General features: G+C 62.6%; 412 protein-coding genes, 5 tRNA genes and 10 pseudogenes (1 of these 427 running past the window's edge). 248 read left to right on the top strand and 179 right to left on the bottom strand.

Going from position 1 to position 452042, the window contains the following annotated elements; all coding sequences use genetic code 11:
• Position 1 precedes the first annotated feature (1 nt).
• Positions 2 to 78 (top strand) — tRNA-Asp (locus ABM562_RS01380).
• 217 nt (positions 79 to 295) lie between these two features.
• Positions 296 to 1045, top strand: coding sequence for an SDR family oxidoreductase (locus ABM562_RS01385; RefSeq protein ID WP_166675662.1), 750 nt, complete (start codon positions 296 to 298; stop codon positions 1043 to 1045).
• Between the two features lie 8 nt (positions 1046 to 1053).
• Here the strand turns inward: ABM562_RS01385 and ABM562_RS01390 are convergent, their stop codons facing one another.
• On the bottom strand, positions 1054 to 2607 hold the full coding sequence (locus ABM562_RS01390; protein ID WP_460420551.1) for a methyl-accepting chemotaxis protein: 1554 nt from the start codon (positions 2605 to 2607) through the stop codon (positions 1054 to 1056).
• 271 nt (positions 2608 to 2878) lie between these two features.
• Here ABM562_RS01390 and ABM562_RS01395 point away from each other — a divergent pair, with 271 nt between their 5' ends.
• Entirely contained in the window at positions 2879 to 3751 is an 873-nt protein-coding gene (locus ABM562_RS01395; protein ID WP_038994202.1) for a DUF2242 domain-containing protein, read from the top strand.
• Positions 3752 to 3954: 203 nt separating this feature from the next.
• On the opposite strand, the gene ABM562_RS01400 is transcribed toward ABM562_RS01395, so the two are convergent.
• Positions 3955 to 4995: an AraC family transcriptional regulator gene (locus tag ABM562_RS01400; protein WP_460420553.1), complete on the bottom strand. Its 1041-nt coding sequence runs from the start codon at positions 4993 to 4995 to the stop codon at positions 3955 to 3957.
• A gap of 3 nt (positions 4996 to 4998) precedes the next feature.
• Positions 4999 to 6120, bottom strand: a complete 1122-nt coding sequence (locus ABM562_RS01405) for a nitrilase-related carbon-nitrogen hydrolase (protein WP_460420554.1) — start codon at positions 6118 to 6120, stop codon at positions 4999 to 5001.
• 193 nt (positions 6121 to 6313) lie between these two features.
• Between ABM562_RS01405 and ABM562_RS01410 the strand changes: the two genes are divergently transcribed.
• Positions 6314 to 8350, top strand: coding sequence for an oxidoreductase (locus ABM562_RS01410; protein ID WP_460420556.1), 2037 nt, complete (start codon positions 6314 to 6316; stop codon positions 8348 to 8350).
• 78 nt (positions 8351 to 8428) lie between these two features.
• Positions 8429 to 9328 carry a 1-aminocyclopropane-1-carboxylate deaminase/D-cysteine desulfhydrase gene (locus ABM562_RS01415; RefSeq protein WP_233673665.1) on the top strand — a complete coding sequence of 300 codons (900 nt, stop codon included), beginning with the start codon at positions 8429 to 8431 and terminating at the stop codon, positions 9326 to 9328.
• On the opposite strand, the gene ABM562_RS01420 is transcribed toward ABM562_RS01415, so the two are convergent.
• Positions 9325 to 9873 (bottom strand): cytochrome b, encoded by a 549-nt coding sequence (locus ABM562_RS01420; RefSeq protein WP_460420558.1) that lies wholly within the window; start codon positions 9871 to 9873, stop codon positions 9325 to 9327. The genes ABM562_RS01415 and ABM562_RS01420 overlap by 4 nt on opposite strands.
• Before the next feature lie 172 nt (positions 9874 to 10045).
• Here ABM562_RS01420 and ABM562_RS01425 point away from each other — a divergent pair, with 172 nt between their 5' ends.
• Entirely contained in the window at positions 10046 to 11332 is a 1287-nt protein-coding gene (locus ABM562_RS01425; protein ID WP_346617925.1) for an arsenic transporter, read from the top strand.
• Between the two features lie 89 nt (positions 11333 to 11421).
• On the opposite strand, the gene ABM562_RS01430 is transcribed toward ABM562_RS01425, so the two are convergent.
• Entirely contained in the window at positions 11422 to 12366 is a 945-nt protein-coding gene (locus ABM562_RS01430; RefSeq protein WP_346617122.1) for a DUF1853 family protein, read from the bottom strand.
• Between the two features lie 133 nt (positions 12367 to 12499).
• Here ABM562_RS01430 and ABM562_RS01435 point away from each other — a divergent pair, with 133 nt between their 5' ends.
• From ABM562_RS01435 to ABM562_RS01485, 11 genes are all read left to right on the top strand, one after another.
• Positions 12500 to 13390, top strand: a complete 891-nt coding sequence (locus ABM562_RS01435) for an NAD(+) kinase (protein WP_010223281.1) — start codon at positions 12500 to 12502, stop codon at positions 13388 to 13390.
• The gene (locus ABM562_RS01440) at positions 13387 to 14361 is read left to right on the top strand and encodes a metallophosphoesterase (RefSeq protein WP_177414843.1); all 975 of its coding nucleotides are present in this window, start codon (positions 13387 to 13389) and stop codon (positions 14359 to 14361) included. The genes ABM562_RS01435 and ABM562_RS01440 overlap by 4 nt, the downstream gene beginning before the upstream one ends.
• The gene (locus tag ABM562_RS01445; protein WP_134061837.1) at positions 14358 to 15230 is read left to right on the top strand and encodes a rhomboid family intramembrane serine protease; all 873 of its coding nucleotides are present in this window, start codon (positions 14358 to 14360) and stop codon (positions 15228 to 15230) included. Before ABM562_RS01440 ends, ABM562_RS01445 begins: the two co-directional genes overlap by 4 nt.
• Before the next feature lie 14 nt (positions 15231 to 15244).
• Positions 15245 to 15505, top strand: a complete 261-nt coding sequence (locus ABM562_RS01450) for a YeaC family protein (RefSeq protein WP_115086002.1) — start codon at positions 15245 to 15247, stop codon at positions 15503 to 15505.
• Positions 15502 to 16332 (top strand): DUF2797 domain-containing protein, encoded by an 831-nt coding sequence (locus ABM562_RS01455; protein WP_115086003.1) that lies wholly within the window; start codon positions 15502 to 15504, stop codon positions 16330 to 16332. Before ABM562_RS01450 ends, ABM562_RS01455 begins: the two co-directional genes overlap by 4 nt.
• A 15-nt stretch (positions 16333 to 16347) precedes the next feature.
• Positions 16348 to 19005, top strand: coding sequence for an aminopeptidase N (pepN, locus tag ABM562_RS01460; RefSeq protein ID WP_460420561.1), 2658 nt, complete (start codon positions 16348 to 16350; stop codon positions 19003 to 19005).
• Positions 19006 to 19249: 244 nt separating this feature from the next.
• Positions 19250 to 20305 carry a WD40/YVTN/BNR-like repeat-containing protein gene (locus ABM562_RS01465; protein WP_460420563.1) on the top strand — a complete coding sequence of 352 codons (1056 nt, stop codon included), beginning with the start codon at positions 19250 to 19252 and terminating at the stop codon, positions 20303 to 20305.
• A 20-nt stretch (positions 20306 to 20325) separates the two neighbouring features.
• Positions 20326 to 22707 carry an efflux RND transporter permease subunit gene (locus ABM562_RS01470; protein ID WP_258579318.1) on the top strand — a complete coding sequence of 794 codons (2382 nt, stop codon included), beginning with the start codon at positions 20326 to 20328 and terminating at the stop codon, positions 22705 to 22707.
• A gap of 146 nt (positions 22708 to 22853) precedes the next feature.
• Positions 22854 to 23147 carry a DUF5629 family protein gene (locus ABM562_RS01475; protein ID WP_460420565.1) on the top strand — a complete coding sequence of 98 codons (294 nt, stop codon included), beginning with the start codon at positions 22854 to 22856 and terminating at the stop codon, positions 23145 to 23147.
• Positions 23110 to 24240: a lactonase family protein gene (locus tag ABM562_RS01480; protein WP_240047841.1), complete on the top strand. Its 1131-nt coding sequence runs from the start codon at positions 23110 to 23112 to the stop codon at positions 24238 to 24240. The genes ABM562_RS01475 and ABM562_RS01480 overlap by 38 nt, the downstream gene beginning before the upstream one ends.
• A gap of 121 nt (positions 24241 to 24361) precedes the next feature.
• Entirely contained in the window at positions 24362 to 24541 is a 180-nt protein-coding gene (locus tag ABM562_RS01485) for a hypothetical protein (RefSeq protein WP_010223291.1), read from the top strand.
• Positions 24542 to 24769: 228 nt separating this feature from the next.
• Here ABM562_RS01485 and ABM562_RS01490 read toward each other — a convergent pair whose 3' ends face one another.
• The 13 genes from ABM562_RS01490 to ABM562_RS01550 form a co-directional block, all read right to left on the bottom strand.
• Positions 24770 to 25363 (bottom strand): glutathione S-transferase, encoded by a 594-nt coding sequence (locus ABM562_RS01490; RefSeq protein ID WP_115086007.1) that lies wholly within the window; start codon positions 25361 to 25363, stop codon positions 24770 to 24772.
• Positions 25360 to 29007 carry an AAA family ATPase gene (locus ABM562_RS01495; protein WP_460420568.1) on the bottom strand — a complete coding sequence of 1216 codons (3648 nt, stop codon included), beginning with the start codon at positions 29005 to 29007 and terminating at the stop codon, positions 25360 to 25362. The genes ABM562_RS01490 and ABM562_RS01495 overlap by 4 nt, the downstream gene beginning before the upstream one ends.
• Positions 29004 to 30245 carry an exonuclease SbcCD subunit D C-terminal domain-containing protein gene (locus tag ABM562_RS01500; protein WP_115086009.1) on the bottom strand — a complete coding sequence of 414 codons (1242 nt, stop codon included), beginning with the start codon at positions 30243 to 30245 and terminating at the stop codon, positions 29004 to 29006. Before ABM562_RS01500 ends, ABM562_RS01495 begins: the two co-directional genes overlap by 4 nt.
• Before the next feature lie 51 nt (positions 30246 to 30296).
• The gene (locus ABM562_RS01505) at positions 30297 to 31922 is read right to left on the bottom strand and encodes a BatD family protein (protein ID WP_460420570.1); all 1626 of its coding nucleotides are present in this window, start codon (positions 31920 to 31922) and stop codon (positions 30297 to 30299) included.
• Positions 31919 to 33640 (bottom strand): vWA domain-containing protein, encoded by a 1722-nt coding sequence (locus tag ABM562_RS01510; RefSeq protein WP_460420572.1) that lies wholly within the window; start codon positions 33638 to 33640, stop codon positions 31919 to 31921. The genes ABM562_RS01505 and ABM562_RS01510 overlap by 4 nt, the downstream gene beginning before the upstream one ends.
• Entirely contained in the window at positions 33637 to 34713 is a 1077-nt protein-coding gene (locus ABM562_RS01515) for a vWA domain-containing protein (protein ID WP_115086012.1), read from the bottom strand. Before ABM562_RS01515 ends, ABM562_RS01510 begins: the two co-directional genes overlap by 4 nt.
• Positions 34706 to 35200 carry a DUF4381 domain-containing protein gene (locus ABM562_RS01520; RefSeq protein WP_115086013.1) on the bottom strand — a complete coding sequence of 165 codons (495 nt, stop codon included), beginning with the start codon at positions 35198 to 35200 and terminating at the stop codon, positions 34706 to 34708. The genes ABM562_RS01515 and ABM562_RS01520 overlap by 8 nt, the downstream gene beginning before the upstream one ends.
• Complete coding sequence (locus tag ABM562_RS01525) at positions 35197 to 36141, bottom strand: DUF58 domain-containing protein (protein WP_115086014.1); 945 nt, start codon at positions 36139 to 36141, stop codon at positions 35197 to 35199. The genes ABM562_RS01520 and ABM562_RS01525 overlap by 4 nt, the downstream gene beginning before the upstream one ends.
• A gap of 4 nt (positions 36142 to 36145) precedes the next feature.
• Entirely contained in the window at positions 36146 to 37105 is a 960-nt protein-coding gene (locus ABM562_RS01530) for an AAA family ATPase (protein ID WP_115086015.1), read from the bottom strand.
• 237 nt (positions 37106 to 37342) lie between these two features.
• On the bottom strand, positions 37343 to 38671 hold the full coding sequence (locus tag ABM562_RS01535; protein ID WP_115086016.1) for an MFS transporter: 1329 nt from the start codon (positions 38669 to 38671) through the stop codon (positions 37343 to 37345).
• A 45-nt stretch (positions 38672 to 38716) separates the two neighbouring features.
• Positions 38717 to 39910 (bottom strand): L-2-hydroxyglutarate oxidase, encoded by a 1194-nt coding sequence (gene lhgO, locus ABM562_RS01540; protein ID WP_115086017.1) that lies wholly within the window; start codon positions 39908 to 39910, stop codon positions 38717 to 38719.
• A gap of 108 nt (positions 39911 to 40018) precedes the next feature.
• A complete protein-coding gene (locus ABM562_RS01545) occupies positions 40019 to 40729 on the bottom strand; it encodes a FadR/GntR family transcriptional regulator (RefSeq protein WP_134061857.1) in 711 nt (236 codons plus the stop codon).
• 75 nt (positions 40730 to 40804) lie between these two features.
• Positions 40805 to 41158, bottom strand: coding sequence for a hypothetical protein (locus ABM562_RS01550; protein ID WP_258578145.1), 354 nt, complete (start codon positions 41156 to 41158; stop codon positions 40805 to 40807).
• 347 nt (positions 41159 to 41505) lie between these two features.
• On the opposite strand from ABM562_RS01550, the gene ABM562_RS01555 reads away from it, so the two are divergent.
• Positions 41506 to 46371 carry an NAD-glutamate dehydrogenase gene (locus ABM562_RS01555; RefSeq protein WP_134061861.1) on the top strand — a complete coding sequence of 1622 codons (4866 nt, stop codon included), beginning with the start codon at positions 41506 to 41508 and terminating at the stop codon, positions 46369 to 46371.
• Positions 46372 to 46536: 165 nt separating this feature from the next.
• Here the strand turns inward: ABM562_RS01555 and ppsR are convergent, their stop codons facing one another.
• The gene (gene ppsR / locus ABM562_RS01560) at positions 46537 to 47355 is read right to left on the bottom strand and encodes a posphoenolpyruvate synthetase regulatory kinase/phosphorylase PpsR (protein ID WP_115086020.1); all 819 of its coding nucleotides are present in this window, start codon (positions 47353 to 47355) and stop codon (positions 46537 to 46539) included.
• A gap of 176 nt (positions 47356 to 47531) precedes the next feature.
• On the opposite strand from ppsR, the gene ppsA reads away from it, so the two are divergent.
• The 8 genes from ppsA (at position 47532) to ABM562_RS01600 (ending at position 55718) form a co-directional block, all read left to right on the top strand.
• Complete coding sequence (gene ppsA, locus ABM562_RS01565) at positions 47532 to 49907, top strand: phosphoenolpyruvate synthase (protein WP_115086021.1); 2376 nt, start codon at positions 47532 to 47534, stop codon at positions 49905 to 49907.
• Positions 49908 to 50014: 107 nt separating this feature from the next.
• Positions 50015 to 51004: an alpha/beta fold hydrolase gene (locus ABM562_RS01570; RefSeq protein WP_115086022.1), complete on the top strand. Its 990-nt coding sequence runs from the start codon at positions 50015 to 50017 to the stop codon at positions 51002 to 51004.
• 197 nt (positions 51005 to 51201) lie between these two features.
• Positions 51202 to 51690, top strand: a complete 489-nt coding sequence (rraA, locus tag ABM562_RS01575; protein ID WP_115086023.1) for a ribonuclease E activity regulator RraA — start codon at positions 51202 to 51204, stop codon at positions 51688 to 51690.
• 28 nt (positions 51691 to 51718) lie between these two features.
• Positions 51719 to 52714 carry a zinc transporter ZntB gene (locus ABM562_RS01580; RefSeq protein WP_115086024.1) on the top strand — a complete coding sequence of 332 codons (996 nt, stop codon included), beginning with the start codon at positions 51719 to 51721 and terminating at the stop codon, positions 52712 to 52714.
• A 99-nt stretch (positions 52715 to 52813) separates the two neighbouring features.
• Positions 52814 to 53062 (top strand): CrfX protein, encoded by a 249-nt coding sequence (locus ABM562_RS01585; RefSeq protein WP_115086025.1) that lies wholly within the window; start codon positions 52814 to 52816, stop codon positions 53060 to 53062.
• 2 nt (positions 53063 to 53064) lie between these two features.
• Complete coding sequence (locus tag ABM562_RS01590) at positions 53065 to 53889, top strand: mechanosensitive ion channel family protein (protein ID WP_038994250.1); 825 nt, start codon at positions 53065 to 53067, stop codon at positions 53887 to 53889.
• Between the two features lie 114 nt (positions 53890 to 54003).
• Positions 54004 to 54570 carry an RNA polymerase sigma factor SigX gene (sigX, locus tag ABM562_RS01595; RefSeq protein WP_010223317.1) on the top strand — a complete coding sequence of 189 codons (567 nt, stop codon included), beginning with the start codon at positions 54004 to 54006 and terminating at the stop codon, positions 54568 to 54570.
• Between the two features lie 110 nt (positions 54571 to 54680).
• Positions 54681 to 55718, top strand: coding sequence for an OmpA family protein (locus ABM562_RS01600; protein WP_460420579.1), 1038 nt, complete (start codon positions 54681 to 54683; stop codon positions 55716 to 55718).
• A 57-nt stretch (positions 55719 to 55775) separates the two neighbouring features.
• Here the strand turns inward: ABM562_RS01600 and cobA are convergent, their stop codons facing one another.
• The 3 genes from cobA to ABM562_RS01615 are packed head-to-tail and all read right to left on the bottom strand — an operon-like array spanning position 55776 to position 59434.
• Entirely contained in the window at positions 55776 to 56513 is a 738-nt protein-coding gene (gene cobA / locus ABM562_RS01605) for a uroporphyrinogen-III C-methyltransferase (RefSeq protein WP_115086027.1), read from the bottom strand.
• 29 nt (positions 56514 to 56542) lie between these two features.
• Positions 56543 to 58213, bottom strand: coding sequence for a protein kinase domain-containing protein (locus tag ABM562_RS01610; protein WP_460420581.1), 1671 nt, complete (start codon positions 58211 to 58213; stop codon positions 56543 to 56545).
• A 9-nt stretch (positions 58214 to 58222) separates the two neighbouring features.
• A complete protein-coding gene (locus tag ABM562_RS01615) occupies positions 58223 to 59434 on the bottom strand; it encodes a nitrate/nitrite transporter (protein ID WP_115086029.1) in 1212 nt (403 codons plus the stop codon).
• 255 nt (positions 59435 to 59689) lie between these two features.
• On the opposite strand from ABM562_RS01615, the gene ABM562_RS01620 reads away from it, so the two are divergent.
• Positions 59690 to 61069 (top strand): hypothetical protein, encoded by a 1380-nt coding sequence (locus ABM562_RS01620; RefSeq protein WP_460420583.1) that lies wholly within the window; start codon positions 59690 to 59692, stop codon positions 61067 to 61069.
• A 30-nt stretch (positions 61070 to 61099) separates the two neighbouring features.
• On the opposite strand, the gene ABM562_RS01625 is transcribed toward ABM562_RS01620, so the two are convergent.
• Complete coding sequence (locus tag ABM562_RS01625; RefSeq protein ID WP_115086030.1) at positions 61100 to 61675, bottom strand: ANTAR domain-containing response regulator; 576 nt, start codon at positions 61673 to 61675, stop codon at positions 61100 to 61102.
• Positions 61676 to 61688: 13 nt separating this feature from the next.
• Complete coding sequence (locus ABM562_RS01630; protein ID WP_134061869.1) at positions 61689 to 62894, bottom strand: CmpA/NrtA family ABC transporter substrate-binding protein; 1206 nt, start codon at positions 62892 to 62894, stop codon at positions 61689 to 61691.
• Positions 62895 to 63029: 135 nt separating this feature from the next.
• Here ABM562_RS01630 and ABM562_RS01635 point away from each other — a divergent pair, with 135 nt between their 5' ends.
• The 28 genes from ABM562_RS01635 (at position 63030) to ABM562_RS01770 (ending at position 87062) form a co-directional block, all read left to right on the top strand.
• Entirely contained in the window at positions 63030 to 63755 is a 726-nt protein-coding gene (locus ABM562_RS01635; protein ID WP_233674057.1) for a helix-turn-helix domain-containing protein, read from the top strand.
• Complete coding sequence (gene sctC, locus ABM562_RS01640) at positions 63752 to 65386, top strand: type III secretion system outer membrane ring subunit SctC (RefSeq protein WP_420832703.1); 1635 nt, start codon at positions 63752 to 63754, stop codon at positions 65384 to 65386. Before ABM562_RS01635 ends, sctC begins: the two co-directional genes overlap by 4 nt.
• Positions 65383 to 66483, top strand: coding sequence for a type III secretion system gatekeeper subunit SctW (gene sctW / locus ABM562_RS01645; RefSeq protein ID WP_460420587.1), 1101 nt, complete (start codon positions 65383 to 65385; stop codon positions 66481 to 66483). The genes sctC and sctW overlap by 4 nt, the downstream gene beginning before the upstream one ends.
• Before the next feature lie 4 nt (positions 66484 to 66487).
• Complete coding sequence (locus ABM562_RS01650; RefSeq protein WP_460420589.1) at positions 66488 to 68536, top strand: EscV/YscV/HrcV family type III secretion system export apparatus protein; 2049 nt, start codon at positions 66488 to 66490, stop codon at positions 68534 to 68536.
• A gap of 8 nt (positions 68537 to 68544) precedes the next feature.
• Positions 68545 to 68925 carry a type III secretion system chaperone family protein gene (locus ABM562_RS01655; protein WP_233674055.1) on the top strand — a complete coding sequence of 127 codons (381 nt, stop codon included), beginning with the start codon at positions 68545 to 68547 and terminating at the stop codon, positions 68923 to 68925.
• Positions 68922 to 70211: a type III secretion system ATPase SctN gene (gene sctN / locus ABM562_RS01660; RefSeq protein WP_460420591.1), complete on the top strand. Its 1290-nt coding sequence runs from the start codon at positions 68922 to 68924 to the stop codon at positions 70209 to 70211. Before ABM562_RS01655 ends, sctN begins: the two co-directional genes overlap by 4 nt.
• The gene (locus ABM562_RS01665) at positions 70195 to 70656 is read left to right on the top strand and encodes a hypothetical protein (protein WP_346617108.1); all 462 of its coding nucleotides are present in this window, start codon (positions 70195 to 70197) and stop codon (positions 70654 to 70656) included. Before sctN ends, ABM562_RS01665 begins: the two co-directional genes overlap by 17 nt.
• 89 nt (positions 70657 to 70745) lie before the next feature.
• Positions 70746 to 71408: a SpaN/EivJ family type III secretion system needle length determinant gene (locus ABM562_RS01670; protein ID WP_460420593.1), complete on the top strand. Its 663-nt coding sequence runs from the start codon at positions 70746 to 70748 to the stop codon at positions 71406 to 71408.
• A 77-nt stretch (positions 71409 to 71485) separates the two neighbouring features.
• Positions 71486 to 72292, top strand: coding sequence for a FliM/FliN family flagellar motor switch protein (locus ABM562_RS01675; protein WP_460420595.1), 807 nt, complete (start codon positions 71486 to 71488; stop codon positions 72290 to 72292).
• Entirely contained in the window at positions 72285 to 72956 is a 672-nt protein-coding gene (locus ABM562_RS01680; protein ID WP_460420597.1) for an EscR/YscR/HrcR family type III secretion system export apparatus protein, read from the top strand. The genes ABM562_RS01675 and ABM562_RS01680 overlap by 8 nt, the downstream gene beginning before the upstream one ends.
• On the top strand, positions 72949 to 73203 hold the full coding sequence (locus ABM562_RS01685; protein WP_233674049.1) for an EscS/YscS/HrcS family type III secretion system export apparatus protein: 255 nt from the start codon (positions 72949 to 72951) through the stop codon (positions 73201 to 73203). The genes ABM562_RS01680 and ABM562_RS01685 overlap by 8 nt, the downstream gene beginning before the upstream one ends.
• Entirely contained in the window at positions 73203 to 73982 is a 780-nt protein-coding gene (sctT, locus tag ABM562_RS01690; RefSeq protein WP_460420599.1) for a type III secretion system export apparatus subunit SctT, read from the top strand. Before ABM562_RS01685 ends, sctT begins: the two co-directional genes overlap by 1 nt.
• The gene (locus tag ABM562_RS01695; RefSeq protein WP_460420601.1) at positions 73982 to 75016 is read left to right on the top strand and encodes an EscU/YscU/HrcU family type III secretion system export apparatus switch protein; all 1035 of its coding nucleotides are present in this window, start codon (positions 73982 to 73984) and stop codon (positions 75014 to 75016) included. Before sctT ends, ABM562_RS01695 begins: the two co-directional genes overlap by 1 nt.
• A gap of 81 nt (positions 75017 to 75097) precedes the next feature.
• Positions 75098 to 75577: a type III secretion system translocator chaperone SicA gene (gene sicA / locus ABM562_RS01700; protein ID WP_346617102.1), complete on the top strand. Its 480-nt coding sequence runs from the start codon at positions 75098 to 75100 to the stop codon at positions 75575 to 75577.
• 5 nt (positions 75578 to 75582) lie between these two features.
• Positions 75583 to 77325 (top strand): type III secretion system translocon subunit SctE, encoded by a 1743-nt coding sequence (sctE, locus tag ABM562_RS01705; protein WP_460420603.1) that lies wholly within the window; start codon positions 75583 to 75585, stop codon positions 77323 to 77325.
• Positions 77326 to 77335: 10 nt separating this feature from the next.
• Positions 77336 to 78388 (top strand): cell invasion protein, encoded by a 1053-nt coding sequence (locus ABM562_RS01710; protein ID WP_460420605.1) that lies wholly within the window; start codon positions 77336 to 77338, stop codon positions 78386 to 78388.
• Between the two features lie 12 nt (positions 78389 to 78400).
• Complete coding sequence (locus tag ABM562_RS01715) at positions 78401 to 79420, top strand: IpaD/SipD/SspD family type III secretion system needle tip protein (RefSeq protein ID WP_460420607.1); 1020 nt, start codon at positions 78401 to 78403, stop codon at positions 79418 to 79420.
• On the top strand, positions 79417 to 79671 hold the full coding sequence (locus ABM562_RS01720) for an acyl carrier protein (protein WP_346617098.1): 255 nt from the start codon (positions 79417 to 79419) through the stop codon (positions 79669 to 79671). The genes ABM562_RS01715 and ABM562_RS01720 overlap by 4 nt, the downstream gene beginning before the upstream one ends.
• A gap of 148 nt (positions 79672 to 79819) precedes the next feature.
• Positions 79820 to 80590: a winged helix-turn-helix domain-containing protein gene (locus ABM562_RS01725; protein WP_460420609.1), complete on the top strand. Its 771-nt coding sequence runs from the start codon at positions 79820 to 79822 to the stop codon at positions 80588 to 80590.
• A 45-nt stretch (positions 80591 to 80635) separates the two neighbouring features.
• Positions 80636 to 81769: a PrgH/EprH family type III secretion apparatus protein gene (locus ABM562_RS01730; RefSeq protein WP_346617097.1), complete on the top strand. Its 1134-nt coding sequence runs from the start codon at positions 80636 to 80638 to the stop codon at positions 81767 to 81769.
• Between the two features lie 3 nt (positions 81770 to 81772).
• On the top strand, positions 81773 to 82033 hold the full coding sequence (sctF, locus tag ABM562_RS01735; protein ID WP_115086034.1) for a type III secretion system needle filament subunit SctF: 261 nt from the start codon (positions 81773 to 81775) through the stop codon (positions 82031 to 82033).
• A 42-nt stretch (positions 82034 to 82075) separates the two neighbouring features.
• A complete protein-coding gene (gene sctI / locus ABM562_RS01740; protein WP_460420611.1) occupies positions 82076 to 82378 on the top strand; it encodes a type III secretion system inner rod subunit SctI in 303 nt (100 codons plus the stop codon).
• Positions 82375 to 83094, top strand: coding sequence for an EscJ/YscJ/HrcJ family type III secretion inner membrane ring protein (locus ABM562_RS01745; protein ID WP_233674039.1), 720 nt, complete (start codon positions 82375 to 82377; stop codon positions 83092 to 83094). The genes sctI and ABM562_RS01745 overlap by 4 nt, the downstream gene beginning before the upstream one ends.
• The gene (locus ABM562_RS01750; protein ID WP_233674038.1) at positions 83078 to 83641 is read left to right on the top strand and encodes a protein OrgA; all 564 of its coding nucleotides are present in this window, start codon (positions 83078 to 83080) and stop codon (positions 83639 to 83641) included. Before ABM562_RS01745 ends, ABM562_RS01750 begins: the two co-directional genes overlap by 17 nt.
• Entirely contained in the window at positions 83619 to 84323 is a 705-nt protein-coding gene (locus tag ABM562_RS01755) for a hypothetical protein (protein WP_115086037.1), read from the top strand. Before ABM562_RS01750 ends, ABM562_RS01755 begins: the two co-directional genes overlap by 23 nt.
• Positions 84324 to 84381: 58 nt before the next feature.
• Complete coding sequence (locus tag ABM562_RS01760) at positions 84382 to 84714, top strand: hypothetical protein (RefSeq protein ID WP_115086038.1); 333 nt, start codon at positions 84382 to 84384, stop codon at positions 84712 to 84714.
• A 129-nt stretch (positions 84715 to 84843) separates the two neighbouring features.
• Positions 84844 to 86001, top strand: coding sequence for a hypothetical protein (locus ABM562_RS01765; RefSeq protein WP_460420614.1), 1158 nt, complete (start codon positions 84844 to 84846; stop codon positions 85999 to 86001).
• Between the two features lie 38 nt (positions 86002 to 86039).
• A complete protein-coding gene (locus ABM562_RS01770) occupies positions 86040 to 87062 on the top strand; it encodes a quinone-dependent dihydroorotate dehydrogenase (protein ID WP_134061881.1) in 1023 nt (340 codons plus the stop codon).
• Positions 87063 to 87158: 96 nt separating this feature from the next.
• Here ABM562_RS01770 and rmf read toward each other — a convergent pair whose 3' ends face one another.
• A complete protein-coding gene (gene rmf / locus ABM562_RS01775) occupies positions 87159 to 87374 on the bottom strand; it encodes a ribosome modulation factor (protein ID WP_010223328.1) in 216 nt (71 codons plus the stop codon).
• Positions 87375 to 87913: 539 nt separating this feature from the next.
• Here rmf and rlmKL point away from each other — a divergent pair.
• Both rlmKL and ABM562_RS01785 read left to right on the top strand, forming a co-directional pair.
• Positions 87914 to 90112, top strand: coding sequence for a bifunctional 23S rRNA (guanine(2069)-N(7))-methyltransferase RlmK/23S rRNA (guanine(2445)-N(2))-methyltransferase RlmL (gene rlmKL, locus ABM562_RS01780; RefSeq protein ID WP_115086041.1), 2199 nt, complete (start codon positions 87914 to 87916; stop codon positions 90110 to 90112).
• 102 nt (positions 90113 to 90214) lie between these two features.
• Complete coding sequence (locus tag ABM562_RS01785; protein ID WP_346617096.1) at positions 90215 to 92608, top strand: sensor domain-containing diguanylate cyclase; 2394 nt, start codon at positions 90215 to 90217, stop codon at positions 92606 to 92608.
• A 7-nt stretch (positions 92609 to 92615) separates the two neighbouring features.
• Here ABM562_RS01785 and dacB read toward each other — a convergent pair whose 3' ends face one another.
• Positions 92616 to 94079 carry a D-alanyl-D-alanine carboxypeptidase/D-alanyl-D-alanine endopeptidase gene (dacB, locus tag ABM562_RS01790; RefSeq protein WP_115086043.1) on the bottom strand — a complete coding sequence of 488 codons (1464 nt, stop codon included), beginning with the start codon at positions 94077 to 94079 and terminating at the stop codon, positions 92616 to 92618.
• Between the two features lie 214 nt (positions 94080 to 94293).
• On the opposite strand from dacB, the gene ABM562_RS01795 reads away from it, so the two are divergent.
• Positions 94294 to 94638 (top strand): YggL family protein, encoded by a 345-nt coding sequence (locus ABM562_RS01795; protein ID WP_115086044.1) that lies wholly within the window; start codon positions 94294 to 94296, stop codon positions 94636 to 94638.
• Positions 94639 to 94695: 57 nt separating this feature from the next.
• Here the strand turns inward: ABM562_RS01795 and ABM562_RS01800 are convergent, their stop codons facing one another.
• From ABM562_RS01800 to ABM562_RS01825, 6 genes are all read right to left on the bottom strand, one after another.
• Positions 94696 to 98352, bottom strand: coding sequence for a transporter substrate-binding domain-containing protein (locus ABM562_RS01800; protein ID WP_460420618.1), 3657 nt, complete (start codon positions 98350 to 98352; stop codon positions 94696 to 94698).
• Between the two features lie 8 nt (positions 98353 to 98360).
• A complete protein-coding gene (locus ABM562_RS01805; RefSeq protein WP_115086046.1) occupies positions 98361 to 98987 on the bottom strand; it encodes a response regulator transcription factor in 627 nt (208 codons plus the stop codon).
• 268 nt (positions 98988 to 99255) lie between these two features.
• Complete coding sequence (locus ABM562_RS01810; protein WP_115086347.1) at positions 99256 to 100587, bottom strand: deoxyguanosinetriphosphate triphosphohydrolase; 1332 nt, start codon at positions 100585 to 100587, stop codon at positions 99256 to 99258.
• A 465-nt stretch (positions 100588 to 101052) separates the two neighbouring features.
• Positions 101053 to 101385 (bottom strand): hypothetical protein, encoded by a 333-nt coding sequence (locus ABM562_RS01815; protein ID WP_115086047.1) that lies wholly within the window; start codon positions 101383 to 101385, stop codon positions 101053 to 101055.
• Complete coding sequence (locus ABM562_RS01820; RefSeq protein WP_115086048.1) at positions 101382 to 101759, bottom strand: phage holin family protein; 378 nt, start codon at positions 101757 to 101759, stop codon at positions 101382 to 101384. The genes ABM562_RS01815 and ABM562_RS01820 overlap by 4 nt, the downstream gene beginning before the upstream one ends.
• 9 nt (positions 101760 to 101768) lie before the next feature.
• Positions 101769 to 102083: an ElaB/YgaM/YqjD family protein gene (locus ABM562_RS01825; RefSeq protein WP_134061888.1), complete on the bottom strand. Its 315-nt coding sequence runs from the start codon at positions 102081 to 102083 to the stop codon at positions 101769 to 101771.
• A gap of 300 nt (positions 102084 to 102383) precedes the next feature.
• Here ABM562_RS01825 and ABM562_RS01830 point away from each other — a divergent pair, with 300 nt between their 5' ends.
• Positions 102384 to 103592 carry an ammonium transporter gene (locus tag ABM562_RS01830; RefSeq protein ID WP_115086050.1) on the top strand — a complete coding sequence of 403 codons (1209 nt, stop codon included), beginning with the start codon at positions 102384 to 102386 and terminating at the stop codon, positions 103590 to 103592.
• Positions 103593 to 103596: 4 nt separating this feature from the next.
• Here ABM562_RS01830 and ABM562_RS01835 read toward each other — a convergent pair whose 3' ends face one another.
• On the bottom strand, positions 103597 to 105555 hold the full coding sequence (locus ABM562_RS01835; RefSeq protein WP_115086051.1) for a monovalent cation:proton antiporter family protein: 1959 nt from the start codon (positions 105553 to 105555) through the stop codon (positions 103597 to 103599).
• Between the two features lie 178 nt (positions 105556 to 105733).
• Here ABM562_RS01835 and ABM562_RS01840 point away from each other — a divergent pair, with 178 nt between their 5' ends.
• The 4 genes from ABM562_RS01840 to ABM562_RS01855 all read left to right on the top strand — a co-directional run bounded on the left by ABM562_RS01840 (position 105734) and on the right by ABM562_RS01855 (position 107839).
• Positions 105734 to 105970 (top strand): glutaredoxin family protein, encoded by a 237-nt coding sequence (locus ABM562_RS01840; protein WP_038994296.1) that lies wholly within the window; start codon positions 105734 to 105736, stop codon positions 105968 to 105970.
• Between the two features lie 95 nt (positions 105971 to 106065).
• The gene (locus ABM562_RS01845; RefSeq protein ID WP_346617093.1) at positions 106066 to 106497 is read left to right on the top strand and encodes a D-Ala-D-Ala carboxypeptidase family metallohydrolase; all 432 of its coding nucleotides are present in this window, start codon (positions 106066 to 106068) and stop codon (positions 106495 to 106497) included.
• A gap of 92 nt (positions 106498 to 106589) precedes the next feature.
• Positions 106590 to 106901: a transcriptional regulator gene (locus ABM562_RS01850; protein ID WP_115086053.1), complete on the top strand. Its 312-nt coding sequence runs from the start codon at positions 106590 to 106592 to the stop codon at positions 106899 to 106901.
• A 50-nt stretch (positions 106902 to 106951) separates the two neighbouring features.
• Positions 106952 to 107839: a pseudouridine synthase gene (locus ABM562_RS01855; protein WP_115086054.1), complete on the top strand. Its 888-nt coding sequence runs from the start codon at positions 106952 to 106954 to the stop codon at positions 107837 to 107839.
• 42 nt (positions 107840 to 107881) lie between these two features.
• On the opposite strand, the gene ABM562_RS01860 is transcribed toward ABM562_RS01855, so the two are convergent.
• The 3 genes from ABM562_RS01860 to acnA all read right to left on the bottom strand — a co-directional run bounded on the left by ABM562_RS01860 (position 107882) and on the right by acnA (position 113308).
• Positions 107882 to 109447: a methyl-accepting chemotaxis protein gene (locus ABM562_RS01860; RefSeq protein ID WP_115086055.1), complete on the bottom strand. Its 1566-nt coding sequence runs from the start codon at positions 109445 to 109447 to the stop codon at positions 107882 to 107884.
• Between the two features lie 190 nt (positions 109448 to 109637).
• Complete coding sequence (locus ABM562_RS01865; protein WP_258578134.1) at positions 109638 to 110414, bottom strand: CPBP family intramembrane glutamic endopeptidase; 777 nt, start codon at positions 110412 to 110414, stop codon at positions 109638 to 109640.
• Between the two features lie 152 nt (positions 110415 to 110566).
• On the bottom strand, positions 110567 to 113308 hold the full coding sequence (acnA, locus tag ABM562_RS01870) for an aconitate hydratase AcnA (RefSeq protein ID WP_134061893.1): 2742 nt from the start codon (positions 113306 to 113308) through the stop codon (positions 110567 to 110569).
• 253 nt (positions 113309 to 113561) lie between these two features.
• On the opposite strand from acnA, the gene rlmM reads away from it, so the two are divergent.
• Complete coding sequence (gene rlmM / locus ABM562_RS01875) at positions 113562 to 114626, top strand: 23S rRNA (cytidine(2498)-2'-O)-methyltransferase RlmM (RefSeq protein ID WP_115086058.1); 1065 nt, start codon at positions 113562 to 113564, stop codon at positions 114624 to 114626.
• 143 nt (positions 114627 to 114769) lie between these two features.
• A complete protein-coding gene (tusA, locus tag ABM562_RS01880) occupies positions 114770 to 115012 on the top strand; it encodes a sulfurtransferase TusA (protein WP_038994304.1) in 243 nt (80 codons plus the stop codon).
• Here tusA and ABM562_RS01885 read toward each other — a convergent pair.
• The gene (locus tag ABM562_RS01885; RefSeq protein WP_115086059.1) at positions 115009 to 116406 is read right to left on the bottom strand and encodes an MATE family efflux transporter; all 1398 of its coding nucleotides are present in this window, start codon (positions 116404 to 116406) and stop codon (positions 115009 to 115011) included. The genes tusA and ABM562_RS01885 overlap by 4 nt on opposite strands.
• A 142-nt stretch (positions 116407 to 116548) precedes the next feature.
• Between ABM562_RS01885 and pdxB the strand changes: the two genes are divergently transcribed.
• Positions 116549 to 117691 carry a 4-phosphoerythronate dehydrogenase PdxB gene (gene pdxB, locus ABM562_RS01890; protein ID WP_460420624.1) on the top strand — a complete coding sequence of 381 codons (1143 nt, stop codon included), beginning with the start codon at positions 116549 to 116551 and terminating at the stop codon, positions 117689 to 117691.
• A 53-nt stretch (positions 117692 to 117744) separates the two neighbouring features.
• Here pdxB and ABM562_RS01895 read toward each other — a convergent pair whose 3' ends face one another.
• On the bottom strand, positions 117745 to 117918 hold the full coding sequence (locus ABM562_RS01895) for a PA1571 family protein (protein ID WP_166675663.1): 174 nt from the start codon (positions 117916 to 117918) through the stop codon (positions 117745 to 117747).
• Positions 117919 to 118195: 277 nt separating this feature from the next.
• Here ABM562_RS01895 and ABM562_RS01900 point away from each other — a divergent pair, with 277 nt between their 5' ends.
• The 4 genes and pseudogenes from ABM562_RS01900 (at position 118196) to mqo (ending at position 123766) form a co-directional block, all read left to right on the top strand.
• Positions 118196 to 119968, top strand: coding sequence for an ABC transporter transmembrane domain-containing protein (locus tag ABM562_RS01900; RefSeq protein ID WP_460420626.1), 1773 nt, complete (start codon positions 118196 to 118198; stop codon positions 119966 to 119968).
• Positions 119969 to 120749: 781 nt separating this feature from the next.
• Positions 120750 to 120860 (top strand): annotated as a pseudogene (locus ABM562_RS01905) (hypothetical protein); the annotation flags it as partial.
• Between the two features lie 228 nt (positions 120861 to 121088).
• Complete coding sequence (locus ABM562_RS01910; RefSeq protein WP_460420896.1) at positions 121089 to 121793, top strand: methyl-accepting chemotaxis protein; 705 nt, start codon at positions 121089 to 121091, stop codon at positions 121791 to 121793.
• 374 nt (positions 121794 to 122167) lie between these two features.
• A complete protein-coding gene (gene mqo / locus ABM562_RS01915; protein ID WP_134061901.1) occupies positions 122168 to 123766 on the top strand; it encodes a malate dehydrogenase (quinone) in 1599 nt (532 codons plus the stop codon).
• A gap of 157 nt (positions 123767 to 123923) precedes the next feature.
• Here the strand turns inward: mqo and ABM562_RS01920 are convergent, their stop codons facing one another.
• The 3 genes from ABM562_RS01920 to ABM562_RS01930 form a co-directional block, all read right to left on the bottom strand.
• Positions 123924 to 124298: a bacteriocin gene (locus tag ABM562_RS01920; RefSeq protein WP_038994310.1), complete on the bottom strand. Its 375-nt coding sequence runs from the start codon at positions 124296 to 124298 to the stop codon at positions 123924 to 123926.
• Positions 124299 to 124429: 131 nt separating this feature from the next.
• A tRNA-Pro gene (locus tag ABM562_RS01925) sits at positions 124430 to 124506 on the bottom strand.
• Positions 124507 to 124570: 64 nt separating this feature from the next.
• On the bottom strand, positions 124571 to 124792 hold the full coding sequence (locus ABM562_RS01930; RefSeq protein WP_010223359.1) for a YgdI/YgdR family lipoprotein: 222 nt from the start codon (positions 124790 to 124792) through the stop codon (positions 124571 to 124573).
• Positions 124793 to 124988: 196 nt separating this feature from the next.
• Here ABM562_RS01930 and moaB point away from each other — a divergent pair, with 196 nt between their 5' ends.
• Entirely contained in the window at positions 124989 to 125528 is a 540-nt protein-coding gene (gene moaB / locus ABM562_RS01935; protein ID WP_036996416.1) for a molybdenum cofactor biosynthesis protein B, read from the top strand.
• Positions 125529 to 125535: 7 nt separating this feature from the next.
• Complete coding sequence (locus tag ABM562_RS01940) at positions 125536 to 126738, top strand: molybdopterin molybdotransferase MoeA (protein ID WP_115086064.1); 1203 nt, start codon at positions 125536 to 125538, stop codon at positions 126736 to 126738.
• Here the strand turns inward: ABM562_RS01940 and ABM562_RS01945 are convergent.
• On the bottom strand, positions 126727 to 127974 hold the full coding sequence (locus ABM562_RS01945; RefSeq protein ID WP_115086065.1) for a glycosyltransferase family 4 protein: 1248 nt from the start codon (positions 127972 to 127974) through the stop codon (positions 126727 to 126729). The two genes, ABM562_RS01940 and ABM562_RS01945, sit on opposite strands and share 12 nt — an antisense overlap.
• Before the next feature lie 65 nt (positions 127975 to 128039).
• A complete protein-coding gene (locus tag ABM562_RS01950; RefSeq protein ID WP_134061903.1) occupies positions 128040 to 129494 on the bottom strand; it encodes a mannose-1-phosphate guanylyltransferase/mannose-6-phosphate isomerase in 1455 nt (484 codons plus the stop codon).
• 255 nt (positions 129495 to 129749) lie between these two features.
• On the opposite strand from ABM562_RS01950, the gene yegS reads away from it, so the two are divergent.
• Positions 129750 to 130649, top strand: coding sequence for a lipid kinase YegS (yegS, locus tag ABM562_RS01955; protein WP_115086067.1), 900 nt, complete (start codon positions 129750 to 129752; stop codon positions 130647 to 130649).
• Here yegS and ABM562_RS01960 read toward each other — a convergent pair.
• The 3 genes from ABM562_RS01960 to ABM562_RS01970 form a co-directional block, all read right to left on the bottom strand.
• The gene (locus ABM562_RS01960) at positions 130633 to 131292 is read right to left on the bottom strand and encodes a response regulator (RefSeq protein ID WP_115086068.1); all 660 of its coding nucleotides are present in this window, start codon (positions 131290 to 131292) and stop codon (positions 130633 to 130635) included. The genes yegS and ABM562_RS01960 overlap by 17 nt on opposite strands.
• Positions 131289 to 132179, bottom strand: a complete 891-nt coding sequence (locus ABM562_RS01965; protein WP_115086069.1) for a sensor histidine kinase — start codon at positions 132177 to 132179, stop codon at positions 131289 to 131291. Before ABM562_RS01965 ends, ABM562_RS01960 begins: the two co-directional genes overlap by 4 nt.
• A gap of 438 nt (positions 132180 to 132617) precedes the next feature.
• Positions 132618 to 133145, bottom strand: a complete 528-nt coding sequence (locus tag ABM562_RS01970; protein ID WP_415842528.1) for a histidine kinase — start codon at positions 133143 to 133145, stop codon at positions 132618 to 132620.
• Between the two features lie 343 nt (positions 133146 to 133488).
• On the opposite strand from ABM562_RS01970, the gene ABM562_RS01975 reads away from it, so the two are divergent.
• Both ABM562_RS01975 and ABM562_RS01980 read left to right on the top strand, forming a co-directional pair.
• Complete coding sequence (locus tag ABM562_RS01975) at positions 133489 to 134424, top strand: chemotaxis protein CheV (RefSeq protein ID WP_115086071.1); 936 nt, start codon at positions 133489 to 133491, stop codon at positions 134422 to 134424.
• A 40-nt stretch (positions 134425 to 134464) separates the two neighbouring features.
• Positions 134465 to 135271 (top strand): MOSC domain-containing protein, encoded by an 807-nt coding sequence (locus ABM562_RS01980; RefSeq protein ID WP_460420631.1) that lies wholly within the window; start codon positions 134465 to 134467, stop codon positions 135269 to 135271.
• 236 nt (positions 135272 to 135507) lie between these two features.
• Here the strand turns inward: ABM562_RS01980 and ABM562_RS01985 are convergent, their stop codons facing one another.
• Positions 135508 to 137436, bottom strand: coding sequence for a transglycosylase SLT domain-containing protein (locus tag ABM562_RS01985; protein ID WP_115086073.1), 1929 nt, complete (start codon positions 137434 to 137436; stop codon positions 135508 to 135510).
• Between the two features lie 221 nt (positions 137437 to 137657).
• Between ABM562_RS01985 and ABM562_RS01990 the strand changes: the two genes are divergently transcribed.
• On the top strand, positions 137658 to 139577 hold the full coding sequence (locus tag ABM562_RS01990; RefSeq protein ID WP_115086074.1) for an ATP-binding cassette domain-containing protein: 1920 nt from the start codon (positions 137658 to 137660) through the stop codon (positions 139575 to 139577).
• A gap of 45 nt (positions 139578 to 139622) precedes the next feature.
• Here ABM562_RS01990 and ABM562_RS01995 read toward each other — a convergent pair whose 3' ends face one another.
• Positions 139623 to 140066 carry a universal stress protein gene (locus tag ABM562_RS01995; protein ID WP_115086075.1) on the bottom strand — a complete coding sequence of 148 codons (444 nt, stop codon included), beginning with the start codon at positions 140064 to 140066 and terminating at the stop codon, positions 139623 to 139625.
• 109 nt (positions 140067 to 140175) lie between these two features.
• Here ABM562_RS01995 and ABM562_RS02000 point away from each other — a divergent pair, with 109 nt between their 5' ends.
• From ABM562_RS02000 to ABM562_RS02030, 7 genes are all read left to right on the top strand, one after another.
• Positions 140176 to 140613 carry a hypothetical protein gene (locus tag ABM562_RS02000; RefSeq protein WP_115086076.1) on the top strand — a complete coding sequence of 146 codons (438 nt, stop codon included), beginning with the start codon at positions 140176 to 140178 and terminating at the stop codon, positions 140611 to 140613.
• Positions 140614 to 141096: 483 nt separating this feature from the next.
• Positions 141097 to 143244 carry a fatty acid oxidation complex subunit alpha FadB gene (fadB, locus tag ABM562_RS02005; protein ID WP_115086077.1) on the top strand — a complete coding sequence of 716 codons (2148 nt, stop codon included), beginning with the start codon at positions 141097 to 141099 and terminating at the stop codon, positions 143242 to 143244.
• 31 nt (positions 143245 to 143275) lie between these two features.
• Positions 143276 to 144451: an acetyl-CoA C-acyltransferase FadA gene (gene fadA / locus ABM562_RS02010; RefSeq protein WP_115086078.1), complete on the top strand. Its 1176-nt coding sequence runs from the start codon at positions 143276 to 143278 to the stop codon at positions 144449 to 144451.
• Positions 144452 to 144530: 79 nt separating this feature from the next.
• On the top strand, positions 144531 to 144782 hold the full coding sequence (locus tag ABM562_RS02015) for a DUF1653 domain-containing protein (RefSeq protein ID WP_038999245.1): 252 nt from the start codon (positions 144531 to 144533) through the stop codon (positions 144780 to 144782).
• A gap of 100 nt (positions 144783 to 144882) precedes the next feature.
• Entirely contained in the window at positions 144883 to 147495 is a 2613-nt protein-coding gene (gene topA, locus ABM562_RS02020; RefSeq protein WP_115086079.1) for a type I DNA topoisomerase, read from the top strand.
• A 194-nt stretch (positions 147496 to 147689) separates the two neighbouring features.
• The gene (locus ABM562_RS02025; protein WP_346617085.1) at positions 147690 to 148211 is read left to right on the top strand and encodes a DUF6586 family protein; all 522 of its coding nucleotides are present in this window, start codon (positions 147690 to 147692) and stop codon (positions 148209 to 148211) included.
• A gap of 50 nt (positions 148212 to 148261) precedes the next feature.
• On the top strand, positions 148262 to 148495 hold the full coding sequence (locus ABM562_RS02030; RefSeq protein WP_115086081.1) for a hypothetical protein: 234 nt from the start codon (positions 148262 to 148264) through the stop codon (positions 148493 to 148495).
• 66 nt (positions 148496 to 148561) lie between these two features.
• Here ABM562_RS02030 and sulA read toward each other — a convergent pair whose 3' ends face one another.
• The gene (gene sulA, locus ABM562_RS02035; RefSeq protein WP_115086082.1) at positions 148562 to 149056 is read right to left on the bottom strand and encodes an SOS-induced cell division inhibitor SulA; all 495 of its coding nucleotides are present in this window, start codon (positions 149054 to 149056) and stop codon (positions 148562 to 148564) included.
• Between the two features lie 10 nt (positions 149057 to 149066).
• Positions 149067 to 149675, bottom strand: a complete 609-nt coding sequence (lexA, locus tag ABM562_RS02040; RefSeq protein ID WP_115086083.1) for a transcriptional repressor LexA — start codon at positions 149673 to 149675, stop codon at positions 149067 to 149069.
• Between the two features lie 230 nt (positions 149676 to 149905).
• On the opposite strand from lexA, the gene ABM562_RS02045 reads away from it, so the two are divergent.
• From ABM562_RS02045 to nagZ, 3 genes are read left to right on the top strand one after another with little or no spacing between them, the layout of a single operon-like run.
• Positions 149906 to 150619 (top strand): TetR/AcrR family transcriptional regulator, encoded by a 714-nt coding sequence (locus ABM562_RS02045; protein WP_115086084.1) that lies wholly within the window; start codon positions 149906 to 149908, stop codon positions 150617 to 150619.
• A 46-nt stretch (positions 150620 to 150665) separates the two neighbouring features.
• Positions 150666 to 151190: a L,D-transpeptidase family protein gene (locus tag ABM562_RS02050; protein WP_460420637.1), complete on the top strand. Its 525-nt coding sequence runs from the start codon at positions 150666 to 150668 to the stop codon at positions 151188 to 151190.
• A 22-nt stretch (positions 151191 to 151212) separates the two neighbouring features.
• Entirely contained in the window at positions 151213 to 152211 is a 999-nt protein-coding gene (nagZ, locus tag ABM562_RS02055; protein WP_177414849.1) for a beta-N-acetylhexosaminidase, read from the top strand.
• Between the two features lie 81 nt (positions 152212 to 152292).
• On the opposite strand, the gene ABM562_RS02060 is transcribed toward nagZ, so the two are convergent.
• The 3 genes from ABM562_RS02060 to mfd all read right to left on the bottom strand — a co-directional run bounded on the left by ABM562_RS02060 (position 152293) and on the right by mfd (position 158953).
• Positions 152293 to 154638 (bottom strand): DEAD/DEAH box helicase, encoded by a 2346-nt coding sequence (locus ABM562_RS02060; protein WP_442795555.1) that lies wholly within the window; start codon positions 154636 to 154638, stop codon positions 152293 to 152295.
• 294 nt (positions 154639 to 154932) lie between these two features.
• Positions 154933 to 155493, bottom strand: a complete 561-nt coding sequence (locus ABM562_RS02065) for a CsiV family protein (protein ID WP_115086089.1) — start codon at positions 155491 to 155493, stop codon at positions 154933 to 154935.
• Positions 155494 to 155503: 10 nt separating this feature from the next.
• On the bottom strand, positions 155504 to 158953 hold the full coding sequence (gene mfd, locus ABM562_RS02070; protein WP_460420639.1) for a transcription-repair coupling factor: 3450 nt from the start codon (positions 158951 to 158953) through the stop codon (positions 155504 to 155506).
• Positions 158954 to 159122: 169 nt separating this feature from the next.
• Here mfd and ABM562_RS02075 point away from each other — a divergent pair, with 169 nt between their 5' ends.
• From ABM562_RS02075 to sthA, 3 genes are all read left to right on the top strand, one after another.
• On the top strand, positions 159123 to 160586 hold the full coding sequence (locus tag ABM562_RS02075) for a glyceraldehyde-3-phosphate dehydrogenase (protein WP_460420641.1): 1464 nt from the start codon (positions 159123 to 159125) through the stop codon (positions 160584 to 160586).
• A 73-nt stretch (positions 160587 to 160659) separates the two neighbouring features.
• Entirely contained in the window at positions 160660 to 161658 is a 999-nt protein-coding gene (locus tag ABM562_RS02080; protein ID WP_460420643.1) for an FAD:protein FMN transferase, read from the top strand.
• Between the two features lie 273 nt (positions 161659 to 161931).
• Positions 161932 to 163326 carry a Si-specific NAD(P)(+) transhydrogenase gene (gene sthA / locus ABM562_RS02085; RefSeq protein WP_115086093.1) on the top strand — a complete coding sequence of 465 codons (1395 nt, stop codon included), beginning with the start codon at positions 161932 to 161934 and terminating at the stop codon, positions 163324 to 163326.
• A gap of 42 nt (positions 163327 to 163368) precedes the next feature.
• Here sthA and ABM562_RS02090 read toward each other — a convergent pair whose 3' ends face one another.
• Positions 163369 to 164091 carry a glycerophosphodiester phosphodiesterase gene (locus tag ABM562_RS02090; RefSeq protein ID WP_115086094.1) on the bottom strand — a complete coding sequence of 241 codons (723 nt, stop codon included), beginning with the start codon at positions 164089 to 164091 and terminating at the stop codon, positions 163369 to 163371.
• A 28-nt stretch (positions 164092 to 164119) separates the two neighbouring features.
• Complete coding sequence (locus ABM562_RS02095) at positions 164120 to 164707, bottom strand: PilZ domain-containing protein (protein ID WP_115086095.1); 588 nt, start codon at positions 164705 to 164707, stop codon at positions 164120 to 164122.
• Between the two features lie 94 nt (positions 164708 to 164801).
• On the opposite strand from ABM562_RS02095, the gene ABM562_RS02100 reads away from it, so the two are divergent.
• The 3 genes from ABM562_RS02100 to ABM562_RS02110 all read left to right on the top strand — a co-directional run bounded on the left by ABM562_RS02100 (position 164802) and on the right by ABM562_RS02110 (position 168058).
• Entirely contained in the window at positions 164802 to 166052 is a 1251-nt protein-coding gene (locus ABM562_RS02100; protein WP_115086096.1) for a lipoprotein-releasing ABC transporter permease subunit, read from the top strand.
• Positions 166053 to 166059: 7 nt separating this feature from the next.
• Positions 166060 to 166743 (top strand): lipoprotein-releasing ABC transporter ATP-binding protein LolD, encoded by a 684-nt coding sequence (gene lolD / locus ABM562_RS02105; RefSeq protein ID WP_177414845.1) that lies wholly within the window; start codon positions 166060 to 166062, stop codon positions 166741 to 166743.
• A gap of 70 nt (positions 166744 to 166813) precedes the next feature.
• Positions 166814 to 168058, top strand: coding sequence for a lipoprotein-releasing ABC transporter permease subunit (locus tag ABM562_RS02110; RefSeq protein WP_115086098.1), 1245 nt, complete (start codon positions 166814 to 166816; stop codon positions 168056 to 168058).
• An 89-nt stretch (positions 168059 to 168147) separates the two neighbouring features.
• Here the strand turns inward: ABM562_RS02110 and ABM562_RS02115 are convergent, their stop codons facing one another.
• Entirely contained in the window at positions 168148 to 169497 is a 1350-nt protein-coding gene (locus tag ABM562_RS02115; RefSeq protein WP_115086099.1) for a heavy metal sensor histidine kinase, read from the bottom strand.
• A complete protein-coding gene (locus ABM562_RS02120) occupies positions 169494 to 170174 on the bottom strand; it encodes a heavy metal response regulator transcription factor (RefSeq protein WP_115086100.1) in 681 nt (226 codons plus the stop codon). The genes ABM562_RS02115 and ABM562_RS02120 overlap by 4 nt, the downstream gene beginning before the upstream one ends.
• Positions 170175 to 170330: 156 nt before the next feature.
• On the opposite strand from ABM562_RS02120, the gene ABM562_RS02125 reads away from it, so the two are divergent.
• Both ABM562_RS02125 and queF read left to right on the top strand, forming a co-directional pair.
• Positions 170331 to 170825 (top strand): cupredoxin domain-containing protein, encoded by a 495-nt coding sequence (locus ABM562_RS02125; RefSeq protein ID WP_115086101.1) that lies wholly within the window; start codon positions 170331 to 170333, stop codon positions 170823 to 170825.
• A 68-nt stretch (positions 170826 to 170893) separates the two neighbouring features.
• A complete protein-coding gene (gene queF, locus ABM562_RS02130; protein WP_115086102.1) occupies positions 170894 to 171724 on the top strand; it encodes an NADPH-dependent 7-cyano-7-deazaguanine reductase QueF in 831 nt (276 codons plus the stop codon).
• 45 nt (positions 171725 to 171769) lie between these two features.
• On the opposite strand, the gene ABM562_RS02135 is transcribed toward queF, so the two are convergent.
• Together ABM562_RS02135 and ABM562_RS02140 are read right to left on the bottom strand one after the other, a co-directional pair.
• Positions 171770 to 172033, bottom strand: coding sequence for a DUF4404 family protein (locus ABM562_RS02135; protein WP_460420647.1), 264 nt, complete (start codon positions 172031 to 172033; stop codon positions 171770 to 171772).
• 124 nt (positions 172034 to 172157) lie between these two features.
• Positions 172158 to 172718: a phosphonoacetaldehyde phosphonohydrolase-related protein gene (locus ABM562_RS02140; protein WP_460420649.1), complete on the bottom strand. Its 561-nt coding sequence runs from the start codon at positions 172716 to 172718 to the stop codon at positions 172158 to 172160.
• A 191-nt stretch (positions 172719 to 172909) separates the two neighbouring features.
• Between ABM562_RS02140 and ABM562_RS02145 the strand changes: the two genes are divergently transcribed.
• Positions 172910 to 173611, top strand: a complete 702-nt coding sequence (locus ABM562_RS02145; RefSeq protein ID WP_460420651.1) for an MlaA family lipoprotein — start codon at positions 172910 to 172912, stop codon at positions 173609 to 173611.
• 53 nt (positions 173612 to 173664) lie between these two features.
• Here the strand turns inward: ABM562_RS02145 and ABM562_RS02150 are convergent, their stop codons facing one another.
• On the bottom strand, positions 173665 to 173964 hold the full coding sequence (locus tag ABM562_RS02150) for a PilZ domain-containing protein (RefSeq protein WP_233674021.1): 300 nt from the start codon (positions 173962 to 173964) through the stop codon (positions 173665 to 173667).
• 262 nt (positions 173965 to 174226) lie between these two features.
• Here ABM562_RS02150 and rssB point away from each other — a divergent pair, with 262 nt between their 5' ends.
• Both rssB and rssC read left to right on the top strand, forming a co-directional pair.
• Positions 174227 to 175411: a two-component system response regulator RssB gene (gene rssB, locus ABM562_RS02155; protein ID WP_115086107.1), complete on the top strand. Its 1185-nt coding sequence runs from the start codon at positions 174227 to 174229 to the stop codon at positions 175409 to 175411.
• A complete protein-coding gene (gene rssC / locus ABM562_RS02160; RefSeq protein ID WP_010227140.1) occupies positions 175408 to 175890 on the top strand; it encodes an anti-sigma factor antagonist RssC in 483 nt (160 codons plus the stop codon). The genes rssB and rssC overlap by 4 nt, the downstream gene beginning before the upstream one ends.
• A gap of 30 nt (positions 175891 to 175920) precedes the next feature.
• Here rssC and ABM562_RS02165 read toward each other — a convergent pair whose 3' ends face one another.
• The 3 genes from ABM562_RS02165 to dusA form a co-directional block, all read right to left on the bottom strand.
• The gene (locus ABM562_RS02165) at positions 175921 to 177825 is read right to left on the bottom strand and encodes an alkaline phosphatase D family protein (RefSeq protein ID WP_460420899.1); all 1905 of its coding nucleotides are present in this window, start codon (positions 177823 to 177825) and stop codon (positions 175921 to 175923) included.
• 196 nt (positions 177826 to 178021) lie between these two features.
• On the bottom strand, positions 178022 to 178948 hold the full coding sequence (gene tal, locus ABM562_RS02170) for a transaldolase (RefSeq protein WP_258578121.1): 927 nt from the start codon (positions 178946 to 178948) through the stop codon (positions 178022 to 178024).
• Between the two features lie 125 nt (positions 178949 to 179073).
• Positions 179074 to 180084 carry a tRNA dihydrouridine(20/20a) synthase DusA gene (gene dusA, locus ABM562_RS02175; RefSeq protein WP_258578120.1) on the bottom strand — a complete coding sequence of 337 codons (1011 nt, stop codon included), beginning with the start codon at positions 180082 to 180084 and terminating at the stop codon, positions 179074 to 179076.
• Between the two features lie 340 nt (positions 180085 to 180424).
• Between dusA and ABM562_RS02180 the strand changes: the two genes are divergently transcribed.
• A complete protein-coding gene (locus tag ABM562_RS02180; protein WP_460420655.1) occupies positions 180425 to 180886 on the top strand; it encodes a hypothetical protein in 462 nt (153 codons plus the stop codon).
• 43 nt (positions 180887 to 180929) lie between these two features.
• Here ABM562_RS02180 and ABM562_RS02185 read toward each other — a convergent pair whose 3' ends face one another.
• Complete coding sequence (locus ABM562_RS02185; RefSeq protein ID WP_115086137.1) at positions 180930 to 181376, bottom strand: acetyltransferase; 447 nt, start codon at positions 181374 to 181376, stop codon at positions 180930 to 180932.
• Between the two features lie 583 nt (positions 181377 to 181959).
• Between ABM562_RS02185 and ABM562_RS02190 the strand changes: the two genes are divergently transcribed.
• The 4 genes and pseudogenes from ABM562_RS02190 to ABM562_RS02205 all read left to right on the top strand — a co-directional run bounded on the left by ABM562_RS02190 (position 181960) and on the right by ABM562_RS02205 (position 186360).
• Positions 181960 to 182916 (top strand): LysR family transcriptional regulator, encoded by a 957-nt coding sequence (locus ABM562_RS02190; protein ID WP_460420657.1) that lies wholly within the window; start codon positions 181960 to 181962, stop codon positions 182914 to 182916.
• A 111-nt stretch (positions 182917 to 183027) separates the two neighbouring features.
• Positions 183028 to 183285: pseudogene (locus ABM562_RS02195) on the top strand (PAS domain S-box protein); the annotation flags it as partial.
• Between the two features lie 360 nt (positions 183286 to 183645).
• Positions 183646 to 184593, top strand: a pseudogene (locus ABM562_RS02200) (methyl-accepting chemotaxis protein); the annotation flags it as partial.
• Positions 184594 to 184602: 9 nt separating this feature from the next.
• Complete coding sequence (locus ABM562_RS02205) at positions 184603 to 186360, top strand: putative bifunctional diguanylate cyclase/phosphodiesterase (protein WP_460420659.1); 1758 nt, start codon at positions 184603 to 184605, stop codon at positions 186358 to 186360.
• Positions 186361 to 186456: 96 nt separating this feature from the next.
• Here the strand turns inward: ABM562_RS02205 and arsH are convergent, their stop codons facing one another.
• Genes arsH through ABM562_RS02220 form a run of 3 tightly spaced genes read right to left on the bottom strand, consistent with a single transcriptional unit; the run spans position 186457 to position 187987 of the window.
• Positions 186457 to 187149, bottom strand: a complete 693-nt coding sequence (arsH, locus tag ABM562_RS02210) for an arsenical resistance protein ArsH (protein ID WP_100782374.1) — start codon at positions 187147 to 187149, stop codon at positions 186457 to 186459.
• A gap of 11 nt (positions 187150 to 187160) precedes the next feature.
• Complete coding sequence (locus ABM562_RS02215) at positions 187161 to 187631, bottom strand: arsenate reductase ArsC (protein WP_115086142.1); 471 nt, start codon at positions 187629 to 187631, stop codon at positions 187161 to 187163.
• A gap of 11 nt (positions 187632 to 187642) precedes the next feature.
• On the bottom strand, positions 187643 to 187987 hold the full coding sequence (locus ABM562_RS02220) for a metalloregulator ArsR/SmtB family transcription factor (RefSeq protein ID WP_134061929.1): 345 nt from the start codon (positions 187985 to 187987) through the stop codon (positions 187643 to 187645).
• Positions 187988 to 188133: 146 nt separating this feature from the next.
• Here ABM562_RS02220 and ABM562_RS02225 point away from each other — a divergent pair, with 146 nt between their 5' ends.
• Entirely contained in the window at positions 188134 to 189174 is a 1041-nt protein-coding gene (locus ABM562_RS02225; protein ID WP_460420662.1) for a DUF1176 domain-containing protein, read from the top strand.
• A 131-nt stretch (positions 189175 to 189305) separates the two neighbouring features.
• Here the strand turns inward: ABM562_RS02225 and ABM562_RS02230 are convergent, their stop codons facing one another.
• Positions 189306 to 190091 (bottom strand): sulfite exporter TauE/SafE family protein, encoded by a 786-nt coding sequence (locus ABM562_RS02230; protein WP_115086145.1) that lies wholly within the window; start codon positions 190089 to 190091, stop codon positions 189306 to 189308.
• Positions 190092 to 190323: 232 nt separating this feature from the next.
• A complete protein-coding gene (locus ABM562_RS02235) occupies positions 190324 to 190947 on the bottom strand; it encodes a helix-turn-helix domain-containing protein (protein WP_460420665.1) in 624 nt (207 codons plus the stop codon).
• Between the two features lie 121 nt (positions 190948 to 191068).
• On the opposite strand from ABM562_RS02235, the gene ABM562_RS02240 reads away from it, so the two are divergent.
• From ABM562_RS02240 to ABM562_RS02250, 3 genes are all read left to right on the top strand, one after another.
• Entirely contained in the window at positions 191069 to 192199 is a 1131-nt protein-coding gene (locus ABM562_RS02240; protein WP_460420667.1) for an NAD(P)/FAD-dependent oxidoreductase, read from the top strand.
• 19 nt (positions 192200 to 192218) lie between these two features.
• Positions 192219 to 192596, top strand: coding sequence for a RidA family protein (locus ABM562_RS02245; protein ID WP_460420669.1), 378 nt, complete (start codon positions 192219 to 192221; stop codon positions 192594 to 192596).
• 71 nt (positions 192597 to 192667) lie between these two features.
• Positions 192668 to 193732, top strand: coding sequence for a YkvI family membrane protein (locus ABM562_RS02250; RefSeq protein WP_115086147.1), 1065 nt, complete (start codon positions 192668 to 192670; stop codon positions 193730 to 193732).
• A 54-nt stretch (positions 193733 to 193786) separates the two neighbouring features.
• On the opposite strand, the gene ABM562_RS02255 is transcribed toward ABM562_RS02250, so the two are convergent.
• From ABM562_RS02255 to ABM562_RS02265, 3 genes and pseudogenes are all read right to left on the bottom strand, one after another.
• Positions 193787 to 194572, bottom strand: coding sequence for a methyl-accepting chemotaxis protein (locus ABM562_RS02255; protein ID WP_415842527.1), 786 nt, complete (start codon positions 194570 to 194572; stop codon positions 193787 to 193789).
• A gap of 117 nt (positions 194573 to 194689) precedes the next feature.
• Positions 194690 to 195922 (bottom strand): annotated as a pseudogene (locus tag ABM562_RS02260) (cache domain-containing protein); the annotation flags it as partial.
• Complete coding sequence (locus ABM562_RS02265; RefSeq protein ID WP_134061939.1) at positions 195849 to 196733, bottom strand: LysR family transcriptional regulator; 885 nt, start codon at positions 196731 to 196733, stop codon at positions 195849 to 195851. The gene ABM562_RS02265 and the pseudogene ABM562_RS02260, both read right to left, overlap by 74 nt.
• A 122-nt stretch (positions 196734 to 196855) precedes the next feature.
• Here ABM562_RS02265 and ABM562_RS02270 point away from each other — a divergent pair, with 122 nt between their 5' ends.
• Complete coding sequence (locus ABM562_RS02270; protein WP_346617075.1) at positions 196856 to 197302, top strand: PACE efflux transporter; 447 nt, start codon at positions 196856 to 196858, stop codon at positions 197300 to 197302.
• A 9-nt stretch (positions 197303 to 197311) separates the two neighbouring features.
• Here the strand turns inward: ABM562_RS02270 and ABM562_RS02275 are convergent, their stop codons facing one another.
• The 7 genes from ABM562_RS02275 to ABM562_RS02305 form a co-directional block, all read right to left on the bottom strand.
• The gene (locus ABM562_RS02275; protein WP_134061941.1) at positions 197312 to 198358 is read right to left on the bottom strand and encodes a hypothetical protein; all 1047 of its coding nucleotides are present in this window, start codon (positions 198356 to 198358) and stop codon (positions 197312 to 197314) included.
• 65 nt (positions 198359 to 198423) lie between these two features.
• Positions 198424 to 198801 (bottom strand): DUF7079 family protein, encoded by a 378-nt coding sequence (locus tag ABM562_RS02280; protein WP_115086152.1) that lies wholly within the window; start codon positions 198799 to 198801, stop codon positions 198424 to 198426.
• A complete protein-coding gene (locus tag ABM562_RS02285; RefSeq protein WP_460420671.1) occupies positions 198798 to 199244 on the bottom strand; it encodes a GNAT family N-acetyltransferase in 447 nt (148 codons plus the stop codon). Before ABM562_RS02285 ends, ABM562_RS02280 begins: the two co-directional genes overlap by 4 nt.
• A 111-nt stretch (positions 199245 to 199355) precedes the next feature.
• Entirely contained in the window at positions 199356 to 200042 is a 687-nt protein-coding gene (locus tag ABM562_RS02290; protein ID WP_134061943.1) for a GntR family transcriptional regulator, read from the bottom strand.
• Between the two features lie 16 nt (positions 200043 to 200058).
• Complete coding sequence (locus ABM562_RS02295) at positions 200059 to 200763, bottom strand: FadR/GntR family transcriptional regulator (RefSeq protein WP_134061945.1); 705 nt, start codon at positions 200761 to 200763, stop codon at positions 200059 to 200061.
• A 69-nt stretch (positions 200764 to 200832) separates the two neighbouring features.
• The gene (locus ABM562_RS02300; RefSeq protein WP_038994418.1) at positions 200833 to 202143 is read right to left on the bottom strand and encodes a C4-dicarboxylate transporter DctA; all 1311 of its coding nucleotides are present in this window, start codon (positions 202141 to 202143) and stop codon (positions 200833 to 200835) included.
• A gap of 247 nt (positions 202144 to 202390) precedes the next feature.
• Entirely contained in the window at positions 202391 to 202705 is a 315-nt protein-coding gene (locus ABM562_RS02305; RefSeq protein ID WP_115086155.1) for a helix-turn-helix domain-containing protein, read from the bottom strand.
• 383 nt (positions 202706 to 203088) lie between these two features.
• Between ABM562_RS02305 and ABM562_RS02310 the strand changes: the two are divergent.
• From ABM562_RS02310 to ABM562_RS02320, 3 genes and pseudogenes are all read left to right on the top strand, one after another.
• A pseudogene (locus ABM562_RS02310) lies at positions 203089 to 203253 on the top strand (PAS domain-containing protein); the annotation flags it as partial.
• A 270-nt stretch (positions 203254 to 203523) separates the two neighbouring features.
• A pseudogene (locus tag ABM562_RS02315) lies at positions 203524 to 204537 on the top strand (methyl-accepting chemotaxis protein); the annotation flags it as partial.
• A gap of 22 nt (positions 204538 to 204559) precedes the next feature.
• Positions 204560 to 206248, top strand: coding sequence for a putative bifunctional diguanylate cyclase/phosphodiesterase (locus ABM562_RS02320; RefSeq protein WP_115086157.1), 1689 nt, complete (start codon positions 204560 to 204562; stop codon positions 206246 to 206248).
• Between the two features lie 105 nt (positions 206249 to 206353).
• Here the strand turns inward: ABM562_RS02320 and ABM562_RS02325 are convergent, their stop codons facing one another.
• A complete protein-coding gene (locus ABM562_RS02325; RefSeq protein ID WP_346617073.1) occupies positions 206354 to 206752 on the bottom strand; it encodes a hypothetical protein in 399 nt (132 codons plus the stop codon).
• A gap of 294 nt (positions 206753 to 207046) precedes the next feature.
• On the opposite strand from ABM562_RS02325, the gene kdpF reads away from it, so the two are divergent.
• Genes kdpF through ABM562_RS02355 form a run of 6 tightly spaced genes read left to right on the top strand, consistent with a single transcriptional unit; the run spans position 207047 to position 214845 of the window.
• The gene (gene kdpF, locus ABM562_RS02330) at positions 207047 to 207136 is read left to right on the top strand and encodes a K(+)-transporting ATPase subunit F (RefSeq protein WP_036996387.1); all 90 of its coding nucleotides are present in this window, start codon (positions 207047 to 207049) and stop codon (positions 207134 to 207136) included.
• Positions 207137 to 207144: 8 nt separating this feature from the next.
• Entirely contained in the window at positions 207145 to 208839 is a 1695-nt protein-coding gene (gene kdpA / locus ABM562_RS02335; protein WP_134061949.1) for a potassium-transporting ATPase subunit KdpA, read from the top strand.
• A gap of 10 nt (positions 208840 to 208849) precedes the next feature.
• On the top strand, positions 208850 to 210904 hold the full coding sequence (gene kdpB / locus ABM562_RS02340) for a potassium-transporting ATPase subunit KdpB (RefSeq protein ID WP_460420676.1): 2055 nt from the start codon (positions 208850 to 208852) through the stop codon (positions 210902 to 210904).
• 15 nt (positions 210905 to 210919) lie between these two features.
• On the top strand, positions 210920 to 211480 hold the full coding sequence (kdpC, locus tag ABM562_RS02345) for a potassium-transporting ATPase subunit KdpC (RefSeq protein WP_134061951.1): 561 nt from the start codon (positions 210920 to 210922) through the stop codon (positions 211478 to 211480).
• Positions 211481 to 211495: 15 nt separating this feature from the next.
• Positions 211496 to 214150 carry an ATP-binding protein gene (locus ABM562_RS02350; RefSeq protein WP_460420678.1) on the top strand — a complete coding sequence of 885 codons (2655 nt, stop codon included), beginning with the start codon at positions 211496 to 211498 and terminating at the stop codon, positions 214148 to 214150.
• Positions 214147 to 214845, top strand: a complete 699-nt coding sequence (locus ABM562_RS02355) for a response regulator (protein WP_460420680.1) — start codon at positions 214147 to 214149, stop codon at positions 214843 to 214845. The genes ABM562_RS02350 and ABM562_RS02355 overlap by 4 nt, the downstream gene beginning before the upstream one ends.
• Before the next feature lie 109 nt (positions 214846 to 214954).
• On the opposite strand, the gene ABM562_RS02360 is transcribed toward ABM562_RS02355, so the two are convergent.
• Entirely contained in the window at positions 214955 to 215995 is a 1041-nt protein-coding gene (locus ABM562_RS02360) for a patatin-like phospholipase family protein (protein ID WP_115086164.1), read from the bottom strand.
• 159 nt (positions 215996 to 216154) lie between these two features.
• On the opposite strand from ABM562_RS02360, the gene ABM562_RS02365 reads away from it, so the two are divergent.
• The 3 genes from ABM562_RS02365 (at position 216155) to ABM562_RS02375 (ending at position 218102) form a co-directional block, all read left to right on the top strand.
• Entirely contained in the window at positions 216155 to 216433 is a 279-nt protein-coding gene (locus ABM562_RS02365; RefSeq protein ID WP_028941416.1) for a hypothetical protein, read from the top strand.
• A 14-nt stretch (positions 216434 to 216447) separates the two neighbouring features.
• Positions 216448 to 217218: a CHAD domain-containing protein gene (locus ABM562_RS02370; RefSeq protein WP_460420682.1), complete on the top strand. Its 771-nt coding sequence runs from the start codon at positions 216448 to 216450 to the stop codon at positions 217216 to 217218.
• Positions 217219 to 217301: 83 nt separating this feature from the next.
• A complete protein-coding gene (locus ABM562_RS02375; protein WP_460420683.1) occupies positions 217302 to 218102 on the top strand; it encodes an acyl-CoA thioesterase in 801 nt (266 codons plus the stop codon).
• Positions 218103 to 218108: 6 nt separating this feature from the next.
• Here ABM562_RS02375 and ABM562_RS02380 read toward each other — a convergent pair whose 3' ends face one another.
• The 3 genes from ABM562_RS02380 to ABM562_RS02390 form a co-directional block, all read right to left on the bottom strand.
• Complete coding sequence (locus ABM562_RS02380) at positions 218109 to 218471, bottom strand: Mpo1-like protein (RefSeq protein ID WP_115086167.1); 363 nt, start codon at positions 218469 to 218471, stop codon at positions 218109 to 218111.
• A 76-nt stretch (positions 218472 to 218547) separates the two neighbouring features.
• Complete coding sequence (locus ABM562_RS02385; protein ID WP_115086168.1) at positions 218548 to 220026, bottom strand: methyl-accepting chemotaxis protein; 1479 nt, start codon at positions 220024 to 220026, stop codon at positions 218548 to 218550.
• Positions 220027 to 220112: 86 nt separating this feature from the next.
• The gene (locus tag ABM562_RS02390; protein WP_115086169.1) at positions 220113 to 220919 is read right to left on the bottom strand and encodes a TatD family hydrolase; all 807 of its coding nucleotides are present in this window, start codon (positions 220917 to 220919) and stop codon (positions 220113 to 220115) included.
• A gap of 158 nt (positions 220920 to 221077) precedes the next feature.
• Between ABM562_RS02390 and ABM562_RS02395 the strand changes: the two genes are divergently transcribed.
• The 3 genes from ABM562_RS02395 (at position 221078) to ABM562_RS02405 (ending at position 223760) form a co-directional block, all read left to right on the top strand.
• Complete coding sequence (locus tag ABM562_RS02395; protein ID WP_134062060.1) at positions 221078 to 222502, top strand: MltF family protein; 1425 nt, start codon at positions 221078 to 221080, stop codon at positions 222500 to 222502.
• A 104-nt stretch (positions 222503 to 222606) separates the two neighbouring features.
• Positions 222607 to 223044 carry a DoxX family protein gene (locus ABM562_RS02400; RefSeq protein ID WP_115086171.1) on the top strand — a complete coding sequence of 146 codons (438 nt, stop codon included), beginning with the start codon at positions 222607 to 222609 and terminating at the stop codon, positions 223042 to 223044.
• A 407-nt stretch (positions 223045 to 223451) separates the two neighbouring features.
• The gene (locus ABM562_RS02405) at positions 223452 to 223760 is read left to right on the top strand and encodes a hypothetical protein (protein WP_115086172.1); all 309 of its coding nucleotides are present in this window, start codon (positions 223452 to 223454) and stop codon (positions 223758 to 223760) included.
• A 21-nt stretch (positions 223761 to 223781) separates the two neighbouring features.
• Here ABM562_RS02405 and ABM562_RS02410 read toward each other — a convergent pair whose 3' ends face one another.
• Positions 223782 to 224999 carry a DUF3422 domain-containing protein gene (locus ABM562_RS02410; protein ID WP_115086173.1) on the bottom strand — a complete coding sequence of 406 codons (1218 nt, stop codon included), beginning with the start codon at positions 224997 to 224999 and terminating at the stop codon, positions 223782 to 223784.
• A gap of 152 nt (positions 225000 to 225151) precedes the next feature.
• Between ABM562_RS02410 and greB the strand changes: the two genes are divergently transcribed.
• On the top strand, positions 225152 to 225628 hold the full coding sequence (greB, locus tag ABM562_RS02415) for a transcription elongation factor GreB (RefSeq protein ID WP_010222552.1): 477 nt from the start codon (positions 225152 to 225154) through the stop codon (positions 225626 to 225628).
• On the opposite strand, the gene ABM562_RS02420 is transcribed toward greB, so the two are convergent.
• Both ABM562_RS02420 and ABM562_RS02425 read right to left on the bottom strand, forming a co-directional pair.
• Complete coding sequence (locus ABM562_RS02420; protein ID WP_115086174.1) at positions 225629 to 228127, bottom strand: ABC transporter permease; 2499 nt, start codon at positions 228125 to 228127, stop codon at positions 225629 to 225631.
• Complete coding sequence (locus ABM562_RS02425; RefSeq protein ID WP_010222550.1) at positions 228127 to 228810, bottom strand: ABC transporter ATP-binding protein; 684 nt, start codon at positions 228808 to 228810, stop codon at positions 228127 to 228129. The genes ABM562_RS02420 and ABM562_RS02425 overlap by 1 nt, the downstream gene beginning before the upstream one ends.
• Before the next feature lie 10 nt (positions 228811 to 228820).
• On the opposite strand from ABM562_RS02425, the gene ABM562_RS02430 reads away from it, so the two are divergent.
• From ABM562_RS02430 to ABM562_RS02440, 3 genes are all read left to right on the top strand, one after another.
• Positions 228821 to 229426, top strand: coding sequence for an arylesterase (locus ABM562_RS02430; protein ID WP_115086175.1), 606 nt, complete (start codon positions 228821 to 228823; stop codon positions 229424 to 229426).
• Positions 229427 to 229482: 56 nt separating this feature from the next.
• Positions 229483 to 229764 (top strand): hypothetical protein, encoded by a 282-nt coding sequence (locus ABM562_RS02435; protein ID WP_258578112.1) that lies wholly within the window; start codon positions 229483 to 229485, stop codon positions 229762 to 229764.
• A 121-nt stretch (positions 229765 to 229885) separates the two neighbouring features.
• Positions 229886 to 230863, top strand: a complete 978-nt coding sequence (locus ABM562_RS02440; RefSeq protein WP_115086176.1) for a L,D-transpeptidase family protein — start codon at positions 229886 to 229888, stop codon at positions 230861 to 230863.
• Between the two features lie 129 nt (positions 230864 to 230992).
• On the opposite strand, the gene oprI is transcribed toward ABM562_RS02440, so the two are convergent.
• On the bottom strand, positions 230993 to 231244 hold the full coding sequence (gene oprI / locus ABM562_RS02445) for an outer membrane lipoprotei OprI (protein ID WP_003259780.1): 252 nt from the start codon (positions 231242 to 231244) through the stop codon (positions 230993 to 230995).
• A 508-nt stretch (positions 231245 to 231752) separates the two neighbouring features.
• Between oprI and ABM562_RS02450 the strand changes: the two genes are divergently transcribed.
• The gene (locus ABM562_RS02450) at positions 231753 to 232037 is read left to right on the top strand and encodes a GNAT family N-acetyltransferase (RefSeq protein ID WP_258578111.1); all 285 of its coding nucleotides are present in this window, start codon (positions 231753 to 231755) and stop codon (positions 232035 to 232037) included.
• 86 nt (positions 232038 to 232123) lie between these two features.
• Here ABM562_RS02450 and ABM562_RS02455 read toward each other — a convergent pair whose 3' ends face one another.
• Together ABM562_RS02455 and ABM562_RS02460 are read right to left on the bottom strand one after the other, a co-directional pair.
• Positions 232124 to 233200, bottom strand: coding sequence for a 3-deoxy-7-phosphoheptulonate synthase (locus ABM562_RS02455; protein WP_115086177.1), 1077 nt, complete (start codon positions 233198 to 233200; stop codon positions 232124 to 232126).
• A 164-nt stretch (positions 233201 to 233364) separates the two neighbouring features.
• Complete coding sequence (locus ABM562_RS02460) at positions 233365 to 233805, bottom strand: PilZ domain-containing protein (RefSeq protein ID WP_115086178.1); 441 nt, start codon at positions 233803 to 233805, stop codon at positions 233365 to 233367.
• Between the two features lie 116 nt (positions 233806 to 233921).
• Here ABM562_RS02460 and ABM562_RS02465 point away from each other — a divergent pair, with 116 nt between their 5' ends.
• From ABM562_RS02465 to ABM562_RS02510, 10 genes are all read left to right on the top strand, one after another.
• Positions 233922 to 234875 (top strand): putative 2-dehydropantoate 2-reductase, encoded by a 954-nt coding sequence (locus ABM562_RS02465; RefSeq protein WP_346617069.1) that lies wholly within the window; start codon positions 233922 to 233924, stop codon positions 234873 to 234875.
• A 72-nt stretch (positions 234876 to 234947) separates the two neighbouring features.
• Positions 234948 to 235856 (top strand): 5'-nucleotidase, encoded by a 909-nt coding sequence (locus tag ABM562_RS02470; RefSeq protein WP_115086180.1) that lies wholly within the window; start codon positions 234948 to 234950, stop codon positions 235854 to 235856.
• A 92-nt stretch (positions 235857 to 235948) separates the two neighbouring features.
• On the top strand, positions 235949 to 236446 hold the full coding sequence (locus ABM562_RS02475) for a universal stress protein (protein ID WP_010222541.1): 498 nt from the start codon (positions 235949 to 235951) through the stop codon (positions 236444 to 236446).
• Between the two features lie 124 nt (positions 236447 to 236570).
• Positions 236571 to 237545 carry an HTH-type transcriptional regulator CysB gene (gene cysB / locus ABM562_RS02480; protein WP_115086181.1) on the top strand — a complete coding sequence of 325 codons (975 nt, stop codon included), beginning with the start codon at positions 236571 to 236573 and terminating at the stop codon, positions 237543 to 237545.
• A gap of 247 nt (positions 237546 to 237792) precedes the next feature.
• Positions 237793 to 238272, top strand: coding sequence for a CS1 type fimbrial major subunit (locus ABM562_RS02485; protein ID WP_115086182.1), 480 nt, complete (start codon positions 237793 to 237795; stop codon positions 238270 to 238272).
• A 96-nt stretch (positions 238273 to 238368) separates the two neighbouring features.
• Positions 238369 to 240900, top strand: a complete 2532-nt coding sequence (locus tag ABM562_RS02490) for a TcfC E-set like domain-containing protein (protein WP_460420689.1) — start codon at positions 238369 to 238371, stop codon at positions 240898 to 240900.
• Positions 240900 to 242117 carry a hypothetical protein gene (locus ABM562_RS02495; RefSeq protein ID WP_460420691.1) on the top strand — a complete coding sequence of 406 codons (1218 nt, stop codon included), beginning with the start codon at positions 240900 to 240902 and terminating at the stop codon, positions 242115 to 242117. The genes ABM562_RS02490 and ABM562_RS02495 overlap by 1 nt, the downstream gene beginning before the upstream one ends.
• A gap of 133 nt (positions 242118 to 242250) precedes the next feature.
• Positions 242251 to 242985 carry a fimbrial biogenesis chaperone gene (locus tag ABM562_RS02500; protein ID WP_134061965.1) on the top strand — a complete coding sequence of 245 codons (735 nt, stop codon included), beginning with the start codon at positions 242251 to 242253 and terminating at the stop codon, positions 242983 to 242985.
• Between the two features lie 36 nt (positions 242986 to 243021).
• Positions 243022 to 243648, top strand: a complete 627-nt coding sequence (locus ABM562_RS02505; RefSeq protein ID WP_115086185.1) for a response regulator transcription factor — start codon at positions 243022 to 243024, stop codon at positions 243646 to 243648.
• A 13-nt stretch (positions 243649 to 243661) separates the two neighbouring features.
• A complete protein-coding gene (locus tag ABM562_RS02510) occupies positions 243662 to 245548 on the top strand; it encodes an ATP-binding protein (RefSeq protein WP_460420692.1) in 1887 nt (628 codons plus the stop codon).
• Here the strand turns inward: ABM562_RS02510 and ABM562_RS02515 are convergent.
• Positions 245535 to 246269: a phosphoadenylyl-sulfate reductase gene (locus ABM562_RS02515; RefSeq protein ID WP_115086352.1), complete on the bottom strand. Its 735-nt coding sequence runs from the start codon at positions 246267 to 246269 to the stop codon at positions 245535 to 245537. The genes ABM562_RS02510 and ABM562_RS02515 overlap by 14 nt on opposite strands.
• Positions 246270 to 246399: 130 nt before the next feature.
• Here ABM562_RS02515 and thrH point away from each other — a divergent pair, with 130 nt between their 5' ends.
• Positions 246400 to 247017 (top strand): bifunctional phosphoserine phosphatase/homoserine phosphotransferase ThrH, encoded by a 618-nt coding sequence (gene thrH / locus ABM562_RS02520; protein WP_346617064.1) that lies wholly within the window; start codon positions 246400 to 246402, stop codon positions 247015 to 247017.
• 102 nt (positions 247018 to 247119) lie between these two features.
• Here thrH and pabB read toward each other — a convergent pair whose 3' ends face one another.
• The 4 genes from pabB to rloA all read right to left on the bottom strand — a co-directional run bounded on the left by pabB (position 247120) and on the right by rloA (position 251643).
• Positions 247120 to 248463 (bottom strand): aminodeoxychorismate synthase component I, encoded by a 1344-nt coding sequence (gene pabB / locus ABM562_RS02525; RefSeq protein ID WP_134061971.1) that lies wholly within the window; start codon positions 248461 to 248463, stop codon positions 247120 to 247122.
• Positions 248464 to 248591: 128 nt separating this feature from the next.
• Complete coding sequence (locus tag ABM562_RS02530) at positions 248592 to 249569, bottom strand: alpha-L-glutamate ligase-like protein (RefSeq protein WP_115086188.1); 978 nt, start codon at positions 249567 to 249569, stop codon at positions 248592 to 248594.
• A complete protein-coding gene (gene rloB / locus ABM562_RS02535) occupies positions 249569 to 251101 on the bottom strand; it encodes an osmotic stress tolerance membrane protein RloB (RefSeq protein ID WP_115086189.1) in 1533 nt (510 codons plus the stop codon). The genes ABM562_RS02530 and rloB overlap by 1 nt, the downstream gene beginning before the upstream one ends.
• A gap of 5 nt (positions 251102 to 251106) precedes the next feature.
• On the bottom strand, positions 251107 to 251643 hold the full coding sequence (gene rloA / locus ABM562_RS02540; protein WP_026001282.1) for a retropepsin-like aspartic peptidase RloA: 537 nt from the start codon (positions 251641 to 251643) through the stop codon (positions 251107 to 251109).
• 293 nt (positions 251644 to 251936) lie between these two features.
• On the opposite strand from rloA, the gene ABM562_RS02545 reads away from it, so the two are divergent.
• The 6 genes from ABM562_RS02545 (at position 251937) to prpD (ending at position 260399) form a co-directional block, all read left to right on the top strand.
• On the top strand, positions 251937 to 252647 hold the full coding sequence (locus tag ABM562_RS02545) for a GntR family transcriptional regulator (protein WP_460420696.1): 711 nt from the start codon (positions 251937 to 251939) through the stop codon (positions 252645 to 252647).
• Entirely contained in the window at positions 252644 to 253534 is an 891-nt protein-coding gene (gene prpB / locus ABM562_RS02550) for a methylisocitrate lyase (RefSeq protein ID WP_010222526.1), read from the top strand. The genes ABM562_RS02545 and prpB overlap by 4 nt, the downstream gene beginning before the upstream one ends.
• A gap of 76 nt (positions 253535 to 253610) precedes the next feature.
• Positions 253611 to 254738 (top strand): bifunctional 2-methylcitrate synthase/citrate synthase, encoded by a 1128-nt coding sequence (prpC, locus tag ABM562_RS02555; RefSeq protein WP_115086190.1) that lies wholly within the window; start codon positions 253611 to 253613, stop codon positions 254736 to 254738.
• Between the two features lie 179 nt (positions 254739 to 254917).
• Positions 254918 to 257509 (top strand): Fe/S-dependent 2-methylisocitrate dehydratase AcnD, encoded by a 2592-nt coding sequence (gene acnD, locus ABM562_RS02560; RefSeq protein ID WP_134061973.1) that lies wholly within the window; start codon positions 254918 to 254920, stop codon positions 257507 to 257509.
• 163 nt (positions 257510 to 257672) lie between these two features.
• Positions 257673 to 258863 (top strand): 2-methylaconitate cis-trans isomerase PrpF, encoded by a 1191-nt coding sequence (gene prpF, locus ABM562_RS02565; protein ID WP_346617952.1) that lies wholly within the window; start codon positions 257673 to 257675, stop codon positions 258861 to 258863.
• A gap of 51 nt (positions 258864 to 258914) precedes the next feature.
• Positions 258915 to 260399 carry a 2-methylcitrate dehydratase gene (prpD, locus tag ABM562_RS02570; protein WP_460420699.1) on the top strand — a complete coding sequence of 495 codons (1485 nt, stop codon included), beginning with the start codon at positions 258915 to 258917 and terminating at the stop codon, positions 260397 to 260399.
• A gap of 147 nt (positions 260400 to 260546) precedes the next feature.
• Here the strand turns inward: prpD and acnB are convergent, their stop codons facing one another.
• Entirely contained in the window at positions 260547 to 263156 is a 2610-nt protein-coding gene (gene acnB / locus ABM562_RS02575; RefSeq protein ID WP_166675671.1) for a bifunctional aconitate hydratase 2/2-methylisocitrate dehydratase, read from the bottom strand.
• A 406-nt stretch (positions 263157 to 263562) separates the two neighbouring features.
• On the opposite strand from acnB, the gene ABM562_RS02580 reads away from it, so the two are divergent.
• The gene (locus tag ABM562_RS02580) at positions 263563 to 264030 is read left to right on the top strand and encodes a DUF1289 domain-containing protein (RefSeq protein ID WP_134061979.1); all 468 of its coding nucleotides are present in this window, start codon (positions 263563 to 263565) and stop codon (positions 264028 to 264030) included.
• Positions 264031 to 264128: 98 nt separating this feature from the next.
• On the opposite strand, the gene ABM562_RS02585 is transcribed toward ABM562_RS02580, so the two are convergent.
• Positions 264129 to 264992 (bottom strand): universal stress protein, encoded by an 864-nt coding sequence (locus tag ABM562_RS02585; protein ID WP_115086197.1) that lies wholly within the window; start codon positions 264990 to 264992, stop codon positions 264129 to 264131.
• Positions 264993 to 265150: 158 nt separating this feature from the next.
• On the opposite strand from ABM562_RS02585, the gene ABM562_RS02590 reads away from it, so the two are divergent.
• The 5 genes from ABM562_RS02590 to ABM562_RS02610 all read left to right on the top strand — a co-directional run bounded on the left by ABM562_RS02590 (position 265151) and on the right by ABM562_RS02610 (position 270661).
• Positions 265151 to 265756, top strand: a complete 606-nt coding sequence (locus ABM562_RS02590) for a MiaE family protein (RefSeq protein ID WP_115086198.1) — start codon at positions 265151 to 265153, stop codon at positions 265754 to 265756.
• A gap of 227 nt (positions 265757 to 265983) precedes the next feature.
• Complete coding sequence (locus ABM562_RS02595; RefSeq protein WP_115086199.1) at positions 265984 to 266457, top strand: MarR family winged helix-turn-helix transcriptional regulator; 474 nt, start codon at positions 265984 to 265986, stop codon at positions 266455 to 266457.
• Positions 266454 to 267920, top strand: a complete 1467-nt coding sequence (locus tag ABM562_RS02600; protein WP_460420702.1) for an efflux transporter outer membrane subunit — start codon at positions 266454 to 266456, stop codon at positions 267918 to 267920. The genes ABM562_RS02595 and ABM562_RS02600 overlap by 4 nt, the downstream gene beginning before the upstream one ends.
• 15 nt (positions 267921 to 267935) lie before the next feature.
• A complete protein-coding gene (locus tag ABM562_RS02605; protein ID WP_115086201.1) occupies positions 267936 to 269132 on the top strand; it encodes an HlyD family secretion protein in 1197 nt (398 codons plus the stop codon).
• The gene (locus ABM562_RS02610; protein ID WP_115086202.1) at positions 269129 to 270661 is read left to right on the top strand and encodes a DHA2 family efflux MFS transporter permease subunit; all 1533 of its coding nucleotides are present in this window, start codon (positions 269129 to 269131) and stop codon (positions 270659 to 270661) included. Before ABM562_RS02605 ends, ABM562_RS02610 begins: the two co-directional genes overlap by 4 nt.
• Before the next feature lie 101 nt (positions 270662 to 270762).
• Here ABM562_RS02610 and lpxH read toward each other — a convergent pair whose 3' ends face one another.
• The gene (lpxH, locus tag ABM562_RS02615; RefSeq protein WP_134061987.1) at positions 270763 to 271485 is read right to left on the bottom strand and encodes a UDP-2,3-diacylglucosamine diphosphatase; all 723 of its coding nucleotides are present in this window, start codon (positions 271483 to 271485) and stop codon (positions 270763 to 270765) included.
• Positions 271482 to 271985 (bottom strand): peptidylprolyl isomerase, encoded by a 504-nt coding sequence (locus tag ABM562_RS02620; RefSeq protein WP_115086203.1) that lies wholly within the window; start codon positions 271983 to 271985, stop codon positions 271482 to 271484. The genes lpxH and ABM562_RS02620 overlap by 4 nt, the downstream gene beginning before the upstream one ends.
• 237 nt (positions 271986 to 272222) lie before the next feature.
• Here ABM562_RS02620 and ABM562_RS02625 point away from each other — a divergent pair, with 237 nt between their 5' ends.
• Together ABM562_RS02625 and cysS are read left to right on the top strand one after the other, a co-directional pair.
• Positions 272223 to 273926 carry a glutamine--tRNA ligase/YqeY domain fusion protein gene (locus ABM562_RS02625; RefSeq protein ID WP_115086204.1) on the top strand — a complete coding sequence of 568 codons (1704 nt, stop codon included), beginning with the start codon at positions 272223 to 272225 and terminating at the stop codon, positions 273924 to 273926.
• Positions 273927 to 273935: 9 nt separating this feature from the next.
• Positions 273936 to 275318, top strand: a complete 1383-nt coding sequence (gene cysS, locus ABM562_RS02630; RefSeq protein ID WP_258578104.1) for a cysteine--tRNA ligase — start codon at positions 273936 to 273938, stop codon at positions 275316 to 275318.
• 73 nt (positions 275319 to 275391) lie between these two features.
• Here the strand turns inward: cysS and ABM562_RS02635 are convergent, their stop codons facing one another.
• The 3 genes from ABM562_RS02635 to ABM562_RS02645 all read right to left on the bottom strand — a co-directional run bounded on the left by ABM562_RS02635 (position 275392) and on the right by ABM562_RS02645 (position 278613).
• Positions 275392 to 276768 (bottom strand): sensor histidine kinase, encoded by a 1377-nt coding sequence (locus tag ABM562_RS02635; RefSeq protein WP_115086206.1) that lies wholly within the window; start codon positions 276766 to 276768, stop codon positions 275392 to 275394.
• Complete coding sequence (locus tag ABM562_RS02640) at positions 276746 to 277426, bottom strand: response regulator transcription factor (RefSeq protein ID WP_115086207.1); 681 nt, start codon at positions 277424 to 277426, stop codon at positions 276746 to 276748. The genes ABM562_RS02635 and ABM562_RS02640 overlap by 23 nt, the downstream gene beginning before the upstream one ends.
• A gap of 167 nt (positions 277427 to 277593) precedes the next feature.
• Positions 277594 to 278613: a branched-chain amino acid aminotransferase gene (locus tag ABM562_RS02645; protein WP_115086208.1), complete on the bottom strand. Its 1020-nt coding sequence runs from the start codon at positions 278611 to 278613 to the stop codon at positions 277594 to 277596.
• Between the two features lie 348 nt (positions 278614 to 278961).
• On the opposite strand from ABM562_RS02645, the gene ABM562_RS02650 reads away from it, so the two are divergent.
• A complete protein-coding gene (locus tag ABM562_RS02650) occupies positions 278962 to 279498 on the top strand; it encodes a cysteine hydrolase family protein (protein WP_233674664.1) in 537 nt (178 codons plus the stop codon).
• Here the strand turns inward: ABM562_RS02650 and ABM562_RS02655 are convergent.
• The 15 genes and pseudogenes from ABM562_RS02655 to ABM562_RS02725 form a co-directional block, all read right to left on the bottom strand.
• Positions 279475 to 281082 (bottom strand): ABC-F family ATP-binding cassette domain-containing protein, encoded by a 1608-nt coding sequence (locus tag ABM562_RS02655; protein ID WP_460420707.1) that lies wholly within the window; start codon positions 281080 to 281082, stop codon positions 279475 to 279477. The two genes, ABM562_RS02650 and ABM562_RS02655, sit on opposite strands and share 24 nt — an antisense overlap.
• Positions 281083 to 281496: 414 nt before the next feature.
• Positions 281497 to 281745, bottom strand: coding sequence for a hypothetical protein (locus ABM562_RS02660; protein WP_460420709.1), 249 nt, complete (start codon positions 281743 to 281745; stop codon positions 281497 to 281499).
• A 67-nt stretch (positions 281746 to 281812) separates the two neighbouring features.
• On the bottom strand, positions 281813 to 282055 hold the full coding sequence (locus ABM562_RS02665; RefSeq protein WP_460420711.1) for a hypothetical protein: 243 nt from the start codon (positions 282053 to 282055) through the stop codon (positions 281813 to 281815).
• A 176-nt stretch (positions 282056 to 282231) separates the two neighbouring features.
• Complete coding sequence (locus ABM562_RS02670) at positions 282232 to 282474, bottom strand: hypothetical protein (RefSeq protein WP_134062009.1); 243 nt, start codon at positions 282472 to 282474, stop codon at positions 282232 to 282234.
• 14 nt (positions 282475 to 282488) lie between these two features.
• On the bottom strand, positions 282489 to 282734 hold the full coding sequence (locus ABM562_RS02675) for a hypothetical protein (protein WP_134062011.1): 246 nt from the start codon (positions 282732 to 282734) through the stop codon (positions 282489 to 282491).
• A 6-nt stretch (positions 282735 to 282740) separates the two neighbouring features.
• Positions 282741 to 283259 (bottom strand): hypothetical protein, encoded by a 519-nt coding sequence (locus ABM562_RS02680; protein ID WP_460420713.1) that lies wholly within the window; start codon positions 283257 to 283259, stop codon positions 282741 to 282743.
• Between the two features lie 115 nt (positions 283260 to 283374).
• Positions 283375 to 283617, bottom strand: coding sequence for a hypothetical protein (locus ABM562_RS02685; RefSeq protein WP_346616912.1), 243 nt, complete (start codon positions 283615 to 283617; stop codon positions 283375 to 283377).
• Positions 283618 to 283629: 12 nt separating this feature from the next.
• Positions 283630 to 284109 carry a hypothetical protein gene (locus ABM562_RS02690; protein WP_115086215.1) on the bottom strand — a complete coding sequence of 160 codons (480 nt, stop codon included), beginning with the start codon at positions 284107 to 284109 and terminating at the stop codon, positions 283630 to 283632.
• An 81-nt stretch (positions 284110 to 284190) separates the two neighbouring features.
• Entirely contained in the window at positions 284191 to 284691 is a 501-nt protein-coding gene (locus ABM562_RS02695; RefSeq protein ID WP_233674668.1) for a GNAT family N-acetyltransferase, read from the bottom strand.
• Positions 284692 to 284718: 27 nt separating this feature from the next.
• Positions 284719 to 285279: pseudogene (locus ABM562_RS02700) on the bottom strand (HD domain-containing protein); the annotation flags it as partial.
• Positions 285280 to 285364: 85 nt separating this feature from the next.
• Positions 285365 to 285922, bottom strand: a complete 558-nt coding sequence (locus ABM562_RS02705; RefSeq protein WP_134062013.1) for a helix-turn-helix domain-containing protein — start codon at positions 285920 to 285922, stop codon at positions 285365 to 285367.
• Positions 285923 to 286109: 187 nt separating this feature from the next.
• Positions 286110 to 287498, bottom strand: a complete 1389-nt coding sequence (locus tag ABM562_RS02710; protein WP_460420716.1) for a hypothetical protein — start codon at positions 287496 to 287498, stop codon at positions 286110 to 286112.
• Positions 287499 to 287519: 21 nt separating this feature from the next.
• A complete protein-coding gene (gene nadE / locus ABM562_RS02715; protein ID WP_460420718.1) occupies positions 287520 to 288377 on the bottom strand; it encodes an ammonia-dependent NAD(+) synthetase in 858 nt (285 codons plus the stop codon).
• 11 nt (positions 288378 to 288388) lie between these two features.
• Complete coding sequence (pncB, locus tag ABM562_RS02720) at positions 288389 to 289594, bottom strand: nicotinate phosphoribosyltransferase (protein WP_010222497.1); 1206 nt, start codon at positions 289592 to 289594, stop codon at positions 288389 to 288391.
• A 2-nt stretch (positions 289595 to 289596) separates the two neighbouring features.
• On the bottom strand, positions 289597 to 290241 hold the full coding sequence (locus ABM562_RS02725) for an isochorismatase family protein (RefSeq protein ID WP_115086219.1): 645 nt from the start codon (positions 290239 to 290241) through the stop codon (positions 289597 to 289599).
• A 99-nt stretch (positions 290242 to 290340) separates the two neighbouring features.
• Between ABM562_RS02725 and ABM562_RS02730 the strand changes: the two genes are divergently transcribed.
• From ABM562_RS02730 to ABM562_RS02740, 3 genes are read left to right on the top strand one after another with little or no spacing between them, the layout of a single operon-like run.
• Positions 290341 to 290901: an adenylyltransferase/cytidyltransferase family protein gene (locus ABM562_RS02730; RefSeq protein ID WP_233674656.1), complete on the top strand. Its 561-nt coding sequence runs from the start codon at positions 290341 to 290343 to the stop codon at positions 290899 to 290901.
• A complete protein-coding gene (locus tag ABM562_RS02735) occupies positions 290898 to 291608 on the top strand; it encodes an NrtR DNA-binding winged helix domain-containing protein (protein ID WP_115086221.1) in 711 nt (236 codons plus the stop codon). The genes ABM562_RS02730 and ABM562_RS02735 overlap by 4 nt, the downstream gene beginning before the upstream one ends.
• A gap of 23 nt (positions 291609 to 291631) precedes the next feature.
• Complete coding sequence (locus tag ABM562_RS02740) at positions 291632 to 292099, top strand: GNAT family N-acetyltransferase (RefSeq protein WP_460420721.1); 468 nt, start codon at positions 291632 to 291634, stop codon at positions 292097 to 292099.
• Between the two features lie 114 nt (positions 292100 to 292213).
• Here ABM562_RS02740 and ABM562_RS02745 read toward each other — a convergent pair whose 3' ends face one another.
• The 3 genes from ABM562_RS02745 to ABM562_RS02755 all read right to left on the bottom strand — a co-directional run bounded on the left by ABM562_RS02745 (position 292214) and on the right by ABM562_RS02755 (position 294712).
• Positions 292214 to 292879, bottom strand: a complete 666-nt coding sequence (locus ABM562_RS02745) for a hypothetical protein (protein ID WP_460420722.1) — start codon at positions 292877 to 292879, stop codon at positions 292214 to 292216.
• A 275-nt stretch (positions 292880 to 293154) separates the two neighbouring features.
• Complete coding sequence (locus ABM562_RS02750; RefSeq protein ID WP_460420724.1) at positions 293155 to 293796, bottom strand: LysE family translocator; 642 nt, start codon at positions 293794 to 293796, stop codon at positions 293155 to 293157.
• A gap of 43 nt (positions 293797 to 293839) precedes the next feature.
• Positions 293840 to 294712 carry a LysR substrate-binding domain-containing protein gene (locus ABM562_RS02755; protein ID WP_115086228.1) on the bottom strand — a complete coding sequence of 291 codons (873 nt, stop codon included), beginning with the start codon at positions 294710 to 294712 and terminating at the stop codon, positions 293840 to 293842.
• Positions 294713 to 294844: 132 nt separating this feature from the next.
• Here ABM562_RS02755 and ABM562_RS02760 point away from each other — a divergent pair, with 132 nt between their 5' ends.
• The 8 genes from ABM562_RS02760 (at position 294845) to ABM562_RS02795 (ending at position 302339) form a co-directional block, all read left to right on the top strand.
• Complete coding sequence (locus ABM562_RS02760; protein WP_460420727.1) at positions 294845 to 296146, top strand: NAD(P)/FAD-dependent oxidoreductase; 1302 nt, start codon at positions 294845 to 294847, stop codon at positions 296144 to 296146.
• 50 nt (positions 296147 to 296196) lie between these two features.
• The gene (locus ABM562_RS02765) at positions 296197 to 297285 is read left to right on the top strand and encodes a polyamine ABC transporter substrate-binding protein (RefSeq protein ID WP_460420729.1); all 1089 of its coding nucleotides are present in this window, start codon (positions 296197 to 296199) and stop codon (positions 297283 to 297285) included.
• Positions 297286 to 297441: 156 nt separating this feature from the next.
• Complete coding sequence (locus tag ABM562_RS02770) at positions 297442 to 298794, top strand: vWA domain-containing protein (RefSeq protein WP_233674650.1); 1353 nt, start codon at positions 297442 to 297444, stop codon at positions 298792 to 298794.
• Between the two features lie 82 nt (positions 298795 to 298876).
• A complete protein-coding gene (locus ABM562_RS02775) occupies positions 298877 to 299101 on the top strand; it encodes an MbtH family protein (RefSeq protein WP_115086231.1) in 225 nt (74 codons plus the stop codon).
• 9 nt (positions 299102 to 299110) lie between these two features.
• Positions 299111 to 299830 carry a thioesterase II family protein gene (locus ABM562_RS02780; RefSeq protein WP_115086232.1) on the top strand — a complete coding sequence of 240 codons (720 nt, stop codon included), beginning with the start codon at positions 299111 to 299113 and terminating at the stop codon, positions 299828 to 299830.
• A 63-nt stretch (positions 299831 to 299893) separates the two neighbouring features.
• Positions 299894 to 300445, top strand: a complete 552-nt coding sequence (locus tag ABM562_RS02785; protein ID WP_115086233.1) for a hydrolase — start codon at positions 299894 to 299896, stop codon at positions 300443 to 300445.
• Positions 300446 to 300530: 85 nt separating this feature from the next.
• Entirely contained in the window at positions 300531 to 301199 is a 669-nt protein-coding gene (locus ABM562_RS02790; RefSeq protein ID WP_460420732.1) for a hypothetical protein, read from the top strand.
• Between the two features lie 60 nt (positions 301200 to 301259).
• Positions 301260 to 302339, top strand: a complete 1080-nt coding sequence (locus ABM562_RS02795; RefSeq protein ID WP_166675666.1) for a DUF1615 domain-containing protein — start codon at positions 301260 to 301262, stop codon at positions 302337 to 302339.
• A gap of 100 nt (positions 302340 to 302439) precedes the next feature.
• Here ABM562_RS02795 and ABM562_RS02800 read toward each other — a convergent pair whose 3' ends face one another.
• Genes ABM562_RS02800 through ABM562_RS02835 form a run of 8 tightly spaced genes read right to left on the bottom strand, consistent with a single transcriptional unit; the run spans position 302440 to position 308546 of the window.
• A complete protein-coding gene (locus ABM562_RS02800) occupies positions 302440 to 303360 on the bottom strand; it encodes a metal ABC transporter solute-binding protein, Zn/Mn family (RefSeq protein WP_233674647.1) in 921 nt (306 codons plus the stop codon).
• Positions 303357 to 304256: a metal ABC transporter permease gene (locus ABM562_RS02805; RefSeq protein ID WP_115086236.1), complete on the bottom strand. Its 900-nt coding sequence runs from the start codon at positions 304254 to 304256 to the stop codon at positions 303357 to 303359. The genes ABM562_RS02800 and ABM562_RS02805 overlap by 4 nt, the downstream gene beginning before the upstream one ends.
• The gene (locus ABM562_RS02810; protein WP_346616903.1) at positions 304256 to 305005 is read right to left on the bottom strand and encodes a metal ABC transporter ATP-binding protein; all 750 of its coding nucleotides are present in this window, start codon (positions 305003 to 305005) and stop codon (positions 304256 to 304258) included. Before ABM562_RS02810 ends, ABM562_RS02805 begins: the two co-directional genes overlap by 1 nt.
• Positions 305002 to 305919 carry a metal ABC transporter substrate-binding protein gene (locus tag ABM562_RS02815; protein WP_115086238.1) on the bottom strand — a complete coding sequence of 306 codons (918 nt, stop codon included), beginning with the start codon at positions 305917 to 305919 and terminating at the stop codon, positions 305002 to 305004. The genes ABM562_RS02810 and ABM562_RS02815 overlap by 4 nt, the downstream gene beginning before the upstream one ends.
• Positions 305920 to 305933: 14 nt before the next feature.
• Positions 305934 to 306500, bottom strand: coding sequence for a DUF6162 family protein (locus ABM562_RS02820; RefSeq protein ID WP_346616902.1), 567 nt, complete (start codon positions 306498 to 306500; stop codon positions 305934 to 305936).
• On the bottom strand, positions 306497 to 306811 hold the full coding sequence (locus ABM562_RS02825; protein WP_115086240.1) for a hypothetical protein: 315 nt from the start codon (positions 306809 to 306811) through the stop codon (positions 306497 to 306499). Before ABM562_RS02825 ends, ABM562_RS02820 begins: the two co-directional genes overlap by 4 nt.
• Complete coding sequence (locus ABM562_RS02830) at positions 306811 to 307347, bottom strand: thiamine pyrophosphate-binding protein (RefSeq protein WP_233674645.1); 537 nt, start codon at positions 307345 to 307347, stop codon at positions 306811 to 306813. Before ABM562_RS02830 ends, ABM562_RS02825 begins: the two co-directional genes overlap by 1 nt.
• A complete protein-coding gene (locus ABM562_RS02835; protein ID WP_115086242.1) occupies positions 307344 to 308546 on the bottom strand; it encodes a PepSY-associated TM helix domain-containing protein in 1203 nt (400 codons plus the stop codon). Before ABM562_RS02835 ends, ABM562_RS02830 begins: the two co-directional genes overlap by 4 nt.
• A gap of 224 nt (positions 308547 to 308770) precedes the next feature.
• On the opposite strand from ABM562_RS02835, the gene ABM562_RS02840 reads away from it, so the two are divergent.
• From ABM562_RS02840 to ABM562_RS02865, 6 genes are read left to right on the top strand one after another with little or no spacing between them, the layout of a single operon-like run.
• Positions 308771 to 318052, top strand: coding sequence for an amino acid adenylation domain-containing protein (locus tag ABM562_RS02840; protein ID WP_460420736.1), 9282 nt, complete (start codon positions 308771 to 308773; stop codon positions 318050 to 318052).
• Between the two features lie 58 nt (positions 318053 to 318110).
• On the top strand, positions 318111 to 319169 hold the full coding sequence (locus ABM562_RS02845; RefSeq protein ID WP_115086244.1) for a TauD/TfdA family dioxygenase: 1059 nt from the start codon (positions 318111 to 318113) through the stop codon (positions 319167 to 319169).
• Between the two features lie 10 nt (positions 319170 to 319179).
• Entirely contained in the window at positions 319180 to 322242 is a 3063-nt protein-coding gene (locus ABM562_RS02850) for a non-ribosomal peptide synthetase (protein ID WP_460420739.1), read from the top strand.
• The gene (locus ABM562_RS02855; protein ID WP_460420741.1) at positions 322239 to 330116 is read left to right on the top strand and encodes an amino acid adenylation domain-containing protein; all 7878 of its coding nucleotides are present in this window, start codon (positions 322239 to 322241) and stop codon (positions 330114 to 330116) included. Before ABM562_RS02850 ends, ABM562_RS02855 begins: the two co-directional genes overlap by 4 nt.
• A gap of 13 nt (positions 330117 to 330129) precedes the next feature.
• The gene (locus ABM562_RS02860) at positions 330130 to 346317 is read left to right on the top strand and encodes a non-ribosomal peptide synthase/polyketide synthase (protein WP_460420743.1); all 16188 of its coding nucleotides are present in this window, start codon (positions 330130 to 330132) and stop codon (positions 346315 to 346317) included.
• Between the two features lie 56 nt (positions 346318 to 346373).
• Positions 346374 to 347336, top strand: a complete 963-nt coding sequence (locus ABM562_RS02865; protein WP_233674880.1) for an alpha/beta hydrolase — start codon at positions 346374 to 346376, stop codon at positions 347334 to 347336.
• A gap of 692 nt (positions 347337 to 348028) precedes the next feature.
• On the opposite strand, the gene ABM562_RS02870 is transcribed toward ABM562_RS02865, so the two are convergent.
• From ABM562_RS02870 to pvdM, 6 genes are all read right to left on the bottom strand, one after another.
• On the bottom strand, positions 348029 to 350488 hold the full coding sequence (locus ABM562_RS02870) for a TonB-dependent siderophore receptor (protein WP_233674878.1): 2460 nt from the start codon (positions 350486 to 350488) through the stop codon (positions 348029 to 348031).
• Positions 350489 to 350600: 112 nt separating this feature from the next.
• Positions 350601 to 352250 (bottom strand): cyclic peptide export ABC transporter, encoded by a 1650-nt coding sequence (locus ABM562_RS02875; protein WP_115086248.1) that lies wholly within the window; start codon positions 352248 to 352250, stop codon positions 350601 to 350603.
• Between the two features lie 15 nt (positions 352251 to 352265).
• Positions 352266 to 353609, bottom strand: a complete 1344-nt coding sequence (locus ABM562_RS02880; protein WP_134063060.1) for a lysine N(6)-hydroxylase/L-ornithine N(5)-oxygenase family protein — start codon at positions 353607 to 353609, stop codon at positions 352266 to 352268.
• A 113-nt stretch (positions 353610 to 353722) separates the two neighbouring features.
• Complete coding sequence (gene pvdO, locus ABM562_RS02885; RefSeq protein ID WP_233674877.1) at positions 353723 to 354586, bottom strand: dihydropyoverdine dehydrogenase; 864 nt, start codon at positions 354584 to 354586, stop codon at positions 353723 to 353725.
• A gap of 12 nt (positions 354587 to 354598) precedes the next feature.
• On the bottom strand, positions 354599 to 355882 hold the full coding sequence (pvdN, locus tag ABM562_RS02890; protein WP_115086250.1) for a pyoverdine-tailoring periplasmic protein PvdN: 1284 nt from the start codon (positions 355880 to 355882) through the stop codon (positions 354599 to 354601).
• A 17-nt stretch (positions 355883 to 355899) separates the two neighbouring features.
• Complete coding sequence (gene pvdM / locus ABM562_RS02895) at positions 355900 to 357249, bottom strand: pyoverdine-tailoring dipeptidase-like protein PvdM (RefSeq protein ID WP_115086251.1); 1350 nt, start codon at positions 357247 to 357249, stop codon at positions 355900 to 355902.
• Positions 357250 to 357435: 186 nt separating this feature from the next.
• Here pvdM and ABM562_RS02900 point away from each other — a divergent pair, with 186 nt between their 5' ends.
• The gene (locus tag ABM562_RS02900) at positions 357436 to 357885 is read left to right on the top strand and encodes a hypothetical protein (protein WP_233674874.1); all 450 of its coding nucleotides are present in this window, start codon (positions 357436 to 357438) and stop codon (positions 357883 to 357885) included.
• A 41-nt stretch (positions 357886 to 357926) separates the two neighbouring features.
• On the opposite strand, the gene pbpG is transcribed toward ABM562_RS02900, so the two are convergent.
• Entirely contained in the window at positions 357927 to 358850 is a 924-nt protein-coding gene (gene pbpG / locus ABM562_RS02905) for a D-alanyl-D-alanine endopeptidase (RefSeq protein WP_134063056.1), read from the bottom strand.
• 224 nt (positions 358851 to 359074) lie between these two features.
• Between pbpG and ABM562_RS02910 the strand changes: the two genes are divergently transcribed.
• Both ABM562_RS02910 and ABM562_RS02915 read left to right on the top strand, forming a co-directional pair.
• A complete protein-coding gene (locus ABM562_RS02910; protein ID WP_115086306.1) occupies positions 359075 to 359569 on the top strand; it encodes a hypothetical protein in 495 nt (164 codons plus the stop codon).
• Positions 359570 to 359688: 119 nt separating this feature from the next.
• Complete coding sequence (locus tag ABM562_RS02915) at positions 359689 to 360111, top strand: GNAT family N-acetyltransferase (protein ID WP_115086364.1); 423 nt, start codon at positions 359689 to 359691, stop codon at positions 360109 to 360111.
• Positions 360112 to 360127: 16 nt separating this feature from the next.
• Here the strand turns inward: ABM562_RS02915 and ABM562_RS02920 are convergent, their stop codons facing one another.
• Together ABM562_RS02920 and ABM562_RS02925 are read right to left on the bottom strand one after the other, a co-directional pair.
• Positions 360128 to 361096 (bottom strand): Gfo/Idh/MocA family protein, encoded by a 969-nt coding sequence (locus tag ABM562_RS02920; protein ID WP_115086307.1) that lies wholly within the window; start codon positions 361094 to 361096, stop codon positions 360128 to 360130.
• Positions 361097 to 361244: 148 nt separating this feature from the next.
• Positions 361245 to 361427: a hypothetical protein gene (locus ABM562_RS02925; RefSeq protein WP_115086308.1), complete on the bottom strand. Its 183-nt coding sequence runs from the start codon at positions 361425 to 361427 to the stop codon at positions 361245 to 361247.
• 138 nt (positions 361428 to 361565) lie between these two features.
• Here ABM562_RS02925 and ABM562_RS02930 point away from each other — a divergent pair, with 138 nt between their 5' ends.
• On the top strand, positions 361566 to 362384 hold the full coding sequence (locus tag ABM562_RS02930) for a shikimate 5-dehydrogenase (RefSeq protein WP_134063050.1): 819 nt from the start codon (positions 361566 to 361568) through the stop codon (positions 362382 to 362384).
• Positions 362385 to 362535: 151 nt separating this feature from the next.
• Here ABM562_RS02930 and ABM562_RS02935 read toward each other — a convergent pair whose 3' ends face one another.
• Positions 362536 to 363180, bottom strand: coding sequence for a YceH family protein (locus ABM562_RS02935; protein ID WP_115086310.1), 645 nt, complete (start codon positions 363178 to 363180; stop codon positions 362536 to 362538).
• A 96-nt stretch (positions 363181 to 363276) separates the two neighbouring features.
• Positions 363277 to 364488: a serine/threonine transporter SstT gene (gene sstT, locus ABM562_RS02940; RefSeq protein ID WP_115086311.1), complete on the bottom strand. Its 1212-nt coding sequence runs from the start codon at positions 364486 to 364488 to the stop codon at positions 363277 to 363279.
• Positions 364489 to 364702: 214 nt separating this feature from the next.
• Between sstT and ABM562_RS02945 the strand changes: the two genes are divergently transcribed.
• Positions 364703 to 365857 (top strand): MFS transporter, encoded by a 1155-nt coding sequence (locus tag ABM562_RS02945; RefSeq protein ID WP_115086312.1) that lies wholly within the window; start codon positions 364703 to 364705, stop codon positions 365855 to 365857.
• On the opposite strand, the gene nhaR is transcribed toward ABM562_RS02945, so the two are convergent.
• On the bottom strand, positions 365847 to 366743 hold the full coding sequence (nhaR, locus tag ABM562_RS02950) for a transcriptional activator NhaR (RefSeq protein WP_115086313.1): 897 nt from the start codon (positions 366741 to 366743) through the stop codon (positions 365847 to 365849). The two genes, ABM562_RS02945 and nhaR, sit on opposite strands and share 11 nt — an antisense overlap.
• Before the next feature lie 136 nt (positions 366744 to 366879).
• Between nhaR and ABM562_RS02955 the strand changes: the two genes are divergently transcribed.
• The gene (locus tag ABM562_RS02955) at positions 366880 to 367122 is read left to right on the top strand and encodes a hypothetical protein (protein ID WP_115086314.1); all 243 of its coding nucleotides are present in this window, start codon (positions 366880 to 366882) and stop codon (positions 367120 to 367122) included.
• 32 nt (positions 367123 to 367154) lie between these two features.
• Positions 367155 to 367904, top strand: coding sequence for a TerC family protein (locus tag ABM562_RS02960; RefSeq protein WP_115086315.1), 750 nt, complete (start codon positions 367155 to 367157; stop codon positions 367902 to 367904).
• 127 nt (positions 367905 to 368031) lie between these two features.
• On the opposite strand, the gene ABM562_RS02965 is transcribed toward ABM562_RS02960, so the two are convergent.
• Positions 368032 to 368208 carry a hypothetical protein gene (locus ABM562_RS02965; protein WP_166675699.1) on the bottom strand — a complete coding sequence of 59 codons (177 nt, stop codon included), beginning with the start codon at positions 368206 to 368208 and terminating at the stop codon, positions 368032 to 368034.
• Between the two features lie 162 nt (positions 368209 to 368370).
• Here ABM562_RS02965 and ABM562_RS02970 point away from each other — a divergent pair.
• Positions 368371 to 369109, top strand: a pseudogene (locus tag ABM562_RS02970) (peptidase C39 family protein).
• Positions 369110 to 369131: 22 nt separating this feature from the next.
• On the opposite strand, the gene ABM562_RS02975 reads toward ABM562_RS02970, so the two are convergent.
• Complete coding sequence (locus tag ABM562_RS02975; RefSeq protein WP_115086317.1) at positions 369132 to 370415, bottom strand: NAD(P)/FAD-dependent oxidoreductase; 1284 nt, start codon at positions 370413 to 370415, stop codon at positions 369132 to 369134.
• Between the two features lie 186 nt (positions 370416 to 370601).
• Between ABM562_RS02975 and ABM562_RS02980 the strand changes: the two genes are divergently transcribed.
• From ABM562_RS02980 to ABM562_RS02995, 4 genes are all read left to right on the top strand, one after another.
• Positions 370602 to 370678 (top strand) — tRNA-Val (locus ABM562_RS02980).
• A 159-nt stretch (positions 370679 to 370837) separates the two neighbouring features.
• Positions 370838 to 370914 (top strand) — tRNA-Val (locus ABM562_RS02985).
• Between the two features lie 266 nt (positions 370915 to 371180).
• A complete protein-coding gene (locus tag ABM562_RS02990; RefSeq protein ID WP_115086318.1) occupies positions 371181 to 371753 on the top strand; it encodes an SPOR domain-containing protein in 573 nt (190 codons plus the stop codon).
• Between the two features lie 458 nt (positions 371754 to 372211).
• The gene (locus tag ABM562_RS02995) at positions 372212 to 372637 is read left to right on the top strand and encodes a bifunctional (p)ppGpp synthetase/guanosine-3',5'-bis(diphosphate) 3'-pyrophosphohydrolase (protein WP_115086320.1); all 426 of its coding nucleotides are present in this window, start codon (positions 372212 to 372214) and stop codon (positions 372635 to 372637) included.
• A gap of 3 nt (positions 372638 to 372640) precedes the next feature.
• On the opposite strand, the gene ABM562_RS03000 is transcribed toward ABM562_RS02995, so the two are convergent.
• The 3 genes from ABM562_RS03000 to ABM562_RS03010 all read right to left on the bottom strand — a co-directional run bounded on the left by ABM562_RS03000 (position 372641) and on the right by ABM562_RS03010 (position 374863).
• On the bottom strand, positions 372641 to 373333 hold the full coding sequence (locus tag ABM562_RS03000; RefSeq protein ID WP_115086321.1) for an endonuclease: 693 nt from the start codon (positions 373331 to 373333) through the stop codon (positions 372641 to 372643).
• A gap of 6 nt (positions 373334 to 373339) precedes the next feature.
• Positions 373340 to 373609, bottom strand: coding sequence for a DUF1654 domain-containing protein (locus ABM562_RS03005; RefSeq protein ID WP_038994566.1), 270 nt, complete (start codon positions 373607 to 373609; stop codon positions 373340 to 373342).
• A gap of 165 nt (positions 373610 to 373774) precedes the next feature.
• Entirely contained in the window at positions 373775 to 374863 is a 1089-nt protein-coding gene (locus tag ABM562_RS03010; protein ID WP_134063036.1) for an asparaginase, read from the bottom strand.
• A 335-nt stretch (positions 374864 to 375198) separates the two neighbouring features.
• Here ABM562_RS03010 and ABM562_RS03015 point away from each other — a divergent pair, with 335 nt between their 5' ends.
• The 7 genes from ABM562_RS03015 (at position 375199) to ABM562_RS03045 (ending at position 382143) form a co-directional block, all read left to right on the top strand.
• On the top strand, positions 375199 to 376155 hold the full coding sequence (locus tag ABM562_RS03015; protein ID WP_115086324.1) for a sugar ABC transporter substrate-binding protein: 957 nt from the start codon (positions 375199 to 375201) through the stop codon (positions 376153 to 376155).
• A 51-nt stretch (positions 376156 to 376206) separates the two neighbouring features.
• The gene (locus ABM562_RS03020; RefSeq protein ID WP_460420752.1) at positions 376207 to 377757 is read left to right on the top strand and encodes a sugar ABC transporter ATP-binding protein; all 1551 of its coding nucleotides are present in this window, start codon (positions 376207 to 376209) and stop codon (positions 377755 to 377757) included.
• Positions 377754 to 378746 (top strand): ABC transporter permease, encoded by a 993-nt coding sequence (locus ABM562_RS03025; protein ID WP_115086326.1) that lies wholly within the window; start codon positions 377754 to 377756, stop codon positions 378744 to 378746. Before ABM562_RS03020 ends, ABM562_RS03025 begins: the two co-directional genes overlap by 4 nt.
• Before the next feature lie 4 nt (positions 378747 to 378750).
• Positions 378751 to 379773, top strand: coding sequence for a LacI family DNA-binding transcriptional regulator (locus tag ABM562_RS03030; RefSeq protein WP_115086327.1), 1023 nt, complete (start codon positions 378751 to 378753; stop codon positions 379771 to 379773).
• A 14-nt stretch (positions 379774 to 379787) separates the two neighbouring features.
• Entirely contained in the window at positions 379788 to 380696 is a 909-nt protein-coding gene (rbsK, locus tag ABM562_RS03035) for a ribokinase (RefSeq protein WP_115086328.1), read from the top strand.
• Entirely contained in the window at positions 380693 to 381097 is a 405-nt protein-coding gene (gene rbsD, locus ABM562_RS03040; protein WP_115086329.1) for a D-ribose pyranase, read from the top strand. The genes rbsK and rbsD overlap by 4 nt, the downstream gene beginning before the upstream one ends.
• Positions 381098 to 381171: 74 nt before the next feature.
• On the top strand, positions 381172 to 382143 hold the full coding sequence (locus tag ABM562_RS03045) for a nucleoside hydrolase (RefSeq protein ID WP_415842523.1): 972 nt from the start codon (positions 381172 to 381174) through the stop codon (positions 382141 to 382143).
• On the opposite strand, the gene ABM562_RS03050 is transcribed toward ABM562_RS03045, so the two are convergent.
• On the bottom strand, positions 382079 to 382327 hold the full coding sequence (locus ABM562_RS03050) for a hypothetical protein (protein WP_460420755.1): 249 nt from the start codon (positions 382325 to 382327) through the stop codon (positions 382079 to 382081). The two genes, ABM562_RS03045 and ABM562_RS03050, sit on opposite strands and share 65 nt — an antisense overlap.
• Before the next feature lie 191 nt (positions 382328 to 382518).
• On the opposite strand from ABM562_RS03050, the gene ABM562_RS03055 reads away from it, so the two are divergent.
• Together ABM562_RS03055 and ABM562_RS03060 are read left to right on the top strand one after the other, a co-directional pair.
• Positions 382519 to 382821: a hypothetical protein gene (locus tag ABM562_RS03055; RefSeq protein WP_134063032.1), complete on the top strand. Its 303-nt coding sequence runs from the start codon at positions 382519 to 382521 to the stop codon at positions 382819 to 382821.
• A 130-nt stretch (positions 382822 to 382951) separates the two neighbouring features.
• Entirely contained in the window at positions 382952 to 383272 is a 321-nt protein-coding gene (locus tag ABM562_RS03060; RefSeq protein WP_115086333.1) for an I78 family peptidase inhibitor, read from the top strand.
• 141 nt (positions 383273 to 383413) lie between these two features.
• On the opposite strand, the gene ABM562_RS03065 is transcribed toward ABM562_RS03060, so the two are convergent.
• Complete coding sequence (locus ABM562_RS03065) at positions 383414 to 383626, bottom strand: cold-shock protein (protein ID WP_007956027.1); 213 nt, start codon at positions 383624 to 383626, stop codon at positions 383414 to 383416.
• Positions 383627 to 383786: 160 nt separating this feature from the next.
• Positions 383787 to 384089, bottom strand: coding sequence for a hypothetical protein (locus ABM562_RS03070; protein WP_233673802.1), 303 nt, complete (start codon positions 384087 to 384089; stop codon positions 383787 to 383789).
• A 384-nt stretch (positions 384090 to 384473) separates the two neighbouring features.
• Here ABM562_RS03070 and thrS point away from each other — a divergent pair, with 384 nt between their 5' ends.
• The 9 genes from thrS (at position 384474) to ABM562_RS03115 (ending at position 391947) form a co-directional block, all read left to right on the top strand.
• Entirely contained in the window at positions 384474 to 386396 is a 1923-nt protein-coding gene (gene thrS, locus ABM562_RS03075; protein WP_115086335.1) for a threonine--tRNA ligase, read from the top strand.
• Positions 386396 to 386947 (top strand): translation initiation factor IF-3, encoded by a 552-nt coding sequence (gene infC / locus ABM562_RS03080; protein WP_177414878.1) that lies wholly within the window; start codon positions 386396 to 386398, stop codon positions 386945 to 386947. The genes thrS and infC overlap by 1 nt, the downstream gene beginning before the upstream one ends.
• A gap of 60 nt (positions 386948 to 387007) precedes the next feature.
• A complete protein-coding gene (rpmI, locus tag ABM562_RS03085) occupies positions 387008 to 387202 on the top strand; it encodes a 50S ribosomal protein L35 (protein WP_045194535.1) in 195 nt (64 codons plus the stop codon).
• A 29-nt stretch (positions 387203 to 387231) separates the two neighbouring features.
• Positions 387232 to 387588, top strand: a complete 357-nt coding sequence (gene rplT, locus ABM562_RS03090) for a 50S ribosomal protein L20 (RefSeq protein ID WP_010222414.1) — start codon at positions 387232 to 387234, stop codon at positions 387586 to 387588.
• Between the two features lie 104 nt (positions 387589 to 387692).
• Entirely contained in the window at positions 387693 to 388709 is a 1017-nt protein-coding gene (pheS, locus tag ABM562_RS03095; RefSeq protein WP_038994580.1) for a phenylalanine--tRNA ligase subunit alpha, read from the top strand.
• Positions 388710 to 388745: 36 nt separating this feature from the next.
• The gene (pheT, locus tag ABM562_RS03100; protein ID WP_460420759.1) at positions 388746 to 391121 is read left to right on the top strand and encodes a phenylalanine--tRNA ligase subunit beta; all 2376 of its coding nucleotides are present in this window, start codon (positions 388746 to 388748) and stop codon (positions 391119 to 391121) included.
• A gap of 3 nt (positions 391122 to 391124) precedes the next feature.
• Entirely contained in the window at positions 391125 to 391427 is a 303-nt protein-coding gene (gene ihfA / locus ABM562_RS03105; protein ID WP_002553164.1) for an integration host factor subunit alpha, read from the top strand.
• Entirely contained in the window at positions 391408 to 391764 is a 357-nt protein-coding gene (locus ABM562_RS03110) for a MerR family transcriptional regulator (RefSeq protein ID WP_010222411.1), read from the top strand. Before ihfA ends, ABM562_RS03110 begins: the two co-directional genes overlap by 20 nt.
• A 106-nt stretch (positions 391765 to 391870) precedes the next feature.
• A tRNA-Pro gene (locus ABM562_RS03115) sits at positions 391871 to 391947 on the top strand.
• A gap of 90 nt (positions 391948 to 392037) precedes the next feature.
• Here ABM562_RS03115 and ABM562_RS03120 read toward each other — a convergent pair.
• From ABM562_RS03120 to ABM562_RS03155, 8 genes are all read right to left on the bottom strand, one after another.
• A complete protein-coding gene (locus ABM562_RS03120; RefSeq protein ID WP_460420761.1) occupies positions 392038 to 393144 on the bottom strand; it encodes a phage integrase Arm DNA-binding domain-containing protein in 1107 nt (368 codons plus the stop codon).
• Entirely contained in the window at positions 393144 to 393356 is a 213-nt protein-coding gene (locus ABM562_RS03125; protein WP_460420763.1) for a hypothetical protein, read from the bottom strand. Before ABM562_RS03125 ends, ABM562_RS03120 begins: the two co-directional genes overlap by 1 nt.
• Positions 393357 to 393398: 42 nt before the next feature.
• A complete protein-coding gene (locus ABM562_RS03130) occupies positions 393399 to 393833 on the bottom strand; it encodes a hypothetical protein (protein ID WP_460420765.1) in 435 nt (144 codons plus the stop codon).
• Between the two features lie 52 nt (positions 393834 to 393885).
• Positions 393886 to 394074: a hypothetical protein gene (locus ABM562_RS03135; protein WP_460420767.1), complete on the bottom strand. Its 189-nt coding sequence runs from the start codon at positions 394072 to 394074 to the stop codon at positions 393886 to 393888.
• Between the two features lie 373 nt (positions 394075 to 394447).
• Positions 394448 to 394696, bottom strand: a complete 249-nt coding sequence (locus ABM562_RS03140) for a hypothetical protein (protein ID WP_460420769.1) — start codon at positions 394694 to 394696, stop codon at positions 394448 to 394450.
• Complete coding sequence (locus ABM562_RS03145) at positions 394693 to 394977, bottom strand: hypothetical protein (RefSeq protein WP_460420771.1); 285 nt, start codon at positions 394975 to 394977, stop codon at positions 394693 to 394695. Before ABM562_RS03145 ends, ABM562_RS03140 begins: the two co-directional genes overlap by 4 nt.
• Complete coding sequence (locus ABM562_RS03150) at positions 394974 to 395291, bottom strand: hypothetical protein (protein WP_460420773.1); 318 nt, start codon at positions 395289 to 395291, stop codon at positions 394974 to 394976. The genes ABM562_RS03145 and ABM562_RS03150 overlap by 4 nt, the downstream gene beginning before the upstream one ends.
• Positions 395292 to 395375: 84 nt before the next feature.
• On the bottom strand, positions 395376 to 396182 hold the full coding sequence (locus ABM562_RS03155; protein ID WP_460420774.1) for a hypothetical protein: 807 nt from the start codon (positions 396180 to 396182) through the stop codon (positions 395376 to 395378).
• Positions 396183 to 396263: 81 nt separating this feature from the next.
• On the opposite strand from ABM562_RS03155, the gene ABM562_RS03160 reads away from it, so the two are divergent.
• Positions 396264 to 396431 (top strand): hypothetical protein, encoded by a 168-nt coding sequence (locus ABM562_RS03160; protein WP_460420776.1) that lies wholly within the window; start codon positions 396264 to 396266, stop codon positions 396429 to 396431.
• A gap of 2 nt (positions 396432 to 396433) precedes the next feature.
• Here the strand turns inward: ABM562_RS03160 and ABM562_RS03165 are convergent, their stop codons facing one another.
• Both ABM562_RS03165 and ABM562_RS03170 read right to left on the bottom strand, forming a co-directional pair.
• Positions 396434 to 396823 (bottom strand): hypothetical protein, encoded by a 390-nt coding sequence (locus ABM562_RS03165; RefSeq protein WP_460420778.1) that lies wholly within the window; start codon positions 396821 to 396823, stop codon positions 396434 to 396436.
• A gap of 13 nt (positions 396824 to 396836) precedes the next feature.
• Positions 396837 to 397616, bottom strand: a complete 780-nt coding sequence (locus tag ABM562_RS03170) for a DUF2786 domain-containing protein (RefSeq protein WP_460420780.1) — start codon at positions 397614 to 397616, stop codon at positions 396837 to 396839.
• A gap of 146 nt (positions 397617 to 397762) precedes the next feature.
• Between ABM562_RS03170 and ABM562_RS03175 the strand changes: the two genes are divergently transcribed.
• On the top strand, positions 397763 to 398368 hold the full coding sequence (locus tag ABM562_RS03175; RefSeq protein ID WP_460420782.1) for a hypothetical protein: 606 nt from the start codon (positions 397763 to 397765) through the stop codon (positions 398366 to 398368).
• Positions 398369 to 398416: 48 nt separating this feature from the next.
• Here the strand turns inward: ABM562_RS03175 and ABM562_RS03180 are convergent, their stop codons facing one another.
• From ABM562_RS03180 to ABM562_RS03200, 5 genes are all read right to left on the bottom strand, one after another.
• Entirely contained in the window at positions 398417 to 398809 is a 393-nt protein-coding gene (locus ABM562_RS03180; protein ID WP_460420784.1) for a hypothetical protein, read from the bottom strand.
• 78 nt (positions 398810 to 398887) lie between these two features.
• Complete coding sequence (locus tag ABM562_RS03185; protein WP_460420786.1) at positions 398888 to 399412, bottom strand: hypothetical protein; 525 nt, start codon at positions 399410 to 399412, stop codon at positions 398888 to 398890.
• Positions 399409 to 399678, bottom strand: a complete 270-nt coding sequence (locus ABM562_RS03190; RefSeq protein ID WP_460420787.1) for a hypothetical protein — start codon at positions 399676 to 399678, stop codon at positions 399409 to 399411. The genes ABM562_RS03185 and ABM562_RS03190 overlap by 4 nt, the downstream gene beginning before the upstream one ends.
• Positions 399679 to 399700: 22 nt before the next feature.
• Positions 399701 to 400084, bottom strand: coding sequence for a response regulator transcription factor (locus ABM562_RS03195; RefSeq protein ID WP_115086267.1), 384 nt, complete (start codon positions 400082 to 400084; stop codon positions 399701 to 399703).
• A 178-nt stretch (positions 400085 to 400262) separates the two neighbouring features.
• On the bottom strand, positions 400263 to 400565 hold the full coding sequence (locus ABM562_RS03200; protein ID WP_115086269.1) for a hypothetical protein: 303 nt from the start codon (positions 400563 to 400565) through the stop codon (positions 400263 to 400265).
• On the opposite strand from ABM562_RS03200, the gene ABM562_RS03205 reads away from it, so the two are divergent.
• Positions 400564 to 400926: a hypothetical protein gene (locus ABM562_RS03205; protein WP_460420788.1), complete on the top strand. Its 363-nt coding sequence runs from the start codon at positions 400564 to 400566 to the stop codon at positions 400924 to 400926. The genes ABM562_RS03200 and ABM562_RS03205 overlap by 2 nt on opposite strands.
• Here ABM562_RS03205 and ABM562_RS03210 read toward each other — a convergent pair.
• Positions 400923 to 401174 carry a DUF1654 domain-containing protein gene (locus ABM562_RS03210; RefSeq protein WP_460420790.1) on the bottom strand — a complete coding sequence of 84 codons (252 nt, stop codon included), beginning with the start codon at positions 401172 to 401174 and terminating at the stop codon, positions 400923 to 400925. The two genes, ABM562_RS03205 and ABM562_RS03210, sit on opposite strands and share 4 nt — an antisense overlap.
• Positions 401175 to 401300: 126 nt before the next feature.
• Entirely contained in the window at positions 401301 to 401957 is a 657-nt protein-coding gene (locus ABM562_RS03215) for a LexA family protein (protein WP_460420903.1), read from the bottom strand.
• A gap of 105 nt (positions 401958 to 402062) precedes the next feature.
• Between ABM562_RS03215 and ABM562_RS03220 the strand changes: the two genes are divergently transcribed.
• The 10 genes from ABM562_RS03220 (at position 402063) to ABM562_RS03265 (ending at position 407374) form a co-directional block, all read left to right on the top strand.
• A complete protein-coding gene (locus ABM562_RS03220; RefSeq protein WP_460420792.1) occupies positions 402063 to 402296 on the top strand; it encodes a YdaS family helix-turn-helix protein in 234 nt (77 codons plus the stop codon).
• A gap of 254 nt (positions 402297 to 402550) precedes the next feature.
• Entirely contained in the window at positions 402551 to 403315 is a 765-nt protein-coding gene (locus tag ABM562_RS03225; RefSeq protein WP_460420905.1) for a helix-turn-helix domain-containing protein, read from the top strand.
• The gene (locus ABM562_RS03230) at positions 403312 to 403980 is read left to right on the top strand and encodes a replication protein P (RefSeq protein WP_460420794.1); all 669 of its coding nucleotides are present in this window, start codon (positions 403312 to 403314) and stop codon (positions 403978 to 403980) included. Before ABM562_RS03225 ends, ABM562_RS03230 begins: the two co-directional genes overlap by 4 nt.
• The gene (locus ABM562_RS03235; RefSeq protein WP_460420796.1) at positions 403977 to 404180 is read left to right on the top strand and encodes a hypothetical protein; all 204 of its coding nucleotides are present in this window, start codon (positions 403977 to 403979) and stop codon (positions 404178 to 404180) included. The genes ABM562_RS03230 and ABM562_RS03235 overlap by 4 nt, the downstream gene beginning before the upstream one ends.
• Positions 404177 to 404473 carry a DUF1364 domain-containing protein gene (locus ABM562_RS03240; protein ID WP_460420798.1) on the top strand — a complete coding sequence of 99 codons (297 nt, stop codon included), beginning with the start codon at positions 404177 to 404179 and terminating at the stop codon, positions 404471 to 404473. The genes ABM562_RS03235 and ABM562_RS03240 overlap by 4 nt, the downstream gene beginning before the upstream one ends.
• Positions 404470 to 404637: a hypothetical protein gene (locus ABM562_RS03245; RefSeq protein WP_460420800.1), complete on the top strand. Its 168-nt coding sequence runs from the start codon at positions 404470 to 404472 to the stop codon at positions 404635 to 404637. Before ABM562_RS03240 ends, ABM562_RS03245 begins: the two co-directional genes overlap by 4 nt.
• On the top strand, positions 404634 to 405065 hold the full coding sequence (locus ABM562_RS03250; RefSeq protein ID WP_460420802.1) for a VRR-NUC domain-containing protein: 432 nt from the start codon (positions 404634 to 404636) through the stop codon (positions 405063 to 405065). The genes ABM562_RS03245 and ABM562_RS03250 overlap by 4 nt, the downstream gene beginning before the upstream one ends.
• The gene (locus ABM562_RS03255) at positions 405062 to 406363 is read left to right on the top strand and encodes a tyrosine-type recombinase/integrase (RefSeq protein WP_460420803.1); all 1302 of its coding nucleotides are present in this window, start codon (positions 405062 to 405064) and stop codon (positions 406361 to 406363) included. Before ABM562_RS03250 ends, ABM562_RS03255 begins: the two co-directional genes overlap by 4 nt.
• Complete coding sequence (locus ABM562_RS03260) at positions 406360 to 406677, top strand: hypothetical protein (protein WP_038995158.1); 318 nt, start codon at positions 406360 to 406362, stop codon at positions 406675 to 406677. Before ABM562_RS03255 ends, ABM562_RS03260 begins: the two co-directional genes overlap by 4 nt.
• A 10-nt stretch (positions 406678 to 406687) precedes the next feature.
• Positions 406688 to 407374: a hypothetical protein gene (locus ABM562_RS03265; RefSeq protein WP_460420804.1), complete on the top strand. Its 687-nt coding sequence runs from the start codon at positions 406688 to 406690 to the stop codon at positions 407372 to 407374.
• Positions 407375 to 407499: 125 nt separating this feature from the next.
• Here ABM562_RS03265 and ABM562_RS03270 read toward each other — a convergent pair whose 3' ends face one another.
• Positions 407500 to 407733: a hypothetical protein gene (locus tag ABM562_RS03270; RefSeq protein ID WP_460420805.1), complete on the bottom strand. Its 234-nt coding sequence runs from the start codon at positions 407731 to 407733 to the stop codon at positions 407500 to 407502.
• Between the two features lie 108 nt (positions 407734 to 407841).
• Here ABM562_RS03270 and ABM562_RS03275 point away from each other — a divergent pair, with 108 nt between their 5' ends.
• From ABM562_RS03275 to ABM562_RS03410, 28 genes are all read left to right on the top strand, one after another.
• Complete coding sequence (locus tag ABM562_RS03275; RefSeq protein WP_460420807.1) at positions 407842 to 408165, top strand: phage holin, lambda family; 324 nt, start codon at positions 407842 to 407844, stop codon at positions 408163 to 408165.
• A gap of 197 nt (positions 408166 to 408362) precedes the next feature.
• Positions 408363 to 408689 (top strand): HNH endonuclease, encoded by a 327-nt coding sequence (locus tag ABM562_RS03280; protein WP_460420809.1) that lies wholly within the window; start codon positions 408363 to 408365, stop codon positions 408687 to 408689.
• Between the two features lie 139 nt (positions 408690 to 408828).
• Positions 408829 to 409287, top strand: coding sequence for a phage terminase small subunit P27 family (locus ABM562_RS03285; RefSeq protein WP_038609018.1), 459 nt, complete (start codon positions 408829 to 408831; stop codon positions 409285 to 409287).
• Positions 409241 to 411040: a terminase large subunit gene (locus tag ABM562_RS03290; RefSeq protein ID WP_460420811.1), complete on the top strand. Its 1800-nt coding sequence runs from the start codon at positions 409241 to 409243 to the stop codon at positions 411038 to 411040. The genes ABM562_RS03285 and ABM562_RS03290 overlap by 47 nt, the downstream gene beginning before the upstream one ends.
• On the top strand, positions 411037 to 411246 hold the full coding sequence (locus ABM562_RS03295; RefSeq protein ID WP_460420813.1) for a hypothetical protein: 210 nt from the start codon (positions 411037 to 411039) through the stop codon (positions 411244 to 411246). Before ABM562_RS03290 ends, ABM562_RS03295 begins: the two co-directional genes overlap by 4 nt.
• Positions 411246 to 412457, top strand: a complete 1212-nt coding sequence (locus tag ABM562_RS03300; protein WP_460420815.1) for a phage portal protein — start codon at positions 411246 to 411248, stop codon at positions 412455 to 412457. Before ABM562_RS03295 ends, ABM562_RS03300 begins: the two co-directional genes overlap by 1 nt.
• Entirely contained in the window at positions 412435 to 413088 is a 654-nt protein-coding gene (locus ABM562_RS03305) for an HK97 family phage prohead protease (protein ID WP_327440268.1), read from the top strand. Before ABM562_RS03300 ends, ABM562_RS03305 begins: the two co-directional genes overlap by 23 nt.
• A gap of 10 nt (positions 413089 to 413098) precedes the next feature.
• Positions 413099 to 414301: a phage major capsid protein gene (locus tag ABM562_RS03310; RefSeq protein ID WP_460420818.1), complete on the top strand. Its 1203-nt coding sequence runs from the start codon at positions 413099 to 413101 to the stop codon at positions 414299 to 414301.
• Between the two features lie 40 nt (positions 414302 to 414341).
• Positions 414342 to 414623 (top strand): HeH/LEM domain-containing protein, encoded by a 282-nt coding sequence (locus ABM562_RS03315; protein ID WP_460420820.1) that lies wholly within the window; start codon positions 414342 to 414344, stop codon positions 414621 to 414623.
• Positions 414616 to 414933 carry a head-tail connector protein gene (locus ABM562_RS03320; protein ID WP_460420821.1) on the top strand — a complete coding sequence of 106 codons (318 nt, stop codon included), beginning with the start codon at positions 414616 to 414618 and terminating at the stop codon, positions 414931 to 414933. Before ABM562_RS03315 ends, ABM562_RS03320 begins: the two co-directional genes overlap by 8 nt.
• A complete protein-coding gene (locus ABM562_RS03325) occupies positions 414930 to 415250 on the top strand; it encodes a phage head closure protein (protein WP_460420822.1) in 321 nt (106 codons plus the stop codon). Before ABM562_RS03320 ends, ABM562_RS03325 begins: the two co-directional genes overlap by 4 nt.
• 10 nt (positions 415251 to 415260) lie before the next feature.
• Positions 415261 to 415431 carry a hypothetical protein gene (locus ABM562_RS03330; protein ID WP_460420823.1) on the top strand — a complete coding sequence of 57 codons (171 nt, stop codon included), beginning with the start codon at positions 415261 to 415263 and terminating at the stop codon, positions 415429 to 415431.
• A 3-nt stretch (positions 415432 to 415434) separates the two neighbouring features.
• Positions 415435 to 416007 (top strand): HK97-gp10 family putative phage morphogenesis protein, encoded by a 573-nt coding sequence (locus ABM562_RS03335; RefSeq protein WP_460420824.1) that lies wholly within the window; start codon positions 415435 to 415437, stop codon positions 416005 to 416007.
• Positions 416000 to 416386, top strand: a complete 387-nt coding sequence (locus ABM562_RS03340; RefSeq protein ID WP_460420825.1) for a DUF3168 domain-containing protein — start codon at positions 416000 to 416002, stop codon at positions 416384 to 416386. The genes ABM562_RS03335 and ABM562_RS03340 overlap by 8 nt, the downstream gene beginning before the upstream one ends.
• Before the next feature lie 55 nt (positions 416387 to 416441).
• Positions 416442 to 416942, top strand: a complete 501-nt coding sequence (locus ABM562_RS03345) for a hypothetical protein (protein WP_460420826.1) — start codon at positions 416442 to 416444, stop codon at positions 416940 to 416942.
• Positions 416943 to 416981: 39 nt separating this feature from the next.
• The gene (locus ABM562_RS03350; protein WP_460420827.1) at positions 416982 to 417311 is read left to right on the top strand and encodes a hypothetical protein; all 330 of its coding nucleotides are present in this window, start codon (positions 416982 to 416984) and stop codon (positions 417309 to 417311) included.
• A 289-nt stretch (positions 417312 to 417600) separates the two neighbouring features.
• Positions 417601 to 418119, top strand: a complete 519-nt coding sequence (locus ABM562_RS03355) for a hypothetical protein (protein ID WP_460420828.1) — start codon at positions 417601 to 417603, stop codon at positions 418117 to 418119.
• 58 nt (positions 418120 to 418177) lie between these two features.
• A complete protein-coding gene (locus ABM562_RS03360; RefSeq protein ID WP_460420829.1) occupies positions 418178 to 421582 on the top strand; it encodes a phage tail tape measure protein in 3405 nt (1134 codons plus the stop codon).
• Positions 421579 to 421929, top strand: coding sequence for a phage tail protein (locus tag ABM562_RS03365; protein WP_460420830.1), 351 nt, complete (start codon positions 421579 to 421581; stop codon positions 421927 to 421929). The genes ABM562_RS03360 and ABM562_RS03365 overlap by 4 nt, the downstream gene beginning before the upstream one ends.
• A 37-nt stretch (positions 421930 to 421966) precedes the next feature.
• Positions 421967 to 422668 (top strand): phage minor tail protein L, encoded by a 702-nt coding sequence (locus ABM562_RS03370; RefSeq protein ID WP_460420832.1) that lies wholly within the window; start codon positions 421967 to 421969, stop codon positions 422666 to 422668.
• 3 nt (positions 422669 to 422671) lie between these two features.
• Positions 422672 to 423454 (top strand): C40 family peptidase, encoded by a 783-nt coding sequence (locus ABM562_RS03375; protein WP_460420834.1) that lies wholly within the window; start codon positions 422672 to 422674, stop codon positions 423452 to 423454.
• Positions 423451 to 424035, top strand: coding sequence for a tail assembly protein (locus ABM562_RS03380; RefSeq protein ID WP_460420836.1), 585 nt, complete (start codon positions 423451 to 423453; stop codon positions 424033 to 424035). Before ABM562_RS03375 ends, ABM562_RS03380 begins: the two co-directional genes overlap by 4 nt.
• 54 nt (positions 424036 to 424089) lie before the next feature.
• A complete protein-coding gene (locus tag ABM562_RS03385; RefSeq protein ID WP_460420838.1) occupies positions 424090 to 427899 on the top strand; it encodes a TipJ family phage tail tip protein in 3810 nt (1269 codons plus the stop codon).
• Positions 427899 to 428957, top strand: a complete 1059-nt coding sequence (locus ABM562_RS03390; RefSeq protein WP_460420839.1) for a hypothetical protein — start codon at positions 427899 to 427901, stop codon at positions 428955 to 428957. Before ABM562_RS03385 ends, ABM562_RS03390 begins: the two co-directional genes overlap by 1 nt.
• A 10-nt stretch (positions 428958 to 428967) precedes the next feature.
• Positions 428968 to 429507: a hypothetical protein gene (locus tag ABM562_RS03395; RefSeq protein ID WP_460420841.1), complete on the top strand. Its 540-nt coding sequence runs from the start codon at positions 428968 to 428970 to the stop codon at positions 429505 to 429507.
• The gene (locus ABM562_RS03400) at positions 429507 to 430103 is read left to right on the top strand and encodes a tail fiber assembly protein (protein WP_460420842.1); all 597 of its coding nucleotides are present in this window, start codon (positions 429507 to 429509) and stop codon (positions 430101 to 430103) included. The genes ABM562_RS03395 and ABM562_RS03400 overlap by 1 nt, the downstream gene beginning before the upstream one ends.
• Positions 430104 to 430164: 61 nt before the next feature.
• On the top strand, positions 430165 to 430788 hold the full coding sequence (locus ABM562_RS03405; protein WP_460420844.1) for a glycoside hydrolase family 19 protein: 624 nt from the start codon (positions 430165 to 430167) through the stop codon (positions 430786 to 430788).
• Positions 430785 to 431315: a DUF2514 family protein gene (locus ABM562_RS03410; protein WP_460420846.1), complete on the top strand. Its 531-nt coding sequence runs from the start codon at positions 430785 to 430787 to the stop codon at positions 431313 to 431315. The genes ABM562_RS03405 and ABM562_RS03410 overlap by 4 nt, the downstream gene beginning before the upstream one ends.
• 385 nt (positions 431316 to 431700) lie before the next feature.
• Here the strand turns inward: ABM562_RS03410 and ABM562_RS03415 are convergent, their stop codons facing one another.
• Both ABM562_RS03415 and ABM562_RS03420 read right to left on the bottom strand, forming a co-directional pair.
• Positions 431701 to 432198 (bottom strand): ImmA/IrrE family metallo-endopeptidase, encoded by a 498-nt coding sequence (locus tag ABM562_RS03415; protein WP_460420848.1) that lies wholly within the window; start codon positions 432196 to 432198, stop codon positions 431701 to 431703.
• Positions 432182 to 432589, bottom strand: coding sequence for a helix-turn-helix domain-containing protein (locus ABM562_RS03420; protein ID WP_460420850.1), 408 nt, complete (start codon positions 432587 to 432589; stop codon positions 432182 to 432184). Before ABM562_RS03420 ends, ABM562_RS03415 begins: the two co-directional genes overlap by 17 nt.
• 130 nt (positions 432590 to 432719) lie before the next feature.
• Here ABM562_RS03420 and ABM562_RS03425 point away from each other — a divergent pair, with 130 nt between their 5' ends.
• Positions 432720 to 432929, top strand: a complete 210-nt coding sequence (locus ABM562_RS03425) for a hypothetical protein (protein ID WP_460420851.1) — start codon at positions 432720 to 432722, stop codon at positions 432927 to 432929.
• A gap of 13 nt (positions 432930 to 432942) precedes the next feature.
• On the opposite strand, the gene ABM562_RS03430 is transcribed toward ABM562_RS03425, so the two are convergent.
• Positions 432943 to 433254 (bottom strand): hypothetical protein, encoded by a 312-nt coding sequence (locus ABM562_RS03430; RefSeq protein ID WP_460420853.1) that lies wholly within the window; start codon positions 433252 to 433254, stop codon positions 432943 to 432945.
• Between the two features lie 542 nt (positions 433255 to 433796).
• Here ABM562_RS03430 and ABM562_RS03435 point away from each other — a divergent pair.
• On the top strand, positions 433797 to 434210 hold the full coding sequence (locus ABM562_RS03435; RefSeq protein WP_036996260.1) for a hypothetical protein: 414 nt from the start codon (positions 433797 to 433799) through the stop codon (positions 434208 to 434210).
• Between the two features lie 26 nt (positions 434211 to 434236).
• Here the strand turns inward: ABM562_RS03435 and ABM562_RS03440 are convergent.
• Positions 434237 to 434955, bottom strand: a pseudogene (locus ABM562_RS03440) (IS3 family transposase); the annotation flags it as partial.
• Between the two features lie 491 nt (positions 434956 to 435446).
• On the opposite strand from ABM562_RS03440, the gene ABM562_RS03445 reads away from it, so the two are divergent.
• The 5 genes from ABM562_RS03445 to ABM562_RS03465 are packed head-to-tail and all read left to right on the top strand — an operon-like array spanning position 435447 to position 441059.
• Positions 435447 to 436085, top strand: coding sequence for a thermonuclease family protein (locus ABM562_RS03445; RefSeq protein WP_460420855.1), 639 nt, complete (start codon positions 435447 to 435449; stop codon positions 436083 to 436085).
• A 24-nt stretch (positions 436086 to 436109) separates the two neighbouring features.
• A complete protein-coding gene (locus ABM562_RS03450) occupies positions 436110 to 437546 on the top strand; it encodes a hypothetical protein (RefSeq protein ID WP_264382188.1) in 1437 nt (478 codons plus the stop codon).
• A 15-nt stretch (positions 437547 to 437561) separates the two neighbouring features.
• Positions 437562 to 438365, top strand: a complete 804-nt coding sequence (locus ABM562_RS03455; protein ID WP_460420857.1) for a hypothetical protein — start codon at positions 437562 to 437564, stop codon at positions 438363 to 438365.
• Between the two features lie 3 nt (positions 438366 to 438368).
• Positions 438369 to 439949 carry a methyl-accepting chemotaxis protein gene (locus ABM562_RS03460; RefSeq protein WP_460420859.1) on the top strand — a complete coding sequence of 527 codons (1581 nt, stop codon included), beginning with the start codon at positions 438369 to 438371 and terminating at the stop codon, positions 439947 to 439949.
• Positions 439950 to 439973: 24 nt separating this feature from the next.
• A complete protein-coding gene (locus tag ABM562_RS03465) occupies positions 439974 to 441059 on the top strand; it encodes a hypothetical protein (protein ID WP_460420861.1) in 1086 nt (361 codons plus the stop codon).
• 398 nt (positions 441060 to 441457) lie between these two features.
• Here ABM562_RS03465 and ABM562_RS03470 read toward each other — a convergent pair whose 3' ends face one another.
• The 9 genes and pseudogenes from ABM562_RS03470 to ABM562_RS03510 all read right to left on the bottom strand — a co-directional run.
• Entirely contained in the window at positions 441458 to 443326 is a 1869-nt protein-coding gene (locus ABM562_RS03470) for a DNA/RNA helicase domain-containing protein (protein ID WP_460420863.1), read from the bottom strand.
• Positions 443327 to 443350: 24 nt separating this feature from the next.
• On the bottom strand, positions 443351 to 443734 hold the full coding sequence (locus tag ABM562_RS03475) for a nucleotide pyrophosphohydrolase (RefSeq protein ID WP_120731560.1): 384 nt from the start codon (positions 443732 to 443734) through the stop codon (positions 443351 to 443353).
• 542 nt (positions 443735 to 444276) lie between these two features.
• On the bottom strand, positions 444277 to 445719 hold the full coding sequence (locus ABM562_RS03480) for a hypothetical protein (protein WP_460420865.1): 1443 nt from the start codon (positions 445717 to 445719) through the stop codon (positions 444277 to 444279).
• 340 nt (positions 445720 to 446059) lie between these two features.
• Complete coding sequence (locus ABM562_RS03485) at positions 446060 to 446344, bottom strand: hypothetical protein (protein ID WP_110657611.1); 285 nt, start codon at positions 446342 to 446344, stop codon at positions 446060 to 446062.
• Complete coding sequence (locus ABM562_RS03490; RefSeq protein ID WP_460420907.1) at positions 446341 to 447321, bottom strand: integrase domain-containing protein; 981 nt, start codon at positions 447319 to 447321, stop codon at positions 446341 to 446343. The genes ABM562_RS03485 and ABM562_RS03490 overlap by 4 nt, the downstream gene beginning before the upstream one ends.
• A gap of 952 nt (positions 447322 to 448273) precedes the next feature.
• Positions 448274 to 449530, bottom strand: coding sequence for an integrase domain-containing protein (locus tag ABM562_RS03495; protein ID WP_123375788.1), 1257 nt, complete (start codon positions 449528 to 449530; stop codon positions 448274 to 448276).
• Positions 449531 to 449798: 268 nt separating this feature from the next.
• Positions 449799 to 450797, bottom strand: coding sequence for a restriction endonuclease (locus tag ABM562_RS03500; protein WP_460420909.1), 999 nt, complete (start codon positions 450795 to 450797; stop codon positions 449799 to 449801).
• A 93-nt stretch (positions 450798 to 450890) separates the two neighbouring features.
• Positions 450891 to 451793: an HNH endonuclease gene (locus tag ABM562_RS03505; protein ID WP_460420867.1), complete on the bottom strand. Its 903-nt coding sequence runs from the start codon at positions 451791 to 451793 to the stop codon at positions 450891 to 450893.
• Positions 451794 to 452000: 207 nt separating this feature from the next.
• Positions 452001 to 452042: pseudogene (locus ABM562_RS03510) on the bottom strand (bifunctional GNAT family N-acetyltransferase/nucleoside diphosphate kinase regulator) (it continues 921 nt past the right edge of the window).

The raw sequence follows: 452042 nt of genomic DNA on the forward strand, positions 1-452042 counted from the left end.
CGCAGCGGTAGTTCAGTCGGTTAGAATACCGGCCTGTCACGCCGGGGGTCGCGGGTTCGAGTCCCGTCCGCTGCGCCATATCGAAGTAACAAAGAAAGCGACCTGCGGGTCGCTTTTTTTGTGCCTGAATTTCGGCACTGTGGTGTGGCCATCGCCGGCAAGGCCGGCTCCCACAGGAGCGCGGTGTACACAAAACTTGTGGGAGCTGGCCTTGCCAGCGACGAGGCCTACTTGGTCTACATCCAGTCCTCACAACCGCTATGCTAGAGCCTCCAGTCTTCCACTGAGGTTCAGGATGAACAATCTTCAAGACTCGATCGCGGTGATCACCGGCGCCGGACGCGGCCTGGGTGCAGCCCTGGCCATCTCCCTGGCTGACGCCGGTTGCAAAGTGGTGCTCTGTGGCCGCAATGAGGCGGCCCTGGCACACGTCGCCGCCACCATCGAAACCCGCACAGGCCAACTGCCGATCACTGTTCAGGTCGACCTGGCCGACAGCGCCAGCGTAACCCGCGCGACGCAAACCATCAGCCAGCGCTTCCCCACCGTCGACCTGCTGATCAACAACGGTGCCATGTGGCTGGAACAGAACGAGCAGGGCTACTCGCCTGAGGACGTCCACGGCGTGATCAACGCCGCGGTCACCGGCACCTTCCTCTTCACCCAGGGCCTGCTGCCTTCCCTGCGCCGTTCCCAGCGCCCGGACATCGTCACCATAGGCTCGATCAGCGCCTTGCCCAATGCCGCCTTGCAGAGCGTCTCAGTGCCGTTCTACGCCGCCAAGCACGCCCAGCGAGCCTTGGCCGAGGGCTTGCGTCAACAACTGGCCGGCACGCCGATCCGTTCGCTGTGCGTGCACCCGCCCTACCTGGACGATATCTCCCCGACCGAACCTGCCTGGGAGGCGGCCGCCCAGCGCCGGAAGGGCGAGCGCGGCACCAACCGTGACGTGGTCGAGGCCGTGCTGTTTGCCGTGACCCGGCCGCGGCATGTGAGCCTGTCGTCGATCGTTATCGATAGCGATGACGGCGGTCTGTTCGGCTGATCTGGCCGTCAAACCCTGAAGCGCGCCACCAGCTGTTGCAGTTCGCTGCCCAGGCGCGCCAGCTCCACCGACGAGGCCGCGGTCTGCTGCGAAGCGGTTGACGACTGTTCAGCCACGTCACGCACGCTGAGCACGCTGCGGTTGATCGATTCGGCGACGCTGCTTTGCTGTTCGGCAGCGGTGGCGATCTGCAGGTTCATGCTCTGGATGCTGGTCACGGTCTGGGTGATGGCCTGCAGTTCGATACCGGCCTGATTGGCCAACGCTACCGTGCCGCCGACCTGCTGCTGGTTGGCGTGCATCATTTCGGCAGCCTTCTGCGCGCCCTGTTGCAAGGACACGATCAGCGTCTCGATCTGCGCTGTCGACTGCTGGGTACGCTGGGCCAGCCCGCGTACCTCGTCGGCCACCACGGCAAAACCGCGGCCGGCCTCGCCAGCGCGCGCTGCTTCAATGGCGGCGTTGAGGGCCAGCAGGTTGGTCTGCTCGGCAATGGCGTTGATCACCGTCATTACCGTGCCGATACGCTCGCTTTCTTCCGACAATTGACTGACCGCACTGGCCGAGTTGCCGATGTCATCGGCCAACTGGCCAATCTGGCTCAGGGCCTGTTGCACCACGCGATTGCCCTGTTTGGCCTGGCTGTCGGCCTGGCGCGTGGCTTCGCTGGCTTCTTCGGCATTGCGCGCGACTTCCTGCACGGTAGCGACCATCTCGCTCATCGCCGTGGCCACCTGGTCGGTCTCGACCTTCTGGCTGGTGATGCCGGCGCTGGTCTGTTCGGTGATGGTCGACAGCTCTTCGGCGGCGGTCGACAGCTGGCGGGTGACATGCCCGGCCTGGCCGAGCATTTCCCGTAGGTTGTTGCCGCTTTGCGCCAGGGCTTGCAACAACTGGCCGAATTCGTCGCGGCGGGGTTCGCTGGCGGTGTTGGTCAGGTCGCCTTCGCCAATGCGCCGGGCAATTTCCACGGCCTGGCGCAGCGGTTGGGTGACCTGACGGATGATCAGCGCGCTGATCAGCACGCCCAGCACCAGGGCGGCGAACAGCAGGCTGAGCATCAAGCTGCGGCTGTTGCTCGACTCCTCGGTGCTCTTCTGGTTTTGCAGGGTGATCAGCTGGTTGATCGCTTCAAGGCCCCGATGGACGTTTTCCAGCAGTTGGTCGTGCAGCTTGGTCTGCAGCAGGGTGCCTCCGGTGGCCGCTTTCAGTTGTTCGAACTGCTCCAGGTATTGCTTGAGGTCGTCGCCAGTGGCTGTGAGCAAGCGCTGCGAATCGGCATCGGGCAACGCGGCGAGGTTTTCCTCGACCAACTGTGTGGCCTGTTGATGGGCCTTGGTCAGCTGGCTGGCGAAGGTGGCGTCGCGCCGTTGCTCGAAGCTCAGTTGGGCGGCGCGCATTTCATTGAGGTTGTCGAGGATGTAATTGACCGACACCAGGCGGTCGGCCCGTTGGGTCAGGGTGTTCAGGCTGTTGATGGCGGTAAGGGCCAGCAGCGCCATCAACACCAGGATGGGCGCAAAACCGAGCAACAGCTTGATTTTCACGGAGAGGTTTTTCACCGAGGTAACTCCTGTCGACCTGTATGGATGGGGTGGTGGCTAGTTGCCAGCGTAGCCGTAGAATGTGCCAGGCAATAGTCGGATGGATCCGATCAACAGGTAGGGCTTGGTCGAAGTTGCTGTGGGCTTATCGACCAATGGTCAAACCCCGGCGTTAGGGGCGGTAGCTGGCGCCTTGCATGAATTTTCTGCGGTGATTGGCAGGCTATGGTTTCAGCATTCCGCCGATGTGTTGCACAATAGGCACCGACCGTTTTCCTCAGGATTTGCAATGTCAAAGTCAACCGTCTGCAGTGCGCTCGGGCTGGCCCTTGTGCTGGCGGGTGTTTCCGGCTGTTCTTCGAAGAAAGCTGCCATCTACGAACACGAGAATTTCGCCGACTCGGGCACCTTCTCGCGCAGCTTTCCGGTGAGTGAAGCCGGTACCTGCGAAGCGGCGCGCCGTGCCTTGCTCAGCCAGGGCTACATCATCACCAGCAGCGACGCTGGCCAGGTCAATGGCAACAAGAGCTTCCAGCAGACCGGCGATTCGCACCTGCAGATCAGCTTCAATGTGGTCTGCGCCCCTGACAGCGGCGACGAGCAGCGCTCGACCATGTTCGCCAACGCCCTGCAGGACCGCTACGCGCTGAAAAAATCCAACACCTCGGCCAGCCTCGGCGTGGGTGTGCTGGGTTCGGTGTCGATGCCGATCGGTTCCAGCGATGATTCGATGGTCAAGGTCGCCAGCGAGACCGTGACGTCGGCCAAGTTCTACGAGCGTTACTTCGCTCTGGTCGAAAGCTTCCTGCCCAAGGAAAACAAGAAAAAGGCCGACCCCAAGCCTGCGGCCAAGCCGGCAGTGGAGTTGGGTGTGCCGGAAACTGCGCCGGTAGCGCCACCGGCCGCCCTGGCCCCCACGCCGGCCGAAGCGCCTGCGCCAGCGGCTCCGGCGTCTGCCGTGCCGGTCAGCGAACCTGCGCCGGCCCCGGCTGCCGAGGCGCCCGCCGCGCCAGTGGTGGATGACAGCAACGGCTCGAAGCCGGTACCGCCACCGGCAGAAGCTGCGCCGATCAGCGTCCAGGACAGCAGCACGCCGGCCGAGCCGACCCCGAGCATCGCCCCGGCAGCACCGGCCAGCAGCAGCGGGCAGGCGCCGCTGTAAATTCTGAAGTCCCTGCTACGTTGTTTTGATAAGCGTCATTGTCATTTTTCTTTCATCACGGCACTTTAGGCTCGTTGACGAATCAATGACATGAATGTGAAACGACGGAGCAGATGATGGACGACTATCAAGAAGAACTACTCGAATACCGCGCCATTGAGCTCGACCCGGTCGAGCCCGCCGAAGACGCTACCGAGCTGTAATCAGCCGGTACGCCGCTGGCTGCGGCGAAACTCCCCCGGAGTGATACCGTTCCAGCGCTTGAACGCGCGCTGAAAGGCCTCTGCCGAGGCAAACCCGAGCAAATAGGCGATCTCGCCAAAGGCCAGCTCCGTGTCGCGGATGTAGGTCATGGCCAGGTCGCGCCGGGTATCGTTGAGGATGGCGCGAAACTGCGTGCCTTCCTCGGCCAGCTTGCGCCGCAGGGTCCAGGTCGGCAGTTGCAGATGCCTGGCCACTTCCTCCAGATCCGGTTCCCGTCCGCCGTTCAGCAACGGCCCCAGCAGGTGCGCGATGCGCTCGCCCAGGCTGCGTATCCGTGTGCGCTGTTCAAGCTCCGCCTCACACAGTTGCAGCAGGTGCTGCCAGGTGCTCGGGCAGTGCGCCGGGTTGCGCAGGGCAAGGTTGGCGCGGCTCAGGCGCAGCTGGTTGGTGGGCGCGCCGAACTGTACCGGGTTGCTGCTCAAGGCTTGGTAGTGGGCGGCGTAGGCGGGCGCCTCGAACTCGATCTCGACCCGTTCCGCCAGCAGGACCACCCCTGCCAGGCTCGACAACTGCGCCAGCCAGCCGGCCAATAGTGAATCCACTACAAAGCGGTTGTAGGCGTTGTACGGGCTGATCGAGTAGAAGCGCAGCCAGGCGCCGCCGCTGTCCTCATGAAAGCTTGAGTGCCCGCGGTAGTTGGCCGCATACAGGGGCTCGAAGCGCAGCAAGGTGCGCGCCGCTTCGCCGACTGTTGGCGCTTGCGCTGCGGTGACGCCGGCCAGGCCGGCCTGGCCGAGGCGGCTGATGTGGCCCATGTGCAGCCCGAGGGCCAGATCGCCGGTCAGCTCGATGGCGGCATGGCCCAGGTGCATATAGCGCGGGATCGACAGGCGCGCGCCCGGTTCAGCCAGGCGTGCCGGGTCCAGCCCGTAGCGGGTGAGCAGGGGCCCGGGATCGATCCCGCGTTGTTGCAGGGTTTCGCTCAGCGGCTGGATAAAACCGACCGACAGATCGCCCAAGCGCACACGCGGGCTGTTCATGCCTTAGAGCCAGACGTTCAACAGGCGCGCACCCGGGCTGGCAGTGCCGCCCAGGTTCACTCCGTTGAGCTGGGCAAAGCCCTGGCCATCGGCGGCCTGGTCCCAGAAGCGCCCGCGCAGGAACACGCTCATGCTGCTGACCTTGGCGGCGTTGGCGTTCAGGGTCAGGCGCTGCCAGGCGTCGCGTTCGCTCACTTGACCAGGCTTGAGCGCCAGCGACGAGGCCAGCGGCTGATGGCGGTTGCCGCGCCATGGCGCGTTCCAGCTGTTGAGGCCGCTGAGGAACACCGGGTTGGCGACGATCTGGGCGAACTGGTTGACCAGTTGCTGCTGGTTGCTCGGGTACCAGCTGTCGCTGCCGATCAACACGCCGAGACGCCCGGCCGGGGTTTGCAATACTTGTGGCGGCTGGTCGGTGCCGCTGCTGATAAAGCGCCGCACTTCACTGTCCGGGTGCTGCTGGCGTTGTGGCTGGCCGAGTACCGAACCATCGCTGGCAAATACCAGGCTGGCGTTGTACAGGGCGCCGGAGCCGATCCGCAGGGTGCCGCGCTCGACATAGGGTTCAGGTAGCACGATGGAACCCGCCACCAGGGTCACGCCGAACTCCTTGGCCAGGCCGCCGAACAGCTGCTGGTAGTCCTCGGCCATCTGCCCGGCCTTCATTCGCAGGTGGGCATCGGCGCGGCGGTCGTCACCTTCGGCGCCAAGCATGGCCAGGCCATAACGCAGCGGGTTGCTCAGCTCCAGCCACTGCAGGGCTTCGCGGCGCTCAGTGACCTGGTACAGCTCGTTTTTCTCGCCACGGGCCCACAGCCAGGTGCCGATGTGTTCCGGCAGGATAACGATGGTCTTGGCGTTGATCAGGCCCTGGGCGCGGGCATGTTCAAGGTAGGCGGCCAGCTTGCGATGCAGGCGCTGCAGGCTCTGGTAGTCACCGGGGAACAGTTGCGGCTCGACGCCCAGCAGGTTGCCGTGATCGGCCGGCACGCCTTCGCTCAGGGCCAGCTCGATGCGCAGGTCCGACAGGTAGTGCCCGGCCGGGCGCTGTTCGGTCCAGAACCCGTAGCCACTCAGGGCGGCAATGACAACCAGCGCCAGGGCGCTCAACAGAAGTTTTCGCATGAAACGCAATAGAGCCGACAAGGGATTCGGCCCCTAGGGTAGACCTCGGGTGCAGTAGGATCAATAACTTGTCACTTTCGGTCATTGAGCCGCGCCCGCTGGCTCTTTAATGTCGGCCTCAGATAACTGACGGGCCCCGCCAGCCTTGGCGAGGCGCCCGCATTCCGTGATTACGCCTGTTGTGGAGTTGACTATGGCCGCCGCTCAATACCCGCATTTGCTCGCCCCGCTGGACCTGGGTTTCACCACCTTGCGCAACCGCACGCTGATGGGCTCGATGCACACCGGCCTTGAAGAGAAGCCCGGCGGTTTCGAGCGCATGGCGGCCTACTTTGCCGAGCGCGCCCGTGGCGGCGTCGGCCTGATGGTGACCGGCGGCATCGGCCCGAACGTGGAGGGCGGGGTGTATTCCGGCGCTGCCAAGCTGAGCACGCCGGAAGAAGCCGATAAACACCGCATCGTGACCAAAGCGGTGCATGAGGCCGGTGGCAAGATCTGCATGCAGATCCTCCACGCCGGTCGCTATGCCTACAGCCCGAAATCGGTAGCGCCGAGCGCCATCCAGGCGCCGATCAACCCGTTCAAGCCGCGCGAGCTGGATGAAGAGGGCATCGAGAAGCAGATCCAGGACTTCGTCACCTGCTCGCTGCTGGCGCAAAGCGCCGAGTACGACGGCATCGAGATCATGGGGTCGGAAGGCTACTTCATCAACCAGTTCCTCGCCGCCCACACCAACCAGCGCACCGACCGCTGGGGTGGCAGCTATGAGAACCGTATGCGCCTGGCGGTGGAAATCGTCCGTCGTGTGCGGGAAGCGGTAGGGCCGAACTTCATCATCATCTTCCGCCTGTCGATGCTCGACCTGGTCGAGGGCGGCAGCAGCTGGGAAGAGATCGTGCAGCTGGCCAAGGCCGTGGAGCAGGCCGGCGCGACCCTTATCAACACCGGTATCGGTTGGCACGAAGCGCGGATCCCGACCATCGCCACCAAGGTGCCGCGCGCGGCGTTCAGCAAGGTCACCGCCAAGCTGCGCGGTGCGGTGCAGATCCCGCTGATCACCACCAATCGCATCAACACCCCGGAAGTCGCCGAGCAGATCCTTGCCGAGGGCGATGCCGACATGGTCTCGATGGCGCGGCCGTTCCTCGCTGACCCGGAGTTCGTCAACAAGGCCGCCGCCGGGCGTGGCGACGAGATCAACACCTGTATCGGCTGCAACCAGGCCTGCCTGGATCACACCTTCGGCGGCAAGCTGACCAGTTGCCTGGTCAACCCGCGCGCCTGCCATGAAACCGAGCTCAATTACCTGCCAGTCACCCAGGTCAAGCGCATCGCCGTGGTGGGCGCCGGTCCCGCTGGCCTGGCGGCCGCCACCGTTGCGGCCGAGCGCGGCCATGAAGTGACCCTGTTCGATTCGGCCAGCGAGATCGGCGGTCAGTTCAACGTGGCCAAGCGCGTGCCAGGCAAAGAGGAGTTCTATGAAACCCTGCGCTACTTCAAACGTAAGTTGCAGACCACTGGCGTCGAGCTGTGCCTGAACACCCGCGTCGATGCCGAGCAACTGGCGGCGGGCGGCTTTGACGAGATCATCCTCGCCACCGGGATCGCTCCGCGTTTGCCGGCCATCCCCGGCATCGAGCACGCCAAGGTGCTGAACTACCTGGATGTGCTGCTGCAGCGCCAGCCGGTAGGGCAGAAGGTCGCGGTGATCGGTGCCGGCGGTATCGGCTTTGACGTCTCCGAGTACCTGGTGCACCAGGGCGTGGCCACCAGCCAGGACCGCGAGGCGTTCTGGAAGGAGTGGGGCATCGATACCCAGCTTGAAGCCCGCGGCGGCGTAGCCGGGATCAAGGCCGAACCCCATGCGCCGGCGCGTCAGGTGTTCCTCCTGCAGCGCAAAAAGACCAAGGTCGGCGATGGCCTGGGCAAGACCACCGGCTGGATTCACCGCACGGGCCTGAAGAACAAGCAGGTGCAGATGCTCAACAGTGTCGAGTACCTGAACATCGACGATGCCGGCCTGCACATCCGCATCGCCGAGGGCGAGCCGCAGGTGCTGCCGGTGGATAACATCGTCATCTGCGCCGGCCAGGACCCGCTGCGCGAACTGCAGGACGGCCTGGTCGCCGCCGGCCAGTCGGTGCACCTGATCGGTGGCGCCGATGTCGCCGCCGAGCTGGATGCCAAGCGCGCCATCAACCAGGGTTCGCGCCTGGCCGCCGAGCTCTGATTGGCGCAGCGCGGCGGGCCGCCGGGCCCGTCGCGCTGTTACACTGCGCGGCCCTGGCAGCCCTGTTGTGCCCCGCCCATGATCGGCAGATTCGACGACCTTCCCCTCGCACCCCTGCAACCCTTGCCCCTGAGCTGGCTACGCGCCCATGGCGTCGAGCTGGCGGTGTTGCGCCTGGACCTGATCGACCCGCTGATCAGCGGCAACAAGTGGTTCAAGCTGCTCGAACACCTGCGCCTCGCCCAGGCCCAAGGTGCGCCCGGGGTGATCAGCCTCGGCGGCGCCCATTCCAATCACCTGCATGCCCTGGCGGCGGCCGGCAAGCGCTTTGGTTTTGCCACCGCTGGCCTGTTGCGTGGCCATGCCCAGGACACAGCGACCGTGCGCGACCTGCAGGCCTTCGGCATGCAGCTGCATTGGTTGGGGTATGGCGGTTATCGCGAGCGTCATCAGCCGGGTTTCTGGCAGCCCTGGCAGGCGCTGTATCCAGGCTGGCAATGTGTGGCCGAAGGTGGGGGCGGGCCCTTGGGCGCCAAGGGCTGCGCCTTGATTGTCGAGCAGGCGCAAGCGCAATTGGCGGCGCTGGGCTGGGCGGATTATCACGGCTGGTGGCTGGCGGCCGGTACCGGTACCACCCTGGCCGGGCTGGTGTTGGCGGAAGCAGGCAGGCACGAGGTCCATGGCGCATTGGCCGTGCCGCTGGATCATGGCGTGCCCGAGGCTGTGCAAGCGCTGGTCGGCAAGGGCGGTTACCGCTTGCATGAGGCCTGCCGTGGCGGCTTTGCCAAGGTCGATGACGGGCTGTTGGCCTTTATGGCCGACTGCGAATCTGAAACTGGCATGCCGCTGGAACCGCTGTACACCGCCAAGGCCTTGCTGGCGCTGCGCCGGGAAGTCGAAGCCGGGGCCTTTGCCGCCGGCACCCGGCTGATCTTCCTGCACAGCGGCGGCCTGCAGGGCCGCCGCGGTTTTGCCTAGTTGTTGCGCGGCAGCATGCGCAACAAGGTGTTGTCGCGCTGCACGTAGTGATGGAACAGGCCGGCCACGGCATGCAGGCCGATCAGCCAGTAGCCCCAGGTGCCGATGCGCTCGTGCCAGCCCTTGATGAACTTGGCCAGGTCCGGGTCCGGGGCGTCCAGCGCCGGCAGCTCGAAACCGTAGAACGGGATCGGCTTGTTGGCGGCGCTGAGCAGCAGCCAGCCGGCCAGCGGCAGGCCGATCATCAGCAGGTACAGGGCCAGGTGCATCAGGTGCGCCAGGCCTGTCTGCCAGGCCGGTGGCGCCGGAATGATCGGCGGGGTCGGGCGACCCAGGCGCAGGGCCAGGCGCAGCCAGACCAGCACGAACACGCTCAGGCCGAGCATGAAGTGCAGGTCTTTCATCAAGGCGCGTTCGGCGCTGTCCTTGGGAAACATCCCGCGCAGTTCGATAAAGGCGTAGACCGCCGCCAGCAGCACCAGCATCAGCCAGTGCAGGGCTATCGACAGGCCGCTGTAGCGGGCCTGGTTTTGGCTCAGAGTCATGGGTGTTCCTCATCATCAGGTCGAAGTCCGCGCTCTTCTGGCGCAGTCAGCTAACTGTAACCGCTTGCCAGCCGGTTACCCGGGCATTGCAGCAGAAATTCATCACGGCAACCTTGATCTGTCGCTAGAATCCGGCGCTTGTACCCACTCTAATCTGCAAGGCTTGTACTTCATGCTGATGGCATCACTGATTTTCCTGCTGACCATTACCCTGGTGATCTGGCAGCCCCGAGGCCTTGGCGTCGGCTGGAGTGCCACGGGCGGGGCGCTGCTGGCCTTGCTTTGCGGGGTGGTGCAGTGGAGCGATATCCCGGTGGTCTGGCAGATCATCTGGAACGCTACCGGTACTTTCATCGCCCTGATCATCATCAGCCTGTTGCTCGATGCCGCCGGCTTCTTCGCCTGGGCGGCGCTGCACGTGGCACGCTGGGGGCGCGGCAGTGGCCGGCGGTTGTTCTGCTACATCGTGCTGCTGGGGGCGCTGGTGTCGGCGCTGTTCGCCAATGATGGTGCGGCGCTGATCCTTACCCCGATCGTGGTGGCCATGCTCCTGGCCCTGCGCTTCAGCCCGGCGGCGACCCTGGCGTTCGTCATGGCCGCAGGCTTCATTGCCGACACGGCCAGCTTGCCGCTGGTGGTGTCGAACCTGGTCAACATCGTCTCTGCCGACTTCTTCGGCATCGGCTTCAACCGCTATGCGGCGGTGATGGTGCCGGTCAACCTGGTCGCCGTGGCGGCGACCCTGGCGGTGCTGTTGTGGTACTTCCGTCGGGACATCCCGGCTGACTATGATCCGCTGCAACTGGATGCGCCGCGCAGCGTGGTGCAGGACCCGGCGACTTTTGTCGCCGGCTGGCTGGTGTTGTTGATCCTGCTCCTGGGTTGCTTTGCCCTGGAGCCGCTGGGCATTCCGATCAGCGCGATTTCGGCGGTGTGTGCACTGGTGTTGCTGCTGGTGGCGGCACGCGGGCACAAAATCTCCACGCGCAAGGTGCTCAAGGAGGCGCCCTGGCATATCGTGGTGTTCTCCTTGGGGATGTACCTGGTGGTCTACGGCCTGCGCAATGCCGGGCTGACCGACTACCTGGCCGGCTGGCTCGACGGTTTTGCCGCGGGCGGGGTGTGGGGCGCGGCGCTGGGCACCGGGCTGCTGACCGCGGTGCTGTCGTCGATCATGAACAACCTGCCGACGGTGCTGATCGGCGCCTTGTCGATCGACGCCAGTTCTGCCACGGGTGTGGTCAAGGAGGCGATGATCTATGCCAACGTGATCGGCAGCGACCTGGGGCCGAAGATCACCCCGATCGGCAGCCTGGCGACGCTTTTGTGGTTGCATGTGCTGGAGCGCAAGGGGGTGAAGATTGGCTGGGGGTATTACTTCAAGGTCGGGATTGTGCTGACGGTGCCGGTGTTGTTGCTGACCTTGGTGGCGCTGGCGCTGCGGTTGACTGTGGTTTAGGGCTGGCTTCATCGCCGGCAAGGCCGGCTCCCACAACCTGTGGGAGCTGGCCTTGCCGGCGATCGCCTGCGCAGCAGGCGCAAAACCCGTCACCCTGGCAGGTTCGGCCATAAGTCCGAGACCAGAAACAACCGCTCGGCTTCCTCCCACTCGCCACGCTCACCCGCGACCAGCCGCACCAGCAACTGCGCTGGCGCCAGCGGGTCCAGCGCCTGCAACCAGGTCTCGAAGCGCTGCACCGACCAGCAGTCCTGCACCGGGTAACAGGCCGGCGCCAGCCAGGCATGGCGCGGCAACGGCTGCCAGCGACCGGGCGCACTCTGGGCACGGAACGCTGCCCAGTCACGCTGGTGCAACCAGCGCCCACGCAGATGCTGCGGATTCGCTCCTTGCGGCGGTTGCGCCTGCCCCGGCCAGGGATAAAGCAGGTAACCGCCCAGCCACAACTGTGCACTGAACTGCTCGATCTCCAGCGCCGCCAGCGCTTCGCGGCTTTCGCTGCGGGCCGAAATCGGCAGTTGATGCTCGGCCAGGTGCGCAAGCTTGCGGTCCAGGCGGTCGTGACAACCGGGCCCCAGCCACTGCGCCGGGTTATCGCCATTGCCGCTTTGCGGTCCCAGGTACAGCTTGATCGCCAGCTCCAGGTGGTGCACGCCGTCGCTGTCGCGCAGCAGCAGGTCCAGCTCGCCGAGGGTATGCCCGCCGTTGCGGATCGGCAGGTTGGCGGCCAGCAGAGTCACTCCGGGGGCATGCTGGAGGACGAACTGCCATAGACGTTCGTAGTACAGCCCCAGGCGCCGGGTGCTGGCCTGGGCCAGCCAGTGCAGCAGGGCGTGGCTGTCGCGGTCTTGCTCGAGCAGCCACTGGCGCAGTTGTTCAGGCTCGGCCACCCAGCGGCTGGCCGCCAGCGGATGACGCTGCGGCCACGGCGTATCGCGCAGCATCGGCGGCGCAAGAATGACCCAAGCCAGGTCGCGCACCTGGGGCTGGTGCAACTGGCAGGGCAGGTCGGTCAGGCTGGGGAACGGGTTCATTCAGCGAGCATAGCCGCTCAGCCTGTGCGCTTGCTGAATTTCTCCGGGGTTTGCCGCTGCCCGGCGCTTTCGCCCATAATCGAACTCTTTGGCGAGCATCGCCTTTTTACCCGCCGCAGAGCCCTGGAGCCCCATGGAGCAATTTCGCAATATCGGTATCATCGGACGGCTGGGCAGCTCCCAGGTGCTCGATACCATTCGCCGACTGAAAAAATTCCTGCTGGAGCGGCATCTGCACGTCATCCTCGAGGACACCATCGCCGAAGTCCTGCCCGGCCATGGCCTGCAGACCTCGACCCGCAAGCTGCTGGGTGAAGTGTGCGACCTGGTGATCGTCGTCGGTGGCGACGGCAGCCTGCTCGGCGCCGCCCGCGCCCTGGCCCGGCATAATATTCCGGTGCTGGGCATCAACCGCGGCAGCCTGGGCTTTCTGACCGACATTCGCCCCGATGAGCTTGAAGTCAAAGTCGCCGAGGTGCTCGACGGCCACTACCTGGTGGAAAACCGCTTCCTGCTGCAGGCCGAAGTCCGTCGTCACGCCGAAGCCATCGGCCAGGGCGACGCCCTCAACGATGTGGTGCTGCACCCGGGCAAGTCGACGCGGATGATCGAGTTCGAGATCTACATCGATGGCCAGTTCGTCTGCAGCCAGAAAGCCGACGGCCTGATCGTCGCCACCCCGACCGGCTCGACCGCCTACGCGCTGTCGGCGGGCGGGCCGATCATGCACCCCAAGCTCGACGCCATCGTCATCGTGCCGATGTACCCGCACACCCTGTCCGGGCGGCCGATCGTGGTCGACGGCAACAGCGAGCTGAAAATCGTCGTGTCCAAGGACCTGCAGATCTACCCGCAGATTTCCTGTGACGGCCAGAACCATTTCACCTGCGCCCCCGGCGATACCATCACGGTGAACAAGAAGCCGCAGAAGCTGCGTCTGATCCACCCGCTGGATCACAATTACTATGAGGTCTGCCGGACCAAGCTCGGCTGGGGCAGCCGCCTGGGTGGTGGAGGCGAGTGATGCTCGATCCCGCTCGCAGTTTCGACCTGATCGGTGACGTGCACGGTTGTGCACACACCCTCGAACGGCTGCTCGACGCCCTTGGCTACAAGCGCCAGGGCGGCGTCTGGCGTCATCCGTCGCGCCAGGCGCTGTTTCTGGGCGACATCATCGACCGTGGCCCGCGGATTCGCGAAGCGCTGCACATCGTCCATGACATGGTCGATGCTGGCCAGGCCTACTGCATCATGGGCAACCACGAGTACAACGCCCTGGGCTGGAACACTCCGGCCCTGCCCGAGAGCGGCAAGCACTACGTGCGCGAGCACACTCCGCGCCACGGGCGGCTGATCTACGAGACCCTGACCCAGTTCGAACAGCATCCGGGCGACTGGCATGATTTTCTCGAGTGGTTCTACGAGCTACCGCTGTTCATCGACGCCGGGCGGTTCCGCCTGGTGCACGCCTGCTGGGACGCGCGCCTGATCGACCCGCTGCGCCAGCAATACCCGGACGGGCGTATCGACGAGCATTTCATCCAGGCCTCGGCCGTGCCGGAAAGCTTTGCCGCCACGGTCTGCAACCGCCTGTTGCGCGGTACCGACATGCGCCTGCCGGACGGCCTGACCCTGACCGGTGGCGACGGCCTGACCCGCGCGTTTTTCCGCACCAAGTTCTGGGAAGAAGACCCGCAGACCTACGGCGATATCGTCTTCCAGCCCGATGCCTTGCCCGAGCAGGTGGCCAACGCGCCGCTCAGCCACAGCCAGAAGAACGCCTTGCTGCGCTACAGCGAGGACGAACCGATGCTGTTCGTCGGGCATTACTGGCGCAGCGGCAAACCGGCGCCGATCCGCGCCAACCTGGCCTGCCTGGACTACAGTGCGGTGCTGTACGGCAAACTGGTCGCTTACCGCCTGGATGCTGAAACCCGCATCGACCCGCGCAAGTTCGTCTGGGTCGATGTCGACCGGCCGGAGGCCAGCCAATGACTGCAGTAGTGGTATTACGCATGCCGTTGAGTACCGATCTCAGCGGCTTTGTCGGCCTGTTGCGGCGCCTGCAGGTGCCGCACCGGGTCAGCGAGGAGGGCGGCGACCAGGTGTTGTGGGTGGCCGAGAACCTCGCCGAAGACGTGCGCCAGCTGTACCAGCGCTTCCCCGAGGGCAATGCCGAGTTCGAACTGCCGGCCGACACCGCCTTGGCCGCACCGGCGCGGCCGAGCATCGGCGAGCAGTTGCGCGCCAGCAAGGCGACGGCGGCGATCCTGCTGCTGTGCCTGATCGTCGCCGGCCTCACCGGCCTTGGCGACAACTTCGCCACCTTGAGCTGGCTGACCTTCCTCGATTTTCGCGTGCAGGGCGACTACCTGTATTTCACCCCGCTGGCCGCCAGCCTTGCCGATGGCCAGTGGTGGCGCCTGTTCACGCCGATGCTGGTGCATTTCGGCATCCTCCACCTGGCCATGAACGGCCTCTGGTACTGGGAACTGGGCCGGCGCATCGAGCTGCGCCAGGGCCCGTGGAACCTGCTCGGCATGACCCTGCTGTTCAGCCTGGTGTCCAACGCCGCCCAGTACCTGTTTGGCGGCCCGAGCCTGTTCGGCGGCCTGTCGGGGGTGCTCTACGGCTTGCTCGGACACATCTGGCTGTACCAGTGGCTGGCGCCCAACCCGGTGTATCGCATGCCGCGTGGCGTGCTGGTGATGATGCTGGTCTGGCTGCTGCTGTGCCTGTCCGGTTTGATCAGCCTGCTCGGCTTCGGCCAGATCGCCAACGCTGCCCATGTCGGCGGGCTGTTGGTCGGTTGCCTGAGCGGGCTCTTGGGCGGGGCGCTGGCCCGGCGTAAACTGACTGCTTGATTTTGGGAGACGCTATGTCCACTTTTGCGCAAATGATCGAAAACATCACCCCGGAAATCTACGAAAGCCTGAAACTGGCCGTGGAACTGGGTAAATGGGCAGACGGGCGCAAGCTCACCACCGAGCAGAAAGAGCTGTCGCTGCAGGCGGTGATCGCCTGGGAACTGCAGAATCTGCCCGAAGAAGAGCGTACCGGCTACATGGGCCCGCAGGAATGCAGCTCGAAGTCGGCACCGGTGCCGAACCTTCTGTTCAAGTCGGATGCGATCCATTGATCGAACTCGGCCGCGGCTCCATCAGTAAAATGTCGGCGCGTCTCGATGCGCCGGTGGTGCAGTACGCTTTTCGCCTGGGCGAGCAGGAAGTGCCGGTCAACCCCTTGATCGGCAAGACCGTGCGCCTGGAATACCTCGGTGCCATCCATTGCAGCCACTGCGGGCGCAAGACCAAGACCAGTTTCAGCCAGGGTTACTGCTACCCGTGCATGACCAAGCTTGCACAGTGCGACGTGTGCATCATGGCCCCGGAAAAATGCCACTACGATCAGGGCACCTGCCGCGAACCCTCGTGGGGCGAGCAGTTCTGCATGACCGATCATGTGGTGTACCTGGCCAACTCCTCGGGCATCAAGGTCGGCATTACCCGCGCGACCCAGTTGCCAACGCGCTGGCTCGACCAGGGTGCCAGCCAGGCGCTGCCGATCGTGCGGGTTGCCACCCGCCAGCAATCGGGGCTGGTCGAAGACCTGTTCCGCAGTCAGGTCGCCGACCGTACCAACTGGCGCGCCTTGCTCAAGGGCGATGCCGAGGCGGTCGACCTGCTGGCCGTGCGCCAGCAACTGTTCGACAGCTGCGCCGAGGGCTTCAGTGCCTTGCAGGCGCGCTTCGGCCTGCAGGCGATCCAGCCGCTGACTGACGCCGAGGTCCTGGAAATCCGCTACCCGGTCGAGGCCTACCCGAGCAAGATCGTCAGCTTCAACCTGGACAAGAATCCCGTGGCTGAAGGCACGCTGCTGGGCATCAAGGGCCAGTACCTGATCTTCGACACCGGCGTGATCAATATTCGCAAATACACGGCGTACCAGCTCGCCGTGCATCAGTAAAAAAAGGACTGCCACATGCGTACCGAACAGCCGCAAGTGATCTACCTCAAGGACTATCAGGCCCCCGAGTACCTGATTGACGAGACGCACCTGACCTTCGAACTGTTCGAGGACCACAGCCTGGTCCACGCGCAGCTGGTCATGCGCCGCAACCCGGCCCGCGGCGCCGGCCTGCCGCCGCTGGTGCTCGACGGCCAGCAGCTGGAGCTGCTCAGCGTCGCCCTGGACGACCAGGTGCTGAACGCAGGCGCCTACCAGCTCGACGACAGCCACCTGACCGTGCAGCCGACGGCGGCGACCTTCACCCTCGACACCAGCGTGAAGATCCACCCCGAGCGCAACACCGCCCTCGAAGGCCTGTACAAGTCCGGCAGCATGTTCTGCACCCAGTGCGAGGCCGAGGGTTTTCGCAAGATCACCTACTACCTCGACCGCCCGGACGTGATGAGCAAGTTCACCACCACGGTGATCGCCGAGCAGCATCGCTACCCGGTGCTGCTGTCCAACGGCAACCCGGTCGGTACGGGCCCGCAGGAAGACGGCCGGCACTGGGCGACCTGGGAAGACCCGTTCATGAAACCGGCCTACCTGTTCGCCCTGGTCGCCGGCGACCTGTGGTGCGTCGAAGACAAGTTCACCCGCCAGTCGGGCCGCGACGTGACCCTGCGCATCTATGTCGAGCCGGAAAACATCGACAAGTGCCAGCACGCCATGACCAGCCTGAAGAAGTCCATGCGCTGGGACGAAGAAGTCTATGGCCGCGAGTACGACCTGGACATCTTCATGATCGTCGCGGTCAACGACTTCAACATGGGCGCCATGGAAAACAAGGGCCTGAACATCTTCAACTCCAGCTGCGTGCTGGCCCGCGCCGAAACCGCGACCGACGCCGCCCACCAGCGGGTCGAGGCGGTGGTCGCCCACGAGTACTTCCACAACTGGTCGGGCAACCGCGTGACCTGCCGCGACTGGTTCCAGCTGTCGCTCAAGGAAGGTTTCACGGTGTTCCGTGACTCCGAGTTCAGTGCCGACATGAACTCGCGCACGGTCAAGCGCATCGAGGACGTCGCCTACCTGCGCACCCACCAGTTCGCCGAAGATGCCGGCCCCATGGCCCACGCCGTGCGCCCCGACAGCTTCATCGAGATTTCCAACTTCTACACCCTGACCGTGTACGAGAAGGGCTCGGAAGTGGTGCGCATGGTTCGCACCCTGCTTGGTGCCGAGGGTTTTCGCAAAGGCAGCGACCTGTACTTCGAGCGCCATGATGGCCAGGCCGTAACCTGCGACGACTTCATCAAGGCCATGGAAGACGCCAACGGCGTCGACCTGACCCAGTTCAAGCGCTGGTACAGCCAAGCCGGCACGCCGCGCCTGGCGGTCAGCGAGGCTTACGACAGCGCTGCACAGACCTACAGCCTGACCTTCCGTCAGAGCTGCCCGGCAACCCCGGACAAGGTCGAGAAGAAGCCGTTCGTGATCCCGGTGGAACTGGGCCTGCTCGATGCCCAGGGCAATGACCTCGCCCTGCGCCTGCAAGGTGAAGCGGCAGCAGACGGCACCTCGCGGGTGTTGTCGGTAACCGAAGCCGAGCAGACCTTCACCTTCGAGGGCATCGCCGCCAAGCCGCTGCCATCGCTACTGCGTGGTTTCAGCGCACCGGTCAAGCTGAGCTTCCCCTATGACCGTGACCAGCTGATGTTCCTCATGAAGCACGACAGTGATGGTTTCAACCGCTGGGAAGCGGGGCAGCAACTGTCGGTGCAGGTCTTGCAGGAGTTGATTGCCCAGCACCAACAGGGCGCCAGGCTGGTTCTTGATCAGCGCCTGGTGACCGCGTTGGGCACGGTGTTGGCCAACGAGCAACTGGACCAGGCCATGGTTGCCGAAATGCTCTCGTTGCCAAGTGAGGCCTACCTCACCGAAATCAGCGAAGTGGCCGACGTCGATGCCATCCACGCCGCTCGCGAGTTTGCCCGCAAGCAGATCGCCGATCAGCTGTTCGACGCCCTGAGTGCGCGCTATCAGGCCAACCGCGCGGTTTCGCGTGGCACCGAGTATGTTGCCGAGGCCGAGCACTTTGCCCGTCGCAGCCTGCAGAACATCGTGTTGTCGTACCTGATGCTCAGTGCCAAGCCTGACGTGCTGGCGGCGACCCTGGAGCAGTTCGACGCCTGTGACAACATGACCGAGCGCCTTACCGCCCTGGCCGTGCTGGTCAACTCGCCGTTCGAGGCCGAACGGGCCAAGGCCCTGGAAGGCTTTGCCGAGCACTTCAAGGACAATCCGCTGGTCATGGATCAATGGTTCAGCGTGCAGGCGGCCAGCACCCTGCCGGGCGGCCTGGCACGGGTCAAGGCGCTGATGCAGCACCCGGCCTTCACCATGAAGAACCCGAACAAGGTCCGCGCCCTGATCGGTGCCTTTGCCGGGCAGAACCTGGTCAACTTCCATGCGGCCGATGGTTCGGGTTATCGCTTCCTGGCGGACCTGGTGATCGAGCTCAACGCGCTCAACCCGCAGATCGCTTCGCGCCAATTGGCGCCGCTGACCCGCTGGCGCAAATACGACAGCGCGCGTCAGGCGCTGATGAAAGGTGAGCTGGAGCGCATTCTGGCATCGGGTTCGTTGTCCAGCGATGTGTATGAAGTCGTGAGCAAAAGTCTGGCCTGATGGCCTCATCGCGGGTCAAGCCCGCTCCCACAGGGAACTGCATGTACCGACCCTGTGGGAGCTGGCTTGCCAGCGATTGCTTCCCCGCAAATCCTGCGCTTAACAAAAGATAACGTCCCGTTCGTTGTCAGTCCTTTGCAAACCCCGATAGGATGGCTCTCAGCTATTGCGGGGCTCTGGAACAAGGTTTTTGCAGTACCTGCATATAGATTGACCCAAATAACAATAAACGGGGGATAGATCTATGACTGAGCCTGTCATGGCGGGTCTCGGCGGTGCTGCGCGTAAAGCCGGCAATCGCCCTTGGGCATTGGCCGCCAGCGGCTTGCTGGTATTGGCGATCGGGCTATGGGCCAACACGGCCGAAGCCGCAACCGCGCAAACCGATGTCTACTCCACCGAATCGTCCAAGGCGGTAAAAAGCCTGCTGCTGGACGTCACCAAGGCTGGCGCGCGCCTGGTCGCCGTCGGTGATCGTGGCCATATCCTGTTTTCCGATGACCAGGGCAAGACCTGGACCCAAGCCAAGGTGCCAACCCGGCAACTGCTTACTGCCGTCTATTTCGTCGACGACAAGCACGGCTGGGCCGTCGGCCACGATGCGCAGATCCTCGCCAGCACTGACGGTGGCGCCACCTGGAGCAAACAGTTCGAAGACCTGGCACGTGAAGCGCCGTTGCTCGATGTCTGGTTCAAGGACACTCAGCACGGCATCGCCGTGGGCGCGTATGGCGCATTGCTGGAAACCACCGACGGCGGCAAGCACTGGAACGATGTCGGCGACCGGCTGAACAACGAAGACCAGCTCCACCTCAACGGCATCGCTGCGGTCAAAGACGCTGGCCTGTTTATCGTCGGCGAGCAGGGCAGCATGTTCCGCTCCAGCGACGACGGCCAGACCTGGGAAAAGCTCGAAGGCCCCTATGAAGGCTCGCTGTTCGGCGTCACTGGCACCGCCCAGTCGCGTACCTTGCTGGCCTACGGATTGCGCGGCAACCTCTACCGCTCCACGGATTTTGGCGATAGCTGGCAACAGATCGAATTGAAAGCCGCGCGCGGCAACCTCGAATTTGGCCTGGCAAGCGCTACGCTTCTCGATGATGGCAGCCTGGTATTGGTGGGCAATGGCGGTAGCGTGCTGCGCAGCAGCGACGACGGCCAGAGCTTCAGCGTGTTCAACCGGGCCGATCGCATCGCCCTGGCCGGCGTCAGCGGGCTAAGTGAAGGGCGCCTGGTGCTGGTAGGCCAGGGTGGCGTGCACCTGGCTTCGGCCAAGGGCGCCGAAGGAGTGCAGCCATGACCCGTCAGGAGCAGTTCAACATGAATCAGCAGCAACACCATCAGGACAAGGCGACCTTGCTCGAACGCCTGATCTTCAACAACCGCCCGGTGGTGATCCTCATCTGCCTGCTGGTCAGCGTGTTCCTGTTCTGGCAGGCCACGCAGATTCGTCCGTCCACCAGCTTCGAGAAAATGATCCCGCTTGAGCATCCCTTCATCGAGAAGATGCTCGAACACCGCAATGACCTGGCCAACCTCGGCAACACCGTGCGCATCTCGGTGGAGGCCACCGACGGCGATATCTTCAGCAAGGAGTACATGGAAACCCTGCGTCAGGTGCATGACGAGGTGTTCTACATTCCCGGCGTCGACCGTTCAGGCCTGAAATCGCTGTGGAGCCCCAGCGTGCGCTGGACCGAAGTGACCGAAGAGGGCTTCGCCGGTGGCGAAGTCATCCCGCAGACCTACAACGGCTCGGCCGACAGCCTCGACCAGTTGCGCAACAACGTGCTCAAGTCCGGACAGGTCGGGCGCCTGGTGGCCAACAACTTCAAGTCGAGCATCATCGACATTCCGCTGCTGGAGTCCTACCCGGACCCGCAGGACCAGGGCAGGCTGATCAAGCTCGACTACCAGCAGTTCTCCCATCAGCTCGAGGAGAAGATCCGCGACAAGTTCCAGGCCCAGAACCCCAATGTGAAGGTGCACATCGTCGGCTTCGCCAAGAAGGTCGGCGACCTGATCGACGGCCTGATGATGGTGGCGATGTTCTTCGGTATCGCCCTGGTGATCACCTGGGTGCTGCTGTACTGGTTCACCTGGTGCATCCGCAGCACCATCGCCGTGCTGATCACCACCCTGGTGGCGGTGGTCTGGCAGCTGGGGCTGATGCATGCGGTGGGCTTCGGCCTTGACCCGTACTCGATGCTGGTGCCGTTTTTGATCTTCGCCATCGGCATCTCCCACGGGGTGCAGAAGATCAACGGCATCGCCTTGCAGTCCAGTGATGCCGACAACGCCCTGACCGCTGCGCGGCGCACCTTCCGGCAATTGTTCCTGCCGGGGATGATCGCCATTCTGGCTGACGCCGTGGGCTTCATCACCCTGCTGATCATCGACATCGGGGTGATCCGCGAGCTGGCCATCGGTGCGTCGATCGGTGTGGCGGTGATCGTCTTCACCAACCTGATCCTGCTGCCGGTGGCGATCTCCTATGTCGGCATCAGCAAGAAGGCCATCGAGCGCAGCAAGAAGGATGCGACCCGCGAACATCCGTTCTGGCGCCTGCTGTCCAACTTTGCCAGCGCCAAGGTCGCGCCGGTGTCCATCGTCCTGGCCTTGCTGGCCTTCGGTGGCGGCCTCTGGTACAGCCAGAACCTGAAGATCGGCGACCTCGACCAGGGTGCGCCGGAGCTGCGTCCGGACTCGCGCTACAACCAGGACAACGCCTTCATCATCAACAACTACTCGACCAGTTCCGACGTGCTGGTGGTGATGGTCAAGACCCCGACCGAAGGCTGCTCGGTGCACTCGACCATGGCACCGGTCGACGAGCTGATGTGGAAGATGGAGAACACCCCGGGGGTGCAGTCGGCGATCTCGCTGGTGACCGTGTCCAAGCAGATGATCAAGGGTATGAACGAGGGCAACCTGAAATGGGAAAGCCTGTCGCGCAACCCGGACGTGCTCAACAGTTCGATCTCCCGTGCTGACGGTCTGTACAACGCCGACTGCTCGTTGGCGCCGGTGCTGATCTTCCTCAACGATCACAAGGCCGAGACCCTCGACCGTGCGGTCAAGGCCGTGCAGGAATTTGCCGACACCCACAACAAGGAAGGCCTGGAGTTCCTCCTGGCGGCCGGTAACGCGGGTATCGAGGCGGCCACCAACGAAGTGATCAAGTCGGCCGAGCTGACCATTCTGATCCTGGTGTACATCTGCGTGGCGGTGATGTGCATGATCACCTTCCGTTCCTTCGCTGCGACCCTGTGCATCGTCCTGCCGCTGGTGCTGACCTCGGTGCTGGGCAACGCGCTGATGGCCTACATGGGCATCGGCGTCAAGGTCGCGACCCTGCCGGTGGTGGCACTGGGCGTGGGTATCGGCGTGGACTACGGCATCTACATCTACAGCCGCCTGGAGAGCTTCCTGCGCGCCGGGTTGCCGCTGCAGGAGGCCTACTACCAGACCCTCAAGTCCACCGGCAAGGCGGTCCTGTTCACCGGCCTGTGCCTGGCCATCGGCGTGTGCACCTGGATCTTCTCGGCGATCAAGTTCCAGGCCGACATGGGCCTGATGCTGACCTTCATGCTGCTGTGGAACATGTTCGGCGCGCTGTGGCTGTTGCCGGCACTGGCGCGGTTCCTGATCAAGCCGGAGAAAATGGCGGGCAAGCAGGGCGGTTCGATTTTCGCCCATTGACCGGTGCAGTAATCGGGGCTACTTCGTAGCCCATCGCCGGCAAGGCCGGCTCCCACAGGTGCGCATTACCTGTGGGAGCCGGTCTTGCCGGCGATGCTTTTGACGATCGGGTATCATGGGGTTTTCCCGCCAGTGATCTTCCTGCAATGACAACCCTCTCCCAAGCCCTCGAATCCTGCGACATGCTCCTGATCGACGGCCTGCACGCTTTTGACTTCACCTTCGACGAAACCGGCCTGCATATCGCGCTGATGGACGGCCGCGTTCGTAAACAATGGTCGATCACCCCGGAGCAGATCGGCGCCGCCCGCGCTGAAGGTGCCGACTGGCTGATCAACGCCGACACTGGCGAGCATCGGCTAGTCTGTATGAGTGCCTTTAGTGCCCGCGATGAGGAAGACGATGACGCGCCTGCTGAAGAACCTGCTGATCGCCAGTAGCATGAGCCTGACTCTCACTGCCCAGGCCCACGACCTGCTGGTCGGCAGCTATACCGCAGGCAGCAGCGAAGGCATCTACCGCTACCGCTTCAACAGCGACAGCGGCCAGATCGACCCTACGCCGCTGCAGATCCTCATGAGCGAAAACCCTTCCTGGCTGACTCTCTCGGTCGACAAGCGCCTGCTATTCGCGGTCAACGAGAATGGCGCCGGCAACGGCCAGGTCAGCAGTTTTGCCATTGGCAAGGACGGCAGCCTCAAGGCCCTGAACCAGGTGCCAAGCCTGGGCGATGAGCCGACCCATTCCAGCCTCAGCCATGACCAGCGCTACCTGTTCGTTGCCAATTACGGCGTATTGCCTGCCCCCGGCGGCAGCCTCAGTGTGTTGCCAGTCGACCGTAATGGCCACCTGCAGGCTTCGGTGCAACAAGACCGGCACAAGCCCAGCGGCGTCAACCCGGAGCGCCAGACCGGACCGCACGTGCACTCGGTGGTGTCATCCGACGACGGCGAATACGTGTTCGCCAGCGACCTGGGGGCCGACAAGGTATTTGTCTACCGATACGACGGCGCCAGTCCCAAGCAGCCACTGAGCGCGGTCGAGCCGGTAAGCCTGCCGCCGGGTAGCGGGCCGCGCCATTTGCTGTTTGACCGTGACGGCAAGCATGCCTACCTGACCCTGGAAATGAGCGCGCAAGTGGTGGCGTTCGACTATCAGGACGGCAAGCTGGCAGAGCTTCAGCGCCTGCCCTTGACCGAGCTGACCGATGCCTCGGCCAGGGCGGCGGGGGCCTTGCACCTGTCGGCTGACGGGCGCTTTCTGTATGTCAGCAATCGCGGCACGGCCAACGAACTGCTGGTGTTTGCCGTCGATGACAAGACCGGCAAGCTGATGCAGGTGCAGCGGCGCAGTGTCGAAGGCGATCACCCACGGGAGTTCGCCCTCGACCCCACCGGCAAGTTCCTCCTGGTGGCCAACCAGAAGAGCAACGAGATCGTGGTGATCCGCCGTGATCCACGCAGTGGCCTGTTGGGCGAAACCGTGCAGAAGCTGGCCCAGGATGCACCGTCGGACCTGAAGTTCGTCAACTGACTATCAATTGCCTTGATGTTTGCTACTGCTGCAATGAATTTCTGTGCGCCGCGCCAGCGGCGTAAGTTTGAACCACGGCCCCAGGCGGCCACTTCAAACCACAGACTTCGAGGTCAGCGCCATGAACTTCAACCTTTTCCCGGTCATCGCCGCTTCCGCCATTTCTGCTTCGGTGGTCCTGCCGGCCAACGCCCATGTCGAGCTCAGCGAGCGCAAATCGTCCACCCAGAGCTACACCCAGAAGTACCTGCAACAAAGCGCCAACTTCTATGCCGCGCTGGACCACAAGTCGCAGCACTGAGCCGGTAGATTTTTCTGGTAATAGCACATCGCCATGTGATTGAATTTGACGCTAATTTATTGACGTCAGGGGGTAACACATGAAATGGCGAATTCTGGCGGTGTTGCTGTTCCTCTATTCTTCGCCGATTCTGGCGCTGTAGCTTCTGGCCTCATCGCTGGCAAGCCAGCTCCCACCATGGCCCTGCATGCCCAGGCCCCTGTGGGAGCTGGCTTGCCAGCGATGGGTTCAACGCGCCATGATCGCCTTGAACAATGCCGACTCCAGCCAGCCCTGCAACCATGCCCGCAAGTGCGGGTAGGGCGCCTGGGCGAACCACTCAGGCTCCACCCCGGCGAACTGGCGCATCAATGGCAGCAATGCCGCGTCCGCCAGGCTTGGATGATCAGCGAACAGGTACGCCTGCTGCGCCAGTCGTTCATCCAGCTCGGCGAGCCAGGTTTCAGCCGGTGCCCGGTACTCTTCACGTGAATGCTGCGGGTAGCGTTCAGCATATTTGTACAGATTGACCTGCGCCTTGAACTCGCGATCATTGCGTTCGATCAGCGTATCGGCGGCCTGGGCCGCCTGCGGGTCGGCCGCGAGTTGCCAGTCCTGCGGATCATGCCGGGCCAGGGCCCAGCGCATGATATCCAGGCTTTCCTCCAGCACCCGCTCACCTGTACTCAACACCGGCACTGTGCCCTTGGGCGAAAGTGCCAGCAGCTCGGCCGGCTTGGCCTTGAGGCTGACTTCGCGGACCTCCACCGGGCACTGGGCATAACGCAGGGCCAGGCGCGCACGCATGGCCCAGGGGCAGCGACGGAACGAGTAGAGGATCATCCGCTGACTTCCACCGTACTCAGGCCATTGCCCTGGCGGCGAACCTGGATCTGCACCGGAATGCGCTCGTGCATCTCCTGCACGTGGGAAATCACCGCGACCTTGCGGCCCTGGGCCTGCAAGCCATCGAGGGCGTCCATGGCCAGTTGCAGCGATTCGGGGTCGAGGCTGCCGAAACCTTCGTCGATAAACAGCGATTCGATGCGCAGGGTGCTCGAAGCCATCGACGCCAGGCCCAAGGCCAGGGCCAGCGAAACCAGGAAGGTTTCACCGCCCGACAGTGAATGCACCGAGCGCAGTTCATCACCCATTTCCGTATCCAGCACCAACAGGCCGAGCAGGCTGCCACCACGCTTGAGCCGGTAGCGCCGGGCCAGCTGGCGCAACTGGGCGTTGGCGTGGTGCACCAGCAGGTCGAGGTTGTAGCCCTGGGCAATCTTGCGGAAGGTGTCGCCGGTGGCCGAGCCGATCAGGGCGTTGAGCCGTGCCCAGCGCTGCCACTCGCTGTAGGCACCGGCGATCTGATCGGCCAGGGCCTGGTGCGCCAGTTGCCGGCGCTGGTCTTCGGCCTGGGCGGCACGCAGTTCGGCGCAGCTCTGTTCGCTGGCCGCCAGTTGCAGCTGCAGGCTGGCGAAGTCCTGTTCCAACGCTTCGCTGGTGAGTTCGGCATTGCCCTGGGCCTGGTGTTGATCCAGGCGCTGCTGGCGCTCCTGCAGCAGGGTACGGGCCTGTTCGATGGCTTTTTCTGCGTCTTGCAGCCCTTGGCGCAGTTGCGCCACGGCGTTGTCGTCGAAGGCCAGTAACTGCTCCAGGCCGCTGTCGTCCAGCTCCGGATGGCCCTGGCGCCACTGTTCGATCTGGCCGCGAACCTCATGGTGTTCCTGCTCCAGCGCGCTCAGGCGTTCACCCTTGGCCTTGAGCTCGGCAGTCAGTTCGATCAACCGCGCCTGGGTATCCTGCAACTGCTGGCCTGCCTGGGCTTCGGCCTGGCGCGCGTGCTCCACGGCCTGTTCCAGATGCTGCTGCCAGTGTTCGGCGCCAGCCTGCTCGCCGAGCAAGCTGGCGAGGCTGTCGCGGCTGAGTTGATGTTGGCGTTCCAGGTCGCTGAACTGCTGTTGCAATTCTTCCTGCTTCTGAACCCGTGCCTGCTGCTGCAACTGGGCCTTGTCCAGCTTTTGCTGGCGCTCGCCGTGCTCCTGCTGTTCGTCCTTTTGCTGTTGCAGCAGGTCCAGGCGCAGGGCCAGTTGCTGGTCCAGGCGCATGAAGGCGGCAGCTGGCTCCTGGCGCAGGTCATCGAGAACTTCGGTTGGCAACAGGGTGGCGAAACTGGCCAGTTCCTGCTCCAGGCGTTCTTCGTCACTGGCCAGCGCCGTTTGCTGCTGGCTCAGGTGCTGGTTGGCCTGCTGGCTGGCGTCTTGGGCTGCCTGCAATTGCTGTTGCAGGCGGCTGGCGTCTTTTTGCAGGGTCAGCAGGGCGTTTTGGCGCTGTTCGTCACGACTGATGTCGTGGTTCAGGTTGCGTGCCTGCAAGTCCAGCCAGGCGCTGCGCTGGCTGGCGTCCTGGTCGGCAAGCGACGGGTACAGCGGGTGCGCTTCGAGGCTGGGCAGCAACGCGTGTTGCTGGTTGCCCAGTTGTTCCTGCTGGTGCAGGTATTCCTTGATCTGGCCGTTGACGCCACCCAGTTGAGTGCGCAGTTCATCGAGCTGTTTCTTCAGCTCGTCGACCATTTGCTGCGCGTTGGCTTCTTCGTTCTGGTCGTGGCGGCCGAGGCTTTGCAGCAGGGCTTCGGGCTGATGATAAGGGTGCTCCTGGCTACCGCACACGGGGCAGGGCTGGTCATCCTGCAGCTGCGCGCGCAGCTCTTCGACGCTCTGGCTGCGGGCCAGGCGCTGGCGTTCGAGCAACTGGCGGGTCACATTCAGCGCCTGCTCGGCGGCGGTCAGCTGGTTCTTGCCATTGAGGCCTTCGCCGATCAACTGCTCGCGCTGCTTCAGGGCCGCTTGCTGGCGTTCGCGCAAGGCTTGCAGGCGCAGTTCGAGGTCCTGCTGGTTGCTCCACAGCCGGCTCAGTTCTTCGACCTGGCGCTGTTGCTGGCGGTTTTTCTGCAGCAGCTCGCCGAGCAGGCCGATCTGTTCGGCCAGGGCTTGGGGTTCTGCCTCGGCTTCGCGGTAGAGCAAGGCCAGGGCGGCGCGCTGCTCCTCAAGCTGGGCACTGGCCTGACTGGCGCGTTGCTGCAGGCCGGGCAGCTCGGCACGGCCCTGGTTGAGGCGGTTGCCCAGCTGCATCAGTTGTTGCAGGCGGTCGCGATAGGCACTCCAGGCTTCACTCAGCCCGGCCAGCGGCGCGCTTTGTGCGAGCTGTTCGCTGATCTGCTGCAGGCGCTCTTCGTTCAGGCGTTGCTGTTCATTGAGGCTCAGCAGCTGGTGCTGGCCTTCGGCACTGGCCTGATCGGCCTGTTGCTTGAGCGTCGAGCTATGGGCCAGTTCCTGTTGCAGGCGGGCCAGGGTGTTCTGCTCGGCAAAGGCCTGGCGCACCAACGGCGCGCTTTCGGTTTGTTGTGCCAGGGCCTGGGCGAGGGCTGCGTGGGCCTTGCCCAGGTCGTCCTGCAGTTGCTGCTGGTGGCCATGCAACAGGTCATGCTGCTGGCGCTGCGCGGCTATGCTCTCGGCCAGCGGGCTGAGCTGGGCATTGAGCGCCTGCTGGCGGGCAAACTGGTGACGCTGCGGCGCCAGCTGTTCCAGCCGCGCGAGTTTCAGCCGCTCGCTGTGCAGGCTGTCGTTGTGCTGCTGGGCACTGTGCAGTTGCGCCGTGCTGGTCTGCACCTGTTCCTGCAGTTGCAACAGCTCGGTGAGCCAGCTGCGCTGCTGTTCAAGCTGGCGCAGTTGCGCCTGTTCGGCCTTGAACCGATCGAGGGCCCCGCTGTAGCGCTGGTCGAGTTCGGCGCGGGCCTCGGCGGCCATGGGCATCACGCCGCTGGCCTGGTCCTGCAGGGCCTTGTGCGCCTCTTCGGCTTCCTTGCTCTTGCTGTAGGCGCGGCGGCCCAGCTGGCTGTAGATCGCCGTGTTGGTAAGCTTTTCCAGCAGCTCGCTGCGCTCTTTGTCATCGGCCTTGAGGAAGGCGCTGAACTCGCTCTGGGCCAGCATCACCGCACGGGTGAACTGTTCGAAGTTCAGGCCCAGGCGCGACTCGATCAGTTGCTTGTATTCGGCCTTGCTCTGGTTGCTCAGCAGCTGGTCGCTGTCCAGGTCATGCAGGCTCTGACGGCTGCCTTGCAGCTTGCCGTTGGCCTTGTCGCGGGCGCGGTTGGTTTCCCAGCGGGCGCGGTAGCGCCGGCCGTCAATGCCGACGAAATCCACCTCGGCAAAGCCGCTGCCCGAACCCCGACGCAGCAAGGTGCGCGGGTCGCTGGTGAGGATGTCGCTGTCGACCTCCGGCAGCTTGGTCTCGCGGCCGATGTTGTTCAGCCGCGGCACGGCGCCGAACAGCGCCAGGCACAGGGCGTCGAGCAGGGTGCTCTTGCCGGCGCCGGTGGGCCCGGTGATGGCGAACAGGCCGGCGCTGGCCAGCGGCTCGGCGGTGAAGTCGATTTCGATCGGGCCTTCCAGGGAGGCCAGGTTCTTCAGGCGGATGGCGAGAATCTTCATGGCTGTTCTTCCTCCTGCTGGACGTCCTGCAGCAACAAGGCAAAGTCGGCCAGGGTCTGTTCATCGACAACATTGCCATAGGCCTGCTCCCAGGCGCGGCTGAACAGCTCGTGCGGGGTCAGTTGGCCCAGTTCCAGCAAGTCGGCGCTGCCGTCATCTTCGCTGCGGCCGTTGCCGGCATATTCGGCAGCGATGCGCACCAGGCGCACGGCCTTGCCGTGCAGGGCGCCTTCGAGCTGGGCGCGCAGGTCGGGCAGGGGCTCGTCCAGGCGTACGCGGATCTCCAGCCAGGGTTGGCGCTGCGGATCGTCCAGCAGGTCGACTACCGGCAGCTCGGCCAGTTGCTCAAGTACTTCGGCCAGCGGTGCCGGGCCCAGCCGTTGCAGGTGCACGGCGCGCGGCACCAGGCGCGATTCGACGCTGGCCAGGTTGGCGCCGTCGAGTTCGATTTCGAGGATCTGGTGTTGATAGCCGATTTCCGAGAACGACAGCGGGATTGGCGAACCGCTGTAGCGGATGCGCTCCTCCCGGTTGACCTTCTGCGGCTTGTGCAGGTGGCCGAGGGCGACGTAGCTGATCTGCGGAGCGAACAGGCGTGCCGGCAGGGCTTCGGCGTTGCCGATGATCAGGCTGCGTTCGGAGTCTTCCGAGACCGAGCCACCGGCCATGTGCGCGTGGCTCACGGCAATCAGCGCCTGACCGGCCTTGCGCCGTTGCAGGGCGGCGGCGATGAGTTTTTCGTGGACCTGGGCGATGCCCCGCAGGTAGTCATCGCCCAGGTGTGCGCCGGTGACTTCCGCCGGGCGCAGGAACGGCAGCGCCAGGCACCAGGCGGCGACCTTGCCCTTGGCGTTGGTCAGCGGAATCAACAGGCGTTCGCTGTCCAGTTCACCTTCATCCAGCCATTGCACGCGGCCCAGGGCGTAGGTGCGCAGGCGGCGCATCAGCGGCGCCGGCAGTTCGATGCGCGAGCCGGAGTCGTGGTTGCCGGCGATCATCACGATGTTCAGCTTGGGCTGCTGTTCGTGGGCCTGGACGATGAAGTCGTAGAGCCGCTCCTGGGCTTTGACCGGCGGATTGACGGTGTCGAAGATGTCGCCGGCAATCAGCAGGGCATCGGGCTGGCGCAGCTTGAGCTGGCCGAGCAGCCAATCGAGAAAACAGGCGTGTTCGAAATCGCGTTCCTGGCCGTGCAGGGTTTGACCCAGGTGCCAGTCGGAGGTGTGAAACAGACGCATGAAGGGTTCCGCAATGTGCCGGCGTGGCGCCCGGGGTGCCACGCCTGGAGGTTATTTGGGGTACAGCGGCGGCAAGCTGCCGTTCTCGCTTTGCGCAGGCTGAACCTGCTCGGCGGCCGGGATGGTGCCAATGGCCCGCCATAATTCTTCACCTTGCCAATATTGCCCGCTTTCGCTGTACAGCGCGCCGTTGAGGCCATCGAGGGCATCGGACAACGGCACGAAACGCGCGGCCATTTCGGCCAGGGTTTCCGGTTGCTGGCGCGCCCAGGCATCCAGGGCCTGGCGCGTGGCTTGGGGGTCGTTGGCCTGGCACGCGCGCTTGAGGTCATCAAGCAAGGTGCGCGGGCTCGGCCCGGTTTGCGCCGCTCGCAGCACCGCCGGTTGCGAGCGCGCCCGCCACCACAGGGCAAAACCCAGCAGGGTGGTCAGGGCCAGTACCAGGGTACTCAGCTGCCAGGGCCAGAGCAGGTAGGTTTGCACCGTAACCGGGTCGACGCTGGCCGGCTTGTCGGCGCTCAGCGCCGGGTTGTCCTCGATCTGCAGGCTACGGGCCGGCAGGTTGCTGCGTTCCAGGTGATCTTCGCGGGTGTTCCACCAGACCACTTCCTGGCTCGGCAGTTCCAGCCTGCCGCTGTGGGTCGGCACCAGCGCTTCGCGCTCTTCACGCACCCCGAGCAGGCCGCGGTCGTTGACCTGGTTGCGCAGTTGCGGCTGGTCCGGGTAGCGGCGCAGGCCGGTCACTTCGGTGCCGGGCAGCGGCGGCAGCTGGGCGCTGGACAAGCCCTCGGCCTGAAGGATCACGGTGCGGGTCAGCGAGTCGCCGATTTGTGTCTGCTGCTGCGCCGGGTCCGGGCTCCAGTGTTCTTCCAGGGTCAGGCTGTTGGCCGGCAGCCAGGGCGCTTTGGCCGGGTAGTCGGCCGGGATCGGGTCGACCGTCAGCACCAGCGGCGTCGAGCCGACCTGCACCTGCTTGCCGGCGCGCGGGCTGTTGGGCTCCTGCTCGGCGTCGCTCTGCGCGGCGGTGGCGCTGAAGGTCAGGGCGGGGATTTTCAGGTCGCCGCTTTGCTGGGGGTAGATCGCGTAGCGCATCTCGATCACGCCGTGGCGCACGCCGTCGATGACTTTCTCGAAGGTGCGCGACTCGCCCAGCGGCTCGACCTTGGCGTTGTCCAGCTGCAGCGGGCTGAGGCTGCTGTCGTCGTACAGTGGCACCGAGTGATAGATGCTCAAGGTCAGCACCGCCTGGGCCTGCACGTAGACCTCCGGCTGGTCGAGGCTGGCGTCGATGAACACCGGGCCATGGTTTTCGCTGCTGACCTCGTTGGCCTGGATCTGCAGGCTGATCGGCTGGCTGCGCACTTCGCCCAGCTGCAGGGCGGGAATCTCCACGCTGCCGCTCTGGCGCGGCAGCAGGGTGATGATCCAGCGGGTGTTGGCGCTGTTCTCGTCAAGGCTGTTGAGGCTGTTGACCTGGCGTGTGCCACGGACCTCGAAATTGGCCTCCAGTGGCGTCAGGTCGGGTTTGCCGAACTGAGTCACGTCTTGGGTCTCGAGGGTCAGCTCAAGGGTTTCGCCGGCATTCAGGCGTGTGCGGTCGACACTGGCGAGCAGCGCCGCAGCCTGTATCTGCAAGGCGAGAAAGAGGCTGAAGACCAGGACGCAGACGCGACTCATCGATGGGTTTCCTGATGTTGTTGCTGTTCATACCAGAATTTACGCCGCAACAGCTCGGCCGGGTTGTCCGGGATCTGTCGCAGCCATTGTTCCAGGGCCTGGCGCTGTTCGGCGTCGAGGCTGCTGTCGGCCGGGCGCTGGGGCGGCCGGGTGGTGTCATCGTCGTCAGCGCCGCTGGCCTGGTTCTGTGCCTGCTCGTTGGCGTTGTCTTCAGGTTTGCCAGCTTCGTCGGCCGCGTCCGCTGGTTTTGCCGCGGCCTGGTCCTGGGCGTTCTGCGAGCTGCTGGCAGTGTCGCTGCTGCTGTCGGGATTGCTCTGCTGGTCATCTTCAGGCGGCTGCTCGGGCGCTTGTTCGCCCTGGCGTTGTTGCAGCAACTGTTCGACCAGTACCTTGTTGGCCAGCGCCGGTTGCAGTTCCGGTTGGCGCTCCAGGGCCTGCTCGTAGGCATCCAGCGCCGCTTCCAGTTCACCGCTACGGGCCAGGGCATTGCCGCGATTGTAATGGTCGGCGGCGCGGTTGCCCTGGGCGAACTGGCGGGCGGCGCCGTTGAAATCGCCGGCCTCATACAGCGCCAGGCCTTTCCACTGCGGGTCTTCGAAGTGCCGCGCAGCCTCGGCCGGACGCTGCTGTTCAAGCAGGCGCTGGCCTTGCTGGTCGGGGCGCAGCCACAGGTCGTTGAGCTCGAACGCGTAGCTGGGCTGCGGCACGGCCAGCAGCAACGGCAAGCAGAACAACCAGCCGCGGCGGCCGGCGCAAGCGGCCAGTAGCAACAGTGGCAGCAACAGCCAGTAGCCCTGGTCGGCCCAGCTGTCGAGCTGCACGGTCTGGCCATCGTCACGCAGGCCGTGCGGGTTGTCGAACAGGCGCAGGCCACGCAGGTCGAGGTCGTCGATGCGGGCACTGCGGTAGCGGCCACCGGTGCTGTTGATAAAGGCCTTGAGGCTGGCGCTGTCGAGCCGCGGCAGGAGGATCCCGCCCTGATCGTCCTTGAGGTACTCGCCATTGGCCTGTCTGACCGGCGCACCCTCGGCGCTACCGACGCCGAGCATCAGCAGGCTCGGGCCCTGGCGGCCGAGGGCCTGGACGATGCCCTGACGCTCCTGGGCCTCGAGCGCGGAGCCGATCAACAGCAGCCGACCCTGGCCCAATCCGGCCTGGGCGAGCAGGGCCAGGCCCTTGCGCACGGCCAGATCGGCGCGCTGGCCGGCTTGCGGCATGATCGAGGGTTCCAGGGCTTCGAGCAGGTTGCGGCTGGTGGCCAGGTCGTCGGACAGCGGCACCAGAGTGTGGGCGCTGCCGGCATAGACGATGATTGCGGTCTGGCTGTCGCGGCGGTGTTCGAGCAGGTCGAGGATCTTGCGCCGGGCTTGCTCCAGGCGGGTTGGCGCGGCATCGTCGGCGAGCATCTGCGGGGTCAGCTCAAGCAGGATCACCAGCGGGTCGGCCGGGCGCTGGCGGGTGTCTTCCAGGCGCTGCCAGCTTGGCCCGATCAGGGCCAGTACGGTGATCAACCAGGCCAGGCCAAGGGCGATCCACGGCAGTTTGCTGTCGCGGCCGCTGCCGCCACCCAGCAGCACGGCATGAAAGGCCGGCGGCAGGATCATCTGCCAGCGCCCGGCGCGTTTCTGTCGGTGCCAGAGCTTCCAGAGCAGCCAGGCCAGCAGCGGCAGGATGATCAGCCACAGCGGGCGCAGCCATTGCGGCCACAGTTCGCTCATCGCCGCCTCCTCAGGCGCAGCCGCTGCAAGCGCTGGCGCCATTCCGGGTGCGGCTGCAAAAAGCGCGGGCGGCGCAGCAGGCGCTGTAGCAGGTTGTCAGGCCATTGCTGCTCGATCACCAGCAGCACGCTCAGCAACAGGGCCAGGGCCAGCGGCCAGCCGTACAGCGGCTGGGCGGTGCGCGCCTGGGTCGGCTGCTGGGCCACCGGCTCCAGGCGGTCGAGGGCTTCGCCGATGGCATGGAGTTCTTCGCCGTCGTGGGCGCGGAAGTAGCTGCCGCCGGTCAGCTCGGCGATTTCCTTGAGCGAGGCTTCGTCCAGGTCCAGGCTCGGGTTGATGCCCAATAGCCCGGCGGTACCGGTTTGCTCCGGATCAGCACCGATGCCGATGGTGTAGATACGCACGTTTTCCTGGGCGGCCAGACGCGCCGCAGTCAGTGGATGGATCTGCCCGCCATTGTTGGCGCCGTCGGTGACCAGCACCAGCACCCGGCTCTGCGCCGGGCGCTGGCGCAGGCGCTTGAGGCCCAGGCCGATGGCGTCGCCGATGGCGGTGTTCTTGCCGGCAATGCCGATTTGCGCTTCGTCGAGGAAGGTGCGCACGGTACGCCGGTCGAAGGTCAGTGGCGCTTGCAGGTAGGCCTGGCTGCCGAACAGGATCAGGCCGACACGGTCGCCCTGGCGCTGTTCGAGAAAGTCGCCGAGCAGGGCCTTGACCAGGGTCAGGCGGCTGACGTCGTCGCCTTGCCACTGCATGTCGGGAAAGTCCATGGAGCCGGAAACATCCACCGCCACCAGCAGGTCGCGGCCACTGGCGGCCACCGGCAACGGCTCGCCCAGCCATTGCGGGCGGGCGGCGGCGAACAGCAATAACAACCAGACCAGCACGAACGGTGCCTGCTGGCGCCAGGTCGGCAGGTTCAGGCGCGCACGGCGGCCGGCCAGGCCTTCGAGCTCATCGAGAAAGCTGACCTTGAGCACCGGCTCACCGCTGTCGGCGGCAGGCAGCAGCAGGCGCGCCAGCCAGGGCAGCGGCAATAGTACGAAGATCCACGGCCAGGCCAGTTCAAACATGTTTGCGGATCCAGGTTTCGACCGACTGGTTTAGCCCGTTGATGGCTTTGTCGTCGAGTTTGCATTCGGGCTTGTAGGCGCCTTCGACCAGCACCATCCAGCGCGTCAGGCCGGCGGCCGGGCAGCGGTTATCCAGAAACGCCAGCCATTGGCGGCCGTTGAGGGTATGGCTGTGGCTGCCCGGGTAATGGTTGCGACACAGGCGCTTGAGCAGGGCGTTGATCTGCTGCAGCCAGGCGCCGGCCGGGGCGCCGTCGTAGGGTTTGGGCAGGCGCGCGAGCTCGGCCAGGGCCTCGATGCGCACCGGGTCCAGGGGCAGTTCGGCGCGCACGATGGGCTTTTTGCCCGGGCGCCAATGGCGCAGGCGCCACAGGCCCCAGCCCAGCAACGGCAGCAGTAACAGCAGCGCCCACCAGCCCGGGGCCAGCGGCCACCAGCCGATCGGTGCCGGGGTGATCAACGGCTGCAACTGATCGAGCGGGTTCACGAGGTTTTCCCCGGACGTTGCGCGTTGAGGTACTCGCGCAGTTGCTCGATCATCTCGCTCTGGGTGCTCAGTGGCATCAGCACCACCCGCAGCTTTTGCGCCAGCAGTTCCCAGCGCTCGATACGCGCTTCGCTTTGCTGGCGGTAGCTCTTGCGCAGGGTCGGGTCGAGGGTGTCGAGTTCCAGTTGCGCACCGCGCTGGGCAAAGCGCAGCAGGCCGGCGGCGGGCAGGGCGTGGTCGAGCGGGTCGGACAGCGGCAACAGCAGCAGGTCGCAATGGCGCGAAAGCAGGCTCAGCTGTTGTTCGACCGCAGGCGTCAGCGCCCGCTCGTCGCAGATGATGATCGCCAGGCTGCCCGGGCGCAGTACTTCGCGGGCGCGGCGCAGGGCGATGCCAAGGCTGTCGGCCTGGGGTACGGCTTCGGTATGCAGCGACTGGTTGACCCGCGCCAGGCGATTGAGCAGTTGCAGCAGGCTCTGCTTGCTGCGCCGTGGCTTGATCTCGTAGTGCTCGTTGTCGCCGAACACCAGGCCGCCTATGCGGTCGTTATGGCCCAGGGCGGCCCAGCCGATCAAGGCGGCGGCCTGGGCGGCGAGCACCGACTTGAACATCAGCCCGGAGCCGAAGAACAGGCGCTGGCTCTGTTCGACGAGGATGAAGATCGGCCGTTCGCGTTCCTCATGGAACAGCTTGGTGTGCGGCTCCTGGGTGCGCGCGGTCACCCGCCAGTCGATGTTGCGCACATCGTCGCCGGCCTGGTAGACCCGCACCTGATCGAAATCGACCCCGCGCCCGCGCAGTTTCGAGTGGTGCAGTCCTACCAGAGGGCTGCGCTGGCCGGGCCGGGAGAACAGCTGCACTTCGCGCACGCGATGACGCATCTCGATCAACTCGGCGAGGCTGATGCGGATTCCGGGCGCGGCCAGCAGGCGATTGGGCATGGGTTCAGGCGACGGCGACGACGTCGAGGATGCGCTGGATCACCCGGTCCTGGTCAATCCCGGCGGCCTCGGCCTCGAAGGAAAGAATGATGCGGTGGCGCAGCACGTCGAACAGCACCGCCTGGATGTCTTCGGGGCTGACGAAGTCGCGCCCGGCCAGCCAGGCATGGGCCCGCGCGCAGCGGTCGAGGGCAATCGAGCCACGGGGGCTGGCGCCGTATGCGATCCAGTCGGCCAGCTCCAGGTCGTACTTGGCCGGGGTGCGGGTGGCCATGACCAGTTGCACCAGGTACTCCTCCACCGCATCGGCCATGTACAGGCCGAGGATTTCCTTGCGCGCGGCAAAAATCGCTTGCTGGCTGACCCGGCGCTCCGGCTTGGTCTCGCCGTTCAGGGCCTCGCCGCGGGCCTGCAGGAGGATGCGGCGCTCCACGGCGGCGTCCGGGAAGCCGATCTTGACGTGCATGAGGAAGCGATCGAGCTGGGCTTCGGGCAGCGGGTAGGTGCCTTCCTGCTCGATCGGGTTTTGCGTGGCCATTACCAGGAACAACGGCGACAGCTCGTAGGTACTGCGCCCGACGCTGACCTGGCGCTCGGCCATGGCTTCGAGCAGCGCCGACTGGACCTTGGCCGGGGCGCGGTTGATTTCATCGGCCAGCACCAGGTTGTGGAAGATCGGTCCCTGCTGGAACACGAAGCTGCCGGTTTCCGGGCGATAGATTTCGGTGCCGGTGATGTCGGCCGGGAGCAGGTCGGGGGTGAACTGGATACGATGGAACTCGGCTTCGACACCTTCGGCCAGTTCCTTGATGGCCTTGGTCTTGGCCAGGCCCGGGGCGCCTTCGACCAGCATGTGGCCGTCGGCGAGAAGCACGATGAGCAAGCGCTCGACGAGTTTTTCCTGGCCCAGGATCTGGGTTGAAAGAAAGGTGCGCAGCGCGATCAGCGCCTCACGGTGTTCCATCGTTGAAGGTTCCTGGGAAAAAGCCAGGGCGTGCGGCGTAAAAGCACCCAGGCGGGGGCTGATACTTTAATGCATCCGGAGGGCTGGCGACTAACGGCAGCAGGGAAATTTGTTCAAATCGCAAAGTCAGGGGCTGCTGCGCAGCCCATCGTCGGCAACGCCAACTCCCACAGGGATCGCGCTGACCCTGTGGGAGCTGGCGTTGCCAGCGATGCAAGGCAGAGCCTTGCCGGTCACTCAGTTCTTGAAGCTGGAATGCTTGCGCCCCTGGTCACACAGGGCAAACACCACCACCAATACCGCTGCCACCACCAGGATCAGCGCCACGCCATCAGTGGAGTGGGTCGCCGAGTTGGCCACCAGCGCCAGGCCACCCAGCGGTGCCAGGCCGCCAGCCACGGCCGTGCCGATCTCGCGCCCGGTGCCAAAGCCCGAAGAGCGGGTCTGGGTCGGGAACTGGCGGCTGAGGAACGAGCCCTGAGGGGCGAACATCATCGGTGCGAGGATGCCGGTACCGATGGCAATCGCCAGGTAGATCATCATCGGCTCGCCAGTGTTGAGCAGGGCCAGGAACGGGTAGGCGAACAGCACCGAGAACAGCCCGCCGAACATCAACACGGTCTTGCTGCTCCATTTGTCGCACAGCCAGCCGAAGAACGGCACGGCAATGATGGCCACCAGGCTGGCGATGGTCACCGACAGCGAGGTGACATGGGCTTCGACGCCCTTGTACTGGGTCAGGTAGGCCAGCGAGAAGGTCTTGAAGATGTAGCTCAGGGCGTTGTAGCCGATGGCCACGAAGAACACCACGGCCAGGCCCTTGAGGTCGTTGCGAAACAGCAGCTTGAGCGGCGATACCTGCTCCTTGGCCGGGGTTTTGTCGAGCTCTTTGAAGTCCGGGGTTTCCGGGATGCTTTTGCGCACCCAGAGGCCGACGCCGACCAGCACGATGCTGCAGATGAACGGGATGCGCCAGCCGCCGGAAAGCAGGAACTCGTTGCCGTTCATGGTCAGCAGGTAGACGGTCAGCGACGACAGCAGCAGGCCCAGGTTCAGCCCCAGCGCCGGCCAGGCGCCCTGGCTGCCGCGCTTGCCTTCGCTGGCGTGCTCATAGGAGGTCACCGCTGCGCCAGACAGCTCGGCGCCGGCGCCCAGGCCCTGGATGATGCGCACCAGCACGAGGATGATCGGCGCCCAGATGCCGATCGAGGCGTAGCTGGGGATCAGGCCGATCAGGGTGGTGCACACGCCCATCATGCAGAAGGTGATGACCAGCACCTGCTTGCGCCCGAAACGGTCGCCCAGGTAGCCGAACAACACGCCGCCGAAGGGCCGGGCGATAAAGCCAATGGCGAAGGTGGAAAACGCCAGCAGCGAGGCCACCGCCGGGTTGCTCGGGTCGAAGAAGATCTTCGAGAAGACGATTGCTGCCATGGTCGCGTACAGGTAGAAATCGTACCACTCCAGCATCGAGCCGAAGATGGTCGCGGCGGCGACCTTGCGCAGGCGTTTGCGTTTCTGTTCCGGGGTTTCGGTCGCGGCCGTGGCCGCCTCATGTACCGACATGTGAGGTTTCCTTTTTTGTCTTTGTAGTTAGGTGTGCAGCAGGATTCAGCGGGCCTTGAAAATTCTTTCGGCGATCATCTGGCCGATCGGGATGGCCGAGGTGGCCGCCGGCGACGGTGCATTGCAGACGTGCACCATGCGCGGGGTCTCGGCGAACAGGAAGTCATGCACCAGGGTGCCGTCGCGCATCACCGCCTGGGCGCGGATGCCGGCTTCATAGGGCTGCAGGTCTTCAACATTCAGCGATGGGCAGTATTTGCGGCATTGCTCCAGGTAGCCGCTTTTGAACAGCGAGTTCTTCATCTCGGCAGTGCCGGAGCCGAGGTTGTTCCAGATGGTTTTCCAGAACCCCGGGAAGCGCGCGTATTCGGCCACGTCGCGCCAGTTCACCGAGAACTTGCGGTAGTTTTCCCGGCCCAGGCCCAGTACGGCGTTGGGCCCGACGGTAACGCTGCCGTCGATCATCCGCGTCAGGTGCACGCCAAGAAACGGCAGCTCCGGGTCGGGGATCGGGTAGATCAGGTGGTTGACGATGTCGTTCTTGGTCGCTGGCAGGCGGAAGTATTCGCCGCGAAAGGGGATGATCTGGTGGTCGATCTTGACCCCGGCCAGGGCTGCCAGGCGGTCCGATTGCAGGCCGGCGCAGGCCACCAGCTGGCGGGCGCTCCAGACCTTGTCGTCGCTGCTGATGGTGACCTTGTCGGCGGTCTCGACGATGGCCCGCACGGTGGTCTGCAGCTGCACTTCGCCGCCGAACCTCTGGATGACCCGGGCCATGGCTTCGCAGACCTGCTTGTAGTCGACGATACCGGTGGCATCGAGGAACAGGCCGCCGAGGCCGACGATGTTCGGCTCGCGCCGTTGCAGTTCCTTGGCATCCAGCTGCTCGACCTTCAGACCGTTCTGCTGCGAACGCTCATAGAGGGCGTGCATGCGCTCGACTTCCAGCGGCGTGGATGCCACCAGCAGCTTGCCGCAGACGTCGAACTTGATCTGGTGCTCGGTGCAGAACTCCTTGGTGGCCTGGGCACCGCGCTTGCACAGGTCGGCCTTGAGGCTGCCCGGGGCGTAGTAGATCCCCGCGTGGATCACGCCACTGTTATGCCCAGTCTGGTGTTTGGCCAGGCTGCTTTCTTTTTCGAGAATCAGCAAGGATGCGCCCGGTTGGCGCTCCAGCAGGGCCATGGCGGTGGCGAGGCCGACGATGCCGCCGCCGATGATGCAGTAGTCGTAGATCATGCAGGTGTCACCTTGGCGTGTTCTTATCAGAGAATCTGCTTATCAGGTTGTCAGACTAAGTAGGTCAAACAAAAGGGCGCCATGCAGCAGCGCCCGCTTATAGGGGGGTCAGTCGATACTCGGCAGGTCCAGTTTCAGGCGTTTGGCCGAGGCCCGCAGGTGTGCTTCGGCGCAGGCTGCGGCGGCAAGCCGGTCGCCATCGGCGATGGCCTGGTACAGCGCCTGGTGCTCGCGGTGGGCATCGGCCGAACCGCCCACCGAATGCGCCGCGGAGTTTTCCCAGGCGGTGCGACGAGCGGCGGCCAGTTGTCCACGCAGAAAATCATGGAAGGCGACGAAATAATCGTTCTTGCTGGCTTCGGTGATGGCGCGGTGAAACTCGACATCGGCGGCGGCTGCCACGGCAAAGTCGCTGCGCTTGTCGAGCATCTCCTGCAGGGCCTTGCTCATGCGTGCAAGGTCGGCGGCGTCACGGCGCTGGGCGGCCACCGAGGCGGCCTGGGTCTCGATCCACAGGCGCACTTCGAACATCTGCACCAGGTCCGGGCTGCGGCCTTGCGCAGAAGGGAAGCGGAATACCGTGCCGGTCGGGGTTTGTGAAATGTACGAACCCAGGCCGCGGCGGGCGATCAGCACTCCGTCAGCCTTGAGCTGGGCCACGGCCTCGCGCACCACCGAGCGGCTGACGTTCAATTGCTCGGCCAGTTGCTGTTCGGTGGGCAGGCGCGATTCGGCTGCCAGGCGACCGGAATCGATTTCGGCGCGGATGGCGCCGACAACCCGTTCAACCAGGGTGTCGGGGCGCTGAAGCTCAAGCATGAGGGGTGGCTCATTAATCAGGTTGTCAGACAATGCCTTTTGCAGCGGTTCCTTGTCAAGAAACCGCGTGGGCGATTACAGCTCGCTGACGTAGGTGCCGGTGCCCTTGAGGATGTTCTGCAGGGTTTCTTCGACTTCGGCAAGGTCGGTGCCGTCGGAAGTCAGGGTAATCTCCAGGTGATCGTCGCCTTTGAACACATCGGCATCGCCTGGCGCCACTTCGATCAGCAAACGCTTGGCGCTGAGGCTGACCTTGAGGCCGTCGAGGGTGCTTGGCTCGTCATCCAGGGTGATGTCCACCGTGTCTTCGTCCGGATAGCGCGTCATGAGGAACATCTGGCCCTTGTCGCTGTGGCAGCACAGGGTGGCCATGTTGTCTTCTTCATCATCGCAGGGGGTGGCGAAGAGCAGGGCGGTCTTGAATTGCATGAGCAGCTCGATCAATAAGTTGAAACACGATTCTGCCAGTCTTCGGCCTGTGGATAAACGTGCGGTTTCACCTCAATGACCGAATATGTCGCAGCACCGCAAGCAGGGGCGGGCGGGCACTCGTTAAGCTGCGCTGTCGATGGACACCCGTAAAGACACAGCCCGTTCGGCAGTCGTTTTTGCAGATGCCCATCCGTGGAGCGGGAAGATGTGACTTACAGGTCACCTCGAGCGCCTGTTTCTATGGTTTTACCGTCCTCCTGCTACGGGTTGGCTATCGTTGATCCGTACACGGCGGACGCGCGCGACGCTTCACTCAATAATAAAGCCCAAGCGGAGTACCACAGATGGCGTTTTTCACCGCAGCCAGCAAAGCCGACTTCCAGCATCAACTGCAAGCGGCCCTGGCGCAGCACATCAGCGAACAGGCACTGCCACAAGTGGCGCTGTTCGCCGAACAGTTCTTCGGCATCATCTCTCTGGACGAACTCACCCAGCGCCGTATGTCGGACCTGGCCGGTTGCACCCTCTCTGCCTGGCGCATCATCGAACGCTTCGATCACACCCAGCCCCAGGTTCGCGTCTACAACCCCGATTACGAGCGTCATGGCTGGCAGTCGACCCACACCGCGGTCGAAGTCCTGCACCATGACCTGCCATTTCTGGTCGACTCGGTGCGCACCGAGCTCAACCGCCGCGGCTACAGCATCCATACCCTGCAGACCACCGTACTGAGCGTGCGTCGCGGGGCGAAAGGCGAGCTGCTGGAAATCCTGCCCAAGGGCACCCAGGGCGAGGGCGTGCTGCAAGAATCGCTGATGTACCTGGAGATCGACCGCTGCGCCAACACCGCCGAGCTCAACGTGCTGACCCGTGAGCTTGAGCAGGTGCTGGCTGAAGTGCGCGTTGCCGTCGCCGACTTCGAACCGATGAAGGTCAAGCTGCGCGAGGTCGTGGCGCTGGTCGAGCAGACCGCCTACGCCCCGGCGCAAAACGAAAAGGCCGAGGTCAAGGCATTCCTCGAGTGGCTGCTGGGCAACCATTTCACCTTCCTCGGCTACGAAGAATTCGTTGTCCATGGCGACGCCCAGGGCGGCCAGTTGCAATACGACGAGCAGTCGTTCCTCGGCCTGACCCGTATGCTGCGAGCCGGTCTCACCGCCGAAGACCTGCGCATCGAAGACTACGCCGTCAATTACCTCAACGAGCCGCTGCTGCTGTCCTTCGCCAAGGCCGCGCACCCAAGCCGCGTGCACCGTCCGGCCTACCCGGACTACGTGTCGATCCGCCAACTGGATGCCGACGGCAAGGTCATCAAGGAATGCCGCTTCATGGGCCTGTACACCTCCTCGGTGTATGGCGAGAGCGTGCGCGCGATTCCGTACATCCGTGGCAAGGTCGCCGAAGTCGAGCGCCGCTCGCACTTCGACCCCAAAGCCCACCTGGGCAAGGAACTGGCCCAGGTCCTGGAAGTGCTGCCGCGTGACGACCTGTTCCAGACGCCGGTCGACGAGCTGTTCAGCACCGTCATGTCGATCGTGCAGATCCAGGAGCGCAACAAGATTCGCGTGTTCCTGCGCAAGGACCCGTACGGCCGTTTCTGCTACTGCCTGGCCTACGTGCCGCGCGATATCTACTCCACCGAGGTACGGCAGAAGATCCAGCAGGTGCTGATGGAGCGCCTGAAGGCCAGCGACTGCGAGTTCTGGACTTTCTTCTCCGAGTCGGTGCTGGCCCGCGTGCAACTGATCCTGCGCGTCGATCCGAAAAACCGCATCGACATCGACCCGCAGCAGCTGGAAAACGAAGTGATCCAGGCCTGCCGTTCGTGGCAGGACGACTACGCCAGCCTGACCGTCGAAAGCTTCGGCGAAGCCCAGGGCACCAACGTCCTGGCCGACTTCCCGAAAGGCTTCCCGGCCGGTTACCGCGAGCGTTTCGCCGCCCATTCGGCGGTGGTCGACATGCAGCACCTGATGACCCTGTCCGAGCGCAAGCCGCTGGTGATGAGCTTCTACCAGCCGCTGACCCAGGCTGGTAAACAGCAGTTGCACTGCAAGCTGTACCACGCCGATACGCCGCTGGCGCTGTCGGACGTGCTGCCGATCCTGGAAAACCTCGGCCTGCGCGTGCTCGGCGAGTTCCCGTACCGCCTGCGCCATGCCAACGGCCGCGAGTACTGGATTCATGACTTTGCCTTCACCGCCGCCGAAGGCCTGAACCTCGACATCCAGCAGCTCAATGACACCCTGCAGGATGCCTTCGTGCACATCGTCAATGGCGATGCCGAGAACGACGCCTTCAACCGCCTGGTGCTGACCGCCGGCCTGCCGTGGCGCGACGTGGCGCTGCTGCGTGCCTACGCCCGCTACCTCAAGCAGATCCGCCTGGGCTTCGACCTGGGTTACATCGCCAGTACCCTGAACAACCACACCGACATCGCCCGCGAGCTGACCCGGTTGTTCAAAACCCGCTTCTACCTGGCGCGCAAGCTCACCAGCGACGACCTCGACGACAAGCAACAGCGTCTGGAACAGGCCATCCTGACCGCTCTGGACGACGTCCAGGTGCTCAACGAAGACCGCATCCTGCGTCGCTACCTGGACCTGATCAAGGCCACCCTGCGCACCAACTTCTACCAGACCGACGCCCTGGGCCATAACAAGTCGTACTTCAGCTTCAAGTTCAACCCCAAGCTGATCCCCGAGTTGCCCAAGCCGGTGCCGAAGTTCGAAATCTTCGTCTACTCGCCACGGGTCGAGGGCGTGCACCTACGCTTTGGCAACGTCGCCCGCGGCGGCCTGCGCTGGTCGGACCGCGAGGAAGACTTCCGTACCGAAGTGCTGGGCCTGGTAAAAGCCCAGCAGGTGAAGAACTCGGTGATCGTGCCGGTTGGCGCCAAGGGCGGTTTCCTGCCTCGCCGCCTGCCGCTGGGTGGTAGCCGTGACGATATCCAGGCCGAAGGCATCGCCTGCTACCGGATCTTCATTTCCGGCCTGCTGGACATCACCGACAACCTCAAGGATGGCGCCCTGGTGCCGCCGGCCAACGTCGTGCGTCATGACGACGATGACCCGTACCTGGTGGTGGCTGCCGACAAAGGCACCGCGACCTTCTCCGACATCGCCAACGGCATTGCCATCGACTACGGCTTCTGGCTCGGCGATGCGTTCGCTTCCGGTGGTTCGGCCGGTTACGACCACAAGAAAATGGGCATTACCGCCCGTGGCGCCTGGGTCGGCGTGCAGCGTCACTTCCGTGAGCGCGGCATCAACGTCCAGGAAGACCCGATCACCGTGGTCGGCGTCGGCGACATGGCCGGTGACGTGTTCGGCAACGGCCTGCTGATGTCCGACAAGCTGCAACTGGTGGCGGCGTTCAACCACCTGCACATCTTCATCGACCCGAACCCGGAGCCTGCCAGCAGCTTCGCCGAGCGCCAGCGCCTGTTCGATCTGCCGCGTTCGGCCTGGAGCGACTACGACACCAGCATCATGTCCGAAGGCGGCGGGATCTTCCCGCGCAGCGCGAAAAGCATTGCGATCACCCCGCAGATGAAAGAGCGCTTCGCCATCGAAGCCGACAAGCTGACCCCGACCGAGCTGCTCAACGCACTGCTCAAGGCGCCGGTCGACCTGCTGTGGAACGGCGGTATCGGCACCTACGTCAAGTCCAGTGAAGAAAGCCACGCCGACGTCGGCGACAAGGCCAACGACGCCCTGCGCGTCGACGGCAACGAGCTGCGTTGCAAGGTGGTGGGCGAGGGCGGCAACCTCGGCATGACCCAGCTGGGCCGGGTCGAGTTCGGCTTGAACGGCGGCGCCACCAACACCGACTTCATCGACAACGCCGGTGGCGTGGACTGCTCCGACCACGAGGTCAACATCAAGATCCTGCTCAACGAAGTGGTGCAGGCTGGCGACATGACCGAGAAGCAGCGCAACCAGCTGCTGGGCAGCATGACCGACGAAGTGGCCGGCCTGGTGCTGGGTAACAACTACAAGCAGACCCAGGCATTGTCCCTGGCTGCGCGTCGGGCCAAGGAACGCATCGCCGAGTACAAGCGGTTGATGGCTGACCTCGAAGGCCGTGGCAAGCTGGACCGCGCCATCGAGTTCCTGCCGACCGAAGAGCAACTGGCCGAGCGCCTGGCCGCTGGCCAGGGCCTGACCCGTGCCGAGCTGTCGGTGCTGATCTCCTACAGCAAGATCGACCTCAAGGAGCAGTTGCTCAAGTCGCTGGTGCCGGACGACGACTACCTGACCCGCGACATGGAAACCGCGTTCCCGCCGTCGCTGGTGAGCAAGTTCGCCGAGGCCATGCGTCGCCATCGCCTGAAACGCGAGATCGTCAGCACCCAGATCGCCAACGATCTGGTCAACAACATGGGCATCACCTTCGTTCAGCGCCTGAAAGAGTCCACCGGCATGAGCCCGGCGAACGTCGCCGGCGCCTACGTGATCGTGCGCGATATCTTCCACCTGCCGCACTGGTTCCGTCAGATCGAGGCGCTGGACTATCAGGTCCCGGCTGAAATCCAGCTGACCCTGATGGACGAGCTGATGCGCCTGGGCCGCCGTGCGACCCGCTGGTTCCTGCGCAGCCGTCGCAACGAGCAGGATGCTGGCCGCGACGTGGCGCACTTCGGTCCGAAGATCGCCGCGCTGGGGCTGAAGCTCGATGAACTGCTCGAAGGGCCGACCCGCGAGCGCTGGATGAGCCGTTACCAGGGCTTCGTCGAAGCTGGTGTACCGGAGCTGCTGGCGCGCATGGTGGCCGGTACCACGCACCTGTACACCCTGTTGCCGATCATCGAAGCCTCCGACGTCACCGGCCAGGACCCGGCCGAAGTGGCCAAGGCCTTCTTCGCCGTTGGCAGCGCCCTGGACCTGACCTGGTACCTGCAGGAAATCAGCAACCTGCCGGTGGAAAACAACTGGCAGGCCCTGGCCCGCGAAGCCTTCCGCGATGACATCGACCTGCAGCAGCGGGCGATCACCATCTCGGTGCTGCAGATGGACGATGCACCGGAGGACATGGACGCCCGGGTGGCCCTGTGGCTGGATCAGCACCGGGTCATGGTCGTGCGCTGGCGCGCCATGCTCGACGAGCTGCGTGCCGCCATCGGTACCGACTACGCCATGTACGCGGTGGCCAACCGCGAGCTGGTGGACCTGGCCCTGAGTGGCCAGGCGATGGTGGTGCCGTCTTAAGCGGCTAGCTTTAAGCTACAAGCTGCAAGTGGAATGCGTTGTTTCCGCTTGCAGCTTTCAGCTTGCTACTCATGCAAGCTAGCAACTTTCTCACCAACAGCGCCGCCTGCTTTTTCTTGTCGCTTGCAGCTTGCAGCTTGCAGCTTGCAGCTTGAGGCGCCCAGCCTACTTGAATCGGCGCTCTACGCCTTTCTCGACCAGAATCTTCGCCGCAATCTCTTCCACGGAGAAATGCGTGGAGTTGATGTGCGCAATGTTCTCGCGGCGGAACAGGTTCTCCACTTCACGCACCTCGAACTCGCACTGGGCAAAGCTTGCGTAGCGGCTGTTGGGCTTGCGCTCGTGGCGGATGGCGGTCAGGCGGTCGGGGTCGATGGTCAGGCCGAACAGCTTGTGCTGGTGGTTTTTCAGGGCCTGGGGCAGTTGCAGGCGCTCCATGTCGTCTTCGGTCAACGGGTAGTTGGCCGCGCGGATACCGAATTGCATGGCCATGTACAGGCAGGTCGGAGTCTTGCCGCAGCGCGACACGCCGACCAGGATAAGATCGGCCTTGTCGTAGTAGTGGGTGCGCGCGCCGTCGTCGTTGTCGAGGGCAAAGTTGACCGCCTCGATGCGCTCCATATAGTTGGAGTTGCCGCCGATCGAGTGGGATTTGCCCACCGAATACGAGGAATGGGCGGTCAGTTCCTGCTCCAGCGGGGCCAGGAAGGTCGAGAAGATGTCGATCATGAAACCGTTGGAGGTGGCCAGCACCTCGCGGATATCCTGGTTGACGATGGTGTCGAAGATGATCGGACGGACACCGTCCTTTTCAGCGGCGCTATTGATTTGTTGTACCATCGTCCGCGCTTTTTCTACGCTGTCGATGTACGGACGCGTGAATTTATTGAACGGAATGGTATCGAACTGCGCTAGAAGACTTTGTCCCAGCGTCTCGGCGGTAATGCCGGTGCCATCGGAGATAAAGAAAGCAGATCGTTTCATTTGCGCCTTGGGCCTTAAGCTGGTGACGAATCTTGGATATGATAGGTTCGGTTTACCGAACACTGCGTTCGGCATTCTCACTTATTTTCCAGGTCCAGGCCACAAGCGCCCGGCCAAGCCAGAGCTGGCAGGCGGGCGACCTGAGCTTTTCCAACACAGTTAGTGGAGAGATCACCTTGGTAGAGTACGTAGTTTCCCTCGATAAGCTCGGCGTCCATGATGTAGAGCATGTGGGGGGCAAGAACGCATCCCTCGGCGAGATGATCAGTAACCTCGCGGGCGCCGGTGTCTCGGTCCCCGGCGGCTTTGCCACTACGGCTCAGGCGTATCGTGACTTTCTCGAGCAGAGCGGCCTGAACACCCAGATCCACGCCGCCCTCGACGCGCTGGACGTTGACGACGTCAACGCCCTGGCCAAGACCGGTGCGCAGATCCGCCAGTGGATCATGGAAGCCGAGTTCCCCGAGCGCCTGAACGCCGAGATCCGCACCGCCTTCGCCGCAATGTCCCAGGGCAACCCGAACATGGCCGTGGCCGTGCGCTCCTCGGCCACCGCCGAAGACCTGCCGGATGCCTCGTTCGCCGGCCAGCAGGAAACCTTCCTGAACATCCGCGGCGTCGACAATGTCATCCGCGCCGCCAAGGAAGTGTTCGCCTCGCTGTTCAACGACCGCGCCATTTCCTACCGCGTGCACCAGGGCTTCGACCACAAGCTGGTGGCCCTGTCGGCCGGCGTGCAGCGCATGGTCCGCTCCGAAACCGGCACCGCCGGCGTGATGTTCACCCTCGACACCGAGTCGGGCTTCCGTGACGTGGTGTTTATCACCGGCGCCTATGGCCTGGGTGAAACCGTCGTCCAGGGTGCGGTCAACCCCGACGAATTCTACGTGCACAAAGGCACCCTGGAAGCCGGCCGCCCGGCGATCCTGCGTCGCAACCTGGGCAGCAAGGCGATCAAGATGGTCTACGGCGAAGAAGCCAAGGCCGGTCGCTCGGTCAAGACCGTCGATGTCGACAAGGCCGACCGCACCCGTTTCTGCCTGACCGACGCCGAAGTCAGCGAGCTGGCCAAGCAGGCGATGATCATCGAGAAGCACTACAAGTGCCCGATGGACATCGAATGGGCCAAGGACGGTGACGACGGCAAGCTGTACATCGTTCAGGCCCGCCCTGAAACCGTGAAGAGCCGCGCCCAGGCCAACGTCATGGAGCGTTACCTGCTCAAGGAAACCGGCACCGTGCTGGTCGAAGGCCGTGCCATTGGCCAGCGCATCGGCGCCGGCAAGGTGCGGATCATCAAGGACGTCTCGGAGATGGACAAGGTCCAGCCCGGCGACGTACTGGTTTCGGACATGACCGACCCAGACTGGGAGCCGGTGATGAAGCGTGCCAGTGCCATCGTTACCAACCGTGGCGGGCGTACCTGCCACGCGGCGATCATCGCCCGTGAGCTGGGGATCCCGGCGGTGGTCGGTTGCGGCAACGCCACCCAGCTGCTCAAGGATGGCCAGGGCGTGACCGTGTCCTGCGCCGAAGGCGATACCGGCTTCATCTTCGAAGGTGAGCTGGGCTTCGACGTGCGCAAGAACTCCGTCGACGCCATGCCGGAGCTGCCGTTCAAGATCATGATGAACGTTGGCAACCCGGATCGCGCCTTTGATTTTGCCCAGCTGCCCAACGCCGGTGTCGGCCTGGCGCGCCTGGAATTCATCATCAACCGCATGATCGGCGTGCACCCCAAGGCGCTGCTCAATTACGCCGGCCTGCCTGCCGAGCTCAAAGAGAGCGTCGACAAGCGTATTGCCGGCTACAACGACCCGGTCGGCTTCTACGTCGAGAAACTGGTCGAAGGCATCAGCACCCTGGCCGCGGCGTTCTGGCCGAAAAAGGTCATCGTGCGCCTGTCGGACTTCAAGTCCAACGAGTACGCCAACCTGATCGGCGGCAAGCTCTACGAGCCGGAAGAAGAAAACCCGATGCTGGGCTTCCGCGGTGCTTCGCGCTACATCAGCGAAACCTTCCGTGACTGCTTCGAGCTCGAGTGCCGCGCCCTCAAGCGCGTGCGCAACGAGATGGGCCTGACCAACGTCGAGATCATGGTGCCGTTCGTGCGCACCCTGGGCGAAGCCAGCCAGGTCGTCGACCTGCTCGCTGAAAACGGCCTGGCCCGTGGCGACAACGGCCTGCGCGTGATCATGATGTGCGAGCTGCCGTCCAACGCCATCCTCGCCGAAGAGTTCCTCGAGTTCTTCGACGGCTTCTCCATCGGTTCCAACGACCTGACCCAGCTGACCCTGGGCCTGGACCGCGACTCGGGGATCATTGCGCACCTGTTCGACGAGCGTAACCCTGCTGTCAAGAAGCTGCTGGCCAACGCCATCCAGGCCTGCAACAAGGCGGGCAAGTACATCGGCATCTGCGGCCAGGGCCCATCCGACCACCCGGACCTGGCCAAGTGGCTGATGGAACAGGGCATCGAAAGCGTCTCGCTGAACCCGGACTCGGTACTCGAGACCTGGTTCTTCCTGGCTGAAGGCCAGGCCGCGAACTGATGCGCTGAACCGGAACCTTCACCCGGCCCTGGCGCCAGTGAAGGTTCCGACCGTATTCCAGGGCGTGTTCCAGTGATGGATCTCGCCCTTTTTTGTGCAAGAACCCTATGCAAAGCAGCAGTACCCTTTTTCCCGTGGCCTTGCTCAGTGCCGAGCGCCGTGGCGACCTGAGCGAGGACGTGTACCGGATCAAAGCCGGTAACAGCCCGGATCGCAGCGTGGAGCTGGCGCTCACCCGCCTGGGCATGGCCGATCAAACCGAGGTGCGTGGCACCCCGGTCATCCTGCTGCACGGCAGCTTTTCCAACCGGCGCTTCTGGTATTCGCCCCGGGGCATTGGCCTGGGCGCCTATCTGGCACGCGCCGGTTTCGATGTGTGGATCCCGGAGATGCGCGGCCACGGCCTGTCGCCGCGCAATCATGGCTACCGGCACAACCGCGTGGCCGACTACGCCCGTTACGACCTGCCGGTGATTGCCGCATTCGTCTGCGAGCAGGCCGGCCAGCCGGCGCACTGGGTCGGCCACTCGCTGGGCGGTACTACCCTGGCGGCAGCCCTGGGCGGCCAGTACCTGGGGGCCGAACAGGTGGCCAGCGTGGCGTTTTTCGGCACCCAGGTCAGCCGTACTTACTGGCCGCTGAAGTTGCCGCCGGTGGAGTGGGGCGGGCGCCTGCTGCTCAAGCGCTTTGCGCAAATCTCCGGTTCGCGGCTCAAGCGCGGGCCGGAAGACGAGCCGATTGGCCTGGCGCTGGAAAGCATGCGCTGGTTCGGCCTGTTTGGCCGCTTTGGCGACAAGGACCGCGACTGGTGGGCGGGCCTGGCCGAGGTCAATGTGCCGGTGCTGGCCGTGGCCGGCGCGGGTGATCATCAGGACCCGGTATGGGCCTGTCGCAAGCTGTTCGAGCAACTGGGCAGCGAGCACAAGCAGTTTGTCCGCCTGGGCCGCGAGGCAGGGTTCGACAACTTCGGGCACGTCGACATGCTGGTCAGCAAGCCGGCGCAGGCACAGGTCTGGCCACTGGTTGAGCGCTGGTTGCAGAATCCGCTGGCGCCTTTGCTGCCCGAGGCGGCGCAGGCCGTTTCGCCGGCGAGCTGATGCCGCTAAGATATGACGACTGTGAAGGGTTTGGTCATTTTTTGGTTTTTTCAGTGTGCATCTGTTCGCTGAATGCGCTGCCAAGGTGACCGCACCGGCAGCGACGTGTAGCCTTGGGGCTAAAGCCGCATCGCTGGGCCTCGTTCACTGAGTGAAACTGCGACATTCATCGTCTCGATAATCGACAGGAGTTTCCCATGCATTACATCACCCCCGATCTGTGCGACGCCTACCCGGAACTGGTGCAGGTGCTGGAGCCGATGTTCAGCAACTTCGGTGGCCGCGACTCCTTCGGGGGTGAGATCGTTACCATCAAGTGCTTCGAAGACAACTCGCGGGTCAAAGAGCAAGTCGAGCTCGATGGCAAGGGCAAGGTCCTGGTGGTCGACGGCGGCGGTTCGCTGCGTCATGCCTTGCTCGGCGACATGCTGGCCGAGAAGGCGGCGAAGAATCACTGGGAAGGCCTGGTGATCTATGGTTGCGTGCGTGATGTCGATGTCCTGGCGCAGACCGACGTTGGCGTGCAGGCCCTGGCCAGCCACCCGCTGAAGTCCGTCCGCCGTGGCATCGGCGAGGTCAACGTGGCGGTGACCTTTGCCGGTGTGACCTTTCGTCCAGGCGAATACATCTACGCCGACAACAACGGCGTGATCGTCTCGCCAAGCCCGTTGAAAATGCCTGAGTAAAGCTCTGAAACCGGTCGGTGGGGTAGGGATGTTCGAGGAAGAAAACGCGCAATGGGGGCTGGTGCATGCCCTGGTGCTGGATGGAAAAGGCGGTGCCCGTGCAATCGCCCGAACTGAACTGGACGCCCTTGCCCTGCAGCCCCAGGAAAGCCTGTGGCTGCACTGGGACCGCAGTCACCCGCAGACCCGCACCTGGCTGCGTCACGACAGCGGCCTGAACGAGTTCGCCTGCGACCTGCTGCTGGAGGAAAACACCCGTCCGCGCCTGCTGCCACTGCCGGAGGCGCAGATGCTGCTGTTTTTGCGCGGGGTCAATCTCAACCCCGGTGCCGAGCCTGAAGACATGGTTTCGGTGCGGATCTTCGCCGAGGCCCAGCGGGTGATCTCGCTGCGCCTGCGGCCGTTGCGCGCCAGTGATGAACTGCTGCAGCAACTGGCCGAAGGCCGCGGGCCGAAAACCGCTTCCGAGCTGCTGCTGAGCATGGCGCAACTGTTGACCGAAAAGGTCCAGGCGCTGATCAGCGACCTGTCGGAAGTGGTCGATGCCGAGGAAGAGAAGCTTGAAGCCGACAAACGCTATGCCCCGGACCAGGGCAGCCTGCAGCAGATCCGCCGACGGGCGGCCGGATTGCGGCGATTTCTCAATCCGCAGCGGGAAATCTACGCGCAACTGGCGCGCAACAAGTGGAGCTGGTTCGCCGCAGACGACGCCGACTACTGGAACGAACTCAACAACAGCCTGACCCGCTACCTGGAAGAGCTCGAGCTGACCCGCGAACGCGCGGCTCTGGTGCTCGAAAGCGAAGACCGGCGCCGCAGCGAGCGGATGAACCGGACCATGTACCGTTTCGGCATCATCACTTGCATATTCCTGCCCATGAGCTTCGTGACCGGGCTGTTGGGCATCAACGTCGGCGGCATTCCAGGCTCCGACAGCCCGTACGGCTTTCTCTTCGCCAGCCTGCTGGTGCTGACCCTGGCGTTGGGGCAATGGTGGCTGTTTCGCCGCCTGCGCTGGGTGTAAAGATGAAATTTGTGAACATGCAGTCACAAACTGCCTGGCCGGTTCATGTGACCCGTTGTGTGGCGACCTCGTCTTTGACAGATATTGCGCGAGGTGCCCATGCACGATCCGTTTGAAGAATCCCTGCGAGACCTGCTCAAGGCATCGCCGTCCGGCCAGGACCGCGACGACGATGCCTGCCTGGGCCGGGTCCTGAAAACCGCCAACCGCCAGGTTGGCGCGGGCGATCTGTTCAGCCTGCTGGGCCGCTGGAGCCAGGCGCTGATGATTGCCGTGAACAATGGCTCGGCGCATGTTGCGCCGGTGCGCCGTAACGCTACCGTTCGTAAAGCTGATAAGGCCGATTGAATATGGAACTTGATCTCTGGACCCAGAGCCTGGTCACCGCGATGACAGCGTTGTGGACCAAAGTGGCGAACTTTATCCCCAACCTGTTCGGCGCTCTGGTTGTGGTGCTGCTTGGTTTCGTCGTGGCCAAGCTGCTCGACACCCTGCTGTCGAAACTGCTGGCCAAGCTCGGCCTGGATCGCCTGATGGGCGGCACCGGCCTGACCAAGATGCTCAGCCGGGTCGGCATCCAGGTGCCGATCTCGACCCTGATCGGCAAGATCGTCTACTGGTTCGTGCTGCTGATTTTCCTTGTTTCCGCCGCTGAGTCCCTGGGGCTTGAGCGCGTCTCGGCCACACTCGACATGCTTGCCCTGTACCTGCCGAAAGTGTTCGGCGCGGCGCTGGTGCTGCTGGCGGGCGTATTGCTGGCGCAACTGGTCAACGGCCTGGTGCGCGGCGCCGCCGAAGGCATCGGCCTGGAATACGCCGCTGGCGTAGGGCGGATCGCCCAGGGCCTGGTCATTATTATCAGTATCTCGGTGGCAATCAGCCAGCTCGAGGTCAAGACCGACCTGCTCAATCACGTGATCGTCATCGGTTTGATTACCGTTGGTCTGGCCGTGGCGCTGGCCATGGGCCTGGGCAGCCGGGAAATTGCCGGGCAGATTCTCGCCGGAATTTACGTGCGTGAGCTTTATCAAGTGGGCCAACAAGTGCGGATTGGAGAGGTCGAAGGGCAGATCGAGGAGATCGGCACGGTCAAGACGACCCTGCTGACCGACGACGGCGAGCTGGTGTCGTTGTCCAACCGGATTTTGCTCGAGCAGCGAGTCAATAGCCGCTAACCGGGCAAATCCTGCTAATGTATGCCGCCGCAAAAATACCCCAGGCAGGGGTATGCGGCGACATTGACCTGACTGTCGGCCAGATCCGTTTTGAATAAAGTTCACTCGCTGCCCATGCGTTACGACCCCCGCGAGCTCACCGATGAGGAGTTGGTGGCGCGTTCGCATGAGGAGCTGTTTCATGTTACTCGCGCGTATGAGGAGCTCATGCGCCGCTACCAACGAACTCTTTTTAACGTCTGTGCACGTTATTTAGGGAACGATCGGGACGCTGACGATGTCTGTCAGGAGGTGATGCTCAAGGTGCTCTATGGGCTGAAGAACTTCGAGGGCAAATCGAAGTTCAAGACATGGCTCTACAGCATCACCTACAACGAATGCATCACCCAGTACCGCAAGGAGCGGCGCAAACGTCGACTGATGGATGCCTTGAGTCTTGATCCACTCGAGGAGGCCTCGGAAGAGAAGGCGCCAAAACCGGAAGAGAAAGGCGGGCTGGACAAATGGCTAGTGCATGTCAATCCGATTGACCGCGAGATTCTGGTGCTTCGATTTGTCGCAGAACTGGAATTTCAGGAAATCGCCGATATCATGCATATGGGCCTGAGCGCAACGAAAATGCGGTACAAGCGTGCGCTTGACAAGCTACGTGAGAAATTTGCGGGCCTCACTGAAACTTAGTGGCGCGCAAATATCTCTAACGTACCGGCAAGTTCTGCTAGACTTGCCGTCGAGTTGTCCCCCGGATGTTGGTGGGACTGCTTAACTATCACCAGATGGGGATTTAACGGATGAAATTGAAAAACACCTTGGGCTTGGCCATTGGTTCTCTTGTAGCCGCAACTTCCTTCGGCGCTCTGGCACAAGGCCAAGGCGCAGTCGAAATTGAAGGCAACGTCACCAAGCAGTACTACGACAGCGAGCGTAACTTCAAGAACGACGGCACCAATCCTGGTGTTCGCCTCGGTTACTTCCTGACCGACGACCTGTCCCTGGACCTGGGCTACAACGAGACTCACAACGCTCGTGGCGAAGTCTTCAACAAAGACATCAAAGGTTCCAAGGCCAAGCTGGACGCTACCTACCACTTCGGTACCGTCGGCGACGCTCTGCGTCCTTACGTTTCGGCTGGTTTCGCTCACGAGAGCCTGGGCCAAGCTACCCGTAGCGGCCGTGACCACTCCACCTTCGCCAACGTTGGCGCTGGCGCCAAGTGGTACATCACCGACATGTTCTTCGCCCGTGCCGGCGTTGAAGCCATGTACAACATCGACAACGGCAACACCGAGTGGGGTCCGACCGTTGGTCTGGGTCTGAACTTCGGTGGTAGCGGTGGCAAGGTTGAAGCCGCTCCTGCTCCAGTTGCTGAAGTCTGCTCCGACAGCGACAACGATGGCGTCTGCGACAACGTCGACAAGTGCCCTGACACCCCTGCCAACGTTACCGTTGACGCTGACGGCTGCCCAGCTGTTGCTGAAGTCGTACGTGTTGAGCTGGATGTCAAGTTCGACTTCGACAAGTCGGTCGTCAAGCAAAACAGCTACGGCGACATCAAGAACCTGGCTGACTTCATGAAGCAGTACCCACAGACCACCACCACTGTTGAAGGTCACACTGACTCCGTCGGTCCTGACGCTTACAACCAGAAGCTGTCCGAGCGTCGTGCAAACGCCGTTAAACAGGTTCTGACCAACGAGTACGGTGTTGAGTCGACTCGCGTTGAGTCGGTTGGCTACGGTGAAACCCGTCCGGTTGCTGACAACGCCACCGACGCTGGTCGCGCTGTTAACCGTCGCGTAGAAGCACAAGTAGAAGCCCAAGCCAAGTAATTGGTCCAAGCCCTACTGAAAAGCCCGGCCTAGGCCGGGCTTTTCTTTGCCTGCGATTCAGGCTGTCAGTTGCATCAGCGCCGCACTGTCCGCTGCCGCCACCTCACCGATCACCAGGATCGCCGGGCTGCTCAGCTTGAAGCGGGCGGCATCTAGGCACAGCTGCGCCAGGCTGCTGCGTTGCTCGCGCTGTTGGGGGAGCGAGGCGTTCTCGATCATGGCCACCGGCGTCTGCGCCGCCAGGCCACCTGCCAGCAATCCCTGCTGCACCTCTTCCAGTTTGCTCACGCCCATGTACACCACCAGGGTGGTACCGCCCTGGGCCAGCGCCTGCCAGTTCAACGGACTGTCATCCTGGGTGTGGGCGGTGACCAGGGTCACGCCACGGCTGACGCCGCGCAAGGTCAGCGAGATGCCGCATTGGGTCGCGCCGGCCAGGCCGGCGGTAATGCCGTTGACCAGCTCGGTTTCGATGCCATGGGCCTGCAGCCAGGCTGCCTCTTCGCCGCCGCGGCCAAAGATGCACGGATCACCGCCCTTGAGGCGGGCCACGCAGCGGCCCTGGCGGGCGTAACGCAGCATCAGGCGCTGAATGAAGGCTTGCGGCGTGGAGCGGCAACCACCGCGTTTACCCACGGCAATTACTCGCGCCTGCGGGCAGTGTTCAAGGATCTGCGGGTTGACCAGGTCATCGATCAGCACGACTTCGGCTTCGGCCAGGGCGCGGACCGCCTTGAGGGTCAAAAGCTCCGGATCACCGGGGCCGGCACCAATCAGCCAGACTTTCGCATGCATAGAATTTTCCTCATCGGCAAAGGGTGCCGTCAGCCTTTTAGCAGGCTGATCAGCAGGATCAGGTTGAGTAACAAGGACAGCAGCGCCAGGCCGCGCCAGACCTTCAGCGGTTCGCGTTCAAGCAGTGGCCGCGGGCGTACACTCAATGGCTGGCGTTCGCCTTGTTCAAGCAGCAACAGCCATTGCTCGGCGGTTTCAAAGCGTTGCTGTGGATCGGCCACCAGCGCTTGGGCGAGGTTGTGTTCGAGCCATTCCGGCAGGTCTGGGCGATAACGTGCGGCGCTGCCCGCCTGGGTGAAGCGCGGGCGCTGGAAAGCCTCGATTTCGCCATAGGGGTAGTGGCCGGTGAGCAGGTAGAACAGTGTCACGCCAACGCTGTACAGGTCTTGCTGGGCGCTGGGCGGCGTGCCTTCGAAGGCTTCGGGGGCAATGAACGATGGCGTGCCTGGCAGCTCATGGGCGCGGTCTTCGGAGAGCCCCGGGCAGAAGGCCAGGCCGAAATCCAGCAGGCGCAGTTGACCGTCATCGCCCAGGTGCAGGTTCTCCGGCTTGATGTCCCGATGGAGGATATTGCGCCGGTGCAGCAGGCCCACCGCCTGCAGCAGTTGCTGGGCCAGTGACTGCCATTGGGCCAGCGGCAAAGGGCCGCTGCGGGCGAAAAGCTGCGCCAGGGTCTGGCCCGGGTATTCGCGCATCAGGTAGTACAGGTGCTGACGCTGGCTGGCCGGGTGCACTTCGGGGAAATAGCGCCCGGCCACCCTGCGCATGAACCATTCTTCGAGCAGCAGGGCTTGCTGCGCACCGGGTTCGTCCTTGCGCTCGGCAGGCAGGGTTTTCAGCAGCCATGCCTGTTGCTGATTGTCCAGTACGCGGTACAGCAAGGATTGGCGGCTGTGGCCCAACGGTTGTTCGACCCGCCAGCCGTCAATCAACTGCCCGCTGCGCAGGGCGACCGGCAACGGCCACTGTTGCAGTTGCGCCAGGGAATCGCCAAGGTTGCTGGCACCCAGTTGCTCGACCCGTACCAGCAGCGCGCTGGCGTTGTCCTGGCTGCCGCTGTGGTGGGCTGAGCTCACCAGGGTCTGGGCGGCATCCTGCAGGTCGATCTGTTCACGCAGCACAGCCCTGATCTGCGCTTCGCTGAGGCTGGCCCAGACGCCATCGCTGAGCAGTACGAAGCATTCGCCGCTCTGCAGGTCGCCTTCCAGATAGTCGACCTGCAGGTGCTGGTCCAGGCCCAGGGCGCGCTTGAGCACGTGCTGCATGCCCGGTTGGTCCCAGACGTGATCTTCGCTGATGCGTTGCAGTTGCCCTGCCGCCCAGCGGTAGATCCGGCAGTCGCCGACATGCGCCAGGGTGAAGCGTCGCCCGCGCAACACCAGGGCGCTGAGGGTGGTCAGCAACGGCTGGCCGCCGCCGTTAGCGCGCAACCAGCGGTTTTGCGCCAGCAGCAGGCGGTCCAGGGCCTGGGCCACGCCCCAGGTGGGCGGCGTGGCGTAGTAGTCCAGGGCCAGCGCCTGCAGGCTCGCCCGCGCCGCCAGGCCACCGTCGGCGCACTGGCTGACACCATCGGCGAGAGCGAACAGGTAGCCTTTGCTGGCGGCCAGTTCCGGGTTGGGGGTCACCAGGCGCAGGGCGTCCTGGTTTTCCTCCCGGGGGCCGCTGGCGCTGGCCTGGGCAAAGCTCAGTTGCAGGTTCATGGGTAATCCTCAGACCCGCGCCGCGGTCACCGCCGCCGAACCCCAGGTGGTGCGCCAGCGCTGCTTGACGCCGTGCAGACCGAACCAGGCAAGGATGCCGAGGCTGGCGAATAGCCATAGGCCCAACTGATAGTCGCCGGTGTGTTGCTTGATCGTCCCCAGGCCCGCGGCGAGCAGGAAGCCGCCGATGCCGCCGGCCATGCCGATCAGTCCGGTCATCACGCCGATTTCCTGGCGAAAGCGCTGCGGCACCAGCTGGAACACGGCGCCGTTGCCGGCACCCAGGCCGAGCATGGCGCTGACGAACAGGGCCAGGGCAGCCACCGCGCTGGGCAGGTTGAAGCCGACGGCGGCAATGCAGATGGCGGCGACGCTGTACATCGCCAGCAAGGTGCGGATACCGCCGAAGCGATCAGCCAGGGCGCCACCCAACGGGCGCATCAGGCTACCGGCGAATACGCAGGCGGCGGTGTAGTAGCCGGCGGTCACCGGGCTCAGGCCGTACTGGTCGTTGAAGTAGCCGGGCAGGGCACTGGCCAGGCCAATGAAGCCGCCGAAGGTGACGCTGTAGAAGAACATGAACCACCAGCTGTCACGGTCGCCCAGGGCCTTGAGGTAATCGGCCAGGGCTTTGGGCTTGGGCCGTTCGGGGGCATTGCGCGCCAGCAGGCTGAACAGCACCAGGGTCAGCAGCAGCGGGATCACGGCGAAGCCGAAGACGTTGTTCCAGCCAAAGCCTGCGGCCAGGGCCGGGGCCAGCAGGGCGGCGAACACGGTACCGGAGTTGCCGGCGCCGGCGATGCCCATGGCCTTGCCCTGGTGCTGCGCCGGGTACCACTGCGAGGCCAGCGGCAGCGAAACGGCAAACGAGGCCCCGGCAACGCCGAGGAATACCCCGAGCAACAAGGCCTGTTCGTAGCTGTGGATACCCAGGCGCCAGGCACAGAACAGCGCGACGATGACAATCACCTGGCCGATCAGCCCGGCAGTCTTGGGTGACAGCCGGTCCACCAGCAGGCCCATGACAAAGCGCAGGATCGCCCCGGCAAGGATCGGCGTAGCCACCATCAGCCCCCGCTGCTGGGTGGTCAGTTGCAGGTCGGCGGCGATCTGCACCGCCAGCGGGCCAAGCAGGTACCAGACCATGAAGCTCAGGTCGAAATACAGAAAGGCGGCGAACAGGGTGGGGACATGCCCGGACTTCCAGAAACTCGTATTCATCGAACACCTCGTTGAACAGGGACGGAAACGAAAAAGACGTCGCCACCCGACCCGCTTGCGCGAGTGGGGGTGCGACGTCTTTGTCGTGAAGGGGGCAACCGCCGTTGGCTACCGCTGAGTATTGCCAAGCAAATGCCGGACCAGAAATTTCAGCTCATCATCAGATTTTCATCATGATTGCTGGCGAGGGGCGATGCACGGTGACGGGGCAGCTGCATCGGGCAGTAGCCATGCGTCAGTGTAAAGGTGAAGGGTATGCAAATCGGGTCTTCGTTGATCGGCCACGCGGCAAGTAGTGCAGGCATTGAAAATGCCTGTTCGGTTGAAGGACTGACGAAAGGACAGGCGCTGCTGACGTTGACAGCACCGGGGAAGGAAAACTGGACTCAGGTCATGAGTTTATATTTGGTGGGCAGTAGCCCCGAGTGCATGGTGAGTGATTATGTTTGCGCTCAAGGCGTGGATATTTCAACGCTTGATGTCAGCGAGCACAGGCAGTTCAAGGATCCGGTCCGGCGTTATTTTGAAACGGCGTTGGCCGCAGAGTACATTCGTCAATCTGCTCAAGACGACGAAGTGCACACGCAAGTTAGCGTACTCGCCGATACGGTGAAAGAGCATGTAAACGGCTTGTACGTTTCCAAGGAAAACCTTGAAGCCAGGCTGCACGCTCTTGCTGAGCAATATAGTGAGCCGCGCGCTACGCATGACATGGAGCTTATAAACGCTCGCATAAGGGCATTGCAGCATGCGGTGGCCAAGATTAGCCAGATGCGTTGCAATGGCGTCGTGCACGAGCATCAATTGCTGCAACTGGAGCAGAAGGAAAAACTGATTGAAATGGCGCGGCGTGGCAAAGACCACATGGCGTTCAACAACAGTCTGACTGAGCACGCCGGGGTAGTCAGACACTGGCAGGCTGGTGGTTACAGGGTTTCGCTGGATCAACAGGCGACCCTTGATGATGATCGGGTCCAAGGTTTTCTCGGGGCGCTGATCGAAATTGTGTTCAACGCCGCTCATGCAGGAGACCGCACCGCATTTGCGCAGCTTTATTCGACCTCAGCGTTGTTTGCTGATGCGTTTCGCGGGCGGGCGGGGGTGATCAACGAGTGGTCTGAGTCGCGTTATCCGGGAACCATCAAAAGAACAGCACCTTATAATGAATTCATGTTTACCCAGACGTTATCAAAGCCGACCGATCGCAGTCTGCCAAACCTGCAGGCAGGTTGGCCAAGGTTAGTTGCAGCTTCGGAAACTCAGTCGTTTGTTAATTCAACATCTGGCAGCGGTTTTATGCAGTTGCGCTTGCTGTTGGAGCTCGGTGATACCGGGATGGAAACACAAAAACTATTCGGGCTTCTCAGTGCTGCCCTGGTTTTTCTGTCGGGCGGTCACAACCTCGAAGAAGTCATGGCCGGGTATCGAGTTGAAGAGCTACAAAAGTTTATGCCTGCGGTAGCGAATGTGAATATGCACTCCGTATTTGGCGACACTACCCAAGGCAGCCCACTCGCCGTCGCCTTCGAAAAAGCCTGGGAGTTGAATGATGTCGTGTGCAACAAATCCCGTGTCAATCACGAGATTGTCCGGCTGGCGCAACAATTGAGTGAAGCCTCAACGCGCACGGGCTGAGCCAGCCCGGCATGAGGCCGGGCGTTGCGTTTAACCCAGCAGGTCACTCATGGCAATGATCTGCTCGGCCACCTGGATCAGCTTTTGTTGCTTGCTCATGGCCTGGCGGCGCATCAGGGTGTAGGCCTGTTCTTCGTTGCAGTCCTTCATTTTCATCAACAGGCCCTTGGCCAGTTCGATCCGCTTGCGCTCCACCAGTTGCTGGTCGCGGGCCTGCAGCTGGGCCTTGAGCGCCTGGTCGCTTTCAAAGCGGGCCATGGCCACGTCAAGGATTGGCTGCAGCCGCGTGGCCTGGATGCCTTCGACGATGTAGGCGCTGACCCCGGCCTGGATGGCCTGGCGCATCACGCCGGGGTCGTGCTCGTCAGTGAACATGACGATCGGTCGCGGCCGGTCGCGGCTGACCAGTACCACCTGCTCCATGACATCACGGCCCGGTGACTCGGTATCGATCAGCACCACGTCCGGATGCACCGTTTCGACGCGCGCCGGCAGGTCGATGGTCAGGCCCGACTCTTCGATCACCTCGAAGCCGGCCTGGACCAGGGCGGCCTTGAGGCGACCGACTTTTTTCGCGGTGTCGTCGATCAACAGGATTCGCAGCATGCTTGCGTCTCCTTCAGGGGCGGGTGAGTGCAGCTGGCATTTCGGCCAGCGCATGCAAAGAGAAACTGCGGGCATATGCGCCAGGATCGCTGCCGTCCCAGTGGCGGCCATCGATCAGTTGGCTGCTGCGCATTTGCGTATCGGCACAGGGCACGCCAATCGCTGTGGCCGCATCGCGGTACAACGCGCGTTGCTGAACCGCACGGGCGACGCCGAGGTAGTCGGGGTCGTCGCGCAGCAGGCCCCAGCGCCGGAACTGGGTCATGAACCACATGCCGTCGGACAGGTAGGGCAGGTTGGCCCGCCCGTCATCGTGCACGTGCAAGGCGTGCGGATCCTGCCATTGGTTACCCAGCCCGTCCTGATAATGGCCCAGCAGGCGTGGCTCGATGTGGGTCAACGGGGCGTCGAGATAGGCCTTGCCGCTGAGCAGTTGCGCGGTGTTGCGGCGATTCTCGCAGCTCTGTTCGATAAAGCGACTGGCGGCCAATACCGCCATGACCAAGGCCCTGGCAGTGTTCGGGTGCTGCTCGACGAAGGCCCGGGTGCAGCCCAGCACCTTTTCCGGATGGTCGGGCCAGATCGATTGGCTGGTGGCCAGGGTAAAGCCCTGCGCCTGTTCGACGGCGCCCGCCGACCAGGGCTCACCGACGCAGAAACCATCGATGCGTCCGGCCTGCAGGTGAGCCAGCATCTGCGCGGGTGGCACCACGACGCTGTGGACGTCGTGTAGTGGATGGATACCGTGGCTGGCCAGCCAGTAATACAGCCACATGGCATGAGTGCCAGTGGGAAAGGTCTGGGCAAAGGTGAGTTTTGTCCCGCTTTGGTGCACGAAGCGCCGCAGTGCTTCACCACTGGTCACGCCATGGCGCAGCAGGGCCGGCGACAGGTTGATGGCCTGACCGTTCTGGTTCAGGCCCATCAGCACGGCCATGTCGGTGGCGCCGCTGGCGTCGATGCCCAGTTGTAGGGCGTAGATCAGGCCGTACAGGCTGTGAGCGGCGTCCAGTTGGCCGTTGAGCAGTTTGTCGCGCAGGCTGGCCCAGGAGCTCTGGCGCCTGAGGTTCAGGCTCAGGCCGTAGGTTTGGGCGAAGCCCTGGGTAGCGGCGACCACCAGCGGGGCGCAATCGGTAAGCGCCATGAAGCCCAGCTCCAGTAGCGGTTTCTCCGGTGCGTCACTGCCATGGACCCAGGCCAGCGGATTGGCGCTCGGCATCTGTGAAGTTCTCCTGTGTGTTGTGCTTCTGGAGCAAGGCCTGTGCCAGGGCCCATCAGCTTTCCATCAGGATTGCCGGGCTGCGCTGGCGCACTGTGGCGAGCTTTCCACCTGTCGATGCCCAAGGAGGCCATGGTGTCTCAGCCGCTCCTGTCACTTGAACTGAACGAGTACCTGGCCGAAGGGGTCTGGCACGTAACGGTTGGCCGTCATCCGCTGCGCTGGCAGCAGGGGGTAACGCAATCGAGCGTGGCGCCAGGTTGGCAGGGGTTGCTGGCGATTACCGCTCACAGTCGGTTCAATGGCCTGCCGGCAGATCTTCGAGTCGTCCGCTGCCAGTCCCTGACCAGGCTGCAGGTGTTCATTGACCAGGGCGAGGTCGCGCAGCACCAGCCCGTGACCAGCTCCGCGGCTGCCTGCTTGCCGTTGGCATTTGATGTGATCCGGGATACCCAGCTGCTTGAGTCCTGGTACATCCAGCAAGCGCTGGCTGCGAGCCTCGGCTTCGAACGCTTTGCCACAGCCTTGCGCAACAGCGAGGAATACTGGTTGGTCCGCTATCTGCTCGAGCAAGGTACTGGCCAGGACAGCCTGCAGATGCTGGCCCGGCGTTATGGCGTGTCGGTGTCGCACTTTCGCCGCTTGTGCCATCAGGCATTGGGCGGGGCGACCAAGCCGGCTCTGCGCGGTTGGAGGGTAGCGCGGGCATTGCTGGAAAGCATCCGTGAAGGGCGCTCGTTGACTGAAGTCGCGCAGAATCAGGGGTACTGTTCGTCCTCGCACTTTTCGCGGGAGGTGCGTGAGCTGCTGGGGGTGGCGCCCAGCCAGTTGGGCGATATCATCGGGACCCTGCGTCCATGACCGGGGTGGCGCGTTTCGACAGCCGTGGGCTGATCTGGTGCTGCACCCTGCTGCTGTGCCTGTTTCACAGCGCCATGGCGCATGCGGACAGCTACCGGGCGCGGGAAGAAAGCCTGCGCAGTTTCTTCGTCGCCCTCTCCGAGCCGCTGGGCAAGCCGATCATCGTCAGCAAGGCGGCTGCCGGCAAGCGTATCTCCGGTGATTTCGCCATGACCTCGGCGCAACAGGTGTTTGATCGCGTGGTGCGGCAGATGGGCCTGATCTGGTACAGCGACGGCCAGGCGATCTACCTGTATGACAGCGCCGAACTCAAGAGCGCGGTGGTCTCGTTGCAGAACACCAGCGTTGACAGCTTGCGCGCCTTCTTGCGTCGCTCCGGCCTGCTTGATGGCCGCTACCCACTGCGTGGCGATGGCCGGCGCACGTTTTATGTCTCGGGGCCGCCGATCTATGTCGAGCTGGTCCAGCGCTCGGCGGCCATGGTTGATCAGGAGCCGTCGCAGATCCTGCTGGGGCGCCAGCAGGTCGGGGTGATTCACCTGCTTAATACCTTTGTGGGGGATCGCCGCTATGAGCTGCGCGATCAGTCTGTCAGCATCCCGGGCATTGCCAGCGTCATCGAAAACCTGCTGCGCGACGAAAAAGCCCGGGTCGATCTGCGAGGCGAGCCCGGCTCAGTCGAGCAGGCGCCGGGCATGCTGACCTCGACGCTGAACGAGCAGTTGATCGAGGACGCCTGGGAGGGCGTGCGCCTGCCCGCGGAGCAAATGGCCGCGGCGAACATTCGTGTGGTCGCCTACCCGGATACCAACAGTTTGCTGGTCAAGGGCTTGCCCGAGCAGGTGCGTTTCATCGAAAACCTGGTCGAGGCGCTGGATACGCCCAAGCGCCATGTCGAGCTGTCGCTGTGGATCATCGACCTGCAGAAAGAGGCGCTGGAGCAGCTGGGTATCGATTGGCAGGGGCAGGTCAACATCGGAACGCAGTTCTCCATCTCGCTCAACGGTGGCTCGGCCACCACCCTCGATGGTCTGTCGTTCATCGCCCGGGTTTCGGCCCTGGCCCGTGGCGACCTGGCCAATGTGGTGGCACGGCCGGTAATCCTGACCCAGGAAAACGTCCCGGCGATCTTCGATAACAACCGCACCTTCTATGCGCCGTTGGTTGGCGAGCGCAGTGTCGATCTGCAGCATGTCACCTATGGCACCCTGGTCAGCGTGCTACCACGCTTTGCCTTGGGCGATGAAATCGAGATGTCGCTGAACATCGAAGATGGTAACGAGGTGGAGTCACGCCGTACTGATACAGTATTGCCGACGGTCGGCCGCACGCGGATCAGCACCGTAGCCCGCGTACCCCAAGGCAAAAGCCTGTTGGTCGGTGGTTTCAGCCGCGATGAAAGCGCCGAGCAGGTCGGCAGGGTTCCAGTGCTCGGCGCCTTGCCCTGGATCGGCCGGTTGTTCAGCTACCGTCTGGAGCGCTCGTCCAACACCGTGCGGGTGTTTCTCATTCAGCCGCGGGAAATTGGCGAGGCCCTGGCCTTCGACCCGCAGAGCCTGAAGCAGGAGCTGTTCGAAGCCGAACAGCACGAGCGCTTGCGCAAGGCCTTCCTGCGCGCGGTGTCGCTGTGATAACCGGTTTACCCCATCTGAGCGGGCGTGCCGCGCAGGCACGGCTGAGCCGGGAGCTGGCGGCCGAGAGCCAGGCGCCGACGGCCGAAACACAGGATGACAGCCAGGATCCGCGTAATAACCTGTTGCAGCATGCAGTGCAAAGCAGTGATGACCTGGCCCAGGTCATGGCGCAGTTTCGCCGCCGCCAGTTCGAGCTCAAAAACGAGTCGGCCAGCGAGTTGTTCGAGCGCGTGCTCGAAGACGACGCCCCGCCCAAGGCGCGCCAACTCCAGGCCCTGGCGGCGGACCGGCAATTGCCTCTGAGGCTGCTGCTGCAGGAAGCGACGCGGCTGTTTGCCGATGACAGTGACCTGGCGCTGATCCTCGGTCTGTTGTTGCGCCAGTCCGACTTGCCAAATGAAACCCGCAAGCGCCTGCTGCAACTGGAGCAGGCATTGCGCGAGCGGGCCTGCCCCAAACGTCTGCAAGCGGGCATCAACACCGCGCTCAAGGCGCGGCTTTATGGGCGCCGCATGGCCGTGCGCGCCGGTGCCCTGCGAGAAAACTACCGGGACTTTCTTGAGTCCGACGGCGAGGCTGCCGATCACTATGAACAGTGGATCGGATTGTATGGGCCCGAGCACCGCCACAGCGTCCTGAGCTTTCTAGAGGAAAGCCTGCTGACCGATATCCAGGGCCAGGACCCCAGTTGCAGCCTGCACGAGTTCGGCCCGCTGCTGATTCTGCTCGGGCAGTTGAAACGGTTACGCTCGGCCGATCGCAGTTTCGTTGGCGCGTTACTCGGGCGCTTCGCGGTCAGCGAGCTGGACTGGCTGGTCCTGCTGCTCGGCGTTCTGCGCTACCCCCATGCACTGGATGAATTGCTGCAGCAGGCGCTCGGCCCGTATTTGCTGCAGGTCGATGCGGTTGCCCGCGCCGGCCTCTTGCAGTGCGTGCGCCGGGCCTGCCTGACGTTGCCGGAGCAACTGTTCCGCGAAGAGCATGCCTTGCTGTATCTGGCTGAGCGTTTCGAGCACCTGGCCGACAGCAGTTTCGCTGCTGAAGTGCTGTTGCAGCGTCACCGTCACGGCCTGCCGTCGGCGTTGCGAGGGTGACCCCATGGCAGTGCTGAACCTCTGGCTGGCCAGGCTCGCCGCGCGTCCGGAACTGCTGATTCTGGCGTTGATGGTCATGATCATCGCCATGCTGATCATTCCCCTGCCGACGGTGCTGGTGGACTTTTTGATCGGCCTGAACATCGTCCTGTCCTTGTTGATTTTCATGGGCTCGTTCTATATCGAGCGCATTCTCAGTTACTCGACCTTTCCGGCCCTGTTGCTGCTGACCACTCTGTTTCGCCTGGCCCTGTCGATCAGCACCAGCCGACTGATCCTGACCCAGGCCGATGCTGGCGAGATCATCGCCTCGTTTGGCGAGTTCGTGATTGGCGAGAACCTGGTGGTGGGCTTCGTTATTTTCTCGATCGTCACCATTGTCCAGTTCATCGTGATAACCAAAGGCTCGGAGCGGGTGGCGGAAGTTGCCGCGCGCTTTTCCCTGGATGGCATGCCGGGCAAGCAGATGAGCATTGATGGCGACCTCAAGGCCGGCGCCATCGATGCCGCCCAGGCGCGGGCCAAGCGTAGCGAGCTGGAGCGTGAAAGCCAGCTGTATGGCTCGTTCGATGGTGCCATGAAGTTCATCAAGGGCGACGCCATCGCCGGCATCGTGATCATCTTCGTCAACTTCATTGGTGGCATTGCCATTGGTGTCGGGCAGTTGGGCATGGACCTGTCCACGGCGCTGTCGACCTTCACCCTGCTGACCATCGGTGATGGCCTGGTGGCGCAGATTCCCGCGTTGCTGATTGCCATCGGTGCCGGGTTCATTGTCACCCGCGTCAACGGTGACGAGCAGAACCTGGGGCGCAACATGCTCAGCCAGGTGCTCGGCAACCCCTTCGTGCTTGGCGTCAGTGCCTTGCTGGCGCTGGGCGTCGGTTTGCTGCCGGGTTTTCCGCTGGCGGTGTTCGTGTTCATTGCCATTACCCTGGTCGCTGTGCTCTGGCGCCGGCGCCGCCGGGCGCAGCAGGTTGTGACGGGAAGGGGCGCAAGCCCCCAGCCCGCTGACGACACAGGATCGGCACAGGGGTTGGTTGATATCGACAACCTGAACACCGAAACCCTGCCACTGCTGTTGCTGGTCCCGTCAACCCGGCTGGCCGAATTGCAGCAGGCACGCTTCATCGAGCGCTTGCGCAGCCAGTTCTTCATCGACTACGGCTTGCGTGTTCCGCTGCCGCACCTGCGGGCGGCGCAGACCTTGCCCGAGCACCAGGTCACTATCCTGATCAACGAAGTGCGCGCCGACCAGTTTGACCTGTTCTTCGAGTATCACCGCTTGCTCGATTTCGCTGAGCAGTTGCAGGACTCGGGGATCGAGATCAAGCGCGGGCACGACAGTAATAAAGTCGAAAGCCTGTGGGTCGCCGACAGCCAGAGCCAGGCCATCGCCGCTCTCGGTTATCCGTTGCGGGCCGCCCAGCAGGAGCTCTATCACAGTCTGGCGGTGGTGCTGGTGCGCAATATCCAGGAGTTCTTTGGCGTCCAGGAAACCAAGAACCTGCTCGATGAACTGGAAAAGCAGTACCCCGACCTGCTCAAGGAAGTCTACCGCTACGTCACCGTGCAGAAGATCAGTGAAGTGCTGCAGCGGCTGGTTGCAGAGCGCATTTCGGTGCGCAACATGAAGCTGGTGATGGAAACCCTGGCGCACTGGGCCTCGCGCGAGAAGGACACCCTGGCCCTGGTCGAACATGTCCGCGGCGCGCTGGCCCGCTACATCAGCAACAAGTTCGCTCGGCAGGACACGCTCAACGTGCTGTTGCTCGGTGCCGAGTTCGAGGAGGTGGTGCGTTCGGCCGTGCGCCAGACCTCGGCAGGCAATTTCGTCAACCTTGATGCGGCCCAGGTCGAAGAGCTGCTCGATCGCGTCGGCGCGGGCCTGAGCGACCTGTACATCCCGCACAAGGACCTGGTGTTGCTGTGTTCGGTGGATGTCCGGCGCTACATCAAGAAGCTGATTGATGGCCGCTTCAGGGAGCTGGACGTGATGTCCTTCGCTGAAGTCGCCGAGAACATTTCGGTCAATGTGATCAAGACACTCTAGGAGTAGGTATGGCAACTGTTGATATCGCAAACCTGTTGCGCGGCACGCTGCGTCGTAGCGATGGTGGCGACAGCCGTATCGAGCGACTGCTCAACGAACTGCCCGACATCAGTGTCAGCGAGGTGCAAGGGGATATCTGGTTCTCGTCGGTGGCTCTGCCGCTGACCCCGACGTTGCTTGGCCGCCACGCCGAAGCCATTTTGCAGTTGATGATGCGTCCCAATGTCCATGCGCGTAACCAGCAGCTGCAGCTGTTCGGCCAGGGCGACAGCCTGGAGTTGCGCATGCTGCTGGCCGATCAGGCGTACAGCAGTATTCAGGCTTTTGCCCTGGCCCTGGAGGCGTTTTTCGATGTGCTCCTGCAGTTGCGGGCGCTCGTGCTGCGATGAGGCTGATGCAGCTGGCGCGTCACGGCGCGCACCCGCGCCGCTCGCTCGGGCCCTTGCTGGAAGTACCGTTGGCCGGAGTGGCCATCGGCGAGCTGTGCGAGGTCTACCAGCACTGGCGTGATCCCGCGCCGCGAGCCTGGGCGCAGGTGATCGGCTTCAATGCCGAAGTGGCGCTGCTGAGCCTGCTGGGCGAGGCGCAGGGGTTGTCGCGCCAGTCACTGGTAATGGCCACGGGGGCACCGATGCACCTTTACTGTGGCGATGATCTGCTCGGCGCCGTACTGGATGCCCGCGGGCAGGTGGTCGAGCGCCTGGCGCCGGCCCAGGGCCTGCCGGTTTACCACTATGCTCTGGACACCCCACCTCCGCACTATAGCCAGCGCCGTCCGGTCAGCCAGCGCCTGGACACGGCGATCCGCGTGATTGACACCCTGCTGTCCTGCGGCGTCGGTCAGCGGGTGGGTATTTTTGCGGCGGCCGGTACCGGCAAGACCTCTTTGCTCGACATGCTGGTGGAGCACAGCGAGGCGGACGTGTTCGTCATCGGCCTGATCGGCGAGCGTGGCCGCGAAGTCGCGGAGTTCGTCCAGCGCCTGCGCGGTTCGGCGCGCAGTAGCCGCAGCGTGGTGGTACAGGCCAGCTCCGACAGCGCCGCGGTCGATCGCTGTAACGCGGCCCTGGTGGCCACCAGTGTCGCCGAGTATTTTCGCGACCGCGGCCAGCGTGTGGTGCTGCTGATCGATTCGTTGAGCCGCTATGCCCGCGCCCGTCGCGACCTGGCCCTGGCCGCCGGTGAAGCACCGGCGCGGCGCGGTTATCCGGCCTCGGTGTTCGAAGCCTTGCCGCGCCTGCTGGAGCGCCCGGGGGTGACGGCCAGCGGCAGTATCACGGCGTTCTACACGGTGCTGCTGGAAAGCGACGACGAGCCCGATCCACTGGCCGAGGAAATCCGCTCGATCCTCGATGGGCATATCTACCTGAGCCGCGAGCTGGCTGGCAAAGGCCACTTTCCCGCTATTGATGTGTTGCGCAGCACCAGTCGGGTTGCCCATCAGGTGTGCAGCGTCGCGAGTATTGCCCTGGCCGGCCAGGCCCGCGAGTGTCTGGCCCGGTTGCAGGCCATGCGCTTGCTGCTGGAACTGGGCGAGTACCAGAGCGGCGTCGATCCACTCAATGACCAGGCGTTGGCGCGTCGCGATGAGTTGCAGCAATGGCAGCGCCAGAGCCGCGATCAGGCCGTCCCGGCCGACGACGCGGAGCATGCCCTGCATGCGCTGTTCACCTGAGTGGCAGGCCTGGCTGCGCCTGGGCGAAGGGCGCTTGCAGGCGTTGCAGCAGCACTTGGCGCGCAACGCCCAGCAGTTGCAGGGGTTGAAGCTGCAGGCGGGCGAGCTGCAGCAGCAACAGGCAACGCTGCGCCAGTTGCGGGTCGAGGAGCCGGGCCAGCGGCTCAGTCACAGCCAGTTGCTCGATCTGTTGCGTCGCCAGGCCTTGCTGCGCCGCCAGGCCCAGGTGTTGACCCTGGAACTGGAGCAGATCAGCCATCGACAGCAGCAACTGCAGCAGCAACAAGCAGGCAGCCAAAAACAGATGAGCGCCTTGCAGCGCCGCCATGACAAGTATCAGCAGCACCTGCAGCAGTTGCATCGGCAATGGCTGCTGCAACGCCAGCGCCAGGAAGACAACGAACTGGATGAGCAGAGGCTCAAGGGCAAGGTATGGAACGGATGATCACATTGGTCGGAAATCGCAACGCGCTGCACCTTGATCTGGAAACGCTGAAGCCGCAAGCGCTCGAGCTTCCACTTGAACTACCAGAAATGCCCGAGGCTGTTGTGCAGGCCCTGGCAGCTTTTTTTCTGCAACCGCAGCTGAGCCTCACACCGCAGGCAAAGGCGGTGGTTGCCGACGTAGCGCAAACGCCAACCCGGTCTGGTGTAGCGATGCCGGTTACTGGCGAGCAGCAGCGTAGTCCGCCTGTTGCGGGCCCTGTGCCGAGCATCGAGAGCCCATTGCCCGCAATACCGGCGCCAGCGCAAGCACCTGTGCTCGAAGCCGAGACTGAAAGGGCCGCCGTACCCGGCGCCGTACTGGCCAGTCCGGTGGTGGTTGTCGAGCCACTTCGAGCTGTACCTGGCGCTGCGCAATCTGCGCCGCAGGGCAAACCATCGCTACCCACGCTGCCGCCTGCCGCCCCGATGCTGCCGATCACCCCCGCGTCAACCAGTGCGCCGGGCGAGGGCTTGCGGGTGCCGTTCAACAACGGTCGGGTCAGCGGCAGCTTGCTGGTCACGGGCAGTGAAAGCACGCAGGGCATGCTGCTGACCCCCAGCAACAGCCTGGTGCTGGAGCAGTTGCGCGAACCTCTGGCGCGGCTGGATCAGCCTGCCTGGCGCTTGGCAGAGCGCGCCGGCGAGCATCCACAGGAACGTGGGCAGCCGAACCAGGACGAGCTGGATGATGAGCAGGAGGACCCGCGTTGAGTTCGCTCGCCCTGCGCCGGGTTCACCCCCAGGCAACGCTTCAGCGGCGCTTGCTGCGCCATACAGGGCAGCTGCAAATGAGCACACTGCCCGCAGACACCGACTGCCTGCTGTTTCGCGCCCATTGCGCCTCGGGCCGGTGGTCAGGGCTGGTGGTTGCCACGCTTTGGCTGGAGCAGCGGCTGCCGCAACTGTCGGCTCTGTTACTGCGCCCACCGTGCACGGAACACATCCGCCAACTGTTCGAACGCCTGCCGCAGCCCGTGCCCGCGCCGCTGCCGGCATTGGCCTACGAGCGCCTGGAGTCGGTCGAACACGTGACGGGCGCAGCGTTTTCACACTGGCCGCTGCCGGTGCTCAGCAGCGCTGCGGGGTCGCTGTGGCTGAGCGAACTGCCCGCCGCGTTGCAGCTGCCCGAACCGCTACTTGAGCCGTGCTCGGGGCTGCCTGCCGGCCTTGAGCTGTTGCTTGGCTTGAGCCAGTGGCGACCGGTGCTGCCACCGGTCGCGGGCGACCTGTTGCGCATTCTTGATTTCACTCCGCACTGGCGTCTGGGCGGCCGCTTCGGCGGCGCGTTCAGTTTCATTGAGCAAGGAATACACATGACCACTGACCCTTCCCCCGATCCCGAGCAGGCATACGCAGAGCCATTGCTGGCGGCATTGCCGGTGACCCTGGAGTTCTTTCTGCCCGCCGTCGACCTGAGCTTTGCCGAACTGGCCGCGAGCCTCGAGAGCGGCCTGCTCAAGCTCGATCCGCAGGCATTGCAGCAGGTCCAGGTGCGTGCCAACGGGCAGTGGCTGGGCTGTGGCGAGCTGGTGCGCCAGGGCGAGCAGTTGCTGCTCGAGTTGCATCAGGTGCGGGATATGCCAGGCAATGAATGATGTTTCGCTGATCGCCATTCTGGCCTTCGCCTCGCTGCTGCCGTTTCTGGTGGCCGCAGGCACCTGCTACCTGAAGTTCTCGATTGTCTTCGTAATTGTGCGCAACGCCCTGGGGTTGCAACAGGTGCCTTCGAACATGAGCCTCAATGCCATTGCGCTGATGCTGGCAATCTTCGTCATGACCCCGGTGGTGCAACAGGGCTACAGCTATTACAAGGAGCATCAGGTCGCGTTCAACGACATCGAGGCGGTGGTGGACTTTGCCGAGAACGGCCTGGGCAGCTACAAGCGCTACCTGCGCCAGTACACCGACCCTGAGCTTGCTCAGTTTTTCGAGCGCGCCCAGCACAGTGGCCAGTCAGGCGCGGATCAGTGGCACGATGAGCAGGCCGAGCCATCGCTGTTCGCCTTGTTGCCGGCCTACGCCCTGAGTGAGATCAAGAGCGCCTTCAAGATCGGCTTCTACCTGTATCTGCCGTTTGTCATCGTTGACCTGGTGATCTCCAGCCTGTTGCTGGCGCTTGGCATGATGATGATGAGCCCGGTGATCATCTCGGTGCCGATCAAGCTGGTGCTGTTCGTTGCCCTTGATGGTTGGGCCTTGCTCTCCACTGGCCTGGTCGAGCAATACCTGGCCGTGCGTGGGCAGGTGGAGCATGGGTGAGCTGGTGTACGCGGGCAACAAGGCGCTGTACCTGATTCTGCTGATGGTGGCGTGGCCGGTGGTGGTCGCCACCGTGGTCGGCCTGCTGGTGGGCCTGTTCCAGACGGTCACCCAGTTGCAGGAACAGACCTTGCCGTTCGGTTTCAAGTTGCTTGCAGTCTCGCTTTGTCTGTTTTTGCTGTCTGGCTGGTACGGCGAGGTGCTGCTCGGTTTCAGTCGTGAAGTGCTGCAGCTGGCGTTGCGCTGATGGCCGCGGGGCTGTTTTTTGAACTGCACAACCTGATGGCTGTGGCCTTGCTGGGGGTGGCAAGGCTGGCGCCGCTGTTTTTCATGATGCCCTTCCTCAACAGTGGGGTGCTGACTGGTGCGCCGCGCCAGGCGGTGCTGTTCCTGCTGGCACTGGCACTTACGCCGTTGATCGGTGAGCAGTTGCCGGCGCTCGACAGCCTGGCGTTTCTGGGCCTGCTGTTGCGTGAAGTGGGCATCGGCACCTTGCTCGGTTGCTTGCTGTGCTGGCCGTTCTGGGTTCTGCACGGCATGGGCAACCTCATCGACAATCAGCGTGGGGCGATGCTCAGCAACGTCATCGATCCGGCCAACGGCGTCGACAATTCGGAGTTGGCGGGTTTTCTGCAGATGTTTGCCGCTGTCATCTACCTGGAAGGTGGCGGGCTGTTGTTGATGCTCCAGGCGATCGAGCTGAGTTACCAGCTCTGCGATCCCGGGCGCAGTTGCGGGTTTTCGTTGTCGGCTGTCGCGGCGCTGCTGGATGCCATCGTCGCCAAGACTCTGGCGATCAGTGCGCCGGTGGTGGCCACATTGCTGCTCAGCGAGGCCCTGCTCGGGCTGTTGTCACGCTATGCCCAGCAGATGAACGCTTTCTCGGTTTCGCTGACCATCAAGAGCCTGGTGGCGCTGGTGGTACTGCTGCTGTATTTCGGCACGCATTTGCCCGAGGAAATCATGCGCATGGCCGCGGTACCTCAATACCTGCCGCAGTACCTGCAGGCAGAGGAACCGCACTGATGTCCTCCAGTGCCTCGAAAACCGAAAAGCCCACGGCCAAACGCCTGCGCGATGCCGCCCGCAAGGGCCAGACTTTCAAGGCCCGCGACCTGGTCACCAGTTGCATGCTGCTCGTGGGCCTGGCCTTCATGCTCCACGATGCCCGCGTACTGGAGATCATGCAGGTGTACCGGCAGATCCTGGCCAGTGGCATGGAGGATGATCTGGCGCGGTACACCGCCAGCCTGCTGCGTCTGGCCCTGGAACTGATCCTGCCGATGGTGCTGGTCTGCACCCTCAGCAGCGCCTTGCCGGCCCTGGTGCAAACTGGCTGTCGTCTGGCCAGCGAAGCGCTGAAGCTCAACCTGGGCGCCTTGAATCCGGTCAACGGATTCAAGAAGCTGTTCAGCGTACGCACGCTCAAGGACACGCTCAAGGCGCTGCTGTACCTGGGTTGCTTCGCCCTGGCCCTGTGCCTGATGTGGTGGCAGTACCGGCAGGTGCTGTTTGCTCAGTTGCATGCCTCGCCGCTGGCGCTGCTGGCGATCTGGGGTGAGCTGCTGTTCGCCTTGTTCATGCTGATCCTCGGCTGCATCGTGTTGATCGTGGTGCTCGATGCGCTGGCGGAGTACTGGTTGTTCATGCGCGAAATGAAGATGGATCTGCATTCGGTCAAGCGCGAGCACAAAGAACAGGACGGCGATCCACAGATCAAGGGCAAGCGTCGCCAACTGCATCAGGAGCTGCTCAATGAGCAGGTGCGTTCCGACGTGCGCAACTCGCGGATGATCCTGGCCAATCCCACCCATATCGCCATCGGCATCTACTTCCGCCCGGAGGTCAGCCTGCTGCCGTTCATCTCTGTCATCGAGACCAACCAGCGCGCCCTGGCGGTGCGCGAGTATGCCAAGGAGGTCGGGGTGCCGGTGATCACCGACGTCAACCTGGCCCGGCGTATTTTCAAGACCCATCGGCGTTACAGCTTCCTGCAGGTGCAGGAAGTCGAGCAGGTGTTGCGTCTGCTGGTCTGGCTCGAGCAGGTGGAGCAGGCCTGAGGCGCGCAAATGAGCGTTATCTGACAGCGGCCCTGGCGGCCTTCTGGCCCAATGTACGGGTCAGGTTCGAGGAGGGTTTCGATGAAAGGCGACAACACACTGGATGAGGCCACTGCCCTCGGCGTAGTCGATGCGGTGATGGCCGGTGCGAGCCTCAAGGATCTGCGAGGCCTGGAGGACGCGCAGATGGACAGCCTATATGCCTTTGCCTACCAGTTTTACGAGCAAGGACGGTTGGACGATGCCGAAAAGTTGTTTCATTTCCTGTGCATCTACGACTTCTACAACCCTCAGTACTGGATGGGCCTGGCCGCGGTGCACCAGCTCAAACGCCATTACGACAAGGCCATTGACCTGTACGCCGTGGCCTTTGCCCAGAGCCGCAAAGACTATCGGGCATTGTTTCACAGTGGCCAATGCCAGTTGGCTGCGGGCAAACCGGGTAAAGCGCGCCTGTGTTTCGAGTATGTACTCAAGGATAGCGATGACCCTCAATTGAAAGCACAAGCGCAGGCGGGGCTGGATGCACTGGCAGTGTTGCGTACCCAAGAGCAGGAGTAACTCAGGTGAATATCGATTCATTGTTCAAGGCCACGGCACAGTCCGTTCCCGAATCTTCGTCCCCCTACGCCGCTGCCGCCGCTTTCGCGGCGCGCACCGAAACGTTAGCCCTGGCCGCAGCAAGCGGATTGGCCTCGGTCAATTACTCCGGTACCGGCCAGTCGGTCGCCGGACGTCCCCAGTTGACACCCCCGGCGACACCAGCGGCGGGCGCGGAGGCGAACTTTATAGCGTTAATGGCTTCGCTCGCCGCGCAACTGGAAAATTTCGAAGGGCACAAGCGTGCGCGGTCTTTGAATCAGACGCTGGAGCTGTTCCAGGCGCGTCAGAATGGCTTGACCCAGCTTTCTGAGCACTATGCCGCGGCGGTTGAAGCGCTGGCAGCAGCTGAAGCGGATGTGGCGGTCAGTCATGAGCAGTTGGCTCAGGCGCAAGCACGGGTGGCGCATACCTATCAGCAGTTGCGCGAAAGTGACGAGCGCTTGAGCGGGTTGCAGCCAGGGACGCCCGAGCATGACGCTGAACTGGTTGTACAGCAGCAACTGCGCAATCAGTTGCGCGGCGCCGAGCAGCATCTGCGAACCACCCTGGAACAGCATCGCCTGACCGTGACAATCGCGGATCAAGCGGCAAGCAAGGTTCAGGACAAGGCCGCTCAGGTTCAGCAAGCAGGGCTGGGCGGGGATCCGGTCAAGGCCATCAGCCAGCGCCTGCTCGATGTTTCAGCCCAGGCGTTGCTGCTTCGCTTGCAGACCATCGATCTGCTCGGCGAGTCCGCGCAGGAGGCAGAACAGTTCAGCCGCGACTTGTTCCAGGCGCTGCAGAAGCAGGTTCAGGAGCATATGCAGGTCGAATCCGACAAGTACTTGGAGGAGACACGCAAAGCTGAAGCGGCCGAGAAAACCGGCAACTGCCTGAGCAAAATCCTCGGGCCGCTGATTGCGGTGGTGGCGACTATCGTCGGCGTGGTGGTGGCCGCAGTTTCGGGAGGCGTCTTGGCCGGTGTGGCGGCGGCCCTGATTGGCGTGGCGTTGCTGGCCAGCGAAAAACTGGTTGAGCACACCACGGGTGTTTCGATCATGGGCGAGGTTACCAAGCCGTTGATGGCGGTCATGCAGGAAGCCATCAAGTTGTTCACCAAAATCTACGCCGAGGTACTCAAGGGGGTCGGGATTTTCAGTGAGAAAACCGCGCAGCGAATCGCCGAGATCGGTGGAATGATCGCTGGAATCTTCGCCACCATCGCTGCTGTGGCGTTGGCTGCGATGGCCGCAGGGGCTGCCTTGGGGCCAGTGATTTCCAAGGTTGCGGCAAAAATAGGCGAGATGATCAGCAAAATGCTCCCGACCCTGGTGCAGACCCTGCAGCAGGCGGCAAGCACAGTGGGCAGCAGCCTGACCCAGGCGCTGGGCAAATTGAGCAAGGCGCTTGGGCTGAGCGTCAATCAAACCACCGCTTCGCTTTACGCCACCCGTGCAGAGATGGCGCTGGCTGTCGTCGAGGTCGGTAGCGTGGCGGCGCAATCGACGTTTCAGGTAAAGGGTGCCGCGCACCAGAGACAAGCGGCAGATCGCCTGGCCGAAGTCGAGCTTTCCCGCAGTGTCAATGAGGCGATTACCCAGTACATGGGGGAGTTGCTTGAGCGCTTTGGCGAGTCGATGCGAGCACGAGAGAAGGAAGTGGAGCAGGTGCTCCAGGACCTGCAGAAAAGGGGTGCGACCAGCCAACAAATGGCCAGGAATATCTAAGGAAGCTGTCATGACCACTATTAATACCGTAGCCCCTGTAAGACCTGTATTTGTCGATGGTTCGAGCCAGCGCGATGCGCTTCGCGACATCGCCTCAGTGCTCGACTCAATGAGGCTGGGGCAGGGCCAGGTACTTGCTTCGTCAGTCATGCCGCTGGCATTTCTGAGCCTGGATCAGGTCGTGCAATTGATGGCGAGTGAGGATGCGAGCGCGGTTGATGAATTGACCAGTAAGTTGAGCGAACGCGTGTTGGATACCCTCGACACGCTGAGCTTCGATCCTGGGGCCTGGGAGGAACATGCAAACATTCTGCGCGATGCGCTCCTGACGATAATGGCGGTATTGATAGCCAATGCTGCGTCGCGTGGCCAGTTTGCCACGATTGTCGCCAAGGTGGCTGAGCAGAATGCGCAGGCGATCATCGATGGGGGCCAGGCGCAGTTCATGAGTGCAATCAGCGGTGCGGTGCTGGCGGGGGCAATGTCGATTGGTGGCGCCACCCTTAGCTTCAAGGGGCTTGCAGCCAAGCATGCGGATATCAGTACCACCAGGCGCAGCGCCATGGACGCCAATAATATTGGCAACGATCTAACGGCTATGCGTGCGCGTACCGATTTTGAGCCGGGTGTGCCGACAAAGGTGCGCACACTGAACGACAAGGGGGCGCCTCACGAGTCGGAGATCATTCCTAAGGGAGCGAAACCCAGCACAGATGAACTGGCCTGGTTTGATCGTGAGATCCTCAAGGCGCGCAAGCAGGCCCAGGAGTCCGAGTGGCTCGGTGCGATGAATGAGAAAGGCTACATGAAGCCGCAGCTATATGGGCAGATGATCAACTCATTGGCGATGACGGTCAGCAATGCGGTATCGAGCGCAGTGCGTCTGGGTGAATACCAGGCGCGTTCGCGAGAGGTGCTGCTACAAAGCGCCCAGAGCCTGGTCAAAGGCCTGGCTGATGAAGTGGCACAAAAGAATGGCGGGGATACCAGCTTGCTCAACAAGCTGATGGACATGGTCCTGCAGTTGTTGCAATCGCGCGCCAATGCGTCGGCCATAAAATAAATTGGGGGCAGCATGAGCATCGCAATTAACAGTACGCCGCACCATCCCCTGAGTAGCGAGCACTCGCACGCGCCTGAAACGCTTGCTTTCGAGGTGCCGCACGCTGCGCCAATGCCCGCGCCTTTGTCAAAAAACGGTGTGCCGGGACGCTTGGCGAGTGTGCAGCTATTGGAACATGCCCATCAGGCGCTGCAGCATCAATTGGCAACGGAACTGAATGCCGCCGAGGAAGTGACCCAACGCATCAGGTTGAGTTTTGTCCAGCAGGAGGTTCATGTGTTTGCCAGTACGGTGGAGTGTTGCACGGCAACGCTTGCCGAGGCTGGCCGTCTGCGAGCGGATCAGCACCTGCAGAAAATGGCCGAGGCTATCAACAAGGACCTTCCTGCGGAGCTGCAAGACACGCCGATGGCGGCAAACGAGTTCTTTGACAAGTTGATTGACCTGATTGGCATCATCAAGGATCAGTACCTGGGCGCTTACACCCATATTCTCGATGCCTATCAGAAGTTTTTTGCGGCATTTACCAGCAACGTGACCAGCGAAATGTGGGATTGGGTCGCCGCCGGCAATGAGGGGAAAGATATTTACTTCAGCGGTGACCTGTTCCATGCGGCATTCAATGAGTTACAGCGGGAGTTCTCATTGCCCAACAGTGCCGCCATCCTGTTCCCGGCACCGGGCAGGCCTGCGGCCAGTCAGCAAGACGCCATAAAATGGCAGCTGGCCCTGGGCCTGCCGCCCGACACCGTGCAAAGGTCACCCAGCGGCGGCTATGCCGTGGTAATGGACTTGGGGCCGCTCAGAGAGCTCAAGGAGGGAACGCCAAACAGGATTGTGACCTGGGACCCCGCCAGGTTTCAGGTCTGGCAATCGGGCTTCAACGCACAGGAGGAGCGGATGAAAAACCAGTTGCAGTCCTTGGGTCAGAAGTATTCCAACGCTAACAGCTATCACGACAACTTCAACAGGACCCTGTCGGCACACCTGAGCCAGTTCGCCGACATGCTCAAGCACATGAGTACCTGGTGAGTTCGCCACTGGAGCAGCAGGTCATCGCCGTACTGATGACCTGCCTGGGTGTCGATGCAGGGCAGGTGACGCGCGAGGCCGACCTGGTGCATGACCTGGGCTGTGATTCGCTGAACATCGTCGAGATGGCCGAGGCACTCAATGAGTGCTTCCACCGGCGGCTGGACCCTGAGGCGGTCAGGCACTGGCGCTGTGTTGGTGACGTGATTCGAACGGTTCAGCAGGCACTGCAAGGGTGTTTAGCTGAATAGTCCTACGTCGTCCTACGGATTTGCTTTGGTGCGTCCGTACCCTTATGCCTACATTTTTGCCGGGAAGGAATTCTTATAGTCATTGGCCTGCGAGTAGCCCACGGGGTGCTTGCAGGGCATTCGAACAATAATGACAGGCCCCGCCCCGATGACCGCCTTTTACACCCCTCCCGACACTGTCACCTACGCATTCGAGGGCTGGCGCCTGTGCCCCGATGGTGTGCTGTGGCACGACGAACAGGGCCAGCACCTGCCGCCCAAGGAACGCCAGGTCCTGCGTCTACTACTGGCCAATGCCGGTACGCTGGTATCCAAGGACAGCTTGCTGGACGCTGTCTGGCCAGGCCTGGATACCGCTGAAGAGTCGCTGACACGCTGCATCTGCGTATTGCGCAAGTTGCTCAAGGACCGTCGCCATTTCATTGTCACCGTTTACGGCCAGGGCTATCGGTTCACTTGCCCGGTGCAACACATGCCCAACGCGCTCGCCGGTTGCCCGGGGTTGCCTACCCTGGCCATCCTGCCGTTGCGCGGCGGGCAGCCACTCGAGTCGCTGGTACTCAACGAAACCATCAAGGGTGTGGTGCGCAACGCCTTACAGCGGCGCGTCGAACTGTTGTCTCTGTCGGTGGCCAGCCTGTGTGCAACCCCCCTGGAAGCCATCGACCTGATCGAATGCTTGGCACCGGACTACTACCTGTGTGGTTATTGCGTCGATACCGATGGTTACCACCAACTGGCGGTTGAACTGGTCAGGGGACATGATCACCGGATAGTGGATTGCCGACGGTTCGCCGGGTGCCAGCAACAGGTGCTGGGCCAGTTGCTGGCTTTTCTCGAAGCGAATTTCCCGATACTGGCAGCAGATGCCTGGCAATCATCAGATTCTCATCAGGATCGCAGGCGCCAGCTCTCTTAGGCTTTGCTCTGTTCGTGCTTGGTCACGTTTTTCTAGAGTGCTGGTATGCAAGAGACCTCGATAGATTCCTGTGTCATGCGCGTGTTCAATGGCCCTATGGCCGGTTGCGAGTTCAGCCTGGCAGCCGGCCCAGGCCCGACCCGGGTGATGGTCGGGACGGCTGACGGGCTGGCTGCCGCCACCGGGCAGGCGTTGTTCATACTGCTGGAGACGGGCGGGTGCAGTTTCGAGGTCATGCTCGGCGAGGCGAGGCAATCGGTGCGGGTAAGGCCGTTGCAACCTCCATCAGCGTCATGGCAGCTCTGGCCTTTGCAGCAACAGCAGCAGATCGGTGGATTGCAGGTTGCGTTTCGCTTGAGTTCACAAGAATGGAATGTGCAAGACGCCGCTACGGGGTCGGGCAACGGGAAAAAACGGCTTGGCTCGTTGCGCGTCACCAGCGCTGGGTTTGCGTTGTGCCTGCTAGTGGTTTCGTTGGGCGTCTGGTCGCTGCCGGACCGTACCGTTTCGGCACAGCAGCGCAGTGTCACGGCGCTGGTCAGCGCTCAGGCGCAAGTGTTGCAAGGGCGCGATCAGTTGCTCTACGTGCTGGTCGACTCGCTACGCGAAGCAGCCTGGAATCGTCAGGTCCTGATGCGTCATCAGTTGGGCGGTGTCGCGGTCATCGTGATGGCCCAGGAACAGCAACGGCTGGAGCAGCAACTGCGGGCGTTCGAACCTGGGCTGGCGATCCGGCTGCTCGACCTGAGCGAGCCGCAGCGGCCGTTGCTGGTGCTTGCCGGCACACTGCCGGAGCAACCCCTGAAGAGCCGTCTCGAGCAGCAATTGCTACGGCTTGCTCCCTACGCCGGGCACCTCGAATTTCGGCTGCAGGACGACAGCGCAAGCATCGATCAAGCGCTTGCCGGCCTGCGTCAGCTGGGGGTGCCGTTTCGGCGCAGTGACCAGTCGGGCAGTGTTGCCTTGCGCATCGAGGGCAACTTGCAGGACAGCCAGCTGGAAGCGACCCGGCGCTTCATTCGCCGATTCGAGCAGCAATGGGGCTCGGGCTTTGTGCACTTTTCCATCGTCCTTCAGGACGACCGGCTCAAGGGTCTTTCATACCAGGCGGGCGAGCAGGGTTACATCAAATCCTCGTCTACCTCCTGGCAATTTCATTCCTCCCATACAGGCAGTTGAACCATGCGCAGCATTTCAGATCCGGTCCAGTTCCATGATGATTTTCTCGGGCGTCAGGCAGATGCCTTCGAGCAGGGCGCGCAGGGGTTGAAAGAAGCCCTGGATAAAGCGCTGGAAGACTTGCAGGCCGATGCTTCCGACCCGACATTGCTGGCCGCGTATCAGGCGGCATTCTCTTCCTACACCGTATTTCGCAATGCGCAGACCAATACGGTCAAGGGCTTCAAGGACATCGACATGGCGATCATCCAGGCAGCTCGTTGATCGTCCCGGTGGCTGGTCACTCATTAAGGAGTATTTGCATCAATGGCTATCGATTCCATTGCCGGCCTTGCACCGCGCCAGATTCACGCGCTGCACCAAGGTGCTGACAGTGCTCCGGTGTCCTTGCAGGACCGCTTGCTGCAAGCCTTCGCTGAGTCGGCCCAGGCTAGCGATCTGCATGTAGCCGGTATCGAGCAACTGTTGCAGCGTCCCGACATCACCAGCCCGCAGGTGTTGGCGCAGTTGCAGGAGCAGAGCGGGCAGTACAACGTCGATATCAATCTGCTCAACACCCTGGTACGCAAAGTCGTCGGCACTGCCGAAACCTTGTTGCGCCAGTCATGAGGTGGCTGCTCGGGTTGTTGCTTTGCCTGTTCTTGCTCGGCTGCCGCCAGCCGTTGCTGTTGCAGGGGCTGGATCAGCAGCAGGCCAATGAAGTGGTGGCCTTGCTGCAGCGCAACAACATTGCCGTGCAGAAAGTCGATACCGGCAAGAGCGGTTACACCGTACTGGTCGCGCAGATGGATTTCCCGGCTGCGGTTGACCTGTTGACCCAGTACGGCCTGCCGTCAAGGGCAAGAATGCAGGTGGCGCAAATGTTTCCTGCCGACGCCCTGGTGGCTTCGCCACGGGCGGAGAAGGCGCGGTTGTACTCGGCCATCGAACAACGTCTGGAGCAGTCGGTGACGGCGCTGAGTGGTGTGGTCTCGGCACGGGTGCATGTCAGCTATGACCTGGCCGCCGGTGAAGGAGGACGCAGCAGTGCGCCGGTGCATCTGTCGGCGTTGGTCGTGCACGAACCAGACAGCGAGGTCGATATTCTGATCGACGATCTCAAGCGCTTTCTCAAAAACAGTTTCAGCGAAGTGGATTACGAGCGCATATCGGTGGTGTTGACGCCGCGTGTGGCGATCCAGCACCACTCGCCGCACGGCATGCAAGCGAGCCGTATGCCGGGCCCTTGGCTGTGGATGCTGTTGTTGTTCATCGTCGGCCTTGCAGGCGGTGGGGGGTGGCTATGGTACCAGCGGCGGGAGGCCGGTGATGTCGCCGTCAGTTGAGTGGATCGATCAGATTGCCCGGCAGCCATCGCGCTACCTCAGTGCCGAGCGGCTCCAGCTGCCTGACGCGTTGCGCAGCGCCGCGGTGATGCAGGTCGTGGACGAGATGCTGGTGCAAGGGCTGGATCTGCCGCCCATGCCGCAGACCTGGCCGGATAACGACATTACCCGTTTATGGCTTGAGCACTGGCTGCTGTTGCCCCAGGTGGCGCGCCTGCTTGGTGCCTATCGGCTGTGGCCGGCATTGGTCGACGGGGCTGCGACCGATCGGTTGCCAGCGGCACAGCGCTCCTTCGCCAGCTGCGCGCTGGGTGCCCGACCATGGTTCGATGAGCTATCGAGCCTGGACCTGCAAGCGCGCCTTGAAGCGGTCGGGCTCAATGCCTTGCTGGCCTGGCAGGCGCAGGTACCGGTGGCCCTGGTGGCGCGACTGGCCCTGCAGTTCTCAACCGATGTGGTTGCCCGCCAAGCCGAGCTGCCGGCAGCGCAAGCGGACCACGGACTTTTACGGATGGCCGTACAGCATGCTCGATTCATTGCGCTGTGAAAACGCACTTCCGGGCCTGGATCCGGTGCAGGTCCGTGCAGCCGAGCGGGCCCTGGCGCGACACTGCCAGGCCCTTGAACAGCAGGCCCGGCAAGCGGCCAAGCAACAGGTCGCCGAGGCACACAAGCACGCTCATGCAGTGCGTGAGGCGGCCAGGCAGCAGGGTTATGCCGAGGGCGTGTTGCACGCCGCGCAGGACCTGGCTGACGCCTTGCTGCAAAGCCAACGCTTGGCCGAGCAAGTGCGCCGTGAACTGATCGAGACGACGCGCGGCCTGCTGCGCGAGGTGTTTGGGCAGGTCGAGTGGCTCGAGGCGCTTGTCGATGGTTGGCCGGCAGCGGCCGTCGACATCGGCCAGCCCTTGCAATTGCAGGCGCCCCTGCACAGCAAGGGCGCGCACGCCCGAATCGTGAGGGCAATGGGCCGCCAGTGGCAGGGCGAGCTGCAGGTCGACTACCAGCAGCAAAGCCATTATCGCCTGCACCTGGGTGAACTGGCCCTGGAGTTTCATCCCGAGGTGATTGAAGTGCAGCTGGCCGAGCGGGTGCTGATGCGCTGCGACGGCCTGGCACGGCTAGACACCCAGCTGGATCACGCCGCACGGGTGACCCTGGCGGATAGCCTGCAGCGCTGGTTGGCAACGTCCGAACAGAGCGAGGAGGCAAGCCAGGATGCGAGTTGAGGGGGCCCCAGCAGCGTCGCCGCATGTAACAGAGGCGGTGCAATCCCTGGCGTCGCGAATGTCCCAGGCGCCGCTGCAGTTCGACGCTTTGTACCAGCAGTTGCGCACCCTGGGAGGGCAGGGCGCACAGGCGTTGTACCAGTGCATCCGCGACTGGCCGGACGGCCAGGGCGGCGGGCCGGCGTATCGGACTGTCGCCGCGCAGTTGGCGGTGGTCTTGCAAGTCTTGCAACAGCTCAAGGCTGACGGGCTGGAAGAGGATCTGCTGTATCAGGAGATGCGCGGTGTGCATACCCGGGTATTCGGTCTCGAGTTGCAGATGAAGGCGTTTTTGCAACAGGCGATGAATCCGCAGTGGGACGAGGACAGTCGCGAAGAGGTTGAGTGGTAAACACGCGCATTTATCAACAACAAAGAGGTAGTGCCAATGGTTGATTCAGTCAGCAGTGCCAGTCAAACCAGCTTTGTGCCGGTCGAGGCTCCAGAGCAGCCAACGACATCAGAGTATGTTGTCATCGATATGCCAGCGGATTTCGACCCGATTGACTTGCTGGGTCCGCAAGCGCCTTTGAGTCTTGAAGAGAAAGATGTCTGCATCGATATCCTCCAGACACTTGAAACCTTTGAGCAGCAAATCAGCGTGTCTGCGGAGGATGCCCAGGCAGTACAGTCCTTTGTGGCAGACGGCGTTGTTTCGCAAAGTAGTGTGTTCACTCATCAGCAGGGGCAGTCGTTGGAAACCGTGCCACAACGCATCGGTGCCGTGGCGCATTACCTGCAAACGCAACTTCGTGAAACCCTGGACACCCTGCCGCGACCACTCAGCAACCTGGCGGTATCCACCGCTTTCAACCTGCCATCGGTCTGCGCCCTGACCATGGCCCGCAGTGCGCTCAGTGCTGCTGTCGCCGAAGGCGTGTCAGGCTCGGCAGCGGTCATCACCGGTGCCGCCTGCTCGGCGTTGCCCTTGTTGTTGACTCTCGCCGCTGCCGGGCACCACCTCTACAACGGCACGGCAACCCCCGCATACCTTGCCTCCCAAGGCGCGTTTCTCGCTGTTTCGGCACTGATTCTTGGCGCCGCCCTGGCTACTGGGCCGGCGACGATCTTCGCCGGGTTGGCCGGATCGGCGCCGGCGGTAGCCCTGTATTGCCTCAGTCGCGACCTGTTGCAGCCGTTTCACGGGCTTGGCAGCAATACCGGGCTGAGCCTGCCGGTCAACCTGGTCGATGGCATCGCCTATGGCGCCCTGCAGTTCGCCGCCGGGGCCGCAGCGCTGTGGACGGATTCGGGCCTGGTGGGGGCCTTGATCAATGGCTTGATCGAAAGCGTTGAGCCTGCCCTCAATGAGGAGCTTTCGGCGTGGATGCACGGGCGCGATGAGGCAGTCGACGAGCAGTCGTTCAGGCTCAACTACGAAGTGCAGGTTCCCGGCTGGCGGCAAATCGTTACCCGTCTGGAAAACACTGGCATCCCACGCATGACCGCCTTTGCCATCATCTCCACCGGCGTGGCCACCGCCCAGCACATCGGCGCGATGGGCCTGAATGACAGCCAGAACTACTGGCTGGCCAATGGCGCCGGAGCGCTGCTGGCCACGTATATCCTGACTCCGTTCTATCAAAGCCACGCCCTGCAACCCGGCGAACTCGCCGAAGTGGTGGTCACCCGGCTATAATCGCCAACCCTTCGCCGCCACCCGAGTTCACGCCGCCCATGTATACCCTGGCCCGCCAGTTGCTGTTCAAGCTCTCCCCGGAGACTTCCCATGACCTGTCCCTGGACCTGATCGGCGCCGGTGGCCGCCTGGGCCTCAACGGGCTGCTGACCAAGGCGCCGGCCTCCTTGCCGGTCACTGTCATGGGCCTGAACTTCGCCAACCCGGTCGGACTGGCGGCGGGTCTGGACAAAAACGGCGCGGCCATCGACGGCTTCGCCCAGCTGGGTTTCGGTTTTGTCGAGATCGGTACCGTCACCCCGCGTCCGCAGCCAGGCAACCCCAAGCCGCGCCTGTTCCGCCTGCCGGAAGCCGAGGCGATCATCAACCGCATGGGCTTCAACAACCTGGGTGTCGACAACCTGCTCAACCGTGTGCGTGCAGCCAAATACCGCGGCATCCTCGGCATCAACATCGGCAAGAACTTCGACACCCCGGTCGAGCGCGCGGTAGACGACTACCTGATCTGCCTCGACAAGGTCTACGACCAGGCCAGCTACATCACCGTCAACGTCAGCTCGCCGAACACCCCGGGCCTGCGCAGCCTGCAGTTCGGCGACTCGCTCAAGCAACTGCTCGATGCCCTGGCCGAGCGCCGCTCGCAATTGGTGACCGAACGCGGCAAGCATGTGCCGCTGGCAATCAAGATCGCCCCGGACATGAGCGATGAAGAAACCGTGCTGGTCGCCTCGGCCCTGGTCGAATCGGGCATGGACGCGGTGATCGCCACCAACACCACCCTCGGCCGTGAAGGCGTCGAGGGCCTGCTGCATGGCGACGAGGCCGGTGGCCTGTCGGGTGCGCCGGTGCTGGAAAAGAGCACGCATATCGTCAAGGTGCTGGCCGGCGAGCTGGGCGGCAAGTTGCCGATCATCGCCGCAGGCGGGATTACCGAAGGCAAGCATGCGGCGCAGAAAATTGCCGCCGGTGCCAGCCTGGTACAGATCTACTCGGGGTTCATCTACAAGGGCCCGGCCCTGATCCGCGAGGCGGTGGACGCCATCGCTGCCATGCCGCGCTGAAACCGCAGGCATAAAAAAGGGCCCCCTCAAGGGGCCCCTGGGCCTTAGCCCGCCGCCCGGATGGGGCGCGCATGGTAATCGGATTCAGTTCCTCGTTCAGCCAACGGCGTGAAGTTCGTTGAGTCTATGGATACCCGCAGTGCCGGTCATACCGTCCCAGTTGTCGCCGCGTCCTTCGCGCCAGCCATTGATCCATGCCTGGCGTACAGACGGTAGAGTAAAAGGGCAAAGCTCGCGGGATTTGCCGGTGACCCCATATTGGTAGCCACGTGAAAATGCTCGTTCCAACGGATCACGCTTAAGTCTTCTCATAGGGTGTTGCCCTCACTTGTTGACTGTAATGTCCCGTCGACCTCTAGAAGGTCGGGCAGAATCGTTCTGCCGGTTTGCGCTCGCTGCCGGCGTCGCGAGCGGAAGTGTTGCCCCGTTGCGGTGACAACCTGAGACCAGTTCTAACCAATGCACGACACAGTGTGAATGATCGTTTTGTCATAAGGACGTAACCTTTCATAGGGTCAGAGGATAAGTAAATAAATGCGTCTGATTAGGATCTGACGCAAAGCCCGCTATGATCAGGGTTTGCTCTATAGCGAAGTCATCTGGCCATCGCTATGTGATAATTTGTAACAACGAAGGTAAAACGACGAAGGGTCATTTTCCCCGGTTTTTTGCCTGAATTTTTCATTCTGCCCGGCAATCAAAGACTTTTCAGCCCATGGCAAAAGTCAGATTGGCGGGCGGCCCGGCGCTAAAAGAGCGCCACTCGAACGCTGTGGAAAGGCGTTCGATTAAACATCGGAAGGGCGATGCGCTTGCCTTTCCACTTTATTGCTCAAGGCTCTGGATACCCCATGTCGGACCGTTTCGAACTTTACCTCACCTGTCCCAAAGGCCTTGAAGGCCTGCTTGCCGAAGAAGCCCGCGGCCTCGGCTTGGAAGAAGTGCGCGAGCACACTTCGGCGATTCGCGGCAGCGCCGACATGGAAACCGCCTACCGGCTGTGCCTGTGGTCGCGCCTGGGCAACCGCGTGCTGCTGGTGCTCAAGCGCTTCAACATGAAAAACGCCGACGATCTCTACGACGGCGTCAATGAAGTCGAGTGGCAGGATCACCTGGAAGCCAGCGGTTCGCTGGCAGTTGAGTTCAGCGGCCACGGCTCGGGTATCGACAACACCCATTTCGGCGCCTTGAAGGTCAAGGACGCGATCGTCGACAAACTGCGCACCAGCAGCGGCGAACGCCCGTCGGTGGACAAGCTCAACCCTGACCTGCGCGTGCACCTGCGCCTGGAACGCGGTGAGGCGATCCTGTCTCTGGACCTGTCCGGCCACAGCCTGCACCAGCGCGGTTACCGCCTGCAGCAAGGCGCCGCGCCACTGAAGGAAAACCTCGCGGCGGCGATATTGATCCGTGCCGGCTGGCCACGTATTGCTGCCGAAGGCGGTGCCCTGGCCGACCCGATGTGCGGTGTCGGGACCTTCCTGGTCGAAGCGGCAATGATCGCCGCCGATATCGCACCGAACCTGCGCCGCGAACGTTGGGGTTTCAGCGCCTGGCTCGGCCACGTGCCAGCACTGTGGCGCAAACTCCATGATGAAGCGCTGGCCCGCGCCGAAGCTGGCCTGGCCCGTCCACCGTTGTGGATCCGTGGTTATGAAGCCGACCCGCGCTTGATCCAGCCGGGGCGCAACAACGTTGAGCGCGCAGGCCTGAGCGACTGGGTGAAGATCTACCAGGGCGAAGTCGGCAGCTTCGAGCCGCGCCCGGACCAGAACCAGAAAGGCCTGGTGATCTGCAACCCGCCATACGGCGAGCGCCTGGGCGATGAAGCCAGCCTGTTGTACCTCTACCAGAATCTTGGCGAGCGTCTGCGCCAGGCCTGCCTGAACTGGGAAGCGGCGGTGTTCACTGGCGCGCCGGACCTGGGCAAGCGCATGGGTATCCGTAGCCACAAGCAATACGCTTTCTGGAACGGCGCCTTGCCGTGCAAGCTGCTGCTGATCAAGGTCCAGCCGGACCAGTTTGTTACCGGCGAGCGCCGTCAGCCGGAGCGCAACGGCGAAGCTGCCGAGCAGCGTTCACCCGCAGCCGTGGCCAGCGAGCCGGCTCGTTTGAGCGAAGGCGGGCAGATGTTCGCCAACCGCCTGCAAAAGAACCTCAAGCAATTGGGCAAGTGGGCCAAGCGCGACAACGTCAGCTGTTATCGCCTGTACGATGCCGACATGCCCGAGTACGCCCTGGCCATCGACCTGTATCAGGATTGGGTGCACGTGCAGGAATACGCCGCGCCACGTTCGATCGACCCGGAGAAAGCCCAGGCGCGTCTGTTCGACGCCCTGGCAGCGATTCCGCAAGCCCTGGGCATCGACCAGAGCCGGGTGGTGGTCAAGCGCCGCGAGCGCCAGACCGGTACCCGCCAGTACGAGCGCCAAAGCACCCAGGGCCAGTTCCTGGAGGTGCAGGAGGGCGGCGTCAAACTGTTGGTCAACCTCACTGATTACCTGGACACCGGCCTGTTCCTCGATCACCGTCCGATGCGCTTGCGCATTCAGCGTGAAGCGGCCGGTAAGCGCTTCCTCAACCTGTTCTGCTACACCGCCACCGCCAGTGTGCATGCGGCCAAGGGGGGCGCGCGCAGCACCACCAGCGTCGACCTGTCGAAAACCTACCTGGACTGGGCGCGGCGCAACCTGTCGCTCAACGGTTTCTCGGACAAGAACCGACTGGAGCAGGGCGATGTCATGGCCTGGTTGCAAGCCTGTCGCGACGAGTACGAGCTGATCTTCATCGACCCGCCGACCTTCTCCAACTCCAAGCGCATGGAAGGGGTGTTCGACGTGCAGCGCGATCATGTCGAGTTGCTCGACCTGGCCGTAGCGCGTCTGGCGCCGGGCGGTGTGCTGTACTTCTCGAACAACTTCCGCAAGTTCCAGCTCGACGAAAACCTGGCTGAACGCTATGCCGTGGAAGAGATCACCGCCCAGACCCTGGACCCGGATTTTGCCCGTAACAGCAAGATTCACCGGGCATGGAAAATTCAGGCGCGCTGATCGGCTGATTGTCGCGGGCGATGATTGCTTCGTTAATGGCTAATGGCTATAACTCAATCAGAGCCTGCGATCCGCTGGACGCTGGCGTTTTGAGTGCTTTCTATGTCGATGCACGCCGCTCGTCCGAAGATGCTCGGCTTTGTCAGCGAAGAGGTTTCCGCCTGGCTGGTGGCCGGGGTGGCGTTTGTGGCCGGCAGCCTGTTGACAGCGCTGCTGGCGCTGGCGACCCATGACCTGTACCGCCAGCAGTTGCGGCAACGTTTCGAACTGCTGGCCAGTGAGCGTTACAGCCGTATCGAAGAACGCTTCGAGGATCAGGTGCAGCGTCTTGATGGCCTGCGCCGTTTTTTCGTATTCTCCTCCAGCGTTACCCTCGCCGAGTTCAACGGCTATGCCCAGCCCTTGCTGTACCGCACCCAGGCCTATGCCTGGGCGCCGCGGGTAGCTGGCGAGACGCGTGCTGCATTCGAACAAAGTGCGGCGCAGCTCCTGGGCAAACCCTTTGCAATCTACGAACTCGATGACGCCGGCACTTTGCAGGTCGCTACGCAACGGGCGCTCTATTATCCGGTTTTCTACACCCAGGCCCTGAGCCGCCAGGCCCAGCCGTTGGGGCTGGATATGCTGTCCCAGCCGCTGCGTCAGGCTGCCCTCGATCGCGCCCGGCAACCGGGCAGCATGGCCGTCTCGGCGCCCCTTAACCTGACCAATGTCGACCCGGCCTACGCGCGCGGGGTGCTGATGGTTGCACCGGTATTTGCCCCGGGCAACGCTGCAACGTCCCCCGACGGCTATGTATTGGCGGTGATCAGCTTGCAGCAGTTGATGGCCGAAGGTCTGCCCAGCCCGAGCCAGGACAACCTGATGGTGCGCATTCTCGACCTGTCCGGGCAAGGCCAGCATGAAGTGCTGTTCCAGTCCGGCAATGAAGGTGCCGACACTGATCTGGCCGCCAGCCACCTGTTACGCCTGGCCGATCATGACTATCAACTGGATATCCAGCCCAGCCTGGCGTTCATGGACGCCAACCGCTCCTCGGCGGTCAACGCCGTGGTGCTGCTCGGCGGCTTGCTCAGCCTGTTGCTCAGTGCCTTGCTGTTCAGCCTGTTCGGCCAGCGCCAGCGGGCCTTGACCCTGGTCGAGCAGCGTACCGCCGAGTTGCGCGTCAGCGAACAGTCCCTGCGTGATACCCACAGCCAACTGCGCAGCGTGCTGGATGCCGCCACCCAGGTGGCGATCATTGCCACCAGTCTGCGTGGGGTGATCAGTACCTTCAACGCCGGTGCCGAACGTATGCTCGGCTATCACAGTGCTGAGGTCATCGGCCAGCTGTCCCTTGAAGATCTGATATCGCCGCAGGAGCTGCAGACGCGTGCGCGGGCGTTGAGCCAGCGCTACGGCCGTGAGGTCAGTCCGGCTCAGGCGATGTTTGCCGAGACGGTCCAGGAGGGCGAGAGCGAACCGGGCGAGTGGACCCTGTTGCGCAAGGATGGCAGCCACCTGCTGGCCAATATGCTGGTCACCGCGGTGCTCGACGAGCACGGCCTGTGGGTCGGGCACCTGGCCATTTGTATCGACGTGACTGAACGCAAGCGCGTGCACGAGGCGCTCGCGGCCCGTGACCGGCTACTGGAAAAACTCAGCGCCGAGGTGCCTGGCGGCATTTATCAGTTTCGCCTCGATCCCGACGGCAGTTCCTGCTTCAGCTACGCCAGCGAGGGCTTGCGCGACATCTACGAGATAGATCCGCAGCGCCTGCGCGAGGACGCTACGGCGGTGTTCGAGCGCATTCACCCCGACGACCTGGCGCAGTTGCGTGCTTCGATCCGCTATTCCGCCGATCACCTGACGCCCTGGCGTGAAGAGTACCGAGTGCTGCTGCCGGTGGCCGGGATGCGCTGGATACGCGGTGAAGCTACACCGGAGCCGGCCGATCAGGGCGGTACCTTGTGGCATGGCTACCTGACGGATATCTCCGATCTGAAACGCGTCGAGGAGGAGCTGCGGGCACTGTCGGTGACCGACGCGCTGACCGGCATCCACAACCGTCGTTACTTTCAGGAGCGGCTCAAAGCCGAGCTCGAGCGGGCCCAGCGCGACAATCAGGACCTGGCCGTGATCATGCTGGACATCGACCACTTCAAACGGATCAACGACCTCTACGGCCATGCTGTGGGCGATCATGTGTTGCGCAGCCTGTGCCAGCGCATCAATCATCGCCTGCGCCGTACCGACGTGTTCTGCCGTCTGGGCGGCGAGGAGTTCATGGTCTTGTGCCCGGGCAGCAATGCCGGGCAGGCCTACACCCTGGCCATGGAGCTCTGGCAGGGCCTGCGCAGCGTGCCGGTGGACGGTGTCGGTGTGGTCACGGCGAGTTTCGGCGTGGCCGGCTGGCGCCCGGGGGAGGGCGCCGATGCCTTGCTGCTGCGTGCCGACTCGGGGGTTTACGCGGCCAAGCAGGCTGGCCGCGACCGGGTCGAGAGCGAACTGCCCTGAGCCAGGCTCAGGGCTGAACGGCGGCGGTGCGGTTGACCAGTTTCGGCTGGCGGTACAGGTCGAGCAGGACCTGGTCGAGCACTGCCGAGGCACCCCAGGGTTTCGGATCGTTGAGGATCGCGGCTACTGCCCAGGTATTGCCGTTGCTGTCGCGGCTGAAACCGGCGATGGCGCGGACGGTGTTCAGGGTGCCGGTCTTGATGTGCGCTTCACCGGTCATGGCAGTGCGCTTGAGGCGCTTGCGCATGGTGCCGTCCATCCCCACCAGCGGCATCGAGCTGATGAACTCGGCGGCGTACGGGCTGTTCCAGGCGGCCTGCAGCAGGGCGGCCATTTCCCGGGTGCTGACCCGTTCGGCGCGGGACAGGCCCGAGCCGTTTTCCATGATCAGGTGCGGCGCGGTAATGCCTTTTTTCGCCAGCCACTGGCGCACCACACGCTGGGCGGCGCGGGCGTCGTCGCCATCGGCATCGGTACGGAACTGCGCGCCCAGGCTCAGGAACAGCTGCTGGGCCATGGTGTTGTTACTGTATTTGTTGATGTCGCGGATGATCTCCACCAGGTCCGGGGAGAAGGCGCGGGCCAGCAGGCGGGCGTTCTTCGGGACGTTGTCGACCCGGTCGCGGCCCTGGATGCTGCCGCCCAGCTCGTTCCAGATGGCGCGCACGGCACCGGCGGCGTAGGACGGGTGATCGAGCAGCGACAAGTAGGTCTGCGAGTTGCAGCCATCGCCCAGCTGGCCGCTGACCACGACGCTGACGCCGTCGGCCTGTACCACCGGGTTGTAGCGCACGTCACCGCTGCACTGCTTGGAATTGACTGCCTTGACCTGGTTGTCGATGCGGATGTTGGCGATCGGCGGCTCGACCGACACCAGGACTTTGCCACCGTCGTTGCGGGCAACGAAGCGCAAGGCCTTGAGGTTGATCAGCAGCGAGTCGGGTTTGACCAGAAAGGGCTTGTTTTCATCACCGCCGTCGTCGTTGAACTGCGGCAATTGCGGCTGGACGAAATGGCTGCGATCGAGCACCAGGTCACCGCTGATGGTCTGCACGCCGTTGGCGCGCAGGTCGCGCATCAGCAGCCAGAGCTTTTCCATGTTCAGTTTCGGGTCGCCACCGCCCTTGAGGTACAGGTTGCCCTGCAACACGCCATTGCGCAGCGGGCCGTCGCTGTAGAACTCGGTTTTCCACTGGTGGGTTGGGCCGAGCATTTCCAGGGCGGCGTAGGTGGTGACCAGCTTCATGGTCGAGGCCGGGTTGACCGAGACATCGGCATTGAACACGGTCGGGGTACCCGGGCCGTTGAGCGGCAGCATAACCAGCGACAGGGCCGAGTCCTGCAGTTTGTTGGTTTTCAATGCCTGCTGCACTTTTGGCGAAAGCGTGGTGTTGACCGCAGCCGCGTGGCTGGAAAGCGCCAGCGGCATCAGCAGGCCGGCAAGCAGAAGAGGGCGAAGAGATCTGATCATGTGCGATAAAACCCTGCGAGCGAGGGGTGAAAAAAACGGAGCGAAAAAAGGTGAAGGCCCCGATACGGAAAAATATAGCGCGCATTATGCCCCAAGCCGAACGCCCATGGGCCTGTGAATACAGGATCACACTGCAGCTTATCGGCTTTTATTCCGGCAAGGGCCCGGCGAAACTGCTAAAGTGCCGCGCGTTAATACTCAAGAGGATTGTTTCATGGCCACTAACCGTTCCCGCCGTCTGCGCAAAAAACTCTGCGTGGATGAATTCCAGGAGCTGGGTTTTGAGCTGAACCTGGGTTTCAAGGAAGATCTGTCCGACGAAACCATTGATGCCTTCCTCGATGCTTTCCTCGAAGAAGCCATGGATGCCAATGGTCTGGACTATGTTGGCGGCGACGACTTCGGTCTGGTCTGCAAGGCCGAGCGTGGCTCGGTCACTCCAGAGCAGCGCGCAGCTGTTGAAAGCTGGCTCAAAGGCCGTAACGAGCTGACCAAGATCGAAGTCAGCCCGCTGCTGGATGCCTGGTATCCGGAAAAGCCGATCAACCCGGCTTCCTGATTCCGATGAAACGGCGGCCCCAGTGGCCGCCGTTTTCGTTTCAGCCCCGCCGCCTGTTCAGGCATTCCCGCGGGATCCAAGCGGTTGCGCTGGTTGTTCGTGTAGATACTTCTGCAACGCTTCTTCCAGGGCGCCCATGACGCTGACCACCTGGCGTTGGCGCCGCTCCAGTACAGGCGCCGCCTGGCTGGCCTGGCAATCGGCTTCCAGTTGCTCGCAGGCCTTGATCAAGCCGTTGGCCTGAATGATCCGTGCCGGGCCGAGGATCTTGTGCGCCTGGTTCCTCAGTTGCAGCGCGTCCTTGAGTGGATCGATAGCCTTGAGCAAGGCGCGGTCGCGTTTGAAACTGCGCAACAGCTCTTTGAGCAACTGGTGCAGATCGTGCACGCTGTCACCCACCACCGGCTCCAGAACCTGCAGGTCGAACGGCATCGGCGCGGCTGTCTGGCGGCGCGCCTGCACCTGGGGTGCTTGCGCCAGGCGCTGACCCAAGGCGTTGAGGCTGATGGGTTTGAGCAGGCAGTCATCCATACCGACCTGTTGGCAGCGCTCGCGCACTTCCGGTTGGGCGTTGGCGGTGTAGCCGAGGATGGTGCACGCTGGCCATTGATACTGACGCTCGTGGTCCCGCACCGCTTCGGCAAACTGGTAGCCATTCATCTGTGGCATGTTGCAGTCGACGATCACCACGTCGAAGTGGCCCTGGTGCCAGGCGCTGAGGCCGCTGAGACCGTTTTCGGCACTGGCATGTTCCAGCCCCAGGAAGTTCAGTTGCTGGGCGATCAGCAGCAGGTTGGCCGGATGGTCATCGATGACCAGCACTCGCAACGGCGGCAGCACGGCATTGGGGAGCGGCGCCGCAGGGGCCGGCTTGGAGGTTTCGGCCAGCAGGGTCAACGGCATGCTGATGCACACGCGGGTGCCCTGGCCGAACACGCTGTGCAAGGTCAGGTTGCCACCCATTGACTGGCACAGGTCATGGCTGATGGCCAGCCCAAGGCCAGTGCCGCTACGGGCCAGATTGCTGTCCGGATTGGCCTGGGCAAAGGGCAGAAACAGGCGCTGCTGGTCATCTGCGCGAATACCGATGCCACTGTCCTGAACCGTTACCTGCAGGATGGGCTGGTCGGGCGCGGGGCCCGGTTCCAGGGTCAGGTGCACGGTGACCTGGCCCTGCTCGGTGAACTTGATCGCGTTGCTGACCAGGTTCGACAGGATCTGCTTGAAGCGCAAAGGGTCGAGCAGCACCTCACAGCGGGCCTGGGGGGCAATCTCGAGGCTCAGGCGCAAATCCTTCTGTCGGGCCACGCCATCGAACACGCGGCCGACCGATTCCACCAGTTCCGCCAGGTTGACCGGTTCAGGCGCCAGGCTCAGGTGCCCGGTCTCGATGCGCGCCATGTCGAGGATATCGCCGATCAAGGCCAGCAGTTCTCTGGCCGAGTTGTAGGCAACCTCAATGGCCGGACGATCGATATGCCCCTGGTCGCCGCGGGTGAGGGTAAGTTCGAGCATGCCGATGATGGCGTTCATCGGTGTGCGGATCTCGTGGCTGATGGTCGCCAGGAAGACACTCTTGGCGCGATTGGCGTCATCGGCCCGCTGCTTGGCCAGGCGCAGGTCCTGGATCAGTTGGCGGCGCTCGCTGATGTCGATCCAGCCGCCAATAATGCCCTGCACCTCGCCGAGTGAGTCACGGTAAGGCAGGATCCAGTGGTAGATGGTCAGTTCACGTTCCTTGAGCAGCAAAGGCCGATCAACGATCAACGGGATCCCTTCGCGCATGACCTTCTGGTAATCGGCCTGTATCTGGCTGGCATAGCAGCTGTCGCCCAGGGTGCTGTCCTGGATGCTTTTACCCAGTACATCGTGAAGCTGCGCTTCTACCGCTTCCAGATAACTGTCGTTACAACTCTGCAACAAGCCGCCGCGATCACGCACGTACATCGGATGCGGCGTACCGTTGAGCAGGGCGCGCAAGAATTCGAGCTGATCGTTCAGGGCCCGTTCGGCGGCCTCGCGTTGCTTGATCTGGCGGCGCATCCAGGCATTCCAGGCCAGTGACAGCAGCAGCAACAGGCTGGTGCCCAGGACCACCTGGAGGATCAGTCGCTGGTACTTTTGCCAGTAGGCGTCTGTTTCTGTGCTGTAACCACGCCAGCGACTGTTGATGATGCCCAGCTCTTCCGGCGCGATGCTGAGCAATGCCTTGTCGAGGATCGACGCCAGTTCCTGGGCGCCCCGGGCAGTGGCCATGGCGAAGGTGGCGGGTTCGGCGCCGACCGAGGAACGGATCATCAGGTCGCGCTGGGAAGCCAGGCTGAAATTGGCGTTGATCAAGGCGGTGATGGCCGCATCGACGTGCCCGCTGGCCAGCAGCGAGGTGGAGTAGAAGGTGCTCTCCGTCTCGACCAGCTGGATGCCCGGGAAGCGCTGGCGCAAATCATCGAACAAGGGGCTGTCGCGAGTCAGGGCCAGGCGTCGGCCTGTCATCTGCTCCAGGGAATCGGGCTGGTCAGCGCCCTTGCGCGTCAACAGTACGTAGGAGTTTTCCAGATAAGGCCGACTGATCGCCAGGGTTCCGGCACGACGCGGGCTGGGTGAGATCGCCGCGATGACATCCGCCTGATCATGGTTGAGGCGGTCGATCATGTCACTGATTCCACTGGCCCGCTGCACTTCGAAACGCAGGCCGGTACGCAGGCGGATCAGTTCCAGCAGGTCGGCGGCAATGCCGCGAAAGTTGCCGGCGCTGTCGAAGAAGGTCAGTGGCGCGGCGGTTTCGTTGACCACCACCCGCACCACCGGATGGCCGCTCAGCCAGCGCTCTTCGCGTTGTGACAGCTGCAGTTTGCGGTCGGTCAGCAGTACATCGCTACCGGCGCTCCAGCGTTTGAAGAGGCTTTCCCGCGTACTGCTGGACACCGCGTCGAGGGTGGCGTTGATCAGCTCCAGGAGCATCTGGTTGCTGCGCTGCACGGCGAAGCTGAAACCGACCGGCTCATGTTTACCGAAGTTGGCCATCTTGACGTTCTGCAGGTGGCCTTGATTGATCAGGTAGTGGGTCGAGATGGTGTCGCCCAGAAAGACGTCGGCCTGATCGAACGCCACGGCGTTCAGTGCGTTCTGGTAGGAGGGGTAGGACTGGATGGTGGCGTCAGGGTAATTGGCCAGTACCTCATCCATTGGCAGGTAGTGATAGACCATGCTCAGGCGCAGGCCTGCCAGGCCGGTGTCCAGGGGGCGGATTTCGTTCTCGCGGGTCACCAGTACCGGTTGATCCACGGCATAGGGGATGGACAGGGCGATGCCGGGCGTGGCTGCCTCGTAGCCGTTGGTGCTGCCCAGCAGGTCGATCTGGCCTTGAGCCAGGGCTTTCACCGCCTCCTGGCGGGTGGCGTAGCGTTGCACCCTGATCGGCAAGCCCAGGGCCGAGCCGATCAGGCCGGCGAAGTCGGCGGTCAAGCCTTCGTAGTCGCGCCCGCTGGCGGTCATGTCGAAGGGCGGGTAATCCGGCGCCGAAGTTCCCAGCAGTAACTCGCCCTTGCCTTTGATCCACAGTCGCTGAGCCGGGGTCAGGGGCAGTTTCATGGCGATTGGCTCGGCACGGCTGAACAGGGTGAGCGGGGTGGCCGCGACGTCGTCCGCCCGTGTGGCAATGCTCAGGCAAGCCAGCACAGCACACAGCAGGAGGGTAAGGCTATGCCTGAGCATGGGCGCTCTCAAACCAGGGCATTGCGTTTCGCCATTTCAATCAGTTCAACCAGAGAACTGGCTTTGAGCTTTTGCATCAGTCGTTTCTTGTAGGTGCTGACCGTCTTGTTGCTGAGGAACATGCCCTGGGCAATTTCCTTGTTACTTCTGCCTTGGGCAAAAAGTTGCAGTACCATCAGCTCACGATCATTGACCTGTTTGAACAGATCCAGGTCCGAGGCTGAATCATCGTGTTTGCGTACCGGATTGATGGCCTGGCTGGGGAAATAGTTATAACCCGATAACACCGCTTTTATCGCACTAAGCAACTCGCTGAGGTCTTCCTGTTTGCACACATAGCCTGCTGCGCCGGAATGCATGCAACGAATGGCAAAAAGCGCTGGCGATTGTGCGGTCAGTATCAGGATTTTCAGCGGGATGCCCATGGCATGGAAACGCGAGAGCACTTCCAGGCCGTCCAGCCGCGGAATGCTGATGTCGAGGATGATCAAGTCCGGCAGGCATTCGCGGACCATCTGCATGGCGTCTACGCCGTTGTCCGATTCACCGACCACTCGATAGCCTTCATTCTCCAGAAGCATGCGCACCGCCAGGCGGATGACCGGGTGATCGTCGACGATGAAGACAGAATACATGTTGAACTTTCCATAAAAGTGCCAGAGGGGTAGGGGCACCTTAGCGCAGAAAGAACAGGTCGCACATGAACTTGAGGTGAGTTAATTGATATATAGGAAAAGTCCTACTAACTTTGAAATATAGGATTACAGAGGCTTCTGCTAGATAGGGGTGTCAATGCTATAGATGGTAAGGTTATGTTGCGAAAGTTTCGGGTTGTTTATATTTGTTTCAAGTGTGTCAGTAATTTCCTGTACTGCCCGGTTGCCGGGCAGTACAGGCGGTTGATCAGCTCGGGCTCGAGCGGCCGGTCATTTCACGGGCCATTTCACTGGCATAACTGTCGGTCATCCCGGCAATGAAATCGATCATGCGCAGGAACGAGGTGTGTAGGGAGGCATCCGGGCTCGGCGCGTTCTTGCCCAACAGGTCGAGAATCCGCCGGCTCTTGAACGAGGGTGTACGCCCGCCATGTTGCTCCAGGGCGGCGCCACAGAACGAATTGAGCAGGATCTCCAGGGTCGTGTAGGCGCCGATTTCATGCAGGGTCTTGCGCTTGTCCTGGAAAATTTTCTTGCGTGCGATGTCTTTGGCCTGCAGCACACAGCGTTTGGCCGGGCCGTGCATATGCTCGACCAGGTCACCGTTGAGTGTGCCTGCCAGCAACGCGTCCTGTTGTTCGACGAAAGCGCGCGCTGCGGCATTGGTCAGGTGCTCAATGGCCTTGCCGCGCAGGATCGCCAGTTTGCGCCGGCGCGAATCGTCCGGGCCCAACTGGCGGTAGGTTTCCGGCAGGTCGTCACCCACCAGGCTCAGCAGCAGCGACTCGACCTCGGCGTAGTCGAGCAGGTCCATTTCCAGGCCGTCTTCAAGGTCGATCAGGGCGTAGCAGATGTCATCGGCCGCCTCCATCAGGTACACCAACGGGTGACGGGCCCAGCGTTGCTCTTCCAGTTGCGGCAGGCCGAGCTTGCGGGCGATCTGTTCGAGCAACGGCAGTTCGCTCTGGTAGCAGCCAAATTTGTGTTTCTTGTACCCCAGGGCGTCGGCGTGACGTGCAGTCCAGGGGTATTTGAGGTAAGTACCCAGCGTGGCGTAAGTCAGCCGCGTGCCGCCGTCGAACTGGTGGTATTCCAGTTGGGTGAGGACGCGAAAGCCCTGGGCGTTACCTTCGAAGTTGAGAAAATCGCCGCGTTCGGCGGCGCTCATCGCATCCAGCCAGCCGCGCCCGGCGGCCTGTTGGAACCAGTGGCGTATGGCATCCTCGCCGGAGTGGCCGAAGGGTGGGTTGCCGATGTCATGAGCCAGGCACGCTGACTGCACGACCATGCCCAGGTCGCTGGGTTCGCACCACTGCGGCAGGCTGGCGCGCAGGGTTTCGCCGACGCGCATGCCCAGTGAGCGGCCGACGCAGCTGACTTCCAGGGAGTGGGTCAGCCGGGTGTGGATGTGGTCGTTGCTCGACACCGGGTGCACCTGGGTCTTGCGCCCCAGGCGGCGGAAGGCGCCGGAGAAGATGATCCGGTCGTGGTCTTTGTGGAACGGGCTGCGGCCGAGTTCTTCCGGGCTGTGCAGGGGTTTGCCGAGGCGTTCGCGGGTGAGCAGGGTGTGCCAATCCAAGGCCATTTCTCCGGTGCGGGGGGCAGGGGGGTAGCTTCGTGGTTTGGGTCGGGGGGTGCAAGTGGCTTTGTGAGCTTATCCGTTTGCTGTATGGGCGTTGCGGGCCCCTTCCGCCTTTACGGCGGCTTACTTTTTTCAGTCGAAAAAAAGTAAGCAAAAATTCTTGCCCCACCAGGGGCCCTACGCTGCGCTTCGGGTCCCCTCGTTCCGGTGTCGCTACGGGGCATTGCGAACTACGAGTTGCAAGCAACTCTACGTTTCGCAACTTCGGCTAACGCCGAAGGTGCTGCGCACTAGCCCCTTCGCAACACCTCCACTCGGCCCTTCTGGTTAACGGGGCCGGTGGATCAAGATCAAAAGCAGATCAAGAGCACAATTCGCTTCGCTCTTGCTAAGCGCGCAGATCTGTGGGAGCGGGCTTGACCCGCGATCGAGCGCGCAGCGGTCGTAGTTCAGGCGCTGCACTTAACGCTTGCTACCAGCCCCTTGCATGGCCAGCTTCAACAACGGAATCAAGCTGGTCCCCAGGCGCACCAGGCGGCTGACGCTGCCGCTGCGGGCGCCCTTGCCGGTCAGGAAACCCAGCAGCACCACGGCACCAATGCCCCACAGCGGCGCGTGCTTGATGCCCAGGCCGCCTTGCAGTGAGTCGCCCATGGAGCGCAAACGGGTGAGGGGGTTGAGCAGTTGCCCGGACTCATGGCGAATTTCCTGGCGGTGCATCTCCAGGCGCAGGCGCACCAAGGCCTTGCGCAGTTCCCGGCGATTGGTGGTTTGCGGTAGTTCAGGCAGGCTCATGGCAACAGGCGCTCCCGGTCCTTGGCAAGTTCTTCGAGGGTCGAGCTGAAGGGTGACGATTCATCGAACACCGCCGCCTTCAGACGCAGGCCGCAAAACAGCGCCGCCAGCCCGTAGAACACGCACAGGCCAATGATGCCGGCCAGGCGATAACTGTCCCAGAGCATCACCAGCACCAGGCCGGAGAGGGCGGTCAGCAACAGCAGGGCAAATACCAGGGCCAGCCCGGCGAACAGCAGCAAGCTGAGGGTCCGCGCTTTCTGCTCCTGCAGTTCGATGCCGAACAGTTCGACATGGCCATGCAGCAGGCCCAGCACTGCAGCGCCGAGACGCTTGCTGGAGGGACCGGCACCGGCGAGTGGTTCGCTTTCCATGCTCGGTCCTCAGCGGCGGGTGGCCAAGAGGCCGATCAGAAAGCCAACGCCGGCGGCAATGCCGATCGACTGCCAGGGGTTGCTTTGTACGTAGTCTTCGGTTGCGCTCAGGGCCGCCTGGCCGCGTTCGCGGACCGAATCCTGGGTCAGTTGCAGGGTTTCCCGGGCGCGCAGCAGGCTGTCATGGATCTGTTCGCGCAGGTCGTCGGCCTGATCGCCAGCCAGGGTTGCAGTGTGCTCCAGCAGCTTCTCGGTATCGCGTACCAGGGTCTGGAAGTCAGCCATCAATATGTCTTGAGCAGTCTTTGCCGATTTGCTGGCCATGGGGCTCTCCCTAACAGTGTGTGTGGCTATTTCGAGTCGTGGGCGCGGGCGAAGGTTCAAGTGCAATTTGCTGGTACAGCTTTTGCTTTGCCGTGGTGCGCCGGGGCCGGTGCCTGCGCCGATTGTGGGCGCGGGCGAATACCGGACCTGTAAACCTTAACCCAATCCACGACAAACCCAAGGAAAAACTCCCGTACTACCCGGATCGGCCAGGGAGGTGGCCGCAACGACGATCCAGACTGGTGCACGAAGGAGTGTTTTTGAGCTGTCTTGGTGCTTTTTTGCAGGCCTGCCTACTCCATGGAAAATTTGCAAAGCGCAGTGGACACCCTGGTCCACGGCTCCAACACGCTGTTCATTCTGCTCGGTGCGGTGATGGTTCTGGCCATGCACGCAGGTTTTGCCTTCCTTGAGGTGGGCACCGTGCGGCACAAGAACCAGGTCAACGCCTTGTCGAAGATTCTCAGCGATTTTGCCGTGTCGACCCTGGCCTATTTCTTTATCGGCTACTGGATTTCCTACGGTGTCAGTTTTCTGCAGCCGGCACAGGTGTTGAGCCAGGAGCATGGCTACAGCCTGGTGAAGTTCTTCTTCCTGCTGACCTTTGCCGCGGCGATCCCGGCGATCATCTCCGGCGGCATCGCCGAGCGTGCACGCTTCGCCCCGCAATTGTGCGCCACGGTGCTGATCGTCGCCTTCGTCTATCCGTTTTTCGAAGGTATCGTCTGGAATGGCAACTTTGGCATGCAGGTCTGGCTGGCGGAGCGTTTTGGCGCGGGTTTTCATGACTTTGCCGGCTCCGTCGTGGTGCATGCCATGGGGGGCTGGCTGGCGCTGGCGGCAGTATTGCTGCTGGGACCGCGCAACGGCCGTTACCGCGACGGCAAGCTGGTGGCTTTTGCGCCGTCGAACATTCCGTTCCTGGCCCTGGGGTCGTGGATTCTGATCGTCGGCTGGTTCGGCTTCAACGTCATGAGCGCGCAAACTCTGCAAGGGGTCAGTGGCCTGGTGGCAGTCAACTCTTTGATGGCCATGGTCGGCGGCACCGTGGCGGCCTTGCTGGTCGGGCGCAACGACCCGGGCTTCCTGCACAACGGCCCGCTGGCCGGGCTGGTGGCGGTGTGCGCAGGTTCTGACCTGATGCACCCGGTGGGCGCGCTGGCCACCGGGGCGATTGCCGGAGCCTTGTTTGTCTGGTGCTTTATTGCCGCGCAGAACACCTGGAAGATCGATGACGTGTTGGGCGTGTGGCCGCTGCATGGCCTGTGCGGAGTGTGGGGCGGGATTGCCTGCGGGATCTTCGGCCAGAGCGCCTTGGGCGGCCTGGGTGGGGTCAGCCTGATCAGCCAGTTGATCGGCAGCCTGGCCGGGGTGCTGGTGGCCTTGCTCGGCGGCTTTGCCGTGTATGGCAGCATCAAGCTGTTGCACGGCCTGCGCCTGAGCCAGGAGCAAGAGTACTACGGCGCCGACCTGTCGATTCACAAGATCGGCGCCACCAGCCAGGACTGACGGTTCAGCGCCCTGCGAGCAAGCGCGCCTCGCAGGCTTCCACGGCGCTCAGCGGGCCGCTGACCAGCACAGCATCGCCCGCGTGCAGACAGGTGCCGGTGTCTACATTCAGCTCCTCGCCCTGGCGATGCACGGCCTGCAGTTCAACACCCAATTGTTCCAGGCCCAGATCGCTCAGGGTTCGGCCGCAGGCATAGGCTTCGGCGCCGAGGTTGACCGCGTGCATCATCGCCTTGGGCAGGCCCTCGCTGTCGACCGGGCTGGTCTGGGCGCCATGGTAGAAGGCATGCAGCAGCCGGTAGCGGGTCTTGCGCACTTCATCTACCCGTTGCTGCACCTGATCTTGTGGCAGGCCGAGCATCACCAGGGCATGGGAGGCCAGCATCAGGCTCGACTCCAGCAGTTCCGGGACCACGGCAGTGGCGCCAGCGGCACGCAATTCGTCGCGCTGGCTGTCGTCGCGGGTGCGCACCAGGATCTGCACCTGGGCATGACGCTCGCGGGCGGCTTTCAACACGCTCAGGGCGATGTCGGTCTTGTCCACCGCAATCACCAGCAAGCGCGCGCGCTCAAGGCCGATGGCGGTGAGCAGTTCGCCGCGGCGTGAGTCGCCGTAGTGCACGCAGTTTTCTCCGGCGGCGGCTTCCTGGACCCGCACCGGGTCGTCATCCAGGGCAATGAAGGGGATGTCCTCGCGGCGCAGGAAGCGCCCGATCGACTGGCCGACGCGGCCGTAGCCGCAGATCAGCACGTGGCCGTTCATCGCGGCGCTTTGTGCTTCGATCTCTTCCAGATGAACTTCCTGGTTGGGCTTGCGGTGCAGGCGGGCGGCGATTGTCGGAGCGGCCCGCAGCAGCAGCGGGGTGACCAGCATCGAGCAGAAGGTCGCGGCCAGCAGCAGGTGACCGAGTTCCTCGGGCAGCAGGCGGGTCTGTTGCATCTGCGCCATCAGGGCGAAACAGAACTCGCCGCCCTGGGCCAGGGCCAGGCCGCTGCGCCAGGCGGTCTCGGCATCACTGCCGCGCAAGCGCACCAGTGCGGCCACCACAGAGCCTTTGATCAGCAGCAGGGCGAGGGTCAGGGCAAGGAGCTGCCAGCCATGGGTGGCGAACAGCTGCAGGTCGATGAGCATGCCGATACTGACGAAGAACAGCCCGAGCAAAATGTCCCGGAATGGGCGGATATCGGCTTCGATCTGATGGCGGTAATTGCTTTCTCCCAGCAACATGCCGGCGAGGAACGCGCCCAGGGCCGGCGACAGGCCCAGCAGGTGGGTCAACCAGGCGGTCAACAGCACGATCACCAGGGCCAGCAGGACGAACAGCTCGGCCGAATGCGAGCTGGCCACCTCATGGAACAGCCGCGGCAGCAGCCAGCGGCTGGCCAGCAGCAGGCCGAAGAAGAGGATCACGGTCTTGCCCAGGGTCAGCGGCAAAGCCCAGTACCAGGCCTGGCCGCCCTGGCCGGCAAACACCGGTACCAGGGTCAGCAGCAACACTGCCACCACGTCCTGGAACAGCAGCACGCCGATGGCATTCTGACCATGACTGCTGAAGATCTCGCCGAGGCTGGTCAGCTCCTTGCTGACGATCGCCGTCGACGACAGCGCCAGGCCCGCGCCCAGCATCAAGGCCACGTTGGGTTGCATGCCGAGCAGAACCAGCAGTCCGGCGAGGAGCAGGCTGGTGCAGATCACCTGCAGGCTGCCGAGGCCAAACACCACCTTGCGCAAGGCGAGCATTTTCGACAGGGAAAATTCCAGTCCCAGGGAAAACAGCAAAAAGACCACGCCCATCTCAGCCAGGTCCGGCAGCTCTTCACTTTCGTTGACCCAGTCCAGGGCGGTAGGGCCGACGAACAGGCCGACACACAAATAGCCAAGTACCGGCGGCAATTTCAGGCGCCGGAAGAACGCGATGACGACCAGCGATGAGGCCAGGATGATCAACAGGTTGGCAAACACAAAACACTCCCTTGCGAAAACAGCGAAAAAACCATTAAGTCTGAACGACTTACGCCATTTGGCCGTTGATGTGCATCAGCACTTCAATGTCATTGGCCGGTTTCAGGGGCGGCGCTCGACTGGCCCCGATTGCAGACCTAGAATAATGATCCGTTCCTACAGTTGCTGGTACCCATAAATGCCACCTGAATGCCAATTGTTCGGCACCCTGGGCTGTCACCTGTGCGAAGTGGCCGAGGCGCTGCTGATGCCGTTTGTCGAGCATGGCCTGTTGGTCGAACTGGTCGATATCGCCGAGCACGAGGGGATGATCGACACCTATGGCCTGCTCATTCCGGTGTTGCGCCGTTGCGATACCGGGGCCGAGCTGCGCTGGCCCTTCGATGCCGAGCAGGTCGTGACCTTCCTGGGGTGATGGTTCGGTCTTGGCGGGTATCTTTCCCGTCGTGCGCAACGCTGTGCTGATGTGGACAATCCTTGGCTTCTCTTACCTCGCCAAGGAGCGGCACCATGTACCTGACCGAACACTTCACCCTCGAGGAAATGACCCTCTCGGAGACCGCAGCACGCCAGGACATCGATAACCAGCCCGATAGCCGTGCCCTGGACAACCTGCGCCGCCTCTGCGCGACGCTCGAACAGGTCCGCGAGCTGGTGGGCGCGCCGGTGCTGGTCAGCAGCGGCTTTCGCTCGGTCGAACTCAACGAGGTGATTGGCGGGTCCGCCGCCAGTGCGCATACCGAAGGGCTGGCAGCTGACTTCAATGTGCCCGGGCTGACGCCGGCAGCGCTGGCGCGACGGGTGGCCGACAGCAACCTGCAGTTCGACCAGTTGATTCTCGAGTACGACCAATGGGTGCACCTGAGCCTTGCTGCGGGCCGGCCGCGCCGTCAATTGCTGACGGTGCGCAAAGGGTCCGGCTATCTCCCAGGTCTGGTCTGACAGTTGCAGTCTGATTGACGCAGACGACATCTCTGAATATGCTGTATATTAATACAGTACAGGGATGGCGCTTGCGTCGAGGGTCCGGATCAATGGTCAATGTCGAACAACTGAAATACTCCGTCAATCGCATGGCTGTCGAGGTCGTGAGTGAAGCGGTGCTCGAGTTGCGCCTTGACGGCCTGGTGCTGGAAGGCAAGACGCCGTTCAATAAAGTGCACTTCAACACCTGTTTCGCCGAGATCGAAGCCCTGTTCCAGCGCGCCGGCTACCACCGGCCACTGGATGTGGTCGGATACCAGGGGTTGTTGTACGCCCTCTACGACCCCAGCCGCTGGGAGGCGGTCGAGGTGCTGCGCTGGCTCAAGGAGTTCACCGAGGCTGCGGCTGCCGAAGCTGGCTGAGCGGGCGAGCATGGGGGATAATGGCCGGTCCATCTGTCCAGAGTGTTCCCATGGCCACGCCTCCCTTCGATCCGGCTCAGCATCAAGCCAGCACCGTGTGCCTGCCGCCCGGCAACTGGGTGACGGTAGTCGATTGCTTGAGCGAGCACTTCAAGGCCATCGGCCGCGAGCAGTGGCTCGATCGCATCGCCCGCGGCCGGGTGCTGGACGCTCAGGGCGCGCCGATCAGCGCCACGCTTGCCTACCGTCCGGGTCTGCGCATCCATTATTTTCGCGAAGTGCCAAACGAAAAGCCGATCCCGGTCGAAGAGTCCATCCTGCACATCGATGAGCACCTGGTGGTGGCGGACAAGCCGCATTTCCTGCCGGTCACCCCGACCGGCGAGTACGTCGAACAGACCTTGCTGCGCCGGCTGATCCGCCGCCTCGACAATCCCAATCTGGTGCCCTTGCACCGCATTGACCGGCACACTGCCGGGCTGGTGCTGTTCTCGGCCAACCCCCAGAGTCGTTCGGCCTATCAGTCGCTATTCCCCAACCGGCAGATCGACAAGCGCTACCAGGCCATTGCACGCGCCTTGCCCGAGCGTGAGTTTCCGCTGGTGCACAAGAGCCGCCTGGTCAACGGCGAGCCATTTTTTCGCATGCAGGAAGTCGAAGGGGTAAGCAACAGCGAAACCCTGGCCCAGGTGCTGGAGAAGAACGGCGAGCTGTGGCGCTACGGTCTCTCGCCGGTCACTGGCAAAACCCACCAGCTGCGGGTGCACATGACCGCCCTGGGCGCGAGTATCTGCAATGATCCGTTCTATCCGGACATCGCCCAGGAGCAGGATGACTACAACAAACCGTTGAAGCTGTTGGCGCAGAGCCTGCGTTTCAACGACCCATTGAGCGGTGAAGAACGTTACTTCGAAAGCCGGCTGACGCTCGACTGGTAGGGCGGGGAGCCGCGCACCGCCAGTGGCGATGCGCGGTGAGGCTTAGCGGTTGAAGCGCTCCACCAGCGAGTACTGGGTGGTAGCGGTGCGGGTCAGCTCTTCGCTGAGCAGCGCCGAATGCTGGGCCTGTTCCGAGGTCTGGTCGGCCAGCTGGGCGATGGTGCTGATGTTGCGGCTGATTTCGTCGGCAACCGCAGTCTGCTCCTCGGTGGCAGCGGCAATTTGCGTGGCCATGTCGGTGATATTGGCCACAGCTTCGCTGATACCTACCAGGGCCTGGTCGGCTTCCATCACCCGCGCAACACCTTCTTCGGCCTGGCGGTGACCGGTTTCCATGGTCTGCACGGCGCTGTTGGCGGTCTGTTGCAGCTTGGCGATCAGGCCGTGGATCTGCCCGGTGGACTCGGCGGTGCGTTGCGCCAGCTGGCGCACCTCGTCGGCCACCACGGCAAAGCCGCGGCCCATCTCGCCGGCTCGGGCCGCTTCGATGGCGGCGTTCAAGGCCAGCAGGTTGGTCTGGTCGGCAATGCCCTTGATCACATCGACCACGCCACCGATCTCGTCGCTGTCGCGGGCCAGCTGGGTCACGGTCAGGCCGGTCTCGCCGACGGCAGCCGACAGGCGCTGGATGGCCTCGCGGGTTTCTCCGGCGATGTCGCGGCCGCGCCCGGTCAGGCGATTGGCTTCCTGGGTGGCGTCGGCAGTGCGCTGCACGTGGTTGGCCACTTCCTGGGTGGTGGCGGCCATCTGGTTGACGGCGGCGGCGACCTGCTCGGTCTCCACCCGCTGGCGCTCCAGGCCCGAGGAGCTGTTGTGGGCCAGGGTGTCGGACTGGCGTGCCTGTTCGTTGAGGTGCTCGGCGGTGTCCTGCAGGCGGGTCAGGCAGGTCTTCATCCGCGCGTCCTGGCTGAGCATGGCCATTTCCAGGCGCGCCTGCACGCCGCGGCTGTCGGTATACATCTGCGCGATCAGTGGGTCGGAAGTGGTCTGTTCGGCCAGGCGCAGCAGGCGCTTGAGGCCGCGTTGCTGCCAGCTCAGGCCCAGCAGGCCGAGCGGTACCGAGAGGCCGGCGGCCAGGGCGAAGCCCCAGGAATGCCCCAGCCAGTTGCCGATCAAAAAGCCGATCTGGCTGACCAGAATGAACGGCAGCCAGTCCTGCACTACCGGCAGCCACTTGTCGCGGTGCGGAATCGCCGGTTTGCCCTGGTTGATACGCTGGTACAAGGCCTCGGCGCGACGCACTTGCTCGGCGCTCGGCTTGACTCGCACCGATTCGAAGCCTACGACCTGGTTCTTTTCGAACACCGGCGTGACATAGGCGTTGACCCAGTAATGATCACCCGACTTGCAGCGGTTCTTGACGATGCCCATCCACGGCAGGCCTTGCTTGAGCGTGGTCCACATGTGCGCGAACACGGCCGGCGGCACATCCGGGTGACGCACCAGGTTGTGCGGCGCGCGCATCAGCTCCTCGCGGGAGAAGCCGCTGATCTCGACGAAGGCGTCGTTGCAGTAGGTGATCACGCCCTTGGCATCAGTGGTCGAAATCAACCGTTGCTGAGCTGGGAAAGTCCGTTCGCGTTGGGTAATCGGCTGGTTGTTACGCATTAGCTGTTCAATCCGCAAGGCTTTCGAAAGGTATCGGCACGCCGGGGGTTTTGTTGAATGAATATTTGCAGGGCTTGATTTCGATCAAGGAGTCTTGATCTGACCTGCGCTAAGTCATTCGTGCAAAGTTCAACAAATTAGCTGCATTCTTTCATGTTTTTGACACAAAAGTCAGCTAATGACCGCATGTTCACAGCGGTGCCAGCATCGGGTAACTGAAGCCGGCAAAGTGCGCCAGGTTCAGGCCGAAATGGCACAGTAGCGCAGCGAAAAGGCCGCCATATCGGTAAGCCAGGCCATAGCCGACACCGGCAAGGCCGGCCAGCAGCACCCATTGCCAGCCGCCACCCAGGTGGGCCAGGCCGAACAGCGTCGCGGCCAGCAGCAGGGCCAGGTTCTGGTTTTTCAGCAAGCGTTGCAGGCCGCCCTGGATGTAACCGCGAAACAGCAGTTCTTCGGTCAGGCACACCAGCAACAGGTTGTTCAGGGCCCAGATCCAGCCCTGCTCTGGCCACTTCGGCGCCCAGGCAACCATTCCCAGCAGCCAGGCGCCGCCCAGGCACACCAGGATAACCAACGGCAACGTCAGGGCGAGGCTGGCGAATGGACGCTTGTTCTTCAGCGCCAGTACCCAAGGACAGGCCAACAGCAGCCAGAAGCCGATCAGCGGCTTGTCGAGGTTCAGGTACATGGAGAAGGGTAGGGCGTCGCTGCTAAAGCGCACCTTGTCGATGACCTTGGCGCCGCTGAAGCCCGGCAGCATATGCAGGGCCAGGGCGATGGCCAGCAGCACGAACAGGGCATGGCCGACCAGCTTTTGCCACAGGCTGGCACGGCGTACCAGCAAGCCGGCGCAAAGCAGGGCAATCAGGGTGGGCAGGGCCAGCAGGCCGAGGTTGCCTTTGAACAGGGCGAAGATGTAACCGAGGCCGAGCAGCGCCAGGCCGATCCATTGCGGGGCAAGCATGAGAAATCCTTTGAAAAGCACAACGTGAACCCTTCGACTGCGCTGCCACGGTCGGAGACACGCCTTTCGGCCATCCTTTGGCCATTACTGCTTATCCTACGTTGTCTGCTGCATAAGGCAAAGGCCCGGTCACCAGGGACCGGGCCGTCACTTCAGGCTGCGATCAATTGCCGCAGCACATAGTGGAGGATGCCCCCCGCCTTGAAGTACTCCACTTCATTGAGCGTGTCGATCCGGCACAGGACCTCGATCTGTTCCTGGCGACCATCCTCGCGGGTGATTTTCAGGTTCAGGGTCATGTGCGGCTGCACCTGGGCATGGCTCAGGCCGAGGATATCGATACGCTCGCGGCCGTCCAGGGCCAGGCTCTTGCGGTTCTGCCCGGGCTTGAACTGCAGCGGCAGCACGCCCATGCCAACCAGGTTGGAGCGGTGGATACGTTCGAAGCTCTCGGCCAGTACCGCCTTGACCCCCAGCAGGTTGGTGCCCTTGGCGGCCCAGTCGCGGCTGGAACCGGTGCCGTACTCCTGGCCGGCAATCACCACCAGTGGCGTGCCGTCGGCCTGGTAGCGCATGGCCGCGTCGTAGATCGCCAGCTTCTCGCCCGTGGGCACATACAGGGTGTTCCCGCCTTCTTCACCGCCGAGCATTTCGTTGCGGATGCGGATATTGGCGAAGGTGCCGCGCATCATTACTTCATGGTTGCCGCGGCGTGAGCCATAGGAGTTGAAGTCGCGGGGTTCCACGCCTTTTTCACGCAGGTAACGTCCGGCCGGGCTGTCGGCCTTGATGTTGCCGGCCGGGGAGATGTGGTCGGTGGTCACCGAATCGCCCAGCAGCGCCAGCACCCGGGCGCCGTGGACATCCTCGATCACCGGCAGCGGCCCGGTAATGTCGTCGAAAAATGGCGGATGCTGGATGTAGGTGGAATCGTCCTGCCATACATAAGTGGCCGCCTGCGGTACCTCGATGGCTTGCCACTGGGCGTCGCCGGCGAACACCTCGGCATACTCCTTGTGGAACATCGCGGTATCGACGCTGGCCACGGCGTCGGCGATTTCCCGCTGGCTTGGCCAGATGTCGCGCAGGTACACCGGCTGGCCATCTTTGCCGATACCCAGCGGTTCGCGGCTGATATCGATGCGCACGCTGCCGGCCAGGGCATAGGCGACCACCAGCGGCGGTGAGGCCAGCCAGTTGGTTTTCACCAGCGGGTGCACGCGGCCCTCGAAGTTGCGGTTGCCCGACAGTACCGAGGCGACGGTGAGGTCGGCGCTGGTGATGGCTTTTTCGATGGCTTCGTCCAGCGGGCCGGAGTTGCCGATACAAGTGGTGCAGCCGTAGCCGACCAGGTCGAAGCCCAGGGCATCCAGATACTGGGTCAGGCCGGCAGCCTTGTAGTAGTCGGTCACCACCTTGGAGCCGGGGGCCAGGGAGCTCTTGACCCAGGGTTTGCGCTGCAGGCCTTTTTCCACCGCTTTTTTTGCCACCAGCCCGGCAGCCATCATCACGCTGGGGTTGGAGGTATTGGTGCAGGAGGTGATGGCGGCGATCACGACAGCGCCGTTTCTGAGCAGGTGTTGCTGGCCCTGATATTCGTAGCTGACTTCGCCGGCCTGGTCGGCATTGCCCACTGCCACGCCGCCACCGCCTTCGCTTTCCAGGCGGCCTTCTTCCTTGCTCGACGGCTTGAGTTGCAGGCCGATGAAGTCATCGAAGGCCTGGCTGACATTAGACAGGGCTACCCGGTCTTGCGGGCGCTTTGGTCCGGCGAGGCTCGCTTCGACTTCGTTCATGTCCAGCGCCAGGGTGTCGGTAAACACCGGCTCCTGGCCGGGCAGGCGCCACAGGCCCTGGGCCTTGCAGTAGGCCTCGACCAGTTTAACTGTCGCTTCCGGGCGGCCGGACAGGCGCAGGTAATCGAGGGTAATCTGGTCGACCGGGAAGAAGCCGCAGGTGGCGCCGTATTCCGGTGCCATGTTGGCGATGGTGGCGCGGTCCGCCAGTGGCAGGTCGGCCAGACCGTCGCCGTAGAATTCGACGAATTTGCCGACCACGCCTTTTTTGCGCAGCATCTGCGTCACGGTCAGCACCAGGTCGGTGGCGGTGATGCCTTCACGCAGCTTGCCGGTCAGCTTGAAGCCGATCACTTCAGGGATCAGCATCGACACCGGTTGGCCGAGCATGGCCGCCTCGGCCTCGATGCCGCCCACGCCCCAGCCCAGCACGCCCAGGCCGTTGATCATGGTGGTGTGCGAGTCGGTGCCGACCAGGGTGTCGGGGAAGGCGTAGGTGCGCCCGTCTTCTTCACGGGTCCAGACGGTGCGGCCCAGGTACTCAAGGTTGACCTGGTGGCAGATGCCAGTGCCCGGCGGCACCACGCTGAAGTTGTCGAAGGCGTTCTGGCCCCAGCGCAGGAAGGCATAGCGTTCGCCGTTGCGCTGCATTTCGATGTCGACGTTCTGGGCAAAGGCCTGTTGGCTGGCGTAGCGGTCGACCATCACCGAGTGGTCGATGACCAGGTCAACCGGCGATAACGGGTTGATCCGCTGCGGGTCGCCGCCGGCCTTGGCCATGGCCGCGCGCATGGCGGCCAGGTCGACGACGGCCGGAACGCCGGTGAAGTCCTGCATCAGTACCCGTGCCGGGCGGTACTGGATCTCGCGGTCGGAACGCCGCTCTTTGAGCCAGTTGGCCAGCGCCGAGAGGTCGCCGCTGGTGACGGTCTTGCCATCTTCCCAGCGCAGCAGGTTTTCCAGCAGCACTTTCAGCGACATCGGCAGGCGCTGCAGGTCGCCGAGGCTGAGGGCGGCGTCGGGTAGGCTGTAATAGTGGTAGAGACGATCATCGACCGTCAGGGTCTTGAGGGTTTTCAGGCTATCGAGCGAGGGCATTACCAACTCCTTCTGCGCCGGTGAACGGCAATCTTCCCTGCTGTCGCCGGTTCACCGCCTCTGTGACAGTCCGCACGGCACGGACCTGGCTGAACGGTCAGGTTAGCCCTGTTTGGCGGACCTGACCATGTACTGGACCGGCGGGACGTGTCGCAGGTTCCGAACTTCCTTTATCATTCGCCGATTTACCGGCGCTGCGTATTGCGCCCGGTCAGGGTTGGCGTGATTGGGCGCCAGCCGTCCTGGAGTGAAGATGAATACCCTGTTTATGCATTGCCGGCCCGGTTTCGAAAGTGAAGTCTGTGCCGAAATCGCCGAGCACGCCGCACGCCTGAACGTCGCCGGCTACGCCAAGGCCAAGCCGCAGAGCGCCTGCGCCGAATTCATTTGCAACGACGCCGAAGGCGCCGAGCAACTGATGCGCGAGCTGCGTTTTGCCCAGCTGATTTTCCCCCGGCAATGGGCCCGCGGTACTTTCATCGAACTGCCGGAAACCGACCGCATCAGTGTCCTGCTCGAGGCCCTGGCCGATTATCCGCAGTGCGGCAGCCTGTGGCTGGAGGTGATGGACACCAACGACGGCAAGGAGCTTTCGACCTTCTGCCGCAAGTTCGAAGTGCCGCTGCGTAAAGCCTTGAGCAAGGCCGGGCGACTGGTCGAGGATGCGCACAAACCACGTTTGCTGCTGACTTTCGTCAGCGGCCGACGGGTGTTTGTCGGCCTGGCGGCGGCGGACAACTCGGCGATGTGGCCGATGGGCATCCCGCGCCTGAAGTTCCCCCGCGAGGCACCGAGCCGTTCGACCCTGAAGCTGGAAGAGGCCTGGCACCATTTCATCCCCCGTGACCAGTGGGATGCGCGGCTGTCCGATGACATGACCGGGGTTGACCTCGGCGCGGCGCCAGGTGGCTGGACCTATCAACTGGTCAAGCGCGGCATGCTGGTAACGGCCATCGACAACGGGCCGATGGCCGAAAGCCTGATGGACACCGGCCTGGTCCAGCACCTGATGGCCGACGGGTTTACCTACAAGCCCAAGCAGATCGTGGACTGGATGGTTTGCGACATCGTCGAGAAGCCGGCGCGCAGTGCCGCCTTGCTGGAAACCTGGTTGGGCGAGGGCTTGTGCCGGGAGGCGGTGGTCAACCTCAAGCTGCCGATGAAGCAGCGTTACGCTGAAGTGCGGCGCTTGCTCGAACGCATCGAGGAAGGCTTCAAGGCGCGCAAGGTCAAGGTGTCGATTGGCTGCAAGCAGCTGTATCACGACCGCGAAGAGGTGACCTGCCACCTGCGTCGCCTGGATCTGAAACCGCGCTGAGGCCATCGCTGGCAAAGCCAGCTCCCACAGGGGCAAGGGTGGCTGCAAAACCTGTGGGAGCCGGCGTTGCCGGCGATCAGGCCAGCGAAGATGACCCTGCCGCGTGCATGAGCGACAATAGCTGATTGTTTCCGGAGTTCTACATGACTGACCTCACCCCCGACGCCACCCTCGACGCCACCGGCCTGAACTGCCCGGAGCCGGTGATGATGCTGCACCAGCACATTCGCGACCTGGCCCCCGGCGGCTTGCTCAAGGTGATCGCCACCGATCCCTCGACCCGTCGCGATATCCCCAAGTTCTGCGTGTTCCTCGACCACCAGCTGGTCCAGCAGCAGGAAGAGGCGGGCACTTACCTGTACTGGATCCGCAAGAAGCTCGACTAGCGCTTTTCGGCCCGGCGAATGTGTTTGGCGCTGCTACGCGCCAGGCGGATCGCCAGCATCAGCGCCGCGCAGGTCAGGCCGGCAATCAGGCCTTCCCACAAGCCGTTAGGGCCGCTGGCCGGGCCGAACAGGTCGGTCAGGCCCAGCACATAACCCACCGGCAAGCCGATCCCCCAGTAGGCGAACAGGGTCAGGATCATGGTTACCCGGGTGTCCTGGTAGCCGCGCAGGGCGCCGGCAGCGATCACCTGGATGGCGTCGGAGAACTGATACAGCGCGGCATACACGATCAGCATCGCGGCAATCTGGATCACTGCCGTATCCGGGGTGTAGATCGAGGCGATCGGCTCGCGCATCAGCAGGATCAAGCTGGCCGAGAAGCAGGCAAACACCAGCGCCGCGCCCAGGCCAACGAGGGCGGCGAAGCGCGCCTGGCGGGGCAGCCCGGCGCCCACGGCCTGGCCAACCCGCACGGTCACCGCCATCCCCAGCGAATACGGAATCATGAACAGCAGCGAGCTGATGTTCAGGGCAATCTGGTGCCCGGCAACCACGGTAGGGCCGAGGCTGCCGATCAGCAGGGCTATCACCGCGAAGATGCTCGACTCGGCGAACACCGCGATGCCGATCGGCAGGCCGACCCCGACCAGGCGCTTGATCACCGGCCATTGCGGCTTGTCGACACGCACCAGCACCCGGCTCATGGCATAGGCCGGGGCCCAGCGGGTCCAGGCGGCCATGCTCAGGGCCATGAACCACATGACGATGCCGCTGGCCCAGCCGCAACCGACGCCGCCCAGGGCCGGCAGGCCGAAGTGGCCGTAAATCAGCACATAGTTCAGCGGAATGTTCAGCAGCAGGCCGGACAGGCCGATGACCATGCTTGGCCGAGTGCGCCCCAGGGCATCGCTGTAGCAGCGCAACACGTAATAAAGGGCGACGCCCGGGAAGCCGAAGGCAATGCCCTGCAAATAGCCCATGCTCGGCGCCACCAGCTGCGGGTCGACTTTCATCACCTGCAGGATCGGCTCGGCGCTGAGCAGCAGGCCGCTGGCGATCAGGCCGACGCTCAAGGCCAGCCACAGGGCCTGGCGCACCAGCGGGCCGATCTCGGCGTGCTGGCCGGCGCCATAGCGCTGGGCGACCTTGGGCGTGGTTGCCAGCAGGGTGCCGGTCATCAGCAGGTACACCGGGATCCAGATCGAGTTGCCCAGGGCCACTGCTGCCAGGTCACGCGCGCTGACCCGGCCGGCCATTACCGCATCGACAAAGCCCATGGCGGTAGTCGCGAGCTGGGCGATGATGATCGGCGTCGCCAGCATCAGCAGGTCGCGCAGCTCGGTGCGGATCCGCGCCGGGCGCGACAGGGAGGGGGTTTGGGTATCGGCGGTCATCGGTGTCACAAGGCAGGTGTCCACATAAAAGATGGGCAAAGCCGGCTAGTCTACGCCTTGACGCAGTAGTCAGGAACCTCGCCTGCCTGTGGATCAGCCCACCCGTATCGGCCTACACTGCGCACCCCGATAGGAGAGCGCCATGCTGATTGTTGCTGACGAGAATATCCCGCTGCTCGATGCCTTCTTTGCCGGCTTCGGCGAGATCCGCCGCTACCCCGGGCGTGCGATCGATGCCGCCTGCGTCAAGGATGCCGACGTGCTGCTGGTGCGTTCGGTAACCAAGGTCGACCGCGCTCTGCTCGACGGCAGCCAGGTGAAGTTTGTCGGCACCTGCACCATCGGCACCGATCACCTGGCCCTGGATTATTTCGCCGAGGCGGGTATTCACTGGTCCAGCGCGCCAGGCTGCAATGCCCGCGGCGTGGTGGATTATGTGCTGGGCAGCCTGCTGACCCTGGCCGAGCTCGACGGCGCCAGCTTGCCTGCACGCACCTATGGGGTGGTGGGCGCCGGTGAGGTAGGAGGGCGCCTGGTCGAGGTGCTGCGTGGTCTGGGCTGGCAGGTGCTGGTCTGTGATCCGCCGCGTCAGGCGCGCGAAGGCGGCGATTATGTGAGCCTGGAGCAGATCCTTGAGCAGTGCGATGTGATCAGCCTGCACACCCCGCTGACCCGCAGCGGCGAGCTGCCGACCTGGCACCTGCTTGGCCAGGAGCAACTGGCCCGCCTGCGCCCCGGCGCCTGGTTGATCAATGCCAGCCGTGGCCCGGTGGTCGACAACCAGGCCCTGCGCCAGCTACTGCGCGAGCGCGATGATATCCAGGCGGTGCTTGATGTCTGGGAAGGTGAGCCCCAGGTCGACCTGGCCCTGGCCGACCTCTGCGTGATCGCCACCCCACATATTGCCGGCTACAGCCTGGACGGCAAGCAGCGCGGTACGGCGCAGATCTACCAGGCCTTCTGTGCCTGGCGTGGCGAGCCTGAGCAGGTACGCCTGGCCGATCTGTTGCCTCAGCCGTGGCTGGCCGAAATCACCCTGCAGGCCGAGACCGATCCGGCCTGGGCCCTGGCCACCCTGTGCCGCGCGGTGTATGACCCGCGCCGTGACGATGCCGATTTTCGCCGTAGCTTGAGCCGCGACCCGGCGCTGCAGAAAGCCGCCTTCGACAGCCTGCGCAAACACTATCCGCCGCGCCGCGAGATCGAAGGCCTGGCCGTTCGCTTGCACGGTGAAACAGTGCAGCTGGTGCAGATGGTTCGGGCCCTGGGCGGCGTGCTGGTCTGAATCGCGGGCAATAAAAACCCGGCGCGTGCGCCGGGTTGAAGAATTCGGGTGGGTCAGTCTTTCTTGGCGAGTTCTACCCGGCTTTTTTCCAGCTCCTCGCAGGCATGCTGGATCATCTCTTCGGTGATGGTAATTTCGTTACCATCCTTGTCGATGATCGTGCCGCCTACCGATGCCTGCGGGTTAGGCACGGGTTTTTCCTGGGTATTGCCTTGTTGCAAGCTCATTTCCTGTCTCCTCATCAGGTTGCAAGCTCAGACTAGAATCGCCTCGTGACCGGCCTGTGACAGCTCCTTCGGTTATCACTGTGCGACGCGTCCAGTCCACCAGAAAGCCGAGTAAACCTCCAGTGGTACTTTAGACCGAAACGGTCTAGTCAGCTGTGCCCTGGATCTTATATGCCCAGGTTCTGGTTCCGACGCCTGCCATTACCGGGAGTTCCTTGGCGCTGGACGAGCGGTCCGGTGTAGGCTGCTGCAAACAGCGGACAAACGGCGTACCCCCATGCTCAACCGGTTTTCTCCCCGCCAGCGCCAGGCCATGCGCCTGGGTTGGTATTTCATCCGCCCTTACCGCAAGCAGGCGCTGCTGGCCTTGCTGGCCCTGGTGGTCACTGCGGCGATCACCTTGTCCATGGGCCAGGGCATCCGCCTTCTGGTCGACCAGGGTTTCATGACCCAGTCGCCGCACCTGCTCAATCAATCCATCGGCCTGTTCCTGCTGTTGGTACTGGCCCTGGCGATCGGCACTTTCAGCCGCTTCTACCTGGTGTCATGGATTGGCGAGCGCTGTGTGGCCGACATCCGTCAGCAGGTGTTCGATCACCTGATCTACCTGCACCCGGGCTTTTTCGAGAGTAACCGCAGTTCGGAGATCCAGTCGCGGCTGACCGCCGATACCACCTTGCTGCAATCGGTGATCGGCTCGTCGCTGTCGCTGTTCCTGCGCAATGCCTTGATGGTGCTGGGCGGGATCGTCCTGCTGTTTGTCACCAACCCCAAGCTCACCAGTATCGTGGTGCTGGCCTTGCCGCTGGTGCTGGCGCCGATCCTGATTTTCGGCCGACGCGTGCGCAGCTTGTCGCGGCAAAGCCAGGACCGGGTCGCCGACGTCGGCAGCTACGTGGCCGAAACCCTGGGCCAGATCAAGACCGTGCAGGCTTACAACCACCAGGCCAGTGACCAGCAGCGTTTCGGCACAACCGTCGAGGCGGCCTTTGCTGTGGCGCGCAAGCGCATCCTCCAGCGCGCCTGGCTGATCACCTTGGTGATCGTGCTGGTGCTTGGCGCTGTCGGGGTGATGCTCTGGGTCGGTGGCATGGATGTGATCGCCGGGCGTATTTCCGGCGGTGAGCTGGCGGCCTTCGTGTTCTACAGCCTGATCGTCGGCGGTGCTTTCGGCACCCTCAGCGAAGTGATCGGTGAGTTGCAGCGGGCGGCCGGTGCGGCCGAGCGGATTGCCGAACTGCTGGCGGCGCGCAGCGAGATTGTTGCGCCCGTGCACGATCTGCAGCGTACAGCGCCGCGGGTCAGTGGTCGGGTCGAGTTGCAGGACGTGCGTTTCGCCTATCCGTCACGGCCAACGCCGCCCGCCATCGATGGCCTGAGCCTGACGGTCGAACCAGGCGAAACCCTGGCCCTGGTCGGGCCGTCGGGGGCGGGCAAGTCGACGCTGTTTGATCTGTTGCTGCGTTTTTATGACCCGCAGCAAGGGCGCATCCTGCTCGACGGCCAGGACCTCAGCCACCTCGACCCCCAGGACCTGCGCCGCCACTTTGCCCTGGTAGCGCAGAACCCGGCGCTGTTCTTCGGCACGGTGGAAGACAACATCCGCTACGGACGCGCCGATGCCACGGTCGAGCAAGTCGAGGCCGCCGCGCGCAGCGCCCATGCCCATGAGTTCATCCTGCAACTGCCCAATGGTTACCAGACCCACCTTGGCGATGCCGGCCTGGGCCTGTCGGGTGGTCAGCGCCAGCGCCTGGCGATCGCCCGGGCCTTGCTGGTGGATGCGCCGATCCTGTTGCTCGACGAAGCCACCAGCGCCCTCGACGCCCAGAGCGAGCACCTTATCCAGCAGGCGCTGCCGACCTTGATGAGCGGGCGTACCACCCTGGTGATCGCCCATCGCCTGGCTACCGTGCAGCACGCTGATCGCATTGCGGTGATCGACCAAGGCCGTTTGGTGGCCATCGGCACGCATCGCCAATTGATTGCCGAGAGCCCGTTGTACGCACGGCTGGCGGCATTGCAGTTCAACACCGTGACGGATTTGTGACAGCTTCCTGCGGGTTGTCACATTTCTGTAGCAATCCCTTGAGACTATTTGTTCCAGCTGTTGCGTAATGCTCGAACCTGGCTGCTATCGATCGATGGCAGCTTTTTTTTGGCCTGCCGTCTATGGCCAGTGAACGAGGACAGGGACGTCTTTGCCTGGTCGACGCCGATGGCGTCGCTCCCTTATTCCTTGTTCCGGGGCTCTTCCGATGTTGCGTAAATCCCTCAGAGTGCAAATTCTCGCCCTGCTCGGCGGTAGCCTGTTGGCGATCCTGCTGATTGCCCTGGTGTGCTTTCAGTTGTTGTCGTCCAGCGTGCGTGGCTATGGCCAGTTGATCGACGGGCCGTTGCAGGCGTCGCAGTTGATCGATGAGGCCAACCTGCAGTTCAAGGTCCAGGTCCAGGAGTGGAAGAACGTGCTGCTGCGCGGCAAGCAGCCCGCCGAGCTGGACAAGTACTGGCAGCAGTTCCTGGCCCGCGAACAGCAGGTGCAAGTCATCCTTGACCAGTTGATCGCACACAGCGAGCAGCCGCTCAAGGCCCGCGCCGAGCAGCTCAAGGGCAGCCATCGGCAGTTGGGTGAGGCGTATGCACGCGGTCGCCAGGCGTTTCTGGCGGCGGGCGGCGATCCGGTAGCTGGCGATCAGGCAGTAAAGGGCGTCGACCGTGCGGCCAGTGAGCAGATGAGCGAGCTGGTCATGCAGCTGCGCAGTGATGCCCAGGCGCGCGCCCAGGCCATCAGCCAGTCGGCTGGGCGCACGGTCTGGCTGGGGCTGCTGGTGATGTTCGGCTCGGCCGTGCTGGTCGGGCTGTTCAGCCTGTGGCTGGTCAACCGCAGCCTGATCGAGCCGATCCGTGGCTTGATCGACTACGTGGCCCAGTTGAGCCAGGGGCGCTTCGCGGCACGGGTCGCCAGCGACCGCCAGGATGAGCTGGGGCGGCTGGCGGTGGCGGCCAACACCCTGCGTGACTTTCTTGCCGACACTTTCAGCCGCCTGCAGCGCAACGCCGGGGAGCTGGAGAGCGCCAGTGGCGACCTGCGCGGCATTGCCGGCAACATGGCTCGCGGCACCGACGACCAGTTCCAGCGTACCGACCAGGTCGCGACGGCGATGCACGAGATGTCCGCCACCGCCCAGGAAGTCGCCCGCCATGCCGCCGCCGCCGCGCGCGCCGCTGATGAAGCCGACCACAGCGCCCAGGCCGGTGAGCAGGTGATGCAGGCGACTATCGATACCATTGCCGGGGTCAACCAGGAAATCGCCAGTACCGCGGCGGTGATTCGCCACCTGGAAGCCGACAGTGGCCGCATTGGCAAGGTGTTGGAAGTGATTCGCGGCATTGCCGAACAGACCAACCTGCTGGCCCTCAATGCCGCCATCGAGGCGGCGCGGGCCGGGGAGGCCGGGCGCGGCTTTGCCGTGGTCGCCGATGAAGTGCGCAGCCTGGCCCAGCGCACCGCAGCCTCCATTGCCGAAATCAACCAGATCATCAGCGCCGTGCAGTCCGGCGCCGTGGAAGCGGTCAAGGCCATCGAAAGTGGTCAGCAGCGCAGCGAAGAGGGTGCCGAGCAGGTGCAGCAGGCCGGGCAGATGCTGCAGCGCATCACTGTGGCGGTGGAAGCCATCCGCGACATGAACCGGCAGATCGCCACGGCGGCGGAAGAGCAGACCAGCGTTGCCGAGGACATATCCCGCAACCTGGTGGAGATCACCCGCATTGCCACCACCAACCAGCAGGCAGTGCAGCAGACCGAGCAGGCCGGGCAGCACTTGCACGGGTTGTCCGGACAGCTCGGTGAAGTGACCGCGCGCCTGAGTGCCTGAGCAAAAAAGGGGGAAATCCGCCACATCCAGCGTCCTGAGGCTGGCAATGTGGCGGATTGTCGCCAGCTAAACCGTTAAAGTTGGGGTGCGACGACTCGTCCTAGCTATTAGTCGTTGGTCTTGTAAAAGTTGGCCCGCTTCCTGCTTTAAGGCGACCCACCCTGACACCGGCGTCAATGCCCCGTGTCTGGCGTGACGACCGTTCCCGATCCATCGAACAACCCCAGCCGCCATCCACTGCGCGTGTGTTCAGGCCGATTGCCTGAGCACCAGCTACGCTAAGCCTTGGACTGCGCGAGCAACAACAAGAATCCGGGCGTGCACTACGGGACCTGCGGTCATTGCCAATTACTTCACTTCAATTGGATTGAACTATGAAAAAAATCCTGCTGACGCTCCTGTGCCTGAGTGTCATCGGTTGCTCCAAGCCCAGTGAGCCCGAGAAAACCGTAGACGTGCTGCTGATCGGCGGCGGCATCATGAGTGCAAGCCTGGGTACCTACCTCAATGAGCTGGAACCCGGTTGGTCGATCGATATCTACGAGCGCCTGGACAAGGTCGCCGAAGAAAGCTCCAACGCCTGGAACAACGCCGGTACCGGTCACTCTGCCTTCTGCGAGCTGAACTACACCAGCGAAGGTGCCGACGGCAAGATCGACATCAGCAAGGCCGTTGGTGTCAACGAGCAGTTCGAGATCTCCAAGCAGTTCTGGGCCTATCAGGTCGAGCAGAACGTGCTGAGCAACCCGAAGTCGTTCATCAACAACGTGCCGCATATGAGCTTTGTCTGGGGCGACAAGAACGTCGAGTTCCTCAAGAAGCGTCATGAAGCCCTGCAGCACAGCTCGCTGTTCCGTGGCATGGAGTACTCCGAAGACCACGAGCAGATCAAGAAGTGGGTACCGATCGTGATGGAAGGCCGCGCTGCCGACCAGAAGATCGCCGCTACCCGCATGCCGATCGGCACCGACGTCAACTTCGGCGAGATCACCCGCCAGCTGATCGCCTCGCTGACCAAGCATGACAACGTCAAGCTGCACGTCCAGCACGAAGTGCGCGACATCGTCCGCAATGCCGACAACACCTGGACCGTGGTCGTCGCTGACCTGGCCAACAAGGGTGTCGAGAGCAGCATCAAGGCCAAGTTCGTCTTCATCGGTGCCGGTGGTGGCGCCCTGAAGCTGCTGCAGAAATCGGGCATCCCTGAAGCTGACGGCTACGCCGGCTTCCCGGTCGGTGGCCAGTTCCTGATGACCGACAACCAGGACATCGTTGCCCGCCACAAGGCCAAGCTGTACGGCAAGGCTTCGGTCGGTGCGCCGCCGATGTCGGTTCCGCACCTGGACACCCGCGTGATCGACGGCAAGGAAGTGCTGCTGTTCGGCCCGTTCGCCACCTTCTCGACCAAGTTCCTGAAGAACGGCTCGCTGCTGGACATGTTCGCTGCGCTGACCACCCACAACATCATGCCGATGACCCACGCCGGTATCGACAACATCGACCTGAGCACCTACCTGATGGGTCAGTTGATGCTGAGCTTCGATGACCGCATGGCGGCCCTGCGCGAATACTTCCCGAATGCCAAGAACGAAGACTGGAAACTGCTGCAGGCCGGTCAACGCGTCCAGGTGATCAAGAAGGACCCTGAGCACGGCGGCATCCTGCAGTTCGGTACCGAAGTCGTTGCTGCCCAGGACGGCACCATCGCCGCACTGCTGGGCGCCTCGCCAGGTGCTTCGACCGCTGCGCCGATCATGCTGACCGTGCTGGAAAAGACCTTCAAGGATCGCATCAAGACCCCTGAATGGCAGGCCAAGCTGAAGGAAATCGTTCCGACCTATGGCCAGAAGCTCAACAACAACCTTGAGCTGACCAACAAGACCCGCGAGTGGAGCAGCTCGCGTCTGAACCTGCTGTACGTTCCGGTACTGCCGGAAGAAACCGCTGCGGTACAGGCTGAGCCTGCGCTGTAAGCTTTCGCTTTGCTGGAAACAAACAAGCCCCTGTTCAGGGGCTTGTTTGTTTCTGGCCCGCCAAAAGAATCGCCGGCAAGGCCGGCTCCCACGGTGGATTTGGCTTGCACCTGTGGGAGTCGGCCTTGCCGGCGATTGGGGGCTGCTCGGTTGTGGATCAGTGCCGCTTCTTGCGATGACTGTCCGCCAGGTTATTACCCAGCGCACCACCGGCCGCGCCGCCCAGGCCGGCACCAATCGCCGACCCGGTGCTGCCACCCAGCTTGCCACCCACCAGCGAACCACCGGCCGAACCCAGGCCACCACCAATGGCCGCCTTGGTCTTGTTGCCTTTCTTCGCGCCCATGGCGCTGCCCGCTGCACCGCCGACGCCGGCGCCAATGGCCGCACCGGTGCTGCCGCCAAGCTTCTGCCCGACCACGTTACCCAGTACACCACCCAGGCCACCGCCTACAGCGGTCTGGCCATCACCGGCCATGGCGCCTTGTGCGCACAGCAGGCCCAGGGTCAGGGCGGCAAGAGTCTTACGCATGTGAATCAACCTCGATATTCGAAAGGCGCGCATTCTGCTGGTAGCGCCGCCGCCGCGCAATGCTGGCCACTGCAGCTCGTCTGCCGGGCACGAAAAAGCCCGCACGTGGGCGGGCTTTTCGCTGAGTAAACTGGTCGGAGAGACAGGATTCGAACCTGCGGCCTTCTCGTCCCGAACGAGACGCGCTACCTGGCTGCGCTACACTCCGATGGAGAAAATATTACTCAAATCTCTCTCCTCGACAAGCCCCCGGCAGCGGCTTGTCGATCAGGTCACAGGTCCTTGACGGTGCGGACCTGATCCTTGTTGATGCGGGTGCGCTTGCCGTCCAGCTGTTCGAATTCGTAGAAGCCCGAGTCTTCATCGTATTGCGGAGTATCGACCGCCTGGATCTCGCGGCCGTCGTTCAGGGTGATGACGGTCGGCGAAGCGCAACCAGCCAGCGTGCCAAGACCCAGGGCGAGCAGGAAAGCGGGAAGAGTCCGTTGAATCATTGTGTTTCTCCAGTAAAGGATGGTGCGTAATGTTTCTTGAGACGCGTGGCGCCTGCGCAAGTTCCGTGCAGATTGCAGCATAGCGGCAATCCAGCATTATTGACCGGCAACAATGCCTGGGCCGGTGGCGGGCGCGGGCGGGCAGGGCTGTGATATAACACCGCTCATTCGTTTCTATCAATGGATTCTAGGTCCCATGAAAGCCAAGGCTGATGTACCTTTCGTGCCGCTGAACATTGCCGTATTGACCGTCAGCGATACCCGCACCCTGGAAACCGACACCTCCGGCCAGGTGTTCGTCGACCGCTTGACCGAGGCCGGCCACGCCCTGGCGGCGCGGGTGCTGCTCAAGGACGATCTGTACAAGATCCGCGCCCAGGTCGCTACCTGGATCGCCGATGAGCAAGTGCAGGTGGTGCTGATCACCGGCGGTACCGGCTTCACCGGGCGTGACAGCACACCCGAGGCAGTGGCCTGCCTGCTGGACAAGCAGGTCGATGGTTTCGGTGAGCTGTTCCGGCACATTTCCCTGGCCGATATCGGTACCTCCACCGTGCAATCCCGGGCCCTGGCGGGCTTGGCCAATGGCACCCTGGTGTGCTGCCTGCCGGGCTCGACCAATGCGGTGCGCACCGGTTGGGACGGCATCCTCGCCGAGCAGCTGGATGCCCGTCATCGCCCGTGCAACTTCGTCACCCATCTCAAGCAGGCCGCGCCCTGCGAAAGCCGTGGTTGAGGCGGCCATGCACACACCCTTGATGCCTGTCGAAGAAGCCCTGAGCAAATTGCTGGCGCTGGCTGAAGCCGCGCCGATCAAAGACACCGAGCAAGTCGCCCTGGCCGCCGCTGAAGGCCGCGTGCTGGCCCATGAGCTGGTGTCGAGCCTTGACCTGCCGCCTTGGCCCAACAGTGCCATGGACGGCTACGCCCTGCGCCTGGCTGACTGGACCGGCGAGCCGCTGCCGGTCAGTCAGCGGGTATTTGCCGGGCATTCGCCCGAGCCGTTGCTGCCGGGCACCTGTGCGCGGATCTTTACCGGGGCGCCGCTGCCGGTGGGAGCCGATTGTGTAGAAATGCAGGAAAACGCCGAAGTGCTGGACGATCAGCGTGTGCGCTTCACCGAGCCCCTGCGCATCGGCCAGAACATTCGCCCGCAAGGGCAGGAAACTCGGGTTGGCGAGGCGGTATTGGCCGCCGGCACGCGCCTCGGGCCGATCGAGCTGGGCCTGGCAGCTTCTCTGGGTTGCGCCGAACTGACCGTGGTGCGGCGCGTGAAGGTGGCGGTGCTGTCCACCGGTGACGAGCTTGTCGAACCCGGCTTGCCCCTCGGTCCCGGGCAGATCTACAACAGCAACCGCCGCCTGCTCGGCAGCTGGCTGCAACGTTTGGGTTGCGAAGTGATCGATGCCGGCATTCTGGCCGACGATCTGGAGAAAACCCGCGACTGCCTGGCCGGATTGCAGGAAGTCGATCTGATTCTTTCCACTGGCGGCGTTTCGGTGGGCGAGGCGGACTACCTGGGCATCGCCCTGCGTGAAGAGGGCGAGCTGTCGCTGTGGAAGCTGGCGATCAAGCCCGGCAAGCCACTGACCTTCGGTCACTACAAGGGGGTGCCGGTCATCGGCTTGCCCGGCAATCCGGCCTCGACCCTGGTGACCTTCGGCCTGCTGACCCGGCCTTACCTGCTGCGCCGCCAGGGCGTTGCCGAGGTCACGCCGCTGCAGTTCCCGGTGCCGGCCGGTTTCGATTGGCCCAAGGCTGGCAGTCGTCGCGAGTACCTGCGCGGCCGGCTGGAGCAGGGCAGTGCGCTGATCTACAAGAACCAGAGTTCGGGAGTGCTGCGCAGTGCCGCCTGGGCCGAGGGTCTGGTCGAGGTGCGTGAAGGCCACACCCCGGGCAAAGGCGATATCGTCCAGTTCATTCCCTTGAGTGAACTACTTGGCTGAGCGGCTGAGCAAGGTGCCGCCCACCAGGGCGGCGCCACTCGGCGCACGCAAGCTGGGGCGCGCATGCACGCTTTCCAGCTGGGCAGCGGCGACGCTCCAGTCGTGCCGGCTGCAGACAAACTCCCGCGCCGCTTGCGACATCTGACGCAGGCGCCACGGCTGGTTCAACAGCTGGGTAATCATCAGGGCCAGCTGGTCGCCATCGTCGCTGGCCAGGTAGTGCTCGCCCTGGGTCACCTGCAGGCCTGATACGCCTTTGGCCGTGGTCACCACCGGCAGCCCGGCGGCCATGGCTTCCAGTACCTTGATCTTCGAGCCGCCGCCATAACGCAGCGGGGCGAAGAAGATCGCCGAGTGACGCTGAATTTCGCGCAGGTCAGGCAGATACCCTACCCATTCGATCCGCGGATCGCTCCACCGCAGCTTCCAGCTAGGTGGCAGGGCGTGGCCCACCACCGCCAGGCGCACCGCCGGATTGCTCAGCCAGACTTGCGGAAGAATGTCTTCCAGCGCCCATTCAATGGCCTCAAGGTTGGCGCCATACTCGAAGTTGCCGACAAACAGCAGGCGCTGGCTGTGCAGCGAGGGCTGGATGTCCTGGTAATGCGCGCAGTCAACGCCGTTGATCACCACCGAAACCGGTGAGCCAGTCACCTGGCCGATATGCTCGGCGTCAGTGGGGCTGACCGCCACTACTTCGTGGGCCTGGCCGAGTACGCGGTTCTCCCAGCGCCGGTAGCGCCAGCGATCGAAGGCATTGAATGGCCGCAGCCACAGCGGCAAACGGTCGTGACAGGCGGCGCCGTTGACGGATTCGATGTTGTGTTCACTGAGCACGAACGGCAGCCCGCGCGCCTGCAGGGCTTTTTCGAAGGGTTGGAAGCTGTAGCTGTGTTCGATCTGGATGACGTCCCATGGCTCTTCCAGCAATTGCTCGAAGCAGTGGCGCAAGTGCGGCGCCAGGCCGTTGATGCTGGCGCGCATCGGGTAGCTGGCGTAGATCGCCGCCAGCAGGTTCAGCGGGCTGTGCAAGGGGCGCCGGGGAAGCACGATCAGGCGTTCGAGCAAGGGCTCCAACGCCTGTCGCGCGGCCTCGCTGGGGGGGATTTTCGATTGCACCAGCAAGGTGATGCGATGACCGCGCTGCGCCAGGTTGCGCAGCAGGTGATATTGTCGGGTTTTACCGCCGCTGGTGGTCGGCCAGGGCAGGTAGGGTAGTGTCCAGAGTACGCGCATGACCCCTTTTCCTCTGTGAGCAAGCGGGTAACGGCATGCAAATAAAAATGGACGCGTCGTGGCAGTCAGCTTGCGGCTGGCTCCGGGGCGCGTCCATAGATATCAGTAAAGCGCACGATGTCGTCCTCGCCCAGGTATTCGCCACTTTGTACTTCAATCATGACCAGATCGATCACCCCCGGGTTGGTCAGGCGGTGCACCCGACCGGGTTTGATGAAGGTCGATTCGTTGGTGTCGAGCAGAAATTCCTCTTCACCATTGGTCACGCAGGCCATGCCGCTGACCACGATCCAGTGCTCGCTGCGGTGGTGATGCATCTGCAGTGACAGCGAGGCGTCGGGGCGGACCATGATCCGCTTGATCTTGAACCGCGGGCCTTCCTCGAGCACCGTGTAGGTGCCCCAGGGGCGGTTGACGGTGCGGTGCAGGCGAAAAGCATCGTGACCCTGGCGCTTGAGCTGCTGGGCGATCACCTTGACCTCCTGGCTACGCGCAGCGTCGGCGATCAGCAGGGCGTCGGGGGTGTCGATGATGATCAGGTTGTCCAGGCCCACCGCGCCGACCAGGCGCCGCGGCGAGTCGATGTAGCAATTGCGCACATCGTGCAGCACGGTTTCGCCGGTGCAGCGGTTGCCCTGAGGGTCGCCGGCCTTGAGCTCGCGCACTGCTTCCCAGCTGCCGATATCGCTCCAGCCCAGCTGGCTGGGCAATACCGCGACCTGTTGCGAGACCTCCATCACCGCGTAGTCGATGGAAATGTCCGGTACCTGGGCAAAGCTGTCCGGGTCCAGTTCCACCTGGCACTCGCGCGCGCCTTCCTTGTAGGGGCTAAGCGCCAGGCAGTGATTGACCGCTGCCAGCAGTTGCGGGGTGTGCTGCTCCAGTTCATGGAGGATGGCATCGACGCGCATGCAGAACATGCCGGCATTCCACAGGTGCTGACCACCGTCGAGGTACTGCTGTGCGGTTTCGGCGTCGGGCTTTTCGACAAAGCGCGCCGCCTTGAAGCCATTGGCGTCCAGGGCCTGGCCTTTTTCGATGTAACCAAAACCGGTTTCGGCGCGGGTTGGTACCAGGCCGAAGGTGGTCAGCCAGCCGTGGGCAGCCAGCGCCCGGGCCTGGCTGACCGCCTGGTCGAAAGCGCTGAGGTCGGTTATCAGGTGGTCGGCCGGCAGCACCAGCAGCTGTGCGTCTTCGCCGTACAGCCGGGCGCAGTGCAGGGCGGCAGCGGCGATGGCCGCAGCGGTGTTGCGGCCAACGGGTTCGAGGATGTAGTCCAGGGCCAGGTTGGCTTTGTTCAGTTGGCGGAACTCGTCCTGGGTGCGGAAGAACACTTCACGATTGGTCACGGTCAGGACCCGTTCGACATCGGCCAGCCGGCTGGCGCGGGCGAAGGTCTTCTGCAACAAGCTCTGGCCATCGGGCAGGCGCATGAACGGCTTGGGCATGGTCTCCCGGGAGACCGGCCACAGGCGGGTGCCGGCGCCGCCAGCGATGATGCAAGGGATCAGAACACTCATCTCACAGCCTCGAGTCAAAAGTAAACAGAGCAACCTGGCAGGCTTTTGCGCAATGAGTCAATAAACTGACTTTTATCACTGGCGTCGTCCATGAAGGCCAAATATTTGTCGAATGATGCCCCTCGGCGGCCAAGCTTTCAATGATATTTGTATGAATGGTGTGCGAAAGATCGCTGAATCGTTAAGTGCAATGCAGTAAAGGCAAGCCAGAAAGGGTCGAGATATTCGACGCTCAATTCATCGGGGAACGCACAAATGGCGCAGCAAAAGGCATTGATGATCCTGCATGGCAAACAAGCCATGAATGAAGCGGTTCGGGCTGCGGTGACTACCCTGCGTGAGCGTGGCTGGCAACTGGACGTGCGCCTGACCTGGGAAGCTGGTGATGCCCAGCGCCTGGTCAAGGAGGCACTGGCAGCCGGCTACCCGTACCTGGTGGCCGGAGGCGGTGATGGCACGCTGCGCGACGTCGCCGAGGCCATGGCGGGTGCCGATTGCGCTGCCAGCCTGGTGTTGTTGCCGCTGGGCACGGCCAACGACTTTGCCAGGGCAGCCGGGGTGCCGCTGGAGCCGGGGCAGGCCCTGGCCCTGCTTGAAGTGCCGGCGCAGGCCATCGATCTGGGCGAGGTCGGTGGGCAGGTGTTTCTGAACATGGCTACCGGTGGTTTCGGCAGCCAGGTGACCGCCAATACCTCCGAAGACCTGAAAAAGATTCTGGGCGCCGCGGCGTACCTGTTCACCGGGCTGTCGCGCTTCAGCGAGCTGCGTGCCGCTTCGGTCGAGTTGCATGGTCCGGATTTTCAATGGCAGGGCGAGTTGCTGGCCCTGGGCATCGGCAATGGCCGTCAGGCCGGTGGCGGACATGTGTTGTGCCCCGATGCGCAGGTCGATGACGGCATGCTCGATGTCAGCATCCTGCCGGCGCCCCAGGAAGTGGTCGGCACCCTGCGTGGCTTGCTCAGCGATGGCCTGGGCCTGGACAGCATGTTCGTCCGCGCGCGCCTGCCGTGGGTCGAGATCAAAAGCTCGCAAGGCCTGGACATCAACCTCGATGGCGAACCGTTGCAGGGCGACAGCCTGCGCTTTCAGGCGCTGCCGGCGGCCCTGCGGGTGCACTTGCCGCCAGGGTCGCCGCTACTCAGTCGTCGAGGCTGATGATCTGCTCGCGCACGGCAAACAGCACCAGGCCAGCGACATCGTAGATCTGCAGGCGTTTCATGATCTGCGATCGGTGGGTTTCCACAGTCTTGATGCTCAGGCCCAGGCCCTGGGCGATTTCCCGCGTCGATTTGCCGCGCACGATCAGGCGCAGGATCTCCAGTTGGCGGGCGGTGAGGTTGTGATTCTCGACCGCTTCCGGCTTGCTCGACTGGGCGCGCAGCAGCGCCTGGTTGATCACCGTGTGGGCAATCGCCGGGCTCAGGTAGCGCTCGTTGCCGCGCAGCGCCGCCAGTGCCTGCTCAAGCTCGGTGGCGGTAGTGTCCTTGAGCAGGTAGCCATGGGCGCCGCTTTCCAGTGCCTGCATGATCAGCTCCGGGTCGGTGTGCATCGAGAGGATCAGCACCTTGCAGCGACAGCCGAGGGCGCGTAACCGGCTCAGGGCGTCCAGGCCGCTGGTGGAGCGCATGGAAATATCCAGCAGGACGATATCCGGGTCCAGTTGCATGACCAGTTCAGGCACCTGGCTGCCGTCGTTGGCTTCGCCGATCACGGCATAGCCAGGTATATCGGACACCAGCGCACGAACACCTGCGCGGATCAGTGAGTGGTCATCCACCAACAGCAATGTACAGGTCATGGGGCGTTATTTGTCTTGGCGCGTTCGAGGGTGCGGGGAGGCCAGGGAATCAGGGCGTCGATCTGGGTACCCAGGCCGGGCTGGCTGTTGACCGACAGTGTGCCATTGAGCAGGCCGACGCGCTCGAGCATTCCGGCCATGCCGCGCTGGCCTTCGTCGGCGGGACTGCTGGCGGGCGAGAAGCCCAGGCCGTCATCGCTGATCGACAGGGCCAGGCCTTCGGACTGGCGCTGGATGCGCACCACCAGGTTGTTGGCCTTGGCATGGCGCAGTATGTTGGTCACCGCCTCCTGGGTGATTCGAAAGGCGGCAATCGCCATGTCTTCGGGGATGCCGCCCAGGCGCTGGCGGCACTCCAGGCTCCAGTGCACGTTGGTGTTTTCAAGGGTACGCAACAAATGTGCGCGCAGGCTGGCTTCCAGGCCCAGGCTGGACAGTTGCCTTGGGTTGAGGATGGCCGAGACATCGCGAACATTGGCCAGGGTGTCGTCCAGGGTGCTGCGCAAGGTGCTGCAGTGCTCCTGCAACTCGGCTGGGGCACGGCGTTGCAGCCAGTCGGCCTGGAGCTTGGCGGCGGTCAGCATCTGGCCGATATCGTCGTGCAGCTCGCGGCTAAGGCGCTGGCGCTCGCTTTCCTGCACCTTGAGCAGCCGATCGGCGAGTTCCGCCGGGCGCAGGGCAATCGAGCGGGCCCACTGGCGCAGTTGCCAGGCAATGCTCAGCAGGGCAATCAGCTGCAGGGCCAGGGCGGCGGCCGGCAGCGGTTGCTCAAGCAGGTACAGGGCCAGGTTGACTGCAACCGAAGCCAGGCACAGCAGTGCGGTCGCCCAACGCAGCAGAGAGGCTCCGGGGCGCCAGCGCTTGAGTGTCTTGAGGCTTGAGAACATAGGAAATGAAGCCACTGAAATATCGCTGTTGAAAGCCTTGCAAAGGTCGAACTAGAGGCTTTTGTCGAATTGCCTTCAATAACGTTTAAATGTCGGCGCTGGGGTTGCGGCGATGAAAGTCTGCGCGCGGTGTCTTGGGGTTGCCGGGAGGTGTGCATGACTTCATCAGCGAGCATGGTATCACTTCAAATACAATTGGTCGCGAACTCTGATAACTGACTGAATAGCCAGATTTTACGGGCTGGTACGGCGGTTCCGATTGTCTGCAAATCTAGCACTTTGCCATCAGTTTGCGAAAATACAATCTTGTCCGATATCAATTAAGCGCAATGTTTTCTTTGGGCTAACTAGAAGCACCGGAAAATACACTAAGTTGGCCGTTAGTGTGCCGCGTCGGGGGGGCGGATAATCTTCGCCAGGGCATTGTTGTTATGTCCCTTAGTTACCCTTGGCTGGCGAGGAAAGTGCACTGGATTGCGCGGTGAGTGGCGCAGTCAATGAGGGGGCAGGGTGTTCGCAGGGATACCGGGTTTCGATGCAGGAGGCGCAGGCTAGAGCGGTTGCTGGGCTCAGGGCGGTGGCCAGGGTGTCGAGCAGCTGTACCTGTTCCTCGGTGTCCAGGCTCAGGCGGCCGGTGTGCGGATCGATCAGCTCCAGTTGCCAGGCCAGCAGGGTCAGGCAGCTTTCCAGGGCCTGCAGGGCTTCGCCTTGCAGTGCTGGATGCACCTGTGCCGGCTCCAGCAGGGTTTGCAACTGCAGGCTGTAGGCGGCGACCTCGACCAGGCCAAGGGTGTGTGCCCGCGTCACCAGGGTACCCAAGGTGTCGTTCAGGCAGTGGCAGGCATCCGGATCGTTGTCGATCAGTTGCAGGTGCAGCAGGCATTCCTCTGCCTTGGTCAGCAGCACCTGTGCGTCGACCAGGAAATCCTGCAGGGCGCTGTTGTGCGGTGCGTCGTTAGCCATCATTTGGCTCCAGCGCGAAGGGCTGGAGCAGGGGCTGGCCACCATGAGGCGATAGCTGACAAAAGCCTGACTCCGTTCATGCAATGAGAATGGCGTCACATTAATGGCTTATGGATATTGCGAACATCAGGTCTCACCCGATTGTCACTAGGGGATTCCCTGATGGGGTGTCTTCGATACGACCCTTTGCGGGCGTTTGCGACAGCGGAGAGGTGAGTGCAGTAAAGCATGATGGTAAAATGACATCAATGGGCTGCAGAGCATTTTCTACAAGGGGTCAAGCTCTGCGGCAAGCGGCCGATACAGGGCCATTGGATTCATTTTTGACACACCTGGGGGCTCTTCGATGGCTGGCATTCTCGACACGGTAGACCAAAGAACGCAGCTGGTGGGCGAGAACCGCCTGGAAATCCTGATGTTCCGCCTGGCTGGCCGGCAATTGTTCGCGATCAACGTGTTCAAGGTCCAGGAAGTGCTGCAGATGCCCAAGCTGACCCTGATGCCGCAGCGTCATGCGTATGTCTGCGGCGTGGTCAACCTGCGCGGGCAGACCCTGCCGGTAATCGACCTGTCCCAGGCCATCGGCATGCGCCCGCTGGAGCCGGGCCCGGGCAGCACCATCATCGTTACCGAATACAACCGTTCGGTGCAGGCCTTCCTGGTGGGCGGCGTCGACCGCATCGTCAACATGAACTGGGAAGCCATCATGCCGCCACCGACCAGTGCCGGTCGCCAGCATTACCTGACGGCGATCAGCAAGGTCGACGAGCAACTGGTGGAAATCATCGACGTCGAGAAGGTGCTGGCGGAAATCGTCCCCTACAGCGCCAAGGTGTCGCGCGACAAGCTCGAAGACCCGGTGCTGGCACGTGCCCGAGGTCGCGAAGTGCTGTTGGTGGACGACTCCACCGTGGCCCTGGCGCAGTTGCGTGACACTTTGTCGCAACTGGGGGTGAAGATGCACGTGGCCAGCGATGGCCTCAAGGCGTTGCGCATGCTCAAGGGCTGGGCCGACGCCGGCGAGGATGTCTGCGAGAAGCTGCTGATGGTCTTCACCGACGCCGAAATGCCGGAAATGGACGGCTACCGACTGACCACCGAGATCCGCAATGACCCGCGTCTGCGTGCGCTCTACGTGGTGCTGCACACCTCGCTGTCCGGCAGCTTCAACGAGTCGATGGTGAAGAAGGTTGGCTGCGACAACTTCCTCTCCAAGTTCCAGCCCGACAAGCTGGTCGATGTCGTGCGCCAACGGCTGATGCTGGATGAAGCCACGGCCTGAGTCGGTATAAGCTAGGGTTTTAACCGACACAAGGCAGGTCATGATGCGCCTGAGTGCGTTGTACCGATACCCGCTCAAATCAGCGCGCGGTGAGGCGCTGCAGACTTCCTCGCTGGACCTTCTGGGGTTGAGCGGGGACCGCCGCTGGCTGCTGGTGGAGCGTGACAATGGGCGCTTCCTGACCCAGCGCATGTACCCGCAGATGAGCCAGTTGGCGGCCTTGCACAACACCGATGGCAGCCTCACCCTGGCGGCGCCGGGTTACCCCGCATTGCACGTCGCCGTGCCGGAGCCGGATAACGACCTGCGCGGCATCACCATCTGGCGCGACAGCTTTCGCGTCCCGGATGCCGGGGACGCCGCTGCCCAGTGGCTCAGCGATTTCATCGGCAAGGACGTGCGCCTGGTGCATGTGCCCGAGCAACGCGCGCGCTATTTGCCCAGCGGTTATGGTTTGAACAGCGACCGCGTGGCGTTCGCCGATGGTTTCCCGTTGTTGCTGATCGGCCAGGCGTCGCTGGATGACCTGGTCGACAAGGTCGGGCGGCCGCTGGAGATGCTGCGCTTTCGCCCCAACCTGGTGGTGGAGGGCAGCGCGGCGTTCGCCGAGGATGGCTGGAAGCGCATCCGCATCGGCGCGGTCGAGTTCCGTGTGCTCAAGCCGTGCGAGCGCTGCATCATGACCACCATCGACCCGCAGACCGGCGAACGCAGCCCGGACCGTGAACCGCTGGCGACCTTGCGCACCTACCGGCAGAAGGAAGGGGATGTGCTGTTTGGCCAGAACCTGGTGGCGGATGGGGCAGGGGTGCTTGAGGTGGGGATGGCGGTGACGGTGCTGGAGTAGTTCGGCTGTGGACTTCTATCGCGGGGCAAGCCCGCTCCCACAGGTGTTGCACCATCCCTGAGGGCACTGCCAATCCTGTGGGAGCCGGACTTGCCGGCGATCGAGCGCGAAGCGGTCGTCATTCGGACAACGCCGAATAGGCTGGCTGGACTGACCTCATTGCTGGCAACGCCAGCTCCCACAGGTGCATGCAAATCTATTGTGGGAGCCGGCCTTGCCGGCGATGGGCTGGACGATCACTGATCGTCAAAATACCGCTCATGCCAGTCCACCAACGGCTGCGGCGAATTGAGCTTCTGCCCGTAGATCACCGAGTACGACAGTACGTTCTGCACATACTGGCGCGTCTCGTCGAAGGGGATCGACTCGACCCAGACATCGAAACTCAGGTGATCGGCACCGCGCAACCACTGGCGCACCCGGCCGGGGCCGGCGTTGTAGGCGGCGGAGGCGAGCACGCGGTTGCCGTTGAACTGGCTGTGCACCTGACTCAGGTAGGCGGCGCCCAGCTGGATGTTCTTGTCCGGGTTGAACACCTGGGCAGGCGTGGCCAGCGGGATGCTGAACTTGCGTGCGGTCTCCTTGGCCGTGGCCGGCATCAGTTGCATCAGGCCGCTGGCACCGACACTTGAGCGCGCATCTTCCATGAATGCGCTTTCCTGGCGGGTAATGGCAAACACCCAGCTCGAATGCAGGCCGCGTACTTTGGCTTCACGCACCAGGGTGTCGCGGTGGGCCATCGGGAAGCGGATGTCCAGGTCGTCCCAGTACTTGGCCTGGCTGATGGTCCGAATGGCCGGGAAATACCAACGCATGTCGTAGGCCAGCTTGGCCTGGGCGACCATCTCGTCACGGTTGAAATGACGGCTGACGTGGTACCACTCGCGACGCCCGTCGACGATCTGGCCGCGGGCGTGGAATTCCAGCGCGCGCTTGATCCCCGGGGTGTTGCGCACTTTGTTGACGAGCTGCTGGCTCAGCACCAGCGGCTTGTTGTTCAGCTGGTAAGGGGTTTGCGAGCGGTCGGCGGCGAGGAAGCCGTAGAAGTCGCGCTCGCGAGCCACGGTTTTGTACAGCAGCGGGATTTGCGGGTTCTTCGGCTGCGCAAGCTCCAGGCTGCGCGCCTGCCAGTAGCGCCAGCGGTTGCTGGTAGCGAGGTCTTGCGGCAGGCGCTTGGTCAGCTCATAGGCATCTTCCCAGCGGCCCAGGCGCAGCAGCAGGCGCAGGCGCCATTCGGTGACGGTGTTGTCACGCAGCTCCGGGTCGTAGCGGGTCATCAGGTCCAGCGCCCGCGGGTCGTAGCGACGCGCCAGGGTCAGGCCGATTTCGCGGGCGATGGCGACTTTCTCGTCGCGGGAGAAATGCATGCGGTTGGCGTAATCGTCAAGCAGGCTCATGGCCCGCTCCGGGTCCTGGCGGGCCAGGCGGCGCAGGCCGAGGCTGACCACGTCGGACATCGCCTCGTTGACCGGGGTGAAGCGTCCGGGCTGGTTGAGCAGTTCGGGCTTCTGCGCCACGTCGATCAGCAGGCGGCCCTGGGGTGCCAGGGTGTTGAGGCTTTTGACCAGGGTGTTGGCCAGCGCATAGTTGCGGGTTTGCGCAGCCAGCTTGGCGCGCTCCCAGCGTTTTTGCTCGGTCAGCTGGCCTTCGCCAGCCCAGCGATCGAACAGCGCATCGCAGGCTGCCGGTTGCGACTTGCCGACCAGCCAGAGTTTTTCTGCGCTGGCATAGCCTTCGGCGCGCTGGCCATGGCTGAGCTGGTACTGACCATTAAGGCAGTCCAGTTCGGTGAAGTTCAGTTTTGGATCGTAGTACTTGGTGAAGGGCGCCCAGTCACCGCGCTCGGCCAGCCAGCGCAACCAGCGCAGCTTCATCCAGTTGGCCTGGGGCAGGTCGCCGTGGGCGGCGAGGAATTTCTCGATTTCGTCGTTACTGGCGGTTTTCAGCCGGGCGGTCAGTTCGTCGTAGGCCAGGTAGGGCGTTAACGGATAGTCGCGCAGGGCATCGGCATAACGCAGGTACGGACCCTTGTCGCCTTTGGCCAGGGCACGTTTGGCTTCATCGTAATATTGACGTTGCTGGGTGATGTCGGTGGCCTGGGCTACACCCACCGCCGAGGCAGTGAGAAGCAGGCTGGATACTAGGCGGAACAGGCGGCTGCGCATGAGACTTCCGGGCAGTTTGACCATGAAAAGTGACGGCGAAGCCAGCACTGTTGGAGTTGCATTGCCTTAGCTTAGCCGGTTGCAACAGGCGGATGAAAGCATTGTGCTTGTATCTGGTTGTAAAGAAGCGGCCTGTCGTCGGAAGGTGCTGTAGGGCGCGCTGCTTAATGTGAAGCCGGCTCAAGTCGGGTAGAATGCGCGCCCGGTTTTTGGAGAAGATCATGACCCTGCTCAAATTAAGCGATGTGTCCCTTGCGTTCGGCGCCACGCCGTTGTTGGACAAGGTGTCCTGGCAGATCGCCCGTGGTGAGCGGGTGTGCATCATCGGCCGCAACGGCACTGGCAAGTCGAGCATGCTGCGCCTGGTCAAGGGCGATCAGAAGCCTGATGAAGGCGACGTCTGGCGTGCCCCGGGCCTGAAGATTGGCGAGCTGCCGCAAGAATTGCCGGTGGCCGACGGCCGTACCGTGTTCGACGTGGTGGCCGAAGGCCTCGACGGCGTCGGCGCCTTGCTGGCCGAATACCACCACCTGAGCCAGAACATCCATACCGATGCCGACCTGGAAAAGCTCATGCACGTCCAGCACGACCTCGAGTCGCGCGATGGCTGGCGCCTGCAGCAACTGGTCGACAGCACCCTGAGCCGCTTGCAGTTGCCGGCCGACAAGACCCTGGCCGAGCTCTCCGGTGGCTGGCGCCGCCGCGTGCTGCTGGCCCAGGCGCTGGTGTCCGAGCCCGACCTGCTGCTGCTCGATGAACCGACCAACCACCTGGACATCGGCGCCATTGCCTGGCTTGAAGATGCCCTCAGCGGGTTTGGCGGCGCCGTGCTGTTCATCACCCACGACCGTTCCTTCCTGCAGAACCTGGCCACACGCATCCTCGAACTGGACCGCGGCGGCCTGATCGACTGGAACGGCGACTACGCCAGCTTCCTGGTGCACAAGGAAGCAGCGCTGGCGGCCGAAGAAACCGCCAACGCCCTGTTCGACAAGAAGCTGGCCCAGGAAGAAGTGTGGATCCGCCAGGGCATCAAGGCCCGGCGTACCCGTAACGAAGGCCGCGTGCGTGCCCTCAAGGCCCTGCGCGTCGAGCGCAGCGAACGCCGCGAGCGCCAGGGCAAGGCCAACATCATGCTCGATGTCGCGGAGAAATCCGGCAAGCAGGTGATGGTCCTGGAAAACGTCAGCTTCAACCATCCGGGCGGCCCGCAGCTGGTCAAGGACTTCTCCATGGTCCTGCAGCGCGAAGACCGCATCGGCCTGCTCGGCGCCAACGGTACCGGCAAGACCACCTTGCTCAAGCTGATGCTCGGTGATCTTGAGCCCACCAGCGGCAAGGTCGAGTCCGGCACGCGCCTGGAAGTGGCCTATTTCGACCAGCTGCGCCATCAGCTGGACCTGGAAAAAACCGTGATCGACAACTTGGCCGAAGGTCGCGACTTCATCGACATCGATGGCCAGAGCCGTCACGTGCTGAGTTACCTGGGTGACTTCCTGTTCAGCCCGCAGCGCGCCCGGACCCCGGTCAAGGCCCTGTCCGGTGGCGAGCGTGCGCGCCTGTTGCTGGCCAAGCTGTTCAGCAAGCCGGCCAACCTGCTGGTGCTCGACGAACCGACCAACGACCTCGACGTCGAGACCCTCGAGCTGCTCGAAGAAGTGCTGTCGGCGTTCAAGGGTACCGTGCTGATGGTCAGCCACGACCGGGCCTTCCTCGACAACGTGGTGACCAGCACCCTGGTGTTCGAAGGCGAGGGCAAGGTGCGCGAGTACGTCGGTGGTTACCAGGACTGGATCCGCCAGGGCGGTTCGCCGAAGTTGCTCGGTGTAACCGAGAGCAAGTCGGGCAAGTCCGAGCTCAACACCGCTGTGGTCGAGGCCGTGGCGCCTGCGCCGGTAGCGGCAGCAGCGGCTGAAGCACCGAAGAAAAAACTCAGCTACAAGCTGCAGCGCGAACTGGAAACCTTGCCGGGCCAGATCGACGCACTGGAGCAGAAGATGGCGGCGGTGCAGGAAGAGATTTCTGCCCCGGCCTTCTATCAGCGCCCGATCGAGCAAACCAGTGCCGTCCTGGCAAGCCTGGAGAAAATGCAGGCTGAACTGGATGTGCTGGTCGAGCGCTGGGCTGAGCTCGACAGCTGAAGGGCTGGGCCCGGCGCATGAATCTGCGCCGGGCCCGCCAGGGTTTTACTCGGCTTTTTTCTGCAGGCGTACCGCGAGCACATCGCAGGGTGCGCCATGCAGCACGTCGTTGGCGGTAGAGCCCAGCAACAGGGCCAGGCCGTGGCGGCCATGGCTGCCGACCACGATCAGGTCGCACTTCTGGTCCTTGGCCAACTGGTGGATTTCCTGGCGCGGCTGGCCGTAGGTCAGGTGCGAATCGCCGCGGTTGATTTCCGGGTACTTGTTGAACAGGCGTTCCATGCGCTCCTTGGCCTGGTCGAACTGTTGCTGTTGCAGCTGGGACAGGTCCATCGGCACGTCGCCGCCAAAGGCCATGGCCATGGGCTCGACAATGTGTACCAGGGATACCTTGGTACCGGCAGGCGTGGCCAGTTCACGGGCGCGCTTGATGACCGGGTCGCATTCTTCGGTCAGGTCGACGGCAACCAGTATGTGTTCGTAGGGCATGAGAAGCTCTCCTGACAGTCGCGATAGTTAAAGTATGGTCGGTTTCAGGCTGATCGCTTCGAACCCCGGCTAACCAGCTCATTTGCAAAGCTTTATGGGAACAACAGATATGACGGTCTGGGTAGTGGTGTCAATCCTTGCGCTGATTCTCAGCCCCCTGGCCTGGCTGCGTCCTTCGCGCAAGCAGAGCGGCCAGATGGCCCTGCGCATGGAAGCCCGGCGCATGGGCCTGGCCATGCAGCTGGCGCCCCAGGAGTGGCCGCACTGGCTGCCCAAGGAGCCGCCAAGCCCCTGTGCACAGTACCTGCGGCCGCGGCGCCAGGGCCGTAGCGACAGCTGGTGCTACTGGCAAACCACCCCCGGTGTGTGGCTCAATCAGTGGCGCGAGCCCTGCACCGATGCGGTGCATGCCGAGCAGTTGGCGCGCTTGCCGGAGAGCGTCTACAAGGTCGAGGCGGGCCCGCAGATGGTTGCCCTGTACTGGGGTGAGCGGGGCGAAGCGGCTGTATTGCAGGATATTGCCGCGGTGCTCAAGGCCCTGGCCTGATCGCTATCAATAAAAAGCCCGATTCGCAGATCGGGCGGACAGGCCAGGCAGGCCGGCGTAATACTTCATCCCTCCGAGTGTAGCCATCGCGCAGCTATCTGCTGCAAATCTCCTCGCCGATTTCGCGTTGAACGAAGATCGACGCGTGTAAGCCATTGACCACTATCGCGTCACTGAATGGCGCGCCATCACCTGCGCGGCGGTTTGCCACCCTGTCAGCAGAAAATGACCGGAAAGTCGCGTTTTCACGCAGCTTTTGGGTATTTGACAACGGCGATCTTTTCGTTGAATGTGTGCATACCCAAATCAAACGGGCGTATGAATTGAGCGTTTGTATTGTCAGACGGCTCTTACAGAATCCCGACTATCGCGCTGGCGGGTGTGCCTGGAGCAAGGGTTCGGCAGCAACGGCCAAAGGCCGGCCGGCTCTTGCATCAGCGATCGGCGTGTACAGTTCAGCTTCCATATCGTGGAGATCAGTTGATGATTTACGAAGGTAAAGCCATCACGGTTAAGGCTCTTGAAAGCGGCATCGTCGAACTGAAGTTCGACCTCAAGGGTGAGTCCGTCAACAAGTTCAACCGTCTTACCCTGAACGAATTGCGTCAGGCTGTAGACACCATCAAAGCCGACGCATCGATCAAGGGCGTGATTGTCAGCAGTGGCAAGGACGTGTTCATCGTCGGCGCGGACATCACCGAGTTTGTCGATAACTTCAAGCTGCCCGAGGCCGAACTGGTCGCCGGCAACCTGGAAGCCAACCGGATTTTCAGCGATTTCGAAGACCTGGCCGTGCCGACCGTTGCCGCGATCAATGGCATCGCCCTGGGTGGCGGTCTGGAAATGTGCCTGGCTGCGGACTACCGCGTCATGGCCAGCAGCGCCAAGATCGGCCTGCCGGAAGTCAAACTGGGCATCTACCCGGGCTTTGGCGGTACCGTGCGCCTGCCGCGCATCATCGGTGCCGACAACGCTATCGAGTGGATTGCCGCCGGCAAGGAAAACCGTGCTGAAGACGCGCTGAAAGTCGGCGCCGTCGATGCCGTGGTGGTTCCTGAGCTGCTGCAGGCTGCGGCCCTGGACCTGATCAAGCGCGCCATCAGCGGCGAGCTCGACCACAAGGCCAAGCGCCAGCCAAAACTGGAAAAGATCAAGCTCAACGCCATCGAGCAGATGATGTCGTTCGAAACCGCCAAGGGTTTCGTCGCCGGTCAGGCTGGCCCGAACTACCCGGCGCCGGTCGAAGCGATCAAGAGCATCCAGAAGGCCGCCAACTTCGGTCGTGACAAGGCCCTGGAAGTCGAAGCCGCCGGCTTCGCCAAACTGGCCAAGACCTCGGTTGCCGAGAGCCTGATCGGCCTGTTCCTCAACGACCAGGAGCTCAAGCGCAAGGCCAAGGCCCACGACGAAATCGCTCACGACGTGAAGCAGGCCGCCGTGCTCGGCGCCGGCATCATGGGGGGTGGTATTGCCTACCAGTCGGCGGTCAAGGGCACCCCGATCCTGATGAAGGACATCAACGAAGCCGCCATCCAGCTGGGCCTGAACGAGGCTTCCAAGCTGCTCGGCAAGCGCGTTGAGAAGGGCCGCCTGACCCCGGCGAAAATGGCCGAAGCGCTGAATGCGATTCGCCCGACCCTGTCCTACGGCGACTTCGGCAATGTCGACATCGTTGTCGAAGCCGTGGTCGAGAACCCGAAGGTCAAGCAGGCGGTGCTGGCTGAAGTGGAAGGCCAGGTGAAGGAAGGCGCGATCCTGGCTTCCAACACCTCGACCATCTCCATCAACCTGCTGGCCAAGGCGCTCAAGCGTCCGGAAAACTTCGTCGGCATGCACTTCTTCAACCCGGTGCACATGATGCCGCTGGTCGAAGTCATCCGTGGCGAGAAGTCCAGCGAAGTGGCCGTCGCCACCACCGTGGCCTACGCCAAGAAGATGGGCAAGAACCCGATCGTGGTCAACGACTGCCCGGGCTTCCTGGTAAACCGTGTACTGTTCCCGTACTTCGGCGGTTTCGCCAAGCTGGTCAGCGCCGGTGTCGACTTCGTGCGCATCGACAAGATCATGGAAAAATTCGGCTGGCCGATGGGCCCGGCCTACCTGATGGATGTGGTCGGCATCGACACCGGCCACCACGGCCGTGACGTCATGGCCGAAGGCTTCCCGGACCGCATGAAGGATGACCGTCGCTCGGCCATCGACGTGCTCTACGAAGCCAAGCGCCTGGGCCAGAAGAACGGCAAGGGCTTCTATGCCTACGAGACCGACAAGCGCGGCAAGCCGAAGAAAGTCGCTGACGCGGCAGTCCTCGAAGTGCTCAAGCCGATCGTCTACGAGCAGCGTGAAGTCAGCGACGAAGACATCATCAACTGGATGATGATCCCGCTGTGCCTGGAAACCGTTCGTTGCCTGGAAGACGGCATCGTCGACACCGCCGCCGAAGCCGACATGGGCCTGGTCTACGGTATCGGTTTCCCTCCCTTCCGTGGCGGCGCGCTGCGTTACATCGACTCGATCGGTGTAGCCGAATTCGTTGCCCTGGCCGACAAATACGCCGATCTGGGTCCGCTGTATCACCCCACCGCGAAGCTGCGTGAAATGGCCAAAAATGGCCAGAGCTTCTTCGGTTAAGCGCCCAACGATATAGAGCGAGAGTGAATATATGAGCCTGAATCCAAGAGACGTGGTGATTGTCGACTTCGGTCGCACCCCGATGGGCCGCTCCAAGGGTGGCATGCATCGCAATACCCGCGCCGAAGACATGTCCGCGCACCTGATCAGCAAGGTGCTGGAACGCAACACCAAGGTCGACCCGAACGAAGTCGAGGACGTCATCTGGGGCTGCGTCAACCAGACCCTGGAGCAGGGCTGGAACATCGCCCGTATGGCATCCCTGATGACCCAGATCCCGCACACCGCCGCCGGCCAGACCGTCAGCCGTCTGTGCGGCTCGTCGATGAGCGCGCTGCACACCGCCGCGCAGGCGATCATGACCGGCAACGGTGATGTCTTCGTCGTTGGCGGTGTCGAGCACATGGGTCACGTCAGCATGATGCACGGTGTCGACCCGAACCCGCACATGTCGCTGTACGCCGCCAAGGCCTCGGGCATGATGGGCCTGACTGCCGAAATGCTCGGCAAGATGCACGGCATCAGCCGTGAGCAGCAGGACCTGTTCGGCGTGCGTTCGCACCGGCTCGCCCACAAGGCGACGGTCGAAGGCAAGTTCAAGGATGAAATCATCCCGATGCAGGGCTACGACGAGAACGGTTTCCTCAAGGTCTTCGACTACGACGAAACCATTCGCCCGGACACCACCCTGGAAAGCCTGGCTGCCCTCAAGCCTGCTTTCAACCCCAAAGGTGGTACCGTGACTGCCGGTACTTCGTCGCAGATCACCGACGGTGCCTCGTGCATGATCGTCATGTCGGCCCAGCGTGCCCAGGACCTCGGTATCCAGCCTCTGGCGGTGATCCGTTCCATGGCCGTGGCCGGTGTCGACCCGGCAATCATGGGCTACGGTCCGGTGCCGGCGACCCAGAAAGCGCTCAAGCGTGCGGGCCTGTCTATCGCCGATATCGACTTCTTCGAGCTCAACGAAGCCTTCGCCGCACAGGCCCTGCCAGTGCTGAAGGATCTGAAAGTGCTCGACAAGATGGATGAGAAGGTTAACCTGCACGGCGGCGCCATCGCCCTGGGCCATCCTTTCGGTTGCTCCGGTGCGCGGATTTCCGGCACTCTGCTCAACGTCATGAAGCAGAATGGCGGGACCTTCGGCGTTTCGACCATGTGCGTCGGCCTGGGCCAAGGCATCACCACCGTCTTCGAACGCGTTTAACCGTTCGCTGGATGGAAACCGGGGCCTGGTGCCCCGGTTTTTGTTTTTGCAGGAATTTTTTTTCAAGAGGGTGAGCAACATGCAGATACAACCAGGCGTATACCGGCATTACAAGGGGCCTGAGTATCGTGTGTTCGGCGCCGCGCGCCATTCCGAAACCGAGGAATGGGTGGTGTTCTACCAGGCCTTGTACGGTGAATTCGGCCTTTGGGTGCGACCGCTTTCGATGTTTCTCGAGTCGGTCGAGGTTGACGGCGAGCAAGTGCCGCGCTTTGCTTTGGTCAAGGCTGAAACCGGGCTGATTTCCGGGTCCGAAGCCAAGGGTGGCTAAAGCCCCGCGCTTGACCTCACTCTGTTGCCACTATATATAGCGGTGCCGCGTCAGGTACCTGCCGTGTTTTTATTTTCAGTATTCAGGAATTTTCCGATCCATGGGCAAATCGCTGGTCATTGTGGAATCCCCGGCTAAGGCCAAGACCATCAACAAGTACCTGGGCAGCCAGTACGTGGTGAAGTCGAGTATCGGCCATATCCGAGACCTGCCCACCAGCGGTTCGGCCAGCGCCAGCAAGGAGCCTGCCGCCAAGCGCGGCAAGGCCGCCGCGGGCGAGGCGCCGGCCCTGTCGCCGAAAGAGAAGGCGCGCAAGCAGCTGGTCGCGCGCATGGGTGTCGACCCTGACCACGGCTGGAAAGCCAAGTACGAGATTCTCCCGGGCAAGGAGAAGGTCATCGACGAGCTGCGTCGCCTGGCCAAGGATGCCGACACCATCTATCTCGCAACCGACTTGGATCGCGAGGGGGAAGCCATTGCCTGGCACCTGCGCGAAGCCATCGGTGGTGACGACAGCCGCTACAAGCGCGTGGTGTTCAACGAAATCACCAAGAAAGCCATCCAGGAAGCGTTCTCGCAGCCTGGCGAGCTGGATATCGACCGGGTCAACGCCCAGCAGGCGCGACGCTTCCTCGATCGCGTGGTGGGCTACATGGTCTCGCCACTGCTGTGGGCCAAGATCGCCCGCGGCCTGTCCGCCGGCCGTGTGCAGTCGGTGGCGGTGAAGCTGGTGGTCGAGCGTGAGCGCGAGATCCGTGCCTTCATCCCTGAAGAGTACTGGGAAGTGCACGCCGACCTGGGCACTGCCAAGGACGCCAAGGTGCGTTTCGAGGTGGCCCGCGAGAACGGCGAAGCCTTCAAGCCGCTGAACGAAGCCCAGGCCATGGCAGCGCTGGCGCAGCTCAAGTCGTCCAGCTACACCGTGGCCAAGCGTGAGGACCGTCCGACCAGCAGCAAGCCGTCGGCGCCGTTCATCACCTCGACCCTGCAGCAGGCCGCGAGCAACCGCCTGGGCTTCGGCGTAAAGAAAACCATGATGATGGCCCAGCGTCTGTACGAAGCCGGCTACATCACCTACATGCGTACCGACTCGACCAACCTCTCGGTCGATGCGGTAGAAATGGCCCGCAGCTACATCGAAACCGAGTTCGGCAAGAAGTACCTGCCCGAAGCGCCGATCGTCTACGGCAGCAAAGAGGGTGCCCAGGAAGCGCACGAAGCGATTCGTCCATCCGACGTCAACACCCATCCGACCAAGCTCAGCGGCATGGAGCGCGATGCCGAGCGTCTGTACGAGCTGATCTGGCGTCAATTCCTGGCCTGTCAGATGCCACCGGCGCAGTACCTGTCGACCACCGTCAGCGTCACCGCAGGCAACTTCGAGCTGCGTGCCAAGGGCCGTATCCTCAAGTTCGACGGTTACACCCGCGTGCTGCCGCAACAGAGCAAGCCGGGCGATGACGATGTGCTGCCGGAAATGAACCAGGGCGAAGTGCTCAAGCTGATCCAGATCGACCCAAGCCAGCATTTCACCAAGCCACCAGCGCGTTACTCCGAAGCCAGCCTGGTCAAGGAGATGGAAAAACGCGGTATCGGTCGTCCTTCGACTTATGCTGCGATCATCTCGACCATTCAGGATCGCGGTTATGTGACCCTGCACAACCGCCGCTTCTACTCCGAGAAGATGGGCGACATCGTCACCGAGCGCCTGTCCGAGAGCTTCTCCAACCTGATGGACTACGGCTTCACTGCCGGCATGGAAGAGAACCTCGATGACGTGGCCCAGGGCGAGCGCGACTGGAAAAACGTGCTGGACGAGTTCTATGGCGACTTCAGCAACAAGCTGAAGCTGGCCGAAGACGGCGAGAAGGGCATGCGTGCCAACCAGCCGACCTTGACCAACATTGCCTGCAAGGAATGTGGCCGGCCGATGATGATCCGCACCGCCTCCACCGGCGTGTTCCTTGGCTGTTCGGGCTACAGCCTGCCGCCCAAAGAGCGCTGCAAGGCCACCGTCAACCTGGTCCCGGGCGATGAAATCGCGGCCGACGACGAGGGTGAATCGGAATCGCGGGTGCTGCTCAACAAGCACCGTTGCCCGATCTGCTCGACAGCCATGGATGCTTACCTGCTCGACGAGAAGCGCAAGCTGCACATCTGCGGTAACAACCCGGACTGCACCGGCTATGAAATCGAAGAGGGCAACTACCGCATCAAGGGCTATGAAGGGCCGAGCCTGGAATGTGACAAGTGCGGTAGCGAGATGCAGCTCAAGACCGGCCGTTTCGGCAAGTTCTTCGGTTGCACCAACGCCGAGTGCAAGAACACCCGCAAGCTGCTCAAGAGCGGCGAGGCGGCGCCGCCGAAGATGGATGCGGTGAAGATGCCGGAGCTCAAGTGCGAGAAAGTCAACGACACCTACGTGTTGCGTGACGGCGCTTCGGGGTTGTTCCTGGCTGCCAGTCAGTTCCCGAAAAACCGCGAGACCCGCGCACCGCTGGTGATCGAGATCATCCCGCACAAGGACGAGATCGATCCGAAGTACCACTTCCTCTGCGAAGCGCCGAAGAAAGACCCGGACGGTCGCCCGGCGGTGATCCGCTACAGCCGCAAGACCAAGGAGCAGTACGTGCAGACCGAGGTTGATGGCAAGCCGACTGGCTGGCGTGCGTTCTACGACGGCAATGCCTGGAAGGTCGAAGACAAGCGCTGATTGAGCTTGGGGCCGCTGTTCGCGGCCCATCGCCGGCAAGGCCGGCTCCCACAGGGAGTGCAATCGCCGCCGACTCTGTGGGAGCCGGCCTTGCCGGCGATCGACCGCAAAGCGGTCGCCACCTAGACTTGCAGTAGGGCGGGGCAATCCGTGACACTCACAGACCGCCTTGCAGCCTTTCGGAGGGCACCCAGATGGCCCAGGAACTCTACACCCGCACCAACCAGAAGATTTTCTTCGCAGGCCTGGCCCTCGAAGCCCTTGGCAAGGCGCAGGAGAGCCGGGCCATGAATGCCCAGGCGCTGATCCAGGCCGAGCGTGAATCGGCGCTGTTCCACCTCTACGGCGCGCTGTTGGGCTTATGTCACGAGATTGCCGGGTTTTACCGCTTACCCCAGGCGGGCGCTCCCCGTGCCGAGCTGCTGCTCACCCGCGAAGTCCTTGAAACCATCGCCATCCCGGAAATGGCCGAACTGGTGGAACTGGCCGAACAACGCGAAACCTGGCTGGCGCAACTGCTCAGCGCTTATGCCGATTTGTTCCGACCGCCGGTCGCGAAAAAAGCGCCAAAAACCGACGTTACCCAGCCGCTGATCCAGGCGGTGAGCCTCGATGAACCCGAGGCGCCAGCGCTGTCGCGTGAAGAGCTGGAAAGCTGGCGGCAGAATCTCAAGGGCCTCACGGTTCGTTTTCGTGAAGGCTTGAGTGAGTGCTGATTGGGGCGGTGGCTGGTACAATGCCGGCCTTTCGTGGAGAACAGCCCTTTATGCCAACGTCCTTTCTAGAAATTGTCGAGTTGCCTGATGGCCGGATCGAGCTGCGCCGCGCCGAGGACGAGGGTTCGTTGGTAACCCTGGATTTCTCCGAGGACGCCAAAGCCTTTTTGCAAGGTCAGCACGTGGAAGTGGCCAAGGCCATGCTCAGTGTTGGCGTGCAGATGGCTGGCAAGCTGGTAGAAGGCGAGATCGATCGCGATGAAGGGCCGCGAGTCCTGCACTGATCGCCTGTGCGGCTTCCTCGTCCTGAGGAAGCCTGGCGAAATCAACTGTTGAAACAGACCTGAGTATCAGCCGAGGCGGATGTTCAGGCTTTGTGCGTCTCCGGCGCGAGCTGCATTGCTCAGTTGCTGGCGGGCGCTGCTGCTGACGGTGTTGAGCCAGCTGACCACGGTGTGGCTACGGCCCAGGCGCAGGGCGTCGCAGGCCAGTTGCAGTGCGCTCTGGTTGCCGCGTGGTTGCAGCAGCAGGATGCGCTCACGGTTCAGGCCGGCCTCGCGCAGCCAGGCCTGGGTCAGGCTGGCGGGTGGGGCGATCAGGGTTAGCCAGCGGGCGTCATGTTCTTCGCTCAACTCGCTCAGTTCACGCAGCATCGGGGCCAGCAGGCTCTGGCAGCTACCCAGTGCGCCACGCAAAGACAGCTCGCTGAAAACCTGGGCCGCGCCGGGGTGGGGCGCAGGCTTGGCGTTTTTCAGTCCGGGCAGCACCGGCTGGGCCAGGAATGCTTCGAACAGTGGCAATTGTGCTTGCAGCGGTACGTTCTGTGACGCAGGGGGAAACTGCATGATGCCTCCTTTACCGGCGTATGACGCCGACACTCAAGCCCTCGATCACCAGCTCCTGGTCTTTCAGGTTGACTTCGATGGGGGCGAATTCGGGGTTCTCGGCAATCAGCCAGACCTTGCTGCCTTCGCGCTTGAAGCGCTTGACCGTGACTTCATCGCCAATTCGGGCAACGACGATCTGGCCGTTACGGGCTTCGCGGCAGGTGTGTACGGCCAGCAGGTCGCCGTCGACGATGCCGACGTCCTTCATGCTCATGCCGTGAACGCGCAGCAGGTAGTCGGCGCGGGGGTTGAAGAACGCCGGGTTGATGTTGCAGGATTCTTCGATGTGTTGCTGGGCGAGGATCGGCGCACCGGCTGCCACCCGGCCGATGATCGGCAGGCCGCTGTCGTCGGGCTTGGCTTCGAAGCCGGGGATGCGAATGCCCCGTGACGCCCCCGGGGTCATTTCGATCGCACCCTTGCGGGCCAGGGCCTTGAGGTGTTCCTCGGCGGCGTTGGGCGACTTGAAGCCCAGTTCCTGGGCGATTTCCGCGCGGGTCGGCGGGAAGCCGTTGTCTTCCAGGCAGCGTTTGATAAAAGCCAGAATCTCAGCTTGGCGTGGCGTCAGTTTTAGCATGTCGATCGCTCTGTCTTTTTATACAGTGACTGGGATTATATACAGTGGGTGGCAAGCTGCAAGCGCCAAGCTTCAAGAAACGGCGCATGGGCGCTCCTGCAGCTTGCAGCTTGTGGCTTGCAGCTATGGTTTAATACGTGACCGCATGGCCGCAAAACGGCTGCACGGACTTGACAAAACACCGCTTTGAAACGTATGTTTCAAACAAGTGTTTGTCAGGCGGAGTAGTCATGGCCCAGTCGGAAACCGTAGAACGCATTCTCGATGCTGCCGAGCAGCTGTTCGCGGAAAAAGGTTTTGCCGAAACCTCATTACGGCTGATCACCAGCAAGGCCGGCGTCAACCTGGCTGCGGTGAACTACCACTTCGGTTCGAAGAAGGCCCTTATTCAGGCGGTCTTCTCGCGCTTCCTCGGGCCTTTCTGCGCGAGCCTTGAGCGCGAGCTGGAGCGCCGCCAGGCGCGCCCCGAACAAAAGCCCACCCTTGAAGAGCTGCTGGAGATGCTGGTTGAGCAGGCGCTGGTGGTGCAGCCACGCAGCGGCAATGACCTGTCGATCTTCATGCGCCTGCTGGGCCTGGCCTTCAGCCAGAGCCAGGGCCACCTGCGGCGTTACCTTGAAGACATGTACGGCAAGGTGTTCCGCCGCTACATGCTGCTGGTCAACGAAGCCGCACCGCGTATTCCGCCGATCGAGTTGTTCTGGCGCGTGCATTTCATGCTCGGCGCCGCGGCGTTCAGCATGTCCGGGATCAAGGCGTTGCGCGCCATTGCCGAAACCGATTTCGGCATCAATACCTCGATCGAACAGGTCATGCGCCTGATGGTGCCGTTCCTGGCCGCCGGCATGCGCGCCGACAGTGGCGTCACCGACGAGGCCATGGCTGCCGCGCAACTGCGCCCACGCAGCAAGTCCGGCAGCACCCCGGTCGCCGCCAAGGCCTGATGTCACGGCTGGGCGCGGCGAGCCGCATCGGCTAAGCTAGCGCCCCATGGCCAGTCTCGATTTCCTGCACATTTCCCTCGCTGATCAACGCCTTTATGGGTTCGCCCAGGGGCAGTTGCGCCTGCGTCTTGAGGTGTCCACCGCGCGCAACGGTGCCGGTGAGCTCAAAGGTTCGGGCTGCACGCCGCGTGGGCGCCATCAGGTGCGCGCCAAGATCGGTGCCGGCCTGGCGCAAGGCGCGGTGTTGCGAGGTCGACGCTGGACCGGCGAAACCTGGTCGCCTGAACTGCACGAACAATTTCCCGGTCGCGACTGGATCCTCACGCGCATACTCTGGCTCAGCGGTTGTGAGCCGGGCATCAATCGCCTGGGGCCGGTCGACACCTTTCGTCGTTACATCTACCTGCATGGCACTCCCGATAGTGAACCTATGGGCGTGCCGTTGTCCCATGGCTGCGTGCGCTTGCGCAACGCCGACCTGCTGAGCCTGTTCGACCAGGTGCCGGTGCATTGCCCGGTGCAGATCGACGAAGCCGCATGCCCCCAATGGGCTCACATCAGCGTCAACTGAAGGATCAATTATGAGTGCCAGCCTGCAAGGCTCCCTGATGGTCGACATCGCCGGTACCTGGCTGACCGCCGAGGACCGCCAGCTTTTGCGCCAGCCCGAAGTGGCCGGCCTGATTATCTTCGCCCGTAACATCGAATGCCCGCGCCAGGTGCGCGAGCTGTGCGCTTCGATCCGCGCCATTCGCCCGGAGCTGATCCTGGCGGTGGACCAGGAGGGTGGTCGGGTCCAGCGCCTGCGCCAGGGTTTTGTACGCCTGCCGGCGATGCGTGCGATTGCCGATAACGACAATGCTGAATACCTGGCCGAGCAATGCGGTTGGCTGATGGCCACCGAAGTGCTGGCGGTGGGCCTGGACCTGAGCTTCGCTCCGGTGCTGGACCTCGATCACCAGCGCAGCGCCGTGGTCGGCAGCCGCGCCTTCGAAGGTGATCCGCAGCGCGCCACGCTACTGGCCGGTGCCTTTATCCGCGGTATGAACGCCGCGGGCATGGCCGCCTGTGGCAAGCATTTCCCCGGCCATGGCTGGGCCGAGGCCGATTCCCATGTGGCGATTCCCACCGATGAGCGCAGCCTGGAGCAGATCCGCGCGGCCGATCTGGTGCCGTTCACTCGTTTGAGTGGGCAGCTGGCGGCGGTGATGCCGGCCCATGTGATCTATCCACAGGTCGACAACCAGCCGGCCGGTTTCTCCCGGCGCTGGCTGCAGGACATCCTGCGCGGCGAGTTGGGTTTCAATGGGGTGATCTTCAGTGACGACCTGTCCATGGCCGGTGCCCATGTGGTCGGTGACGCGGCCAGTCGAATCGAGGCGGCGCTGAGCGCCGGCTGTGACATGGGCCTGGTGTGCAATGACCGGGCAGCAGCCGAGCTTGCGCTGACAGCGGCCCAGCGCCTGAAGGTCAAACCTTCGCCACGTATCGCGCAGATGCGCGGGCAGGGCTTTGCCCGTACCGACTATCGTCAACAGCCGCGCTGGCTGGAGGCGCTTGGGGCGCTCAAGGAAGCTCAACTGGTAGATTGATTGCAGGGCTGCGTTGCAGCCCATCGCTGGCAAGCCAGCTCCCACAGGGTCCGTGTGGGAGCTGGCTTGCCAGCGATGGATTCACCGCGCACTAGCGCCGTGCCGCTTCCCCGGCAACGGCGCCAACAGCGCATCGATATCTTCCGCCGCCAAACGCCAGTCCCCCGCCTGCCGTCCATCCAGCACACCCGCCGCCAGCGCCGATTTCTCCTGCTGCAACTGCTGGATCTTCTCTTCCACCGTGCCCCGGGTAATCAGCTTGTAGACGAACACCGGCTTCTCCTGGCCAATGCGATAAGCGCGGTCGGTGGCCTGGTTTTCCGCTGCCGGGTTCCACCACGGGTCGTAGTGGATCACGGTGTCAGCCGCGGTCAGGTTCAAGCCAACGCCGCCGGCCTTGAGGCTGATCAGAAAGATCTGCAGCTGGCCGCTTTGGAAGTCCTGCACCGGCGCCCGGCGATCGCGGGTTTCGCCGGTCAGCAGGGCGTAGGCGATACCGCGTTGCTGCAGCTCTGCCTCGATCAATCGCAGCATGCTGGTGAACTGCGAAAACAGCAGCACCCGCCGGCCTTCGGCGAGAAGCTCTTCGAGCATCTCCATCAGGCTCGCAAGCTTGCCTGAATGAGCGCCCCGAGCGGTCGAGGCCTCGCTGTTGATCAGGCGCAGGTCGCAGCACACCTGGCGCAGCTTGAGCAGCGCTTCGAGGATGATGATCTGGCTGCGCGCCACGCCCTTGCGGGTGATTTCCGCACGGACTTTCTGGTCCATGGCCAGGCGCATGGTTTCGTACACGTCGCGCTGCGCATCGCTGAGCTCGACCCAGTGGATCATCTCGGTCTTGGCCGGCAGTTCGGTGGCCACCTGTTCCTTGGTGCGGCGCAACAGGAAGGGTTTGATCCGGGCGTTGAGGTGCTGCAGGCGTTCGCCATTGCCCTGGCGCTCGATCGGCACCCGGTAGTCGCGGTTGAAGGCTTTGGCATCACCCAGCCAGCCAGGCAGCAGGAAGTGAAACAGCGACCACAGCTCGCCCAGGTGGTTTTCCAGCGGCGTGCCGCTCAGGCACAGGCGCTGGCGGGCTTCGAGCTGACGCGCCGCCTGGGCCGCCTTGCTGCCCGGGCTCTTGATGTACTGCGCCTCGTCGAGGATCAGCACATGCAGCATCAGGCCCTTGAAGTGCGCCAGGTCCTTGGGCAGCAGGGCATAGGTGGTCAGCAGCAGGTCGTAATCCTGCAGGTTGTCGAAATGCTTGCGCCGGCCGATGCCCTGCAGGGCCAGAACCCGCAAGCCGGGGGCGAAGCGTTCGGCTTCGTCCTGCCAGTTGGGGATCAGGCTGGTGGGCATCACCACCATGGCCGGACGGGTCAGGCGCCCGGCGTTCTTTTCGCTGAGCAGGTGGGCGAGGGTCTGCAGGGTTTTGCCCAGGCCCATGTCGTCAGCGAGGATGCCACCGACCTCCAGCTCGCGCAGGGCCTGCATCCAGCTCAGGCCTTCGATCTGATAGGGGCGCAGGGTAGCATTCAGGCCATCCGGGGTTTGCGCCGGCTGCAGGCGGATGTCGCGCAGGCGCTCGCCCAGGCCGCGTACCCGCTCGCCGCCTTGCCAGCTCAGTGGCAGGTCTTCCAGGGCGTTGAGGCGGGTGGCGTCGAGGGTGGGCAGGCGCACGCTGGTTTCACCGGGCTCACGCAGGTAGAAGTCGCCGAGGGTTGCCAGTACCGGCTTGAGGCGGCCGTAGGGCAGGGCCACTTGCAGGCTGCGCCGTGCTTCGCCCGCAGGGGCGGGAATCTGCACCAGCAACTGTTCATCATCGCGGCGCTTGTGCAATTGCGCCGGGTTGAGCAGTTCCGGATGGCTGCGCAGCACGTTGAGCAGGATCGGCAGCAGGCTCAGGCGCTGGCCATTGACCTCGATGCCCAGTTCCAGGTCGAACCAGTCGCGGCCGCTGGCCTCGTCGATCTGCGCGTACCAGTCGTCAACCTCGGCGAGATTGAAGGCGAAGTCGTCGGTGTACTCGATCTCCCAGCCTTGCTCGCGCAGGGCAGGCAGGTCGTTGAGCATGAAGCGCAGCCAGGCCGCTTCGGAAGCCAGTTCCAGCAGGTCGCCGGCGCTCTCCGGCAAGGCCTTGCTTTGCCGGGTGGCGACCTTGAAACCCAGGCGCTGAAGGGTCTGGCGGATCTGGCTTTCGATCTCGGTGTGGCGCTGTATGCGTTGGCTGGTGGTGCCATCCAGGCGGGTGACTTCCTTGCCTTGCCTGCCGCTGGCGCGAATGCCGTCATAGTTGAACGACAGCGCCGCCCGGTGCTGGTGCTGGCGCTGCATCCTGCCGGTTTGCGGCACGTAGGCGCTGAATTCGTGGCTGCCCAGAATCAGGTGGGGCGTGGGGGCAATACCGTCGATGATCTTCTCGCTCAATGTTCTGGGGGTGGGGATCTGCCGATTGAGGGTGTGGATCCGGTGGCTGAATTTTACCACCTGGCTTTGCGGAACCACCGGCGCCGAAGCGAGGTACGAAGCAATGACTTGATCATAGCTGTGGCGCAGGCGGCCAATCCTTTCCTCGGCCGGATCAAAGTAGTACTGCCATCCTTGCGGCGGTTGCAGGTGTACGGGGTAATCGAGGCTTTGCCCTCTGGCATCAGGTCCAGCTCGTACACCAGCATGCGCCCGACGTGGCTGACGGCTTGGCCAGTCTGTCGAGCCAGTTTTCCAGGGGCGGGCATCCGGCTACTGCTCCATCATCTCCGGCGCAGGCGTCGGCGCGCTCACTGGCCGGTTGGCTGTGACCTTGAGCAGCAGGGCCAGGTGGCCGCCGTCGAGAAAGGTCAGCTCGCCATTTTTGATGTTGCTGTTGCTCTGCTTGAGCGGCTCGCTCTGGATCACGCTGCCATTGCCGTCGAACTGGTTGACCCAGAAGTTGGCATCCGCTGCGATGAAACGCTCTTCCTTGAGGGTCAGGTTGCCGGCGATGGGGAACTGGCCGAAGTGTTCTTCGCCATCGCTGATCGCCACCGTGCCGGCGTCCTGTTTCCAGGCCTTGTGCAGCAGCACGGTGTACTGTGGGTCGGCCGCAAGCTTGGCCGCCTCGTCATTCAGTACCGGTTGGCGCAGGTCAGCCTCGGCGACGACCTGGGCGCCGTTGCGCCAGTCTTCCGGGGCCGACTTGCTGGTGATTGCCGGCACGGCGTTCTGCCGCACCAGGATCATTTCGACCTGAAAAGTGCCATCGGCAAATGCCGCCGGGGCAATCAGCGCCAGCAGCAGGGTCAGGCTACGCATTGCACGCATGGATCTTCCTTCACGCAGATTGTGGGGTCAGGCGCTCGAACAGCGCCTCAAGGTTGTTGAAGCGTTCTTCCGGGCGCTCCATCGGCACCAGGAACTTGAACTGGGTGGCGCCTTCGAACTTGTAGCGTTTGGGCTGGCCCTGGATCAGCTTGATCAGTACCAGCGGATCGACCGGGGTCTCGGCCTCGAATTCGATCTTGCCGCCATTGGGCCCGGCGTCGACCTTCTTGATGCCGAGTTTCTCTGCCTGCAGCTTGAGCAGGGTCAGGCGCACCAGGTTCTTGGTCGGCTCCGGCAGCAGGCCGAAGCGGTCGATCATCTCTACCTGCAGGTCCTTGAGGCCGTCTTCGTCCACCGCCGAAGCGATGCGCTTGTAGAGGATCAGCCGCGCATGCACATCCGGCAGGTAGTCCTCGGGAATCAGCGCCGGCAAACGCAGGTTGATTTCCGGGCCACCGCCCAGCGGCTGGTCGAGGTTCGGCTGGGTGCCTTTGCGAATGGCCTTGACCGCGCGCTCGAGCATTTCCATGTACAGGGTAAAACCGACCGCCTGGATCTGCCCGCTCTGGCCTTCGCCGAGCAGCTCGCCGGCGCCGCGGATTTCCAGGTCGTTGGTGGCCAGGACGAAGCCAGCCCCCAGGTCCTGGGTGTTGGCGATGGCTTCCAGGCGCTTCTCGGCGTCCGGGGTGATCTGCTGGCGCGGCGGGGTGAGCAGGTAGGCATAGGCCTGGTGATGGCTGCGCCCGACCCGGCCGCGCAACTGGTGCAACTGGGCCAGGCCGAACTTGTCGGCACGCTCGATGATGATGGTGTTGGCGCTTGGCACGTCGATGCCGGTCTCGATGATGGTCGAGGCGATCAGCACGTTGAAGCGCTTGTGGTAGAAGTCGCTCATCACCTGTTCGAGTTCGCGTTCGCGCATCTGCCCGTGGCCGATGCCGATGCGGGCTTCCGGTACCAGCTCGGCAAGGTCGGCGGCGCATTTTTCGATGCTCTTCACATCGTTGTGCAGGTAATACACCTGGCCGCCGCGCAGCAGCTCACGCAGCAGCGCCTCCTTGACCGTGCTCTTGTTCTGCTCCATGACGAAGGTGCGCACCGACAGCCGGCGCGCCGGCGGCGTGGCGATGATCGACAGGTCGCGCATGCCGGCCACGGCCATGTTCAGGGTGCGCGGGATCGGCGTGGCGGTCAGGGTAAGGATGTCCACCTCGCTGCGCAGGGCCTTGAGCTGCTCTTTCTGGCGCACGCCGAAACGGTGTTCTTCGTCGATGATCACCAGGCCCAGGTCCTTGACCTTGACGTCGTCCTGCAACAGCTTGTGGGTACCGATGACGATGTCGATCTTGCCTTCGGCCAGGTCCGCCACCGCAGCGGCGACTTCCTTGGGCGACTTGAAGCGGCTCATCACCTCGACCGTTACCGGCCAGTCGGCAAAGCGGTCGCGGAAGCTGTTGTAGTGCTGTTGGGCGAGCAGGGTGGTGGGGACCAGGATCGCTACCTGGCGGCCGCCGTGTACGGCGATGAACGCGGCGCGCATGGCCACTTCGGTCTTGCCGAAGCCGACGTCGCCGCACACCAGGCGGTCCATCGGCTTGGCCGCGAGCATGTCCTCGCGCACCGCTTCGATGGCGCTCTGCTGGTCCGGGGTTTCCTCGAAGGGGAAACCGGCGCTGAAGGTGGCGTAATCCACCGACGGGTCGGCGAAGGCATAACCTTTGCGCGCGGCGCGGCGGGCATAGATGTCGAGCAGTTCGGCGGCCACGTCACGCACCTGTTCGGCGGCCTTGCGCTTGGCTTTCTGCCAGGTTTCGGAGCCGAGCCGGTGCAGCGGCGCCAGGGCGTCGTCGCTACCGGTGTAGCGGGCGATCAGGTGCAGGTTGGCCACCGGCACGTAGAGCTTGGCGCCCTCGGCGTATTCGAGGGTGAGGAACTCGGCGGCCTGGTTGTCGATCTCCAGGGTGGCCAGGCCCAGGTAGCGGCCGACACCGTGGTCGATATGCACCACCGGCGCGCCTTCGCGCAGCTCGGTGAGGTTCTTGATCACCGCATCGTTGTTGGCGTCGCTGCGCTTGTCGCGGCGCCGGCGCTGCATCACCCGCTGACCGAACAGCGGGCTCTCGGCGACCAGGGCAATGGCCGGCTCATCCAGCAGCAGGCCTTCGTCCAGCGGCGCGATGGTGATTGCCAGGCGCTCCTTGCCGGCAACGAAGGCGCTCCAGCTGTCGACGGTTTGCGGGCGCAGCTTCAGGCGCTCAAGCAGCTCCAGCAGCACTTCGCGACGGCCCGCCGACTCGGCGGTGAACAGCACGCGGCCGGGGAATTGCTTAAGAAAGCCCGACAGCGCCGCCAATGGCTGGTTGGCCTTGGCTTCGATGGCAAGGTTGGGCAGGACCTGGGCGGCAAAGCGCTCGCGGCCGACGCCGCTGTCGACGTCATCCTGGCTGACCACCACCCGTGGCCAGCTTTTCAGCCGGGCGAAGCAGTCTTCCACCGGCAGGAACAGCTCGGCCGGCGGCAGCAATGGCCGTGCCGGGTCGATGCGGCGCTCCTCGTAACGGTTGCGCACATCGCTCCAGAAGTGCTCGGCAGCCTGCTCGACGCCCGGCAGGGAGAACACCTGGGTGTCCTGGGGCAGGTAGTCGAACAGGGTCGAGGTGTCTTCGAAGAACAGCGGCAGGTAGTACTCGATACCGGCCGGAGTGATGCCGCTGGACAGGTCCTGGAAGATCGGGCAGCGGCGAAAATCGACATCGAAACGCTCGCGAAAGCGCGCCTTGAAGCGCGTCACTGCATCTTTTTGCAGCGGGAACTCGCGGGCCGGCAACAGCCGCACCGAGTCGACCTTGTCGATCGAGCGCTGGGTTTCCGGGTCGAAGGTACGCAGGGTCTCGATCTCGTCATCGAACAGATCGATGCGGTACGGCAGCTTGCTGCCCATCGGGAACAGGTCGATCAAGGCGCCGCGCACGGCGAATTCGCCATGCTCGTACACCGTGTCGACACAGCGGTAGCCGCTGGCTTCAAGGCGCGTGCGCATCTGCTCGACATCAAGCTTCTGGCCGATGTCCAGAACCAGGCTGCTGCCGAGCAAGAAGCGCGTCGGCGCCAGGCGGTGCAGGGCCGTGGTGATCGGTACCACGAGAATGCCGTGATCGAGCTCCGGCAGCCGGTACAGGCTGGAAATCCGCTGGGAAATGATGTCCTGGTGCGGCGAGAACAGGTCGTAGGGCAGGGTTTCCCAATCGGGGAACGGCAGCACCGGCAGCTCGGGCGCAAAGAAACGCAGCTCCTGCTCGAGGCGGTCAGCGCTCTGGCTGTCGGCGGTCAGCAGCAGGGTGAAGCGTTTGGCGGCACTGGCCGCTTCGGCAATGGCCAGGCTCAGGGCGGCGCCCGGCAGGTTGCCCCAGGTTTGTTTGCCGGCAGTGGCCGGCAGGTGCGGTAGACGCAGAACAGGCACGGGAGGTCGAGCTCCAAGCGTTGCGACAAAGACGCCAATTGTAGCGGGCACAGGCCCGCGCTGTCAGGTTTGTGCAGGCTAAAAGCATGTAGTGAATTGCCGGCGACAGGCGCTCATTGCCCGATGGGCTGCGGGGCGTCATAATGTAGCCCCTTTTTTCTGTCCCTACATGTGGAAGGTTCCCGTGACTCAGAAGCCCGACCAGTGTCTTGGTGAGTGGATTGATCGTGAAGCGCTTGCAGAAGCGATGATCCCGCTTATCGGTCAGCTCTACCGCAATAACAATGTGGTGAGCTCGATCTATGGCCGTAGCCTGATCAACCGCTCGGTGATCTCGATCCTCAAAGCACACCGCTTTGCCCGTCATCGCCAGACCGACGAAACCGAACTGTCTGTACACGAGACATTCCCGCTGCTCAAAGCCATGAGCGAGCTGAAACTGGGCGCCGCTTCGGTCGACCTGGGCAAGCTGGCCAACAAATTCAAGCAAGAAGGCAACGGCCGTAGCGCCGAGCAGTTCGTGCGTGAAGAAATGGCTGACGTGGTTGGCCAGCAAAACGTTTCGGCGCGCAAAGGCACTGACGTCGTGCTGTACGGCTTCGGTCGTATCGGCCGTCTGCTGGCGCGTATCCTGATCGAGAAAACCGGTGGTGGCGACGGCCTGCGTCTGCGCGCCATCGTCGTGCGCAAAGGCGCCGAGAACGATCTGGTCAAGCGTGCCAGCCTGCTGCGTCGTGACTCGGTGCACGGCCCGTTCGATGGCACTATCACCATCGACGAAGCCAACAACACCATCACCGCCAACGGCAACCTGATCCAGGTTATCTACGCCAAGAACCCGAGCGAAGTCGACTACACCCAGTACGGCATCGAGAATGCCCTGATCGTCGACAACACCGGTGTATGGCGTGACGCCGACGGCCTGGGCCAGCACCTGGCCTGCCCGGGCGCTGCTCGCGTGATCCTCACCGCACCTGGCAAGGGCGCGCTGAAGAACATCGTGCACGGCATCAACCATGGCGAAATCAGCGCCGATGACAAGATCATCTCCGCGGCTTCCTGCACCACCAACGCCATCGTTCCTGTGCTGAAGGCGGTCAACGACAAGTTCGGTATCATCAACGGTCACGTTGAAACCGTTCACTCGTTCACCAACGACCAGAACCTGATCGACAACTTCCACAAGGGCAGCCGTCGTGGCCGCGCCGCGCCGCTGAACATGGTTATCACCGAGACCGGTGCCGCCACTGCAGCCGCCAAGGCACTGCCAGTGCTCAAGGGCAAGCTGACCGGCAATGCGATCCGCGTACCTACGCCGAACGTGTCGATGGCCATCCTGAACCTGAACCTGGAAAAAGCCACCAACCGCGAAGAGATCAACGAGTACCTGCGCCAGATGGCCATGCACTCGGACCTGCACAAGCAGATCGACTACGTGAGCTCCCAGGAAGTGGTCTCCACCGACTTCGTCGGCTCGCGCCACGCCGGTGTGGTCGATGCCGAAGCCACCATCTGCAACGATAACCGTGTTGTCCTGTACGTCTGGTACGACAACGAATTCGGTTACAGCTGCCAGGTAGTGCGCGTGATGGAAGACATGGCTGGCGTCAATCCGCCTGCTTTCCCACACTAAGCTTGGCTTGGTCGTGAAAGACGGGAACCTCAGGGTTCCCGTTTTTTTTGCCTGAATTTCTCCAGGAGGTTGGATGCGCAAGGCAGTGTTGACAGGCGTGTTGCTGAGCCTGGCCGGATGCGGGCAAGGCGACAGTCTCGAGCGCATCAGCGGCCCGACCATGGGCAGCAGCTATACCGTGCAGTATGTGCGTACACCCCGGGGCCCGGCGCCGGAGCAGGTCAGGCGCGAGGTGGAGCGGATTCTCGAGGGCATCGATAAGCGCTTTTCCACCTACCGCAGTGATTCGTTGACCGAAGCCTTTAACAGACTGCCAGCGAACAGTTGCCAGCCAATGCCGGCTGATGTGCTTGAGCTGGTGCGGGTTGGCGAGCAACTGGCGCAGCAGAGTGACGGCGCGTTTGACCTGACCGTGGAGCCGTTGCTCGACCTGTGGGGCTTCGGCCCGCAGTCGCGCAGTGAAAAAGTACCGGATGCCCAGGCCCTGGCAGCCACTCGCCAGCGGGTCGGGCATGGGCATTTGCGCATTGTTGGCGAGCAGCTGTGCAAGGATGCGCCGGTGGAAGTGGACTTCAACAGCATCGCTGCCGGGCATGCGGTGAACTTGCTGGTGGAGCGGCTAAAAGCCCTGGGTGTCGCGGATTTGCTGGTCGAAGCCACGGGCGAGCTCAAGGCCATCGGGCGCAAAGCGGACGGCAGTCACTGGAACGTGGCCCTGGAATTGCCCCGCGATGATCGTCAGATTGCCCAGCAAGTGCTGGCGGTGGACGGTTTTGGTGTGTCTACCTCCGGTGACTATCGCAATTATTTCGAGGAGAATGGCCAGCGCTATTCGCACACCTTCGATGCGCGTCTGGGTAAACCGGTGAAACACGACCTGGCGGCGGTGACGGTGTTTGACCGATCGACGCTGATGGCCGATGGGTATTCGACCTTGTTGTTTATCCTCGGGCCTGAGCGGGGCTGGGAATTTGCCCTCCAGCACGAGATTGCTGCAGTGTTCGTGACCCGGGTTGCCGATGGTTTCGTCTCCCGCAGTACGCCGGCGTTTGCCCAGGTGAACAAGCAGTAACCAGTTTTTGTGGGAGCTGGCCTTGCCAGCGATGCAGGCGACGCGCAATCGCTGACACTGCGCTGATGCCATCGCCGGCAAGGCCGGCTCCCACAGGGTTTGTGTAAATGACATGTAGTGCAGAGAAAAATAGCCTACGACGCGACCAAGGGTTAATGTGCGCGGCGTTCAAGCTTGATTAGACTGCACCCGAATTTTTTCATGGCGCCGCTGGCGACATGAGGTAGCCCCGCCCGCCGATGTGGCGCGCGGGCCTGTTCTGAAGGAGTACGCATGGCTGTCTACAACTACGACGTAGTGGTGCTGGGTTCCGGCCCCGCAGGAGAAGGGGCGGCAATGAATGCTGCCAAAGCAGGACGCAAGGTGGCGATGGTCGATAGCCGTCGCCAGGTCGGCGGCAACTGCACCCACCTGGGCACCATCCCGTCCAAGGCCCTGCGTCACTCGGTGCGCCAGATCATGCAGTTCAACACCAACCCGATGTTCCGGGCCATTGGTGAGCCGCGCTGGTTCTCGTTCCCTGACGTTCTGAAAAGCGCCGAGAAGGTGATCTCCAAGCAGGTCGCCTCGCGCACCGGCTACTACGCGCGCAACCGCGTCGACGTGTTCTTCGGCACCGGCAGCTTCGCCGACGAGCAGACCATCGAAGTGGTCTGCGCCAACGGCGTGGTCGAGAAGCTGGTGGCCAAGCACATCATCATCGCCACCGGTTCGCGTCCGTATCGCCCGGCCGATATCGATTTCCACCACCCGCGAATCTACGATAGCGACACCATCCTCAGCCTCGGCCACACCCCGCGCAAACTGATCGTCTACGGCGCTGGCGTGATTGGCTGTGAATACGCCTCGATCTTCAGTGGTCTGGGTGTGCTGGTAGAGCTGGTGGACAACCGCGGCCAGTTGCTGAGCTTCCTCGACTCGGAAATCTCCCAGGCGTTGAGCTACCACTTCAGCAACAACAACATCACCGTGCGCCACAACGAAGAGTACGAGCGTGTCGAAGGCCTGGACAACGGTGTGATCCTGCACCTCAAGTCCGGCAAGAAGATCAAGGCCGACGCCTTGCTCTGGTGCAACGGCCGTACGGGCAACACCGACAAGCTGGGCCTGGAAAACATCGGCATCAAGGTCAACAGCCGTGGCCAGATCGAAGTCGACGAGAACTACCGCACCCATGTGCCGAACATCTACGGTGCCGGTGACGTGATCGGCTGGCCGAGCCTGGCCAGCGCCGCTCACGACCAGGGCCGCTCGGCCGCTGGCAGCATCGTCGACAACGGCAGCTGGCGCTTCGTCAACGATGTGCCGACCGGTATCTACACCATTCCGGAGATCAGCTCGATCGGCAAGAACGAGCAGGAGCTGACCCAGGCCAAGGTGCCGTATGAAGTGGGCAAGGCCTTCTTCAAGGGCATGGCCCGGGCGCAGATCGCCGGTGAGCCACAAGGCATGCTGAAGATCCTGTTCCACCGCGAAACCCTGGAAATCCTCGGCGTGCACTGCTTCGGTTACCAGGCGTCGGAGATCGTCCACATCGGCCAGGCGATCATGGATCAGCCGGGTGAGCACAACACTCTGAAGTACTTCGTCAACACCACCTTCAACTATCCGACCATGGCCGAAGCCTATCGGGTAGCGGCTTACGACGGCCTCAACCGGCTTTTTTGAGCGGCTCCGGCCGGTGGCCTGAGCCGGCCGGGGAGACCGATTTCAGCGATTCTCGAGGGTGGCGCTGGCCAAACCGGGAAAGTCTGTAATCAGGCTGTCTACGCCGAAGTCGGCGAGCCTGCGCATCAGCGCCGGCTCGTTGACTGTCCACACCGACACGTGCAACCCCTGGCGCTGGGCCTTGATCAGGCGCTCGGGGGTGCACAGTGTCCAGTTCAACGCCAGCAAGTTGCAGTCATAGTTCTGGGCGACCTTCAGCGGGTCGAGCCAGGCGTATTCGGCGACCAGCCCCCTGGAAATATCCGGTGTCAGCTCAAGCGCTGCGCCCAGCACTTCCCGTGAGCTCGAGGTGATGGTGATCTTGTCGAGCAGGCCGAACTGCTGGGCCATTTCGCGGATTGCCAGCACGGTGGTGGCGGCGCGGGTGCGCGAGGCACTCTTGACTTCCAGCTGCCAGTGCTCGAAATCGCACTTCTCGAACAGTTCCTCAAGGCGCGGGACAGGGCAGGGCGAGACCCAGCCCGGGCCGCCCTTGCGCGCGTCATAGGTGGCAAGGTCTGCCGCGCTGTGTTCGACGACCTTGCCGCGCCGGCCGGTGGTGCGCTTGAGGCTGGGGTCGTGGATCACCATCAGCTGGTTGTCGGCTGACAGGTGCAGGTCGAGCTCGCAGCGACGCACGCCGTGCCCAAGGCACTGCTGGAAGCTGGCGAGGGTGTTTTCGGGGGCTTCGCCCTTGGCGCCGCGGTGGCCGTAAATCGTGGTCACGTTTGTTCCTTCAACAAATAAGTGAAACTCAGGAGGCGCTTGGCTCGTTCTGCTCCAGGGCCTGGCGTCGTTGTTGCGCTTGGCGTTGCAGGATGTAGCGGGCCAGCAGCTGGCGCTGGGCATCGGTGGTGTCGACGAATTCGGTGCCGATCTCGTAGAGGCCATCGGCGTTGCGATCGCAATGGGTAACCTTGGCGCGCAGCAGCAGGCCCAGGGCCTGGGGCATCAGCACCATCTTCACCGCGATACGTGCGCCGGCAGCCACCGGCTCGGCCTGGCTGAACTCGATGCCGCCCTCGGACAGCACCACCGTCTGTGGCGCGCTCAGCTGCCCGAGCAAGGTCTGCGCGACCACCGCGCTAAGCAGGTCGATGCGCTTGTTCTGAGCCTTGAGAAAGGCGGCCAGGGTGCGGTCCTTGTCACTGAGCTGGCGCAGCAGGTGCTGGGATTCGAACTCGCTCAGGTGCAGTTCGCTGAGCAGGTTGAACAGCGGCGAAGTATCTTGCAACAAGTCCGCGCCAGGCGCTTCGGTGGCGCTCAACGGGCTAATTTCCAGTGCGATCTGATCCTCGATACGGTAGTATTCGCGGCGATCTTCTTCATCTAATGTCGACATGGCGAACCCATGGTAGCGGCGGTGGTCTGAGTGTAAAGCTGCTATTCAAGCCCCGCCACAAGGACGTTCCTCTTTCATCCGAACAAGCCCCGACATGTTCAGACCTCTCTTCGTATTCATCGGCACGCGTTATACCCGTGCCAAGCGTCGCAACCACTTCGTCTCGTTCATTTCCCTGACCTCGATGATCGGCCTCGCCCTGGGCGTTGTCGTGATGATCGTGGTGTTGTCGGTCATGAATGGCTTCGATCACGAGATGCGCACCCGGGTGTTGGGCATGGTGCCCCACGCCACACTGGAAACCGGCCAGCCGATCAACGACTGGCCCGCCCTTGCCAGTCAAGTAAAGCAGAACCCGCAGGTTCTGGCGGTGGCGCCCTTCACCCAGATGCAGGGCCTGCTGACCCATGACGGCAAGGTGCAGAAGGTGCTGCTCAATGGCATCGACCCGGCCCAGGAACGCAAGGTCTCGATCATCGACGACTTTATCCGCGAGGGTAAGCTCGATGACCTGGCTCCCGGCGAGTTCGGCATCATGATCGGCGACAAGGCGGCGACCAAACTGGGCGTTGGCATCGGCGACAAGCTGACCTTCGTCGCCCCGGAGGTCACCGTGACCCCGGCCGGCATGTTCCCGCGCATGAAGCGTTTCACCGTGGTCGGCATCTTCCATGTCGGCGCCGGCGAAATCGACGGCTACCTGGGCCTGACCAACCTGTCGGACCTGTCCCGCCTGCACCGCTGGAAGTCCGACCAGGTCCAGGGCCTGCGCCTGAAGTTCGACGACCTGTTCCAGGCCCCGCGAGTTGCCTGGGACATCGCCCAGAAACTCGGCGAGCAGGAGTTCTACGCCCGCGACTGGACCCGCAGCCACGGCAACCTGTACCAGGCGATCCGCATGGAAAAAGCCATGATCGGCCTGCTGTTGCTGCTGATCGTCGCGGTGGCGGCGTTCAACATCATTTCCACCCTGGTGATGGTGGTCAACGACAAGAAGGGCGATATCGCCATCCTGCGCACCCTGGGTTCGACGCCTGGGCAGATCATGGCCATCTTCATGGTCCAGGGCACGGTGATCGGCGTGGTCGGCACCCTGATCGGCGCGTTGGTGGGCATTTTTGCCGCGCTCAATGTCAGCGCCGCGATTGCCGGCATCGAGACCCTGATCGGGCACAAGTTCCTCAATGCCGACGTCTACTTCATCGACTACCTGCCTTCGCAGATCATGGCCGAGGACGTGTGGATGGTCTGCGGTGCGGCATTGGTCCTGAGTTTCCTCGCCACCCTGTATCCGGCCTGGCGTGCGGCACGCACCCAGCCTGCGGAGGCGCTACGTTATGAGTGAGTTGGGCATGAGTGATAAAGCAGTGCTGAGTTGCCGCAACCTGGGCAAGTCCTACGAGGAAGGCCCGGAGAAGGTCCAGGTGTTGTCCGGTTTGCAGCTGGAGCTGCACCCGGGCGAGCGGGTGGCGATCGTCGGTAGTTCGGGTTCGGGCAAGAGTACCTTGCTCAACCTGCTCGGCGGCCTCGACACGCCTTCCGAAGGCAGCGTCTGGCTGGCCGGCGAAGAGCTCTCGGCGCTGGGCGAACGCGCCCGTGGCCTGCTGCGCAACCGCGCCCTGGGCTTTGTCTACCAGTTCCACCACCTGCTGCCGGAGTTCACCGCGCTGGAGAACGTGTGCATGCCGCTGCTGATCGGCCGCACCGCCATCCCTGAAGCTCGCGAGCGCGCCGAAGCGTTGCTCAAGCGCGTCGGCCTGGGCCATCGCCTGAGCCACAAGCCGGCCGAGTTGTCCGGTGGTGAGCGCCAGCGCGTGGCCATCGCCCGGGCGCTGGTCAACCGTCCGGGGCTGGTAATGCTTGACGAGCCGACCGGCAACCTCGATCACCACACCGCCCAGGGCATCCAGGACCTCATGCAGGAGCTGAGCAGCGCTTCGCAGACGGCCTTCCTGGTGGTGACCCACGATCTCAACCTGGCGCGGCAGATGGACCGTGTGCTGCGTCTGGAAGACGGGCACCTGGTCCCGATCTGACGGCCCGCGCAATGTGCCCGCCGGGTTAGGCGGGCACCTGGTTTCTTTTCTTTACCCGGGTGCTTCGTTCATGTTCAGACCCTTGTCTATTTTCATCGGCGCGCGCTACACCCGCGCCAAGCGCCGCAACCATTTCATTTCGTTCATCTCCATGACCTCGATGATCGGCCTGTCCCTGGGCGTGTTGGCGATGATCGTGGTGCTGTCGGTGATGAACGGCTTTCAGCGCGAAATGAGTTCGCGCATCCTCGGCATGGTGCCGCACGCCAGCGTGCTCGGTGCCCAGCCGCTGGACGACTGGCGGCCGGTGGCGGCCGAAGCCTTGAAGAATCCTGAAGTGATCGCCGCCGCGCCACTGACCGAGATGGAAGGCATGCTTTCCTACAAAGGCTCGATGCAGCCAATCCAGGTCAGCGGCATCGACCCGGCCGAGGAGGGCAAGGTCTCGATCGTCGCCCAGCATATCGTTCAGGGCCGCCTCGAAGACCTCAAGCCGGGCGAGTTCGGCGTGGTCATCGGCGAAATCACCGCGCGGCGTTTTCGCCTCAACGTCGGCGACAAGCTGACCCTGATCGTGCCGGAAGTCAGCAGCGCGCCAGGTGGCATCACCCCGCGCATGCAGCGCCTGAACGTGGTCGGGGTATTCAAGGTGGGCGCCGAGCTGGATGGCTCGCTGGGCCTGATGCACATGGCCGACGCCGCGCAGATGCAGCGCTGGGCGCCGAACCAGGTGCAGGGCGTGCGCCTGAAGGTCAAGGACCTGTATGCGGCGCCGCAGGTGTCCAAGGCGATTACCGCGAGCCTCGGCGAGCAGTACCGCGCCGATGACTGGACCCACACCCAGGGCAGCCTGTTCAGTGCGATGAAGATGGAAAAGACCATGATCGGTCTGTTGCTGCTGCTGATCATCGCCGTGGCGGCGTTCAACATCATTGCCACGCTGATCATGGTGGTCAACGACAAAGGTGCCGACATCGCCATCCTGCGCACCATCGGCGCCACGCCGGCGCAGATCATGGGCACCTTCATGGTGCAGGGCAGCCTGATCGGTATCGTCGGTACCTTGATTGGCGGCGTGCTCGGGGTGGTCGCGGCGCTGAACGTCAGCCAGATCGTCGGCTGGTTGGAGCGGGTCAGCGGCCAGCATATCTTCACCTCGGACGTGTACTTCATCAGCACCTTGCCGTCGGAGCTGCAGTGGGGCGACGTGGCGCTGATCTGCAGTGCCGGCTTGATCATGAGCTTCCTGGCGACGCTGTACCCGGCGTGGCGGGCATCGCAGGTGGAACCGGCGTACGCCTTGCGTTACGAGTGATGGCCGTTACGGCCGCACTGCGGCCGATCGCTGGCAAGGCCAGCTCCCACAAGAGCCATTGTGGGAGCCGGCCTTGCCGGCGATAAGGGTTACACCGTCGGCAAGTCGATCACGAACCGCGTCCAGCCCCCAGCCGATTCCCCACGAATACTCCCCCCGTGCGCCTGCACGATCGAGCGGGTAATCGCCAGTCCCAATCCCGCATGTTCACTGCTGCCTTCGCGCCGCGCCGGATCCGCCCGGTAGAAGCGGTCAAACAACTTCGGCAGCAGCGCCGGGTCAATCGGCTCGCCACGGTTGGCCACCTGCAGCCGCACCAGGCCTTCCCGTTGTTCAATCGTCACGCGAATCTCGCCACCGGCCGGGGTGAAGCGCAAGGCATTGTCCAGCAGGTTGGACAGGGCCCGGCGCAGCATATGTCGATCGCCTGCCAAGGGTGCTTGCCCCTCACGGCTCAACTTCACTTCGGCATCTTCGGCCAAGGGGGCGTAGTACTCGAGCAAGGCATCGGCCTCGTCCTCAAGCGCCAGCTGTTGGCGGCTGGGCATCAACAAACCGTGGTCGGCCTTGGCCAGGTAAAGCATGTCGTTGACCAGTTGCGCCATCCATTGCAGTTCTTCGAGGTTGCTGTGCAGCGCCTCGCGGTATTCATCCAGGCTGCGCGGCCGGGTCAGGGTCACCTGGGTGTGGGTCAGCAGGTTGGACAGTGGCGTGCGCAGCTCATGGGCAATGTCGGCGGAGAACGCCGAGAGGCGCTGAAAGGCATCGTCCAGGCGTTCGAGCATGGCATTGACGGTCTGCGCCAGCTCCGCCAGCTCTACTGGCATCTGCCCCTCCGGCAGGCGCGTGGTCAGCGAACGCGCCGAAACCCCGGAGGCCACTTCACCCATCTGGCGCAATGGCCGTAGCCCGCTGCGCGCTGCCCAGGCACCGAGCAGTGCGGTGGCCAGGGCCGAGAGGCCGACGGTGAGCCAGATCAACTGCTGCATGCGCTGGAGAAAATGCTGGTGGTGGGTGATGTCGAGAAACAGCGTCAGCTGTGCGTCGCCGTCGTTGAGGTTGACGCACAGGCTGCGGTAGTCGACGCCACTGGCGTGCAAGGTGCTGAGCCCGACCACCTGCGGCGAGTCGGGCAGGCCGGCCTGGCTGTCGAACCAGATGCGCCCGTCACGGCCACCAATGCGCACGGCAAGGTCGGCCTGGTGGCTGAGTTCGGTCTGCAGGGCGGGCAGGCGCGGGGCGAGGCTGGCTGGGCTATCTACGCCTTCGAGCATCTGGCGCAACAGCGACAGGCGGCTGTTGAGCAATTGCTGGTCGAGTTCGATGAAGTGAGTGGCGCTGGCGCGGCTGAAGAGGATGCCGGCGGTCAGCGACACCACTGCAGTGCAGGCGGCAAACAGCAACGCCAGGCGGCTCCCGAGGGACAAGCGACGCATCAGGCGCCGCGCTCTTCAAGCACATAACCCATGCCGCGCACGGTATGGATCAGCTTGTTGTCATGGGCGTCGTCGATCTTCAGGCGCAGGCGGCGGATCGCCACTTCGATGACGTTGGTGTCGCTGTCAAAGTTCATGTCCCACACTTGCGAGGCGATCAGCGACTTGGGCAGCACCTCGCCCTGGCGGCGCAACAGCAGTTCGAGCAGGGCGAACTCCTTGGCGGTCAGGTCGATGCGCTGGCCTGCGCGTTCGACCCGGCGGCGGATCAGGTCCAGGCGCAGGTCGGCCAGGCCCAGGGTGGTTTCCTGCGCCGGGCTGCTGCCACGGCGCAGCAGGCTGCGCACCCGCGCCAGTAACTCGGAAAAGGCGAAAGGCTTGACCAGGTAATCGTCGGCGCCCAGTTCCAGGCCATGCACGCGGTCTTCCACGGCGTCGCGGGCAGTGAGGAACAGCACCGGGATTTCCAGGCCGGCGGCGCGCACGGCCTGGAGGATCTGCCAGCCATCGCGGCCGGGCAGCATGACATCGAGGATCAGTAAATCGTAGTCGCCGGTCAGGGCCAGGTGCTGGCCGGTATTGCCGTCGCTGGCAAGCTCGGTGGCGAAGCCCGCTTCACTGAGGCCCTGGCACAGGTACTGGCCGGTCTTGGTCTGGTCTTCGACGATCAACAGTTTCATCGGCTGGCTCTTTAGCGTGAATTGCCGGAGGGTTATACCGCGCCGGGTGTGCCGGGTGGCCAAGCTGACAAAGTTGTAATCTTTTTGTCAGGTGACTGCCAGCGGCGGTTTTCTACAGTGAAGGCTGAATCGTCGCAACCCTGGAGTGGGCTTGAAATGAAACACCTTTTTATTGTTGGCGCTCTGGCGCTGTTCAGCCTTCCGGTCCTGGCATCACCCGCGCATTCCTACGCCTTCGGGCAGCCTGCGCCCGCGAGCAAGGCGACTCGCACCGTCGAAGTGGTGATGGGCGACATGTACTACGCGCCGCGCAGCCTTGAGGTCAAGGCCGGGGAGACCGTGCGCTTCGTGCTGGTCAACAAGGGGGCGGTCGTCCATGAATTCAGCCTGGGCGATGCTGTAATGCATGCCAGGCACCAGAAAGAAATGCTCGCCATGCAAGGCCAGATGGACCATTCCGCCATGGGGCACGGCGGTATGGACCATGGCGCAAGCATGCAGCATGACGATCCGAACACGGTGATGGTCGAGCCCGGCAAAAGCGCTGAGCTGACCTGGACCTTCAGCCAGTCGACGCCGATCGAGTTCGCCTGCAACGTGCCCGGCCACTACCAGGCGGGCATGGTCGGCAAGCTGACCATCGGCCAATAACAGCCGATTGCCCAATGCATGGCCTAAAACCGATAAACTAGGCGCATTTGCTCCTACAGGTTTTAGCCATGCATCCTGCCGCCGAACATTCTCCGCTGGGTAAATCCAGCGAATACGTCGCTACTTACACACCCTCGCTGCTGTTCCCGATCCCGCGGGCGGCAAAATGGGCCGAGCTGGGCGTCAGCGCCGAGACCCTGCCATGGCTGGGTGTCGACTTCTGGAACTGCTTCGAGCTGTCCTGGCTGCTGCCGTCGGGCAAGCCGGTGGTGGCCATTGGCGAGTTCGCCATCCCGGCCGATTCGCCGAACATCATCGAGTCGAAGTCCTTCAAACTGTACCTCAATTCGTTGAACCAGACCGTGTTCGAGTCGCCAGCGGCGTTGCAGGCGTGCCTGGTCAAGGACCTGTCCGCTGCTGCCGGCAAGCCGGTGGGCGTGCAGATCCGCAGCCTGGCCGAGGTCGAAGGGCAGGGCGTGGTCGGCTTGCCAGGTGTGTGCATCGATGAGCTGGATGTCAGCATCAGCAATTACGAGCAGCCACAACCGGAGCTGCTGCGTTGCGACAGCAGCAACATTGTGGAAGAAACCCTGCACAGCCATTTGCTCAAGTCCAACTGCCCGGTCACTGGCCAGCCGGACTGGGGCAGTGTCACTGTGCATTACCGCGGCGCGGCGCTGGATCATGCCAGCCTGCTGACCTACCTGATCAGCTTCCGCCAGCATGCCGACTTCCATGAGCAGTGCGTCGAGCGTATCTACCTCGACCTCAAGCGCCTGCTCAACCCCGAACACCTGACGGTCTATGCCCGTTACGTGCGCCGCGGCGGTCTGGACATCAACCCGTACCGCAGCACCGGGCAGGTGACCCTGGCGAACCTGCGACTGGTTCGCCAGTAACGAAAAAGCCCCGTTCGATGACGGGGCTTTTTTATTCAGGTGGGCTTAGATGCCCATGCTTTGCAGGCTCTGAACGATATTGCGCAAGGTGGCGGTCAGGCCCGGGTGCTCGACTTCGAAACGCTCCACGGCGAGGTTGACGCCATCGACCAGGTTGTTGTCCGGGGTCTTGTTTTCTAGTTCGATCTTCGCCTCGATTTGCTGCATCAATACATGCAGGTCGGCTCGCTCTTCTTCGGTGAGCGGTGGATTTTGCTCCAGTTGCTCGCGCAGGGCGTCAAGTTGCTCTTGCAGTTCGCGGGCAGGCATGGGTGTTCTCCCTCTATGAATAGGCACAGTCATGGACCCCGGCAGTGGGTGAAAGGTCCATGCCCTGTCTACTAGAGTAATCCACCGGCCAGCGCTTTGCATGACCCTGATCAATGGCGCTGTTTCAGGGTTTTTCGCCTTTGCGCCGGCGCTGGCCGATATCCGCCAGGCAATCGGCCAGGGCTTCAAGGTGGTCGACCACTGAATGCACGCCCAGGGCAAACAACTGCAAGGTGGCCTGGCCGCGCTGGCGTTCCTGCTCCTTGGGGCTCAGGGCCTGCCACTGGCTGCTGGGCCCGCAGGACGCCAGGCCGATGGTCCACAATCCGGCATTGAGGCCTGATTGCAACAGGCGCGGTTCGTCACTGACCAGCACGCAACCGTCGAGTTTGCTCGCCTTCAGCTGCATGAGCGCCCGCCAGCAGGCATCTGGAGCAGGCCAGGGTGTTTGGCAACCGGGGTAGCCACTGAGCCAGGCGGGCAAGGGGCTTGCCAGATGGTTGCCATCCGCTGCCGGCAGCTCATCGAGCCAGGCGCAAGGAACCTTTTGCTGGTACAGCCAGTCAAGGGTGGGTAGCGCGCCGGGAGTCGGGCAGGGGGTTCGAGCATCAGGACCCGGATTCACTTCGACAAGGCAGCCGCGCAAGCCGAACAGCAGGGCAGTGATGGCGGGGGAGTCTGACATGGCAACGTCCCTGAAATAACTTGCAGGCTACGCTGGGGTTGTGACCTTTTGGTGACGCTGCCGATACACAGTTGTTCACATTTTTGCGACGCTGTTTATGCCAAGCTGTTTAACGGCAGCGGAGGCTTTATACTGGCTTCATTTTTCGGCGTAGGACGCGCAGCGTCTGCCCCAGTTCGAGGAGTAACTCTATGCTTAGGATCGGCCTGATCGATCGGATGACCCGGGCCTGTGTCTGTGCCGGCCTGCTTTTGGCGCCTGTAGTCGCGGCCCAGGCGGCGACTGAGGATGATCCATGGGAAAGCATCAACCGGCCGATCTTCCGCTTCAACGACACGGTCGACACCTATGCCCTCAAGCCGCTGGCGCAGGGTTACCAGGCGGTCACCCCGCAGTTCCTCGAAGACGGCATCCACAACATGTTCCGTAACCTGGGCGATGTCACCAACCTGGCCAACAACGTGCTGCAGCTCAAGCCGCACGCGGCCGGCGTCGACACTGCGCGGCTGATCGTCAACACCACCTTCGGCATCGGCGGCTTCTTCGATGTCGGCACCAAGATGGGCCTGCAGCGCAACGACGAAGACTTCGGCCAGACCCTCGGCTACTGGGGCGTGGGCAGTGGTCCGTACGTGATGCTGCCGTTGCTCGGCCCGAGCACCGTGCGTGATGCCATCGCCAAGTACCCGGACACCTACACCGAACCCTACCGCTACATCGACCACGTGCCGACCCGCAACACCGCCGCCGCCGTCGATGTGGTCGACACGCGTGCCAGCCTGCTGTCGGCAGAAAAGCTGATCAATGGCGACAAATACATCTTCATTCGCAACGCTTATCTGCAGAATCGCGAATTCAAGGTCAAGGATGGCGAAGTCGTCGACGACTTCTGATCCGGGCGGGCAAGCAAAAGGCGACCTTCAGGTCGCCTTTTTTGTGTCTGCATTTATTTCATGCTGAGGATGCGCAAGCCGAGCTTCTGTCCGCCGTCTGCCTGGTCGGCGATCCACACCACTTCGGTGCTTGCTTCCAGGCCTTTCAGCGCCGTGTGCTCGGAATCGATACGCACCTCGAGGTTATCGCCGACCTTGAACTGGCGCGGCGACTGGACCTGCATGCCGCTGCTGGAGAGGTCCAGGCAGACCGCAGTGATGACTTGGCCTGCGTGGATCAGGCTGACATCTGCATCCACCCGCATGCGAATGAAATCGCGCTTCTCGCTGTAGTCCATGTGCACTGAACTCATGTCTGCATCCTTTCATTGCGTTGCGGTTGGAGAGGTTTTTATAACTCCCGGTGCTTTCGGCTGTAAAGAGCATCGGCGACCATCGGTGTGCCCTTGAAACGCCCGGCGGATGGGAGTACCGTCTGCGCCTTACAAGGCACCTCTGCTATTTGCCGGACAGGTTTTCATGTCCTACAACTCATAGAAGAGTAGCTCGAAGTGAATCCAGTACGTGGGCCGATGCTCACCTACGCCCAACTTATTCCTGGCGCCGTTTGCCCACATGCAGAAAACCAGTGCAACGCTGCTGATAATCGATGACGACGACGTCGTACGTGCGAGTCTTGCCGCCTACCTGGAAGACAGCGGTTTCAGCGTCCTGCAGGCAGCCAATGGCCAGCAGGGCCTCCAGGTCTTCGAACAGGAACACCCTGATCTTGTGATCTGCGATCTGCGCATGCCGCAAATGGGCGGCCTGGAGCTGATTCGCCAGGTGACCGAGCGCGCGCCGGAATTACCGGTAATCGTGGTTTCGGGTGCCGGGGTGATGAACGACGCCGTCGAAGCCCTGCGCCTGGGTGCGGCCGACTACCTGATCAAGCCGCTGGAAGACCTCGCGGTACTCGAGCATTCGGTTCGCCGGGCCCTGGACCGCGCGCGACTGGTGCTGGAAAACCAGCGCTACCGGGAAAAGCTCGAAACCGCCAACCGCGAGCTCGAGGCCAGCCTGCACCTGCTGCAGGAGGACCAGACTGCCGGGCGTCAGGTGCAGATGAACATGCTGCCGGAAAGCCCCTGGGTGGCCGACGACCTGTCGTTCGAGCACCAGATCATTCCGTCGTTGTACCTGTCGGGCGACTTTGCCGACTATTTCCGCGTCGATGAAAGGCGAATCGCCTTTTATCTGGCAGACGTTTCCGGGCATGGCGCTTCTTCGGCCTTCGTCACCGTGCTGCTGAAGTTCATGACCACGCGCCTGCTGTTTGAATTCAAGCGCGGCGGCAAGTTGCGCGATTTCAAGCCTTCCGAAGTACTCGGGCACATCAACCGCGGCTTGATCAACTGCAAGCTGGGCAAGCATGTGACCATGGTCGGCGGTGTTATCGATGAAGATACGGGTATCATGACCTACAGCATCGGCGGTCACCTGCCGTTGCCAGTGCTTTATACCCCGGGCCAGAGCCGTTATCTGGAGGGCCGTGGGTTGCCGGTCGGGTTGTTCGAGGAGGCTGTCTACCAGGACCATATCCTGGAGTTGCCGCCGCAGTTCAGCCTGACCCTGCTATCTGATGGCATTCTGGACCTTTTGCCGGGTGAAACACTCAAAGATAAAGAGGCGGCCCTGCCTGAAATCATCAAGGCCGCAGGCGGTAGTCTGGATGGGCTGCGCCAACGATTCGGATTAGCTACGCTTGGGGAGATGCCGGATGATATCGCCCTATTGGTGTTGAGCAGGAACCTTCAATGAGTACGGGTAGAATCCAGTTCGCCGAGCAGAATGGCACCTTCGTGCTGAAGTTTGTCGGTGAAGTGCGCCTGACCTTGTGTTCGGCGCTGGATGCGACGATTGAAAAGATCTTCACGGCGCTGAATTTCTCGGCGATCGTCATCGATCTGACAGAAACCAACAGCATCGACAGCACCACCCTGGGCTTGCTGGCCAAGCTCTCGATCCTGTCGCGGCAAAAGGTCGGGCTGTTGCCAACGGTGGTCACCACCCACGCCGACATCACCCGCTTGCTGCAGTCGATGGGCTTCGACCAGGTGTTCAACATCGTTGACCGGCCAATCCCGTGCCCGGAGTGCCTGACCGACCTGCCGTCCCAGGACCAGAACGAAGACGTGGTGCGTTCCAAGGTACTGGAAGCGCACAAGATCCTCATGGGCCTGAACGACTCCAACCGCGAAGCCTTCCACGACCTGGTCAACGCCCTCGAGCGCACCTGATCACCGACCAGGGCGCCGTTCTGGTGCCGGTCAAACCTCTTTGCAGTCAGCTTGCCGTGGTGGAAATTCCGTTGCCTCGCTGCCATCGGCGTTGAGCTGGAAAATCCGCGCCGGTTGCCCCTGTTCATTGAAAAACACCTGGCCCAGGCCCGCGCTGTTCCACAGCCGCTCGCCGGCCTTGCTGTGGGCGGGTGTACGCGGGATCACTTGCATCTGCCGGCGCTTGGTAAACCAGTTGAGCGGTGAACGTGGCGAGTACAGCCAACGGTTGAGGCGGTCGAAGGTATCCAGCAGGCGCTTGGGGAACTGGTTCTTGATGCCGCTGCTGGTGATCTGCCACAGGTGCGGGGCGCGTTGGCGGTGGCGGATCAGTACCTCGTAGACGAACGAGTAATGCACGTCGCCGGAGAGAATCACGTAATGCCCCGGCGTCCGTGAGTGGCGGAAGATATTCAGGATGACCTGCGCCGCGCCGCGATGGGCCATCCAGTTCTCGGCATCGACCAGCAGCGGATAGCCCAGCCAGCTGAACACGCGCTGCACGGTCTCGATCAGCTTGACGCCGAAGATCGGCGCTGGCGAGACGATGATTGCCGAGGGATGGTCGAGCAGCGCCTGTTGCAGCTCGCTGAGGGCTTCCCAGTCGAGCAGGCCGGAGGGGCGTTTGAAGTTGCTCTCACTACGCCAGCGCCGGGTGCGGGTGTCCAGCACCAGCAGTGCCGGGCTGCTCGGCAGGACGAACTGCCAGCCCTGAAAGCGCAGCACCTCGTTGATCAGGGCATCCTGCAACGGTGTGTCGAGGTAGTCGTCGGCATCGGCACTGTGGCTGAAGGCCTGGCAGTGCTCCAGCAGCGCGCTGAACGCCTCCGGATTGTTGCCCCAGCCCTGGCACAGCAGGTAGCCGAGCAGGGCGTTGCCGATGATGCGCTTGGAGAAAGGGTGGCCGTAGGCGGTTTCTTCCCATTGCGCCGACAGGTTCCAGTCATCGGTGATGTCGTGGTCGTCGAAGATCATCAGGCTCGGCAAGTGTGCCAACACCCGGGCAACCCCGCCAAGGCCGCTGGAAAAGCCGTTGATCAGTTGTTGTTCCTGGCGATAGCGCGCCTGGCGCTCGGCGCTGAGGCCGGGCGGCATCTGCGGCTCGATCAGGCCCCAGGGCACCGGTGACCAGACCAGCAGGTACATGGCCATGACTTCGGCGAAGGTCACCAGGTGGTTGTCGGCGTTGCTGCTGGTGAAAATCGGCTTGCGCGTGCCGCCGAAAAAACGCTCGCGCAGGGTTTCGTTGCTCTCCAGTGCGGGCAACAGGTCGGCGCGGTGGTAATAGCTGGCCGGATGCTGGTAAAGCGCAGCGCTGTTGTCCACCACCGCCCCTTGCAGGTGCTCGCCAAACAGCCCCAGGCTCTCGATCAGCGCATGAATGGCCCGCAGCATGGGGCCGGCGACATCGTCGGCATACACCTGGTCGCCGCTCATCATCAGCAGGGCAGGGCGCTGCAATGGCGCGGGGTTTTCCAGCAACAGGCGGTCGGCGCACAGCAGGCCGTCTGCTGCCGGGTGATGGGGTTTACGGCATGAGCCGTGGAGCAATTGCTCCAGCTGCGAACGCAACACGAAGTTCGGCCGTTGCGCGCCCGGGTAGAGCAGGTGCGGGGCGTACTGGGCGATGCCTTGGGTGTTGAGAATCAGGTCGTAGTCGATCTGCTCATCGCGCGGCAGCGGGCTGTCGAGGGTGATGTCGAGCAGATGGACAAAAGCGTGGCGACCGATCGGCATAACCGTGCAGTTGATGTCGGCAGTAATGCCTGCGCAGCTCAGTTGCAGCTCGGCTTGCAGCGGCTCGGAGGCTACCAGCCAGAACACTATCCGCGTGGGTTCGAGGCGGCGCAGCAACGGGCCGGCCAGTACCAAGGGCAAAGAAGATGCATCGGTTATCGACAACGGAGAAGGCACCACAAGATTGGGAGGTCAGGTTGATCTGGGGCTGCTGTGCAGCCCATCGCTGGCAAGCTAGCTCCCACAGGTACTGCATTCATCGGACCTTGTGGGAGCTGGCTTGCCAGCGATTGCAGGCGACGCGAACTGATTGATGCTCCGCGCAATCTACCTCACTGGCAAACCCAGATTTGTATCAGGCCTTTGCCGCCAACAACGCCTCGAGCTTCTCCTGATCCCGGGCAAACTGGCGAATCCCCTCGGCCAGCTTCTCGGTGGCCATGGCATCTTCGTTCGACGCCCAGCGGAACTGGCTTTCGCTAAGCACCTGGCGCGCCTCGCCGTTTTTGCCTGGCTTCAAGATGCGCGGCAACTCGCCCTGATCATCGCTCAACTGCTGCAGCAGCTCGGGGCTGATGGTCAGCCGGTCACAGCCGGCCAGTTGTTCGATCTGGCCGATATTGCGGAAGCTCGCGCCCATGACCACGGTCTTGTAGTCATTGGTCTTGTAGTAGTCGTAAATGCGCGTTACCGACTGCACGCCCGGGTCTTCGGCGCCGACGTAGTCCTTGCCGGTGGACTTCTTGTACCAGTCGTAGATGCGCCCCACGAACGGCGAAATCAAAAACACCCCGGCGTCGGCGCAGGCCTGGGCCTGGGCGAAGGAGAACAGCAGGGTCAGGTTGGTCTGGATGCCTTCTTTTTCCAGTACCTCGGCGGCGCGGATGCCTTCCCAGGTCGAGGCCAGTTTGATCAGCACCCGGTCACGGCCGATACCGGCCTGGTCGTACAGCGCGATCAACTGCCGGGCCTTGGCCAGCAGCGCCGGTTGGTCGAAGGACAGGCGGGCGTCGACCTCGGTGGAGATACGCCCCGGAATCACCTTGAGAATGCCGGCGCCAACGGCTACGGCAAAGGCGTCACAGGCAACGCCGACATCGCCCTTGCTGTGCTCGACCGATTGCTTGAGCAGCTCGGCATAACCGGGCATGGCCGCAGCCTTGAGCAGCAGGGAAGGGTTGGTGGTGGCATCGACCGGTTTCAGGCGGCTGATGGCGTCGATATCACCGGTGTCGGCAACCACAGTGGTGAACTGCTTGAGTTGTTCCAGCTTGGAAGTCATGGGCGTGCTCTGTCCTGTGCAATGGATCGACATTACCCGAGCGCTGCCAGCCGCTCAAGGGCTGGCTGGCAGGCGGGGCGAAGGGGATAAGCCTTCGAGTGCCGAACGGGCCACAGGTTCCGGAACTAACGCCCCTGCAGCAGCTCGCCGGCCTGGTCGAGCAGGGCCAGCGGGTCCTTGCTCTTGTGGATATCCACCGACAGCAACTGGCGGAACTTGCGCGCCCCCGGGAAGCCCTGGCCAAGGCCGAGAATATGGCGGGTGATGTGGTGCATGGCGCCGCCGGATGCCAGGTGCGCGGCAATGTAAGGACGCAATTTGGCCAGCGCCTCACTGCGGCTGATCACCGGCGCCGTGCTACCGAACAACTGCTGGTCGACCTCGGCCAGCAGGTACGGGTTGTGATAAGCCTCGCGGCCGAGCATCACCCCGTCGAAAATCTTCAAGTGCTCCTGGCATTCGGCCAGGGTCTTGATCCCGCCGTTGAGCACCAGTTCCAGGTCCGGGAAGTCGGCCTTCAACTGCGCGGCGACGTCATAACGCAGCGGTGGAATCTCGCGGTTCTCCTTCGGCGATAGGCCCTCGAGAATCGCGATCCGCGCATGCACGGTAAAACTGCGGCAACCGGCGTCGCGCACCTGGCCGACGAAATCGCACAGCTCGGCGTAGCTGTCGCGGCCATTGATACCGATGCGGTGCTTGACCGTTACCGGGATCTGCACCGCATCCTGCATCGCCTTCACGCAATCGCCGACCAGCGCCGGATGGCCCATCAGGCAGGCGCCGATCATATTGTTCTGCACCCGATCGCTCGGGCAGCCGACATTGAGGTTGACCTCGTCATAGCCTGCGGCCTCGGCCAGCTTGGCGCACGCGGCCAGGTCAGCCGGCACGCTGCCGCCCAACTGCAGGGCCAACGGATGCTCGGCCTCGTCATGGCGCAGGAACCGCTCGGCATCGCCGTGCAGCAAGGCACCGGTGGTGACCATTTCGGTGTAGAGCAGGGCGTTGCTGGAGAGCAGGCGCAGGAAGAACCGGCAATGGCGGTCGGTCCAGTCCATCATAGGTGCAACGCTGAAGCGGCGGGACGGCTCAGGGCGCGGGTTTGCTGGGGTTGAGGCGGATTCTAGGGGCATGTTCTACGACGCGTTTGCAGCGATTCAGGGGTGTTTTGCTCTGCGCGGTTTGTTACAGCTTGCCGGCGAGAAGCAAAAACAGGGGTGCATTAGTCTACCAAGAGTGCCGAGCGTTCGCTCGTAAGCAGGCTGCGACGAGAGGCAGAACTTCTTCGCCGGTAGCGCTGCACTGTTTTTCTGCCCCGCAGCCCGCGCCAGATTTTCGAATGGCGGCAGATGAACGGGCTTCACCAACAGCGAGCCGATAGCTTTTCGTACAGCCCCTAAACAGGACTCATGTAACCCGACAATACGCCGATACCGTGCAGCGCAAGGTCCATAAAAGGCAGGAGCCTGAACATTGTTCGAACACATCTGGCGCAGCATCCATTCCCCGGGCTACTTCCCCAGCGTACTGGAATGGATGATCGATATTCTCCTCAATCCGTTCATGGTGGTTATGTGTCTGATGGTCGGGGCGCTGGCCGGTAAAGGATGGCGAGCCATCCCCTACGGTAGCCTCACGTGTTATGTGGTATTCCTGAGCCGCTCGCCATTCTATCGGTGGGAAAGCATTTTCCCCGTAGCCGGGCTGCCCGCGCTATTGATTGATGGCGCACTATTGGCCCCGCTCGGCTTCTATTTGAAAGGCGTACTCAGAACCCGCTCAGCAGCAAGACCCGAAGGTCATTGGTTGCGCTGGCTATATCAAAGCCTGAAGGTTGTCATGCTGACAATCGTGGTGATGTTCTGGGTACTCGTTGTGCTGTTCATAGTGATCTTCACCGTCTCGGTCGCTACTCAACCGTCACTGGCGCACTGACCCAACGCCTGCTTGCAGTTTTCGTACAGAACCCAGGACCGTTTCAGGCCGTTGCAGCCGGCAAGCTCATGTGCAGCAACGGGAACGGTCGGCCTTCGCCATCCAGAGGGGAGCGGCCGGTTTGAACAAAACCGTAATGCAGATAAAACCCTACCGCCTGGGGATTTTGCTCGTTCACGTCAACGCTCATCGTATCGCGCGAACCGCGGGCGTAATCCAGTAGCGCTCGGCCAATGCCTTGCCCACGCAGGTCTGGATCAATGAAGAGCATTTCTACGTGCGTTTGATTGAGGCCAACAAAACCCAGTGGGCAGTCTTCAGTATCTACTGCAACCCATAACTCAACAGCGGGTAGGTAGACGTCGCGCAGTTGCGGGAGCAACGCGTCTATGTCGGACGCTTGCAGGAAGTGGTGAGTAGCGCGCACGGAGCGCAGCCAAATGTCGAGCAGTAGCGGGTAGTCGGCAGTATTAGCCTGACGAATGATCATAAAATCATCCTTGTACACTTGATATCGGAGTAGAGGTACGCCAGGGGAGGGCGACCGTATATGTGTCGGCAGCTGAATGACCGCTTCGCGAGTTAACGCCTGGGCGGTGCACGGCAGCGGTAGCCGAAAAGGAGGGGGTGAGAAAATTACTGGGGGCTTTTTGCTGTGTCAAGGGCAGCGTCAAGGCGCCCAACATTCGTTGAGCCAAGTAGCGATATTGAATTCTGCTGATATTCCAGGTTGTTATAGTTGTGTTCGTTATTTTTATTTCAACTTTAATCGCCCGCTTTATAGGCTGGTTGGAATAACAAAGCCGTCGCTGCCTTGCTGATGTCTGAAAGTATGTTATGCTCGGAAAATAACTCCCGCCGCACACCTTCTCCTTACCTGTTTTTCTCACCTAAATTGATGATCTACATCAGTTTTTCGCTCGCCTGCGCCCTCTATATTGAATTTAAAGGAATGAATAACTCTCCCCGCCACGCTGCGAAGTTTTGGTGTGAAAGTTTATAAAACAATAAGGAATCGCCCGTTAGGTTGAGTGCTGTTACGCAGTGCACTCGATCATCATCCGGTGTTACCCATGAAGTCGACCGTTGTCTCTGTTGCCCGCAAACTCAAACTCTATCAATTGGTGGTCTTCGACCAGGTGCTGCGCAGCGGCTCGCTGGTGGGCGCGGCCCAGGCGTTGAACCTGACCCAGCCGGCGGTGACCAAGATCATTCACGAAATGGAAGCCTTCCTCGGCGCCGCCTTGCTGGTGCGCGGCAACCGCGGGGTGCGCGCCACCGAGTTGGGCGGGGTGGTGGTGCGCCGGGCCCATGCCATGCTCACCGAACTGCGCAGCCTCACCGATGAGGTCAACGCCTACCACAGCGGCACCACCGGCCAGGTCATGGTCGGTTCGCTGACCTCGTCATCGGCCTTGCTGTTGCCGCATACCCTGCGCTTGCTCAAGGAGAGTGCGCCGGGGGTGCTGGTGACGGTGCGGGTCGGGCACATGGACCAGCTGTTCTCAAGCCTGCTGGCCGGTGAGCTGGATATTGTCGTCGGGCGCATCCCGGACGACTGGCGCTGGCATGAGTACGAGCCGCGGCTGAAGGTCGATGTGCTGTGCGAGGAGGGGTTGTGCATCGTCGCCGGCGCCGAACACCCGCTGCACGCCAGCGCTCGACCGGTGAGCCTGGCCGAGCTGCATCCGTTCCCGTGGATTCTGCCGCCGCGCAGCGGCCTGCTGCGGCGCACCGTCGACCGTCTGTTCGAGGAGCTGGACCTGGGTCCACCGGCCAATGTCATCGAATCGATTGCGGCCCTGACCAACTACGAACTGATGCAGGACCAACAGACCGTCGGCTTCTTCCCCCTGCAAACCACCCAGCAGTTGGCTCATGGCGGCAAGCTCAAGGCGTTCGACCTCGGCAAGCCATTGAGCTTCGGCCGTATCGGTTGCTTCTACTCGGCCAATCGCAACCTCGACCCGGCCAGCCGGCTGTTCCGCGAATGCCTGACCCTGGCCAACCGGCCCAATGCGCAAAATTAACCCGCTATTCCATATCGCTATAGCTGAAGCCGCTCTATTCATGAGGTATGGCTAATGGCCACACCTACAATGCGGGTACCGATTGATCCCGCAATAACGGATACCCAGCGCATGAGAAGCAATCTGCCGGTCACCCAGCAGGAAGTCATCTTCCAGAACGAACAGCGGCTGATTTCTGCCACCGACCTGCACGGCAACCTGACCTACTGCAATGATGAGCTGGTGGCCATCAGTGGCTTCAGCCGTGACGAACTGCTGGGCAGCCCGCACAATATCGTCCGTCACCCGGACATGCCGGAGGCGGTGTTTGCCCACATGTGGTCGTACCTCAAGGACGGCAAGAGCTGGATGGGCATCGTCAAGAACCGTTGCCGCAATGGCGATCACTATTGGGTTAGCGCCTATGTCACGCCGATCCTCGAAGGGGCCGTGGTGGTGGGCTACGAGTCGGTGCGGGTCAAGCCGCAGCGTGCCGATATCGAGCGCGCCGCCGCGCTCTATGAGCGTATGCGTACAGGCAAAAAAAACTGGAACCTGAAAGGCCTGGCACAGGTGTTGAAGGAACAGGCACTGGCGCCCGTGGCGCTGGGTGTGCCGGGCCTTGCCGCGGTGATCTACCTGGACACCTGGGCTGCCCTTGGCGTGCTGGCCTGTGGCTTTGTCGGCATGCAGGTGGCCGCCCACTGGAATCTGCAGCACAAGTTCGCCCTGGCCAGGCGCGCCACCGGCGACAGTTTCGACAGCGAGCTGATTGCCCGCACCTACACCGACGAGCAGGGCGCCGTAGCGCAGTTGATGATGGCGCTGATCAGCGAACAGGCCAAGGTGCGCACGGCCCTGAGCCGCTCAGGCGACTATGCGCAGAAGACTGAAAGCATGGCCGGCGAAAGCGGCAAGCTGGCCCAGGCCTCCGAGTCGTCGCTGCAACGCCAGCGCGATGAAACCGACATGGCAGCCACTGCCATGACCCAGATGGCCGCATCGATCTCCGAGGTGTCGACCCACATCCACGACACTGCCCGCGAAGCCGACGACGTCAACCAGCTGACTCGCGTAGGCTCCGAAGAGGCTGGCAAGACCCGTCTGGTGATCGAGAAACTGCAGGACACGGTGAACCAGATCAGCCAGTCGGTGGAGAACTTCGCCGACGAAACCCAGTCGATCCAGATCGCCTCGAACATGATTCGCCAGATCGCCGACCAGACCAACCTGCTGGCCCTCAATGCCGCCATTGAAGCGGCGCGGGCCGGCGAGCAGGGCCGTGGGTTTGCCGTGGTCGCCGATGAGGTACGGGCGCTGGCGTTCAAGACCCAGGAGTCGACCGAAACCATCCAGACCATCATCCAGTCGCTGCACAGCGCTGCCAACCAGGCGGTGGATATCGCCCGCCAGGGCAGTGACGAGGCCCATGCCGGTGTCGATCAGGTGATCGCCACCCAGAACGCTCTGGAAGGCATCGGCGTGGCGGTCGAGCATATCCACCAGATGACCGAGCAGATGGCCGCCGCCTCCGAGCAGCAGGCCCATGTCGCCGAAGACATCAGCCGGCAGATCACCACCATCGCCCAGGTCTCGGAGCAGAACGTCGATATCGCCGCCAGCTCCGCAACCATCGGCCGTGAGCTTGAGCACACGGCGCATGAGATGTATGCGCTGGTGGACCGGTTCAACCGCTAGGCCGCGATCATGACCCGAGAAGATTTCGACAAGCTCGCGGCCAACGCCGAGCGCGAGCTGACCAGCATTCCCTATGCGATTTTCGAAGCCGCCGCCGACGCTATTGTCATCACTGATGAGTGGGGGCGGGTGCAGGCAGTCAACGCGGCCGCGCAGAAACTATTCGGCTACAGTTTTGCCGAACTTGCCGGCGCGAATATTGCCCGGCTGATGCCCAGGGCCTACGCCGAGCGTCATGATCAGTGCCTGGCGTCCTACCGCGCCGGCGCCGGGCGCAAGCTCAATGGCCTGGTGCGCGAGCTGCTCGGCAAGCGCAAGGACGGTTCGTTGTTCGACCTGCACGTCAGTGTCGGCGAGCTGTTGCTAGGCGGCCGGCGGTTGCTGATCGGGGTCTGCTATGACATCAGTGAGCAGTTGCAGATGCATCGGCGCATCAACCACCTGGCCAGCTACGACACCCTGACCCATTGCATGAACCGCAGCGCCCTGCATGAGCGCCTGCAACAGGAGATCGCCCTGGCGGTAGCCCATGTGCAGCAACTGGTGCTGGTGTTCATCGACCTCGATGGATTGAAGAACATCAACGACAACCATGGCCATTACGTCGGTGACCGTGTGCTGGTCGGCGTCGCCGAGCGCTTTCGCCAGTGCCTGGCCGGCATGGGCCTGCTGGCCAGGGTCGGCGGTGACGAGTTTGTCGTGGTCGTGCGCCAGCCATTTGCCGAGCAGGGCGGCATGAGCCTGGCCACGCGCCTGTTCGACTGCCTGCAGGCACCGCTGCGGATCGATGGCATGGCCCTGACTGTGCGCGCGAGCCTCGGGGTCAGCACCTGCGCCAATTGCCCTGAGGGCGAAACGCCGGCGCCCGATCAACTGATCATCGATGCCGACTTTGCCATGTATCAGGCGAAGAAGGCCGGCGGTAGTCGCATCGCCTGTTTCAACCCGGCCATGCGCATCACCCAGCACCGCGAACAGCAGCGTCTGGAGCGCTTGCGCCAGGCTATCGAAACTCAGCAGCTGGAGCTGCATTACCAGCCGCAGTTCGGGCTGGCCGACCCGCAACGGATCACCGGGCTTGAGGCCTTGCTGCGCTGGAACGACGGGGCCAATGGCCCGGTGTCGCCCGAGGTGTTCATCCCCCTGGCCGAGCAGAACGGCCTGATGTCAGCGCTCAACGCCTGGGTGGTTACACGGGCATGTGCGGACAACCGTGCGCTGATCGAGGCCGGCCTGCTGGACGTACCGGTGGCGGTGAACATGAGTGGCTATTCGTTCATGCAGTGCGATTTTGTCGCCAAGCTTACGGCCATCCTCGAGCGCAGCGGCCTGCCGGCCAACCGCCTGGAAATCGAGGTGACCGAAACGGCCGCGCTCAAGGATATCGAGCAGGCCCGGCAGAACGTTTTGCTGTTGCAAGGTATGGGCGTGCGGGTGTCGATCGATGATTTCGGTACTGGCTATTCATCGCCCAGTACCTTGCGCGCCTTGCCGTTCGAGAAGCTCAAGATCGACCGGGTGTTCATCAGCGAGGTCCAGGGCAATCCGATTGACCAGGCCATCGTCAAAGGCTACCTGATGCTGGCCGAGAGCTTGAGGATCCAGGTGGTGGCCGAGGGTGTGGAGACCCGCGAGCAGCTGGATTACCTCAAGGCACAGGGGTGCAGTTTCGGTCAGGGTTTCTGGTTCTGCCGACCGTTGCCGATGGACAGGTTGCTGCAGTTTGTCATGGGGCGTGAGCGGGCCGGGTGTCGGCTGGTCAGATAGCTGTGGCAAGGCTTGTCTTGACTCGATCATCCCCTGCACAACGGCAATGAACTCACCTGGAAAAGGACTTCCCGACACCTTCCTGCAGGCCGCCGCTCAGATCGAACGCTGGCCAACCCGCTGTGACAACGCCTCTGCCGATTCCTTGCGTTCGGAGTAGCGGTCCACCAGGTAATCGCTACGCCCGCGCAGCAGCAGGGTGAACTTGACCAGCTCTTCCATCACGTCGACCACGCGGTCGTAGTAGGCCGAAGGTTTCATCCGGTCGTTACCGTCAAACTCCAGCCAGGCCTTGGGTACCGAGGACTGGTTGGGGATGGTGAACATGCGCATCCAGCGCCCCAGTACACGCAGCTGATTGACCACGTTGAACGACTGCGAGCCGCCACACACCTGCATCACCGCCAGGGTCTTGCCCTGGGTCGGGCGCACTGCACCCATGGCCAATGGCACCCAGTCGATCTGCGCCTTGAACACCGCCGACATGGCGCCATGACGCTCCGGCGAGCACCACACCTGGCCTTCGGACCATTGCATGAGTTCGCGCAGTTCGACGACCTTGGGATGGTTGTCGGGCGCGTCGTCAGGCAGGGGCAGGCCGCTGGGGTTGAAGATCCGCGTTTCGGCGCCGAAGTGTTCGAGCAGGCGCGCGGCTTCCTCGGTCAGCAGGCGGCTGAACGAGCGTTCGCGGGTCGAGCCATAGAGCAGCAGGATACGTGGTTTGTGTCCGTCATGTGCGGCGTTGGCCGGGATCAGGTCGAGATCGAGATTGGGTAGGTGGTCGCTCATTGGGGCTCCGTTTACAAAGTGCCGATGCGGTCGATTTCAGCCTGGAGCTGGTCGCGGCTCAGGCGCTCGAAGGGCAGGGAGAGGAAGGTTTTGCAGCGCAGCTCTATGTGCGCCAGGGAGGCGTCGAAGGCGGCATCGAGCTGGGCTTCGCTGCCATGGACTTCGGAAGGGTCTGCCAGGCCCCAGTGGGTTTTCAGTGCCGGGCCGAAGTACAGCGGACAGGCTTCGCCAGCGGCGTTGTCGCAAACGGTGATGACAATGTCCGGCGGGTTGTTGGCGAAGGCGTCGTTGCCTTTGCTGGTCAGGCCGCGGATGTCGATACCCGCGCGTTGCAGGGTCGACAGGCTGCGAGGATGCACCTGGCCCTTGGGAAAACTACCGGCGCTGACCGCTTCGAAACCGGCCGGAGCCAGGTGATTGAACAGCGCCTCGGACAGGATGCTGCGACAGCTATTGGCAGTGCACATGAACAGGACTCGCATGGGACAACTCCTTAGCAGCAGCTTGCACGGGCAGGGCGATCACCCATGCCGTCGAGACGGGTGCTGTCGGCGTCGAGCCACTGGCCATTGGCCTCAAGGGTCAGTTGCAGCACTTCCCTCACCCAGGCCGGCAGTTGCGGGTTGAGCCGGTAATACACCCACTGGCCCTGACGGCGGTCGAGCAACAGGCCGCAGGTGCGCAGTTGGGCCAAATGCCGGGAGATTTTCGGCTGGCTGTCGTCGAGCGCGCACATCAGCTCGCACACGCACAGCTCGCCTTCGCGAACGATCAGCAGCGTGGCGCGGGCGCGGGTTTCATCGGCCAGGCATTTGAACAGGGCGGCAGGGGTAAGCATCGAATCGACCCGAGGGTAATATGTGGAAAATCGAATATACGGATATCCGCATATATATGGCAAGCCCGATGTGCTAACCGGCCAGTAGCTCCCCGATCAGGATGCCCAGCGGTAGAATGCGCCGCTCACCTGAAACGGAATTCATCATGACCGCACCGCTGCATGCTGCCTTTCTCTCCCTGCTGGCCTTGCCTGGCGCTACCCAGGCCGCGCCCGCAGAACCGGTACCGCTGTACCAGCCCCTCAAGGACTGGGTGGTGGGCTGTGACAACACCCGCGAGTGCACGGCGCTGGCGGCCGATACCAGGGCCGACATGCCGCTTGGAGTCCAGGTGGTGCGAGGGGCTGGCAGCGATGGCCAACTGCAGGTGACGATTTACAGCAGGAGCTCGCTGGAGGGGCCGTTACAGCTCGATGGCAAGCCGCTGGCGCTACCGTTGAACGAGGCACAGGACAACGGCGTGGTTTACTGGCACGCCAGTGGCGAGCAGGCCATGACCCTGCTCAAGGCCTTGCGCAATGGTTCGCAGCTGACCTCGCAGAGCAATGATGGCCAGCTCGGCAGTTCTCTCAACGGTCTGAGTGCTTCGTTGTTGCTGATCGATTCGGTGCAGGGGCGGGTGGGGCATCGCAGTGCCTTCGTCCGCCCAGGTGTGGCGTCGGACAGCGCCGTGCCGCCAGCGCCGGCGCTGCCGAAGCTGGCGCCATTTGTACGCCCCGAACCGATGGGCGAAGCAGAGGCCAGGCGTATTACCGAGGTGGTCATGGCGGCCACCGCAGGCGACTGGCGCGATCCTGACGCGGACTGGACACCGGACAGCGCCCAGGCTTATGCCTTGAGCCGGGATACTGCGCTGGTCAGCTTTCGTTTCGGCTGCGGCGCCTACAACTGCGAGTATGTGCTGTACACCACTTCGCGGGCTCACCCCGAGCAGGCGAAGGCGTTGCAGTTCGAGAATATTGTCGGGCAGGAGCAGTGGGGCGATTTCGGTGGTTCGGTGGGTTATGACCCGGACACCGGCGTGCTCAGCAGTTTCATCCTGGCCCGAGGCATAGGCGATTGTGGTGTCGACCAGAGCTGGCGTTTCGATGGTGAGCGCATGCAACTGCGCTCGCTGGCGCGGATGGGCAGTTGCAGCGGCAGCTGGCCGGACAAGTGGCCGGTGCTGTGGCGCACGCAGGATTGAACCTTGGGGCTACGGCGTAGCCCATCGCCGGCAAGGCCGGCTCCCACAGGGGGTGATGTCGCCTGCTACCCCTGTGGGCGCTGGCCTTGCCATCGATCGAGTGCGTAGCACTCGTAGATCAAGCGACACACTCAGAACGCCAGCTTGTAGCCGATCATCAGCAGCATGCCCGCCAGGCAAGGGCGCAGGATGCTGTCGGAAATCCGTCCGGTCAGGTGGCTGCCCATGTAGATGCCCGGCAGCGAGCCCAGCAGCAGGTAGCCGAGCAGCGACCAGTCCATGTTGCCCATGCTCGCATGGCCCAGGCCTGCGACCAGGGTCAGTGGCACGGCGTGGGCGATTTCGGTGCCGACCAGGCGGCGGGTAACCAGGTAGGGGTAGAGCAGGAACAGCGCCACGGTCCCCAGGGCGCCAGCGCCGATGGAGGTCAGCGAGACCATGACGCCGAGCACCACACCGGTGGCTACGGTCAGCAGGTTGAGGCTGGTGCCGCTCAGGTGATAGCGGTCGCCGGCATGTTTGCTGGCGAATGCCTGGAGTTTGCTTTTGAACAGGATGGCCAGGGCAGTGAGGACCAGAACGACGGCCAGGCCTTGCTTGATGATGGCGTTGGCGGCCTGGGTGTCGGCGTCCAGGCTGGCGAGGAACCACAGGGTCAGGGCTGCGGCCGGGACGCTGCCGAGGGTCAGCCAGCCGGTGATTTTCCAGTCGATATTCTTGTTCTTGCCGTGGACCCAGACGCCGCTGGCTTTGGTGATGGCGGCGTAGAGCAGGTCGGTGCCTACGGCGGTGGCGGGGTTGATGCCGAACCACAGCAGGATCGGGGTCATCAGCGAGCCGCCGCCGACGCCGGTCATGCCGACGATGAATCCTACTACCAGGCCTGCAAGGGTAAAACCGAAAGAACCTACATCCATAAGTAACCTAAACGCCCAACGTGCCCGTGATCGGATGGCAGCCAGCATAAAGGTTTTTTTATAGCTAAATAGACTAGTTCGTTATTAGGTTATAACTGTGTTAGGTGTCGGGAGGGGGAAGACTCTCCGTTTGCCAGGGGACAGCTCCAGCAAAAATGCTTGCCCCACCAGGGCGCTACGCTGCTCTTGTGGGAGCGGGCTTGACCCGCGATGCGATATCACAGGCAGCGCATCACCGATCCGTCATCACCACCATCACATGCGCATCCCCGCCATCTTCCGTCTCCGACAGATAAATATGCCCGACATTGCTGTTGAAGTACGCCGTCTCCTGCGGGCCGATACTCACGGCTTCACCGGTTTCAAACACAATGCGCACGCGCCCGCTGAGCACCAGGGCAAATTCCTGCCCCGGGTGGCGGATGAATTCATCGAACTGTTGCCGCTCGCGGGCGATGATCCGCGCATACATTGGCGTCATCAGCCGCTCGGGAAATTCCCCGGCGATCGGGTGGTAGTCGTAGGTCCCAGTGCTGTAGCCGGGCGCTGTGGGCAGGGAGTTGACCACCACCGTGGTCGGCACCGGCAGATCGCTTACGCCTGAAGCGCGAAACAGCTGGGCAATATCAACCTTCAGCGCCCGCGCCGCCGCCGCCAGTTTCTCGTAGCTCACCGAGACCTGGGCCAGTTCCATTTTCGACAGGGTCGACACCGGTACCCCGGACAGCGCTGACAGTTGCTTGAGCGTCAGTTGCTGGGCCTTGCGCACGCTACGCAGGCGCGCTCCGACTTCGGCGCGGTCAATCAGTGGCAGCGCACCAGGGCGGTCGTCGGCAGGGGAGCGGTCGGCACTCATCAAGCATCTCGGTCAGACAAAACGGACCCGCATCTTACCGTGGCGGCTTGCATAATTCGAAATTCTCATATATTAGAATTCTCACAAATGATAATTTCACTGCGCAGGCGATTGCACGGCTATGACAGAGACCTTCGATATCGTGATCATCGGCGCCGGTATTGCCGGCGCTTCATTGGGCTATCGCCTGGCTGACGGACAACGGGTGCTGATGCTCGAGCGCGAAGCCCAGGCCGGTTACCACTCCACAGGGCGCTCGGCCGCGATGTTCATGGAGGCTTATGGCACGCCGCAGATCCAGGCGCTGACCCGGGCCAGCCGGGCCTTCTATGAGTCGCCGCCGCCAGGCTTCTGCGAGCATGCGCTGCTGGAGCGGCGCGGCTGCCTGTATGTGGCGACGCTGGAGCAACAGGCGCTGCTCGACAGCACCTATGCCCAAAGCCTGGCCAACGGCACCGAGGTCACCTTGCTCGACCGCGATGGGGCGCTGGCGCTGGTGCCGAGCCTGCGTGCCGAGGTATTGGCCGGAGCAGTGCTGGAGCCCGGTGCCATGGACCTGGATGTGCATGCGCTGCACCAGGGCTTTCTGCGCGGTTACCGCCAGGCCGGCGGCCAGTTGCGGTGCAACGCCGAGGTGGTGGAGGGCCGCTATCACGAGGGCCACTGGCACCTGAGCCTGGCCGACGGCAGCGGCATTCAGGCCCGCCAGGTGGTCAATGCCGCGGGCGCCTGGGCCGATCGCATCGCTGCGGTCTGTGGTATCCAGCCCGTCGGCCTGCAGCCGTGCCGACGCTCGGCGTTTACCTTCGAAGGCCCGCAGGACCAGGCCTTCAGCCGATGGCCAGCGGTGATCGGCGTCGATGAAAGCTTTTATTTCAAACCCGATGCCGGGCAGTTGCTCGGCTCGCCGGCCAACGCCGACCCGGTCGAGCCCCAGGACGTGATGCCCGAAGAGCTCGACGTGGCCATCGGCATCTACAACATCGAAGCCATCACCACCCTGGCGATTCGCCGGCCCAGCCATACCTGGGCCGGGCTGCGTTCGTTCGTTGCCGATGGCGACCTGGTGATCGGCCGCGACCCGCAGAATCCGGCGTTTTTCTGGCTGGCGGCGCAAGGCGGTTACGGTATCCAGTCCGCCGCTGGCGCTTCGCAACTGGCGTGCGCGCTGCTGCTTGAGCAGCCGCTTGCAGCAACCTTGAGCGCCGAAGGGGTCGAGCCGCAACGCTTGTCCCCGGCGCGCTTTCGTTAACCCCCGAAGGAGATTTCCCATGAGCTCAACTATCCAGCGTATCCCCAGCCACCTGCCGTATCCGTTCTCCAAGGCGGTGAAGGTCGGCGGCTTTCTGTTCCTTTCCGGGCAGATCCCCATGCGCGCCGACGGCGAAGTGGTGCGTGGCGACATTCAGGTTCAGACCCGGGCTGCTCTGGAGCGCATCGGCGAAACCCTGGCCGAATGCGGCGTCGGTTTCGATCAGGTGATCAAGGCCACCGTGTGGCTGTCCGACATGGCCCATTTCGCCGGTTTCAACGAGGTGTACAAAAGCTTCTTTGCCAACGGCTACCCGGTGCGCTCCACCGTCAGTGCCGGCCTGGCCCTGGGCGTGGATGTCGAGATCGAAGTACAGGCCTGGACCGGCAACGACTGAGGCACCACAGCAACACTGGGTAAAAACAACAACAAGGCCCGGGCAGGGCCATCGATACCAGAGGGTTGAAAATGAAAGAGCAGCTGAAAATTGCAGGCGCCTTTATCGGCGTGATCGTTGGCGCGGGTTTCGCCTCGGGGCGGGAGCTGTTGCTGTTCTTTGTCGACTTCGGCCTCTGGGGCCTGCTCGGGGCGCTGGTCAGCGCAGCGTTGTTCACTTTCCTCGGCATGGCCCTGGCCGGGCTGGGCAATCGCTTGCAGGCGGCCTCGCACAAGGATGTGGTGTATGCCATCTGCGGGCGCCACTTGGGCTTGTTAGTCGACCTGTTGATCACCTTCTTCATGTTCGCGGTCACCGTAGTGATGCTTGCTGGCGGTGGGGCCTTGCTGGAACAGCAGTTCGCCATTCCGGCGCTGGCCGGTAGCATGCTGGTCACCGTGCTGGTGGTGGCGGTGGTGTGCCTGGATGTGCAAAAGGTGATCCTGCTGATCGGTGCGGTGACGCCGTTTCTGATCCTCATCGCCACGGCCATTGCCTTGTACGCGGTGTTCACCCGCGAGCTGAGCTTTGCCGCCCTGGACCAGGTGGCCAGCCAGCAGGAGGCGGGCACCAGCCACTGGTTGCTCGGTGCGTTCCTGTACGTGTCGTACAACATCGTCGCCGGTGCGCCGATCCTGGCGATTCTCGGCGGCTCGGCACGCCTGGAGAAGACCGCGATCTGGGGCGGGATTCTTGGCGGTGCGGCCTTGGGCGGGCTGATGTTGGTGATGAGCGCAGGGCTGCTGTCACGCCTGGATACCGTCGCCGATCTGCCGATGCCGATGCTGTCGATTGCCAGCGAAATTTCCCCGGCACTGGGCGTGATCATGTGCGTGATCATCTTCGGCATGATCGTCAACACCGCAGTGGGCACGTTGTATTCGTTCCTGGCGCGGCTGTTGCCGGCGGGCACCCGCAGTTTTCGTCTGGGCTCGGTGGCGGCGGGAGTGGCGGCGTTTGTCTGCAGCCTGATCGGCTTTATCAGCCTGGTCGGCCAGGTCTATCCGTTCTTCGGTTACCTGGGCTTCGTGCTGATGCTGGCGGTATTGATCGGCTGGTTGCGCCTGGGGCGGGCCAAGCGGGTGCTGGCGGTGTAGCGGGGAGGGGTAAAGCAAAGGGGCCGCAAATGGCCCCTTTGTTGTTTACGCGTGTCAGATCTTGAAGCTGTCGACCAGTTGCTTCAGGCGCCCGGCCTGCTGGGCCAGGGCATCGCAATGACGCAGGGTGTCATTGAGGTTGGCCACGCCTTGCTGGTTCAGCACGTTGATCTGGGTGATGTCCAGGTTCAGGCTTTCGACCACGGCGGTCTGCTCTTCGGTCGCGGCAGCCACCGACTGGTTCATGCCGTCGATCTCGCCGATGCGCTGGGTCACGCTGCTCAGGCGCTCGCCGGCCTGGTTGGCGACCAGCACGCTTTCTTCGCTGGAGACCTGGCTGGCGTTCATGTTGTGCACCGCCTCGCGGGAACCGACCTGCAGGGTGGTGATCATCTTGTGGATTTCTTCGGCCGACTCCTGGGTGCGGTGGGCCAGGTTGCGGACCTCGTCGGCAACCACGGCGAAACCACGCCCGGCTTCACCGGCACGGGCCGCTTCGATGGCAGCGTTGAGCGCCAGCAGGTTGGTCTGCTGGGAGATGCCCTTGATCACGTCGAGGATCTGGCCGATGTCATCGGTGCTGGCGTTGAGGGTTTCGATCTGCTCGCAGGATTCGCTGATCTTCTGCGACAGCGAAGTCATTGCCGAGATGGTTTCCTGCACCACCTGACGACCGTCGTTGGCCTGCTCGCTGGCGCCGCTGGCGTGTTGCGAGGCGTCGGCGGCGTTGCGGGCGATTTCCTGGGTGGCGGCGCCCAGCTCGTTGATCGCTGCGGCCACGCTGTTGGTGCGCATGCTTTGCTCTTCGGAACCTGTGATCGAAGCGTTGGAGGCGCTCATCACGCGCTCGGACAGGTCGTGAACCTGGCGAGTGGCCGAGGACACTTCGGCAATCGAGGCATGAATCCGCTCGACGAACTGGTTGAAGGCACCGGCCAATTCACCGAACTCGTCCTTGTTCTCGACGACCAGGCGGCGGGTCAGGTCGCCTTCGCCCTGGGCGATGTCCTGCATGGCACGGCCCATGGTGGTCAGCGGACGCATCAGCACTGGAATCAGCAGGCTCAGCAAGCCTGCGATGGCAGCCACGGCGATCAACATGGCGATGATGGCCGAGGTGCGGAACTGGCTCAGACCTGCGTAGGCTTTGTCACGGTCGATCGACAGACCGATGTACCAGTCAGCCGTCGGCAGACCGCTGACCGGGGCGAAGGAAATGATCCGGTCCTGTTTGTTCAGGGTCACCTCGTGGGTGCCCGGGGCGATATGCAGGTTGCTGCCCGGGTAGATGTCCTTGAGGTTCTTCATCACCTGGTCTTTGTCCGGGCTGACGATCACCTGGCCGTTACGGTCGACCAGGAAGGCGTGGCCGATACCGCCGAAGTCCACGGCATTGATGATGTCGACCAGGGTTGCCAGGCTCAGGTCGCCGCCGACCACGCCGAGCAGCTCGCCGTTGGCCTTGCTCTTCACCGGCATGCCAATGGTGACCACCAGGCCGCCGACCGCGGCCATGTACGGCGGGGTCAGCATCGTCTGGTTGGCGGTCACGGCAGCGGTGTACCACGGACGCTGGCGCGGGTCGTAGCCGTCGGGCATCTTCGCGTCCGGACGCTGGGTGAACACGCCGTTGGACTGGCCGACATAGGTGAACTGGAAGTTGCTGGTGTACGAAGGCTGGTCGACCAGCCCCGGGAGGTCGGCGTTGGCGCCCTGGTGGGCGACGTCCTGGGCGAGGTTTTCCAGGACCAGGATGCGTCCGCTCATCCAGTTCTGCACACTGCTGGCGGCCAGCGCGCCGGCCTGCTTGACCGACGAGTCGATGTTCTGTCGGATGGTGCTGCGTTGCAGATAATCGTTGTAAAGCGTGAACAGTGCAAATGCCAGAACCACGACGCCGCAGGCGCACAGCAGGATCTTGTGGCGAAATTTCAGGTTCATGTTCCGAGACCTTGTGCCAGTAAAGAGGAGTGCCGAGCGGCGCTTTTGGCGTGTGCTCGTACCTATCCAGACGGGTATCGGCCGCGAAACTGAAAAATTGATAGGAAGTTTTGCCGCAGGGGCTGACAGGATTTTCCTACGGCCTGCTCTGGCGTGCGTGTTGCAGCCCGGTGCGTTACTGCACGCCCAGTAAACGCACCAGTTCCTGGGCGGCTTTTTGCAGCGGCTGGTGCTGGCGCCAGAACGCATGCACCGGCAGTTGCAGCTCGTTGCGGGTGTTGCTGAAATCCAGGCGCACCAGGCGTCCCGCGCCCAATAAAGGCGCCACGCGCGACAACGGGAAGTCGCCCCAGCCAAGGCCGGCTTCGACCATCTCGATGGCCATGGCCAGGCTGTCGGTGCGCCAGTGCGCCTTGCCGATCAGGGCGCGGGTGTCGCTCAGCGGCAGGTCGCGGCTGGCTACCAGGATCTGCCTTACGTTGGCGAGGTCTTCAAGGTAGACGATTTGCCGTGGGCGTTGCTGCAGGGCCGGGTGCTGTGGGCCGATGCAGGCCACCAGCGATTCCATGCCGATGTTCTGAAAGCGCTGCCGGGCGTCCACCGCCAGCCCGGCAAAGGCCAGGCACAGGCTGACGCGGCCGTCGTGCAGCAGTTGCAGGGCATCTTCCTGCGGGGTCGTCAGCACCTCGACATCCAACAGGGGATGACGCTCGCTGATGGTTCTGATCGCTGCCAGCAGGCGCGTGTGGTCGATGTCCGGTACCACGCTGATGCTCAGGGTGCTTTCCAGCCCCTGGGACAACTCCAGTGCATGCACCTGCAACTGCCCGAGCTGATTGGCGATCATCCGTGCGTGGGGTTCCAGGGCTTGGGCCATGGCGGTGGGGCGGGTTTCCCGGTGGGTGCGTTCGAACAGGGTGAAGCCCAGCTCCGCTTCGAGGTTGCCGATCGCCATGCTCACTGCCGAAGGCACTCGGCCCAAAGCCCGGGCGGCGGCGGAAAACGAGCCGCGGTCGAGCACGGCGAGAAATAGTTCGATGTTGTCGCTGGAAAAGTTCATGGCAATCTCCTATCAGCCAATCTGATAACTGCTGACTTTGGCTGTCAAGAAGATTGACGCATGCTTGCCCGCCTCAGCTGCCCCAAGGGGCGGCGTTTTTATGCAAAGCCGAGGTTAGCAACGTGCAAGGTGTCAAACGCAAACTGGTCTATGTGACCGCCTATGAACTGATCGGCCTGTGCATGTCGACCCTGGGCCTGGCCTACCTGGCCGACAGCGCGCCGAGCAATACCGGGCCGCTGGCGGTAATGATCACTACCATCGCCATGGCCTGGAACTTCATCTACAACACGCTGTTCGAGTACTGGGAAAGCCGTCAGGCCAAGCGCGGTCGAAGTGTTGCCCGGCGGCTGGCGCATGCGATCGGCTTTCAGCTGACCCTGGTGGTGTACTTGATTCCGCTGATTGCCTGGTGGCTGGACATGAGCCTGCTTGAGGCCTTTGTCGTCGACCTGGCCTTTATCATTCTCATCCCGTGCTACACCTTCATCTACAACTGGCTGTTCGACCGGATCTTCGGCTTGCCGACCTCGGCCCAGGCCCAGCCGGACAACCGCGTCGCCGCGTAAACCGCGCCTTTATTGGGCGGGCAGGGTGATCACCTGGGCGGCGGGCTGTGGCTCGCGCTCGGGGCCTTCGGCGGCCAGCAGGCTGTCTTCTATCTCCCCCGACAGGTAGTAGACCCCGGCCATGGCGCCGGTCTTGCGGTTCTCCATCAGTTCGCGCCATTCCTCGTTCAGTGCCACGTTGAGGATCACTCGCAGCTGCTCGATCATCGCCGGTTGTTCACGGTTGTGGGTCATGACGCCGATACCGGTTGCCGCCAGGGAAATCACCGTGCCCGCCGCGCGACCGACGGCCGCCGCCACTGCGCTGGCAATGCCCCGTGGCGCCAGGGTGGCGCCGAGCTTTTCACTGGCTTGCCGGGCGACCGATGACAAGCCGATGTCCGAGCGCTGGGTGCCGGCGCGCACGGCACTGTGCATGCGTTTGATCAGCGCCGCATAAGCGGGTTGCTGCTCCAGCGGTTTGCTGTACAGCAGTTGATGAAGCGAAGCGTTGTTATTGGCCGGTGGCCCGAGGCCGATGGCCTGGATCCGCGTCAGGTGCAGGTTGAACTGCTCGGGTGGCGCGCGGTAGCGCTGGGCAATCTGCTGCAACTGCTGGCCAAGCAGCTGGATATACAGCTCCATGGCCCGGTCGCGAATGGCTTCGGGGTCGATTTCCTTGGCCACCGGGTCCAGCACCCGCTCGTGGTACTGCTGCTGCAGGTACAGGGCCAGGCGTTTTTCCGGCGGGTCTTTGCCGTCGCCGCTGTTCATCTTGTACCAGGCCACTTTCATGGTCAGCCATTGCTGGGTCCAATAACCGGTGAACCAGGGGATGAAGTCGCTTTCGGTGTACTGCTGCACACGTTCCTTCCACACCCGCATGGAGCGCCGGGCATAGTCGTTGACCGAACTGGTGGTGGCCAGCGACGCGTCGATGATGTCCCGGTCGATCTGTTGCCAGGTCGCGGCGCTGACCGGGATGGGCGGCAGTTCCGGGGCCTTTTGCCGTGAGCCGCAGCCGCCCAGCGCCAGTAAAAAGGCGAGCAACAGGGCGATGAGCGGGGAACGCGGCATCAACTCGCAGCCCCCTTGTGGTTTGGGAAAGGTCGAACGCGGTGGTTACTTGAGTATAGGTGCCGTCACTCGGGCTGCTGTTCGGCCTCGGCCTGATCCAGCGCCTCGACGATCTCTGCCCAGATTTCCCGGCAGAAAAACCACACCCAGGTGGCGTTCAGCACGCGGTCAATATGGCGCCGCCACCAGCTGTCGCGGCGGGCTTGCAGGGATTGCTCGATCTCCTCGTGCAGCCAGGTTTCGTCGAAGCCGGTCCAGATCGGCGGTACTGGCGTCATGATGTTGCTGTAGCAGGCGGGGGCGACTTCGCTGTAGAAGATTTCTTTCAGCAGCTCGCGGTCAAAGCCAACGAGGTGGCGGGCGATCCAGAGGTATTCGATGTGGGTGTCGACGAACGCATCGGACATCGCCACTTGCACCTGGCGGCGCTGCTGCGGCGTCATTTGAGGCGCAGGTGCAGCAGCGGGTAGGGGTTGCCCTGGCCATCGCGGGCCGAGCGGCCTACTTGTTCGAAGCCTTGCTTGAGATAAAAGCCGACGGCCTGGGGATTTTGCTCGTTGACGTCGACTTCGCGCACGGCCAGTTCGCTGATTACTTGCCTGAGCAAGGCCTTGCCGACGCCCTGGCCGCGCGTTTGCGGATCGACGAAAAGCATTTCCAGCTTGCCTTTGCTGACCCCGGCAAAGCCGAGGATCTGGCCCTGGTTGTCGTGCCAGGCACGCAGCTCGACAGCGGGCAGGTAGTCGTTGAGGATCAGCGGGCGCAGCTGGTCGACGTAGCCTTCGGGCAGAAAGTCATGGGTGGCGCGTACCGAGGCTTCCCAGACGGCAGTCAGGGTCGGGTACTGGTCGGGGTCTACCGGGGTGATCCTTTCGTTCATCAGCATGCTCATCTATGTGTAGGAGCGGGCTTGACCCGCGATAACGTCCTGTCTGCCACATCGTATCGCGGGGCAAGGCCCGCTCCTACACCAGACCGCTGTTCCCGGTGAAAATCCTCAATCATCCAGGTCGAGCTTGGCCTCGATATGGTCCAGATGCTCATGCATCAACGCCAACGCGGCCTCGCCATTGCCGTCCTCCAGCGCATCGATAATCGCCGCGTGTTCCTGCCAGGCACAATGGCTGCACGGCCGTGCTTCGTACTGGGCAATGATCAGCGAGGTTTGCGGTACCAGGCCGTTGAGAAAACGCGCTAACGGCACGTTGTCGGCCATTTCCGCAAGTTTCAGGTGAAACTCGCCACCCAGGCGAATCGCCGTGCAGCGCTGACCTTGCTCATGGTGCTGACGCTCGCGGGCCACCAGCTCGCGCAGTTGGCGGATCTTCGCCGGTCGTGAACGTTTGGCCGCCAGGCTGATCAGGGTGGTTTCGGCCAGGCGCCGGGCGCTGAGGATCTGCCGCGCATGCTGTGGGTCGGGTGCGGCCAGGCGCGCGGTGTGGCTTGGGCGCTGGACGATCACCTGTTGATCCGACAGGCGCCCGAGCACCCGGCGGATTACCGTGCGGCTGACCCCGAAGGCATCGCCAAGCGCTTGTTCGGTCAAGGCGCTGCCAGGGGCCAGGCGCTGTTCGAGGATGGCATCGAACAGGCGCGGGTAGATCTGCTCGGCCGACAATCGGCGCTCACCCTGGGCGAGCAGCGAGGGCAGGGCGGTGTCATGGGCGTGGGCGCTGGCGTTCATGGTCGCACTCCTGGGGTCAGTTGCCCGGATGATCGTCCGGGATGTTCAGTTCGATACCCATGCGCCGGCCTTCCTGGAGGATATGGTGGCGCATCTGCGCGCTGGCCTGGGCGCTGTTCTTGTTGCGGATGGCGCGCACCACCGCTTCGTTTTCCTCAAGTCTTGCCGCCAGATGCTCGGGCGAGTTGCGCAGCACTGCGGCGCTTTGCTTGAGGGCATTGCTGGTCTGTTGCACCACACTCTGGAAGATCGGGTTGGCGGTCAGGGTGAACAGCTCTTCGTGGAAGGCGATGTAGGCGTTGACCCCGGCTTCGCTGTCTTCGGCCTCAAGCGCTTCGCGCATGTCCATAAGGGTCAGGCGCAACTGGCCGATTTCCTTGCTGCTGATCGACTGTGCCACCAGGCCGACGATGAAGGGTTCGAGGGTGTAGCGCAGTTGCAGCACGTCTTCCAGGCTGGCCTCGGCGACACCGCTCTGGGGCATGGCGGTTTCTGCCGCATCGGCGTCCAGCACCAGCACGCCCTTGCCTGGCATCGAACGCACCAGGCCGAGGGTCTCGAGCACGGTCACCGCTTCACGCAGGCTCGGTCGGCTGATGCCCAGTTGTTCGGCCAGTTCACGCTGGCCCGGAAGCATGTCACCGGAACGCCACTGGCCGCGGGCCAGGGCCTGGCGGAGTTTTTCCACCACTGAGTTCACTACTGTCGATGAAGTAATCATTGTTCACTCCATGAGAACACTTGCATGGTTTGCTCCTGTGGCCGGCAGTGGGGCTGCCGGCCCTATTGCTCAGAACTCTTGTTGATGGGCATTCGGGGTCTTGCGCTGGGCAAAGCCGAAGCCCTGTTTACCCGACAGCACATTGTTGGCCCGCTCCATGTCGATATCGCCTTCCCAGCGGCCGATGGCGACGGTGGCCACGCAGTTGCCGATCAGGTTGGTCAGCGCCCGGCCGATGCCCATGAACCAGTCCACCGCCAGCACCAGCACCAGGCCGACCACCGGGATCGCCGGGATGGCAGTCAGGGTCGCGGCCAGGATTACCAGGGCGGAGCCGGGGATGCCGTGGGCGCCCTTGGAGGTGATCAGCGACACCAGCAGAATGGTCAGCAGGTCGGTCATGGCCAGCGGTGTGCCGGTGGCGTTGGCGATGAACACGATCGCCAGGGTCAGGTAGATCGAGAAACCGTCGAGGTTGAACGAGTAACCGGTAGGAATCACCAGGCCTACCGTCGAGCTGCCGATGCCCAGGTGCTCGAGCTTGCGCATGATCTGCGGCAGCACGGCGTCGGAAGAGGCGGTGCCGAGGACGATGGTCAGCTCTTCGCGCAGGTACTTGATGAACGGCAGGATCTTCAGCCCCGACAGGCGCATCACGGTGCCCAGGATCAGCAGCACGAAGCCGGTGCAGGTCAGGTAGAACAAGGCGACCAGGCCGCCCAGGTGCTGCAGCGATTCCAGGCCATATTTGCTGGTGGTGAAGGCAATGGCGCCGAATACGCCGATGGGTGCCAGGCGTACGATCATGCCCATGATGCGAAAGATGATATGGCTCAGTTCGTTGATCAGCCGCGAGATGCCCGAGGCCGCTTCACCCACCAGGTTCAGGGCGCTGCCGAACAGTACCGAAAACAGCAAGACCTGGAGGATGTTGTTGTCGGCAAAGGCACCGACCACCGAGGTCGGAATCAGGTCCATGAGGAACGCGGCAGTGCCGTGGATGTGCTGGCCGCGTTCGGCCAGGTTGCTGGCTTCGCTGCTGGCCAGTTGGTCCAGGTGAATGTTGGCGCCGCTGCCGATGCCGGAGGTAAAGGCGAACACCAGGCCGATCACCAGGGCGATGGTGGTCAGGATTTCGAAGTAGATCACCGATTTCAGGCCGATGCGCCCGACCTTTTTCAGGTCGCCGGCACCGGAGATGCCGCTGACCACTACGCAGAACACGATCAGCCCGATCAACATCTTGATCAGCTTGATGAAGCCGTCACCGAGGGGTTTGAGTTGCAGGGAAACTTCAGGAAAGCTCAGGCCGCAGGCTATGCCTAGCACAAGGCCCAACACCACTTGGAGGAAGATCGAACGCGAGCACCATTTGAGCATGGGAGGGATCTCTGGTCGGTGTCCCTGCTTCGATGCCACGAGGGGCGAAAGAGCGGAGGACTTAATTATTGTGGTCTTACCGGTATGTCCAGTGCGGGGTCAGTGTAGGCGCGAATTTTTCAGCTTTGCAAGGGGTTTTCGGTCGAAAGGGCAAGAATTGGCTTTACCGGTCTGACCAGTTGAGGTGCAATGCGCGGGCAGAAAAAAGCGGCAGGTTCGGCCTGCCGCTTTTTCCGTGTTGCCGGGACTAAGGCTTGGACAAGGCCAGGTCTACCGCCGCAATCAGCTTGCCCAGGTCCTGGCGTGGGGCCTTGTGAATGACACCAAAGAGGTAGGCACGTTGCTCGTCTTCGTCGTCCTGCTCGGCGAAGAAGGCTTTGAGTTTGATGCCCAGTACCTCGGCAAAGGTCAGCAGGGCTTCCACGCTGGGAGTGTAGGTGCCGGTTTCGAAGCGACTGATGGTCTTGGGGTCAAAACCGGTTTTCTCGCCAAGTTCAGCCTGAGTGAGCCCGGCTACCTTGCGGTAGCGTCTGATGGCCGAACCCAAACTTGAAATTGTCATCGCTTAATTCCCATTTAGAATCAAGAACTTAACGATATCTATCCGCAAGAGACAACGCCACAATTCATCACCTTTGTTTGCATAATGTGATGTAATTCGTAGAATTGATCGTTTGGACAGGTCAAAAGCCATCGAGTTTCAACCGGGGTGAGCCAGCTGAGACTCTTCAGCAAAGCACCCCAGCAGAAGGCTGATCTCGGTGTCGGACGAATGGTTTGTGCGCTGCACAGGACAACCTGGCAGACCACTGCAAATGGAGTTTTATCGTGCGTCTCAACATGCCGGTCACCTCGGTCGAACAGACTTTCGGCGAGGATCAGCGGCTTATTTCCGCCACCGACATCGCCAGCAACATCACCTACTGCAATGCCGAATTCGCCGCCATGAGCGGATTCAGCCAGGCCGAGTTGATCGGTAGCCCGCACAACCTGGTCCGCCACCCGGACATGCCGCCGGCGGTGTTTGCCCTGATGTGGCAGTACCTCAAGGCCGGCCAGAGCTGGATGGGGATCGTCAAGAACCGCTGCAAGAACGGCAACTTCTACTGGGTCAGCGCTTATGTCACGCCAATACTCGAAGACGGCCGCCTGGTCGGCTACGAGTCGGTGCGGGTCAAGCCGAGCCGCGAGCAGGTGCGCCGCGCCGAAGTACTCTATGCGCGGTTGCGTGAAGGCAAGCCGGCGGTCTCGGCCGGGCGCCGTCTGGCCCAGTTGAGCCAGGTGATGAGCCTGCCCCTGGCTGCCGGCGCGCTGGCAGTGGCGGCCAACCAGGCGCTGCCGGGCTGGCCGGGCCAGGGCATCACCCTTGGCCTGTTCGCGATGATCGGCCTTTGGGCCCATAACCGGTTGGGCCGCCAACTCGGGCAGATCGTGGCGTGCTCGAACAACACCTTTGCCGATCAGATCAGCGCCCTGACCTACAGCGATCAACTGGGCCCGGCGGCGCAGTTGCAGATGATCCTGATCAGCGAAGAAGCGCGGCTCAAAACCGCGCTCACCCGGCTGAGCGACCTGGCCACGCAGATGGCCGAAGCCGCCAGCGATTCCAGTCGCCTGTCCAGCAGCACCGAAACCGCGCTGCTTGAACAGCGCGCCGAAATCGACATGACCGCCACCGCCATGACGCAAATGGCCGCGTCCATCGGCGAGGTGGCCGAGCATGTGCAGCAGACCGCAGTCCAGGCACAGACCGCCAACCAACTGGCCGAGCAGGGCAGCCAGGTCGCCGGCACCAGCCGCGAGGCCATCCAGTTACTGGCCAATACTGTCAGCCAGATCAACCAGGCGGTCACCCACCTGGCCGGGCAGACCCAGGACATCATGCTCGCCGCTGAAGTGATCCGCGCGATTGCCGAACAGACCAACCTGCTGGCACTTAACGCCGCCATTGAAGCGGCCCGCGCCGGCGAGCAGGGTCGTGGCTTTGCCGTGGTCGCCGATGAGGTTCGCGCCCTGGCGGCCAAGACCCGGCATTCGACCGTGCAGATCCAGGGTATCATCGAGAACCTGCGCAGCGGCGCCGACGAAGCGGTGAGCATCGCCAGCCTCGGCATCCACGAGGCCGAGCAGGGCGTGGCCCAGGTGCTGGAGGCGCAGCGCGCCTTGCAGGGCATTCGTGCCGCCGTCGAGCGCATCAGCGACATGAGCCAGCAGATGGCTGCCGCCTCGCAAGAACAATCCTCGGTGGCCGAAGAAGTCTCCGAGCAGATCAACAACGTTGCCAGCACGGTGCAGGCCACCGCGCGCAACGCCAATGCCGCGGCCAGCCGCGGCACCGAGCTGGAAAGCATTTCTTCGGGCCTGCGGGCCCTGGTCGAGCGTTTCAATCGCTAACCACCAGGGTGCAGAGGAATTCATGGACGATAACTACCGCGCGGCTGTCGATGCCGCCGCGATCTTTTCCGAAACCGACCTCAGTGGCCGGATCACGTACGTCAACGAGCAGTTCTGCAGCATCTCCGGCTACAGCCGCGAGGAACTGCTGGGGGCCAATCACCGGATCCTCAACTCCGGCCTGCACGGCCCGGAATTCTTCATTGGCATGTGGCGCGCGCTGGTCGCCGGACGGGTGTGGAAGGGCGAGATCTGCAACCGGGCCAAGGACGGTTCGTTGTACTGGGTCGACAGCACCATGGTGCCGTTGATTGATCCGGCCACTGGCAAGGTGCGCAAGTTCGTCTCGATCCGCTTCGACGTCACCGAGAAACGCCAGCTGCTGCACACCCTGCAATGGCGGGTGGGCCACGATGTGCTCACCGGTCTGCCCAATCGCGCCTATCTGTCCGACCTGCTCAACCAGGCCCTGGAGTTCTCGCGCAACGAGGACATTCCGCTGGCCGTGTGCATGCTCGATCTGGATGGCTTCAAGGCGGTCAACGACGGTTACGGTCATGCCAGCGGCGATCTGCTGCTGGTCGAAGTGGCCACGCGCCTCAAGGGCATCCTGCGCGGTGGTGATGCCGTGGCGCGGTTGTCGGGCGACGAGTTCGTGCTGATTTTGCGCCATGTGCAGAACCCGGCGCATTTGCAGGCGGCGCTCGACCGGGTGCTGACCGCGATAGCCGCGCCTTACCAGATCCGCGACCAGGAGATTCGCGTCAGCGCCAGTATCGGCGTGACCCTGTTCCCCCAGGACAACGAAGACACCGACACCCTGGTGCGCCACGCCGACCAGGCGCTGTACGTGGCCAAGCAGAGCGGGCGCAATCGCTTCCACCTGTTCGACGTGTCGCTGGACCAGGAGGTCAAGGCTACCCACCAGACCGTGGCGCGCCTGCGCCAGGCCCTGCACAAGGGCGAGCTGTGCCTGCACTACCAACCCAAGGTCAACATGCACAGCGGCGCGGTCATCGGCTTCGAAGCGTTGCTGCGCTGGCAGCATCCAAGCAAGGGGTTGGTCATGCCCGGCGATTTTCTGCCGCAGGTCGAGCAGACCGACCTGATCGTCGAGATCGGCGAATGGGTCATCGATCAGGCCATGAGCCAGATGCAGCGTTGGCAGGCGCTGGGTCACCAGTGGCCGGTCAGCGTCAATATCGCCGCCCGCCATGTGCAGCGTGATGACTTTGTCGAACGCCTGAAGTTGTTGCTGGGCCGTCATCCGGATGTAGCCCCGGCCATGCTCGACCTGGAAATCGTCGAGTCGGTCGCCATTGAAAACATACAGCGCGTCAGCCAGTGCCTGGAGGCCTGCCAGCGTCTGGGCGTGCAGTTCTCCCTGGATGATTTCGGCACCGGCTATTCGTCGCTCAGCTACCTCAAGCGCCTGCCGACGCGGACCATCAAGATCGACAAATCCTTCGTCCGCGACATCCTCCATGACCAGGACGACCTGGCCCTGACCCGCGCCGTGATCGGCCTGGCCCGGGCCTTTGGCCGCCAGGTGATCGCCGAGGGCCTGGAGACGGTCGAGCATGGACAATTGCTCATGGGCCTGGGTTGCGACGTCGCCCAGGGCTACTGCATCGCCCGGCCGATGCCGGCTGAGCAGGTGATCGACTGGGTTGCCGATTACCAGCAACCCCTGCAGTGGCAAATCCAGTAGGGGCGGGCCTGGAATCCTCTCCTACCAGCGCTGGTCCTCTGTGGGAGCGGGCCTTGCCCCGCGATCGAGCGCGCAGCGGTCGCAAGCCAGGCGACGCTGGGCTCACTAGTACCTCCCCAACTGTACCAAGCCGGCGCCGATCATCAGCCAGATGCCCCCTACAACAGTCAACCAGCAAGACACCTTCATTCGGCGCTGCAGGTAGGCTGGAAGCTCGTGAGTTTCTTCCGCTTCAAGGACCCTCCTGCCAATGCCGGTGCTCGGCCAAGCTAGCGCGCCACTGATAGATGCAACCACCAGGGTGCGTGACATAACGCCCCTGCGTCCCCATAGCTGAATTTGTTGCTCCAGCCCGCGATTGTTCTGCAGCGCTGTACACATCACCTCGAAATGTCGTGAGCAGGCGATATGCACGTCGATGGCAACGCCGGATAACGCGATAACGAAAGGCGCCAGGCCGAATCCGATCTGGGCGTTCAGGGGCCAGGTATTGATATCTATCATCGCTGTGCCTCATAGATGCATTCAGGCAAAGAGGCCCGGAACCTAGCACCGACAATCTCGACCTGGCGCACCGCTGGGCGGAATCGGAAACATCCCACAAATATCTATGCGCTGCCCCTGTGGGAGCGGGCCTTGCCCCGCGATCGAGCGCGCAGCGGTCGCAATCCAGGCGACGCTGGGTTGCGTTATTTACGCATTCTTTATGCCCGGCCCAGGCTCTCGATCTCGCCCCTTTACAGCCCCTCTACCGACAATGACCGTCAGCGGCACGTGCCGTAAGGACGGAGAGTTTTCATGAGCATTCTGGACGGGGTGTCACTGCTGTTGGCAGTGGCCTTGATGATCTACCTGCTGGTCGCGCTGCTGCGCGCCGATCGGGGTTAGGAGCGACCATGCACAGTTACGATTACGCGTTGCTGCTGGCGTTCTTTGCGCTGGTACTGCTCCCGGCACCCTTGCTCGGGCGTTTCTTTTTCAAGGTAATGGAGGGCCAGCGCACCTGGCTGTCGCCGCTGCTCGGGCCGGTCGAGCGTGGCTGCTACCGGCTGGCCGGGGTCGACGCCAGCAAGGAACAGAGCTGGCAGCAGTACACCCTGGCCTTGCTGGCCTTCAACCTCGCCGGTTTCGTGCTGGTGTTCGCCGTGCTGCTGTTGCAGGGCTACCTGCCGCTCAACCCGCAGCAGCTGGCGGGGCAGGAGTGGTCGCTGGCGTTCAACACCGCGGTGAGCTTTGTCACCAACACCAACTGGCAGTCCTATAGCGGCGAAGCCTCGGTCAGCTACCTGAGCCAGATGCTCGGCCTGACCGTGCAGAACTTCGTCAGCGCCGCCACCGGCCTCGCCGTACTGGTTGCCTTGTGCCGCGGCATCGCCCGCCGTTCGGCCAGGACCCTGGGCAATTTCTGGGTCGACATGACCCGTGCCACCCTCTACGGCCTGCTACCGCTGTGCCTGCTGCTGGCCTTGTTGCTGGTATGGCAGGGTGTACCGCAAACCTTCGCCGATTACGTGCATGCCCTGACCCTGCAAGGCGCCGACCAGACCATACCGCTCGGCCCGGCCGCCAGCCAGATCGCGATCAAGCAATTGGGCACCAACGGCGGTGGCTTTTTCGGTGTCAACTCGGCGCACCCGTTCGAGAACCCGACGGCCTGGAGCAACCTGTTCGAGGTGGCCTCGATCATCCTCATTCCGGTGGCCCTGGTGTTTACCTTCGGCCATTACGTCAAGGACATGCGCCAGAGCCGGGCAATCATCGCCGGCATGCTCGCGCTGTTCTTGATCGGCGGCGGCACCGCGCTGTGGAGCGAGCACCAGGCCAACCCGACGCTGAACAGCCCGCTGGTTGAGCAGACCGCGCCGCTGGAAGGCAAGGAAAGCCGCTTTGGCACCACCGCCAGCGTGCTCTGGACGGTGACCACCACCGCCGCCTCCAACGGCTCGGTGAACAACATGCACGACAGCCTCAACCCGCTCAGCGGTATGGTCGCGCTGGTCAACATGATGGTTGGCGAGGTGATTTTTGGCGGCGTCGGTGCCGGGCTCTACGGCATGCTGCTGAACGTGCTGATCGCGGTGTTCCTCGCCGGTCTGATGATCGGCCGCACCCCGGAATACCTGGGCAAGAAACTGCAGGCGCGGGAAGTGCAGTTGCTGGTGGCCACCTTGCTGGTGATGCCGGTCGGCGTGCTGGTGCTCGGCGCCCTGGCGGCCAGCCTGCCAGGCCCGGCAGCAGCGATCAGCAACCCCGGTGCCCATGGCTTCAGCCAGCTGCTGTACGCCTACACCTCGGCCAGCGCCAACAACGGTTCGGCCTTCGCCGGCCTCGGTGCCAACACCACCTTCCACAACGTGATGATCGGCCTGGGCATGCTGATCGGCCGCTTCGGCTACATCCTGCCGGTGCTGGCCCTGGCCGGTAGCCTGGCGCTGAAAAAATCCGCACCGGTGGGGCAGAACAGCTTCCCGACCCACGGCCCGCTGTTCGTCACCTTGCTGGTGGTGACCATCCTGCTGGTCGGTGGCCTGACCTTCTTGCCGGCCCTGGCCCTGGGGCCGGTGACCGAATACCTGAGCCTGGGCTTGTGAGGAACAACTGATGAACATGCCGATTCCTGAAGTAAAGGCGCAGGCCCCCGAGGCTGCGCGCACCACCTTTGCTGCTCTGTGGCGCCCGGCGCTGGTGCAGGCCTTCGTCAAGCTCGACCCGCGTCAGCTCAAGCGCTCGCCGGTGATGCTGGTGGTGGAACTGACCGCGATTTTCACCACCTTGCTGTGTTTGCTGCCCGATAGCCGCGTGCCGACCGGCGTGGCGGTGCAGATCGCCCTGTGGTTGTGGTTCACCGTGCTGTTTGCCAACTTCGCCGAAGCCCTCGCCGAGGGCCGTGGCAAGGCCCGCGCCGACAGCCTCAAGGCCGGCAGCCAGGGCCTCAGTGCCCGTCGCCGTACGGCCTCGGGCAGCTTCGAGATTGTCCCGGCCACCAGCCTGCGCAAGGGCGATGTGGTCAAGGTCTTGGCCGGGGAGATGATCCCTGGCGACGGCGAGGTGCTCGAAGGCATCGCGGCGGTCAACGAGGCGGCGATTACCGGTGAGTCTGCGCCGGTGATCCGCGAGTCCGGCGGTGATCGTTCGGCGGTCACCGGCAACACCCGGCTGGTGTCCGACTGGCTGCTGATCAGCATCACCAGCAACCCCGGCGAGTCGACCCTGGACCGCATGATCGCCCTGGTCGAAGGCGCCAAACGGCAGAAAACGCCCAACGAGATCGCCCTGGACATCCTGCTGATCGGCCTGACCCTGATCTTCCTGGTGGTCGTGGTGACCCTGCAGCCGTTCGCCCATTTTGCCGGTGGCAGCATCCCGCTGGTGTTCCTCGTGGCACTGCTGGTCACGCTGATTCCGACCACCATCGGCGGCCTCCTGTCGGCCATCGGTATTGCCGGCATGGACCGCCTGGTACGCCTTAACGTGATTGCCCGTTCCGGCCGTGCGGTAGAAGCCGCAGGCGATGTGCATGTGCTGATGCTCGACAAGACCGGCACCATCACCTTCGGCAACCGCCGCTGCAGCGCCCTGCATGCGGCACCGGGCGTCACTGCGCGGGAGCTGGGCGAGGGCGCCTTGCTGGCGTCGCTGGCCGACGATACCGCCGAAGGCAAGTCGATCGTTGAATACCTGCGCCAGTTGCATGACTTCAACGAACCGGCGGCCGACCAGTTCACACCGGTAGCCTTCAGCGCCGAAACCCGGCTGTCCGGCATCGACTATCAGCAGCGTCGCTACCGCAAGGGCGCGGTGGATTCGGTGCTGGCTTTCGTCGCCATGCAGCGCCTGGAAATGCCAGTGCCGCTGGCCCGGGAAGTGGACAAGATCGCCCAGAGCGGCGGCACGCCGCTGCTGGTGTGCGTCGACAAGCGCCTGCTGGGGGTTATCCACCTCAAGGACGTGGTCAAGCCGGGCATCCGCGAGCGCTTTGCCGAGCTGCGCAAGCTGGGCATCCGCACGGTGATGGTCACCGGTGACAACCCACTGACTGCCGCCGCCATTGCCGCTGAAGCCGGGGTCGACGACGTGCTCGCCGAAGCCACCCCGGAGAAGAAGCTGGCGCGCATTCGCCAGGAGCAGAATGACGGCCGGTTGGTAGCCATGTGCGGCGATGGTGCCAACGACGCCCCGGCGCTGGCCCAGGCCGATGTCGGCATGGCCATGAACGACGGTACCCAGGCAGCCCGCGAGGCGGCCAACATGGTCGACCTGGACAGCGACCCGACCAAGCTGCTGGATGTGGTCCAGGTCGGCAAGGAGCTGCTGGTAACCCGTGGCGCGCTGACCACCTTCTCGATTGCCAACGACGTGGCCAAGTATTTCGCCATCCTCCCGGCGCTGTTCGCGGCGATCTACCCGCAACTGGGCGTGCTCAACCTGATGCACCTGAGCAGCCCGCAAAGCGCGATCCTTTCGGCGATCGTCTTCAACGCCCTGATCATCGTTGTGCTGATCCCGCTGGCCCTGCGCGGAGTACGGGTGCAGGCCGCCAGCGCCGCCCACCTGCTGCGCCGCAACCTGCTGATTTACGGCCTGGGCGGGCTGATCGTGCCGTTCGCCGGGATCAAGCTGATCGACCTGTTGCTCACCGCCCTGAAGCTGGTCTGAACCAAGGAGATGATCATGACTACCCATATTCGTCCGGCCCTGAGCCTGATCCTGTTGATGACCCTGATCACCGGCGCGGTGTACCCGCTGGTGGTCACCGGCATCGCCCAAGTGGCCTTCCCCGAGCAGGCCAATGGCAGCCTGCTGCGCGACGACCAGGGCCAGGTGCGTGGCTCGCAGTTGATCGCGCAACGCTTCGAGGGCGAGGGCTGGTTTCAGTCGCGGCCTTCGGCGGGCGACTACGCCACGGTATCGAGCAGCGCCAGCAACCTGGCGCCGAGCAACCCGGCGCTGGCCGAGCGGGTCACCAACAGCGCTGCGCAGTTGTACATCGAAGCACAAGGGCCGGTGCCGCTGGCCTTGCTGACCACCTCCGGCAGCGGCCTTGACCCGCACCTGTCGCCAGCCGCGGTGGCCTACCAGCTGCCGCGGGTGGCAGCGGCGCGCCAGGTTGCGCCCGAGGCCTTGCAAGTACTGGTCGAGCAGTCCACCCTGCACCCCTTGATCGGCCCGCCGGTGGTCAATGTATTGGCCCTGAACAGCGCCCTTGAGCGGCTGTCGCCGGCGTCGAAATAAGGACAGGCAGTGAGCATGAGCAATTCCGAACGCGCTGATGCGTTGTTGGCCGGGCTGCCGCGCGAAGGGCGCGGCCGGCTCAAGGTATTTCTGGGCGCGGCACCTGGGGTGGGCAAAACCTACGCCATGCTCCAGGCCGCCCATGCCCAGCTGCGCCAGGGGGTGACGCTGCTGGCGGCGGTGGTCGAGACGCACGGGCGCAGCGAAACCGAAGCGCTGCTCGGCGGTTTGCCCCAGCAGCCCCTGCTGCGCAGCGACTATCGCGGCATGCTGCTGGAAGAAATGGACCTTGACGGCCTGCTCAAGGCCCGCCCGCAATTGGTGCTGGTCGACGAGCTGGCCCACAGCAACGCCCCAGGCAGTCGTCATGCCAAGCGCTGGCAGGACGTCCAGGAACTGCTCGCCGCTGGCATCGACGTCTACACCACGGTCAACGTCCAGCACCTGGAAAGCCTCAACGACCAGGTGCGTGGCATCACCGGCGTGCAGGTACGCGAAACCCTGCCGGACTGGGTGCTGCAGGAAGCCTTCGAACTGGTGCTGATCGACCTGCCACCGCGCGAGCTGCTCGAACGCCTGCGCGAAGGCAAGGTGTACGTGCCGGAGCAGGCCCGGGCGGCGATCGATGCGTTTTTCTCCCAAACCAACCTTACTGCTTTGCGCGAGCTGGCCATGCAGACGGCCGCGGCCCAGGTCGATGCCGACCTGGCCCACGGGTACCGCCAGCTCGGCCAGGACGCTCCGGCCTTGCGCGGGCGTTTGCTGGTCGGCGTCGATGGCGATGCCCAGGCCGAACGCCTGGTACGCCACGCCAGCCGGGTGGCGCAGCGGCGGCATCTGCCCTGGACCCTGGTGCACGTGGACAACGGCCGGCTGCGCGACGAAACCGCGCGCCAGCGCTTGCAGGCGGCCCAGCAACTGGCTGAGCGCCTGGGCGGCGAAGTGGTGCTGCTGCGTGCTGGCGAGGTGGCCAAAACCCTGATCCAGCATGCCCTGGAACGGCGCGCCAGCCTGGTGTTGGTCGGCCAGTCGCGCGCTCGCCTGCGCCGGCGCCTGTTCGGCGCCGGGGTGGCGACGCGCTTGCTGCGTGACGCCCATGGCCTGGAAATCAACGTGCTCGACCGCGACACCCAGCCCGAGCCACCGAGCGCGGCGGTGAAAAAGGTCTGGGTGTGGCGCCATTACCTGTTGGCCCTGGCCGCCACGATGCTGGCGTCCGGCCTGGCCTGGGCGGTGGCCAGCGTGCTGGCTTTGCCGAACATCTCCCTGGTGTTTCTCGCCGCCGTGCTGCTGGTGGCGGTGCGCAGCAGCCTGGGCCCGGCACTGGCCTGTGCGGTGATGTCGTTCCTGGCCTACGACTTTTTGTTCATCCCGCCGACTTTCTCGTTCAGCATCCAGCGCGAAGAGGACGTACTGACTTCGCTGTTCTTCCTGTTGATGGCAGCGCTCACCGGTAACCTTGCTGCGCGCCAGCGTCGGCAGTTGCAGGCTCTGCGCGAAACCCAGGAGCAGACCAGCCAGTTGCTCGAACTGTCGCGCAAGCTCACCGCTGCCACCGACCGCCAGGCGGTGTTCACCGCCGCCGGCCAGCATCTGGATGGCTGGCAGGACCTGCAGGTGTGTCTGCTTGAGCGCGACGCCGAGGGCCGTCTGCAGGTGGCCAGTGGCGGCAACCTGCAGTTGAGCGACAACGAACGCGCCGCTGCCGACTGGGCCTGGCAGCATGACCAGGCGGCTGGCCTGGGCAGCGATACCTTGCCCAATGGCCGTTGGTGGTGGTGGCCGCTGTCGGTAGATGACGCGCGCCTGGCGCTGCTCGGTGTGCGCCCGCGCAAGGACGAGCAACTGACCGCCCAGCATTGCCGCCTGCTCAAGGCCCTGAGCCAGCCGCTGGCCCAGGCCCTGGCCCGGGCGCGGTTGGCCGAGCAGCTCGAATCGGCACGCCTGCATGGCGAAACCGAACAGTTGCGCAGCGCCTTGCTGGCCTCGGTGTCCCACGACCTGCGCACGCCACTGACCGCCATGCGCGGCAGCATCGACAGCCTGCTGGCCCTCGGTGAGGCGATCCCCAAGGCTGACCGTCAGGAGCTGCTCGAAGGCACCCGCAATGAAGCCGAGCGTCTGGACCGCTACATCCAGAACCTGCTCGACATGACCCGCCTGGGCCATGGCGGGCTGAAACTGGCGCGCGACTGGGTGGCGCCCACCGATATCGTCGGCAGCGCCCTGAACCGCCTGCGGGTGGTGCTGGCGCCGTTGCAACTGCGCACCGAGGTGCCGGCCGACTTGCCGCTGTTGTTCGTTCACGCCGCGTTGATCGAGCAGGCGCTGATCAATGTGCTGGAGAACGCTGCACGTTTTTCTCCGGCCGCTGGGCGGCTGGAGCTTCAGGTCAGCACTGAGGGCGAGTTGTTGTGTTTTGCCGTCAGCGATGAAGGGCCGGGCATTCCCGAGGCCGACCGCGAGCGCATTTTCGACATGTTCTACACCGCTGCGCGCGGTGACCGGGGCGGGCAGGGCACGGGGCTGGGCCTGGCGATCTGCCAGGGCATGATCGGCGCCCACGGCGGGCACATCCGGGTGGCCGACGGTATCGATGGCAAGGGCACCTGCATCACTTTATGCTTGCCGCTGCCGACCCAACCCGAGCCTGAAAGCGAAGCCCCATGAGCCAGAGCGCGACCCTGCTGGTCATCGATGACGAACCGCAAATCCGCAAGTTCCTGCGTATCAGCCTGAGCTCTCAGGGCTACAAGGTGGTGGAAGCTGGCACCGGCGCCGAGGGCCTGACCCAGGCGGCGTTGGCGCGCCCCGACCTGGTGGTGCTCGACCTCGGCCTGCCGGACATGGACGGCCAGCAGGTGCTGCGTGAGCTGCGTGAGTGGAGTGCGGTGCCGGTGCTGGTGCTGTCGGTGCGGGCCAGTGAAGTCCAGAAGGTCGAGGCGCTGGACAACGGTGCCAACGACTATGTGACCAAGCCCTTCGGCATTCAGGAATTCCTTGCCCGGGTGCGTGCCTTGCTGCGCCAGGCGCCGCAGGCTTCCACCATCGCCTCGGCCTTGAGCTTCGGGCCCTTGACCGTCGACCTGGCGTTTCGCCGGGTGACCCTGGACGGCATCGAGGTGGCGCTGACCCGCAAGGAGTATGCCTTGCTGGCGCAACTGGCCAGCCATCCGGGGCGGGTGATCACCCAGCAGCAACTGCTCAAGGATATCTGGGGGCCGACCCATGTCGATGACAGTCATTACCTGCGTATCGTCGTCGCCCATGTGCGGCAGAAGCTCGGCGATGACCCGACGGCGCCGCGGTTTATCGTGACTGAGCCTGGGGTGGGGTATCGGTTGATCGGGCCGGAACAGGGCTGAGGGCTGGGGTTGAATTTTGCTGGCCTCATCGCTGGCAAGCCAGCTCCCACAAGGTCCGGTGTGCACTTTACCTGTGGGAGCTGGCTTGCCAGCGATGAGGCTAGAGCCATCAACGCCGCTCCGCCTCATAGTTATCCAGGGTATCCCGGGCAATCTCCCGCCCCAGGGCAATCAGCTCCGGCGCTTTGTAGAACTCGAAGAACCGGCATACCCGCTTGGGCACGTTGATCAGTACATCTGGCGGGTACCCGGCAATCTTGTACTGCGCCAGTGACGTCTGCATCACCTCGAAGCTCTGGTTGATCAAGTCCAGCAGCGACGCCGGCCCGACGTTGTCGATGATGAACGAGCCAGTGGCCGATTTTGGCGCGCCTTCAATCTCCGGGGCTGCCGCCGGTTGCTGGGCTTCGGGATCGGCGGCATCGCTGAGCCAGGGGTTGGGAATCTGCGCTGCCTCGGGTTGCAGCTCCTGCTCGATGCGCATCAGTTGCTCGGCCGGTTTACGCCGGAACGGCAAGTGCGAGCCCAGGGAGTTGATCAGGTTGTCAAAGCGCAGCTTGAACGCCGCCGGGCGTTCGATCACCGGCAGTTGATACTGCTTCTGGTTGGTCGAGTTGAGGTTCACGGCAATGATCAGGTCGCAGTGGCTGGACACCACCGGGATGATCGGCAAGGGGTTGAGGATACCGCCATCGACCAGCATGCGGTTGCCTTGCACCACCGGGGTGAACAGGCTCGGTATCGCTGCCGAGGCGCGCATGGCCTGGTGCAGGCAGCCCTCCTGGAACCAGATTTCCTGTTGGTTGGTGAGGTCGGTGGCCACCGCCGTGTAGGGGATGCGCAGGTCTTCGATATTGACCTCGCCGACAATCTTGCGGATCTGCCCGAAGACCTTCTCGCCCCGAATCGCCCCGAGGCGAAAGCTCACATCGACCAGGCGCAGCACGTCCAGGTAGTCCAGACTCTCGATCCAGTTGCGGTACTCATCGAGCTTGCCGGCGGCATAGATGCCACCAATCACCGCGCCCATGGAGCAGCCGGCAATACAGGCGATGTCGTAGCCTCTGCGCTCGATTTCTTCGATCACACCAATGTGTGCGTAGCCCCGGGCCCCGCCTGAACCCAGAACCAGTGCGACGCGTTTTTTCATGATGCTTCCCCCGGTGTTCTGCTTCCATGGTCTAACAATGCGCCCAATTGTGTCTGTGCTTCAATCGTCGCTGGCGCTGCGCTACGCTGAACAGGGCACTTTTCTCGCTGTTTACCGTCGAAGTCGCCACCCTGAACTTTTTTTTTTGAGGTATTGCCGATGAAAGCCTGGATTTGCCTGCCCCTGATTGCCCTGGTCCTGACCGGTTGCGCTGGCAAGACAGCCTACCGCGACAGCTGCGCCAATCAGCTGGACTCGGCCTGGAAAGAGCTCGACCTGGCCAAGGCCGAAGGTTTCGCCGGTACCGTCAGTTACTCCAAGGCGCTGTCGCTGTTGACCGGGGCCAAGACCCAGCAGCAGTTCGAAGCGTTCGAGGGCTGCAGCAAGAAGGCCGAGAAGGCCCGTTTCTACATTCGTGAATCCCGCGCCGGGCGCTGATACAGGAGTAGACCATGTCGTCGGCCATGCTCGACCACGTCATTGCCCAGGTACTGAGCCTGCAGGTGCGCCTGCTGGCCTGCCAGGCGCGCCTGGCCGCCGATACCGACGGCGAGGCGCTGCACGACCTGCGCATCGGCGTGCGGCGCTTGCGCAGCCTGCTGCGGCCGCTGCGTGAATTGCCCGGAGTCGAGCAGCTGGAAGCGGCTGCCCAGGCGCTGGGTAGCCTGACCACGCCAATGCGCGACCGTGAGGTACTGGCCGCGCAGTTGCTCGAACGCCGCCAGACGGTCGCGGCGCATACGCGCCTGGCCCATCGCGCGCAGACCTTCGCCAGCGTCGCCGCCAGTGCCGAACTGGCGCGCCTGCTGGCAATCGTCGACGCCTTCCCGGTGTTTCTGCGCGCGGCGCAGCGCCAGGGCTTGATCTGCCGGCTGCAACAGCGCATCGACAAACGCCTGGAAAAGCAGTGGAAGCAGCTACGCCAGGCCCTCGACGATCCTGCCCACGACCGTCATCGCCTGCGCCTGCTGATCAAGCGGGTGCGCTACGCGGCTGAAGCCTACCCGCAACTGCAGCACTCCAACCCACGCCTGCAAAAGGCCCTCAGGCGTGCCCAGGGCGATCTGGGCAACTGGCACGACCTGCTGCAGTGGCTGCTGCAAGCCGAGCAGCAAAGCGACCTGGCCCCGTGTGTCAGCCATTGGCAAATGCAACTGACCAAGGCCGAACAATGCGCCGATGCCACCCTCGATCGCCTGCAGGAGCAGCTTGCGCAGCGATAGCCCGCTGAAATGGCCGAAATGCGTGCTGTAGACCACTTGCTGGCTGGTTAAGATCAGTTTCTTTTCAAATCGCTGAGGTCGGCATGAACTTCTCACAATTGCTCACGGCGGTCCGCCAGCATCCCCAGGCCGTGACCATTGATTCAAGCTGGGCCCAGGGTCGCGCCTGTTTTGGCGGGCTGATGGCTGCCTTGCTGTATGAGGCCATGCTGGCCAAGACCTCGCCGGGGCGTCCGGTGCGCTCCCTGGCCATCACCTTTGTCGGACCGGCCGAACCTGAGGTGCCGATCAGTTTCGAAGTGGAACTGCTGCGCGAGGGCAAGGCCGTCAGCTCGCTGCTCGGGCGCGCCCTGCAGAACGGCCAGGTGGTTACCCTGATGCAGGGCAGCTTTGGCAGCGGCCGCGATTCGATGATCGATGTGCCGGCCTTGCCGGCGGTAGAGATGAAGCCGCTTGAGCAATCGAGCACAGAGCTTCCGTGCATCAAGGGGGTGACCCCGGAGTTCATGCGCCATGTGTCCCTGCGCTGGGCCATCGGCGGCATTCCGTTCAGCAATAACAAGTCCCGGGACATGGGCGGCTGGGTACGTTTTCGCGACAGCGAACGTGAAGAGCCGGTCAGTGAAGCGCACTTGCTGGCGCTGGTTGACGCCTGGCCCCCGACCTTGCTTTCGCACCTGAACAAACCGGCGTCCGGCAGCACCTTGACCTGGACCATCGAATTCATCCAGCCGGTGCCGAGCCTGACCACCCTGGACTGGTGCCGCTACCACGTCGAAACCGAACATGCCCGAGATGGTTACGGGCATGCGGCGGCCGCGCTGTGGAGCGACAAGGGCGAGTTGCTGGCGCTCAGCCGCCAGACCGTGACCGTGTTCGGCTGAGACGGCTCAATGGCGGTGCCGGTCGCGCCAGGCGCGCCACCAGGCACCGCTGAGTACAAAGCGCGGGAACGTGACGAACTGCTCGACCAGCAGGCGGCCAATGGCATCCTTGCGGTTGGCGAACGGCTCGGGTTGTTCGGCTTCCAGGCGGTGACCCTGGCGTTGCAGGCCGAGCCCGGCGATCAGGGCGATGATGCCAACGGCCAGTTGCCCCAGGTCCAGCGAGAACAACCCCGAAAGCACCAGCAATACGCCGAGGATGAACAACGGCACGGCAATCAGGTGCAGCACCAGGTTGGTCGGGTTGCGGTGGTTGTGGTGGTAGCCACGCCATTGCCAGGCGGGCAGGTTGGGCAGGCGTTTGCTCATGGAAATTTTCCTCAGGGGCTTGCCTGAAGAATAGTGCGGCCCCGGTGAAGGGGCCAATCGATGGCGGCTATGACGCCTATAGCTTGAGCTGGCCGATGGCCTTGTTCAGTTCGCCGGCCAGGGTCGCCAGTTCGCTGCTGGTGGTGGCCGAGTCGACGGTTTGCTGCACGGTCTCTTCGGTTACGTCGCGGATACTTACCACTGCCCGGTTCATTTCTTCGGCCACCTGGCTCTGTTGCTCGGCGGCCACGGCAATCTGCGTGTTGCTTTCACGCATCTGCGCCACCGCGCTGGTGATTTCTGCCAGCGCGGCACCGGCTTCCTGGGCCTGCTGTACGCAGTCGTCAGCCTTGAACGAGCTTTCCTGCATGAAATCCACGGCGTCGCGGGTACCGGCCTGCAGCGCCGAGACCATGGTGGTGATTTCGTCGGTGGAAGCCTGCACCCGTTTGGCCAGGTTGCGTACTTCGTCGGCGACCACCGCAAAACCACGGCCCAGATCGCCGGCGCGGGCGGCCTCGATGGCGGCGTTGAGGGCCAGCAGGTTGGTCTGCTCGGCAATGCTGTGGATCACCCCGACCACGCCGTTGATCTTCTGGCTGTCGTCGGCCAGCTGGCGGATCATCTCGGCGGTCTGTTGTACGCCGCTGGACAGCCCGGCGATCGAGGTCTGTACCCGGCTGACCACTTCCTGGCCGCTACCAGCCAGGGTGTCGGCGCTCTGCGACAGGTCGCGGGTGGCGCCGGCGTGCTGGGCGATGTGATAGACCGTGGCGGTCATTTCGTTGATGGCGGTGGCGGCCTGATCGGTTTCGCTCTGTTGGCCAAGCATGCCGTGACGCACGTCGTTCATGCTCGCGGCCAGGCGCGCGGCGCCGGAATCCAGTTGTGCGGCGGTGCGCGCGACGGTGTTGACCACCCGGTGGTAGGTGGTTTGCATGGCGTTGAAGGCACTGGCCATCTGTCCGACTTCATCACCACAGGCCAGGGGTACGCGGGCCGACAGGTCGCCGGTTTTTTCCACGTGCAGCATTACGTCCTTGAGGGTGTTGAGCTGGCTGAGCAGAAAGCGGATGAGCAGTTGCGAGGCGCAAAGCATCGCCAGCATCAGGATCAGCACGCACACGGCGTAGTTGGTGAAGCGGTCGGTGAACACCTGGACCAGGCTGGGGGAGGGGGCGAGCACGGCGATCTGCTGGTTATCACGGCTGATGACCTGGGCACCGGTCAGCGGATCGCGGCCCAGCAACGGCAAGCCTTCGAGCTCGACCCAGCCCTGGGCCGTGGCCAGCGTATCGAGGCTTTGTCCTTCGAATTGCGGCGCCTGGCCGGGGCTGTAAGTCAGCCACAGCGCATTGTTCGGCAGGGCTTGCCCGGCGGGCCAGGCCGCCAGCAACTGCGCCTCGGCCTGGGCTTTGCTTTGTGCACTCTGGGCCCGGGCCTGTTGCTCCAGATGCACGGCATACAGCACCAGGAACAGCGTGGTGACGAACGCGACCGCGTTCACGGCCCAGAACTTGTACTTCAGGGAGATATTGCTAAGCCAGGCACCCATGGTAGGTCTTCTCTGATTGAGCGGAAACATTGTTGGCAAGGTGCCATCATTGTGCCGACTCGATCATCAAGACGTTTTGATATGCGTCAAATAATCGCGGGCAGGTTAAAGAAGGCGCGGGCGCTGGCGGTGCTGTGGGCAGCCAGTTGCTCAGGGCTTTCGCCGCGGTGCAGGGCTACTTCGCGCAGCACTTCAGTGAGAAAGGCCGGTTCGTTGCGCCCGCTTTTCGGCTTGGGCCGCAGGCTGCGCGGCAGCAGGTACGGCGCGTCGCTTTCGAGCATCAGGCGGCCCTGGGGGATGCTGCTGACCAGCGGGTGCAGGTGGGTGCCGCGTCGTTCGTCGCAGATCCAGCCAGTGATGCCGATGTGCAGGTCCAGGTCGAGGTAGCCGAACAGCGCCGCGCGCTCGCCGGTAAAGCAGTGCACAACCGCTGCTGGCAGGCGATCGCGAAACTCCTTGAGGATCGCCAGCAGGCGTTCGCTGGCGTCACGCTCGTGCAGGAACACCGGCATCTGCAGCTCCACGGCCAGGGCCAGCTGTTCTTCCAGCGCCTTTTCCTGCTGCGGGCGCGGCGAGAAATCACGGTTGAAGTCCAGCCCGCATTCACCCACGGCCTGCACCCGCGGCTGCCCAAGCAGCGCGCGCAACTGGCGGCTGCTGTCGGCGCTCCAGCTGCTGGCGTCATGGGGATGAACACCGGCGGTGCTGAACAGGCGCTGGGCGCTTTCATCGAGCTGCTGGCACAGCTCAAGGGCCTGTTCGCTACCCTCGAGGCTGGTGCCGGTGACCATCATCTGTACCACCCCGGCAGCCACGGCGCGTTCGAGGATCGCCTGATGTTTGTCGGCAAAACTTGGGTTGGTCAGATTGACGCCGATGTCGATGAGTTGCATGGTGCTACCTCAGGCCGGGGGCCGGCCAGCATAACAAAGCTCGGCGAAAATCGATAAAGCCAAGAACTTCAACGAGTTGTCGTGGTCTGTTGCGGTCAATTGTCATGGAACGACTGCAGACTATGGCGCCAACCCCACACGCGCGGACCTTGCAACGGATGACCCGAGCGCTGTTTTTGTTGATCGTGCTGAGCCTCTCGCTGCTGCCTGCAGGGCCGGCCAGTGCGCGTCTGGCCGGGCCGCAACAGGCGGTGCCCAAGACCCAGGCGCGCGACCTGGCGCAGATCCGCAGCAGCCGGGTGCTGAAGGTGCTGGTCAACCAGAGCCGCAACAGCTCCGGTGAAGTCAAGGGCGAGCCGGTGGGCGTCGAGTACCATCGTCTGCGAGCCTTCGAGCATTACCTCAACGCCCGCGCCCGCGATGGCGAGGAAATCCGCCTGAAGATCATCCCCCGCGCCAAGGAACAACTGCTGGCCGCATTGCAGCGCGGCGAAGCCGACCTGGTGGCGCCGGGTGAACTGGTCGACCCCACCTCTACCCGTGGCCTCAGCGCCAGCGACCCGGTGGTCGACAAGGTGCCCCTGGTGCTGGTCGGGCGCAAGGGCGAGCGCAGCTTTCAGCGCGTCGAGCAGCTGTCCGGGCGCACCCTGGCGCTGACCAGCTCAAGTGCCGCCGGCGATACCTTGCATGAGATCAACCAGAAGCTGGCCCTGCGTAAGCTGGCGCCGATCAAGGTCGAGTGGGTCGACCCGACGCTGGCGGTCGAAGATGTGCTGGAGATGGTCCAGGCCGGGATTTTTCACCTGACCGTGGTCGAGCAGCCGATTGCCGAACGCTGGGCCAAGGTCATGCCCAAGCTGCGGGTCGAGCGCAAGCTGCATGTGGCCAGCCCCGAGGCCATGCGCTGGTACGTGCGCCGTGACGCGGTAATGCTGCACGCCAGCGTCGACCGCTTTCTTCAGGGCTACAAGGCGCCGGCCAATCAGGATGCAGCGTTTGAGCGGATCTACCGGCGTCTGTACCGGGTCCACAATCCCCTGGCACGCACTGATCGCAAGCGCCTGGAGGCCTTGCGGCCGGTGCTGCAGCGCCATGCCCGCGAACAGAAAATCGACTGGCTGAACCTGGCTGCGGTGGCCTTCAAGGAGTCCTCCCTTGACCCGACTGCCCGCGGGGCAGGGGGCGCCCACGGGCTGATGCAGATCACCCCCAGCGCCGCTCAGCGGGTGGGGGTGAGCAATATTGCCAATGTCGATGGCAATGTTCAGGCCAGCGCCCGCTACATGGCGCTGATCCGGCGCAAGTTCTTTTCCAGCAACCAGCTTAACGAGCGTGAACGCATGGCGTTCACCCTGGCGGCCTATAACCTGGGCCCGGAGCGGGTTCAGGCGATGCGTGCCGAAGCACGGCGGCGTGGGCTCAATGGCAACCAGTGGTTCTTCCAGACCGAGCGCATCGCCATGGAACAGGTGGGCATGGGGCCGGTGAGCTATGTGAACAGCGTCAACAAGTACTTCCTGGCCTTTGACCGTGAGCGCGCATCCCTGGAGCCGAAAGGGGGTAAAGGTGTGGGGCAAAAATAATCGAATAATTCGATTTTAATGTCGCAAATATTGCGATTTTACTATTGGTTGATTCGATTAATATGGCGCCCAACACCACACATCACACCCCTTAAGGAACACTCATGAACAACAACATCCTCAACGCCGTAGTTGCCAGCCGTGCCAGCTGGGGCCTGAGCATCATCCGTATTCTGGTCGGTATCATCTTCATGGCCCATGGCGCGCAGAAGCTCTTCGGCCTGTTTGGCGGCGGCGGCCTGGCGGGGACTGCGCAGTTCATGGAAAGCCTTGGCCTGGCGCCAGGCCTGCTGATGGCGCTGCTGTCCGGCGGTGCCGAGTTCTTCGGCGGCCTGGCCCTGGTGATCGGCTTGCTGGTACGGCCAGCGGCGCTGGCGCTGACCGTGACGTTGATCGTGGCGATCTTCTCGGTGCATATCGGCAATGGGTTGTTCATGGCCAACAACGGCTATGAGTTTGCCCTGGCGTTGATGGCGGGGACGCTGGCGGTGCTGGTCGAGGGGGCAGGGCGGGGGTCTTTGGACCGGTTGATTGCTCGCTAAGGTTGGGTCGATCCGGGTGAGGCAGCGCTGCTGCCTCACCTTTGCGCCTTTACGGCGCCTTACTTTGTTCAGTCGAAACAATAGTAAGCCAAAATTCTCGCCCACCAGGGGCCCTACGCTTCGCTCTTGCTTGCCTGACTCTGTGGGAGCGGCGGTGCGACGACTCGACCTGACCCGCGATGCGATGTGGCAGGCGGGACGCTATCGCGGGGTAAGCCCGCTCCTACAGTCACATGTTGACATCCCACCCGCAGCTTCTCTAGGATGCTGACTTGCGCCGATTTAAACAGCTACTTGCGGGGCGCAGGGTTTCCTCTTCGGGGGTTTCACCAAATACCGCTAAAACGCTGGTTCGGTGACGCCTCCCACCGCAGCCCAGCGGGTTTTGCGAGGCGGAGATCTACTCCATGAGTTGTCCACGTTCCAGTGTTTGCCTGACCCCCTTGCCAGCCAGCCAGGCTACGCGCACGCCGCGTATTCTCTTGGGCGGCAGCCATCAGCCAACACTTCTGCGCTACCTCGATGGCTGGCCACGCCGTAAAGGCCGTGCCACTGCCTTCCTGATCCAGTTTGCCGACACCTGCGCCTCGCTTGGCCAGTTCGCCAACGACCGTTTCGATCTGGCGGTGATTCAGTCGCCCAGCGCCGAAGATGCCGCCGAAGTTCTCGGTCACCTGACCCGTGTCGCTCGACAGGGCCTGATCACCCGGGCTTGAGTGACAGCCCGGGTTAGCCGCTCAATGTGCCTTGGCTTTCCTGATCCGTAGCACAATCACCAGCATGATCAATACCACCACCGGCGCCATACCCAGCAGCGCCTCGCGTGCGCTGATCTGCGCGCCCAGGGTGTGCAGGCCGGCATAGAACAGTTTGAACAGGCTCAGCAGGTAGTAGCTGATCGCGATGATCGACAGGCCTTCCACTGCCCGCTGGATCTTGATCTGGGTATCGGCGCGGGCGTTGAGGCTGCGCAGGATCTCGGCGTTCTGTTCTTCCATCTCGACCTGCACCCGCGCCTGCAGCAGGTCGCCGAGGTTGGCCACGCTCTCGGCCAGGTGTTCCAGGCGTTGTTCGGTGACCGCGCAATAACGCACGGTGGGCTTGAAACGCCGCTCGATGAACACTCCCAGGCGCTGGCAATCACCGACATGGCTCTCCCGCAGCTCGCCCAGGCGCTCGAACACCAGTTGCGCGTAGGCCTGGGTGGCGCTGAAGCGATGGCGGTGCTTGACCGTGCTGCCGACCACCTGGCGCGACAGCTGAGCGATGTCGGCGAGCAATGCCTTGGCATTGCCGCCGTCACTGCTGACGTTACGCTCCGACAGGCTGACCAGCTTGCGGTCATAGGCGTCCAGTTGCGGGCTCAGGGCCTTGGCGGCGGTCAGCGACAATGACGCCATCATCCGGTAGGTCTCGATCTCCAGCAGGCGGCGGATCATTCGTCCCTGGCGGTAGGCATTGAGCCGGCGGTTGATGAACAGGAAGCGGTTGGTGCCATCTGCGGTCAGGCGAAAATCGCTCCACACCACGGCATCGCCGCCGCCTACGCAGGAGCCGCAGGGGTCTTTGAAGCCATAACGGCTCAGGTCCAGGTCCTGTTCGTCGCGCACCAGCACCTGCACCGCGTTGATCATCTGCTCGCGGTAGGGCTCGACGCCTGCGGCGAGGGCCGGGGGCAGGGTGGTCCAGTTCAGCTCGCCGCTGGCGGCGGGCACCACCAGCGTCAGGGTGAAGAACTCGGAATGGCGCTCCCATTTGAACGGATGACCGTCCAGCCGGGTGATGCCCTGTGCGGCATCGGGCTCGAAGGCGTCCGGGCAGCAACGCTGCAACAGGGCATTGCAGTCGGCATCGGTGCCGAGAAACGCCAGATGGAAGACATGCGCCGGTTCGTCGAAGTACAGCGACGGACGGGCGTGCAGCTCGTTGTGCAAGGCGGTGCGTTGGGCGTGCATGCGGGTCAGACCGTATTGTTGTGGTTGTCTGCGGTTTCACTCTTGGGACTGGAGCTGACAGGCACAAGTCACGTGCAGTTGCGCCGCGCCTCGACAGGGTTGATGATCAGGCCCTGCAAGCCACTCAGTCAGCCTGGAAGCGAGAATTTTTGTTGAGTACGCAAATCATCACGAAGGAAGGTCACGAAGCGCTCAAGCAGGAGCTGGACCATCTGTGGCGGGTAAAGCGTCCCGATATCACCCAGAAAGTCACCTGGGCAGCGTCCCTGGGGGATCGCAGCGAGAACGCCGATTACCAGTACAACAAGAAGCTTCTGCGTGAGATTGACCGCCGCGTGCGCTACCTGCGCAAGCGCCTGGAAGACATGCGTGTGGTGGAGTACTCGCCGGAGCAGGAGGGCCGGGTGTTTTTCGGCGCCTGGGTCGAGATCGAGAACGAGGAGGGCGAGACCAAGCGCTTTCGCATCGTCGGCTACGACGAGATCTACGGGCGCATGGACTACATCTCGATCGACTCACCCATGGCCCGCGCGTTGCTGAAAAAAGAGGTCGGCGATGAAGTCATCGTCCAGACCCCTTCCGGCGAGATGTGCTGGTGGGTCAACGCCATCGACTACGTCAAACCCTGATCAGCCCTCGCGCAGTACTGCCAGCGGGCTGGCATTGAGCGCCCGGCGCGTGCCGTAGACCCCGGCACCGCCGACCAGCAGGGCGCCGATGACCGGCAGCAGCAGTAGCCACGGGTGCGGGCTCCAGTGCAGGTCGAAGGCATAACGGTACAGCACCAGGGTGATCAGCTCGCAACCGATCGCTGCCAGCAGGCCGCTGGCCGCCCCCAGCAGGCCGAACTCGATACGCCGTGCCTTGACCAGCAATCCGCGCCCGGCGCCCAGGGCGCGGAGCAGGGCGCCTTGGCGAATGCGTTCGTCGAGGGTCGCCTGCAAGCCGGCGAACAGCACCGCCAGGCCTGCCGCCAGCACGAACAACAGCACGTACTCCACCGCCAGGGTGACCTGGGCGAGGATGCTGCGCAGCTGCGCCAGCAACGCGTCGACCTGGAGGATGGTCACCGCCGGGAACGCCCGCGACAGCGCGACCACCTGCTGGTCATGCCCGGGTGCCAGATAGAAGCTGGTCAGGTAGGTGGTCGGCAGGTCCTGCAGGGTTTCAGGCTGGAAGATCATGTAGAAGTTGGGCTGGAAGCTGTCCCAGTTGACCGTGCGCAGGCTGGTGACTTGCACCTGGCGTTGCAGGCCACCAATGGTGAAGGTCAACTGGTCGCCGAGTTTGAGCTTGAGGCTCAGGGCCAGCTCGGCTTCCACTGAAACACCGGGCAAGGCATCGGCTGCAGGTTTGACCTGCCACCACTGGCCTTCGCTCAGGGTGTTGCCCTGCGGCAGGTCGGCGGCCCAGGTCAGGCTCAGGTCGCGCTGCACGGCGCGGTCGCCGGTGGATTCCTTGCTGACAATCTGTTGCACCGGCTCGCCGTTGATGGCGGTCAGGCGCCCGGGGATAACCGGGTACAGCGGTGCGGCCTCGGCGGAGAACTCGGTCAGGCGTTGGGCGAAGTTGTTCTTGTCGTCGGGCAGGATGTTCAGGGCGAAGTAGTTGGGCGCGTCCTTGGGCAACTGGTTCTGCCAGGTGTCGAGCAGCTCGGCACGCAGCAGGGCGATCAGGGCCATGGCCAGCAGGATCAGGCCGAAGGCCAGGGACTGCCCGGCAGCCGCCAGTGGGTGGCGCAGCAATTGGCCAAGGCCCAGGCGCCAAGCCAGCGGGCTGTCGGCAAGCAAGCGCCGCAGGCTGCGCAGGCCGAGCAACAGTAGCCCGCCCAGCAGCAAGGCGGCGACCAGGCCGCCGCCGAGCAGGGCGAAGGTCAGCAGCAGGTCGAGGCTCAGGCGCCACATGATCAGGCCCAGAGCGAACAGCGCGGCGCCGTACACCAGCCAGCTGCTGGCCGGTACCGGCAGCAGGTCGCGACGCAGCACCCGCAGGGGTGGCACCCGGCCAAGGGCGGCCAGCGGCGGCAGGGCGAACCCGGCCAGGGCCACCAGGCCGGTGGCGATACCGGCCAGGGCCGGACCGACACCGCCAGGAGGAATCTGCGCCGGCATCAGACCTTGCAGCAATTCGAACAAGCCCAGTTGGGCCAGCCAGCCAAGCGCTGCGCCGCACACTGCGGCGATGCTGCCGAGAATCGCCAGTTGCAGGCAGAACAGGCTCAATGCCTGGCGGCGCGACAAGCCCAGGCAGCGCAGCAGGGCGCTGGCATCGAAACGCCGGGTAGCGAAGCGGCTGGCCGACAGCGCCACGGCAACACCTGCGAGCAGCACCGCCACCAGGCTGGCCATGTTCAGGTAACGCTCGGCCTTGCCCAGGGCGCCGCCGATCTGCTGGTTGCCATCCCGTGAATCCTGCAGGCGCTGGTTGGCGGCGAGGTTGTTGCTGAGCGCATCGCGGTAGCTGGCCAGGGCGTCGGGCTCGCCACGCCAGAGTTCGCGGTAGCTGACCCGGCTGCCCGGTTGCACTACCCCGGTGGCCTCAAGGTCGGCGAGGTTGATCAGTACCCGCGGGGTCAGGCTATAGAAGTTGCCGGCACGGTCGGGTTCGTAGGTCAGCACCCGGCTCATGCGCAGGGTTTTCATGCCTACATCGATGCTGTCGCCTATTTTCAGGTCCAGCGCTGCCAGCAGCCGCGGTTCGACCCAGGCCTCGCCCGGCGCCGGGCCGCCGCCAGCGGTTTCGACGCCATAGGGTTCGGCGGCGCTGCGCAGCTCGCCGCGCAGCGGATAGGCATCGTTGGCCGCCTTGATGCTCGACAGCTGAATGCCGTTGTCGGTGGCGATCACGCTGGAAAACTCGACCACCCGGGCGTGTTGCAAGCCCAGCGCGGTGCCGCGGTTGACCTGCCCGGGCTCTGCGGGCGAGCTGCCCTGCAGCACCAGGTCGGCGCCGAGGAACTCGGTAGCCCGCAACAGCATGGCGCCGTTGAGGCGGGCGCCGAAATAGCCGATGGCGGTACTGGCCGCCACCGCTACCAGCAGGGCGAAGAACAGCACGCGCAACTCGCCGGCGCGGGCGTCGCGCAGCAACTGGCGCAGGGCCAGGGGGAACAACGGCAAGCGCTTCATCAAGGCTCCAGCGGCGCGACCAGGTGGCCGGCGTCCAGGCGGATCAGGCGACGGCAGCGCTGGGCCAGGCGTTCGTCATGGGTGACCAGTACCAGGGTGGTGCCGCGTTCCTTGTTCAGGTCGAACAGCAGGTCGCTGATGCGCTCGCCGGTATGGCTGTCGAGGTTGCCGGTGGGCTCGTCGGCAAACAGCACCGCAGGCTCGGCGGCAAAGGCGCGGGCGATCGCCACCCGTTGTTGCTCGCCACCGGACAGCTGGCGTGGCGAGTGGCTCAGGCGCTGGCCCAGGCCGACCCGCTCAAGCAGGCTGCGGGCGTGCTCGCGGGCATCGCGGCGACCGTCCAGCTCCAGTGGCAGCATGACGTTTTCCAGCGCGTTGAGGCTGTCGAGCAACTGGAACGACTGGAACACGAAGCCGACATGCTCGGCCCGCACCCGCGCGCGCTGGTCTTCATCCAGCGGGCCGAGGTCGTGGCCGGCCAGGGTCACGGAGCCGGCGCTGGGCAGGTCGAGCCCGGCCAGCAGGCCGAGCAGGGTCGATTTGCCCGAGCCCGAGGCGCCGACGATCGCCAGGCTGTCGCCCTGTTTCAATTCCAGCGAGAGTTCGTGCAGGATGGTCAGGTCGCCTTCCGCGCTGGGGACCACTTTGCTAAGGTTGCGCGCACTGAGAATGCTGGGGCCCATGGAGAATCCGATGCGAGTGTGGTTATTGAGTGCTGGCCTGGCCTTGATGTGCATGGCCCAGGGCGCAGCAGCGGGGACCGTGCTGATTGTCGGCGATAGTATCAGTGCCGCTTTCGGCCTGGATACCCGCGAGGGTTGGGTTGCCTTGCTGGAAAAACGCCTGAAGAACGAGGGTTTCGACGCCAAGGTGGTCAATGCCTCGATCAGCGGCGACACCAGTGCCGGAGGCCAGGCGCGGCTGCCGGCGCTGCTTGCAGAGCACAAGCCTGAGCTGGTGGTGCTTGAATTGGGCGGCAACGATGGCCTGCGCGGGCATCTGCCAACGCAATTGCAACAAAATCTTGCCTCGATGATCGACAAGTCGCGAGCTGCCGGCGCCAAGGTGCTGTTGCTGGGCATGCGCCTGCCGCCCAACTACGGCAAGCGTTACAACGAGGCCTTCGCCAAGGTGTATGAAAACCTGGCGACGGAAAAACAGGTGCCGCTGGTGCCGTTCTTTCTCGAAGGGGTGGGCGGTGTGCCCGAGCTGATGCAGGCCGATGGCATTCATCCGGGGCAGGGCGCCCAGGCCAGGTTGCTGGAAAATGCCTGGCCGCAACTAAAACCGCTGCTTTGACGCTTTTATAGTGACCGGCTTTCGGCTAATGTTGCGCCCCCGATTTGGAGCCCCCGATGCCGCGTCCCGCCTGGTCCCTGTATGCCTATCAATTGATCGAGCCTGACGAACAGCTTGACCTGTTCGCCTGCCAGGAGATCCGCGTCCACCTGGTAGCCCGCCAGCTCGAGCTCGGTGGCTCGGCCGACCGTACCCTGTGCGGCACCCTGTTGCCGGCGCAACCGCGCTGGTCGCAGGCCGAGCGCAGCATTTACCGTGACCGCCGCCTGTGTTCGCTGTGCCGGGCGATTCTCGAGGCCCAGCGCCGTGGCACACGGCCGGTATGGCCCGAGCTGTAACCTGCCGATATAACCTTTCATCCCCTGTACGGCCAACTGCGCCCGGGACATCTCCCGATTACGCGGGTGCCGGTGTACAATCGATTGCTTGACTCAATTGAATTAGCGAAGGATTTCCCGGATGTTGCCGCGCTTTCCCGCCGTCACCCGTTGCCTGTCCCTGGCCGCCCTGTTGGCGGCAGGTCCCGCCGCTGCGCTGGAGTTCCCCCTGCCGCCTCCCGGTGAAGACGTCATCGGCCAGGTCCAGGTGATCAAGGCCAAGTACGAAGACACCTTTGCCGACATCGGCACCGCCAACGACCTGGGCTACCTGGAAATGATCGCCGCCAACCCCGGCGTCGACCCGTGGCTGCCGGGCGCCGGCACCGAAATCATCCTGCCGACCCGCTTTATCCTGCCGCCGGGGCCGCGCGAAGGCATCGTCATCAACCTGGCCGAGTACCGCATGTACTACTACCCGAAAGGGCAGAACGTGGTGCACACCTACCCGCTGGGTATCGGTCGTGAAGGCTGGGGCTCGCCGATCGCCAATACCAAGGTTACCGCCAAGACCCCGAACCCCACCTGGACGCCACCGGCCTCGATCCGCAAGGAACACGCCGAAGACGGCGATATCCTCCCGACCGTGGTACCGGCTGGCCCGGACAACCCGCTGGGGCCGTTCAAGTTCACCCTTGGCGTGCCGGGTTACCTGATCCACGGTTCGAACAAGAAGTTCGGCATCGGCATGCGCACCAGCCACGGCTGCTTCCGCATGTTCAACAACAACGTGCTGGAGCTGGCCAAGATGGCCCCGGTCGGCGTGCCGGTACGCATCATCAACGAGCCGTACAAGTTCGGCCTCAGTGCCGGCAAGGTCTACCTCGAGGCGCACACGCCGCTTGACGACAAGGGCGACCCGTCGGTGGTCGACAAGCACACCGCGGTCATCAACGCGCTGCTCAAGCGTGAAGACCTGGCCAACAACCTGCGCATGAACTGGGACATGGTCCGTGACGTGGTCGCCGCCGAAGACGGCATGCCGGTGGAGATCGCCGTGCCCAATGGCGCTGGCGGCCCGGCACCGATGGTTTCCAGCGTGCCTTACGACATGCAGTAAGCCATTCCTGCTATACCCGAGGCCTGCCATCGTGCAGGCCTCGTCGTTTCTGGCGTTGCACTTTGCTGGCGGCAATAAAAAAGCCGACCCACAAGTGGGTCGGCTTCCAATAACAATCCCGAAGGACTATTACTTGCGGCTGGCTTTGTCCAGCATACGCAGAGCGCGCTCGTTAGCTTCGTCAGCGGTCTGTTGTGCTTTTTGAGCAGCAGCCAGAGCGTCGTCAGCTTTGCGATAGGCTTCATCGGCACGAGCTTGTGCACGAGCAGCTGCGTCTTCGGTAGCGGTCAGACGAGCTTCGGTTTCTTTGGATACGCTGCTGCAACCGGTTGCCAGAACTGCGGCCAGAGCCAGAGCAGAAAATTTCAGAACGTTGTTCATCGTGTTCCCCTTCAAGGACTTTCTATTAAATAGCCATCTCTCAAGAAAGAGAAACTGGCCGGCGTACATAGTACCCATTACTTGTAGTAAGTAAACTGACAGAGCGCAAGAACTGCAAAAAAATGCGCCTGTCCCGGGTCCGCCACAGCCTTATGTAGAAAAACTGTGAAGGCGCCGCATGCGCGGGTGCTAACAAGTGTAGCAAGTGTGTATTTTGTTGAACTAAAAGTGACTTAAAGTGTCATCCTTCGTCATAGCACTACAACATCCGGCAACTGTTCAGGCCGATGCTCGTCGCCCTGTCCGCGTGCCCCAAGTGGATGAAATTTGCGACCAGCCACCTTGAGCATCTGGGCATGGGGCGCCTACTATTTGTACGTGCTCACTTGCCAGAGAACAGCCATGCTCTTCTCGCTGTCCAAAGGGGCACGGGGTGGCGTAGAGGTTCCTTCGCCGGACAAACATCGGTAAGGTAGGGGTCATAGCACAAGACCCGCGAGGAGTAGTGATGAGCGAGGCGTTGTCCATCCACCATGACCAGGCTGGTCATCAGTTCGAGACCAATGTGGACGGTCATCGTGCTTACCTGACCTACATGGACCTGGGTAAGCAGACCCTGGATATCTACCGCACGTTCGTACCGAACGCATTGCGTGGCCGGGGTATCGCTGCGGCACTCACCAAACAGGCGCTCAAGTACGCCGAAGACATGGGCTATACCGTGATCCCGTCGTGCTCCTACGTCGAACGTTACATGGAACGTCAGCAAAAGCACGCCACCAACAAGGCCTGAGGATCGCGAAGGGCAGCCATTAGTGCTGCTCTTCAACGCACCAACAAAAACGCCGGGCAATTGCCCGGCGTTGTTGTATCTGCCTGTCAGTCGCGCTGGCGTTTGGGCAACACGTCCTTGAGCTTGGCGTGCATGCTGCGCAGGGTCTTCTCGGTGGACTCCCAGTCGATGCAGGCGTCGGTGATGGACACACCGTACTGCAGGTCGTTGAGGTCTTTCGGGATCGCCTGGCAGCCCCAGTTCAGGTGGCTTTCGACCATCAGGCCGATGATCGACTGGTTGCCTTCGAGGATCTGGTTGGCGACGTTCTCCATCACCAGCGGCTGCAGGGCCGGGTCTTTGTTGGAGTTGGCGTGGCTGCAGTCGACCATGATGTTCGGCTTGATCCTGGCCTTGGCCAGGGCCTGTTCGCACAGGGCGACGCTGACCGAGTCATAGTTGGGCTTGCCGTTGCCGCCGCGCAGCACCACGTGGCCGTAGGCGTTGCCCTTGGTGGTGACGATGGACACGCCGCCTTCCTGGTTGATGCCGAGGAAACGGTGCGGGCTGGAAACCGACTGCAGGGCGTTGATGGCAACGGTCAGGCCGCCGTCGGTGCCATTCTTGAAGCCGACCGCCGAGGACAGGCCCGAGGCCATTTCGCGGTGGGTCTGGGATTCGGTGGTACGGGCGCCGATGGCCGACCAGCTGATCAGGTCCTGCAGGTACTGCGGAGAGATCGGGTCGAGTGCTTCGGTGGCGGTAGGCAGGCCCATTTCCGCCAGGTCCAGCAGCAGCTGGCGACCGATGTGCAGGCCGTCCTGGATCTTGAACGAGTCGTCCAGGTACGGGTCGTTGATAAGGCCTTTCCAGCCGACCGTGGTCCGCGGCTTTTCGAAATACACGCGCATGACCAGGTACAGGGTGTCGGACACCTCTGCCGCCAGCACCTTGAGGCGCTCGGCGTACTCGTGGGCAGCCTTGATGTCGTGGATCGAGCAGGGGCCGATCACCACGAACAGGCGGTGGTCCTTGCCGTCGAGGATATTGCGCACCACTTCGCGACCGGCAGTCACGGTCTGCAGGGCGGTAGCGCTGAGGGGGATTTCCTTCTTGAGCTGATCGGGGGTGATCAAGGTCTCGTTGGAGGCAACGTTTAGGTCATCGATCGGTAAATCAGCCATCGTGTTACTCGTCAGGTCACGGGTGCCGGCCGCCAGCGATCCCCGTGCGGCGGAGCAGCGAAAATTGTACGCAGCGGGGAGCCGAACCTTAGCGCGTTACACTGTGGCTCGACAATGGGCACGGGCCGCTTTCCTGCAAGGAAAGGCCCATAGGCACGGGGTTTTTACCCAGGAACGAGGATTTCCCGGGTATGACTTGCCTCAAGGCTGGCATCGGAGAACTCGCCGGCGTGCAGGCTGACCCACTGCTGGGCGAGGGCTTCGACGTCCGCATCGGGGCTTTCGGCCTGGCAGAAGTGCTGGATCTGACACACCTGTTCGCCCATGCGTGCGCCAAACAGCGCTTGCTCGTCGATGAAGGCAATGCCCACCCGATAGCCGTCCTGTTGCTTCTGGCACCAGGCCACATAACCGGGATAGCGTGCCTCGGCGCCGAGGGAGGGGATGAGCATTTCCACCGCCATGCCCCGTCGGTAGGCCCGTGGGTGGTTGCAGGCGATTCCGCCCAGGCTGATAGTGTGCAGCCGTTGGCGGAACAGTTTGGGCGACTGACGCAGGGTCAGCTCCACCGGAACATCGTCCGGGTGCAGCAGGAAGCCACGCATGCTCGACTCCGTGTCGATTTTTTGACCTTGTTCGCCTGAGTATAGTTAAGGATCGTAAAGCGGTTGATTTACGTGTAAAAAAATTGAACAAAAAATGAACGGTTGAGGAGAGCAGGATGAACACGAGCAGCCCGCGTATCGGCGTGATCGGAACCGGCGCCATTGGTGGCTTCTATGGCCTGATGCTGGCGCGTGCCGGGTTCGAGGTGCATTTCCTCTTGCGCAGTGAATTCGACGCCGTTCAGCTCAACGGATTGCGAGTCGACAGTGCCGTGCATGGCACCGTGCAGATGCAGGTCCGGGCCTATGCCGATGCCACCGACATGCCGCCCTGCGACTGGCTGTTGGTCGGCGCCAAGACCACCAGCAACGCCGAGCTTGCACCCTTGATCGCCAAGGTAGCGGCGCCTGATGCCAAGGTGCTGCTGCTGCAGAACGGCCTGGGCGTCGAGGACCAACTGCGGCCGCTGTTACCCGCCAATCTGCACCTGCTCGGCGGCTTGTGTTTTATCTGCGTCAACCGCGAAGCGCCGGGGGTGATCCGCCACCAGTCGCTGGGGGCGGTGAACCTGGGGTATCACAGTGGTCCGGCGGCGGATGAAGACAGCCGTCAGCAAATTGTCGAGGCCGGGGCTGCGTTGTTCCATGCCGCTGGCATCGACTCCCAGGCCATGACCAACCTGGCCCAGGCGCGTTGGCAAAAGCTGGTGTGGAATGTGCCCTACAATGGTTTGTCAGTGCTGCTCAAGGCCAGCACCACACCGCTGATGACCGATGCCGACAGCCGCGCCTTGATCCAGGCGCTGATGGCCGAGGTGGTGCAGGGCGCGCGCGCCTGCGGTTACGCGTTGCCGCCAGGCTATGCCGAACACCTGTTTGCGGTGACCGAGAAGATGCCCGACTACTGGCCGAGCATGTACCACGATTTTATCCAGCAGCGGCCATTGGAGCTGGCGGCGATTTATGCCGAGCCGTTGGCCCAGGCCAGGGCGGCGGGCTGTGAATTGCCGAAGATGCAGGCGCTGTATCAGGCTTTGGCCTTTATTGATCGGCATAATTTGCAGGATTGATGATCGCCGGGGCTGCTGCGCAACCAATCGCTGGCAAGCCAGCCCCCACAGGGTATGTAGGAGATACAGCAGATGAGCAAGAATCTAGGCGACAAACTGGTCGTCGCCATCTCCTCCCGAGCGCTGTTCGACCTCAGCGAGAGTCACCGCCTGTACCTGGCCGAGGGCGTTGAAGCCTATCGCCAGTACCAGATCGAACACGAAGACGAAGTGCTCGAACCCGGTGACGCCTTCCCCCTGGTGCAAAAGCTCCTGGGCCTGAACGCCAGTCTTGGCCAGCCCCGGGTCGAGGTGGTGCTGGTGTCGCGCAACAGCGCCGACACCGGTCTGCGGGTATTCAACTCGATCGAGCATCATGGCCTGGGTATCTACCGCGCTGCCTTCGTTGGCGGCCGTAGTCCTTATCCTTATCTGGCGGCGTTTGGCTGTCACCTGTTCCTGTCCACCGATGCCGATGATGTGCGCAGTGCCCTGGAGGCCGGCTTTGCCGCTGCCACCATTCTCTCCGGTGGTGCCCGGCGCGCTGCCAGTGACGAACTGCGCATCGCTTTCGACGGTGACGCGGTGCTGTTTTCCGATGAGTCCGAACGGGTCTACCAGCTTGGCGGTCTCGAAGCCTTCCAGGCCAGCGAGCGCCAGTCAGCCCGCGAGCCGTTGCGCGGCGGGCCGTTCAAACCATTTTTGGCGGCACTGAACCTGTTGCAGAAGGAGTTCCCCGAAGGCGCCTGTCCGATCCGCACGGCGCTGGTAACAGCCCGCTCGGCACCGGCCCACGAGCGAGTGATCCGTACCTTGCGCGAGTGGGATATCCGCCTGGACGAGTCGCTGTTCCTCGGCGGTCTGGACAAATCGGCGTTCCTCGAAGCCTTCGCCGCCGATGTGTTTTTCGACGACCAGGCCGGCCACTGTGAACGGGCCCGCAGCGTCGTCGCCACTGGCCATGTGCCCCATGGCATCAGCAACGAACCGACCCTGGGCTAACGGGCAAACCTCGGCGCCGGACGGCCCTGCGACGGTTCTTGGCGCTGCTAAGCTGAAGCTTGCTCTGCCGTCATGGCAGTCGAGGAGGTCGAATGATCCATTCCATGCTGTATGCCACTGACCTCGGTGTGTACGCGCCTTTTGTCATGCAACACGCGCTGGCACTGGCGCGGACCTTCAACGCAGAGCTCTACGTCATCCATGCGGTCGAGCCCATGGGCCAGTTCGCCGAATCGCTGCTGCAGAGCTATCTGGACGAACAGACCCTCGATGAACTGCACAGCGAAGGCGTCACCACGGTGATGGCCAACATCGAACAAAGGGTTCTGGAAAACTTTCGTGACGAATTGGGCGAGGAGGCTGACCTGGCCCTGATCAAGGCCGTACGCGTGCGTCAGGGCGATCCGGCGCAGGTGATTCTCGAGCAGGCCCAGCGCCTGAGTGTCGACCTGCTGATCTTCGGCAGCCATAGCCAGGGCGCTGGCGTTGATATTCCGATCGGACGCACCGCGGTGCGCTTGCTGCAACTGTCGCCGGTGCCGGTGTATATGGTGCCGCTCGCGCAACACTTGGGGCGTAGGAAGTCTTAACTGCGTGGGGTAGGTGGGTTCCTGGAAGACTGCTAAAATAGTTCTAGATTTATTCTTCAAACCACTAATATAGTTATAAATCGTCGCTGCTGCCGGTGACGCCCAGCTGATTTGAGGGATACCTATGAAGCTTCAACAATTGCGCTACATCTGGGAAGTGGCGCACCACGACCTCAACGTCTCCGCGACAGCGCAGAGCCTGTATACGTCCCAGCCGGGCATCAGTAAGCAGATCCGCCTGCTCGAAGACGAGCTGGGCGTCGAAGTGTTCGCCCGCAGCGGCAAGCACCTGACCCGCGTGACTCCGGCCGGTGAGCGCATCATCACCACCGCCGGTGAGATCCTGCGCAAGGTCGAAAGCATCAAGCAGATCGCCCAGGAATTCTCCAACGAGAAAAAGGGCACCCTGTCGATCGCCACGACCCACACCCAGGCGCGTTATGCCCTGCCGCCGGTGATCAGCAGCTTCATCAAGCAGTACCCGGAAGTGGCCCTGCACATGCATCAGGGTTCGCCCATGCAGATTGCCGAGATGGCCGCTGACGGCACCGTCGATTTCGCCATCGCCACCGAAGCCCTGGAGCTGTTCGGCGACCTGGTGATGATGCCGTGCTACCGCTGGAACCGCTGCGTGGTGGTGCCGCAAGGCCACCCGCTGACCAAGCTGCCGAAGCTCACCCTTGAAGCCCTGGCCGAATACCCGATCGTCACCTACGTGTTCGGTTTCACCGGCCGTTCCAAGCTCGACGAAGCCTTCAGTCACCGCGGCCTGACCCCGAAAGTGGTATTCACCGCCGCCGACGCCGACGTGATCAAGACTTACGTGCGCCTGGGCCTGGGTGTCGGCATCGTCGCCAAGATGGCCGTCGACACCAAGCTCGACAATGACCTGGTAGTGCTCGATGCCAGCGAACTGTTCGAGTCCAGCGTGACCAAGATCGGTTTCCGCCGTGGCACTTTCCTGCGCGGCTTCATGTGCGACTTCATCGAGAAGTTCGCCCCGCACCTGACCCGTGAAGTGATGGCCAAGGCTATCGCATGTCACAACAAGCAAGAGCTTGAAGAGCTGTTCGACGGTGTCGAGTTGCCGGTGCACTGATCTGCGCGTGGTTGTCCGATGTTCAGAAAACGCCCCTTTTGGGGCGTTTTTTTTTGCGATTGAACCCTGTTTTTCTTTGGGAAATTTCCCAATCTTGCTGGGAGTGGTCCGACTTTTTACGTCGGACATCTGCCGAATAATCCTCCTCGTCAACCGCCCTGCGCGGTGCGGCACAAGCCGGCGGACACACTCGCCGTCGGCACGTCGTCTGTGACGTTTTCACAGGTCTATTCGAGGAGAATTATTCATGAAGCGCACTTTTCTGGCCCTGCCTCTCGCCCTGCTGGCCGTTGGTAATGTATTCGCCGCCGACCCGCTGGAGAAACAAGTTACCGTAACGGCCACCATCCCGACCGAGAACTTCTATGTCGAGCCGGTGGGCGGCAACTGGATGAACGAACCGCAAAACATGGCCTGGAATGCCCTGCGCGAATCGCTTGAGCCGATCCGCAAGCAGCTGCAGGTCAAGAGCACCACCGGGGCGATTTCTGCGCGCCTGCTCAGCCCGGCGGTGATTAACAGCGGCGCCAACAGCATCGGCCTGGACGTTGCGGTCAACGGCACCGGTTTGACCACCACTTCGGTTCCGGTGGTGCCGGCAGCCGCGGCAGCGGCAGGCACCCTGGTCGCCTTTGACGTAGCCGCCCAGTCGGCCGGCCCGAGCGGCTACGTGCCGGGCAACTACCAGGGCATCGTCAACATGCTGTTCGAGACCGTCTCGCCGTAAGTCGCCAGCCAAGCGCTGTTCCATCCCCTTCTATTCACCCCGTTGCTCATTCGTTCGAACGAGTGCGGGGTGAGTATTGCCTGTGAAAAAATGGACATGGCTAATTACTTGTCTCTCGCTGCATCCATTCGACTGGCCCTGGGGTGCCTTGTGCTCTCAGGTACAGCCTGTGCCTGGGCCGAAGCCCGAGGGCAGGCCGGGCCCTTGGGGGTGCTGAGCCAGGCGCAAGGCTTGCCGCAGGAATTTGGCGAGCACTTCTTCGATGTGCCCCTGGCCGTTCGCGTCGACCTCGATGGGCGCTACCTGGGCGATGCCCTGGTGGTGCTGTCGCGCGATGAACAGGTGCAACTGCTCGACTTCACCGACACCTTCGAGAGCCACGCCTCCGACACCGAGCGTTCGCGCTGGCGCGAACAGCTCCAGGAGCCAAGGGCGCTGGGCAACTGCCTGTCCAGTTGCCCGCGAGGGCTGGTGGCGTTGCACTACAGCCTGGTGAATTCGCAGCTGTCGATTCTTACCACGGCGGCGGAACGCAGCGATCAGCCGGCGCTTTATCATCAGTTGCCCGAGCGTGGCAGCCACGGCTTGCTGCTGCGCAACCAGTTGAACCTGGTCGGTGGCGACCTGGAAACCACCGGTCGTTATGCTGTGCAAGGGCAGGGCAGTTTCGGCAACTGGACCACCGTGGGCGAGGCGCGGTTCGACCGCAACAGCGATTACGTCGAGCAAACCCGGCACCGCGTGGACCAGCTCTATGCCGAGCGTTTGCACGACAAGCACTTCTTTCGCCTGGGGTACTTCACCCCGGGCGCCCAGGGCCTGACCCGCCAGCCGCGCTTGCTCGGCAACCTGCCCGACACCACCCGTGGCCTGATGCTCGGCAGCAGCGACAGCCTGGCGGTCAACAACGGCCAGGCCAGCGCCACTCCGGTCTATGTCACGCCGAACCGCGCCGGGATCGTCGAAATCTACCGTGATGGTGTGCTGATCAACAGCCAGGCGGTACAGGCCGGCTTGCAGGCGCTGGATACCCGGGTGCTGCCCGGGGGGATCTATGAGGTGGAGATCCGCCTGATTGAAGACAACCAGGAAACCTCACGCAGCGAAGCCTTCATCTACAAGCCCTCCAACTGGAGCAACGCCGAGTCGCCGTGGCGCTACAACGTTTACATGGGGCAGCAAAGCAGCCTGTGGAGCAATTGGGACAAGGACTATGACAACAGCCTGACGGCCGGCGTCTTCACTAACTACCTGTTGCATCCGCGGGCGGTGCTCGGGCTCTCTGCCCAGCGAATCGACGAGCTTCTGCAGTATGGCGGTTCGCTGGACTGGGATGTGCTCGATCCGCTCAAGCTCTATGGCAGTGTTTTTCACACCGAAGACCACGGCAACGGCTATGACCTGCAAGGCATCTACAACTACGCCTCGGGTTCGCTGGTGTTCAGCCAGAGCCGCTCCTGGCTGGACAGCCGCCGCTTCGAGGAGGACCAGCCTAGTGCGTACGGGGACTTCAGGGTTCGCGAAGTCCGCCAGAGTGCGCTGTCGCTCAACCACCGGGTCGATCGGCAAAGTACCGCGACCTTGCGGGTGTCGCACAGCAGCGGCACAGGGGCCGATGGCATGGGCTTCGATGTCGGCTGGGGCTACTTCGGCAAGTTGCTGAACTCCGACACCAACTGGCGCCTGTCGCTGTTCGATCGCCCGGGCACCAGCAGCTCCGGCGACGCGCGCAACCGTGGCGTCACCTTGAGCATGAGCATGAGCCTTGGCGGGCCGGGACGAAGGATTTCGGCAACCCTGGGCAGTCGCACGTCCCGCGACGGTGCGCGCGACCAGAACGCCTCGCTGACCTATCAGCAGGACGTTGACTACGGCGCCCTGCAGAGCCTGGCCGGCACGGTTGCGCTGGACCGCTACGGTACCGGGTTTGGCGGCAGCGCCTTGTTCGAGAGCCCGTTGCTGCATGGCGATGCCTATGCCCAGCGCTCCTCCTACAACGGCGAGCTGACCGCGGGTTTGAACCTCGACAGCGTGGTGGCGATTGGCGCCGGCAAAGTGGCGATGTCCGGGCAGTACCTGCCCCACGAGGCAGGCCTGATCGTCGACGTCGATTCGGACCTGCAAGGTGTGCGCATGCGTGCCGATGACCGACACGGCCACAGTGCAGTGCTGCGCCCGGGGCGCAACGTCATTCCGGTCAGCGCCTACAAGGCCGGCCAGGTGCACTTCGACTTCGACGGTAACGACGCCCATACGGCGGTCATCCAGCCTTCGACGGTCGAGTATCACCTCAACCGTGGCGGGGTCGACTATCACCGCATCCGCGTGATGCAGACCCTCACCGTGATCGGTCGCCTGGTCGACGCCAAGGGGCAGCCGCTCAGGGGCGCGCTGGTAATCAATCACGCCAGCCGCAGTGTCAGCGAAGCGGATGGCTTTTTCGCCATCGAGATGAGCGAGTCGACACCGACCCTGGAAATTCGCCGGGGCGCCGATGCCTTGTGCCTGGTCAGTTTCGATCAGGGCAAGTACACCCGGGAGAACGACGTTCTGCTGGTCGGTGACCTGACCTGCGCCGGGGCCAATGTGGCCCAGGCCGAGCTGAAACAAACAAAGGAGGATGCTTGATGCGGCGACTGCGAAAATGCCTGGGTACGGCGTTTGCCGTGTTCATCGGTGCCTCAGGGGGCGGCTTGCCGGGGCTGCTCAGCGCTGAGGCCGAGGCAAGTGTGGTGAACATCACCTTTGAGTACAAGGGCCCGCGGCCGGGCTACAGACCAGACGCGTTCGTCAACACCACACCGCCAGCGCAATTCTGTACGGGGTTGGCGACCTGTAATCAGCACAATGAACACAAGTACACCGTCAATCTGCCGGTCAGCTTTCGCACCAGAGGCATCAACTATGCACCGAACTGGAGAGACAGGTATTTCTTCAAGCTGCCGGACGTGACGTCGCTGAATCTGGTCAATGAGCAAGGGGATTCGTTCAGTGCCGCGTTCAAGGCGACCCATATCGGCCTGAGAGGCACGGCTACCAGGCAACAGATGGTGTGGAACCAGTATCACGGTGGGTGTTGGGGCTTGGCGTGGCGCGGGCTTGGGACCCTCAATACTGAGCTCTTCGCGGAGATCCAGGACCCGGCTCGTGGTTGTTACATCCTGGACCGGGACGCTACGCAAGAGGTCATCAATGACGTCCGTACCGACGTTATGGGTATAACCTTCAGCCTGCAATTGCCGTCTGCCGTAACACTGAAAAACGGCGTCTATCGAGCTCAGTTGCCATGGAGTGTGGGTGGAGCGGGGTCGGACTTTGACCTTGGTAACCAGGTCGTTTCGGCGACCCCGAACAGGTTGATTCTGGATTTCGAGTTCACTGTCAAACACCCCTTGAAGGTCGAGTTTCCGGCCGGTTCCGAGCGGGCGGTGCTTGAACCACCAGGCGGCTGGATGGGCTGGATCAATCGCGGCGCGCCGCCCCAGCGCCTGTACCGGATCCTGCCGTTCCGGATCTGGACCACCGGTGCAATCAGCGTGCATACCCGCTGCGAATACGACCTGGGTGGGCGTTGTGGCATTCGCGGTCGTGGCGGCCATCAGGTTCCGCTGAAGGTTGCCCTGACGCTGCCGGCAAGCATGAGGCACCTCGGTGCGCCGGTGGACAACCTGGTGTTGCCGGTTGGCGCTCCGGCCTCGCTGACCATCGAAACCGTCGAGGCCACGCTCGATCGCCAGGCGCGCCTGCTATTCGAAGTGTCACAGGCCGACACCGCCTCGATGCTCTTGTACCCGGGTGAAACCTATCAGGGCGACGTGACGCTGGTGCTGGATGCTGCGCTGTAGACGACCGCTAACCGTCGGCAATGGAAATTTCTCTGTTAGATCAGGACGTTTCCTACTGGCCCTGCCGGTTGCTCGGTCTCGTCTAGTGCATGAGAATGATATTAATTAGCCAGTTATGCTGGGAGCTAAATAGATGAAAGGAACGCTGGCAGTACCGCTGCTGTTGATGTCGATGGTCACCACCGCGCTTGCCGGTCCCGAGCTCAATATCGGTACGTTCTACGACTATCTGGACGGCGGCAAGAGCACGCTGCTCAAACGCGTGCGCAATGGCGGCGACACCACTGCGTTCGTCAAGGTCAGTGTCGTCGAGATGGTCTACGACAACCAGGGTCAGGCGCGCGAGGTCGAGATGGATGGCCGCGAGGCGTTGCAGCGTGGCCTGGTGGTCAGTCCCGCGCGGCTGATCATCCCCGCCAATGGCATGCAGGCGGTGCGCTTGCTCTATCGCGGGGAGCGTGACCACGAGCGCTACTTCAGGTTGCGTTTCATCCCGGTGCTGCCGGAGGTCAACGACGGCTTCGCGATTACCGAGGACGAGGCCGAGCGTTATGAGGACGCGCTGAAGGTCGGCGTCAACATTCTTGCCGGTTACGGCTCGATACTCTTTATACGGCCACAGGCAAGTCGCTACCAGACTGCCATTGAGCATGAGGCAGGGCGCTTCCTGGTCCCCAACAGGGGCAACACCACGATTGTCCTTGATCATTTCAATGACTGCGCTGCGGGCAACAAGGACTGTGCCCCGGCGACCAAGCACCATGTGTTACCGGGCAATACCCGCGCATTCGAGAAAAAGGCCGGACGCCACTACCGCTTCGAGCTGGTCGAGGGCGAGCAGAGCCGCGAAATTGCCTTCAAGGGGTGAATCGGACCCAGTCACCATCGTGGTATGAGGGAAAGCATGAGTAGTGTCCTGATCGTGGATGATCACCCGTTTATTCGCTCCAGCGTCAACCTGCTGCTGGTCAGCGAACGCTTCAAGGTGGTCGGCCAGACCGATAACGGCATCGATGCCGTACGCCTGGCGCGTGAGCTGACCCCTGACCTGATGATCCTGGATATCAGCATCCCGGGGCTCGACGGCCTGGAGGTCATTGCCCGGGTCAAGGCGATGAAGCTGGCGCTGAAAGTTCTGATCTTGACCTCACAACAGGCCGATTATTTTTCCCTGCGCTGCATGAAGGCGGGCGCGGTCGGCTATGTGTCGAAAACCGATGACCTGTGCGAACTGAGCAAGGCCGTGCATGCGGTCATGTCTGGCTACACCTACTTCCCTGAAGTTGCCCTCAGCTCTGTGAGAAGAGTCGATGTCCGGGCCTCGGAGGCCGAGTGCATCGCCAGCCTGACCAATCGTGAACTGCTGGTGCTGCAACAGCTGGCCCGTGGCTTGAGCAACAAGGCCATCGGCGATGCGATGCTGTTGAGCAACAAGACCATCAGTACCTATAAAACCCGTCTGATCGAAAAGTTGAGGGTCAAGTCGTTGGTGGACCTGGCGGATGTCGCCAAGCGCAACCTGCTCGTTTAGGTTGCCGAATTTTGTGCATGCTCGCTTGCTGCAAGCGCTGGTGTTGCTGGCACTGCTGTGCCTGGCCGGGGTGGCAGGCGCCCAGGAAGTACCGCAGAGCATATGGCCGGATGCAATCCGCGGCTTGCACGCCTTAGAGGCTCACGCACACGCGGCGGTGGTGCAAAACCCCACGCTGGCGAGAGTCGACAGCTTTTGGCACGAGAACGGGCGCTTGATCGCCCAGGCCTGTGCGGTGGTCGGCAGCTTGCTGGCATTGGCGCTGATCTGGATTCACTACCTGCGCCAGTCGATCCGCAAGTGTGAACGGGCCGAACGGGCGCTGACCGCGATGTACGCCGAACTGCAAGCGGCCAAGGAACAGGCAGAGGCGGCCAATCAGGCCAAGACGACGTTTCTGGCGACCATGAGCCACGAGATCCGCACGCCGATGAATGCCCTGCTGGGCATGCTGGAGCTCGCCCAGGAAAAGGCCGATCAGGGCGTGCTCGATCGGCTGGCCATCGAGGTGGCCTCAAGCTCGGCGCGCGGTCTGCTTGAGTTGTTGGGCGATGTGCTGGATGTCACCCGCATCGAGTCCGGCCATTTGCTGCTCGAGCCGCGCCGCACCCCACTGCGTCAGCAGGTCGAAGGGGTGGTGCGCATGTTTGAACAGCAGGCCTTGAGCAAGGGCCTGCGCCTGCATCTGGAGGTTATCGGTGCGCTGGAAAGCGATGTGTTGCTCGACGCCCTGCGTTTCAAGCAGATTCTGTCCAACCTGATCAGCAATGCCATCAAGTTCACCCGTGAAGGCTCAGTGCGGGTTCGCCTGGAAACTCAACGGCAGCGCCACCGGGTCGCGGTCACCCTGGTGGTGGAAGATACCGGCGTCGGCATTCCCATGGCCGACCTGGCACGCCTGGGCACACCCTATTGCCAGGCCAGCAACAACCGGCAGGCGGGGCGCAATGGTGCGGGGCTGGGGCTGAGTATCTGCCGGATGCTGTGCGAGCTGATGGGCGGGCGCATGCAGCTGGACAGCAGTATCGGTGTTGGTACGCGCGTCGAGCTGCAGTTGAGCCTGACCTGCCTGCCACCTTCGGCTTCCAGCGACGTGCCAGGTGGGCGCCGGGAAAACGCTGGCGGGGTGAAGCCGCTCAAGGTGCTGGTGGTGGATGACTATCCGGCCAACCGCATTCTGCTCATGCATCAGCTGGGCTATCTGGGCCATCGTGTGCGGGTTTGCGAGCACGGCGGCGAGGGGTTGCGTTGCTGGCTGCGAGAGTCGTTCGATGTGGTCCTCGCCGACTGCAACATGCCGATCTTCGATGGCTATCGGCTGGCCAGGGCGATCCGCGAGCATGAACGACGGACAGGCAGGCGGGCCTGCCAGGTGCTGGCGGTGACCGCCAACGCGCAGGCGTCGGAGCGCGCCCGTTGCCTGGCGGCGGGGATGAATGCCTGCCTGTTCAAGCCCTTGAGCATCGATGACCTGGCGCAGGCGTTGGGGGGTGTGGCGGGCCGCACCGTGGTGCCGGTGGCGGCTGAGGCATTACCGGTGCTGCCAGGCATGGACATTTCCAGCCTGCTGGTGCTGGCCGCAGGTGATCAGGGCAAGGTGCAGGCCCTGCTCGGCGATCTGGTCAGCAGCAATCGCCAGGATCTGCGGCAGCTGGACCGGCTGCATGACAGCAAGGACCTGGTGGCGCTGGCCGACCTGGTGCACCGTCTCAAGGGCGGCGCCCGGATGATCCGGGCGCATGAGGTGCTGGCAATCTGTGTCCAGCTGGAACAGGCCTGCACCTCGCGGGCTCCAGCCCACCGTATCAGTCAGCTGGTGCAGATGTTGCGACAGGCGATTGTCGATCTCGAGCAGCACCTGGAACGCTATTGTCAGGGCGAGGCGGTCAGCCCTTGGTGATCAGGTTGCCGGCGTGCAGCCCGCATTCCTTCTGGGTTGACTCTTCCCACCACCAGCGGCCTTCGCGCTCGTGCTGGTTCGGCAGCACCGGGCGCGTGCAGGGTTCGCAGCCGATGCTGATGAAGCCGCGCTCGTGCAGGCTGTTGTACGGCAGCTCGAGCATGCGGATGTAGCCCCAGACTTCTTCGCTGCTCATCTGCGCCAGCGGGTTGAACTTGTACAGGGTGTGCTCGGGGGTGGAGAACGCGCTGTCGATTTCCAGCGCGGCGACCTGGCTGCGGGTGCCCGGGCTCTGGTCACGGCGCTGGCCGGTGGCCCAGGCGCTGACGGTGCTCAGCTTACGCCGCAGTGGTTCGATCTTGCGGATGCCGCAGCACTCGCCATGGCCGTCCTTGTAGAAGCTGAACAGGCCTTTCTCTTTGACCAAGGGCTCGAGCTTGCTGTGGTCGGGGGAGAGGATTTCGATCGGCAGCTTGTACTGTTCGCGCACCTGGTCAATGAAGCGGTAGGTTTCCGGGTGCAGGCGGCCGGTGTCGAGGCTGAAGACCTTGACGTTCTTGTTGAGCTTCCAGGCCATGTCCACCAGCACCACGTCCTCGGCACCGCTGAAGGAAATCCACAGGTCATCGCCGAAGTGCTCGAAGGCCAGCTTGAGGATGTCTTGTGGCGACTTGTTGGCGTAGGTCGCGGCCAGGGCGGCGACGTCGAAGGGTTGGCTCATCAGGCGGCTTCCGGTCATTGAATGGCGCTTGGCGCTCGTAATACCTGCGATCTTAACAAAAATTGCCGGTGTCGACGCCGCGCATGTAGAGTGCGGCTTCCCATTTTTGGCGTTGTTCGAGGAGTGTGCTGTGGAAATTGCCTGTCTCGACCTGGAAGGTGTGCTGGTCCCGGAAATCTGGATCGCCTTCGCGGAAAAAACCGGAATCGAATCGCTGCGGGCCACCACCCGCGACATTCCCGATTACGACGTGCTGATGAAGCAACGCCTGCGCATTCTCGATGAGCATGGCCTGAAGCTTTCCGATATCCAGGCGGTGATCGCCACGCTCAAGCCGCTGGACGGCGCCATCGAGTTCGTCGACTGGCTGCGTGAGCGCTTCCAGGTGGTGATCCTTTCCGACACCTTCTACGAATTCTCCCAGCCGCTGATGCGCCAGCTGGGCTTCCCGACGCTGCTTTGCCATCGCTTGATCACAGACGAAACCGATCGGGTTACCGGTTACCAGTTGCGCCAGAAAGATCCCAAGCGCCAGTCGGTGCTGGCCTTCAAGAGCCTGTATTACCGGGTAATTGCCGCGGGGGATTCGTACAATGACACCACCATGCTCGGCGAGGCGGATGCAGGGATTCTGTTCCATGCGCCGGAGAACGTGATCCGCGAGTTTCCGCAGTTCCCGGCGGTGCATGATTTCGAGGCGCTGAAGAAAGAGTTCATCAAGGCTTCGAACCGGTCGTTGAGCTTCTGATGGTTTTGGGGCTGCGCTGCAGCCCATCGCCGGCAAGGCCGGCTCCCACAATGGTCCAGTGCATGCATTACCTGTGGGAGCCGGCCTTGCCGGCGATGCTTTTCAGAGGCCCTGCAAGGTCTCGAGCAACACCTTGACCTTGGTGATCGACTCTTCGTACTCCGCCTGCCAGTCCGAATCCGCCACCACTGCGCCACCCCCCCAGCAGCACACCTGACCGTCCTTGACCAGCAGGCTGCGGATGGCAATCGAGCTGTCCATCTCACCACGCACGTCCACATACAGCAGGGATCCGCAGTACAGCGCCCGGCGGCTGGGCTCCAGCTCGTCGATGATCTGCATGGCGCGGATTTTCGGGGCACCGGTGATCGAGCCACCGGGGAAGCTGTCGGCGATCAGGTCCAGGGCATCCTTGCCGGCGGCCAGGCGCCCGGTGACGCTGCTGACCAGGTGATGCACGTTGGGGTAGCTTTCCAGGCTGAACAGTTCCGGCACCTTCACCGAGCCGATCTCGCAGGTGCGCCCCAGGTCGTTGCGCAACAGGTCGACGATCATCAGGTTCTCTGCACGATCCTTGCGACTGCCCAGCAGTTCGGCGGCGTTGCGCGCATCTTCAGCGGCATCGCTGCTGCGTGGGCGGGTACCCTTGATCGGCCGGGTTTCTACCTGGCCATTGCTGACCTGGATGAAACGCTCCGGCGAGAAGCTCAGCAGCGCGCTGCCATCGGCCAGTAGCTGGAAACCCGAATAGGGTGTCGGGCACGCCTGGCGCAGGGCCTGGTAGGCGTGCCAGGGGTCGCCTTGGCACGGCGCGCGAAAGCGTTGGGTGAGGTTGATCTGGTAGCAGTCGCCAGCATGGATGTACTGCTGCACGCGGTCGAAGGCCTGGCGGTAGGTTTGCGCGCTGATATCGCCGCGCATCGGTGCTTGCAGCGAGAAACCGGTGGCGTCGGCGGGGGCGGGAGCCTCGAACAGTTCGATCAGGCGCTGGCGCTCGGCCTCGGCCAGGCTTGGGTGAAACAGCAGCTGGCTGCGCTTGAGCTGGTGGTCGCTGATCAGCGCCCAGGCATACAGGCCAAGACTGGCATCGGCCAGGCCCAGGTCGTCGACGGCAATGCTGGGCAAATGCTCCAGGCGCCGGCCGAAGTCGTAGCTCAAGTAGCCGATCAGGCCACCGGCAAACGGTAGTTCGATGCCATCGGGTACATCCGCCCGGCCCAGTTGCGCCAGGCTTTCACGCAGGCGCTGCAGGTAGGCGCTGCCGCTTTCATCCACAGTGGGCGCCAGGGTCTGCAGTGGCCAGGCACTGAGCAGGTCAAAGCGGCCACGCTCGGCGGTCGGCCGGGCGCTGTCGAGCAGCACGGCGCCGGGAGCCTTGCGGACGCGCGCGAAGTAGGCCGCAGGGTTGGCCTGGTAGGGCAGGGGATGGAGCGTACAGGTCGGCATGCAAGTAACAGCTATGAATGCGGGGGAGGCGATTGTAGTCCTCTGTAGGAAATGCTCCTAGCGCTGACTACGACATTGAGTCTCCAGCCCGCGCCAGCCGGGCAGGCTGACGCAGGCGGAGTGTTGACTCAGCTCGGCACGTGGCCGAACAGCTCCTGGGCGAAGCGCACGCGCTCTTCGACGCTCTCCTGACGGCCGTCTTTGGCCAACTGCTCCAGGTGCGCCTCGACTGCGTGGGTACGCAGGGTCAGGCCGCAGTCGTTGGCGATCTGGATGTTCAGGCCGGGGCGGGCGTTGAGTTCGAGGATCAATGGGCCCTTGTCCTGGTCCAGGACCATGTCGACGCCGATGTAGCCCAGGCCGCACAGCTCGTAGCAGCCGGCGGCAAGCTTCATGAAGCCGTCCCAGTTCGGCAGTTGCACGCCGTCCACCGCGTTGGTGGTGTCCGGATGCTTGCTGATGATGTTGTTCAGCCAGGTGCCGCGCAGGGTCACGCCGGTAGCCAGGTCCACGCCGACGCCAATGGCGCCCTGGTGCAGGTTGGCCTTGCCGCCGGACTGGCGGGTCGGCAAACGCAGCATGGCCATCACCGGGTAGCCCATCAGCACGATGATGCGGATGTCCGGCACGCCTTCGTAGCTGATGCTCTTGAAGATCTGGTCCGGGGTGACCCGGTACTCGATCAGTGCGCGGTCGCGGTGACCGCCCAGGGAGTAGAGGCCGGTGAGAATGCTGGAGATCTGGTGCTCGATTTCCTCGTGGCTGATGATCTTGCCCGAGACCGTGCGATAACGGTCTTCGAAGCGATCGGCAACCACCAGGATGCCGTCACCGCCGGCACCCTGGGCAGGCTTGACGACAAAGTCGCTGCGCCCGCCGATGATTTCCCCGAGCTTGTCGATCTCTTTCTCGGTGGAGATGATCCCGTACATTTCCGGCACATGGATACCGGCCTGGATCGCACGCTCCTTGGTGATGATCTTGTCGTCGACGATCGGGTACAAGTGGCGCTTGTTGTACTTGAGGACGTAGTCCGCATTGCGCCGGTTGATACCCATGATGCCCCGGGCCTCCAGGGCTTTCCAGGTTTTCCAGAGACCGAACATCAGGCGTCAGCCTTCACGAAAGCCTTGAAGCGCACCAGCTCCGTCAGGCGGTAGCCGCGGTAGCGGCCCATCGCCAGCATGAAGCCGACCAGTACCAGCAGCACCGCCGGGAAGGTGAAGACGAAGTACACCAGCTCCGGCACGCTCATCAGCAGGTGCGCCAGGGAGGCGGCGAACAGGGTGCCGATCGCCACTTTCATGGCATGGCCGCCACCGCGTTCTTCCCAGGTGATCGACAGACGCTCGATGGTCATGGTCAGGATCACCATCGGGAACAGCGCCACCGACAGGCCGCGTTCCAGGCCCAGCTTGTGGCTGAACAGGCTGATCGCGGCGATCAGCACCACGACGAAGGTCAGCACCACCGACAGGCGCGGCAGCATCTGCAATTTAAGGTGTTCGAGGTAGGAGCGTAGCGACAGCCCGAGCGCGGTAATCACCGTGAACAGGATGATGCCGAAGCCCAGCTGGGTTTCGCGGAAGGCCAGGGCGATCAGCACCGGGGTGAAGGTACCCAGGGTCTGGATGCCGATCAGGTTGCGCAGCACCAGGATCACCAGTACGCCGATCGGGATCATCACCATGATCATGAAGGTCTGCTGGGTCTGCAGCGGCAGGCCGTACAGCGAGTATTCGAGGAAGTCGGCGTCGGTGTTCTCGTCGGTCAGCTTGGCCAGGCGAATGGCGTTCATTTCGCTGTTGTTGAGGCTGAAGCTGACGTTGGCTTTCTTGCCGCCATCGACGGTGATCAGGTTGTCATCGCCGGTCCACCACAGCAGGCGGTCGGCCGGCAGGCCTTGCTCGCCGGTGTCCGGGTTGAAGTACAGCCAGTCGGTGCCGTTGAAACTGCGCAGCCACAGTTCCGGGGTTTGCGGCTGGTCGGCGACCAGGCGGATGGTGTGGACCTTCTCGACCGGTACGTGGGCGATGGACAGTAGCAGGTCGATGACCTTGGCCTTGTTCAGCGACGAGGTGTCGCCGGCCAGCAGCAGCTTGACGTTGTCGTCGTTGAGGTTGTTGACCCGCTTGATGGTTTCGCCGACGAAAGTTTCGACGTCGGCCGAATGCTGGCGAATAGGTGCCATCAGGGCTTCGGCGGCGATCTTCTCGGGGCCTTCGACGGCCAGGCTGTCACGGAAGGTCGGGCCCTTGATCTTGGCCTTTTCGGTACTGTAGCGCTTGGTCAGCACCAGGCGGTAGTAGAGGGTCTGGTTGCCGTTGGCGCGGCGTGCCGACCAGGTCACCTTGCGGTTGCCGTCGACGCGGTTGACGCTGACGCCATAGTTATTGGAGATGAAGCTCTCGTTGAGGCTCACGTAGTCGCGGCTCAGCGGTGGTACGAACATCTGGACCTTGACCGGGTCCTTGGGGCTGGCGACGAACTCGACCTTGGCGTCGATGTTCCACAGGTCATCGGTTTCATCCTCGGTCACCGGAATGCCGAGAAAGAAGATCTGATAGGCCGTGACCAGGATGCCCAGTAGCACCAGGACGGTAATCAGGACTTTCAGATGGAGGGTAAGAGAGCGCATCAGGATTACTCTGCGGTGTGAGCGTCAGTGGCGCAGGCGGGTTTGCCGGCAGCGTATTTAAGGCTTGGATCGACCAGCGCGTCGAAGTGCTTGAGGGCCTCGGAGCCGATCAGCAGCGGATACTGGAACGCGCTGCGGTCGGTCAGGTTCACTTCGATGCTGCGCAGGGCCGTACCCATGCAGATGTTCATGGCAATCACCGGACGGGCGGTATAGGCCTTGCCTTCGTCCGGGTCGTAATCACCGGCGCGTCGCTTGATCTTGCTGACGCGGGCCAGTGGTCGTTCTATCGGATGCGAGTGGGCAGCGTCAATTGCCAGGTAGAAGCGCACCCAGGACTCACCGTTGCGCTTGAAGCGCTTGATGTCGCGGGCACTGAGCGAGGCGGTCTTGGCCCCGGTGTCGAGTTTGGCTGCCACTTCCAGGTCGATATCGGCCAGGCGGGCGTATTCATTAAGGCCGTACACGGTCTTTTCCGCGGCCTGGCCCAGGGCCGGCAACAGACAGAGGCTGAACAACAGTGGGAGGGGCGTAAGTCTCATAAATCCTGGCGCGGTGCTGTGCGATGTTCGGGTCAAGGCCACTGGCAGTACTGCGCAAGCTTCCTCGTTTACCTGGCACCTGCATGAACAGATGACAGACACACTATTCGTGCCCCGTCGGGAGGCGCGGCATTCTATCACGCTGGTGTGCTGGCGCCAGCGGCTGCACTCAGACAACAGCGGGGACCTTGAAGTTCGCTCTTAGACGATTGTCGACAATGTTGATTTTGTCTTTGACTATTCATGCTGGTTTGGCTAGTTTTGCCCTCATTGATTTATGAGGTGTCGACAATATGCTGGACACAGCCCAAGCCCCCGGCACAGTGGCAGACGACAGCGAAACCCTCTCGGAAAACGTCTTCCGGCGTATCCAGGCGGCTATCGTCAAAGGCGAGATCGCCCCCGGCAGCAAGATCTCCGAGCCTGAGCTGGCGCGCACCTACGGCATTAGCCGCGGGCCGCTGCGCGAGGCGATCCACCGCCTGGAAGGCCAGCGCCTGCTGGTGCGCGTGCCCCATGTCGGGGCACGGGTGGTGTCGCTCAGCCATGCCGAGCTGATCGAGCTGTACGAGATTCGCGAGTCCCTCGAAGGCATGGCCTGCCGCCTGGCCGCCGAGCGTATGAGCGTAGCCGAGATCGACGAGCTGCGCCGGGTGCTCGACACCCACGAGCGCGACGCCACCTTCCAGGCCGGCCTTGGCTATTACCAGCAGGAAGGCGATTTCGACTTCCATTACCGGATCATCCAGGGCAGCGGCAACCGCACCCTGGTGCAGATGCTCTGCGGCGAGCTGTATCAGCTGGTGCGCATGTATCGCATCCAGTTCTCCGCCACGCCCAACCGGCCACGCCAGGCGTTCGGCGAACACCACCGGATTCTCGATGCCATCGCCGACCGTGACGGTGAACTGGCCGAGCTCTTGATGCGCCGTCACATCGGCGCCTCCAAACGCAACATCGAGCGTCACTATCTGGACGCTACCAGCCCACGAGGTGAGTCATGAGTCAGAAAAGCAGTCCCGGCCAGCGCTTTCGCGATGCAGTTGCCGCCGAACACCCGTTGCAGGTGGTCGGTGCGATCAACGCCAACCACGCGCTGCTGGCCCAGCGTGCCGGTTTCAAGGCCATCTACCTGTCCGGTGGCGGCGTGGCCGCAGGCTCGCTGGGCCTGCCTGACCTGGGCATCAGCGGCCTGGACGACGTGCTGACCGACGTACGGCGCATCACCGACGTCTGCGACCTGCCGCTGCTGGTGGACGTCGATACCGGTTTTGGCTCCTCGGCGTTCAACGTTGCGCGTACCGTCAAGTCGATGATCAAGTTCGGCGCCGCCGCCATTCATATCGAAGACCAGGTCGGTGCCAAGCGCTGCGGCCACCGCCCGAACAAGGAAATCGTCTCCCAGCAGGAGATGGTCGACCGCATCAAGGCCGCCGTCGACGCCCGTACCGACGACAGCTTCGTGATCATGGCGCGTACCGACGCGCTGGCCGTCGAAGGCCTGGAAGCGGCCCTGGACCGCGCCGCCGCCTGCATCGAGGCCGGTGCCGACATGGTCTTCCCGGAAGCCATCACCGAGCTTTCGATGTACAAGACCTTCGCCGACCGGGTCAAAGCCCCGATCCTGGCCAACATCACCGAGTTCGGCGCCACGCCGCTGTACACCACCGAAGAACTGGCTTCGGTCGATGTCTCGCTGGTGCTCTACCCGCTGTCGGCCTTCCGCGCCATGAACAAGGCTGCCGAAAACGTCTACACCGCGCTGCGTCGCGACGGCACGCAGAAAAACGTCATCGACACCATGCAGACTCGCATGGAGCTGTACGACGCCATCAACTACCACGTGTTCGAGCAGAAGCTCGACGCACTGTTCGCCCAGAAAAAGGGCTGAATGCCCGAACCTGTAGGAGCGGGCTTGCCCCGCGATTAGCCAAGATTCCATAACAATTTCAAAAGTGGAGAAAGACATGGCCGAAGCAAAAGTACTCAGCGGTGCCGGCCTGCGTGGTCAAGTGGCCGGGCAAACCGCACTGTCGACCGTAGGGCTGGCCGGTGCCGGCCTGACCTATCGCGGTTATGACGTGCGCGACCTGGCCGAGCACGCGCTGTTTGAAGAAGTCGCCTACCTGCTGCTGTACGGCGAGCTGCCGAGCAAGGCGCAGCTGGCCGAGTACCAGCACAAGCTCAAGGCCCTGCGTGACCTGCCGCAAGCCCTGAAAGAAGTGCTCGAACGCATTCCGGCGAATGCTCACCCGATGGACGTCATGCGCACCGGTTGCTCGGTGCTCGGCACCCTGGAGCCGGAGCTGACCTTCGACCTGCAGCACGACAAGACCGACCGCCTGCTGGCGCTGTTCCCGGCGGTAATGTGCTACTGGTACCGCTTCACCCACGATGGCGTGCGCATCGACTGCACCAGCGATGAAGACACCATTGGCGGCCACTTCCTGCACCTGCTGCACGGCAAGAAGCCGAGCGAGCTGCACGTCAAGGTGATGAACGTCTCGCTGATCCTCTACGCCGAGCACGAGTTCAACGCCTCGACCTTCACCGCGCGGGTCTGTGCCTCGACCCTGTCCGATCTGTATTCCTGCGTCACCGCGGCCATCGGCTCGCTGCGCGGCCCGTTGCATGGCGGCGCCAACGAAGCGGCGATGGAGCTGATCGAGCGCTTCCAGAGCCCGCAGGAAGCGGTCACCGAGCTGCTGCAGATGCTGGCGCGCAAGGACAAGATCATGGGCTTCGGCCATGCGATCTACAAAGAGTCCGACCCGCGTAACGAAGTGATCAAGGCCTGGTCGAAGAAGCTGGCCGATGAGGTGGGCGACACTGTGCTGTACCCGGTGTCCGAAGCCATCGACAAGACCATGTGGGAGCAGAAGAAGCTGTTCCCCAACGCCGACTTCTACCATGCCTCGGCGTACCACTTCATGGGCATCCCGACCAAGCTGTTCACCCCGATCTTCGTCTGCTCGCGCCTGACCGGCTGGGCGGCGCATGTATTCGAGCAGCGTGCCAACAACCGCATCATCCGCCCGAGCGCCGAGTACACCGGCGTCGAACAGCGCAAGTTCGTGCCAATCGAACAACGCTGAGACTGGCTCACTGGGCCAGCACTGGAGCTTGTGCTGTTGTGGGAGCCGGCCTTGCCGGCGATGGAATCGACGCGGTGTCAGGTGCATCGCGCTGGCTGCATCGCTGGCAAAGCCAGCTCCCACAGGGTTCCGGGCTGGCCGCTGTGCCACCGACCTTACCGTGATTGAGTCCCTGTGCCATGAATAGTGAATTCCGCAAGAACCTGCCGGGCACTGGCCTGGATTATTTCGACGCCCGCGCGGCGGTCGATGCGATCAAGCCCGGCGCCTATGACCGTCTTCCTTATACCTCCCGCGTACTGGCGGAAAACCTGGTGCGCCGCTGCGATCCGGCCAGCCTCAATGCCTCGCTGGGCCAACTGATCGAGCGCAAGCGCGACCTCGACTTCCCCTGGTTCCCGGCCCGCGTGGTGTGCCACGACATCCTTGGCCAGACCGCGCTGGTCGACCTCGCCGGCCTGCGCGACGCCATCGCCGAAGGTGGCGGTGACCCGGCCCAGGTCAACCCGGTGGTGCCGGTGCAGCTGATCGTCGACCACTCCCTGGCGGTGGAATGCGGTGGTTTCGACCCGCAGGCGTTCGAGAAGAACCGCGCCATCGAAGACCGCCGCAACGAAGACCGTTTCCACTTCATCAACTGGACCAAGAAGGCGTTCAAGAACGTCGACGTGATCCAGCCAGGCAACGGCATCATGCACCAGATCAACCTGGAGAAGATGTCGCCGGTGATCCATGCCGAGCGCGGTGTGGCCTACCCGGACACCTGTGTCGGCACCGACAGCCACACCCCGCATGTCGATGCCCTGGGCGTGATCGCCATCGGCGTCGGCGGCCTTGAAGCCGAGAACGTCATGCTCGGCCGCGCCTCGTGGATGCGCCTGCCGGAGATCGTCGGCGTCGAGCTCTCGGGCAAGCCGCAGCCGGGCATCACCGCCACTGACGTGGTGCTGGCCCTGACCGAATTCCTGCGCAAGGAAAAGGTGGTTGGCGCCTACCTGGAATTCTACGGCGAAGGTGCTCGCGCCCTGACCCTGGGCGACCGCGCGACCATCTCCAACATGGCTCCGGAATACGGCGCCACCGCGGCGATGTTCTCCATCGACCAGCAGACCATCGACTACCTCAAGCTCACCGGCCGTGAAGACGAGCAGGTCAAGCTGGTGGAAACCTACGCCAAGGTCGCCGGCCTGTGGTCCGACAGCCTGGCCAACGCCGAGTACGAGCGGGTGCTGCGCTTCGACCTGTCCAGCGTGGTGCGCAACATGGCCGGGCCATCCAACCCCCACGCCCGGGTCGCCACCAGCGACCTGTCGAGCAAAGGCATTGCCGGCCAGTGGGACGAAGTGCCGGGGCAAATGCCCGATGGCGCGGTGATCATTGCTGCGATCACCAGCTGCACCAACACCAGCAACCCGCGCAACGTGATTGCCGCCGGTTTGCTCGCACGCAACGCCAACAAGCTTGGCCTGGTGCGCAAGCCGTGGGTGAAATCGTCGCTGGCACCGGGCTCGAAAACCGTGGCCCTGTACCTGAAAGAGGCGGGCCTGGATGACGAGCTGGAGCAGCTCGGTTTCGGCATCGTCGCCTTTGCCTGCACCACCTGCAACGGTATGTCCGGTGCGCTTGATCCGGTCATCCAGCAAGAGATCATCGATCGCGACCTGTACGCCACCGCCGTGCTCTCGGGCAACCGCAACTTCGACGGTCGTATCCACCCGTACGCCAAGCAGGCGTTCCTGGCATCGCCGCCGCTGGTGGTGGCCTATGCGATTGCCGGCACCATCCGCTTCGACATCGAGAAGGACGTGCTGGGCGTGGTCGATGGCAAGGAAATCCGCCTGAAAGACATCTGGCCAAGCGACGAAGAGATCGACGCGGTGGTCAAGGCGGCGGTCAAGCCCGAGCAGTTCCGCCAGGTGTACATCCCGATGTTCGCCGTGCAGGAAGACACCGGACCCAAGGTCACCCCGCTGTACGACTGGCGCCCGATGAGCACCTACATCCGCCGCCCGCCGTACTGGGAAGGCGCCCTGGCCGGCGAGCGCACGCTCAAGGGCATGCGCCCGCTGGCGGTGCTGCCGGACAACATCACCACCGACCACCTGTCGCCGTCCAACGCCATCATGCTCGACAGTGCGGCCGGTGAGTACCTGGCGAAAATGGGCCTGCCGGAGGAGGACTTCAACTCCTACGCGACCCACCGTGGCGACCACCTGACCGCGCAACGCGCAACCTTCGCCAACCCCAAACTGTTCAACGAAATGGTCCAGGAAGGCGGCAAGGTCAAGCAGGGTTCGCTGGCGCGCATCGAGCCGGAAGGCAAGGTCACCCGTATGTGGGAAGCGATCGAAACCTACATGCAGCGCAAGCAGCCGCTGATCATCGTTGCCGGTGCCGACTACGGCCAGGGCTCGTCCCGTGACTGGGCGGCCAAGGGCGTGCGCCTGGCCGGTGTCGAGGCCATCGTCGCCGAAGGCTTCGAGCGAATCCACCGCACCAACCTGGTGGGCATGGGCGTGTTGCCGCTGGAGTTCAAGCCGGGCGTCAACCGCAAGACCCTGGGCATCGACGGCACCGAAACCTTCGACGTGCTCGGCCAGCGCACCCCGCGGGCGACCCTGACCCTGGTTGTCACCCGGGCCAACGGCGAACGTGTCGAAGTGCCGGTGACCTGCCGCCTGGATACCGCCGAAGAAGTGTCGATCTACGAAGCCGGCGGGGTGCTGCAGCGCTTTGCCCAGGACTTCCTCGAATCGGCGGTAGCGGTTTGATGGGTTGAGGTACAGGCAACTTGCCCTCTGTGGGAGCTGGCTTGCCAGCGATGCCGGCACCGCGCAGTGCATAGACCGCGTCGATGCCATCGCCGGCAAGCCGGCTCCCACAGGGAAGGTGAATAGCCTGAAGATTGCTGAACGACAACAGGACAAGACCCCCATGGCTCACGTACCCCAGATCAAAATCCCCGCCACCTACATCCGTGGCGGCACCAGCAAGGGCGTTTTCTTCCGCCTCGACGACCTGCCGGAAAGCGCGCAGATCCCGGGCCCGGCCCGCGACGCGCTGCTGCTGCGGGTGATCGGCAGCCCCGACCCCTACGGCAAGCAGATCGACGGCATGGGCGGCGCAACGTCCAGCACCAGCAAAACCGTGATCCTTTCGCGCAGCATCAAGCCCGAGCACGATGTCGACTACCTGTTCGGCCAGGTCTCGATCGACACCGCGTTCGTCGACTGGAGCGGCAACTGCGGCAACCTCTCGGCAGCCGTCGGCTCGTTCGCCATCAGCGCCGGCCTGGTCGACAGCAGCCGCATCCCGCACAACGGCATGGCCGTGGTGCGCATCTGGCAGGCCAATATCGGCAAGACCATCATTGCCCATGTGCCGATCACCAATGGCGAAGTCCAGGAAACCGGCGACTTCGAACTGGACGGCGTAACCTTTCCGGCCGCCGAGGTGCAGCTCGAGTTCATGGACCCGGCCGCCGATGAAGACGGCGAGGGCGGCTCGATGTTCCCCACCGGCAACCTGGTCGACGACCTGGTGGTACCCGGTGTCGGCACGCTGAAGGCCACGCTGATCAATGCCGGCATTCCGACCATCTTCATCCAGGCCGAAGCCATCGGTTACACCGGCACCGAGCTGCAGGACGCGATCAACAGCGACCCGCAAGCCCTGGCCCGTTTCGAGACCATCCGTGCCTATGGCGCGGTGCGCATGGGCCTGATCGAGCATGTCGACGAAGCCGCCAAGCGCCAGCACACACCGAAAGTCGCCTTTGTCGCGCCACCGGAGGCCTATCAGTCATCCAGCGGTAAAGCCGTGGCCGCCAGCGACGTTGATCTATTGGTAAGGGCGCTGTCCATGGGCAAGTTGCACCACGCCATGATGGGCACTGCCGCCGTGGCCATCGGTACTGCCGCGGCAGTGCCTGGCACCCTGGTCAACCTCGCCGCCGGTGGTGGCGAGCGCACGGCCGTACGTTTCGGTCACCCCTCGGGCACCCTGCGCGTTGGCGCCGAAGCCCGGCAGGTGAACGGTGAGTGGACTGTCACCAAAGCAATCATGAGCCGTAGCGCTCGCGTACTGATGGAGGGCTGGGTACGGGTACCCGGTGATGCCTTCTAACCAGTAGCGGCGCTTGGCTCCCTGTTACCTACGTCAACAGAGAGATGTGAGATGAGTGCCAACGTTGATCTGAACAACCGCCCCGATTATGACCGGGTGCTGCAGGACATCGCTGATTACGTCCTGGGCTTCAAGGCCGAATCGCCGGAGGCGCTGGACACGGCGCGCAACTGCCTGATGGATACCCTGGGCTGCGGCCTGCTGGCGTTGCGCTTCCCCGAATGCACCAAGCACCTGGGGCCGCTGGTGGAGGGGACCGTGGTGCCGTTCGGCGCGCGGGTGCCGGGTACCAGCTACCGCCTGGACCCGGTCAAGGCCGCTTGGGACATCGGTTGTATCGTCCGTTGGCTCGACTACAACGACACCTGGCTGGCCGCCGAGTGGGGGCATCCCTCGGACAACCTCGGCGGCATCCTGGCCGTGGCCGATCACCTCTCGCAAAAACGTGTGGCCAATGGCGAAGCGCCCTTGAGCATGCGCGTGGTGCTTGAGGCGATGATCATGGCCCACGAGATCCAGGGTGTAATTGCCCTGGAAAACTCCTTCAACCGCGTCGGGCTGGACCATGTGCTGCTGGTCAAGGTCGCCTCGACGGCCGTGTGCGCCAAGCTCATGGGCGCCAATCGCGAACAGCTGCTGGCGGCACTTTCCCATGCCTTCGTCGACGGCCAGGCGCTGCGTACTTATCGCCATGCGCCGAATGCCGGCTCGCGCAAGTCCTGGGCGGCGGGCGATGCTTCCAGCCGCGGCGTGCGCCTGGCCGATATCGCCCTGCGTGGCGAGATGGGTATTCCCGGGGTACTGAGCGCGCCGCAGTGGGGCTTTTATGATGTGCTGTTCAGTCACACCAACAAGGACCTGGCGCTCAAGCCTGAAGACAAGCGCGCCTTCAGCCTGACGCAGAAATACGCCAGCTACGTGATGGAAAACGTGCTGTTCAAGATCAGCTTCCCTGCCGAATTCCATGCCCAGACTGCCTGTGAGGCGGCGGTGATTCTGCACCCGCAGGTGCGCAACCGCCTGCATGAAATCGAGCGTATTGTCATTACCACCCATGAATCGGCGATCCGCATCATCTCCAAGGTCGGCACCCTGGCCAATGCCGCCGACCGCGATCACTGCCTCCAGTACATGACCGCCGTGCCGCTGATTTTCGGCAACCTGGTGGCCGAACAATACGAAGATGATTTCCATGCCGCGCACCCGATCATCGACCGCCTGCGCGAGAAGATGGATATCGTCGAAGAGCCGCGTTATACCCGTGAATACCTGGAGGCCGACAAGCGTTCGATCGCCAATGCCGTGCAGGTGTTTTTCAATGACGGTTCGAGCACCGAGCAGGTGGTGGTGGAGTACCCGATTGGCCATCGTCGCCGTCGGGCCGAGGGGATCCCATTGCTGGAAGAGAAGTTCAAGGCCAACCTGGCGACGCGTTTTACCGGGCAGCGCAGCGCCGAGATCTTTGCCTTGTGCAAAGACCAGGCGGCGCTTGAGGCGACGGCGGTGCAGCGGTTTGTGGATTTGTTCGTGATCTGAAGGGCCTCATCGCCGGCAACGCCGGCTCCCACAGTGGTCCTGTGTAGACATTCCCTGTGGGAGCTGGCCTTGCTAGCGATGGCCTGCAAAGCAGGCCCAATAAAAAGCCCCGCCAATTGGCGGGGCTTTTTTTCACGCTAAGTCAGCTTACGCTTGAACAACCGGGATCTTGGCGTTCGCAGCCGCTTCACGGAACTCGGCGATCTGGTCGAAGCTCAGGTAGCGGTAAACGTCGGCAGCCATGCTGTCGATGTTCTTCGCGTACTCCATGTACTCTTCGACGGTTGGCAGCTTGCCCAGGATCGAGGCAACAGCGGCCAGCTCGGCAGACGCCAGGTAGACGTTGGCACCATCGCCCAGACGGTTCGGGAAGTTACGGGTCGAAGTCGACACAACGGTCGAGTTCGCTGCAACACGTGCCTGGTTACCCATGCACAGCGAGCAGCCCGGCATTTCCATGCGCGCGCCAGCCTTGCCGTAGATGCCGTAGTAGCCTTCTTCGGTCAGCTGGTGAGCGTCCATCTTGGTTGGCGGCGACAGCCACAGACGGGTCGGGATCGAGCCTTTGACCTTGTCCAGCAGCTTGCCGGCAGCGCGGAAGTGACCAATGTTGGTCATGCACGAACCGATGAACACTTCGTCGATCTTCTCGCCCTGTACGGAGGAGAGCAGACGGGCGTCGTCCGGGTCGTTCGGGGCGCAGAGCACAGGCTCTTTGACGTCGGCCAGGTCGATCTCGATGATCTCGGCGTATTCGGCGTCCTTGTCGGCAGCCAGCAGCTGCGGGTTGGCCAGCCAGGCTTCCATCGCTTGGGCGCGACGTTCCATGGTGCGGGCATCGCCGTAGCCTTCGCTGATCATCCAGCGCAGCAGGGTGATGTTCGACTTCAGGTACTCGGCAACGGCTTTTTCTGGCAGCTTGATGGTGCAACCGGCAGCCGAACGTTCAGCCGAGGCGTCGGACAGTTCGAACGCTTGCTCGACGGTCAGCTCGTCCAGGCCTTCGATTTCCAGGATGCGGCCGGAGAAGGCGTTGATCTTGCCTTTCTTCTCGACGGTCAGCAGGCCTTTCTGGATGCCGTAGTAAGGGATGGCGTGGACCAGGTCACGCAGGGTGATGCCCGGTTGCAGTTTGCCCTTGAAGCGCACCAGTACCGACTCCGGCATGTCCAGCGGCATGACGCCGGTGGCAGCGGCGAAGGCGACCAGGCCGGAACCGGCCGGGAACGAGATGCCGATCGGGAAGCGGGTGTGCGAGTCACCACCGGTACCGACGGTGTCCGGCAGCAGCATGCGGTTCAGCCAGCTGTGGATGATGCCGTCGCCTGGACGCAGGGACACGCCGCCACGGGTGCGGATGAAATCCGGCAGGGTGTGGTGGGTGGTGACGTCGATCGGCTTCGGATAGGCCGCGGTGTGGCAGAACGACTGCATGACCAGGTCGGCGGAGAAGCCCAGGCACGCCAGGTCTTTCAGCTCGTCGCGGGTCATCGGGCCAGTGGTGTCCTGGGAGCCGACGGTGGTCATCTTCGGTTCGCAGTAGGTGCCTGGACGCACGCCTTTGCCTTCCGGCAGGCCGCAGGCTTTACCGACCATCTTCTGTGCCAGGGTGTAGCCCTTGCCGGTGTCGACAGGTGCTTCAGGCAGCTTGAACAGGTCGGTTGGGCCCAGGCCCAGCTCGGCACGGGCTTTCTCGGTCAGGCCACGGCCGACGATCAGCGGGATACGGCCGCCAGCGCGGACTTCGTCGAGCAGCACCGGGGTCTTCAGTTCGAAGGTGGTGATGACGTCTTCGGTGCCGTGCTTGCAGACTTTGCCGGCGTGCGGGTACACGTCGATGACGTCGCCCATGTTCAGGTTCGACACGTCGAACTCGATCGGCAGGGCGCCGGCGTCTTCCATGGTGTTGTAGAAGATCGGGGCGATTTTCGAGCCGAAGCAGAAGCCGCCAGCACGCTTGTTCGGTACGTACGGGATGTCGTCGCCGAAGAACCACAGTACCGAGTTGGTCGCGGACTTACGCGAAGAACCGGTACCGACCACGTCACCGACGTAGGCAACCGGGAAGCCCTTGGCTTTGACTTCTTCGATCTGCTTGAGCGGGCCGATGGCGCCTTGTTGCTCAGGCACGATGCCGTCACGGGCCATTTTCAGCATGGCCAGGGCGTGCAGCGGGATGTCAGGGCGCGACCAGGCGTCCGGGGCAGGGGACAGGTCGTCGGTGTTGGTTTCGCCAGGGACCTTGAACACGGTCAGGCTGTACTTGTCAGCGATGGCTGGCTTGCTGGTGAACCACTCACCGGCGGCCCAGGAATCCAGCACGGCCTTGGCGTGGGCATTGCCCGCCTTGGCTTTTTCGGCGACGTCGTGGAACGCATCGAACATCAGCAGGGTGTGCTTGAGCTGTTCGGCGGCGACAGGGGCCAGTTCGGCGTTGTCCAGCAGCTCGACCATGGTGGCGATGTTGTAGCCGCCCTGCATGGTGCCCAGCAGCTCAACGGCGCGCTTCTTGTCGATCAGCGGGGAGTTGGCTTCGCCTTTGGCGACGGCGGAAAGGAAACCGGCCTTGACGTAGGCGGCTTCGTCCACTCCTGGTGGAACGCGGTTGGTGATCAGGTCGACGAGGACTGCTTCTTCGCCAGCAGGGGGATTCTTCAGCAGCTCGACCAGGCCTGCGGTTTGTTCGGCGTTAAGCGGCTGGGGCACGATACCCTGGGCGGCACGCTCTTCGATGTGTTTGCGGTAGGCTTCAAGCACAGTTATTACCCTCATCAGTGGTCCCAAATGGGTGTCCGGGACGCTCATCCAGAAATTCCGGCACCCGTGCGCAATACGGCTTCTTGGGCCGCGTAGCCAGGGTTGCAGGAAATCCTTACAGAAGCTGCTTTCAAAGTTTTACGCCTGTAGAACGGAGGCTGATGAGGGCTGGCGCGGGACATGCGCTTGACGAATATCCCGGGCCAACGCCGTTCTACCGGATGAACTGTGCTCGTGACGCTTTGAAAACAGCTTCTAACGGACATTGCTGCCTTAAAAAGGCCGGATGATTCTACGGTAAAAAGTCGATAAAGGTAAGGCGCGCTGGATGACTTTAGCGGGTGACCCTCGTTAGACAAAGGGCTAACATGGCAGCCTGTTCCACCGCCAAACTGTCGATTTTTTCATGTCCAATCAGTCAATTAAAACGCCTTGTGTCGGCCTCTGCTCCACGGTTTACGGGGACTTGGTGTGCCGTGGCTGCAAGCGTTTTCACCATGAAGTGATCAACTGGAACGGCTACAACGAAGACGAAAAGCGTGCGGTGTGGCTGCGCCTGGAGCAATTGCTGGTGCAGGTCATGGTGGCCAAACTTGAAGTCTTTGATGCCACGCGCCTGCGCGAGCAACTGGAGCTGCGCAAGATCCGCTTCGTGCCGCACCAGTCCGAATATTGCTGGGCGTATCAACTGATTGCCCGCGGGGCGCGGGTGATCCGTGAGCTGGAGGCTTACGGCATGGTGTTGTTGCCGGAGTTTCGTGACTGGGAACTGCCCGAGTTGCGCGATGCCATTGATCGGGAATTCTTCTTGCTGTCCGAGGCCCATTACCAGCGCTATATCGCGCCGGGGTTTCTCAAGGATGCCTTGGGCTAAAAGCCGGGGCTGCTTTGCAGCCCATCGCTGGCAAGCCAGCTCCCACAAGATCAGTGCATGCAGTCCCTGTGGGAGCTGGCTTGCCAGCGATGAGGCCCTCAGCTTCTGGCCAGTTCCGTCAGGTGCACCTTAACTTCCTCGGTCTTGAGCACCAGCACATCGCACTCCAGCGCATCCAGCACCACCTCGGCGGTGTTGCCGATCAGCGCGCCGGAAATCCCGGTACGGGCCACGGTACCGATCACCGTCACCACCGCGTCGTACTTGCTCGCCGTATAGGGGATCAGCACATCCGCCGGGCCTTCGGCGACATGCAGGTGCTCATCGCTGATGTCGAACTCGGCCTGGAACGCCGCGCATTCCTCGCGGTACTTGCGTTCGATGGTGTCCTTGAGCTGGTACACCGGGTCTGCCGCTGACAGCATCGGCGACGGATGGGCGCTGATCACATGCAGCTCGCCCTTGGCCAGGCTGGTAATCGCGTAGCCATGGTCGATGATGCTGGTGTGCAGCAGGCGATGGGCCTCGTCGTGGTTGCCGACATCCACCGCGGCGAGGATCACTCCGCCAGTCCACGGCCGCTCGGTCTTGACCATCAGCACCGCGCACGGGCACTGGCGCAGCAGCTTCCAGTCGCTGGGGGTGAGCAGGGCGCGCTTGAGCGGGTTGTCCGGGCGATGTTCCTTGATCACCAGCTCGCAGCCTTCGGCCTGCTGCACGTCGATGATCGACTCGTGCAGGGAGTCGTGCCAGGCCTGCTCATGGGTCACGTTATCGTAGCCGTCATCATGCAGCTGGCTGGCCAGCAGGCTGAGCAGCGCGCTGTGGTCCTGTCTCTTGTCGCACATCAGCAGGTGCAGGCGCGCGCCGGTGACCCCGGCGATCAGTTTGGCCCGGGTCAGCGCCCGGCTGTGCGCGTGTTCGGGATCAAGTACCACCAGGATGCTGCGTACTTCTAGCATGAGCGTGAACTCCCTTCATAAATGGCGGCCAATGCCTGACTATAGTCGGCGCCAACTGCAATGGGCGTTGATATGTATCAAGCATAGTTCACTGGTGATCGGCGCTGCTGCCGGTATAATCGCCGGTCTTGCCGTTTGCCCTGCCTGTTTGTGAGCCTATGTCCCTTATTCCCGAAATCGAAGCCTTCCTTGGTTGCCGTACCCCTGACGCCTGGGTCCAGGCGGCGCTTGCCGACCAGGAGACCCTGCTGATCGATCACAAGAACTGCGAGTTCAAGGCCGCCAGCACCGCGCTGAGCTTGATGGCCAAGTACAACACGCACCTGGATCTGATCAACATGATGTCGCGCCTGGCCCGTGAAGAGCTGGTGCACCACGAGCAGGTGCTGCGCCTGATGAAACGGCGCAAGATTGCCCTGCGTCCGTTGTCGGCCGGGCGCTATGCCTCGGGCCTGCGCCGGGTGGTGCGGACCCATGAGCCGGTGAAGCTGGTGGACACCCTGGTCGTCGGTGCCTTTATTGAAGCGCGCAGTTGCGAGCGCTTTGCCGCACTGGTGCCGCACCTGGACGAAGAGCTGGGCAAGTTCTATCACGGCCTGCTCAACAGCGAGGCGCGGCATTACCAGGGTTACCTGAAGCTCGCCCATCAGTACGGTGATGCGGCGGATATCGAACGGGTGGTGGAGAAGGTCAGGGCGGTCGAGGCCGAACTGATCAGCAGCCCGGATGAAGAGTTTCGCTTTCACAGTGGCGTGCCTGCCTGACTGACCTGCTTTGAATGGGGGCTGCCTTGCAGCCCATCGCTGGCAACGCCAGCTCCCACAATAGTGCTGCGTGCACTGAACCACTGTGGGAGCAGGCGTTGCCGGCGATGGGCTGCGACGCAGCCCCTTTTGTCGTGAAAATAATAAGCAAGCTAATTAATGCCTTGACGTTAGCTGCCTAAGCAGTAACATTGTGTAACTTACTGCCTAAGCAGGTATCTCCGTCCATGCAGCATTACACCCCGGAAAACTTCCAGAACTGCACCCTCGGCATGCTTCTGGGTCGCGCCGCGCTGGTCAAAGACCGCATCATCGACAGCCACATGCAGCCCTACGGCGTTACCGCTGCGCAGTTCAAGGTGCTGATCATCGTCGCCCAGTACGGCGTCGACACCCCGGCCGAGCTGTGCCGCTACCTGTCGGTAGACAGCGGTTCGATGACGCGCATGCTCGACCGTCTCGAACAGAAAGACCTGATCATCCGCCGCCGTTGCCCTGACGACCGTCGGCAAATTCGTCTGGAACTGAGCGAGGACGGCCAGAAGCTCGCCGACCAGTTGCCGCAGATCGGCGCAGCAGCGATGAACGAGCTGGTGGGCGTGCTCGAGCCGAGCGAGCTGGCTACCCTCGAAGCCATCCTGACCAAGGTGCTGCTGGCTTCCGGCGACACCCTGACGGCCATGCGTGTAGGTGCCAAATGAGCGCCAGACCCTTGCGTGCCGGCCTGAGCCTGCTGGTGCTGGCCCTGACCCTGGCCGGTTGCGCCAGCTATCGTGGCCTGCACACCGAAGCCAGCAGCATTAACGCTGCAGGGTTGAACGCCGCGCAGACCCTGAGCGGCATCAAACTCTCGCCCGCCGCCTGGCCGAAAAGCGACTGGTGGACCCAGTTGGGCGATCCACAGCTCGACGGCCTGATCCGTGAAGCCCTGCAGGACAGCCCTGATATGCAGATCGCCAGCGCCCGTGCCCACCAGGCCAGCGCCGCGGCCTATGCCGCCGATGCTGCACGCATGCCGACCCTGGATGCCGAGGCCAGCGTCAGCCGTTCGCGCCTGGCTCGCGACCAGGACCCGAGCGGGCAGGGTGGCAGCTACTCGACCCTGCGCAGCCTCGGTGTCGACTTCAATTACACCTTCGACCTCTGGGGCGGCCAGCGTGATGCCTGGGAAGCTGCCCTGGGCGAAGCCCGCGCCGCCGAGATCGACCGCCAGACCGCGAGCCTGACCCTCGCTGCCGATGTCGCCCGCGCCTACAGCCAGCTGGGCCAGGCCTATATCGTCCACGACCTGACCCAGGACGACCTCAAGCGCACCCGGCAGATGCTCGAACTGGGCCAGCGCCGCCTGGCCTCGGGCATCGACAGTACCTACCAGTACCAGCAGACCGAAAGCCTGGCGGCCAGCTCCGAAGAGCAGGCGATCAACGCCGGGAAACAACTGCGCAGCGCCCAGATCGCCCTGGCGGTACTGCTTGGCAAAGGCCCGGATCGCGGTGGCCAGATCAGCCGCCCGGCCGTGCTCAAGCCTGGCGCCGTGGCCTTGCCTTCAGCCTTGCCGGCCGAGCTGCTCGGGCGTCGCCCGGACCTGGTGGCCGCACGCTGGCGGGTCGAGGCGGCAAGCAAGGAGATCGACGCCAGCAAGACCCGCTTCTACCCCAACCTCAACCTCAGTGCCGCCGCTGGCACCCAGGCGCTGTTGGGCGATGCGATCTTCGGTGCGCCGAGCCGCTTCTTCAATATTGCCCCGGCGGTGTCGCTGCCGATCTTCGATGGAGGCCGCCTGCGCGCCGACCTCGATGCCCGCGACGCCGACTACGACCTGGCCGTGGCCCAGTACAACAAACGCCTGGTCAGTGCCCTCGGCGAGGTCAGCGACAGCATTGACCAGTTGCATGCCCTGGGCCGGCAGATCGTCGCCAAGCAGCACGCCACCGACATCGCCCAGCAGTCCTATGACACGGTGATGCAGCGCTACGGCTCCGGCATCGGCAACTACCTCGATGTACTCAGCGTCGAGCAGCAGCTGCTCCAGGCCCAGCGCCAACTGGCCGAGCTCAATGCCGAACAGATCGACATGTCGATCCAGCTGATGCAAGCCCTGGGTGGTGGTTTCCAGGGCGACACCCAGGCAGCCGCGCTGCCTTCGACTTCACGTATTCACTAAGCCAAGGAATTAGCAATGGCCACTACTTCTTCTGCGGATGACACCACGCAGGACCTCGACAACCAGCGCAAGCGCAAGACCTGGCTGCTGGCCCTTGCGCTGCTGATCGTCGTCGCTGGCGGCGCGGTCTGGGCCTGGCACGAGCTCTACGGGCGCTGGAGCGAAGAGACCGACGATGCCTATGTAAACGGCAACGTGGTGGAAATCACTCCGCTGGTTACCGGCACCGTAGTCAGCATCGGCGCTGACGATGGCGACCTGGTCCATGAAGGCCAGGTGCTGCTCGAATTCGACCCCAGCGATGCCGAGGTCGGCCTGCAGGCCGCCGAAGCCAAGTTGGCCCGCGCCGTACGCCAGGTGCGCGGCTTGTACAGCAATGTCGACGGCATGAAAGCCCAGGTGGCGGCGCGTCAGGCCGAGCTGAGCAAGGCCCAGGAAAACTTCAATCGACGCAAGACCCTCGCCGCCGGCGGGGCCATCTCCCAGGAGGAGCTGTCCCACGCCCGTGACGACCTGTCGTCGGCGCAGAGTGCGCTGAGCAATGCCAGGCAGCAACTCAACACCACTACTGCGCTGGTCGATGACACCGTGGTGTCGTCGCACCCCGAGGTGATGGCCGCTGCCGCTGAACTGCGCCAGGCCTATCTGAACAACGCCCGCACCACCCTGGTGGCGCCGGTCACGGGCTACGTGGCCAAGCGCACCGTGCAACTGGGCCAGCGCCTGCAGCCGGGCACCGCGACCATGGCGGTGATCCCCCTGGACCAGCTGTGGATCGACGCCAACTTCAAGGAAACCCAGCTGCGCAACATGCGCATTGGCCAGCCTGTGGATATTGTTGCCGACCTGTACGGCAGTGACGTCAAGTACAGCGGCACCATCGACAGCCTCGGCGCCGGTACCGGCAGCGCCTTCGCCCTGCTGCCGGCGCAGAACGCTACCGGCAACTGGATCAAGATCGTCCAGCGGGTGCCGGTGCGCATCCATATCAATGCCGAACAACTGGCCAAGCACCCGCTGCGCATCGGCCTGTCGACCCAGGTCGAAGTCGACCTGCACGACCAGAGCGGCCCGGTCCTGGCCCAGCAGCCGCCGCAGAAGGCTTCGTTCGCCACCCAGGTGTACGACCGTCAGCTGGTCGAGGCCGATACCCTGATCAGCAAGCTGATCCATGACAACAGTGCAGGCTCCAGCAAGACGGCGCAGCGATGAGCGGCAATCAGGCTTCCTTTACACCGCCGAGCCTGTTGCTGACCACCATCGGCCTGTCGCTGGCGACCTTTATGCAGGTGCTCGACACCACCATCGCCAACGTGGCGTTGCCGACCATTTCCGGCAACCTCGGCGTGAGTTCGGAGCAGGGCACCTGGGTCATCACCTCGTTTGCGGTGAGCAATGCCATTGCCTTGCCGCTGACCGGCTGGCTGAGCCGGCGCTTCGGTGAGGTCAAGCTGTTCATCTGGGCCACGCTGCTGTTCGTGCTGGCCTCGTTCCTGTGCGGCATCGCCCAGTCGATGCCTGAGCTGGTCGGCTTTCGCGTGCTCCAGGGGATTGTTGCCGGGCCTCTTTATCCGATGACCCAGACCCTGCTGATCGCGGTCTATCCGCCGGCGAAACGTGGCATGGCACTCGCGCTATTGGCGATGGTCACGGTGGTGGCGCCGATTGCCGGGCCGATTCTCGGTGGCTGGATCACCGACAGCTACAGCTGGCCGTGGATTTTCTTCATCAACGTGCCGATCGGCCTGTTCGCGGCTGTCGTGGTGCGCCAGCAGATGCGCAGCCGCCCGGTCAGCACCAGCCGTCAGCCGATGGACTATATCGGCCTGTTGAGCCTGATCATCGGCGTCGGGGCCTTGCAGATCGTGCTGGACAAGGGCAATGACCTGGACTGGTTCGAGTCGAATTTCATCGTCATCGGCAGCCTGATCTCGGTGGTGTTCCTAGCGGTGTTCATCATCTGGGAACTGACCGACAAGCACCCGGTGGTCAACCTGCGCCTGTTCGTGCACCGCAACTTTCGCATCGGCACCATCGTGCTGGTCGGCGGTTATGCCGGGTTCTTCGGCATCAACCTGATCCTGCCGCAGTGGCTGCAGACGCAGATGGGCTACACCGCCACCTGGGCGGGCCTGGCGGTGGCGCCGATCGGCCTGTTGCCGGTGCTGATGTCGCCGTTTGTCGGCAAGTACGCGCACAAGTTCGACCTGCGCTTGCTGGCGGGGCTGGCATTCCTGGCGATTGGCACCAGTTGCTTCATGCGCGCCGGCTTTACCAACGAAGTCGACTTTCAGCACATCGCCCTGGTGCAGTTGTTCATGGGTATCGGTGTGGCGCTGTTCTTCATGCCGACCTTGAGCATCCTGCTTTCCGACCTGCCGCCGCACCAGATTGCCGATGGCTCGGGGCTGGCGACTTTCCTGCGGACCCTGGGCGGCAGTTTTGCCGCGTCGCTGACTACCTGGATCTGGATTCGCCGGGCGGACCAGCATCATGCCTACCTCAGCGAGAACATCAGCACCTTTGATCCGGCCACCCGTGAGGCGCTGAACCAGCTGGGCGGGGCGAACGGGCAATCGTATGCGCAGCTGGAGCGAATGCTCAGCAGTCAGGCGTACATGATGTCGACGGTGGATTACTTCACCCTGATGGGCTGGATTTTCGCTGGCCTGGTTCTGTTGGTATGGCTGGCCAAGCCGCCGTTCGCGGCCAAGGCCGGGCCGGCGTCGGCGGGGCATTGAAGTAAAAGCATCGCCGGCAAGGCCGGCTCCCACAGGAACTGTATGCACAGGCCCCTTGTGGGAGCTGGCCTTGCCAGCGATAAGGCCCGCAGGGCCTTCAATCAGGGAAAAGCAAAAGGCTGCAGTTGAAACCCTTGCTCATCCACCTGCAACGCCCAGCCTTGCCGGTCCCAATCCCCCAGCACGATACGCCGCGCCGGTTGATCGCCGACCACCAGCTTGTGAATCGCCGGGCGATGGGTATGCCCATGCACCAGGGTGCGCACGCCGAACTGCTGCATGATCCGCGGCACTTCCTCCGCGGTCACATCGACAATGTCGTTGGCCTTCATCCGCGTCTGCGCTCGGCTTTCGCTGCGCAGCTTGCGCGCAAGCTTCTGGCGGGTGCTCAGCGGCAGGTGCCGGAGAATCCACAGGCTCAGCGGATTGCGCAGGTAACGGCGCATTTTCATGTAGGCCAGGTCGCGGGTGCACAGGCTGTCGCCGTGCATCAGCAACACCGGCTCACCGCCCATCTCGACCACGCTGGGGTCAGCCAGCAGGGTGCAGCCCGCGGCCTTGCAAAAGGCCTGGCCAAGCAGGAAGTCGCGGTTACCGTGCATCAGGAAGACCTGCGTGCCGCTGTCGCTCAAGGCGCGCAGGGCTTGGCAGATCGAGGCCTGGAAGGGCGTCATGGCGTCGTCGCCGATCCACGCCTCGAAGAAATCACCGAGGATGTACAGCGCCTCGGCGTGCCGCGCACGACCGTCAAGCAGATCAACAAACGCCCGGGTAATGTCCGGGCGTTCTTCTTGCAGGTGCAGATCAGAGATCAGCAGTATCACTCAATGATCTCGGCTTTCTCGATGATCACGTCGTCCTTCGGCACGTCCTGGTGACCGGACTTGGAACCGGTGGCAACGGCTTTGATCTTGTCGACAACGTCGGTGCCTTCGGTAACTTTACCGAACACTGCATAGCCCCAACCCTGCACGTTCTTGCCGCTGTGGTTGAGGAAGCTGTTGTCGGCGACGTTGATGAAGAACTGTGCCGAAGCCGAATGCGGCTCCATGGTGCGGGCCATGGCAATGGTGTACTTGTCGTTGCTCAGACCGTTGTCGGCTTCGTTCTGGATGCTTGGACGCTTGTCTTTCTTCTCTTTCATGCCTGGCTCGAAACCGCCGCCCTGGATCATGAAGTTACCAATGACGCGGTGGAATACAGTGTTGCTGTAGTGGCCAGCGTTAACGTATTCGATGAAGTTGGCCACGGTGATCGGGGCTTTCTCGGCGTTCAGTTCGATGACGATGTCGCCGTGATTGGTAGTCAATTTGACTTGGGTCATGCTCAAATTCTCGCTATTCAAGGCATTGGAAAATAGTTCGCGCAGTATCGCGATACACACCTGACGCACAGTCTACAGCCCGCGATACGTGGTTCGCGGCAGTTTTTTTGCATTCGCCGGCGAATATCGCGCCAGTTTGTCGGCGCGATGCTGTCGGCAGCTCGACCGCTTCGGCTATGATAAGCGCTTTGATTCAGTCGGCCTACCCAGGCCGTGCACCCCGTATTCAAGGATCCTATGAGCAAGCCCACTGCCGACACCGCTCCCAACGCCGCTGCCAAAGGCGCTCCCGCCATCCCTGCGAACTTCCTGCGTCCGATCGTGCAGGCAGACTTGGACTCGGGCAAGCACAGCAGCATCGTCACCCGTTTCCCGCCAGAGCCCAACGGTTACCTGCACATCGGCCATGCCAAGTCGATCTGCGTGAACTTCGGCCTGGCCCAGGAATTCGGCGGGGCCTGTCACCTGCGTTTCGATGACACCAACCCGGCCAAAGAGGACCAGGAGTACATCGACGCGATCCAGAGCGACATCAAGTGGCTGGGCTTCGAGTGGACCGGCCCGGTGCGCTACGCTTCGCAATACTTCGACCAGCTGCACGACTGGGCGGTCGAGCTGATCAAGGCCGGCAAGGCCTATGTTTGCGACCTGACCCCGGAACAGGCCAAGGAATACCGTGGCAACCTGACCACGCCTGGCAAGAACAGCCCGTTCCGCGAGCGTTCGGTTGACGAGAACCTCGACCTGTTCGCGCGCATGAAAGCCGGCGAGTTCAAGGACGGCGAGCGCGTGCTGCGGGCCAAGATCGACATGGCCTCGCCGAACATGAACCTGCGCGACCCGATCCTCTACCGCATCCGTCATGCCCACCATCACCAGACCGGTGACGCGTGGTGCATCTATCCGAACTACGACTTCACCCACGGTCAGTCGGACGCCATCGAAGGCATCACCCACTCGATCTGCACCCTCGAATTCGAAGGCCATCGCCCGCTGTACGAATGGTTCCTCGACAACCTGCCGGTGCCGGCCAAGCCGCGCCAGTACGAGTTCAGCCGCCTGAACCTGAACTACACCATCACCAGCAAGCGCAAGCTCAAGCAACTGGTCGACGAGCAGCACGTCAACGGCTGGGACGACCCGCGCATGTCGACCCTGTCGGGCTTCCGCCGCCGTGGTTACACCCCGGCGTCGATCCGCAACTTCTGCGAAATGGTCGGCACCAACCGCTCCGACGGCGTGGTCGACATGTCGATGCTCGAATTCAGCATCCGTGACGACCTCGACCGCACCGCGCCACGCGCCATGTGCGTGCTGCGCCCGCTGAAAGTGGTCATTACCAACTACCCTGAAGGCCAGGTCGAGAACCTCGAACTGCCGCGCCACCCGAAAGAAGACATGGGCGTGCGCGCGCTGCCATTCGCCCGCGAGATCTACATCGACCGCGACGACTTCATGGAAGAGCCGCCAAAGGGCTACAAGCGCCTGGAGCCGGCCGGTGAAGTGCGCCTGCGCGGCAGCTACGTGATCCGCGCCGACGAGGCGATCAAGGACGCCGACGGCAACATCGTCGAGCTGCGCTGCTCGTACGACCCGGACACCCTGGGCAAGAACCCCGAGGGCCGCAAGGTCAAGGGCGTGATCCACTGGGTGCCGGCCGACGCCAGCGTCGAATGCGAAGTGCGTCTGTACGACCGCCTGTTCCGCTCGGCCAACCCCGAGAAGACCGAAGATGGCGGCAACTTCCTTGACAACATCAATCCTGATTCGCTGCAGGTGCTGACCGGTTGTCGTGCGGAACCTTCCCTGGGCCAGGCCCAGCCAGAAGACCGCTTCCAGTTCGAGCGCGAAGGCTACTTCAGCGCCGACCTGAAAGACTCCCAGCCGGGTCGCCCGGTGTTCAACCGCACCGTGACCCTGCGCGATTCGTGGGGCAGCTAAGGAACTCTCGTGCTTACCATCTACAACACGCTCAGCAAGACCAAGGAAGTCTTCAAACCGCTTGAAGGCAACAAGGTACGGATGTACGTCTGCGGCATGACCGTCTACGACTTCTGCCACCTGGGCCACGGGCGCAGCATGGTCGCCTTCGACCTGGTGACCCGCTGGCTGCGTTACAGCGGCTACGACCTGACCTACGTGCGCAACATCACCGACATCGATGACAAGATCATCAACCGGGCCAACGAGAACGGCGAATCCTTCGACGCCCTGACCGCCCGCATGATCGACGCGATGCACGAAGACGAGCGCCGCCTGAACATCCTGCCGCCGGACCAGGAGCCGCGTGCCACCGACCATATCGCCGGCATGCACGCGATGATCCAGACCCTGATCGACAAAGGGTATGCCTACGCGCCGGGCAACGGCGACGTGTACTACCGGGTCGGCAAGTTCGTCGGCTACGGCAAGCTGTCGCGCAAGAAGATCGAAGACCTGCGCATCGGTGCCCGCATCGAGGTCGACGAAGCCAAGCAGGACCCGCTCGACTTCGTCCTCTGGAAGGGCGTCAAGCCGGGCGAGCCGAGCTGGGAGTCGCCCTGGGGCCCGGGCCGTCCGGGCTGGCACATCGAGTGCTCGGTGATGTCCACCTGCTGCCTGGGCGAGAGCTTCGACATCCACGGCGGTGGCAACGACCTGGAGTTCCCGCACCACGAGAACGAAATCGCCCAGAGCGAGGCCGCGACCGGCAAGCAGTACGCCAACTCGTGGATGCACTGCGGCATGATTCGCATCAATGGCGAGAAGATGTCCAAGTCCTTGAACAACTTCTTCACCATTCGCGACGTGCTCGACAAGTATCACCCGGAGGTGGTGCGCTACCTGCTGGTGTCGAGCCACTACCGCAGCTCGATCAACTACTCCGAAGACAGCCTGCGTGAGTCCAAGGGTGCCCTGGAGCGTTTCTACCACGCCCTGCGCGGCCTGCCGCGAGTGGCGGCCAAGGGTGGCGAAGAGTACGTCGAGCGCTTCACGGCGGCGATGAACGACGATTTCGGCACCCCCGAAGCCTGCGCCGTGCTGTTCGACCTGGTGCGCGAGATCAACCGCCTGCGCGAGAGCGATCCACAGGCCGCTGCTGGCCTGGCCGGTCGTCTGCGCGAGCTGGGTGATCTGCTGGGTGTGCTGCAACTGGAAGCCGATGACTTCCTGCGTGCCGGTGCCGAAGGCAAGGTCGATGCCGCCGAGGTTGAAGCCCTGATCCAGGCGCGCCTGCAAGCGCGTGCCGACAAGAACTGGGCCGAGTCCGACCGCATCCGCGACCAGTTGACCGCCATGGGCGTGGTGCTGGAAGACGGCAAGGGCGGCACGACCTGGCGCTTGGCTGACTGATCGGCGGGGCTTTCATCGCTGGCAAGCCAGCTCCCACAGGACCTGTGGGAGCTGGCTTGCCAGCGATGAGGCCCTAACGTCTACAGTGCAACACCAGTTTCGCCCCACCCAGTTCACTCCCCCCCACCTCCAGCTCAAAGCCATGCAGGTCGACGATCGCCGCAACGATCGACAACCCCAGCCCGAACCCCGGGTGGCGCTGGCCTTCCTCGCTGCGATAAAAGCGCTTCAACACCGCCCCACGCTCGTTCTCGGGAATCCCCGGGCCGCTGTCGTGCACCTCGATATGCACACCCTTGGCATCGCTCAGCGCCCGCATCAGCACCTGGCCCTGCTCTGGCGTGAACTTGATGGCATTGCCCACCAGGTTGGCCAGTGCCTCGAACAGCAGCTCGCGGTCGCCATGCAGCGCCGGTAGCTGTTCGGGCATCTCCAGGGTCAGGTCGATCTCGCCGTCTTCGGCCAGGGGCAGGTAGAAGTCATGCAGTTCCTGCAGCAGCCCGTGGGGGTCAAGCTCGACGAAGCCTGCACGACGCTGGCGGTCTTCCAGTTCACTGATGCGCAGCAAGCCGCGAAAACGCGCCATCAAGGTGTCGGTTTCGCCAATCGCCTGCTCCAGCGCTTCGGCCTGCGGCGAGTCATCGCCGGCCTGTTGGCGAATGCGGTAGAGCTGGGCGCGCAGGCGGGTCAGCGGGGTACGCAGGTCGTGGGCGATGTTGTCGCACACGCCTTTGACTTCATGCATCAGGCGCTCGATGCGATCGAGCATGGCGTTGACGATGGCCGCCAGCATGTCCAGTTCGTCGCGCCGCGCCGACAGCGGCAGGCGCCGGGTCAGGTCGCCGGCAACGATCTGCTCGGCGCTGGCCTGGATCGCGCGGATACGCTTGAGCGGCCTGCGGCGCAGCAGGTACCAGCCGGCGATGCCGGGGATGATGGTCAGCGACAGGCCCCAGAGCAGCGCGTGGAGGATGATCCGGGTGACCACGAACAGCGAGCCGTTGTCGCGCACCAGCAGCAGCCAGCGGCCATCGCGGACCTTGATCGCCACCGCATCGCAGCTGTCGCGGGGCAGGTGCGGGTCGTCGGCGTCCAGGCAACGGCTCAGTTCATGAATCTTGCCATCCAGGCCCAGCTCGGGCGGCACCTGGCGGATCTGCCCGCCGAGCGGATTGAACTGCCCGTCGAACAGGCCATAGGCATCGAAACTGCGCTCCTCAAAGGCCTGGCTGGCAATCAATGCATCATCGAGCTGCTTGCCGCTCATGTGCGCGAACAGGTGCTGGCGCTGCAGCAAGGAATGGCGGGTGAGCTTGTTCAGGTAGCCCGAGACCTCGAAGTACAGCACCCCCATGAGGATGCTGCTCCAGGCCACGAACAGGAAGCTGTACAGCGCCAGCAGGCGGCTGGTGGACGAGCTCCAGCCCTTAGACGGGTTCGGCAATGGCATAGCCCGAGCCCCGCACGGTGCGAATCAGCGGAGTCTGGCCAGCGGCGTCGATCTTCTTGCGCAAGCGTCCGATGTGCACGTCGATCAGGTTGGTGCCCGGGTCGAAGTGATAGCCCCAGACCTCCTCGAAAATCATCATCCGGGTAATCACCTGACCGGCATGACGCATGAGGAATTCCAGCAGCTTGTACTCGGTGGGCAGCAGGTTGAGGGTCTGCTCGCCGCGCTTGGCCTCGTGGCTGATCAGGTCCAGTTCAAGGTCGGCGACTTGCAGGCGGGTCTGTGCCAGGGGCACGCTGTTGCGCCGCAGCAGCACCTCGACGCGGGCGGCCATTTCATCGGAGGCGAACGGTTTGGTCAGGTAGTCATCACCGCCGGCGCGCAGGCCGCGGACCCGTTCGTCGACATCCGACAGGGCGCTGATCATCAGGATTGGCGTGGCGATCTTCAGGGTGCGCAGGGTCGTGACGATGGTCAGGCCGTCGACCTCCGGGAGCATCCGGTCCAGGGTGATCAGGTCGTAGCCGCCGGCAATGGCCTTGGCCAGGCCTTCACGGCCGTTGTCGGCCCATTCCACTTCCAGGCCATGGCTGGAAAGTTCGGCGACGATTTCCTGGGCGGTGACAGCGTCGTCTTCGATAGTCAGTACGCGGGGCATGCTTTTACCTGGGCGGCGGGTAGAGACTTGATTGTGCCAAAGAATAGGCGGTGCCCGGGTTAAAGAAAAATTCATCTAGGAGAGGGGCCACAATGGGCCGGCCTGCACCGACCCCTGTGGGAGCCGGCGTTGCCGGCGATGGGCCGCAACGCGGCCCCTGTTGCAGGTCAGGCGACTTTCACAACCCAGCCCGCCGGGCCTTCGATGTCGCCGCTCTGGATACCGGTCAGCTCGTTGTAGAGCTTCTGGGTGACCGGGCCAACTTCGCTTTCGCTGTAGAACACGTGCAGCTTGTCGCCGTACTGGATGCCGCCGATCGGGGTGATCACCGCGGCGGTACCGCAGGCGCCAGCCTCGACGAAGCGGTCCAGATTGTTGATCAGCACGTCGCCTTCGATGACCTTCAGGCCCAGGCGCGATTGCGCCAGTTCCATCAGCGACAGGCGGGTGATGCCCGGCAGCACGGAAGCGGACTTCGGCGTGATGAACTCGTTGTTGGCGGTGATACCAAAGAAGTTGGCCGAGCCGACTTCCTCGATCTTGGTGTGGGTCAGCGGGTCAAGGTAGATGCAGTCGGCAAAGCCGGCTTGCTTGGCCTTGTAGCCCGGTTGCAGGCTGGCCGCGTAGTTGCCGCCCACCTTGGCAGCGCCGGTGCCTTGTGGTGCGGCGCGGTCGTAGTCGGAAATCAGGAACTTGTGCGGGGTCATGCCGCCCTTGAAGTACGAGCCGACCGGGATGGCGAAGATCGAGAAGATGAACTCCGGCGCGGTCCGCACGCCAATGTTGTCACCCACGCCGATGACGAACGGTCGCAGGTACAGCGCACCCTTGCCGTACGGCGGAATGAAACGCTCGTTGGCCTTGACCACCTGCTTGCAGGCGTCGATGAACTGTTCGGTCGGCACCTGCGGCATCAGCAGGCGGTCGCAGCTGCGCTGCATGCGCAGGGCGTTCTGGTCCGGGCGGAACAGGTTGATCGAGCCGTCCTTGCAGCGGTAGGCCTTCATCCCCTCGAAGCATTGCTGGCCATAATGCAGCGCGGTCGAGCCTTCGCTGATGTGCAGCTGGTTGTCTTCGGTCAGGGTGCCCTTGTCCCACTCGCCGTTACGGAAATAGGACAGGTAGCGCTTGTCGGTCTTGATGTAGTCGAAGCCCAGCTTGTCCCAGTTAATGCTTTCGTTACTCATGGCACCCTCGATTCGGTTGCAGATGCCTGCTTTGGCAGGCGGTTCTTATTGCGCACTTGGCCACGATAATACATCCCGTGCAGATCGGGAACGCCCAGTCATAGATTGGACCTTGGTCGCAGGGAAAATCTTTGCCGCTGCCTGGCGCGACAGGCATTGACCGTTCCACAGTCCGGGCGCATTATCGAAGTATGAAGCTTTGCCTGCTGACCTCGTCGCGTACCACTACCACCGCTATACGCGGGGCGGGTACGGCTGCTTAACCTTAGGCAGCAGGTAAACCAAGGCCCCGCCAGCAATGGACGGGGCCTTGTCTTTTCTCCGTCCGGGCTGGCCAATCACGGAGAGATGAAGATGCACGCAAAACGCGCACTGCTGGTCCTGGATATGCAGGTGGGTTTGTTCCATGGCCCCGAACAGCCCTGGCAGGGTGAGCAGGTGTTGAACAGGGTCAACACCCTGATCGCCGCCGCCCACGCCGCCCACGCCCCCGTTTTTGCGGTTCGCCACACCGGCCCCGAGGGGTCGCCAATTGCCGCAGGCAGCCCCGCGTGGCAACTGTTGCCCGCGCTGGCGGTCGATCCTGCACGCGACATCGTGTTCGACAAGGCCCGCCCCAGTGCCTTCTTTGCCACGTCGCTGGCGGACCAGTTACGAGAGGCCGCCATTGATGAGCTGGTCATCGTCGGCCTCAAGACCCAGTACTGCGTCGACACCAACTGCCGGGTTGCCCGTGAACTGGGCTTCAACGTGGTACTGGTCAGCGATGCCCACACCTGCATGGACACGCCCGGCTTGCCGGCCGAGGCGATCATCGCCCACCACAACCTGACCCTGGGCGGCGCCTTTGCCAGCCTGCAATCAACGGCGGATGTGCAGTTCTGAGCCTTCACCCAACTGCAGGTAGCCGTCCAGCGCCAGTTGCTGCATGAACACCCGGTCATGGGACGCCACCAGCAAGGTCCCGCGATACTGGCGCAGCATGGTTTCCAGGGCGGCGAGGGAGGGCAGGTCGAGGTGGTTGCTCGGCTCGTCGAGCAATAACAACTGGACCGGGGTGTCGCGGTACAGCACCCCGGCCAGTGTTGCCTTGAGCCGTTCGCCGCCGCTGAGCACGCCGCTGGGCAAGGTGACGCGCTCAGCGCCCAGGCCCAGTTGCGCCAGGCGGGTGCGCAGGAGGCTCTCATCCGGATTTCCGGTGGCGCTGCGCAGGTAATCGAGCACCGATTGTTCGGCGGGCAGCAGGCTGCAGTGCTGGTCGAGCAAGGCGGCTTCCCCGCGTACCTCACACTGGCCTGCGGCTGGTGCCAATTGACTCGCCAGCACCTTGAGCAAGGTTGATTTGCCGCTGCCATTGGCACCGCTCAGGCCTACGCGTTCACCGCTGTACAGGCTGGCATTGAGCGGGCCTTGGCGGGCGAAGGGCAACTGCAGGTCCGTGAGCACCACCACCTGGCTGCCAATCGGCTGCTGTGGCGCGGGCGCATGGATCACGATCGGGCTGCAAGTTTCAACCTGCTGTGCAGCGTCGCGCACCTGTGCGTTCAGGGCCTGGCGCGCCGCCTGATGGTCACGTTGCTGCTTGCCGGCGGTGCTCTCGCTGCGCTCCTGCTTGCGGTCGAGGAGGATCTTCGCCTGGTTGGCCGAGCGCGCCGCCTTGCTGGCCCGCGACTGCTGGCGCTCCAGGCGCTCGCGCTGTTGTTGCAGTTCGCGGGCTTGGCGTTGGCGTTCGAGCTTGAGGCGTTCGAGCGTGCGTTCGGCCTGCCCGATCTGCTCGATTTTACGCTCGGCATAAAAGCTGTAATTGCCGCCGTAGCTGCTCAGGCCCAGGGGCGAGAGTTCGACGATGCGCTCCATGCGTTCAAGCAGTGCGCGGTCATGGCTGATCACCAGCAGGCCCTTGTTCCAGCCCTCGAGCAGGGTCATCAGCGTCTCGCGGCTGGCGGCGTCCAGATGGTTGCTGGGTTCGTCGAGGATCAGGTAATCGGCATCACCGATAAAGGCCCCGAGCAGCGCCACGCGCATGGCCTGGCCGCCGCTCAGAACAGCTGCGCGGTGCTCCCAGCCCAGTTGCGCCAGACCATGCTGATCAAGCTGCGCCTGCAGGCGTTCGCGGACGTCCCAGCGCTCGCCGACGGTATCGAAGTCGGCGGCTTGGCTGCTGCCGGCCTCGATGCGCAGCAGGGCATCGACCACCTCGCGCACCTGGGCCAGATCTGCCACCGTGGTATTGGCAGCGGTGGGATGCTGACCCACATAGTGCACCCGGCCGCCGCGCAGGCAGCGTCCTTCGCTGGGCTGCAACCGCCCGGCCAATATCTGCGCCAGCAGCGACTTGCCCACGCCATTACGCCCGACCAGGCCGGTGCGGCGCTGGTCGAACGTCTCGACAAGATCGGAAAACAACACCCTGCCATCCGGCAAGGCCAGGGTGACGCTGTCCAGCGTCAGGATCGACGTATTCGTCATGGAATGCTCCATAAAATGCCCGCGACGTCCCCCGGGAAAGGGGCTGAAGACTGGCCGTCGCAAAGACGGCGGCATTAATGGCGCATTGGACGAATACCTCGGGGAGATGGGTGAAGGGGACAGCTTAGGGCGCAGAGCGCTGCAGGTAAAGAACCATTCAGTCCAGGTGGTCAAACCTGCGGCGCCTGAAGAATAAACTGGAGCCGGAACTCAAGATGAGCAATGACACTAGCCAGATGTCCAGCCCGTACCAGTACTTGTCAGGAAAGGCGAAGAGGCCATAAGTACCGGCCCCCCAAAGCGAAATCCCCAGCCACTTTCTGACCGGGTAGGGTTTCAGGCAGTGGTCTACCACTGACATCAGGATCATTACGTAGCACAGTTGTGTAATTGCAGACATGGCGTATGCCCTGCTCAGGCCCAGAGGTCGGGATCGAATCGGTGACGTCTGAAGAACAGCTCCAGCCCGCCGACAACGGCAAAGAGTGAAACGAGGTGCAAGTCAAAGCCAAGCCAATGGCTTTCGGTCAACGTTAATCTGCCCAGCAAGCCGCCACCCAGGAACGTCAGGCCGAGCCATTTTCGCGGCCTGTACGGCTTGATCAGACGATCTATCAGGATGAAAAACGCCAGGACGAGGAAGAGTTGATTGGACTCTGACATGGTCTTTTTTAACCTTGACTCTCGCAGATGGCGACGTCGGCAAAAGACCCGCCTTGAAGATATTCATTCATTCGTCGGGTTGAAACTTTCGACGTCCCTTAACCAGAGTCATGCCCGCAAACAATACGAACAAAGGGAACAGTTTCAGATTCAACTCATGCCAATAGAGACCGTCCGGCACAAACTGCAATGTAACGGCAGCTATCATCAACGCCAGGCCCAGCCATTTGCGGAGTAAATAGGGTTTCAGGCAATGATCTATAAATGCAATCAGGATCAGTGCGTAGCACAGCTGGGTAACGTCAGACATGGGCAGCACTCAAGCGTCCTCATCGAATCGGTTGCGCCTGAAGAGCAATTCCAAGCTAGCAATCATGCCGACGCCAAACAATACGACGCCACAACGTTTTCTTAGCCGATAAGGCCTGACGAGGAAATACAGGAGGTGAAACACAACCGGAAGGATGGTGTATTGAAGATACTTACTCATTCGTCAGGCTGAAACTTGCGGCGTCCGATGATCAGCGTCGTACCTGCGCAGAATACGAGCACAGGCACTAGGAACAGATCCATTGCCTCCCAATAGCTGCCACCCGGTTTGAACAGTAAAGTAATACCGACGGCCCATAGGAACAACCCTAGCCATTTACGAATCAGGTAGGGCTTCAGGCAGTGATCCAGAAAGGCGATGATGATCAACGCGTAACATAGCTGGGTAACTTCAGACATGATGTGTGCTCCGCTCAGGCATCTTCTTCGTGGCGATTGCGCCTGAAGAACAACTCAAGTCCTCCGACAATTGCAAAAAGCGACACCAGATACAGGTCGAAACCGCCCCAGTAACTTTCTTCGCTCAGCGTGACTCTACCCAGCAGGCCGCCCAGCAAGAATGTCAAACTTAGCCATTTTCGTAGTTTGGAGGGTTTGAGCAGGCGCTCAATCAGTGCGAAGAATACGAAGGCGATAAAAAATTGACTGAATTCCGTCATGTGTTTTCAGCCTTGATTCTTGATGATCGTCGAAACGCTTGACTGCTGAGTGCCGATGCCGCCGCTGACAAGTGCCTGGATACTGACGATTACGTCACCCGCGTGGTGAGTGGGGAGTCTGCGCTTGGCCAAGTAAGTTGTTATCGCTGTAACGGCTGTTCCGACGATTGCCTTTGTAAGCAGGCCGACAGGCCCCCCAGCAGCGCTGCCGACAACACCGGAAGTATAAATTCTCTGGTCATTCAGCTTGTCTGCTTGACGCCGATTAAGCGGCTGGGAAACAGCGACTCTCATCTCACAAGCACGACTACCGGCCTGCATTCTGTCGTAGAGCGCCACGAGCATTTTGTTGACCTCGTAGTGCGCGCCCTTCGCCTCGCTGATATGCAGCTCGCGCAGCCTCGGGCGATCTTCCGGCAGGACCACAATTTGCGAAACGTGGAAAACGATGCCGAAGTTTCCGGCGTACTCATAGGTTTTTTCGATCTGCACAACAACCTTCCCTGTGTAATGCAGACGCGCCACGCGCACCTCATCGACATGCAGGGAAAGATGCCCAAATCAACTTCGGGCGTATGTCGTACTACTCCGACATGAAGGTAGGACCGATCCCAAATTAGCGATCAGCCCTTACAAAACCTCAGCCAACCTGCTCAAACCGACGGCGCTTGAGGAACAGTCCGACCCCCAGGGCAACGGCGAAGATCGACAGCAACCCCAGGTCCGCCCCCAGCAGGCGGGTCTGGCTCGCCGCTACGCAGCCGACCGCACCCACCGCCACCAGCGCGACCCCCAGCCACTTGCGCAGCGGGTAGGGCTTGAGAAAGCGATCGAGCAAAAAGAACAGCACCAGGGCCAAAACCAGCTGGGTAATCTCGGGCATGTGCGGCTCCATTCAGGTCTTGATGATCAGGGTCGAGATAGTGCTCTGCGGGCCGATGCCGCCGTTGACCCGCGCTTCAATGCTGACCAGCACGTCGCCGGCATGGTAGGTGGGCAGGATTTCGTTGGCGTACATGCGCACACCGGCGCCTACAGGCACACCGACATAAGGGGAGGCGACGGAACTGGTGGCGCCGGCGAAGGCCGAGGCGGCGAGGTTGGCGATCTTGGTGCGCTGGGCGTTAAGCACGTCGCCCTGCTGGCGGGTCAGCGGCTTGGAGATGCCGATCATCATGGTGCACGGCAGGTTCTTGGCCAGCATCTTGTCGTAGACCTCGACAACCTTGCTGTTAACCTCGTAGTGGGCGCTTTTCGCTTCGCCAAAATGCAGCTCGCGCAGGCGCCCGCGTTCGCTGTCGGTGAGGGTGATCTGCGAGACGTTGAAGACGATCCCGTGTTGGCCCATGTATTGGAAAGTCCCTTCGAACTTCATTGCACGCATCCTTTCGAGGCAAAGGCGGCGATTTTGTACAAGGTTCGCCGCGTGTGCAAATCATTCCGTCGGCAGTTGTGATCAACTCGTGGCTTCGAAAGCCGGGTGATAGCTGACCTGGGCCTGTGGCCACCGGCTGGTGTAGCTCCGGGCCTGGAAATACTCGGGCGGTACACCGGGCAATACCAGCTCCGGGCGCACAACAAAGCCGAAGCGCCCGTAGTAGCCAGGATCGCCCAGTACCACGCAGCCGGCAGCGCCCAACGCTTGCAGGGCCTGCAGCGCCGCGTGCATCAACTGGCTGCCGATGCCCTGGCCGTGGCGCTCGGGCGCCACCGAGATCGGGCCCAGGCCATACCAGCCGGTAGAACCGTCGGACAGGCTCACCGGCGACAAGGCCACATGGCCGATGATGTGCCCGGCCTCTTCGGCCACCAGCGACACCGACAACTGCCCGGCGCGGCGCAGGGCGTTGACGATGAAATGCTCTGTGTGGCTCGAGTGTGGCGCGTGCGCAAAGGCGGCAGCGGTCAGTAGTTCGATGGCCGGGCAGTCGGCCAGGGTTTCGGGGCGCAGGATCATGGCGTTCTCGGGGGTTGAACCAGTATTGGCGACAAGGCGGCGGGTGTCTTCGTCAATCAGCGCGCGCAGGTTCTGGAAGAGTGGGCTGGCGTTGGTGTATTTGCGACCGTACCCCAGATTGAAGGCGTAGTCGAAGTCGCTCGGGTTATCGCCCTGGGTGTGTTGCAGCAGGGTCTCCAGCTTGTCGAGGGCCTTGACTGCAAGGGCTTCCTCGCTGCTGGCATGCTCGTACTCTTCCCATAAGGCGAGGATTTCGGCTTGTATTGGAGCATCCAGTGAACGGGTCAGCTCCAGCAGGTCGGCGCGCTCCTGTTCGCTCTTATCCGGGTGGTCAGCCTGGCTGACCGCGGGGATGTCGCCGTGCAGGGCTTCGCCCAGGTCGTGAATGACGCAGAGCTTGAGCACCTTGAGCATATCCAGCGCGGGCAACTGGTCGGCGAAGACGATGGCCATCAGGCACAGGCGCCAGCTGTGTTCGGCGGTGCTTTCCGGGCGGCCACTGGAGGTATGGGCGCTGCGCAATACATCCTTGAGTTTCTCGGCCTCGCGCAGGAATGCCAGGCGGCCCGTGAGGGTGGTGCTACTCATGGGGTTGTCGATCCAGGTGGTGGGCATGGGGCAAAGCCTAGGAGGGCGAGGGCCAAACGTCCATGGATAAAGAATCCGTGGGGTATCAGAGGGTTTCCACCAGCCGCGCGGCGCTGCCGTCGGAGAGGGTGATGCGGGTCCAGCGGCACAGGCTCTGGGTGATGGGGACGAGCGCCGAGTCATTGCAGCCGCTGGCGAATTCCAGCGCTGGCGGGGCGAGTACCTCGCGCCAGCCGAGACTGTCGAGGGCCGCCTCCTTGCTGATGATTTCTGCGCTGCAATAGCGCCACAGCGAACGACCGAGCAGCTCGCTCAACGGGATGCTGAACTGCGCGGCGCGGGCCGGGGAGCAGGCCAGCAAGCGGTGGCTGAGGTCGCAGACCAGGTGCACGGGGCGTGGGCTGTCGTTGACCAGGCGGGCCAGGGCCTGTTCGGCAGGGGCGTCAAGGCGCGCGGCGAGCCGGGATTCGATCAGCGCGCGTTCGTTGGGCTCGATGGCCTGGCTGCCATTTTCCCAGCGCGAGACAGTCGATTGCGCCACGCCGAACAGCTGTGCGGCATGCGCTTGCTTGATGCGGTGCAGCAGGCGCCAGCGACGCAGGGCGACGCCGAGCTGAGCGGGTTGTAGCGGGGTATCGTGCATGGGCGAAGTTTGCCAGCCAAAGCGTGGGGGCTGCAAATCGGGGGGACAGCCTGCTTGACTGAGTCGCCTGGTTTGCGACCGCTTCGCGGTCGATCGCTGGCAAGCCAGCTCCCACAGGCAATGGTGCATGCCGACCCAATGTGGGAGCCGGCTTGCCGGCGATGGGCCGCGTCAGCGGCCCCAGGGTTCACTTCACCGTCTGCAGGCGCAGATCATTGTAGTAGAAGGTATTCTTGTCGATGCTGGCGCTGAAGAAGTAGCCGTAGTCTTCCAGGTAGAACAGGTGGTTGACGCGTTTATCCTCGTCACCCTGCACGCTGCAGTCCAGCGCCTTGGCGCTGCCGCTCAAGCTGGCGTTGAGGGTGCTGGCCGGCAGTTGCTGTTGCACCGTGCACTCGGTGATCTTCAGGTCCTTGCCGTACTGGCCGATCACGTTGTTGTTGGTCGCACCTTGCTGTGAATAGCTGAGCTTGCTGCCCACCGCCATGGTCTTCCAGTCTCCCTTGAAGCTCAGACTGGTCAGCGCGCTGCTTTCGCTCATGCCGGTGAAGTCGGTCTTGCTCACCAGCGGGATCAATCCGCGCCAGGTGATCTTTTGCGCCTCATAGCCCTTGCCGCGCAGGATCACCATCAGTTGCTGGCTATTGGCATCAACCGACAGGAACTGCTCCTCGCGCATGGGCGAGGTCTTGCCTTTTATGGTCGAGGTGCCGACGGCATCCAGGTACGTGAGCGGCTGCGCCGGCTTGGGCAGTTGCAGGCGCTCGAGGGCGACCATCACCGACGGGCTGACCGGCGGCAACACAGCCGTGACGATCGGTGCCTTGAAGCGCGGGCTGAATGGCGCCAGTTGCGCGACTTTATCCGGCGTGGCGCAGGCCAGGGCGAACAGCGCCTGGTAGTCGGCGTTGCTGTCGGCCACAGGCTCGGGCTTGGGCAGTGACGGGACCATGCCGTCGGTGACCCGGTTGTTGGCATCGACATCGTAGCCGGCCAGCAGGGTGTAGGTACCGGCGCTGCAGTTGAAGCGATGATGCTCACGCTTTTGCGCGTAGGGCGCGTTGTATGGCAGGTCGAGGAGGATGCTCGGCTGGTCGAAGGCGGCCCACAGGCTGACGTCGTTGCCCATCTTGTTGATGCTGTTGCGGTCGACCAGCACCCATGGCTCGCCATCTTCACCTTTAAGCTTGCGCCAGTCGGCCTTTGCTTGAGTCTTGCAGGCCCCGGCGAAGCTCGGGTTGCTCATCAGGATGGCATGGAAGCGATCAGGCATCGGCTGCGGCGGGGCGTAGCCGCTGGGGTTCTTGAAATAGGCGCGCTGGTCGGCGTCCAGGTACATGATCGCCACGTTCGGCTCAACGCAGGAGGCTTCGAGCTGGAAGCTGCGATCAGTCAAGCCGTTGTTGGCCGGTACGTTAACCTGGAAACTCAGCACATCGCCTTCACGAAACAGGCTGTAGGTCGACAGCGGCTGGGCGAGCATGGTGCCGATGTACTGGTCGAGGCTTTCCTTGGAGGGCGTCGCGCAGCCGGCGAGGGCGGCGGCGGACAGGGCGGTGAGGATCAGGCGTTGCACAACAGTCTCCGGTGAGTCCATTCAGGATGGCAGCATTGTAGCGAATCGTGCCGCCGGTGCCTTGGGCAATTCGCGTTTGTGCCGGGTCTTGTCGTAGGCATTGATGATGATGGCTGCGACCGCGTCATCGACGTTTTCACCCTGCAGGAAGGCATCGATCTGCCCGTAGCTGACACCATGTACCTGCTCGTCGGCCAGGCCCGGGCGCAGTTCTTCAAGGTCGGCGGTAGGCACCTTGTGCACCAGGTGTTCCGGCGCACCCAGCGCGGCGGCGATAGCCCGCACCTGGCCCTTGCACAGCCCGCTCAGGGGGGGCAGGTCGCAGGCGCCGTCGCCGAATTTGGTGAAGAAGCCCATCACCGCTTCGGCGGCATGGTCGGTGCCGATCACCAGGCCATTGCGGGCGTTGGCCAGGGTGTACTGGGCCAGCATGCGCAGGCGCGCCTTGACGTTGCCGAGGACGAAATCCCGTTGCCCGTCAGCGAGCTCGGCCAGTTGCGGCAGTTGCCCGGCAAGGCCGTTGACGCCGTCTGCAATGTTCACCGTGATGCACTCATCGGCGCCGACGAAGGCCAGTGCGGCCTGGGCATCGGGCTCGTCATGCTGGGTGTTGTGCGGCAGGCGCATGGCGATGAAGCGGTAGTCGCTGTCGGCCTGTTCGCTGCGCAATTGCTCGACCGCCAGCTGCGCCAGGCGCCCGGCGGTTGACGAGTCGACGCCGCCGCTGATGCCCAGCACCAACACCTTCAAGCGCGCATCGAGCAGGGTCTGCTTGATGAAATCGATGCGCTGGCGGATCTCGTTCTGTACTGCCGCGTTATCTGCGAAGGGCGCCACCACGCCCAGGGCCTTGGCAATCTCGATCTGGCGACTGTTCATGTGCTTCTCCTTTACTGGCCTTCAACCTTGAACACGTGCTTGAGGTAGCTGACGAAGTTCTCGTCACGGCATTGGGTCTTGCCTGGGCTGTCGGAGATCTTCGCCACCGGAGCGCCGTTGCAGGCGGTCATCTTGATCACGATGTTCATCGGCTCAACGCCGGGAATGTCGCAGGTCAGGTTGGTGCCGATGCCGAAGCTGACGTTGATTCGTGGGCTGAGCTCGCGGTACAGGTGCAGGGTCTTGGCGAAGTTCAGGCCATCGGAGAACACCAGGGTCTTGCTCTTCGGGTCGATGCCGAGTTTCTCGTAGTGGGCGATGGCTTTGTTGGCCCAGAGCAGCGGGTCCCCGGAGTCGTGGCGCAGGCCGTCGAACAGCTTGGCGAAGTACAGGTCGCAGTCCTTGAGAAAGGCGTCCATGCCGATGCAGTCGGTCAGGGCGATGCCGAGTAGCCCGCGGTATTCCTTGACCCAGCATTCCAGCGCGGCAACCTGGCTGTCGATCAGCCGCGGGCCCAGTTGCTGGTGGGCCATGAACCACTCGTGGGCCATGGTGCCGATCGGCTTGATGTCCAGTTCGCGCGCCAGGTGCACGTTGCTGGTGCCGACAAAACGCCCCGGGAAGTCCTGCTTGAGGGTGTGCACCACGTGCTCCTGGACCCGGTAGGAGAAGCGCCGACGGGTACCGAAATCAGCCAGTTGCAGGCCGGCCAGTTCCGCAGGCGACGCTTCGGCCTTGAGCCAGTCGAGTTTTTCGTACAGGCGCTCACCCACTTGTTCCATCACCACTTCACGGTAGCGGTAGCGGTTACGCACTTCGGAGACGATCGCCAGCAGCGGGATCTCGTAGAGGATCACGTGCAGCCAGGGCCCGCGCAGGCGGATCGCCAGTTGCCCGGCATCATCGACGCCAACGTGCACGTAGCGCAGGTTGAAGCGGAACAGGCTGAGGAAGCGGATGAAGTCCGGCTTGATGAAAGGGATGCGCCCCAGGTAAGCCAGCTGGTCCTGAGTGATCGAGACCTCGGCCAGCTGCTCGATCTGGTAGCGGATCTCGGCCAGGTACGGGGTCAGGTCTTCGCTGTTGCGGCAGCGGAATTCCCATTCCACCTCGGCGTTGGGGTAGTTGTGCAGCACCGCCTGCATCATGGTGATCTTGTAGAAGTCGGTGTCCAGCAGGTTCTGGATGATGCTTGGGCCGAAGACGCTCTCGCTCATGTTCATGCTCCCTTGAATGCGTTCAGTTGCTGGTCGAGGCTGGCGAGGTCGGCGCAGGCGATGATGCCCTGGCCGGTCATCTCGGCCATGGCCGCTGCGGCGCCCTGGGCGGAAATCGCCCGGCATGCCGGTTGGTAGAGAAACACCTGCAAGCCTGCGGCCTGCAGTTGCAGGGCGGTGTTCTTGACGCAGAAATCCAGGGCCAGGCCGCCGACAATCACGGCTTTGACCTCTTGCACCTTGAGGTACTCGATAACCCCGGTGGAGCGGCGGCTGGCCAGGTCGTGGTAGCAGGCGCCGTAGGGATGCAGGTCGGGTTCGATGCCTTTCCACACGAAGAAGTCGTAGTCGATCGGCGCAGGCAGGCCGGCCAGCAGCTCGAAGCCCGGCGTGCCCGGCACGCAGTGGCTGACCCAGGTCAGGTCGGCGTTGGCCATGTCCAGTGGCTGCAGCATCTCGGCGTGACTACCCACCACCCAGGCGGCTTTCGGCGTGTGGGCATCCTTGCTGCCGATGCGCAGGCTGGCGCGCTTGGCCATGGCGTTGAGTGCCGGGGCGATCTCGGCGCCGCCGGGGACTGGCAACTCGGAGGGGGCGTTGTCGGTGAAGCCGTTTTGGGCGTCGACATCGAAGCTGGCGATTTTCATGGGGTGGCTCCTGCACTGGGTGTGGACACATAATTCACTAGGTGTAATATGTGTGTCAACCGCTTTTTCTTTTTCAGAAGCAACCACGGTGGATATAGTATGCATAGTGAAATATATGAGTCGGGCCCGGTGCGGTTTCGTCTGGCCGTGTACGGTGGTGCTTTCGACCCACCGCACCCCGGCCACCTGAGCGTGATCACCCGGGCGCTGGAGTGGGCCGATCAGGTGCTCGTGGTGCCCAGTTACCGGCATGCCCATGGCAAGCGCATGGTCGACTTCGACCTGCGTTGTCGTTGGTTGCAGCGGCTGATCGAGCGGCTCGGGAGCGAGCGGGTCAGTTGCTCGGCCGTGGAGCGTGAGCTGGGCGGCGAGGGCGGGGCGGTGTACAGCTATGACCTGCTGTGCGCGTTGAGCGAGCGCAGCGGTATTGCCCGCGCTGATATCGCCCTGGTCATCGGCGAGGATAACCAGGCCAATGTTGCTGGTTTTTATCGAGGCCAGGAACTGCTGGACGACTTTGGCCTGCTGGTGGCCGAGGAGCAACTGGGCGTGCACAGCTCGGCCATCCGCGCCGGCCTGCGCAATGGCCAGGCGTTGCCGGCAGCCTGGTGCCTGCCCGACATCGTTGCAGAGTTTGAGGTGTATAGGAGTCCACAGTGAGTGCTGCAGAAGTACTGGCCAGCGTCGACATCGTCGCGTTGCGCCTGAACCCCGAGAGCAAGCAGCTGGAAGTGCTGTTGTACCGGCGTGATCGCGCGCCCCACGAAGGTGAGTGGGCGCTGCCGGGGGTGATCGTCAACGGCCGCACCCCGGACAATACCCTGGCGGCCGCGGCTGACCGGGCGATGAGCGAAAAGGCCCGGATCCTGCCGCGTCACCTGGAACAGGTGGGCACCGAGGGCAACGCCTTTCGCGACCCGCGTGGCTGGTCGATGAGTACCTACTACCTGGCCTTGCTCGGCCCGGAGGTCGAGGCCGGCACTGAGCAGCTGTGCTTTGTCGACGTCGCCAGCGTCATCGGGCGCAAGCGGGTGCTGCCGTTCGACCATAACCTGCTGGTGCAGCTGGCGTGCGAGCGCCTGGCGTCCAAGGCGGTGTATACCAACCTGCCGCTGTACCTGGCGCCCGAGCGCTTCACCGTGCTCGATGCACTCAACGCCGTGCAGGCCTGCCTCGGTCACCCGGTCAACAACACCTCCCTGCGCAAGCGCCTGGAGCGCATGAAGGACGAGGGCTGGATTCGCGACACCGGCGAAAAGAACTTCCCGAAAATGGGCCGGCCCCAGCAACTGTTCGAACACACGCCGAAAGCCGAGACGCCCTTCGTGTTTGACCGTAGTCTGTTGCCCGAGCGCTCGGGCACCTGAGCAAAACATAAAAAGGACTGCACATGCCGAACCTGGAATGGCTTGAACACCACATGCAGCACTGCGACACCTTCGCCGAGCGGCTGTATCGGCAGTTCAGCTATGAGTACGCCGATATTTCGCTGGAAGCATGGCGGCGAGAGTTCGCCGAGGGCCAGCGCAACGGTGACTGGCAATGCCTGGTTGCGCTCGATCAAGGACGCTTGCTCGGTGGCGCTGCGCTGGCCCGCGATGACCTGCCCGGGCGCCCGGAGCTAGGGCCCTGGCTTGCTTGTGTGCTGGTCGAGCCGCAGGCACGCGGGCAGGGCCTGGCGGAAAAACTGATTGAAGGGATTTGTCAGCGAGCCCGGGAGCGCGGCGTGGCCACCCTGTACCTGCACACCTATGACCAGAGCGCGTACTACGCCAAACGCGGCTGGAGCGTGCGCGAGCGGTTCGAGGCCTGGGGCAAGGAGCAGTGGTTGATGTCGCGGGAGCTACTCGGCCAGTAGGCCCTCGAGGTTGCCTTGCAACCCATCGCTGGCAAGGCCAGCTCCCACAGGTTTGCCGCTGTTCTCAGGAAAGGTGCAGGGCTTGTGGGAGCTGGCTTGCCAGCGATGAGGCCTTCAAGTCAGCAGGTAGCGGCCCTGAGAGTCTTTGAGCGGTTGCGCAACCTTCAGCACCTGCTCGACCGCCTTCCGCTCCCGACCTTCCAGCTTGCGCCGGCCAAACGAATAGAAAGCCCCGCCCGGGTCGACATGCGCCGAGAACAGCCCGACAACCTCATCGCCTGTCACCTCGAGTATCAGCTCCATATGCGCTTCGAATGGTGTGCAGGCACTCAGGTAGGTCAGCCCCTCGACCACCGCGCTGGCACTCCAGCAGGCTTCCTCCAGGGCAATGATCGGCCCTTGCTCAGTAGTAATTTGCCCCAGCGACCAGGCGCTTTGCTCGCGTGGCAGCGACCTGAGCATGGGCAGTAGTTGCTCGCTGCCAAGGATGTCGAGTTCATGGCTGTCGCCCCTGCTGCAGAGCACCTTTGCCTTGAGCAAATAGCTCTGGGCAATTTCCGAAGGCTGTTCGCTCCAGCCATTGATGGCGGACAGCGGCGGGCACCATAGCAGTTGCACAGTCTCGCCAACCTGCACACTGGCGTGCCTGTCGAACTGCGCCCAGGTCTTGTCGCCGGCTTTCGGCACAATGGCCTGCAGGTCGAGGGTCGGCGCGCTGTAGTCAATGCCGGGCACGTTGCGCCAGCTTGAGGGCCAACAGGTTTTCAGGGGGGTAGGCATTGGATGAGGCAAACTCTTTTCTTACAGGTTTTGTGTCGCTCTGGGGATCGCTGCAGAACTTGTGGGAGCTGGCCTTGCCAGCGATGGGCCGCAACGCGTCATGCGCCTCGATTCCGACGCGTACAGAAATCAACGGAGGATGACCTGCAGCACAAGCCCCGAAAGGTGTGTCGGCAGTGTGAGGAAGGGCGCCGGCTGTATTGCCTGAATTACGACCGCTACGCGCTCGATCGCTGGCAAGTCCAGCTCCCACAGGATTTGCGCTGCTCTCTAGATCAAGCACTCTGACGGCGCATGGTCAGAATTGCCGCACCAAAGAAGATAAACGTCGAGCCCACCACCCGGCTCACCCAGCGCGAGAATGCCGGCCGGGTCAGCACGCCTTTGGCCCGCGAGGCGAGGGCGGCGTACAGGCTCAGGGAGGTCAGCGACAAGCCCATGAAAATCGCGGTGAGGATCAGGAACTGCGGCAACAGCGCAGCGCTCTGGTCGATGAATTGCGGGAACAGGGCGGTAAAGAACATCGTCGCCTTGGGGTTGGTGGCGGCGGTGAGGAAGGCCGATTTGTACAGCTTCCAGCGTGAGGGCTTGACCGGTGCCTGGCCCGCTGCAACATCGCTTGCCAGCATCGGGCTCTTTTTCATCAACTGTTTGGCACCGAGATAGAACAGGTAGCCGGCACCGAGGATCTTCACCGCGTTGAACAACCACTCGGAGCTGGCGAGCAGCGCGCCGAGGCCGAGCATGGCCGCCGCCGACAGGCAGAACAGCCCGCTGGCGTTGCCCAGCGAGGACCACACCGCATAACGCGGCCCGTAGGCCAGGCTGTTGTTGATCGCCATCAAGGTAGCGGGGCCGGGGCTGGCGATGGCAATCGCGGCAACCAGGGTGAAGGCGAGAAGTGCGTGAAGATCCATTTTCAGGCTCTGGAGGGTTGGACAGGCGGTAAATGTAACAGGATCAGCCACCGCGCTGCTCGGCAAACCACTGCATCACCACCGCGCACGCCGGATGCCCGGCTCCTGCGGCCTGCAGGCACAACGAATACACCCCGCCGGTCTTCAGTGGCTGCCCGAACGGCACGATCAGCACGCCGCGATCAATCGATTCCGCGGCCAGGGTCAGGTCGGTCATCGCCACCCCCAAGCCTCGCGCCGCCGCATCCAGCGCCAATTCGTCGAGGTTGAACGGTATGTGCCGGTAATCCGCCAGCGCTTTGCCGCCCCGCGCCGCCAGCCATTGGCTCCAGGTCTGCTGGTCGGTGGAGCCATGCAGCAGTGCAAAGCGCACCAGGTCTGCCTCTGAATCCAGCCCGAGGCCGGGCGTGCACACCGGCACCAGGGTTTCCTCGAACAGTGTCGAGCAGGCCGAATCACTGGAAGGCTCGGGCAGGTAAAGGATGTACGCATCACTGTCCGTGGCCGGTTCCACAATCTCGGTGGCCACCGTCTCGATCGACAACGAGATGTCCGGGTGCAAGCGGTAGAACTCGCTAAGCCTGGGCAGCAACCAGCGCACCGCCAGCGACACGTGCATGCGGATGCGGAACGGGCGCTGTTGCGGCGACAGGCGTTCTTCGAGGGTTTTTAGTTGCTCGAGAATACTCCGTGCGCTGGCCAGCACCTGTTCGCCCTCGGCCGTGAGCTGCAGGCTGCGGCTGCTGCGCACGAACATGGCTACGCCAAAATGGCTCTCCAGCAACTGGATCTTGCGGCTCACTGCGCTCTGGGTCAGGCACAGCTTATGCGCGGCCTGGGTGAAGCTGCCGGTATCGGCAACTTCGACCAGCGCCTGCAGGGCTTGCAGCGAAGGCAGGTGGCGAACTTTATCCATGCGTTTTTCGAATGCCCCGATGAATTTATAACGTTGGTTGTATCAGCAAAGACCTTTTAGATTCTGGCCATGGCAACCGCCACCAGCATAAAACGTCCATGCGCTGTGTGCATACAGGTCGAGAGGTGATGCATGAAAAACCAATGTGGCTGGATTGCCCTGGCAGGCAGTTCAGCGGTACGCGCTCGCCTGAGCGGCGCGCAAAAAGCCGACTGGCTGGTGATCGGCGCTGGCATCACCGGGCTCAGTGCCGCCCATACCCTGGCTGAAATGCACCCGCAGGCGCGGGTTGTCGTGGTTGATCGCCAGCACGCCGCGCAAGGCGCGTCGGCACGCAACTCCGGTTTTGTCGTCGCTCATGAACACCCGGCCGACAACGAATTGCTTGGCCATGGGGGCTTTGCCGACTACGAAACCGATACCGCGATCGGCCAGGTCGCCAGCAACGAAGTGCGCCAGCGCATCGTGCGCCACGACATCGACTGCGAGTTTCGCGACGACGGCTACTTTTTCGCGGTTAACGACCCGGACAAGCTCACCCATGTCGAAGCCAAGCTGGCGACCCTGCGTGCCGTCGGCGCCGAGGCGCAGTTCCTGCAAGGTGAGGCGCTCAAGCACAAGCTCGGCAGCAGCCATTACCAGGCAGCGATCTGGTGCGGCAACGGCAACGCCTTGCTGCAACCGGCCAAGTACGTGAAGGGCTTGCTCGATGCACTGCCAGCCAGTGTCACGCTGTATGAAAACACCGATATCAACAGCCTTGAGCGCCTCGATCAGGGCCGCGTGCGCGCCAACAGTGCCGATGGCAGCATCGAGGCCAAACAGGTACTGGTGTGCCTGAACGCCTTTGTTCCACGGGCCGGCATCGACACCAGTGGCACCTTCGCGATGGAATTGAGCGCCAGCCTCACCCGACCGATGACCGACGCCGAGTTCAGCGCCATCGGCAACGTCGAGCCGTGGGGCGTGCTCTCGACCCGGCCACTGGGCGCCACAGTACGGCTGACCCCGGACCGCCGGGTGATGATCCGCAACACCGCCGAATACCGCGCGCGGGACCTTGGCCCGAGAGAACTGCAGCAACGTCAGCAGCATCATCTGCGGGGCTTGCAGCGACGTTTTCCGTGGTTCAGCGCACAAGACATCCAGTTCACCTGGACCGGCCACCTCAGCGCCTCGCGCTCCGGCCAGCCGTACTTCGCCAAGGTCGAAGAGGGCGTGTTTGCCGTGGCCGGCTGCAATGGCTCCGGGGTTGCCCGCGGCACCTTGTGGGGGCGTTTGCTGGCAGAGCTTGCCAGCGGGGCAAGCTCGCCGCTGCTGACCTCGGTCATGGCCCGGGCGCAACCCGGCTGGTTGCCCCCCAAGCCGCTGCTCGATATCGGTGCCATGCTGCGGATGCGTGTGGAAGCACTGCGAGCCAGGACTGAAATCTAGAACACCGTCTATCCCAACAAGAACAAAGCTCCTTTGAAAGGTGAATGATCATGCAATTCAAAACGCTGCCCCTGGTTGCCTTGCTCGCGACGTTTTCCGCCGCTTCATACGCTGTCGAAGAGGTGAACATCTCCAACTGGAACGGCTACATCGCCGACGACACCTTGCCCAGCTTCACCAAGGCCACCGGCATCAAGGCGACCTACGACATTCACGACAGCAACGAAGTGCTCGAGTCCAAGCTGATGACCGGCAACACTGGCTATGACGTGGTCAGCCCCTCCAACCACTTCATGTCACGGCTGATCAAGGCCGGGGCGATCCAGCCCCTGGACAGGAGCCAGTTGCCCAACTGGAAGAACCTCGACCCGCTGCTGATGAAAAAGCTCGAGGTCAACGACCCCGGCAACCAGTACGGTTTTCCGTACATGTGGGGCACCGCCGGCATCGGCTACAACGTCGAGAAGATCAAGGCAATTTTCGGCAGCACCGACGTCACCCGTTCGTGGAACCTGTTCTTCGACGAAGAGAACATCAAGAAGCTCAGCCAGTGCGGCGTGGCGATCATCGACAACCCGACGCAGATCCTGCCGATCACCCTCAACTACCTGGGCCTGCCGCACCACAGTCATACGCCTGCGGACTACAAGCAGGCCGAGCAGGCACTGCTGAAGATCCGTCCTTATGTGCAGTACTTCCATGCCTCCAAGTACATCAGCGACCTGGCCAACGGTAACGTTTGCGCGGTGATCGGTTTCAACGGCGACGTGGTCCAGGCTGCGGCCAGCGCCAGGGAGGCCAACAACGGCATCGATATCGCCTACTCGATCCCGGAGGAGGGCTCGACCCTGTGGATGGACATGCTGGTCATTCCCAAAAGCGCGCCCCACGAGAAGAACGCCTACGCCTACCTCAACTACCTGCTCAGCCCTGAAGTGATCGCCAACATCAGCAACAGCATCCACTACGCCAACCCCAACAGCGCTGCGGATCAGTTCCTCACGCCTGCGGTGAAGCAGGATGCGGCGATTTATCCGCCGAAGGACGTGCTGGAAAAACTCTTCACCGTCGAAGACCTGCCACCGGCCATCGCCCGCCTGAGCACGCGGCTGTGGACCAAGCTCAAGTCCAACACCTGAGTGCCGGTGCTGCGAGGGGCGGGTGTCGTCCCTCGACCCGCGCTGTCTTGAGTACCCAGCGCCGACCAATGGTGTTTTTATGTCACCCAGGTCGTTTGACAGGGTATTCGCCGTAGCTATGATCCAGAAAAAGCCCATGAGCAGGGAGCACAGGGCATGAGCACGGTTTCAGTAGTGCCGATAATCGATATATCGGAAAGCATGAGCCAATACGGTCACGTCGAGCAGGCGCTGATCGATACCCAGGCGTTCCTGCGTTTGCTCAAGGCGGGTGACAAGCTGGCCGTGGTGGCCTGTGATCACAAAGCGCGCACGGTGTTCACCGGCAACGGCGGCCTGGCCACGGTCGACCCGCTGCTCAATATCACCGCCAGTGCCGCCACCGCGGTGGCCGGGTTGGCTTTTGACGGCCTGTCCAGCGCCATCGGCCTGGGTTTGCAGCACAGCCGCAGTTTTCTCGATTCGTCCAGGTTGTCGCGTGCCTGCGTGCTCTTGAGCGACGGCCAGCACAATGACGGGCCGTCACCGCTGGAGGTGCTGCCGATCTATCCGGTGATGGCCTGCGCCCTGGGCCCCCAGGCCGATCAGCACCTGCTCCAGCAGATTGCCCAGCGCACCGGCGGGCGCTACTTCTATGCGCCCCGCGCGGTGGACCTGATGAAGGTCTACAACCAGATCCGCGCAACCAGCGCCAATGCAGCGCTATTGACCAACCAGCTCAACGACATCGCCCAGCATGGCTACCAGTTGATTCCGCTGGTCATCGGCCAGCGTCCGGGTGCGGCGCAGTTGTCGCTGGTGTGGTCGAGTCGCGAGGTGAGCTATACCAGTGGCAGCCCGCGGGGCAATCAGCTGTCGGTGACTCTGGTCGACCCCAGTGGCGTCACCAGCCCGCTGGCGCCGAGTATCATCGGCGCCGGTTTTGTCATCTTCAATCTTCCCCACCCGGAACCGGGGCAGTGGTACCTGCAGGTCGAGTTCGCCGGCAGCGGGCAATCGATCAGTTGCACGGCCGGGGCGTTGCAGCACTCGGTGACGGCACGCAGCGGGCCTGCCAACATTCGCCTGGGCGTCGAAATGGCCGCGCGCCACGCGGTTGGCCAGCCGCTGGCACTCACGGCGCACCTGCAGGCCGGTGGCGAGGTGATCAGCAATGTCCGCGCCCATGCCATCGTGCAGGGGCCGACCCTCAGCCTGGCTGACGCCCTGGTCAAGTACCACGATCAACTCCGCACGGTGCAGGCGCTGCCGTTCGACCGTGCCACCGGCATCGCCGAGCCCCTGGCCAGGCTCGCCGCGTTGCGCCATACGCTATTGCCGGAGCTGGACATCCTCGCCCACCAGCAGCGCGTGGTGCACCTGGGGGCCGCTGCCGGTCAGCTCGGTACCTGGCTCGACACCCCGGTGCCGGGTTCATACAGCGTGCAGGTGGTGGTCAGCGGCGACAGCCAGGCCTCGGGTCCGTTTCAGCGTTGTGAGCTGGCCAGTGTGCTGGTCACTGCGGATTAATTTGTCGCGCCTGTCGTTCGTTCTCTAGAAAGCCACCGTACGCCACCGGCGTGACGGGCCCAATCAATCCAGGAGACAGGCAATGACATCCGTATTCGACCGCGAAGACATCGTGTTCCAGGTAGTGGTCAACCACGAAGAGCAGTATTCCATCTGGCCCGACTACAAGGCGATCCCGGCGGGCTGGCGCACGGTTGGCAAAAGCGGCCTGAAGAAGGAGTGCCTGGCGTATATCGACGAAGTCTGGACCGACATGCGCCCCTTGAGCCTGCGCCAGAAGATGGCCGAAACCGCTGCGACGCAGTAAGGGGCGCGCGTGTCTGCATTGACCCTGCTGTGCCTGCCGTACTCCGGTGCCAGTGCCATGGTCTACAGCCGCTGGCGGCGCAAGCTGCCGGCCTGGTTGAGCGTGCGCCCGGTGGAGCTGCCCGGGCGCGGTGCGCGCTTGGGCGAGCCGTTATTGACTGACATGCAGGTGCTGGCCCGCCAGTTGGCCAGCGAGCAGCGTCTGGCAGCCAGTCAGCCCTATGCCTTGCTCGGCCACAGCCTGGGGGCCTTGCTTGCCTTCGAGCTGGCCCACGAGCTGCAGGCGCTGGGCTGCCCGCCGCCGGTGGCGCTGTTTGCCTGCGGCACGGCCGCGCCAACCCGGCGTGAAGACTATGACGGCGGCAACTGGCGTGAGCCCAAGAGCGATGAGGTGCTGATCGACGAGCTGCGCAAGCTGCAGGGTACGCCGGAAGAGGTGCTGGCCAACCAGGAGCTGATGAGCCTGACCCTGCCGGTGCTGCGCGCCGATTTTCTGCTGTGCGGGCGTTATGTCTATCGTCAGCGTCCGCCCCTGCATTGCCCCTTGCATGTATTGGGCGGGGAAGACGACAAAGCCAGCGAGGCGCAATTGCTGGCCTGGCGTCAGGAGAGTGTCGGTGACTTCTCGCTGGAGGTATTCCCAGGGGGACACTTCTTCATCCATGAGCATGAAGAGCGCGTTCTCGGCGTGCTCAGCGCGGCCCTGGAGCCCCATCGCCTGTCGGCTTGAACATTGACGCAGCGACGGTGAATGGGCGAGCCTTGAGGTTTACCCGGAACACAGGTGCATGCGATGTTGATCAAGCCGAACCAGGCCAGCTTGCTGGTCATCGATGTTCAGGAAAAACTCATTGGCGCGGTGAGCGACCCGGCCGGCACCCTGGCGCGCACCCGTTGGTTGTTGGCAGCGACCGCCACCCTGGGGTTGCCGACGGTGTTTTCCGAGCAGTATCCCAAGGGCCTGGGGCCGACCGTGGCCGAACTCAAGGAAGCTTCGCCAGGTGCCCAGGTGGTGGAGAAGCTGCACTTCTCCTGCGTCGCTGCCGAATGCCTGCCCGCATCGCTGCTGGCTCGCGAGCAGGTGGTTGTGTGCGGCATGGAAACCCACATCTGCGTGCTGCAAACCGTGCTCGGCCTGCTGGCACTGGGCAAGCAGGTATTCGTGGTCGAGGATGCCTGCGATTGTCGCGGGGCCCACAATCGCGACGCCGCCATTGCCCGCATGCGCGCGGCCGGGGCGCAGATCGTCACCCGCGAGATGGTGGTGTTCGAACTGATGGGCAGCTCGGCCCATGAGCAGTTCCGTCATATCAGCAAGACCTACATGGTGGGCGAGCAGCCGTAAGCGTCGAACTGAGACGCTGGCCAGTGGTGTTGCGCGCGGCGCTGCATTAAAGTGCGCGGCACTTGATTGCTTACAGGATGTTCAGATGAAATCGCGTGCACTGCTGACTATCGGCTCGACCCTGGCCCTGGCTTGCCTGCCGATGATCGCCCAGGCCAACGCCACTGTTGCCCAGGTCTTCAATGGTGAAATGCTCGGCACCAACCTCAAGTATTTCGAATCGGTCGCAGGCGTCGCCCGCACCAGCTTCGGCGACAAGCACACCTACAAGGTGCAGGGCTGCGAAATCACTGCCGACGCAACCGGCGGCAGCATCAACGACCTGCGCCTGGAGCTGTCGCCGACCTGCAAGGCCGACCTCGGCTCGTTCATCGGCACCTTCGCCCCGCCCGCCAACCAGCCGCTGACCTTTGCCGCCCTGCATGAGTCCACCGGTGGCCCGCTGGAGTTCTATGCCGACTGTCTGACGATGTGTGGCAACGCCGCCGATCCGTCGGTGTATGCCCTGTGGGAAGGGCCCCGTGCGGTCGGCTTCACTCAGGTCCTGGTCGAAGCCATACTCATCGATGATGAGGCCATTGCTGCCTCGCAAAAATGGGCGGACGAAATGAAGAAGCGCAAGGGCGATGACTTTGTCATCGACAACAAATACAACTGCGAACGCAGCTTCGACCCGGTCGCCCTGCAGAGCTTCAAGCCGGTGGCCATCACCGCAGTGACCCTTGGTACGCAACTGACCAAACCAGGCTGCTGATTGCAGTCGTGGCCGCCCGCCGCTACTGTGCAGCTATTGCCAGACGCGGCGGGAGAGCCCATGCAATTACCCGGTTGGCTGGTTGTTATCAGCGTGGCGTTGGCCGTTCAGGGCTGCGTCACCCAGCGTGAAGCGCCTGAGCAGGCCCCGGCCAAGGTGCGCGCCCAGATCGTGCGCCTGCTGCCGGCCACCGCCAAGGACCGCGAAGGCTGGGCGCGGGATATCCAGAGCGCCTTTGCCGCGCAGAAGATCACCGCCAGCAAGAGCAACCTGTGCGCAGTGCTGGCGGTCACCGAACAGGAGTCGACCTTCCAGGCCGACCCGAAAGTACCGGGTCTGGGCCGCATCGCCCGGCAAGAGATCGACCGCCGCGCCGCCAGCCTGCATATCCCCAACCTGCTGATCGACGCCACCCTGCAAACCCGCTCGCCGACCGGCAAGACCTATGGCCAGCGGCTGGATGCGGTGCGCAGCGAAAAAGAGCTCAGCGACCTGTTCGATGAATTGATCGGTGCCTTGCCCATGGGCAAGACCCTGCTCGGCGGCTTGAACCCGGTGCGCACCGGCGGGCCGATGCAGGTCAGCATCGACTTTGCCGAACAGCATGCCCAGGACTATCCCTATCCCTATGGCGGCACCATCCGCCAGGAAGTCTTCAGTCGGCGCGGCGGCATGTACTTCGGCATCGCCCACCTGCTCGGTTACCCCACCCACTATGATCGCCAGCTCTATCGCTTTGGTGACTTCAATGCCGGTTGGTACGCCAGCCGCAACGCGGCATTCCAGAGTGCCTTGAGCCGGGCCACGGGCGTGGCGCTGGCGCTGGACGGCGACCTGATCGCGCCGGGGGCGATCATGCCCGGTACCACCGAGCAGGCGGCAAGGCGCCTGGGGCTGAAGCTGGATTTGCGCAATGTCAGCATCCGCAACCAGCTGGAGAAGGGCGACAGCCTGGAGTTTGAAGACACCCGCTTGTACAAGGGCGTTTATGCCCTGGCCGATGGCGCGGCGGGCAAGGCCGTGGCACGGGCGCAGCTGCCGGGGATCGAGCTGAAAAGCCCGAAGATCACCCGCAAACTGACCACGGCCTGGTTTGCCAAACGGGTGGATGAGCGCTATCAGCGCTGTATGAAGCGATGAGTCGGTGGTGAAGCTATCGCTGGCAAGCCAGCTCCCACAATACCTGTGGGAGTTGGCTTTGCCGACGATGGGCTGCAAAGCAGCCCCAAAATAGCCAAGGTCAGCTGCTACCCGCCACCAACGCCCCCACCACCTGCTCGACACTGGCCTTCAACCCCGCCAGCGAATCCTGGGCATCGGTCTCCACCACCAGCAGCTTGGCTCCGGACGCGGCGATCACCTCGGCCACTGCCTTGCTCGGCTGCTTGTGATGCAGCACCAGCGCCACCTCCTGGCCCTTGAGTTCATCGCCAAGGCGCTTGAGCGCCGCCGCATCCCACTGGTCATCGGCCACCTGCGGGTGATCGATCAGGTCCAGGTTCAAACCGCTGACCAGGTAGTCCAGGCGATCCGACAGGTTGACCACACTGAGGTTGTCCGCTTCGGCCAGGCGCGCTTCGCTGCCGGCACTGAGCTCCAGCAGCTGGCGCTTGAGGGCCGCCAGGTTGCTCTGGATCTTCGGTTGGTCCGCCGGGCTCAAGCGCCCCAGGTCGTTGGCCAGCACATCGGCCATGCGCCCAAGGTTGCTCGGGTTGAGCCAGGGGTAGCCGGCAAAGGCGTTGTTGCCCTGCACGGCGATGCCCGGCAGGGCACCATCGACCGGGCGCGCGGCGTCGATCTCGACGATGCGGATATTGCTGCGCCGGGCCACCGGGTACAGCGGGTCGTCGCTCCAGATCGAGCGCAGGCCGATCACCGCGTCGGCGCCGCCAGCGGCTTTTTGCAGGCTGGCACCACCGCGGCCACTGAAGTACGACGGCTGGCGCGAGGCCGGAATGTTCGCCGGCGCCGCACGCTGCACTTTTACCGAAGTACCGTCGAGCAGGGCGCTGGCCAGGGTGTTGGTCACCGGCAGCGAAGCCAGGACGGTGACCCCGGCCGCTTGTTGCCTGGCCGCCGCGGGGGCGCTCTGGGCCAGGCTCAGGGTCGGCAGGCCGGCGAGCGCCAGGGCCAGGCACAGGTGCTGGAGTTTGAAGGTCATGCCGGGTTTCCTTGCAGGCGTGGAACAAGGCCGCGGGCGAGGGCGGCGAGGGCGAAGCAGCAGCCGGCGACGAGGATGATCGCCGCACCCGAAGGCACCGGCAGGTCGAAGACGATCGGCAGCAGAATGCCCACCAGGGTGCTCAGGGTGGCAATCAGCACCGAGGCCCAGAAAAAACCCTTGAGCGACTGGCTGATCAAGCGCGCCGCCGCTGCCGGAATCACCAGCAGGGCGCCGACCAGGATCGCGCCGATGACTTTCACCGCGGCCACGGTGACCAGGGTCACCAGCACCACGAACAGGTAGTCCAGGCGCTTCACCGCGACGCCGCGCACCGCTGCCAGCTGCGGGTTGAAGCTGGCCAGCATGATGCGGTTGTACAGCGGCAGGGCCAGGGCCAGCACCAGGCTGCCGACGATGCCGAGCACCAGCAGGTCCTGGCCGCTGACGGTCAGCACCGAGCCGAACAGCACGTTCTCGAGGATGTGCACGTTGATCTTGCCGGCCAGCATCAGCAGCAGGCTGGCGCCCAGGGCCAGGGACACCGAGAGGAACACGCCGATCAACGTGTCGGGCGACAGGCCGGTGCGGTTGCGCAGAAAGTTCAGCAGGATGCCGAACAGCAGGCAGTAGCCGAACAGGCTGCCGTAGGGGCCGGTGTAGGGTTCGCCGAGCAAAATGCCGATGGCTACTCCGGTCAGCGCCGCATGGCCGACGGCTTCGGAGAAGAAGGCAAAGCGCTTGACCACCACCAGGGTACCGAGGCCGCCGAGCACCGGGCCGATCATCAGGCCGGCAAGCAGGGCATTGACCACAAAACCATAGGCCAGGGCTTCGGGCAGGTAGCCGGCGGTAGCCCAACCCTGGATCAGCAGGCGAAATTCTTCGTAGTTCATCAGGCGATGCTCTCGCTGCGCGGGTGGATGGAGAACAGGCTGAGCAGGCGGTCCGGGGTCAGCGCCTGTTTCGGTGGCGCATCGAACAGCACCCGGCGGCTGAGGCCGGTGACGCGGTCGGCCAGGCGTGCCACGGCTTCCAGGTCATGCTCGATCCACAGCACCGTGGTCCCGGCGGCGCGCCACTCGTGCAGCAGGCGTTCGAACACCTGGATACCAGCCTCGTCCAGCGCCGACATCGGCTCATCGAGCACCAGCAGTTGCGGCGCCGGGATCAGTCCCTGGGCCAGCAGTACGCGCTGGCGCTCGCCACCGGAGAGGGCACCCATGCGCCGCTTGCGCTTGTCGAGCATGCCGACCCGCTGCAGCGCGGCATCGATGGCGGGCGCCACCTTGCGTGACAAGCCGAGAAAAGCCGGGCGACGCTGGCACATGGCGGCCATGAAATCATCCACGGTCATCGGCAGGCCACGGTCGAATTCCAGGGCCTGGGGCACGTAGCCGATGATCTGCTCTTCACCCGGCCAGGTCAGGGTCAACTGGCCGTGGTGCGGCATCTGTCCGAGCAGGGTCTTGATCAGCGAGCTCTTGCCGCCGCCATTGGGCCCGACCAGCGCATGCACGCTGCCGGCGGCGACGTTGAAGCTGACCTTGTCGAGGATTCGCGTGCGGCCCAGGGTCAGGTCGATCTCGGCAAAGGCGATGTCCGGCCCGCAGGCGCGGTTGATCAGCGGTTGCGCCACGGTCATGCCTGGGACTCCTTGATCGCCCGCACCACGGTGTCGAGGTTGCGCTTCATCTCGACTTCGTACTTCTCCTTGCTGTAATCGCCGTAGGAGATGTGCGTCAGCGGGTAGATCTTCACCCCCGATTCACGCTGGATGGTTTCGACGTAGGCCGAGGGGAAGTCCATCTCCGAGAAGATCACTTTCACGTCCAGGGCCTTGAGCTGGTCGATGGTCTTTTTCAGCTGGCTGGGGCTGGGCTCGATGCCGTGGGCCGGTTCTACCACGGCGGTGACTTCCAGGCCGAACTCGCGCACCAGGTAGTCGTAGGCAGCGTGGATGGTCGCCACGCGAAATTCCGCACCCGGCGCTTCGGTGACCTGGGCCAGGGCTTCGGCACGCAGCTTGCGCAGGCGCTTGGCGTAGGCGCGGGCGTTCTGGCTGTAGTACTTGGCGTTGTCCGGGTCGAGCTTGCCCAGCTCGCGGGCGATATTGTTGACCTGGGCGATGCTGGCGCTGATCGACAGGAAAGTGTGCGGGTTGACCACCTTGCCGGCACCGCGTGCAGCCACGCCGGTAGCGGCCAGCAGCGGTACGTTGCTGTTCGATTCGATGGTGGCGATGGTGGGCTTTTCGCTGGCGGCGATCATGCGGTCGGCAAAATCGTCATGGCCAACACCGTTGAGCACGATCACATCCAGGGTGCCGATGCGCTTGATGTCCTCGGCTCGTGGCTCGTAGGCGTGGGGGTTGAAGCCGGCCGGAATCAGCGGCACCACCTCGGCCTTGTCACCGACGATATTGCTCACGTAGCTGTAGTACGGATGCAGGGTGATGCCGATGCGCAGCGGCTTGCCGTTATCGGCAAGGGCCAGGGCGGGCAGGGCGCAGGCCAGGAACACACTTAGAAGACGACGGGCGAGGGTGGCGCGAAACATGGGGCGTCCTTGTGTCAGTGACTATGCTGGCGGGTGACGCCGGCGTCGTAGTGGGCGGCGATCTGTTGCCAGCCGGCGGCGATCAGGGCGGCCTGGCTGAAGTCGGCAGGCACGGCGGCGGGGCTGCGCTGCAGCCAGACATCGGCGGCGCCGTCCTGGGCTTCAGGCACCAGCAGGAGGAAACTGCCGGCCACCGCGCTGGCCTGGCTCAGGCCCAGATAGGCACGCTCCTGCAGCAGTTGCCACTGGTGCTGGCCGCGGCTGGCGCTACTGGCGTCGAGCACAAATGGAGGGAAACCTTCTTCGGCGAGGACTTCGACAGCCAGCAGTTGCGGCTCCTCTTCGCGGCGTGCCTGGATCTCGTCGAAGGCCACCCGCAGGTCGGCGTACACCCCTTGCTCGGCCGCATTGAGGTCGCGGCGGGCATCCAGTTGGTGGGCCTCGATGCTCACCTCGTCATGCCGTTCGCCGCGCAGGGCAACGATGCCGGCGGCCACCGCGAGGATCAGCAGGCTGACCAGCAGCACGTACAAGGTTTCATGCCCGGCGCCGGCCGGGCGCACCACCTGGACGCGGCTCATTGCTCGATATCTGCGTAGTCGATTTCCACCACATGGCCGGGGCCGGCGTCGAACAGCACGTAGAACTCGCCGTCCGGGCGCTTGAAAGTCAGCTTGGAGTTTTCACCAAGCTTGCCCGGCACGAGGATCTCTTCGTTGTAGCCGATCACATCGAGGGTTACACCGGGCGCGCCGCTACCGTCGGAAAAGCCGCCGGTGCATTCGATCTGCTCACCATCGATCGGCTTGCATTCGCACATCGGGTTGTGGGCCAGGGCCGGGCCGGCAGCGCCGAGCAGCAGTAACGGCAGGAGCAGCTTGCGGGACTTCATCATTTGCCTCCTTGTTTGTTCAGCCAGGCAACGGTGGCCGGCGAAGCCTTGCTCAGCGGCACGGCGGCCTGGTGCATGCTGCCGTCCCAGCCTTCGAGGGTGATCCAGATGTCGGCGTCCGCGCGGGTCTTGAGCGGGATTGGCAGGCCGGTGCTCATGCGGTACGGGGTGCCGAAGAAGATTGTCCCGGCGGCACGCAGGCTGCGCGGCTTGCCGATGCGCAGGTAAGCCGCCTTGACCTCGGGGATACAGGCCTGGCACAGGGCCAGATTGAAGGCCTTGAAGTAACCGGCAGGGCCATCGGCGCGCGGAGCTTCATCGCGCAACTCGGCCAGCTGCACGCTCCAGGGGCCGACTTTGATCTCGCCCAGCTCACGCTCGCCCAGGCCGCTGTCACCGCGAAACAACGCCGCGTCGGCAAAGTACTTGGGCATGAAGCCGAGCGGAATCAGCAACAACAGGATGTTCAGGTGAAAGCGCCATTTGTGCCAGAAACGGCTCAACGGGCTTTGCGGCGCAACTGCTGCCTTGCTCATAGGCTGGCCTCCGTGGCGGTATCGGTAGCGGTGGCGATTTGCTTGCGAGGCCTCTGCTCGCGTTTGAGGGCGGCGGCGGTGGCCTGGGCAGTACGCTTGGTCCAGATCAGCAGGCCGCTCAAGACCATCATCGACAGCACCAGGCCGAAGAAAGCCCAGATCAGCTTGATCGCCAGGCCGCCGAAGTCGCCGGTGTGCAGCGGGCGCATGGATTCGGTGACGAACTCCAGGGTCGAGCGGTCGTCGATCAGGAACTGCGACTCGATCTTGCTGTTGTACGGGTTGACGTTGACGGTCTGGAACATCAACGGGTACCAGCCGCGTCCGCCCAGGTAGACGTGGGCATAGGCATTGCCGGGCAGGGAGACGAAGCTCACGTCCAGGCCAGGGATCTGCTCCTTGGCGATGCGCGTGGCGTCATCCAGGCTGATGCGCGGGGCCGGTGCACCCGATTCGGTGCGTGGCACGTCTTCACGGGCAATCACCGGCACCACCGGTTCCGTGGAGAGGGTGATGTGGTTGTCACCCAGGATCGCCTGGATCAGGAACCAGGTGCCGGTGATGGAAATCACCGCAATGAACCAGATCGACCAGATGCCGCTCAGGCGGTGGAAGTCGCCCCAGAAGATCCGCGCGCCATGGTTGAAGCGCAAGGTCGGCTTAAAGAAACCTTTCCAGAACCGTTTATAGACCACCAGCCCGGTGACCAGCGAGGCCAGCATCGGCAGGCCGAGCAGCGACACCAGGTACCAGCCCCAGCTGTAGCCATTGGTGAACGGCACCAGCCACCAGCCGTGCAGGGCACGGGTGAAGGCCTCGAAGCTGAACGACGGGCTCTTGCCCTGGATCGCCCCGGTGTAGGGGTTGACGTACAGGGTCGGCGCGCTGCCGTCGGGGAATACCACGGAGGCGGTGAGGGCGAAGTGCGAGCCATCCGGCTGGCTGATGAAGTTCACGGCCATGTCCGGCTCGGCCTTGTGCAGGGCATCGAGCACCTGCTGGAAGCTCAGCCGCTCGGCGTCGCCATCAGGCTTGCTGGCGCGCACATCGGGGTTGGCCAGCCAGACGATTTCCTGGCTGACCACCGCCAGGGTGCCGGTGACGCAGACGATCAGGACGAAAAACCAGATCGGCAGGGCGAGCCAGCTATGGACCAGGAACCACAGCCTGGATTTGGACTTTTTCGCTTTCTGGGACATTGCAGGTGTCTTTTCAGAGAAATTGAGGTCGAGCCGATGCTCAGCCTTGGGACTGCAATAGATAAGACGAACGAGAATCGTAAAACCCGCAGGGTTAGTTGAAAGCAAATGTTTCAGCCGACCGGTGGCGCCCCGCTACAACGGTTAATTTTCCCCGTTGGCCATCCGTTTCCCATGGATACCGAGCTGCCCGGCTCGCTGCCCCACTGGATGGATGAACGCCGATGAATGCACAAGACTCCCGTAAACTTGCCAGCCGATTCCTAGAATTGCCGCCGGAAAAGCGCCGGATCTTTCTGCAAGCACTGGCCCGTGAAGGGGTCGATTTCGCGCTCTTTCCCATTCCCGCCCAGGTTCAGGCAGCCGAGCGCGGTCTGCCGTCCTATGCGCAGCAGCGCATGTGGTTTCTCTGGCAGCTGGAGCCGCAAGGCGCTGCCTACAACCTGCCGGGTGCGGTCAGCTTGCAGGGCCGCCTGGATGAACAGGCCCTGCGAAAAGCGTTCATCAGCCTCAGTGAGCGGCACGAGACCCTGCGTACCGCATTCGCCCGGCAGGACGACGGGAGCCTGCTGCAAGTGCCGGCGCCGCAAGCGCTGCAGATAGAATGCATCGACCTCAGTGCACTGCGCCCGGCGCAGCAGGACGCCGCCGTCCGTGAACATGCGCAACAACAGGCGCTGAGGCCTTTTGATCTTGAGCAGGGCCCCTTGTGGCGGGTGGCCGTGCTGCAGCTTGACCCCGAGCGTCACGTACTGCTGTTGACCTTGCACCATATTGTCTCCGACGGCTGGTCGATGAACGTGCTGATCGATGAGTTCGTTCGCTGTTACGACGCCCATGAGCGCGGCCAGGCTCCCGAGCTTCCAGCGCTGCCGATCCAGTACAGCGACTACGCGCTGTGGCAGCGTTGCTGGTTGCAAGCCGGAGAGCAGGAGCGCCAACTGCAGTACTGGCAATCGGTGCTGGGCGACGAGCATCCGGTGCTGGAGCTGCCCTGTGATTTCCCCCGGCCGGCGTTGCCGAGCCACCGTGGCAAGCGCTACACCTTCACGGTCGATACGGCGCTGGCCGAGCAACTGCGGGGTTTGGCCCAGGCCCATCAATCGACCTTGTTCATGGTCCTGTTGGCCGGATTCCAATGCCTGTTGCATCGCTACAGCGGGCAGACCGACCTGCGCGTCGGCGTGCCGATTGCCAACCGCAATCGCAATGAGGTCGAGGGCCTGATCGGCTTTTTCGTCAACACCCAGGTATTGCGTTGCCAGGTCGACAGCCAGACGTGCGTGAGCGAACTGCTGGCCAGGGTGCGCGAGGCCGCGCTAGGGGCGCAGGCACATCAGGAGCTGCCGTTCGAGCGCCTGGTGGAAGCGCTCAAGCTGGAGCGCAGCCTGAGCCATAACCCGCTGTTTCAGGTGATGTACAACCACCAGCCAGTGGTCACCGACATTACCTCGGTGAAGACTGCTTCGGGCCTGAGCCTGGGCTTGATCGAACAGCAGGGGCGCACCACTCAGTTCGACCTGAGCCTGGACACCTGGGAAAAGGCCGGGCAGTTGCAGGCGGCACTGACCTTTGCCGAAGACCTGTTCACGCTGGAAACGATCCAGCGCATGGCCGGGCACTGGTTGAACCTGCTGCGTGCAATGGTCGCCTCGCCCCAGCAAAGCATCGGCCAACTGAGCCTGCTCGACCCTGCTGAATTCCAGCGCATGGTTCATGACTGGAACCCGGTCGGCCCAGGCTACCGTCAGGACCTGTGTGTGCACCAGCTGATCGCTGAGCAGGCCGCCGCACAGCCCGATGCGCTGGCGTTGCTGCACGGTCACGAGGGTTACAGCTACCTTGAGCTCGAGCGTTGGTCCAACCGCCTGGCCCATCGCCTGATCGCCGCCGGGGTTGGCCCGGAGGTGCGAGTGGGCATCGCCTTGCCGCGCAGCCCACACCTGCTGGTGGCGTTGCTGGCAGTGTTCAAGGCCGGCGGTGCCTATGTGCCGCTGGATCCGGATTACCCGCCCGAGCGGGTGGCGTACATGCTTGAGGACAGCGGTGCGCGGGTGCTGCTCAGTGATGCCGGAGTGGTCGAGCAACTGGCCTTGCAAACCCGTGCACAGGTAATGCTGGTCGAACCTCAAGAGTCGGCGCTGAGCAGTTGGCCACCTACTGCCCCCGGCCTGCGCGGCAGCGCCAGCAACCTCGCCTATGTCATTTATACCTCCGGCTCCACCGGGCGTCCGAAGGGGGTTGCGATTACTCATCGCAATGTCCTGGCCTTGGTGCATTGGTCGCAGCAGGCCTATCGCCCAGAAGACATTCAGGGGGTGCTGGCGTCCACGTCGATCTGTTTCGACTTGTCAGTCTGGGAATTGTTCGTGACCCTGGCCGGTGGTGGCTTCATCGTGCTGGCGCGCAATGCCCTGGCGTTGCCCGAACTCCCTGGGCGTGATCAGGTGCGCCTGATCAACACCGTGCCGTCGGCGATTGGCGCATTGCAGCGCAGCGGACAGATCCCGCCGGGCGTGCGGATTATCAACCTGGCAGGCGAGCCGCTGAAACAGAGCCTGGTCGACAGCCTCTATCAACTCCCAGGCCTGGAGCATGTCTACGACTTGTACGGGCCGTCCGAAGACACCACCTATTCGACCTGGACCCGTCGCCAGGCCGGTGGGCGGGCCAGTATCGGGCGCCCGTTGCCGCATACCGCCAGCTATCTGCTCGATGCCGAGTTGCAACCGGTAGCCCAGGGGCGGGCTGCCGAGCTGTACCTGGCGGGGGCCGGCATCACGCGCGGCTATCTGGGCCGGCCGGGGCTGACCGCCGAGAAGTTCCTGCCCAATCCGTTTGCCGGCGAAGGTCAACGCCTGTACCGCACCGGCGACCTGGTGCGGTACCGCGACGGCGGTGAAATCCAGTATGTCGGGCGTATCGATCACCAGGTCAAGGTCCGCGGTTTTCGGATCGAGCTGGGCGAGATCGAAACCCGCCTGCTGGGCACCCGGTTGCTACGGGAAGTGGCGGTGCTGGTGCAGGAAGGACCGGCCGGCCAGCAGTTGGTCGCCTACGGGGTGCCCGTCGACTCGACGATCGTTGATGCCCAGGCTGCCCGGCAGATCGCCCTGCGCGAACAGCTCAAGGCCGCACTGGCCGAGCACCTGCCGGACTACATGGTGCCTGCGGCGCTGATATTCCTGGCGCAGCTACCGCTGACGCCCAACGGCAAGCTCGATCGCAAGGCGCTGCCGGCGGCCGATACGCTCCTGGCGGCGCGCGAGCACGTGGACGCCGCCGATGAACACGAACAGGCGCTGGTGGCGATCTGGCAGGACCTGCTGGGGCTTGAGCAGGTCAGTGTGCTGGACAACTTCTTCGAGCTGGGCGGCGACTCCATCGTCTCCATGCAGGTCGTCAGCCGCGCTCGCCAGGTAGGTCTGGTCCTCAGTCCCAAGGACATTTTCCAGTTCCAGACGGTGCGCAGCCTGGCCCAGGTGGCCGGTCGCGGCCAGGCGGTGGTGGCGCGGGCGGCGGCCAGTGGCGATGTCGTCCTGACGCCGATCCAGCGCTGGTTCTTCGATCAGGCGATCGAGCAGCGCCAGCACTGGAACCAGTCGTTGCTCCTGACCCCGCGTGAGCCGGTGGATGCGCAGCACCTGCAACAGGCGCTGGACCACCTGCTGGGCCATCACGACAGCTTGCGCTTGCGTTTTACCCCGCAGGCCGCTGGCTGGCAGCAACAGTACGCGGCGCAGCCGGGCGCAGTGCTCTGGGTGCGCCAGGCCAGTGACGCGCAGCAGGCGCTGGCATGCTGCGAACAAGCGCAGCGCAGCCTGGATCTGCAGCACGGCCCATTGCTGCGGGTGTTGCTGCTGGACCTGGCTGACGGGACCCAGCAACTGCTGCTGGTGCTTCATCACCTGGTGGTCGACGGGGTGTCGTGGCGGATTCTGCTGGAAGACTTGCAAGCGCTGTACCGCCAGGTCCAGCAGGGGCAAGTGCCCACCCTGGCACCTCGCACCAGCGCCTACCAGGACTGGGCGTTGCAGCTTGAGCAGGAAGCGCAGCGGCGCGGCGACGAGGTGGATTACTGGGAATCGCAACTGCAGGCCAGCAGCGTTGCCGAGTTGCCTGCCGCCGACCCTGGGGCCAGCCTGGAAAACCGCCATGAACTGAAGATCGAGTGCCGCTTCGATGCCGACACCACCCGGCAGTTGCTGCAAGTGGCGCCAGCGGCCTACCGCACCCAGGTCAATGACTTGTTGCTGACGGCTCTGGCGCGGGTGCTGAGCCGCTGGACAAAGGCTCCGGGGGTGTTGATCGAGCTTGAAGGGCATGGTCGCGAGGATGTGTTCGATGACCTCGACTTGTCGCGCAGCATCGGCTGGTTTACCAGCCTGTATCCGCTGCTACTGGTGCCGGCAACCGAGATCGGCGAGGCCATCAAGGGCGTCAAGGAGCAATTGCGCGGCGTCCCCGGCAAGGGCATCGGTCATGGCTTGCTGCGCTACCTGGGGGCGCCGCAGCTGGCTGCGCGCCTGGCTGTGCTGCCAAAGCCAAGGGTGACCTTCAACTACCTGGGCCAGTTCGATCGCCAGTTCGACGAGCAGGCGCTGTTCGTCCCGGCTAGCGCTAGCGGCGGCCGGGCCCAGGACCCGCAGGCGCCGTTGGCCAACTGGTTGACCGTGGAAGGGCAGGTGTACGGCGGCGAGCTGGCCTTGCGCTGGGGTTTCAGCCAGCAGATGTTCGCCCCCGACAGCATCCAGGCGCTGGTCGACGCCTTCAGCGACGAGCTGCGCGAACTGATTGCCCATTGCTGCCGGCAGGCGCCGGGCCAGGCCACTGCCTCGGACTTTGCCCTGGCACGCCTGGATCAAGGCGCCCTTGACCGTCTGCCGGTGTGCAGTCGCGAACTGCAAGACATCTACCCGTTGTCACCGATGCAGCAGGGCATGCTGTTCCACAGCCTGTACGAGCAAGGTGGCAGCGATTACATCAACCAGATGCGCGTCGATGTTGATGGCCTTGACCCACAGCGCTTGCACGCTGCCTGGCAAGGTGCGGTGCAGGCCCACGATATTCTGCGCAGCGGGTTCGTCTGGGAAGGTGAGCTGGAGCGCCCGCTGCAGATGGTCTACAAGCAGGTCGAGCTGCCGTGGCAGGTACTGGACTGGCGTGATCGCGACGACCTTGAACAGGCCCTTGGGCAACTGGCCGAGCAGCAACGCCTGGATGGCTTCGCGCTCAGCCGGGCGCCCTTGCTGCGCCTGACCCTGGTACGCACCGCAGCAGCGCGCTACCACCTGATCCAGACCAGCCATCACCTGTTGCTCGATGGCTGGAGCAACGCTCGCCTGCTGGGCGAAGTCCTCCAGCGCTACAGCGGCCAGGCGGTGCCGGTGGTAGCGGGTCGGTACCGGGACTACATCGAGTGGCTGCAGCATCAGGATGCGCAGGCCAGTGAAGCGTTCTGGCGTACGCAATTGGCCAACCTGGCCCTGCCCACACGCCTGGCCAATGCCCTGCGGGCTCCTGCGGCCGTCGCCGAGCGTTGTGCCCATGGCGATCATTATCAGCACCTGGGCAGCGAGATGACCGAGCGCCTGAGCGGTTTTGCCCGTCAGCAGAAAGTCACCCTCAATACGCTGGTGCAGGCGGCCTGGTTGCTGCTGTTGCAACGCTACACCGGGCAGGACACGGTGGCCTTCGGGGCTACCGTGGCTGGGCGGCCGATGCAGATTCGCGGCATCGAGCAACAGATTGGCCTGTTCATCAACACCCTGCCGGTGATTGCCCGGCCGCAGTCCGGGCACACCCTCAGTCGCTGGTTGCAGGAGGTACAGCAGACCAACCTGGCCCTGCGCGAGCACGAGCACACGCCGTTGTTCGATATCCAGCGCTGGTCGGGGCAGGGCAGCGATGCGCTGTTCGATACCTTGCTGGTGTTCGAGAACTACCCGCTGGGTGCTGCCCTGGCCGAAGGGCAAGGGCTGGGTGTGCAGTTCGGTGCCGTCAGTAACCTTGAACGCACCAACTATCCCTTGACCATCGCCGTGACCCTGGGCCAGACCCTGGACCTGCACTACAGCTATCAGCAGGCGGCGTTTGCTGCCCCGGCCATTGACGGGCTGGCGGCCCAGTTGCACGGCCTGCTCGAACAGTTCATTGAGGGTGGTGACCGGGTGCTGGCTGATTTCGACCTGGTGACGGCCGCCGAGCGTCAGGCGCTGCTGGCCTGGCCGCAAGCCCGGGTTGTTGCCGAGCCGCCGCTCGGGCTGGCGCAGATGATTGCGGCCCAGGCCCACTCCCGGCCACAGGCTGTGGCGCTGGTGGTCGGGGAACGGCAATTGAGCTACCAGGCGCTCAACGCCCGGGCCAACCGCCTGGCCCGGCGGCTGATCAGCGACGGCGTTGGCCCGGATGTGCTGGTGGGGATCTGCATGCACCGCAGCGAGGCGCTGATCGTCGGCTTGCTGGCGATTCTCAAGGCCGGCGGCGCCTATGTGCCGCTGGACCCTGAGTACCCTGCCGAGCGCCTGGCCTACATGATCGCCGATAGCGGTGTCAGGCTGATCCTGGCCGAGGCGCAGTGTGCCGGGCTGGTCGGCACCGACAACATCCGGGTGCTGGACTACGCCAGCCTGGAGCTGGCCGCTGATGACAGCAACCCGCAGGTCGAACTGTCGGCGCACAACCTGGCGTGCCTGATCTACACCTCCGGCTCGACCGGTCAGCCCAAGGGCGTGGCCCTGGAGCAGGGGGCCTTGCTCACCCATATTCGCACCATGCAGGACTGCTACCGGGTTTCGCCGGATGACCGGTTCCTGCATTTCGCTTCGCTGAATTTCGACTGGGGCACCGAGCAGTGGCTGTTGCCGCTGGTCAGTGGTGCCCGCTGTATCTTGCGCGGCGAGGGGCTCTGGAGCGCCGGAGAGGCGCTGCAGGTGATCGAGACCGAGCAGGCCAGCATCGTCTATTTCCCGACCCAGTATGCCTGCCAGCTGGCTGCCTGGGCCGCAACCTCTGAGCGTCGGGTGAAAGTGCGCTCGTTCAACGTTGCCGGCGAGGCGTTCCCGAAAGAGGGCTTCGAGCAGATTCAGGCGGTGTTGCAACCCCAGTACATCGTCAACGGCTATGGCCCGACCGAAACCGTGATCACGCCGTTTCTGTGGGAAGCCGACACGCACACCGGCATCGATTCGGTTTACGCACCGATCGGTCGCCCGGTTGCCCAGCGCAGTGCCTACGTGCTGGCCGAGGATCTGAGCCTGCAGCCGCGCGCGGCGGTGGGTGAGTTGTATATCGGCGGCACCTGCCTGGCCCGCGGTTATCACGGTCGGCCGGCGTTGACCGCCGAGCGTTTCGTACCTGACCCCTTTGCCGCCTCGCCCGGGGCCCGCCTGTATCGCAGCGGCGATCTGGTGCGCTACCTGGACGACGGTGCGCTGGAGTACATCGGGCGGATCGATCATCAAGTGAAAATTCGCGGCTTTCGCGTCGAGATCGGCGAGATCGAGGCGCGGCTGCTGGAACAGGCGCAAGTCGCCCAGGCGGTGGTGCTGGCCGTGCCGGCCGCGAGCGGGCAGCAACTGGTGGCCTACGTGGTGCCGGAGCAGCCACTGGCCGCTGAAGAAGTCGCCACACGCATGGCCTTGCGCGACCATTTGCGTCAGGCGCTGAGCCAGGGCTTGCCCGATTACATGCTGCCGGCGCACTGGCAGATTCTCGAGCGACTACCGCTGACGCCCAACGGCAAGGTGGATCGCAAGGCCTTGCCGGCGCCGGATGCCAGTTTGCTGCAGCACCATCATGTGCCGCCGGTCACGGCCCTGGAGCGCCAGCTGGCGCAGTACTGGACTGACGTGCTGGAGGTTGCCCGGGTCGGCTTGCGCGACAACTTCTTCGACCTCGGCGGCCATTCGTTGCTGGCCACCCAGGTCATCAGCCGGGTGCGTCATGCCCTGGGGCTGGATGTTCCGTTGCGGCTACTGTTCGAAGCTGCCGACCTGGGCGCTTTTGCCCAGGCCCTGCAAAGCCTCGACCAGCAGCCAGTGGGCGTTGCCCCGCCGTTGCAGCGAGCGCCACAGCAGCCGCTTCAGCCGTTGTCCTATGCCCAGCAGCGGCTCTGGTTCCTTTGGCAACTGGCGCCGGAAAGCTCGATGTACAACATTCCTCGCGCCCTCAGGCTCGACGGCGTGCTCGATGTCGGCGCTATCGAACAGGCGTTCCAGGGGCTGATTCAACGCCATGCGGTGCTGCGCACCACTTACCTGCAGGAAGGCGGGGACAGCTGGCAGTTGCAACACGCGAGCATGCCGCTGGCGCTGCAGCGGATCGACCTGCGCGAGCTGTGCGCCGAGCAACGCCAGGCCAGGCTGGAGCAGGTGCTGGAGCGCGAAGCCAACGCGCCGTTCGACCTGGTCAAAGGGCCATTGCTGCGGGTAGCGCTGGTGCAGGTGGCGTCCGAGCAGCATTACCTGCTGGTGACTTTGCACCATATCGTCGCCGACCACTGGTCCTTCGCCATCCTGCTGCGTGAGTTTGTCACCCTCTATGACGCCTTCGTGCAACACCAGGCCGCGCCGCTGCCGGCGGTTGAACTGGGCTACGTGGACTTTGCCGTCTGGCAGCGTCAGTGGCTGGCTGCTGGCGAAATGCAGCGACAGCTCGCCTACTGGCGCAGCACCCTCGGTGACCAGCATGCGCTGACCCGCTTGCCGGGCTCGCAGCTGCCCTTGGCAATCACCGGCGAGGGCGGCTGCCAGGTTCACGGGTTCGCTTTCAGCGCATCCATGAGCGAAGCCTTGCGCGCCCATGCCAAGGACCGGGGGTTGACCCTGTACATGCTCCTGCTGTCGGGCTTTGCCCTGGCCGTGGCCCAGCGCAGCGACAGCCAGCGCGTGCGCCTGGGTACCGATATCGCCAACCGCAACCATGCCGGCATTGAAGAAATGGTCGGCTTCTTCGTTAACCAACTGGTACTGCAACTAGAGGTGAACGAACAAGCCACGGTCGAGCAATGGCTGAGCCGTTGCCGGACCACGGTGATCGAGGCTTCGGACCATCAGGACCTGCCATTCGATCGTCTGGTCGAGGCCTTGCGCTTACCGCGCCAGGCGGGGCGCTCGCCGCTGTTTGCAATCAAGTTCATCTACCAGGAGGGCAGTGCGGCCATGCCGCACCCTCAAGGGCTGCGAGTAGAGAGTTGCGAGGCGGGGCAGGCGGCGACGGAGCTGGACCTGATCGCCGAGTTCGTCAACGACGCCAGCGCCATTCGGGTCGCGTTCAAGTGCGATGGCAGCCTGTATACGGCCACCGACATGGACGATCTGTTCGCTCAGTTGCAAGGGATTTTCCAGCAGTTGCTGAGTGCGCCACAGGCCACCCTGGCAGCGGTGCTGGCCGAGGCCGCAAACATTCGTGCGGCAGCCGAGCAGGCACGCGTCGCTGCGCGCCAGGCGCAACTGCAGGCGCACCACCCGATTCGGCGTCGGGCCAGCCGCCTGCAAGTGCAATAGACATAGTCACGCCGGTGGGCCCAGGGGCTTGCCGGCCTTACCGAACGGGGAGAGGGAAATGTCCAAGTGCGAGCCGCAAGCCATACCGGTGCTGGCCAAGGGGCGGCGAAAGAGTCTGAACATGGACCAGGACAGCCTGGTGAGTTTCTCGCCGTTGTTCGAAGGCAGCAGCATTCCGCTGCTGTGCACCCCGCGGGTGGCCGGGGTGAACCTGGCCGAGTGGGCCGGTCAGAACCGTGAACTGATCGAACGCAAGCTCGACCAGCACGCGACCATCCTGTTTCGGGGGTTTGCGGTAGAGGATATCGGCGAATTCAACCAGTGCGTCGATGCGATCTCCGGCGGCGCGCTGGAGTACCTGTTCCGTGCCTCGCCGCGGACCCAGATCAGCCGCAAGCACAATGTCTACAGCTCGACCGACTACCCCTCGGCGGAGAAGATCTTCCCGCACAACGAGCACTCCTACTCGCCGGTATTCCCGTTGCACCTGTACTTCTACTGCGACCTGCCATCGGCCAGCGGTGGCGAGACGCCGTTTGGCGATACCCGGCTGATTCTGCCGCGTATCGACCCACAGGTGCGCGAGGCCTTCCAGCGCCAAGGCGTGCTCTACGTGCGCAACTATGGCGACGGCATGGGCCTGCCCTGGCAGACGGTGTTCCAGACCGAGGATCGCGCCGAGGTCGAAGCCTACTGCGCGAAGATCGGCATCACCCCCGAATGGAAGCCCGGTAATCGCCTGCGCACCCGGCAAAAAGGCCCGGCGATGGTGCGCCACCCGCGTACCGGCGAAACGGTGTGGTTCAACCACGCGACCTTCTTCAACGCCCTGACCTTACCCGAGAGCATTCGCGACAGCCTGCGTGCCGAGTTCGCCGACGACGACCTGCCGCAAAACACCTTCTTTGGTGACGGCAGCCCGATTCCCGAGGACTACGTGCGCCATCTTCAGCAGCTCTACCGCGAGGTCATGGTCGAGTTCCCCTGGCAGAAGGGCGACGTGGTGATCCTCGACAACATTTTCACTATTCATGCGCGCAACGGTTATGCCGGCCCGCGAAAAATACTCACGGCAATGGCCATCCCGCTCAAAAGCAGCGAAGTGGCGATCGGCTAAGGAAGACCCCATGACAGACGCGAACCCAGCAGAGATTTTCCAGACTTCGGCGCAGCAGGCGCTGATTCTCCAGGCCCAGAGCGAACAACCGCGCATTGCCCGGCTGTGGCTGAATTTTGCCGAGCCGGTCGAGCCAGGGCGGCTCGAGGCGGTGTTGAGTGAACTGGGCCGGCGCCACGAGATTCTGCGCACCCGTTACACCCAGGTCGCGGGGCTCAAGCTGCCGGTGCAGGAAATCGCCGAGCAGGTTCGCGTGAGCATTGCCCTTGTGCACACCGAAGCCCAGGCGCGGGCGCAGTTGAATGCGTTGCTTGAGCAAGCGCCTCTGGTGGCCTGCGTGGCCGGCGCGCAGGTGCTGGTCGGCGTGGCCCTGGCCAGCGCCGACGAGCAAGCGCTCGGGCAACTGGCAGAAGAGATCCTGGCGTTGTACCGGGGTGACACCCTGGCGCCCTTCGAGGCCTTGCAGTATGCCGACTACGCCGCCTGGCAGGCCGATCTTGATGAAGAGGCGTTCGCTCGCCAGGGCAAAGCCTACTGGCGTGGCCTGGCAGCAGCACAGGCCCCTGGGCGGCGCTTGCCCTTCGAAGCGATCGAACAGGGCGCAGGGGAGCGCAACCAGTGTCAACGCTTGAGCCCTGGCCTGAACTCGGCATTGGCCGTAATGCAGGCCGAGGCCGGGCTTGCACCGCCAGAGGCGCTGCTGTTTCTCTGGGGCAGTTTCCTCAGCGTGCTGACCCGGCAACAGCCGCTGCTGGTAGCGCTGGAGGTCGACGGACGCAATGACCAGCTGCAGCACACGCTTGGCCATTTTGCCCGACGCCTGCCGCAGGCATTCAACCTGCAGCCTGGCCTGGCGTTGCGCGAGCAGTTGGCAGCGTTCGCCGTGCAACTGGCCGAGGGCCGGTCCTGGCTCGATTGCCTGAATGAACCGGACATGAGCGCTGCCGGGGCGCTGCCAGTGTTTGCCTGCGCCTACACCCAGGCGCCAGCGGCTGAACAGTGGCGGGTCGAACTGGATGACTATCGCAACGACAAGCTTTTCCTGAGTGCGCGGGCGCAAGCGGATGGCGTCTGCCTGCAACTGTCTGCGCCTGGGCAAGGGTTCGCACCTGCTCAATTGCAGGCCTGGCTGGCGCAATTTGACACCTTTGCGCTCAACGCGGCGGCTGATCTTGGCTGTGCGCCTGAGCAGCTGAACACTGTCGATGCCGAGCAGGCCGCAGCCTTGCTGGCGCGTTTTGACCGCAGCCTGGCGCTGCCGGCTGCCGCCGATGATGCCTTGCATGGTCTGTTCGAGCAGATGGCGGCCTTGCATCCGCAACGCATCGCCTTGCAGATTGGCGATCAGCGCCTGAGCTATGCCGAACTGGACCGCCGGGCGGATGAACTGGCGCGCGCCCTGCAGGCATGCGGTGTGGGTGGCGACAGCGTGGTGGCGGTGTATGGTTCGCGCTCGGTGGAAATCGTCGTGGCCTTGCTGGGTATTCTCAAGGCGGGTGGCGCCTACCTGCCGCTGGATCCTGGCTATCCGGCCGAGCGCCTGTCGTTCATGCTGCATGATGCCCGGGCACAGTGCCTGATCAGCCTGCAGCCGCTGGCCGACGACATCGAGGTGGCGCCCGGGGTCCAGCGCTTGCAGCTGGATGCCTTGCCACCCAGCGACCTGCTGCCTTTGCGCAAGCGCCATTCTGCGGCGAGCCTGGCTTACGTCATCTACACCTCCGGCTCAACCGGCAAGCCCAAGGGCGTGATGATCAGCCACGCCAATGCCTGTGCCTCGACCCGCGCCCGCGGCCTGTTCTATCGCCAGCCGCTGTTGCGCTTCCTGATGCTTTCGTCGTTTTCCTTCGACAGTTCGGTTGCCGGGATTTTCTGGAGCCTGGCCCAGGGCGGCACCCTGTGCCTGCCTGGCGAAGAGGAACACAAGGATCCGCAACGCCTTGCCGCACTGATCGAGCGCGAGCAGATTTCCCACTTCCTCGCGCTGCCCTCATTCTATGCGCAGATCCTCGAACACCTGGAACAGCCGGCGCTGAGTTGTGTGATCGTCGCTGGCGAGGCGTGTCCGCCGGAGCTCGCCGTGCGTCACCGCCAGCGCCTGGCGCAGACCCTGCTGGTCAATGAATACGGGCCGTCGGAAAGTGCCGTGTGGTGCTCGGCCCATGCCCTGGAACAGGATCCGCAAGGCGAGCGGGTGCCCATCGGCGCACCGATCGCTGGCGCCCGCCTGCTGGCCCTGGATGAGGCTGGCGAAATGGCCGGCTTCGGTTGTGAAGGTGAGTTGTACGTCGGTGGCCCGGGGCTTGCGCGGGGTTACCTGCAGCGTCCGGGGCTGACCGCCAGCCGCTTTGTTCCCGATCCCTTTGCCAAGGAGCCCGGGCAGCGCCTGTACCGTACCGGGGATCGGGTCAGCGCCGGGGTCGATGGTTGCATCGACTACCTTGGGCGCCTGGATTTCCAGCTGAAGATTCGCGGTTTTCGTATCGAACTGGGCGAGATCGAATCGCGCCTGGCGCAGTTGCCGGGTGTCCGCGAAGCGGCGGTGGTCGTGCGCGAAAGCGCTGCCGGGGCGCAATTGGCGGCCTATGTGCTGCACACAGACGGGCAGACCCCAGCGAGTACCGAACAATCCTTGCTCGATGCCTTGCGCGAACAACTGCCCGAGTACATGGTGCCGGCCTTCGTGCGCGTGCTCGAGCGTTTCCCGCTGACCCCCAATGGCAAACTCGACCGCAATGCCCTGGCGGCGCTGCAGCCGCAGAGCCACGAGTTCGTGGCGCCGCGTAATGAGCTGGAAGCAACCCTGGCAGCAATCTGGCAGGAGGCGCTGCACCTGGAGCAGGTGGGTATCCATGACAACTTCTTTGCCCTGGGCGGCCATTCGCTGCTGGCGACGCGTATCCGCTCCGAAGTCCAGGCGCGCCTGAACCTTAACCTGCCGCTGCGGGTGTTCTTCGAGGGTGAAACCGTCGCCTTGCTGGCGGAGCAAGTGGCGCAGTATCGCGATTCCGGCCTGAGTGAAAGCAAGGTCGATGCCCTCGAAGCCCTGTTCGACGCGGCGGAGCAGGTATGAGCCAGCTGAACGAACGCATGCTCACCCTGGCCAAGCGCTTTGCCGCGCTGGGGCCGTTGGAGCAGAAAGCACTGCAGGCGCGAATGATCGAGCAGGGGTTGTCACTGGAGATGCTGCCGATCCCGCCGCGCCAGCAGGCCGACGAACTCATCCAGGCCTCCTATGCCCAGCAACGGCTGTGGTTTCTCTGGCAACTTGATGCGCAATCGAGTGCCTACAATCAACCGGCCGTGTTGCGCCTGCAAGGCGCACTGGACTGCGCGGCGCTGGGCGCTAGCCTGCAGGCGCTGATCAACCGCCATGAAGCCTTGCGCACCAATTTCGAACTGATCGACGACAGGGTCGTGCAGCGCTGTCACGCTGACCGCTCGTTGAGCTTGCAGGTGCTGGATCGCAGCGGCCTGGATGAGTCGGCTCTGCAGACCGAACTGGCCGCCTTGATTGCGCAGCCCTTTGACCTGGCAACCGATCTGTTGCTGCGTGCCACGCTGATTCGTCTGGGGCAGGACGAGCATGTGCTGGTGTTCTGTACGCACCATATCGTTACCGATGCCTGGTCGATGCCGATTCTGGTCGATGAAGTAAGCGGTCACTATGCGCGTATCAGTCAGGGCCAGGCGGGCGCGCAACCCGCGGCCTTGAGCGTGCACTATGCCGACTATGCCAAGTGGCAGCGTCTGTGGTTGCAGGCCGGGGAAGCCGATCGGCAACTGGCCTACTGGCAGGCACGGCTGGGCAGCGAACCGGTGTCGTTGGCGTTGCCGTTGGATCGCCCGCGGCCGATGCTGCGCGAGCAGCACGGCGCCCGCCACACGCTGGCGCTGGAGCCGGGCCTGGGGCAGGACTTGCGGCGCTTCGCCAGTGGCCAGGGGGCGACCCTGTTCATGGTGCTGCTGGCCGGCATCCAGGCTTTGTTGCATCGCTACAGCGCCGCAGGCACGGTGCGGGTCGGCACCCCGGTGGCAAACCGCGGCCGTGCCGAGGTCCAGCACCTGATCGGTTTCTTCGTTAACACCCAGGTGTTGCAGGCCGAGATTGAACCGTGGATGAGCTTCGAGCAACTGCTTGCCCAGGTCCGGGAACGGGTGCAGGAGGCCCAGGCCAATCAGGACCTGCCGTTCGAGCAACTGGTCGATGCCCTGCAGCCTGATCGCAGCCTTAACCAGACGCCGCTGTTTCAGGTGTTGTTCAATCACCAGGCCAGTGCTGCGCCAGCAACCGAGCGGAACCTGCCGGGCTTGCGCCTGCAGGCACTGGACAGCGGCAGCGAATCGGCCCGTTTCGACCTGACCTTCAACACCCATGAGCTGGGTAGCCAGCTGCAGGCATCGCTGGTCTACGCCGAGGATGTGTTCGACGCCGCAACCATCGAACAGATGGCCGGGCACTGGCTTAACCTGTTGCGTGCAGCGCTGGCCGAACCGCAGCGGCCATTGGGTGAACTGGCACTGCTCGCGCCGCAGCAACAGCAGGCGCTATTGGCCAGTGCGGCGCCAGCCCAAGCGCTGACGCTGCAGGGCAGTGTGCACGGGCAGATCGAGCAACAGGCCAGGTTGCATCCCGAGCGCCTGGCGCTGGTGGAGGGCGAACGACAACTGAGCTACGCCGCGCTCAACACCCGCGCCAACCAGCTGGCGCACCGCATGATTGCCCTGGGAGTCGGTGCGCAGGACAAGGTCGCGATACTTGCCGAGCGCTCGCTGGAATCGCTGGTCGCGCTGCTGGCAACGCTCAAGAGTGGGGCGGCCTATGTGCCGCTCGATCCCCAGCTGGCACCACGGCGCCTGCAGCAGATGATCGAGGCCAGTCGCTGTAGCCTGGTGCTCGGGCGCGCCGGCGCGCTGCAAGCGCTGGCGCCGTGCGCGCAACTGGCGACCCTGGCCCTTGATGATGCGCAGGCCTATGCCCCGGCGCAGCACGACCCGCAATGCCGGAGCGAGCTTGAGGCACTGGCCTATGTGATTCACACCTCCGGCTCCACTGGCCAGCCCAAAGGGGTGATGGTCAGTCATGGGGCGCTGCTGCATTACCTGCAGGGCCTGGAAGCGCGCCTGCCGCTGGCTGACGTGCAGCGGCTGGCCCTGGTCTCGACCCTGGCAGCCGACCTCGGCCATACCGTGGTGTTCGGGGCCTTGTGCCAGGGGCGGACCCTGCACCTGATCGACAGTGACCTGGCACTCGATGGCCACGGCTTTGGCCAGTACCTGCAGCAGCAGCGCATCGATGTCCTGAAAGTGGTGCCTTCGCATTTTGCCGCGCTGCTGGGCCAGGACAACCAGGCGGTCATTCCCCAGCGTTGCCTGATCCTCGGCGGCGAGTCGCCGACACCCGGGTTGCTCGAGCGTATCAAGCGCCTGGCACCGGATTGCCGGGTGTTCAACCACTATGGCCCGACCGAATGTACCGTCGGTGCGCTGGCCGGTGAGCTTGAGGGTGACACGGCCATCCACCTTGGCCGTGCGCTGCAAAACCGTCAGGCGCTGGTGCTCGATGCCGGGTTGCAATTGATGGCCAGCACTTGCCCGGGCGAGTTGTACCTGGGCGGCGCGGGTATTGCCCGCGGTTATCATGAACAGCCCGGGCTGACCGCCGAGCGTTTCGTGCCGGACCCATTCGCCGCCCAGCCCGGTGCCAGGATGTACCGCAGCGGTGATCTGGTGCGTCGTGGCGGCGATGGCCAGCTGGTGTTTATCGGTCGGGCTGACCAGCAGTTGAAGATTCGAGGCTACCGGATCGAAACCGGCGAGATCGAGGCGTGCCTACGGCGTCATCCGGCGCTGGCCGAGGCCCTGGTGATGGCCTGGCAGGAAGGCGAGCAACAGCACTTGCTGGCTTATCTGGTGCCCGTCGACCCCGCTGCAGCGCCTGCCGAGTTGAGTGCACAAGTGGCTGATGCACTGCGCGAACGCCTGCCGGCCTATATGCTGCCCAGCCGCTGGGTGGTCCTCGAACGCCTGCCGCTGACCGCCAACGGCAAGCTTGATCGCAAGGCTTTGCCCGCGCCTGTCACACCTGTGTCGGTGGCCTCCAGCCAGGGCGTCGGGACGGCCCTGGAACTGCGTTTGGCGAGTGTGTGGCAAGAGGTGTTGCGCTGCCCGCAGGTGGGGCTGGACGATAACTTCTTCGAGCTGGGTGGCGACTCCATCGTTTCCATTCAACTGGTCAGCCGTGCCCGTAGCGCCGGTATCCATTTCAGCGCCCGGGATATCTTCCAGCACCAGACCGTGCGCAGCCTGGCCGCCCAGGCGACCCAGGGCGCTGCCCGGCAGGTGGTCGAGCGCGGGGCCGAGCAAGGCGTATGTCAGCTGTTGCCGATCCAGCAGGGCTTTTTCGCCACCGACATTCCCCAGCGCCAGCACTGGAACCAGTCGATTCTGCTGCGCCCGCAGGTGGCGCTGCAGGGGCCGGTGCTGGAGCAAGCCTTGCAGGCCCTGCTGGATCAGCATGATGCCCTGCGTGCCCGCTTCGAGCCTGGCGCCGCTGGCTGGCACTGCCACCTGCAGGCGCCGGCGCCGGTGGCCGAACTACTGTGGCAGCGGCATCAGGTGAGCGCCGCCGACCTCGATAGCCTGGTCAACCAGGCGCAGCGCAGCCTGCGCCTGGACGGCGGCAGCTTGCTGCGCGCCTTGCTGGTGAACCTTGAAGACGGCAGCCAGCGTCTGCTGCTGGCGGCCCATCATCTGGTGGTCGACGGCGTGTCCTGGCGAATCCTGCTGGAAGATTTGCAAAGTGCCTACGGCCAATGCCTGGCCGGGCAGCCGCTGCAATTGCTGCCGCGCACCAGTTCGCTGCGCGAGTGGGCGCAGCGCCTGGCGCAATGGGCGCATGCGCCTGCCCAGCAGGCGCGCCTGGATTACTGGCAGGCGCAGTTGGCAGATGTTCCCGCTTCGCTGCCAGGCATGCGTTTCGCACAGGCGGCCAGCAGCGCCAGCAAACAGGTGTGCGTCACCCGCCTGGACGCTGAAACCACTAGCCGGTTGTTGCAGCAGGCCAATGGCGCCTACCGCACGCAGATCAATGACCTGCTGCTGACGGCCCTGAGCCGGGTGCTGTGCCGCTGGACCGGCCAGGCGGCGATCAACGTCCAGCTTGAAGGCCATGGCCGTGAGGAGCTGTTCGACGATGTTGACCTTTCGCGCACGGTGGGCTGGTTCACCAGCCTGTTTCCGTTGCGCCTGGCCCCTGCGTCGACGCTGGCCGACTCGATCAAGCAGATCAAGGAGCAACTGCGCGCAGTGCCACAGCGTGGTATCGGCTTCGGGGCGCTCAAATACCTCGGCCCGCAAGCTGCCCGTGAGCGCTTGCAGGGGTTGCCGACGCCGCGTATCACCTTCAACTACCTGGGCCAGGTCGACGGGGCCTTCAATGCCCAGGCGCTGTTGCTGCCCGCCACCGAGTCCAAGGGGGACGAACGCAGCCCGGAGGCGCCGCTGGGCAACTGGCTGACGGTCAGCGGCCAGGTCTACCAGGGACGCTTGAGCCTGGACTGGACCTTTAGCGACGCGATGTTCGAGCCGGCGCAGATCCAGCGCCTGGCCGATGACTATGGCGCCGAGTTGAATGCCCTGGTCGGCCATTGCCTGGCGCCCGGGCAGGGTGGCCTGACGCCCTCGGATGCGCCGCTGGCCGGGCTTGACCAGGCCGCGCTGGACGCCTTGCCGGTGGCCAGCCATCTGCTGGCGGACCTCTACCCGCTGTCGCCGATGCAACAGGGCATGCTGTTCCACTCGCTCTACCAGACCGAGACCGGGGCTTACATCAACCAGCTCGACTGTACCGTGCGCGGCCTGGACCCCGAGCGCCTGCATCACGCCTGGCAAGCCACGGTCGATGCGCACGATATCCTGCGCACCGGGTTCATCTGGCAGGGTGAGCAGGCGCAGCCGCTGCAAGCGGTCTATCGGCACGCCGAGCTGGAATTCCAGCTGCTGGACTGGCGCAGCCGCCCTGACTTGCAGGCCGCCTTGCAGGAACTGGCAGCAAGCGAGCGGGCCCGCGCTTTTGAGCTGGCCCAGGCACCGCTGATGCGCGTGGCACTGGTGCGATGCGCGCAATCGTCCTACCAGTTGATCTACACCCACCACCACATCCTCATGGACGGCTGGAGCAGCTCGCGCCTGATGGGGGAGGTGATGCAGCGCTATCAGGGCCAGGACCCAGGGCGCCCGGCGCGCTCGATTCGCGAGTACATCGGCTGGCTGCAGGAGCAGGATCCGGCAGCCGCGCAGGCGTTCTGGGAGACGCAGCTGGCTGGCCTGCAAGCGCCCACGCGGTTGCTCGATGCGATTGTCAGCAAGCCCGAGCAAGCCTCGGGCATCGGTCACTTCGACAGCTGCCTGAGCGCCGACGACAGCGAGCGGTTGAAGGGCTTTGCCCGTAGCCAGAGACTGACGTTGAATACCCTCGTGCAGGCTGCCTGGGCCTTGTTGCTGCAACGCTACACAGGGCAGGACAGCGTGTGCTTTGGTGCCACGGTATCGGGGCGTCCGGCGCAATTGCCCGGTATCGAGCAACAGGTGGGGCTGTTTATCAACACCTTGCCGGTGATCGTCAGCCCGGACCCGCAACAACCCGTAGGTGCGTGGCTGCAACAGCTGCAAGCGCTCAACCTGGCCTTGCGCGAATATGAGCACACGCCGTTGTACGAAATTCAGCGCTGGGCCGGGCGCGGTGGCGAGGCCTTGTTCGACCATATTCTGGTGTTCGAGAACTTCCCGATCGCCGAGGCCTTGCAGCAGGCGGGTGACCAGGCCCTGCAATTTGACGGGGTGCACCAACACGAGCGTACCAATTACCCGTTGACCCTGGCTGCAGGGCTGGGCGACACCTTGCAGTTCCAGTTCAGCTACGACCGTGCCGCGCTTTCTGCGTCCGCGGTAGCGGGCCTGGCCGGTCATTTGCACACCCTGCTCAGGGGGCTTGCCCAGGATCCCGGCCAAGCCCTTGGACGGTTGTCGCTGCTGGACGCCGAGCATCTGCAGCAGCGCCTGCTCGAGGACGGCGCCCTTGGCCCGCTGGTACATGAGGCCTTCGCCGCCAATGCCGCGCGCACTCCCGAGGCCATTGCGCTGATTTGTGAAGGCCAGCACTTGCGCTATGGCGAGCTCAATGCCCGGGCCAACCAGCTCGCCCACCGATTGCGCGGCGAAGGCGCCGGGCCGGAAACCCTGGTGGGGATCGCCATCGAGCGTTGCAGCGACCTGGTGGTTGCGGTGCTGGCGGTGCTCAAGTCCGGGGCGGCCTATGTGCCGCTGGACCCCGAGTACCCGGTGGAGCGCCTGAGTGCCATGGTCGCCGACAGCGGCGCCCGCTTGCTGCTGACCCGCAATGCCTTGCTGCAACGCCTGCCGGCGCTGGCCGGTTTGCAGGTGTTGAGTCTGGATGACGATCTGCAAGGCTTTGCCAGCGATGATCCGCAGACACCGCTGTTGGCCGATAACCTGGCCTACGTGATCTTCACTTCCGGTTCGACCGGCAGGCCCAAGGGTGTGGCGGTAAGTCATGCGGCGCTGGCCCGCCACACGCAAGCGGCAATCGAGATGTTGCAGCTCAGTGCCCGGGACCGGGTGCTGCAGTTCGCCACGTTCAACTTCGACCCGTTCGTTGAGCAGCTGTTTGCCAGCCTCACGGTCGGCGCGACGGTGATCATGCGCGGCGACCAGCTATGGAGCAGTGAGCGCTGGCTGCAGGAGGTCCGTAGCCAGGGAATTACCGTGGCCAACCTGAGCACCGCCTATTGGGCGACCATTGCCCGTGATCTGGCCCACGGCGGGCCGCAGGACATGGCCGCGCTGCGCCTGATGATCTGCGGTGGCGAGGCCATGTCGGCCGCCGCCCTGGCCGATTGGCGCCAGGCCCTCGCCACGCCGGTAAAACTGCTCAATGCCTATGGCCCCACCGAGGCGACGGTGACCGCCAGCGCGCATGACTGCAGCGTCTACCTCGACCCGCAGCAGACGGTACCGAGTGTGCTGCCTATCGGCCGGCCCCTGGCCGGGCGCAGGCTGTACCTGCTCGACAGCCAGGGACAACCGGCGGCGGCCGCAGTCGCCGCCGAGCTGAGTATCGGCGGCGAGTTGCTTGCCCGTGGGTACTACGGGCGCCCGGGCTTGACGGCCGAGCGCTTCATCCCCGATCCCTTTGCCGGGCCGGGGGCGCGCCAGTACCGCACCGGTGACCTGGTCTGGGCAGGCGCGGACCAGGTGCTGGGTTACCTTGGCCGGCTCGACCAACAGGTCAAGGTGCGGGGTTATCGGATCGAGCCCGGTGAAATCGAAGCCCGCCTGCTTGAGCACCCGCAGGTAGGCGAGGCGCTGGTGCAGGTGCATCAGGGGGCAACCGGCGCGCAACTGGTGGCCTACCTTGTGCCAGCTGGCGGGCAAGCCCGGCTTGCGCTCGATGCCTGCAAGGCCTGGGTCGCCGCAGCGCTGCCTGCCTATATGGTGCCGGCCCACTGGGTCATGCTCGAGCGCCTGCCGCTCAGCCCCAACGGCAAGCTTGACCGGCAGTCGCTGCCGCTGCCGGACCTGAACCAGGCCGTTGCGGCCTACCAGGCACCTCGCGATGAGTTCGAGCAACAGGTGGCGCTGATCTGGCAACAGGTTCTGCACGTCGAACAGGTCGGGCTGGCGGACAACTTCTTCGAGTTGGGTGGGCATTCGTTGCTGGCGACCCAGGTCATTGTTCGTCTGCGCGGGCAGATGGGGCTGGAGGTGCCCCTGGAAAATCTGTTCCTGGCCAGCGACCTGGCAGCGTTCTGCAGCCAGGCGCGCGGGCTGCGAAACGAGGCAAAACCCCTTGAAGACGAATTGGCTAAATCTTTGGAGGCTCTCAAACGTTTATCAAGCGCAGAGCTTGAAAAGCTGATTTCCTAAAGGAGTTTTTGACGTGCAAGAATTGATCGGTGCGGTTGGGGCATTGTCGGCAAAAGAGCGCAAGGCCCTGGCCATCATGCTCAAAGAGAAAGGTATCAATCTCTTTGCTGTTGCACCGATCTTCAAGCGGGAGGCTGGCGCACCGTTGTTGCTGTCCTACGCCCAGCAGCGCCAGTGGTTTCTCTGGCAACTGGAGCCGCAGAGCGCGGCGTACAACATCCCGGCTGCCTTGCGCTTGCGCGGGGCCCTGGACCTGCCTGCCTTGCAGGCCGCTTTCGAGGTGCTGATCGCCCGTCATGCAGCCTTGCGCACCGGCTTCGTCCAGCAAGGCGAGCAGACCCTGCAGGTGATTCGTCAGCCAGGTGATTTCAAGCTGGCGATCCAGCCTCTCGGCGAAGGCGTGGCGACCGAGACTGCCATCGAGGCCTTCCTTGCGGCGCAGTTGGGCGAGCCCTTTGATCTGGAACTGCAACCACTGCTGCGCGCGGCGGTATTGCAGGTGGCAGAAGATGAGCATGTGCTGGCGCTGGCCTTGCATCACATCATTGCCGATGGCTGGTCGATGCAGGTGCTGGTCCGTGAACTGATGCAGGTGTATGCCGGGCAGGTTCGTGGAGTGCCGGTGCAGTTGGCCGAGTTGCCTGTCGACTACGCTGACTATGCCCTGTGGCAACGTGAATGGATGGACGCCGGGGAGCGTGAGCGGCAACTCGGCTACTGGGTCGGCGAACTCGGGCGTGAGCCGCTGGTGCTCGAACTGCCCACCGATCATCCGCGGCCGCTGCGCCAGAGTTTTCGCGGTGCGCGCCTGGAGATCGATATCGATCCGGCGCTGGCGGCAGGGCTCAAGCGGCTGGCGCAACAGCACAATGTCACCGTGTTCATGTTGTTGCTGGCATCGTTCCAGACCCTGTTGCACCGCTACAGCGGCCAGCAGGCTGTGCGCGTCGGCGTGCCGGTGGCCAACCGTACCCGGGTCGAGACCGAAGGCCTGATCGGCTTTTTCGCCAACACCCAGGTACTGGCTGCGCAGTTCGACCCATTGCTGTCTTTTGCCTCCCTGCTGCAGCAGGTCAAACAGCGGGTGCTGGGTGCACAGTCGCACCAGGATCTGCCGTTCGAGCAACTGGTCGAAGCCCTGGCGCCGGAGCGCTCACTCAGTCACAACCCGTTGTTCCAGGCCATGTTCAACCACCAGGGCAGTGCGCTTCAACGCCCTGCGCCAGGCAACGACGGGCTGGGTTTGCAGGTGCAGCCCCTGGCGCGGGAGGCCAGCACGGCCCAGGTCGACCTGACGTTGGCCACCGAAGAGCACGCCCAGGGCCTGACGGCGGCACTGACCTATGCGACCGATCTGTTCAGTGCCGCCAGCGCAGAAAAAATGGCCGGCCACTGGCGCAATCTGTTGCGCGCCATCGTTGCCAACCCACAACAGGTGGTCGGTGAACTGGGCATGCTCGATGCAAACGAGCGCCAGCGCATCACCGGTGACTGGAATGCGACCGGCGTCGACTATCCGCAAGAGGTGTGCATCCATCGCCTGATCGAGGCCCAGGTGCGGCGTACACCGCAGGCGCCGGCGCTGCAGTTTGCCGGCCAGGCGCTCAGTTATGCGCAGCTCAACGCCCGGGCCAACCAGCTGGCGCGGCGGCTGGTCAGTGCCGGTGTCGGTCCCGATCAACTGGTCGGGATCGCCCTCGAACGCAGCGTGGAGATGGTGGTTGCCTTGCTCGCGGTGCTCAAGGCCGGCGGCGCTTATGTACCGCTGGATCCTGAGTATCCCCGCGAACGCCTGGCGTACATGATCGAAGACAGCGCCGTCAGCCTGGTGCTGACCAGTGCTGCGTTGATGCCGGGGTTGCCATTGCCTGCGGCTGTGCATGCCCTGGCGGTCGATGAGCTGGACCTGGCAGGCGAGGCGCAGGGTGATCTGGACATCGTCAACGATGGCGAGCACCTGGCGTACATGATCTACACCTCGGGTTCTACCGGCCGGCCGAAAGGGGCTGCCAACCGCCATCGGGCCTTGAGCAACCGCCTGTACTGGATGCAGCAGGCGTACAGCCTCGATGCCGGTGACACCGTCCTGCAAAAGACCCCGTTCAGTTTCGATGTATCGGTGTGGGAGTTTTTCTGGCCGCTGATGAGCGGCGCGCGCCTGGTCGTGGCCCAGCCGGGGGATCATCGTGATCCGTCCCGCCTGGCCCGGCTGATTCGCGAGTCCCGGGTCACCACCGTGCATTTCGTTCCGTCGATGCTGCAGGCGTTCATGCTCGATAGCGAGGCCGTCACCTGCACCAGCCTGCAGCGGATCATCTGCAGTGGTGAAGCGTTGCCGCTGGAGGTCCAGCAGCAGGTGCTGACCCAGCTGGGCCAGGCGAAACTGTACAACCTCTACGGGCCGACCGAGGCGGCAATCGACGTCACCCACTGGACCTGCCAGGCCCAGGAGCATCACAGCGTGCCGATCGGCCAGCCGATTGCCAACCTCAGCACTTTTATCCTCGACGCCGGGTTCAACCCGGTGCCGGCGGGGGTGATCGGTGAGCTGTACCTGGGTGGCGAAGGCCTGGCTCGCGGCTATCACCGCCGCCCGGGGTTGACGGCCGAGCGCTTCATCGCCAACCCGTTCGCCCGTGGGCAACGGCTGTATCGCACCGGCGACCTGGCGCGTCAGCGCGAGGATGGGGTGATCGAATATGCCGGGCGCATCGATCATCAGGTGAAGATTCGTGGCCTGCGCATCGAACTTGGCGAAATCGAGGCGCGCTTGCAGGAGCAAGCCGCTGTCAGCGAGTGCGTGGTCATTGCCGGGCAGGGCGCGACGGGGGTGCAGTTGCTGGCCTATGTGGTGGCCAGCGATGGCGCTGTGGCCATGGCCGACCAGGCCAGCCAGCAAGCCCTGGCCGATCAGCTCAAGGCTGAGCTGGGCCGGGGCCTGCCAGACTACATGGTGCCGACGCAGATGATCTTTTTGCCGGCCATGCCGCTGTCGCCCAACGGCAAGCTTGACCGCAAGGCCTTGCCTGCACCTGATCTGAATAGCGTACAGGCGGTGTACCGGGCGCCGGTCAGCGCCCAGGAACAGGCCGTGGCCGAAATCTGGCAGCAATTGCTCAAGTGCGAGCAGGTTGGCCTGGACGACGACTTCTTTGCCCTGGGTGGCCACTCCTTGCTGGCTACCCAGCTGGTCTCACGGGTGCGTCAGGCACTGGCGGTGGAGGTGGCGCTGCGCACGGTGTTCGAGCACAGCCGTTTGCAGGCCTTCGTTGCCGCGCTGTGCCAGGCGCCGAGCAGCAATCAGCTGCCGATGCAGGCCGTCGATCGCAGGGCGGGCGTGCCGTTGTCCTATGCCCAGGAGCGTCAGTGGTTTCTCTGGCAGCTCGATCCGCACAGTACCGCGTATGTGATTCCCATGGTCCTGCAGCTCGATGGCGAGCTCGATGGCGAGGCGCTTGAGCAAGCGTTCGTGACCTTGCTCGAACGGCATGAAAGCCTGCGTACCGGATTTGCCGAGCGCGATGGCCAGTGCGTGCAGCTGATCCGTGACCAGGTGGATTTCCAGGTGCGGCGCCATACCCTGGCGCAAGACGGCGATGCAACAGCGCTCAGCGACAGTTTCGTACGCCAGGCGGTGTGCAAGCCCTTTGACCTGCAGCACGACCTGCTGCTGCGTGCCGACCTGCTTGGTGTCGGCCCACAGCGCCATGTGCTGGTGGTGACTCAGCACCATATCGTGTCGGATGGCTGGTCGATGCAGGTGATGATCGACGAGTTGCTGCAGTGCTACGCCGCGCTGTGCAAGGGCCAGGTGCCGCAGTTGCCGCCTCTGCCAATCCAGTACGCCGACTACGCCGCCTGGCAGCGCCAGTGGATGGAGGCGGGTGAGCGTGAGCGGCAACTCGACTACTGGCAAGAGCAGCTCGGGCGTCAGAGTGTGGTCCTGGAGCTGCCCGCCGATCATGTCCGGCCGGTGCAGCAAAGCTTGCGCGGTGCGCGACTGGAGTTGCCGATCAGTAGTCAGTTGCATCGAGCGTTGCGCCAGTTGGCCGAGCAGCAGGGGGTGACCCTGTTCATGCTGCTGCTTGCCGCCTACCAGACACTGTTGTTCCGTTATAGCGGGCAGTCGCGCATTCGTGTCGGGGTGCCGATCGCCAACCGTAACCGCCTGGAAACCGAGCGCCTGATCGGCTTTTTCGTCAACACCCAGGTGTTGCAAGCCGACCTTGATGGCCAGCAAGGCTTCGACGAATTGCTCAAGCAAGTGCGTCAGGTCACCTTGCAAGCCCAGGAACATCAGGACTTGCCGTTCGAACAACTGGTCGATGCCCTGCAGCCGGAGCGCAGCCTCAGCTATAGCCCGTTGTTCCAGGTGATGTATAACCACCAGGCCGAGCAGGTTGCAGGTGCGCAGCGTGGCGGTGGCCCGCTCGACCTGCAGATCACTAGCCTCGGTTGGTCGGGCGAGAATGCCCAGTTCGACCTGACCCTGAGCACGCACGAGAGTGCCGATAGCCTGGCGGCTTCGTTCACCTATGCCACCGACCTGTTCGAAGCCGGTACTGTCCAGCGTATGGCAGACCATTGGCTGCGCCTGCTGCAGGCCATTGTCCAGGCACCGGGACAGGCCCTGGGTGAGCTGCCATTGCTCGCCGTTCACGAGCGTGACCAGCTGTTTGCCCTGAACCCGGCGCGTGAACCCTTCGATGCCGATAGCTGCATCGACCAGCTGATCGCCCAGCGTGCCCAGGCTGCACCGCAGGCCCTGGCCCTGATCGACGGTGAACAGTCCTATTCCCACGGCTGGCTGCAAAGCCGCGCCAACCGTCTGGCCCACCGCCTGATCGAACTGGGCGTCGGCCCCGAGGTGCGGGTCGGCGTGGCCATGGCGCGCAGTGCCGAGCTGGTGGTGGCCCTGCTGGCAGTGCTCAAGGCCGGCGGCACCTATGTGCCACTGGACCCGGACTACCCGCGCGAACGGCTCAGCTACATGCTCGAAGACAGCCAGGCGCAAGTGCTGCTGACCCAGGCCGGGGTGCTCGAGGCCTGGCCGGACGACATCGTCACCGTGCTGGTCGAAGATGATGCCCGCTACCCCGACACCCCGCCGGCACCGCGGGCCACGGCGCAGAACCTCGCCTATGTGATCTACACCTCCGGCTCCACCGGCATGCCCAAGGGCGTGGCCATCGCCCACCGCAACGTCGCGGCCCTGGCGCACTGGTCGCAGCAGGTCTACCGCGCTGAAGACATCCAGGGCGTGCTGGCCTCGACCTCGGTGTGCTTCGACCTGTCGGTCTGGGAGATCTTCGTCACCCTGGCCAATGGCGGTTTCCTGGTCATGGCCCGCAACGCCCTGGAACTGCCACAGTTGCCAGCCCGCGAGCAGGTGCGCCTGATCAACACCGTGCCGTCGGCGATTGCCGCCTTGCAGCGTGCCGGCGAAATCCCGGCGAGCGTTAAAATCATCAACCTGGCCGGCGAGCCGCTCAAGCAGGCGCTGGTCGAAGCACTGTACGCCGAGACCGCGGTGGAGCAGGTCTATGACCTGTACGGGCCGTCGGAAGACACCACCTATTCGACCTTCAGCCGCCGCCAGGCCGGTGGCCAGGCCAACATCGGCCGGCCATTGTTCAACACCGCCAGCTACCTGCTCGACGCCCAGCTGCAAGCGGTGCCGCAGGGGGTGGCCGCCGAGCTGTACCTGGCCGGCGACGGCCTGACCCGCGGCTACCTGCTGCGCCCGGGGCTGACCGCCGAGAAGTTCGTGCCCAACCCGTACGGGCCGCCGGGCGAGCGCATGTACCGCAGCGGCGACCTGACCCGCTACCGCGCCGACGGCGTGCTGGAGTATATCGGCCGCATCGACCACCAGGTCAAGGTTCGCGGTTTTCGTATCGAACTGGGCGAGATCGAGGCGCGCCTGCTCCAGCAACCGGCGGTGCGCGAAGCGGTGGTGCTGGCGGTCGACGGCGCCAGCGGCCAGCAACTGGTGGGCTACGTGGTGGCCAGCCAGGGGCTCGATGCCGAGCAGCTCAAGGCCGGCCTGCGCCAGCACCTGCCGGACTACATGGTGCCGGTGCACCTGCTGCAGCTTGAACAACTGCCACTGACCCCCAACGGCAAGCTCGACCGCAAGGCCTTGCCGATGCCGGACCTGAGCCAGCTGCAAGCCGCCTACGTGGCTCCGCACAGCGACCTGGAGCAGCGCATCGCCGCCATCTGGCAGGACGTGCTGAAGCTGGAACGGGTCGGCCTGAGCGACAACTTCTTCGAACTGGGCGGCGACTCGATCATCTCGATCCAGGTGGTCAGCCGGGCGCGTCAGGCGGGCATTCATTTCACTCCCAAGGCACTGTTCCAGCACCAGACCGTACAGGGCCTGGCGACGGTGGCGAGCCTCGGGGCCAGCGGCCTTGCGGTCGACCAGAACCGGATCGAAGGGGCGAGCACGCTGCTGCCGATCCACCGGGTGTTCTTCGACGAAGTGCAGGTCGAGCGCCATCACTGGAACCAGTCGGTGCTGCTCAAACCGCACCAGTTGCTGGACGGCGCGGTGCTGGAGCAAGCCTTGCAGGCGCTGCTGGAACAGCACGATGCGCTGCGCCTGGGCTTTGTCGAAAACCACGGCGAGTGGCAGGCGACCTACCATGGCCTGCCGAACCACAGCGTGCTGTGGCAGCGCGAGGTCGCCGATGCCGAGGCGCTGGAACAACTCGGCCAGCAGGCCCAGCGCAGCCTTGACCTGAACAACGGCCCGCTGCTGCGTGCGGTGCTGGCGACCCTGGGCAATGGCGAGCAACGCCTGCTGCTGGTGATCCATCACCTGGCGGTGGACGGCGTGTCGTGGCGGATCATTTTCGAAGACCTGCAGCAGGCTTACGAGCAACTGCGCGAGGGCCAGGTGGTGCAACTGCCGGCCCGCACCCACAGCGTGCGTGACTGGGCCCAGCGCCTGCAGGCCTATGCCCTGAGCACTGAAGTCCAGGCCCAGCGCAGCTACTGGCAGGCGCAACTGGCCGGGGTGCAGACGGCGCTGCCGGGCGCCCGAGCGGACGCCAGCCTGGCCAACCGGCATGCTCGCTCGGTGCACAGCCGCTTGTCGCCGGAACTGACCCGGCGCCTGCTGCAGGAAGCGCCGGCGGCCTACCGCACCCAGGTCAACGACCTGTTGCTCAGCGCCCTGGCGCGGGTGATCGGGCGCTGGAGCGGCCAGGCCGATACCCTGATCCAGCTCGAAGGCCATGGCCGTGAAGAGTTGTTCGACGACCTCGACCTGACCCGCACCGTCGGCTGGTTCACCAGCTTGTTCCCACTGCGCATCAGCGCCAGCGACGCCCTGGGCAGCAGCATCCAGCAGGTCAAGGAACAGCTGCGCGCGATCCCGGACAAGGGCCTGGGCTGGGGCGCCTTGCGCTACCTCGGCGACAGCGCCAGCCGCGAGAGCCTGGCGGCGCTGCCGGTGCCACGGATCACCTTCAACTACCTGGGCCAGTTCGACGCCAGCTTCGATGCCGAAGAGGGGGCGCTGTTCGTGCCGGCGGCCGAAGCGGTGGGGCCGGACCAAAGCCCGCAGGCCAACCTGGGCAACTGGCTGAGCCTGAACGGCCGGGTGTATGCCGGCGAGTTCAGCCTGGGCTGGCGCTTCAGCCGGGAGATGTTCGACGAAGCCACGGTGCAGCGCCTGGCCGACGACTATGTTGCCGAGCTGCAGGCACTGATCGAGCACTGCTGTGAGCTGAAGGTACGCTCGGCGACGCCGTCGGACTTCCCCCTGGCCGGGCTCAGCCAGGCCCAGCTCGAGCAACTGCCGGTGGCCCTGGAGCAGGTCGAGGACATCTACCCACTGTCGCCGATGCAGCAGGGCATGCTCTTTCATACCTTGTATGAACAGCGCGGTGACTACATCAACCAGATGCGTCTGGACGTGGAAGGGCTGGATGTCGAGCGCTTCCGTAGCGCCTGGCAGGCAAGCGTCGATGCCCATGACATTCTGCGCAGCGGCTTTGTCTGGCAAGGTGAGCTGGAGCGCCCGCTCCAGGTGATTCGCAAGTCCTTGCCCCTGGCCTTCGAGGTGCAGGACTGGCAGGCGCGCGCGGATGTGCCAGAGGCCCTCGACGCGCTGGCCAACGCCGAGCGCCAACGTGGTTTTGATCTGGCCGAGCCGCCGCTGCTGCGGCTGTTGCTGGTACAGCTGAGTGCGCAGCACTACCACCTGATCTATACCAGCCACCACATCCTGATGGATGGCTGGAGCAACTCACGGCTGATGGGGGAAGTGCTGCAGCGCTATCGCCAGCAGCCGGTGAGTCGCCCGGCCGGTCGTTACCGCGATTACATCGGCTGGTTGCAGGCACAGGACGCAGCGCTCAGCGAGCAATTCTGGACCGCCCAGGTGCGTGAACTGCAGGTGCCGACCCGCCTGGCCCAGGCCTTGCCACACCAGGCTGACGGTGCCACAGGCCAGGCCGAGCACTTCGCCGAACTGGCGCCGCAAGCGACTCGCCGTCTGAGTGATTTCGCCCGCCAGCAGAAGGTCACCATGAACACCCTGGTGCAGGCCGCCTGGGCCTTGCTGCTGGCACGCTACAGCGGCCAGCAGACGGTCGCCTTCGGCGCCACGGTGTCTGGCCGACCGGCTGAGCTCAAAGGGGTGGAGCAGCAGTTGGGCCTGTTCATCAACACCTTGCCGGTGGTGACCCACCTGGATGCCGGGCAGCCGCTGGCGCAGTGGCTGCAACAGTTGCAGCAACAGAACCTTGCGCTGCGTGAACACGAACACACCGCCTTGTTTGACGTGCAGCGCTGGGCCGGTCTGGGCGAGGGCCTGTTCGACACTCTCCTGGTGTTCGAGAACTTCCCGATTTCCGAAGCCTTGCAACAAGGTGCACCAGAGGGCCTGCGCTTCAGTGAGGTGCGCAACCAGGAACAGACCAGTTTCCCGCTGACCCTGGCGGTGGTTCATGCCCAGAGCCTGGTACTGCACCTGAGCTATGACACGGCGCTGTTCAGCGCGGCCCAGGTACAACGCTTTGGCGTGCAGGTGCTGCAGTTGCTGGAACGAATGATTACCCAGGCCGGGCAGCCGTTGGGTGAGTTGCAGATACTGGGCGATGACGAGCAGCAGTTGCAGTTGCATGGCTGGAATCCGCCGGCCGCAGCTTTTGCCAGTGACCGTTGCATCGACCAGCTGATCGCCCAGCGTGCCGAGGCCGCACCGCAAGCCCTGGCCCTGATTGACGGCGAACACTCCTATTCCCACGCCTGGCTGCAAACCCGCGCCAACCGCCTGGCCCACCGCCTGATCGAACTGGGCGTCGGCCCCGAGGTGCGGGTCGGTGTGGCCATGGCGCGCAGTGCCGAGCTGGTGGTGGCCCTGCTGGCAGTGCTCAAGGCCGGCGGCACCTATGTGCCACTGGACCCGGACTACCCGCGCGAACGGCTCAGCTACATGCTCGAAGACAGCCAGGCGCAAGTGCTGCTGACCCAGGCCGGGGTGCTCGAGGCCTGGCCGGACGACATCGTCACCGTGCTGGTCGAAGATGATGCCCGCTACCCCGACACCCCGCCGGCACCGCGGGCCACGGCGCAGAACCTCGCCTATGTGATCTACACCTCCGGCTCCACCGGCATGCCCAAGGGCGTGGCCATCGCCCACCGCAACGTCGCGGCCCTGGCGCACTGGTCGCAGCAGGTCTACCGCGCTGAAGACATCCAGGGCGTGCTGGCCTCGACCTCGGTGTGCTTCGACCTGTCGGTCTGGGAGATCTTCGTCACCCTGGCCAATGGCGGTTTCCTGGTCATGGCCCGCAACGCCCTGGAACTGCCACAGTTGCCAGCCCGCGAGCAGGTGCGCCTGATCAACACCGTGCCGTCGGCGATTGCCGCCTTGCAGCGTGCCGGCGAAATCCCGGCGAGCGTTAAAATCATCAACCTGGCCGGCGAGCCGCTCAAGCAGGCGCTGGTCGAAGCACTGTACGCCGAGACCGCGGTGGAGCAGGTCTATGACCTGTACGGGCCGTCGGAAGACACCACCTATTCGACCTTCAGCCGCCGCCAGGCCGGTGGCCAGGCCAACATCGGCCGGCCATTGTTCAACACCGCCAGCTACCTGCTCGACGCCCAGCTGCAAGCGGTGCCGCAGGGGGTGGCCGCCGAGCTGTACCTGGCCGGCGACGGCCTGACCCGCGGCTACCTGCTGCGCCCGGGGCTGACCGCCGAGAAGTTCGTGCCCAACCCGTACGGGCCGCCGGGCGAGCGCATGTACCGCAGCGGCGACCTGACCCGCTACCGCGCCGACGGCGTGCTGGAGTATATCGGCCGCATCGACCACCAGGTCAAGGTTCGCGGTTTTCGTATCGAACTGGGCGAGATCGAGGCGCGCCTGCTCCAGCAACCGGCGGTGCGCGAAGCGGTGGTGCTGGCGGTCGACGGCGCCAGCGGCCAGCAACTGGTGGGCTACGTGGTGGCCAGCCAGGGGCTCGATGCCGAGCAGCTCAAGGCCGGCCTGCGCCAGCACCTGCCGGACTACATGGTGCCGGTGCACCTGCTGCAGCTTGAACAACTGCCACTGACCCCCAACGGCAAGCTCGACCGCAAGGCCTTGCCGATGCCGGACCTGAGCCAGCTGCAAGCCGCCTACGTGGCTCCGCACAGCGACCTGGAGCAGCGCATCGCCGCCATCTGGCAGGACGTGCTGAAGCTGGAACGGGTCGGCCTGAGCGACAACTTCTTCGAACTGGGCGGCGACTCGATCATCTCGATCCAGGTGGTCAGCCGGGCGCGTCAGGCGGGCATTCATTTCACTCCCAAGGCACTGTTCCAGCACCAGACCGTACAGGGCCTGGCGACGGTGGCGAGCCTCGGGGCCAGCGGCCTTGCGGTCGACCAGAACCGGATCGAAGGGGCGAGCACGCTGCTGCCGATCCACCGGGTGTTCTTCGACGAAGTGCAGGTCGAGCGCCATCACTGGAACCAGTCGGTGCTGCTCAAACCGCACCAGTTGCTGGACGGCGCGGTGCTGGAGCAAGCCTTGCAGGCGCTGCTGGAACAGCACGATGCGCTGCGCCTGGGCTTTGTCGAAAACCACGGCGAGTGGCAGGCGACCTACCATGGCCTGCCGAACCACAGCGTGCTGTGGCAGCGCGAGGTCGCCGATGCCGAGGCGCTGGAACAACTCGGCCAGCAGGCCCAGCGCAGCCTTGACCTGAACAACGGCCCGCTGCTGCGTGCGGTGCTGGCGACCCTGGGCAATGGCGAGCAACGCCTGCTGCTGGTGATCCATCACCTGGCGGTGGACGGCGTGTCGTGGCGGATCATTTTCGAAGACCTGCAGCAGGCTTACGAGCAACTGCGCGAGGGCCAGGTGGTGCAACTGCCGGCCCGCACCCACAGCGTGCGTGACTGGGCCCAGCGCCTGCAGGCCTATGCCCTGAGCACTGAAGTCCAGGCCCAGCGCAGCTACTGGCAGGCGCAACTGGCCGGGGTGCAGACGGCGCTGCCGGGCGCCCGAGCGGACGCCAGCCTGGCCAACCGGCATGCTCGCTCGGTGCACAGCCGCTTGTCGCCGGAACTGACCCGGCGCCTGCTGCAGGAAGCGCCGGCGGCCTACCGCACCCAGGTCAACGACCTGTTGCTCAGCGCCCTGGCGCGGGTGATCGGGCGCTGGAGCGGCCAGGCCGATACCCTGATCCAGCTCGAAGGCCATGGCCGTGAAGAGTTGTTCGACGACCTCGACCTGACCCGCACCGTCGGCTGGTTCACCAGCTTGTTCCCACTGCGCATCAGCGCCAGCGACGCCCTGGGCAGCAGCATCCAGCAGGTCAAGGAACAGCTGCGCGCGATCCCGGACAAGGGCCTGGGCTGGGGCGCCTTGCGCTACCTCGGCGACAGCGCCAGCCGCGAGAGCCTGGCGGCGCTGCCGGTGCCACGGATCACCTTCAACTACCTGGGCCAGTTCGACGCCAGCTTCGATGCCGAAGAGGGGGCGCTGTTCGTGCCGGCGGCCGAAGCGGTGGGGCCGGACCAAAGCCCGCAGGCCAACCTGGGCAACTGGCTGAGCCTGAACGGCCGGGTGTATGCCGGCGAGTTCAGCCTGGGCTGGCGCTTCAGCCGGGAGATGTTCGACGAAGCCACGGTGCAGCGCCTGGCCGACGACTATGTTGCCGAGCTGCAGGCACTGATCGAGCACTGCTGTGAGCTGAAGGTACGCTCGGCGACGCCGTCGGACTTCCCCCTGGCCGGGCTCAGCCAGGCCCAGCTCGAGCAACTGCCGGTGGAACTGGAGCAGGTCGAGGATATCTACCCGCTGTCGCCGATGCAGCAGGGCATGCTGTTCCATACCCAGGAAGGCAATGGTGCCGACCTGTATATCAACCAGATCAGTGTCCAGGTCGAAGGCCTCGACAGCGCTCGCTTCGAAGCGGCCTGGAACCAGGTGATCGAACGGCACGAGATCCTGCGCACTGGCTTCTGCAATAGCGCAACCCTTGAGCAGCCCTTGCAGTTGGTCTACAAGCAGGCGCGTATGCCGATCAACTGCCTGGACTGGCGTGACCGCGAGGTGACCCAGGAGCAACTGCAGGCCCTGGCGGCCGCCGAATGCGCCAGAGGCTTCGACCTGCCGAGCGCGCCGTTGACCCGCCTGGCCCTGGTACAGACCGGCGCCGACCAGCACCAGTTGATCTGGACCAGCCACCACATCCTGATGGACGGCTGGAGCAATTCGCGCTTGCTCGGTGAAGTGCTCCAGGCCTATGCCGGGCAGGCACTGCCAATGCGCCAAGGGCGCTACCGCGACTATATCGACTGGCTGCAGCGCCAGTCAGCGGTCAGCCGCCAGGCGTTCTGGCAGGAGCGCCTGCGCGAACTTGAAGGGCCAACCCTGCTGGCCAGCAGTATCGGCCCGCAACCGGCGCCCGGCTTGCAGGGCCATGATGCGTTGTACCTGAAATGGGACGAAGCGCAGACCCAGGTATTCAAGGCCGCTGCACAGCGCCTGCGCGTCACCCCCAACACCCTGGTACAGGCCGCCTGGCTGTTGCTGCTGCAGCGTTACAGCGGCCAGCAGACGGTCAGTTTCGGTGCGGTGGTCGCCGGTCGACCGGCCTCCCTGGCCGGGGCCAACGAAATGCTCGGCTTGTTCATCAACACCTTGCCGATCATCCAGACCGTGCAACCTGAGGTCAGTGTCCACCAGTGGCTGACGCAGCTGCAGGCCTACAACCTGGAAGCCCGTGACCATGAACAGACGGCGCTGGCCGATATCCAGCGCTGGGCCGGGCAGGGTGGGCAGGCCCTGTTCGATAGCATTATCGTGTTTGAAAACTACCCGGTGGACGAGCGCTTGCAACAAGGCAGCGAGACCGGCCTGCGCTTTGGCAAGACCAGTGGCCGCGATGTCACCAACTACGCCATGGACCTGGCCGTCAGCCTCAATGCCACGCTGTCGATCGAGTTCCTCTACCTGCGCGAGCGTTTTACGCCGCAAGCCTGCGCACAACTCATGCAAGGCTTCGAGAACCTGCTGCGGGCCTTGCTCGACCAGCCGCACGCGACAGTCGGCAGTCTTGGCCTGCTTGACGATGCCGGGCTGCATGCCCTGCAACAGCGCAATGCCCTGCCGCAGGCGGGCCAGGCCCAGGCCCTGAGCGAGGCGATTGCCACCCAGGCCCGGCTGCGTCCGGATGCCGTGGCGGTGGTCTGCGCCGATCAGCAACTGACCTATGCCGAGCTGGAACAACGTGCCTCGCTGCTGGCCCAGCATCTGATGGCCCAGGGGGTGGGACCGGAAGTCTTTGTCGGCGTGGCGCTGGAGCGTTCGGTCGAGGTGATCGTGGCGTTCTATGCCGTGATGAAGGCCGGCGGCGCCTATGTGCCGCTGGACATCGACTACCCGCGCGAACGCTTCGACTGGATCATCGAGGACTCGGCCATGGCCGTGCTCATCACCCAGCGCAGCGTCCGTGAGCGGCTGGGGGACGCCCGGGTGCCGGTGCTGCTGGAACTGGACCAACTGACCTTGCAGCCCGATGCGCCGCAACGGCCATGGCCACGCGCCGAAGCCGACAACCTGGCGTACCTGATCTATACCTCCGGCTCTACCGGCAAGCCCAAGGGCGTTGCCGTGGCCCGCGGCCCGATTGCCATGCATTGCCGGGCCATTGCCGAGCGTTACGCCATGAACACGCAAACACGCGAGCTGTTGTTCATGTCGTTCGCCTTTGACGGTGCCCAGGAGCGCTGGCTGTCGACCCTGCTGTGCGGCGGGTGCCTGATCGTGCGCGACAATCAGCTGTGGACAGCCGAACAAACCTTCAATGCCCTGCACGAGCAGGCGATCACTATCGCCTGTTTCCCGCCGGCTTACCTGCAGCAACTTGCCGAGTATGCCGAAGGCCGCGTGCCGCCGGCGGTGCAGGTGTACTGCTTTGGGGGGGATGCGGTGGCCGAGGCCAATTTCGAGCGGGTCAAACGCACGCTCAAACCGCGCTACCTGACCAACGGCTACGGCCCGACCGAGACCGTGGTCACGCCACTGCTGTGGAAAGTCGACGCCAACGCCCAGTGCAACGCCGCCTACGCGCCGATCGGCACACGGGTCGGCGAGCGCACCCTGTATGTGCTCGACAGCCAGCTCAACCCGCTGCCAATGGGCGCCGCCGGTGAGCTGTACATCGGTGGCCAAGGGCTTGCCCGTGGCTACCATGCACGCCCGGGGCTGAGTGCCGAGCGCTTCGTCGCCGATCCGTTCAGCAGCGAGGGTGGCCGCCTCTACCGCACCGGCGACCTGGTGCGCCAACGCGAGGACGGCGTGTTCGATTACCTCGGGCGTCTTGACCATCAAGTGAAGATTCGCGGCTTTCGCATCGAGCTGGGTGAAATCGAGGCGCGTCTGCGTGAGCAGGAGAGTGTCCGCGATGCGGTCGTGGTCGCGCGCCGCAATGCCCATGGCAACCAGTTGATCGCCTATGTGGTGGCCAACAGCGTGGCCGGGCTAGAGAAGCGCTTGCGCGGTGCGCTGCAGCAGGTGCTGCCGGACTATATGGTGCCAAGCCGGATCCTGGTGCTCGATGCCTTGCCGCTGAGCCCCAATGGCAAGGTCGAGCGCAAGGCGCTGCCGGACCCGGAGGCCATCGAACGCAAATACGTGGCGCCGCGCAACGAGCTGGAACAGGCGCTGGTGCAGATTTGGCAGGAAGTCCTGGAGGTCGAACAGCTCGGTATCACCGACAACTTCTTCGAGCTCGGTGGTGATTCGCTGCGTATTCTCAAGGTCTTGAGCAAGGTCCGTAGTCGTCCCGCGCTGGGTTTCGAGCTCAAGCTGCGGGACATGATGAACAGCCCGAGCATTGCTCAGCTCAGCGGCTATGAACCGGCGCAGGAGCAAGGGCTCGACCCGTTGCTGTTGCTCAATGCTCGCTGCCCGCAGGTGCCGCCGTTGTTCTGCCTGCATGCCGGTTTCGGCACGGTGTTCGACTACGAGCCGCTGGCCCGTCAGCTGGATGGGCAGTGCAGTGTCTATGGTCTGCAATGCCGAATGTTGCTGGACCGGGACTGGCAGGACGAATCGCTGCCGGCCATGGCCATTGATTACGCCCAGTACATTCGCCAGAAACAGCCGCAAGGCCCTTACCGCTTGCTGGGTTGGTCGTTGGGTGGCGCCCTGGCGTTGCTGGTGGCCGATGAACTGGTACGCCAGGGCCAGCAGGTAGCGTTCGTTACCCTGGTCGACAGCTTCATCCCATCGGCGCAACCGGTCGCGCCCACCAGCGATTACACCGGCGAGCTGCAGGCCTTCCTGGCCGTGGCCTTGCAGCGCGAGGTGCACAGCCTGCCCGCGCTGACCTGCCAGGCCCCGTTGCAGTACCCGGCGTTGCTGGAGCTGGTCGGCAGCTTGCAGCAAGGCGCTGAACCTGGAATGGGCTTTGATGCACAGGACCTGGCCCATGGCTTCATGGTCGCCATGCGCTTGAAGGCCTTGAGCGAGCAACTGCAGACGCTGCCTGAGGTGAGCGCCCCGGTCCATTGCTGGTGGGCGGGCGAGCCGCAGGGCACCGATGTCGAGCGCTTCGAGCAGGGCCTGACGAACCGGCAAGAGCGGCAAGTGCTGGCTACCCGTCACGATGAGATTCCACGTCATCCGGCCTTGTTGCAGTCTCTGCGCGATCAATTGTGCAGCCTGGAAGCAATCGACGGCTGAGTCTTCCCGGGCCCTGCTTGCAGGGCCCGTTTTTCACTTTATTGAAGGATACGATGATGCATGTGCATCCTGACCTGGCGGCGTTTCTCGAACTGGCCGAGCTGGGCCGGCTGACCGGGAGCAACCGGCCTCTGCATGAATTGCCGGTGACCCAGGCCCGCGAAGTGTTCGAACAGGCTTCGGCGGTGCTCGACCCGACGCCGCCGGCGCTACTGACTGTCAGCGAACTGACCCTGCCGGCGCGGGATGGGGTGTTGTTGCCGGCGCGCCTGTACCGCCGGCCGGGCAGCGACAGCAAGCCGTTACCGGTGCTGTTTTACCTGCATGGCGGTGGTTACGTGGTCGGCAGCCTCGACTCCCATGATTCGGTGTGCCGGCGCCTGGCGGCCAGCGGCCGCTTCGCGGTGTTCGCGCCATCCTATCGGCGCGCGCCGGAACATGGGTTTCCGGTACCGCTCAACGATACGCTCGACGCGGCCAACTGGCTGGCGACGCAAGCCGCTGCGCTGCAACTGGACAGCCAGCAGGTGATCTTCATCGGCGACAGCGTTGGCGCCTCGCTGGCCAGCGTGCTGAGCCTGACCGCCGTGCACCACCGCGATCAATTGAACCTTGCACCGCGGGCGCAGATGCTCCTGTACCCGGTGACCGACCTGTCCCGTGAGCGTGACTCGCACCGCACCTACGCTGAAGGCTACTTGCTGGAAACCGCCACCTTGCGCTGGTTCTATCGCCAGTACCTGGGGGCGCATGGCTCGGCGACGGACTGGCGGGTTTCACCGCTGCTGCACCCGGACCCGCGCGGCTTGCCGCCTACCTACCTGGCGGTGGCGGGTTTCGACCCGTTGCACGATGAAGGCCTGGCCTATGCCCAGGCTCTGGAGCAGGCCGGGGTTGCGCTGACCCTGCGCCGGGTCGAGGACATGACCCATGACTACCTGCGCATGTCAGGGATGGTGGCGGATGTCGAGGCTATTTACGCCGAGCTTGAGAACTGGGCGCTGAACCAGTTGGGCTGAAGGTGCGGGCAAAAAAAGGTTGTTCATGGAATCCTGGGTTGGGGGGGGCGCGAGTTTATCCATTCGGTGTGGGGCTGCTGCTGGCCCCTTCCGCCTTTACGGCGGGTCCCTTTTGTCTTGGCAAAAGGAACCAAAACCGCTTGCTCCTGCATACGGCCCTACGCTGCGCTTCGGGAGTCGCCTTTCGCGGCGCCTGGAAGTACGTGCATGAAGATCAAGATCAACATCAAGATGAAGCAAGTCGGTCCTCGCTTCAGCGTCAGCTTGGCGCCGCCATAATCTGCTTTCGCAGATACGTCAGTGCAGGCGCCGCCCGTAACTTCGCGACTTCAGGAGGCTGAGCGTAGGTGTCTGGAGGGGGCTGGTGCGTAGCACCCTTCGGCCCAGGCCGAAGTCGCGAGACGTAGACTTGGCGAAGCAAGTCGTAGGCCGCGATGCCCCTGGAAGGCACCGTAGCGAAGGAACCCGGAGCGCAGCGTAGGGCCGTATGCTGGAGCGAGCGGTTTTGGTTCCTTTTGCCAAGACAAAAGGGACCCGCCGTAAGGGCGGAAGGGGCCGGCAGCAGCGCCACATTGAATGGATAAGCTAGAAACCTCAACATCCCAACCCAACCCAAGGATCATAGCCCCCGGCAACCCGTGAAGAACCCAAAAAAAAACCCCCTGTACAGGGGGCTTTTGTCTGTCAGGACTTCACCACTTGTAGCTGACTTCGGCGACGACCGAACGGCCTTCACCCATGTTGCACGCCAGCGAGAAGAAGCACGAGGCGACATAGTACTTGTCGGTCAGGTTGTTGACGTTGACGCTGGCCTGGGCCCCGCGCAGGCTCGGGTCGAGCTTGCCCAGGTCGTAACGCACGGCGGCGTCATACAAGGTGTAGGAGGGCACCTTGAAGGTGTTCATGGCATCGCCGTAGGTGGAACCGGTGTACCGGGCGCCGACACCGATGCTCAGGCCTTGCAGCGGATCGAAGGGGAAGCTGTAGTCGGCCCAGACCGAGGCCAGCTTGGCCGGCACTTTGAACGGCTGCTTGCCTTCGTTGCCGCTGTTGCTCTTGGTCACTTCCACGTCGCTGTAGGAGAACGAGCCGGTGAGCTTGAGGTCCTCGGCGACGGTGGTGATGGCTTCGAACTCGACACCTTTGGAACGCACTTCGCCGGTCTGGATGCTGTAGCCGATGAACTCGGCGTCCGGCGTCAGGGCATTCTGTTTGGTCAGGTCGTACACCGACAAGGTCAGTTGCGTCTCGGTGCCCGGTGGCTGGTAACGAATGCCCGCTTCGTACTGCTTGCCGGTTTCCGGTTCGAAGGTCTTGCTGCCGCGTTGCGGCGCTCCGGTACCGGCGATCGGGTTGAACGATTCGGAATAGCTCACATAGGGGGCGAAACCGTTGTCGAACAGGTACACCAGGCCGGCGCGGCCGGTGAAGGCATCCCAGTCCTGGTCAGCAGTTTCGACGTCGGTGAAGCGGTCTTCGGTGCGGTTGCGTGCGTAGTCCTGGCGACCGCCGAGGGTCAGCACCCAGCGATCCCATTTCATCTGGTCCTGGAAGTAGTAACCGACCTGGGTATTGCGCTGCACGGTATTGACCCAGGCGGTGTAGACCGAGGTGTCGACCGGGGCACCGTAGCTGGGATCGAACACGTTGATCGGCGTGGCGCGTCCCCAGCGTTCGTTACGGATCGACTTGCTCCAGCTGTAGTCCACGCCCATCAGGGTGGTGTGCGCGATCGGGCCGGTGTCGAAGCGTGCCTGCAGCTGGTTGTCGACCGTGAACAGATCGCCATAGGCATGGCGGATCTGGTAGTCGCGGTTTACCGAAGCGTTGGGTACGCCGTCGGGGCCGGTGACCAGCCCGCTGACCCGGGCCAGGTAGTTTTCCTGGTTGTCGAAAGTACTCCAGCGCAGGTTCTGGCGGACCGTCCAGGTGTCGTTGAACTCGTGGCTGAACTCGTAGCCCAGCGAGGTGCTTTCGACTTCTTCGGTGTCAAAGCCGGGTTCACCGATGAAGCGATCCATGGGCACCTTGCCGTACGGGCTGCTGCCGTTGACGGCGGCCCAGGGAATGGTGGTCGGGGCCAGGGCCTTGTTCTTCTGGTAGGCCGTGAGCACGGTCAGGCTGGTCTGCTCGTTCGGCCGCCAGGTCAGGCTCGGCGCCACGTAGGCACGGTCGTCGTCGGTATGGTCGTAGACGCCATCGGCTTCGCGGCCAAGGCCGACCAGGCGATACGACAGGGTCTTGTCTTCGTTGAGCGGGCCGCTGATGTCAAAGTTGGCCTGGCGACGATGACCGCTACCGCCGGAAATGGCGACTTCGCCACGCTCATAGTCGGTCGGGCGCTTGGAGATCGAGTTGACCATGCCGCCGGGCTCGTTCTGCCCGAAGAGGATCGAGGTCGGGCCCTTGAGTACCTCGACCCGCTCCATGCCGTAGGGCTCTTCGCCGATCATGCCGAAGAAACCCAGGGGGCGCAGGCGCAAGCCATCGCGGTAGGTGAACGAGATGGCATAGCCGCGCAGGAAAATGTTGTCGGCTGCGTTGCTCGCACCACCGGAGTCGGCACGCACGCCGGAGGTGTAGCTCAGGGCCTGGGACAGGCGCTGGGCACCGAGGTCGTCCATGCGCTCGCGGGTAATGACCGAGATGGCCTGCGGGTTTTCCAGGATCGGCGTATCGGTCTTGGTGCCGGTCAGGGTGCGGCGGGCGATATAGCCGGGAGTTTCACCGTAGGGTGAGTCGGAGACCAGGGTCGAGGAGATGACACTGGCATCCAGGTTCAATGCACCATCGTCGGTCTTGGCCAGCAGGGTCAGGGTGTTGCCATCGAGGGAGTAGCGCAGCGACGTGCCGTTGAACAGTTGCTGGACTGCCTGGGCCACGCTCAAGCGCCCCTGTACCCCCTGGGTACGCAGGCCCTGGACCGAATCAGGGCTGTAGAGCACCTGCAGGTTGGTCTGTTCGGCCAGTTGGTTGAGCGCTGCCGTCATCGACTGGGCAGCAATGTTGAAATCGTATTGCTGGGTCTGCGCCTGAGCTTGTACCGGTGCAGCGACGGTCATCCCCAGGACCACTGCGGCAACCGGCGCCTTGAGGTAATGCCTCAGCAGCAAGGCGTGGGTGAGGGGTGTAAGTGAATGGCGAACCTGCACGAATGAATGCTCCCAAGGTGGCAAGTGGTAATAATTTTTATTAACTTTCAATGAAACGCACGAGCGGGGCAAAACCGTACAAATATTTTTCCGGGAGTTTGCCCCGCTCCGGTCAGACGGGCTCGAGCGCCGTGCTGACGTGGCCGCGTTCCATGCGCACCAGTTGGTCGGCAACGCCGAAATAGCGATCGTCGTGGGAGATGACGATGATGGTTTTACCCAGACGCTTGAGGTCGGGCAGCAGCTCGGTATAGAAGATGCGGCGGAAGGTCGGGTCCTGGTCGGCGGCCCATTCGTCGAACACCAGGACGGGCCGCCCCTCCAGCCAGGCATTGAGCAGGGCCAGGCGCTTGCGTTGTCCGGTGGACAGGTCGGTGGTGCTGAAGGCGCCATTGTGGATACTGACCTTGTGGGCAATTTCAAGCCGCTGAAGGTACTTGTCGGCATCCTTGGGGACGCTCTGCGTGCCCTCGACCAGCTCATCGAACAGGTAGTAGTCGGCGAAGATGGTCGTGAACAACTGGCGGTAGTCATCCCGGGTTGCTGCCACCACGGCCTCGCCGTTGACCGCGATATGCCCTTGTTGCGGTTCGTACAAGCCCAGCAGCAGCTTGATCAGGGTTGTCTTGCCGCAGCCGTTTTCGCCGACGATGAACACGATCTCCCCGGGTGCCAACTGCAGGTTTACCGGGCCGACACTGAACGGTTCGACGCCAGGGCTGGCGGGGTAGGTGTAACGCACATCGACCAGTTCCAGGCTGTGCAACGTCGTTGCTGCAGGTGCTGCAGCATCGAGCAGCAGGTGCGGCTCGGGCGACGAGAACTGCTCGGACAGCTCGGCGATGCGCCTGAAGGCAATCTGTGCGCGGCTGACAATCGGCAGGGTGGTGATCAAGTGTTCCAGCGGGCCTTTCATGTACAGCAATACCAGCACGAAACCGCTCATCACCGTCTTGTCGTTGCTCGGCCAGAGGGATTGCAGCGTCAGCGCCAGGCCGATCACGACAAAGAACAGCATCGAGCCAAGGCTCTTGGCGATGACAAAGGTGTTGATCGAACGCACCTGGGTATTGCAGATGCTGTCAGCGGTGCGACGAATGCCATCGATCAGCATGCGTTGGCGCCGGGGGCGGTGCATGCGCAGTTCCTTGGCGCCCTCGGCAACCGCATGATAATGCTTCTGCAACTGGTCCTCGGCTTCGCGCGCCGCCACGAAGCCACGGATGCCGCGCGCCCGGGCCACGTACTGGATGGCCGTGCCCAGGCCGATGGCAACCAGGATCAGCAGGAACATCGGCAGCGACAGCCAGGCCAGATAGCCCAGGCAGCCCAGGGTTACCGTCAGGGAAATGGCCAGCGGGGCAAAGGCATAGGCAAAATCGCTGACGGTGTCGACGTCATGAGTCAGCACCGGGATCAGGCGGTGGCTGCGGTAGCGCTCAATTTGCTCGATGGGCGCCGACAAGACCTTCTCACCGAGGTTCTTGCGCAGTGCGGCAATGACATGCTGACCGACATAGTTGGTGCCGATGTCCGAACAGATACTACTCAGCAACGCCACCACGCAGAGTCCGCAAAAAGCCAGCACCACGCCCTGGCTGAGGCCGTTCTCGGCGTGCAGGCCATTGTTGATGGTCGCCAGCAGGGCCGTGACCGACAGGCCGCCGAGCATTCCCAGCAAGGTGGCAAGGCCAACGGTCGGCCAGAATGGCTTGAGCAGGGCAAAGAGTTGGCGGATCGCGCCGGGTGGGTGATTGCTCATGACGCGGTTCCTGTTTCAGGCGCGGGAGAGGGCGACGATGTCGGCCTGTAGGGGGACGGGCTGCGCTTTGTGCGCCAGGCTGTGATACAGCGACTGGCCGATTTCCGCTGCACGGGCAGGCAGCACCGAAAGCAAGGTATCGCTCAAGCCATGGGACGCTTCGCAGAAACCCTGCAGGTAGACCGCCGCCTGCAGGTCGGGGCTGGCCAGGGCGCGATAGTCGCGATCGACGCTGAAGTCCTCCAGGTAACCTTGCAGTGGCGCCAACAGTTCGCGATGAGAGCGGCGCTCGTAGCCGGTCGCCAGGATCACTGCGTCATAGCGGTGGGTCTGTTGCTGGTGGGTGGCCAGGTCCTGCAGGGTCAGCTCGATGCCCTCGGCGGTGGCGGTGGCGCATTCAACCTGGCGTCGGCACAGCACGGCATGGCGGAACTGGTGCGCGACTTTCTGCCGGTAGAGGATGCCGTAGATGCGCTCGAGCAGATCGACATCGACCACCGAATAGTTGGTGTTGTGATACTCGTCGATGAGTTTCTTGCGCTCGGGATGGCTCTGGTTGAACACCAGGTCGGTGTACATCGGCGCGAAGATCTCGTTGACGAACGGACTGTCGTCGGCCGGCTTGAGGGCCGAGGCGCGCACGATCATATCGACCTTGACCGACGGGTAGCTGTCATTGAGGTCGATGAAGGCTTCGGCGGCGCTTTGTCCCGAACCGATGATGGCGATGCGCATCGGCTTGCCCTGGGCGCAGGGCAGTGCCTCAAGGCTGCTCAGGTAGCGCGAATGGTGAAACACCCGCGGGTCATCCTTGAACGAGGTGAAGGTTGCCGGCACCTTCGGCGTACCGCCGGTGCCGACCACCACGGCGTGCGCCAGGCGGCTGTGTTCGTGGCCGTGGGCATCGCGGGAAATCACGTTCAGGTGTTGCACCTTGCCGGCCTCCAGCACCGGTTCGATCCGCGCCACTTCCTCGCCGTACTGCGCCTGGTTGGCAAAGTGCTCGGCGGCCCAGCGTAAGTAGTCGTTGTACTCCAGGCGGCAAGGATAGAAGGTGCCCAGGTTGATGAAATCGACCAGGCGCTGCTTCTGGTGCAGGTAATTGACGAAGCTGTAGGGGCTGGTGGGGTTGCGCAGCGACACCAGGTCCTTGAGGAAAGAGATCTGCAGTTCGCTCTGGGTCGCCAGGGTATTGCCGTGCCAGCGGTAATCAACCTGTTTGTCGATGAACAGCGCATCGAGGGCGTAGCCATTGGTCTCGGCGAGCTCTTCCAGGGCAATGGCCAGGGCCAGGTTGGAAGGGCCGAAGCCCACGCCGATGAGGTCGTGGACCTTCTTGGAGGTAAGGGTCTGGCTCATGCTGTGATTCCTTGAAGTGTCGAGGCGGGCGCATCGAGGAGGCGGCCCCAGGGCCTGCGGGAGTACATCGATAGGACGAGCAGGGCGGGGCACAATTTAGCCAGCGCGGCGGCTTAGAGTTCGCGTACCAGGCGTACCCCGATCCAGTCGCCACGGTTGTCCGGGACACTGGCGTTACGGTTCCCCGAGCGCGAGAAAATCGGCGCCTCACCCCAGTCGTTGCCGCGGATCACCACCACCTTGCACTCGGCTTGTTGCCAGGCGCTGCCGTCATTCGGGGCGCCTTCGTAGCTGTCGTGATAACAGTCGGCGACCCACTCGTAGACGTTGCCGTGCATGTCATACACACCCAACGCATTGGCCGGGTAACTGCCCACTGGCGAGCTGAAACTGAAGCCATCCTTGGGCCCGTACACGTTGGCGTTACGGCTGATCTGGTAGTCGCCATCCGGGTCCAGCTCGAACGGGAACGGCCCGCTGCTGCCGGCGCGGGCGGCGTACTCGCGCTCGGCTTCGCTGATCATCCGGTAGTGCTTGCCGGTCTTTTTCGTCAGCCAGTCGGCATAGGCCTGGACGTCGTGGTAGCTCATGCACACCGCCGGTTGCCGCGGGCCTTGTTGATAGCGCGGCTTGCTGGCCTTGCACTCGCGACCCGGACGGCTGTCGCCGTCGGCGATCTTGACGCCGGACTCGCGCAGGTAGGCGTCCCATTCACCGGCCGTGACCTGGTAGCGGCTGATGGCGAACGGCTTGGCGAAGGTCACGCGGTGTTGCGGGCCTTCATCGGCCTGGCGGCCGGGTTCGTTTTCCGGGGTGCCCATGGTGAAGCTGCCGGCCGGCAGTACGAGCATTTCCGGGCAGCTACTTTTGCAGTCGCGAAACACCTTGCCGGGCTGCTGCGCCTCGGCGGCGTGTGCGGTAGCGATGCTGGCCACCAGGGCGAGCAGGGACAACGGGAAGCGCAGGGATGAGGACATGGGAGAGCCTTTTCAGAGTTTTTTAACCAGCAGGGCCATGGCCCGATCGATTTCCTGCTCGTTGTTGAGCAGGCCCGGCGCCATGCGCAGCACCGGGCCGACATCGCGGTGCACGGCATCGACGACAACGCGTTGTTCGTTGAGGTAGGCGGCGATGGCGTCCGGGTCGCGATCCTTGATGCGCAGGAAGGTGAAACCGGCAGAAAATTCGCGGCTCTGCGGCGTCACCAGTTCGATGGCGCTGTGCTCCTTGAGCTGCGCCTTGAGGTAGTCGTTGAGTTGATGGATGCGTTGCTCGACATCGGCCTTGCCCAGTTGCAGGTGCAACTCGAAGGCTTTGCCCAGCGCCCAGCGGTGTTCGAAGGCGTGGTAGCCGCCGGGGGTCATGATGGTGGCGAAGTCTTCGTCTTCGGAGAAGGTCGCGAAGGTTGGCACCAGGTGCTGCATTTTCTCTGAGGCGGCGCAGATGATCCCGGTGCCGCGCGGGCCGAACATCCACTTGTGGGTGCCGGCGATAAAGTAGTCGCAGTTGAAGTCGGCGAAGTTCTGGTTCTCTACGCCGAAGCCGTGCACACCGTCGATCACATACAGAATGCGCTCGTTTTCATCACGATCACGGTTGTGCTGGCGGACCAGCTTGCCGATCTCGCCGACCGGCAGCTTGACCCCGCTGCCAGAGTGCACCCAGGTCATGCCGAGCACCCGGGTGTTGGGCTTGATGGCCTGGTCGAGCGTGCTCAGCAACTGGTCGGTGGACAGCTCCCGCGGCTGGTTGAACAGGCGCAGCTTGCGCACCTGGGTGCCCTGGCGCTGCTGGCGAAAGCCGAGGATCCTGTTGGTCGAGTAGTGCTCGTGCTCGGTGGTCAGGATCTCCTGGTCGGCGCGCACCTTCAGGCCGCCGTAGATCATCCCCAGGCCTTCGGTGGTGCTGCCGGTCAGGGCGATCTGCCGGGGTTTGACCTGCAGGTAACGCGCAGCCCAGTCGCGCACTTCGCCTTCGCGTTTCCACTCGCTTTGCGTCTCCCAGTCGACCCAGCTGGCGGGATGGCGGTCGATCTGCGCGCGGTAGTAGTCGATGGCGTCCTGCACCGGCTTGGGGTGGGCGGTAACCAGGAAGTTGGCAAAGTGGGCATAGCTCGGGTCCAGCGGAAACAGCTGGCGCAGTTGCTGCCATTTGTCCTTGCCGCTCAGCGGCGGTGCGCCCGCAGCCAGGGCATCGGGCAGCAGCGAGCCGGCGAGTGGCAGGCTGGCGGCGAGTACCCCGGCCTGCTTGAGAAAGGTACGGCGGTCAGTCATGTCAGGCGCTTTCCGGCTCAAGGGGTGGCAGTGGTGGCAACGGGCTGGGCGCTTTTTTGCACCTGTTCCCACACGCGCAGGAAGTTGCCGGCCCAGAGCTTGCCGATATCGGCCTCGGAGTACCCGCGGGTCAGCAGTTCGGCGGTGACGTTGCGGATCTCGCTGACATCCTTGAAGCCATCGAGGCCGCCGCCGTCGTTGAAGTCGGAGCTGATGCCGACGTGGTCGATGCCGACCTTTTTCACCGTGTAGTCGATGGCGTCGACGAAGTCCTTGAGCGTGGCTTTGGGCTCTTGCTCGAGGATGCCGTAGAGGCTGCTGGCATACTCACCAAAGCGCGCCTCCGGCCAGATGGCAATTACCGCGTCGCCGGGCATCAGGGCGTTGGCCAGGCCCTGCAGCGGTTGCAGGTCGAAGCGCACGCGCAGGGCTTCGAGCTTGTCCAGGGTCGGCTTGGTCAGGGGCTTGAGGTACTGGCCGAAACCGACCACCTGGATCACCCCGCCGCTGTCCTTGATCAGTTGCATCTCTTTGTCGCTGAGGTTGCGCGGAATATCCACCAGGGCGCGCGGCGCCGAGTGCGAGGCGACGATCGGTGCATGGCTCAGGCGCGCGACGTCTTCCAGGGCCAGGGTCGACATCTGTGACACATCGATGATCACCCCCAGCTCGTTGAGGCGCTTGACTGCCTGCTCGCCCAATGGCGACAGGCCGCCGAGGGCGTCGGCGGTGTCATTGAAGAACGGCAGCGGGCGCGACGAGTCGGCCCAGTCGTTGTTGCCGGTGTAGCTGAAGCCGAACATGCGCATGCCACGCTGGGCCCACAGGTCCAGCTGCGACAGGTCGTGGCCCAGCGGATAGGCATTGAGCATGCTGATGAACACGGCGAACTTGCCTTCGCCGTTCAGGCGGCGGAAATCATCCGGGGTGTAAGCGATGCCGACCTGGTTGGGGAAGTCGCGGACCATGTTGCTGATGATCTTGTAGCGCACTTCCTGCTGGTGCCGGGCTTCGTCGACAAAACCCGGGGTAGGGCGGTGCGGGGCATTCGGGCCGTTCCACAGTTCCGGCCAGCCGAAGATGGTCAGGGCCGCGCCGGACAAGCGTCCTTGCCCGGCCTTGACCAGGTCGAACTGGCCGTGCCCGTTCTTGTCGATTTCATTGCCGGCGCTGCCCAGGTTCAGCGGCACAGTGACATGGCTGTCGAATGACAGCATGTGTTCATGCAGGGCATTGGCTTGCTCGACGATCTGGCGCGGGTAGCCGTGCTGCGGCTTGAAGTACAGGTAGCCGGCGGTTGCAGCGGCCACTGCCAGGGCCAGGGGCAGGCCGATGTAGAGGACTTTGCGGAAACGGGATTTGGTCATTGCCATCTCGACACTGGGCTGATCGGAACGGTTTGCCCGGTGCACTGGCGTGCCGGGGGCAAAGCTCGGGTATCAGGAGGGACGAATGGCGGCAGGGCAAATTTATCCAGAGGCCCGCCTGGCTCAAGTTTCAGCCTGCGCGGCCGATAGCCGGGTTAACCCCAATACCATCAGGACGATAGAAACATGGCAGGTTTTAGCGCCGTATCAATCAACGGGACCCCACTGAACAGCGGCATCAACACCGGCATCACCGTCACCGGCCAGGAAAGGCAGGCCGGGATGGAAGCGGCGGGCGTGGTTAGCGTCGACCTGTCCAAGGTGCGTGATAGCGGCAAGGCCGAAGAGGCCAAGGAAAAGGAAGACGCCGGTGCCGGCGAAGAACCGGCACACATCAAGCAATTGCGCGAGATGATCAAGAAAATGCAAAAACAATTGGCCGAGCAGCAGAAACGCTTGCAGGAGGCCATGGCCAGCGACATGGAGCCGGTCCTCAAGGCTACGGCTGTCGCTGCCGCGCAATCGGCAGTGGGCGCGACCACGGCGTCGATCGCAAACGCCACGGCGGCGCTGCTCAAAGCGCTGACCGAAGCCGGTGGCAGCAGCTCGGGCTCGCTGGTCAGTACCAACGCCTGACGTTTGAAACAGGGCCTGTGCATGCACAGGCCCTGTCGTTTTCAGTCAGCCATCTGGCGGTTCTGCGTGCGCTCGGACTTGTAGCGCATGGCCACCGCCGGCGCCGGCTTGGTACTGCCGGTCTCCAGCCACTGGCGCATGCGGCTGGCATCGGCAAAGTGGGTGTACTTGCCGAAGGCATCGAGGATCACCATGGCCACCGGGCGGTTGTCCATCTTGGTCAACAGCACCAGGCAGTGGCCGGCATCGTTGGTGAAGCCGGTCTTGGTCAGCTTGATATCCCAGTTGCTCTTGTTGACCAGGTGGTCGGTGTTGCGAAAGCCCAGGGTGTAGTTGGGTTTTTTGAACGCCACGGTCTGCTCGCGGGTGGTGCTCAAACTGCTCAGCAGCGGGTAGTTGCGCGCCGCCATCAGCAGCTTGCTGAGGTCGCGGGCGGTGGAGACGTTGCTGGTCGACAGGCCAGTGGGCTCCACATAGCGGGTGTGGCTCATGCCCAGGGCCCTGGCCTTGGCGTTCATCGCCTTGATGAATGCGTGGTAACCGCCCGGGTAGTTGTGCGCCAGGGTCGAGGCGGCGCGGTTTTCCGACGACATCAGGGTGATCAGCAGCATGTCCTTGCGGTTGAGCTGGCTGCCCAGCTTGACCCGCGAATACACCCCTTTCATTTCCTTGTTCTGGGCGATGGTGACCGTGAGCATCTCGTCCATGTTCTGCTTGGCGTCGAGCACCACCATACCGGTCATCAGCTTGGTCACCGAAGCAATCGGCACCACCCGGTCGGGATTGTTGGCGTAGAGCACCTTGTTGGTTTGCAGATCGATCAGCAGGGCGCTGCCGGAGGCCAGGTGCAATTTCGCTGGATCGCGTTGTTGCTGGGCCGGGGGTTGAGCAGCAGCGGTCGACGTGAGGGTCGCAGTACCTGTGAGCAACAGGAGCAGGCTAAGAATCGAAAGGGAAGTTTTCACGTTGAGGCTCACTAAAAGTTGTTATGTCGTTGGCTGTGCAAGGGTTTTCCCCCAAAAAACCGCTGCATTCTGGAGTATGGCCCAGATCCTGTCGATTGCCCTGCATCCGTTGGGCGGATCATGAAAAAGATTTAATCCCGTACCCATTTTGTACCCACCAGTTGAGTATTCCAGCTTCCCGATTTTCACTATCATCAATCAACTTGCGACACAGGGAAGATCAAATGTTCAAACGTTCTGCTGCATTAGTGCTCGTGGCAATGGCGCTTTCTGCGTGCCAGCCGAAATGGAAGGAGATGACAGAAGAGGAGGTCAAGCAGCAGCGCGAGTTTGCCGAAGCGTTATGGGCCAAGGACAGGGCCAAAAACCCCAGCTATGAAGAGTGGCTCAGTGGGCAGATCAGCTCCAGCCGCTCGGCAGAACAGAACGTGGTGCAATTGATGTCCAGGTCGCTTGAAAGGTGTCTGGACAGATACGTCGAAACCTCTCCGGTCGGCTGCAGCAAGCGCTCGGTGGCCATCGTCGACAACTACTACTTTGACCATTACTACACTTCCAGCAAGAAACCACCGGCAGGGTACCTGACGGTCAGCCATGCTTACCTCAAGTGGTCCTCGGCGATGGAAGCGATCGCGCTTGAGGCATCCTGGCATGTCATTTCGGAACGCGCCCTGCAAGCGCGCGAGGCCATTTCGCGGGCATCGTTCCCAGGGCTTTGAAGGTTTGCTCCGGAGTCGTTGCTCAGTGCTGTTCAGGTTTCGATGATGTCGAGGATGGCTGGCACTGATGCGTATTTGTTACTGTCGTGACCTTCTTTGGTCAACCGGACGACCTCCTCATGACAGTCAGCATCGAGTTCACTCAAAGCCCCACCGAGCAGCACCGCGAAGCCATCCTCCAACCGTTGCGGGCCTATAACATCAGCCAGGCCGGTGAGCCTCGTTTGCAAACCATCGCCTGGTTGCTGCGCGACCCTCAGGGTGGCGAAGTCATTGGCGGGTTGTACGGCAAGATTTCTGCCGGGTGGATGTTCATCGAGCTGCTCAGCGTGCCCGAATCCTTGCGCGGCCAGGGTGTAGGACGCCAGTTGATGATTCAGGCCGAGGCGCAGGCACGAAGCGCGGGCTGTACCGGTATCTGGCTGGATACCTTCAGCTTCCAGGCACCGGCGTTTTACCGCAAGCTCGGTTTTACCGTCTTCGGTGAGCTCGCCGACTATCCGTCGGGGCATACCCGCTACTTCATGCGAAAGCTGCTCTGAACAAGGCTGGCAACAATCATTCGCGCCCCAGGATCCGATCCATCACCCCGTCGGTCTTCAGCGCTTGCGCGGCGACTGCCGGGTGCCTGGCCTCACCGCGAATATGCGCATTCATGCCCAGTACGTGATGCCACTGGATGTGCTCGGGGTTGGCGATCTGCAGGCTGAGCTGTTGGTCGGCGTCCAGGCGTACCGGGTATTCGTCGAATACCGAGAAGCCGATCCGGCCTTTGCTGCCGATGATATCCACGCGGTCTTCGCGGCGGTCGGCAACGAAGTTCCAGCAGCCCATGCCCAACGCGCCACTGGCGAAACGCCAGCTGGCGGCCACGGCATCTTCGGCGGCATACAGGCCGGCCTGGCGGGCGGTGTAGCCGGTGACCTCGACAATATCACCGAGCAGGTACTGGAACAGGTCCAGGCCATGGCTGGCAAGGTCGGCAAAGTAACCGCCACCGGCGATTTGCGGATCGGTGCGCCAGTTGGGGCTGGCGCTACGGTCGCCATCGGTAGGTGGTTTGGTCAGGGTCCAGCTCAGGTGCCGGACCTCGCCAATCCGGCCGTCCTGCAGCCATTGGCGAACTTGCTGGAAGCGCGGCAATGAACGTCGGTAATAGGACACGAACAGATGCCGCCCGGCGTCGACAAAGGCCTGTTGCATCTGCTGGCTGCTGTCGGCATTGAGCGACATCGGTTTTTCCACGCAGCAGTGCTTGCCGGCCGCTGCGACCTGCAGACTGTAGGCAAAATGGCTGTCGGGTGGGGTGGCGATGTACACCGCATCGATCTGCGGGTCGGCGATCAGCTGCGCCGCATCGCTGTAAACCTTGGCGATGCCATGGCGCGTGGCATAGTCCTGGGCGGCGGCGGGGCGCCGACCCATCACTGCCACCAGCGCCGAACCCGGCGCCTTGTAGAACGCCGGGCCACTCTTGCGCTCGGCAACGCTGCCGCAGCCGATCATTCCCCAGTTGATTACCTTCATGACAACTTCCCGATAGCATGCTTGGTCATTCAAAACCGGGACGATGATAGCAATCCCCGCCAAACGGATCGACCGCCCATAAAAAGCCCCGCCAAAGGGCGGGGCAAGGGGCTGTGCGGAGCAACGCACGATAAAACGGTGGCTAGCCTCAGGCTTGCAGGCCGGGGCCTTCGAGCCGGTCGGCGAGGGCCTGGGCGGCGGGCAGCGAGGTCAATGGCCCGGAGATCGCTTCGCCATTGCGCACCAGGTACCAGCAGGCCAGCAGGCCCAGCTCCCTGAGCGAGGTGGGGACGGCGCTGCCGATGACGGACATGATGTTGATAGGGGCCATTGTGGGTTCCTCCTGCGAATCATGGGCCTACCTTAACGGCCAGTGCCTGGCGGTTGAAATCAACCTGAGTGATAGTGAACATCATCGCCATGCTTGGCGTTTGGGCATAATGCCGATTCGCTTGAGGGGGAGAATCAAATGGCAACTGTTCCAGGCAAAGACACCGTGCTGTGCATCTCGCTGGCCGGGCGTCCGGGCACCTTTGGCGTGCGCTTTCATAACCATCTGTATCAGCAGCTGGGGCTGGATTACTACTACAAGGCCATGACCACCCAGGACCTGCCGGCGGCGGTCGCGGGTATTCGCGCGCTGGGTATTCGCGGTTGCGGCGTGTCGATGCCGTACAAGGAAGCCTGCATGGCCCTGGTCGATGAAATCGACCCGTCGGCGGCGGCCATCGAGTCGATCAACACCATCGTCAACACCGACGGTCATCTCAAGGCCTACAACACCGATTACCTGGCTGTACGTCAGCTGCTGGCGCAGCACCGGATCGATCCATCCACGGCCTTCGCCCTGCGCGGCAGTGGCGGTATGGCCAAGGCGGTGGCCAGTGCCTTGCGTGATGCCGGTTTCACCCAGGGCATTATCGTCGCCCGCAATGAACAGGCAGGCCGCCAGTTGGCCGATAGCTGCGGGTATCGCTGGCAGGCGCAGCTGGGCGACCTGTGCCCGCCGATGCTGGTGAATGTCACGCCGATTGGCATGGCCGGTGGGGTCGAGGCAGAACAGTTGGCGTTCGCGCCCGAGGCGATTGCGGCGGCCCAGCAGGTGTTCGATGTGGTGGCGATGCCGGCGCAGACACCGTTGATCGTCGAGGCCCAGCGCTTGGGCAAGCCGGTGATTACCGGGCTTGAGGTGATTGCCTTGCAGGCGCTGGAGCAGTTTGTGCTGTACACCGGGGTGCGGCCGACGGCGGAGCAGGTGGCGCGGGCGGTGGCGTTTGCCCGCGGGTAGTGCGTAGGCCCCATCGCCGGCAAGGCCGGCTCCCACAGTGGATCTGTGTACACCAAACCCTGTGGGAGCTGGTTTGCCACAATGGATCTGTTGGCACCAAACCCTGTGGGAGCTGGCTTTGCCAGCGATGGGCTGCAAAGCAGCCCCGGGTTTACTCGAACTGCGCCAAGCGCTCTTCCAGCGCCGCGATCCGTGCCTCCAGCGCTTCAATCCGCTCTACCGACACTGCGCCGCCGGCCGAGCGCTCCGGCCCTTGCTGACGCGCCGCCAGAATCGCCTCGATCTCGGCCGGATCCCCCAGTGCATGGGTATAGCGATCCTCTCGCTGCCCGGCCTGACGCGGCAGGTGCAGGGCAAAGCCGCGGGCGATCAGGCGCTCGAGCTGGTGCACGACCTGCTCGGCATCTTCGAACTCATGCATGCGGCTGCTGCGGGTCAGCAGCTCGTTAACGGTCTGCGGCCCGCGCAGGAACATCAGCCCGAGCAGGATCACCTGCGCCGGTACCAGCTCCAGGGCCTTGTCCACGCGCTGCTCCCAGCGGTCGGCGCGGCTGCCCATCTGCAGGCGGGTCAGGCCCTGGCCTTCCAGCGCGCGCAGGGCTTGACCGACCTGGCCCTGGCTAAGGTTCATCACCGGCTCACGGCTGGTCTTCTGGTTGCAGGCCAGCACCAGGGCGTTGAGGGTCAGGGGGTAGGTTTCCGGGCTGGTGGCCTGTTTTTCGATCAGCGAACCGAGCACGCGAATCTCGGTGCTGGTGAAGCGGGCGTCGGAAGGGGTTTCGTGTTCGGCGGACATGGCCCTGTCTCTATGCGAAGAAAGGCCTCTAGCCTAGGTGCGCAACAGGGTAAAACACAAGCAGCCGGTGCAGGACGCACCGGCTGCCGGTCAGGCTCAGGCGGCCTGGCGTTCCTCGGCCAGGCAGGCCGCGGCGGTAAACAGGACGTCGGTGGAGGAGTTCAGCGCGGTTTCCGCCGAGTCCTGCAGCACACCAATAATGAAGCCAACAGCCACCACCTGCATGGCGATCTCGCTGGGGATGCCGAACAGGCTGCAGGCCAGCGGGATCAGCAGCAGCGAACCACCGGCTACGCCCGAGGCGCCGCAGGCACACACGGCGGCGACGACGCTGAGCAGGATCGCGGTAGGGATGTCGACGGCAATGCCCAGGGTATGCACGGCGGCCAGGGTCAGCACGGTGATGGTGATGGCTGCGCCGGCCATGTTGATCGTCGCGCCCAGCGGGATCGACACCGAGTAGGTGTCTTCATGCAGGCCGAGTTTTTCGCTCAGGGCCATGTTCACCGGGATGTTGGCCGCCGAGCTGCGGGTGAAGAAGGCGGTGATGCCGCTTTCACGCAGGCACAGCAGTACCAGCGGGAAGGGGTTGCGGCGAATCTTCCAGAAGACGATGATCGGGTTGACCACCAGCGCCACGAACAGCATGCAACCGATCAGCACGGCCAGCAGGTGCAGGTAACCGAGCAGGGCGTCCAGCCCGGACTGCGCCAGGGTCGAGGCGACCAGGCCGAAAATCCCCAGCGGCGCGAAGCGAATCACCACGCGCACGATCAGCGTCACCCCGTTGGACAGGTCGGCAACCACCGTCCGCGTGGTTTCCCCAGCATGACGAATCGCCACCCCGAGGCCGATGGCCCAGGCCAGCACGCCGATGAAGTTGGCGTTCATCAGCGCGCTCACCGGGTTGTCGACCACGCTCAGCAGCAAACTCTGCAGCACTTCAGTGATACCGCCGGGTGCGCTCAGGGCAACGTCCGAGGTGCTCAGCGCCAGGTTCGAAGGGAAGGCCATGCTGGCGATCACCGCGACCACAGCGGCAGCGAAGGTGCCGAACAGGTACAGCACCAGGATCGGGCGGATATGGGTTTCCGTGCCGTGACGGTGGTTGGCGATGGAAGCCATGACCAGGATGAACACCAGGATCGGCGCCACCGCCTTCAGTGCGGAAACGAACACCTTGCCGACAAAGCCGAGGCTGGCGGCGGTGTCGGGGGCGAACACCGCCATGGCGATACCGGCGACGAGGCCGATCATGATCTGGACCACCAGGCTGGTGCGGTTCAACAGGTTTAGAACAGGGGTCATGTCAGGTGTTTCTCTGTCTTGTTCAGGGGCGGCGGGCGAACCACGGCGCTGGAGCATGGGGCACCTGGCGGGGCAGGGCCGAGAAAAAGGGCGCGACTTTAGCACAGCAGGGCACATTTAGTGATTGCGCTGTGTCAGACGGTAGGGCGGGCGTGTAGTATGCGCGCCCTTTGCAAACGGCCCTGGCCGTTTTTTGTTTAGCTGCGGAGTGTAGATGTTACTGCCTATTCTGTTGCTGGCTGCGGCCGGCTTCACTGTACTGACCACCGAGTTCGTCATCGTCGGCCTGCTGCCGGGCATTGCCCGCGACCTTGAGGTCAGCGTGTCCCAGGCGGGCCTGTTGGTGACCCTGTTCGCCTTCACCGTGGCTTGCTTCGGCCCATTCCTCACCGCCTGGGCGGCGCGCTTCGAGCGCAAGCGCCTGTTCGTCGGCATTTTGCTGGTGTTCGCCGCGTCCAACGCCCTGGCGGCCATGGCCGACAACCTCTATGTGATGGGCGTGGCGCGCTTGATCCCGGCCTTGGGTTTGCCGGTGTTCTGGGCCCTGGCCAGTGAAACGGCAGTCGACATCGTCGGCCCGGCCTATGCCGGCCGGGCCATTTCCAAGATCAGCTTCGGCGTAGTGTGCGCCACGGTGTTCGGCATTCCGGTCGGCACCCTGATCGGCGATGCCCTGGGTTGGCGCGCGGCCTTTGCGGTGCTGGCGTTGCTGGCCCTGGCCAAGGCCTTGCTGCTGTACGTCTACCTGCCGCGCACGCCCCGGCATAACCAGGCCACCTCGCTGCTTGGCCAGTTCGGCATCCTGCGCAGCCGCCTGTTGCAAGGCCATGTGCTGCTCTCGGTGCTGGTGTTCAGCGGCATGTTCACCGCCTACACCTACCTGGCCGACATGCTTGAACGCCTGGCCGGCTTTGACGGCGCGCTGGTCGGCTGGTGCCTGATGGGCTTTGGTGCGGTCGGCCTGATCGGCAACAGCCTGGGTGGTCGCGCGGTCGATCGGCATCCGTTGAAAGCCTCGGCTGCCTTCTGTGCCCTGATGATGGTCGGCATGATCGCCGTGGTGCCAGCGATCCATACGGTGTACGGCTTGGGCCTGGCCCTGGCGATCTGGGGCATGACCCAGGCGGCGCTGTTTCTGGTCAGCCATGTACGGCTGATCAAGGCCGCGCCCCAGGCACCGGCCTTTGCCGCTTCGCTGAACATCGCCGGGGCCAACCTGGGCATAGGCCTGGGCGCGGTGATTGGCGGGCGGGTGATCGATACCCTGGGCCTGGCCAACCTCGGTTACGCCGCCGCCATCCTTATCGGCCTGTCGGTGCTGCTGGCGCTGGGGCTGATGAGCCCGCGCCTGCAACCGGCTACCAGTTGAACAACTGGCGTCGGGCGCCTTCGGTGATGGCGACAATGCCCGGGTGCTTGACCTTGCGCTCCACCGAGATGGCGTAGAACGACTCGTTGACCGCGTCGGTCTGGCCGATCAGCTCGACGCCATACTGCTTGCACACCTCGTCGGCAATCACGCTGGGGGCAATGAAGATACCGCTGCCGGATTGGCCGAAGGCCTGCATCAAGGCGCTGTCGTCGAACTCGCCAACGATCCGTGGTTGCAGTTGCTGCTCGGCAAACCAACGCAGCAGGCGGCTGCGCACCACGGTTTCCTGGCCGGGGATCAGCAGCGGCGCGTGTTGCAGGCAGGCCGGGAAGTTGCGCCCGTACTGCTCGGCCAACACGGGCGTTGCAAAAAAGCTGATGCCGCATTCGCCGAGCTTCTGGCTGTAGCCCTTGATGTCCAGGTGACTGGGCATGGGGCTGTCGGAAATCACCAGGTCCAGGCGCTGGATCGCCAGGTCCGCCAGCAGCCGTTCGAGTTTGTCTTCGCGGCAGCTCAGGCGCAGGGCGTCTTCCATGTGCATGGTCGGTGCCAGCAGGCGATAAACGATGGATTTGGGCACCACATCCGCCACCCCGACCCGAAACAGGATCTGCTGCTCATCAGGCCGGGCCCGCAGCATGGCTTCGAGCTCGCCGCCAATCTGGAACATCTGTTCGGCGTAGGTCAGGGTTTGCCGGCCGCTCTCGGTCAGCTCCAGCTGCCGCCCGACCCGGCGGAACAACTCGATGCCATAGGTTTGTTCGAGTAGGGTGATCTGCCCGCTGATGGTCTGCGGGGTCAGGTTCAACTGCTCGCAGGCCCGCACGATGCTGCCGGTCTTGGCCACCACCCAGAAGTAATGCAGTTGCCGGTAATTGAGCATGCTGATTCCCGATTCGTAAAAACCGAAGTATAACCGCTGAAAATACGAATTTTCCTGATGTATTCAGCTCTTTAGAATCCCTTGCCATCACGGTGCCCCTGAATGAGCACCGATTTAATTGCACGGAGATCCACAGATGCTTCACTTCAAATCCATCGGTACACCCCTGGTGTTGCTGCTGGCCCTGCTGGCCATGAGCGGTTGCGAGCAGGCGGAAAAGTCCGCCCAGCAGATGCTCAACCAGGCGGCGGAGTCGGCCAAGGAAGCCATCGATAAAACCAACGAAGCCGCCCAGCAGGCCCTGAGCGAAGCCACCGGCTCCGAAGGCAGCGACAAGGCTGGCAAACCCGAGCGCGACGACAGCGCCCAGGACATCTGACCCACCCCTTACCCCGATGCAGGATTTGATTCATGGAATACTTGTTGGAACTCGCTGCAAGCCCGACCGCCTGGGTCGCCCTGGCCACCCTGGTGGCCATGGAGATCGTCCTCGGTATCGACAACCTGATCTTCATCTCGATCCTGACCAACAAGTTGCCTGAAGAATTTCGCTCCAAGGCGCGGCGCATTGGTATCAGCATGGCGCTGGTGATGCGCCTGGGCCTGCTCAGCACCGTGGCCTGGATCGTCCAGCTCACCGAGCCGGTTGTCGATGTGTTTGGTCATACCTTCTCCTGGAAGGACATGATCCTCATCGCCGGTGGCCTGTTCCTGCTGTGGAAAGCGACCAAGGAAATCCACGAGAGCGTCGACCCGCGCGCCCAGGCTGAAGCCAAGGCGTCGTCGACCATCACCCTGGGCTTTGCTGCGGCGATCGGGCAGATCCTGGTGCTGGACATCGTCTTCTCGATCGACAGCATCATCACCGCCGTGGGCATGACCGAGCACCTGCCGATCATGATCATCGCCGTGATCAGTGCCGTGATCGTGATGCTGGTGGCGGCCGACCCGCTGGCCCGGTTCATCAACGATAACCCGACCGTGGTGATGCTGGCCCTGGGCTTCCTGATCATGATCGGCATGACCCTGATCGCCGAAGGTTTCGGTGCTCATGTACCCAAGGGTTATGTGTATGCGGCGATGGCCTTCTCGACGGCGATCGAGGTGCTCAACATCATGTCGCGCCGGGCGCGCTTGAAGCGCGAGGCTACTGAAGCTTAATAATTGCTGAAGTAGAAACTGTGGGAGCCGGCCTTGCCGGCGATGGGATCAGCGCGGTGCTTGTTACTGCGCGGTGTCCGCATCGCTGGCAAGCCGGCTCCCACAGTGCTTTATGCCAGCTATGAATCTAATGCGCCCCGGCATGCCGGCGACTACGCCGCGCCGGTACCGCGTCCTTGCCTTCGGGCTGAATACGATGATGCGGATGATGACGCCGGGCGATGCGCAACACCCCCCAGAGCATGGCGGCGGCGACGCTCAACCAGGCGCCGACCAGCATCAAAATTGCCATTGTCAGGCTCATGTGTGCCTCCTTAGGTCCGCGGCAAGGCAACAAGGCTCGCCAACGCGGACACGTCTTCAGTCTAGCCCGTTGCATGTTGCAGGCTATTGACCGATGGTCTAGAGGCTTGGGCCGCTTTGTTCTAAGCCTGCGGCGGGCTATACCCGAGGCGCGCGCCAGCCTATGATCAGCGCTCAGGGCCGGGCAGTGGCTGCCGGCCGTCATCGAGCGAGTGTTCATGCCTCCACTGACTTCCCTAATCGGCTTCACCCCACGCCGCCTGCTGGCGGCCTGCGCGGTATGCCTGGCCCTGGCCGGTTGCGCCAGCCAGCCGCCATCCCAGCTTAAAAACCTGCCGCAACGGGTCGAGATCGGCTCGGTACCGTTCTACCGTGGCGAAGCCAACCAGAGCGCATCGATGGCCCTGGCGGCATTGCTGTCGCAACAGGGTGTACGCATCACCCCAGGATTGCTCGACGAGTCGTTGGGCCTGCCGGAGAACGTCGACAAACTTGAAGGCTCGATCCAGCGGGTTGGCCGCGAATACGGCATGGTGGTCTATCCGCTCGATCCGCGTCTGGAGGCCTTGCTGGCGCAAGTCGCGGCAGGTAATCCGGTATTGCTGCGCTTTCAGCAAGGTTCGGCGTTCTGGAGCGAGCCGCGCTATGCCTTGCTGGTCGGCTACGACCGCTACAAGCAGCGGGTATTGTTGCGGGCGGGGATGAACCGGCGCCTGCTGATGGAGTTCGATGACTTCGAATCAGCCTGGCAGAAGCAGGGGAGCTGGGCGGTGTTGGTCCAGCAGCCGGGCCAGTTGCCGGCCCAGGTCGACCGTCAGCGCTGGCTGAAAGCGGCCAATGACCTGGCCCAGGCGGGCCAGGAACAAGCGGCCCGGCAGGCCGTCAGCGCCCTGGGGCAGTGACGGCGCAGGCCGGGCAGGGCGATTAGAAGCCCAGACGATCGCGCAGGCTGTAGTACCAGGCGCCCAGGGCGCTGAACGGTACGCGCAGCAGTTGGCCACCTGGGAACGGGTAGTGCGGCAGCTCGGCGAAGGCATCGAAACGTTCGGCCTGGCCACGCAGGGCCTCGGCCAGCACCTTGCCCGCCAGGTGGGTGTAGGTAACGCCGTGGCCACTGCAGCCCTGGGAGTAATAGATGTTGTCGCCCAGGCGACCCACTTGCGGCAGGCGCGACAGGGTCAGCAGGAAGTTGCCGGTCCAGGCGTAATCGATCTTCACGTCCTTGAGCTGCGGGAAGGCCTTGAGCATTTTCGGGCGGATGATCGCTTCGATGTTGGCCGGGTCACGGGCGCCGTACACCACGCCACCGCCGAAGATCAGGCGCTTGTCGCCGGTCAGGCGGTAGTAGTCGAGCAGGTAGTTGCAGTCTTCGACGCAGTAGTCTTGCGGCAGCAGGCTGCGCGCCAGGTCTTCGCTCAGTGGCTCGGTGGTGATCACCTGGGTGCCGCAGGGCATCGACTTGGCCGCCAGCTCCGGCACCAGGCCGCCGAGGTAGGCGTTACCGGCAACGATGATGAACTTGGCGCGCACTTTACCTTGTGGGGTGTGCACTACCGGGTTGGCGCCGCGCTCGATGCGGATGGCCGGCGATTGCTCGTAGATCTTGCCGCCCAGCGACTCGACCGCGGCGGCTTCGCCCAGGGCCAGGTTCAGCGGGTGGATGTGGCCGCCGCTCATGTCGAGCATGCCGCCGATATATTGGTCGCAGTCGACCACTTCACGGATGCGCTTCTGGTCCATCAGCTCCAGCTGGGTGTGGCCGAAGCGTTCCCACAGGCGCTTTTGCGATTCCAGGTGGCCCATCTGCTTGGGTGTCAGGGCGGCGAATACGCCACCGTCCTTGAGGTCGCACTGGATGTTGTATTTGGCCACGCGCTCACGGATGATGCGCCCGCCCTCGAAGGCCATGTGGCCCAGCAGTTGCGCCTGCTTGGGGCCGACGGTGCGTTCGATGACGTCGATGTCGCGGCTATAGCTGTTGACGATCTGCCCGCCGTTACGGCCCGAGGCGCCGAAGCCGACCTTGGCGGCTTCCAGCACGGTGACCTTGAAGCCGCTTTCAAGCAGGAACAGGGCGCTGGACAAGCCGGTGTAGCCGGCGCCGATCACGCAGACATCGGTCTGTACCTCTTCCTGCAGCGCCGGGCGCGGCGGAACCGGATTGGCCGATGCGGCGTAGTAGGACTGAGGGTAGGGGGTATTGGCCATGCTGCGAAACCTCTGTTTTATATTTTTTACGACTGTACCGATGCTATCAATAATAATAAACACCCGCTAGTCGTGTGTTGAAAATCCTTTACCCCGGGTTTTCGCAAATACTTTTGTTATTCAGTGGCTTAGCGTTAAAAAAAGAGTTGACACTGTTCGGCGATTGCGTAGAATGCGCCCCACAGCAGGCACATAGCTCAGTTGGTTAGAGCACCACCTTGACATGGTGGGGGTCGTTGGTTCGAGTCCAATTGTGCCTACCAAATCAAATCCGCCCCTGCTGGCGGTACTGAAAAAGGCGATCCGAAAGGGTCGCCTTTTTTGTTTGCGCGGTATTTTTGCTGGCAAAGCAAAGCTGCTGATTTTTTTATGAAATTTCGCTTTACGAAGGTTAAAGACCTGCGTATTATGCGCCCCACAGCAGGCACATAGCTCAGTTGGTTAGAGCACCACCTTGACATGGTGGGGGTCGTTGGTTCGAGTCCAATTGTGCCTACCAAACAAATCCACACTGCTGTGTGGTAACAGAAAGGGCGATCCGCAAGGGTCGCCCTTTTTGCATTTCAGTCCCAAGGCTGGCCAATGCCCCTGTGGGAGCTGGCTTGCCAGCGATCGAGCGCGAAGCGGTCGCAATTCAGGCGGCAACCGCGCGGGCCTCATCGCTGGCAAGCCAGCTCCCACAGTGATCGCGATAAGCCGTCGATAGTAACCATTGCCCTGCCTGCAGATGCTAAAATCCGCCGCTTGCATTCAGGAGATAGACGCGTGCGCAAAGTGGCGGTGGTAATGGCGGTGCTGGCTCTGGCCGGTTGCGAGAACGAAGTCGAAGGCGTGCACAAGCAGGTGGCCGAACACCTGCAGAACCCCAAGACAGCCAAGTTCGCCAACGTGCGATTCGACCAGCAAGGCATTATCTGCGGCCAGGTGCGTGGTAAGGATGACGCTGGCGTCTTCGTGCCGTATCGCAGCTACGTGGCGATCAAGCAGGCCGGCGGCGACTATCAGCTCATTATTGCCGACCAGGGCAGCAACCTGGCCATTCGCGAAAAATGCGGCGGCGCCGACCTGCAGCGCGCCGCCGACGCCGCCGCTGACCAGCCAGCGCCGCAGGGCTGGGATGTCGAGATCGTCCAGGGGGCGAACATGGGCGCCTTGAGCGACATGACCGCCCGCCTGATCGAAAAGCAGATCCCGTCCTCGGTGGTCTACCGCAACGGCAAGCCGGTGGTGCTGCTCGGCCCTTATCCCGACAAGGTTCAAGCGCAAGCGCAGCAAGCCGACGTCATGGCCCGCCTGGGCACCGACTCGATCGTCATCCAGCACGACGCCCCGCGCTAGCTTCTTAAGGTCGAAAGTTGTGAGGGCGAGGTAATGTGCTACCTCGCCCGTAGAGTTAGGCGTACTGCGCCAGCTTCCAAGTCACAGCTTTCCCGTCGTACGGCGGAAACCGGTTGCCTTTGGCAATTGGGGCGCTTGTGGTAGGTGTGCCTACTACTTTCCACACCCCGCTTTCTGGGCAATTTTGTCCAGTGGTCCCGGTAGTGCCAATTGGTGCTTTAGACATATTTGATCTCCATAATGGCGAATTGACACCTAATTCAAGGTGCAGTCGTTAGCGTAGGAGATAGCTTTCCCTTCACAAGTTTATTGGATCCAATGTTTGTAACAAATTGGTTCGGTTGCTGGGCGATGTATTCATTGTCAATTGATTGACTATGCTATGCGTGACGGTGAGTTGATCGATGTCTACAGCATGGCGCGTCTGCGACGACAGCCAGGCTGAGCAGGAGGGCCATATGTCTACGCTGGAGCGGGCCATTGCGGTTGCGGCGAGGGCACATGAAGGACAGCACGACAAAGGTGGGGCAGCCTATATCCTCCACCCGTTGCGGGTGATGCTGAGGGTGACGACGCCCGAGCAGCGCATTGTCGCGGTGCTCCACGACGTGCTCGAGGATTCACCGATGACACTCTCCGACCTTGCTCGCGAAGGCTTCGCCCTGAAGATCCTTGCGGCGGTGCAGGCGCTGAGCCGGCGAGATGACGAAAGCTACGAGGCCTTCGTTGTGCGGGTAGGCGATGACCCGCTGGCGCGGGTGGTCAAGCTGGCTGACCTTGCCGACAACAGCGACCTGTCGCGCATCAGTATCCCTAGCCCTGAAGACATTGCCCGCCTGGCCCGTTACCAGCAGGCCAGCGCCTACCTGCAGGCGCTGGCCTGAGCCTCAACCGCAGGCGCTGAGGTTCACGGGTCCGACGAACTCATTGCCATGGCCCATCACGCAGGCCACTCGCTGGTTGCGCTGGCGCTCCCAGGGCTGCGGCGGGTAGGTCTTGTTCCAGGCTTCGTACAGCTGGCGGTCCTGCTTGGACAGCTTGAGGCTGTACTGCTTGCTCATATAGAAGTAGGTGCGCGCGATCATCCCGCGAATCGACGGCCGCGGCATGACCTTCTTGGCCTTGAAGTCCACCTGGGTCAGGCACGAGCCGTATTGCCCGCGCTGCTCGGGCAGCCAGCCGAAACTGAAGTTGCTGCGATCGCCATTGACCTCGCCAATGCTCGGCACCAGGTTGTGCAGGTCGGCCTCGGCGCGCTGGTAGACCTTGTCATTGCGCGAGCAGTTCTTGCGCCCACCGCTTTGCCAGCATTGACGCTGATGGCCGATATGCCAGGCCGGGACGATATGCTCCCACTCGATGCGCGAGGCGCGGTTGGCATTCTTGCGCGGCACATAACCGCAGGCATTCAAATCGACCTTGTTGCCGTTGTACTTGCAGCCGCAGTAGAACTCGGTGGACTGCGGCGCGTACAGGCGCCAGGCGACCTTCTTGGCTTCGTTGAAGGTGCGCGGTGCATCGGCGTGGGCGGTGGTGACACTGAACAACAGACAAGCTACTGCAAAAACCGGAAATCTCATGCGCTTTCAATCTTCCTTCGGCACAACCCAGAAAATCTGCACGCCACCGTCATCGCGGTAGGCGAGGGTGACGTTGTCGTTCTCGGCGATTTCGTCGAGCAGGGTGGCCCAGTCTTCAGGCGATTCGTGCTCCAGGCGGAAGATCAGTGCGGCCCGGGCTTTTTGCGCAGTGGGGGAATTGATGATTTTCTGGATGCGGGTGCCCAGTTGCTCGTAACTGCTGGCAGGGGCGGAAGTGGTGGCCACGAAGCGTTCCTTTTTTAGCTGTATGCGCATACAGTATTTTACTGTAAGCAATTTCGCAACAGCTCGTCGGTGAAAGAGCGCATGTGACCGCAAACCGCGCGGTTTGCTGCGGTCTGTTTAAAGTATTTTTTGCAAGGGTAGGGGAAGCAGGCTTGCCCGTCCTACAGGGCGGGCAAGCACTTGGGGGTTACTCGATCAGTATTCCCAGAAGATCCGCTGCAGCTCTTTGCTGTCCTGGGTCTTGGTCATGGCGACCATGGCCAGGATGCGGGCTTTTTGCGGGTTCAGGTCATGGGCGACGACGAAGTCGTTCTTGTCGTCAGGCTGCTCGGCGTTACGCAGCACGAAGCCGCCGGCATTGACGTGGGACGAACGAATGATCTGCACGCCTTGCTTGCGCAGTTCTTGCAGGGCAGGCACTACACGCGAGGAAACCGAGCCATTGCCGGTGCCGGCGTGGATGATCGCCTTGGCGCCATTTTGCGCCAGTGCCTTGTAGGCGGTGTCGGTGACGTTGCCGTAACCATAGGCGATATCAACGGCAGGCAGGCTGCTGATCTTCTTGATGTCGAATTCCGAGTCGACGGTGTGACGCTTGGCCGGCAGGCGGAACCAGTAGGACTTGCCTTCCACGACCATGCCCAGCGGGCCCCATGGGCTCTTGAAGGCTTCGGTCTTGATGTTCACGGTCTTGCTGACGTCGCGACCCGACAGGATCTCGTCGTTCATGGTGACCAGCACGCCCTTGCCGCGCGAATCCTTGTTGCTGGCAACGGCCACGGCGTTGTACAGGTTGAGCATGCCGTCAGCCGACATCGCGGTGCCCGGGCGCATGGAGCCGACCACGACGATTGGCTTGTCGGTTTTTTCGACCAGGTTGAGGAAGTAGGCGGTCTCTTCCAGGGTGTCGGTACCGTGGGTGATGACGATGCCGTCGACGTCCTTGCTGTCGGCAAGTTCGGCAACGCGCTTGCCCAGTTGCAGCAGGTTTTCGTTGCTGATGCTTTCGGAAGCGATCTGCAGCACTTGTTCGCCGCGCACATTGGCCAGGGTGGCCAGTTCCGGAACGCCGGCGATCAGCTTGTCGACACCAACTTTGGCAGCCTGGTAGGTCGCGCTGTTGGCGGTGCTGGCGCCAGCGCCGGCGATGGTGCCACCGGTGGCGAGGATCACCACGTTGGCCAGTTTCTGTTGGTTCTCGACTTCCTTGGCGTTGACGCCTGCGGGCAGTAACAGCAGCAGGGCCAAAGCGCCCGGAACGAAGGAATTAAGCGCAGCTTTCATCGTTGATCTCTCTTCTGTCTGGAGTTCGCTGTGTAACGCGCTTACAGGAGCAGATTCCGTACCAGAACAGCCGTTCGTCGGTTTTCATCTTCAATCTATTGATTTTCATGGGCTTTGCGGGCTTTGCGAAGCACCGGCAAAGCATTTTTCTATTCGGAATTCCGAATATTGTGTACAAGAGGTGTTCGGTTTTCCGGTTATTTTTAGGATAATTCCTACGCGCACTTTCCAAATGGTCTCCGGCGGTGGATTTGACAAAATTTGGTTACATTCCCATAGTGGCTTAACGCAAACGTTTGCGACCCGATAAAAATCATAAGATCCGGAGTAAACCCATGAAGCTGCCCTTTGCTGGACGCCTGCTGGCGGTCGCCGTACTTTCCTCGCTGTCCCTCGCTACCCCTTTTTCCCAAGCCCTGGCCGATGAAGCCAAGCCCAAAGTCGCGCTGGTGATGAAGTCGCTCGCCAACGAATTCTTCCGGACCATGGAAGATGGCGCCAAGGCCTATCAGAAAGATCACGCCAATGACTTCGACCTGGTGTCCAACGGCATCAAGGACGAGACCGATGCCGGCAACCAGATCCGCATCGTCGAGCAGATGATCGTCTCCGGGGTCAATGCCCTGGTCATCGCCCCGGCCGACTCCAAGGCCCTGGTGCCAGTGGTGAAAAAGGCCATGGACGCGGGTATCACCGTGATCAACATCGACAACCGCCTCGACCCCGAGGTGCTCAAGAGCAAGAACCTCAGCGTGCCGTTCGTGGGCCCCGACAACCGCAAGGGCGCACGCCTGGTAGGTGAGTACCTGGCCACGCAGAAGCTCAAGGCCGGTGACCAGGTCGCCATCATTGAAGGCGTCTCGACCACCACCAACGCCCAGCAGCGCACCGCAGGCTTCAAGGATGCGATGGAAGCGGCGCAGATCAAGGTCGTCTCGGTGCAGTCGGGCGACTGGGAAATTGCCAAGGGCAACGCCGTGGCTGCCTCCCTGCTCAACGCCAACCCTGACCTCAAGGCGCTGCTGGCCGGCAACGACAGCATGGCCCTGGGCGCTGTTTCAGCCGTGCGCGCAGCGGGGAAGGCCGGGCAGGTGCAAGTGGTTGGCTATGACAACATCAATGCGATCAAACCGATGCTCAAGGACGGCCGCGTGCTCGCCACCGCCGACCAGTACGCCGCCAAGCAGGCGGTGTTCGGCATCGAGGCGGCGCTGAAGATGCTCAAGGGCGAGAAAACCGATGTCGACGCCGACAACGTCATCCAGACGCCGGTCGAGCTGGTCACCCAATAAGTAGTCGCACTATGGGCGCCCGTCGTGCGGCGGGCGCCAGGAGAACAGGCAATGTCAGCGACTGCGGATGTCGTACTTTCAGTCAGCGCGATCGGCAAGACCTACGCCCAGCCGGTACTCGGCGATATCGACCTGAGCCTGCGCCGGGGTGAAGTGCTGGCCCTGACCGGCGAAAACGGGGCGGGCAAGAGCACCCTGTCGAAGATCATCGGCGGCCTCGAAGTGCCCACCACCGGGCACATGCTCTATCAAGGCCAGCCTTACCAGCCGGGCAGCCGCGCCGCCGCTGAGCGGCTGGGCGTGCGCATGGTCATGCAGGAGCTCAACCTGCTGCCGACCCTGACCGTGGCCGAGAACCTGTTTCTCGACAATTTGCCCGGGCGCGCCGGCTGGATCAATCGCAAGCGCCTGCGCCAACTGGCGGTGGCGGCCATGGCCCAGGTCGGCCTGGACGCCATCGACCCGGATACCCCGGTCGGCGAGCTGGGCATCGGTCATCAGCAGATGGTCGAGATCGCCCGCAACCTGATCGGCGATTGTCATGTACTGATTTTTGATGAGCCCACGGCGATGCTCACCGCCCGCGAGGTGGAGCTGCTGTTCACCCAGATCGAGCGCCTGCAGCAGCGCGGCGTGGCCATCGTCTACATCTCCCATCGCCTCGAAGAGCTCAAGCGCATCGCCCAGCGCATTGCCGTGCTGCGTGATGGCAAGCTGGTGTGTGTCGAGCCGATGCAGCGTTACAACAGCGAGCAACTGGTCAACCTGATGGTCGGCCGCGAACTCGGCGAGCATATCGATCTGGGCGTGCGCAACATCGGCGCGCCGATCCTCAAGGTCAACGGCCTGAGCCGCAGCGATAAGGTCAAGGATGTCTCGTTCGAGGTGCGCAGCGGCGAGATTTTCGGTATCTCCGGCCTGATCGGTGCCGGGCGCACCGAGTTGCTGCGGCTGATCTACGGCGCCGACAGCGCCGACAGTGGCAGCCTCGAGCTGGGCAAGCCCTTGCGCCCGGTGCGGGTCGATTCGCCCGTGGCCGCGGTGCGCCAGGGCATTGCCCTGATCACCGAAGACCGCAAGGGCGAAGGCCTGCTGCTGAGCCAGTCGATCAGCGCCAATATCGCCCTGGGCAACCTGCCGGCGATTTCCCGCGTTGGGGTGGTCAACAGTGGCGCCGAGCGCGAACTGGCCGAACGCCAGATCGCCGCCATGCGTATCCGCAGTTCCAGCCCCGAGCAGGTGGTCGGCGAGCTGTCGGGCGGCAACCAGCAAAAGGTGGTGATCGGCCGCTGGCTGGAGCGCGACTGTTCAGTGCTGCTGTTCGACGAACCGACCCGCGGCATCGACGTGGGCGCCAAGTTCGATATCTATGGCCTGTTGGCCGAACTGGCGCGCCAGGGCAAGGCGCTGGTGGTGGTGTCCAGCGACCTGCGCGAGCTGATGCTGATTTGCGACCGCATCGGCGTGCTCAGCGCCGGGCGCCTGATCGACACCTTCGAGCGCGACAGCTGGACCCAGGACCAACTACTGGCCGCAGCCTTTGCCGGCTATCAGAAACGTGATGCGTTGCTGCATGAAGCGGCACCCAGGACAACCCCATGAAAACCACGCAACTGGACACCGCCGCCCCCAGCGCCAAGCGCAGCGGCACCTATTTCGGCCTCGGTACCTACCTGGGCCTGGCCGGCGCCTTGCTGGCGATGATCGTGCTGTTCTCGTTGTTGAGCAGCCACTTTCTGTCGTACGCCACCTTCAGCACCCTGGCCAACCAGATCCCCGACCTGATGGTGCTGGCGGTGGGCATGACTTTCGTGCTGATCATCGGCGGCATCGACCTGTCGGTGGGCTCGGTGCTGGCCCTGGCCGGTTCCGCGGTCAGCGTGGCGATGCTCGGCTGGGGCTGGAGCGTGATGCCGGCGGCCCTGCTCGGCATGGGCGTGGCGGCGCTGGCCGGGAGCATCACCGGCTCGATCACCGTGGCCTGGCGCATCCCGTCGTTCATTGTTTCCCTCGGCGTGCTGGAAATGGCCCGGGGCATGGCCTATCAGTTGACCGATTCGCGCACCGCCTACATCGGCGACGCCTTTGCCTGGCTGTCCAACCCGCTGGCCTTCGGTATCTCGCCGTCGTTCCTGATCGCCTTGCTGGTGATCATCCTCGCCCAACTGGTCCTCACGCGCACGGTGTTTGGCCGCTACCTGATCGGCATTGGCACCAACGAAGAGGCGGTGCGCCTGGCCGGTATCGACCCGCGCCCGTACAAGATCCTGGTGTTCTCGCTGATGGGCCTGCTCGCAGGTCTTGCCGCGCTGTTCCAGATTTCCCGCCTGGAAGCCGCTGACCCCAATGCCGGCTCCGGCCTCGAACTGCAGGTGATCGCCGCCGTGGTGATCGGCGGCACCAGCCTGATGGGCGGGCGCGGCTCGGTGATCAGTACCTTCTTCGGCGTGCTGATCATTTCGGTGCTGGCCGCAGGCCTGGCGCAGATTGGCGCCTCGGAGCCGACCAAACGCATCATCACCGGGGCGGTGATCGTCATCGCCGTGGTCCTCGACACTTACCGCAGCCGGCGCGCGCGCAGGCGGAACTGAAACAATGGCAACCATCAAAGATGTTGCGGCACTGGCGGGGATTTCCTACACCACCGTGTCCCATGTACTGAACAAGACCCGCCCGGTCAGCGAACCGGTGCGCCTTAAAGTCGAAGCGGCGATCGCCGAGCTCGACTACGTGCCCAGCGCCGTAGCGCGTTCGCTCAAGGCCCGCAGCACCGCAACCATCGGCCTGCTGGTGCCCAACAGCGTCAACCCGTACTTCGCCGAGCTGGCACGCGGTATCGAGGACGGCTGCGAACGCAACGGCTACTGCGTGATCCTCTGCAACTCCGACGACAACCCGCAGAAGCAGCGCAGCTACCTGCGCGTGCTGCTGGAAAAACGCATCGACGGCCTGATCGTCGCTTCGGTCGGTGAAGACAGCGACCTGCTCGACAGCCTGGCCAGCGTGCGCACGCCGATGGTCATCGTCGACCGCGCGCTGGAAGGCGTGGCTGCCGACCTGGTGCGAATCGACCACGAGCAGGGTGCATACCTGGCGACCCGGCACCTGCTGGAACTGGGCCATCGCGACATCGCCTGCATTGGCGGCCCGGCCAGCACCAGCGTCGCCCAGTTGCGCCTGGCCGGTTTCCATCGGGCGCTCGCCGAAGCCGGCGTTACCCCGCGCCAGGACTGGCTGCTGAGCAGCGAATTCACCAGTATCGGTGGCTATACCGCGGCGGCGGCGCTGCTTGAAGGCGAGCGGCCGACGGCGATCTTTGCCGGCAACGACATGATCGGTATCGGCGTATTGCGTGCTGCCGCCGAGCGCAATATCTGCGTGCCCAGCGAGCTGTCGGTGATCGGCTTCGACGACATCCAGATCAGCCAGTACGTGTTCCCGGCGTTGACCACCGTCGGCCAGTCGATCCGCGAACTGGGCGAGAGCGCCGCCGAACTGCTGCTGCGGCGCATCGCCGAACCCCTGCGCGGTGCCCCGGAGCAGCGCATCGTCGCACCGAGCATCGTCCTGCGCGAATCCACGGCGCCGCGCCCCGACCTTTTCAATGATTACCGCTGAGAACGAGCCCGCACATGCAAGCCAATGTAGTAGTGGTAGGTAGCCTGAACATGGACCTGGTGGCGCGCGCCCAGCGCCTGCCGCGCGGTGGCGAAACCCTGGTGGGTGAAACCTTCGTCACGGTGCCGGGTGGCAAGGGCGCCAACCAGGCGGTGGCGGCGGCGCGCCTGGGGGCGCAGGTGGCGATGGTTGGCTGCGTCGGTGACGATGCCTATGGCCAGCAACTGCGCCAGGCCCTGGCCGCTGAGCAGATCGACTGCCAGGCGGTGAGCATTGCCGCCGGGGTGTCCAGCGGTGTGGCGCTGATTGTGGTCGATGCTGCCAGCCAGAACGCCATCGTCATCATTGCCGGTGGCAATGGCCAGTTGCTGCCCGAGTCGGTGCAGCGCTTCGATGCCTTGCTGCAACAAGCTGACGTGATCATCTGTCAGCTGGAGGTGCCCATGGCGACCGTTGCCTACACCCTTGAGCGGGGCAGGGCGCTGGGCAAGACGGTGATTCTCAATCCGGCGCCGGCCAGCGGCCCGCTGCCGGCAGAATGGTTTGCCAATATCGACTACCTGATCCCCAACGAAAGCGAAGCCGAAGCCCTCAGCGGGCTGCCGGTCAACGACCTGGAAAGCGCCAAGGCGGCCGCCACCCGGTTGCTGGCCATGGGCGTTGGCAAGGTGATTGTCACCCTGGGGGCTCAGGGGGCATTGTTTGCCGATGCTCAGGCATTCAGGCATTTCCCGGCGCCGGTGGTGAAGCCGGTGGATACCACGGCGGCGGGCGACACCTTTGTCGGCGGTTTCGCCGCGGCCCTGGCGCGCGGCGAAGAGGAGGGTGCGGCCATCGCCTTCGGCCAACGTGCCGCGGCCCTGTCGGTCACTCGTGCGGGTGCACAGCCGTCGATTCCGCACCTCGCCGAGCTGCAGCCATGAAGAAGACGCCGTTGCTCAATATCGCCCTGTCGCGCCTGATCGCCTCCCTTGGCCATGGCGACATCCTGCTGATCGGCGACGCCGGTTTGCCGGTGCCGCCGGGTGTGGAGCTGATCGACCTGGCGCTGACGCCGGGCATTCCGGATTTCGCCAGCACCCTGCGCATAGTGCTGAGTGAAATGCAGGTCGAAAGCCACGTGCTGGCGGACGAAATCCTCCAGCATCAGCCGCCTGGTCTGACAGCGGTCGAGCAGTTGACTGCCCAGGGCGAGCTGGGCGTCCGACGCCTGCTCAGCCATGACGAGTTCAAGCACTTGAGCCGCAGTGCCCGCGCCATCGTGCGGACCGGTGAATGTCAGCCCTACAGCAATATCGCGTTGGTTGCCGGGGTGACCTTCTAGCGTTTTTCCATCTGATCATAAGGACGTGTCTCATGTTGAACTGTGCCAAACGTTTGCTCCAAGGAGTACTGCTGATGTCCATGCTGTCGGCTGGCGCCCAGGCTGCGCCCATTGACCTGATTATCGATACCGACCCCGGCGCCGATGACGTAGTGGCGCTGTTCCTGGCCATGGCTTCGCCTGATGAGCTGAAGATCCGCGCCATCACCACCGTGGCCGGCAACGTGCGCCTGGAAAAGACCTCGCGCAATGCCCGCCTGGCCCGGGAGTGGGCGGGGCGCGAAGAGATTCCGGTGTACGCCGGCGCGCCCAGGCCGTTGCTGCGCACGCCGATCTACGCCGCCGACATCCATGGCGAAGAAGGTTTACCCGGAGTGGCGGTCAGCGAGCCGCAGAAGGGACTGGCCAACGGCAATGCGGTGCGCTACCTGATCGACACCTTGAGCAGTGCCAAGCCGCACAGCATCACCGTGGCCATGCTCGGCCCGCAGACCAACCTGGCTTTGGCGCTGATCGAGGCGCCAGAGATCGTCAACGGCATCAAGGAAGTGATCGTCATGGGCGGCGCCCACTTCAATGGCGGCAATATCACGCCGGTGGCCGAGTTCAACCTGTTTGCCGATCCCCACGCTGCCGAAGTGGTGCTCAAAAGCGGGGTCAAGCTGACTTACCTGCCGCTGGATGTCACCCACAAGGTGCTGACCAGCGAGGCGCGGCTGAAACAGATTGCTGACCTGAACAATGCGGCGAGCAAGCGCGTGGTGGATATTCTCAACGCCTACGTCAAGGCGGACATGAAGCACTACGGCATCCCCGGCGGCCCGGTGCATGACACCACGGTGATTGCCTACCTGCTCAAGCCTGAGCTGTTCACCGGCCGGCAGGTATTCATGCAGGTCGACAGCCGCGACGGGCCGACCTTTGGCCAGACCATCACCGACTGGTATGGCACCCTGAAACAGCCGGGCAATGTCACCTGGATTACAGAGGGTGATGCCCAGGGCTTTTTTGATCTGTTGAGTGCTCGTCTGGCACGTCTGCCATGACCGGCGGCTGGGTGTAACGTTCAAAGACCTGGTCGACGTAGCTGCGCGCGTCGTCCGGGCCCAGGTCCTTGACCAGCAAATCGAGGGCGATCAGCAGCAATTCTTCGGCGCTGGCCGGGCTGTAGGCGCTCTGACCCTCAGGCCATTTGACCTTGATGTCGGCATCGATGGTGTGGCTTGTCATGAAGATTCTCGAATGAAAACTGCGCACGCTGTCGGTTCAAATGCCGGGCCCTGGCGTTTGAAGGGGAGGCTGGCCTGCACTCCGCCGATGCTTGCAGTAAATCATGCGGGCCGCTTGCCGCGCACTGCGACTTAGGCATAAGCACAGGGGCGTGGCAAACTAACGGTGTTTTAGCTTGCCGGGACAGCGCAGTGCAGATCGATTTGACCAACCCCCAAGACTTCACCCTCGATAACGTGCGGGCCCTGCTGGTGGCCGGAAATGGCGCGGTACACAACCAGCTGCGGGTCAATCGCGACGGCATTGCCTGGTTGTCCCAGGTCACCGGTGGCCGAGACCTGGACGGCCTGTCCTTTCGTCTGGAAACCTGGGCCGCGGGCTCAGGTTGCGTAGGCCCGCAGATGGCCGCCGACGAGCGCTGGATACAACAGGTGTACAACGCCCTGAAGAATAACTGGCCCAATCCGGCCAACGATTACATCGACCTGTATTGAGCGTGTGCAAAATCCGGTCACGATTGCTCTTGGCCTTGAGCGCTCTGGCTCGGGCACAATGGTCCGGTTTTGCAACGAAAAACCAGGAGTGCTGTCATATGGGCAGCATTCAAGTATTTAAGGAGGATTCATGTTCCGCACGCGTGCATCATTGGCAAGCCTGTTGGCTGTCGCTGTATTGGCAGGTTGCAGCAGCACTGGTGGCTCATCGTCGAAGGCCCCGGAAGACGTTGCCGCCAATACCGATGGCCGTTGCCAGGCCAGCGGCGCCGAGTTCGCCATCGGCAAGCCGGCCACCCCCGAGTTGCTCGAGCAGGCGCGCAAAGCCAGTGGCTCGCAACTGGCCCGTGTGCTCAAGCCTCACGACGTCATGACCCTGGAATACCGCTCCGAGCGCCTGAACCTCAACGCCGACGAAAAAGGCGTGATCACCCGCGTGAACTGCGGCTAAGCCCGGGGCCTCATCGCTGGCAAGCCAGCTCCCACAAGCCCCTGTGGGAGCTGGCTTGCCAGCGATGGGCTGCAAAGCAGCCCCAAAATACAGGCACAAAAAAACCCGCCACAAGGACGGGTTTTTTTATTCGGTCAGATCTTACTCTGGACGAACTTGTGCAGCCTGCATGCCCTTCTGGCCTTTTTCGGCAACGAAGGAGACAGTCTGGCCTTCCTTCAGGCTTTTGAAACCGTCGGTTTCGATAGCCTTGAAGTGAACGAACAGGTCGTCGCCGCCACCTTGTGGAGTGATGAAGCCGAAGCCTTTCTCATCGTTGAACCATTTTACGGTGCCGGTTTGGCGATTAGACATGGGTGTATCTCCAGGAAACATGATTTTCAGTAGTGCGGTGTTGCCGAGGCCAACAGGGTGCACGCCGACCATCATAGTCTAATTATGGGCTTGTAGCCCCTTTTACCTTCGCAGATTGCTGATCTGGAGCAAATTAGCGATGGATAACTGGCCAAAAGGCCTATGTTTTCGGGGCGCAAGCCTCTTGCACCACCTTATGAGCTTTCTGCATCAGCTTGGCATCGACGCCATCTTTGCTGTCCAGATCCTCGATTTCGGCTTGGGTGAAGTTCTTTCCGATGGCCTGAGCACCACATTTGCAATGCTGGTCCGCCTTTTTGGCGTCGACGCCTTGCTGGGTCGCCACCTGCACGCATTGCGTCATATAGGCAGCTTTCCTCTCGGCAGACCATTCGGCATGGGCGCTGAAAGGCAGCAGCAGGGCTCCGGCAGCCGCCAGGGCCAGAAGAGACTGAAGTCGCATAACCAAACACTCCTTGGGGTCGAGTCTCACAAGAGTAGGACGCTTCACAAACTCTGAGCGGAAAAAATCCGCGCAAGTTCACCGCCAAGGCTCAATTTCCGAATATTTCTGCCCAGCCGGTCAATCTGCCCGCAATCGCCCGAAAGCTTTGTGCTAGCATGCGTGGCTTGAGCTCGCCGCCGGCTTTTTCTTGCAGCTTGCGGCTTGCAGCTCCCAACTGTTTTTTTACTATTCCAGTCACTCTGGTTCGTTCCCTGACAGGCCTTCGGGCTTCTGCCACTGTGAGGCAGGCTTTGCTTGTGCAAAGGCAGGGGCGGATCGCGTACTGGCTCATCCCAACCCACGTGACCTTTGGTAGGGGTCACCACTAGGAGAGGAGGCGCCATGCCCATTATTACTCTTCCCGATGGCAGTCAACGTTCATTCGACAAGGCAGTTTCGGTTGCCGAAGTCGCCGCATCCATTGGTGCGGGCCTCGCCAAAGCCACCGTCGCCGGCAAGGTCGACGGCAAGCTGGTCGACGCCTGCGACCTGATCGAGAACGATGCCAGCCTGCAAATCATCACGCCCAAGGACGAAGAGGGGCTGGAGATCATCCGTCACTCGTGCGCCCACCTGGTCGGCCACGCGGTCAAGCAGCTGTACCCGACTGCGCGCATGGTCATCGGTCCGGTCATCGACGAAGGCTTCTATTACGACATTGCCTACGAGCGTCCTTTCACGCCCGAAGACATGGCGGCGATCGAACAGCGCATGCAGCAGCTGATCGAAACCGAGTACGACGTCATCAAAAAGGTCACTCCGCGCGCCGAAGTGATCGAAGTGTTCAAGGCCCGCGGCGAAGACTACAAGCTGCGCCTGGTCGAGGACATGCCGGATGAACAGGCCATGGGCCTGTACTACCACGAAGAATACGTCGACATGTGCCGCGGCCCGCACGTGCCGAACACCCGTTTCCTGAAATCCTTCAAGCTGACCAAGCTGTCCGGCGCCTACTGGCGCGGCGACGCTAAAAACGAGCAGCTGCAGCGCGTCTACGGCACCGCCTGGGCCGACAAGAAGCAGCTGGCTGCTTATATTCAGCGCATCGAAGAAGCCGAAAAACGCGACCACCGTAAAATCGGCAAGCGCCTGGGCCTGTTCCACCTCCAGGAAGAAGCGCCGGGCATGGTGTTCTGGCACCCGAACGGCTGGACCCTGTACCAGGTTCTGGAACAGTACATGCGCAAGGTTCAGCGCGAGAACGGCTACCTGGAGATCAAGACTCCGCAGGTTGTTGACCGTTCGCTGTGGGAAAAGTCTGGCCACTGGGCCAACTACGCCGACAACATGTTCACCACCCAGTCGGAAAACCGCGACTACGCCATCAAGCCGATGAACTGCCCATGCCACGTGCAGGTGTTCAACCAGGGCCTGAAGAGCTACCGCGAGCTGCCGCTGCGTCTGGCCGAGTTCGGTGCCTGCCACCGTAACGAGCCGTCGGGTGCGCTGCACGGCATCATGCGTGTACGTGGCTTCACCCAGGACGACGCGCACATCTTCTGCACCGAAGAGCAGATGCAGTCCGAGTCCGCCGCCTTCATCAAGCTGACCATGGATGTCTACGCCGACTTCGGCTTCAAAGACATCGAAATGAAGCTCTCGACCCGCCCTGAAAAGCGCGTCGGTTCCGATGAGCTGTGGGATCGCGCCGAAGCTGCACTGGCCGCCGCCCTCGACAGCGCCGGCCTGCCGTACGACCTGCAGCCGGGCGAAGGTGCCTTCTACGGGCCGAAGATCGAGTTCTCGCTGAAAGATTGCCTGGGCCGCGTCTGGCAGTGTGGTACCCTGCAGCTCGATTTCAACCTGCCGATCCGTCTGGGCGCCGAATTCGTTTCCGAAGACAACGGCCGCAAGCATCCCGTGATGCTGCACCGTGCAATCCTCGGTTCGTTCGAGCGTTTCGTCGGAATTCTCATCGAGCACTACGAAGGTGCATTCCCGGCCTGGCTCGCGCCAACCCAGGCGGTGATCATGAATATCACCGACAAGCAGGCCGAATTCGCCCAGAATGTTGAAAAAACTCTCAACGAAAGCGGGTTCCGTGCCAAGTCCGACTTGAGAAATGAGAAAATCGGCTTTAAAATCCGCGAGCATACTTTGCTCAAGGTCCCTTACCTTTTGGTTATAGGGGATCGCGAAGTCGAAACGCAAACCGTCGCTGTGCGTACTCGTGAAGGCGCTGACCTGGGCTCGATGCCCGTCGCTCAATTCGCTGAATTCCTCGCTCAAGCGGTTTCCCGGCGTGGTCGCCAAGAATCGGAGTAATTACTATTAAGCGTGAAATGAGAAACGATAAACGAGCTGCACCGAAGGCCCCGATCAACGAGAATATCTCGGCACGCGAGGTTCGGTTAATTGGCGCTGACGGCGAGCAGATTGGCATCGTCTCGATTGATGAAGCGCTTCGTATCGCTGAAGAAGCGAAGCTGGACCTGGTAGAGATCTCTGCCGACGCAGTACCGCCTGTCTGTAAGGTCATGGACTACGGCAAGCACCTCTTCGAAAAGAAGAAGCAAGCCAACGAGGCCAAGAAGAATCAGAAGCAGGTCCAGATTAAAGAAATCAAGTTTCGTCCAGGGACGGAGGAGGGGGATTACCAGGTAAAACTACGCAACCTGGTACGTTTCCTGAGTGATGGGGACAGGGCCAAGATTTCCTTGAGATTTCGCGGTCGTGAGATGGCCCACCAGGAGCTGGGTATGGAACTGCTGAAGCGGGTTGAAGGTGACCTCGTGGAATACGGTTCTGTCGAACAGCATCCTAAGATGGAAGGACGCCAGCTGATCATGGTCATCGCACCCAAGAAAAAGAAATAACCACCAGGGCACGGCAGGCCTTGCGGTTATGTTTATCAACTGAATGCGGAGTATCCGAACATGCCAAAAATGAAAACCAAAAGCGGTGCAGCCAAGCGTTTCTTGAAAACGGCTAACGGCATCAAGCACAAACACGCTTTCAAGAGCCACATCCTGACCAAAATGTCGACCAAGCGTAAGCGTCAACTTCGTGGTAGCAGCTTGCTGAACCCGTCGGACGTGGCAAAAGTCGAGCGCATGCTGCGCCTTCGTTAATTTTTGGTTCTAGATAGAGGAAGTTACTCATGGCTCGTGTAAAGCGTGGCGTCATCGCTCGTAAGCGTCACAAGAAAATTCTGAAACTGGCTAAAGGCTACTACGGCGCTCGCTCGCGCGTATTCCGTGTTGCCAAGCAAGCGGTCATCAAGGCAGGCCAATACGCCTACCGCGACCGTCGTCAGAAAAAACGTCAGTTCCGCGCTCTGTGGATCGCTCGTATCAACGCTGGTGCGCGTATCAACGGTCTGTCCTACAGCCGCCTGATCGCTGGCCTGAAAAAAGCGTCGATCGAAATCGACCGCAAGGTTCTGGCCGATCTGGCAGTGAACGAAAAAGCGGCGTTTGCTGCGATTGTCGAGAAAGCTAAAGCCTCGCTGGCTTAAGTACCCCCGACAATCACCTGGCGTCATTTCCGGCGCCTGGTGTTAAACGTCTTAATAGGGGAAGAGCCTGCGCTCTTCCCCTATTTCGTATCTGGAGTCTGTACATGGAAAACCTGGACGCGCTGGTCTCCCAAGCCCTGGAGGCCGTGGAACGCGCTGAAGACATCAATGCCCTGGAACAGATCCGGGTGCAATTCCTTGGCAAGAAAGGCGAACTGACCCAGGTGATGAAGACCCTGGGCAACCTGCCTGCCGAAGAGCGGCCAAAAGTTGGCGCGCTGATCAACGACGCCAAGGAACGCGTCACCGAGGTGCTCAACGCGCGCAAGGCGGCGTTTGAAGAAGCTGAGCTCAGCGCCCGTCTGGCTGCCGAGTGCATTGATGTGACCCTGCCGGGCCGTGGCCAGACCTCCGGTGGTCTGCATCCGATCACCCGTACCCTGGAACGCATCGAGCAGTTCTTCACCCACATCGGCTACGGCATCGCCGAAGGCCCTGAGGTCGAAGACGACTACCACAACTTCGAAGCGCTCAACATTCCCGGCCACCACCCGGCCCGGGCAATGCACGACACCTTCTATTTCAATGCCAACATGCTGCTGCGTACCCACACCTCGCCGGTGCAGGTGCGGACCATGGAGTCCACCCAGCCGCCCATCCGCATTGTCTGCCCGGGCCGCGTTTACCGCTGCGACTCGGACCTGACCCACTCGCCGATGTTTCACCAGGTCGAAGGCCTGTTGATCGATCGCGACATCAATTTCGCCGACCTCAAAGGCACCATCGAAGAATTCCTGCGAGTGTTCTTCGAAAAAGAGCTGGCGGTACGTTTCCGTCCGTCGTTCTTCCCCTTCACCGAGCCTTCGGCTGAAGTCGACATCCAGTGCGTCATCTGCAGCGGCAAAGGCTGCCGCGTGTGCAAGCAGACCGGCTGGCTGGAAGTCATGGGCTGCGGCATGGTTCACCCGAACGTGCTGCGCATGTCGGGCATCGATCCCGAAGAATTCCAGGGCTTTGCCTTCGGCATGGGCGCCGAGCGCCTGGCCATGCTGCGTTACGGCGTCAACGATTTGCGCCTGTTCTTCGACAACGACTTGCGGTTCCTTGCGCAATTTCGCTAGGTCGCGCACCCGTAACGAATCTTTCAGGAGAGCAGGATGAAATTCAGTGAAAAGTGGCTGCGCGGTTGGGTCAACCCGCAGGTATCCCGTGACGATCTGGTCGCCCGTCTGTCGATGGCCGGCCTTGAGGTCGACAGCGTCACCCCGGCCGCCGGTCAGTTCAGCGGCATCATCGTCGGTGAGGTGCTGAGCACCGAACAGCACCCCGATGCCGACAAGCTGCGCGTGTGCCAGGTCAGCAACGGCAGCGAGACCTTCCAGGTAGTGTGCGGTGCGCCTAACGTGCGCCCTGGCCTGAAGATCCCGTTCGCCATGATCGGCGCCGAGCTACCGGGCGACTTCAAGATCAAGAAAGCCAAGCTGCGTGGCGTTGAATCCAACGGCATGCTCTGCTCGGCGGCCGAGCTGCAGATCAGCGAAGAAAACGACGGCCTGCTCGAGCTGGCTGCCGACGCTCCGGTTGGCGAAGACATTCGCGTGTACCTGGACCTGGACGACGCCAGCATCGAGATCGGCCTGACCCCGAACCGTGGCGACTGCCTGTCTGTGGCGGGCCTGGCCCGTGACGTGGGTGCCTTGTACGACGTAGCGGTTACCCGTCCGCAAGTGCCGGCCGTTGCTGCTGCCCACGACGAAGTGCGTCCGGTTGAAGTGCTGGCGCCCGCTGCCTGCCCGCGCTACCTGGGCCGCGTTATCCGTAACGTCGACTTGACCAAGCCGACCCCGCTGTGGATGGTCGAGCGCCTGCGTCGCTCCGACGTGCGCAGCATCGACGCTGCCGTCGACATCACCAACTACGTGATGCTCGAACTCGGCCAGCCGATGCACGCCTTCGATCTCGCCGAGATCAACGGCGGCATCCGCGTGCGCATGGCAGAAGAGGGCGAGAAGCTGGTACTGCTGGACGGCCAGGAAGTTACCCTGCGCCCCGACACCCTGGTGATCGCCGACCACAGCCGCGCCCTGGCCATTGCCGGCGTGATGGGTGGTGAGCACAGTGGCGTTGCCGCGGGCACCCGCGACATCTTCCTCGAGAGCGCCTTCTTCGAGCCGATCTCCGTTGCTGGCAAGGCCCGCTCCTACGGCCTGCACACCGATGCCTCGCACCGCTACGAGCGTGGCGTCGACTCGCAGCTGGCTCGCGAAGCCATCGAGCGCGCCACCGGCCTGCTGCTGGAGATCGTTGGCGGCGAAGCCGGTCCTGTGATCGACGTCACCAGCGAAGCGCACCTGCCGAAGGTTGCACCGGTCACCCTGCGCGCCGAGCGCCTGACCCAGATGCTGGGCATGGAAATGGCCAGTGCCGACGTCGAGCAGCTGCTCAACGGCCTGGGCCTGAAAACCACCGCCGGGGAAGGGCAGTGGCAGGTCGAAGTACCTAGCCATCGCTTCGACATCAGCCTGGAAGTCGACCTGATCGAAGAACTGGCGCGCCTGTACGGCTACAACCGCCTGCCGGTACGTTACCCGCAAGCGCGCCTGGCCCCGCAGGCCAAGGCTGAAGCCCGTGGCGAACTGCCAGCCCTGCGCCGCCTGCTGGTGGCCCGTGGTTACCAGGAAGCCATCACCTACAGCTTCATCGACCCGAAACTGTTCGAACTGTTCAGCCCGGGCGTCGAGCCGCTGCTGCTGGCCAACCCGATCTCCAGCGACATGGCGGCCATGCGTGCCTCCCTGTGGCCGGGCCTGGTCAAGTCGCTGCAGCACAACCTCAACCGCCAGCAAGACCGCGTGCGCATGTTCGAAAGCGGCCTGCGCTTCGTCGGCCAGCTGGGTGACCTCAAGCAGCAGCCGATGCTCGCTGGTGTGGTCTGCGGCAGCCGCCTGCCGGAAGGCTGGGCCAACGGCCGTGACAGCATCGACTTCTTCGATGTGAAGGCAGACGTTGAAGCGGTACTGGGCTTCTCCGGTTCGCTCGCCGAGTTCAGCTTTGTCCCGGGCAAACACCCGGCGCTGCACCCGGGCCAAACCGCACGCATCGAGCGTGACGGTCGCGAAGTCGGCTACCTGGGTGCCATCCACCCGGAGCTGGCCAAGACCCTGGGCCTGGATCGTCCGGTGTACGTCTTCGAGCTGGTCCTGGGCGAAGTGGCCGAAGGCCGCCTGCCGAAGTTCAGCGAGCTGTCGAAGTTCCCGGAAGTGCGTCGTGACCTGGCCTTGGTGGCAGGACGTGATGTTGCTTCGAGCTCGGTGCTTGAAGTAATTCGTGACAATGCAGGCGAATGGCTCACAGACCTCAGGCTGTTTGATGTTTATCAGGGTAAAGGCATTGATCCTGATAGAAAAAGCCTGGCCGTCGGCTTGACCTGGCAGCATCCATCGCGCACTCTTAATGATGAAGAGGTGAACACCGCGACGCAAAACATCCTCACCTCGCTCGAACAAAGGTTGAACACCACGTTAAGGAAATAGCGTATGGGTGCTCTGACGAAAGCTGAGATGGCCGAACGGCTGTACGAGGAGCTGGGCCTGAACAAGCGCGAGGCCAAGGAATTGGTCGAGCTGTTCTTTGAGGAAATCAGGCACGCTCTAGAAGACAACGAGCAGGTCAAATTGTCCGGATTCGGCAATTTCGACCTGCGCGACAAGCGCCAGCGGCCGGGCCGTAACCCCAAAACCGGGGAAGAAATCCCGATCACGGCACGTCGGGTTGTCACCTTTCGTCCAGGGCAGAAGTTGAAAGCCCGAGTTGAGGCCTATGCTGGAACCAAGTCATAACGACGAGCTTCCGCCGATTCCAGGCAAACGCTACTTCACCATTGGTGAAGTGAGTGAGCTTTGCGCGGTAAAACCGCACGTGCTCCGCTACTGGGAGCAGGAATTCCCGCAACTCAACCCGGTAAAGCGCCGCGGTAACCGGCGGTACTATCAGCGCCAGGACGTGCTGATGATCCGCCAGATCCGCGCGCTGCTGTACGACCAAGGCTTCACCATCGGCGGGGCGCGCCTGCGCCTCTCTGGCGATGAAGCCAAGGACGACACCACCCAGTACAAACAACTGATCCGGCAGATGATTGTCGAGTTGGAAGACGTGTTGGTGGTGCTGAAGAAGTAACCCTTATCGGGCCCGGAATTTTGGAAAAAATGCTTCCATAATTCAAAAGGTTAGGGTACATTCTTCAACGTTCTCAGCAACCAGGGGAACATGCTTCAAGCCCAGTCGGGGCGTAGCGCAGCCCGGTAGCGCACTTGCATGGGGTGCAAGGGGTCGAGTGTTCGAATCACTCCGTCCCGACCATTATTTACTGAGTAAAATCAGGCAGTTAAGCCGGTTATCTGAACCGGCTTTTTTGTGCCCGCGCAAAACATGCGCAAAACTCGCGCAAAACTACCCGGCGAAATCGCCGATATCCAGGTCAGCTTCGACCTCGGACCACACCACATCTTCGTGCCCTTTCTGGTAGTTCCTGGTCATGCCTTCGGTAGCATGTCCGGCGATCTTCTGCCCGTCTTTGCCTGCTCGTTTGTACAGGTGAAGGGATAGGGCGCGCACTTCATGAAACCCCGGCATCTCTTCCTCTTTGAGGTCGTTGTAGCAGCCGGCGGCATCCCTCGCATCCTTGAAGGCCCGGGTGAGAAACCTCTCGTCCACCTTCGTCCAGTGATCTTTTCCTTCGCGTTTCTTCTTTCTTTCCGGCCGGCGGTGCACCAGATACGGCGACAGGATGTCATCCCGGCACCTGGTCAGCACTTCGCCCAACTGGTCGGTGATCTTGATTTTCAGCCAACCTGCGTCAGATGCTTTCTCGGTCTTGCTCTGGACCACGTACAGGAACCCGTCTCGCGCATCTTCGAACTTCATGTTGAGGATGTCGCCGCGGCGCTGTGCGGTGATCAATGCCAGGTCGATCGCGTTCTGCAGCCAGCGCGGGGACTTCTCGCGGATGGCCTTGAGGCCTTCGACGGTGTGGCGCTTGCGCTGCTTCTTCTCGATCTTGGGGATGGTGCTGGCCGCCGGGTTGTCCGGGCACAGGCCCTTCGCCGCAGCGTGATTAAACACATCGATGAGGATTGCCCGGGCCTGGTTGCTGGCGCGGGCGGTCAGTGGCTCCAGGAACTCGGCGACCATGCGGATGGTGATTTGGTCCACCGGCCGCTCGCCGAGGGCGGCCCTGACTTGCTTGAACCTGACTGCGTACAGGTCGAGCGTTGCCTTTGCCAGTTCCCGCGGCGGCAGTACGTCCCGCTCGTAGGTATCCAGGAACTCGGCGATGGTGATCGTGGTTTCTCCCAGGACAGCGGCCACAAGGTCGCCGCCGCGCAGGAAGGTGGTATTCAGTTGTGAGGCAGCGTCAATAGCGTTGCCGCGGTCGCCGCCGAACTGGAACCACTTCCCGTCTGTTGGGCGCCGGTAGCGGTATGTGCCCCGGCGCGCGTCGAAGTAGAGGTTCTGGGGCAGGCCTTTGTTGGCCTTGTTCCTTGGTCGAGGAACCATTACGCAGCTCCTTTCAGCACCATGTCTACCAGTGCATTGCCGGTGGTCCGCTGGTAGGCGGCCCAGTCAACGTACCAGATATTGCCGATGCGCTCGCCGGGTAGCTTGCGGTCACGCAGGTAATTGCGAATGGCCTGGGAGCACAGCGGAGTGCCGTTCTCGCCCCATTTTCGGCGCTGGAATTCACTGATCTTGATCAGTTCTCTTTTCATGATTGTCTCCACGCCGCGCATGGCGGCAGAGGTGGTGAGGGGTTATTCGTCGTCATCTGGATCTAGGTCGTCATCGCCGTCGTGGCTGACGCTGATCGGGAGCTTGCCAAGGCGCTCTAGGGCAAGGACGAGACCGATGCGCAATCCCTTTGCCATGTCTTTTGTAAGAACAATCTCGACAGGATCATCAACGCCGAGCTGCAGGGTCACGCCTTCCTTGGCGTTATCGCTGACCAGTTGCAACTGGTCGGCTTGGCGCCTGTGCCATCCAAGCAATGCTTCGATCATCTCGCCGACCTCCTGCGGAGCGCCGACCGACCCCTCAAGCGCGGCAGTAATCAGTTTTTCCAGCTCTGTTTTTTCGCCTTTGGCCAGCTCGAGCTGGTTTTCGGCGGCGAACGGCCCGCTAACCATTGACCAGCTGCTTGCGAACACCTGGGCTTGCTCCATGATTGCCGCTACGGTTTTTTCGGACATACGAATTCCTTGCCCGCCTACCGGCAGGCTTGAGTTGTTGTAGGGGGAGGGGTTACGGGTAGCCGCGGGCGATGCGGTCGGCGATGCCATCCAGCCGTTCGGCCATATGCCACATGTCGTTGTTGTCGCGGCGGCTGACGACCAGGGACCGGGTGACGTTCCGGTCCATCAAGATGTTGATCGCCAGGCGGATCAGCGCAGCCTCAAGCTTGCGCCGGAGATAGCCCGTGCGCGGGATCATGGCCTCGGCCCCATCCAGATCAGGCAGGCCATGTACATTAAGGGCAGGGTCTTAGAAGGTGTCCTCCAGATTCCAGCAGGCCGTCGCGGTCTTCCCGCAAGCGATCGCGCTCGGCCTTGAGCTGGTCGGCCAGATGCCAGGGCGTCCAGTAACCGTCCTCCATCGGTACCGCCAGTGGGCTGCTCGGTCCATTCCAGCGAAGACCGTAGCGCGGCAGGCCTTCGCCTTCCGGTGGGCGCGGTGGGGGGCACAGGCTGAAGGCCCTGCAGTCGTTCGATTTCCGCGAGCAGGGCCAGGACCGCATCAGGCGGCAAGCTCATGTCTGTGAACCCCGTCGCATCCTCAGCCAGAGCCTTCAGCTTCTCTTTGTCGATCACAGCTCATACCTCTCTTCATTCCAGTGCACTGGCGCCTTTGCAGGGGTAGGGGTGTCTTGTTCGTGCGGGGAGAGCTGGCGCTCGTTGCCGGCCTGCAGCTGGCTGTCGGGGATGCAGCTGATGCCGACCCCGTTCAGCAGGTAGCAGGTGACGCCGCGCTGGCTGTCGTGCTGCACGTCGATGACGTTCTCGGTTGCGCTGGCGCCGGTGGCCAGCAGCAGGAGGCAGAGGGCGAGGCGGGTCATGGCTGCACCTCGTTGTAACGCTCATAGCCTTCGCCCCACTCGAAGCAGTAGGTGGCCGGCCAGGCTCCGCGGGTGCCTTCAGGCACGAAGTTGTACAAGCGGTCATACGTGCCATGGCCTGGAGTGGTTTTCACCCAAACGTGAACCGGTCCGCCAAGAGACCAGTTCGGGCGCTGCTCGACTGCAGCCTTCATGAACTCTCCAAGGTCGTGGTGACCGCGGCTCATGACGATGTAGGTGTCTTCGCCTACGGACTCGATTTTCAAGGGGTACGGTTTCATGGCGTCACCACGCGGCGCGCCCACTGCACATGCGGGCCGTCCTCCGTGTCGAAGATGCCCATCAGGAACCACTCAGGGCCAGGTGCCTCTGGCTCCCAACCGTTGCAGTGGGCTTCGCCATCCCAGTAGGGGTGGAAGTCCAGCTCTGCTTCCATGTCCCAGGTCTTCAGCTCCAGGCCTTGCTCGGCGATCCAGGCTTTGTATGGCGCCGGGTCTTCCGTCCCGTCAAAGTCGGGGATGCCTGGGTGGTGCCACCATCCGTTCTCGTCGCGCTCAACTGCCACACGTTGAATCAGCTTCATTTCTTCAGGCATGACTTCGTCCTTGCCGCCATATCGCGGCTGTTCAATAGAGGGGAGAGGGGTTAAAACGGAGTGGAGTACAAATGTACTCCTTGGTCATTCGCCCTGATTGGCGAGCATGTTCAGGCGCTGGAATGAGGTGCCAGGGATGCCCTGGTCGCGCTCTACCGGCGCGCTCGGCTCAGCACTGCCGGTCGTCAAAGCATCGATGTATTCAACTACATCCACATTGTCCTCAAACACAGTCCGCACCGCGTTGATGGTGGCCCGGAGATTGGCGCACTGGTTCTCCCGCTCGGCCAGCTTCGCGCGCAACTCCTGAGCCTCCGGATCACGCGCAGCGAACGCCTTGGCACCCTGGTCGGCCATGTCACCGGCGCTGAAGCCGTCGGAGGTTGGTGCAGGCTCTGCGCCGGCTGATGTCCTGAACAAATACGTTAGCAAGTCACTCAAGCGCTGTCGCTGCATGCCAAGGTTTGCATCTCTGACCTTCTCTGCCAGTGTTAGCGCCTCGCCCAACTGAGCGCGCAGGGTGTCGGCCTCTTCTCGCCAGCCTTCGGCCTCAGCAATTGCGGCCTTGTGGTTGGACTTCCAGCGCTCAACCTCGCCAGCATCGGCGTGGGTGTGCAGGGGTTCGATTTCATAATCAGCGGCGCCCATGTACCAGCTACCCGGCGGCTCTTGGGTTACTGACCACTTGCCACCTCCATGCTCTCGGTAACGCCACGCCACCAGCTCGCCCTGGTGCTGGGCGGCTGGCTGGGAAAGCAGATCCTGCAAAAGCAGTACGTGTTTGTCGCATGTGAAGCGCACCAGGTTTGCATCACGTAGGCATTTCTCCAGCGTACTCATCGGCACGCTGACCATCTGTTCGGTGTTGCTGGATCGGTTTTCTGTGGGCATGGGGATACCTCGCCGGAGTGGCGTTTTGATATGAAGTGAGGTAATGATTAGCGCTCAATCAACCTGAAAAGGAACGCGGGAATGAAGGTAGTAATCGAGAAGCACGATGGCACCAAGTACACCTATGACGACATCGTCAACGTAGCGAGCAAGGATCAGTACACGCTTGTTCTGTTTCGTGAAACTGGGATTGCTGCCATTGAAAACAAGGGCGACATCAAGAATCTGCACACGGTAGAGCCCGAGTAACATCAAGCCGCATGCGTCGATGGGAGTGGTTGGTACTCAGTCCAGCCCACCTTCGGCGCTTTGGTCTTCTTGTTGATCACCGGCCTCCCTTCGGCGTCGGTGATCTCGCACTTGGCCCTGATGCGTAGATCGCGGCACTTGCCTGTCTTCCTCGCAAGCTCCATGAACTGCTGGGCGTACTGCGGTGCGTCGAACATCTGGCTCAACTGCTTCACCTTTTCGCCGGCCATGATCTTGGCCGCCTGCTGCTCGACGGCCAGATTCCACTCCGCCAAGGTCAGCTCCAGGGGGGGGCAGCCAGCTTTCCCGCTCGGCCTGGTCGTCTTGGTGGTCTTCCTGGCCTCAGCCAGCGCTACGTCGGCGGTCATGCCGAAGACTGCGAATGTGCTCATGGTGTTCTCCGTATCAGGCCGCACCGATCTGTAGAGTCTCCTGGCCTCCAGTGGCCAGCCCCGGATTGAGCTCCACACGCTGACCGGCGAGCAGCCCGGCAATCTGGGCATCCAGGTCCAGCTCGATCTCGCGGGCCTTCCTGGCCTTGCCAATCTCTCTCCCTGACAGGTACTGCTCGATCAGGGCTTTGTCTTGCGCTTCGACCGCCACCAGTTCGCGACCATTGGAGTGCTGGCCGATGGCGAGATCTTCTTCACCCCGGGGCACCAGTTCGTGAATTTTGTCGTGCACTGCCGACACCCAGGCCAGCGCAAAATGATCTCCAGCAGTTTCAGGTGAATAGGAACTGCGTTGCTTGCCAGCTCGCACTTGCGACACATACTCACGCCGGGCCTGGGTTAGCTTGGTCAGCAGTGCTTCGTAGGCATACATCGCGATCTGCGGCGCCGGGCTAACTCCAACGAACAATTCGCGGTCCATAACGCGGCTTGTCGACTTGCACCAACTGCGCCTGGAGAGCGACCGAACTCCGAATGCCTCTCCAACGATTGAGCCCAGATGCAGGTCCCACGTTGGCCTGCGCCTGGCCCTGGCTTTCTCCGACTCGACTTCGCCCACATCACTCAGGTGCACGTCCAGCTCGGTCAGGCGGTATTCGCGCATAAGTGCCTGGGCTTGACGCATGGCCGTGGCCGCCTCGTTCTCGTTCGAGCTCTTGGAGAGCGCCATGCAGCGTTTGATCTTGCGTATCACGCGCTCGAGCTTGCTTTCGTCGTGCTGTTTGTTGGTCATGTCGATGTCCTTGCGTGCAGGCGCCGCCCTCGCCGGGGTGGCGTGATTCGTTGAAGCGGGGAAGGCCTATGTACTGCCGAAGGAGTAGTGGCAATATAATATTGCAATGAGTACCATCGACAAAAAACTGATCGGGATGGTGCTTAATGGAAACCTTCAGTCTGAATGTTGCGGATATTCGTTACGACGGAAAAGGAATATCGGTAGAGAAGACTTCGACACTATCTGTAGGCACAAAAGATGCGCCCCTGACCGTATTCGTAGAGTCTGACACTGACTGGGCTGCAGCTATTCCTAGTGCAGCCGGGGTAGTGGTTGCTCTATTGGTTGCTTGGCTCACGGTTCGGGTTCAGAAAAATCAGATTTTGGCTAACTTGAGCAACTTTCGTCATCAGTGGATGGTTGAGCTTAGGGGGTGCGCCTCTGAGTATCTGCAGGCGATTGTTACCATGGCCGTTAAGACCGCTAAAGCCCCTGGGTTTTGCGGTAGCGCAGAAGTTTTCGAAATCTATCGGCAGATCGCTGTGCTCACCGTAAGGTTTGAGATGTTGCTAAGTCGTGATGATGTTAGTACCGCAGAGATATTAAAGCTTGATAATAAGATGGTAAAAGACTTATTGAATATGAAGGAGGGCGATAGTGCCCAGCCTGTTTTAGATATGGTTAATGAATTTAAAAGATTATTGCGGATTGAGCTTGAAGAGGCATGGATTGATATTCAATGTGATGTGGGAAAACGAGCTCGAAAATAGTGAGTTGGTGCCGGCATCATCCTCTCCGGATATGTTCGTGTTATTTGCTCAGCGCAGTATGTCGAGCCGCCGCTGCTCGCTGTGCTGTAATGGGTTAGGCGGTTCGATTTCGTAGCCGGGGTCGCGCCTAATTTCGACCAGACTGGCCTCCTCAAACTGGCGTGCAAGCTTTGTTGATATCTCAAAAGCTGGCGCGTCAGGTTGTTGCAGTCGGCGCGCCTGCTCATCCGGGGAGGCAGCCAGGAAGGACCGGTGTAGGTTTTGCAGCAGCTCCTGCAGCTGGGTGTAGCCGTGGGCCTTCATCGCTCCGGACATTCCCTCTCGGGTTCCGGCAGCCATCTCCACCTGTATCCGCTCGATGCCAAAGCGTTCTGCTTCGGCCTTCTTCCTGTCGCGGTAGTCCGCCGAGTGTTTGGCTGCCCCTGTCTTCTTCTCGGCCATTGCCGCTACCTCTCAAGCCGCTGGGCGGCAGGTTGATCCATTGCTGGCGCCGGCCGTGCCGGGCGCGGTTCATGCGTTTCACTTCAATCTGCCTCTGGCCGGAAAGTCGATGCCATGGGCCTTCATCAGCCGGACCAGGTAGCCATAGCTGATGCCGAGCTGCTGCGCGGCTTTGTTCCGGGTGATGCCGGTACCGGCCAGGGCCTTGATCTGCTTGCAGTGCTCGGCTCGCTGGTCTTCGCGCTTCTTCTTCGCCGCTGTCCGGGCTCTACGCTCGGTGCTGCTGACCAAGAAGGTGATCAGGTGAGCCTTCGACAGCTGGAGGAGCCGGGCGCGCTCGATACCGCTGGCCTCGACGGCCTCGGTGAACGTGTGGGTCTTGGCCAGGTCGCGCACCAGGTTGATCTCGGCGCGGCTGCCGGGCTTCGGCGGGCCGTTATCCTCGGCCACAGCGTCAGCGGCAATCGGCCGGGTAGGGCGCGGCTCAAACGAAGGGCCGGGCAACTCCTTTGGCTTGCCGCCGCTGGCAAAGAACTGGTCAATGCTGGCGCTGAGCTGATCCAGCACCTGCTGGTGCTCATTGTGGATAGGGCCGCCGATCATTGCCGCCCTACCAGCTTGCGCGTCGCAGCTGCCTCCAGAGCATCAACAAACCGCAGGGCCGCCTTGTAGGTGAAGCAGAAACACCGCGTCTTGCCGGTCTCCACGTCGACGATGTGCCACGCCTTGCCCTTGGCTACGGCCTTGTACCGCGGCTCAGTCGCTGGAGCGGTAAGGCCGATCTTGGCGTAGAAGTCAGCGGTGGCCAGTATGGTTCGTTCGCGCAGGGCGGCCAGGCCGTCCACGCGCTGCTGCATGGCTGGGTGCATGGTGAGCTCCTCGGGGTGGGTGTCAGGCGTGCAGGTCGAAGGATTCGGCCTTGCGGATGATTCGGACCTGGGCAATGCGGCGTTCAGGCACGCGGCGGTCGCGGCGCATCGGGTCGGTGTCGCCCGTGACTGCGTGCATGGCCATCAAGCCGACCAGCAGGATGCACATCGGGCTGATGATCTGGCGCTTCATGGCTTCGGCGACCAGGGCCGCACGCCGGTGAACGCCGAGCTTGTACATCGCGTTCTCGATTCGGTTGGCCACGGTGCCCGGGGTGATCTGCATCAGGCGGGCAATCTCTTTGGCTGTCATGCCCTGAGCTACCGCAAGCAGTGCTTCAAGTTCACGCGGGGCCAGGCCGCGCCCGAGGAAGCCCTTCCATGAGCCGCTGGTGATCGTTTCCATGATGAGTAACCTCGGGTGTTGGCTGCATTGGTGGAGCAACTGGCGTCATAGCGCGACCCGCTTCGGCATGCGCATGAGCGGCGGGGTTGTCCTCGGCCAGTTGATCCACCGATGCAGCCTGGTGATGGGGAGCCAGGTGATCGGGCAGTTACCGTCAGGCTGACGTGGCGCTGGTTGTTCAGTCGAAGTCTTCCGGCAGCTCAACGCTTTCGTAACCCTGCTCGGTCACTTCAGCGGCCGCCTCATCGATCGCCAGGTGAAGCAGGGTGGCGCCTTGCTCGTTCTCGCGACCCAGCTCGCAGATCAGGTCCTTCAGGAACTGCTCCTTGTCCGTGATCTTGCAAGGATCTCCGGCGTTGTTCGTCGGCCAGGTGTCGGTGAACGGAATGATGTTGAGCAGGTACTCGACACCTGCACGAATGACCAGTTGCTCACCCTCGATAGAGGCTGTCAGGTGTTGTTGCGATGGCTCTACGTTCATGGCGACCTCGATCGCGCTGTTGATTTCCCGTCTGGCCCTGTCGCCAAGGCCAGCCAGTGAAATCTGCCGCGACCCGCTACTGGCGACGGTCTTTGGCAATCTTCGAATTGTTCTCTCCGACCGCGACCCTGGTCCGCCGGATAACTGTTCTTGGCGCTTTACGCTGCACGCCTGGGTCAGTTGCCAACCCTCTGGACTGTTGAGGCCTGTCCATCGCTGCCTTCGTTGCTGGCCGGTGGTGATCCGGCACCTGTATAACGTGAGTTATGGCTCGAATAATAACTTGAGTTTTCATTGTGTCAATAACCTAGGTTATTTTTTCGCACAAAAGAAAGCCCGCTCGGCGGCGGGCTTTGGTTAGCAGTCGATGTATTCACGCCAGCCTATCCGGTAGCCGCCACTTTCGAGGCGGTCGATCCGTATACCGTCGGTGTTGCCCAGCTCATCCAGTAGCCGCTCCCAGTCTTCCTTCAGCTCACCAGGTGCAGGCGTCAACGTGACGGATTGGAGCTTTTGCACATGCGGGGAGACAACCAATCGCCGGACACGGCGGCCGAGGAGTTCGTAGGAAGAGGGGGAGATCGGTGTATCTGGAATGCCTTGGTCCATGTAGGTACCTCCTTGCATGCTGTATGGATGTACAGTATTTGAGGTGCGCACCTTTGGCAAGATCGACCAGACCAGGTGAAACGAAAAAGCCCGGCACAGGGCCGGGCTCTTGGGTGATTGGAGCGATTACAGCTTGCCCATTACTCGAACGGCTACGCCGATAATCCGGCACTCTTCTCCGCACTCAACCATCTTGTATTCCGGGTTAAGCGGTTTGAGGTAGCGCCTGCCGCCATCATCGACAAGCTTCTTGAACGTGGCCTCGCCGCTGTTTGCCAGCTTGGCGATCACGAGCTTGCCAGACGTCACCTCAGCCTCGGTATCAACGAGGATCATCATCCCCTCCGGAATGCTGGTACCTGTTGGCGAGGTCATCGAGTCGCCGCGCACCTCCAACCAGAACGCCACACCCTTCGAGTTGTAATCGGAAATTTCGTAGCGATCGGAAAACCCAGGCGGGAAGGGCTCGACAGCTTCAGCCCAGGCGCCCGCAGCCACCCAGCTGATGACCGGGTATCTGTAGGACATGTTCGGTTGAGCCGTAGGGACCACATTTGATGGTTCTGCAGTGGTTGGCTTTCCCGAGTCCAGCCATTCAGCCGAGACATTCAGTGCGCGAGCGATCTCCACCAATTTCTTGGAGGTTGCGTTTCGGCCGCTCTCCAGGTGCTGGATCGTCACCTGGCTTACACCGGCTTTCTCGGCCAGTTGCTGCTGACTCAGGCCAAGCGCTACACGGCGCGCGTAGATACGGTCTTTCAGTGTTCCGCTGTCTTCATTCATGCCGCTAAGGGTAAAACACGCGTTATTACCCTTCAAATAACATGTGTTTGCCTCTTTAATAACTTGAGTTATCATCGTGATCACGATCCATTGAGGCACACACACATGCCAGCGAAAGAGAGACCTGTAGAGACGGTGGTCCGTTTGGCCGGAGGCCAGGCAGAGCTTGCCCGTCGCTGCAATACGAGCCAGCCCCGTATCTGGCAGTGCGTACACCGCAATCAGCGCGTCCCGGCGGATCTCGTTATCCCGTTCGAGAAGGCAGTAAACGGTCAAGTAACGCGCCATCAGCTGCGGCCAGATCTTTATCCGGAAGAAGAAATCACCGCCTCCCGGTGACATCAATTATCCCGCTCCTGGCCTTGCGCCAGTAGATGACCGAAACACCTGCGAATCCATCCAGTACTGGAATTGCAGACGAAAAAAAACCGCCTGGCAGGGCGGCTTCTTCAAAACAACGTGAGGTCGATTATGCACACTGCAGTCGATGCAAGCAACACCAAGCCCGGCGCGTCAGTTTTCGGCAGCACGCCAAATCTGTCGCGTCAGTTTGGGCCGGGGAAGAGCGGGGGTAGGGCGTGAGCGTTCAAGCCATGACCTGGGCGCTCGCCATTCCAAAGGCTGCCCTGGATAACCCCGCCGCGCGCCATGTTCTTCTGTGCCTGGCCAACTACGCCGGCAGCGACGGGCGCGGTGCATTCCCGTCTGCCGGGACCCTCTCCGAAGACACCGGCCTGTCCGAGCGCACCGTGCGCCTGAAACTGGATGAGCTGGAGAAAGGCGGGTGGATCACTGAAGGCAACCAAGCAATCGCCGCTGCCTACATCGATCGCCGCGACCGGCGCCCAGTGGTCTATGACCTTCAGCTAAAGCGGGGTGCATCTGCTGCACCTCGTAAAGAACGGGGTGCAGATAACCGCACGGGGTGCAGCTCACAGCAGAACGGGGTGCAGGAAAACGCAGAACGGGGTGCAGCAGCTGCACCCAATCCGTCAGTGAACCATCAAGGAACCGAAGAGCAGCAGCCGCGCGATTTGGCCGACGTGATCGAGGAGCAGGATCGCCAGGCCACGGAATCGCAGGACGACCGGCAGCGCTTCGCCATGTTCGCCGAGTGGAACCCACCGGCTGACCTGGTGACCGCTCAGCTGAAATTGGCCGGCCTGACCCTGGAGGCGCTGACCGAGGAAACGCTCCAGAGCTTCCTGGGTTACTACGTTGCCAAGCCGCGGGTGTTTGACAGCAACGGCGGCTGGTGCTTCAGGCTGGCCAAGTGGGTCAAGACCGAGAAGGCAAAAGGCGCAGCGGAGCAGGAAGAAACCGGGGCCGACTGGACCAAGAATGGAGTTCGAGTATGACCGCAACCAACGTTCGCCAGCTGCTGGCCAATCGCCGGACTGACCCGACTTACCAGCCGCCGGTGGAGCCCGGGGCGATGCCGATTGACCCAGCAACCCAGCAGGTGATTGAGGATCTGTTCTTGCGACTGCGCGGCGCCTGCGGGGCTTGGCGTCAGTCCTGGCCAACCGAAGCGGTCATGAATGCGGCCAAGCTGGAATGGCTCGGTGAGTTCATGCGCTCAGGCATCACCCGCTTGGAGCAGATCGACCACGGCATGCGAGTGCTGAGCGCGAGCAAGTCCACGTTTGTTCCGGCGCCTGGCGTGTTCGTGAGCTGGTGCTTTGCCCCGGAAGGCCTGGGCCTGCCCAGCACCGACAAGGCCTACGCCCAGGGGCTTCGCAACTGCCACCCGGCCATGCGCGCGGCGGCGAAGTGGATGCACCCGGCGGTCTACCACGCCACGGCAGCCGTCGGCTTCCACAGCCTGCCGCTGATGTCGCGTGAACTTGGCCTGACCTGCTTCGAGAAACACTACCTCGCGCAGTGCCGGAAGATCTGGCAGGGCGAACGCCTGGGCCCGGTGCCGGTTGCCGAGCTCGCTGCCCCGGCCGCCCCGCGCTCACTGGATGTTGGTCGTGCCGCGCTGGACGCGCTGCGCTCCGCCCGGGGTGCCCGGCCATGATCGATCCGATGCTGCTTCCTCCTGACCTCACTGAGTACCGCTGGGCACTGTACTGCCGCAGCCACTTACTCGGCCTCTCTGACAAGCCTGAATCGCCTGTTGCCATTTACCGAGACGAGCAGGTCGCCCGAGCTCACGGCGGCAAGCTGTGGCCATCCACCTGGCTCGTTGTTGATCTCCACAAGGACGAACGCTTATGAAGCAATCCAAGTTGACCAAAGCTGCGCGCGGCCGGGAATGCCAGGTGCGCATTCCGGGCGTCTGCAACGGCGACCCCGGCACCACGGTGCTGGCCCATTACCGCATGGCCGGCACCTGTGGCGTCGGCATGAAGCCGAACGACCTGCAGGGCGCCCATGCCTGCAGCGCCTGCCACGACGCGTGCGACGGTCGCAGCAACATCGTTGGCCGCGAGACAGCGCGCCAGTATCACTCCGAGGGCGTCATGCGCACCCAGGCCCTGCTGATCCGCGAGGGGGTGATCGCCGCATGAGCATTGAAAACGGCATCTGGCTGATCGTGCTTGGTCTGCTGCTGATCGGCGTGGTGGTTGCGCATGCGCTCGAGCAGCGCCGACGCCGCCACTACGAAGATTTCCGCCGACAGCACCGGGATCGAAAGGCTGAAGTTGAGCGGCAGGCGAGGAAGGCACTATGAAGACCGCTAAGCCAGCCCTGTTCGGCATGAAGAAGGCCCGGGCCAAGCCGGTAGACCGCGAAGGGCTTGAGCAGGCTTCGCTGATGCGCGAACTGGCGCTGCGTTACCCGGCCGCCGCCAAGCTGATCTACCACGTCCCGAACGGCGGTCACCGGCACAAGCTGGTGGCGATCAAGCTGAAAGAGCAGGGCGTGAAGGCCGGCGTTCCCGACCTGGTGCTGCCGATGGCGCGTGGCGGCCACTTCGGCCTGTACATCGAGTTCAAGGCCAAACCGCCATTCGACGCCGCCGTGTCGCCGAGCCAGGACGCCTACATCCAGGCGCTGCTCGACCAGGGCTATCTGGCGATCGTCTGCCGGGGCTCCATCGATGCGATTGAAGCGATCCGCGCCTACCTGCTGCAGCCGCAGACGAGGGCGGTGGCATGAGCAAGACCCGCGCCGTGAAGTTCACCGACGCCGAGATCCGCCGGCAGGCCGCCGACCCTGCCGTGCACGACCTGCGCGACCCGCGTCACCCCGGCCTGTACCTGCGTTTCGGCCAGGACCGGCAGCGCGGGTCGTGGTACCTGGTGAAGGGCAAGGCCTGGAACCAGATTGCCCGTTATCCAGAGCTGGGCGCCGCCGCGGTGCTGGCCGAGCTGCCTGCGCTGCGTCAGCGCCTGCTGCGTGACCCGGACGCCGCTGTTGCCCTGGGCGGCTTGTCCACTGTGGGCCAACTGCTCGACTGGTACAGCGATCGCATGAGCCGCGACCGCTCGCTGTCGGCCAAGCGCAAGACCGGCGCCAAGTCGGCCATCGCCTGCCACCTGAAGCCACGGCTGGCCGATCTACCGATTCGGGCCGTGTCCGCACCTGAGCTGGACAAGCTGCTGATGTGGCCCGCGCAGGAAGTACTTTCGCTGTCCTACGTGCGCCAACTGTTCGGCCTGCTGGTGGTCGCGTTCCGTCAGGCCCATAAGCTGGGGCTGATCGATACCAACCCGATGGCCGCGCTGAAGTTCGTCGACTTCACCAAGGCCCGGATCATGCCCAAGCCTGCCCGGCTGCGTGGCGTACACCTGGTCGAGCTGGTGCCCATGCTGGCCGGCCTGTTCGACACTGAGCCCAGCGAGGCCATGCTCGCGCTGATGATGCTGTGCCACGGCACCCGAGTGGGTGAGACCCGCCTGGCGCGCTGGTCCGATATTTCGATGGCCGACAACGAGTGGTTCATTCCGGCCGAGCACACCAAGACCCGAACCGAGCACCGGCTGCCGCTTACGAACCAGACCAAGGCCATGCTGAGCCGATACCGCGCTGCCCAGACCGCCCAAGGCTATGAGGGCATCTACCTGTTCCCGTCGCGGCGTGGCCGGGCCCTGAGCGAGGGTCAGGCCAGTGCCGTGTTCACCCGCCTGGGCCAGGGCGAGTGGACCAGCCATGACCTGCGCAAGGTCGCCCGCACTGCCTGGACTGACCTGGGTATCGACGGCCATATCGGCGAGATGCTGCTGAACCACTCGCTGGGCAAGATCGCCTCGACCTACATCAACACCCAGGCCCGGGAGCAGCGTCTGGCCGCACTAGAGAAGTGGCACGCCTGGTTAGATGAACGCGGATTCAACGCGGTTCACAACCTGACAGGCGCCCAATATGAAGATTCGCAAAACCCTGTGCAGCCCTTGAACGACGCGGCCTGCAAGGCAATTCCGAAAATTGTTAATAGCGAGGTTTCAAAAGCATGATCAAGAGCCACGGACCGGCCTTTCGCAAGCAGGCGGTGGAGCTGGCCCAGTGCCCGGCCTGCCGTGGCAAAGCGGTGATCAAGGGCGTGTTCCATGACTTGGCCTGCGTGCAATGCAACGCCTCAGGCTGGGTGACCGCCGCGACGGGGGAAGCGCTGCCGGTGGAAGAGCTGGTCACGCAACTGAGCCTGCGCCTGCAGGCTGCGCAACGACAGATCAACGAATTGAAACACCCTCGGGCCACTGGGCCGGAGGCGATTTACCAGGACAACAACCGCCGCGGTGCCGGTGGTTCGCACAGAACATTGGATTGAGGGGAAGGACATGGTCTACGGAAGTGTATCGGGAGCTGTGGTTGCGGCATTGGCTGCGGGGGAAAAGGGGGCTGCAAAAGGGCAGGCCTGGCAGAAGCTGTACAAGGCAGCCGAAGAGGAGGGTGGGTGCCTGGCCTCGTTGGGCGGTCAGTCGCACGGGCTGGACCGCACCCAGGTGGATTACTGGCTGTCAGCGCGCCTGCATCACCTGCTGATCCCACGGCATTGGAATGCGCTGAATGCAAAGTACGGCACCAGCAAGTCCAAAAAGCTGCAGGCTATTTCGGCTGTCGTCCCATTGATTGCCAGCCCAGCGCCGCAGCTGTTCGTCTATAAGGCGGTGACGGCATGGGCTATCCCCAAGCTCAAGGGCGCCCGCCGCAAAGGCCCGCGCGCTGTATCGGTGGACATTCCGCTGGATGCGCCCGAGTGGCGGCGTGACTGCCTGGTTAATGCCGCCTTAGCGGCCGGGCAGGCCGAGCGAGCAAAGGCTGAAGCGCTGGCTGAGGACTTGATCATCCTGCCGGACAGCTTCTACGACATGAACACGTGGGACGTGGATGCAGCGCCAGAGTCGACGCGTTACCGCTGGCGAGACGGTATCAAGGAAAAGCTCAACGGCATGATCACTGATGCTCTGGGCGAAGTGCGCGCGATCCTTGAGGTCGAAGGGCTGCTGATGAAAGACGCTGCGTGATTACCTGTTGACATCAGTGAGAGAGTGAGAGAAATTATCTCCATCCTGTCATTCCTGCGCGTATTGAGGAGTGACTAAAAGAAGCCCGACCATTGAGTCGGGCTTTTTGTTTCTGGGTTACAAAATCAGATGCGGACCGCAATCTCTCCGGTTGCAACGATTTCATATTCAGTGCTGCTCTTTCGGTTTGCTCTTCCGCCTCCCACCACCTTGAACTCCTTTATTCCGTCGGCCCAGCCGTTATCAGCAGGGTTCAAGAACTCTTGGTAGATCTGGTGCGTGAATTCCTCAATGCCATAGGTCTTTCCCGATTCGGTCTTGACCTTGAAAGCATCTGTCTGCTGTTGCCGCTGTTTCATTGCATCTTCCTTGTAGGTTGGGAATCACGCGATGACCATAGCACATAGCCACTGCCCGCCCTGCGCGGGCTTTTTTATTCTTCACTCCCCGTAACGGGAGGAATCGAGATGGCCCATATGCCAGAGAAAGACCCCGGCCTCTGGGCCGCCTTGATTGCCTGGGTGATCGCCCACCAGCCGCAGCTTTATGCGGCTGGCCTGTCCGTTGGTATCGCCGCGCTGCGCGTTGTGTACGGTGGCGGCACCCGCCGGCAGATGTTCTTGGAGGGCGCCTTGTGTGGCCTCATCACCCTGGCCCTAGTGCCGCTGCTCGAATGGATGGGCCTGCCACAGGGCATGGCCACCTTCGCCGGTGGCGCTGTCGGCTTCATGGGTGTGGAGAAGCTGCGCGGCTACTCCGATCGGTTCATGACCAGGAAGGTTGAAGGGTGACATATGAAGGCTGAGCTGACCGACCAAGAAGCCAGGGTCGCCCGAATGCTGGGCGATGCCTGGAACGAGTACCTGAGACTGCCCAGGGAGCACTCGATGGAGCAGGCCGAGTTCTGCGCTGCCATCCATCGCTGCCAGGACATGGTACTCGCTCGCTGTGGGCGCCGTGCACTCGCTATCGGAAGGCGGGTTGACTGATGGCTACCGGCTCCTCCTGGCATCACCTGTACAAGACCAAGGACTGGTATCGACTCCGATGGAATCAGCTGCAAGCCGAGCCGTTGTGCCGCCGTTGCGCCTCTCATGGGCGGACAGTGGCCGCCGGGGTCGTTGACCACGTCAAGGCGCACCGCGGCGATGTGACGCTCTTCTTCGATGCATCCAACCTCCAGAGCCTGTGCAAGCGCTGCCACGACAGCGCCAAGCAGAGAGAGGAGAAGTCCGGGGTTGTGGTCGGGTGCGACGTGAATGGGCTGCCCATCGATCCGAACCATCACTGGAACCGAAAGAAGTCGCCGAGCTGAGAATGATTCTCGCAAATCGGCCCGCGATCCGGTGTGGCACGCCACAGCCCCTAGGGGAGGGGTCAAAAGTTCGGGAATCCGCCAGATAGGACCGCCCTCGACCCTCTTTACGCAAAAAGCCAGAATTGGAGAGTTTTTTTTGAAGGGACGAACCCCCGCCCCGACGACCCAGAAAAAGGTCACCGGCACGCTGCGTGCCAGTCGGGAAAACAAGCGGGAGCCTCAGCTTGCGGTCGCGTCATATCAGCCAGCACCTCGAACCATGACGGCGGAAGGGCAGGCGGTATGGAAAGTGTTCTGCCCACTCGCCGCATCCATGGGTGTGCTTACTGAAGCCGATCTTCAAACCCTGGAGCGGCTGTGCGAAGTAGCCGCCGAGGTCCGCCGCTTGACCAAAGTTATTTCCGAAGAGGGCCATACCTATTCGACCGAGGCTGGGCTGATCAAAGCGCACCCGGCCGTTGCGATGGCGGCTGACGCCGACCGCCGGTTGCTCTCTTACCTTACCCATTTCGGCATGACACCCGCCGCCCGATCCAAGGTCCAGGCCATTGGCGAACCTCCAAGCAAAGACCCGGAAGACGAGTTCTTCAGTTGAGGTCAAGAAGGTTTCCTATGCGGTCGACCCGGTAACGGCCTGGGCCCAAGAGGTTTGCTCCGGCAAGGTTCTGGCGGGTCCTGATATTCGCAATGCTTGTGGTCGTCACTTGCGCGATCTGGAGGATGGGCCGAAGCGGGGATTGACCTGGGATCTGGAAAAGGCAAACCGGGCGATCCGATACTTCAAGACGGTGCTGAAGCTCAACGGCGGCGAGCACGAAGGCAGCCCTTTCGTACTGTTGCCTTGGCAGGCATTTATCGTGGGGTCGATCTTCGGTTGGATGGCGCCGGACGGCTACCGCCGTTTTCGTACGGTCTACATCGAGTCAGGGAAGGGCTCAGGCAAGTCGCCGCTGGCTGCTGGCATCGGCCTGTACTGCCTGACTTCCGACGGCGAACCAAGGGCCGAGGTCTACGCGGCGGCAACGAAGCGTGACCAGGCGATGATCCTGTTCCGTGACGCGGTGGCCATGGTTGATCAGTCGCCGGCGTTGAAGAAGAAGATCAAGAAGTCAGGTCGTGATGAGAAGGTCTGGAACCTGGCCTACCTCGCGACCGGATCTTTCTTTCGACCGATCAGCTCCGACGATGGCCAGTCCGGCCCGCGTCCGCACTGCGCCCTGATCGACGAGGTGCACGAGCACAAGAACAACAAAACCGTCGAGTTCATGCGCGCCGGCACGAAAGGCCGACGGCAAGCGCTGATCCTGATGATCACCAACAGCGGGCACGATCGGACATCGGTTTGCTACAGCTATCACCAGCTTGGCGTGAATGTCTGCGCGTCTGGCGCCAAGGGCGTGACGAAGCGTCACCGCCACTTCAACGATGGGTTCTTTGCCTTTATCTGCTCCCTGGACAAAGGGGATGACCCGTTCAAGGACGAGAAGTGCTGGGGCAAGGCCAATCCGTCGCTGGGCCACACGTTCCAGCCAAAGTACTTGCGCGAGCAGGTCACCGATGCCAAGGGCATGCCGGCGAAGGCGAGCACAGTTCGACGACTGAACTTCTGCCAATGGGTGGACGCCGCGAACCCGTGGGTAGAGATCGATACCTGGCTGTCGTGTTGTGCCAAGTTTGACCCAGAGAAGTTGGCGGGCGAGGTCTGCTACGGCGGTCTCGACCTTTCCGGTAAGCGAGATCTAACCGCGCTGAACCTGTACTTCCCTGGGTCGGGCAAGTCCATCGCCGAGTTCTGGACACCGAAGGACACGCTGCTCGATCGCGCCGCGATCGATGGTGTGCCGTACGAAGTATGGCTCGATGATGGGCACATTCATGCGCCGCCCGGGAAGGCGATCAACTACGCCTTCGTCGCCAAGCGCCTCGGCGAGCTGGCCGCCAAGTATGAAATCAAGGCCTTGGCCTTTGACCCGTACCACATGGCTTATCTTGAAGCGGAGCTGGAGGCGCAAGGCATTGAGCTGAACCTGGTGCCCCATGGCCAGGGCTTCCGGCCCGCTCGAGAGTCAAACCTCTGGATGACCCATTCCATCGATCTGGTGGAGGACTTGATCCTCACCGGGCAGATCCAGGTGCTGGAGAACCCTTGCCTGACTTGGAACGTAGCCTCTGCGGTGATGGAGGCTGACGCTCAGGAAAACCGGATTTTCTCCAAGCGCAAAAAGACGGGTCGCATCGATGGCGCCGTCGCCATGGCAATGGCCGTTGGAGCGGCCAACCAGGCCGAGACCAAGCCCGAAAAGAGCCTTTCGGACCACATAACCAAACACGGAATCAGAACCCTATGACCCCTGAAAACGAGGCGCCTCGTCATGACGAGGTGTCGGCCCTCTCGCGCCTGCGCGAAAGCCTGCCGGATGTGGTCGGCCTGGCCGGCTTCGGGATGCTCGCGCGCGGTCTGTGGGTAGGCTTCGGTGAAGCCGTGTCGCTTTCTGTATGCGGGGTGATCCTGATGGGGCTCGCCGCTTACGCGATCATTCGAGGGGGCAGCTGATGCTTCGAGCACTCCTTGGGAGAAAGAGCAACCCACTGATTATCGACACGCCAGAAAAGCTGGCGCAGGCCCTCGGCACTGGCTACGAAACATCGTCCGGCCAGCGAGTTACTACCAACAGTGCTCTGCAGCAACTGGTGGTGTTCAACTGCGTTCGCGTGCTGGCCGAGTCGATTGGCATGTTGCCGTGCCGACTGATGAAGCAGACCGATAAGGTGCGCTTGCCGGCGACCAGCCATCGCCTCTACCCGCTGCTGACCATGGCGCCGAACGGCTACATGACCGCCCAGGAGTTCTGGGAAATGTTGGTTGCTTGCCTCTGTTTGCGTGGCAACTTCTACGCCTACAAGGTCGAGGCTCTCGGCAATGTCGTTGAGCTTCTGCCGCTCAACCCAGACATCGTTCAGCCGAAGCTCAACGACGACTGGTCGGTTGAATACAAGGTCAATTTCAAGACCGGGCCGAAGACGCTCACGCAGAAAGAGATCTGGCACGTCCGGCTATTCACGCTGGACGGCTTGAACGGCCTGAACCCTATCGCCTACGCGCGGCAAACTCTTGGCCTTGGCCAGGCAATGGATGCGCACGCCGGTAAGCTTTTTACGAACGGCGCGGTGACCAGCGGGGTTCTGCGCACCGAGCAGGAGTTGAGCGACGAAGCGTTCAGCCGTCTCAAGACCGAGTTCCAGGGCGAGCACATGGGCGTGGCGAACGCCTATAAGCCGATGATCTTGGAGATGGGGCTGGACTGGAAGCCGATCAGCCTGAATGCCCAGGACGCCCAGTTCATTGAATCCAAGCGCATGACCGAAGCGCAGCTCTGCGGCCTCTTTCGTGTGCCGCCGCACCTGGTGGCGAATATGGACAAGATGACGCTCAACAACGTTGAGCAGATGGGCATGAACTTCGTGAACTACTCACTGGTGCCGATCATCACGCGAATTGAGCACCGCATTCAGGTTGGCCTGCTCAATGAGAAGGACCGACTGACCCATTACGCCAAGTTCAACGCGGGCGCCCTGATGCGCGGCGACCTCAAGGGCCGCTATGACTCCTACGGCAAGGGCATTCAGTGGGGGATCTTGAGTCCGAACGACTGCCGAGAGCTGGAGGACGAGAACCCTCGCGCAGGCGGCGACATCTACCTGACCCCAATGAACATGACCACTAAACCAGAGGCTGCCGACGATGCAGACAAAACAGCGCCTTGACCGGCCGCTGACCATCAAGTCGGTCAGCGAGACGGGCGAGTTCGAGGGTTACGGCTCGGTCTTTGGCGTCGAGGACAGCTACGGCGATGTGGTTGTCCGCGGCGCTTTCGAGGCGAGCCTGGCCAGATGGAAAGAGAAGGGCCGCCTGCCAGCGATGCTCTGGCAGCACAACATGAGCGAGCCGATCGGCATCTACACCGAGATGCGCGAAGACGATGTGGGGTTGTTCTTCAAGGGGCGCCTGCTCATCGAGGACGATCCGCTGGCCAAGCGTGCTCATGCGCACATGAAGGCCGGCAGCCTGACCGGCACGTCCATCGGCTACATGCTTGATGACTACGAGTACGACAAGGAAAAGGGCGTCTGGATCCTGAAGCAGATCGACCTCTGGGAGCTCTCCCTGGTCACCTTCCCGGCCAACGACGAAGCCCGAATCACCGACGTGAAATCTCTGCTGGCGCGCGGCGAAACCCCGCCGCCCAGCAAAGTGGAGCGAGCCCTGCGAGAGGTAGGGTTCTCTGGCTCCCAGGCCAAGGCCTTTATGGCCAAGGGCTACGGCGCAGTTACACCGCGAGAGGCGGGTGCCGGCAAGTCACTGGAACACCTGAAATCCCTTTTGGACAAAATGTAAGGAGCCTCTCATGGCTGTTGAAGAAAAAGACATCAAAGAAGTTGCCGATGCCCTGGGCAAGAAGTTCGACGAGTTCAAGGAAAAAAACGACAAGCGCATCGACGGCCTGGAGGCTGAGAAAGGCAAGCTGTCGGGTCAGGTCGAAACCCTGAACGAGAAGTTGACCGAGCTCGACGAGTTGAAGTCGGCGCTGGAAAAGGAACTGGCCGACCTTAAGCGTCCCGACGGCACGGGCACCAAGGCTGCCAGCGAGCACAAGACCGCGTTCATGCAGTTCGTCCGCAAGGGCATCGATACCGGCCTGGGCGACCTCCAGGCGAAAGCCTTGCAGATCGGTAACGATGCCGATGGCGGCTACGCGGTGCCGGAAGAACTGGACCGCAGCATCATTGAGCTGCTGAAAGACACTTCGCCGATGCGCCAGGTGTGCAACCAGATCACCGTCGGCTCGCCGGACTACAAGCGTCTGGTAAGCCTGGGCGGCGCCGGCTCTGGCTGGGTAGGTGAAACTGATGCCCGCCCGGCGACTGGCAACCCGACTCTCGGTCAGATCTCGGCGTTCATGGGTGAGATCTACGCCAACCCGCAAGCTACTCAGGCCAGCCTTGACGACATCTTCTTCGATGCCGAGGGTTGGCTGAACAGCGAAGTGTCGCGTGAATTCTCCGAGAAGGAGGGGAGCGCGTTTACCAGCGGCAACGGCATGAACAAGCCGAAGGGCTACCTGGCCTACGAACTGGTCACTGACGGCGACAAAACCCGCGCCTTCGGCAAGCTCCAGAAGCTGATTTCTGGCACCGCCGGCGGCTTCACCGGTGACAACCTGATCGACCTGATCCATTCCCTGAAGGCGGGCTATCGCGCCAATGGTCGTTTCATGATGACCAACCTGACCCTGGCCTACGTCCGCAAGTTGAAGGACAGCGAAGGCAACTACCTGTGGCGCCCGGGCCTGGAACTGGGCCAGCCATCGACGCTGCTGAGCTACGGAATCACCGAGAACGAAGACATGCCTGACGTCGCCGCCGATGCCAACGCGATCTCGTTCGGCGACTTCAAGCGCGGCTACACCATCGTTGACCGCATCGGCACCCGTGTTCTGCGTGACCCCTACACCAACAAGCCTTTCGTGGGCTTCTACACCACCAAGCGCGTCGGCGGCATGCTCGTCGACTCCCAGGCGATCAAGGTTCTCACCCTGAGCGCGGCCTGATTGTGTGGGCGCCTACGGGCGCCCATCGACTGGAGGATTTATGCCGATTATTTCCGTAGAGAAGCCGTTCAAGTTTGCCGAGGGTGGCAACGAGGTCGTAGAGATCCCGGCTGGCGAGCACGACGTTTCCGATCGCTGTGCTCTGGTGGCTGTCGAGCATTTGCAGGTGGCCACCTATCTCGATGGGCGGAGCTCCAACGAAGCCGACCCACTCAAGATGAAAGTGCCAGAGCTGAAGGAATGGCTGACCGCCAACAAAATTGACTTCGAGCCTGGCGCGAAGAAGGAAGAGTTGCAGGCGCTGGTGCCGAAAAATGATTGACCTTGCGATCGTGAAAGCGCATCTGCGGGTTGATGGTGATGAAGAAGACGACTTGATTCAGGGCTACACGGACGCAGCCCTGAGCGCCTTCGAGCTCTGGACCAATCGCACGCTGATCGATGAGGATGCCACGTTGCCTGACCCGGTCGGCAATGCCTTGAAAATAACCAAGGCCATTCGGCAGGGCGCCCTTCTGTTGATCGGGCACTGGTACGCAAGTCGCGAAACTGTCGTTATCGGAACGATCACCGCCGAGCTTCCCATGGCCACCAACGCCCTGTGGAAGCCACATCGCTGGGTGAACATATGAGGGCCGGTCCGCTGAAGCACCGGTGCGTGGTGACGAAGCCGCATCGGCAGAAGAACGCGTCCGGCGGCGCCGACGAAACCTGGCTGGATGCCGGCAAGGCCTGGGCGGAAATCACCATGCCAACCGGCCGCGTCAGCCCGGTCGCCGAGCAGCTGCAGGCGGTGATCAGTGCGGAAATCCGCATCAGGCCCAGGGCAGACATCGTTGCTGGCTGGCGCCTGGCCTACCGTGGCGTCACCTACAAGGTCGAGGCTGCATTACTGGACAATGACCGCACGATGCAGCGCCTGCTGTGTTCCACCGTTCCCAACCCATGAGGTATACCCAATGAAGATTCGAGCACTGGGCCCGCTCTCCGGCGCTGTCGGCGAGCGGGAGAAGGGCGAGACTTTTGATGTATCCATCGAAGTCGGAAAGGGGCTGATTGCCCGCGGCTACGCCGAGGAGGTCCCCGCTAAACCTGCCGCCCCAGCCAAGGCTGATTCGGCGAAGGAGTAGGTCATGGCCCGTCGCTCCAGGATGTCCGGAGACTTCAAGCTTCGGCGCACACTGCGCAACATCCACACCATGATGGATAACGAGCTCAAGCCTGCCATGCAGAGCGGCGCGGACCAGATACTGCAGACAATGCGCAACCTAGTGCCGAAAGACACTGGTGCAGCAGCCGCAGCTCTGGAGGCGTTCGTCTCGGCGAGTGGCCTGGATGCGCAGATTGGGTTGCGCGGCAAGCGTAATAACCGGCGCTTCTTCTATCTGCGCTTTGTCGAGTACGGCACCAAGGGATATAGCGGCAAGCTCTACCATCGGAGTGACGCCGATGCTGTATCAGGCTCACACACCACCAACCGCGATCGCTCGCAACTGAGCGGCAAGAACCGCCTCGGACGGCGCGACACGAAGAACAAGAGCGACGGCACCACCTTCTTCGGTAAGTACCCGGATATCCCGGCCAGGCCTGCCCACCCGTGGCTGCGGCCGGCGATGGACGTAAACCGGGACGTAGTCCTGGCTGACATTGCCGAGGCAGTACGCAGGACGTTGCGCAAGGCCAGCGAAGGAGTCACCGATGGCTGATCCATCCGTCGCACTCCAGGAGGCGCTGTTCGCGCGCCTGGAGGCAGAGGTAAGTTGCCCGATCTTCGACGGGGCGCCGATGAACACGGCAAAGCCCTATGTCTCTATCGATCGGGAAATCTCCACGAACATTCGCCCCCTCGCGGGCCGCAAGCGTGAGCAGCGCCTGATCTATCTCTCGGTGTGGTCCGATGCCATCGGCCAAGCCGAGGTCAAGCGCATCAATGGCGAGGTAGTCGCCGCCCTCGACGAGCGCCGCCTGCCGCTGACGGTAGGGCGGGCTGTTTCCGTCCGGGTCGAACAAGCCGACTCCCAGCGCGATGCTGACGGCGTGACATACCAGGGTTCGGTCACGGTTCGCGTGATCACCACCCACTGAATTCAACACCGGCCGCGCCGCGGCTTTTATCCAATGTGCCTTTGGAGGAACCCCCATGGCCGAAGACAACCTCAACACAGCCGCCGGCTGCCGAATTGCGCTCGGCGGCAAGACCGGTGCTGATACCGAAACCGAGTACAAGGCTGATACCTACATCGAGCTTGGCGAGGTCGAAGACCTTGGCGAGTTCGGCGATACCTTCAGCAGCGTCACCTTCACCTCGCTGCGCGATGGCCGCGTGCGCAAGTACAAAGGCACCGCCGATGCTGGCGATCTGACCGTGACTGTCGGCCTGGACAACGGCGACGCCGGGCAGGTAGCACTGAAGGGTGCACACAAGGACCGCAGCAAGGGCGATTACAACATCAAGATCACCTTGAACGATGGCGACCCTGATGCCAGCCCGGTCGTCAATCCGACCACGTTCTACTTCCGCGGCAAGGTGATGAACAACACCGTAGCTGCTGGCAGCGCCGACAACGTCGTACGCCGCAACGTCACCATCGGGATCAACTCCGACATCATCGAACTGATCCCGGCGCCGGTCACCCCATAATGCCCGGGGCTTCGGCCCCGGTTTCACAGGAAGCGATCCATGAACAAGACTTTGCACGGCTCCGTCACCGTGAAGGTGGGCGAAGAGTCGTTCGAACTGGTGCCTACCCTTAAGGCAGTGCGCGCCATCGAAGCCCGCTTTGGTGGCCTGCGCGGTGCGTCGCAGGTGATCACTGCCCTGAGCGTGGATGGCGTCGCGATCATCATCGCCGCCGGTGCGGGCTTGGAAGGCAAGGCTGCCGAGGCCATTCCGGAGAAGGTCTGGCAGGCCGGTGTTCTCAAAGTATCCACCCAGGTAAATGCCTACCTGGTCTCGCTGTACAACCCTCGGGGTGCCGACAAGGGAAACGTGGAAGCCGGGAAGGCGTAAGCGTCGTCGAAGACGGCAGCTACGTTGACCGGCTGTTCGCGATCGCCACGGGTTGGCTTGGCTGGTCGCCCAAGGCTGCTTGGCGCACACCGCTTCCTGAGCTATTTCTGGCTCTGGATGCCCGGATTGAATGGGTGCAGATGACCAACCCCTTCGGCAGTGGGAAGGCTGCAGGGTCCAAGGACAAACCCAAAGCCTCGACCGTGGCGGACAAGCTGCGGCAAGCGCTGACTGGGCGCAAGGCTGTATGACGTCTGATATTCTTCGACGTTTACGCTGGAGGTCAGGGATGCGCAAGTCTGTTAAATGGTCAGTAGCGGCCGGTTGCTTGTTGTTGACAGCTATTCTGGTCGCGCCGGTATTTGTACCGCCTCAGCGATTCCTTGCTGTTGCTGTGGCCAGAAACTGCATTGGCTTAGTTGAGAGAGCACTGTCAAATCGTGACGGCATTAGTATCGTGAGCGTATCCGTTACACCGGGCGATGACGATAAAAGTAGAACAAAGGAGCTACCGCGTATCATAGAGAGCCTTGTCGAAAAGGGGCGGATTACTCTTTTGCACCCAGAGGTTCTTGTGGATTTCGATTTTCGTATGGGGAATCACAAGGCGCTTTGTTCCTATGATGCCACTCACTGGGTGAAGGACGGCCGATATACAGGGGTTTCCCTTGAGTATGCTCAGATTGACCTGCAAGAAATTTCCGATATTCAACTTGTAATGAATGGCTTTTTTGATGTTGGATACTTCAAAAAGCTAACCTTGCTTATGCCGATAATTGGAGTTGAGCAGAAGTATTACTTGGAATAATCGATTGGTTTTATATTTGAGCCCGCTTAAGCGGGCTTTTTAATGCCTGGAGATAAGCATGGCAGACACCGACATCCAGGGGATGCTGGTCCGCATCGAGGCTACTACTGCACAGCTTCGCGCCGAGATGGCTCGCGCCGATTCGTCTGTTGCACAGGCTTCGGGAAAGATCGACAAAAGCCTGGAGCGAATTGATGACGGTTTTGATCGTGTTGGCGAGAGCGCTCAAACCGCAGGTGCCTTGATTCGAAATGCCATGGGGCTTGCCGCGGGAGTTGTGTCAGTCAAGTCAGTCATTGATGCCGCTGACTCCTACTCGCAAATGTCTGATCGGATAGGGCTTGCGACCAGCAGTTTCGGCGAATACAACCTGGTGCAAGAGCGTCTGCTCGAAACAGCCAAGCGTACCTATCGCCCGCTGAGCGAAGCGCAAGAGCTCTACATCGGGACCGCTGACAGCCTGAAGTCCATGGGCAAGAACACCAGCCAGGCGCTGGATGTGATGGATAGCTTCAGTTTTCTGTTGGTGACGAACTCGGCGAGTGCCGACAAAGCTTCGTCTGCCATCGACGCCTACTCAAAAGCCCTGCAGACTGGCAAGGTAGATGGAGATAGCTGGCAATCCATTCTGTCAGCCATGCCCACGGTGGTGGAAACACTCGCCAAGGCCACAGGAAAGAGTGCAGAAGAGATACGAGTCTTGGGCGCCGAAGGCAAGCTCAGCCTCGATGTTCTCACCGAAGGCTTGCAAAAGTCTGCCGAAGCCAACGGTAAGTTGGCCGACAGCATGGGCGTTGCAGTTCGTGACGCCATGCAGAACCTGAGCAATGCCTTCTCCGTCTACATTGGCCAGGCTAACGAGGCGGCGGACTTCACCGGGACGCTCGCCAAGGGCATTTCGATTGTTGGTGATAACTTCGGTGACTTGGCAGATATTGCTCTGATAGCCGCGATTGCGGCGCTCACAAAGTACGGAGCGACTGCTGCGGGTGCAGGTGCGACCGCAGTGTACTCAGCGCTGAAGGATAGTGCGGCGCGCAAAGCTCAAGCGGCTTCGGTGTTGCTGGCCGCTCAAGCTGAACAGCGAAAAGCTCAGACTACGGTCTTCCTGGCGGAAAAGGAGGCGATTGCAGCAAGAGGTACGGCAGTACAAACGCAATTGTCGCTGCAGCTCGCTGAGGCCAGGATGGTGGAGGCGCGCGCGACGGCTGCCGTTGGTGTGGCGCAGGATGCAGTCAAAGGCGCCAGCTTCAGCCTTCTGGGGCTTCTTGGCGGCCCAGCTGGAATTATCGCGCTTGTGGTCGGTGCCGCCACCGCATTCCTGACGCTGAGAGACAACACCAGCTTTCTCGAAAAAAAGCTGGGCGACCTTGCCGACCCTGTCGACAAATTGGCTGAGCGGTTTGAAAAGCTTAATCGTGCAACCCAGTCCGTCACACTGCGCGAGCTCAAGGAGGCTATCCAGGACACCCAGGAGGATCTTGCAGGCGCAGCAGGCGCGATTGCGTTTGAGTTTCAGGCAAGTCTGACTAACGCCGGGCTCGCTGGCGCTTCTGGCTTCATGGGTGGTATCGCTCCATTGCCTGCTGAGTTTCAGTCAGCAATGGATCTGGTAAACAAAACCGTCGCGGAGGCATCTCAAGGGCAACAGGTCGACTGGAAGAATCTCGCAGACCAGGTTAGGCAAATACCTGGTGTGACCGAAGAGATGGCTCAAGCGATAGAGGAAGGTCAGATTAAGGTATCTGACCTGAGCGAAACTCTTGAAAAACAGCGCGCCACTCTCGCGAGACTGACGGAGCAAACCGATCTACATAGTGATGCGCTTGGCAGGAACAAGGCCGAGCAGGCAGCTGCTGAGAAAGAAGGCCAGAAGTACCTCGATCAACTTCTTAAGCAGCTTGCGACCGCTCAGGACAAAACTAGTCTAGATGCAGCCAACCGGTACATAGCAGAGAACACCCTGCTCACCGAAGGGCAAGTAGTCGCCATCCGCTCTGCTGCAGCAGCTCGTGACGCGCAGAAGAAGGCCGACGACGAGGCAGCAAAGGCAGCTCGCAAGAACAACTCCGATGGCGAGTCTGCCGCCAAGAAGCAGCTCAAAGACTTTGAGTCAGCCGAGGAAGGCTACAAGCGCCAGATCGAGCTGATCAACACTACGGGCGACAAGCAGAAGGACGCCACCGAGGTGGCCAAGCTTTCGTTTGAGCTGCAGGAAGGAAAACTCGGCAAGCTCACTGAGGCGCAGAAGAAGCGGCTGCTGGGCATGGCCGCCGAGCTCGACTCGCTGAACAAGCTGAAGAAAGCCAACGAAGATGCGCTGAAGCTGGAGTCGTTCAAGGCGTCGCTGGCGGTTGGCACCAAGACCGATGTTGATGGTTACTCGCAGGAACTGGCCGGGATCGGCATGGGTGAGAAAGCCCGTGACCGGATGCGCGCCGACCTGGCCGTCCGGCAGAAGTACGCCGCTGACGTGGCCGCGCTCAATGAGCAGCGCAACACAGGACAGATCAGCCCGGAGCTCTACGCGAGCGAGACGCAAGCGTTACAGGATGCTTATAACCAGCGCCTGATTGCCCTGCAGTTCTATTACGAAAAGGTCGATGAAGCAGAGTCGAACTGGCTGAGCGGCGCCCAAGACGCCTGGCAGAACTATGTCGATTACGCACAGGACTACGCCGCCCAGGCTGCGGACTTCGTAAGCGGCTCATTGGGGTCGGCTACCAGCGAGCTCGGCGGGGCCTTCAACGACATCATCACCGAGTCGAAGGATGCCGACGATGCGGTGGCGGATGCAGCTGCTGGCATGGCTAAGTCTATGGTCAGAGCCCTTTCGGATATGGCTGCCCAGTGGCTGATCTACCAGGGGGTGCAAGCCCTTGTCGGCAAGGGTGCGCAATCGGTGGCGAGCTTGGGCATGGTGGCGAACGCGCAAGCAATGTCCTTCCAGGCTCAACTGGCGGCCTACGCATCTACTGCAGCTATTCCGCTGGTAGGCCCGGCTGCGGCACCAGCAGCTGCCGCAGCAGCGGCTGCCGCCACCGCGCCAATGGTTGCAGCGGTTTCAACAACCTCGGCAATGGCTGGCGCCGGCTTCATGGATGGTGGCTACACCGGCCACGGTCGTCGCGATGAAGTGGCGGGGCCGGTGCACCGTGGCGAGTACGTGTTCGACGCTGAAGCGACTGCGCGGATTGGTGTCGGTAACCTTGAGGCCTTGAGTGATGGACGTATCGGCATGGTCGGAAGCAACGGGGCGGCAGTTGGTGCGAATGCTGCTGCGGCAGGAGGCCCACCTCAGATCAACATCAATGCGCCCATCAACGTGCAGGCCCAGCCCGGCATGAGCGATGACGCCGCTCGACGCCAAGGCGAGGCCATGGGCGAGGGGTTGCGGCAGACAATCCGCGAAGTGGTCAACGAAGAGTTCAGCCAGGGCGGCTCTATGTGGAGACGGCAATGACGGAAACCTTCAGCTTCGACGTAGAGGCCGAGGCCGATGGCGACATCAACCAGCGCACCTGGGAGAACGACTTCGGCGATGGCTATGTGCAGTCTGGCGGCACAGGCATCAACACAAAGTCGCAATCCTGGGGTGCGTCCCACACGGGTTTGCTCGAGCAGGGGGAGGAGGCCCTGGCCATCCGCGATTTTCTCGACCGCCACGAAGGTTACAAGACATTCTTCTGGACGCCCCCTGGGGGGGCGCAGGGCCGGTACCGCGTCAAAGGCTACAAGCTCAGGACCCGAGGTGACCCCAATCTGGTAACGATCAGCTGGACCTTCGACCAGCGATTCACTCCCTACTGACCCCGCCCTGTGCGGGGTTTCTTCTTTCTGAGGCCCCATGAACTTCAACACCGACATTCAAAAGCTCGAGCCGGGTAACCAGATCCGGCTGTTCGAGGTGGACGCCACGCGCCTGGGTGGCAACCTGATGCGCTTCCACGGCCACGCCCAGGAAGGCGAAATCATCTGGCAGGGCAACCTGTACTCGCCGCAACAGCTCGACGCCAAGGGCTTCGATATCCGCGGCGATGGCAGGCCGGCCAGCCCGACGCTGCAGCTGGCCAACGAGATTGCTGGCGTGCGCGGCGCGGTCACCGCGCTCTGCCTGCACCTGAAGGACCTGGCCGGCGCGAAGGTGAAGGTGATCGAAACTTTTCGGCACTTCCTGGACGCGGCCAACTTTCCCGACGGCAACCCTGACGCCTCGAACCAGGCCCGGGAGAACCTCTGGTACATCGAGCAGAAGACCGACGAAGACCGCGAGCAGGTGACGTTCCAGCTCTCCAGTCCGCTGGACCTGGGCGGCCAGATGCTGCCCAGCCAGCAGATCACCAAGCTCTGCCGCTGGGCCTGCCGTGGGCAGTACCGGCAGGAGGCCTGCGCCTATACCGGGTCGGCCATGTTCACCAAGAAGGACGAGCCCACCGACAACCCGGCGCTCGATCGTTGCGGCGGCCGCTGGAAAAGCTGCAAGGCCCGGGGCAATACCCGGCGCTTTGGCGGCTCCATGGGCGCCAGTCTCATTGCCAGTTCGAGGTAACCCGTGCGCATCAACCAACAGCTGCAGGCCGCGATCCGCGAGCATGCCGAGCGCGAGCACCCGGCCGAGGCCTGCGGTGTACTGATCAAAACCGACCAGGGCCGCGAATACGTGCCGTGCCGGAACCTGGCCAGGACGCCGCGCGACCACTTCTCTCTGCACCACGAGGACCTGGCCCAGGCCGAGGACCGCGGGGAACTGCTGGCGATCATCCACAGCCACCCGGACGCCGCACCGACGCCAAGCATGGCCGACCGTGTCAGTTGCGAGTTGCACGAGGTGCCCTGGGGCATTGTGGGCTGGCCCGGCGGCGATATGGAGTGGTTCAAGCCTTCGGGTTACCAGGCTCCGCTGCTGGGCCGCGAGTTCGCCCATGGCCTGCTCGATTGCTGGGGCGCCTGCCGCGATTGGTACGCCCGTGAGGCTGGCCTGCAGCTGCCGAACTTCGAGCGCCAGGATCTGTGGTGGGAAGACCCGGACGGGGCAAGCCTCTATGAGGACAATTTTACTGGCGCTGGCTTCTACCAGGTCGACACGCCCAAGCGCGGCGACATGCTGGTGTTCATGGTTCCGTCCCCGGGCAGGCCGTGTTACCACCCGAACCATGCGGCCATCTACCTGGGCGACGAGCCGGCGCTGCTCAGCGAGGACGCGCCGACACTGGGCGGGAGCGGCCCATTCATCTACCACCACATGGCCGGCCGCTCTTCCTCCCGCGACATCTACGGTTGGTCGATGGCCAACCGCTGCCGGCTGGTGCTGCGCCACAAGGACTATCGCCCATGAAACGGACCATCAAGCTTTACGGGGTGCTGCGCAAGAATTTCGGCCGTGAGTACATCCTCGACGTGCACAGCGTGCGTGACGCGATCGGGGCGCTCTGCGCGATGGTGCCGGGCTTCGAGAAGTTCATCACCACCGGCGAGGAGCGAGGCCTGGTGTTCACGGTGTTCTCGGACACGCGCAACCTGGACAACCAGGAGCTCGACCTGGTGGGCGACGACAACGGCGTTATCCGCATCGCGCCGATCATTCAGGGCAGCAAGCAGGCCGGCCTGTTCCAGGTCGTGCTGGGCGCGGTGTTAGTGGTGGCGGGTTTCTTCTCCGGTGGCACGACGACCGGCCCTGGCCTGGCCCTGCTGGCCGGTGGTGGCGCCCTGGCCCTGGGCGGGGTGGTGCAGATGCTGTCACCGACAGCCAAGACCGGCAGCCTCGACCGCAACGAGGACGGCAACAACCCTTCGTATGGCTTCGGCTCGGCGGTGACCACCATCGCCCAGGGCAACCCGTACCCGGTGCTGTACGGCGAGCGCGAGATCGGCGGCGCCGCCGAGTCGGGCGGCATCTACACGCAAGACCAGCTTTGACGGCTGGCAATTCCTGACCCGCTTCGGCGGGTTTTTTTGTTTCTGGAGGGACGCATGGGTGCAGCAGTGAAGCGCAAGCCGCGGCGGGCAGCGAGCAGCCGCCGGCGGGTAGTCGGCAGCAAGGGCGGTCAGAAGAAGCAGAAACAACCCAGCATCGCCTCGAACAGCGTGCCGTCGATCTCCACGGCGCGGATTGTCTATCTGTGGAGCTGGGGCCCCATCGTCGGCCCAGTGAACGGGCTGCGCTCGGTCAAGCTCGCCGGCACGCCGATCATGGCCGAGGATGGCACCCTCAACTACCCCGGCGTTAAGTGGCAGTTTCGCGCGGGCGAGCTGGACCAGGAGCGCCTGGCGGGTATCAGTGAGTCGAGCAACGAGATCGATGTCGACCAGGAGCTGAGAAGCACCACCCCGTGGCTGCATTCGATCACCAGCTCCATGGTCGATGCCGTGCGCCTGCGCTTCAGCTGGCCGCAACTGCAGTCGCAAGATGCCAGCGGCAACATCAATGGCGTGCGCATCGAGTACGCCGTTGATGTCTCGACCGATGGCGGCCCCTACCTGCAGGTGCTGGCCTCTGAAGTCGACCGCAAGAACATCACCAAGTACGAGCGCTCCCACCGCATCGAGTTGCCGGCCGGTAGCCGCTGGTCCATTCGTGCCCGGCGCCTGACGCCTGAGGCCAACAGCTCACTGGTGCAGGATGGCATGGTGGTGGAGGCCATCGCCGAAGTCGTCGACAGCGACCAGGAGTACCCGCTGACGGCGGTCGGCTGCCTCGAGTACGACGCCCAGCAGTTCGGTGGCGATATCGCCAAGGTGGCGGTGCTGATGCGCGGCCGCATTATCCGCGTGCCGATGAACTATGACCCGGCAACCCGGACCTATGCCACGGCGGGCCCCGGTACCAGCAATGGGGTTTGGGATGGCACCTTCAAGGAGGCCTACACCAACAACCCGGCGTGGATCTTCTACGACCTGGCCCTGCATCCGTACTACGGCCTTGGCGAGAGCGTCGATGCCAGCATGATCAACCGTTGGTCCCTGTACCGTATTGCCCAGTACTGCGATCAGTTGGTGCCGGACGGCAAGGGCGGCCAGGAGCCGCGCTTCACCTGCAACCTGTACCTGCAGAAGCAGGCCGCGGCCTGGGCGGTGCTGCAGGACCTGGCCGCGATCTTTCACGGGCTGGCCTTCTGGGATGGAAGCCAGATCGTCGTCAACGCCGACATGCCGCAGGATTCAGCCTACACCTACACTGGCGCCCAGATCCTGGGTGACGGCGCCATCAAGTACACCGGCAGCAAATGGCGCGACCGGCACAGCCTGGCCATGGTCTCGTTCGACGATCCCGCTCAGGGCTTCGATACCGACAAGGAGCCCGTGTTCGACGAGGACGCCATGGCCGACTACGGTGTGCGCGAAACCTCGGTCGAAGCTGTGGGCTGCACGTCTCGCGGCCAGGCCCAGCGCGCCGGCCAATGGGCGCTGCTGACCGAGCAACTGCAGGTGCGCGGTGCAACCATGCGCGTCGGCCTTGATGGCTACATTCCAAAGCCGGGCAAGGTGATCTCTGTCGCAGATTCGATGCTGGCCGGCCGAGCCAATGGCGGGCGAATTGCTGCTGTTGCTGGCCGGGTCATTACCCTGGATCGCGATGCTGAGGTGCCTACCGGCGCGCGCCTGCAGGTCAACCTGCCCAGCGGCAAGGCCGAGGCCCGCCAGATCCGCTCGGTGTCTGGCCGGCAGGTCACAGTGATGGCCGACTACAGCGAGGTGCCAGAGGCGGAATGCGGCTGGGCGCTGGACTATGACGACCTGAAACTGATGCAGTTCTACGTGCGCAACGTCACACGGCCGGAGTGGCACCAGTTCCAGCTGGAGTTGATCCAGCACGAGCCGAGCAAGTTCGACGCCATCGACTACGGCACCGTGATCGATGACCGTCCGATCAGCGTGCTGCCGCCTGGCGTGCAGGCCGCGCCGGCGCGCGTGCTGATCACCAGTCACAGCTCCGTAGAGCAGGGCATGGCCGTTACCACCATGGTCATCGGTTGGGACGCAGCGCCCGGGGCGGTGGCCTATGACGTGGAATGGCGCTGGGGCGCCCGGGATTGGATCAAGCTGCCGCGTACCGGCGAACTGTCGGCTGACGTGCGCGGCGTGTATGCCGGTCAGTACCTGGCCCGCGTGCGCGCCGTCAGCGCCATGGATGTGGCATCGATGCCGACCAACTCGGTGCTTACCGATGTCGCAGGCAAGACCACGCCGCCGCCGGCGGTCACCAAACTGGAGGCGACCCCGCTGGTCTACGGCATCAAGCTGGCCTGGGGCTTCCCTGCTGGCGTCGAAGACACCCAGCGCACGGAGATCTGGTACAGCAAAACCACCTCGCGGGACGATGCGACCAAGCTGGGCGATTTCGCCTATCCGCAGGCTGAGCACGAGATGCACGGCCTGGCTGCCGGTGTGTCGTTCTTCTTCTGGGCTCGGCTGATCGATCGTACCGGCAACATCGGCCCGTGGTTTCCGGCTGGCGTCGGCATCAACGGCCAATCCAGCACCGACCAGAGTGCGTATGAGGAGTACTTCAAGGACAAGATCGGCAATGGCGCGCTGTATCCGGAGCTGCGTGAGGAGATCGAGAAGATCTCGGGCGATGGTCCGGGGTCGATCAACGAGCGCTTTGATCAGCTGCGCGAAGAGATCGACAGCATCGTCGACGCGCTCGAGTACAACCCTGAGGGCGCCTACCTGGCCGGCGATAGCGTCAGGCAGGGCCAGCGCCTGTATCAGGCCAAGGTTGACGTGCCGGCTGCACCTGATGGGGAGAATGCCCCGCCGAATGCGAACTACTGGATCGATGTCGGTCAGGGGGTTCAGGAAGCCGGGGCCACCGCAGCGCAAGTTGAGCGCAACAGAGCGAAGATTGCCATCCATGACGATGAGATCACTGCTGTGGCGGAGCGGGTGGCCGCAGTCAAAACCGCAATTGAAGATCCTGATTCGGGATTGGCCGCGACAGCGTCAGGCTTGAATTCACTGACCGGCACGGTGCAGTCAATTGACGGTCGGGTGACCGCCAACACCGAAAGCCTGAACGCTGTTATCGCCGAGGTTGAGGACCCTGTAACCGGGGTGACAGCAACCGCATCGGGCCTCAGCTCGCTGAAGGGCACGGTCGATACCATCGGCGGCAAGGTCACTGCTACCGCCGAGAAGCTGGACGGTGTCTATGCCCAGGTCAACCCTGACCTGGCCGGCACCGAAGAAGGCTTCGCCGGATCGCAGCAGGCCTTTGTTGGTGTCTGGTCGGAGCAATCCGCCCGGATCGAGGATGGCGTGGCCACCGGCCGGCGTATAGATGCAGTCCAGGTGCAGCAGGGTGAAACCAGTGCACTGGTCCAGCAGGTGAGCGAGGCAGTGGTTGATATCGACGGCCGCGTGTCGGCGCAAACCACAATCAAGGCGCAGACCACGCTGAACGGAAAGACCGTGATGGCCGGGCTTGCCCTGGGCAGTGACGGCGAAACCTCCGAGATCCTGGCGTTTGCTCAGCGCTTCGCCATCGTCGACGAGGCGAGCGGTCAGATGATGCTGCCCTTCGTTGTACAGAACGGCCAGGTGTTCATCAACCAGGCGATCATCAACACGGCGTTCATCAAGGAGATCGTCGCCGGCATGAGCATCCGTTCGGCTGCAGTGAACTCGCAGGGGCTGCCACTGTTGGAGATCAACTTCGAGGCCGGCACCTTCGTGCTTCGCGGCCAGGACGCCAATGGCCAGACGATCATCAATAACGGCGGTATCTACACGTACGACGTGAACGGTGTCGAGAGGACGGCAATAGGGAGGATGACCTGATGGCTGCTCAATATGGGATGCGAACGCGGGATGCTGCGGGGGTGGTTACGCTCGACACGTCAATCACCCCGATTCGTTCGCTGAAGATGATGACGGTAACTGGCGACGGCAGCTTCGATCAGTACATCTCGATTCCAGAGATTCAAGCGCAGTCCTTCGTCGTCGTCGACACTCTCGCGGACCAGGGGGAGTTCACCTATTCCCCTGCCGCCTGGTATTCGACGGGAACCTTGCAGCTGAGGCAGCCGCTCACCAATACCTGGCAGGTGATGATTCTTTCCCAAGGGGGCGAGCCTTTCGCCGCTCTTGGGTCATACGGAATCAGGACGAGAAACAACGCCATCCGAACGCAGATCGATGCTGTGAACCGAGCATTAACCGTTCGCTACAGCGGTAGTTTCCAGTTCGGCCAGCAGTGGTCGCCGGGCCAGCAGGCGCAGGTAATTCAGTGGGCGGACATCAACTTCCCTGCTGCTATTACCACCTACGAAAGGCCGCTGATCTTCTTGAATGCGGCCGACTACATGATGGTCGGCAACTTCTCGGTCAAGGGCAGCCCGGGCAACTGGACCGGCTTCAGGTTGAAGGCCTGGATGAACCCGATTCACGGAGACGCCTGGCTCCAGTTCATGACGATCAAGTGGTTCTGCTCGAGCTACATGGTCGACAGCTCGCCTGCTGGGGATTACGGCATCTCCGTGAGGGACGCGAACGGTATTCGGCTCTTCGTGACCTCAGCAAACCTCACCTCCCTGAACAGTCAACCTGCAACCAGCTCGTTCGTGCAGGCCGGCCCGCCGATCTCCGGTTCTGGCAGCTACTCGCCAAGCCAGCAGATGCCCTGGACGGGGAGCTACGACGACTATGTCTTGGCGAATGCGTTGTTCTCCTGCACGAACATCGCCCAAACCGCGCAACCGATAAGGGCGAACTTCGGCGGCTTCTGGCCTGGTAACCGCGGGATGCTGCAGATGTACGCGAGCAACGGCTCGGGAATCAACCCGCTCACCGCTAACGGCCGCACCTTGTTTGCCGCGCGCCCTATGCGCCCAATTTAAAGAGACAGTAATGGCAAAACAAACAATCAATCTGGGCACGCCCCCGACGGGCGTGGGCGGTGATACGCCGCGAAGTGCATTCGGCAAGGCCCAGGCTAACTTCGACGAACTGTATGGCGTGACGGGCAACCTGAAGTCCGCAGCATTTGCAGCCATCGTCGGCACCGTTTCGCAGGCCGGCGGCGTGCCGTCTGGCGCATTGATGGAAGTCGGCAGCAATGCCAATGGCGAGTACTTCAAGTACGCCTGCGGCATGCAGATCTGCATCAAGCGGAACTTCAACATCCCCGGTTTCGTCATTGCTCCAGGTGCGATGGGGGGCTCGTCCCTCTATCCATTCCCCGCGCCATTCGTTGATGTTCCCGCGAAGTCATTCAGCGGTTACGTGTCGGATGGCGGCGGCGCGCGAACGGGGATTTCGCTCATTGATGACTCGCCCATGAATGGCGGGTCGATTGACGGCTGGCGCTTCTACATCAAGAACACCACGGCGACGAACACCCAGATCATCTACGCGTGCCACTTGATTGCCATCGGGAGGTGGTTCTGATGCTCATCAAGCTCTCACCGGTTCGGGCTGATGCCGAGCTGTCCGTCTCGAAGCAAGACGAAGCCCTGACCCTCAACGGTACCGTGCTGGATTTCTCGCGGCTTGCCGACGGTGCGTCACTGCCTGCTGCCGCAATCAGTAGCGAGTGGATCATCGGTGACGTCGAGCGCGCCAACGGCAGCGTGGTGGTGATGCTTCGAATGCCGCACGGCCCAGATGCCAGCGAAGCGGCGCGATTCCCCGCGGATATCGTCAATCCACAAAACGGTGTGGTGCGCCTGCCAACCGGATCGGCCAGCGCGCCAGCCAGCACAACGCCCGGCGTGATCGACTGGAGCCAGATGGTCACCGTCGAGATGAAGGCACAGGCGGCCGCCGAGCAGCACCTGGCTACCGTGGTCGCCGAGACCGCTGCCCGGCGGGCCACTGCCGACGCCGCCATTGATCCGCTGCAGGACGCCGTCGATATCGAAGACGCCACCGAGGCAGAGGTGGCCGCGCTAAAGGCCTGGAAGAAGTACCGCGTGGCGCTGATCCGCCTGCCGGACCAGGCCGGCTACCCGGCGACCATCGATTGGCCGGTAGCCCCAGCCTGACTGCCACCACCGAACACCGACACCCGCCAGCGAGCGGGTTTATTTTTGCCTGGAGAAACGCATGCCCCTTTTGACCGAGCAGCAGTTGCTGCAGATCCTCCCGAACGCCCGCCCAGTCGCGGGCATTTTTTTGCCTGCGCTGAACCGGGCCATGGCGCGCTACAAGATCGATAGCCCGGTGCGCATGGCCGCGTTCCTGGCCCAGGTCGGGCATGAGTCGGGTCAGCTGCGCAACCTGGTGGAGAACCTGAACTACAGCGTTGAGGCGCTGGTGCGCACCTGGCCCAGCCGGTTCACTCCGGAGTCGGCGGCCGCCTGCGCTCGACAGCCGGAGAAGATCGCCAACACCGTATACAGCGGGCGCATGGGAAACACTCGCCCGGGTGACGGCTGGCGGTTCCGTGGGCGCGGCCTGATCCAACTCACTGGTCGGGCGAACTATGCTGCCGCAGGCGCCGGCCTGGCCCTGCCGCTGGAAGAGAAGCCTGAACTGCTCGAACAGCCGGAGCACGCCGCCATGTCCGCCGCCTGGTGGTGGTCGACTCACGGGCTGAACGAACTGGCCGACGCCGGCCGCTTCCAGGATATCGGTAGCATTATCAACACGGGCAAGCCGGGCCGGGTGCCGCACGGCGTTGCTGAGCGCAAGGCACTGTATGACCGGGCGTTGAAGGTGCTGGCGTGATCAGTGCGCGCACGATAGGTGCAGCGGCATCGCTGGCACTGGTGCTCTGGGCGTTCTGGGGCACCTACGAGCACGGCCGCTCGACCATGGATGCCGAATGGAAGGCGCGCTGGGCTGATCGTGACGCCGGTGACAAGCAGGCCTGGGCGCTGGAGGAAGCCAGGGCCCGCAGCGAAGAGCAACGCCGCGCCGCGGCACAGGAGGAGGCGAGAGCAAATGCCCGGGAACAAGAAAACACTGCAGCTGTTGATGGCACTGGCGCTGATGCTGTTGGCCAGCGGATGCGCGACGAAGCTGCCCGATATGCCGCCGCCGCAGGCAAGCGCGCCGCAGATTCCGCCGCTGCCGCCCGAGGCCAGGCAGCCATCCGCGCCGCCATGGTGCTCTCCGACCTGCTCGCACGGGCTGATGCTCGAGCGGGAGAGTTGGCGAAAGCGTATGACCGAGCCCGAATAGCCGGGCTGTCGTGTGAGGCTACGTACTCAATATTGTTGAGTGACTCAGTTGAGGTGATTCCAAAAAAATAGCGGCAGCACCTCCTCAGGTGCTGCCGCTCGTCCGGTTGGTGGGTAGAAGCTGAGGCGCCATGGACGCTCAGTTCAACTCATTTGCTAACATAAATTTTGAATGGCTTGCCCACTGCACGCTGGATGTGGCCGTTTTTGAGGCGACGGCTCCAGCGGAGGATGAACGTGCCACGTTCGTCGGTATAGGTCATAGCGACTCTCCTAAAGAGGTGGCCACTACTCATTAATTCTGGACAACTCCACCAAACGGGACTAGAGTTCGCACCTGTTCTAGGCAGTGCTTTCACTAGCGGTTCTGCGGAAGCGGAGAGCGAGTGGAGAACTCCCCCAGTAGGTTTGCGGCCTACTGCCAATTTCTGGTTGATCATGTTTGCGGCATGGTCAATCAGAAATATTTCAGTTCAAGCTGAGCGCTCGGCGGCTTGAGTTTGAGCTTTCTGATGATTGAGTCAGCAAATTCGTCAGCTTGCCATTCGGAATCTTCTTCGAGAATTCCTTTTGTGTCTGAAAAGTGAAGCATCGCTCGATGACACAAAAAGATGTGCCCCAGCTCGTGAAGGAAAATCCTGATAGCCTCAGGGTCGCTCCTGTTCAGCTTCTCGTACATCCATTCCGGCATGTAAATGAAGCCTTTCTGTGGGTCCACCATCGCCCTCGCGATGTCCTCCATCATCCACTCATCGTTCTCGATGGAGTCAATGAAGATTCCATTTTCTTCGAGGTCGTTGATGAACATCCCGATTTTCTGTACCGAGAATGATTGACGACTTAGCTTGAAGATTTTGCAGATCCTGCCAGCAATGAAGTCAATATCGGTCGGGCTCAGCGCGGGCACACGATGCCCGCGCATGTCATAGTGATCAGCTTCACTTGGAGTGGTCATCGCTGTTTTCCCCGTAGATTTCCCCGAGTAAGCGACCCAGACGAGTCAGCTGCTCCTGGTTAAGATCTGAGTTGGCAAAACCAGCGATAAGCATACGATGCTGCGGGCGCAGCCCTTCAAGCGAGACTGATTCGTTGTCGTCGCAAGCAATCGCCTTCAACTCTTGAACGTTGATTTGTTCGCCAAGCTCGTTGAAATAGCTGGCAATTTTTTCAACCCAGTCCATCGGGATCTTGCTACGGCCTGTTTCCATTGCACTCAAAAACGCAGTAGATGCGCCAAGTGTGCTAGCCATCATGCTAAGTGTTACACCGTATGCGCGGCGATACTCACGTACCTTTGCGCCAAATTTGGAAAGCGACATGGTCACGGCCCCTTTCTGCTTTTTCATGAGAATGGTTGCATTAAGCCGTCCTAAGACTGGCTTGTCAACCATTCTAGTTGAAAAGTTCAAAACTTGAAAGGAAAGGCTGTGGATGCGGATGCCTATACTGCGCTAATCGACCAAGGGAGCTGTGCTCATGAAATCCACGATCCAAGGGCTCGTAGAGGCCGGCGAGCCACTGATTCAGCAGGCCATCGATGCGCTGCGCCGCTACCATGCAGCCCAGGATTCTGGTCAACCAGAAGAGGACGTCGAGCGCCTACGGCTGGAGGCCGAGTCGCTGTATCAGGCTGTCACCGAGTACCAGTTGCGCGCGTTGGGCGGTGATGGTGTGACGCGCCACTAAGCTCGCTTCACCTCTATCCGTCTGGCGCCGGCGGCATGCCGCCGTAGGTGGCAGGGCAGCCCCCAATGTGTCGATTCTTCAGTTCGGTGTTTTCTACCAGGGCATCGGACAGCTCCCAGGTCATGCGCTCGATCCTGGCATTCAGCTTGGTGATCTCGGCGGCTTGGGCCTGGTGAATGGCCACCAGCTTCTCGATGTTCTCCCGGGCCCGGTCGAGTTCGTGTCGCAGTTGCTCGCACTCGGCTTCGACCAGGCGCGCATGCTGGCGCAACATTTGTACAGGCGTGGGCATGCCCAGCGCGAAGCTGTCGTCTTCGATGATCACGGTGTCACCTACCAATACTGTTTGGATATACAGTAATCGAGGCAGGGCAATTCTGACCAGCTCAGGGTGACGAGCTGCAGGGGGAGAGGGATTGTGTTCGGTCGGCAGGACGCCGGAGGAGGGGGAGTAGCTGCGCAAAACCACCCGTCCAGGCCGCGTGTTTCCGTTTGCAAAACCACGAAAAACCCGATACTTTGGCGGTCCGGTTTAGGGTTGAATGTGAGCGAAATCAGCGACTTACTGACCTTTCGCCCGCTGCATGGGGTGCAAGGGGTCGAGTGTTCGAATCACTCCGTCCCGACCATTAAATTCAATGACTTAGCCCAATCCGAAAAGATTGGGCTTTTTCATGCGTGGGACTTTTTCGGGACATCATTCGATTTTCCTCTTCAAAAGCGTCTGAGTAAAATTCGAAGGCTAACGGGTTAGATTTTGTTTTAACGCTAGCCCAGCGGTTTACGGCATAGCGCTTCGGAGCGCTAAAGTTCAATGATTGGGCGCCGATTTCTTATACGTAACGACTATTCAAGGAATGGATGGGTATGTTTGGATTTATTGCGAATAAAGCGAAAGCTCTGACAGAGGTGGTCACGGAGAAAGTGTCTTCCGCAAGCGATGCTGTAGCCTCTGCAAAGGGTGCGGTGCTTGAAAGCGTTGGGGAGGGGGCTACCGCTGCGGTCTCGCGGGTAGAGAAGCATTGGCCTGCTGTTGAAAAGGTTTTAGTTGATGGGCTGCTGACTGTTACTCATGATCGCTTGAAAGACGATGAGTTTTTCCTGCTCGCAGTAGAAAAGGCTTTCGAACTGCTTCCGGCGCCAGTTCGGTTGGTTTTGCCAAGATCTTCGATTATCAAGCATAGCTTGACTCATAGAGACTCGATCGTTGAAAAAATTGCAGCTCAACGAGCGGTCCGTTCGCTGTCGAGCGAACCCAAGTTAATAGAAACTGATGTGTAGATCTATGTTGTTGCTGATTGTAGTGGTCAACTAATCCCGGACACTGCGTTAAGTTTTTCCTCGGCCATAGCGGGCGATAGCCCGCCGTTGAATTGATGTGGTTATTGCCAGTTGTACCTAGTGCATCAAAAACCGACCGATCTCCTGCTGCGCCAGCGATGCACTCATGTAGCCCACGGTCGGTATCCATTCCGTTTTCAGGCTGAGAAACAACCGTACCGTCGGTGCGTTATCTTAGTAGTTTCCGCGCCGGCTCATGCTTTGCGTGAAACGATAACGCCATAATCGCTGGCGAGCGCTCCGGCTGCCGTATCGGCTTCCTTGGTCGCTGTGAAACAGCGCGTTCTGGGGCCGGCCACGCTGTCCATACGCCATGTCCAAAGCCTTGATCACCCAGTCGGCATCGGGTTCCGATGAAAACGCCCAGCCTACCACGCGACGGGCAAACAGATAGATCACAGCCGCCACATAGTGCCAGCGACCTTGAGCTCAGACATGCGTGATGTCCTCGCACCAGGCCTCATTCGGTGCCGGCACGTTGAACTCTCGACCCAGCACGTTCGGAATATCGGCTGCTCCACCGAGGCCTTTTTGTAGGTATGCGAACTAGGTCGCTTGCTGATCAGTTTCATCTCGCTCATCAGCTAGCGCATCTTTCGTTTTCTAATCGCTATACTGTCCTCGCGCATCATGAACATGATCCTTCGGCTGCCCGCCGCGCTTGGCTTGGGGTGAACAGTTCGTCCTCGCTTAAATGGGTGTCTGGCTTCTTAGGCTGTATGACGAGCCTTGATGAAAGGCTCAAGCGCCTGGTCATCAATGTCTGTTAGCGCCGGGGTAATTTGAAACAAGTTGGTATCTATCTGTTTTTTCTAGTTAATAATTTTTGAGTCAACTTGCTTGGAATACCAGTTGGAACGCAGCGTGGTCTGGATTCCGATGGAAGGTGCTTTTTGAGCACTTTTCTGTGCGCCAGCTGACAGATTGGTACCGGAAAACATCCAACACGGTAATCCTTGCGCCCTTGGCGCCAATCGGACAGCTAGCTGAAGACATACAGGCCTTCAGCACATCTTGAAAAATACCGTCCGGTCATCCTGTCAATGAGCTTTTTCTGAAAATTCCCGTTAAGATTCCGCGCAAACAATGGCCTTTTGGTATTACCTATCTCTTGGGATCCTCACGATCCTTTGCGCGGAGTTTCAGGGACGAATGCGGTTCAGCCCATGGACAGTTGTGCTGCTAGTCACCGTGACCTTCAAGGCGTTGGCCGACGAGGTAGAGTGCCGCGTGGTGGCCATCAGTGACGGAGACACCTTCACCTGCCTAACGGAATCCAACCAACAGGTAAAGATCAGGATGGCCAACATCGACACTCCCGAAAGTGGCCAGCCCTACGGTCGTCAGGCGAAGGATCAACTCGCCAAGTTGATCTTTGGTCGAGTCATCCAACTCACCTTAAGTGGCGAAGACAAGTACGGCCGGCACATCGGCGAAGCCGCTGTCGATGGGGTTAGCGTCAACCGAGAAATGGTTAGCCGTGGCGCCGCCTGGGTCTTTGATCGCTACAACCGCGATACCACCTTGCCTGCTCTGCAAGGAACTGCCCGAGCAGCACGCCTGGGCCTTTGGGCGCTTCCCGAGTCCGACATTATTCCCCCTTGGGAATGGAGGAGTACTGGGCGTTCTCTCAACTCTCTGGTAGCCGAGCGCAAAACTCGGGATGCCACGTCTGCCGGTTATGTCTGTGGCGCCAAGCGCTACTGCGGACAGATGAGCAACTGCCAAGAAGCCAATTTCTACCTGCAGCAATGCGGAGTTTCCAGCCTGGATCGGGATCGTGATGGCGTTCCCTGTGAAAGCCTCTGCCGTTGACGCAATGCTCTCAAGGAAGTTTCGATGAAGCTATTTAAGATGTTGTTTGGTTGGTTGAGGGCTCCGCGCCGGCAGAGTGATCCCGAGCATCCAGACCTGCATGTCCTCGACAAGGATGAGCTGCTCAAAGAGTTGGATATTGAAGCTCAAGCACAGCGTCTCGGTGCCGCTGGCGCACCTGCTCCCGACGAAACTCACCTATCCGGCATTGAAGAGTCGATCTGCCAGAAACTGGAAGGTTTTCGCCTCAGCTATCAAAACTGGGCAACGACCCATGTTCAACGCATTCAAGAGCGCCTGGTGACCTATGACATCACCAAGACAGTAAATCGCACCGCCAATCTGGCCGATGAATTTGAGCGCGAGGCGAATCGCCGAGTTTCCGATCGTGAAATCGAGTTGCGCAATCTGCGGAGCTCGGCGCACCAACGTGAACAAGAGCTACTCAAATTCCGCGAGGAGAATCAGCTCACCCGCCATGCGCGGGTGATTTCCGGCACTCGTAAAGCTATCTATATCCTGCTGGCGATATTCACCGTGGCAGTCGAAGGCATTCTAAACGCCGGTTTTTTTGCTGCCGGTTTAGATGGCGGATTGTTCCAGGGCTTCTTTTTTGCCGGAGCCTTGGCGGCGACAAACGTCGGCATTGCCGTTGCGCTCGGTCGTTTCCTTGTGCCGAACATCAATCACATCAGCCCCATCCGCCGTCTTGCCGGGTACCTGGGCGTGATCGTGGCGGGGGTAATCATGGGAGTGCTCGGTCTGATCATCGCACATTTCCGCGATGCGCTTGGACAGGCTGGCGATGTGGGTATTAGTGTCATGGCCGCTGCCGCGCTCCAAGCTCTGCAAAGCAACCCGCTCGGATTCCATGACGTCTTCTCAATAATTCTGTGTGTCGTGAGCGTGGTGTTCGCGCTTGCCGGACTCTGTGAAGGCTACAAGCTATCAGATCCCTACCCAGGATATGCCAGCGTCCAGAGAGTCGCCGATGAAGCCAAAGCCTTCTACGACCATGAGATTGCTCAGATTCGGGACGAGTTGGAGCACCTGAAAGAAGAGTATGTCGGCAAGCTGGAGCAGGGCCTTGAGCAAGCCAAAGTTGACGTTGTCGCCTTTCGTGCAGAAGTCGATAAGAAGCGCATCGCGCCCGAGCGCCTACAACGAGCGCTGGACAAGGCTGAGCACATGATGAGTGCACTGGTAAAAATCTTCCGAACCGAAAACGAGATATCTCGAAAGGTCACGGGTGTCCCGGTTCCCGCTTACTTCCGCCAGCCCGTACCGGTACGGCAATTGACCTTGCCTGACTTCAACACAACTGCGGATGAGCGAGCTCTGCAGGAGCAGGAAGGACTGCTAGGTGACCTCCTGAATCAAATCGAAGACATCCGTCGCCGAATTCAATCGTCCTACGACGTCAAATTCAGTCAACTTGAACCCATCCGCCAACAGATCTGACACAGGAACCCTAGAATGCGCAAGACGAGCATGGCGGAAAAAAAGCGCCGTCAGGAACTCCGTACGATTGCACTATTGGTGATTGCCCTCCTGTCGATGGCGGGCGCAATAGTCTGGTATTTCCTCCATAGGCCCACAGCCACAGATAAACTCACGTTGTGCCCCACGTCTGGCCCGTTAGGCCACTATGTTGTGCTGGTCGACAATACCGACCCTTACAACTTCATCCAGCGCCAAGCCTTCGCTCAAGGCTTAAAAGCCCTGGCAGACAATGTCGTGCCTGAAGGGTATCTACTGTCGGTGTATGCCCTCGGTGAGGACTTTACTCAGACCGCCAAACCGCTCTTTGAGAAGTGCAACCCGGGTACCGCTGCGGGAAAATCAGAATTTGATTCCAACCCCGCGCGCATCCAAGAGCGCTTCGAGCGTGAGTTTCGCGAGCCGGTGACTCAGCTGGAAAACGTCCTGATGCAGGAAAAGCCAGCTGACAAATCACCAATTTTTGAGATGCTTCAGTTGGTCGCGATCAATAGCTTTCAAGCGGAAAACATCAAAGGCCCTAAGACCCTCATTGTCTATTCAGACATGCTGGTCAATACCGCCGACTTCAGCATGTTCAAAGGGCAAGCTGACTTCGATGGCTTCGCTACCAGTGCTTATGGGCAGAAAACACAGACCCGTCTAAAAGGCGTTCAGGTCAAGCTGAACTACCTAATGAACTACCCCAAATTACAGACACGGAAGCAGCTGACCTTCTGGGAACGCTATTTCGAGAAAGCGGGCGCCCGGCTCATTGCTGTTACGCCAATGGAGGGTTGAGTCATGCCAATAAAGATCTCCCTGAAGAGACTGTTCGTCCTTACTTGCGCCTTAAAAGTCGGTAGCTCGTTTGTTGGCTGGTATCTGCATGAGCCCTGGATCTTCGGCCTTCTGCTGCCCTTGTGCTTCATGGCAGCGTACATGATCATTGGTTATCGGCTGCGTGATAGCGACATTTCGGCAGAGAAGTTCGCGGACTCATGTTACTACCTGGGCTTCATCTTCACTATCGCCTCAATCATCTTCTCGCTCTTCGACCTGCCGAATATCGGTACCGACCTGACCGCCATTGCCGTGCGCTTCGGCGCAGCCATGGTGAGTACCGTGCTGGGCTTAGCCGTACGCGTGACCCTGGTGAGCTTCCGGCCGAGTACTGACGATGCTTTAAGCAATGTTGAAGATCAGGTGATCGATGCCTCGCGGAAGTTAGCTGAGGAGTTTCAGAAGTCTCTTGAGCGGCTGGTCGACTTCCGCGCAGATGTCATGCGCGCCACCGACGAGACGGTGACAGCGGTTAAGGAGCAGATCCTCGCGATGTCGGAGGCGCATCAGGCCAAGACCACGGAATTCTTTGCAACCATGACTCAGCACAACAAGGAAATGATGCTGGGGTTGATGCAAGACGTCCGCACTACTGCGCTGGGCATGACTCAGATCATCACGGATTATGAAGCAGTCGCCAAAGATGCGACTGAACGAATTGATCAGTCGGTAGTGACTTTTGTTGATGGGCTGGTTACCCGTCTGGATGAGGTACAGTTCCCGGATGACCTGTTCTCCAATCGACTGGAGGGCGCCGTGACGCAGCTGGGCGTAGTCACCGAAACTGCAACCGACAGCCTCAAGTCGGTGACTCTCGATGTGCAAGGCTCTGCGCGCTTGGTCAACAACTCCATCAAGCGCATCAACGAAAAGCTGGAAAGCATGGGCAGCGTGCTGGACGACGTGCACCAGGTCGGTGCCAGCCTGGAGGTACTGACCAGGTTGCTGCAAACCCAGCAAGAATCTGTGCTTCAGGAAATGGGCCAGCAATCCCAGTCCCTGATCGCCGTCGTGGATGCGCAACAAGAGTCGCTAAATGCCCAGTTGGGCTCGCAACTGGGGGCCACCACGCAACTCACCAGTGCCATTCAGTTGCTCGCTGAGGCGATGGGCCAGACCGTGGCATCGGTTACCAAGATCCACCACGTAGCCGAGCAGCAAGGCAGTAGTACTGAAGAGATCAAAAAGGCCAGCCAGGAACTGGTGGCAACGCTCCAACACAGCGTCCCGCAACTGCTGACGGTGGTCAGTCAATCGAGCCAGCACGCCGAGCTAGCGAATCAGGAGCACCAACAGGTCAAGGCTATGGGCCAGCAGGTTCTTCAAAGTCTTAGCCGGCTGGTGGAGCTCAGCTCTTCTCACCTTGAGTCCAATAGTGGTCTGGCCCGACTTGAGCAACTGGATAATGTACAGCGCAGGCTGGACGTCATCAGTGATCACCTCAAGAAAACGCCGCTGGGCGGCGAGAACGTGGTGCCATTCAGCCCGCCAGCAGGCGGAACTGATGATCGGCAGATTCAACCGGAATCAAGCAGCAGCTGACACTGAGTCCTGGAGCAGCCTGAAATGGCATCGAACAATGACCAGATCTTCCAGCTATCGCTGACGGAGATCGCCCTGACCCTCATCTTTATGCTGATGCTTCTGCTCGGCTTCATGGTGTTTCAAAAGACTCAGGAGAACCAGAAGTTGCAAGAGCAGCTCCACGCCATCGATGGGATCGATACCAAGATGGCGCAGCTGGACAAGGCCAAGACTCATCTCATCGATGAGATCAAAGCCCACAGCTCGCGCAATCCTGACGAGGTGATCAGCCAGTTACTCGAGGCGGGTCAGGCAAAGCAGGACGTTGTGCGATTGAAGCAGCTACTGGATGAGCAGGAACAGAAGATTACAGCCCTTGGTGAGCTACAGAAAATGGTGGAGGCGGCGGGCGGCGACGGCGGTCAGCTCGTGAAGAAACGGGTCGAAGATGCTATGGCCTTAGCAACATCGTTAAAAGAGGCGGTGCAGAAGTCGCTGAAGGATCCTCAGGACGTCGACAAAGCCAATGACGTCAAGTTTCTCAAAGAGCAAGTCGAGGCATCACTTGGCAAGCTCGACGCCCTGGAGCAATTACTGGATAAATCCCCGGCCCTCGCCAGCCTTGAAGGCAAGAGCAGCCTCGAGAAGATGCAGAAACTGGCGGAGGAGTACCAGCACTTCACGGCGATGCAAGCTGATCCGGGCAACCCTATCGCCGTGAAGAAAGAAAACGCAGACCTTAAAGGCCAGCTGCTCTACCTCAAGCACCGCTTGGAGGCTAATGGTGGTATGGACTTCCCCCCGTGCTGGGCGGACGAAAAGACTGGGAAGGTGCAAATGCTCTTCACGCTGGAGCTGCGAGAGAGCGACTTGAGCCTTGAGTCTGCGTGGCCTGAAAGCCGGCAGGCGGATGCCAAAGCCCTGCCTAACATCGATCAGGTAATGAGTCGGCCAGTGAGCAGTTATAACGAGTTCCTGCGAGCGGTAAAGCCTATTGCCGATCTCAGTCGTGCTCAGAACTGCCGACACTACGTTCGACTTAAAAACGCGATCAACGATGCAATCACCTCGGATCGCCGGCGCCTGAGCATCGAAGGTTATTTCTACAAAATCGAGGTGCGTCGGTAACGACGCCGTCGTTTGGGCCAGGCTGGCCATGTGGTCTCCTGCCCTGGCCGTCCTCCGGGCGGTCGCACATCCCCCTATGTGGACACTGCACGATCACGATGGAGGGCGGTAACTCGAGCGTTTCGAAATCATCCTCCCTCGGTAGCACACAACCGCCCCCAGCGGGTTCAGCATCGTTGAGGTGCAAACCCTCCACCAGCCAGAGTCTGGCTATCTCTCCCAGGCCAGCAAGGAAGCACTACCGACACAGCGGGCCAGCGAGATCGGGCAACTGCTGCCGCATCAGTGGGTGCCGACCTAACTTACGTAAGTTGAGCTGGGTGGACGCTTAAGACTGTCGTCCCTGTGCGTACGATGTCCCCACTCGCATGAACAGGGGGTTCTAGCAAACGATAGCGTCAATGATTGCTGTTTTGGCTAAGCCGACTCTCAAAGTATTGCGCAGTCTCTTTGTCGGTGCAGTACAGGTAGCAACCCTTCATCCCGCGTGTCATCAGGGTTCGGTATGTGTTCTTGATGATCAGGTCTGTTTCATTTTTCGCGAGGGTAGGTTGCTCTTTCATCATTTTTTTCCAGCCGCGAATCGATTTATCGTGCTTGTCGCGCTCATCCGGGGATGTCACTACCTTACCGTCACGTACGACTAGGTCTGGCCCGATGATTACACCGATGTAGTCGACTTCCAAACCTTGGCAGGTATGAATACAGCCAACCTGCTCAATGGAGTTCTCAGCGATGATCCAGAGGCTGCCATCCTGATCCAGGTTCCATTGGCGTTTGTAGTCACCAATGACGATATCAGCAGCGGTTGAGTCTTTCTTGCTCAGCCAAGGCCAACAATAGCCCGCGACCACACGAGCTTTGTTTCCGTGGTTTTTCTCGTTGATTGCTTCATGCATCGCCCGAGGTGAGTCGAACACCTTAAACTCGTACTCTTGAGTCTCAAGCGTCGGATTTGCCGTCGAGCGAATGCCTAGCGTGTCATCCAGCCATGCCAGGTAACCGTCAGAACCACTGCAGCGAAACTGCGAAGAAAGCACGTGTTCTTCAACCACAGCACCCTTGGCTTTTGCAAAGGCGCGTATCGCCTGCTTGCTGCCGATATCGCTCAAGGTTACACGCTGGTCTTCATCAATGAAGAAAATTGAGCATTTCGCTGAATCAATCAGCTCCTTGATCTGGTTTTCCCCAAGGTTTCCATAAAGCCCGCTTTTCTCATTCAGCCGGTGAGCTTCGTCCACGATAAGCGCATCGAATGTGTTGGGCTCAGTGTCGATGAATGCCCCAGAGCCTGAAAAGAAATTCGAGAAATGGCTGCGCTTGATGGTGCCAACCAGTTTGCTCTCGTAGACCTTGCGCGGGGCTGCGTTCTTGGAGACGTATTTGCTCATCAGCTTCAATTCGGTGAGCCTCACCAGCAGATTGATAGCCAGAACGGTCTTCCCGGTGCCCGGTCCACCTTCAATGATCATCACCTTGGGGGCTTGGTCCGAGGCCTCGCTTGCCGCCGCCAGCGCCGACTCAAAAATTGCTTTCTGATCGTCAATCAATACGAACTCGGGTTTGCCTTTCATCAACCCACCGAGGGCTTCGGCTAGCGCCTTGGACGGGCGAATTTTTCCATCGGACAGTTCGTAGAGAACCTCTTTGTTGTCGCCGTGAGCAATATGCTTTTTCAGGAAGCTTCTGAGTTTGGTGAGCTCATCCGGCCCTTTCAGGAACAGTGGGGCTTTGCTGATGTGGGGCTCGTAGTGAGCTGAGTCGATGATGCCGTCGCTGACGTAGTTATGAAGGTAGGCACACGGACGGATCTCGATGCTTTTGTCATACACCGCCTCGTTGAAGCCCTCCAGCAGCGCGGCGTATGACCATACTTGATAGGACGGGTGAATGGTCTCAACGAGGCCGCCACCCAATGCCGTTTTGACGATGGCATCCTTGGTAGTGGCGCTGGCCTTGCTCCATTGCTTCAATTCGATCAAGACGGCTTTTTTTGCCTGATTTTCGTCGCGACCGGTGAGAAGAAAATCGATTCGCTTCGACGACTGCGGAATGTGCAGCTCAATGGCCAGGCCCGCGTCGCTCGGCAGGCCTTCATCCCTAAGGACCTTGGCCATATACGTTAGAGATCCTTGCCACGACCTGATTTCCGACCTGCCAACGGTCTTGCCGGTGGCTTCCTTGAAATGCCTGAGGATCACCTCCTCAATGTCATCGTTATCGTTGTCTTTAAGAAATTGCTGTTTGGTCGCAGCGTAGACGATCACGGGCTGTCCTTAGATTCGAGTTGTTCAGAGTCGGTCGTACTTTTTGCTGCTGCTTTTGGCTTTATCCACGGGGTACTTCTGGCCGTTCGAGGCGAGTTTCCGTGTCACCGCCTCGTTGAGGTCGATGCCGAGCACGCTGCTCAGGCGAACCAGGTACATCAGTACGTCCGCCAGTTCGTCTTTTACGGCTAGGCCGATTTCGGGATCTTTAGCTACGGAGAGCGAATCGGCATCGCTCATCCATTGGAAAATCTCGCACAGCTCTCCTACCTCGCCAGTGAGCGCCAAGATGAGATTTTTTGGGGAGTGGAACTGCTGCCAGTCGCGATCATCTGCGAAACGCTGAAGGGATGCGGCAAGCTTCACTACGTCAACCAGTGGCGCGGATGAGCTGTCTGAGTCACTCACGGGGCTATCTCTTGAGTATCGGGGGGGGGGCAAAAAAATGTGTAGGAAATCTGGCGTAAGATTGTAAGAGTTTTCGCCGCTTTCGCAGCTTTTTTGTGTTTTTCTCACACGCTCTCTGCAGGCCGCATTGCTTGCCAGTATTCGCTAGGTACTTTGAGCGTTGCTAAGTAGGCCGCGACGACCCCCATGCCCACCGACTAGCGGCCTTTTTTCCCTCTGTTCGTTAGTTTGCAGAATGGGCCGTTTCTGGGCTAGCAGGTGATGGCAATCGGCACCAGACGAACGGATGTTGGCCGTGACGTAAATTATTGATGGGGCTGGACACTTCCTCCCCGAACTGGTCAGCAGCAACAGCCCTGAGCGGGCCTCCGGCAAGAGGAATCGATTGCACCAAACTACACCTTTGCTCTTCTTCGACGGGAAGCGCGTCGGCGGAGGAAGTGAGGACCTTTTCAGCTGATTTTTTAGAGACGAGAGTAATGGATCTAAGGTGGCAACAATCGGAACACCCCCCCAATTGTTGCCGCTACTAATTTTTTCTGTCAGGACATAATAATGGTATTTTTTATTTCGTTAAGCACCTCTTCTAGTGGGGTTTTATGTTCGAGCTTTAGCTTCTCAAGTGCTGATATTAGGTCTGTATCAGTTAATGGTATAATTAAGCCGTGGCCATTTTTAAATGAGTCTCTGCATCTTTCAATGAATAATTCTTTTTTAGATATCTCTCTGCATGTTATGATTCCAAGCATTCCTCGATTAACGGTTAATCGTCCAATCATTTGATCAAGCTCGGGGTTTTGTATGTCCTTTGAGTAGTTCTTGCATTCGATAATTAGATACGGGCAGGGTATCTTGTGAATCATATGGAGTGTATGAAAAAAGCCTTCCTTAGCTGAGTTTTCGAAGTATATATCAATCCTCTTTCTGCCCTGGTTTATCTCGGCTTCGAGTACAGGTGATGAGGCGTTTGGGTAAAGTAGCATTTCAAGAATGCCAACTATTGTTTTGTGATAATCTGATGCCGTTGATGGCCCCTGCTTAATCGAGCGTAGTTTCGCAATCAGGTGCTCTACTACTGAGTTCAAATTGAGCTCGGGATCAATTGAATCAGATGGGAGAGATCTAACCTGCTGCGCTTGCTGATCTCTGAAGGATTTAAAAACCAGTGGGTGTTTTTCTGTGAAATCGAATAACCATTCCTTGGTAAAATCTTTTACTACATTTTCTTTTAGGCTCTTTTTTGAAATGTAAGGAGTTCCATCCTTGCGATGCTCGACCCATATGCTACCTGTTCTTATGTGCTCATGTTGGAGATACTCAAGTACATGTTTATTATAGTAATTCTCAGGGGCATAAGCCTTGCTATAAGAAACGATTCCTTTCGGGGTGAGAAGGATTTTTTTTCCTTCAACAAGCAGTGTGTCTTCGTGAGTAAATATCCACTTTTTTCGGGATACATCCCATATAGGTCCGGCGGAAACACCAGCTGTTAATTTTATTTTATGTAGTTTGCATTGGGCCTGCGTATAGGTAATGAGGCTGCCTCGTATGAGGTTGGTAGTCATATCTGAAACTTTATCTTTGCCGATTCCTGGAATAAATAGTCGAAAGTCTTCTAGGTCGGTAATTTTTCCGGACTGTATTGCCTTACTTCCCATGATGCTTTCGAAAAGTTTCTTTGCGTCCTCACTACCAATTCCGTTACCCCTAGGTTTCCCTGCAGAAAGCCCGAGGCAGGTCTCATTAGGCTCATGAAGATGTGAGAAGAGTTCAAAAGCATCGTCCTCTTTCCCTTGGCGAACTAGATCTAAGAAATGAGAAAAAAAGGACCTTACTGAACTGGCAGCTTTTATCGACCAGCGATCCGGTCTTAATCCAAGAAGATAAGGATCCACAAATAATCGCGTGTCAAAATCAGTATCAATATCGACAAAGTCAAGTTCGAATTGAGTTTTGGAGAGTTTGAATCGTTTCGAAAGCTTCATGTTTTCGCCTTTTACAGTGGCCTAAGCTAGATAGTATTAATAATAAAGTGCGTAGGTGTCGGAGGGCGATTGTTCTTGGGGTTCACGAAATGCCAGATTCGAAATAGAGGATTTCAATCCTAGAATAATTATCTGCATCCTTGACCTCTAGGGTTTAGCGAGTTTCTTTGCGCAAACGTGAACTCTAGCTTAATAAAGGCATTTTGCAATCAGTGGGATGGACGAGTGCGTGGCAGTCGATGCTCGCGGCGTACGAGAAGGACGCAGAAGTATTCCTATACGCCCCCGGCCTTGGTGGATTAGATGACGGCGTTTAGGATGAAAAAAGCAGATAATCTGTCTAGTCCTGAAATTGCCTGAATACCCATGATTTCTCTAAACGACGGGCGAGCAGCCGTATTGTCAGCCTGTAGTAGGACCGAGTCGCCTCACTTCGCCTATCGAGGCAATGATCGAGAAACCACGCAACATGCTTTCTCTGCCAAGCCCAGGGCGTATCTCGCTGCCAGCGTGCTGCGATTGCAGCTTGGATAATCGCGGCCTGTCGCAAATGGCGTTGCCGCGTTGCATGCGATCCGGTCAGCACGCCAGCCAAGAACAACTCCATATCGAATGGCTTGGTCATGTCCGTCCTCCAATGTAGGCTGCGACCACGTCGATCCGACCGTGCCCAAGCTCGTAACTGATTCGCCTCCGGGCTTCGCGATCAAGGTGCTGAGCTAACTGGCAGTATTGACCGCCGTTGATAGGTGCGCGGTGTTGGGTGATTTGTTCATAGCGCTCACATGCGTACGCCGCTCGTAGCTCATGGAGGCCTTTGAGGTCGTGGGCATGCAGGATGTCCCGCGCGGGGCGGATGATTTTTTGCAGAAAAATCAGGTAACTTTCGTGTGGCGCAATCAGGTTGCGGCTACCCGCAGGCGACACCTGCCATGCAAACCTCAGTGCCTCGCGAACTTGGTCATTCACTCCAATCCAACGTGGCGCCGAGGCCCCGGCGCGGCCACCTTTGGTGCCATCCTGAATGTTAATTCTGCCTAGGTCGTTAGCCTCACGGCTTAGCCGTGGCAGATCAGCCAAGATGGCTTCACGCAAGCGCATGCCGGCGGCGCGCGCCAACAGAACGATCGCAGCGGCTCGTAGCTGATGACGGCTGCAAAGTGCGTCGACGATCTGCTTAACCTGTTCGCGGTCTTGGCCTTGCGGCACCGAGTGTCGAACCCCGGTGCGCTGCATACCCAACGCCTTACTCGGACTTGGCAATTTCACGCACTGATCACCGCGAAGCGCCGCCATGGTCCTGTTAACGCTGGATAACCGGTTTTGTGCGGTGCTGACGGCGAGCTCACCGCACCTAACCACGTCGCGCAGATACGCTGCATAGTCGGTCAACACTTTCCGATCAATCTGTCGCGCATCGTTGATACCCGGTCCCTGTTCGGAGCGGCACCACTTCACGAATGCCAACCACCGGTCACAGTGCGCTTTGACCGTGCCGTAATGGCCACCGCCGAACATGTCTTTCAGCGCCTGCGGCCCTGCGTAGCTCAACTGCCTGCCGTAACCAAAATTACGACCCTCGCGCCTACCCACCAATGCCATCTCGGTCACCTCATCTTCCGCTCTCCAATCCTCGCCCCACGTCATCCCGCCAAGAATGCTGAGTGTTATCAGGGATCAAGGCCCCTGCGACCTGTGGGGATGTCCTCTAACGCGGGACTGGCGGCTCTTTACGACCAAGAGCAAGGGCATCTCATGATCTGGCCTCCTGAGCACCATTACCGGTGGGCGGGTGGAGGCTGCATTGGCTGACGAGACCAGTGCCGCGAGATCCTGAGCCTGGTGCAAGCAGCAATGCGATGACCGGGGCATGCCTGACTGTCAGTCAGGTGCAGTCCGTTCCCTGGTCTGCGGCACCATCATCTGCATGGCTGTGCTGGTGACATCGGCGTTGTCACGCCGATTGTCACGAGGGGAGTTGCCGCAAAGCCAAATGCGATGAGGGCTGCAGCAGTGCTAGGAGCGCCCGTCTCTTTCCAGGAGAAAGAGACGGGCGCAGGTTGGCGCAAGATTCGGCCAAGCGGATAGGTTGCTGCAGGGCAGCGAAGTAGGAGGTGTTGTCTGGCGCACGAGGGCCATGATCTGAAGTAGGCATCCATCACCGGGGAGGTGACCGGGCGAGCTGCCGGATGCGAATCGCCATTTGGGGGGAGAGCCACCGCGAGAGCGGCGTGACCTTCAAGGTTCGGGTCACCTGGGTTGCTGTCATCGACAGCGCTTGCACGGCCAGTTCTACGCCTGTGGATAAACCCGGTCAAGGTTCGAAATTCAGGGCCACTTTGGACTTGAAGAACGATTGTCCACCGGTGGAATTCCGTGGCAAACCCCGGACAACGTGGTTGCTTTTAGCTCTTCAAAGTAAGGTCGATCCAAACAGGGCGGCTTTGCAGCCCTGTTTGGATCGACCCGCGCTTAGAAGCGGATAAGCGAGGCTGCTTGCCCCGAATCTTGAACGTTCGGTTGTTGCTGCTGCACTACTTGCGCCTGACCAGCGCTAGCGAATCGGCACCACGTTCTTGTCTCTGACTTGGCCGTACGCTGAGGCGAGCAGGCTGCCGGTGGCGGCTTTCTGGATGTACTCACTCCACCAGGCCATCATCGGTCGTCGGCGTTCGATGTAGTCGGCTCGGTTGTAGGCGCTGCGCACCTCATCCTTGTCGACATGCGCCAGTGCGACCTCAATGAGTTCCGGGTCCCACCCATGCTCATTCAAGATGGTGCTGGCCATCGAGCGCATGCCGTGACTGACCAACCGATCCTGGAACCCCATGCGTTTCAACGCCATGTTGGCGGTCTGGCTATTGGCGTGGGTGCGCGGATTTCTGTCTGCCGGGAAGACGTATTCACGATGGCCGCTGTGAGTCTTCAGTGACTCCAACAGTGCGACCGCGTGATCACTCAACGGGATGCTGTGTGGACGGCGCTTCTTCATCCGCTCCGGTGGGATAGTCCAGACACGCCTTTCAAAGTCGATGTCTGCCCAGCGAGTAGTTGCCGCCTCGGCGGGGCGCGTCATCGTGTGCAACTGCCATTCGATCAGGCAGCGGGTGGTGCGTTTGATACTGGCGTTCGCGATCTCCAGCATGAGCTCGGGGAGCTCTTCTGGCGGAAGCGCAGCCATGTTCTCTTTCTTGGGCTTCTTGAATACTGCCCTGATGCCGGTGAGCGGGTTGGCGAAGATCAGGCCGGAGTTGACGCCGTAGGTCATGATCTCGTTTAGCCGCTGGCTGAGACGCTTGACCGTTTCCAGGCTGCCTTTCGCTTCGATTGGGCGAAGCAGTCCGATCACCATCGGCGCAGTGATTTTCGCGAGTGGGGTCGTCTTCATATCGGGGAACACGTGCAGCGTGAGCGACCGCCAAATGTCCTCGGCGTAGGCCGGGGTAACCGAGTCTTTTTTGAGCTCGAACCAGGCGGTAGCCACGTTCTCGAAGGTGTGTTCCGTTTCTGCGCGCTTGGCTTCATTCAGAGTGTTGCGCTGTACCTTGGGATCAATGCCCTGTGCGAGCAGCTCGCGCGCGTCGACTGCCATCTTTCGGGCATTCGCCAATGACAGTTCGGGGTAGGTCCCGAAGCCGATGTTGATGCGCTTCTTGGTGACCGGTTCACGGTAGTTGAAATTCCACAGCAACGAACCGTTGCTGCGTACTCGGAGCTGCAAACCGTCACCATCAGTAAGGACGTAGTCCTTGGACGCGGGTTTGACTCCCTTGAGCTGTCGATCGGAGAGGCGGAGGTTTTGAGCAGGCATGAGATTGTCCTCAGGCACTGATTCGGTATTCCAAAGATTAGCACCGGATGGACTGGAATACCGTCTGGAATACCTAAACGGCTGGAACTCAAAAACTCTCCAAAGACCGCAAAAGCGCTGGAAGCCGCGTGTTTGCTGGTTCGCAGGCACAAAAAAAGACGTCCGTGGACGTCTTTGTTTGATCATTTGGTGGAGCCGGGGGGATTTGAACCCCCGTCTTCAGCTAATTACTCTACGAGAGCCCAAGCAAACCACTTCTCGCACAGAGCTAAGCAGGCCAATAGAGTCTCTTCAGGGGGACAATCCTCTTAGTCTCAGCATCCGTAGCATCGTAATGCTCAATCAACGCTCTAACCACATGATCCAGCGTCCACAGCGATAGAGGAATCGAAGCACGATCCGCTTCGTAAAGTGCATCCTTACTGAAGCCACCCGTACTGACGTACAAGCCTCGATCGTCTTTATGCCGGCCACCGAGGAAACTACGAATATCCTGGCTACCCATCTGCCCTTTGCGGTGTTTCACCTCGACAACGATACGAGGGTTCTCAAAGCCAAATCCGTCTGGGGAAGCAACAATGTCTTTCCCTCGGTCTGAACCCGGGGGTGACACCTGAGTTTTGTAGCCCATCGCCCGTAGAATCCCCGCAACCAGATGCTGCATTTCGTCCCAATCAATCTCGCTCAGCCGGTCTTTGATTCGCTCGATTGCTTGAGATTCGATGTCAGCGAGTGGGTCGGCAATGGCTTCATCGGTGACGTCATCTGGCTCTGACTCTGGAACTGGGCCACCTTTTAATGCAGCCAAGATTTCTTCTGCAGCTCGGGCAGGCACTTCGAAAACGGTCAGAGTAGAGCCCAAGCTGTTTTTGGTGGTTACACCCAGTTTCTCGCGTGACAGTTCTAGCGGTTGCCATCGTACTTTTCGAGCCAGCGCCATGCCTTGTTCTGCCCACTCTGGGTGGTGTTCTGCCGCGCCGGTGAATGTGCCGACCAGGTAGAGGCGGTTTGCAGGAGAGTAGGTGATGACCCAATCACCACTCTGGATTTCGTTCACGAAACGCCAAACCTGAGATGCACCTGAGACAATGGTGCCTTGTTTCATCTGAGGTTCGATTGACTGATATAAGGACATCAACTGTTTGCGTCCGACGCCTGGTTTGGCATGTGGCGCTAACTGGACCCATCCGATGGCCGCTACTTCTCTTTCGCGGAAAGCGTCGTACAAGCTTCCCCCTTCGCCGCGAACCATCCACATCCGTGTCATATCATTTGCCTTTTGATTTTGATGCCAGGTCACTGGGGCCGTGCAGGTCAGAAAGTCTATAGCGCGGAGTTTACTCGATCTGGAAAACGCCCCCTACGCAAAACTAAATCGCTTGCGGTGCTTCTCAAGGTAGTGGCGATTGCCCTCACTCAAGGTGGGAATCGATGTGTACTGGTCCAGTCCCAAAATCTTGTGTTCCTCCACTGCCAACTCGTCGCTGATCAGCAGTTGCCCATCCTCACCAAAAGAAATCAACCCACAGTCGAAGAGTCGATCAATGTGGGTGGCCAGCAGCAATCCGTTGTCTGTATCCAGTCGGGCTTTGTTGTCGGCTAAGGCCCAAGCTTGAATGTGCGAGGCGACTAGGAGGTTGGGATTTTTTAGCCCGGTCAACGCGCACTTTTTCTCCCAGCGTTTGAGCAGCCCTGTTCGAAACGCGCCCTGGCCAACTCGAGCCTTTACGAGCGCTTCTCGAGTCGTAACGGAAGGACTTTTTCCAGGCGATCCAGCATCTACGAGCTGGTCTTCGTAGTCAGCAACTACCTCGGCTTGCTCCAACAAATACAGCGCAGCATCGGCAGGCAACTGCGCCATGTAGATCTGATTCACACTGCCTTTGTTGTTGAACAACGATGGTTCTGTGCGGGCATCGAATTGCGCCTGGTAGGTGGGTGCAATGTCGTCGCTGCGCAAGAGGTGCTTGAGGTCGGTGAGGGTGATATCGACTCGGTGCCCTTGGTTGCTCCACTCGTTGAATGAGCGAGTTGGAGGGCGTTCGGCTTGGTAGGCATCGCGCTCGGCTTTGGCAATCGCGCGTAGGTAGTTGTCGTGGTAACAGAAGATCAAGTCTCCGGCTTTAACTTTACCGACGTTGTCCCAGTGGCGACGGGTTTGCACCTTGCCGGATTGTGTACGCGAACTCAGCGGTGCCCAGAGAAAATTGCCGGCCCTGGCCTCCTTGTGCGTTGTACCTAGGTTCACCCAGAAAAATTGCATCTCGCGTCCTTACAGGTCTGGCATATCGCCAGCAACCATACCGCGAGATCCTACGAAAATGAAGGATTGGTCCTACTTGCTGTTACCAAATTGAGCGCAGGAAGGAGGTCCTCTGGCCAAGTCCTGACCTTGTCCACCATGTCTGCATCAGGCACGGAAATCGTTGGCGATCTTCGTGCCTGATGGAGCACTTAGCTAAAGGCGCAATTACAGGTGGAAATCGCCCGCAGCCTCGGGCTGGTAAAGCAC

This window comes from Pseudomonas sp. ZL2, assembly GCF_054788455.1.

Bases quoted from the DNA above. Each gene is read 5' to 3' on its own strand.
- ABM562_RS03225 (WP_460420905.1), top strand. From the start codon at position 402,551: ATGACCTGGGCGCTCGCCATTCCAAAGGCTGCCCTGGATAACCCCGCC.
- ABM562_RS02410 (WP_115086173.1), bottom strand. From the start codon at position 224,999: ATGCACGCCCAACGCACCGCCTTGCACAACGAGCTGCACGCCCGTCCG.
- ABM562_RS03505 (WP_460420867.1), bottom strand. From the start codon at position 451,793: ATGCAATTTTTCTGGGTGAACCTAGGTACAACGCACAAGGAGGCCAGG.
- ABM562_RS02800 (WP_233674647.1), bottom strand. From the start codon at position 303,360: ATGACCTTCAAACTCCAGCACCTGTGCCTGGCCCTGGCGCTCGCCGGC.
- ABM562_RS02385 (WP_115086168.1), bottom strand. From the start codon at position 220,026: ATGGGTGCCTGGCTTAGCAATATCTCCCTGAAGTACAAGTTCTGGGCC.
- fadB (WP_115086077.1), top strand. From the start codon at position 141,097: ATGATTTACGAAGGTAAAGCCATCACGGTTAAGGCTCTTGAAAGCGGC.
- ABM562_RS03355 (WP_460420828.1), top strand. From the start codon at position 417,601: ATGCGCAAGTCTGTTAAATGGTCAGTAGCGGCCGGTTGCTTGTTGTTG.
- ABM562_RS01825 (WP_134061888.1), bottom strand. From the start codon at position 102,083: ATGGCCAGCAAATCGGCAAAGACTGCTCAAGACATATTGATGGCTGAC.
- ABM562_RS01855 (WP_115086054.1), top strand. From the start codon at position 106,952: ATGGCCACGCCTCCCTTCGATCCGGCTCAGCATCAAGCCAGCACCGTG.
- kdpF (WP_036996387.1), top strand. From the start codon at position 207,047: ATGAGCATTCTGGACGGGGTGTCACTGCTGTTGGCAGTGGCCTTGATG.
- pdxB (WP_460420624.1), top strand. From the start codon at position 116,549: ATGCTGATTGTTGCTGACGAGAATATCCCGCTGCTCGATGCCTTCTTT.
- ABM562_RS01445 (WP_134061837.1), top strand. From the start codon at position 14,358: ATGACTGCAGTAGTGGTATTACGCATGCCGTTGAGTACCGATCTCAGC.
- sctC (WP_420832703.1), top strand. From the start codon at position 63,752: ATGACCGGGGTGGCGCGTTTCGACAGCCGTGGGCTGATCTGGTGCTGC.
- oprI (WP_003259780.1), bottom strand. From the start codon at position 231,244: ATGAACAACGTTCTGAAATTTTCTGCTCTGGCTCTGGCCGCAGTTCTG.
- ABM562_RS03155 (WP_460420774.1), bottom strand. From the start codon at position 396,182: ATGCCCACAGAAAACCGATCCAGCAACACCGAACAGATGGTCAGCGTG.
- ABM562_RS02065 (WP_115086089.1), bottom strand. From the start codon at position 155,493: ATGCGTGCAATGCGTAGCCTGACCCTGCTGCTGGCGCTGATTGCCCCG.
- ABM562_RS01650 (WP_460420589.1), top strand. From the start codon at position 66,488: ATGGCAGTGCTGAACCTCTGGCTGGCCAGGCTCGCCGCGCGTCCGGAA.
- ABM562_RS01555 (WP_134061861.1), top strand. From the start codon at position 41,506: ATGGCGTTTTTCACCGCAGCCAGCAAAGCCGACTTCCAGCATCAACTG.
- fadA (WP_115086078.1), top strand. From the start codon at position 143,276: ATGAGCCTGAATCCAAGAGACGTGGTGATTGTCGACTTCGGTCGCACC.
- ABM562_RS02910 (WP_115086306.1), top strand. From the start codon at position 359,075: ATGTTCAAACGTTCTGCTGCATTAGTGCTCGTGGCAATGGCGCTTTCT.
- ABM562_RS01550 (WP_258578145.1), bottom strand. From the start codon at position 41,158: ATGCAATTCAAGACCGCCCTGCTCTTCGCCACCCCCTGCGATGATGAA.
- ABM562_RS01570 (WP_115086022.1), top strand. From the start codon at position 50,015: ATGCAAAGCAGCAGTACCCTTTTTCCCGTGGCCTTGCTCAGTGCCGAG.
- ABM562_RS03390 (WP_460420839.1), top strand. From the start codon at position 427,899: ATGGCTGCTCAATATGGGATGCGAACGCGGGATGCTGCGGGGGTGGTT.
- ABM562_RS02745 (WP_460420722.1), bottom strand. From the start codon at position 292,879: ATGCCTACCCCCCTGAAAACCTGTTGGCCCTCAAGCTGGCGCAACGTG.
- pheT (WP_460420759.1), top strand. From the start codon at position 388,746: ATGAAATTCAGTGAAAAGTGGCTGCGCGGTTGGGTCAACCCGCAGGTA.
- ABM562_RS01830 (WP_115086050.1), top strand. From the start codon at position 102,384: ATGGAAAATTTGCAAAGCGCAGTGGACACCCTGGTCCACGGCTCCAAC.
- ABM562_RS02025 (WP_346617085.1), top strand. From the start codon at position 147,690: ATGGCCCAGGAACTCTACACCCGCACCAACCAGAAGATTTTCTTCGCA.
- ABM562_RS02960 (WP_115086315.1), top strand. From the start codon at position 367,155: ATGGAATACTTGTTGGAACTCGCTGCAAGCCCGACCGCCTGGGTCGCC.
- ABM562_RS02455 (WP_115086177.1), bottom strand. From the start codon at position 233,200: ATGGCTGATTTACCGATCGATGACCTAAACGTTGCCTCCAACGAGACC.
- ABM562_RS02545 (WP_460420696.1), top strand. From the start codon at position 251,937: ATGCTGGACACAGCCCAAGCCCCCGGCACAGTGGCAGACGACAGCGAA.
- ABM562_RS02585 (WP_115086197.1), bottom strand. From the start codon at position 264,992: ATGCTAGAAGTACGCAGCATCCTGGTGGTACTTGATCCCGAACACGCG.
- ABM562_RS03350 (WP_460420827.1), top strand. From the start codon at position 416,982: ATGAACAAGACTTTGCACGGCTCCGTCACCGTGAAGGTGGGCGAAGAG.
- ABM562_RS03295 (WP_460420813.1), top strand. From the start codon at position 411,037: ATGACCCCTGAAAACGAGGCGCCTCGTCATGACGAGGTGTCGGCCCTC.
- ABM562_RS03495 (WP_123375788.1), bottom strand. From the start codon at position 449,530: ATGCCTGCTCAAAACCTCCGCCTCTCCGATCGACAGCTCAAGGGAGTC.
- ABM562_RS03120 (WP_460420761.1), bottom strand. From the start codon at position 393,144: ATGGTTCCTCGACCAAGGAACAAGGCCAACAAAGGCCTGCCCCAGAAC.
- ABM562_RS02755 (WP_115086228.1), bottom strand. From the start codon at position 294,712: ATGGATAAAGTTCGCCACCTGCCTTCGCTGCAAGCCCTGCAGGCGCTG.
- ABM562_RS02640 (WP_115086207.1), bottom strand. From the start codon at position 277,426: ATGCCCCGCGTACTGACTATCGAAGACGACGCTGTCACCGCCCAGGAA.
- ABM562_RS03465 (WP_460420861.1), top strand. From the start codon at position 439,974: ATGGCATCGAACAATGACCAGATCTTCCAGCTATCGCTGACGGAGATC.
- ABM562_RS01725 (WP_460420609.1), top strand. From the start codon at position 79,820: ATGACCGCCTTTTACACCCCTCCCGACACTGTCACCTACGCATTCGAG.
- ABM562_RS02285 (WP_460420671.1), bottom strand. From the start codon at position 199,244: ATGCTGATGAACGAAAGGATCACCCCGGTAGACCCCGACCAGTACCCG.
- ABM562_RS02305 (WP_115086155.1), bottom strand. From the start codon at position 202,705: ATGACAATTTCAAGTTTGGGTTCGGCCATCAGACGCTACCGCAAGGTA.
- sctT (WP_460420599.1), top strand. From the start codon at position 73,203: ATGGCCGCGGGGCTGTTTTTTGAACTGCACAACCTGATGGCTGTGGCC.
- ABM562_RS01475 (WP_460420565.1), top strand. From the start codon at position 22,854: ATGACAACCCTCTCCCAAGCCCTCGAATCCTGCGACATGCTCCTGATC.
- rloB (WP_115086189.1), bottom strand. From the start codon at position 251,101: ATGCGCTCTCTTACCCTCCATCTGAAAGTCCTGATTACCGTCCTGGTG.
- ABM562_RS03215 (WP_460420903.1), bottom strand. From the start codon at position 401,957: ATGAATGAAGACAGCGGAACACTGAAAGACCGTATCTACGCGCGCCGT.
- ABM562_RS01430 (WP_346617122.1), bottom strand. From the start codon at position 12,366: ATGAACCCGTTCCCCAGCCTGACCGACCTGCCCTGCCAGTTGCACCAG.
- ABM562_RS03015 (WP_115086324.1), top strand. From the start codon at position 375,199: ATGAAGCTGCCCTTTGCTGGACGCCTGCTGGCGGTCGCCGTACTTTCC.
- ABM562_RS02145 (WP_460420651.1), top strand. From the start codon at position 172,910: ATGCTTAGGATCGGCCTGATCGATCGGATGACCCGGGCCTGTGTCTGT.
- ABM562_RS02140 (WP_460420649.1), bottom strand. From the start codon at position 172,718: ATGTCAGACTCCCCCGCCATCACTGCCCTGCTGTTCGGCTTGCGCGGC.
- ABM562_RS01685 (WP_233674049.1), top strand. From the start codon at position 72,949: ATGGGTGAGCTGGTGTACGCGGGCAACAAGGCGCTGTACCTGATTCTG.
- sicA (WP_346617102.1), top strand. From the start codon at position 75,098: ATGAAAGGCGACAACACACTGGATGAGGCCACTGCCCTCGGCGTAGTC.
- ABM562_RS03385 (WP_460420838.1), top strand. From the start codon at position 424,090: ATGGGTGCAGCAGTGAAGCGCAAGCCGCGGCGGGCAGCGAGCAGCCGC.
- ABM562_RS02840 (WP_460420736.1), top strand. From the start codon at position 308,771: ATGAATGCACAAGACTCCCGTAAACTTGCCAGCCGATTCCTAGAATTG.
- mqo (WP_134061901.1), top strand. From the start codon at position 122,168: ATGAAAAAAATCCTGCTGACGCTCCTGTGCCTGAGTGTCATCGGTTGC.
- ABM562_RS02100 (WP_115086096.1), top strand. From the start codon at position 164,802: ATGTTCAGACCTCTCTTCGTATTCATCGGCACGCGTTATACCCGTGCC.
- ABM562_RS03000 (WP_115086321.1), bottom strand. From the start codon at position 373,333: ATGAGATTTCCGGTTTTTGCAGTAGCTTGTCTGTTGTTCAGTGTCACC.
- ABM562_RS02290 (WP_134061943.1), bottom strand. From the start codon at position 200,042: ATGAACGCCAGCGCCCACGCCCATGACACCGCCCTGCCCTCGCTGCTC.
- arsH (WP_100782374.1), bottom strand. From the start codon at position 187,149: ATGAGCGACCACCTACCCAATCTCGATCTCGACCTGATCCCGGCCAAC.
- ABM562_RS02295 (WP_134061945.1), bottom strand. From the start codon at position 200,763: ATGATTACTTCATCGACAGTAGTGAACTCAGTGGTGGAAAAACTCCGC.
- ABM562_RS01865 (WP_258578134.1), bottom strand. From the start codon at position 110,414: ATGCTTGCCCCGCAATGGATCGGCCTGGCGCTGCTCGGCCTCGGTTAC.
- ABM562_RS02225 (WP_460420662.1), top strand. From the start codon at position 188,134: ATGACCGCACCGCTGCATGCTGCCTTTCTCTCCCTGCTGGCCTTGCCT.
- ABM562_RS03500 (WP_460420909.1), bottom strand. From the start codon at position 450,797: ATGACACGGATGTGGATGGTTCGCGGCGAAGGGGGAAGCTTGTACGAC.
- rplT (WP_010222414.1), top strand. From the start codon at position 387,232: ATGGCTCGTGTAAAGCGTGGCGTCATCGCTCGTAAGCGTCACAAGAAA.
- tal (WP_258578121.1), bottom strand. From the start codon at position 178,948: ATGACTTCCAAGCTGGAACAACTCAAGCAGTTCACCACTGTGGTTGCC.
- ABM562_RS01970 (WP_415842528.1), bottom strand. From the start codon at position 133,145: ATGATGGCTAACGACGCACCGCACAACAGCGCCCTGCAGGATTTCCTG.
- ABM562_RS03240 (WP_460420798.1), top strand. From the start codon at position 404,177: ATGAAGCAATCCAAGTTGACCAAAGCTGCGCGCGGCCGGGAATGCCAG.
- ABM562_RS01770 (WP_134061881.1), top strand. From the start codon at position 86,040: ATGTATACCCTGGCCCGCCAGTTGCTGTTCAAGCTCTCCCCGGAGACT.
- ABM562_RS03050 (WP_460420755.1), bottom strand. From the start codon at position 382,327: ATGACAAGCCACACCATCGATGCCGACATCAAGGTCAAATGGCCTGAG.
- ABM562_RS02350 (WP_460420678.1), top strand. From the start codon at position 211,496: ATGAGCAATTCCGAACGCGCTGATGCGTTGTTGGCCGGGCTGCCGCGC.
- ABM562_RS02625 (WP_115086204.1), top strand. From the start codon at position 272,223: ATGAGCAAGCCCACTGCCGACACCGCTCCCAACGCCGCTGCCAAAGGC.
- ABM562_RS02685 (WP_346616912.1), bottom strand. From the start codon at position 283,617: ATGCCCGAGATTACCCAGCTGGTTTTGGCCCTGGTGCTGTTCTTTTTG.
- ABM562_RS01820 (WP_115086048.1), bottom strand. From the start codon at position 101,759: ATGGAAAGCGAACCACTCGCCGGTGCCGGTCCCTCCAGCAAGCGTCTC.
- ABM562_RS03245 (WP_460420800.1), top strand. From the start codon at position 404,470: ATGAGCATTGAAAACGGCATCTGGCTGATCGTGCTTGGTCTGCTGCTG.
- ABM562_RS01940 (WP_115086064.1), top strand. From the start codon at position 125,536: ATGCACACACCCTTGATGCCTGTCGAAGAAGCCCTGAGCAAATTGCTG.
- ABM562_RS01490 (WP_115086007.1), bottom strand. From the start codon at position 25,363: ATGATCCTCTACTCGTTCCGTCGCTGCCCCTGGGCCATGCGTGCGCGC.
- ABM562_RS01990 (WP_115086074.1), top strand. From the start codon at position 137,658: ATGACCCTGCTCAAATTAAGCGATGTGTCCCTTGCGTTCGGCGCCACG.
- ABM562_RS02515 (WP_115086352.1), bottom strand. From the start codon at position 246,269: ATGAGCCAACCCTTCGACGTCGCCGCCCTGGCCGCGACCTACGCCAAC.
- ABM562_RS02460 (WP_115086178.1), bottom strand. From the start codon at position 233,805: ATGCGTGGCTTCCTGCTGCACCCGGACGATGTTCCGGTGGAGCTGACC.
- ABM562_RS01805 (WP_115086046.1), bottom strand. From the start codon at position 98,987: ATGTATTCTGTCTTCATCGTCGACGATCACCCGGTCATCCGCCTGGCG.
- ABM562_RS01985 (WP_115086073.1), bottom strand. From the start codon at position 137,436: ATGCGCAGCCGCCTGTTCCGCCTAGTATCCAGCCTGCTTCTCACTGCC.
- ABM562_RS03200 (WP_115086269.1), bottom strand. From the start codon at position 400,565: ATGAACGTAGAGCCATCGCAACAACACCTGACAGCCTCTATCGAGGGT.
- ABM562_RS01410 (WP_460420556.1), top strand. From the start codon at position 6,314: ATGGCCGCCGCTCAATACCCGCATTTGCTCGCCCCGCTGGACCTGGGT.
- sigX (WP_010223317.1), top strand. From the start codon at position 54,004: ATGCGTTACGACCCCCGCGAGCTCACCGATGAGGAGTTGGTGGCGCGT.
- ABM562_RS01670 (WP_460420593.1), top strand. From the start codon at position 70,746: ATGCCCGAGGCTGTTGTGCAGGCCCTGGCAGCTTTTTTTCTGCAACCG.
- ABM562_RS02475 (WP_010222541.1), top strand. From the start codon at position 235,949: ATGATCCATTCCATGCTGTATGCCACTGACCTCGGTGTGTACGCGCCT.
- ABM562_RS01680 (WP_460420597.1), top strand. From the start codon at position 72,285: ATGAATGATGTTTCGCTGATCGCCATTCTGGCCTTCGCCTCGCTGCTG.
- ABM562_RS01450 (WP_115086002.1), top strand. From the start codon at position 15,245: ATGTCCACTTTTGCGCAAATGATCGAAAACATCACCCCGGAAATCTAC.
- dacB (WP_115086043.1), bottom strand. From the start codon at position 94,079: ATGATCAGATCTCTTCGCCCTCTTCTGCTTGCCGGCCTGCTGATGCCG.
- ABM562_RS03025 (WP_115086326.1), top strand. From the start codon at position 377,754: ATGAAAACCACGCAACTGGACACCGCCGCCCCCAGCGCCAAGCGCAGC.
- ABM562_RS02000 (WP_115086076.1), top strand. From the start codon at position 140,176: ATGACGGTCTGGGTAGTGGTGTCAATCCTTGCGCTGATTCTCAGCCCC.
- ABM562_RS03450 (WP_264382188.1), top strand. From the start codon at position 436,110: ATGAAGCTATTTAAGATGTTGTTTGGTTGGTTGAGGGCTCCGCGCCGG.
- ABM562_RS03185 (WP_460420786.1), bottom strand. From the start codon at position 399,412: ATGATCGGCGGCCCTATCCACAATGAGCACCAGCAGGTGCTGGATCAG.
- ABM562_RS02030 (WP_115086081.1), top strand. From the start codon at position 148,262: ATGCCAACGTCCTTTCTAGAAATTGTCGAGTTGCCTGATGGCCGGATC.
- ABM562_RS01580 (WP_115086024.1), top strand. From the start codon at position 51,719: ATGTTCGAGGAAGAAAACGCGCAATGGGGGCTGGTGCATGCCCTGGTG.
- ABM562_RS03250 (WP_460420802.1), top strand. From the start codon at position 404,634: ATGAAGACCGCTAAGCCAGCCCTGTTCGGCATGAAGAAGGCCCGGGCC.
- ABM562_RS03135 (WP_460420767.1), bottom strand. From the start codon at position 394,074: ATGATCCCGCGCACGGGCTATCTCCGGCGCAAGCTTGAGGCTGCGCTG.
- sctF (WP_115086034.1), top strand. From the start codon at position 81,773: ATGCGCAGCATTTCAGATCCGGTCCAGTTCCATGATGATTTTCTCGGG.
- ABM562_RS01945 (WP_115086065.1), bottom strand. From the start codon at position 127,974: ATGCGCGTACTCTGGACACTACCCTACCTGCCCTGGCCGACCACCAGC.
- ABM562_RS02760 (WP_460420727.1), top strand. From the start codon at position 294,845: ATGAAAAACCAATGTGGCTGGATTGCCCTGGCAGGCAGTTCAGCGGTA.
- ABM562_RS03480 (WP_460420865.1), bottom strand. From the start codon at position 445,719: ATGAAGCTTTCGAAACGATTCAAACTCTCCAAAACTCAATTCGAACTT.
- tusA (WP_038994304.1), top strand. From the start codon at position 114,770: ATGACTGACCTCACCCCCGACGCCACCCTCGACGCCACCGGCCTGAAC.
- sulA (WP_115086082.1), bottom strand. From the start codon at position 149,056: ATGCAGTTTCCCCCTGCGTCACAGAACGTACCGCTGCAAGCACAATTG.
- ABM562_RS03005 (WP_038994566.1), bottom strand. From the start codon at position 373,609: ATGCGCATACAGCTAAAAAAGGAACGCTTCGTGGCCACCACTTCCGCC.
- ABM562_RS02850 (WP_460420739.1), top strand. From the start codon at position 319,180: ATGACAGACGCGAACCCAGCAGAGATTTTCCAGACTTCGGCGCAGCAG.
- ABM562_RS02790 (WP_460420732.1), top strand. From the start codon at position 300,531: ATGAAATCGCGTGCACTGCTGACTATCGGCTCGACCCTGGCCCTGGCT.
- ABM562_RS01800 (WP_460420618.1), bottom strand. From the start codon at position 98,352: ATGCTCAGGCATAGCCTTACCCTCCTGCTGTGTGCTGTGCTGGCTTGC.
- ABM562_RS02825 (WP_115086240.1), bottom strand. From the start codon at position 306,811: ATGAAGTCCCGCAAGCTGCTCCTGCCGTTACTGCTGCTCGGCGCTGCC.
- ABM562_RS03130 (WP_460420765.1), bottom strand. From the start codon at position 393,833: ATGTCCGAAAAAACCGTAGCGGCAATCATGGAGCAAGCCCAGGTGTTC.
- ABM562_RS01385 (WP_166675662.1), top strand. From the start codon at position 296: ATGAACAATCTTCAAGACTCGATCGCGGTGATCACCGGCGCCGGACGC.
- thrS (WP_115086335.1), top strand. From the start codon at position 384,474: ATGCCCATTATTACTCTTCCCGATGGCAGTCAACGTTCATTCGACAAG.
- rlmKL (WP_115086041.1), top strand. From the start codon at position 87,914: ATGTCGGACCGTTTCGAACTTTACCTCACCTGTCCCAAAGGCCTTGAA.
- lexA (WP_115086083.1), bottom strand. From the start codon at position 149,675: ATGCTAAAACTGACGCCACGCCAAGCTGAGATTCTGGCTTTTATCAAA.
- ABM562_RS01625 (WP_115086030.1), bottom strand. From the start codon at position 61,675: ATGCTGCGAATCCTGTTGATCGACGACACCGCGAAAAAAGTCGGTCGC.
- ABM562_RS02450 (WP_258578111.1), top strand. From the start codon at position 231,753: ATGAGCGAGGCGTTGTCCATCCACCATGACCAGGCTGGTCATCAGTTC.
- ABM562_RS02255 (WP_415842527.1), bottom strand. From the start codon at position 194,572: ATGAGCGCCTCCAACGCTTCGATCACAGGTTCCGAAGAGCAAAGCATG.
- ppsR (WP_115086020.1), bottom strand. From the start codon at position 47,355: ATGAAACGATCTGCTTTCTTTATCTCCGATGGCACCGGCATTACCGCC.
- ABM562_RS02805 (WP_115086236.1), bottom strand. From the start codon at position 304,256: ATGAACTACGAAGAATTTCGCCTGCTGATCCAGGGTTGGGCTACCGCC.
- ABM562_RS02365 (WP_028941416.1), top strand. From the start codon at position 216,155: ATGAAAGCCTGGATTTGCCTGCCCCTGATTGCCCTGGTCCTGACCGGT.
- ABM562_RS02360 (WP_115086164.1), bottom strand. From the start codon at position 215,995: ATGAAAAAACGCGTCGCACTGGTTCTGGGTTCAGGCGGGGCCCGGGGC.
- sctI (WP_460420611.1), top strand. From the start codon at position 82,076: ATGGCTATCGATTCCATTGCCGGCCTTGCACCGCGCCAGATTCACGCG.
- ABM562_RS02080 (WP_460420643.1), top strand. From the start codon at position 160,660: ATGCGCAAGGCAGTGTTGACAGGCGTGTTGCTGAGCCTGGCCGGATGC.
- ABM562_RS03110 (WP_010222411.1), top strand. From the start codon at position 391,408: ATGCTGGAACCAAGTCATAACGACGAGCTTCCGCCGATTCCAGGCAAA.
- ABM562_RS02645 (WP_115086208.1), bottom strand. From the start codon at position 278,613: ATGAGTAACGAAAGCATTAACTGGGACAAGCTGGGCTTCGACTACATC.
- ABM562_RS03175 (WP_460420782.1), top strand. From the start codon at position 397,763: ATGGAAACCTTCAGTCTGAATGTTGCGGATATTCGTTACGACGGAAAA.
- lolD (WP_177414845.1), top strand. From the start codon at position 166,060: ATGAGTGATAAAGCAGTGCTGAGTTGCCGCAACCTGGGCAAGTCCTAC.
- rlmM (WP_115086058.1), top strand. From the start codon at position 113,562: ATGAATACCCTGTTTATGCATTGCCGGCCCGGTTTCGAAAGTGAAGTC.
- ABM562_RS02925 (WP_115086308.1), bottom strand. From the start codon at position 361,427: ATGGCCCCTATCAACATCATGTCCGTCATCGGCAGCGCCGTCCCCACC.
- ABM562_RS02125 (WP_115086101.1), top strand. From the start codon at position 170,331: ATGAAACACCTTTTTATTGTTGGCGCTCTGGCGCTGTTCAGCCTTCCG.
- ihfA (WP_002553164.1), top strand. From the start codon at position 391,125: ATGGGTGCTCTGACGAAAGCTGAGATGGCCGAACGGCTGTACGAGGAG.
- ABM562_RS02500 (WP_134061965.1), top strand. From the start codon at position 242,251: ATGAAAGGAACGCTGGCAGTACCGCTGCTGTTGATGTCGATGGTCACC.
- ABM562_RS03230 (WP_460420794.1), top strand. From the start codon at position 403,312: ATGACCGCAACCAACGTTCGCCAGCTGCTGGCCAATCGCCGGACTGAC.
- ABM562_RS02250 (WP_115086147.1), top strand. From the start codon at position 192,668: ATGAAAGAGCAGCTGAAAATTGCAGGCGCCTTTATCGGCGTGATCGTT.
- pvdN (WP_115086250.1), bottom strand. From the start codon at position 355,882: ATGACTGACCGCCGTACCTTTCTCAAGCAGGCCGGGGTACTCGCCGCC.
- ABM562_RS02810 (WP_346616903.1), bottom strand. From the start codon at position 305,005: ATGACCGTGGCGCAACCGCTGATCAACCGCGCCTGCGGGCCGGACATC.
- ABM562_RS03190 (WP_460420787.1), bottom strand. From the start codon at position 399,678: ATGCACCCAGCCATGCAGCAGCGCGTGGACGGCCTGGCCGCCCTGCGC.
- ABM562_RS02435 (WP_258578112.1), top strand. From the start codon at position 229,483: ATGCCGCGTCCCGCCTGGTCCCTGTATGCCTATCAATTGATCGAGCCT.
- ABM562_RS01960 (WP_115086068.1), bottom strand. From the start codon at position 131,292: ATGACCTGTACATTGCTGTTGGTGGATGACCACTCACTGATCCGCGCA.
- ABM562_RS02750 (WP_460420724.1), bottom strand. From the start codon at position 293,796: ATGGATCTTCACGCACTTCTCGCCTTCACCCTGGTTGCCGCGATTGCC.
- ABM562_RS02635 (WP_115086206.1), bottom strand. From the start codon at position 276,768: ATGCCATTGCCGAACCCGTCTAAGGGCTGGAGCTCGTCCACCAGCCGC.
- ABM562_RS01695 (WP_460420601.1), top strand. From the start codon at position 73,982: ATGTCCTCCAGTGCCTCGAAAACCGAAAAGCCCACGGCCAAACGCCTG.
- ABM562_RS02405 (WP_115086172.1), top strand. From the start codon at position 223,452: ATGAGTTGTCCACGTTCCAGTGTTTGCCTGACCCCCTTGCCAGCCAGC.
- ABM562_RS01405 (WP_460420554.1), bottom strand. From the start codon at position 6,120: ATGCGAAAACTTCTGTTGAGCGCCCTGGCGCTGGTTGTCATTGCCGCC.
- ABM562_RS03180 (WP_460420784.1), bottom strand. From the start codon at position 398,809: ATGGCCGAGAAGAAGACAGGGGCAGCCAAACACTCGGCGGACTACCGC.
- ABM562_RS01710 (WP_460420605.1), top strand. From the start codon at position 77,336: ATGACCACTATTAATACCGTAGCCCCTGTAAGACCTGTATTTGTCGAT.
- ABM562_RS01395 (WP_038994202.1), top strand. From the start codon at position 2,879: ATGTCAAAGTCAACCGTCTGCAGTGCGCTCGGGCTGGCCCTTGTGCTG.
- ABM562_RS03150 (WP_460420773.1), bottom strand. From the start codon at position 395,291: ATGCCTGAAGAAATGAAGCTGATTCAACGTGTGGCAGTTGAGCGCGAC.
- ABM562_RS03220 (WP_460420792.1), top strand. From the start codon at position 402,063: ATGCCAGCGAAAGAGAGACCTGTAGAGACGGTGGTCCGTTTGGCCGGA.
- ABM562_RS01980 (WP_460420631.1), top strand. From the start codon at position 134,465: ATGATGCGCCTGAGTGCGTTGTACCGATACCCGCTCAAATCAGCGCGC.
- yegS (WP_115086067.1), top strand. From the start codon at position 129,750: ATGGCGCAGCAAAAGGCATTGATGATCCTGCATGGCAAACAAGCCATG.
- kdpA (WP_134061949.1), top strand. From the start codon at position 207,145: ATGCACAGTTACGATTACGCGTTGCTGCTGGCGTTCTTTGCGCTGGTA.
- ABM562_RS02670 (WP_134062009.1), bottom strand. From the start codon at position 282,474: ATGTCTGAAGTTACCCAGCTATGTTACGCGTTGATCATCATCGCCTTT.
- ABM562_RS03305 (WP_327440268.1), top strand. From the start codon at position 412,435: ATGCAGACAAAACAGCGCCTTGACCGGCCGCTGACCATCAAGTCGGTC.
- nadE (WP_460420718.1), bottom strand. From the start codon at position 288,377: ATGAACAGTCGCCAGATCGAGATTGCCAAGGCCCTGGGCGTGGTGGCG.
- queF (WP_115086102.1), top strand. From the start codon at position 170,894: ATGCATCCTGCCGCCGAACATTCTCCGCTGGGTAAATCCAGCGAATAC.
- ABM562_RS02355 (WP_460420680.1), top strand. From the start codon at position 214,147: ATGAGCCAGAGCGCGACCCTGCTGGTCATCGATGACGAACCGCAAATC.
- rmf (WP_010223328.1), bottom strand. From the start codon at position 87,374: ATGAGAAGACTTAAGCGTGATCCGTTGGAACGAGCATTTTCACGTGGC.
- ABM562_RS02875 (WP_115086248.1), bottom strand. From the start codon at position 352,250: ATGAGCAATCACCCACCCGGCGCGATCCGCCAACTCTTTGCCCTGCTC.
- ABM562_RS01585 (WP_115086025.1), top strand. From the start codon at position 52,814: ATGCACGATCCGTTTGAAGAATCCCTGCGAGACCTGCTCAAGGCATCG.
- ABM562_RS02655 (WP_460420707.1), bottom strand. From the start codon at position 281,082: ATGACGAATACGTCGATCCTGACGCTGGACAGCGTCACCCTGGCCTTG.
- kdpC (WP_134061951.1), top strand. From the start codon at position 210,920: ATGACTACCCATATTCGTCCGGCCCTGAGCCTGATCCTGTTGATGACC.
- ABM562_RS02280 (WP_115086152.1), bottom strand. From the start codon at position 198,801: ATGACGCCGCAGCAGCGCCGCCAGGTGCAAGTGGCGATGTCCGATGCG.
- rssB (WP_115086107.1), top strand. From the start codon at position 174,227: ATGCAGAAAACCAGTGCAACGCTGCTGATAATCGATGACGACGACGTC.
- sthA (WP_115086093.1), top strand. From the start codon at position 161,932: ATGGCTGTCTACAACTACGACGTAGTGGTGCTGGGTTCCGGCCCCGCA.
- ABM562_RS01610 (WP_460420581.1), bottom strand. From the start codon at position 58,213: ATGAACCTGCAACTGAGCTTTGCCCAGGCCAGCGCCAGCGGCCCCCGG.
- ABM562_RS02095 (WP_115086095.1), bottom strand. From the start codon at position 164,707: ATGTCGACATTAGATGAAGAAGATCGCCGCGAATACTACCGTATCGAG.
- ABM562_RS03210 (WP_460420790.1), bottom strand. From the start codon at position 401,174: ATGGACCAAGGCATTCCAGATACACCGATCTCCCCCTCTTCCTACGAA.
- ABM562_RS02185 (WP_115086137.1), bottom strand. From the start codon at position 181,376: ATGATCATTCGTCAGGCTAATACTGCCGACTACCCGCTACTGCTCGAC.
- prpD (WP_460420699.1), top strand. From the start codon at position 258,915: ATGAGTGCCAACGTTGATCTGAACAACCGCCCCGATTATGACCGGGTG.
- ABM562_RS01900 (WP_460420626.1), top strand. From the start codon at position 118,196: ATGCTCAACCGGTTTTCTCCCCGCCAGCGCCAGGCCATGCGCCTGGGT.
- ABM562_RS02705 (WP_134062013.1), bottom strand. From the start codon at position 285,922: ATGCACGATACCCCGCTACAACCCGCTCAGCTCGGCGTCGCCCTGCGT.
- moaB (WP_036996416.1), top strand. From the start codon at position 124,989: ATGAAAGCCAAGGCTGATGTACCTTTCGTGCCGCTGAACATTGCCGTA.
- ABM562_RS01470 (WP_258579318.1), top strand. From the start codon at position 20,326: ATGAATCAGCAGCAACACCATCAGGACAAGGCGACCTTGCTCGAACGC.
- ABM562_RS01480 (WP_240047841.1), top strand. From the start codon at position 23,110: ATGACGCGCCTGCTGAAGAACCTGCTGATCGCCAGTAGCATGAGCCTG.
- rraA (WP_115086023.1), top strand. From the start codon at position 51,202: ATGCATTACATCACCCCCGATCTGTGCGACGCCTACCCGGAACTGGTG.
- ABM562_RS01615 (WP_115086029.1), bottom strand. From the start codon at position 59,434: ATGAATACGAGTTTCTGGAAGTCCGGGCATGTCCCCACCCTGTTCGCC.
- topA (WP_115086079.1), top strand. From the start codon at position 144,883: ATGGGCAAATCGCTGGTCATTGTGGAATCCCCGGCTAAGGCCAAGACC.
- ABM562_RS01510 (WP_460420572.1), bottom strand. From the start codon at position 33,640: ATGAGCGAACTGTGGCCGCAATGGCTGCGCCCGCTGTGGCTGATCATC.
- ABM562_RS02325 (WP_346617073.1), bottom strand. From the start codon at position 206,752: ATGATAGATATCAATACCTGGCCCCTGAACGCCCAGATCGGATTCGGC.
- ABM562_RS02920 (WP_115086307.1), bottom strand. From the start codon at position 361,096: ATGAAGGTAATCAACTGGGGAATGATCGGCTGCGGCAGCGTTGCCGAG.
- ABM562_RS03170 (WP_460420780.1), bottom strand. From the start codon at position 397,616: ATGACCAACAAACAGCACGACGAAAGCAAGCTCGAGCGCGTGATACGC.
- ABM562_RS01950 (WP_134061903.1), bottom strand. From the start codon at position 129,494: ATGAGTGTTCTGATCCCTTGCATCATCGCTGGCGGCGCCGGCACCCGC.
- ABM562_RS01995 (WP_115086075.1), bottom strand. From the start codon at position 140,066: ATGCCCTACGAACACATACTGGTTGCCGTCGACCTGACCGAAGAATGC.
- ABM562_RS03360 (WP_460420829.1), top strand. From the start codon at position 418,178: ATGGCAGACACCGACATCCAGGGGATGCTGGTCCGCATCGAGGCTACT.
- ABM562_RS01545 (WP_134061857.1), bottom strand. From the start codon at position 40,729: ATGCTTGAGCTTCAGCGCCCCGACACCCTGGTTGAACGGGTTGTCGGC.
- prpC (WP_115086190.1), top strand. From the start codon at position 253,611: ATGGCCGAAGCAAAAGTACTCAGCGGTGCCGGCCTGCGTGGTCAAGTG.
- ABM562_RS01500 (WP_115086009.1), bottom strand. From the start codon at position 30,245: ATGCGTCTGTTTCACACCTCCGACTGGCACCTGGGTCAAACCCTGCAC.
- ABM562_RS01895 (WP_166675663.1), bottom strand. From the start codon at position 117,918: ATGAGCTTGCAACAAGGCAATACCCAGGAAAAACCCGTGCCTAACCCG.
- ABM562_RS02245 (WP_460420669.1), top strand. From the start codon at position 192,219: ATGAGCTCAACTATCCAGCGTATCCCCAGCCACCTGCCGTATCCGTTC.
- ABM562_RS03145 (WP_460420771.1), bottom strand. From the start codon at position 394,977: ATGAAACCGTACCCCTTGAAAATCGAGTCCGTAGGCGAAGACACCTAC.
- ABM562_RS02275 (WP_134061941.1), bottom strand. From the start codon at position 198,358: ATGCCGCGTTCCCCGCTCATCGCCCTGTTGCTCGCCTTTTTACTGGCG.
- ABM562_RS03395 (WP_460420841.1), top strand. From the start codon at position 428,968: ATGGCAAAACAAACAATCAATCTGGGCACGCCCCCGACGGGCGTGGGC.
- ABM562_RS01730 (WP_346617097.1), top strand. From the start codon at position 80,636: ATGCAAGAGACCTCGATAGATTCCTGTGTCATGCGCGTGTTCAATGGC.
- ABM562_RS03485 (WP_110657611.1), bottom strand. From the start codon at position 446,344: ATGACCAAGCCATTCGATATGGAGTTGTTCTTGGCTGGCGTGCTGACC.
- ABM562_RS02930 (WP_134063050.1), top strand. From the start codon at position 361,566: ATGGCAACTGTTCCAGGCAAAGACACCGTGCTGTGCATCTCGCTGGCC.
- ABM562_RS02400 (WP_115086171.1), top strand. From the start codon at position 222,607: ATGAACAACAACATCCTCAACGCCGTAGTTGCCAGCCGTGCCAGCTGG.
- ABM562_RS02945 (WP_115086312.1), top strand. From the start codon at position 364,703: ATGTTACTGCCTATTCTGTTGCTGGCTGCGGCCGGCTTCACTGTACTG.
- ABM562_RS03255 (WP_460420803.1), top strand. From the start codon at position 405,062: ATGAGCAAGACCCGCGCCGTGAAGTTCACCGACGCCGAGATCCGCCGG.
- ABM562_RS01745 (WP_233674039.1), top strand. From the start codon at position 82,375: ATGAGGTGGCTGCTCGGGTTGTTGCTTTGCCTGTTCTTGCTCGGCTGC.
- ABM562_RS02795 (WP_166675666.1), top strand. From the start codon at position 301,260: ATGCAATTACCCGGTTGGCTGGTTGTTATCAGCGTGGCGTTGGCCGTT.
- ABM562_RS03340 (WP_460420825.1), top strand. From the start codon at position 416,000: ATGGCTGATCCATCCGTCGCACTCCAGGAGGCGCTGTTCGCGCGCCTG.
- ABM562_RS03400 (WP_460420842.1), top strand. From the start codon at position 429,507: ATGCTCATCAAGCTCTCACCGGTTCGGGCTGATGCCGAGCTGTCCGTC.
- ABM562_RS02190 (WP_460420657.1), top strand. From the start codon at position 181,960: ATGAAGTCGACCGTTGTCTCTGTTGCCCGCAAACTCAAACTCTATCAA.
- ABM562_RS01715 (WP_460420607.1), top strand. From the start codon at position 78,401: ATGAGCATCGCAATTAACAGTACGCCGCACCATCCCCTGAGTAGCGAG.
- ABM562_RS01600 (WP_460420579.1), top strand. From the start codon at position 54,681: ATGAAATTGAAAAACACCTTGGGCTTGGCCATTGGTTCTCTTGTAGCC.
- ABM562_RS03370 (WP_460420832.1), top strand. From the start codon at position 421,967: ATGAACTTCAACACCGACATTCAAAAGCTCGAGCCGGGTAACCAGATC.
- ABM562_RS02505 (WP_115086185.1), top strand. From the start codon at position 243,022: ATGAGTAGTGTCCTGATCGTGGATGATCACCCGTTTATTCGCTCCAGC.
- cobA (WP_115086027.1), bottom strand. From the start codon at position 56,513: ATGCATGCGAAAGTCTGGCTGATTGGTGCCGGCCCCGGTGATCCGGAG.
- ABM562_RS02845 (WP_115086244.1), top strand. From the start codon at position 318,111: ATGTCCAAGTGCGAGCCGCAAGCCATACCGGTGCTGGCCAAGGGGCGG.
- ABM562_RS02110 (WP_115086098.1), top strand. From the start codon at position 166,814: ATGTTCAGACCCTTGTCTATTTTCATCGGCGCGCGCTACACCCGCGCC.
- ABM562_RS03460 (WP_460420859.1), top strand. From the start codon at position 438,369: ATGCCAATAAAGATCTCCCTGAAGAGACTGTTCGTCCTTACTTGCGCC.
- ABM562_RS02485 (WP_115086182.1), top strand. From the start codon at position 237,793: ATGAAGCGCACTTTTCTGGCCCTGCCTCTCGCCCTGCTGGCCGTTGGT.
- pheS (WP_038994580.1), top strand. From the start codon at position 387,693: ATGGAAAACCTGGACGCGCTGGTCTCCCAAGCCCTGGAGGCCGTGGAA.
- ABM562_RS03365 (WP_460420830.1), top strand. From the start codon at position 421,579: ATGACGGAAACCTTCAGCTTCGACGTAGAGGCCGAGGCCGATGGCGAC.
- ABM562_RS03205 (WP_460420788.1), top strand. From the start codon at position 400,564: ATGGCGACCTCGATCGCGCTGTTGATTTCCCGTCTGGCCCTGTCGCCA.
- ABM562_RS02590 (WP_115086198.1), top strand. From the start codon at position 265,151: ATGTCCCTTATTCCCGAAATCGAAGCCTTCCTTGGTTGCCGTACCCCT.
- ABM562_RS01675 (WP_460420595.1), top strand. From the start codon at position 71,486: ATGAGCACACTGCCCGCAGACACCGACTGCCTGCTGTTTCGCGCCCAT.
- ABM562_RS03300 (WP_460420815.1), top strand. From the start codon at position 411,246: ATGCTTCGAGCACTCCTTGGGAGAAAGAGCAACCCACTGATTATCGAC.
- ABM562_RS03060 (WP_115086333.1), top strand. From the start codon at position 382,952: ATGTTCCGCACGCGTGCATCATTGGCAAGCCTGTTGGCTGTCGCTGTA.
- ABM562_RS02900 (WP_233674874.1), top strand. From the start codon at position 357,436: ATGGCAGGTTTTAGCGCCGTATCAATCAACGGGACCCCACTGAACAGC.
- ABM562_RS03195 (WP_115086267.1), bottom strand. From the start codon at position 400,084: ATGGAAACGATCACCAGCGGCTCATGGAAGGGCTTCCTCGGGCGCGGC.
- rloA (WP_026001282.1), bottom strand. From the start codon at position 251,643: ATGAGACTTACGCCCCTCCCACTGTTGTTCAGCCTCTGTCTGTTGCCG.
- ABM562_RS02370 (WP_460420682.1), top strand. From the start codon at position 216,448: ATGTCGTCGGCCATGCTCGACCACGTCATTGCCCAGGTACTGAGCCTG.
- ABM562_RS01910 (WP_460420896.1), top strand. From the start codon at position 121,089: ATGTCCGCCACCGCCCAGGAAGTCGCCCGCCATGCCGCCGCCGCCGCG.
- ABM562_RS01590 (WP_038994250.1), top strand. From the start codon at position 53,065: ATGGAACTTGATCTCTGGACCCAGAGCCTGGTCACCGCGATGACAGCG.
- ABM562_RS02665 (WP_460420711.1), bottom strand. From the start codon at position 282,055: ATGTCTGACGTTACCCAGCTGTGCTACGCACTGATCCTGATTGCATTT.
- ABM562_RS01840 (WP_038994296.1), top strand. From the start codon at position 105,734: ATGCCACCTGAATGCCAATTGTTCGGCACCCTGGGCTGTCACCTGTGC.
- ABM562_RS01965 (WP_115086069.1), bottom strand. From the start codon at position 132,179: ATGTTCTCAAGCCTCAAGACACTCAAGCGCTGGCGCCCCGGAGCCTCT.
- ABM562_RS02605 (WP_115086201.1), top strand. From the start codon at position 267,936: ATGGCCACTACTTCTTCTGCGGATGACACCACGCAGGACCTCGACAAC.
- ABM562_RS02595 (WP_115086199.1), top strand. From the start codon at position 265,984: ATGCAGCATTACACCCCGGAAAACTTCCAGAACTGCACCCTCGGCATG.
- ABM562_RS01755 (WP_115086037.1), top strand. From the start codon at position 83,619: ATGCTCGATTCATTGCGCTGTGAAAACGCACTTCCGGGCCTGGATCCG.
- ABM562_RS02395 (WP_134062060.1), top strand. From the start codon at position 221,078: ATGACCCGAGCGCTGTTTTTGTTGATCGTGCTGAGCCTCTCGCTGCTG.
- ABM562_RS01485 (WP_010223291.1), top strand. From the start codon at position 24,362: ATGAACTTCAACCTTTTCCCGGTCATCGCCGCTTCCGCCATTTCTGCT.
- rbsD (WP_115086329.1), top strand. From the start codon at position 380,693: ATGAAGAAGACGCCGTTGCTCAATATCGCCCTGTCGCGCCTGATCGCC.
- ABM562_RS02430 (WP_115086175.1), top strand. From the start codon at position 228,821: ATGCGAGTGTGGTTATTGAGTGCTGGCCTGGCCTTGATGTGCATGGCC.
- ABM562_RS02880 (WP_134063060.1), bottom strand. From the start codon at position 353,609: ATGAGCCAGACCCTTACCTCCAAGAAGGTCCACGACCTCATCGGCGTG.
- ABM562_RS02240 (WP_460420667.1), top strand. From the start codon at position 191,069: ATGACAGAGACCTTCGATATCGTGATCATCGGCGCCGGTATTGCCGGC.
- prpF (WP_346617952.1), top strand. From the start codon at position 257,673: ATGGCTCACGTACCCCAGATCAAAATCCCCGCCACCTACATCCGTGGC.
- ABM562_RS03330 (WP_460420823.1), top strand. From the start codon at position 415,261: ATGAAGATTCGAGCACTGGGCCCGCTCTCCGGCGCTGTCGGCGAGCGG.
- acnD (WP_134061973.1), top strand. From the start codon at position 254,918: ATGAATAGTGAATTCCGCAAGAACCTGCCGGGCACTGGCCTGGATTAT.
- ABM562_RS01620 (WP_460420583.1), top strand. From the start codon at position 59,690: ATGCAAATCGGGTCTTCGTTGATCGGCCACGCGGCAAGTAGTGCAGGC.
- ABM562_RS02730 (WP_233674656.1), top strand. From the start codon at position 290,341: ATGCATAGTGAAATATATGAGTCGGGCCCGGTGCGGTTTCGTCTGGCC.
- ABM562_RS02495 (WP_460420691.1), top strand. From the start codon at position 240,900: ATGCGGCGACTGCGAAAATGCCTGGGTACGGCGTTTGCCGTGTTCATC.
- ABM562_RS03265 (WP_460420804.1), top strand. From the start codon at position 406,688: ATGGTCTACGGAAGTGTATCGGGAGCTGTGGTTGCGGCATTGGCTGCG.
- ABM562_RS02045 (WP_115086084.1), top strand. From the start codon at position 149,906: ATGGCCCAGTCGGAAACCGTAGAACGCATTCTCGATGCTGCCGAGCAG.
- ABM562_RS02490 (WP_460420689.1), top strand. From the start codon at position 238,369: ATGGCTAATTACTTGTCTCTCGCTGCATCCATTCGACTGGCCCTGGGG.
- ABM562_RS01795 (WP_115086044.1), top strand. From the start codon at position 94,294: ATGGCCACTAACCGTTCCCGCCGTCTGCGCAAAAAACTCTGCGTGGAT.
- ABM562_RS01750 (WP_233674038.1), top strand. From the start codon at position 83,078: ATGTCGCCGTCAGTTGAGTGGATCGATCAGATTGCCCGGCAGCCATCG.
- ABM562_RS03455 (WP_460420857.1), top strand. From the start codon at position 437,562: ATGCGCAAGACGAGCATGGCGGAAAAAAAGCGCCGTCAGGAACTCCGT.
- pncB (WP_010222497.1), bottom strand. From the start codon at position 289,594: ATGAGCGAGAGCGTCTTCGGCCCAAGCATCATCCAGAACCTGCTGGAC.
- ABM562_RS03070 (WP_233673802.1), bottom strand. From the start codon at position 384,089: ATGCGACTTCAGTCTCTTCTGGCCCTGGCGGCTGCCGGAGCCCTGCTG.
- ABM562_RS02150 (WP_233674021.1), bottom strand. From the start codon at position 173,964: ATGAGTTCAGTGCACATGGACTACAGCGAGAAGCGCGATTTCATTCGC.
- pvdO (WP_233674877.1), bottom strand. From the start codon at position 354,586: ATGTCCTCATCCCTGCGCTTCCCGTTGTCCCTGCTCGCCCTGGTGGCC.
- ABM562_RS02075 (WP_460420641.1), top strand. From the start codon at position 159,123: ATGTGGAAGGTTCCCGTGACTCAGAAGCCCGACCAGTGTCTTGGTGAG.
- ABM562_RS01465 (WP_460420563.1), top strand. From the start codon at position 19,250: ATGACTGAGCCTGTCATGGCGGGTCTCGGCGGTGCTGCGCGTAAAGCC.
- ABM562_RS03140 (WP_460420769.1), bottom strand. From the start codon at position 394,696: ATGACCCGCCTCGCCCTCTGCCTCCTGCTGCTGGCCACCGGCGCCAGC.
- ABM562_RS03010 (WP_134063036.1), bottom strand. From the start codon at position 374,863: ATGAAAGCTGCGCTTAATTCCTTCGTTCCGGGCGCTTTGGCCCTGCTG.
- ABM562_RS01505 (WP_460420570.1), bottom strand. From the start codon at position 31,922: ATGAGTCGCGTCTGCGTCCTGGTCTTCAGCCTCTTTCTCGCCTTGCAG.
- ABM562_RS02740 (WP_460420721.1), top strand. From the start codon at position 291,632: ATGCCGAACCTGGAATGGCTTGAACACCACATGCAGCACTGCGACACC.
- ABM562_RS01920 (WP_038994310.1), bottom strand. From the start codon at position 124,298: ATGCGTAAGACTCTTGCCGCCCTGACCCTGGGCCTGCTGTGCGCACAA.
- ABM562_RS03490 (WP_460420907.1), bottom strand. From the start codon at position 447,321: ATGGCATTGGTGGGTAGGCGCGAGGGTCGTAATTTTGGTTACGGCAGG.
- ABM562_RS03065 (WP_007956027.1), bottom strand. From the start codon at position 383,626: ATGTCTAATCGCCAAACCGGCACCGTAAAATGGTTCAACGATGAGAAA.
- ABM562_RS03280 (WP_460420809.1), top strand. From the start codon at position 408,363: ATGGCTACCGGCTCCTCCTGGCATCACCTGTACAAGACCAAGGACTGG.
- ABM562_RS01415 (WP_233673665.1), top strand. From the start codon at position 8,429: ATGATCGGCAGATTCGACGACCTTCCCCTCGCACCCCTGCAACCCTTG.
- ABM562_RS02995 (WP_115086320.1), top strand. From the start codon at position 372,212: ATGTCTACGCTGGAGCGGGCCATTGCGGTTGCGGCGAGGGCACATGAA.
- ABM562_RS01765 (WP_460420614.1), top strand. From the start codon at position 84,844: ATGCCAGCGGATTTCGACCCGATTGACTTGCTGGGTCCGCAAGCGCCT.
- ABM562_RS01860 (WP_115086055.1), bottom strand. From the start codon at position 109,447: ATGCGTAACAACCAGCCGATTACCCAACGCGAACGGACTTTCCCAGCT.
- ABM562_RS02770 (WP_233674650.1), top strand. From the start codon at position 297,442: ATGAGCACGGTTTCAGTAGTGCCGATAATCGATATATCGGAAAGCATG.
- ABM562_RS02215 (WP_115086142.1), bottom strand. From the start codon at position 187,631: ATGCGAGTCCTGTTCATGTGCACTGCCAATAGCTGTCGCAGCATCCTG.
- ABM562_RS01975 (WP_115086071.1), top strand. From the start codon at position 133,489: ATGGCTGGCATTCTCGACACGGTAGACCAAAGAACGCAGCTGGTGGGC.
- ABM562_RS02050 (WP_460420637.1), top strand. From the start codon at position 150,666: ATGGCCAGTCTCGATTTCCTGCACATTTCCCTCGCTGATCAACGCCTT.
- ABM562_RS03380 (WP_460420836.1), top strand. From the start codon at position 423,451: ATGAAACGGACCATCAAGCTTTACGGGGTGCTGCGCAAGAATTTCGGC.
- ABM562_RS02660 (WP_460420709.1), bottom strand. From the start codon at position 281,745: ATGTCAGAGTCCAATCAACTCTTCCTCGTCCTGGCGTTTTTCATCCTG.
- ABM562_RS03315 (WP_460420820.1), top strand. From the start codon at position 414,342: ATGCCGATTATTTCCGTAGAGAAGCCGTTCAAGTTTGCCGAGGGTGGC.
- ABM562_RS01850 (WP_115086053.1), top strand. From the start codon at position 106,590: ATGGTCAATGTCGAACAACTGAAATACTCCGTCAATCGCATGGCTGTC.
- ABM562_RS03125 (WP_460420763.1), bottom strand. From the start codon at position 393,356: ATGAAAAGAGAACTGATCAAGATCAGTGAATTCCAGCGCCGAAAATGG.
- ABM562_RS02830 (WP_233674645.1), bottom strand. From the start codon at position 307,347: ATGAGCAAGGCAGCAGTTGCGCCGCAAAGCCCGTTGAGCCGTTTCTGG.
- ABM562_RS02690 (WP_115086215.1), bottom strand. From the start codon at position 284,109: ATGAAGTTCGAAGGGACTTTCCAATACATGGGCCAACACGGGATCGTC.
- ABM562_RS03030 (WP_115086327.1), top strand. From the start codon at position 378,751: ATGGCAACCATCAAAGATGTTGCGGCACTGGCGGGGATTTCCTACACC.
- rbsK (WP_115086328.1), top strand. From the start codon at position 379,788: ATGCAAGCCAATGTAGTAGTGGTAGGTAGCCTGAACATGGACCTGGTG.
- lhgO (WP_115086017.1), bottom strand. From the start codon at position 39,910: ATGATCTACGACTACTGCATCATCGGCGGCGGCATCGTCGGCCTCGCC.
- ABM562_RS02650 (WP_233674664.1), top strand. From the start codon at position 278,962: ATGAAGATGCACGCAAAACGCGCACTGCTGGTCCTGGATATGCAGGTG.
- ABM562_RS02220 (WP_134061929.1), bottom strand. From the start codon at position 187,987: ATGCTTACCCCTGCCGCCCTGTTCAAATGCCTGGCCGATGAAACCCGC.
- ABM562_RS02120 (WP_115086100.1), bottom strand. From the start codon at position 170,174: ATGAAACTGTTGATCGTCGAAGACCAGACCAAGACCGGCCAGTACCTG.
- pabB (WP_134061971.1), bottom strand. From the start codon at position 248,463: ATGCCGACCTGTACGCTCCATCCCCTGCCCTACCAGGCCAACCCTGCG.
- ABM562_RS02425 (WP_010222550.1), bottom strand. From the start codon at position 228,810: ATGGGCCCCAGCATTCTCAGTGCGCGCAACCTTAGCAAAGTGGTCCCC.
- ABM562_RS03045 (WP_415842523.1), top strand. From the start codon at position 381,172: ATGTCCATGCTGTCGGCTGGCGCCCAGGCTGCGCCCATTGACCTGATT.
- ABM562_RS02465 (WP_346617069.1), top strand. From the start codon at position 233,922: ATGAACACGAGCAGCCCGCGTATCGGCGTGATCGGAACCGGCGCCATT.
- nhaR (WP_115086313.1), bottom strand. From the start codon at position 366,743: ATGCTCAATTACCGGCAACTGCATTACTTCTGGGTGGTGGCCAAGACC.
- ABM562_RS01845 (WP_346617093.1), top strand. From the start codon at position 106,066: ATGTACCTGACCGAACACTTCACCCTCGAGGAAATGACCCTCTCGGAG.
- ABM562_RS02265 (WP_134061939.1), bottom strand. From the start codon at position 196,733: ATGAACTTTTCCAGCGACAACATCGAACTATTTCTCGCCGTGCTCGAC.
- ABM562_RS03435 (WP_036996260.1), top strand. From the start codon at position 433,797: ATGTTTGGATTTATTGCGAATAAAGCGAAAGCTCTGACAGAGGTGGTC.
- ABM562_RS03425 (WP_460420851.1), top strand. From the start codon at position 432,720: ATGAAATCCACGATCCAAGGGCTCGTAGAGGCCGGCGAGCCACTGATT.
- ABM562_RS03275 (WP_460420807.1), top strand. From the start codon at position 407,842: ATGGCCCATATGCCAGAGAAAGACCCCGGCCTCTGGGCCGCCTTGATT.
- ABM562_RS01630 (WP_134061869.1), bottom strand. From the start codon at position 62,894: ATGCCGAGCGCCAATCCGCTGGCCTGGGTCCATGGCAGTGACGCACCG.
- ABM562_RS01760 (WP_115086038.1), top strand. From the start codon at position 84,382: ATGTCCCAGGCGCCGCTGCAGTTCGACGCTTTGTACCAGCAGTTGCGC.
- ABM562_RS02015 (WP_038999245.1), top strand. From the start codon at position 144,531: ATGCAGATACAACCAGGCGTATACCGGCATTACAAGGGGCCTGAGTAT.
- ABM562_RS03405 (WP_460420844.1), top strand. From the start codon at position 430,165: ATGCCCCTTTTGACCGAGCAGCAGTTGCTGCAGATCCTCCCGAACGCC.
- ABM562_RS02975 (WP_115086317.1), bottom strand. From the start codon at position 370,415: ATGGCCAATACCCCCTACCCTCAGTCCTACTACGCCGCATCGGCCAAT.
- dusA (WP_258578120.1), bottom strand. From the start codon at position 180,084: ATGCCCCTAGAATCCGCCTCAACCCCAGCAAACCCGCGCCCTGAGCCG.
- ABM562_RS01435 (WP_010223281.1), top strand. From the start codon at position 12,500: ATGGAGCAATTTCGCAATATCGGTATCATCGGACGGCTGGGCAGCTCC.
- ABM562_RS01535 (WP_115086016.1), bottom strand. From the start codon at position 38,671: ATGTCGGTACATGAGGCGGCCACGGCCGCGACCGAAACCCCGGAACAG.
- ABM562_RS03235 (WP_460420796.1), top strand. From the start codon at position 403,977: ATGATCGATCCGATGCTGCTTCCTCCTGACCTCACTGAGTACCGCTGG.
- ABM562_RS02815 (WP_115086238.1), bottom strand. From the start codon at position 305,919: ATGTTTCGCGCCACCCTCGCCCGTCGTCTTCTAAGTGTGTTCCTGGCC.
- ABM562_RS01525 (WP_115086014.1), bottom strand. From the start codon at position 36,141: ATGCCCAATCGCCTGCTGGCCGCGCCCGGAATCCGCATCAGCCTCGCC.
- ABM562_RS01885 (WP_115086059.1), bottom strand. From the start codon at position 116,406: ATGACCGCCGATACCCAAACCCCCTCCCTGTCGCGCCCGGCGCGGATC.
- ABM562_RS02600 (WP_460420702.1), top strand. From the start codon at position 266,454: ATGAGCGCCAGACCCTTGCGTGCCGGCCTGAGCCTGCTGGTGCTGGCC.
- ABM562_RS02865 (WP_233674880.1), top strand. From the start codon at position 346,374: ATGCATGTGCATCCTGACCTGGCGGCGTTTCTCGAACTGGCCGAGCTG.
- ABM562_RS01930 (WP_010223359.1), bottom strand. From the start codon at position 124,792: ATGATTCAACGGACTCTTCCCGCTTTCCTGCTCGCCCTGGGTCTTGGC.
- pepN (WP_460420561.1), top strand. From the start codon at position 16,348: ATGCGTACCGAACAGCCGCAAGTGATCTACCTCAAGGACTATCAGGCC.
- ABM562_RS01495 (WP_460420568.1), bottom strand. From the start codon at position 29,007: ATGAAGATTCTCGCCATCCGCCTGAAGAACCTGGCCTCCCTGGAAGGC.
- ABM562_RS02205 (WP_460420659.1), top strand. From the start codon at position 184,603: ATGACCCGAGAAGATTTCGACAAGCTCGCGGCCAACGCCGAGCGCGAG.
- acnA (WP_134061893.1), bottom strand. From the start codon at position 113,308: ATGCCCTCGCTCGATAGCCTGAAAACCCTCAAGACCCTGACGGTCGAT.
- sctN (WP_460420591.1), top strand. From the start codon at position 68,922: ATGAGGCTGATGCAGCTGGCGCGTCACGGCGCGCACCCGCGCCGCTCG.
- ABM562_RS02440 (WP_115086176.1), top strand. From the start codon at position 229,886: ATGTTGCCGCGCTTTCCCGCCGTCACCCGTTGCCTGTCCCTGGCCGCC.
- ABM562_RS02725 (WP_115086219.1), bottom strand. From the start codon at position 290,241: ATGAAAATCGCCAGCTTCGATGTCGACGCCCAAAACGGCTTCACCGAC.
- ABM562_RS02530 (WP_115086188.1), bottom strand. From the start codon at position 249,569: ATGTTCGGTCTCTGGAAAACCTGGAAAGCCCTGGAGGCCCGGGGCATC.
- ABM562_RS01655 (WP_233674055.1), top strand. From the start codon at position 68,545: ATGGCAACTGTTGATATCGCAAACCTGTTGCGCGGCACGCTGCGTCGT.
- ABM562_RS03325 (WP_460420822.1), top strand. From the start codon at position 414,930: ATGAGGGCCGGTCCGCTGAAGCACCGGTGCGTGGTGACGAAGCCGCAT.
- ABM562_RS01425 (WP_346617925.1), top strand. From the start codon at position 10,046: ATGCTGATGGCATCACTGATTTTCCTGCTGACCATTACCCTGGTGATC.
- ABM562_RS02820 (WP_346616902.1), bottom strand. From the start codon at position 306,500: ATGAGCCGCGTCCAGGTGGTGCGCCCGGCCGGCGCCGGGCATGAAACC.
- cysB (WP_115086181.1), top strand. From the start codon at position 236,571: ATGAAGCTTCAACAATTGCGCTACATCTGGGAAGTGGCGCACCACGAC.
- ABM562_RS02230 (WP_115086145.1), bottom strand. From the start codon at position 190,091: ATGGATGTAGGTTCTTTCGGTTTTACCCTTGCAGGCCTGGTAGTAGGA.
- ABM562_RS03020 (WP_460420752.1), top strand. From the start codon at position 376,207: ATGTCAGCGACTGCGGATGTCGTACTTTCAGTCAGCGCGATCGGCAAG.
- kdpB (WP_460420676.1), top strand. From the start codon at position 208,850: ATGAACATGCCGATTCCTGAAGTAAAGGCGCAGGCCCCCGAGGCTGCG.
- ABM562_RS02775 (WP_115086231.1), top strand. From the start codon at position 298,877: ATGACATCCGTATTCGACCGCGAAGACATCGTGTTCCAGGTAGTGGTC.
- ABM562_RS03310 (WP_460420818.1), top strand. From the start codon at position 413,099: ATGGCTGTTGAAGAAAAAGACATCAAAGAAGTTGCCGATGCCCTGGGC.
- ABM562_RS02765 (WP_460420729.1), top strand. From the start codon at position 296,197: ATGCAATTCAAAACGCTGCCCCTGGTTGCCTTGCTCGCGACGTTTTCC.
- ABM562_RS03320 (WP_460420821.1), top strand. From the start codon at position 414,616: ATGATTGACCTTGCGATCGTGAAAGCGCATCTGCGGGTTGATGGTGAT.
- ABM562_RS02470 (WP_115086180.1), top strand. From the start codon at position 234,948: ATGAGCAAGAATCTAGGCGACAAACTGGTCGTCGCCATCTCCTCCCGA.
- ABM562_RS03420 (WP_460420850.1), bottom strand. From the start codon at position 432,589: ATGAAAAAGCAGAAAGGGGCCGTGACCATGTCGCTTTCCAAATTTGGC.
- ABM562_RS02695 (WP_233674668.1), bottom strand. From the start codon at position 284,691: ATGATCCTGCGCCCCGAAACCCTGGCCGACTGCCCGGCCATCGAACTA.
- ABM562_RS02235 (WP_460420665.1), bottom strand. From the start codon at position 190,947: ATGAGTGCCGACCGCTCCCCTGCCGACGACCGCCCTGGTGCGCTGCCA.
- ABM562_RS02675 (WP_134062011.1), bottom strand. From the start codon at position 282,734: ATGACGGAATTCAGTCAATTTTTTATCGCCTTCGTATTCTTCGCACTG.
- prpB (WP_010222526.1), top strand. From the start codon at position 252,644: ATGAGTCAGAAAAGCAGTCCCGGCCAGCGCTTTCGCGATGCAGTTGCC.
- ABM562_RS02610 (WP_115086202.1), top strand. From the start codon at position 269,129: ATGAGCGGCAATCAGGCTTCCTTTACACCGCCGAGCCTGTTGCTGACC.
- rssC (WP_010227140.1), top strand. From the start codon at position 175,408: ATGAGTACGGGTAGAATCCAGTTCGCCGAGCAGAATGGCACCTTCGTG.
- ABM562_RS01530 (WP_115086015.1), bottom strand. From the start codon at position 37,105: ATGGAACACCGTGAGGCGCTGATCGCGCTGCGCACCTTTCTTTCAACC.
- ABM562_RS02620 (WP_115086203.1), bottom strand. From the start codon at position 271,985: ATGACCCAAGTCAAATTGACTACCAATCACGGCGACATCGTCATCGAA.
- ABM562_RS01665 (WP_346617108.1), top strand. From the start codon at position 70,195: ATGCGCTGTTCACCTGAGTGGCAGGCCTGGCTGCGCCTGGGCGAAGGG.
- ABM562_RS02915 (WP_115086364.1), top strand. From the start codon at position 359,689: ATGACAGTCAGCATCGAGTTCACTCAAAGCCCCACCGAGCAGCACCGC.
- ABM562_RS02380 (WP_115086167.1), bottom strand. From the start codon at position 218,471: ATGAGCAAACGCCTGCCCAACCTGCCCGCCTGGCAATGGCGTGGCTAC.
- ABM562_RS01420 (WP_460420558.1), bottom strand. From the start codon at position 9,873: ATGACTCTGAGCCAAAACCAGGCCCGCTACAGCGGCCTGTCGATAGCC.
- ABM562_RS03160 (WP_460420776.1), top strand. From the start codon at position 396,264: ATGAAGGTAGTAATCGAGAAGCACGATGGCACCAAGTACACCTATGAC.
- sstT (WP_115086311.1), bottom strand. From the start codon at position 364,488: ATGACCCCTGTTCTAAACCTGTTGAACCGCACCAGCCTGGTGGTCCAG.
- ABM562_RS02935 (WP_115086310.1), bottom strand. From the start codon at position 363,180: ATGTCCGCCGAACACGAAACCCCTTCCGACGCCCGCTTCACCAGCACC.
- ABM562_RS02320 (WP_115086157.1), top strand. From the start codon at position 204,560: ATGGACGATAACTACCGCGCGGCTGTCGATGCCGCCGCGATCTTTTCC.
- ABM562_RS03335 (WP_460420824.1), top strand. From the start codon at position 415,435: ATGGCCCGTCGCTCCAGGATGTCCGGAGACTTCAAGCTTCGGCGCACA.
- ABM562_RS02785 (WP_115086233.1), top strand. From the start codon at position 299,894: ATGTTGATCAAGCCGAACCAGGCCAGCTTGCTGGTCATCGATGTTCAG.
- ABM562_RS02955 (WP_115086314.1), top strand. From the start codon at position 366,880: ATGCTTCACTTCAAATCCATCGGTACACCCCTGGTGTTGCTGCTGGCC.
- ABM562_RS01400 (WP_460420553.1), bottom strand. From the start codon at position 4,995: ATGAACAGCCCGCGTGTGCGCTTGGGCGATCTGTCGGTCGGTTTTATC.
- ABM562_RS02965 (WP_166675699.1), bottom strand. From the start codon at position 368,208: ATGAGCCTGACAATGGCAATTTTGATGCTGGTCGGCGCCTGGTTGAGC.
- ABM562_RS02835 (WP_115086242.1), bottom strand. From the start codon at position 308,546: ATGTCCCAGAAAGCGAAAAAGTCCAAATCCAGGCTGTGGTTCCTGGTC.
- ABM562_RS03260 (WP_038995158.1), top strand. From the start codon at position 406,360: ATGATCAAGAGCCACGGACCGGCCTTTCGCAAGCAGGCGGTGGAGCTG.
- rpmI (WP_045194535.1), top strand. From the start codon at position 387,008: ATGCCAAAAATGAAAACCAAAAGCGGTGCAGCCAAGCGTTTCTTGAAA.
- ABM562_RS03415 (WP_460420848.1), bottom strand. From the start codon at position 432,198: ATGACCACTCCAAGTGAAGCTGATCACTATGACATGCGCGGGCATCGT.
- ABM562_RS02580 (WP_134061979.1), top strand. From the start codon at position 263,563: ATGTCCAATCAGTCAATTAAAACGCCTTGTGTCGGCCTCTGCTCCACG.
- ABM562_RS02135 (WP_460420647.1), bottom strand. From the start codon at position 172,033: ATGCCTGCCCGCGAACTGCAAGAGCAACTTGACGCCCTGCGCGAGCAA.
- ABM562_RS01785 (WP_346617096.1), top strand. From the start codon at position 90,215: ATGTCGATGCACGCCGCTCGTCCGAAGATGCTCGGCTTTGTCAGCGAA.
- ABM562_RS01815 (WP_115086047.1), bottom strand. From the start codon at position 101,385: ATGAGCCTGCCTGAACTACCGCAAACCACCAATCGCCGGGAACTGCGC.
- ABM562_RS03165 (WP_460420778.1), bottom strand. From the start codon at position 396,823: ATGAGCACATTCGCAGTCTTCGGCATGACCGCCGACGTAGCGCTGGCT.
- ABM562_RS03345 (WP_460420826.1), top strand. From the start codon at position 416,442: ATGGCCGAAGACAACCTCAACACAGCCGCCGGCTGCCGAATTGCGCTC.
- pvdM (WP_115086251.1), bottom strand. From the start codon at position 357,249: ATGACCAAATCCCGTTTCCGCAAAGTCCTCTACATCGGCCTGCCCCTG.
- ABM562_RS03270 (WP_460420805.1), bottom strand. From the start codon at position 407,733: ATGAAACAGCGGCAACAGCAGACAGATGCTTTCAAGGTCAAGACCGAA.
- ABM562_RS02390 (WP_115086169.1), bottom strand. From the start codon at position 220,919: ATGCAACTCATCGACATCGGCGTCAATCTGACCAACCCAAGTTTTGCC.
- ABM562_RS01515 (WP_115086012.1), bottom strand. From the start codon at position 34,713: ATGTTTGAACTGGCCTGGCCGTGGATCTTCGTACTATTGCCGCTGCCC.
- ABM562_RS02375 (WP_460420683.1), top strand. From the start codon at position 217,302: ATGAACTTCTCACAATTGCTCACGGCGGTCCGCCAGCATCCCCAGGCC.
- ABM562_RS02300 (WP_038994418.1), bottom strand. From the start codon at position 202,143: ATGCTCAAATGGTGCTCGCGTTCGATCTTCCTCCAAGTGGTGTTGGGC.
- ABM562_RS02420 (WP_115086174.1), bottom strand. From the start codon at position 228,127: ATGAAGCGCTTGCCGTTGTTCCCCCTGGCCCTGCGCCAGTTGCTGCGC.
- ABM562_RS02855 (WP_460420741.1), top strand. From the start codon at position 322,239: ATGAGCCAGCTGAACGAACGCATGCTCACCCTGGCCAAGCGCTTTGCC.